The 461,373-nt window shown below is 46.1% G+C and carries 406 protein-coding genes, 7 tRNA genes and 1 other RNA gene (1 of these 414 cut by a window edge); 228 read left to right on the top strand and 186 right to left on the bottom strand.

Features of this window, described 5'->3' with window-relative positions:
- Positions 1–349 precede the first annotated feature (349 nt).
- From CWE08_RS05465 to CWE08_RS05455, 3 genes are all read left to right on the top strand, one after another.
- Positions 350–2,827 (top strand): alpha/beta hydrolase family protein, encoded by a 2,478-nt coding sequence (locus CWE08_RS05465; protein ID WP_126766418.1) that lies wholly within the window; start codon positions 350–352, stop codon positions 2,825–2,827.
- Positions 2,828–3,080: 253 nt separating this feature from the next.
- Entirely contained in the window at positions 3,081–4,013 is a 933-nt protein-coding gene (locus tag CWE08_RS05460; protein WP_126766415.1) for an isopenicillin N synthase family dioxygenase, read from the top strand.
- Positions 4,010–4,582, top strand: a complete 573-nt coding sequence (locus CWE08_RS05455) for an acyl-CoA thioesterase (protein ID WP_157981231.1) — start codon at positions 4,010–4,012, stop codon at positions 4,580–4,582. The genes CWE08_RS05460 and CWE08_RS05455 overlap by 4 nt, the downstream gene beginning before the upstream one ends.
- An 89-nt stretch (positions 4,583–4,671) precedes the next feature.
- On the opposite strand, the gene fadE is transcribed toward CWE08_RS05455, so the two are convergent.
- Positions 4,672–7,107 carry an acyl-CoA dehydrogenase FadE gene (gene fadE / locus CWE08_RS05450; RefSeq protein ID WP_126766410.1) on the bottom strand — a complete coding sequence of 812 codons (2,436 nt, stop codon included), beginning with the start codon at positions 7,105–7,107 and terminating at the stop codon, positions 4,672–4,674.
- A gap of 373 nt (positions 7,108–7,480) precedes the next feature.
- On the opposite strand from fadE, the gene CWE08_RS05445 reads away from it, so the two are divergent.
- Entirely contained in the window at positions 7,481–8,272 is a 792-nt protein-coding gene (locus CWE08_RS05445) for a DUF3108 domain-containing protein (protein ID WP_126766408.1), read from the top strand.
- Positions 8,273–8,426: 154 nt separating this feature from the next.
- Here CWE08_RS05445 and purN read toward each other — a convergent pair whose 3' ends face one another.
- Together purN and purM are read right to left on the bottom strand one after the other, a co-directional pair.
- Positions 8,427–9,107, bottom strand: coding sequence for a phosphoribosylglycinamide formyltransferase (gene purN / locus CWE08_RS05440; protein WP_126766405.1), 681 nt, complete (start codon positions 9,105–9,107; stop codon positions 8,427–8,429).
- Positions 9,107–10,147: a phosphoribosylformylglycinamidine cyclo-ligase gene (gene purM, locus CWE08_RS05435; protein ID WP_126766404.1), complete on the bottom strand. Its 1,041-nt coding sequence runs from the start codon at positions 10,145–10,147 to the stop codon at positions 9,107–9,109. Before purM ends, purN begins: the two co-directional genes overlap by 1 nt.
- Before the next feature lie 237 nt (positions 10,148–10,384).
- Here purM and CWE08_RS05430 point away from each other — a divergent pair, with 237 nt between their 5' ends.
- From CWE08_RS05430 to ssrA, 3 genes are all read left to right on the top strand, one after another.
- Positions 10,385–11,749 carry a GNAT family N-acetyltransferase/peptidase C39 family protein gene (locus CWE08_RS05430; protein WP_241973837.1) on the top strand — a complete coding sequence of 455 codons (1,365 nt, stop codon included), beginning with the start codon at positions 10,385–10,387 and terminating at the stop codon, positions 11,747–11,749.
- Between the two features lie 19 nt (positions 11,750–11,768).
- Entirely contained in the window at positions 11,769–12,368 is a 600-nt protein-coding gene (wrbA, locus tag CWE08_RS05425; protein ID WP_126766401.1) for an NAD(P)H:quinone oxidoreductase, read from the top strand.
- A 211-nt stretch (positions 12,369–12,579) separates the two neighbouring features.
- Positions 12,580–12,938, top strand: a transfer-messenger RNA (tmRNA) gene (gene ssrA / locus CWE08_RS05420).
- A 48-nt stretch (positions 12,939–12,986) separates the two neighbouring features.
- Here the strand turns inward: ssrA and CWE08_RS05415 are convergent.
- From CWE08_RS05415 to CWE08_RS05395, 5 genes are all read right to left on the bottom strand, one after another.
- The gene (locus tag CWE08_RS05415; protein ID WP_420837074.1) at positions 12,987–13,136 is read right to left on the bottom strand and encodes a type II toxin-antitoxin system ParD family antitoxin; all 150 of its coding nucleotides are present in this window, start codon (positions 13,134–13,136) and stop codon (positions 12,987–12,989) included.
- Positions 13,137–13,288: 152 nt separating this feature from the next.
- Positions 13,289–13,525, bottom strand: coding sequence for a helix-turn-helix domain-containing protein (locus CWE08_RS05410; RefSeq protein WP_241973836.1), 237 nt, complete (start codon positions 13,523–13,525; stop codon positions 13,289–13,291).
- Between the two features lie 234 nt (positions 13,526–13,759).
- Complete coding sequence (locus tag CWE08_RS05405) at positions 13,760–14,386, bottom strand: DsbA family protein (protein ID WP_126766397.1); 627 nt, start codon at positions 14,384–14,386, stop codon at positions 13,760–13,762.
- 97 nt (positions 14,387–14,483) lie between these two features.
- A complete protein-coding gene (locus tag CWE08_RS05400; RefSeq protein ID WP_126766395.1) occupies positions 14,484–16,565 on the bottom strand; it encodes a protein-disulfide reductase DsbD family protein in 2,082 nt (693 codons plus the stop codon).
- A gap of 48 nt (positions 16,566–16,613) precedes the next feature.
- A complete protein-coding gene (locus CWE08_RS05395; protein ID WP_126766392.1) occupies positions 16,614–16,967 on the bottom strand; it encodes a hypothetical protein in 354 nt (117 codons plus the stop codon).
- Between the two features lie 182 nt (positions 16,968–17,149).
- On the opposite strand from CWE08_RS05395, the gene CWE08_RS05390 reads away from it, so the two are divergent.
- From CWE08_RS05390 to CWE08_RS05365, 6 genes are all read left to right on the top strand, one after another.
- Entirely contained in the window at positions 17,150–18,025 is an 876-nt protein-coding gene (locus CWE08_RS05390) for a WYL domain-containing protein (RefSeq protein WP_126766390.1), read from the top strand.
- A gap of 87 nt (positions 18,026–18,112) precedes the next feature.
- Positions 18,113–19,846, top strand: a complete 1,734-nt coding sequence (locus tag CWE08_RS05385; protein ID WP_126766387.1) for a class I SAM-dependent DNA methyltransferase — start codon at positions 18,113–18,115, stop codon at positions 19,844–19,846.
- The gene (locus CWE08_RS05380) at positions 19,836–21,197 is read left to right on the top strand and encodes a restriction endonuclease subunit S (RefSeq protein WP_126766385.1); all 1,362 of its coding nucleotides are present in this window, start codon (positions 19,836–19,838) and stop codon (positions 21,195–21,197) included. Before CWE08_RS05385 ends, CWE08_RS05380 begins: the two co-directional genes overlap by 11 nt.
- Positions 21,194–22,126 carry a COG2958 family protein gene (locus CWE08_RS05375; RefSeq protein ID WP_126766382.1) on the top strand — a complete coding sequence of 311 codons (933 nt, stop codon included), beginning with the start codon at positions 21,194–21,196 and terminating at the stop codon, positions 22,124–22,126. The genes CWE08_RS05380 and CWE08_RS05375 overlap by 4 nt, the downstream gene beginning before the upstream one ends.
- Before the next feature lie 211 nt (positions 22,127–22,337).
- Entirely contained in the window at positions 22,338–23,879 is a 1,542-nt protein-coding gene (locus CWE08_RS05370) for an AAA family ATPase (protein WP_198677086.1), read from the top strand.
- Between the two features lie 84 nt (positions 23,880–23,963).
- Positions 23,964–24,338: a hypothetical protein gene (locus CWE08_RS05365; RefSeq protein ID WP_126766381.1), complete on the top strand. Its 375-nt coding sequence runs from the start codon at positions 23,964–23,966 to the stop codon at positions 24,336–24,338.
- A 195-nt stretch (positions 24,339–24,533) separates the two neighbouring features.
- Here the strand turns inward: CWE08_RS05365 and CWE08_RS05360 are convergent.
- Positions 24,534–25,750 (bottom strand): IS3 family transposase gene (locus CWE08_RS05360; protein WP_420837073.1). Its coding sequence is split into 2 segments (ribosomal slippage): positions 24,534–25,435 and positions 25,435–25,750, totalling 1,218 coding nucleotides; the frame shifts between segments, so codons are not numbered across the junction.
- Positions 25,751–25,925: 175 nt separating this feature from the next.
- On the opposite strand from CWE08_RS05360, the gene CWE08_RS05355 reads away from it, so the two are divergent.
- Positions 25,926–29,078, top strand: a complete 3,153-nt coding sequence (locus CWE08_RS05355; protein ID WP_126766377.1) for a type I restriction endonuclease subunit R — start codon at positions 25,926–25,928, stop codon at positions 29,076–29,078.
- 76 nt (positions 29,079–29,154) lie between these two features.
- On the opposite strand, the gene CWE08_RS05350 is transcribed toward CWE08_RS05355, so the two are convergent.
- Together CWE08_RS05350 and CWE08_RS05345 are read right to left on the bottom strand one after the other, a co-directional pair.
- Positions 29,155–29,586, bottom strand: coding sequence for a hypothetical protein (locus tag CWE08_RS05350; protein WP_126766374.1), 432 nt, complete (start codon positions 29,584–29,586; stop codon positions 29,155–29,157).
- Positions 29,587–29,681: 95 nt separating this feature from the next.
- Positions 29,682–30,272: a hypothetical protein gene (locus tag CWE08_RS05345; RefSeq protein WP_126766372.1), complete on the bottom strand. Its 591-nt coding sequence runs from the start codon at positions 30,270–30,272 to the stop codon at positions 29,682–29,684.
- A 579-nt stretch (positions 30,273–30,851) separates the two neighbouring features.
- On the opposite strand from CWE08_RS05345, the gene CWE08_RS05340 reads away from it, so the two are divergent.
- Entirely contained in the window at positions 30,852–31,238 is a 387-nt protein-coding gene (locus CWE08_RS05340) for a DUF6088 family protein (RefSeq protein WP_198677085.1), read from the top strand.
- The gene (locus CWE08_RS05335) at positions 31,228–32,142 is read left to right on the top strand and encodes a nucleotidyl transferase AbiEii/AbiGii toxin family protein (protein ID WP_126766367.1); all 915 of its coding nucleotides are present in this window, start codon (positions 31,228–31,230) and stop codon (positions 32,140–32,142) included. The genes CWE08_RS05340 and CWE08_RS05335 overlap by 11 nt, the downstream gene beginning before the upstream one ends.
- Before the next feature lie 195 nt (positions 32,143–32,337).
- Here CWE08_RS05335 and CWE08_RS05325 read toward each other — a convergent pair whose 3' ends face one another.
- From CWE08_RS05325 to CWE08_RS12415, 3 genes are all read right to left on the bottom strand, one after another.
- Positions 32,338–32,970 (bottom strand): DUF1826 domain-containing protein, encoded by a 633-nt coding sequence (locus tag CWE08_RS05325; protein ID WP_126766365.1) that lies wholly within the window; start codon positions 32,968–32,970, stop codon positions 32,338–32,340.
- Positions 32,971–33,189: 219 nt separating this feature from the next.
- Positions 33,190–33,708: a hypothetical protein gene (locus CWE08_RS05320; RefSeq protein ID WP_126766362.1), complete on the bottom strand. Its 519-nt coding sequence runs from the start codon at positions 33,706–33,708 to the stop codon at positions 33,190–33,192.
- A gap of 150 nt (positions 33,709–33,858) precedes the next feature.
- Positions 33,859–37,794 (bottom strand): S8 family serine peptidase, encoded by a 3,936-nt coding sequence (locus tag CWE08_RS12415; RefSeq protein ID WP_126766360.1) that lies wholly within the window; start codon positions 37,792–37,794, stop codon positions 33,859–33,861.
- Between the two features lie 446 nt (positions 37,795–38,240).
- On the opposite strand from CWE08_RS12415, the gene CWE08_RS05310 reads away from it, so the two are divergent.
- Positions 38,241–38,999: an SDR family NAD(P)-dependent oxidoreductase gene (locus CWE08_RS05310; protein WP_126766357.1), complete on the top strand. Its 759-nt coding sequence runs from the start codon at positions 38,241–38,243 to the stop codon at positions 38,997–38,999.
- A gap of 76 nt (positions 39,000–39,075) precedes the next feature.
- A complete protein-coding gene (locus tag CWE08_RS05305) occupies positions 39,076–40,986 on the top strand; it encodes a DUF885 domain-containing protein (protein WP_241973834.1) in 1,911 nt (636 codons plus the stop codon).
- A 138-nt stretch (positions 40,987–41,124) separates the two neighbouring features.
- Here CWE08_RS05305 and folE read toward each other — a convergent pair whose 3' ends face one another.
- On the bottom strand, positions 41,125–41,766 hold the full coding sequence (folE, locus tag CWE08_RS05300; RefSeq protein WP_126766354.1) for a GTP cyclohydrolase I FolE: 642 nt from the start codon (positions 41,764–41,766) through the stop codon (positions 41,125–41,127).
- Positions 41,767–41,807: 41 nt separating this feature from the next.
- Positions 41,808–42,590, bottom strand: coding sequence for a ferredoxin--NADP reductase (locus tag CWE08_RS05295; protein ID WP_126766352.1), 783 nt, complete (start codon positions 42,588–42,590; stop codon positions 41,808–41,810).
- Positions 42,591–42,854: 264 nt separating this feature from the next.
- Between CWE08_RS05295 and CWE08_RS05290 the strand changes: the two genes are divergently transcribed.
- On the top strand, positions 42,855–43,037 hold the full coding sequence (locus CWE08_RS05290; protein ID WP_126766350.1) for a YgaP family membrane protein: 183 nt from the start codon (positions 42,855–42,857) through the stop codon (positions 43,035–43,037).
- Here CWE08_RS05290 and CWE08_RS05285 read toward each other — a convergent pair.
- Entirely contained in the window at positions 43,008–43,982 is a 975-nt protein-coding gene (locus tag CWE08_RS05285; RefSeq protein ID WP_126766348.1) for an ATP-grasp domain-containing protein, read from the bottom strand. The two genes, CWE08_RS05290 and CWE08_RS05285, sit on opposite strands and share 30 nt — an antisense overlap.
- A 255-nt stretch (positions 43,983–44,237) precedes the next feature.
- Here CWE08_RS05285 and CWE08_RS05280 point away from each other — a divergent pair, with 255 nt between their 5' ends.
- Positions 44,238–44,666 carry an organic hydroperoxide resistance protein gene (locus CWE08_RS05280; protein WP_126766345.1) on the top strand — a complete coding sequence of 143 codons (429 nt, stop codon included), beginning with the start codon at positions 44,238–44,240 and terminating at the stop codon, positions 44,664–44,666.
- Positions 44,667–44,919: 253 nt separating this feature from the next.
- Here the strand turns inward: CWE08_RS05280 and CWE08_RS05275 are convergent, their stop codons facing one another.
- A complete protein-coding gene (locus tag CWE08_RS05275) occupies positions 44,920–45,297 on the bottom strand; it encodes a YebG family protein (protein WP_126766343.1) in 378 nt (125 codons plus the stop codon).
- 218 nt (positions 45,298–45,515) lie between these two features.
- On the opposite strand from CWE08_RS05275, the gene ppiC reads away from it, so the two are divergent.
- From ppiC to CWE08_RS05260, 3 genes are read left to right on the top strand one after another with little or no spacing between them, the layout of a single operon-like run.
- On the top strand, positions 45,516–45,794 hold the full coding sequence (gene ppiC, locus CWE08_RS05270) for a peptidylprolyl isomerase PpiC (protein WP_126766340.1): 279 nt from the start codon (positions 45,516–45,518) through the stop codon (positions 45,792–45,794).
- A gap of 54 nt (positions 45,795–45,848) precedes the next feature.
- Positions 45,849–46,787 (top strand): M14 family metallopeptidase, encoded by a 939-nt coding sequence (locus tag CWE08_RS05265; protein WP_126766338.1) that lies wholly within the window; start codon positions 45,849–45,851, stop codon positions 46,785–46,787.
- Positions 46,787–47,944, top strand: coding sequence for a threonine aldolase family protein (locus tag CWE08_RS05260; protein ID WP_126766336.1), 1,158 nt, complete (start codon positions 46,787–46,789; stop codon positions 47,942–47,944). Before CWE08_RS05265 ends, CWE08_RS05260 begins: the two co-directional genes overlap by 1 nt.
- On the opposite strand, the gene CWE08_RS05255 is transcribed toward CWE08_RS05260, so the two are convergent.
- Complete coding sequence (locus tag CWE08_RS05255) at positions 47,941–48,894, bottom strand: phospholipase A (protein WP_126766333.1); 954 nt, start codon at positions 48,892–48,894, stop codon at positions 47,941–47,943. The genes CWE08_RS05260 and CWE08_RS05255 overlap by 4 nt on opposite strands.
- A gap of 132 nt (positions 48,895–49,026) precedes the next feature.
- Here CWE08_RS05255 and CWE08_RS05250 point away from each other — a divergent pair, with 132 nt between their 5' ends.
- Positions 49,027–50,025, top strand: a complete 999-nt coding sequence (locus CWE08_RS05250; protein WP_126766331.1) for a hypothetical protein — start codon at positions 49,027–49,029, stop codon at positions 50,023–50,025.
- Here CWE08_RS05250 and CWE08_RS05245 read toward each other — a convergent pair.
- From CWE08_RS05245 to CWE08_RS05235, 3 genes are all read right to left on the bottom strand, one after another.
- Positions 49,978–50,853 (bottom strand): DUF1028 domain-containing protein, encoded by an 876-nt coding sequence (locus CWE08_RS05245; protein ID WP_157981230.1) that lies wholly within the window; start codon positions 50,851–50,853, stop codon positions 49,978–49,980. The two genes, CWE08_RS05250 and CWE08_RS05245, sit on opposite strands and share 48 nt — an antisense overlap.
- 33 nt (positions 50,854–50,886) lie before the next feature.
- On the bottom strand, positions 50,887–51,747 hold the full coding sequence (gene tesB, locus CWE08_RS05240) for an acyl-CoA thioesterase II (RefSeq protein WP_126766326.1): 861 nt from the start codon (positions 51,745–51,747) through the stop codon (positions 50,887–50,889).
- Positions 51,748–51,884: 137 nt separating this feature from the next.
- Positions 51,885–53,339: an alkaline phosphatase family protein gene (locus CWE08_RS05235; protein WP_241973833.1), complete on the bottom strand. Its 1,455-nt coding sequence runs from the start codon at positions 53,337–53,339 to the stop codon at positions 51,885–51,887.
- A 229-nt stretch (positions 53,340–53,568) separates the two neighbouring features.
- Here CWE08_RS05235 and acnA point away from each other — a divergent pair, with 229 nt between their 5' ends.
- A complete protein-coding gene (acnA, locus tag CWE08_RS05230) occupies positions 53,569–56,286 on the top strand; it encodes an aconitate hydratase AcnA (protein WP_126766323.1) in 2,718 nt (905 codons plus the stop codon).
- 129 nt (positions 56,287–56,415) lie between these two features.
- Here acnA and CWE08_RS05225 read toward each other — a convergent pair whose 3' ends face one another.
- Positions 56,416–57,612, bottom strand: coding sequence for a CsiV family protein (locus CWE08_RS05225; RefSeq protein WP_126766321.1), 1,197 nt, complete (start codon positions 57,610–57,612; stop codon positions 56,416–56,418).
- A gap of 19 nt (positions 57,613–57,631) precedes the next feature.
- On the bottom strand, positions 57,632–61,108 hold the full coding sequence (mfd, locus tag CWE08_RS05220; protein ID WP_126766318.1) for a transcription-repair coupling factor: 3,477 nt from the start codon (positions 61,106–61,108) through the stop codon (positions 57,632–57,634).
- A 171-nt stretch (positions 61,109–61,279) separates the two neighbouring features.
- Here mfd and CWE08_RS05215 point away from each other — a divergent pair, with 171 nt between their 5' ends.
- Genes CWE08_RS05215 through CWE08_RS05205 form a run of 3 tightly spaced genes read left to right on the top strand, consistent with a single transcriptional unit; the run spans position 61,280 to position 64,462 of the window.
- Complete coding sequence (locus CWE08_RS05215; protein ID WP_126766316.1) at positions 61,280–62,530, top strand: lipoprotein-releasing ABC transporter permease subunit; 1,251 nt, start codon at positions 61,280–61,282, stop codon at positions 62,528–62,530.
- Complete coding sequence (lolD, locus tag CWE08_RS05210; RefSeq protein WP_126766314.1) at positions 62,523–63,227, top strand: lipoprotein-releasing ABC transporter ATP-binding protein LolD; 705 nt, start codon at positions 62,523–62,525, stop codon at positions 63,225–63,227. The genes CWE08_RS05215 and lolD overlap by 8 nt, the downstream gene beginning before the upstream one ends.
- Positions 63,224–64,462 carry a lipoprotein-releasing ABC transporter permease subunit gene (locus CWE08_RS05205; RefSeq protein ID WP_126766311.1) on the top strand — a complete coding sequence of 413 codons (1,239 nt, stop codon included), beginning with the start codon at positions 63,224–63,226 and terminating at the stop codon, positions 64,460–64,462. Before lolD ends, CWE08_RS05205 begins: the two co-directional genes overlap by 4 nt.
- Before the next feature lies 1 nt (position 64,463).
- On the opposite strand, the gene CWE08_RS05200 is transcribed toward CWE08_RS05205, so the two are convergent.
- A complete protein-coding gene (locus CWE08_RS05200; protein ID WP_420837072.1) occupies positions 64,464–65,018 on the bottom strand; it encodes a DUF2062 domain-containing protein in 555 nt (184 codons plus the stop codon).
- A gap of 82 nt (positions 65,019–65,100) precedes the next feature.
- Between CWE08_RS05200 and CWE08_RS05195 the strand changes: the two genes are divergently transcribed.
- The 5 genes from CWE08_RS05195 (at position 65,101) to kdsB (ending at position 71,625) form a co-directional block, all read left to right on the top strand.
- A complete protein-coding gene (locus tag CWE08_RS05195) occupies positions 65,101–67,689 on the top strand; it encodes a DNA internalization-related competence protein ComEC/Rec2 (protein WP_126766306.1) in 2,589 nt (862 codons plus the stop codon).
- Positions 67,690–67,745: 56 nt separating this feature from the next.
- On the top strand, positions 67,746–69,488 hold the full coding sequence (msbA, locus tag CWE08_RS05190) for a lipid A export permease/ATP-binding protein MsbA (protein ID WP_126766304.1): 1,743 nt from the start codon (positions 67,746–67,748) through the stop codon (positions 69,486–69,488).
- A gap of 25 nt (positions 69,489–69,513) precedes the next feature.
- The gene (gene lpxK / locus CWE08_RS05185) at positions 69,514–70,599 is read left to right on the top strand and encodes a tetraacyldisaccharide 4'-kinase (protein ID WP_126766301.1); all 1,086 of its coding nucleotides are present in this window, start codon (positions 69,514–69,516) and stop codon (positions 70,597–70,599) included.
- Positions 70,600–70,696: 97 nt separating this feature from the next.
- Positions 70,697–70,876 carry a Trm112 family protein gene (locus CWE08_RS05180; RefSeq protein WP_126766576.1) on the top strand — a complete coding sequence of 60 codons (180 nt, stop codon included), beginning with the start codon at positions 70,697–70,699 and terminating at the stop codon, positions 70,874–70,876.
- Entirely contained in the window at positions 70,873–71,625 is a 753-nt protein-coding gene (kdsB, locus tag CWE08_RS05175; RefSeq protein ID WP_126766299.1) for a 3-deoxy-manno-octulosonate cytidylyltransferase, read from the top strand. Before CWE08_RS05180 ends, kdsB begins: the two co-directional genes overlap by 4 nt.
- A gap of 119 nt (positions 71,626–71,744) precedes the next feature.
- Here the strand turns inward: kdsB and CWE08_RS05170 are convergent, their stop codons facing one another.
- Both CWE08_RS05170 and CWE08_RS05165 read right to left on the bottom strand, forming a co-directional pair.
- Entirely contained in the window at positions 71,745–72,020 is a 276-nt protein-coding gene (locus tag CWE08_RS05170) for a DUF1289 domain-containing protein (RefSeq protein ID WP_126766296.1), read from the bottom strand.
- Positions 72,017–72,997 carry a helix-turn-helix transcriptional regulator gene (locus CWE08_RS05165; RefSeq protein ID WP_126766293.1) on the bottom strand — a complete coding sequence of 327 codons (981 nt, stop codon included), beginning with the start codon at positions 72,995–72,997 and terminating at the stop codon, positions 72,017–72,019. The genes CWE08_RS05170 and CWE08_RS05165 overlap by 4 nt, the downstream gene beginning before the upstream one ends.
- A 209-nt stretch (positions 72,998–73,206) precedes the next feature.
- On the opposite strand from CWE08_RS05165, the gene CWE08_RS05160 reads away from it, so the two are divergent.
- The 12 genes from CWE08_RS05160 to msrB (CWE08_RS05105) all read left to right on the top strand — a co-directional run bounded on the left by CWE08_RS05160 (position 73,207) and on the right by msrB (CWE08_RS05105) (position 84,188).
- Positions 73,207–74,703, top strand: coding sequence for a CoA-acylating methylmalonate-semialdehyde dehydrogenase (locus CWE08_RS05160; RefSeq protein ID WP_126766291.1), 1,497 nt, complete (start codon positions 73,207–73,209; stop codon positions 74,701–74,703).
- Positions 74,704–74,719: 16 nt separating this feature from the next.
- Positions 74,720–75,877 (top strand): acyl-CoA dehydrogenase family protein, encoded by a 1,158-nt coding sequence (locus tag CWE08_RS05155; RefSeq protein WP_126766288.1) that lies wholly within the window; start codon positions 74,720–74,722, stop codon positions 75,875–75,877.
- Positions 75,878–76,079: 202 nt separating this feature from the next.
- Complete coding sequence (locus CWE08_RS05150) at positions 76,080–77,225, top strand: enoyl-CoA hydratase/isomerase family protein (protein ID WP_126766286.1); 1,146 nt, start codon at positions 76,080–76,082, stop codon at positions 77,223–77,225.
- Positions 77,226–77,332: 107 nt separating this feature from the next.
- On the top strand, positions 77,333–78,217 hold the full coding sequence (gene mmsB, locus CWE08_RS05145) for a 3-hydroxyisobutyrate dehydrogenase (protein ID WP_126766283.1): 885 nt from the start codon (positions 77,333–77,335) through the stop codon (positions 78,215–78,217).
- A 15-nt stretch (positions 78,218–78,232) separates the two neighbouring features.
- Positions 78,233–78,997 (top strand): SDR family oxidoreductase, encoded by a 765-nt coding sequence (locus CWE08_RS05140; RefSeq protein ID WP_126766281.1) that lies wholly within the window; start codon positions 78,233–78,235, stop codon positions 78,995–78,997.
- Positions 78,998–79,894, top strand: coding sequence for a mechanosensitive ion channel domain-containing protein (locus tag CWE08_RS05135; protein ID WP_126766279.1), 897 nt, complete (start codon positions 78,998–79,000; stop codon positions 79,892–79,894).
- A 9-nt stretch (positions 79,895–79,903) separates the two neighbouring features.
- Positions 79,904–80,443, top strand: coding sequence for a DUF1415 domain-containing protein (locus CWE08_RS05130; protein ID WP_126766277.1), 540 nt, complete (start codon positions 79,904–79,906; stop codon positions 80,441–80,443).
- Between the two features lie 137 nt (positions 80,444–80,580).
- Complete coding sequence (locus CWE08_RS05125; protein WP_126766274.1) at positions 80,581–81,486, top strand: transcriptional regulator GcvA; 906 nt, start codon at positions 80,581–80,583, stop codon at positions 81,484–81,486.
- Positions 81,486–82,091 (top strand): alpha/beta family hydrolase, encoded by a 606-nt coding sequence (locus tag CWE08_RS05120; protein WP_126766272.1) that lies wholly within the window; start codon positions 81,486–81,488, stop codon positions 82,089–82,091. Before CWE08_RS05125 ends, CWE08_RS05120 begins: the two co-directional genes overlap by 1 nt.
- 35 nt (positions 82,092–82,126) lie before the next feature.
- On the top strand, positions 82,127–83,197 hold the full coding sequence (rlmM, locus tag CWE08_RS05115; RefSeq protein ID WP_126766269.1) for a 23S rRNA (cytidine(2498)-2'-O)-methyltransferase RlmM: 1,071 nt from the start codon (positions 82,127–82,129) through the stop codon (positions 83,195–83,197).
- 71 nt (positions 83,198–83,268) lie between these two features.
- A complete protein-coding gene (locus CWE08_RS05110) occupies positions 83,269–83,556 on the top strand; it encodes a hypothetical protein (protein ID WP_126766267.1) in 288 nt (95 codons plus the stop codon).
- A 104-nt stretch (positions 83,557–83,660) separates the two neighbouring features.
- Complete coding sequence (gene msrB / locus CWE08_RS05105; protein ID WP_126766264.1) at positions 83,661–84,188, top strand: peptide-methionine (R)-S-oxide reductase MsrB; 528 nt, start codon at positions 83,661–83,663, stop codon at positions 84,186–84,188.
- Between the two features lie 17 nt (positions 84,189–84,205).
- Here the strand turns inward: msrB (CWE08_RS05105) and CWE08_RS05100 are convergent, their stop codons facing one another.
- A complete protein-coding gene (locus CWE08_RS05100) occupies positions 84,206–85,213 on the bottom strand; it encodes a zinc-binding alcohol dehydrogenase family protein (RefSeq protein WP_126766263.1) in 1,008 nt (335 codons plus the stop codon).
- Positions 85,214–85,431: 218 nt separating this feature from the next.
- Between CWE08_RS05100 and murI the strand changes: the two genes are divergently transcribed.
- Entirely contained in the window at positions 85,432–86,220 is a 789-nt protein-coding gene (gene murI, locus CWE08_RS05095; protein WP_126766260.1) for a glutamate racemase, read from the top strand.
- Between the two features lie 165 nt (positions 86,221–86,385).
- Positions 86,386–88,164: an acyl-CoA dehydrogenase gene (locus CWE08_RS05090; RefSeq protein ID WP_126766258.1), complete on the top strand. Its 1,779-nt coding sequence runs from the start codon at positions 86,386–86,388 to the stop codon at positions 88,162–88,164.
- Between the two features lie 220 nt (positions 88,165–88,384).
- On the opposite strand, the gene CWE08_RS05085 is transcribed toward CWE08_RS05090, so the two are convergent.
- The 4 genes from CWE08_RS05085 to queF form a co-directional block, all read right to left on the bottom strand.
- Complete coding sequence (locus tag CWE08_RS05085; protein WP_126766255.1) at positions 88,385–89,389, bottom strand: isocitrate dehydrogenase; 1,005 nt, start codon at positions 89,387–89,389, stop codon at positions 88,385–88,387.
- A gap of 144 nt (positions 89,390–89,533) precedes the next feature.
- Positions 89,534–89,911 (bottom strand): DUF3192 domain-containing protein, encoded by a 378-nt coding sequence (locus CWE08_RS05080; RefSeq protein WP_126766252.1) that lies wholly within the window; start codon positions 89,909–89,911, stop codon positions 89,534–89,536.
- 4 nt (positions 89,912–89,915) lie between these two features.
- A complete protein-coding gene (ppnN, locus tag CWE08_RS05075) occupies positions 89,916–91,274 on the bottom strand; it encodes a nucleotide 5'-monophosphate nucleosidase PpnN (protein WP_126766250.1) in 1,359 nt (452 codons plus the stop codon).
- Positions 91,275–91,408: 134 nt separating this feature from the next.
- Positions 91,409–92,263 carry an NADPH-dependent 7-cyano-7-deazaguanine reductase QueF gene (queF, locus tag CWE08_RS05070; RefSeq protein ID WP_126766248.1) on the bottom strand — a complete coding sequence of 285 codons (855 nt, stop codon included), beginning with the start codon at positions 92,261–92,263 and terminating at the stop codon, positions 91,409–91,411.
- Between the two features lie 59 nt (positions 92,264–92,322).
- Here queF and syd point away from each other — a divergent pair, with 59 nt between their 5' ends.
- From syd to lysC, 3 genes are all read left to right on the top strand, one after another.
- The gene (gene syd, locus CWE08_RS05065; RefSeq protein WP_126766246.1) at positions 92,323–92,886 is read left to right on the top strand and encodes a SecY-interacting protein; all 564 of its coding nucleotides are present in this window, start codon (positions 92,323–92,325) and stop codon (positions 92,884–92,886) included.
- A 68-nt stretch (positions 92,887–92,954) separates the two neighbouring features.
- Positions 92,955–93,644, top strand: a complete 690-nt coding sequence (locus CWE08_RS05060) for a GNAT family N-acetyltransferase (protein ID WP_126766244.1) — start codon at positions 92,955–92,957, stop codon at positions 93,642–93,644.
- A gap of 75 nt (positions 93,645–93,719) precedes the next feature.
- The gene (gene lysC / locus CWE08_RS05055; protein WP_126766242.1) at positions 93,720–95,093 is read left to right on the top strand and encodes a lysine-sensitive aspartokinase 3; all 1,374 of its coding nucleotides are present in this window, start codon (positions 93,720–93,722) and stop codon (positions 95,091–95,093) included.
- 2 nt (positions 95,094–95,095) lie between these two features.
- On the opposite strand, the gene CWE08_RS05050 is transcribed toward lysC, so the two are convergent.
- On the bottom strand, positions 95,096–95,899 hold the full coding sequence (locus tag CWE08_RS05050; RefSeq protein ID WP_126766241.1) for a DUF3301 domain-containing protein: 804 nt from the start codon (positions 95,897–95,899) through the stop codon (positions 95,096–95,098).
- Positions 95,896–96,963, bottom strand: coding sequence for a DUF3549 family protein (locus tag CWE08_RS05045; protein WP_126766239.1), 1,068 nt, complete (start codon positions 96,961–96,963; stop codon positions 95,896–95,898). The genes CWE08_RS05050 and CWE08_RS05045 overlap by 4 nt, the downstream gene beginning before the upstream one ends.
- Positions 96,964–97,147: 184 nt before the next feature.
- Here CWE08_RS05045 and CWE08_RS12155 point away from each other — a divergent pair, with 184 nt between their 5' ends.
- Positions 97,148–97,492 carry a YqcC family protein gene (locus tag CWE08_RS12155; protein WP_157981229.1) on the top strand — a complete coding sequence of 115 codons (345 nt, stop codon included), beginning with the start codon at positions 97,148–97,150 and terminating at the stop codon, positions 97,490–97,492.
- Positions 97,493–97,505: 13 nt separating this feature from the next.
- Positions 97,506–98,276, top strand: a complete 771-nt coding sequence (gene truC, locus CWE08_RS05035) for a tRNA pseudouridine(65) synthase TruC (protein ID WP_420837077.1) — start codon at positions 97,506–97,508, stop codon at positions 98,274–98,276.
- A 16-nt stretch (positions 98,277–98,292) separates the two neighbouring features.
- Here the strand turns inward: truC and dapD are convergent, their stop codons facing one another.
- From dapD to map, 3 genes are read right to left on the bottom strand one after another with little or no spacing between them, the layout of a single operon-like run.
- Positions 98,293–99,117 (bottom strand): 2,3,4,5-tetrahydropyridine-2,6-dicarboxylate N-succinyltransferase, encoded by an 825-nt coding sequence (dapD, locus tag CWE08_RS05030; protein WP_126766234.1) that lies wholly within the window; start codon positions 99,115–99,117, stop codon positions 98,293–98,295.
- A gap of 21 nt (positions 99,118–99,138) precedes the next feature.
- Complete coding sequence (gene glnD, locus CWE08_RS05025) at positions 99,139–101,760, bottom strand: [protein-PII] uridylyltransferase (protein WP_126766568.1); 2,622 nt, start codon at positions 101,758–101,760, stop codon at positions 99,139–99,141.
- Positions 101,761–101,811: 51 nt separating this feature from the next.
- On the bottom strand, positions 101,812–102,600 hold the full coding sequence (map, locus tag CWE08_RS05020; protein WP_126766233.1) for a type I methionyl aminopeptidase: 789 nt from the start codon (positions 102,598–102,600) through the stop codon (positions 101,812–101,814).
- A gap of 347 nt (positions 102,601–102,947) precedes the next feature.
- Here map and rpsB point away from each other — a divergent pair, with 347 nt between their 5' ends.
- From rpsB to lysS, 20 genes are all read left to right on the top strand, one after another.
- On the top strand, positions 102,948–103,691 hold the full coding sequence (rpsB, locus tag CWE08_RS05015; protein ID WP_007419679.1) for a 30S ribosomal protein S2: 744 nt from the start codon (positions 102,948–102,950) through the stop codon (positions 103,689–103,691).
- 116 nt (positions 103,692–103,807) lie between these two features.
- Positions 103,808–104,686: a translation elongation factor Ts gene (gene tsf / locus CWE08_RS05010; RefSeq protein ID WP_126766231.1), complete on the top strand. Its 879-nt coding sequence runs from the start codon at positions 103,808–103,810 to the stop codon at positions 104,684–104,686.
- A 105-nt stretch (positions 104,687–104,791) separates the two neighbouring features.
- Complete coding sequence (gene pyrH, locus CWE08_RS05005; RefSeq protein WP_126766230.1) at positions 104,792–105,535, top strand: UMP kinase; 744 nt, start codon at positions 104,792–104,794, stop codon at positions 105,533–105,535.
- Between the two features lie 19 nt (positions 105,536–105,554).
- Positions 105,555–106,112 (top strand): ribosome recycling factor, encoded by a 558-nt coding sequence (frr, locus tag CWE08_RS05000; protein WP_126766227.1) that lies wholly within the window; start codon positions 105,555–105,557, stop codon positions 106,110–106,112.
- A gap of 78 nt (positions 106,113–106,190) precedes the next feature.
- Positions 106,191–106,967: a polyprenyl diphosphate synthase gene (gene uppS / locus CWE08_RS04995; RefSeq protein ID WP_126766225.1), complete on the top strand. Its 777-nt coding sequence runs from the start codon at positions 106,191–106,193 to the stop codon at positions 106,965–106,967.
- A gap of 3 nt (positions 106,968–106,970) precedes the next feature.
- The gene (locus tag CWE08_RS04990; RefSeq protein WP_126766222.1) at positions 106,971–107,834 is read left to right on the top strand and encodes a phosphatidate cytidylyltransferase; all 864 of its coding nucleotides are present in this window, start codon (positions 106,971–106,973) and stop codon (positions 107,832–107,834) included.
- On the top strand, positions 107,834–109,066 hold the full coding sequence (gene ispC / locus CWE08_RS04985) for a 1-deoxy-D-xylulose-5-phosphate reductoisomerase (protein WP_126766220.1): 1,233 nt from the start codon (positions 107,834–107,836) through the stop codon (positions 109,064–109,066). Before CWE08_RS04990 ends, ispC begins: the two co-directional genes overlap by 1 nt.
- A gap of 2 nt (positions 109,067–109,068) precedes the next feature.
- Positions 109,069–110,412, top strand: a complete 1,344-nt coding sequence (gene rseP / locus CWE08_RS04980; RefSeq protein ID WP_126766218.1) for a sigma E protease regulator RseP — start codon at positions 109,069–109,071, stop codon at positions 110,410–110,412.
- Positions 110,413–110,441: 29 nt separating this feature from the next.
- Complete coding sequence (gene bamA, locus CWE08_RS04975) at positions 110,442–112,919, top strand: outer membrane protein assembly factor BamA (protein WP_126766216.1); 2,478 nt, start codon at positions 110,442–110,444, stop codon at positions 112,917–112,919.
- Positions 112,920–113,109: 190 nt separating this feature from the next.
- Positions 113,110–113,622, top strand: coding sequence for an OmpH/Skp family outer membrane protein (locus CWE08_RS04970; protein WP_126766214.1), 513 nt, complete (start codon positions 113,110–113,112; stop codon positions 113,620–113,622).
- Between the two features lie 30 nt (positions 113,623–113,652).
- A complete protein-coding gene (lpxD, locus tag CWE08_RS04965) occupies positions 113,653–114,672 on the top strand; it encodes a UDP-3-O-(3-hydroxymyristoyl)glucosamine N-acyltransferase (RefSeq protein WP_126766212.1) in 1,020 nt (339 codons plus the stop codon).
- Positions 114,673–114,696: 24 nt separating this feature from the next.
- Positions 114,697–115,161 carry a 3-hydroxyacyl-ACP dehydratase FabZ gene (fabZ, locus tag CWE08_RS04960; protein ID WP_126766566.1) on the top strand — a complete coding sequence of 155 codons (465 nt, stop codon included), beginning with the start codon at positions 114,697–114,699 and terminating at the stop codon, positions 115,159–115,161.
- Positions 115,162–115,929 carry an acyl-ACP--UDP-N-acetylglucosamine O-acyltransferase gene (lpxA, locus tag CWE08_RS04955; RefSeq protein ID WP_126766210.1) on the top strand — a complete coding sequence of 256 codons (768 nt, stop codon included), beginning with the start codon at positions 115,162–115,164 and terminating at the stop codon, positions 115,927–115,929. It begins immediately after the preceding gene.
- A 17-nt stretch (positions 115,930–115,946) separates the two neighbouring features.
- A complete protein-coding gene (lpxB, locus tag CWE08_RS04950; protein ID WP_126766208.1) occupies positions 115,947–117,149 on the top strand; it encodes a lipid-A-disaccharide synthase in 1,203 nt (400 codons plus the stop codon).
- A gap of 202 nt (positions 117,150–117,351) precedes the next feature.
- Complete coding sequence (locus CWE08_RS04945) at positions 117,352–118,332, top strand: glutathione S-transferase family protein (RefSeq protein WP_126766205.1); 981 nt, start codon at positions 117,352–117,354, stop codon at positions 118,330–118,332.
- Positions 118,333–118,470: 138 nt separating this feature from the next.
- Positions 118,471–119,301 carry a pirin family protein gene (locus tag CWE08_RS04940; RefSeq protein WP_126766203.1) on the top strand — a complete coding sequence of 277 codons (831 nt, stop codon included), beginning with the start codon at positions 118,471–118,473 and terminating at the stop codon, positions 119,299–119,301.
- Positions 119,302–119,361: 60 nt separating this feature from the next.
- Positions 119,362–120,240 carry a site-specific tyrosine recombinase XerD gene (gene xerD / locus CWE08_RS04935; RefSeq protein WP_126766200.1) on the top strand — a complete coding sequence of 293 codons (879 nt, stop codon included), beginning with the start codon at positions 119,362–119,364 and terminating at the stop codon, positions 120,238–120,240.
- A 123-nt stretch (positions 120,241–120,363) separates the two neighbouring features.
- On the top strand, positions 120,364–122,025 hold the full coding sequence (gene recJ / locus CWE08_RS04930; protein WP_420837076.1) for a single-stranded-DNA-specific exonuclease RecJ: 1,662 nt from the start codon (positions 120,364–120,366) through the stop codon (positions 122,023–122,025).
- A gap of 120 nt (positions 122,026–122,145) precedes the next feature.
- Positions 122,146–123,244, top strand: a protein-coding gene (gene prfB, locus CWE08_RS04925; RefSeq protein WP_198677083.1) for a peptide chain release factor 2 whose coding sequence is annotated in 2 segments (ribosomal slippage) — positions 122,146–122,220 and positions 122,222–123,244 — 1,098 coding nt in all. Because the reading frame shifts where the segments join, the coding sequence is not laid out codon by codon here.
- A gap of 103 nt (positions 123,245–123,347) precedes the next feature.
- Positions 123,348–124,883, top strand: coding sequence for a lysine--tRNA ligase (gene lysS / locus CWE08_RS04920; protein ID WP_126766193.1), 1,536 nt, complete (start codon positions 123,348–123,350; stop codon positions 124,881–124,883).
- Between the two features lie 79 nt (positions 124,884–124,962).
- On the opposite strand, the gene CWE08_RS04915 is transcribed toward lysS, so the two are convergent.
- From CWE08_RS04915 to ygfZ, 3 genes are all read right to left on the bottom strand, one after another.
- Positions 124,963–125,769: an EAL domain-containing protein gene (locus CWE08_RS04915; protein ID WP_157981228.1), complete on the bottom strand. Its 807-nt coding sequence runs from the start codon at positions 125,767–125,769 to the stop codon at positions 124,963–124,965.
- Positions 125,770–125,956: 187 nt separating this feature from the next.
- Positions 125,957–126,445: an FKBP-type peptidyl-prolyl cis-trans isomerase gene (locus CWE08_RS04910; RefSeq protein WP_126766188.1), complete on the bottom strand. Its 489-nt coding sequence runs from the start codon at positions 126,443–126,445 to the stop codon at positions 125,957–125,959.
- Complete coding sequence (ygfZ, locus tag CWE08_RS04905) at positions 126,438–127,385, bottom strand: tRNA-modifying protein YgfZ (protein WP_126766186.1); 948 nt, start codon at positions 127,383–127,385, stop codon at positions 126,438–126,440. Before ygfZ ends, CWE08_RS04910 begins: the two co-directional genes overlap by 8 nt.
- 287 nt (positions 127,386–127,672) lie before the next feature.
- On the opposite strand from ygfZ, the gene CWE08_RS04900 reads away from it, so the two are divergent.
- Positions 127,673–127,942 (top strand): FAD assembly factor SdhE, encoded by a 270-nt coding sequence (locus CWE08_RS04900; RefSeq protein WP_126766184.1) that lies wholly within the window; start codon positions 127,673–127,675, stop codon positions 127,940–127,942.
- Positions 127,943–127,968: 26 nt separating this feature from the next.
- The gene (locus CWE08_RS04895) at positions 127,969–128,517 is read left to right on the top strand and encodes a hypothetical protein (RefSeq protein WP_126766181.1); all 549 of its coding nucleotides are present in this window, start codon (positions 127,969–127,971) and stop codon (positions 128,515–128,517) included.
- Here the strand turns inward: CWE08_RS04895 and nadB are convergent.
- Complete coding sequence (nadB, locus tag CWE08_RS04890) at positions 128,514–130,121, bottom strand: L-aspartate oxidase (protein WP_126766563.1); 1,608 nt, start codon at positions 130,119–130,121, stop codon at positions 128,514–128,516. The genes CWE08_RS04895 and nadB overlap by 4 nt on opposite strands.
- 166 nt (positions 130,122–130,287) lie before the next feature.
- On the opposite strand from nadB, the gene rpoE reads away from it, so the two are divergent.
- The 24 genes from rpoE to rpoS all read left to right on the top strand — a co-directional run bounded on the left by rpoE (position 130,288) and on the right by rpoS (position 152,774).
- Entirely contained in the window at positions 130,288–130,869 is a 582-nt protein-coding gene (gene rpoE, locus CWE08_RS04885) for an RNA polymerase sigma factor RpoE (RefSeq protein ID WP_126766178.1), read from the top strand.
- A 21-nt stretch (positions 130,870–130,890) separates the two neighbouring features.
- Positions 130,891–131,550 (top strand): sigma-E factor negative regulatory protein, encoded by a 660-nt coding sequence (locus CWE08_RS04880; protein ID WP_126766176.1) that lies wholly within the window; start codon positions 130,891–130,893, stop codon positions 131,548–131,550.
- 6 nt (positions 131,551–131,556) lie between these two features.
- Entirely contained in the window at positions 131,557–132,621 is a 1,065-nt protein-coding gene (locus CWE08_RS04875) for a MucB/RseB C-terminal domain-containing protein (RefSeq protein ID WP_126766173.1), read from the top strand.
- The gene (locus CWE08_RS04870) at positions 132,618–133,061 is read left to right on the top strand and encodes a SoxR reducing system RseC family protein (RefSeq protein WP_126766170.1); all 444 of its coding nucleotides are present in this window, start codon (positions 132,618–132,620) and stop codon (positions 133,059–133,061) included. The genes CWE08_RS04875 and CWE08_RS04870 overlap by 4 nt, the downstream gene beginning before the upstream one ends.
- A gap of 91 nt (positions 133,062–133,152) precedes the next feature.
- A complete protein-coding gene (gene lepA, locus CWE08_RS04865) occupies positions 133,153–134,970 on the top strand; it encodes a translation elongation factor 4 (protein ID WP_126766168.1) in 1,818 nt (605 codons plus the stop codon).
- Positions 134,971–135,002: 32 nt separating this feature from the next.
- Positions 135,003–135,896 (top strand): signal peptidase I, encoded by an 894-nt coding sequence (gene lepB, locus CWE08_RS04860; RefSeq protein ID WP_126766166.1) that lies wholly within the window; start codon positions 135,003–135,005, stop codon positions 135,894–135,896.
- Positions 135,893–136,600 carry a ribonuclease III gene (rnc, locus tag CWE08_RS04855; protein ID WP_126766164.1) on the top strand — a complete coding sequence of 236 codons (708 nt, stop codon included), beginning with the start codon at positions 135,893–135,895 and terminating at the stop codon, positions 136,598–136,600. The genes lepB and rnc overlap by 4 nt, the downstream gene beginning before the upstream one ends.
- A complete protein-coding gene (gene era, locus CWE08_RS04850; protein ID WP_126766162.1) occupies positions 136,597–137,538 on the top strand; it encodes a GTPase Era in 942 nt (313 codons plus the stop codon). Before rnc ends, era begins: the two co-directional genes overlap by 4 nt.
- Entirely contained in the window at positions 137,538–138,362 is an 825-nt protein-coding gene (gene recO, locus CWE08_RS04845) for a DNA repair protein RecO (protein ID WP_126766160.1), read from the top strand. Before era ends, recO begins: the two co-directional genes overlap by 1 nt.
- A 39-nt stretch (positions 138,363–138,401) precedes the next feature.
- On the top strand, positions 138,402–139,130 hold the full coding sequence (pdxJ, locus tag CWE08_RS04840) for a pyridoxine 5'-phosphate synthase (protein ID WP_126766157.1): 729 nt from the start codon (positions 138,402–138,404) through the stop codon (positions 139,128–139,130).
- On the top strand, positions 139,130–139,513 hold the full coding sequence (acpS, locus tag CWE08_RS04835) for a holo-ACP synthase (RefSeq protein ID WP_126766154.1): 384 nt from the start codon (positions 139,130–139,132) through the stop codon (positions 139,511–139,513). The genes pdxJ and acpS overlap by 1 nt, the downstream gene beginning before the upstream one ends.
- 124 nt (positions 139,514–139,637) lie before the next feature.
- Positions 139,638–141,926, top strand: a complete 2,289-nt coding sequence (gene relA / locus CWE08_RS04830; protein WP_126766152.1) for a GTP diphosphokinase — start codon at positions 139,638–139,640, stop codon at positions 141,924–141,926.
- A gap of 50 nt (positions 141,927–141,976) precedes the next feature.
- Entirely contained in the window at positions 141,977–142,789 is an 813-nt protein-coding gene (gene mazG, locus CWE08_RS04825; RefSeq protein WP_126766149.1) for a nucleoside triphosphate pyrophosphohydrolase, read from the top strand.
- Positions 142,790–142,994: 205 nt separating this feature from the next.
- Complete coding sequence (locus tag CWE08_RS04820) at positions 142,995–144,647, top strand: CTP synthase (protein WP_126766146.1); 1,653 nt, start codon at positions 142,995–142,997, stop codon at positions 144,645–144,647.
- Between the two features lie 9 nt (positions 144,648–144,656).
- A complete protein-coding gene (eno, locus tag CWE08_RS04815; RefSeq protein ID WP_126766144.1) occupies positions 144,657–145,949 on the top strand; it encodes a phosphopyruvate hydratase in 1,293 nt (430 codons plus the stop codon).
- Between the two features lie 12 nt (positions 145,950–145,961).
- Positions 145,962–146,642 carry a hypothetical protein gene (locus CWE08_RS04810; RefSeq protein WP_126766141.1) on the top strand — a complete coding sequence of 227 codons (681 nt, stop codon included), beginning with the start codon at positions 145,962–145,964 and terminating at the stop codon, positions 146,640–146,642.
- A gap of 59 nt (positions 146,643–146,701) precedes the next feature.
- Positions 146,702–146,995: a cell division protein FtsB gene (ftsB, locus tag CWE08_RS04805; RefSeq protein ID WP_126766139.1), complete on the top strand. Its 294-nt coding sequence runs from the start codon at positions 146,702–146,704 to the stop codon at positions 146,993–146,995.
- A complete protein-coding gene (gene ispD / locus CWE08_RS04800) occupies positions 146,992–147,744 on the top strand; it encodes a 2-C-methyl-D-erythritol 4-phosphate cytidylyltransferase (protein ID WP_126766136.1) in 753 nt (250 codons plus the stop codon). The genes ftsB and ispD overlap by 4 nt, the downstream gene beginning before the upstream one ends.
- Positions 147,745–148,233 (top strand): 2-C-methyl-D-erythritol 2,4-cyclodiphosphate synthase, encoded by a 489-nt coding sequence (ispF, locus tag CWE08_RS04795; RefSeq protein ID WP_126766134.1) that lies wholly within the window; start codon positions 147,745–147,747, stop codon positions 148,231–148,233.
- A gap of 28 nt (positions 148,234–148,261) precedes the next feature.
- Positions 148,262–149,401, top strand: a complete 1,140-nt coding sequence (truD, locus tag CWE08_RS04790) for a tRNA pseudouridine(13) synthase TruD (RefSeq protein WP_126766131.1) — start codon at positions 148,262–148,264, stop codon at positions 149,399–149,401.
- A complete protein-coding gene (gene surE, locus CWE08_RS04785) occupies positions 149,382–150,125 on the top strand; it encodes a 5'/3'-nucleotidase SurE (protein ID WP_126766129.1) in 744 nt (247 codons plus the stop codon). The genes truD and surE overlap by 20 nt, the downstream gene beginning before the upstream one ends.
- A gap of 1 nt (position 150,126) precedes the next feature.
- Positions 150,127–150,768 (top strand): protein-L-isoaspartate(D-aspartate) O-methyltransferase, encoded by a 642-nt coding sequence (locus CWE08_RS04780; protein WP_126766127.1) that lies wholly within the window; start codon positions 150,127–150,129, stop codon positions 150,766–150,768.
- Positions 150,769–150,869: 101 nt separating this feature from the next.
- Positions 150,870–151,748 (top strand): peptidoglycan DD-metalloendopeptidase family protein, encoded by an 879-nt coding sequence (locus CWE08_RS04775; protein WP_241973831.1) that lies wholly within the window; start codon positions 150,870–150,872, stop codon positions 151,746–151,748.
- A 30-nt stretch (positions 151,749–151,778) separates the two neighbouring features.
- Positions 151,779–152,774 carry an RNA polymerase sigma factor RpoS gene (gene rpoS / locus CWE08_RS04770; RefSeq protein WP_126766125.1) on the top strand — a complete coding sequence of 332 codons (996 nt, stop codon included), beginning with the start codon at positions 151,779–151,781 and terminating at the stop codon, positions 152,772–152,774.
- A 6-nt stretch (positions 152,775–152,780) separates the two neighbouring features.
- Here the strand turns inward: rpoS and mutS are convergent, their stop codons facing one another.
- The gene (gene mutS, locus CWE08_RS04765; protein ID WP_126766122.1) at positions 152,781–155,426 is read right to left on the bottom strand and encodes a DNA mismatch repair protein MutS; all 2,646 of its coding nucleotides are present in this window, start codon (positions 155,424–155,426) and stop codon (positions 152,781–152,783) included.
- A 114-nt stretch (positions 155,427–155,540) separates the two neighbouring features.
- Here mutS and CWE08_RS04760 point away from each other — a divergent pair, with 114 nt between their 5' ends.
- The 3 genes from CWE08_RS04760 (at position 155,541) to rssA (ending at position 158,313) form a co-directional block, all read left to right on the top strand.
- The gene (locus tag CWE08_RS04760; protein WP_126766120.1) at positions 155,541–156,041 is read left to right on the top strand and encodes a CinA family protein; all 501 of its coding nucleotides are present in this window, start codon (positions 155,541–155,543) and stop codon (positions 156,039–156,041) included.
- 118 nt (positions 156,042–156,159) lie between these two features.
- Positions 156,160–157,212, top strand: coding sequence for a recombinase RecA (gene recA, locus CWE08_RS04755; RefSeq protein ID WP_126766117.1), 1,053 nt, complete (start codon positions 156,160–156,162; stop codon positions 157,210–157,212).
- 108 nt (positions 157,213–157,320) lie between these two features.
- On the top strand, positions 157,321–158,313 hold the full coding sequence (gene rssA / locus CWE08_RS04750; RefSeq protein ID WP_126766115.1) for a patatin-like phospholipase RssA: 993 nt from the start codon (positions 157,321–157,323) through the stop codon (positions 158,311–158,313).
- A 287-nt stretch (positions 158,314–158,600) separates the two neighbouring features.
- Here rssA and putP read toward each other — a convergent pair whose 3' ends face one another.
- From putP to pspF, 7 genes are all read right to left on the bottom strand, one after another.
- Positions 158,601–160,130, bottom strand: coding sequence for a sodium/proline symporter PutP (gene putP, locus CWE08_RS04745; protein ID WP_126766112.1), 1,530 nt, complete (start codon positions 160,128–160,130; stop codon positions 158,601–158,603).
- A gap of 197 nt (positions 160,131–160,327) precedes the next feature.
- Entirely contained in the window at positions 160,328–161,143 is an 816-nt protein-coding gene (locus CWE08_RS04740) for an ATP-binding cassette domain-containing protein (RefSeq protein ID WP_126766110.1), read from the bottom strand.
- A complete protein-coding gene (locus CWE08_RS04735) occupies positions 161,140–162,135 on the bottom strand; it encodes an oligopeptide/dipeptide ABC transporter ATP-binding protein (protein ID WP_126766107.1) in 996 nt (331 codons plus the stop codon). The genes CWE08_RS04740 and CWE08_RS04735 overlap by 4 nt, the downstream gene beginning before the upstream one ends.
- A gap of 2 nt (positions 162,136–162,137) precedes the next feature.
- Positions 162,138–163,031, bottom strand: coding sequence for an ABC transporter permease subunit (locus tag CWE08_RS04730; protein ID WP_126766105.1), 894 nt, complete (start codon positions 163,029–163,031; stop codon positions 162,138–162,140).
- Positions 163,018–164,049: an ABC transporter permease gene (locus CWE08_RS04725; protein ID WP_126766102.1), complete on the bottom strand. Its 1,032-nt coding sequence runs from the start codon at positions 164,047–164,049 to the stop codon at positions 163,018–163,020. The genes CWE08_RS04730 and CWE08_RS04725 overlap by 14 nt, the downstream gene beginning before the upstream one ends.
- Positions 164,049–165,683 (bottom strand): ABC transporter substrate-binding protein, encoded by a 1,635-nt coding sequence (locus CWE08_RS04720; protein ID WP_126766100.1) that lies wholly within the window; start codon positions 165,681–165,683, stop codon positions 164,049–164,051. The genes CWE08_RS04725 and CWE08_RS04720 overlap by 1 nt, the downstream gene beginning before the upstream one ends.
- Positions 165,676–166,839, bottom strand: a complete 1,164-nt coding sequence (gene pspF, locus CWE08_RS04715) for a phage shock protein operon transcriptional activator (RefSeq protein WP_126766097.1) — start codon at positions 166,837–166,839, stop codon at positions 165,676–165,678. The genes CWE08_RS04720 and pspF overlap by 8 nt, the downstream gene beginning before the upstream one ends.
- Positions 166,840–167,117: 278 nt before the next feature.
- Between pspF and pspA the strand changes: the two genes are divergently transcribed.
- The 12 genes from pspA to CWE08_RS04655 all read left to right on the top strand — a co-directional run bounded on the left by pspA (position 167,118) and on the right by CWE08_RS04655 (position 180,408).
- Positions 167,118–167,852, top strand: a complete 735-nt coding sequence (gene pspA / locus CWE08_RS04710; RefSeq protein WP_126766094.1) for a phage shock protein PspA — start codon at positions 167,118–167,120, stop codon at positions 167,850–167,852.
- A gap of 112 nt (positions 167,853–167,964) precedes the next feature.
- Positions 167,965–168,210: an envelope stress response membrane protein PspB gene (pspB, locus tag CWE08_RS04705; protein ID WP_126766558.1), complete on the top strand. Its 246-nt coding sequence runs from the start codon at positions 167,965–167,967 to the stop codon at positions 168,208–168,210.
- 10 nt (positions 168,211–168,220) lie between these two features.
- Positions 168,221–168,664 (top strand): envelope stress response membrane protein PspC, encoded by a 444-nt coding sequence (gene pspC / locus CWE08_RS04700; protein ID WP_157981227.1) that lies wholly within the window; start codon positions 168,221–168,223, stop codon positions 168,662–168,664.
- A 221-nt stretch (positions 168,665–168,885) separates the two neighbouring features.
- Positions 168,886–170,076: a methionine gamma-lyase gene (megL, locus tag CWE08_RS04695; protein WP_126766089.1), complete on the top strand. Its 1,191-nt coding sequence runs from the start codon at positions 168,886–168,888 to the stop codon at positions 170,074–170,076.
- A gap of 16 nt (positions 170,077–170,092) precedes the next feature.
- Entirely contained in the window at positions 170,093–170,890 is a 798-nt protein-coding gene (phhA, locus tag CWE08_RS04690; protein WP_126766086.1) for a phenylalanine 4-monooxygenase, read from the top strand.
- Between the two features lie 37 nt (positions 170,891–170,927).
- The gene (locus CWE08_RS04685) at positions 170,928–171,269 is read left to right on the top strand and encodes a 4a-hydroxytetrahydrobiopterin dehydratase (RefSeq protein WP_126766084.1); all 342 of its coding nucleotides are present in this window, start codon (positions 170,928–170,930) and stop codon (positions 171,267–171,269) included.
- Between the two features lie 115 nt (positions 171,270–171,384).
- Positions 171,385–172,935 (top strand): transcriptional regulator TyrR, encoded by a 1,551-nt coding sequence (tyrR, locus tag CWE08_RS04680; protein WP_126766081.1) that lies wholly within the window; start codon positions 171,385–171,387, stop codon positions 172,933–172,935.
- 900 nt (positions 172,936–173,835) lie between these two features.
- On the top strand, positions 173,836–174,906 hold the full coding sequence (hppD, locus tag CWE08_RS04675; protein ID WP_126766078.1) for a 4-hydroxyphenylpyruvate dioxygenase: 1,071 nt from the start codon (positions 173,836–173,838) through the stop codon (positions 174,904–174,906).
- Positions 174,899–176,032 (top strand): homogentisate 1,2-dioxygenase, encoded by a 1,134-nt coding sequence (locus CWE08_RS04670; protein WP_126766076.1) that lies wholly within the window; start codon positions 174,899–174,901, stop codon positions 176,030–176,032. The genes hppD and CWE08_RS04670 overlap by 8 nt, the downstream gene beginning before the upstream one ends.
- Positions 176,032–177,054 (top strand): fumarylacetoacetate hydrolase family protein, encoded by a 1,023-nt coding sequence (locus CWE08_RS04665; RefSeq protein ID WP_126766073.1) that lies wholly within the window; start codon positions 176,032–176,034, stop codon positions 177,052–177,054. The genes CWE08_RS04670 and CWE08_RS04665 overlap by 1 nt, the downstream gene beginning before the upstream one ends.
- Positions 177,054–177,713: a maleylacetoacetate isomerase gene (gene maiA, locus CWE08_RS04660; RefSeq protein ID WP_126766071.1), complete on the top strand. Its 660-nt coding sequence runs from the start codon at positions 177,054–177,056 to the stop codon at positions 177,711–177,713. Before CWE08_RS04665 ends, maiA begins: the two co-directional genes overlap by 1 nt.
- 175 nt (positions 177,714–177,888) lie before the next feature.
- A complete protein-coding gene (locus CWE08_RS04655; protein ID WP_126766069.1) occupies positions 177,889–180,408 on the top strand; it encodes a prolyl oligopeptidase family serine peptidase in 2,520 nt (839 codons plus the stop codon).
- A gap of 232 nt (positions 180,409–180,640) precedes the next feature.
- Here the strand turns inward: CWE08_RS04655 and rrtA are convergent, their stop codons facing one another.
- Positions 180,641–181,261: a rhombosortase gene (rrtA, locus tag CWE08_RS04650; RefSeq protein WP_126766067.1), complete on the bottom strand. Its 621-nt coding sequence runs from the start codon at positions 181,259–181,261 to the stop codon at positions 180,641–180,643.
- Between the two features lie 88 nt (positions 181,262–181,349).
- Between rrtA and ggt the strand changes: the two genes are divergently transcribed.
- Entirely contained in the window at positions 181,350–183,191 is a 1,842-nt protein-coding gene (ggt, locus tag CWE08_RS04645) for a gamma-glutamyltransferase (RefSeq protein WP_241973830.1), read from the top strand.
- 39 nt (positions 183,192–183,230) lie between these two features.
- Positions 183,231–183,608 carry a histidine triad nucleotide-binding protein gene (locus CWE08_RS04640; protein ID WP_126766065.1) on the top strand — a complete coding sequence of 126 codons (378 nt, stop codon included), beginning with the start codon at positions 183,231–183,233 and terminating at the stop codon, positions 183,606–183,608.
- A 164-nt stretch (positions 183,609–183,772) separates the two neighbouring features.
- Here the strand turns inward: CWE08_RS04640 and CWE08_RS04635 are convergent, their stop codons facing one another.
- On the bottom strand, positions 183,773–184,963 hold the full coding sequence (locus CWE08_RS04635) for a class I SAM-dependent rRNA methyltransferase (RefSeq protein ID WP_126766062.1): 1,191 nt from the start codon (positions 184,961–184,963) through the stop codon (positions 183,773–183,775).
- Positions 184,963–187,053 carry a methionine--tRNA ligase gene (metG, locus tag CWE08_RS04630; protein WP_126766060.1) on the bottom strand — a complete coding sequence of 697 codons (2,091 nt, stop codon included), beginning with the start codon at positions 187,051–187,053 and terminating at the stop codon, positions 184,963–184,965. The genes CWE08_RS04635 and metG overlap by 1 nt, the downstream gene beginning before the upstream one ends.
- Positions 187,054–187,236: 183 nt before the next feature.
- Between metG and apbC the strand changes: the two genes are divergently transcribed.
- From apbC to CWE08_RS04615, 3 genes are all read left to right on the top strand, one after another.
- On the top strand, positions 187,237–188,271 hold the full coding sequence (gene apbC, locus CWE08_RS04625) for an iron-sulfur cluster carrier protein ApbC (protein ID WP_126766057.1): 1,035 nt from the start codon (positions 187,237–187,239) through the stop codon (positions 188,269–188,271).
- Between the two features lie 92 nt (positions 188,272–188,363).
- The gene (gene dcd, locus CWE08_RS04620) at positions 188,364–188,957 is read left to right on the top strand and encodes a dCTP deaminase (RefSeq protein ID WP_126766055.1); all 594 of its coding nucleotides are present in this window, start codon (positions 188,364–188,366) and stop codon (positions 188,955–188,957) included.
- 203 nt (positions 188,958–189,160) lie between these two features.
- The gene (locus CWE08_RS04615) at positions 189,161–190,837 is read left to right on the top strand and encodes a putative bifunctional diguanylate cyclase/phosphodiesterase (protein WP_126766052.1); all 1,677 of its coding nucleotides are present in this window, start codon (positions 189,161–189,163) and stop codon (positions 190,835–190,837) included.
- Here CWE08_RS04615 and CWE08_RS04610 read toward each other — a convergent pair.
- The 3 genes from CWE08_RS04610 to CWE08_RS04600 are packed head-to-tail and all read right to left on the bottom strand — an operon-like array spanning position 190,834 to position 196,603.
- Positions 190,834–192,897 carry a S9 family peptidase gene (locus CWE08_RS04610; protein ID WP_198677078.1) on the bottom strand — a complete coding sequence of 688 codons (2,064 nt, stop codon included), beginning with the start codon at positions 192,895–192,897 and terminating at the stop codon, positions 190,834–190,836. The genes CWE08_RS04615 and CWE08_RS04610 overlap by 4 nt on opposite strands.
- 19 nt (positions 192,898–192,916) lie before the next feature.
- Positions 192,917–195,619, bottom strand: a complete 2,703-nt coding sequence (locus CWE08_RS04605; RefSeq protein ID WP_126766049.1) for a M14 family zinc carboxypeptidase — start codon at positions 195,617–195,619, stop codon at positions 192,917–192,919.
- A 24-nt stretch (positions 195,620–195,643) separates the two neighbouring features.
- Positions 195,644–196,603: a gluconeogenesis factor YvcK family protein gene (locus tag CWE08_RS04600; protein WP_126766047.1), complete on the bottom strand. Its 960-nt coding sequence runs from the start codon at positions 196,601–196,603 to the stop codon at positions 195,644–195,646.
- 136 nt (positions 196,604–196,739) lie between these two features.
- On the opposite strand from CWE08_RS04600, the gene waaA reads away from it, so the two are divergent.
- From waaA to ltaE, 7 genes are all read left to right on the top strand, one after another.
- The gene (waaA, locus tag CWE08_RS04595; protein WP_126766045.1) at positions 196,740–198,044 is read left to right on the top strand and encodes a lipid IV(A) 3-deoxy-D-manno-octulosonic acid transferase; all 1,305 of its coding nucleotides are present in this window, start codon (positions 196,740–196,742) and stop codon (positions 198,042–198,044) included.
- A 94-nt stretch (positions 198,045–198,138) separates the two neighbouring features.
- Positions 198,139–198,882 (top strand): 3-deoxy-D-manno-octulosonic acid kinase, encoded by a 744-nt coding sequence (locus CWE08_RS04590; protein WP_126766043.1) that lies wholly within the window; start codon positions 198,139–198,141, stop codon positions 198,880–198,882.
- A 121-nt stretch (positions 198,883–199,003) separates the two neighbouring features.
- Positions 199,004–199,561: a DUF192 domain-containing protein gene (locus CWE08_RS04585; protein WP_126766041.1), complete on the top strand. Its 558-nt coding sequence runs from the start codon at positions 199,004–199,006 to the stop codon at positions 199,559–199,561.
- Positions 199,552–199,944, top strand: a complete 393-nt coding sequence (locus CWE08_RS04580; RefSeq protein ID WP_126766039.1) for a hypothetical protein — start codon at positions 199,552–199,554, stop codon at positions 199,942–199,944. The genes CWE08_RS04585 and CWE08_RS04580 overlap by 10 nt, the downstream gene beginning before the upstream one ends.
- Positions 199,945–200,022: 78 nt before the next feature.
- Positions 200,023–200,565, top strand: coding sequence for a YgjV family protein (locus tag CWE08_RS04575; RefSeq protein WP_126766037.1), 543 nt, complete (start codon positions 200,023–200,025; stop codon positions 200,563–200,565).
- An 82-nt stretch (positions 200,566–200,647) separates the two neighbouring features.
- Complete coding sequence (locus tag CWE08_RS04570) at positions 200,648–202,723, top strand: M13 family metallopeptidase (RefSeq protein WP_126766036.1); 2,076 nt, start codon at positions 200,648–200,650, stop codon at positions 202,721–202,723.
- Positions 202,724–202,822: 99 nt separating this feature from the next.
- Positions 202,823–203,851 carry a low-specificity L-threonine aldolase gene (ltaE, locus tag CWE08_RS04565; RefSeq protein WP_126766034.1) on the top strand — a complete coding sequence of 343 codons (1,029 nt, stop codon included), beginning with the start codon at positions 202,823–202,825 and terminating at the stop codon, positions 203,849–203,851.
- A 223-nt stretch (positions 203,852–204,074) separates the two neighbouring features.
- Here ltaE and CWE08_RS04560 read toward each other — a convergent pair whose 3' ends face one another.
- From CWE08_RS04560 to CWE08_RS04545, 4 genes are all read right to left on the bottom strand, one after another.
- Complete coding sequence (locus tag CWE08_RS04560; protein ID WP_126766032.1) at positions 204,075–204,434, bottom strand: hypothetical protein; 360 nt, start codon at positions 204,432–204,434, stop codon at positions 204,075–204,077.
- Between the two features lie 112 nt (positions 204,435–204,546).
- A tRNA-Pro gene (locus CWE08_RS04555) sits at positions 204,547–204,623 on the bottom strand.
- A gap of 187 nt (positions 204,624–204,810) precedes the next feature.
- Positions 204,811–206,409, bottom strand: coding sequence for a DUF3413 domain-containing protein (locus CWE08_RS04550; protein ID WP_126766030.1), 1,599 nt, complete (start codon positions 206,407–206,409; stop codon positions 204,811–204,813).
- 13 nt (positions 206,410–206,422) lie between these two features.
- Positions 206,423–206,644 (bottom strand): YejL family protein, encoded by a 222-nt coding sequence (locus tag CWE08_RS04545; RefSeq protein WP_126766028.1) that lies wholly within the window; start codon positions 206,642–206,644, stop codon positions 206,423–206,425.
- A gap of 74 nt (positions 206,645–206,718) precedes the next feature.
- Between CWE08_RS04545 and yejK the strand changes: the two genes are divergently transcribed.
- Positions 206,719–207,780 carry a nucleoid-associated protein YejK gene (yejK, locus tag CWE08_RS04540; RefSeq protein ID WP_126766026.1) on the top strand — a complete coding sequence of 354 codons (1,062 nt, stop codon included), beginning with the start codon at positions 206,719–206,721 and terminating at the stop codon, positions 207,778–207,780.
- 148 nt (positions 207,781–207,928) lie between these two features.
- Here yejK and cspD read toward each other — a convergent pair whose 3' ends face one another.
- Positions 207,929–208,150 (bottom strand): cold shock domain-containing protein CspD, encoded by a 222-nt coding sequence (gene cspD, locus CWE08_RS04535; protein WP_126766020.1) that lies wholly within the window; start codon positions 208,148–208,150, stop codon positions 207,929–207,931.
- A gap of 325 nt (positions 208,151–208,475) precedes the next feature.
- On the opposite strand from cspD, the gene clpS reads away from it, so the two are divergent.
- Positions 208,476–208,793 carry an ATP-dependent Clp protease adapter ClpS gene (gene clpS, locus CWE08_RS04530; protein ID WP_126766018.1) on the top strand — a complete coding sequence of 106 codons (318 nt, stop codon included), beginning with the start codon at positions 208,476–208,478 and terminating at the stop codon, positions 208,791–208,793.
- 22 nt (positions 208,794–208,815) lie between these two features.
- Positions 208,816–211,080 carry an ATP-dependent Clp protease ATP-binding subunit ClpA gene (gene clpA / locus CWE08_RS04525; RefSeq protein ID WP_126766016.1) on the top strand — a complete coding sequence of 755 codons (2,265 nt, stop codon included), beginning with the start codon at positions 208,816–208,818 and terminating at the stop codon, positions 211,078–211,080.
- A gap of 230 nt (positions 211,081–211,310) precedes the next feature.
- Here the strand turns inward: clpA and infA are convergent, their stop codons facing one another.
- The 4 genes from infA to ald form a co-directional block, all read right to left on the bottom strand.
- On the bottom strand, positions 211,311–211,529 hold the full coding sequence (gene infA, locus CWE08_RS04520) for a translation initiation factor IF-1 (protein ID WP_126766014.1): 219 nt from the start codon (positions 211,527–211,529) through the stop codon (positions 211,311–211,313).
- A gap of 86 nt (positions 211,530–211,615) precedes the next feature.
- A complete protein-coding gene (aat, locus tag CWE08_RS04515) occupies positions 211,616–212,341 on the bottom strand; it encodes a leucyl/phenylalanyl-tRNA--protein transferase (RefSeq protein ID WP_126766012.1) in 726 nt (241 codons plus the stop codon).
- A gap of 82 nt (positions 212,342–212,423) precedes the next feature.
- On the bottom strand, positions 212,424–213,386 hold the full coding sequence (gene trxB, locus CWE08_RS04510) for a thioredoxin-disulfide reductase (protein ID WP_126766010.1): 963 nt from the start codon (positions 213,384–213,386) through the stop codon (positions 212,424–212,426).
- Between the two features lie 176 nt (positions 213,387–213,562).
- Positions 213,563–214,690 (bottom strand): alanine dehydrogenase, encoded by a 1,128-nt coding sequence (gene ald / locus CWE08_RS04505; protein ID WP_126766008.1) that lies wholly within the window; start codon positions 214,688–214,690, stop codon positions 213,563–213,565.
- A 176-nt stretch (positions 214,691–214,866) separates the two neighbouring features.
- Here ald and lrp point away from each other — a divergent pair, with 176 nt between their 5' ends.
- The 7 genes from lrp (at position 214,867) to serS (ending at position 222,296) form a co-directional block, all read left to right on the top strand.
- Positions 214,867–215,349, top strand: coding sequence for a leucine-responsive transcriptional regulator Lrp (lrp, locus tag CWE08_RS04500; RefSeq protein ID WP_126766006.1), 483 nt, complete (start codon positions 214,867–214,869; stop codon positions 215,347–215,349).
- Between the two features lie 113 nt (positions 215,350–215,462).
- The gene (locus CWE08_RS12440; protein WP_476723710.1) at positions 215,463–218,063 is read left to right on the top strand and encodes a DNA translocase FtsK; all 2,601 of its coding nucleotides are present in this window, start codon (positions 215,463–215,465) and stop codon (positions 218,061–218,063) included.
- Positions 218,063–218,710, top strand: coding sequence for an outer membrane lipoprotein periplasmic chaperone LolA (gene lolA / locus CWE08_RS04490; protein WP_126766002.1), 648 nt, complete (start codon positions 218,063–218,065; stop codon positions 218,708–218,710). Before CWE08_RS12440 ends, lolA begins: the two co-directional genes overlap by 1 nt.
- Positions 218,711–218,725: 15 nt before the next feature.
- A complete protein-coding gene (locus tag CWE08_RS04485; RefSeq protein ID WP_126766552.1) occupies positions 218,726–220,039 on the top strand; it encodes a replication-associated recombination protein A in 1,314 nt (437 codons plus the stop codon).
- Complete coding sequence (locus CWE08_RS04480) at positions 220,036–220,428, top strand: fluoride efflux transporter FluC (protein WP_126766001.1); 393 nt, start codon at positions 220,036–220,038, stop codon at positions 220,426–220,428. The genes CWE08_RS04485 and CWE08_RS04480 overlap by 4 nt, the downstream gene beginning before the upstream one ends.
- Positions 220,421–220,924: a fluoride efflux transporter FluC gene (locus tag CWE08_RS04475; protein ID WP_126765999.1), complete on the top strand. Its 504-nt coding sequence runs from the start codon at positions 220,421–220,423 to the stop codon at positions 220,922–220,924. The genes CWE08_RS04480 and CWE08_RS04475 overlap by 8 nt, the downstream gene beginning before the upstream one ends.
- A gap of 79 nt (positions 220,925–221,003) precedes the next feature.
- Positions 221,004–222,296 carry a serine--tRNA ligase gene (serS, locus tag CWE08_RS04470; protein ID WP_126765997.1) on the top strand — a complete coding sequence of 431 codons (1,293 nt, stop codon included), beginning with the start codon at positions 221,004–221,006 and terminating at the stop codon, positions 222,294–222,296.
- A gap of 33 nt (positions 222,297–222,329) precedes the next feature.
- On the opposite strand, the gene CWE08_RS04465 is transcribed toward serS, so the two are convergent.
- From CWE08_RS04465 to CWE08_RS04450, 4 genes are all read right to left on the bottom strand, one after another.
- Complete coding sequence (locus CWE08_RS04465) at positions 222,330–222,659, bottom strand: TusE/DsrC/DsvC family sulfur relay protein (protein ID WP_126765995.1); 330 nt, start codon at positions 222,657–222,659, stop codon at positions 222,330–222,332.
- A 17-nt stretch (positions 222,660–222,676) separates the two neighbouring features.
- Positions 222,677–223,012 (bottom strand): DsrE family protein, encoded by a 336-nt coding sequence (locus tag CWE08_RS04460; RefSeq protein WP_126765994.1) that lies wholly within the window; start codon positions 223,010–223,012, stop codon positions 222,677–222,679.
- Positions 223,012–223,401, bottom strand: coding sequence for a DsrE family protein (locus CWE08_RS04455; protein WP_126765992.1), 390 nt, complete (start codon positions 223,399–223,401; stop codon positions 223,012–223,014). Before CWE08_RS04455 ends, CWE08_RS04460 begins: the two co-directional genes overlap by 1 nt.
- A 142-nt stretch (positions 223,402–223,543) precedes the next feature.
- A complete protein-coding gene (locus CWE08_RS04450; RefSeq protein WP_126765991.1) occupies positions 223,544–224,203 on the bottom strand; it encodes a Bax inhibitor-1/YccA family protein in 660 nt (219 codons plus the stop codon).
- Positions 224,204–224,678: 475 nt separating this feature from the next.
- Here CWE08_RS04450 and CWE08_RS04445 point away from each other — a divergent pair.
- The 12 genes from CWE08_RS04445 to CWE08_RS04390 all read left to right on the top strand — a co-directional run bounded on the left by CWE08_RS04445 (position 224,679) and on the right by CWE08_RS04390 (position 234,967).
- Positions 224,679–224,770, top strand: a tRNA-Ser gene (locus CWE08_RS04445).
- 149 nt (positions 224,771–224,919) lie between these two features.
- Positions 224,920–226,059 (top strand): efflux RND transporter periplasmic adaptor subunit, encoded by a 1,140-nt coding sequence (locus tag CWE08_RS04440; protein ID WP_126765989.1) that lies wholly within the window; start codon positions 224,920–224,922, stop codon positions 226,057–226,059.
- Between the two features lie 15 nt (positions 226,060–226,074).
- Positions 226,075–229,134, top strand: a complete 3,060-nt coding sequence (locus CWE08_RS04435) for an efflux RND transporter permease subunit (RefSeq protein WP_126765987.1) — start codon at positions 226,075–226,077, stop codon at positions 229,132–229,134.
- A gap of 59 nt (positions 229,135–229,193) precedes the next feature.
- Positions 229,194–229,520: a hypothetical protein gene (locus CWE08_RS04430; RefSeq protein WP_126765985.1), complete on the top strand. Its 327-nt coding sequence runs from the start codon at positions 229,194–229,196 to the stop codon at positions 229,518–229,520.
- A gap of 49 nt (positions 229,521–229,569) precedes the next feature.
- Positions 229,570–230,169, top strand: a complete 600-nt coding sequence (locus CWE08_RS04425) for a CBS domain-containing protein (protein ID WP_126765983.1) — start codon at positions 229,570–229,572, stop codon at positions 230,167–230,169.
- 294 nt (positions 230,170–230,463) lie between these two features.
- Positions 230,464–231,180 (top strand): LuxR C-terminal-related transcriptional regulator, encoded by a 717-nt coding sequence (locus tag CWE08_RS04420; protein ID WP_126765982.1) that lies wholly within the window; start codon positions 230,464–230,466, stop codon positions 231,178–231,180.
- 183 nt (positions 231,181–231,363) lie between these two features.
- On the top strand, positions 231,364–233,190 hold the full coding sequence (gene uvrC / locus CWE08_RS04415; protein ID WP_126765980.1) for an excinuclease ABC subunit UvrC: 1,827 nt from the start codon (positions 231,364–231,366) through the stop codon (positions 233,188–233,190).
- Between the two features lie 71 nt (positions 233,191–233,261).
- Positions 233,262–233,810: a CDP-diacylglycerol--glycerol-3-phosphate 3-phosphatidyltransferase gene (gene pgsA, locus CWE08_RS04410; RefSeq protein ID WP_126765979.1), complete on the top strand. Its 549-nt coding sequence runs from the start codon at positions 233,262–233,264 to the stop codon at positions 233,808–233,810.
- A 136-nt stretch (positions 233,811–233,946) separates the two neighbouring features.
- Positions 233,947–234,021, top strand: a tRNA-Gly gene (locus tag CWE08_RS04405).
- A 17-nt stretch (positions 234,022–234,038) separates the two neighbouring features.
- Positions 234,039–234,112, top strand: a tRNA-Cys gene (locus CWE08_RS04400).
- A gap of 64 nt (positions 234,113–234,176) precedes the next feature.
- Positions 234,177–234,263, top strand: a tRNA-Leu gene (locus tag CWE08_RS04395).
- A 134-nt stretch (positions 234,264–234,397) separates the two neighbouring features.
- Positions 234,398–234,967, top strand: a complete 570-nt coding sequence (locus CWE08_RS04390; RefSeq protein WP_126765977.1) for a hypothetical protein — start codon at positions 234,398–234,400, stop codon at positions 234,965–234,967.
- Positions 234,968–235,118: 151 nt separating this feature from the next.
- Here the strand turns inward: CWE08_RS04390 and CWE08_RS04385 are convergent, their stop codons facing one another.
- The 9 genes from CWE08_RS04385 to CWE08_RS04345 all read right to left on the bottom strand — a co-directional run bounded on the left by CWE08_RS04385 (position 235,119) and on the right by CWE08_RS04345 (position 244,575).
- On the bottom strand, positions 235,119–236,252 hold the full coding sequence (locus CWE08_RS04385; RefSeq protein ID WP_126765975.1) for a phage major capsid protein: 1,134 nt from the start codon (positions 236,250–236,252) through the stop codon (positions 235,119–235,121).
- A gap of 136 nt (positions 236,253–236,388) precedes the next feature.
- On the bottom strand, positions 236,389–237,759 hold the full coding sequence (locus CWE08_RS04380) for a terminase large subunit domain-containing protein (protein WP_126765973.1): 1,371 nt from the start codon (positions 237,757–237,759) through the stop codon (positions 236,389–236,391).
- Positions 237,756–238,112 carry a hypothetical protein gene (locus CWE08_RS04375; protein WP_126765971.1) on the bottom strand — a complete coding sequence of 119 codons (357 nt, stop codon included), beginning with the start codon at positions 238,110–238,112 and terminating at the stop codon, positions 237,756–237,758. Before CWE08_RS04375 ends, CWE08_RS04380 begins: the two co-directional genes overlap by 4 nt.
- A 332-nt stretch (positions 238,113–238,444) precedes the next feature.
- A complete protein-coding gene (locus CWE08_RS04370) occupies positions 238,445–241,021 on the bottom strand; it encodes a phage NrS-1 polymerase family protein (RefSeq protein ID WP_126765969.1) in 2,577 nt (858 codons plus the stop codon).
- A complete protein-coding gene (locus CWE08_RS04365) occupies positions 241,021–241,266 on the bottom strand; it encodes a hypothetical protein (protein WP_126765968.1) in 246 nt (81 codons plus the stop codon). The genes CWE08_RS04370 and CWE08_RS04365 overlap by 1 nt, the downstream gene beginning before the upstream one ends.
- Positions 241,263–241,439, bottom strand: a complete 177-nt coding sequence (locus CWE08_RS04360) for a helix-turn-helix transcriptional regulator (protein ID WP_126765966.1) — start codon at positions 241,437–241,439, stop codon at positions 241,263–241,265. The genes CWE08_RS04365 and CWE08_RS04360 overlap by 4 nt, the downstream gene beginning before the upstream one ends.
- An 80-nt stretch (positions 241,440–241,519) precedes the next feature.
- Positions 241,520–242,092, bottom strand: coding sequence for a hypothetical protein (locus tag CWE08_RS04355; protein ID WP_126765964.1), 573 nt, complete (start codon positions 242,090–242,092; stop codon positions 241,520–241,522).
- Positions 242,089–243,390, bottom strand: a complete 1,302-nt coding sequence (locus tag CWE08_RS04350) for a tyrosine-type recombinase/integrase (RefSeq protein ID WP_126765962.1) — start codon at positions 243,388–243,390, stop codon at positions 242,089–242,091. Before CWE08_RS04350 ends, CWE08_RS04355 begins: the two co-directional genes overlap by 4 nt.
- Positions 243,391–243,663: 273 nt before the next feature.
- Positions 243,664–244,575, bottom strand: a complete 912-nt coding sequence (locus CWE08_RS04345; RefSeq protein ID WP_126765960.1) for a LysR family transcriptional regulator — start codon at positions 244,573–244,575, stop codon at positions 243,664–243,666.
- Between the two features lie 164 nt (positions 244,576–244,739).
- On the opposite strand from CWE08_RS04345, the gene CWE08_RS04340 reads away from it, so the two are divergent.
- The 3 genes from CWE08_RS04340 to CWE08_RS04330 all read left to right on the top strand — a co-directional run bounded on the left by CWE08_RS04340 (position 244,740) and on the right by CWE08_RS04330 (position 247,340).
- Positions 244,740–245,453, top strand: coding sequence for a LysE family translocator (locus CWE08_RS04340; RefSeq protein ID WP_126765958.1), 714 nt, complete (start codon positions 244,740–244,742; stop codon positions 245,451–245,453).
- 62 nt (positions 245,454–245,515) lie between these two features.
- Entirely contained in the window at positions 245,516–246,463 is a 948-nt protein-coding gene (locus tag CWE08_RS04335; protein ID WP_126765956.1) for a 6-carboxytetrahydropterin synthase, read from the top strand.
- Positions 246,456–247,340 (top strand): M23 family metallopeptidase, encoded by an 885-nt coding sequence (locus CWE08_RS04330; RefSeq protein ID WP_198677076.1) that lies wholly within the window; start codon positions 246,456–246,458, stop codon positions 247,338–247,340. The genes CWE08_RS04335 and CWE08_RS04330 overlap by 8 nt, the downstream gene beginning before the upstream one ends.
- Positions 247,341–247,342: 2 nt before the next feature.
- On the opposite strand, the gene CWE08_RS04325 is transcribed toward CWE08_RS04330, so the two are convergent.
- Positions 247,343–249,223: a M61 family metallopeptidase gene (locus tag CWE08_RS04325; protein ID WP_126765954.1), complete on the bottom strand. Its 1,881-nt coding sequence runs from the start codon at positions 249,221–249,223 to the stop codon at positions 247,343–247,345.
- 183 nt (positions 249,224–249,406) lie between these two features.
- On the opposite strand from CWE08_RS04325, the gene CWE08_RS04320 reads away from it, so the two are divergent.
- The 3 genes from CWE08_RS04320 to CWE08_RS04310 all read left to right on the top strand — a co-directional run bounded on the left by CWE08_RS04320 (position 249,407) and on the right by CWE08_RS04310 (position 252,294).
- Positions 249,407–250,477 (top strand): sensor histidine kinase, encoded by a 1,071-nt coding sequence (locus CWE08_RS04320; protein WP_126765952.1) that lies wholly within the window; start codon positions 249,407–249,409, stop codon positions 250,475–250,477.
- Between the two features lie 72 nt (positions 250,478–250,549).
- On the top strand, positions 250,550–251,389 hold the full coding sequence (locus tag CWE08_RS04315) for a LytR/AlgR family response regulator transcription factor (protein WP_126765950.1): 840 nt from the start codon (positions 250,550–250,552) through the stop codon (positions 251,387–251,389).
- Positions 251,390–251,409: 20 nt separating this feature from the next.
- The gene (locus CWE08_RS04310; protein ID WP_126765948.1) at positions 251,410–252,294 is read left to right on the top strand and encodes a DUF6279 family lipoprotein; all 885 of its coding nucleotides are present in this window, start codon (positions 251,410–251,412) and stop codon (positions 252,292–252,294) included.
- Positions 252,295–252,359: 65 nt separating this feature from the next.
- On the opposite strand, the gene pyk is transcribed toward CWE08_RS04310, so the two are convergent.
- Positions 252,360–253,793 (bottom strand): pyruvate kinase, encoded by a 1,434-nt coding sequence (pyk, locus tag CWE08_RS04305; RefSeq protein WP_126765947.1) that lies wholly within the window; start codon positions 253,791–253,793, stop codon positions 252,360–252,362.
- Positions 253,794–254,001: 208 nt separating this feature from the next.
- Here pyk and msrB (CWE08_RS04300) point away from each other — a divergent pair, with 208 nt between their 5' ends.
- The 3 genes from msrB (CWE08_RS04300) (at position 254,002) to CWE08_RS04290 (ending at position 257,268) form a co-directional block, all read left to right on the top strand.
- On the top strand, positions 254,002–254,421 hold the full coding sequence (gene msrB, locus CWE08_RS04300; protein WP_126765945.1) for a peptide-methionine (R)-S-oxide reductase MsrB: 420 nt from the start codon (positions 254,002–254,004) through the stop codon (positions 254,419–254,421).
- Positions 254,422–254,553: 132 nt separating this feature from the next.
- Positions 254,554–256,002 carry a glyceraldehyde-3-phosphate dehydrogenase gene (locus tag CWE08_RS04295; protein ID WP_126765943.1) on the top strand — a complete coding sequence of 483 codons (1,449 nt, stop codon included), beginning with the start codon at positions 254,554–254,556 and terminating at the stop codon, positions 256,000–256,002.
- 138 nt (positions 256,003–256,140) lie between these two features.
- Entirely contained in the window at positions 256,141–257,268 is a 1,128-nt protein-coding gene (locus CWE08_RS04290) for a M14 family metallopeptidase (RefSeq protein ID WP_126765941.1), read from the top strand.
- A 112-nt stretch (positions 257,269–257,380) separates the two neighbouring features.
- On the opposite strand, the gene CWE08_RS04285 is transcribed toward CWE08_RS04290, so the two are convergent.
- Positions 257,381–258,913, bottom strand: a complete 1,533-nt coding sequence (locus CWE08_RS04285) for an alanine/glycine:cation symporter family protein (protein WP_126765939.1) — start codon at positions 258,911–258,913, stop codon at positions 257,381–257,383.
- Between the two features lie 327 nt (positions 258,914–259,240).
- Here CWE08_RS04285 and CWE08_RS04280 point away from each other — a divergent pair, with 327 nt between their 5' ends.
- From CWE08_RS04280 to CWE08_RS04225, 12 genes are all read left to right on the top strand, one after another.
- Positions 259,241–259,573, top strand: coding sequence for a zinc ribbon domain-containing protein (locus CWE08_RS04280; protein ID WP_126765937.1), 333 nt, complete (start codon positions 259,241–259,243; stop codon positions 259,571–259,573).
- 2 nt (positions 259,574–259,575) lie between these two features.
- Positions 259,576–259,890: a YeaC family protein gene (locus tag CWE08_RS04275; RefSeq protein ID WP_126765935.1), complete on the top strand. Its 315-nt coding sequence runs from the start codon at positions 259,576–259,578 to the stop codon at positions 259,888–259,890.
- Between the two features lie 4 nt (positions 259,891–259,894).
- A complete protein-coding gene (locus tag CWE08_RS04270) occupies positions 259,895–260,380 on the top strand; it encodes a GAF domain-containing protein (protein WP_126765933.1) in 486 nt (161 codons plus the stop codon).
- A gap of 4 nt (positions 260,381–260,384) precedes the next feature.
- Positions 260,385–260,687, top strand: coding sequence for a hypothetical protein (locus CWE08_RS04265; protein ID WP_126765931.1), 303 nt, complete (start codon positions 260,385–260,387; stop codon positions 260,685–260,687).
- A 4-nt stretch (positions 260,688–260,691) separates the two neighbouring features.
- Entirely contained in the window at positions 260,692–261,393 is a 702-nt protein-coding gene (proQ, locus tag CWE08_RS04260) for an RNA chaperone ProQ (protein ID WP_126765929.1), read from the top strand.
- Positions 261,394–261,404: 11 nt separating this feature from the next.
- Positions 261,405–263,480 carry a carboxy terminal-processing peptidase gene (gene prc / locus CWE08_RS04255; RefSeq protein ID WP_126765927.1) on the top strand — a complete coding sequence of 692 codons (2,076 nt, stop codon included), beginning with the start codon at positions 261,405–261,407 and terminating at the stop codon, positions 263,478–263,480.
- A 156-nt stretch (positions 263,481–263,636) separates the two neighbouring features.
- Positions 263,637–265,019 (top strand): sodium-dependent transporter, encoded by a 1,383-nt coding sequence (locus tag CWE08_RS04250; RefSeq protein ID WP_126765926.1) that lies wholly within the window; start codon positions 263,637–263,639, stop codon positions 265,017–265,019.
- A gap of 25 nt (positions 265,020–265,044) precedes the next feature.
- Positions 265,045–266,505, top strand: a complete 1,461-nt coding sequence (gene nhaC / locus CWE08_RS04245) for a Na+/H+ antiporter NhaC (RefSeq protein WP_126765924.1) — start codon at positions 265,045–265,047, stop codon at positions 266,503–266,505.
- A 55-nt stretch (positions 266,506–266,560) separates the two neighbouring features.
- Positions 266,561–269,173, top strand: a complete 2,613-nt coding sequence (gene pepN, locus CWE08_RS04240) for an aminopeptidase N (RefSeq protein WP_126765922.1) — start codon at positions 266,561–266,563, stop codon at positions 269,171–269,173.
- A 129-nt stretch (positions 269,174–269,302) separates the two neighbouring features.
- Positions 269,303–274,147, top strand: a complete 4,845-nt coding sequence (locus CWE08_RS04235; protein ID WP_126765920.1) for an NAD-glutamate dehydrogenase — start codon at positions 269,303–269,305, stop codon at positions 274,145–274,147.
- Positions 274,147–275,160, top strand: coding sequence for a quinone-dependent dihydroorotate dehydrogenase (locus tag CWE08_RS04230; protein WP_126765918.1), 1,014 nt, complete (start codon positions 274,147–274,149; stop codon positions 275,158–275,160). Before CWE08_RS04235 ends, CWE08_RS04230 begins: the two co-directional genes overlap by 1 nt.
- 137 nt (positions 275,161–275,297) lie before the next feature.
- Entirely contained in the window at positions 275,298–275,846 is a 549-nt protein-coding gene (locus CWE08_RS04225) for a cell division protein ZapC domain-containing protein (protein WP_157981226.1), read from the top strand.
- On the opposite strand, the gene cls is transcribed toward CWE08_RS04225, so the two are convergent.
- Together cls and CWE08_RS04215 are read right to left on the bottom strand one after the other, a co-directional pair.
- Positions 275,829–277,259 carry a cardiolipin synthase gene (cls, locus tag CWE08_RS04220; RefSeq protein ID WP_157981225.1) on the bottom strand — a complete coding sequence of 477 codons (1,431 nt, stop codon included), beginning with the start codon at positions 277,257–277,259 and terminating at the stop codon, positions 275,829–275,831. The genes CWE08_RS04225 and cls overlap by 18 nt on opposite strands.
- Positions 277,260–277,336: 77 nt before the next feature.
- A tRNA-Met gene (locus CWE08_RS04215) sits at positions 277,337–277,413 on the bottom strand.
- Between the two features lie 222 nt (positions 277,414–277,635).
- Between CWE08_RS04215 and rlmKL the strand changes: the two genes are divergently transcribed.
- The 5 genes from rlmKL to rmf all read left to right on the top strand — a co-directional run bounded on the left by rlmKL (position 277,636) and on the right by rmf (position 284,001).
- Positions 277,636–279,795, top strand: a complete 2,160-nt coding sequence (rlmKL, locus tag CWE08_RS04210; protein WP_126765912.1) for a bifunctional 23S rRNA (guanine(2069)-N(7))-methyltransferase RlmK/23S rRNA (guanine(2445)-N(2))-methyltransferase RlmL — start codon at positions 277,636–277,638, stop codon at positions 279,793–279,795.
- Positions 279,788–280,027 carry a glutaredoxin family protein gene (locus CWE08_RS04205; protein WP_126765910.1) on the top strand — a complete coding sequence of 80 codons (240 nt, stop codon included), beginning with the start codon at positions 279,788–279,790 and terminating at the stop codon, positions 280,025–280,027. The genes rlmKL and CWE08_RS04205 overlap by 8 nt, the downstream gene beginning before the upstream one ends.
- Complete coding sequence (gene uup, locus CWE08_RS04200; RefSeq protein WP_126765909.1) at positions 280,024–281,946, top strand: ATP-binding cassette ATPase Uup; 1,923 nt, start codon at positions 280,024–280,026, stop codon at positions 281,944–281,946. Before CWE08_RS04205 ends, uup begins: the two co-directional genes overlap by 4 nt.
- A 12-nt stretch (positions 281,947–281,958) precedes the next feature.
- Complete coding sequence (locus CWE08_RS04195; protein ID WP_126765907.1) at positions 281,959–283,653, top strand: DUF3466 family protein; 1,695 nt, start codon at positions 281,959–281,961, stop codon at positions 283,651–283,653.
- Between the two features lie 171 nt (positions 283,654–283,824).
- On the top strand, positions 283,825–284,001 hold the full coding sequence (rmf, locus tag CWE08_RS04190; RefSeq protein WP_126765905.1) for a ribosome modulation factor: 177 nt from the start codon (positions 283,825–283,827) through the stop codon (positions 283,999–284,001).
- A 105-nt stretch (positions 284,002–284,106) separates the two neighbouring features.
- Here rmf and fabA read toward each other — a convergent pair whose 3' ends face one another.
- Together fabA and CWE08_RS04180 are read right to left on the bottom strand one after the other, a co-directional pair.
- Complete coding sequence (gene fabA, locus CWE08_RS04185) at positions 284,107–284,616, bottom strand: 3-hydroxyacyl-[acyl-carrier-protein] dehydratase FabA (protein ID WP_126765903.1); 510 nt, start codon at positions 284,614–284,616, stop codon at positions 284,107–284,109.
- 109 nt (positions 284,617–284,725) lie between these two features.
- The gene (locus CWE08_RS04180) at positions 284,726–286,729 is read right to left on the bottom strand and encodes an AAA family ATPase (protein WP_126765901.1); all 2,004 of its coding nucleotides are present in this window, start codon (positions 286,727–286,729) and stop codon (positions 284,726–284,728) included.
- A 269-nt stretch (positions 286,730–286,998) separates the two neighbouring features.
- Here CWE08_RS04180 and CWE08_RS04175 point away from each other — a divergent pair, with 269 nt between their 5' ends.
- Positions 286,999–287,814: a MipA/OmpV family protein gene (locus CWE08_RS04175; protein WP_157981224.1), complete on the top strand. Its 816-nt coding sequence runs from the start codon at positions 286,999–287,001 to the stop codon at positions 287,812–287,814.
- A 148-nt stretch (positions 287,815–287,962) separates the two neighbouring features.
- Here CWE08_RS04175 and CWE08_RS04170 read toward each other — a convergent pair whose 3' ends face one another.
- From CWE08_RS04170 to CWE08_RS04150, 5 genes are all read right to left on the bottom strand, one after another.
- On the bottom strand, positions 287,963–288,481 hold the full coding sequence (locus CWE08_RS04170; RefSeq protein ID WP_126765898.1) for a hypothetical protein: 519 nt from the start codon (positions 288,479–288,481) through the stop codon (positions 287,963–287,965).
- Positions 288,482–288,853: 372 nt separating this feature from the next.
- Positions 288,854–289,780, bottom strand: coding sequence for an SPFH domain-containing protein (locus tag CWE08_RS04165; RefSeq protein WP_126765897.1), 927 nt, complete (start codon positions 289,778–289,780; stop codon positions 288,854–288,856).
- A gap of 48 nt (positions 289,781–289,828) precedes the next feature.
- The gene (locus CWE08_RS04160; protein WP_126765896.1) at positions 289,829–290,281 is read right to left on the bottom strand and encodes an NfeD family protein; all 453 of its coding nucleotides are present in this window, start codon (positions 290,279–290,281) and stop codon (positions 289,829–289,831) included.
- Positions 290,282–290,362: 81 nt separating this feature from the next.
- Positions 290,363–291,301 (bottom strand): MaoC/PaaZ C-terminal domain-containing protein, encoded by a 939-nt coding sequence (locus tag CWE08_RS04155; protein ID WP_126765895.1) that lies wholly within the window; start codon positions 291,299–291,301, stop codon positions 290,363–290,365.
- A gap of 65 nt (positions 291,302–291,366) precedes the next feature.
- Positions 291,367–291,882: a hypothetical protein gene (locus tag CWE08_RS04150; protein ID WP_126765894.1), complete on the bottom strand. Its 516-nt coding sequence runs from the start codon at positions 291,880–291,882 to the stop codon at positions 291,367–291,369.
- 209 nt (positions 291,883–292,091) lie between these two features.
- Here CWE08_RS04150 and ccoN point away from each other — a divergent pair, with 209 nt between their 5' ends.
- The 11 genes from ccoN to ttcA all read left to right on the top strand — a co-directional run bounded on the left by ccoN (position 292,092) and on the right by ttcA (position 302,115).
- Positions 292,092–293,528 carry a cytochrome-c oxidase, cbb3-type subunit I gene (gene ccoN, locus CWE08_RS04145; protein ID WP_126765893.1) on the top strand — a complete coding sequence of 479 codons (1,437 nt, stop codon included), beginning with the start codon at positions 292,092–292,094 and terminating at the stop codon, positions 293,526–293,528.
- Positions 293,529–293,541: 13 nt separating this feature from the next.
- On the top strand, positions 293,542–294,150 hold the full coding sequence (gene ccoO, locus CWE08_RS04140) for a cytochrome-c oxidase, cbb3-type subunit II (RefSeq protein WP_126765891.1): 609 nt from the start codon (positions 293,542–293,544) through the stop codon (positions 294,148–294,150).
- A gap of 2 nt (positions 294,151–294,152) precedes the next feature.
- Entirely contained in the window at positions 294,153–294,332 is a 180-nt protein-coding gene (locus tag CWE08_RS04135) for a cbb3-type cytochrome oxidase subunit 3 (RefSeq protein ID WP_126765889.1), read from the top strand.
- Positions 294,325–295,278: a cytochrome-c oxidase, cbb3-type subunit III gene (gene ccoP, locus CWE08_RS04130; protein ID WP_126765887.1), complete on the top strand. Its 954-nt coding sequence runs from the start codon at positions 294,325–294,327 to the stop codon at positions 295,276–295,278. The genes CWE08_RS04135 and ccoP overlap by 8 nt, the downstream gene beginning before the upstream one ends.
- 65 nt (positions 295,279–295,343) lie before the next feature.
- Entirely contained in the window at positions 295,344–295,856 is a 513-nt protein-coding gene (locus tag CWE08_RS04125; RefSeq protein ID WP_126765885.1) for a FixH family protein, read from the top strand.
- 11 nt (positions 295,857–295,867) lie between these two features.
- Positions 295,868–298,309, top strand: a complete 2,442-nt coding sequence (locus CWE08_RS04120; protein WP_241973829.1) for a heavy metal translocating P-type ATPase — start codon at positions 295,868–295,870, stop codon at positions 298,307–298,309.
- A gap of 12 nt (positions 298,310–298,321) precedes the next feature.
- Positions 298,322–298,540 (top strand): cbb3-type cytochrome oxidase assembly protein CcoS, encoded by a 219-nt coding sequence (gene ccoS / locus CWE08_RS04115; protein WP_126765883.1) that lies wholly within the window; start codon positions 298,322–298,324, stop codon positions 298,538–298,540.
- A complete protein-coding gene (locus CWE08_RS04110) occupies positions 298,530–299,177 on the top strand; it encodes a sulfite exporter TauE/SafE family protein (protein WP_126765881.1) in 648 nt (215 codons plus the stop codon). The genes ccoS and CWE08_RS04110 overlap by 11 nt, the downstream gene beginning before the upstream one ends.
- A 28-nt stretch (positions 299,178–299,205) precedes the next feature.
- On the top strand, positions 299,206–299,934 hold the full coding sequence (fnr, locus tag CWE08_RS04105) for a fumarate/nitrate reduction transcriptional regulator Fnr (RefSeq protein WP_126765879.1): 729 nt from the start codon (positions 299,206–299,208) through the stop codon (positions 299,932–299,934).
- A 116-nt stretch (positions 299,935–300,050) separates the two neighbouring features.
- Entirely contained in the window at positions 300,051–300,977 is a 927-nt protein-coding gene (gene uspE / locus CWE08_RS04100; protein ID WP_126765877.1) for a universal stress protein UspE, read from the top strand.
- 169 nt (positions 300,978–301,146) lie between these two features.
- Positions 301,147–302,115 (top strand): tRNA 2-thiocytidine(32) synthetase TtcA, encoded by a 969-nt coding sequence (ttcA, locus tag CWE08_RS04095; RefSeq protein WP_126765875.1) that lies wholly within the window; start codon positions 301,147–301,149, stop codon positions 302,113–302,115.
- A gap of 16 nt (positions 302,116–302,131) precedes the next feature.
- On the opposite strand, the gene CWE08_RS04090 is transcribed toward ttcA, so the two are convergent.
- The gene (locus CWE08_RS04090) at positions 302,132–303,037 is read right to left on the bottom strand and encodes a glucosaminidase domain-containing protein (RefSeq protein WP_126765873.1); all 906 of its coding nucleotides are present in this window, start codon (positions 303,035–303,037) and stop codon (positions 302,132–302,134) included.
- A 161-nt stretch (positions 303,038–303,198) separates the two neighbouring features.
- Entirely contained in the window at positions 303,199–304,152 is a 954-nt protein-coding gene (locus tag CWE08_RS04085; protein ID WP_126765871.1) for a hypothetical protein, read from the bottom strand.
- Positions 304,153–304,278: 126 nt separating this feature from the next.
- Here CWE08_RS04085 and CWE08_RS04080 point away from each other — a divergent pair, with 126 nt between their 5' ends.
- The 5 genes from CWE08_RS04080 to CWE08_RS04060 all read left to right on the top strand — a co-directional run bounded on the left by CWE08_RS04080 (position 304,279) and on the right by CWE08_RS04060 (position 309,604).
- Complete coding sequence (locus CWE08_RS04080) at positions 304,279–304,896, top strand: pseudouridine synthase (RefSeq protein WP_126765869.1); 618 nt, start codon at positions 304,279–304,281, stop codon at positions 304,894–304,896.
- A gap of 217 nt (positions 304,897–305,113) precedes the next feature.
- Entirely contained in the window at positions 305,114–306,229 is a 1,116-nt protein-coding gene (mnmA, locus tag CWE08_RS04075; RefSeq protein ID WP_241973841.1) for a tRNA 2-thiouridine(34) synthase MnmA, read from the top strand.
- A complete protein-coding gene (hflD, locus tag CWE08_RS04070; RefSeq protein ID WP_198677072.1) occupies positions 306,226–306,879 on the top strand; it encodes a high frequency lysogenization protein HflD in 654 nt (217 codons plus the stop codon). The genes mnmA and hflD overlap by 4 nt, the downstream gene beginning before the upstream one ends.
- Before the next feature lie 87 nt (positions 306,880–306,966).
- On the top strand, positions 306,967–308,364 hold the full coding sequence (gene purB, locus CWE08_RS04065) for an adenylosuccinate lyase (RefSeq protein ID WP_126765865.1): 1,398 nt from the start codon (positions 306,967–306,969) through the stop codon (positions 308,362–308,364).
- A gap of 13 nt (positions 308,365–308,377) precedes the next feature.
- On the top strand, positions 308,378–309,604 hold the full coding sequence (locus CWE08_RS04060; RefSeq protein WP_126765863.1) for a cupin domain-containing protein: 1,227 nt from the start codon (positions 308,378–308,380) through the stop codon (positions 309,602–309,604).
- A 184-nt stretch (positions 309,605–309,788) separates the two neighbouring features.
- On the opposite strand, the gene CWE08_RS04055 is transcribed toward CWE08_RS04060, so the two are convergent.
- Positions 309,789–310,205 (bottom strand): DUF4826 family protein, encoded by a 417-nt coding sequence (locus tag CWE08_RS04055; RefSeq protein ID WP_126765861.1) that lies wholly within the window; start codon positions 310,203–310,205, stop codon positions 309,789–309,791.
- A gap of 443 nt (positions 310,206–310,648) precedes the next feature.
- On the opposite strand from CWE08_RS04055, the gene CWE08_RS04050 reads away from it, so the two are divergent.
- On the top strand, positions 310,649–311,698 hold the full coding sequence (locus CWE08_RS04050; protein ID WP_126765860.1) for a Glu/Leu/Phe/Val dehydrogenase dimerization domain-containing protein: 1,050 nt from the start codon (positions 310,649–310,651) through the stop codon (positions 311,696–311,698).
- A gap of 78 nt (positions 311,699–311,776) precedes the next feature.
- On the opposite strand, the gene ydiJ is transcribed toward CWE08_RS04050, so the two are convergent.
- Both ydiJ and ppsA read right to left on the bottom strand, forming a co-directional pair.
- Complete coding sequence (gene ydiJ, locus CWE08_RS04045; protein WP_126765858.1) at positions 311,777–314,908, bottom strand: D-2-hydroxyglutarate dehydrogenase YdiJ; 3,132 nt, start codon at positions 314,906–314,908, stop codon at positions 311,777–311,779.
- A 26-nt stretch (positions 314,909–314,934) separates the two neighbouring features.
- Complete coding sequence (gene ppsA, locus CWE08_RS04040) at positions 314,935–317,313, bottom strand: phosphoenolpyruvate synthase (protein WP_126765856.1); 2,379 nt, start codon at positions 317,311–317,313, stop codon at positions 314,935–314,937.
- Between the two features lie 116 nt (positions 317,314–317,429).
- Here ppsA and ppsR point away from each other — a divergent pair, with 116 nt between their 5' ends.
- Positions 317,430–318,236, top strand: coding sequence for a posphoenolpyruvate synthetase regulatory kinase/phosphorylase PpsR (gene ppsR, locus CWE08_RS04035; RefSeq protein ID WP_126765855.1), 807 nt, complete (start codon positions 317,430–317,432; stop codon positions 318,234–318,236).
- A gap of 73 nt (positions 318,237–318,309) precedes the next feature.
- On the opposite strand, the gene CWE08_RS04030 is transcribed toward ppsR, so the two are convergent.
- The 4 genes from CWE08_RS04030 to htpX form a co-directional block, all read right to left on the bottom strand.
- Complete coding sequence (locus tag CWE08_RS04030) at positions 318,310–319,122, bottom strand: DUF1338 domain-containing protein (protein ID WP_126765854.1); 813 nt, start codon at positions 319,120–319,122, stop codon at positions 318,310–318,312.
- Between the two features lie 174 nt (positions 319,123–319,296).
- Positions 319,297–320,646 carry a class II 3-deoxy-7-phosphoheptulonate synthase gene (locus CWE08_RS04025; protein WP_126765853.1) on the bottom strand — a complete coding sequence of 450 codons (1,350 nt, stop codon included), beginning with the start codon at positions 320,644–320,646 and terminating at the stop codon, positions 319,297–319,299.
- Between the two features lie 96 nt (positions 320,647–320,742).
- Complete coding sequence (locus CWE08_RS04020; protein ID WP_126765852.1) at positions 320,743–321,381, bottom strand: flavin reductase family protein; 639 nt, start codon at positions 321,379–321,381, stop codon at positions 320,743–320,745.
- The gene (gene htpX, locus CWE08_RS04015) at positions 321,381–322,265 is read right to left on the bottom strand and encodes a protease HtpX (protein WP_126765851.1); all 885 of its coding nucleotides are present in this window, start codon (positions 322,263–322,265) and stop codon (positions 321,381–321,383) included. Before htpX ends, CWE08_RS04020 begins: the two co-directional genes overlap by 1 nt.
- A gap of 192 nt (positions 322,266–322,457) precedes the next feature.
- Here htpX and pepE point away from each other — a divergent pair, with 192 nt between their 5' ends.
- Positions 322,458–323,207 (top strand): dipeptidase PepE, encoded by a 750-nt coding sequence (pepE, locus tag CWE08_RS04010; RefSeq protein ID WP_241973828.1) that lies wholly within the window; start codon positions 322,458–322,460, stop codon positions 323,205–323,207.
- A gap of 41 nt (positions 323,208–323,248) precedes the next feature.
- On the opposite strand, the gene bioD is transcribed toward pepE, so the two are convergent.
- From bioD to bioB, 4 genes are all read right to left on the bottom strand, one after another.
- Positions 323,249–323,995, bottom strand: a complete 747-nt coding sequence (gene bioD / locus CWE08_RS04005) for a dethiobiotin synthase (RefSeq protein ID WP_126765850.1) — start codon at positions 323,993–323,995, stop codon at positions 323,249–323,251.
- Between the two features lie 134 nt (positions 323,996–324,129).
- Complete coding sequence (locus tag CWE08_RS04000; protein WP_157981223.1) at positions 324,130–324,963, bottom strand: methyltransferase domain-containing protein; 834 nt, start codon at positions 324,961–324,963, stop codon at positions 324,130–324,132.
- Complete coding sequence (locus tag CWE08_RS03995; RefSeq protein WP_126765848.1) at positions 324,944–326,218, bottom strand: aminotransferase class I/II-fold pyridoxal phosphate-dependent enzyme; 1,275 nt, start codon at positions 326,216–326,218, stop codon at positions 324,944–324,946. Before CWE08_RS03995 ends, CWE08_RS04000 begins: the two co-directional genes overlap by 20 nt.
- A 33-nt stretch (positions 326,219–326,251) precedes the next feature.
- Positions 326,252–327,358, bottom strand: coding sequence for a biotin synthase BioB (bioB, locus tag CWE08_RS03990; RefSeq protein WP_126765846.1), 1,107 nt, complete (start codon positions 327,356–327,358; stop codon positions 326,252–326,254).
- 115 nt (positions 327,359–327,473) lie between these two features.
- On the opposite strand from bioB, the gene bioA reads away from it, so the two are divergent.
- On the top strand, positions 327,474–328,757 hold the full coding sequence (bioA, locus tag CWE08_RS03985; protein ID WP_126765844.1) for an adenosylmethionine--8-amino-7-oxononanoate transaminase: 1,284 nt from the start codon (positions 327,474–327,476) through the stop codon (positions 328,755–328,757).
- 164 nt (positions 328,758–328,921) lie between these two features.
- The gene (gene asnS, locus CWE08_RS03980; RefSeq protein ID WP_126765843.1) at positions 328,922–330,322 is read left to right on the top strand and encodes an asparagine--tRNA ligase; all 1,401 of its coding nucleotides are present in this window, start codon (positions 328,922–328,924) and stop codon (positions 330,320–330,322) included.
- A gap of 78 nt (positions 330,323–330,400) precedes the next feature.
- Here asnS and argH read toward each other — a convergent pair whose 3' ends face one another.
- From argH to CWE08_RS03955, 5 genes are all read right to left on the bottom strand, one after another.
- Entirely contained in the window at positions 330,401–332,242 is a 1,842-nt protein-coding gene (argH, locus tag CWE08_RS03975; protein WP_126765841.1) for an argininosuccinate lyase, read from the bottom strand.
- A complete protein-coding gene (locus CWE08_RS03970) occupies positions 332,239–333,480 on the bottom strand; it encodes an argininosuccinate synthase (RefSeq protein ID WP_126765839.1) in 1,242 nt (413 codons plus the stop codon). Before CWE08_RS03970 ends, argH begins: the two co-directional genes overlap by 4 nt.
- Entirely contained in the window at positions 333,477–334,385 is a 909-nt protein-coding gene (gene argF, locus CWE08_RS03965) for an ornithine carbamoyltransferase (RefSeq protein WP_126765837.1), read from the bottom strand. The genes CWE08_RS03970 and argF overlap by 4 nt, the downstream gene beginning before the upstream one ends.
- A gap of 78 nt (positions 334,386–334,463) precedes the next feature.
- Positions 334,464–336,386: an N-acetyl-gamma-glutamyl-phosphate reductase gene (gene argC / locus CWE08_RS12150; protein WP_241973827.1), complete on the bottom strand. Its 1,923-nt coding sequence runs from the start codon at positions 336,384–336,386 to the stop codon at positions 334,464–334,466.
- 142 nt (positions 336,387–336,528) lie between these two features.
- Positions 336,529–337,092, bottom strand: coding sequence for a nitroreductase family protein (locus CWE08_RS03955; RefSeq protein WP_126765836.1), 564 nt, complete (start codon positions 337,090–337,092; stop codon positions 336,529–336,531).
- Positions 337,093–337,351: 259 nt separating this feature from the next.
- Here CWE08_RS03955 and sppA point away from each other — a divergent pair, with 259 nt between their 5' ends.
- Together sppA and ansA are read left to right on the top strand one after the other, a co-directional pair.
- A complete protein-coding gene (gene sppA, locus CWE08_RS03950; protein ID WP_126765834.1) occupies positions 337,352–339,211 on the top strand; it encodes a signal peptide peptidase SppA in 1,860 nt (619 codons plus the stop codon).
- A gap of 58 nt (positions 339,212–339,269) precedes the next feature.
- Positions 339,270–340,298 carry an asparaginase gene (gene ansA, locus CWE08_RS03945; RefSeq protein WP_126765832.1) on the top strand — a complete coding sequence of 343 codons (1,029 nt, stop codon included), beginning with the start codon at positions 339,270–339,272 and terminating at the stop codon, positions 340,296–340,298.
- A gap of 294 nt (positions 340,299–340,592) precedes the next feature.
- Here ansA and CWE08_RS03940 read toward each other — a convergent pair whose 3' ends face one another.
- The 12 genes from CWE08_RS03940 to yceD all read right to left on the bottom strand — a co-directional run bounded on the left by CWE08_RS03940 (position 340,593) and on the right by yceD (position 349,846).
- Complete coding sequence (locus tag CWE08_RS03940; RefSeq protein WP_126765830.1) at positions 340,593–341,375, bottom strand: TatD family hydrolase; 783 nt, start codon at positions 341,373–341,375, stop codon at positions 340,593–340,595.
- An 8-nt stretch (positions 341,376–341,383) separates the two neighbouring features.
- Complete coding sequence (locus CWE08_RS03935; protein WP_126765828.1) at positions 341,384–342,343, bottom strand: hypothetical protein; 960 nt, start codon at positions 342,341–342,343, stop codon at positions 341,384–341,386.
- Complete coding sequence (gene tmk, locus CWE08_RS03930) at positions 342,331–342,951, bottom strand: dTMP kinase (RefSeq protein ID WP_126765826.1); 621 nt, start codon at positions 342,949–342,951, stop codon at positions 342,331–342,333. The genes CWE08_RS03935 and tmk overlap by 13 nt, the downstream gene beginning before the upstream one ends.
- Positions 342,951–343,973 (bottom strand): endolytic transglycosylase MltG, encoded by a 1,023-nt coding sequence (gene mltG / locus CWE08_RS03925; protein WP_126765824.1) that lies wholly within the window; start codon positions 343,971–343,973, stop codon positions 342,951–342,953. The genes tmk and mltG overlap by 1 nt, the downstream gene beginning before the upstream one ends.
- A gap of 51 nt (positions 343,974–344,024) precedes the next feature.
- Positions 344,025–344,837 (bottom strand): aminodeoxychorismate lyase, encoded by an 813-nt coding sequence (gene pabC / locus CWE08_RS03920; protein WP_126765822.1) that lies wholly within the window; start codon positions 344,835–344,837, stop codon positions 344,025–344,027.
- Positions 344,838–344,961: 124 nt separating this feature from the next.
- On the bottom strand, positions 344,962–345,198 hold the full coding sequence (gene acpP, locus CWE08_RS03915; RefSeq protein ID WP_007419889.1) for an acyl carrier protein: 237 nt from the start codon (positions 345,196–345,198) through the stop codon (positions 344,962–344,964).
- 126 nt (positions 345,199–345,324) lie between these two features.
- The gene (fabG, locus tag CWE08_RS03910) at positions 345,325–346,065 is read right to left on the bottom strand and encodes a 3-oxoacyl-ACP reductase FabG (RefSeq protein WP_126765820.1); all 741 of its coding nucleotides are present in this window, start codon (positions 346,063–346,065) and stop codon (positions 345,325–345,327) included.
- 46 nt (positions 346,066–346,111) lie between these two features.
- Positions 346,112–347,038 carry an ACP S-malonyltransferase gene (gene fabD / locus CWE08_RS03905; RefSeq protein WP_126765818.1) on the bottom strand — a complete coding sequence of 309 codons (927 nt, stop codon included), beginning with the start codon at positions 347,036–347,038 and terminating at the stop codon, positions 346,112–346,114.
- Between the two features lie 24 nt (positions 347,039–347,062).
- On the bottom strand, positions 347,063–348,049 hold the full coding sequence (locus tag CWE08_RS03900) for a beta-ketoacyl-ACP synthase III (RefSeq protein ID WP_275540779.1): 987 nt from the start codon (positions 348,047–348,049) through the stop codon (positions 347,063–347,065).
- 49 nt (positions 348,050–348,098) lie between these two features.
- Positions 348,099–349,133 carry a phosphate acyltransferase PlsX gene (gene plsX, locus CWE08_RS03895; RefSeq protein WP_126765814.1) on the bottom strand — a complete coding sequence of 345 codons (1,035 nt, stop codon included), beginning with the start codon at positions 349,131–349,133 and terminating at the stop codon, positions 348,099–348,101.
- A 5-nt stretch (positions 349,134–349,138) separates the two neighbouring features.
- The gene (gene rpmF / locus CWE08_RS03890) at positions 349,139–349,306 is read right to left on the bottom strand and encodes a 50S ribosomal protein L32 (protein ID WP_126765812.1); all 168 of its coding nucleotides are present in this window, start codon (positions 349,304–349,306) and stop codon (positions 349,139–349,141) included.
- 21 nt (positions 349,307–349,327) lie between these two features.
- Complete coding sequence (gene yceD / locus CWE08_RS03885) at positions 349,328–349,846, bottom strand: 23S rRNA accumulation protein YceD (protein ID WP_126765810.1); 519 nt, start codon at positions 349,844–349,846, stop codon at positions 349,328–349,330.
- A 151-nt stretch (positions 349,847–349,997) separates the two neighbouring features.
- Here yceD and CWE08_RS03880 point away from each other — a divergent pair, with 151 nt between their 5' ends.
- Positions 349,998–350,648 (top strand): Maf family protein, encoded by a 651-nt coding sequence (locus tag CWE08_RS03880; protein WP_126765808.1) that lies wholly within the window; start codon positions 349,998–350,000, stop codon positions 350,646–350,648.
- Here the strand turns inward: CWE08_RS03880 and CWE08_RS03875 are convergent.
- Positions 350,595–351,293: an HAD family hydrolase gene (locus CWE08_RS03875; RefSeq protein WP_126765807.1), complete on the bottom strand. Its 699-nt coding sequence runs from the start codon at positions 351,291–351,293 to the stop codon at positions 350,595–350,597. The genes CWE08_RS03880 and CWE08_RS03875 overlap by 54 nt on opposite strands.
- Positions 351,294–351,296: 3 nt before the next feature.
- Positions 351,297–352,262, bottom strand: coding sequence for a 23S rRNA pseudouridine(955/2504/2580) synthase RluC (gene rluC, locus CWE08_RS03870; protein ID WP_126765805.1), 966 nt, complete (start codon positions 352,260–352,262; stop codon positions 351,297–351,299).
- A gap of 588 nt (positions 352,263–352,850) precedes the next feature.
- Here rluC and rne point away from each other — a divergent pair.
- Positions 352,851–355,979 (top strand): ribonuclease E, encoded by a 3,129-nt coding sequence (gene rne / locus CWE08_RS03865; RefSeq protein ID WP_126765803.1) that lies wholly within the window; start codon positions 352,851–352,853, stop codon positions 355,977–355,979.
- A gap of 266 nt (positions 355,980–356,245) precedes the next feature.
- Here the strand turns inward: rne and CWE08_RS03860 are convergent, their stop codons facing one another.
- The 11 genes from CWE08_RS03860 to gyrA form a co-directional block, all read right to left on the bottom strand.
- Positions 356,246–356,593 carry a ComEA family DNA-binding protein gene (locus CWE08_RS03860; RefSeq protein WP_126765801.1) on the bottom strand — a complete coding sequence of 116 codons (348 nt, stop codon included), beginning with the start codon at positions 356,591–356,593 and terminating at the stop codon, positions 356,246–356,248.
- A gap of 70 nt (positions 356,594–356,663) precedes the next feature.
- Positions 356,664–357,371 carry an orotidine-5'-phosphate decarboxylase gene (pyrF, locus tag CWE08_RS03855; protein WP_126765799.1) on the bottom strand — a complete coding sequence of 236 codons (708 nt, stop codon included), beginning with the start codon at positions 357,369–357,371 and terminating at the stop codon, positions 356,664–356,666.
- Positions 357,368–358,525: a lipopolysaccharide assembly protein LapB gene (lapB, locus tag CWE08_RS03850; RefSeq protein ID WP_126765798.1), complete on the bottom strand. Its 1,158-nt coding sequence runs from the start codon at positions 358,523–358,525 to the stop codon at positions 357,368–357,370. Before lapB ends, pyrF begins: the two co-directional genes overlap by 4 nt.
- A gap of 3 nt (positions 358,526–358,528) precedes the next feature.
- Positions 358,529–358,819, bottom strand: coding sequence for a lipopolysaccharide assembly protein LapA domain-containing protein (locus CWE08_RS03845; RefSeq protein WP_126765796.1), 291 nt, complete (start codon positions 358,817–358,819; stop codon positions 358,529–358,531).
- 84 nt (positions 358,820–358,903) lie between these two features.
- Positions 358,904–359,194 carry an integration host factor subunit beta gene (gene ihfB, locus CWE08_RS03840; RefSeq protein ID WP_126765794.1) on the bottom strand — a complete coding sequence of 97 codons (291 nt, stop codon included), beginning with the start codon at positions 359,192–359,194 and terminating at the stop codon, positions 358,904–358,906.
- Positions 359,195–359,290: 96 nt separating this feature from the next.
- Positions 359,291–360,967: a 30S ribosomal protein S1 gene (rpsA, locus tag CWE08_RS03835; RefSeq protein ID WP_126766542.1), complete on the bottom strand. Its 1,677-nt coding sequence runs from the start codon at positions 360,965–360,967 to the stop codon at positions 359,291–359,293.
- A gap of 121 nt (positions 360,968–361,088) precedes the next feature.
- Positions 361,089–361,811, bottom strand: a complete 723-nt coding sequence (gene cmk, locus CWE08_RS03830; RefSeq protein WP_126765792.1) for a (d)CMP kinase — start codon at positions 361,809–361,811, stop codon at positions 361,089–361,091.
- A 96-nt stretch (positions 361,812–361,907) separates the two neighbouring features.
- On the bottom strand, positions 361,908–363,269 hold the full coding sequence (aroA, locus tag CWE08_RS03825) for a 3-phosphoshikimate 1-carboxyvinyltransferase (protein ID WP_126765790.1): 1,362 nt from the start codon (positions 363,267–363,269) through the stop codon (positions 361,908–361,910).
- An 87-nt stretch (positions 363,270–363,356) separates the two neighbouring features.
- Positions 363,357–364,475 carry a histidinol-phosphate transaminase gene (gene hisC, locus CWE08_RS03820; protein ID WP_126765788.1) on the bottom strand — a complete coding sequence of 373 codons (1,119 nt, stop codon included), beginning with the start codon at positions 364,473–364,475 and terminating at the stop codon, positions 363,357–363,359.
- Positions 364,476–364,561: 86 nt separating this feature from the next.
- A complete protein-coding gene (serC, locus tag CWE08_RS03815; protein WP_126766539.1) occupies positions 364,562–365,641 on the bottom strand; it encodes a 3-phosphoserine/phosphohydroxythreonine transaminase in 1,080 nt (359 codons plus the stop codon).
- Entirely contained in the window at positions 365,631–368,294 is a 2,664-nt protein-coding gene (gene gyrA / locus CWE08_RS03810; protein WP_126765786.1) for a DNA gyrase subunit A, read from the bottom strand. Before gyrA ends, serC begins: the two co-directional genes overlap by 11 nt.
- A 262-nt stretch (positions 368,295–368,556) precedes the next feature.
- On the opposite strand from gyrA, the gene ubiG (CWE08_RS03805) reads away from it, so the two are divergent.
- The 6 genes from ubiG (CWE08_RS03805) (at position 368,557) to CWE08_RS03780 (ending at position 374,457) form a co-directional block, all read left to right on the top strand.
- Positions 368,557–369,282 (top strand): bifunctional 2-polyprenyl-6-hydroxyphenol methylase/3-demethylubiquinol 3-O-methyltransferase UbiG, encoded by a 726-nt coding sequence (gene ubiG, locus CWE08_RS03805; protein WP_126765784.1) that lies wholly within the window; start codon positions 368,557–368,559, stop codon positions 369,280–369,282.
- Positions 369,283–369,298: 16 nt separating this feature from the next.
- The gene (locus CWE08_RS03800; protein WP_198677070.1) at positions 369,299–369,994 is read left to right on the top strand and encodes an HAD family hydrolase; all 696 of its coding nucleotides are present in this window, start codon (positions 369,299–369,301) and stop codon (positions 369,992–369,994) included.
- 329 nt (positions 369,995–370,323) lie between these two features.
- The gene (gene nrdA / locus CWE08_RS03795) at positions 370,324–372,660 is read left to right on the top strand and encodes a class 1a ribonucleoside-diphosphate reductase subunit alpha (protein ID WP_126765782.1); all 2,337 of its coding nucleotides are present in this window, start codon (positions 370,324–370,326) and stop codon (positions 372,658–372,660) included.
- A gap of 7 nt (positions 372,661–372,667) precedes the next feature.
- Positions 372,668–373,798 carry a class Ia ribonucleoside-diphosphate reductase subunit beta gene (nrdB, locus tag CWE08_RS03790; protein WP_126765780.1) on the top strand — a complete coding sequence of 377 codons (1,131 nt, stop codon included), beginning with the start codon at positions 372,668–372,670 and terminating at the stop codon, positions 373,796–373,798.
- A 4-nt stretch (positions 373,799–373,802) separates the two neighbouring features.
- On the top strand, positions 373,803–374,066 hold the full coding sequence (yfaE, locus tag CWE08_RS03785) for a class I ribonucleotide reductase maintenance protein YfaE (protein ID WP_241973826.1): 264 nt from the start codon (positions 373,803–373,805) through the stop codon (positions 374,064–374,066).
- A gap of 127 nt (positions 374,067–374,193) precedes the next feature.
- Positions 374,194–374,457, top strand: coding sequence for a GrxA family glutaredoxin (locus tag CWE08_RS03780; protein WP_126765777.1), 264 nt, complete (start codon positions 374,194–374,196; stop codon positions 374,455–374,457).
- Positions 374,458–374,648: 191 nt separating this feature from the next.
- Here CWE08_RS03780 and hrpA read toward each other — a convergent pair whose 3' ends face one another.
- From hrpA to CWE08_RS03765, 3 genes are all read right to left on the bottom strand, one after another.
- A complete protein-coding gene (gene hrpA, locus CWE08_RS03775; protein ID WP_126765775.1) occupies positions 374,649–378,389 on the bottom strand; it encodes an ATP-dependent RNA helicase HrpA in 3,741 nt (1,246 codons plus the stop codon).
- Positions 378,390–378,510: 121 nt separating this feature from the next.
- Positions 378,511–378,927, bottom strand: coding sequence for a CBS domain-containing protein (locus CWE08_RS03770; RefSeq protein WP_126765773.1), 417 nt, complete (start codon positions 378,925–378,927; stop codon positions 378,511–378,513).
- Between the two features lie 27 nt (positions 378,928–378,954).
- Entirely contained in the window at positions 378,955–379,995 is a 1,041-nt protein-coding gene (locus CWE08_RS03765) for an isoaspartyl peptidase/L-asparaginase family protein (RefSeq protein WP_126766534.1), read from the bottom strand.
- 259 nt (positions 379,996–380,254) lie between these two features.
- On the opposite strand from CWE08_RS03765, the gene sbcB reads away from it, so the two are divergent.
- A complete protein-coding gene (gene sbcB, locus CWE08_RS03760) occupies positions 380,255–381,712 on the top strand; it encodes an exodeoxyribonuclease I (protein ID WP_126765771.1) in 1,458 nt (485 codons plus the stop codon).
- A gap of 119 nt (positions 381,713–381,831) precedes the next feature.
- On the opposite strand, the gene CWE08_RS03755 is transcribed toward sbcB, so the two are convergent.
- The 3 genes from CWE08_RS03755 to CWE08_RS03745 form a co-directional block, all read right to left on the bottom strand.
- Entirely contained in the window at positions 381,832–384,777 is a 2,946-nt protein-coding gene (locus CWE08_RS03755) for a TonB-dependent receptor domain-containing protein (protein ID WP_126765770.1), read from the bottom strand.
- Positions 384,778–385,144: 367 nt separating this feature from the next.
- Positions 385,145–387,526 (bottom strand): efflux RND transporter permease subunit, encoded by a 2,382-nt coding sequence (locus tag CWE08_RS03750; RefSeq protein ID WP_198677068.1) that lies wholly within the window; start codon positions 387,524–387,526, stop codon positions 385,145–385,147.
- Between the two features lie 14 nt (positions 387,527–387,540).
- The gene (locus tag CWE08_RS03745) at positions 387,541–388,674 is read right to left on the bottom strand and encodes a WD40/YVTN/BNR-like repeat-containing protein (RefSeq protein WP_126765768.1); all 1,134 of its coding nucleotides are present in this window, start codon (positions 388,672–388,674) and stop codon (positions 387,541–387,543) included.
- 226 nt (positions 388,675–388,900) lie between these two features.
- Between CWE08_RS03745 and CWE08_RS03740 the strand changes: the two genes are divergently transcribed.
- Positions 388,901–390,253: a DUF1329 domain-containing protein gene (locus CWE08_RS03740; protein ID WP_126765766.1), complete on the top strand. Its 1,353-nt coding sequence runs from the start codon at positions 388,901–388,903 to the stop codon at positions 390,251–390,253.
- A gap of 89 nt (positions 390,254–390,342) precedes the next feature.
- Here CWE08_RS03740 and CWE08_RS03735 read toward each other — a convergent pair whose 3' ends face one another.
- The 3 genes from CWE08_RS03735 to CWE08_RS03725 all read right to left on the bottom strand — a co-directional run bounded on the left by CWE08_RS03735 (position 390,343) and on the right by CWE08_RS03725 (position 392,807).
- The gene (locus tag CWE08_RS03735) at positions 390,343–391,218 is read right to left on the bottom strand and encodes an NAD(P)-dependent oxidoreductase (protein ID WP_126765764.1); all 876 of its coding nucleotides are present in this window, start codon (positions 391,216–391,218) and stop codon (positions 390,343–390,345) included.
- Positions 391,215–391,988: a methyltransferase domain-containing protein gene (locus CWE08_RS03730; RefSeq protein ID WP_241973824.1), complete on the bottom strand. Its 774-nt coding sequence runs from the start codon at positions 391,986–391,988 to the stop codon at positions 391,215–391,217. Before CWE08_RS03730 ends, CWE08_RS03735 begins: the two co-directional genes overlap by 4 nt.
- Positions 391,989–392,051: 63 nt before the next feature.
- Complete coding sequence (locus CWE08_RS03725; protein WP_126765761.1) at positions 392,052–392,807, bottom strand: Nif3-like dinuclear metal center hexameric protein; 756 nt, start codon at positions 392,805–392,807, stop codon at positions 392,052–392,054.
- A 73-nt stretch (positions 392,808–392,880) separates the two neighbouring features.
- Between CWE08_RS03725 and CWE08_RS03720 the strand changes: the two genes are divergently transcribed.
- The gene (locus CWE08_RS03720) at positions 392,881–393,237 is read left to right on the top strand and encodes a hypothetical protein (RefSeq protein WP_126765760.1); all 357 of its coding nucleotides are present in this window, start codon (positions 392,881–392,883) and stop codon (positions 393,235–393,237) included.
- A gap of 51 nt (positions 393,238–393,288) precedes the next feature.
- Here the strand turns inward: CWE08_RS03720 and CWE08_RS03715 are convergent, their stop codons facing one another.
- The 10 genes from CWE08_RS03715 to CWE08_RS03670 all read right to left on the bottom strand — a co-directional run bounded on the left by CWE08_RS03715 (position 393,289) and on the right by CWE08_RS03670 (position 402,246).
- A complete protein-coding gene (locus CWE08_RS03715; RefSeq protein ID WP_126765758.1) occupies positions 393,289–393,810 on the bottom strand; it encodes a DUF3833 domain-containing protein in 522 nt (173 codons plus the stop codon).
- Positions 393,810–394,367: a chalcone isomerase family protein gene (locus tag CWE08_RS03710; RefSeq protein ID WP_157981221.1), complete on the bottom strand. Its 558-nt coding sequence runs from the start codon at positions 394,365–394,367 to the stop codon at positions 393,810–393,812. Before CWE08_RS03710 ends, CWE08_RS03715 begins: the two co-directional genes overlap by 1 nt.
- On the bottom strand, positions 394,357–394,953 hold the full coding sequence (locus CWE08_RS03705; RefSeq protein ID WP_126765754.1) for a DUF2878 domain-containing protein: 597 nt from the start codon (positions 394,951–394,953) through the stop codon (positions 394,357–394,359). The genes CWE08_RS03710 and CWE08_RS03705 overlap by 11 nt, the downstream gene beginning before the upstream one ends.
- Positions 394,937–396,181 carry an SAM-dependent methyltransferase gene (locus CWE08_RS03700; RefSeq protein WP_126765752.1) on the bottom strand — a complete coding sequence of 415 codons (1,245 nt, stop codon included), beginning with the start codon at positions 396,179–396,181 and terminating at the stop codon, positions 394,937–394,939. Before CWE08_RS03700 ends, CWE08_RS03705 begins: the two co-directional genes overlap by 17 nt.
- Positions 396,182–396,190: 9 nt before the next feature.
- Complete coding sequence (locus tag CWE08_RS03695; RefSeq protein ID WP_241973823.1) at positions 396,191–397,027, bottom strand: DUF1365 domain-containing protein; 837 nt, start codon at positions 397,025–397,027, stop codon at positions 396,191–396,193.
- Complete coding sequence (locus CWE08_RS03690) at positions 397,014–398,339, bottom strand: NAD(P)/FAD-dependent oxidoreductase (protein ID WP_126765750.1); 1,326 nt, start codon at positions 398,337–398,339, stop codon at positions 397,014–397,016. The genes CWE08_RS03695 and CWE08_RS03690 overlap by 14 nt, the downstream gene beginning before the upstream one ends.
- A gap of 55 nt (positions 398,340–398,394) precedes the next feature.
- Positions 398,395–399,135 (bottom strand): SDR family NAD(P)-dependent oxidoreductase, encoded by a 741-nt coding sequence (locus tag CWE08_RS03685; RefSeq protein WP_126765748.1) that lies wholly within the window; start codon positions 399,133–399,135, stop codon positions 398,395–398,397.
- A 39-nt stretch (positions 399,136–399,174) separates the two neighbouring features.
- Positions 399,175–399,639, bottom strand: a complete 465-nt coding sequence (locus CWE08_RS03680; protein ID WP_241973822.1) for a nuclear transport factor 2 family protein — start codon at positions 399,637–399,639, stop codon at positions 399,175–399,177.
- Positions 399,640–399,666: 27 nt separating this feature from the next.
- On the bottom strand, positions 399,667–401,181 hold the full coding sequence (gene phrB / locus CWE08_RS03675; RefSeq protein WP_126765747.1) for a deoxyribodipyrimidine photo-lyase: 1,515 nt from the start codon (positions 401,179–401,181) through the stop codon (positions 399,667–399,669).
- 102 nt (positions 401,182–401,283) lie between these two features.
- Positions 401,284–402,246, bottom strand: a complete 963-nt coding sequence (locus CWE08_RS03670; protein WP_241973840.1) for a YbgA family protein — start codon at positions 402,244–402,246, stop codon at positions 401,284–401,286.
- Between the two features lie 213 nt (positions 402,247–402,459).
- Between CWE08_RS03670 and CWE08_RS03665 the strand changes: the two genes are divergently transcribed.
- The 3 genes from CWE08_RS03665 to CWE08_RS03655 all read left to right on the top strand — a co-directional run bounded on the left by CWE08_RS03665 (position 402,460) and on the right by CWE08_RS03655 (position 404,557).
- Complete coding sequence (locus CWE08_RS03665) at positions 402,460–403,182, top strand: LON peptidase substrate-binding domain-containing protein (RefSeq protein WP_126765743.1); 723 nt, start codon at positions 402,460–402,462, stop codon at positions 403,180–403,182.
- 123 nt (positions 403,183–403,305) lie between these two features.
- Positions 403,306–403,902, top strand: a complete 597-nt coding sequence (locus CWE08_RS03660; protein ID WP_241973839.1) for a sigma-70 family RNA polymerase sigma factor — start codon at positions 403,306–403,308, stop codon at positions 403,900–403,902.
- Positions 403,895–404,557, top strand: coding sequence for a ChrR family anti-sigma-E factor (locus CWE08_RS03655; protein ID WP_126765742.1), 663 nt, complete (start codon positions 403,895–403,897; stop codon positions 404,555–404,557). Before CWE08_RS03660 ends, CWE08_RS03655 begins: the two co-directional genes overlap by 8 nt.
- Positions 404,558–404,695: 138 nt before the next feature.
- Here the strand turns inward: CWE08_RS03655 and ihfA are convergent, their stop codons facing one another.
- From ihfA to CWE08_RS03615, 8 genes are all read right to left on the bottom strand, one after another.
- Positions 404,696–405,001, bottom strand: coding sequence for an integration host factor subunit alpha (ihfA, locus tag CWE08_RS03650; RefSeq protein ID WP_126765740.1), 306 nt, complete (start codon positions 404,999–405,001; stop codon positions 404,696–404,698).
- 1 nt (position 405,002) lies between these two features.
- Positions 405,003–407,393 (bottom strand): phenylalanine--tRNA ligase subunit beta, encoded by a 2,391-nt coding sequence (gene pheT, locus CWE08_RS03645; protein WP_126765738.1) that lies wholly within the window; start codon positions 407,391–407,393, stop codon positions 405,003–405,005.
- Between the two features lie 22 nt (positions 407,394–407,415).
- Positions 407,416–408,396, bottom strand: a complete 981-nt coding sequence (pheS, locus tag CWE08_RS03640) for a phenylalanine--tRNA ligase subunit alpha (RefSeq protein ID WP_126765736.1) — start codon at positions 408,394–408,396, stop codon at positions 407,416–407,418.
- A gap of 192 nt (positions 408,397–408,588) precedes the next feature.
- A complete protein-coding gene (gene rplT / locus CWE08_RS03635; protein ID WP_126765734.1) occupies positions 408,589–408,948 on the bottom strand; it encodes a 50S ribosomal protein L20 in 360 nt (119 codons plus the stop codon).
- A 14-nt stretch (positions 408,949–408,962) separates the two neighbouring features.
- Positions 408,963–409,160: a 50S ribosomal protein L35 gene (gene rpmI, locus CWE08_RS03630; RefSeq protein WP_040487138.1), complete on the bottom strand. Its 198-nt coding sequence runs from the start codon at positions 409,158–409,160 to the stop codon at positions 408,963–408,965.
- Between the two features lie 78 nt (positions 409,161–409,238).
- A complete protein-coding gene (gene infC / locus CWE08_RS03625; protein WP_126765732.1) occupies positions 409,239–409,796 on the bottom strand; it encodes a translation initiation factor IF-3 in 558 nt (185 codons plus the stop codon).
- A 6-nt stretch (positions 409,797–409,802) separates the two neighbouring features.
- Positions 409,803–411,719, bottom strand: a complete 1,917-nt coding sequence (thrS, locus tag CWE08_RS03620; RefSeq protein ID WP_126765731.1) for a threonine--tRNA ligase — start codon at positions 411,717–411,719, stop codon at positions 409,803–409,805.
- A gap of 155 nt (positions 411,720–411,874) precedes the next feature.
- Positions 411,875–412,780 (bottom strand): DMT family transporter, encoded by a 906-nt coding sequence (locus CWE08_RS03615; protein ID WP_241973821.1) that lies wholly within the window; start codon positions 412,778–412,780, stop codon positions 411,875–411,877.
- 156 nt (positions 412,781–412,936) lie between these two features.
- Between CWE08_RS03615 and CWE08_RS03610 the strand changes: the two genes are divergently transcribed.
- Positions 412,937–413,146, top strand: coding sequence for a zinc ribbon domain-containing protein (locus CWE08_RS03610; protein WP_126765729.1), 210 nt, complete (start codon positions 412,937–412,939; stop codon positions 413,144–413,146).
- A 53-nt stretch (positions 413,147–413,199) separates the two neighbouring features.
- Here the strand turns inward: CWE08_RS03610 and CWE08_RS03605 are convergent, their stop codons facing one another.
- The gene (locus tag CWE08_RS03605) at positions 413,200–413,820 is read right to left on the bottom strand and encodes a riboflavin synthase subunit alpha (RefSeq protein WP_126765727.1); all 621 of its coding nucleotides are present in this window, start codon (positions 413,818–413,820) and stop codon (positions 413,200–413,202) included.
- Positions 413,821–413,874: 54 nt separating this feature from the next.
- Here CWE08_RS03605 and CWE08_RS03600 point away from each other — a divergent pair, with 54 nt between their 5' ends.
- The gene (locus CWE08_RS03600; protein WP_126765720.1) at positions 413,875–414,951 is read left to right on the top strand and encodes a DUF3080 family protein; all 1,077 of its coding nucleotides are present in this window, start codon (positions 413,875–413,877) and stop codon (positions 414,949–414,951) included.
- Here CWE08_RS03600 and CWE08_RS03595 read toward each other — a convergent pair.
- Complete coding sequence (locus CWE08_RS03595; protein WP_126765718.1) at positions 414,928–415,938, bottom strand: diacylglycerol/lipid kinase family protein; 1,011 nt, start codon at positions 415,936–415,938, stop codon at positions 414,928–414,930. The two genes, CWE08_RS03600 and CWE08_RS03595, sit on opposite strands and share 24 nt — an antisense overlap.
- A 331-nt stretch (positions 415,939–416,269) precedes the next feature.
- Here CWE08_RS03595 and CWE08_RS03590 point away from each other — a divergent pair, with 331 nt between their 5' ends.
- Both CWE08_RS03590 and CWE08_RS03585 read left to right on the top strand, forming a co-directional pair.
- Complete coding sequence (locus CWE08_RS03590; protein WP_126765716.1) at positions 416,270–416,608, top strand: P-II family nitrogen regulator; 339 nt, start codon at positions 416,270–416,272, stop codon at positions 416,606–416,608.
- Positions 416,609–416,618: 10 nt separating this feature from the next.
- The gene (locus tag CWE08_RS03585) at positions 416,619–417,806 is read left to right on the top strand and encodes an ammonium transporter family protein (protein WP_126765714.1); all 1,188 of its coding nucleotides are present in this window, start codon (positions 416,619–416,621) and stop codon (positions 417,804–417,806) included.
- Positions 417,807–417,821: 15 nt separating this feature from the next.
- Here the strand turns inward: CWE08_RS03585 and CWE08_RS03580 are convergent, their stop codons facing one another.
- Positions 417,822–418,385: a M48 family metallopeptidase gene (locus tag CWE08_RS03580; protein ID WP_126765712.1), complete on the bottom strand. Its 564-nt coding sequence runs from the start codon at positions 418,383–418,385 to the stop codon at positions 417,822–417,824.
- A 166-nt stretch (positions 418,386–418,551) separates the two neighbouring features.
- Between CWE08_RS03580 and CWE08_RS03575 the strand changes: the two genes are divergently transcribed.
- A complete protein-coding gene (locus tag CWE08_RS03575) occupies positions 418,552–419,484 on the top strand; it encodes a radical SAM protein (protein WP_126765710.1) in 933 nt (310 codons plus the stop codon).
- Here CWE08_RS03575 and CWE08_RS03570 read toward each other — a convergent pair.
- The 6 genes from CWE08_RS03570 to CWE08_RS03545 all read right to left on the bottom strand — a co-directional run bounded on the left by CWE08_RS03570 (position 419,426) and on the right by CWE08_RS03545 (position 425,862).
- Entirely contained in the window at positions 419,426–420,148 is a 723-nt protein-coding gene (locus CWE08_RS03570; RefSeq protein ID WP_157981220.1) for a DUF2064 domain-containing protein, read from the bottom strand. The two genes, CWE08_RS03575 and CWE08_RS03570, sit on opposite strands and share 59 nt — an antisense overlap.
- Positions 420,149–420,177: 29 nt before the next feature.
- Entirely contained in the window at positions 420,178–420,837 is a 660-nt protein-coding gene (locus CWE08_RS03565; protein ID WP_126765707.1) for a glycosyltransferase family protein, read from the bottom strand.
- Between the two features lie 5 nt (positions 420,838–420,842).
- Positions 420,843–421,691, bottom strand: a complete 849-nt coding sequence (locus CWE08_RS03560) for an MTAP family purine nucleoside phosphorylase (RefSeq protein ID WP_126765705.1) — start codon at positions 421,689–421,691, stop codon at positions 420,843–420,845.
- A 42-nt stretch (positions 421,692–421,733) separates the two neighbouring features.
- The gene (locus tag CWE08_RS03555) at positions 421,734–422,837 is read right to left on the bottom strand and encodes an amino acid ABC transporter substrate-binding protein (RefSeq protein WP_198677066.1); all 1,104 of its coding nucleotides are present in this window, start codon (positions 422,835–422,837) and stop codon (positions 421,734–421,736) included.
- A 209-nt stretch (positions 422,838–423,046) separates the two neighbouring features.
- Positions 423,047–424,414 (bottom strand): GTPase/DUF3482 domain-containing protein, encoded by a 1,368-nt coding sequence (locus CWE08_RS03550; protein WP_126765701.1) that lies wholly within the window; start codon positions 424,412–424,414, stop codon positions 423,047–423,049.
- Positions 424,414–425,862 (bottom strand): DUF2868 domain-containing protein, encoded by a 1,449-nt coding sequence (locus tag CWE08_RS03545; RefSeq protein WP_126765699.1) that lies wholly within the window; start codon positions 425,860–425,862, stop codon positions 424,414–424,416. Before CWE08_RS03545 ends, CWE08_RS03550 begins: the two co-directional genes overlap by 1 nt.
- Before the next feature lie 235 nt (positions 425,863–426,097).
- Here CWE08_RS03545 and CWE08_RS03540 point away from each other — a divergent pair, with 235 nt between their 5' ends.
- The 7 genes from CWE08_RS03540 (at position 426,098) to CWE08_RS03510 (ending at position 438,077) form a co-directional block, all read left to right on the top strand.
- The gene (locus CWE08_RS03540; protein ID WP_126765697.1) at positions 426,098–426,745 is read left to right on the top strand and encodes a TetR/AcrR family transcriptional regulator; all 648 of its coding nucleotides are present in this window, start codon (positions 426,098–426,100) and stop codon (positions 426,743–426,745) included.
- An 84-nt stretch (positions 426,746–426,829) separates the two neighbouring features.
- The gene (locus CWE08_RS03535) at positions 426,830–427,996 is read left to right on the top strand and encodes an efflux RND transporter periplasmic adaptor subunit (protein ID WP_126765695.1); all 1,167 of its coding nucleotides are present in this window, start codon (positions 426,830–426,832) and stop codon (positions 427,994–427,996) included.
- 11 nt (positions 427,997–428,007) lie between these two features.
- Complete coding sequence (locus CWE08_RS03530; protein ID WP_126765693.1) at positions 428,008–431,178, top strand: efflux RND transporter permease subunit; 3,171 nt, start codon at positions 428,008–428,010, stop codon at positions 431,176–431,178.
- Entirely contained in the window at positions 431,171–432,598 is a 1,428-nt protein-coding gene (locus tag CWE08_RS03525) for an efflux transporter outer membrane subunit (RefSeq protein ID WP_126765691.1), read from the top strand. The genes CWE08_RS03530 and CWE08_RS03525 overlap by 8 nt, the downstream gene beginning before the upstream one ends.
- A 275-nt stretch (positions 432,599–432,873) precedes the next feature.
- Positions 432,874–435,102, top strand: a complete 2,229-nt coding sequence (locus CWE08_RS03520; protein ID WP_126765689.1) for an NADP-dependent isocitrate dehydrogenase — start codon at positions 432,874–432,876, stop codon at positions 435,100–435,102.
- Between the two features lie 226 nt (positions 435,103–435,328).
- Positions 435,329–436,015: a cupin domain-containing protein gene (locus tag CWE08_RS03515; RefSeq protein WP_126765687.1), complete on the top strand. Its 687-nt coding sequence runs from the start codon at positions 435,329–435,331 to the stop codon at positions 436,013–436,015.
- A 148-nt stretch (positions 436,016–436,163) separates the two neighbouring features.
- The gene (locus tag CWE08_RS03510; RefSeq protein WP_126765685.1) at positions 436,164–438,077 is read left to right on the top strand and encodes a propionyl-CoA synthetase; all 1,914 of its coding nucleotides are present in this window, start codon (positions 436,164–436,166) and stop codon (positions 438,075–438,077) included.
- 188 nt (positions 438,078–438,265) lie between these two features.
- Here the strand turns inward: CWE08_RS03510 and CWE08_RS03505 are convergent, their stop codons facing one another.
- Positions 438,266–438,475: a cold-shock protein gene (locus CWE08_RS03505; protein ID WP_007420436.1), complete on the bottom strand. Its 210-nt coding sequence runs from the start codon at positions 438,473–438,475 to the stop codon at positions 438,266–438,268.
- 248 nt (positions 438,476–438,723) lie between these two features.
- Between CWE08_RS03505 and CWE08_RS03500 the strand changes: the two genes are divergently transcribed.
- Positions 438,724–439,674: a 1-phosphofructokinase family hexose kinase gene (locus tag CWE08_RS03500; RefSeq protein ID WP_126765683.1), complete on the top strand. Its 951-nt coding sequence runs from the start codon at positions 438,724–438,726 to the stop codon at positions 439,672–439,674.
- A gap of 18 nt (positions 439,675–439,692) precedes the next feature.
- Here the strand turns inward: CWE08_RS03500 and CWE08_RS03495 are convergent, their stop codons facing one another.
- The 5 genes from CWE08_RS03495 to CWE08_RS03475 form a co-directional block, all read right to left on the bottom strand.
- Positions 439,693–440,130, bottom strand: a complete 438-nt coding sequence (locus CWE08_RS03495) for a DUF3010 family protein (RefSeq protein WP_126765681.1) — start codon at positions 440,128–440,130, stop codon at positions 439,693–439,695.
- 146 nt (positions 440,131–440,276) lie between these two features.
- Positions 440,277–443,426 carry an efflux RND transporter permease subunit gene (locus CWE08_RS03490; protein ID WP_241973820.1) on the bottom strand — a complete coding sequence of 1,050 codons (3,150 nt, stop codon included), beginning with the start codon at positions 443,424–443,426 and terminating at the stop codon, positions 440,277–440,279.
- The gene (locus CWE08_RS03485) at positions 443,426–444,487 is read right to left on the bottom strand and encodes an efflux RND transporter periplasmic adaptor subunit (protein WP_126765680.1); all 1,062 of its coding nucleotides are present in this window, start codon (positions 444,485–444,487) and stop codon (positions 443,426–443,428) included. Before CWE08_RS03485 ends, CWE08_RS03490 begins: the two co-directional genes overlap by 1 nt.
- A 251-nt stretch (positions 444,488–444,738) precedes the next feature.
- Positions 444,739–445,107 (bottom strand): YchJ family protein, encoded by a 369-nt coding sequence (locus CWE08_RS03480; protein ID WP_126765679.1) that lies wholly within the window; start codon positions 445,105–445,107, stop codon positions 444,739–444,741.
- Positions 445,108–445,162: 55 nt separating this feature from the next.
- Positions 445,163–445,384 carry a VF530 family protein gene (locus tag CWE08_RS03475; protein ID WP_126765677.1) on the bottom strand — a complete coding sequence of 74 codons (222 nt, stop codon included), beginning with the start codon at positions 445,382–445,384 and terminating at the stop codon, positions 445,163–445,165.
- Positions 445,385–445,567: 183 nt separating this feature from the next.
- Here CWE08_RS03475 and CWE08_RS03470 point away from each other — a divergent pair, with 183 nt between their 5' ends.
- Together CWE08_RS03470 and CWE08_RS03465 are read left to right on the top strand one after the other, a co-directional pair.
- Positions 445,568–446,473 (top strand): DMT family transporter, encoded by a 906-nt coding sequence (locus tag CWE08_RS03470; protein WP_126765676.1) that lies wholly within the window; start codon positions 445,568–445,570, stop codon positions 446,471–446,473.
- Between the two features lie 70 nt (positions 446,474–446,543).
- Positions 446,544–449,045, top strand: a complete 2,502-nt coding sequence (locus tag CWE08_RS03465; RefSeq protein WP_126765674.1) for a zinc-dependent metalloprotease — start codon at positions 446,544–446,546, stop codon at positions 449,043–449,045.
- Between the two features lie 84 nt (positions 449,046–449,129).
- Here CWE08_RS03465 and ubiG (CWE08_RS03460) read toward each other — a convergent pair whose 3' ends face one another.
- From ubiG (CWE08_RS03460) to CWE08_RS03450, 3 genes are all read right to left on the bottom strand, one after another.
- Positions 449,130–449,936 carry a bifunctional 2-polyprenyl-6-hydroxyphenol methylase/3-demethylubiquinol 3-O-methyltransferase UbiG gene (gene ubiG, locus CWE08_RS03460; RefSeq protein ID WP_126765673.1) on the bottom strand — a complete coding sequence of 269 codons (807 nt, stop codon included), beginning with the start codon at positions 449,934–449,936 and terminating at the stop codon, positions 449,130–449,132.
- An 83-nt stretch (positions 449,937–450,019) separates the two neighbouring features.
- Positions 450,020–450,262 (bottom strand): TIGR03643 family protein, encoded by a 243-nt coding sequence (locus CWE08_RS03455; RefSeq protein WP_126765671.1) that lies wholly within the window; start codon positions 450,260–450,262, stop codon positions 450,020–450,022.
- A 62-nt stretch (positions 450,263–450,324) separates the two neighbouring features.
- Positions 450,325–451,620, bottom strand: coding sequence for a sensor domain-containing diguanylate cyclase (locus CWE08_RS03450; protein WP_126765669.1), 1,296 nt, complete (start codon positions 451,618–451,620; stop codon positions 450,325–450,327).
- 280 nt (positions 451,621–451,900) lie between these two features.
- Here CWE08_RS03450 and CWE08_RS03445 point away from each other — a divergent pair, with 280 nt between their 5' ends.
- Positions 451,901–452,668, top strand: a complete 768-nt coding sequence (locus CWE08_RS03445) for an EAL domain-containing protein (protein WP_126765667.1) — start codon at positions 451,901–451,903, stop codon at positions 452,666–452,668.
- Between the two features lie 74 nt (positions 452,669–452,742).
- On the opposite strand, the gene CWE08_RS03440 is transcribed toward CWE08_RS03445, so the two are convergent.
- From CWE08_RS03440 to CWE08_RS03400, 9 genes are all read right to left on the bottom strand, one after another.
- Positions 452,743–454,065, bottom strand: a complete 1,323-nt coding sequence (locus CWE08_RS03440; protein WP_126765665.1) for a DUF2254 domain-containing protein — start codon at positions 454,063–454,065, stop codon at positions 452,743–452,745.
- Between the two features lie 44 nt (positions 454,066–454,109).
- Positions 454,110–455,651 carry a Ppx/GppA phosphatase family protein gene (locus CWE08_RS03435; RefSeq protein ID WP_126765663.1) on the bottom strand — a complete coding sequence of 514 codons (1,542 nt, stop codon included), beginning with the start codon at positions 455,649–455,651 and terminating at the stop codon, positions 454,110–454,112.
- Between the two features lie 10 nt (positions 455,652–455,661).
- Positions 455,662–457,722 carry a polyphosphate kinase 1 gene (gene ppk1 / locus CWE08_RS03430; RefSeq protein WP_126765661.1) on the bottom strand — a complete coding sequence of 687 codons (2,061 nt, stop codon included), beginning with the start codon at positions 457,720–457,722 and terminating at the stop codon, positions 455,662–455,664.
- 160 nt (positions 457,723–457,882) lie between these two features.
- A complete protein-coding gene (locus CWE08_RS03425) occupies positions 457,883–458,560 on the bottom strand; it encodes a DUF799 domain-containing protein (protein ID WP_241973819.1) in 678 nt (225 codons plus the stop codon).
- A complete protein-coding gene (locus tag CWE08_RS03420) occupies positions 458,557–458,910 on the bottom strand; it encodes a DUF4810 domain-containing protein (RefSeq protein ID WP_126765659.1) in 354 nt (117 codons plus the stop codon). The genes CWE08_RS03425 and CWE08_RS03420 overlap by 4 nt, the downstream gene beginning before the upstream one ends.
- On the bottom strand, positions 458,910–459,239 hold the full coding sequence (locus tag CWE08_RS03415; protein ID WP_126765657.1) for a hypothetical protein: 330 nt from the start codon (positions 459,237–459,239) through the stop codon (positions 458,910–458,912). Before CWE08_RS03415 ends, CWE08_RS03420 begins: the two co-directional genes overlap by 1 nt.
- A complete protein-coding gene (locus tag CWE08_RS03410; RefSeq protein WP_126765656.1) occupies positions 459,236–460,207 on the bottom strand; it encodes a CsgG/HfaB family protein in 972 nt (323 codons plus the stop codon). The genes CWE08_RS03415 and CWE08_RS03410 overlap by 4 nt, the downstream gene beginning before the upstream one ends.
- A gap of 114 nt (positions 460,208–460,321) precedes the next feature.
- Positions 460,322–460,867, bottom strand: a complete 546-nt coding sequence (locus tag CWE08_RS03405; protein ID WP_126765654.1) for a DUF2058 domain-containing protein — start codon at positions 460,865–460,867, stop codon at positions 460,322–460,324.
- Between the two features lie 163 nt (positions 460,868–461,030).
- Positions 461,031–461,107, bottom strand: a tRNA-Val gene (locus tag CWE08_RS03400).
- 136 nt (positions 461,108–461,243) lie between these two features.
- Here CWE08_RS03400 and CWE08_RS03395 point away from each other — a divergent pair.
- Positions 461,244–461,373, top strand: partial view of a S41 family peptidase gene (locus CWE08_RS03395; protein ID WP_126765652.1) — the 5' portion only. Its footprint extends 1,073 nt past the window's final position; 130 of the gene's 1,203 nt are visible here — the first part of the coding sequence; the start codon lies at positions 461,244–461,246; the stop codon falls past the right edge of the window.

Below are 461,373 nucleotides of genomic sequence, written 5' to 3'. Positions count from 1 at the left end.
GAGCTTCGTTCTAAAACCGAAAATGGTGTGAGTGCGAGCTAACAAGCACGTGTTGGCAGCTTTAAAACCGAGATTTAAAGCAGGCACTTACAAAACCAAAATAGCATACATGGATCAATTCAAATTCGGTAGTGTTGTGTTGCTTTCTTGTGGCTATTTGTGTCTGTGTTGCGCGAGTGAGGCCACAACCCCGGTTATTTCAGTACCAGAAAGCTTCAATAATTGCAGTATTTAGCAAGCGTTATGATGAATTGTCGTGGGATATCTTCGTTCGGTCGCAGGTATTCACGATTTCCCATGAAATTGTGTACTATGAACGCATACGAAAAAACAACAAAGGGAACAGCTGATGTCAGTTAACCATATTGCATTTGATAAAAGCGCTCACCAGGTGCCGAGAAATAATTACTCGAAACTAATGCTGGTGATGGCCTCTATTTTAGCGTTACCAAGCAGCGCCGCACTGGCGGTGGATCGGGAAGATATTCGTGCCCACGTATTGCCCGAGGCGAACATAGCAATAGCCGATACCGCGCAAGCCGATGCTATTCGCGATAGCTTAGTGCGCCCTTGGCTGAATGAGTTTAACGAGAGTGGCAGCCCACTTTCGGCGTTACAAGCCGAGAGCAGCCAAACCGTATTGCGGGTTCCGGTGAGCGTAGATCGCTTCACCCAGGGCAAAATGAATATCGAAGGGGTAGAAAACATCACCTTGTATCTGAATGGTGAACGCGTTTCTGGCTCGGGTTCTGAGTTTACCCTTCATCTGGAAACTGGCGATCATCATTTAGTGGCGTTGGCAGAGGGTATCGAAGATTGGTCGGCCGTGAACTTTGCTTGGGAAGGAAGCGCGGAACATGATCAAGTAGAAAGTGATTGGCCAAGCGATTGGCGCTTAAGCGCGGCTCAGCTTTATGATGCGCCCACCGTAAATGGCGTGGAGCTATCAGTTGATGGCCGCTACTTGGTAATGCGCAAAAGCTGGCAACAACAAGGCGAAAGCCAAACTGAATTGTTGTTACGGGATTTGGAAGAAAACCGTGTGGTGTTTCGCTGGAATGATACCAGCGTAGGGAATTTTGCATGGCACCCGCAAGATCACAAGCTTGCCTATATCAGTGATGAAAAAGTGCAGGTGTTGGATGTAAATGATTTATCGATTACGGAAGTTTCCAGCGCATTAACCGGCGCCAGTGGCTTACGTTGGTTAACCGATAACTCTCTGATTTTTAGTCGGAACAAAACAGCGGAAAGTGAGAGTGAGGTAACTAAACGTTATCGTGCGCTAGAAGATCGCTGGAGCTATTTTCGGAATGTTTCGCAGCTGTATACGCTCGATCTCGATTCCGGCGCAATTCAACAAATTACCCAAGGTGGCAGTGGCCACAGCCTGTTAGATGTGCACAGCAGTGGCGAGCGTATTTTAGTGAGTACGCGCAAAGTTGATTATGCGGCGCCACCGCACTTTGCAGTAGAAGCGTTTGAATTGAATTTAGCCACTAATGAACGCCGTGATTTGGGCACACACCGCACCTTTAATCAAGCGCTGTATCAGGGCGATGCTATTTACATCACTGCTGGGCCTGAATTTATGGAAGGCGCTGGCCGTGCAGCAAGCCTTAGCGATGAAATGTTATCGAATAATTATGATGGCCAGCTTTACCGGTTAACCAGTGATAACTCAGTAGATGCCCTCAGCCGTGAATTTGACCCTGCCATCGGCGGCGCAATGGCCCTTGGTAATGGTGATTTATTGCTGCGGGTTACTGATCGGGATACCACTCAGCTGTATCGTTACGATACCCGCAATAACCGTTACATTAAGGTGAGTGCGGGCATTGAAGTAGTGGACCAAGTGGCGGCTAGCCAAAATCAGTTCCCGCGTATTGTGATTGGTGGCACTAGCGCTACTGAACCGCAAAAGCTGGTGAGTTTAGATTTGCAGGAAGGGCGTTTGCGCGAGCTTTGGGATAGCGCTGATTTAGCTTATACGCACAATGATATTAACGCCGTTGAGGAATGGAACTTCACCAATGAAAACGGCGATGAGATTGCCGGGCGGGTGTATTACCCCCATAACTTTGATGAAAACCAAAGCTACCCGGCGCTCGTGTATTACTACGGTGGTACTTCGCCGGTGCAACGTGGTTTTACCGGCCGTTATCCGTTTAACTTGTGGGCGAATCAGGGCTATGTGGTGTATGTATTGCAGCCCACAGGTGCAACCGGCTTTGGCCAAGAGTTTTCCGCTCGCCATGTGAACGCTTGGGGTAAATACACCGCGGAAGATATTATTCAAGGTACCGAAGCCTTCTTGGCTGCGCACCCCTTTGTAGATGCTGAACGTGTAGGCCACATGGGCGCCTCTTATGGTGGCTTTATGACGATGCTACTGGCCACCATGACCGACCTCTACGCCGCCTCGATGTCTCACGCGGGTATCTCAAATATCACATCTTACTGGGGCCAAGGCTGGTGGGGCTTCTTGTATTCCGGTGAAGCCAGCAAAGGCAGCTTCCCGTGGAACAACGCTGAGCTATACACTGAGCAAAGCCCAGTATTCCATGCAGATAAGGTAACGGCACCAATGTTGTTGATTCATGGTGATGCCGATACCAACGTGCCGCCGGGTGAAAGCCATAATATGTATACCGCGCTAAAACTCCTGGATAAGGAAGTGGAGCTGGTGGAATACAAAGGCCAAGATCATCACATTATGGGCCGGGAAGCGCGCTTGAATTGGTGGGCTACTTATATTGCTTGGTTTGATAAGCATTTAAAAGATGAGCCGGAGTGGTGGGATCATTTGTATCCAGCGGCTGATTAAGCGCATGTTTGGTGCTTAATCGGCGCTGGAAGTTCCGGCTAAACGCGTAGGCTGAGAATATAAGCGCTGAAAAAGCCAATAACTAGAAAATGAAAGGCACTGTCAGTTTATTCTGCCAGTGCCTTTTTCTTTTACGGGGTAGGTAACGGTTGTATGCAAGCTAGCCTAGGTTTAAAATTAGGCAAGGTTCTCGTAAGGCCTGCTAGAGGCGCATGCGAGTGAAATTAGTGAATTGAAAAAAGTGGAAAACTTAATGCAATCTATTCCTCATGTTGATATGTCGGTGCACACGAAAGATTTTGATTCTTTCGTAACAGCCATCGGTGAAGGTTATGAAGTAAATGGCTTTGTGGCCCTTACCAATCATGGTATTCCCGATGAAACAATTCATGCAGCGCTCGATGCCACGCGCGATCTGTTTGCTTTGCCAGAAGATGTGAAAAAGCAATATCATAAGCCAGGATTGGGCGGCGCGCGCGGCTACACGCCATTTGGTACCGAAATTGCCAAAAACGCCAAGCACGTGGATTTGAAAGAGTTTTGGCATGTAGGCCGAGAAGTAGCCGATAGCAGCAAATATCCGCAGTTAACTCCGAACGTGTGGCCGAAAGAATTACCATCATTTAAAGAAACCACCACGGAATTGTTTAATGCCTTAGATGAACTCGGTAACCAAGTGCTCGAGGGCATTGCCGTATACCTAGGGCAGCCACGTGATTACTTCCGCACGCGAGTGAACGAAGGGAATTCGATTTTACGGCCATTACATTATCCACCTATCGTGGAAGAGGGCACACCTTCAGTGCGCGCTGCGGCACACGAAGATATCAACGTAATCACGCTATTAATCGGTTCCCGTGAGCCAGGCTTAGAAGTGTTATCAAAATCAGGAAACTGGATTCCGGTAACCATTTTAGAAGGCGCGATCATTTGTAACGTTGGTGATATGTTGCAGCGTTTAACCAATGGTGTTTTACCGTCAACCACGCACCGAGTGGTAAACCCACCGGCACCACACAACCAGAAATCGCGCTACTCGATTCCGTTTTTCTTACATTTTAACCCTGATGTAGTGATTGATGCGTTACCGCAATGTGTAACCGCAGAGAACCCGAAGAAAGAAGCGCCGATCACCGCTGATGATTACCTGATGGAACGGTTACGTGAAATTGGGTTGGTGAAGTGAATCTACTTATTCGGCTTTTTTGGATTTTACTGAGCCGGCGGAAAGAACCTCAATGCGGAGCGTTTGATACGCTCCGTGTTCGTTCAAGGGTGTACCCGAACGATCTCGATTTGAATATGCATGTGAATAACGGCCGGTTCGTTACTTTCGCTGATTTAGGCCGAGTAGATTGGTTTTTTCGCAGTGGCGCTTGGGATGCGGCCCGTAAGAAAGGTTTTATTCCGGTAATTGGCGATGTAAATGCACGGTTTATTCGCCAATTAAAAGCGTTCGATAGGTTTTACGTAGAAACACGGTTGCTTGGTTGGGATGATAAATGGGCATTTCTAGAGCACAAGATATTAGATAAAAACGATCGTGTGGCCGGTTTGATTGTCGTGCGCGGGATGTTCTGGAGCAAAAAGCACGGTGGTTTGAAGCCGGTTGAACTCATTGAAGCCACAGGCCAAGGTGAACTGGAATCACCAGCTTTACCGGAATGGGTTGAGAAGTGGCGAGAAACACTGGATTCACTTTCGGCTACTGCGCGCAAAGAAAAAGAAATTCAACGCTCGCTTGAAGATAGATAATATAAGCATCGCGTTTAGCATATAAAAAAACACCGCAGCCTTTTATGGGTTGCGGTGTTTTTGTTTAACCTGCTTATAGCGCTCTAGAATTAGGCGTTGTTACGGCCCCATTCATGAGCGGCAGGGCCAGCAAGTAGATCTTCTGGTGCGAAATCATCAACATTGATAACGCGTAAGCGGCCTTCTTCAGCGCGCTTGAAGAGTTCTACTTCTTCGTCGGTTAACACACCAAGCTCTTTCCCTTTTAACCCAACTTCATGTAAGCGGGTGAAGGATAGGCGCTCGCCGGCAGCTTTTTCCACTTTCGCGTGCAATGGCTCAACTGCAATGATATCCAACAATACCTGCTCTACGTAACCAAACGGGCCTTTTGCTGAAAGGAACTGGCCTTCACCTAAACGCGTACGTGCAGCGTTTGGCTCCATAAGGATACGCGAGATTTTGTGGCCCAATTTATCACTTGGCGCTTTTACTACACGGCCAAACGGATACATCATGCCTTTCAAGATGCTACCAACGGTGCCGAAGTTCTCGAGCATTTCCAATTGGCTTTCTTGTAGCTTGCGCAAGGTATCTTGCATCGCCCAATGTACCAATGGTAAATCTTCGGCAGGGCGGCCATCATCTTCAAAGCGCTTCAGAATAGCTGAGCCAATGAAGAGGTAGCTCAACATATCACCTAAACGAGCTGAGATACGCTCACGGCGCTTCAATTCGCCACCTAGCACACCCATGGCAACATCCGACATGAACGCTAAGTTAGAGCTGAATCGTGTCATTAAGCGATAGTATTTTGCTGTGCTATCTGTTGCTGGCGCTGAAGTAAAGCGTGAACCGCCAAAACCAAACCACAACGAACGCACAAAGTTACTAAATACGAAGCCAATGTGGCCAAACAAGGCTTTATCAAAGCGATCTAAACCTTCTTTGCCTTTAATTCCAGCCGCTTCCATTTCTTCTAAAACAAACGGATGACAACGAATCGCGCCTTGGCCGTAAATCATTAAGCTACGGGTAAGAATGTTGGCACCTTCCACGGTAATCGCTACCGGCGTGCCTTGATAACCACGGCCGAGGTAGTTGTTCGGGCCCAAGCAAATGCCCTTACCACCGTGCACGTCCATCGCATCGTTCATTACTTGGCGTAGCTTCTCAGTCATGTGGTACTTCGAAATCGCTGAGATAACCGAAGGCTTCTCACCGAGATCCAAACCAGTGGTAGAGAATTTAGTTACCGCATCCATCAAGTAGGCGTTACCACCAATACGTGCCATGGCTTCTTCCACGCCTTCCATTTTACCAATCGGTAATTTGAACTGGCGGCGAATGCGCGAATAAGCACCGGTAACTAATGCTAGTGATTTCGCACCACCGGCACTGTTTGAAGGAAGGGTAATCACCCGGCCCACTGATAAACATTCCATCAGCATGCGCCAGCCTTTACCAGCCATAGCTTGGCCACCAATGATGAAATCCATTGGAATAAATACATCTTTACCTTGAATTGGGCCGTTATGGAATGGCACGTTCAATGGTAAATGGCGGCGGCCGATTGTCATGCCTTCGATGTTGCGAGGTAACAGGGCACAAGTGATACCAATATCTTTGGTATCGCCAAGGAGGCCATCTGGATCTTGCATTTTAAACGCTAAACCAACAACCGTGGCTACTGGCGCAAGGGTAATGTAGCGCTTGTTAAAGTTTAAGCGCAAACCTAATACTTCTTTACCTTCCCATTCGCCTTTACACACTACGCCAGTATCTGGAATAGAACCGGCATCAGAACCTGCTTCTGGGCTAGTTAAGGCAAAACATGGGATTTCTTGGCCATTCGCCAAGCGCGGCAAATAATAATCTTGCTGCTCTTTAGTACCATAATGCTGTAACAGCTCACCTGGGCCTAACGAGTTAGGAACACCCACGGTGCTGGCCAAAATAGTAGAGTGGCCGGCAAGCTTTTGCAGAATGCGTGATTGTGCGTAAGCCGAGAACTCTAAGCCGCCATATTCTTTTTTGATGATCATGGCGAAGAATTTTTCGTCTTTTAAATACTGCCAAACATTTTCTGGCATATCGGCAAGCTCATGGGTTGCCTGCCAATCATCCAACATAGCGCAAACTTCATCGCACTGGTTGTCTAAAAATGATTGTTCTTCAGCAGTAAGCTTTGGCGCTGGAATGCTGTGCATTTTTTTCCAGTTCGGCGTACCACGGAAAACTTCGCCATCCCACCATACGGTGCCGGCTTCAAGCGCATCGCGCTCGGTTTGCGACATTTCCGGCATGATTTTGCGGTAAATGGCAAGAATGCGTTTCGCTAAGATGTTTTTGCGAATAAACGGCAGATTCAGCGGTAGTAAAATAACCGCAGCAATTATCCAAGGCACGAATGCGAATAAACCGGTAAATGTACCGATTGCGAGCATTGCGATTGTACCTAACGTAAATGTGCGCAGTGATGCGCGGTGATAAAGTAAGGCACCTAAAATAACTAAGGTAGCAATACACCAAATAGCCACACTCATTTGTATCTCCTGAGGTTTGAGGTCAGACCAGTAACCTATAAATTAGAGCAAATCGCCGTAATTTGCAAGCTTTGTAGTGCAGTACTGAATGTACTATTGAATGCACAGCACTAACGGTTTAATCGCTTGCATCGGCTTATAATTTTTTGCAAGTGAACTTGTTATTTACTTGCCGGTCTGAGAATGTAATCTGAACTTGCGATTGGTTGCAGTTTTCGCACCAAAAATGCTAAACGAATTTTCGAGTAGTGCTGGTTGATACAGCACTCAAATGCGCTAAAAGCGCACAGTAAAGAACGAACAGTAAAGTACGCACAGTAAAGAGCGCTCGGTAAAGTACGCACGGTAAAAAGAACGTAGTAAAAGGCGGATTATGCAAAAACTCTCAGTTGTAAGTACGTTGTTTTGTTTGGGCCTTCTGCCCCTCGCCGCATATTCAGCAGCAGCGCGCGTTGATCCACAGTTTACAAATATGAATACGGATGTGAGTTCTGAGTGGATTGCAATGGCCACAGAGATTACCCAGCCTTACAAAGCCATTTATGATTTAAATCGCCGCGGGCGCACTCATGGCACAGCCGAGCGCGAATTAAGTGTGAATGAAAATGGTAACTGGCGGTATCGAACCAGCACAGAGGCATCGATATTATTCCTTTCCGATCGGCGCTACAACGATAGTTCATTTCAAATGAACGGCTACTATGTAGAGCCACTCACTTATGAATACGCACGCCGAGGCACCGGGTCTGATCAAGCCTATAGCGTTCGGTTTCAACGCCCAGAAAATCAATTACAAACGCTTGAGGGCGAACCTGTTGCTGCCGAGTGGCGGGAGCATTTACTTGATGCCAACGCTGTGTTGCACCAATTGCAAATTGATATCGCCATTGGTGAAAGCGAATCATTTGCTTATGATTTGATCGATGAAGATGGCCGCAACGAATATTACGAGTTTGCCGTTGTGGCGCAAGAAACCATGCAGGTGCTCGGGGATACCATCGATGTAGTGAAAGTAGAACGCGTACGCGATCACAATCGCCGGCAAACCTATTTTTGGTTCGCGCCAAGCCTGAATTTCACCCTAGTGGGCATGCAGCAAATCGAAGGTGGCAAAGAGCAATTGCGTTTAGTGTTGAATGACCTAACGTTTTACGAAGGTGGCTAGGGCGAATATGAAGGTGGCTAAGGCGAATATATTGCTCGGCCACATTTTCAAAAACAGCTTGAGTTCGCCTCTTTAATGAAAAAAAGCACCCGTAGGTGCTTTTTTGTTCTCCAAACTTGGGTGAGCTTATTCTGGCGCACTTACTCTGGAGCACTTATTCTGACGCATAGCCCTCAGCGCCGAGCAAGGCGCCATCAAGCACTGCACCTTCTTCGGTGAGCTTCAGGCGATCGGCACAGAACCAACGAACCACCAGCGGGTAAATGCGATATTCTTGTTCGTGAACCCGCTCTTGTAGATCTTCGGCGGTATCTTCTGGAAAAATCGGCACCCTTGATTGCAAAATCACCGGGCCGCCATCAAGCTCTTCGGTAACAAAATGGACACTGACACCATGTTCTGTGTCCCCGGCATCAAGGGCGCGCTGGTGCGTGTGCATGCCTTTGTATTTTGGTAACAACGAAGGGTGAATGTTCATAATGCGATCGGTGAAGGCAGATACAAATACCGATGTAAGCACGCGCATAAAGCCGGCAAGAATAATTAAATCGGGCTGATAGCTTTGCACACGCTCTACTAACGCTTGATCATAATCTTCGCGATTCGCGAAATTGGTATGCGGCACAAACTCAGTGGCAATGCCAAGCTCAGCTGCTTTTGCTAAACCAGCGGCATCGGCGCGGTTGGCGATTACTGCCACCACATCGCCATTGATCTTGTTTGCTTGGCTTTTACTCTCTTGGCAATGCTCAGCAATATTCAGCATATTGCTGCCGGTGCCAGAAATTAGCACCACAATGCGTTTTTTAATCGGGTTTGCGATAGCTGCCGGCATTATACGAATTCAACCTGTTCTTCATCACCATTGCGTTCAGCGACAGCACCAATAACCCAGGCGCTTTCGCCGGCATCGTTCAGAAGCTTCACGGCTTTCTCAGCGGCATCGGCCGGCACAGCAATCACCAAGCCCACGCCACAGTTAAAAGTGCGGAACATTTCATTGCGTTCAATATTGCCGTTTTCTTGTAACCAGCTAAAAATTACTGGCCACTGCCAGCTATCGCGCTGAACCACTGCTTTGCAATGTTCAGGCAATACCCGTGGGATATTTTCTTGGAAGCCGCCGCCAGTAATGTGCGAAATCGCGTGCACATCTACTTGCTTAATGAGCTCAAGAGTAGGCTTCACATAAATGCGCGTTGGCGCCATTAAATGATCTGCTAATGGCTTACCATGAAATTCTTCATTTAAATCGGCGCCGCTTACTTCAATTACTTTGCGAATCAATGAATAGCCGTTTGAATGCGGGCCACTTGAAGCCACAGCAATTAGCGCATCACCAGCTGCCACTTTGCTGCCATCGATAATGTTGTCTTTTTCTACCACACCTACACAGAAGCCGGCCAAATCATAATCGCCTTCTTCATACATGCCTGGCATTTCCGCGGTTTCACCGCCAATAAGCGCACAGCCTGATTGCACACAACCTTCGCCAATACCAGCAACCACATCAGCAGCCACATCGATATCGAGTTTGCCGGTGGCATAATAATCTAGGAAGAACAGCGGCTCAGCGCCTTGCACAATTAAATCATTTACGCACATGGCCACAAGATCGATACCTACGGTATCGTGCTTTTTCAAATCAATGGCGAGGCGCAGCTTAGTACCCACACCATCGGTTCCAGAAACCAAAACCGGCTTTTTATAACCTTCAGGAATTTCGCATAAAGCACCGAAACCACCAATGCTGCCCATCACTTCGGGGCGGGTAGTGCGGCGAGTAACATGCTTAATACGTTGTACTAAAGCGTTACCAGCATCAATATCAACGCCAGCATCTTTGTAGCTCAGGGAAGGTTTATTGTCGTTCACGGGAGGTCCTCTTGCGGCTGTTGCCAACCAGTGTGCCATGTGTTGGATGCGCATTTTAACAGCACTGAGCCTTAGCTTGAATGCTTATTATAAATTTTTTACCGCACATCTTGTTTGTGGCTGAAAAAGGGCGCTAAATAGGCGCCACATTTTGCTGCTTTAACTAGCCACAAAAGGCAGCAAAAGATGGTAGAAACAAGGTAGCAAAAGTTGCTAAACATTGGCTAAGGATTGATAGTGATAGGTACGGGCAACAAAGCGCTCGCTAACGTTAATACGGTAGAGGCGGCAATGGTGAAACCAGTAGCTGGTAGCGAATTAACTAGCGAAATAACTAGCGAAATAACTAGCGAAGCAATTAGCGAAGTAACAATAATGCCTGCGCAATTACAGGACGTGCCCGATCTGCTGCGTATCGATCAGCTTTGCTTCCCATATGATGCCATGAGTAAACGCAGCTTTAAGCGCTTTATTCAGCACGATCAAGGTGATTTTGTGGTAATTCGCCGGGCGCCTGCCACGAGCGGGCAAACAGCCCAGAGCGGGCAAACTGCCCAAAGCGGGGGCACTCCCACGAGCGCGATAAATAGCCAGAGCGGTATGAATAACGAGAGCGCCCGGCGTACGAGTGAGCAAGCTAGCCAAAGCCCAATTCTCGGCTACGCCATTCTACTTTTCCGCCAGGCTACACGTTTATGCCGGCTGTATTCGTTTGCGGTAGACCCTGAGCTGCAAGGCCAAGGCTTCGGTAGACAACTTATGCAATATTGCATTGAGCGCGGCAAAGAAGAGCATTGTTTGTTTTTGCGCACGGAAACCAAGGCCGATAATGAGCAAGGCCTGCAGTTTTTCCAGCAATTTGGGTTTGTGCATTTAGGCCTGCGCGAAGATTATTATGATGATCATTCCGATGCCATTGTGTTGCAAAAGCAGCTGCATTTTTTCGATTCCGCGAATGTGCCGCATTTAGTGCCGCACCTCACGCAAACAACGCCTTTTACCTGTGGGCCCACAAGTTTAATTATGGCGCTCGATTATTTTGCTAAGCCGGTGAGCTCGCCGCCCCATGAAGAGCTTGAAATTTGGCGTGAAGCCACCACTATATATATGACATCCGGCCATGGCGGTTGCGGCCCTCACGGGCTAGCGCGTGCGGCACTCCGCCGTGGTTTAAGCGCTGAGGTGTGGGTAAGCCAAGCTGGGCCAGTATTGCTCGATTCAGTGCGCAACGAGAGCAAGCGTGAGGTAATGAGCCGTGTGCAAGAAGCGGATATTTTTGCGCTAGAGCAGGCTGGGGTTGCCATACATAACCTCGATTATAGTTTGCTGCAGCTTAATGATGATCTAAATAGCGGAAAATTGATTATTGCTCTGATAAGCACGTATCAATTTGATAGCTCGAAAGCACCGCATTGGGTATTAATCACGGCGATGGACGATGAATATATTTATATCAACGACCCAGACGATGATTTGTTACCTTGGCAAACCATAACGGAACGCCAGTATTTGCCGATTCCGCGCAGTATTTTTGAAAAGGCCTTTGCCTATGGCAGTTCACGGTTGCGGGCAGCGGTAGTTTTGAGCAACGAAACAGATTAATTAATCGATAGGAGTTCGAATGGCTAAGGTTCTAGTACTTTATTATTCAAGTTACGGGCACATCGAAAAAATGGCGCAAGCCGTGGCTGAAGGGGCACGCGCTGGTGGTGCCGATGTGGATATCAAACGTGTTCCAGAGCTGGTGCCGGAAGATGTAGCAAAAAGCTCAGGCTATAAAATGGACCAGAGCGCCGACATCGCAAAGCCGGATGATTTGAAAGCCTATGATGCAGTTATTTTCGGCACGCCAACGCGCTTTGGTATGATGGCTTCACAAATGAAGAACTTCCTAGATCAGTGCGGTGGTTTATGGGCGAACGGCGATTTAATTGGTAAAGCAGGGGGCGTGTTTACCTCTACAGCTAGCCAACACGGCGGCCAAGAATCAACGTTGTTGAATTTCCATACCGTGCTACTTCACCTTGGGTTTGTTGTAGTAGGTTTGCCTTATAGTTTCTCTGGGCAGCTTAGCTTGGATGAAATCACCGGCGGTTCGCCATACGGCGCTACTACCATAGCGGCGGGTGATGGTTCACGGATGCCTTCCGCGAACGAATTGGATGGCGCACGGTTCCAAGGCGAACATATTGCTAAGATCGCGAAGAAACTCTCGGCGTAATAAAAGAAGCGGCTTAGTAGTTTTTGTCAAGTACGGTAGGTTCAGTGCTGTGGGCTCAGTTAAAACGGCTTTGCTGTATGAAAAGGCAGCAACGAACTCTTTATTCTAAAAGGGTTTGTAGCCGCCGAACTTATACTCAGGTATAATGTCTGAGTAATGTAAGCACTGATAGATTGCGTTAAGCAAGCAAAACAGCGATTACAAAACCTTTGGGGCTGATCCGGATTCGACGGGATACATGAAACCCAAGGTGCATGCCGAGGTGAGGCTGGCCTCGTAAAAAGCCTCAACTTTATAGTTGCAAACGACGACAACTACGCTCTAGCGGCTTAATAACCCGCTAAGCCCGTTCCCCAGCGCTTTGTCTGCGAGACTGGACCAGAACGGCTAACCCTAATGTAGACTCGCGTGGATGCTTCGCCCGGAGCTGAACCGTTAAACTTAATCGGGCTCGTCATTATAGAAGCCTGTCTGTCGGCGTCTTGATGATTAATTAAAAGACTGACTAAGCATGTAGGACCGAGGATGTAGGTATTGCGGACGCGGGTTCAAATCCCGCCAGCTCCACCATATCATAATAAAACGCCGCTCATTTGAGCGGCGTTTTTGTTGGGAAGGTCACGAGGTTGCAAAATTGGGCTCTACATCCATGTTTTTATGCAGTATACGCACTACCTCACTTGCTGAGCTATAACGGCCACTTGCAATTTGAGTGGCTATAAAACCTTCAAAATACTCGCCCAAACTAACACTAGTGTTTTTCGACATATCACACCTCTTAAGTACCAATATTTATTATATTTTGGTATTAGGTGAGTGATGTGTCAAGGAAGCGGTAATTCAATCTTAGGCCTGATAGTGTGATAGAAAGATATAATTGACATGGCCAGGAACGCGAATTACGTGCGTGGCGCATTCGCTCATGATTCATCTTCCAGCAAGCCCTGCCAAGGATCATCGGAAAACTTTTTGCCTGTAGTGACTTCAGAACTCTCTTGTTCAAGCAGCGCCATAACCGCGCCAAGCTTTTCCTTTGGTATGAGCATAAGTTCGCTATTCAAGCCCTTGGCAATCAATTCCAAGGTATCTAACCTAGGGTTTCCCTTCGATTCAAGGCGCTGGTATTGCTGACGCGATACGCCTACACGTAACATCATATCGCTCTGTTTGAGGTCAAGAGCTAATCGCCGCTGTTTTATTTGCTGGAGTATCGAATTTATCATGGTAAACACATATATTGCTTTTGTGAGATATAGCAACATATTAGTTGCTTTAGATGATAAAAGCAATTTATCTGTTGCTTAAGATGGCTCAACACATTAGAACTATATGCTCGATAGTGCGAAAAAAGAGGCCCGAAGGCCTCTTTATCATCAACTTTCAGTTTAACGTTAGCGGCTAGCTTGTGCGGCGAGTGCTTTTTCTACAACATCCGCGAGTACATCGTATTCAACGTAGCCTGGAATAAGCTGTTGATCGATGATTAAGCTTGGGGTTCCGCGTAAGCCAATATCTCGAAACATGTCCATATTCATATCAATAATTTGCTGCGCCATTGTGGGATCTGCAAGGGCATCTTGTGTACCTGTTTTAGCGGCTATTTGTTGCAGTGATTGCGCGTTGTGCATGCCGTTTTTCGCGTACAACAATTGATGGGTTTCTGCAAAAGCATCGGGTTGATTCAACCAAACGTTAAGGGCGAACTGGGCTGAATTTACTTGGCTGCCAGCAACATTGCCTTGGCGCAGTGGCACGATAACGTTGGTAACTTTTATATCAGGATAGTTTTTCAGTAGTTGCTGTAAATGCGGCTCAAGGCGTTTACAGAAAGGGCAGTTGTAATCGGTGAATACAATCACATTTATTTTTGCTTCGGTTTCACCAAATGTTGGATGAGGGTTTATTTGGTTTTGAGCTGATGCGGTGTTATTTGCCACAAAAAATACAGCAAAAGCCAATAGCGCGAGTGCAAAAAATGACGTGTTAGCGTTTGTTAGTGCTTTATAGCGATTAAACATATTAAGTTCCTATTAAAATTTATAAGTTTGTAGTGCCCACGAACCGTGGGCGTTTTGTTCGGTTGCTGGTAAATACCAATGTTTCTGGAGCCGCGATTTAACGCCCACGCGCTTCCTCCAAAGCGGCAAGTACCGCTTCGCTAGTGAGAATTACTGGAAGTTGAATGCCATCTGGAGCGCCTGGGCCGTAAACGATGTTAAATGGAACGCCATATTGGTTATGGTTTCGAAGGTAAGCAGTAACCGATGGGCTTGGTGTGCTCCAATCGCCTTGCACGGTGATCACGTTATCGCTTTGCAATTCATCGTAAACAGGCTGCTGTAGCAGCACGCCAATCTTGTTGGCATGGCAGGTAATGCACCAGCTGGCGGTTACATCAACGAAAACAACTTTGTTATCCGCAACCAACCCTGGGATATCAGCAGTTTGTAAGCGTTGCCAGTTATGGTCTGGGCGAACGCCCTGGCTCCATTGGCTTGCAGTGAGTGCGCCAATGATTAACGCTATCGCTGCTGCAAATATAAGTGCAGCCAGCGAAGCAATAACACCAGCTCGGCCATGCCGTTTCCAAATAAAATAGCCACTTACTGAGAAAGCGACTAATAGTGCGCTGATAATTATGTTGTAAGCGAGATGATTGGATAACAACGAAACCAGCCATATTGCAGTTACAGCCAACATCAGCGCAAAAATATAGCGCGCGATGTTCATCCACGAACCCGGCTTGGGTAGCAGCTTCAACATGCGTGGAAACGCAGCAATAAGCAGCCAAGGCGCACTCATACCAATACCGAGGCCGGTGAAAATAAACAGCAGTTCTGGCGTATTAGCAGCCAACGCAAATGCTATCGCGGTACCAAGAAATGGTGCCGAGCAGGGAGTAGCCAACAGTGTGGCGAACATACCTTGTAAGTAGTGCCCAAGGTACGATTCATCACCTTTGGTGGCGGCCCAAGTATTTAGTTTACTCGGTAACCGCACCTCAAAAGCGCCGGCTAAATTCAGTGCGAATAGCCAGGTTAATAGGGCCAGAAAACCAATAAAGTATGGGTTTTGAAACTGAATTCCCCAACCGATAGCAGCACCGCTAGCCTTAAGAAAAATAAGGCCGATAGCGATAAGCCAAAAGGAACTCATAATCCCTAAAGCAGACATAATAAACTGCCGGCGCACACGTTTGGCGCTGGTGCCCGATGCAGCAACCACCGATTGCAGCTTCATACCCAGCACGGGAAGCACGCAGGGCATAATATTTAGAATTAAGCCGCCAATAAGTGCCGCACCGAAGAATAACCAAATCGAACTTACAGCAGCTGTATCCGATAAACTGCCGGCGGCAGCAATAACGGTAAATTCTGCAGCCAGTTCGTTATCAGTTACCGTAACTTGCAGGCTTTGTTCCGCTAAATCGAGATCATCAAGCCAATGTGTAACTGCATAGCGGCCAATGAGTGTTTCACCCTCAACCTCAAGGCTTATCAATTCAACCATGATATCGCTAAGGTTTGGCTCGCTACTATCGATGAAAACATCGGCTTCTGCCCAGTTTCCTTCGCGGCGGTTTAACCTAACTTCTAACTGCTGTTTTTCATTATCCCAGCGCGCTTGCGGCGGCACTAAGTGCGCATGATTTAGCGTTGGGGTTGTGCTTACTGCGCGTTGCCAAAGGTGCTGAGTTTCCGCATCTAGCATGATTTCTGCTGGGTTTAATGAGAGATCGATGGGGAAATCGGTGAGCACACAAATGTTGGTGCAGCTCGACATCGTTAACACGCCCGCTAACGCCACCGGCTCGTGCCAGTTCTCCACATGCACGGTAAGCGGGAACGCTGTGCTTCCTTGATAACCAAGCGTTTCAATGCCAGCCACCACAAACCGAGAAGGAATGGGCCACTGCCAATCAATCGAGCTTACGTTAGTTGATGGTGCCCAATCCCAACTGGGTGGAATGCCGCCTTCACCGGGGGAGCGCCAATAGGTTTTCCACTCACCTTCAAGCTCAACTTGCAGTAAAACATTTACAGTTTTCGCTTCTTCGTTTGCCGATACGGCTTGCAAACGAATAGAAAGCTCCGGGTGCATGGCATCATTTAGCCACCCAGTATCGGCGGCTTGAGCCATAGGTGCGAATAAGCTGATGCTCAACAGCAACAGCCCATAAAAAGCTTTAATGTTCATAGTGTTTCCTTTAAATAAAAGAGGTTGTAACTGTTAACAGCAACCTATTTATTCTCGAAACACACAGTTCTTGAGGTAAAGCGGGGGAGGAGGCCAGCGCAGCGGCTGCGGCAACGCAGCTATGCGGCTAACAATAACTTTGGTGAGCAGCCAGATAAATACCAGAACCAGTACAATATGGTCGATATCAATTTGGCTATTTTGTAGGAGTTGTTCAGTTAATTCACAATCCGCAGCGGCGGCGGTGCTCGAGCCGGCATCTGTATGCTGGTGCGCCACAGAGGTGTTATTTAAGGGGCAATGGTTTACCAGCGATGATTGCTGCGCCCAACACAAAAACATCACCAAAAGGGCGATGTATAAAAAACGATGTGCTAAAGATTGCCGTTGCTGCTGGTTCAATGTTTACTCCAACCATTGTTGCTGCGTACTCTAATGAATCTTTATGGAGGGGTCAAACAGATACGGTGGCTTGTGTTTTTTAACAACACTTTACAACCCCACCAAAATAAACCACACTGGGTTTTAGCTTACAAATCTACTTTTACAAAGAGCACAACAACAATAAAAAGTGGCAACGGAATATGCTTGAAAACCTATCTTTCGCACAACGGCAGCGGTTGGCCTACATTGATTTTAGCCTGTTGTTTAAAGGCAGTATTTATCGGAACGATTTAGTGCAGCGTTTTGCGGTTGGCCTTTCGGCGGGCACGCGTGATTTCAATGTGTACAAAGAGCTGGCGCCGAATAACCTGTATTACGATTCCCAAGAAAAGCGCTACTTTCAGGCCGAAACCTTCACGCCTATTTTCCAGCACGATCCCAAACGCACGCTGATTAAGCTCGCCAATGATATTTCCGATGGCTTCGATGCTATTGGCGATACCCGTTTTCCGGTCGAGGCGCCTTCATCGTTAAACGTGCCCGATATTTTCATTGTGGCGCGTATCGTGCAGGCCACATTGAATGGCAAAGCGGTGCTAGTGCGCTACACCTCGCTCACCAGTGGCGAAAATGAGCGTGAGTTGGTGCCGCACTCGATTGTCGATAACGGTTTACGCTGGCATGTGCGCGCGTTTGATCGTAAATCCCAGAGCTTTCGCGATTTTGTGCTTACCCGAATTCATGAAGTGCGCATTCTTGACGATGCCGACACCTTCGAAGAAGCCGAAGCTGATCACGAATGGCAACGCATGATCCCATTGCAGCTCGTGCCACACCCGCACAACGTAAAGCACAAAGCCGCCATTGAAATGGATTACGGCATGGTTAGCGGCCTGCTCACGATTGAAGTGCGCGCCGCCATGGCCGGTTACCTGCTGCGCCGCTGGAACGTGGATTGCACCGAAGATGGCACCCTTGAAGGGCATGAATACCAGCTGTGGCTGCGGAACCGGGTTAGTTTGGTGAATACCAGTAATTTGGCGGTGGCGCCGGGGTATGCGGTTGCTGAGGTTTAGAAACTCGCGAAAATCCCCCGTTCGTTGTACTTAAAAATCACGCGAGAGCCTTACAAAAATAAGATTCACATTAGGAAGCAAGTAAAAATGGATAATACCGAACAGCAATTTTTAAAAGAACTCGACGATAAGCTTTGGAAAGCTGCTGACAAACTGCGCGCTAACCTAGATGCGGCAAACTATAAGCACGTAGTGTTGGGGCTCATTTTCCTCAAGTATGTGTCTGATGCGTTTGAAGAACGCCAAGAGGAGCTTTTGGAGCTATTCAAAAGCGATAGCGACGATAATATCTATTACCTACCGCGCAGTGATTTTGATAGTGATGCTGAATACGAACAAGCACTACAAAACGAATTAGAAGTGCTCGATTATTATCGCGAAGCCAATGTATTTTGGGTTCCAAAACCAGCACGTTGGAACACCCTGAAAGAAAAAGCAGTGTTACCTATCGGTTCTGTGCTTTGGAGAGAAGAGCCTTCAACAAATGGCAAGCAGGGTAACGAAGTAAAATTGCGTTCTGTATCGTGGCTCATAGATAACGCGCTTGAAGAAATAGAGAAGAGCAACGCCAAACTTAAAGGCATTTTGAATCGAATTAGCCAATACCAACTTGATAACGATAAATTACTCGGCCTCGTAAACACCTTTTCGGATACATCGTTCACCAAGCCTGTGCACAAAGGTGAGAAGTTAGAGCTGCACAGCAAAGATATTTTGGGCCATGTGTATGAATATTTCCTCGGCCAGTTCGCGCTTGCAGAGGGAAAGCAAGGTGGCCAGTACTACACGCCGAAAAGCATTGTTACTCTAATTGTTGAAATGCTCGAACCATATTCTGGGCGCGTTTACGACCCGGCAATGGGCTCTGGCGGCTTTTTCGTTTCCAGCGATAAGTTCATTGAAGAACACGCTAACGAGCACCATTACGATGCTAGCGAACAAAGAAAGCACATTTCTGTGTACGGTCAAGAATCAAACCCAACCACGTGGAAGCTGGCAGCCATGAACATGGCGATACGCGGTATTGATTTTAACTTTGGCAAGAAAAACGCCGATACCTTTTTAGATGATCAACACCCCGATTTACGCGCCGATTTCGTGATGGCCAACCCACCATTTAACATTAAAGATTGGTGGAGTGAATCGCTAGCGGAAGATATTCGCTGGCAATACGGCACACCACCGAAAGGCAACGCCAACTTTGCGTGGGTGCAACACATGCTGCACCACCTAGCACCCACTGGAAGTATGGCGATATTGCTTGCAAATGGCTCTATGAGTTCGAACACCAATAACGAAGGCGAAATTCGCAAACGTCTCATAGAAGAAGATTTAGTGGAATGTATGGTGGCCTTACCGGGGCAGTTATTCACTAACACGCAAATTCCCGCCTGCATTTGGTTTTTAAGGAAAGACAAAACCAACGGCATGGTGCGTAGCGAGAAAAAACGCGATCGCCGCAACGAATTCCTATTTATCGATGCCCGTAACCTCGGTTATATGCGTGACCGCGTATTGCGCGATTTCACCAATGATGACATCGCCAAAGTAGCCGATACCTTGCACGCTTGGCAGCGCGGCGAAAATTACGAAGACATTCTCGGCTTTTGCAAATCAGCCAACCTCGATGACATTAAAAAGCACGATTTCGTGCTCACCCCCGGCCGCTATGTGGGCGCGAAAGTGCAAGAAGACGATGGCGAACCCTTTACAGAGAAAATGGCCCGCCTCACCGCACAGCTGAGCGAACAGTTCGCAGAGAGCAAAAGGCTAGAGGAAGAGATTAAGAAGAATCTTGGGGGGCTGGGGTATGAGCTGTGATTGGCCTTTAGTTCGTTTGGGCGAAGTAGTAGAGATAACCTCGAGCAAGCGCATTAAACGAGCTGATTATGTTACCTCAGGCGTACCTTTCTTTCGTTCAAAGGAAGTGATAGAACGTTCGAAAGGAAATGATATTTCGACTGAACTATTTATATCAGAGGAACAATTTTCAAAAATCCTAGGTAAATTCGGAGTTCCCAAAGCAGGAGATATTCTTTTAACTTCAGTTGGAACTCTCGGTGTTCCATATCAAGTGTTGAGCACTGATAGGTTCTATTTCAAAGATGGAAATCTAACATGGCTGAGGAATTATAATAATTCAGTAATTCCTGGTTATATTTTCTACTGGCTTACATCACCTACTGCGCAACAAAAACTCGACGAAGTATCAATAGGCTCTACTCAAAAAGCTCTAACTATTGTGGCGCTTAAATCAGTTGAGCTTCCGGTACCGCCGAAAGATACTCAGGAAAGAATAGTTAGTGTTGTTTCGACTCTAGATCAAAAGCTCGAAATCAACCGAAAAATAAATCAAACCCTAGAACAAATGGCTCAAGCCATTTTCAAAAGCTGGTTTGTTGATTTCGATCCCGTTAAAGCCAAAATTGCAGCACTAGAAGCCGGCGGCAGCCAAGAAGACGCCACCCTCGCCGCCATGCAAGCCATTTCCGGCAAAGACCAAGCACAACTCACCCAGCTCCGAGCCGAAAACTCAGAGCAATACAGCGAACTTCGTACCACCGCCGAACTCTTCCCCTCCGCCATGCAGGATAGTGAGTTGGGGGAGGTGCCGGAGGGATGGAAAATAATTAGCTTTTCTAACTGGGCTAATATCCAAAGGGGAAAAAGTATAACGAAAGCGAAAACAAAACCTGGAAAGGTCCCAGTAGTTGCTGGTGGCATAGAACCAGCCTACTATCATAAGGAGCATAATGTAGTAGGACCTGTAATAACAATAAGCGCATCGGGCGCGAATGCAGGCTATGTGAATTTGTATTATCAAAATATTTGGTCGTCAGATAGTTCGTACATTTGCAAGCAAAGTGCGCCGTATTTTTATATTGCTTATATCTGCTTAAAATATCATCAAAAAGCGATTTTTGATATGCAGACGGGTGCTGCTCAACCACATATATATCCCAAGGATTTTGAGCGTTTAAAAATCGTTGTTGGAGGTAACAAGTTGATGGAGAAGCTTGAAAAGCAAACGTCTAGTTTTTTTGCAAAATCAAAGTTTTTGAATAATGAATATGTTTCTTTAACACAGTTGCGTGACACATTACTGCCAAAGCTGCTATCTGGAGAACTAAGTGTTGCTCCTTCAGTATTAAAAATGGAGAGTTCTTCATGACAACTCGCGTCGACATGATCATCGAAACACTTAAGGCGCATCCAGAGAAGCATTTTACCGCTCGTGATTTAGCGATGTATTTTATTGAGCGTTATCCAAGCGAGATTACTGAGAAGCAACAAAATCCTCGTTACAACACCGAGGAAAAATTGATCGCTCAGTTGGCAGCAGAGGTTGGCGGAAGTAGATTAAGAACAGCAATGGAAAAATGCCCAAACATCACGACACGAGATAAACCGCGTCCAAGAATTTATTACTGGGAGCCTAATCCTGAGTTAGCAAAGCAGCTTACCGAAATGGATGATGAACCTGATGACGCAAGTGTCGATACGCCGCTCACAACACCAGGCTTGAGTGAGCATGATTTGTATCCATTGCTTATCGAGTTCTTGAATAAAGAGCATGGTTTATATTGCCAGCGCATCGATGAGCGAAAATCAAAAAATGTGCACGGCAGCGGCGGCAATCATTGGCTGCATCCCGACATCGTTGCACTCGAAGCCCTTGATATGGGTTGGGAAAGCGTTGTGAAGGACTGTGTGCGAACCGGCAATCAAAGCGCTGTGCGCTTGTGGTCGTTTGAAGTGAAAAAACACCTTACCAAAAGCAATGTACGAAAGTCATTTTTCCAAGCGGTTTCAAACTCAAGCTGGGCAAACTTCGGCTATCTAGTTGCAACCGGCCTAAACAGCGACGTAGAAGGCGAACTACAAATGCTCGCCAGCCTTCACGGCATTGGCGTGTTACTACTCAACACTGAATCGCTCTTCGACAGCCAAATATTGATACCAGCGCGCGAGCGCACAACAGTGGATTGGCAATCCGCAAACCGAATTGTTGCCGAAAATAGTGACTTCCATCACTACATTGAACAGGTCGGTATTTACAATCAAACCGGCAAGCTAATTAAAAGTGCGTGGAATAGATAATTACTTTTTGCAGACTTTTAGCCTCAATAAGTATTATTCCCTGCATTTAATAAGCAGCTTTGAAGCAATCAAACTTCTGTTGGAGGGCGTTCATTCAGTGTTCCTCAAGGTGCGAGCGTTCTTAAAGACTATTCCTCTGAAATATAAACGAGCATACGTGCTTTGATTGATGCATTGCGTATGCATATTGATCCATTGTTACGGAACGCAAATGGCGAGTGATCCGTTCAAGGTTAATGAGAAAATAAACATGGCAATTTCACAACAAGTATTACATTCGATGAGAATTCCAAATTTGAAGAACTTAGTTGAATTAGAAATTACTTTTGACTCTTGCCCGGTAACTGCGATTCTCGGACCAAATGGAAATGGGAAATCAACGATACTGCATGCTCTAGCATGCGCATTTTCACCAAATGACGAAGGTGAAAACTATAAATTTAGTTGGTTCTTTTTGCCAAACACTGATGCGTTATGGAATGGTAGTGAGATGAGTATCGTGTATAGCTACAGGGAAGGCCAAAGTGAGTATAACCATGTCACTAGGGAATATAAAAAGACTCAAGTGAGATGGACGCCTAGGTATGCGAATCGGCCTCTCAGAGATATATTCTATGTCGGTATTGATAAATGTGTGCCAATGATAGAAGCAGAGAAGAAGCAAGCAAAAATTAACTATTCAACCAAAGTCATAAATGAAGATGTAATAAATACTATTCTAGAAAAAGCATCCATTGTTTTAAACAGGAAATACTCTAGCTATCACGTTCATGAAGCTTCGGGGAAAGAGTTTATTGGTGTTGAAGTTGACGGACTCCGTTATTCGGCATTAAGCATGAGTGCAGGTGAACAGAAAGTATTTTACATACTCGAAAAAGTTTTCAGGGCGAAGAAGTATTCTCTTATTTTAATTGATGAGCTCGATCTTCTTCTTCACGATCAAGCAATGAAGAATCTCATCAACGTCATACTAGATAGAGCCAATGATAAAAGTTTGCAGGTTATCTTTACAACACATAGAGAGACGGTTTTAGAACTTGAAGACAAAATCAATATTAGACATATAGTATGTCGTCCCGGAAAAACATTATGTTTCAATGAAACTAAGCCGGACGCCATAAATAGGCTGACAGGAGTTCAGCCACGTCCGTTAGAGGTTTTTGTTGAGGACGATTTAGCTTCAACGATCGTGAATAAAGTTGCATCTCAACTCCGGCTTGCCAAATATGTGACTACAAATAGATATGGAGCTGCTGTAAATTGCTTTACGACAGTTGGCGGTCTTCTGCTGGGTGGAGAGTCTTGTGAAAACTCCCTGTTCATATTAGACGGTGACGTATATCGCACTGATGCTGAAAAGAGAGAATCAATTAATAGAGTGTTGACAGGTCACGATGAGAATGTAGTCGGTGCACGAGATACTGCGTTCGCAGCCATAAAACAGTTTACTTTGCCGCTAGATACTAATCCGGAAAAGTATCTTCACTCTTTAATCATCGAGATGGATGAGACTGAAGATCAAGAAAGCAACGAGATTATTGAGGTTGCTAGGGAGATAGTTGTCGCTGATGAATCTCACAAGTACGTCGACGATATAATAATTAGATTAGGCTGGGAGAGAGCAGTGGGCCTTTCAAAAGTTGTTGACTTGGTTGCAACAACAGTTGAGTGGGCGACCTATACAAAAGCTTTAAATGACTGGCTTGAATCGAAGGGTCATGAGTTACGTGAAGACAGGCAAATTGCATATTGAACGCATATTGTCAGACCAGTTTTTCGCTGGTGTTAAATCAGCCGAAAGTAAGGCGTATACGATTAGGTAAGAGAGAGGTTGGATATGATTACAACGATAAGTACGGCGATTACGCTGGTTAAACGTTTGCGTGAGATCTCGAAGAATATCGAGGATGCCGAGCTCAAAGGGGGGCTTGCAGATTTGTCGAGCGAACTAGCTGATCTGAAGTTAGAAGCGGCATCTCATAAGGAACATATCGCCGCGCTTCAGGAAGAGAATACTTTATTAAAAAGAACATCATTACCTACTGATGAAAAACCAATAGGGAGAAAATGGGGATGTTACCAATTTAAGGATGATGACGGCTTATATTGCCCTGGCTGCTGGGATTCAAAACGTAAAAAGTCCTCTACCACGCGCGTAGATACTCAATTCCGTCATTGCCCCGTTTGCAATGCTCCCATAGGAAGCTGCTGATCAACTGATAAGATTCGTTTAGTTGAGTGTATTAAGGCGAAAACGGATGTTAGATTTCGATTCAATTCCCATGACGGTTGTCGACTTAATAGTTCCGCTATTACTATCTTACAAGAATCTAATTAAATCAGTCTCAGTTTAGGGGAAGCAGACAATTGTTCATATCTTGTAGTTGCCCCCGCTAAAACGGACAGTTTAACTTGCCACTTTAAGAGCTCGATACTCTCTCGGTGACATCATTTTCAATCCGCTGTGCGGATGGTAATTATTGTAATCTTCGAACCATTCAGCGAGCTTAGCCAACACGGTTGCTGCATCAGGACGGTCATTCAGATACACATAATCTCGCTTAAAAGTCTTCACGAACGCTTCAGCCATGCCATTGCTTTGCGGGCTGCGGACTGGTGTCGTGCAGACTTTAAAGCCTAATGAACTGGCGAACTGGCGCGTTTCATCGGCGATATAACAACTGCCATTATCGGTCAGCCACTCGACTGTATGTGGCAGCTCTCGTACGTCACCGAAGCGCTGTTCAATGCTTTCAACCAGAACATCTTGAACCATTTCCGCGCGGATACCAGTGGTTGTTGCGACGTAGCTCATGATTTCGCGGTCGCAGCAATCTAAGCTAAATACCACACGCACTTTTTCTTTGTTCCAGCACGTGATTTCAAAACCGTCAGAGCACCAACGGGTGTTCGGATGCAGCGTAACAACCTGACCATCATGAGCGCGGTGTTCGCCCACACGGCCGATATGTTTGCGAAGCAGCAGGTGGTTCTGGCGCATCATGCGATACACGCGCTTTGGATTCACTCGAGCAATAACATGCTGCTCAGTTTTCAATTTCCGATTTAGATGCGCGGTAATACGTCGATACCCATTGCTACCACGCTCGTCGCAGATGTTGGTTATCAACGGCAACAAAAGAGCGTCATCAGTCTTGCTGTAACGCGCGGAACGGCCTTTCTGGCGCGCATACAAGCGTTGATATAAGTTCGAGCGCGACACACCAAGAATATCGGCTACTCGGAGGACAGGGAATCGTCCAGTGGCAGCAATGGCATGCGCGATATCAACTTTTTTGAGTGGGCTATCTCCAGCGCCTCTTTTAGGATTTCCGTTTCCATAGTTTTACGACCAAGCAGCTGCTCGAGTTGCTTAACCTTTTTCTGAAGCGCTTTATGGTCTGCGGCGCTGACGACTTCATCACCAGATTGAATTGCAGACATACCACCATCTTGCATGAGCTTTTTCCACTTAAACAATAAACTCGGGGTTATACCATTCTGCCTGGCTACCAATGATACCGAATACCCCGGTTGCATGGTCATGGCAACAAATTTAGCTTTCTCTTGTGGAGTATAACGACGGCGACGTTGTTCGCCAGTAAAAATTTCAATGCGCTCCATAGACACTCCTTAAAGATAGGTCTAAGCCTATCGCTTAACTAATGAGTGTCCGTTTTAAATGGGGGCTAATACATATCTAAACTCAAATCCTGTCAAGCCTCAGTTTCCTAAAGATATTTTACCCAACGGAGTAAATAAGCTAAATTAAGCCAATTGTTATTAAAGGATTAACAGAATGACCGAAGATCAATTGGAACAACAATGTTTAGCTTGGTTTGCTGAAGGAGGCTGGGAGATAGGGCATGGTCCCGATATTGCTCATGATGGCCCGAATCCGGAACGCAGTGATTACAAGCAGGTATTATTGTTTGCTGATCTTGAGGCGGCTATTCAACGCATAAATCCTCATTTGCCCGCTAGTGCGCTTGAACAGGTGGTTGCGGTAGTTCGCAAGCCTGAGAGTTTAGATACGGTTGTGAGCAACCGAGCCTTCCATCGTTTATTACTGGAAGGCGTTCCTGTTGAGTACAAACGCAACGATAAAGTGGTACACGACCGCGCATTCCTGATTGATTTTAATAACCTTAACGCTAACCGGTTTCGTGCGATTAATCAGTTCACGATTGAAGGCAGCAAGCAGCTTCGAAGGCCTGATGTATTGTGCTTTATTAATGGCATTCCGGTAGCTGTTCTTGAACTGAAAAGCCCCAATGCAGAGAACGTAAGCATTTGGGATGCATTTAATCAAATTCAAACCTATAAAGACGAAGCCCCAGATTTATTTGCATACAACGAAGCGCTGGTTATTAGCGAGGGCTTTAATGCGCGCGTTGGCTCACTTACCGCGAATCAAGAGCGGTTTATGCCTTGGCGCACGCTGAAGCACGAAGATGACCGGCCATTATTTGAATGGCAACTCGAAACCATGATTCGAGGGTTCTTCGACCGTGAGTTGTTCCTCGATTACATCCGCTTTTTTGTTATTTTCGAAACTGATTCCGATCAGTTGATTAAGAAAATTGCCGGTTATCATCAGTTCCACGCCGTTCGTGAGGCCGTAAGGGCTACTTTAGTTGCCGCAAGAGGCGATGATATTTCGCTCGAAGAAAAGCGAGCCACCTATGCCGATAAAGTGCAGCCGGGCAGCAAAAAAGCTGGCGTAGTTTGGCATACGCAGGGCTCCGGAAAGAGTATTTCCATGTGCTGTTATGCGGGCAAGCTACTGCAACAGCCAGAAATGAACAATCCAACGTTGATCGTTGTAACCGATAGAAATGATCTCGATGGCCAGCTATATGCAACTTTTTGTGCAGCGAAAGAATTATTGAAGCAAGAGCCGGTACAGGCGCTGGATAGAGATTCGTTGCGCCAGTTGCTTGCAGAGCGTGAATCTGGCGGCATCATATTTACTACGGTGCAAAAGTTTGCATTGATTGAAAGTGAGAAAGATCATCCAATTTTGAATGATCGCCACAATATTGTGGTTATCTCTGATGAGGCGCACCGTAGCCAATATGGCTTAAAAGCGACACTTAAAAACGATGGCACATACAAATTTGGCTACGCCAAGCATATGCGAGATGCGCTGCCGAATGCTGCCTTTATCGGGTTTACGGGTACGCCGATAGCGAATGAAGACAAAGACACCCGCGCAGTTTTCGGTGATTACGTTTCTATCTACGATATTCAAGATGCTGTTGACGACGGCGCAACGGTTCCTATTTATTACGAATCGCGGTTGGCCAAGCTTGATATTAATTGCGATCTCATTGAAGAACTTTCCGATCAAGTTGATGATGTTGTTGAAGATGAAGAAGATCTTGGACAACGTGAAAAAACTAAAGGTGAGTGGAGCCGCCTTGAAAAATTAGTAGGAGCAGGGCCGCGCTTACAACAAGTAGCCGCAGATTTGGTGGAGCATTTCGAAACCCGTTCGCGCTCCATTGAAGGCAAAGCCATGATTGTGGCTATGAGCCGTGATATTTGTGCGCATTTATATAACGAAATTACTGCGCTTCGCCCCGATTGGCATGATTCAGATCCTGAAAAAGGTGCCATTAAAGTTGTGATGACGGGTTCTGCCGCTGATAAAGCATTGCTGCAACCGCATATCTACAATAAACAAACCAAAAAGCGTTTAGAAAAGCGATTTAAGGATGTAAACGATCCTCTAAAACTCGTGATTGTACGCGATATGTGGCTTACCGGCTTTGATGCTCCTGCGTGCCACACGATGTATGTTGATAAGCCGATGAAAGGGCATAACCTCATGCAAGCGATTGCACGAGTAAACCGGGTGTTTAAAGATAAACCAGGCGGGTTGGTAGTTGATTACATCGGTATTGCGAATGAATTAAAGCAAGCACTGAAAACTTACTCGGATGCCAAAGGGCGAGGTGAACCTACCCATAGTTCTAATGAGGCCTTCGCGATTCTGCTTGAGAAGTTAGATATTATTCATGGCATGTTTGCAAAAACACCTGAAAGCCCAGGCTTTGATTACAGTGGTTATGCAGAAGATCCGAACCGGTTAATTGTTCCCACGGTTAACCATATATTTGGATTGAAAGATGGTAAAAAGCGATTCTTAGATACCGTTCTCGCGATGAACAAGGCCTTTAGCCTATGTTCCACTCTTGATGAAGCGCAAGAATACCAGAAGGAAATTGCGTTTTTATCAACCGTGAAAGCTGCAATCACCAAATATACCAGCGTTGATAAAAAGCTTAGCCAAGAAGAAAAGAACTCTGCGTTGAAACAGATTCTAGATAACGCAGTTGTTTCTGAGGGCGTTACCGATGTATTCGCGATGTGTGGGCTCGATAAGCCAAATATAGGTTTGCTTTCCGAAGAGTTTCTCGAAGATGTTCGGCAAATGCCTTACAAGAACTTCGCCGTTGAGTTATTGGAGAAGCTATTAAAGGACAACATCAAAGCGAAAACCCGCAATAACGTTGTGCAGGAGAAGAAATATAGTGAACGGCTGCAAGAAACTTTGCGGAAATATAACAACCGAGGCATAGAAACAGCGCAAGTAATTGAAGAACTGATTGCCATGGCCAAACAGTTCCAAGCGGAACTAGAGCGCGATGCGGCCCTTGGCTTAACCCCCGACGAAATAGCCTTTTATGATGCTCTTGCGAATAATGAAAGCGCAGTGCGAGAACTTGGTGATAAAACACTTAAGTTAATCGCTACCGAGCTCACCCAGAAATTACGCGCATCAACCACCGTTGATTGGCAGGTACGTGAAAGTGTGCGCGCCAAACTGAGAATACTCGTGCGCCGAACTCTACAACGATACAAATATCCACCTGATCGCGCTCAAGAAGCTGTTGAATTGATTTTGCAGCAAGCTGAGGTGCTTTCTAATGGGTGGAGTAGGTAGTTCCTTTCAATGCCAAATCTACAAACGCATAGAACCGTTTATTTTCTCGCCGTGTTCTGCTATTTGTTAGGCAAACTCAGGATAATCTGGAAATTGAAAGGCCTACCTTTTGGTATCGAGCAAAAACACTATCGCTTATATCGCTCCAGCCTTCTGGCATCTTCGATCGCAAGCCAGCAGCATTCAATAGCCTATCTTCCTCTTTGGTGATTACACATATTACATAATATCTTTTGATAATATCCAAAATACTCTCTTTGGATAATGGATCTAACGCGAGAAGTTTACTCATTACCGGTGAATCCGGAATAACGTGTTCGTGAATTACATCCTTGCGCTTCATCCCTTTTGCGTTGTCTGAGATATAGAAATTTATGTCCGTAAATTCATTTAATGCATATCTAACATATTGAGAGTAAATCCTAGGAGGATCGCCGGCCTTAACATGTTTTTGTGCATTTATAATTACGTTTTTAATACAATTCAGTTTTTGATCGAGGGTACGCAAGTCGATTACTCCTTATACCTAGCACTAGTAATATACGATCCTCTCTCGAGGACGTCGGGTTGAGGATGGGGGCAACCACGCATTTGTTTGCATCGTTATGCTCTAACCAACCAGTAATCGATAACAACACCGTTAAGAAAAGCCCGCCCGCCGTCTAAGCTGCCGGTTGCCACTACATTTCGGTCTCGTAGAGTTTTATTAATTGCTTCATGAGCAGCATGCTGGACCTTTTGGCCGGAGCCACATCTATTAACTGCCTTATTAATGCCTGAAACGTATTTAACAATATGAGCCATTTCCGGTGGAAACGGCCCTTCAGGGTGAGTCGAAAGCAGGACGGTATAGATTTCAGTTTCAGCCTCAGCTAATAACCGAGCTTTTTTTGCGTCTGATGTCATAGCATCAGCAAACCTGCTTATTTTGAATTTGTCGAGAACTGCATCGAACGAGTACATCGCCTTTAATTCGATCAGAACTTCGGGTGATTGCCCATTCAGAATTGCCATGTCTGTACGTTTCCATTCCCTTGAAACGGCATAAGTTTCTTTGAGGGTGCGATAAAGTGAAAATGCCCACCGATCTCGAAAAGGCAATTCAATTTTCGTAGTAAGCGCGAGGTATGCAAGTTCATCTGACTGAAACTCTTGTTCTAGGCTTTCAAGTGAGCCAATAATCAAATCCTGCAAAACTGCTCCTTATGCATAACGCCCGAGCACAGCGGCACGAGGAAAGTGTATGTCTGGCGCCGGAGGCGCGAACTGATGAGATCTGAAGATTTTTAAAACCTTCTAAAGTAAAATAGCATACAATTTTAAGTCCTGATCACCACCCATAAAACAACTTCCCACCTTTCATCTGCACTAGTTCAAAGCTGCTGCCGATATCTAAATCAGTTTGGTTTTCCATCAAAAAGTAAGCCCAGGCTACTTGTGGGGTGGTGTTGCCTTTTTTGCGGGGCAGGATTTCAATTTCTTCGCGTTGGTAGAAGATGCCATCGTTATCCGGCTCTCAAATGGAACCTAAGCTTGAGGTAACGCATGAAGGTGCAGGATGAGCACCAGGAAAGTCTTGTCAGCTTTAGCTCTGTTTGGTATTTCGTGGAGTTATTGAACTTCATCTCGTTATTTTTAGTGTATTCTACAAATGCTTTGTTAATAGCGTCTTTCTGGGTTTGAATTTTGATTTAAAGTGTCGTATATTTGCTATCCTATGGTGTCGTAAATTTGTGAGTTATTGCCATGTCGCTTAATTCGTTAAGAAGTAGAATGAAATACCGGATTAGTCGGAGTAAGAAAACAGTGTTTACTCCGAAGGATTTCCTTGATCTTTCTGATCGGGATCAAGTGGGCCGCGTATTGCGCCAGCTTGTGAAAGATGAAAGCTTGATCAAGTTTGGCCAAGGCCTCTACGCTAAAGCTAAGCGCTCATCGTTAACGGGTAAGTTGATACCTATCAAACCCTTACCTGAGCTTGCCGTTGAAGCACTTCGTGATAAATTGAAAGTGAAGGTGGTGCCTGCCAGTGATTTGGAACGCTATAACAGCGGACAAAGCACGCAAGTACCAACTGGACGATTGATCGCTGTTAAAGGCCGTGTATCTCGTAAAATGGCGTATGACGGTAAGTCGATAAAGTATCAATATGTATCTTAAGCCGGAAATTATTGATGAAATCGCAGCTGAGTTGGCGATTGATCCTGCTTTCGTTGAAAAGGATTGGTATTCAGTACAAGTTTTAAAAGTGGTTGCTGAACACCAAAGTGATTCGATTGAAACCATATTTGCTGGGGGCACTAGTCTTTCGAAAGGATACGGTTTAATTCAACGCTTCTCAGAAGATTTAGATTTCCGTTGTCGTTACCGAACCCTGAGTTCAGGTCATCAAAATAAGAAAGCACGTAGCGCTTATCGTTCAAGCGTACTCGAATGTATTCAAACCATCGACCACATTGAGTTAGACGAGACAAAGGTAAAACCAGCTAGTAACTATATCAAGTTTCCCTTGAGCTACCCAAAGCAGTGCGGCGGTCACGCCTCATTACGCCGCGATTTAGAAATTGAATTCAGTTTCACTCAACCACAACTTCAGCCTCAACGAATGCCGATTCAGTCTATGGTTGCTACGTTTACAGGTGCCGCACCGGAAACTAACATATTGTGTCTATCTCCAATTGAAACCGGTGCTGATAAGTTTAGTGCGTTGACATGGCGAATATTAAAACGAGATCGCGACCACAAGCAGGATGATCGTGCCATGGTTCGGCATTTGCACGATTTGTGTGCTTTAACTCCTTTATTAGAAGAAGAACATGCCTTGTTTATCGAAACCGCTATAACCTCGTTCAACATCGATCAACAAAGCGGCAAGCGAGATACGAATGCAGAATTCTATCCATCTCTGAAGTCTGCGTTAGAACAGCTAAAGAGAGATGAACTTTATGAAACTGAATATCAACAATTCGTCGATGCGATGTCTTATGCTGACGATGAAAAGATGATTACTTTTGAACGTGCCATGGCAAGCTTTGAATCAATGGTTTCACTATTCGACGTTTAATTCGGCATTCATGTTTGGCCCTATTGGCGCGAGCTTTTGACTAATCATTGTGACCGTTTGAGATTGCCACGCGTTATGTTACCTATAACTCAATTCCAAGCGCTCAAAGAAGAAAAGTCTGGGGATTAACGCCTGCGCCATCTAAAAATTCTAACCAAGCAATTTGCTGTTCTTCGGAGACTTCAAATCTGCAGTTCAAAAACCATCAATCGTAAGTACCACACGGGCATCATTCTCAGCTACTTGCGGTGAGCGATGAACTATTCCGCCGTGTTCGTTATCGGCCCAGCCATCACCTTTTAAGATACCAACTTCAACAGAGTTTAATTGCTGAACTGGGGCGTCCGCTTGATGCATTACTTTTCCCGTATCTGAGCGCCATACGTGTTCATTTTTAAGCCATTCGCTACCAACGCCTGCGTAGGTGGTAATTAATCTACAACCTAGCTTATCGGTATGAAACTTGGGGCACATGGCCGAGGTTAAGCGGGCAAAGCGAATACCTACCTGGGAAATATCAAAAAGGCACCCGTACATATCGGCAAGCAGCGCAATATCGGCAACTATGCTGGCGCGCCCAGGAGCTTCAGGGAGTACATTTAGAAAATGCTCGGTTACCTCATTAATATTCAGTAAAACTCGCTGCTGCGGCCAAGTTGAGTGTTGTAAAAACTGCGCATACTGGTAAGCGCGATCATTAATTTCACGTTGCCAAATGGCTAAATTAATATGGCTCTTGAAGATGCTGGACAACTCCATAGCATTTGCGCCTTTGGCAACATGAACGCTACTTTTTAAAGATTGGATTTGAGTATCTTGTGCGAGCATAATAGCTCCATATTGTTACGTTATAATATAACATTATGCAGTGTGCTTTCATTTGATTCAAGAGGCAAAATTTAAAATGCGAATTGGAGCGTAACTCGCTTTGATATATAGTTTCTAAACATCATTTCTGCAGAGCAGGAGCCACACCAAAATGAAAACCATTGGCCTTATTGGCGGTATGAGCTGGGAATCTACGCAGGTGTATTACCGGTTGTTTCCCTAGCGGTCAGCTTGTTCAATTGGTACGCAAATGCCGCTTATTACGGTGGTGGTGATTTGCGGGGTAACGGCGCAATCGGAGGTGAGGCCTTCGCGTTCGTTGTATATTTCAGACCATGCGTTGAAGCGCTCTACAAGTGGCTCGATAGTGCTGGGGTTGGTTTGTTCGGAAGAATAAACTACGTAGCGCGCGGGGCCGCCACAGGGTTTGGCGCCGAATGGTAACACGCGGCATGAGGCTGGGTTACCGGCGAGTGGGGTGCCGATAGCGGCGAGTATTTCGCGGCGGAGCTCTTGCATTTCTTCGAGAGAAAAATCAGTGCGAATGCTTTCTCTATCAAAATTCTCTCGGTCAACGCTTTCTTGCGTGATCGATTCTACGTTTTCTTCGCTTAATTCATTATTTGCAAGCGCATCTTCATTATCGTGATTGGCATTCGGGCTGCAGCCGGCAATAAAGAGAGAGAAAGAGAGTGCCGCGAAGGTAGCTGTTAATGGCAAAAATTTATTCTGGCGCATGTGGCTGTTCCTTTGATTTTCAGGGTAGTGCAATTTCAATTTTCAGTGATGCAAAAGAGATTAACTGAAGATTACGATGATTAAAATTTATTTATTAAAAAGGGGCCCGAAGGCCCCTTTGGTTTTTATGTTTCGTGCCGTTTTAGGTAATTAAACCTGCTTACGACGACGAATCCATACTAGTGGCAAGCCAAGCAACAGTAGAAGGGCACCGAAGTTACCTTCAAACCATTTCTTATCGCTGTGCTTGTTCACTTCAACGTTTACTAGCGCAGTATCGGTGAACTCACCATCTGATACGCTTAAACGGAAGCCTAGCGTTGCATCATTATCGAACTCAGGTACGGTAAATGTTGCAGTGGCTGAACTTGCGTTGCTTAAGCTCACAGCAGGACCAGAAGTTTGCGTCCAACGGTAAGTTAGGGTGTCACCGTCTACGTCGGTTGAACGGCTACCATTTAAGGTAACAGTTTCGCCGGCGCTAACTGCTAGCGATGGGCCTTGTGCAACGGCTACTGGCGCTTCGTTGAGTTTTTCAACTTCAACCGAAACGGTAGCTGTGTTCGTTACTGCGCCATTACCATCAACGATGCGGAACTCAAAGCTATCTGAACCCCAGAAACCAGTTTCCGGTGCATAGGTAGCTATAACGCTGCCATCTTCCGTAGTTACTGTGCCGTTAGCTGGCTCGGTAACCACTTCAACAGTGTAGTTGCCATCGCCCATAAGAATTAGCGGGTTAATAGCTTCTAGGCTATTTTCGCCATTCGTTACGGTTACGTTTACAAGGCCTCCAAGTTGCTCAGTGAAATCAGTTAAGCTGATTTCTACAGAACCTTCTTGCATTACATCTGCATCGGCGCTTTCGGCAGTACCGAAGGTTTCAACACCTGCGGTGTAGTTGATTTCAACACTACCGTTATCCGCTGCAACCACGCTTGGTGTTAGCAATGTGCCCACCATAGGCGCAGTGCCTTCGCCATTGTAGTAGTACGAAGTACCTAAATCACCGGCAACGTTTTCAAAACCAACCGTTAAGTTGGCAGGAAGTGTTGCACCCGTATCGAAGTACTGGATAAACATGTTGTTTTCAACACCTGCTTGAATCCAGATAGAGAAGCTATAACGCTCTTCATCACCGGTGTATTCAGGTTTCCATTCAACAACATCGTTCCACTCGACAACCACCCAACGACCTGGTTCACCAAAATCAAAGGCACCAAAACGAATATCACCACCCGCTGCACCACCTGCATCTAGGTCAGTCCAGAACGGCGCTAGGATATTGTTAGGCGCTTCCGTATCAGGAAGATTTTGGTTAGCAAACGCACCAGCATGGTTTTGTGTACCGGCACTTACAAAGCCGTTATCAGAAATACCTAACGATGTGTAACCAACACCGTTGAAGATAAAGCCATAACCGGTTTCAACAGCACCAAGGGTTAGGCCAACTCGCGTTTCATCACACGAAGTTGCTAAACAACCCAAGGTAACACCAGCGCCAGCATCGCGTAAGTTCAAACCAGCACCTGGGAAGGTGGCGGCTTCAACAAGTGATGCTTCCGCGCGGATACTGTCGAAGTTACCAACCCACAGCATGTCGCCACCTTCGGTTACAGAGATTTCGCCTTCAGCGCGGTAAGCATCTACCACTACTGATTCAGAATCTACTGTAAGCCCTTCAGGCTGATTAATAGCAATCGATACTGGGCCTTCAAAATCTAAATCGTTTACACGAGTAGATAATGTTGCACCATCGGTACTGGTTACTTCAGAAGTATCGCCACCTGAACTAAGCACTTGCTCATCGTCAGAACGGGTAGCTTGTACTGCGATAGGCATTACCATATCAGCGTACATACCTGAGGTATCCGTGAACGTGATACGGCCGTGCTGCCAACCTGTAGGTGCAAAGCGAGTATCTACGTTTAAGGTAAATTCAGCTTCAGCACCACCTTCAAGGGCAAGTGTATCGAAGCTCAATGAACCTACAACGCTGCTATCTTGGAAGGTTACGCTTGCTGTCCATTCTGTATCTTCGCCTACAACGCTAGTTGCCGTGCGAGTGAATGTACATTCACCGAAGCAACGAGGTGCAGAGAAGGAAGGACGATCAAAGGTTACGGCTGTGTTAAATGCAGCAGCAACATCTAAGCGGCCTGCACCCATATCAAAGCCATCAGCAACGGTTACGGCATCTTCTTTCAATACATTTGGATTAGAAGATGTCATGAGCATTGATTTAACTTGCACTTGCGATAACTCTGGGCGCATTTGTGTTAACAATGCAGCTGCACCGGCAACATGTGGGCCAGCCATTGAGGTACCACTCAATGTGCTGTAGCTCCACTCACCGTTTACTGGGTATGCAGATAGAATTGCAGTACCAGGTGCGGCGATATCGGGCTTCATGTAGCTCGCATCGAAGTTAGGGCCACGTGAACTGAACGATGACATAACATCAACACGCTCAGGGTTAATTACGGCCTGCGTTGGATTGATAGTTGCAGTATCACCCTCAACCCAAGCTTCTAACAATGCATTACCATCGGCTTGCGTAATGGATACGCTTGGTAATGTTGTATCAGGCATATTCATTGAAATTGTGCCAGCAGCATTGTTATAAAGAATCATGGCAATAGCGCCAGCATTCTCAAAGTTTGTTGCTTTATCACCGAAAGCACAATCACCGCGAGATACAACAGCAATGTGGCCAGCGAACGAGCCTTCAGGGAATGGTGCACACGCTAACGCGTTTTCTGCATCAATTTCCATAGCTGGCATAAGTGGGCCAGCGATGGCTTCAGTAATATTTGTTTCTGAACCAGGTAGCGCAACGGCGCCATCTAAGCCAGGGCCCTCTATGGTGTTTGCAAAAGTACGGCCAGTTTCAGTTGAAGCAACGGTTAGGCCTTCTTCGATACAACCTGGACAACCTACGGTTACAGGGCCAGGGCCTGAGTTACCCGCAGACGTTACATTGATAATGCCTGCTGCTTCAACGTTTTGCCATACGGTAAAATATGGGCTTGCTGTTGGTTCGCCAGCACCGCCACCCCATGAGTTGTTGATAACATCAACATCATCACGCAGGATATCTTCCAGCGCTTCTAAAATTGAAACCGTATTTGCACTACCATTGCCTTCTGGCGTTAAGTAAAAGGATTTGTAGACATATAAGCTGGCACCCGGTGCAACACCTGAGAACGATAGCTCGGCGTTGTTAAAGGTGGTGCTCACTAAATTACCTACGGCAGTACCGGCAACGTGTGAACCGTGGCCGTTTACATCGTATGGTGAATCTGTGATTTCAGTTTCTGAAATTTCGATACGCGGCTCATAAACACGCGCTGAAACGATTTTATCGTTACAGAAGTTTGCATCAACGGTTGCGCAGTAATCATCGCCAGGCAAGCCTTCAGGGCGAGTGTGGCCATTGGCTTGGAACATTGGGTGATCGTTTAAGATACCTGAATCGAGTATCGCAACACGAACGCCAGCACCGGCATCATCTTGCCCACCGAGCATTTCCCATACTTCTGGAGCATTAATGATGGAGTTCGAAGCATCCATATTCAGATGATAAACTTCATCTTCCCAAACATTAATAACCCCTGGTAAAGCGCGAAGTTGCTCTAAAATTGATTCATCGCCTTGGTGGGCAACAGCAACACCGTTCATTAACAAGGTGTAGTTGGTTTCGATATCAGCACCTGGCACTCGTGAGCGCAACGCTTGTGCGAATTCACTCTGGCGGCTCAAAAGGTATTGCTGGTAACTTTTGGTTTCGGTTGAGTTTGCATCGAAGCGGTCACGCTTAGTAGCCGTACGGCTGGTACCCTGAAGATTGCTAACGCCACCTTCATATTGCACAGCTGCAGGATCTTCAAGCTGAACAATGTAGTAATTCGGGAGTGCAACTTGCACAGCTCGGTTTTTTTCAACGCGATAGCGCTGTTCCGATTCTACGTTGAGCGTGCTGGCCTCTTGTGGCGGTGCGGTGTTTGCCGAAGCCCCCAACGTGAGTGCGGCAGCAACCATTGATGCAACAACGGTTAGACGCGGTAAGTGGTTAGATTCCTTCATGCTAGGATTTTCCTCTTATGATTTTTGCTTTAGGAAGCCTGCTTTAATGTTAGAAGTTCGATCACAAGCAAAGTTGTATACCTTAACAATTAAAGCGCTCATCCCGATGATAATGCAAAATGGGTTGTTTTCGTAGTGTTTTCTTCACAAATTTGCAACGTTAGTGCTTGATAAAATAATTCAATAAAAACAAATACCTATGCATTGTGTTTTTAAGATTTATAGCGTTTGGAAACATTTCGTAACAACTTTTTTGCGAATGAGCGAATTGTATGGGTTATGTTAGGCTTTACATAACAAATTACTAATATGTTAAATCGGCTTTACAAAGTTGTAAGTTGTGCAGATTTAATGGCAAGGGAGTACACTTTAAAAGAAGCCATACACTTACCGCTGTTACTAACAAGGCACAGCAAACTAACCACAAAGATGCTGGAGAGATATCAATGCAAACATCATTTGAAAAGAAAGTTGGCATAGTTACTGGAGCAGGTTCTGGTATTGGCGAGGCAACGGCAAAGCTAATGGCAGAGCGAGGCTGCAAGGTTGTTGTAGCTGATATCAATAAGGCAGCTGCCAAGCGTGTTGCGAATGAAATTATTGCAAGCGGCGGCGAAGCCCGATCTTATGAGCAAGATACGGCTCATTCCGATACGGCTAAAGCCATTGTTGAATTCACCCTCGCCACTTTCGGTGCGCTGCATTACGCGGTGAATAATGCTGGTATTGGTGGGGCGCAGGCGCCTACGGGTGAAATTGATTTAGAAGATTGGCAGCGGGTAATTGATATCAATTTAAATGGTGTGCTTTACGGTATGCGGTATCAAATTCCAGCAATGCTGGCTACTGGCGCTCATGATTGTGCGATTGTGAATATGGGCTCTATTCATGGCAGTGTTGCGGCACTGGGGAATTCTGCCTATACCACGGCAAAACATGGTTTAGTGGGGTTAACAAAGAACGCAGCCGCTGAATATGGGCCGGAGGGCTTACGCATTAACTGTGTGGGGCCCGCATATATTGATACTCCGCTCCTGAGTGCCTTGCCTGATGAACAGCGAGCTGGTTTAGTAGCGAAGCACCCGCTTGGGCGCCTGGGGCGGCCGGAAGAAGTAGCTTATTTGGTGTGTTTTTTACTTTCCCAAGAGGCCTCGTTTATTACGGGTGGTTATTATTTGGTGGATGGCGGCTATACCGCGGTTTGAGGGGCTTTGAATCCGTGCTAATCTGGTTTCATATTAGCGCGCTAGCGAAGAAAAACAACAACGAATGGAGATTAGAATGTTTACAACAAGGTTCACATTAAAACCCAGTGTTCTGGCGATGTCGGTAGCGATATCGATAACGGTTTTAGCAACGGGTTGTTCCGATAACGCCTCGAATGAGCAAGCTGCGGCGCAAGAGAATCAAGCGCGATCGGCACAGGTTGATGGCTCGAATACCCAAGTATCGGCGGCGGAAATAGCGGAAGAATCGGCGAAAGCGAACCAGCTGTTTGAAGAGATATTTTTAGAAAGCGTAATGCGCAGCCCCATGTATCAGGCTTATTTGGGCATTAAAGAAGATCAAGATAAATGGGATGATATTTCAGAAGCGCGGGCGCAAGAAGATTTGGCCTTGCAGCAAGAACAACTAGAGCGTGTTTTGGCCATTGATGAGAGCAGGCTCGATGAACAAACGCATGTAAGCTGGTTGCTTGCGAAGCAGAATTTGGAAGAAGACATCGCTGATTTTAAATGGCGGCACTATAACTATCCGGTTAATCAAATGTTTGGGATGCATTCAAGTGTAGCGTCGCTGTTGATAAACCAGCACAGCATTGATGAAGTGGTTGATGCCGAGGCTTATATCGCGCGTTTAAACGGCTTGCCTGCATTATTTGCACAGCTGGGTGAGAATTTGCGCCTGCGGGCCGAGAAGGGCATTGTTGCCCCCCGTTTTGTTTATCCTTATGTGATTAGCGATAGCCGCAATATTATTTCTGGCGCGCCGTTTGATGATGGCGAGCCGAGCACTTTGCTGGAAGATTTCAGTGGTAAAATTGACCGTTTAGATATTTCTGAAACTGAACATCAGGCGCTTTTAAATGCGGCGGAGCAAGCCTTACTGGAATCGGTGCAGCCGGCTTATGAAAATTTAATTGGTGTAGTTGCTGAAATTGCTGAACTTGCTGATGATAAAGATGGTGCTTGGAAGTTTCCAGATGGTGAAGCCTTTTACAATAATGCGTTACAGCGCACTACAACAACCGAATTAACCGCCGATGAAATTCATGAAATTGGCCTTAGTGAAGTGGCGCGAATTCATGATGAAATGCGGGTTATTATGGAGCAGGTAGGCTTTGAAGGGAGCTTGCAAGAATTCTTCGTGCATATGCGTAATAACGAAGATTTTATTTATCCAGCAACTGATGAAGGCCGCCAGCGTTATTTAGATGAGGCAACAGCCTATATCGATGCTATGCGTGAGCGCTTAGATGAGCTTTTCATCACGAAGCCGAAAGCCGAGATGATTGTGAAGGCGGTAGAACCATTCCGTGAGCAATCGGCAGGTAAGGCGTTTTATCAGCAGCCTTCAATGGATGGTTCGCGCCCGGGCGTTTACTACGCTAATTTATATGATATGGCCTCAATGCCAACCTACCAGATGGAGGCTTTGGCATATCACGAGGGGATTCCAGGCCACCATATGCAAATTGCCATCGCACAGGAACTGGAAGGTATTCCTACGTTCCGAAAGTTTGGCCGTTACACAGCCTACACTGAGGGCTGGGGGCTCTACACTGAGTTGTTACCGAAGGAAATTGGCTTTTATGAAGACCCATACTCAGATTTTGGCCGCTTAGCTATGGAATTGTGGCGTGCGGTTCGCCTCGTGGTGGATACCGGTATTCATGATAAACGCTGGACGCGGGAAGAGGGCATTGAATTCTATGTTACTAACACGCCGAACGCGGAAGCTGATGCGATAAAAATGGTTGAGCGCCACATTGTGATGCCAAGCCAAGCCACTGCATACAAAATTGGTATGATCAAAATTCTTGAACTGCGTGAGCGGGCGAAAGAAGAATTAGGTGATGCTTTTGATATTCGTGAATTCCACGATGTAGTGTTGGCAAGTGGCCCGGTTCCGTTGAATGTGTTGGAGCAGTTTGTGAATAATTACATCAGCGAAACCCAAGCGGCTATGTAACTGGAAAGTGTAACTGGAAAGTGTAGCTGAAATATTGCAGTAGAAAGAAGAAGCAAAAAGGCCAAGCTAAGTATAGCTTGGCCTTTCTATTTCCGTGTGTTTTGGCAATGCTGTTTTCGATTTTTAAAACACTACTGCTTAGTTCGCTAAAAACTCATAGCGAGTGCGTTCATCGGTTTTAAAAATGCCGCCAAGCGCGGAGGTTTCGGTCGTTGAAGTAGCATCCATTACCCCCCGTGATTTCACACAGTAGTGCACCGCATCAATGGATACCGCAACATTCTTAGTTCCCAGCAAGGTTTGCAACGCTACAAGAATTTGCTGCGTTAACCGTTCTTGAATCTGCGGGCGCTGGGCAAAGAAGCGTACAATTCGATTAATTTTCGATAAACCAATCACGGTTTCATTGGGGATATACGCAACCCGAGCTGTGCCATCGATGGTTACAAAATGATGCTCGCAGGTGCTATTGAAGCTCACATCTTTCACCTTCACCATTTCATCCACTTTCATTTTGTTCTCGATAAGTGCCATTTTGGGGAAATTGGCATAATCAAGGCCGCAGAAGATTTCACGCACATACATTTTTGCGATGCGGTGGGGCGTTTCGCTGAGGCTGTCGTCTGCTAAATCTAGGCCGAGAACATCCACAACTTCGGTCATTAACGAGCGAATACGATCATATTTCTGGTCTGCGGTAAGGCCATTTTCTTTCATGGGCGTTTCTAAGCCTGCGTCTATCAAGGCTTGCCTTACCTGTTCTGCTTCTTTTGTTAACATGATAACCCCTAACTAAACTTTATAATTTTTACTGACGCCCGCTATTTCTCTACGAAGGCTTGTTCGATAACAAAATCACCTTGCTGGCGTGATGTAGCTTTACGAAAGCCTTTGTTATTTAGAATCTGTATACAGTCGAGCAGCATAGATTGATTGCCACACAACATGAATCTATCGTTTGTTGTTGATATAGCGGGTAATTTTATTTCTTCCGCGAGCAAATCATGCTCAAGTAAATGGGTAATTCGTTGTTGATGCGCTTCCGATAGAAACGGTTCCCGGGTAACGATTGGGTAATAAATGAGCTTTTCCTTTACCTCATCACCGAAATATTCATTGTTCGGCAATTCATCATAAATGGTGCGTTGGTACGCTAATTCACGTTTGTAGCGCACGCTGTGCACCAGCACAATTTTCTCAAACTGCTCGTAGATTTCAGGGTCCTTGATGATACTCATGAAGGGCGCTAATCCAGTGCCGGTTGCTAACAGATAAAGATGTTTACCCGGCGTTAAATGCCCGGCAACTAAGGTTCCTGCAGGCCGAGTAGAAAGCGTAATCGTATCGCCAACCTGCAAATGCTGCAACCGCGAGGTTAGGGCGCCATCTGGAACTTTAATGCTGAAAAACTCTAATTCTTCTTCATAATTAGCGCTGGCAATGCTGTAAGCTCGTAATAACGGCTTGTTATCAACTTGCAAGCCAATCATCACAAACTGGCCATTTTCAAAGCGAAATGATGATTTTCGAGTGGTTTTGAAGCTGAATAAACTTTCACTCCAATGGTGAATGTGGGTTACTTGCTCTTCAGTGGTTACTCTCATTCTTCTTCCTTTTGCTAAATGCCTACCTAAATCGGGCCTTTTTGCATAACTTTGTTTTACTTAAAGTATTCAACGAACCTGTAAGCCTCGGTAAGGCGAGAATTAAGGCGCGAATTAATGCCGTTAATATATAATACCTGAGTAATACACTCAAGAATTTAACTGAGCATTTTACTCAGGTATGTTTTTATTTGTTTACAGCTCGCAAGCTGGGCGGTATGCGCTATAGTATGATCAGTAAATCAATCACATTGAGGAATGAACATGGCTAATGTAGGAACGGTAGATAGAGCAATTCGGATTATTATTGGGCTTCTAATTGCAGTTTGGAGTATCAACGCCGGCAACTTTTGGTGGATTCTGGGTATTGCCCTTATCGCTACCGGCGTATTTAAGTTCTGCGGCTTATATCGTGTGTTAGGTGTTAACACCTGCAAGACCAATTAAATAATCCGCAAGCGCACCCATGCCGGTGCGTTCCACTTGTGCGCGTTGCTCCGCGGCTTGATTGTAATTGGTGTTGGTGTTCACATCGTAAACAAAGAGCTCGCCTTCTGCGTTTTCGATAAACTCAATACCAGCTACATCGATGCCGCTGGCACGTAAAAACCTTTCAAGCTGAGCAATGATAGGGTGATGATTAAAGCGCTCGGTTATGCTGAATTTTTGCAACTCAGATGCGGGTTCCGCATCTGTTTCGCTCGGTTCTGAGCCAGAAGTAGGGCAAAACCTATCCTCAATGCTGCAATTATCCGCAGGGCAGAGCTCAAAGCCATCTTCGGTGTTTACTTGTACCGTGTAGAGAAATTTTTGGCCGATAAATTCAGCCCGCGTGATAAACGGCTGCTTGGGTTGAATGTATTCCTGCAGCAGCCAAATGCCATCAAGCGGTTCTTCATGATTGCCATGGGCCACATATGTTTGTAACTCATTAAGGTTATTAAAACGCTGTACGCCTAGGCCTTTACCACCCCGATTCGGCTTTAAAATTAAAGGCCACTGATTAAATTCCTCGGCAGCAGTTAAAACGTGCTGCAAACCTACTACTGCATGGGTTTTTGGTACTTGTAACCCAGCGCGTTGAAGTGTGGCATATTGTGATAATTTACATACCTCGAGCGCTAACACCTCGGTATTATTCACAACCGTACGCCCATAGCCCTGTAACCATGTGAGCACAGCGCGGGTTAGCTCAGGCGCGAAGCGGTGGCCGCGCGTGTGCGAGGAAGCACTCATGCGGTTATAGTAAATTGCATCGCTCGGCACTTCTGTGAATGGCACAACGCCAGTATCTAAAAACCACTCTTTGGCGGTAACACCACGCTTTGCAAATTCTGCTCGGAGTGGCACTAACCATTCGTTGTTTTCATGAATAATAACAATCTCGCGCATTGGAACCTCGGCTGGTGCGAATTAAGATCCTGCATTACATCGCGGACGAGGGCTAAGGATCAAATTAAAAATGTTATATGCCAGACTCTGTAGTTCTAAAGGAAGTGGCATATCTGCATTAGATCATGCGGTAGCTTATGCGGTAGATCATACGGTAGTTTAACCTTGGTGGAATTTATTGCTAAGCTGTAAGCGAGTGATCAGTTACTGTATTTATATTGTATACAGGGTTTGTTTCCAAGAAAGGAGAGCCAAATGCACAAGTTAAAAGAAGTAGTTTACACCGCTAAAGTATCTACAACAGGCGGCCGAGTTGGCGAATCAGCCTCCGATGATGGGCGTTTGAACGTATCTTTATCAACACCCAAAGCCATGGGTGGCGATGATGGTAAAGGCACGAACCCGGAGCAATTGTTTGCAGCTGGGTATTCAGCGTGTTTCATGGGCGCCATGAAAGCGGTAGCTGGCAAGCTTGATTTAAAAGTGCCGGATGATGCCAAAATCGATGCTGAAGTGAGCTTTGGCCCTATCGATCATGGTTTTTGTATTGCCGTGAAAATGGATATCGCATTGCCAGGTATTGACCGCGCCGACGCTGAAAAGCTGGTGGAAACCGCCCATCAGGTATGCCCGTATTCCAATGCCACCCGCGATAATGTTGAAGTAACCTTGAACGTGGTTTAACAACCCATTGCAAAAGCCGCCTGTGCAGCTGTGAGCGCAGTTTACGTGAACGCACCATGAATACGCAGCCACGAACGCGCAGCGGTGAATGTATACAGCCTTGAATGCAAATGGCTACATACGCAAAGAGCCGATCTACTCGTTTGAGTAGCTCGGCTTTTTATTTGCCTGTTAGTTAGTCGGTATTTTAAAAAAACAGCTTGGTGCAGATATTGGCAAGATTGAATTACTGAAGTTATACTCAGGACGCCTTTTAAGAAGAAGCTGAAGGCTCTTTGCTCGCTGAAGGCTCTTTACTCGCTGAGGGCTCTTTACTCGCTGAGGGCTCTTTACTCGCTGAGGGCTCTTTACTCGCTGAGGGCTCTTTACTCGCTACAGGCTTAGCCGCTTTTTTCTTCGCGGGTTTCTTAGCGCCTAAGGCGATTAACACTTGCTCGCGTTCGCGGGCCAGGAAAAAGGCCATATCTTCAATTTGTTGTTCATTTCCTAGCGCTTCACAACCTTCCAGCAACGGCATGAGCTCATCAACCATATCAAGCATTTTATCGTGCGCATCGGCTTCGGCTTTGCTAGTAAATGTCATTTTTTCTTCTCCGTTGCGTACAACTACGTATTGCGTAATTACAGCCATTGGGATTCCTCGTGGGGTGTATTAAACTGAACCGGGATACTGGTTATTTATACAGTTATTCATGGTGGATCGCAAGTGAAGAAAACTGCAAAACTGAGTTTTTTGGGATAAATCAAATGGCTAACAAAAAGGGTGTTGAATGGTTTTCCAACAGGCCGGGGTTCGCGATATACTGCCTAACCTTTATCCTGAAAATTAGCGTAACCTTAGGAACAACAATGGCGAAGGCGGCGGCAGTGCATATCTTAGTGAAAACTAAGGAAGAGGCAGAGAAGTTAAAATCAGAGTTAGCCAAGGGTGCTAACTTTCATGAACTAGCCAAAAAGCATTCGCTTTGTCCTTCAGGTAAAAAGGGCGGCGATTTGGGTGAGTTTCGCCCTGGGCAGATGGTGAAGGCGTTTGATAATGTGGTGTTTAAAAAGCCAATTTTGCAGGTGCATGGCCCGGTAAAAACTCAGTTTGGTTTTCATTTAATTAAAACACTTTATCGCAGCTAAGCCCGCTTTTAATCGGTTTTGTAATACGTTCGATACACAACTCTAGGAACTCAGATGACAACAGAATCTAGTACATATCCAATTGGTAGGCCCGGAGTACCTTGGGGTGCTGAAGAAAAGAACGCATGGTTGAATGAACAAACGCAAAAGCGCTCCTATTTTTATGATGTCCTGGCGGTTGTTGAGCGTTTGGCGGAAGATTTTGATGTGGTGCAATATGGGGAGCTCGCTTACGCCGAATATGGGTTTGCCGATTACCCGCTAGTATTGTTGAAATCAAAAAACTGGCAGCTCGAAAAGCCAACAGTGATTGTAACTGGCGGTGTACATGGCTATGAAACCAGTGGTGTGCATGGTGCGTTGCGTTTCTTGCAAACAGAGGCTTTAAATTACACGGAACAATTTAACGTGTTGGTGGCGCCCTGCATTAGCCCATGGGGTTACGAAACCATTAATCGCTGGAATCCAGAAACTACCGATCCAAACCGCTCGTTTCTGCGGCCGAGCCCGGCGCCCGAAGCGGCTCAAATTATGGATTACGTAGCTGCTATTGGCGGTAAAATTGTAATGCATATCGATCTCCACGAAACTACTGACACCGATAACAGTGAATTTCGGCCTGCGCTTGCGGCTCGTGATGGCATAGTAAACGATAATTGGAATATCCCAGATGGCTTTTATTTGGTGGGTGATAGCCAAGATCCCGCCGCTGCGTTCCAAAAATCAGTACTCGATTCGGTAGCCAAGGTAACGCATATTGCCGAGGCAGATGAAAGCGGCAAATTGATCGGCGTGCCATTAGCGCAATTTGGGGTAATTAATTACGATGGTAAAAAATACGGATTGTGCATGGGGCTCTCAGGTGCCGAATACGTAACCACTACTGAGGTGTATCCTGATAGCGCGAACGCCACACCAGAAGAGTGTATTCAGGCTCAGGTAGCGGCTATTGTGGGCGGTTTAAACTATGTAGCGGCACACACAGGTTCATAGTGAAGCTTGTATCTCTGCTACGGCAGCCTGTTCGGAGTATGGCGGATACGCTGCGTGAGCTTGCTAATTTGGCCGAGGGTGAGCTCGCAGCCGAACTAATGCTAGAACTAAAGCCAGAACTAAAGCCAGAACTAAAACTAAAGCACGGGGCTAAAGCCGATATATATGGCAAAGGCCCTTTGATCGAGGGCTTTGAACAAGAAATGGCTGAGCTTTTTGGTAAACCTGCGGCGTTGTTTTTGCCCAGTGGCACTTTAGCTCAGCCCCTTGCCTTGAAAATCTATGCTGAACATCGGAATACCCCCCGCATTGGGCTGCATCCTACCTCGCATCTTTTGTTGCATGAGCAGCAGGGGTATCAGCACCTTTGGGGGCTCGATGCTTGTGTGATCGGTTCGGCTGAGCAAGTATGGGCGCTGAACGATTTTAGTGCGTTACCAGAGCACGCTCTAGCGGCCATGGTATGGGAATTGCCTGCTCGCGAAATAGGTGGCCAATTACCAAGTTGGCAGGCGCTCGAGGCGCAAGTGGCTTGGGCTCGCGAGCGCAGCATTGCAGTGCATTTTGATGGCGCACGATTGTGGCAATGCCCAGCGTATTATGAGCGGAGTTTGGCTGAAATCGCCGCGTTAGCTGATTCGGTGTATGTGAGTTTTTATAAAGATTTAGCCGGAATATCCGGTGCTATGTTACTCGGCGAAGTGAGCTTTATTGAAGAAGCGAGAGTGTGGGCGCGGCGTGCTGGCGGTAATTTATATTCGCAATACCCTTATCTACTCGCGGCCAAGTTTGGCGTTAAAGAGAATTTGGCCAGTATTCCGGCTGCGGTTGAATATACCCGTGAGTTGGCAGCCGCCTTTTGCGGCTTAAGCAATGTTCGTATTCTTCCGAACCCACCACAAGTAGCTATGTTTCATCTATATCTTCAAGCTGATAAACATGCCCTGGTATCGGCTATTGAGGCGTACAAAGAGCAGCATCAGGTGGAAGTGTTGCCATTACCTCGAGCGGAGCATGAAGGCTGGCAAATTTGTGAGCTACCCATAGGGCGAAATGCCATGGCGAAGCCAGTAACTTTTTGGGCTCAGCACTTGCAACAACTACTCGCCACAATCTATCGGCGGCGCGAGCCGCCACTCTCTAAAAGTTCAGCTTAAAAGTTTAATAGTAAGAAACCGATACCCACGCGGTTTTGCCGATGATTATAATCCAACAAGGTTTCCCCGTAGCCGGAAAATATTTGCAGGTAGGCACGAATGCCATCAGGGCGTTTTGTTAGTGGGTAGGTGTAATCGAATTGCACTGAACCCCGGTTGGTAGATAAATCACGCGTGATCAACGTGATACTGGCGGTGCTGCGGCCCGGAAGCCACGAAAGGCGAGTTTCAACGTTACCACGGAAACGTACTAAATCTGGGTTGTCATCATCGTCAGTTTCGTTAATCCGCTGTTTCCATTGGCTCTCAATCATAAATTGCTTATATTCAATCACACCCCCTACATAAGTGTAATTCCAACTCCGTGAAAGCGGTTCGCTTTGGCCATTCGAATGATGAGCAAAGCCCGCATTTACCATACGTAACCGAGCCTGACCGGGAAGAATATCCCATGCCTCAGGCACGGGCACCGTGTAAAAGATCGATGGGTTGTGATCGGTGCTGCGAAATGGCCGCGAATCCTTTTTATCATAGGCTTGCCATAACGAGGTTTGAGTATAGGCTGCCCATAAATCAGCGTTTGGCAGTAACAAATTTTCCCAAAGCTTAGTGCGCAATGATATTTGTAATTTGATTTCCGTAGCATCGTAATTTGGCTGTTCTTCAGCTTCACCGCGAGTAGGGCTTGAGGGCTGCCGGTTTATCGAGCTGCTGTAGTGAGCCGGCAAAACAAAATTGGGCTCAAAGGTGCGAATCACAAAAGTGCCGCGTTTGTCTTTTTGCTCCAGCTCCCAAAATTTACTAATGAAATCACTCGGGGTAACGCGCTCTTCGCCACCGGTTTCACCCGTGCTGGCTTCATCCCTGTTGTTTTCCGAGGCTAGCGCCGAGAGTGAAAAAAATAGGCTTACCGCTATCCAAAAAAAAGCTTTGGCAAGATTAGTGGGCATAACATGTTCCTTGTAGAGTATGTGCAAAAAGCCAAGTGCATGTAATTCATACTGGCGCTTTTTAGGTTAATTCGCTATGGTTCTGAATGCCAGAAAAACAATAATAAACATAGTATTTAAAGGATTTTTATCGTGTCCTTCTCACAATCGAAAAAGCCAGCAAAGAAAACTAAACTTGGGCGTAAATTAAAACACCCACAGAAAAAATTTAAGATTCGGCAGTATATTGCTTCTCGCTCTATTTTCCGTTTAGCGCTTGATTATATCGCGATTAATGCCGCCGTTGCGATTTTGTTAGCTACCGCACTGGTTTTTATTACCGGCGATAGCAGCCAAGGAATCAACTATATTTACTTTATCTATACTGAGCTTTTTGGCAAAGAACCGAGCTGGAGTTTGCCCGACCGCTTTATGTATCAGAATATTCGGGCGTTTTTGGCTACGCTATCGTTGCTTTCCCCATCTCTATTCTTAGGTATTATCATCTACAAATTCTTCGTGTTAAAGCGCGATAATATTGTGTTTCGGAGCATGTGTGATGTGGATGAAGAGAACGGTGAACGTTTTTTAAACATTCACTTCTACATATCATCATCGTTGAGTTTATATAATCTCCGTTTTACCGCGTTTATTCGCACTTATGAAAAATGTCGGGAAAATGCGTCCGGTAAAATTTATCCAATGAATACGTTTCCACTCACATTAAACGGTGATTCTTTTTATCCCTTGCCCTATAACTACGTGCCAAGCCGTTTTCGCATCAAAATTAAAGAAAACCCGATGAGTATTTCAAACTCGGATAACCCCTCGATTGTGATTACAGAAGATCAAATTATTGAAGTGCACACCGGTGATCGGAAAATTCGTTTAGATCGCAAAGTAGGTGATTTTTGTGAGTTGTATGTGATTGCAGCGGGTGAGGTGCCAGATTTACAAGCGCAATTCAGTGAGCTCAAGTGTTATCGTATTCCCGAAGATGTTTCGCCAACACCGCTACCAGAAATGGTTACCCGTTTTGTTCGTGCTGATAACCGTTTTGAAGTTGATAATTGGCAAGATTTTGAGGGTGGAAAAATGAACCGTTTACAGCGCCGTAAGGCGAAGAAAGCCGGTAGCCTCACTCAACAATAACGAACTAACTTGTAATTTTTTCGCCTCAAAGTTGGCCGCTAAATTGTGCTGGGCTAACAACTGAGCCACGGCTTCCGGTTGCTCGAGGGTAACTGGTGAATCGGGGCTCAGTTGCTGGAGCAAATCATCGATGATGCGAAGATCGGCGGCGGTGAGGTTTACTAAATCCAACATTTGATAATCAAAAAGCTGTGGGTTGTAGAGTTTAAATACGCTGTACAAATCGCGAAGCTCAGCCAATGGCCGAGCTGCAGCATCAACGCGTAAATCTACAACCGTATCTGAGCCACCTAAATATCCGCCATGGGGACGTTTGATAATCATTGCGGCCGCTAACTTACCGCGTTTATCACCACCATGTTGTTGGCCCGCCAACATCGCTTTGATCATCGCGGTGCCCATTTCTAAACCATCGTGCCGAGCTTTGCTATAGGCTGTGGCAACCGCTTGGGCAGTGCCGGCTAAAAGCATATTTCCGAGCACAAAAAAGTTTTCACCCGCTACGCTTTCCATTTCTGGTGTGCATTCGCTGCCGGTATAAAGATGTGTTTCACCGGCACAGTTCATAATGCCCACTTGGCGCACCGCGGCGAGATCATCCGCGATTAAGAAATCATCCATAGCTTGCTCTGGGCTGCGGCCATCGCGCAGGGATTCGAGTGCGGATCCGGCTGCATCGGGGTTAGCAAAGCTTTGGCTCACCACCAAACCTGCGCGTGCGTTTATCCACGGTACCAAAGCCCCTACCGCTAAAAAATTAGATGCGGTGATAATACCAAGGCTTTCGGTACCTGGATCGCGAACCGCTAACGTGTAGGTGGCAATCATTGGCTTCATCCTTTCGTTGTATGAGTTCAGCGCTTAATCTCGCTCTCGAATCAAACCTTCTTGCATGGTTGAGGCAACTAAAACGCCTTCGCGATTGAATATCTGGCCGCGCACCAAACCGCGCGCCCCTTGGGCCGTTGGGCTATCAATAGCATACAGCAACCAATCATCCATGCGAAATGAACGGTGAAACCACATGGCATGGTCGATGGTAGCCATTTGAATTTTCGGGTCCGCGAAGGTTTTGCCATGGGGCTGCATTGATGTTGGCAAAAAATTAAAATCCGATGCGTAAGCCAATAAATATTGATGGATGCGCTGATCATCGGGCAGGGTGCCATTGGCTTTAATCCAAACGTAGCGCACAGGATCGCAAGCTTGTGGCTTAAATGGATTATATTCAGTAACGAAACGCATCAATATCGGCTTTTCGCTGGTAAATTTACTGCGAATTGCTTCTGGGATTAACTCGGCATGCTCCCGGTAAATATCTAAATCTGATGGTAAGCCTTCAGGGCCCGGCACTTGTGGCATTTCACTTTGATGATCAGCTCCCTTTTCCGGTATTTGATACGATGCGGTAAGGTGAAAAATTGGCTTACCGAATTGAATCGCCTTTACTCGGCGAGTGGAAAAGCTGCGGCCATCACGAATGTTCTCAACGTCGTACACAATTGGCTTGGATGCATCACCAGGCCGCAGAAAATAACTATGAAATGAGTGCACCGCGCGCTCTTCAGGAACGGTTTCTTTCGCCGCTGAAAGGGCTTGCCCCATTACTTGGCCACCGAACACGGCAGCAAAACCTAAATCTTGGCTTTGCCCACGGTAAATGCCTTGCTCAATTGGCTCTAAGTGTAAAAGATTTAGTAAGTCATCCAATACTTTGCTCATTCAGGTTCCTTGTTACTTTTGTGCGCTTTCTTTTCGTGTTCGATTTGTTCGTGTTCAATTTGTTCGTATTCAATTTTTCCGTACTCAACCCGCGCTTGCCTAGCTGGTTTAAGGGCTAGGCAGGTGCGGTTGTGTTTTTATTCGGCTTCAGGCTCAACATTTAGCAGCATTGGAATCACTGCGGGATTACCATCGTTTGCTGCTGGTTCAAGGGCAAGAATGTGTGCAACTACGTTGTACAAATCTACCATTTTCACTGGGCCTACCTCGGCGTTTTGCTTAAAGCTTGGGCCATGGGCGATAAAAATGCCCTGCATATCAGGGTGTTCGTTATCATAACCGTGGCTACCGCGAGGGCGAAAATATTCTGGGTCGTTTTGCATATCTTCAAGGCGAAATTCTCGCGCAAAAATCCAACCGGGATTAGCCACTGCTAAAACGTCGGCAATTCTATCGTTATCCGTATAATGAAAACGAGCGGGCATGGTTTCTTTGGTGAACACTTGTGCGTGTGGCAAGTTTGCTTCAAGTTCGGCCACAATATTTGCGATCTCGCCATCTTTGGCAAAAATATGTGCCAGCTCACGAGAATACAGAGCACGTTCAGCGCGCTCAGAATCATAGGCTTGGTCGATTACCATGTGTTTTGTTTGATCGACACGTGCCATGCCATGGTCAGCGGTAATCATGATATCAACACTATCTAACCAGCCACGCTGCTCGAGCTGAGTAACCAAGTGGCCGATTTCGTTATCGATGTTGCGCAATGCTTGCGCCACTTCCCGTGAGCCAGGGCCGTAGCCGTGGCCTGCTGAATCCACATCACTGAAATACAAAGTAATCATTTGTGGGCGTTCAGCTTGCGGCTTTTCCAGCCACTCGATTACGGTATCTACGCGTTCACGATTACTCACACTGCCATCATAGGGAAACCAATAGGTTGCTTGGGTATCTTTAATGGGCGCTTCAGAACCGGGGAAGAAGAAAGTGCCGGCGATGGTATCTTGCAACTCCGCTGTTACCCAAATTGGTTCGCCACCCCACCAACGAGGATTGGTCACTTCGTGGGTGATACTCATGCGAAAAATAGCATCAAAATTTGGGTCGTAAATGCTGTTTTCAGTAATACCATGGTTTTGTGGGTGTAAACCGGTTACTAATGAATAATGATTCGGAAAGGTTTTGGTTGGGAATACAGGCTGTAAGTGTTCGGCTCGTAAGCCTTCGTTAGCGAGGCGATTCAAGTTTGGTGCGGCGTAGCGATCAAGATAATCGTGGCGAGCACCATCAATGGAGATCAAAATCACTGTGGGTTCTAATTCATGCCATTGTTGCTGTTGCTCATTAGCATTGGTTTGCGCATAGATGTTGCTACTAAAAAGCGCACTGGTTAGCACAGTAGTAGCGATAAACGCGCTCGTTACGAATGCTGTTGCAGCTCTCTTGGTTAGCGCAGAAGCGAAGCCTAAGCTTTTCGCGAACTCTAAGCTTTTGGCGAAGCCTGAACCGGTTAATGTGCGCCCGAGAGCCTTCTTTTTTGCTTTAAATTGACGTTCTTTTTTGTTTGCTAATTGAGAGTGTGCCAATGCCATAACCACGTTCGCTCCTAAAGCTTATTTTGGGTTATCGTTCTCACGATAAATTCAGTGTACGAGTATACTCATATTCAATGACAATTGCATGAAGCAAAGCCACCCAAGGCGCTACTAAGGTATAGTTTGTAATCGCTTATTAAAGATGTATATAGTGGTTATAGCTTGAATTTTTCGAAATAAAGCCCAAGCTTATAAGATAAATAATATCACTAAGAAGGAACGCGTTATGGCAGGGCAAGATAGTTTGAACACCCTCAGCTCGTTACAAGTGGGGGATAAAGAGTTTCATTACTACAGTTTACCGAAAGCTGCAGAAGCATTAGGCGATATTGATAAACTGCCGGTTTCTCTCAAGGTTTTGTTAGAAAACCTATTGCGCAATGAAGATGGCACCACGGTAAAGCCTGATGATTTTAAAGCGATGGTTGCGTGGTTAGAGAACCGTAGCTCGGATAAAGAAATTGAATATCGGCCAGCTCGGGTGCTGATGCAAGATTTTACCGGTGTACCTGCCGTTGTTGATTTGGCGGCTATGCGCGATGCGGTAGCCAAGGCTGGTTTGCCAGCGGATCGTATCAACCCGTTATCCGCGGTGGATTTGGTGATCGACCATTCGGTGATGGTAGATAAGTTTGCTACACCTGAAGCCTTCGAAGAGAACGTGAAAATTGAAATGGAGCGCAACAAAGAGCGCTATGAATTCTTACGCTGGGGGCAAAAAGCCTTCAACAACTTCCGAGTTGTTCCCCCAGGTACAGGTATTTGCCACCAAGTGAACTTGGAATATTTGGCCAAAGTTGTTTGGTCGAGTGAAGAAGATGGCAAAACCTATGCATACCCCGATACGCTAGTAGGCACTGATTCCCATACTACGATGATTAACGGCCTTGGCGTTTTAGGCTGGGGTGTTGGTGGTATTGAAGCCGAAGCGGCTATGTTGGGCCAGCCGATTTCGATGTTAATTCCTGAGGTGATTGGTTTCCGCCTTGATGGGGCTTTACCAGAAGGCGTAACTGCTACCGATTTGGTGCTTACGGTAACGCAAATGCTGCGAGAAAAAGGCGTAGTTGGAAAATTTGTTGAGTTCTATGGCCCAGGCTTAGCCAGCCTACCGTTAGCCGATCGCGCTACGATTGCCAACATGGCGCCAGAATATGGTGCTACCTGTGGCTTTTTCCCAGTAGATCAAGAAACCTTAACGTACCTAGAATTATCTGGGCGCGATAAAGAAACCATTGATTTGGTTGAAGCTTATTCGAAAGCCCAAGGTATGTGGCGCGATGATAAGAATGAACCGGTGTTTACCGATTCACTCGCACTCGATATGAGCACGGTAGAGCCTTCGTTGGCAGGCCCGAAACGGCCACAAGATAAGGTTTCGCTCACTCAGCTTGGTGAAAGTTTCAACTTGCTGCTGGAATCGATGAATGTATCGGAAGACCCCGAAATCGGTGGTAAAGAATCAATTACTCGTGCCGATTTAAGCGATGATACCGCGGTTCCGATCGAGGGTACTGAACACACCCTGCGCCATGGTGACGTGGTGATTGCGGCGATTACTTCCTGCACCAACACATCAAACCCAAGCGTAATGATGGCGGCGGGCTTGGTAGCGAAAAAAGCCATTGAAAAAGGCTTGCAGCGTAAGCCTTGGGTGAAATCATCATTGGCGCCAGGCTCGAAAGTGGTTACCGATTACCTAGAGGCGGCAGGGCTTGATACCTATTTAGATAAACTTGGTTTCGATTTAGTGGGTTACGGCTGTACTACTTGCATTGGTAACTCGGGGCCATTGCCAGATGATGTAGCTACCGCCATTGATAAAGGTGATTTGGTGGTTTCATCGGTGCTTTCGGGTAATCGCAACTTTGAAGGCCGGATTCATCCGCAAGTAAAAGCGAACTGGCTCGCTTCGCCACCCTTGGTGGTTGCGTTCGCACTGGCGGGCAGCACCCGTATGGATTTAAGTAAAGATCCTTTGGGCGAAGATAAAGAAGGCAACCCGGTGTATCTCAAAGATATTTGGCCGAGCACCGCTGAAATCAAAGAAGAAGTGGCAAAGGTTGTAAGCGACATGTTCCGCAAACAATACGCTGAAGTATTCGATGGCGATGAACATTGGCAGGCGCTGGAAATTCCGGATAGCCTCACCTATGAGTGGAAAGATGAATCAACCTACGTTGCCAATCCACCGTTCTTCGCTGGTATTGATAAGCCGGCACCGGAGCCAAAAGATATTGAATTGGCACGGGTGTTGGCGTTATTTGGCGATACCATAACCACCGATCATATTTCTCCTGCTGGCGCGATTAAGCCAGATTCACCGGCCGGTTCTTATTTACAGGAGCAGGGTGTTGCCGTAAAAGATTTCAATTCTTACGGTTCACGCCGGGGTAATCATGAAGTAATGATGCGCGGTACCTTTGCTAATATTCGAATTAAGAACCTTATGGTAAAAGGCTCTGAGGGTGGCGTAACGCGCCACATGCCTTCCGGTGAAGAGATGCCTATTTATGATGCGGCGATGCGTTATCAAGAAGAGAAAACGCCTCTGGTTGTATTAGCTGGCAAGGAATACGGTACCGGCTCGAGCCGAGATTGGGCGGCTAAGGGCACTCGCTTGCTGGGCGTATCGGCGGTTATTGCCGAAAGTTACGAGCGAATTCACCGTTCTAACTTAGTAGGCATGGGCGTGTTACCGCTGCAATTTAAGCAAGGTGATAGCGCGCAAAACCTTGGCCTCGATGGCAGTGAGCAGATCTCTTTACATGGTTTGAATAAAGATATTAAGCCGGGCCAAGAGGTACAAGCGGTTGCGAAGAAAGATAACGGTGATGAAGTGAAATTCACCTTAACCTGCCGCATTGATACCTTGAATGAGGTGCGCTACTTCTTGAGTGGTGGCATTTTGCACCATGTGTTACGCGAGCTTGTAGCAGAATAACAAGAAGTTCTTGGTAAGTAAGCCCCATGCATAGTTAAGTGCATGGGGCTTTTTTATGTATTCTAATTAACGCTTTTCTTTGCCGCCTTTGTAGGTATTTTGCTAATACTTAATTGAGTGTAGTTGAAGTTAGCGGCGAGCTGAAAGCGGAGTTCGCCGAATCTCGATGACCACACCGAAGTTCGGGTGATCAAAGTAATGGGTTTGATGGGAAATTACTCGGCGTAGTTGGCGCAGGGGATAGGCGCGAAGAAACTCCAAACTATTATCACTTTCGCTAATGAAATCCTGAAGTTGCTCTTCCGGCGTGCGCACGGCTGGGTTCAGTGTGATTACCTCGCGCAGGCTGAAATCGGTGTTGATATGTAAATAGTTGCCGATTAAGTAGATATCGAGCAAGCCATCAAATTCCCACACATTTTCTGGTGTTCCCGCTGGCTGCTGAATAGGCCGCACTGGTAAATCATTTTCCGCATTTCGATAATCGGCAAACGCAAACTCATTGTTATCAATAGCATTGAAAACAAAATCAATACTGGCAAACACATCCTCGTTTGTTGTTTCTTGTGCGTTACGGGCCAGCTGTAAGCTTTGCATTAGCTCTTCACGGGCGGTGTTTTCAATTGGAAAACCGGCATAATCAAATTGCTCACTGAGATTTTCACCCGCAAATAAGCGGATTTTTCGGCCTACATTTTGATTGAATACAGGTTGCATCCAAGCCGTGTGCAGCAACACTTCGGTATCACGGCGGCGTTCAAAATTTTGCCGAAGCTGGCGAAAACGAAAGTTATCGATGTGTACGGTAAAAGGAATCTCGGCTTGTAATAACTCTTCGCGCGTGCCGGTTTTACGGCCACTAATGGTAACGGGCACTGCATGCAAGGTATCGCTGAGTATCTCTTGTTGCCCCTCATACCAACTTGCGACTAGGGGCAGGTGCGGCAGGCGCCGGCAAGCCAAAGAATCGGCGCTGAAACTGGCGTATTCATCTAACAGCAAACGTGGCGAGAGCATTTGCTGGCGAAGGGCGGGCACCCAGCCCCGGGTACCTTCGCAAAGTGGTAAGGCATTAATAAAACCGGTTAAATTGAGTTGTAGGCGATCGTTTAATAGATCTCTACTAGCAGCTGCATTAAAAGGCACCACTTGCTTCGGAAATTGCTCCGGATCCGCATTTTCCACATCAGTGTAGCGAAACACCAACACTTCAACCTCAAACCAGCGATAGCCACGGTCTGGGAGTTCTTCAGCGATCGCTTGCGAGCTTAAAGAAAGTAACACGGCCACAAGTGCCAAGAACCCGCAGCGGGTAAAGAATGTCATAGTTGCAGTTCTCCAAACGTTAGCGGTCAGCTAGTGTCATTAAAATCGACTGTACCAGTTTTATGCGCTCCTGGGTATCAACAACGGCCTCGCGAATCTTCAAACGCTGCGAACCTTCCATGCCGAAACGCTGCGGCTCCCGCTGTAACATGCTGATAATGGTTTCTGGCTGCACCGAGGTGCGATCGGCAAAATCTATGTGGCCACCTTGCGGGCCCACCTCAATTTTGCGAACCCCCAACGGATCGGCCATTAAACGAATTTGGCTGATACGGAATAAGTTTTTAGCCGCATCGGGAAGTAAACCAAAGCGATCGATAAGTTCGATTTGCAGTTCATCCAGTTCGCGCTCAGATTCAGCCCCCGCAATTCGTTTGTACATAGATAAACGCGTATTCACATCACCAATATAATCATTGGGAAGCAAAGCCGGAATGCGTAAATCAACCTCAGTGCGATGTTTGAGCAACTGATCCAGCGAAGGTTCCTTGCCATCACGCAGCGCTTGCACGGCCTCATCGAGCATATCCATATATAAGCTGAAGCCGATACTTTCTATTTGCCCGCTTTGATCATCGCCAAGTAACTCACCGGCGCCCCGAATTTCTAAATCGTGTGTGGCAAGCACAAAACCAGCGCCAAGATCTTCTAATTGGCTAATGGCTTCAAGGCGCTTTACAGCATCTTTAGTCATGCGCCGTGGATTAGGCGTGAGCAAGTATGCATAGGCTTGATGGTGCGAACGACCAACTCGGCCTCGAAGTTGGTGCAATTGCGCAAGGCCAAGGTTATCGGCGCGATCCATAATGATTGTGTTAGCACTGGGCACATCGATGCCAGTTTCAATGATGGTGGTGCACACCAACACATTAAACCGCTGATGATAAAAATCAGACATTATGGCTTCGAGTTCACGTTCGCCCATTTGCCCATGAGCGGTTTGAATGCGCGCTTCTGGTACTAGTTCACGCAACTTCTCGGCCGTACGTTCAATGGTTTCTACATTGTTGTGAAGAAAATACACTTGGCCGCCACGGAGAATTTCGCGCAGTAATGCCTCTCGAACCGTGGCTTTATCGTATTCACGAACAAAGGTTTTTACCGCTAAACGCCGAGCTGGTGGCGTTGCGATAATAGAAAGATCGCGAATATTGTTCATGGCCATGTTCAAGGTTCGCGGAATTGGCGTAGCGGTGAGGGTGAGAATATCTACATCTGAACGCAAACGTTTAATTTGTTCTTTTTGCCGTACACCAAAACGATGTTCTTCATCCACCACTAAAAGGCCTAAATCTTGAAACTTGATATCGGGCTGAAGCAATTTATGAGTGCCGATAACGATATCTACTTTGCCAGATTCCAAATCGCTCAGTGCTTTAGTGGTTTGCTTCCCGGTTCGAAACCGCGAGAGTAACTCGATACTCACCGGCCACTCGGCAAAGCGATCGCGAAAATTATCATAGTGTTGTTGTGCTAGGAGTGTGGTGGGCACCAATACGGCTACTTGTTTACCATCATTCACTGCGGTAAAGGCCGCACGCATAGCTACTTCAGTTTTACCAAACCCAACATCGCCACAAACCAAGCGATCCATAGCGCGCGGCTTGCGCATATCTTCGAGAACAGCGGTAATAGCTTGAATTTGATCATCGGTTTCATTAAATGGGAAACCAGCCGCGAAGCGAGCGTGATCTTCCTCACTAATCGAGAACGCGTAACCGGGCTTAGCTTCTCGTTGGGCGTATACTTCGAGCAATTCGGCGGCTACATCACGCACTTTTTCTGCAGCACGCTTGCGTGCTTTTTCCCAGCTATCATTGCCAAGCTTACTTAGCTTCACGCGTTCCTGATCGCCACCACTATATCGACTGATGAGGTGTAGCGATGAAACCGGCACAAACAATTTTGTATTGTTATCGTATTCGAGAGTGAGAAACTCAGTTTCGATGCCACCTGCGTCTAAACTGGTAAGCCCTTGGTAACGGCCAATGCCGTGGTCGATATGCACCACAAGCTGGCCGATAGAAAGCTCTGCAAGGTTCTTGATAAGTGCATCAGCTTGCTGGGCGCTGCGCTTATCATGATGTTTGTGTTGGGGCGGGCGGTGGCCCAGTAGCTCGGTTTCCGTGATTAACCATAGGCTAATGGTGTCACTTATTTCGGCGAAAAAGGAATGCTCCAAGGGGCTAATGAGAATACCGAGTTCATGATTGCCTTGAATAAACGCCGCAAAGGATTCGATTTCTTCAGGATGGATGTTGCCTTTACCTAAAAGCTGCAACATGCTCTCGCGGCGGCCCGCTGATTCTACACAAAAGAGCACGCGCTCGCCCTTGGCACTGGCTTTTTCTAAGTGAGCTTGCACCTTTGCGAGCGGTTCTTTTTGTTTACCATCAATGGTGATATCACTTACCGGCCGCGTTTTAAAATCGATGGGGCCCGGCGAGCGTTGGCCTTCAATCACACCCAAGCGAATGCGGGGGTATTGCTTGAAGGCTTGGAATATTTGATCTTCCGCCATGAATAGTTGCAGTGGTGGCAAGATTGGTTTTTGTTTATCCCAACGTCGATCTTCGTAACGGAAGGTTAAATCATGCCAGAGCTTACGCAGTTGCCCCTGTAAATCACCGTGGGTGAGCAGCAAGGTGTCGCTCGGTAGGTAATCGAACAAGGTTGATGTTTCCGTGAAAAAGAGGGGCGCATAGTATTCAATGCCTGCAGGCATAATACCTTGGGAAACTTGCTGATAAACTGAATCTTTCGCTGTGAGCGCTTCGAATTGTTCACGGAATTGGCGGCGAAAAAGCTCAATACCATCGGGTGTTGTGGGGAATTCTCGCGCTGGAAGCAAAGCGATTTCAGCAATGGGCGCATCTGATCGCTGGCTATCCACATCAAATTGGCGAATGCTATCGATGTCGTCGTCGAAATAATCGATTCGATAAGGGGCTTCTGTGCCCATCGGAAATAAATCAACAATAGAGCCGCGAACGCTATATTCTCCGTGTTCCATTACTTGATTTACGTGCCGATAGCCAGCGCGCTCAAGCTGCATGCGTAATGATTCTAAAGAATGCTTTTCTCCGGCCTTAAGTAACAAGCTATGGCCAGCAATAAACGAAGCTGGCGGGAGTTTATGCATTAGGGTATTTAGCGCAACGATTAAAATACCCTGTTGCTGTTGTGGCAATTTGGCTAACACCCGAATGCGTTCGGAAACAATATCTTGGTGCGGCGAGAAATTATCGTAAGGCAAGGTTTCCCAATCCGGCAGCACTTGAATATCTTGGGCATACTGAGGGCTATAGAATTTTAATTCTTGGGCAAACCGGTAAGCCGAGGGCGTATCGATAGTAACGAGTAACAGCTGCCGTGGTTGTTGTTCAAGCAGTTGGCTAACGGCTAGGGCCGTGCTACTTCCGGAAAGATGGCGCCAGGTGAATTCTTTACCCGCTTGCTCTGGAAAGGGTGGTTGCAGTAACGAAATTTGGCTCATGAATACGGTATTTCCCGCGCAATTGCGCACTGGTTTACAAAAAGAAAAAAGGCGAATGCATAAAAACTTGCGCTATTATACCTGAAGCGGAGCCGCTCGGGCAGGTTGTACCGAAAGCCGGTTCACATTATCCTTGCGATATCACAAATTTTTACGGATGAACCCGATTTCATGATCAAGTTACCGGTTTCGGTATATCTGGCTTTGCGCTACAGCCGTTCACGTTCGCGCTCTTCCTTTACGCGTTTTATTAGCCACTTTGTAATGGCCGGCATTATGCTGGGTGTGATGGCGTTGATTATTGTAACCTCGGTAATGAATGGTTTTGAAAACGAATTAAAAACTCGAATTCTTGGCGTTGTGCCGCAAGTAACGATTACACCTCAGCAGCAAACACCCATGGCGAATTGGCAACAACTGCAAAACGCTTGGCAATGGCCGCGAGAGGTGGAGCATGTGAGCCCCTATGTGCAATCGGAAGGCTTAGTACAAGGCCGCAACAACATGCAAGCGGTAATGCTGCAGGGAATTTACCCGGATGCGGAGCCGGCTAATAGCGTGTTACAGCAGCACATTACCTCGGGGAATTTGAGCGCGTTACGCGCCGGCGAATACCGTGTTTTTTTGGGCCGTCCATTGGCGCGCCAATTAGATGTGCAAGTGGGTGAAAATGTACGTATCACCGCCGCGAAAGGGCAACAATATACGCCGCTCGGGATTATGCCCGCACAACGCCAGTTCACTGTGGCGGGCACTTTTGAGGTAGGCGCCGATGTTGATTCACAAATGCTGATTTTGCATGGTGATGATGCCGCGCGTTTGTTTCGCTACCCCGAAGCGCACGTTACTGGCTTGCGTTTATGGCTTGATGATGCCTTTGCCGCTGATGTAGTTACCAGCAACTTGCAAAAGCAACAGCCACCGTTGGCAGCGAGTGAGGGCGAATGGCTTATTGCCAATTGGCAGCAGCGGTTTGGGCAACTATTTGCTGCTGTGCGCATGGAGAAGGGCATGATGATGATCATGCTGGGCCTTATTGTGGCAGTAGCGGCTTTCAATGCGGTATCAGCCCTAGTGATGTTGATTCAGGATAAACGTGGCGATATTGCGGTATTGCAAACGCTTGGGTTATCGCGCCAAAGGCTGTATCAAACTTTACTTTTGCAAGGGATGTATAGTGGCGTTGTGGGCAGCATCTTGGGTTTAATTCTGGGTGTGTTGATTAGCGTAAGTTTAAATAGTGTATTGGGTTTACTTGGAGTTGATTTATTCGCCCAAGGAATGGCCTTGCCTATTTTGATGAATTATCAGCAAATTCTACAAATTCTTTTTGCGGCTATTATGCTTACTTTTTTGGCAACTCTTTATCCGGCGTGGCGTGCCGCACGGATGCAACCAGCAGAGATTCTTCGTTATGAGTAATTCTTCCTCTTTAATAGTGAATGTGCGCGGTTTAGAAAAGCGTTACGCCGATGGTGAGCAGCAGGTAACCGTACTAGAAGATATTGATTTACAACTGGAAGCTGGCGCTTTGCTGGCTATTGTAGGCTCTTCGGGGTCCGGTAAAAGCACGCTGCTGCATATTCTCGGCGGTTTGGATAATGCTGATGCGGGTGATATTAAGGTAGCAGGCGTAACCCCAAGTGCCCTAAGTGCAAATGCAGTAGCGAAGTGGCGGAATCAAGAAATTGGCTTTATTTATCAGTTTCATCATTTATTAAGTGAATTCACCGCGGTTGAAAATGTGGCGATGCCTTTGTTGATAGCCGGATGGCCAATGGCGAAAGCACAGGAAAAAGCGAAAACCTTGTTGCAACGAGTAGGTTTAGGCCATCGGTTAACTCATGAGCCTGCGCGCTTATCGGGCGGTGAGCGGCAACGAGTAGCTATCGCTCGTGCGCTGGTAAATGATCCTGCACTGGTGCTCGCCGATGAGCCCACGGGGAATTTAGATGAAGAAACAGCGGCTGTAATTTATGATCTAATGTTGGATCTGAATCAGCAGTTTGGTACCGCCTTTATTGTGGTTACCCATGATACCGAGCTTGCGCAGAAGTTACCGCGGCAACTGCATTTGCACTTGGGTAAGCTTGAACAAACGGCGGTGGAACGCCCATGAATTTAGCGTTGTTAATCGCTCGCCGCTTTCGCAAAAGCCGTGAAAAAACGCGTTATCTAAGTTTCATTTCTGCCTCTTCAACGTTAGGTATTGGCTTAGCCTGCGCCATTTTAATTATTTTACTCTCCGTTATGAATGGCTTTCAAAAGGCATTAGAAACGGATTTTCTCTCCATGGTGCCGCACGTTGAATATCAGGCGGTAGAAGGTGGGTTACAAGATTGGCGTGGCCTTGTTCGTGTGGCTGAAGCACATGAGGGCGTAAAGGCGGCGGCTCCGGCTATTCGCTTAAGCGCCATGGTACAACAACCCGGGCGTTTTCGTGGCCTTGAGCTAAGAGCCATTGAGACCGAATTAGAACCGAAGGTTTCGGGCATCACGCGTTATGTGAGTGCAGAGGATTGGCAAGATTTTGCCAACACGCCAGATGGTATTCTACTCGGCCAGGGTTTAGCCGAAGCATTACAACTGTATATTGGCGATTCGGTAAGTGTGATTATCCCGCAGTTACAACAAGGCAATGCGTTGCGGGCGCCGCAACGGATTAATTTGCAGGTGGCGGGTATTTTCGCCATGGGGGGCGAGTTAGATTTTCAACAAGCCTATATTCATTTAGCTACTGGGCAAGCGGCGGCGCGTATTGATACTGAGGCATCCACCGTGCGTTTAGCGTTACACAACGTTTATGATGCACCCGAAGTGGCCCGAGATGTAGCTGGCTCAATTCGGGAATATGCCTATATTCACGATTGGACCAGAACTGAGGGGCATCTTTATCGCGATATTCAGCTTGTGCGTACAATTATGTATCTGGTGTTAGTGCTGGTGCTTGCGGTAGCCTCGTTCAATATTGTATCGACACTAATTATGGTGGTGAGAGAGAAACAGGCGAGCATTGCTATTTTGCGTACTATGGGCGCAGCCCCTAGCTTGATTCTTAAAACCTTCGTGTTGCAAGGGAGCTTAAATGGTGTGGTGGGGGCTTTCTTTGGTAGCTTAATGGGGGCGATTTTAGCCGCGCTACTACCAAGTTTATTGTTGTGGCTCGAGCAAACATTGAGTTTTTCACTCTTGCCGGCGGAATTATATTTTATCAGCAGTATTCCCAGCGATGTGGCCTTACGTGATGTGCTCTTAGTTGGCGGCGTGGCGCTGGCAACCAGTGTGTTGGCAACACTTTACCCCGCTTGGCAAGCCGCTAAATTAACACCCGTACAAGCGCTGCGCGGGCAATAGGTTATTGGTCATCGTCGCGAAGCCGTTTTTGCCGTTCCAAAAGCTCTTCTTTTAACTTTAAAAAACGGGCTTTTCGTTCCGCTACTCGCTGGTTCCAAGCGTTTTGCACTGCTTGGCGCCAAATTTTGCGAACTAAAAAGTAGGTAAGCCCTGCTGAGAGAGAACCTAATATCACGGAGCCGACAAGTAATTTCGGCACAATGGTGGAGATGCTAGATTGAAACCACGCCAACGATAATTCAAAAATGAAAGGCTGTGGTGGTTGGTTCAGCAAAAATGCCCCCACTCGATACGATGCATAGAGCATCGGTGTGAGGGTGAGGGGGTTGCTAATCCAAACCATGGCAACGGCTAAGGGTAAGTTTACGCCAAGAAGGATAGCAGCGGCTGCCGCTAGCAGCATTTGAAACGGCACTGGCATAAACGCGAAGAACACGCCCACAGCAAAAGCACCTGCGGCGGAACGCCGGTTTAGATGCCACAGGTTGGTATTGTGGGCTAGTTTGCCAAAAGGCTTTAATACACCGTATTCATTTAGCCTTTGAATATCAGGCATGAAGCGTCTTAGGAACTTTCTAGGCATAGTATTTGCTGTATCCGTGACCACCTGACTTCAAGCATGGACGCTGAAATCACACATGAAAACTTACCCCGATGCCTGGTTGTTAGGCTTTGTTGTTACCTCGCTATGTGCTGTTTGGTTACAGCCAAGCTGGTTCCCTGTGCTCATGAGTGTTTTGCTCATCGCCTCATTGCTGATGGGCGGTATTTGGGTAACCACGCTGTTACTTCGCAGCAAGGTAGATAACGCAGTTAATTATATAAAAAAACTTTCAACTTATCTGCTCTCACAGATAAATATTCTCTACTTTATATTTGGCCTCATCTGCGGCATTTGCTGGGCCGCGTTCAATGTACACACTAACGCTATCGATAAGGTATATGCAACGAGCCAAAAAGAGCTCGGCTATTCCTTATTGGCAGGCGAGCAGCCCATTACGTTTAAGTTACAAATTATCGGTATAGCGCAAGATGAAGCTTGGCGCTGGCGCTTTGATGGCCGCATTGTGGCTGACGGTAAGGCTGAAGGTAAGGCTGAAGGTAAGGGGCCTAAAGTGCGCCTGTATTGGTATCAGCCAGAGGGTGAAGTGCCGAGGCCGAACGAACTTTGGCAGATAACGGCGCGCATTAGGCCTATTTCTGGGCGTTTAAACCAAGGGGGAAGTAATTTTCAGGGGCGGTTGTTGCGCCAAGGCATTTATTTTACTGGCTCAGTACAAGGTGCGGAATTATTAGAAGCTAACTCCGGCGGCGCGCGCTGGCAAATTTTTCAGTTCCTCTCGGAAACGAACTTGTTGTATCGGGATATTATGCTGGCGTTGATGATCGGTGAGCGGCAGTGGATAACGCAAGATCGCTGGCGCTTGCTGCAAGAAACCGGCTTAGCGCATGTGATGGCTATTTCCGGATTACACCTCACTTTAGTGTTTGCCACCGCTTGGTGGTTGAGCCGAGTTGCACTTGGCCTCGCCATTCTGGTTTTAAGGCAGGGTTTTCAGCTCAGGTTTACCCCGGCACCGCAGCCTATTATTGATAAGGCAGCACTTCTTTGCGCTCTGGCCCTTGCTTTGTGTTACGCGGCACTTGCGGGTTTCGCGGTATCCACATTACGGGCCTTTTCACTCGTGTTGATTTTTAGCATAAGCCGCTGGTTTGCTTGGCGCTTACCGCCATTGCGGCTATTGCTGCGCTGTGTTGCTGTGGTATTAATCTTGGATCCGCTGGCTTGGTTAGATGCGGGCTTTTGGTTGAGCGTAGGGGCAGTAACGGCCATTTTTGTTTGGCAATGGCGGGGGCCGGCGAATTTTTCCATCAGCAAATTACGAAGCAACGAATACGCTGATTCTCAGTTTACGAAAAAATCCGGCAAGCTATATTTTTACTTTTCCCAGTTGTTAGCCTTGGAACTGATACTTACCTTAGCTTTAGCGCCATTTGCCGTTTTATTTTTTCAAGGCTTCCCGTGGATAGCACCCATTACTAATATCGTTATTCTTCCTTTTTTTAGCGCACTTATTTTGCCCCTTTGCTTAGTGGTGGTGAGCCTGTTGTTATTGGTGCCGGAAGCGAGTACATCAGCAAACTGGGTTGGGCAAGTGCTGATACCGCAATTATTGTTTATCGCCGATTTAACACTTCATATCGTATTTTATGCCCTAGAGCTTAGTTTGAATTTTCCGCAGCATTGGTGGAGTAGCGGTGATGCTCGTTTTGGCGGTGTATTTCTATTGTTACTGCTTGTATGGTTCTGGCCTGCAGCTATTTTGCAGCGTATAGCTGTAGCGCTATTCGCACTGCCGTTATTGCACGCTTTTGCCAAGCCTGAAGAGGCTCAAGAATTTGCAGTGCATGTACTCGATGTTGGCCAAGGAACGGCCATAGTAGTGCAGCGGAAGCGCCAGGCGCTGGTTTTTGATGCCGGCCCCGGTTATCGTTTTGGCGGTGATATTGGCAAATCTACGTTGCTTCCTTTTTTACACTTTCATCAGCTCACACCTGAGTGGTTGGTTATCTCTCATGATCATCAAGACCACATTGGCGGGGAGGCAAGTTTGCGCGCACAATGGCCAAGCATGAAGGTGAAACGTTCGCGTTTTCATACGGTTGCAGGCGAATCTTGGGGCTGGGAGCCGATGCAATTTCCGCAGCAATACCAGCAAGGGGATAGCTGGCCTTGTGCGTGGGGCCAGCAATGGTTGTGGCAAGGTGTGCGGGTTAAGGCCTTAGCGCCCTTGCCCGGGCCTTCGTTCGGGCCGAACAATGATAGTTGTGTTTTACAGCTTGAATATAAAGGCAAGCGAATACTTTTAACCGGCGATATTCAACGGCAAACCGAACTGCGAATGGTAGGGCGTTATGGTAGCCGTTTACAAAGTGATGTGCTGATTTTGCCTCATCATGGTTCTCGAACATCGAGCCAAACTGAATTTCTCTCCGCGGTGAAACCTGATATTGCGGTGGTGAGTAGAGGATACCGAAATCACTTTCGCATGCCCCATCCGGATGTATTGGCACGCTTAAATCATGCACAAGTTCCGTTGTGGGATACCGGTATGAGTGGTCAAGTTTCCATCATCTGGGCGGGTGAGGGCTTGATTGTTCGTACGTTTCGTGAACAAATAAAGCCTCGATGGTTCTCAAGGTTGCTACCTGAAAGTGATTATTAGGAAAATGAATAAAATTCCGGTTACAATGCGCCGTCTTTACAAATAAATGGATTCCAATGGATTCACAACTAAATCGTAAAAAACATTTTCGCCGCTTGCTTACTTATTTGAAGCCATATCGGTTGCCCTTTGTAGTGGCGGTGATTGGTATGCTCGGTTATGCAGGGGTAGATACATTATTTTTCTACCATATCGAAACCTTAATTGATCAAGGTTTGGGTGCCGGTAACTCAACCATTCTCGTGTATGGTGCGATTTTTGTGCCTTTTGTATTTGTGTTGCGGGGCGTATTTAACTTTGTATCCACTTATTTTTTGAGCTACGTGGGTTTTCACATTGTTACCACGATGCGGCAACAAATATTTGAACACCTAATGCGCTTGCCTGTTTCTTATCATGATCAGGTATCTACCGGTGATTTAATCTCAAAAATCACCTACGATTCCCAACAGCTTGCCGAAGCCACTAGCCGTGCTATCTTAACCATGATTCGCGAAGGTGCCTTTGTTATCGGCTTGCTGAGCCTTATGATCTACCATAGTTGGCAGCTTTCGTTAGTGTTCTTCTTGATCGGCCCAGTGATTGGTAAAGTGGTTTCGGTTGTTTCGCGGAAGTTTCGCGAGGTCAGCGGCAAGATTCAAACCGCGATGGGCAATGTAACAACCACCTCGGAACAAATGATCAATGGCCATCAAGTTGTGGTGATGTTTGAAGGCCAAGAGCACGAAGCTAAACGCTTTCAAACAGTGAATACAGCTACCCGCCAGCAGAATATGAAACTGGTCAATATTCGCACCGTAAGTACATCAGTTATTCAGTTTATTGCATCGCTTAGTTTGGCGGCTGTGTTGTTTATAGCTAGCTTTCCAAGCATGATTGAAGAGCTTACACCTGGTGCCTTTACCACCTTGCTTACATCCATGATTATGTTGCTGCGGCCGTTAAAGCAGCTCACCAACGTGAATGCTGATTTTCAACGTGGTTTAGCGGCTGCCGCAAGTATCTTTAAAGTGCTCGATGAGGAGCAAGAAAAAGACACTGGCCATTTAAAAACCGATCGCGTGCGCGGCGAATTAGCCGTAAAAAATCTAACATTTAAATATGGCACTGCCGATGCGCCGGCGTTGAGTGATATCAGTTTCACGGTACCTGCCGGTAACACCATAGCCCTCGTAGGACGTTCAGGTAGCGGAAAATCAACGATTTCTAATTTGCTTACGCGTTTTTATGATTACGAAACCGGCACAATTGAACTTGATGGCGTGGATATTCGTGAATATGAATTAAAATCGCTCCGCCGCCAATTTGCCGTAGTGTCGCAAAATGTAACCTTGTTCAACGATACTATTGCTAACAATATCGCTTACGGTGGCAGGGGTGAAGTAAGCCCAGAAGATATTCAACGGGCGATTAAGTTGGCCTATGCCGATGAATTTATTGATGAGCTACCCCAAGGTATTGAAACCATTGTGGGTGAAAATGGCGTGATGCTATCGGGCGGGCAACGCCAACGCATTGCCATCGCTCGTGCGCTGCTGCGAGATGCGCCGCTATTGATACTCGATGAAGCAACCTCAGCATTGGATACGGAATCTGAGCGGCATATTCAAAAAGCTTTGGATAATCTGCAACAAGATCGCACATCGCTTGTAATTGCGCATCGGTTATCAACGATTGAAAAAGCAGATGAAATTCTTGTGCTCGACCACGGCAAAATTGTGGAGCGTGGCACCCATACTGATTTATTAGATAAAGAAGGTGCTTACGCACAACTTTATAATATGCAGTTTGGTGATTAGTTCATGAGCAAGGAAAGCGTTTGGCATGAGCAGTAAAGCAAAATCAGAACAAAGCAAATTTGAAAAAGCCCTTGTGCGCTACTGGTATCAAACCCGTTTAGCCTTGCCACTTTGGTTGTTAATACCCTTTAGCGTGCTGTTTCGAGTGTTAGCGGCACTTCGGCGGTTAATGTATTGGTTAAAGCTCAAGCGCACATGGCAGCCGCCGGTACCCATGATTATCGTTGGCAATGTAACCGTAGGTGGTACAGGTAAAACGCCAACTGTGCTGGGCTTAGTGGCAATGTTGCAACGAGCTGGATATCGGCCTGGGATTATTAGCCGTGGCTACGGTGGTGTTGGGCCTTTTCCTATGTTAGTTACTGGACAAAGTAACCCAGTAGCCTGCGGTGATGAACCAGTAATGTTAGCCAGCTTAAGCGGCGTGCCGGTGGCCGTGGCACCCAAACGGCCTGAGGCAGCACAGTTATTACTAAACGAACACCAGTGCGATGTACTTATTGCGGATGATGGCTTACAGCATTACGCATTGGGGCGAGACATTGAATTGGCTGTGGTTGATGGTGAGCGCGGCTTAGGTAATGGCTGGCGTTTGCCAGCAGGGCCGCTGCGGGAAAGTGCTCGGCGGTTACGTAAAGTAGATTGGGTGATTGTGAACGGTGCAAAAGCCGACGAAGCGGTAACTTACGGCAAGCGCTTGAAGCTTTCTGCAGAAAAAAGCCGACAACACATTATCCCAATGCAGCTTGAGCCCAATGGCTGGTTTCGGGTGAGTGACAACAAAGAAATAGAAGCGCCCACCGGCGAAAATGTTTTGGCGATTGCAGGGATCGGGAATCCAGAGCGATTTTTTAATTTAATCATGCTGCATCAGATCAACATTCAAGAAACGCGAGTTTTTCCGGATCACTACCAATATCAGCCCCAAGATTTTTACAACATCGATAATGAAACACTGGTATTAATGACGGAGAAAGACGCTATTAAGTGCGCGAGTTTTGCTCGCCCATATTGGTACTATTTGCAAGTGGCCGCGCGCTTTTCCGCAGATTTTGAAGCTGAATTCCTGCATCGGGTAAAAACTATCTCGCTTGCGAAAACAAAGCGTTAAATGCAGCATTAAGATCAGATTATGAAGATTAGTGGTATGTATAAGGCGTGTTTAAATTTTATATTTGAGGAGTAGCATTGTGAATATTCCTACCAACATGTTGGCAATATTGGCCTGCCCATCATGCAAAGGAAAGCTCGTTTGGAACGAAGAAAAAACCGAGTTGGTATGTCGTGGTGAGCAGCTCGCTTATCCTGTGCAGCAGGGTATCCCTGCATTGCTGGCTAGTGCTGCGCGAGAGCTTACCCTGGCTGAATTGGAGCAGTTGAAATCATGAGCTTCACCGTTGTCATTCCAGCGCGTTATCAATCAACCCGTTTGCCGGGCAAGCCATTAGCGGATATCCACGGCAAACCGATGATTCAACATGTGTATGAACGTGCACTAAATAGTGGCGCTGCGGAAGTGATCGTAGCCACCGATGATGAGCGCGTGATGCAAGTAGTAAAAAGTTTTGGTGGCCGCGTAATGCGCACTTCACCTGATCACCAATCAGGCACGGAACGGCTTGCTGAAGTAGTGGATCGCTTAGCACTTTCCGATGAACAGGTGGTAGTAAACGTACAAGGCGATGAGCCTTTTATTCCGCCGGAAATTATCTGCCAGGTTGCGGAAAACTTAGCTAGCCAGCGGAATGCGCCCATGGCTACCTTGGCGGTGCCGTTGAAAAGCGCAGATGAGTTATTTGATCCTAATGTGGTAAAAGTTGTTGCTGATGCCAAAAATTATGCGCTGTATTTTAGCCGTGCAGCCATTCCTTGGGACCGTGAGCGCTTCCAAAAAAATAAAGATAACTTGGAATTAAGTAGCCACCTGTACCGCAGGCACATTGGTATTTACGCATATCGTGCAGAATTTGTGGCTCGTTATGCCGAGTGGGAACCGAGCCCTTTGGAGCAGGTGGAATCACTCGAGCAGTTGCGGGTGCTTTGGTATGGTGAGCGCATTCATGTTGCTGAAGCGATTATCGAACCACCTGGCGGTATTGATACACCGGAAGATCTCCAGCGAGCGCGCACCCGCTAGGCAGGAGGCGTTCATTAACGTGAACGGGGCAAACTAGGCCGTTGGGGTAAACTCGAAGAAGGGCGCGAGTTAGGGCGAGGTAGATTGAGTTAAGGCGAGCTGGCGCGAGTTAGCGCAAATTAGAGTAGGTCGAGTTGGTTCTGCTTCGGTTCAGTTCGCCCTTCTTGTTCATCCTTCTCTAATTGCGCTTGCTGCCGCAAAAACAGTTCTCGGCGTTTCTGCCGGCCAGCAATGAGTTTTAAAATATTCGCACGCTCGGCTTCCGGTTTCTCATACCATTGAAAACGCTCATCACGAGAACGCAAGCAACCTCGGCAGTAACCGCGAGGGCCTGATTCACATACGCCAACACAGGGGTTGGGTAGCTCAAACATTTCCAGTTGGTTTAAACTCATAAATCCGTGTTTTCCTCATGAGTGGCAGCCACTTGGCTCAAGTTTCGTTCATTCTTAGCATTTGTAAGTTTTGCTTGCTCGGGGTTTTCGGCAGCCAGAAAACGCTCTCGATATATTTGTGGCGAACAACCACTAATTTTTTTAAATAACCGAGAAAAATAATACGGATCATCAAAGCCAAATGCGAGCGCTACTTGGCGAACACTTGCATTTGTTTGTTCTAGCATGCGCTGCGCTGCCATGATTTTCATTTCGTTAAAATAACGCAAGGGTGGTCCGCCGGTAAGTTCGCGAAATTTCTTGCTGAAGTAATAGCGTGATAAACCGGAAAATTCAGCAAAATCATTTAAACCAAGGCTGCGATGGCTATTATCTCGCATAAACCGATCTAACGCAGTTAAACTAAAGCCCGCATCGATTTTATCAGGATCGCGTATGAGCAGCGGCAATTGCGCGAGTAATTTACGCAGTATGGCTGTTGCGAGCATAGCCCGTTCGAACGTGAGGCGTTGATGCTGTAGGTTCAATAGATCAGTAACATCGGGCAGTAATGATTGCCAGCGGCGTAGGGTAATTACCGGCGCTTGCTGAAGTTGTGTTTTAATCCCAATATAATCCATGAATTCTTCGGCTTCAGAACCGGCAAAATGCGCCCAATAAATACTCCATGGGCTTTCCGGATCGCTGTGGTAACTGTGGGCAATATCTTGCCGTAAAAATAAAACCTGGCCGGCGTTAATTGTGCCTTGGTCATTATCCGTGCGGTAAAACCCCCGTCCGGCATGGCAGAAAATAAGCAAATGGTCGGTGTGTGCGGTTCGCCGAACGCGGTGGTCTTTTGCCTCCAAATAGTGGCCATAGGCAACAGGATAAAGCCCTGAGCTCAGTGGATGCCGAGCAAGTTGCTGGTTTACCGCATGGGGAATAATTAACCGAGAACTGCCAGCCGGCAGGGGCCAATCAGAGGGTTGACTCATAGATCTGTGTGCTCATCGCAAATAACAATATAATCCATTATAGCGCCAATTTTATCGATTCTAAAGTTAACTGGATTTTGTTCTAATGCGGCACAAGTAAAAAATGCGTATTCTAACGATAGGCACAACCACTAGCGGTGTATTTTCGTATATCTGCATAGTATTTACATGCATGGTGTCCACGATGCATAGGTTTTGAGAGGATAATAATGAGTATTAATCGAGTTAAATTGTTCATTGGCGGTGAGTTTGTTGAATCAGAAACAACTCAATACATACCCGTAACTAACCCAGCAACTCAAGAAGTGATTGCCGAGGCTCCATGTGCCACGCCAGCAGAAGTTGCTCGGGCCATTGCCAGTGCAAAAGAAGCCTTTAAAACCTGGCGCGAAGTACCGGTATCTGAGCGTGCGCGCGTAATGATGCGCTATCAGGCGTTGTTGAAAGAACATCATGATGAGCTTGGCGAAATTCTTGCTAAGGAAACCGGAAAAACCTTTGAAGATGCCAAAGGTGATGTATGGCGTGGCATTGAAGTAGTGGAACAAGCTGCGAATATTCCCTCATTAATGATGGGTGAAACTGCTGAAAACGTGGCACGTGGTATCGATACCTACAGTTATGTGCAGCCGCTCGGTGTGTGTGCGGGTATTACGCCGTTTAACTTCCCAGCGATGATTCCACTTTGGATGTTCCCAATGGCCATTGCTTGCGGTAACACTTTCATTTTGAAGCCTTCTGAACAAGATCCGTTAACACCAACGCGCTTGGTTGAATTGTTTGAACAAGCCGGTGCGCCTAAAGGTGTGTTGCAAGTTATTCATGGCGGCAAAGAACAGGTTGATATTCTGCTTCGTGACCCAGAAGTAAAAGCACTTTCGTTTGTGGGCTCTGTGCCGGTAGCTGAGTATATTTACCGCACAGGCACTGAGCATTTAAAACGTGTACAAGCCTTTGCGGGTGCGAAAAACCATAGCGTGATTATGCCTGATTCGAACAAGCAAACGGTAATCAACAACCTAGTGGGTGCTTCAGTAGGTGCCGCTGGCCAACGTTGTATGGCGATTTCAGTAGCGGTATTTGTGGGTAAATCGAAAGAATGGATTCCAGAATTAGCTGAGCAACTTGCTAAAGTTCAGCCAGGCGCTTGGGATAATAAAGATGCGGCTTATGGCCCGCTCATTAGCCCGCAAGCCAAGCAGCGTGTGGTTTCTATGATTGAGCAAGGCAAAAAAGAAGGTGCCGAATGCTTAGTAGATGGCACGCAGTGTGTTGTGGAAGGATACCCTGACGGTAACTGGGTTGGCCCTACGTTCTTCAGCAAAGTAACGGCGGATATGAAGATCTATCAAGAAGAAATCTTCGGCCCAGTGTTATGTGCAGTAGAAGTAGATACATTAGAAGAAGCAATTGCCTTAGTGAATGCCAACCCATTTGGTAACGGTACTTCAATCTTCACGGCAAACGGTGCTGCGGCGCGTAAATACCAACACGAAGTAGAAGTAGGCCAAGTAGGCATTAACATTCCAATTCCTGTGCCATTGCCTTTCTTCTCGTTTACCGGTTGGAAAAACTCATTCTTTGGTGATTTGCACGCTTACGGTAAGCAAGCGATTCGTTTTTACTCTGAAACTAAAACTATTACTGCTCGTTGGCCAGAAAGCGAAATTGATAATGGCCCTAACATGACCATTAAACTGCAGTAATTCGGGAGATATTGTTGTGAATTTTAATCTAACCGACGATCAACAAGCATTCGCTGATACAGCGCGTGCTTTTGCAGAAAAAGAAATGGCGCCGTTTGCAGCCAAATGGGATGCCGAGCATCACTTTCCTATCGAAGTATTTCGCAAAGCTGGCGAAATGGGCTTTATGGGCATGTATACCCCTGAAAAAGCCGGTGGTTTTGGGATGTCACGCCTTGATTCCGCACTTATTTTTGAACAACTCGCCATGGGCTGCACCGCTACCACTGCGATGATGACGATCCACAACATGGTGAGCTGGATGATCGGCGAATTTGCCAAGCCAGAGATTGCGGAAGAATTCTGCAGTGGCTTGGTAACCGGTGAAAAACTTGGTTCCTATTGTTTAACTGAGCCGGGCTCAGGCTCCGATGCAGCCAACTTGCGGACATCTGCTAAAAAAGATGGCGATGAATATGTGTTGAACGGCTCAAAGATGTTTATTTCCGGGGCCGGCTCAACCGATGTACTCGTAGTTATGGCTCGCACCGGTGGTGAGGGTGCCAAAGGTATTTCGGCATTTGTGGTACCAGCGGATGCAAAAGGCATTCATTACGGTAAAGCGGAAGAGAAAATGGGCTGGAATGCGCAGCCAACCCGCTTAGTAACCTTTGAAGATGTGCGTATTCCAGCCGATTACTTGCTCGGTGAAGAGGGCGAAGGCTTTAAGTTTGCCATGATGGGCCTTGATGGCGGCCGCATCAACATTGCGGTTTGTTCAGTTGGTACGGCGCAAGCCGCGTTGAATACGGCCCGCGATTACATGCATGAGCGCAGCCAATTTGGAAAGCCGTTAGCGGCCTTCCAAGCGATGCAGTTTAAGTTGGCGGATATGGCTACTGAACTGGTTGCAGCGCGGCAAATGGTGCGTTTGGCGGCGTTTAAAGTAGATGAAAACGATAGTGATAAAACAACCTATTGTGCCATGGCCAAGCGTTTTGCCACTGATATCGGCTTCCAAGTATGTAATGAAGCGCTACAAATTCACGGTGGTTATGGTTACATCAAAGAATATCCACTAGAACGCCATGTTCGTGATGTGCGTGTGCATCAAATTCTAGAAGGCACAAATGAAATTATGCGTTTAATTATTGCTCGCCGTATTTTGGCTGAAGGCTCGGCTGAACTGCTGTAGCGCCTTGTTATCCGCGATAGTGCTGGCAGCTGATAGGAGTGTCGGCTGCTAGTGGTGTTGGCAGTTAGTGGTGTCGGCTGTTAGTGATATCGGCAGATATTGTGCTCAGCGGATTTTCTTGTTAGCAAATAGGATTGTTAGCCGATCATAACTTCAGCAACAAGTGCGTAAGCGATAAAGTAAACGTGAAGGAGAAAGCTTAATGGACGCAGAAATAAGCAATAAAGATGCGGTATTGTTTTCGGAAACGGAAACGGTAAGCGGTAAGAAAATTGGCATTGCCTGTTTGAACTCAGAGCGTTCGTTGAATGCTTTGAGCCTAGATATGATTCGTTTGCTTGAGCCGCAATTAAAAACATGGGAATCCGACCCAGAGATTGCCTGTGTGTGGTTAGAAGGTGCGGGTGAAAAAGCGTTTTGTGCTGGTGGTGATATTGTTGCCATGTATCATGCTATGCAGGAAATGCCGAAAGAGCCCGTGACGGAAGTGCTAGATTTTTTCACCGCTGAGTATCAGTTGGATCATCTTATTCAAACCTTCCAGAAGCCAATTCTAGTATGGGGTGATGGCTTCGTGATGGGCGGCGGTATGGGCCTTATGAATGGTGCTAGCCACCGTGTGGTTACGGAGCGTTCACGCCTGGCGATGCCAGAAATTAGTATTGGTTTATATCCAGATGTAGGTGCTACATATTTTCTTGGGCAACTACCCGATAACATGGGTTTATTCCTCGGATTAACGGCGGCACAAGTAAATGCCGCCGATGCGCTGTATTTAGGTATGGCTGATTTTGCCATTGCCAGCGATAGCCGTACGAGCACACTGCAAGCACTGGTGAACGCAAGTTGGACCGACGATAACGCGCTAAACAAAGCAACCTTAACGGATACTTTGCAACAGCGAATGTTGAACGATCAGGAATTGGCGAGTGGGCCGCTATTTGAACGCCGCGAGTTGATTTCCAAACTCCTCGAAGGAAATGACGTGATTTCCGCGACAAAGCAGTTTTTGCAGCATGAAACCGATGATGAGTTATTACTCCGCGCTCAGAAAACGTTGGCGCATGGCTGCCCGTTAACGGCGCACATTGTTTGGCAACAACTGCAATTTGGTGGCAGTTTAAGCATTGCCGATGCCTTTCGCCTTGAGTTGACCCTTTCGGTAAATTGTGCGGCAAAAGGTGATTTTGTGGAAGGTGTTCGTGCTTTGCTAATTGATAAAGATCGGCAACCGAAATGGACCCACGGCAGCATTGAAGAAGTAACCGCAGACGATTTGGATGCAATGTTTATTTCGCCTTGGGGTGAAGATGAACACCCGTTGCGGGATTTAGGTGCAAACGCATAACGTGAAGAGTATGCCGCGCGGCTAGAGCGCGGCATTTTTTTAGCTTACTTTTTTGAAAATTGAAATTACGAACGATTAGAGTTCTAACGAATAGAAAGGAGCAACAAATGGCTCGCATAGGATTTATTGGATTAGGCAATATGGGTGGCCCAATGGCCACTAACTTGGTAAAAGCAGGCTTTGAGGTTCAGGTGTTTGATTTATCACCGGCCGCGCTAGCAACCTTAGAAGAGGCGGGAGCAAGCATTGCAAAAAGCGCCGCGGAAGCGGTGAATAATGTTGATTTTGTTATCTCTATGCTACCAGCAGATAAACACGTGCTGGCACTTTATTTGGGTGATCAGGGGATTGTAGATGCAATTCCTGAAACTGCATTAGTGATTGATTCGAGTACTATTTCAGCAGACGCAGCGCGTGAACTTGGCGCCGGAATCACTGCTAAAGGCCGCCGGTTTATTGATGCCCCAGTATCTGGTGGCGTAGGTGGTGCGAAAGCCGGTACGCTTACCTTCATTTGTGGTGGTGATGCTGCGGATATTGAAGAAGCTAGGCCTGTTTTAGAAAAAATGGGGAAAAATGTTTTTAAAGCCGGCGAGCATGGCGCGGGCCAGGTAGCTAAAATTTGCAATAATATGCTGCTCGGCGTGTTGATGGCGGGTACCTCAGAAGCCTTGCAACTCGGTAAAGCACACGGCTTAGATCCAAAGGTTCTTAGCGATATTATGCTACAAAGTTCGGGCCGTAATTGGACACTAGAAGTGTATAATCCTTGCCCGGGCGTGATGGATAGCGTGCCTTCAAGCAATGATTATAATGGCGGTTTTCTTGTTGATTTGATGCTGAAAGACTTGGGCTTAGCGAGAAATACGGCCGATTCAACCGGTTCTGCCACGCCAATGGGTGATATGGCGGCGAAGTTGTTTTCAGAGCATAGTGAAGCCGGCTTTGGCAGCAAAGATTTCTCCAGTATTTTCCGTAAATTTGAAAAATAAAGGATAGCGAATTCCATGCAAATTAGTGAATCAGTGATTGTAGTAACAGGCGGCGCGCAAGGTTTAGGGCGTTCTATGGCCGAAGATTTTGCTGCTGGCGGTGCGAAATTAGCACTTATCGATATGAACGATGAAATGTTGCAAGAGGCGGCGGCAGAGTGCTCAAAGCTTGGTGCTGCGGAAGTAAAAACTTACAACGTAAACGTAACCGATGAAGCCGCTGTTGAAAGTGCGTTTGCTGAAATTGATCAGCATTTCGGTGGTTTGCAGGTGTTAATCAATAATGCGGGTATTTTACGCGATGGCATGTTGATTAAGTGCAAAGACGGTGAGATTACCCATAAAATGCCACTGCAACAATGGCAATCGGTGATTGATGTTAACCTAACCGGTACCTTCTTGTGTGGCCGCGAGGCTTCGGCGGTAATGGCCAAGCGCGGCATTCAAGGGGTGATCATTAATATTTCCAGTGTTGCTCGAGCCGGCAACATCGGCCAAACCAATTATGCGGCTACTAAAGCGGGCGTAGTTGCGATGACAGTAACCTGGGCACGTGAGCTTGGCCGCTTCGGTATTCGTTGTGCTGCGATTGCGCCGGGTTTCATTGAAACGCCAATGACCGGGCAAATGAAGCCAGAAGCCGTAGAACGCGCGTTGGCCATGGTGCCATTACGCCGTTGGGGGCAACCGGCGGAAATAGCACACTCGGCACGTTACATTATTGAAAATGATTTCTTTAGTGGCCGTGTGATTGAGATTGATGGCGGCGTGCGTTTATAAATGTTTGAATTCTGGCCAGAGTTTATCCGAAGCATTCCTATTTCAAGCTCGATGGGGCGGCTTCTACTGAGTTCGTTTTTACTAATCGTTGGCGTGTTGGCATTGCGTGCAGTGCTGGCACGTTTCATTCGAAAAACAGTAAACTCGAATGAACTGCGCCGGCGTTGGCTGGTGCAAAGCAGAAATGGTTTGTTGTTGTTATTGGTGCTCGGATTAGTGATGATCTGGGCATCCGAGCTTCGTACTCTGGCCCTTTCTATTGTAGCAATAGCGGTAGCCTTCGTAGTCGCCACGAAAGAATTGATTATGTGCGTGACCGGCTCTATGGTGAAATCGGCGGGCCGCAGTTTCAGCATTGGCGATCGCATTCAGGTGAAGGATTTTCGTGGTGATGTGATTGATCAAAACTTACTCACCACAACCATCCTTGAAGTTGGGCCTGGCAAGTTAACGCATCAACGCACGGGCCGAATGACAGTGCTGCCGAATTCTTTGTTTGTATCGGATGCGGTGATTAACGAGAGCTATACCCATGATTGGGTGTTGCATGTATTTGTTGTTCCTTTTAAACGGGAAGAAAACTGGAAGCACGCGAAGGAAGCGTTTCTTACGGCGGCTCAGGAACACGCAGCACCGTATTTAGAAGATGTTCGCCGCTACATGAAGCGCATGAGTGACCACAAGGGAATAGATGTTCCCACCGTTGAACCTCGGGTATCACTACAAGTGCCGGCCGCAGGTGAAATTCACTTAGTGATTCGGTTTCCGGTTAAAGCCTCGGAACGCAGTGCAGCTGAGCAAGCAATTTTGTTAGATGTCTTTAATAACAGTGATTTCAGCCCTAGCAAATCTGGTTCTACACTAGGCGCACCAGGAACAGTTGACGAAAAACCTTAGGCGGCATAGATGATAGATTCCACGTTAGTAGTGGCAAAAAGTAAAGCATGGGTAGAGCAACTGATTGTGAAATACAACATTTGCCCATTTGCCCGCCGAGAAGTGGAGCGAGATAGCATCCGTTATGTGGTTGCAGGCCAGAGAAAAACGGCGGACGTGCTGGAAGCATTAATCAAAGAGTGTGAGTTTCTCGACCAGAATATGGATACGGAAACCACACTTATTATGCTCCCTGCAGGCTTTGAAGGCTTTTATGCCTACCTCGATTTACTCGATACCGCTAATGAGTTGTTGGCGATTCAAGGCTATGAAGGGATTTACCAACTCGCGAGTTTTCACCCAGATTATTGTTTTGAGGGCGAAAAACAAGATGCCGCATCAAATTATACCAACCGGGCGCCTTATCCAACCCTACACCTCTTGCGCGAAGCGAGCCTGGAACAAGCGCTAAGCCGCTATGATGATCCTGAATCCATTCCCGATCGCAACATTGCTTTTGCCGAAAAGAAGGGTGCGGAATTCTTCGAAAAGATCTTAGCTGGATTATAAATTTGCCTACACAGCTTACCCACGCTGATTCCGGAACTGCCTGATTTGTTGGGAATTTGAACAAAATTGGGATATTATTCGTATCAATCAGATTACTATAGCTAATCTGAACTGCTTAACATAGCAAAGGAACCGCGATGCGAAAACTACCTCCGTTGAATGCCTTACGTTCGTTTGAAGCGGCCGCGCGCCATTTAAGTTTCACCAAAGCCGCGGAAGAATTGTTTGTTACTCAAGCTGCAGTAAGCCACCAAGTCAAAGCCTTGGAAGATTTTCTTGGTTTAGCCTTATTTTTACGCCGTAACCGCGCATTGTTGTTAACCGAAGCGGGGCAAAATTATTATCTCGATATTCGGCAAATGTTCGAAACGCTCACCTTAGCTACATCCAAAGTAATGCTTGCCAGTGAGCAAGGCTCACTTACCGTATGTGTTCCGCCGGGCTTTGCCATTTTATGGTTAGTACCAAGGCTTAGCCGGTTTCATGAGGCCCACCCTGAAATTGATGTACGCTTAAAGGCGGTGGATGAAATTAGTGGTTCGTTAACTGATTACGTTGATGTAGCCATTTATTACGGCAGTGGTTCTTGGCCTGGCGTGAAATCGTTTCGCTTGCACAAAGAATATTTAATTCCCGTGTGTTCACCCTTGTTGTTGCAAGGCGCGAAACCGCTGAAAAAGCCAAGTGATTTGCATGAGCATACGCTACTGCACGAAGAAACGCGAAATGCATGGCGTGATTGGTTTGCTATGGTGGGCGAAGCGCCGCCAACGCGCAAGAGTGGCCCGGTTTTTTCACATTTAGCGCTGGCTTTAAAAGCTGCGGTGCATGGGCAGGGCGTAACGCTTGCTAACAGTGTTTTAGCGAAGCCAGAGCTTGATTCCGGCCACTTAGTGCAAGTGTTTCCGCAAACCTTGCCCACCTCAGAGGCTTTCTATATGGTGTGCCGAGAATCCCAAGCCGATGTGGGTAAAATCGCAAAGTTTCGAGATTGGATTTTGGCGGAAGTTAAACGTGATGAAGATGAGGGGCAAGCAACCTAATGGCAATATTTGTGTTTGCCCATGGCGCTGGTGCGGGGCCGGAAACAGAGTTCATGCAAATTATTTCAGCCAATTTAGAACAAAAAGGGCATAAAGTTCATCGGTTTGCCTTTCCGTACTGGCAAAAGATTGAGCAGAGTGGTAAAAAGCGCCCCCCGGATAAAAAAGAAGTACTTGATGCGGCCTTTATTGCTGAAGTTACTCGCATACAAGAGGGGTGTGAAGATATTCCCTTGGTTGTGATGGGAAAATCAATGGGCGCTCGGGTTGCTTTTCGCTGTGCAGATAAAGTAAATGCGGTAGCGGCTATTGGTTTAGGTTTTCCGTTTCACCCACCGGGTAAGCCAGAAAAGCATCGGTTAGCTGACCTTACGAATGGGCGTAGGCGAAATTTTATTGTGCAGGGCAGCCGCGATCCGTTTGGCAAGCCAGAATGGCTCGCCGAGCAAGCATTACCGAAGAACTTAAGGCTTCATTGGGTTACGGACGGCAATCATGATTTGGCCCAACCGAAACGGAATGGTTTAACTAATACTGAGTGCTGGCAATTGGTATCACGCGAAATTGATGCCTTTGTAACTAAATTAACGAATCAAATTAACTAATCAATTGAAATAAGAATTTAAGGAATAAGCGTTTTATGGCTGTTTTGTTATATTGCCGCGCCGGTTTTGAAGGCGAGTGTGCTGCTGAAATTCAGGAGCGTGCAGCTGCTCTGGGCGTGTTTGGTTATTGCAAAACCCAGCCCAATAGTGCGCTTGTTACCTTTGAGTGTAAGCCGGAAGAGGCAGACCATTTAGCGCGTAAATTAGCGGTTCATTCACTGATTTTCGCTCGCCAATTATTTGTCCGCGTAGCTGATTTGAACCAACTAGATTTAGCCGACAGGGTAACGCCTTTGGTGGCGGCACTTCCAGAGATGCAGCTTTGCGGCCGGTTATGGATCGAAACTACGGATACCAATGATGGCCGTTCATTATCCGCTTTGTGCCGTAAAATTACGAAGCCGCTGAGTATGGCGTTGCAAGAAAAAGGGTTGCTAACGGAAAAGGAAGTAACGAATCGGCCGGCCTTGCATGTACTTTTTCGCAGTACGCATTCTGTTGTTGTAGGTTACTCCTATAGCTACAACCATTCCCCTTATCTTATGGGTATTCCGCGAGTGCGCACACCGAAGGGCGCACCAAGCCGCTCTGCTGCGAAGCTTGCCGAAGCCTTTAAAGTGATGATACCTGAGCACGAGCTTGCTCGCCGTGTTGAGCCCGGTATGAAGGCGGTAGATTTAGGCGCAAGCCCAGGGGGTTGGACAGCGGTTTTAGTTTTCCACGATATGATGGTTGCCGCCGTTGATAATGGCCCGATGGATGCACAACTTATGGAAACTGGGCAAGTGCGGCACTTTCAAGAAGATGGCTTTCAGTTTTTACCAAAGCGTAAAAATGTGAGTTGGTTAGTATGCGATATGGTAGAGAAGCCGGTGCGAGTAGCGCATTTAATGGCGGATTGGTATATCGGTGAATGGTGCCATGATGCTATTTTCAATCTCAAGCTACCAATGAAAACGCGCTATGCAGCTGTAAAACAATATTTAGATGCCATTCGTGATCGCCTAACGGAAGCGGAAGTTTGGGGTTACGAATTAAGTGCGAAACATCTTTATCATGATCGCGAAGAGATCACTGTTTATTTACGGAAGAAATTTAAAACCTAATGCGCGGTGTGGCTCGCATTTGCAGCGGTTTGTTTTAAAAGATGGTTAGAATCTAGAGTTAGGGTATTCACATGAGAGAACGCGAAGTAGTAGCGTGGCAAGAAGCGCGCGTAAAAGGCTTTGGTAAATTTGTATTGATTCACGGGGTGCTCTCTTGGGGCTTGCCCATGCTGCTCATTATTGGTTATTTCAATAACGTGCTAGGGCCAAATGCTTCAGCTTCTTCCGTGTTGATTCATTGTATTATCTGGTTCGTAGCGGGGGCTTTATTTGGCATTGTGCTTTGGTTTGTGAATGAGCGCCGTTATAAAAAACACTTAGCTGCTACAACTGCAACCAAATCAGCTGACAAGAGCTAGCTCACGAGCAGGGCGTTTCTGATCCTTGCCGCCGTTGGTTCGCGTATTCTATCGATAAGCTTTGAAAAAAGGTTTGAAGCTAGTTATACGAACTGAGGTAGCTCATGAATAAAACCATCTTTACCGCTATTTTTGCACTCGCGCTGAGCGTTTCAGCGCACGCGAATGGTTTTTCTGAAGAAGATTTTGTGAAACCTAGCGATGCTGAATTACGTGAAATGCTCACGCCATTGCAATATCAAGTAACCCAAGAAGATGCCACTGAGCGTGCATTTGATAATCGCTATTGGGATAACCAAGCGGTTGGTATCTATGTGGATATCGTTTCCGGCGAACCATTATTTTCATCCGCGGATAAATACAAATCAGGTTCTGGCTGGCCGAGCTTTATCCGCCCCATTGCGCGCGATGTGGTAACGCGGCACCGAGATCGTTCCTGGTTTATGGTGCGTACCGAAATTCGTAGCCGCGTAGCCGATTCGCACCTAGGCCACGTATTCGACGATGGCCCGCAACCCACTGGCTTGCGTTATTGCATGAATTCGGCCGCACTGCGGTTCATTCCTGTAGAAGAAATGGCCGCAGAGGGTTACGAGGAATATATTGATCTAGTAGGCCCGCCAATTAGTTAACGGCGAGGCCTAAAGGTTTAAAAACCACTCAGAACATTTTTCCCAATTACCGTTCCTGCTTCTTGTTCAGCGTGCGCAGCGCGTAAATTCTCAGCATTGATAGTGCCTAAATGCTTGGTTTTCGTGCTGCAAATAGCGCCTGCGTCTATCATTGCGGCCACCCGATTCAGCAACACTTGCTGTTGTTGCATATCATCGGTTTCGAACATTGAACGGGTAAACATAAACTCCCAACTGAAGGTAAGCGCTTTTTGTTTACCTGCTTTAATATCAAGGGTTTCTGGATCATCAATAACGGCCACATGACCACGTGGTTTGATAAGTTCGAGGATACCGGCAAAGTGCTCTTGGGTGCCCGTGAGCGCTGCTACGTAACGTGGTTGCAGGTTAAGCTTTTGCAATTGCTCAGGGAGCGATTCACGATGGTTTATAACGTCATCTGCACCCATTTGTTTAACCCAATCTACTGTTTCTGGCCTCGAAGCCGTTGCAATAACATTGAGTTTGGTCAGTTTTTTCGCCAATTGAATGAGAATTGAGCCAACGCCCCCAGCACCACCGATTACCAGCAAGGTTTCTTGCTCGCCAGAATGTTCTGGTAAACGAAAAGAATCGAATAATATTTCCCAAGCGGTGATCGCTGTGAGCGGCAGCGCTGCCGCCTCAGCAAAATTCAAGCTTGTGGGCATGTGGCCGGTAATGCGTTCATCCACACATTGATATTCGGCATTACTGCCTTGGCGGGTTATATCGCCCGCGTACCAAACTCGATCACCGGGTTTAAACTGGCTAACTTCTGGGCCAACAGCCTCAACTATGCCTGCGGCATCCCAGCCTAATATTTGCCATTCGCCTTTTTCCGGCGCGCGATTACTGCGTATTTTACAATCTACCGGGTTTACCGAAATCGCCTCTACTTTCACTAAGAGATCGCGGCCCGCAACCACTGGCTTCTGAACTTCAATATCTTCGAGTGCCGAGGTATCGTGGCTGGGTAAGTTATATTGATGGCCAATTGCTTTCATGCTGGAACTCCTAGCTATTTTGTTGGTTTTACTCACAGTGTTGCAATGGATAGGGCTTGGCATTGGTAAGGAAAATACGCCTCAATTTGGTTAAAATAGATCGCGGAAATATTTCAGTAAGTGTACCATTCGCCGGCAAAATCAGCAGGTAATTCGTTTCTTTACGAGAGAAACGCTATCCTAGATTCCTTGCTGCCTATTTATTCGGAGATGTGTAAGTGAGTTTAAACGGTTCTATCGGTGTATTTGATTCAGGTATAGGTGGCCTTGCGATTACCCAGGAAATACGCAAGCTCATGCCGAACGAAGATATTGTTTACGTGGCCGATAGCCTGCATGCGCCCTATGGCGAAAAAACTGATGCCGCCATATTGCAACGTAGCATAGCTATTACTGAGTTTTTACTGACGCAAAATGTGAAAGCTATCGTGGTTGCTTGTAACACCGCCACAACTTCGTGCATTGATGCATTACGGCAGCGTTTTAATATTCCCTTCATTGGTACCGAGCCGGGTATAAAGCCAGCGGTTTTGAACACGAAATCTGGCGTTATTGGTGTGCTCGCCACCCCTAGAACGTTACAAACGAACTCATTTAGCGCCTTAGCCGATAGGGTAGCCTTAAATATTCAGGTTGAATTGATGCCATGCCCGGCATTAGTAGAACAAGTAGAATCCTTGCAGCTTGATTATGCCGCAGCGAAAGATGTGGTGGCGCAGTATGTTACACCTTTAATGGCAAAAGGCGTGGATACCTTAGTTTTAGGTTGTACCCACTATGCACACTTGTTGCCGGTGATCACCAAAGTGGCGGGGCCGCAGGTAACCATTATCAATACTGAAGTTGCGGTGGCGCGAGAAGTGCAGCGGCGCCTGCACCAGGCCAACTTAATGGGCGAAAAGCAGCAAGGTGGCAGCACCCAGTTTTATACAACGGGAAACCCAACTCAATTCCAGCGCCAAGTTGATATGCTTTGGGGGGCGGGGTTCCAAGTGGCGCAATGTTAGCCTATTTGTAATTCTGCATTATTACTGATAAAGCCTAGCCTGCTAAAATTTGCTTTCTGGATTACTTGTGGGATTACTTGTGGCGCTAATTGTGGCACTATTGAAAATCAAACAAGCGTTTTATTTTCTCGCATAGGTAAAATATTTTGGTAAGGGAAGGAAGTTATGGCACCACTGGTAAATCAGCAAGATCTTGAGTTTTTACTGAATGATGTTTTCTCAGCTGAAGCATTAACGAAATTTCCACGCTATGCCGATTACGATCAAGAAGCGTTTACTAGTGTGCTCGATACCGCGCGGCGCATTGCAGAAACTCACTTTCTTCCTCACAACGCCAAAGCAGATGCCCATGAACCACAATTCGATGGCGCAAAAGTAACGACCATTCCGGAAGTAAAAACCGCGTGGCAACATTACGCCGACTCGGGCCTTCTTTCTGCTCGGCATGGCTATGATGAGGGCGGTATGCAGCTGCCAGCTCTTATAAGTATGGCGTGCAATGCCTATTTTATGGCCGCAAACCCAGCTACTGCGGCTTATCCTTTTCTCACCAGTGCCGCCGCTAACGTTATTCATGCGTTTGGCTCAGAGGCCCAAAAGCAACGCTTTTTAGAGCCCATGTTTAGCGGCCGCTTTGCCGGAACCATGGCGCTTACCGAGCCTGATGTGGGCTCATCCCTTGGCGATTTAACCACAAAAGCGGTTGCCCATGGCGATGGTAGTTATCGCTTGAAAGGCCAGAAAATGTATATTTCCGGTGGTGATCAAGATATTACCGAAAACATTGTGCATTTGGTTTTAGCTCGTATCGAAGGTGCGCCTACCGGGGTAAAAGGTATTTCGATGTTCATTGTGCCGAAGTTATTGGTTGATGAGCAGGGTAATTGCACATCAGAGAACGATGTGAAATTAGCGGGCCTGCTGCATAAAATGGGTTATCGAGGTACCACCTCAACGGTACTCTCTTTTGGTGAGCAAGATGCCTGTGTAGGTTATTTAGTAGGTGAAGCGGGCAAAGGCTTGAGCTATATGTTTAAGATGATGAACGAGGCGCGCGTTGGTGTGGGCTTAGGGGCGGCCATGATTGGTTATCGTGGTTATTTAGAATCGTTGGCGTATGCTAAAGATCGACCACAGGGGCGAAGCATTGCCAATAGAGATCCAGCCAGTAAACCAGTGGCCATTATTCAACATGCCGATGTAAAGCGTATGTTGTTGCAACAAAAAGCCTATGTTGAGGGTTCTTTGGCCTTGTGTTTGTTAGCGGCAAGGTTGGTAGATGAACACGAAGCCGGTGATAACGCCGATAGCGGCATTTTGCTAGATTTGCTCACGCCAGTGGTAAAATCCTACCCATCGTTTTACGGCCCCCGGGCCAATGATTTGGCGATTCAAGTGCTTGGCGGCGCCGGCTATATTCGCGAATATCCAGTGGAACAGTGTTTCCGCGATAACCGTTTAAACCCGATTCACGAAGGCACCCATGGCATTCAAGGGCTGGATTTATTGGGCCGTAAGTTATGGCAGCACGAGGGTAAGGGGTTGAAACTGTTACTCGAGCGCATTCAAATTACCCTTCACGCCGCCGCAAAAGCACCGGAATTGCAAGAAGTGGTGGCCTTGTATCAGAGTGCTCTAAAGCCCTTCATGACAACAACGGTAGAGCTTGGGCAAGCACTATTGGGCAACAAAGCTGAAGGAACTTTGGCGAACGCTTCGGTGTATTTGGATATTATGGGTAAGTATGTGGTGGGCTGGTTATGGATAGAAATGGTGGAAAAAGCCTTGCTGAATGCTGAGCACCTTAGCCAGGAATTTGTGCAAGGTAAATTGCAAGCAGCTCGGTACTTTATGCGCTGGGAGTTACCTGAGGCGGAATTGCATTTAAAACGCCTGCAAGCGGCCGATGATACCTTTATGGCCACCGAGCCGGAATGGTTGTAACTGGCTATGATTGAGCCGGTTAGGCGAATACCGGTAGGGAGTTCCGATAGTGAGTTGCATTAGTGAGTTGCAGTAGTGGATGCAAATAAAAAAGGAGCCGAGGCTCCTTTTTTACTATTAGCTGTGGGCACACTTTGTTAGCTGTGGGCACACTGTATTAGCTGTAGGCACACTTTATTATTAGCTGTAAGCACTTCTCAGCAACAAACGAGAGCGCCGGTTAGAGGCGCTCAATAATGGCTTGGGTGAACTCGGTAGTGCCGTGGCTGCCGCCAAGATCGGCGGTGGTGCGATCGCCACTTTCGATAACATCGCGCAGCGCGCTGATGATGTTCGCAGCTTTATCTTGCATTTCAAGGTGCTCAAGCATTTGCACGGCGGCAAGAATGATTGAGCTTGGGTTAGCTAGATTTTTACCAGCGATATCCGGGGCAGAGCCGTGAACTGCTTCAAAAATTGCGCAATCAGCGCCGATATTCGCGCCTGGCGCCATGCCCAATCCACCAACTAAACCTGCACATAAATCCGATAAAATATCGCCAAATAAGTTTGTGGTTACGATAACATCGAAGTTTTCTGGGTTCATTACTAACTTCATACATGCAGCATCAACAATCATCTCTTCGAATTGAATATCTTCATATTCTTTTGCGATTTCGCGAGCTACAGCAAGAAACATGCCCGAAGTTGTTTTTAAAATATTGGCTTTATGAACAGCGGTTACTTTTTGTCGGTTTTCTCGGCGGGCCGTTTCGAAAGCGAAACGAACGATACGCTCACAGCCCACGCGCGTAACCCGGCTTACGGCTTCAGCTTCGCTACCATCATCTTTGGTGGTTTGGCCTAGGCCTGAGTACATGCCTTCGGTGTTTTCTCGGATAGTGATAATATCGATATCTTCGTAACGAGCCTTCGTGCCTTTGAAGCTCACAACAGGGCGCACATTGGCATACAAGCCAAATTGCTTGCGCAGGGTTACGTTAATGGAAGTAAAACCACCACCTACTGGGGTTGTTAAAGGGCCTTTTAAGGTAATTCCGTTACGTGCAATTGCCTCTAAGGTAGATTCTGGTAGTAATTCCCCATGCTTTTCCAAGGCCACAAGGCCTGCATCGGCATATTCGTAGTTAAAACCACAGCCCGCTTTATCAAGGATTGCCGTTACTGATTCAATGATATCAGGGCCGATACCATCACCAGGGATTACGGTAATTGTTTTGCTCATAAGAAAACCCTTCTACAACAAATAGACTTCGGCACGGGCAAATGCCGAGCCGACAAATTAATTGGCGCGAGTATAGCGTTTTTGGTGGATTTTAGCTAGATGAGGCGAGGGCGTTATAGTGGTTATTCAGCAAATGATTAGTAGCTATTGCGCACCAAACTCGGCGGTGTAGGCCGATTGCCCCCAAACGTAAAGTTCATCTTCGATAAACAGTAAAGGTGTGGTTTCATCACGTGTGGTAACGCCATCTGATTTCACATGATGGGTGCGATAAAACAAAATAAGTACGTTGCGATCATTGCTATTAATGCGCGCCTCGCTGATATCGGGCGGCCCTAGCAAGCGCAAAACTTCATCGCGATGAGCGCCAATTTCCAACCTGCCGATGTATTTTCGGTTGAAAATTTCACGCTCTCGCCATGTCATGGTTTCTGGGTTCGCCGTGTAGAAATGCAGAATGCCACCGGCAATGATGGCATACAGCAGGAAACCTACCGCGGCAATAATGAACCCTTTTTTCACTTATTTACCCTTTCACAACTTGATAGCAAGGTGTGTATTTTGTACCACCTGGCAGCTTCATGCGATCCTGCTCAACGAAAGATTGCAGCAGTTCGTCGAGTTCGCTCATAAATTCCGGCTCACCGGTTATTTGATAAGGACCATGAGCGCGAATTTCGCGCAAGCCCGGGGCTTTAACGTTACCGGCTACAATCGCCGAAAAAGCTCGGCGCAAATCAGCCGCAAGCTCTTCTTTTGGTTGATTTCGGTTCAAATTCAATTTCGCTACGTTGGCATGAGTTGGCTCAAATGGTAGCTGGAATGGCTCTTCAATGTGCAGTGTCCAGTTAAAGTGATACGCATCGCCACTTTCTTGGCGATACCGCTTCACTGCAGCCATGCCAGTTTGAATGTGTTGCGCAACCGCTACTTGATCATCAATGATGATTTTGTAGTACTGGGTAGCCGCTTTACCCAGCGTGTTCCCAATAAACTGATCTAAGTGCTCAAAATAAGAACGTGAGCTTTCTGGGCCGGTAAGAATAACAGGAAGCGCTTGTTCTTTATTCATTGGGTGCATCAAGATACCCAGTAAATACAGAAGTTCCTCGGCAGTGCCGGCGCCACCTGGGAAGATAATAATACTGTGAGCACAGCGAACGAAAGCTTCTAAACGCTTTTCGATATCGGGCATGATCACCAGCTCGTTTACGATAGGGTTCGGTGGCTCGGCGGCGATAATACCCGGTTCGGTTAAACCAAAGTAGCGGGCATCTTTAATGCGCTGCTTGGCATGGCCAATCGTAGCACCCTTCATTGGACCTTTCATGGCGCCCGGCCCGCAACCGGTGCAAACATTGAAACCACGTAAGCCCAGCTCATAGCCCACTACTTTGGTGTATTTGTATTCGGTTTCGGAAATTGAATGGCCACCCCAGCACACTACCATATCGGGCTCTTGCACAGGTTTCACAACGCCGGCGTTACGCAGAATATCGAAAGTAACATGGGTTAAGTGCCGAGTACTCATGCTTTGCAGCACATCGGCTGGGTAACGCTCACCAACGAAAAGGATATCGCGCAGCACCGCCTCTACGTGTTCGCGAATACCAACAATGAGTTCGCCATCAACAAACGCAGATGGGGGTGGATTAATAAGCTCGAGCTTAACGCCTCGCTCGCGGCGAAGCACATTTACTTCAAAATCTTCAAACTGATCAAAAATATCAGCACTGTTATCGGTGTGGCTACCCACATTTAAAACCGCCAAAACACAGTTGCGAAATAACTTATAGAGGGGGCTATCGGTAGATTGTTGTAACCGATCGATTTCTAGCTGTGATAAGAGGGCCATGCTGCCCTGAGGTGATAATGAAATTCTCATATTATTTTTACGCTCCGTACAAGCAGCCCTTGCTGCTCGCTTTTCCTTGTTCTTAAATGCTTTTAGTAAATTATATTTTTATTATTTCGGTTGTAAGAGTACGCATCTTCGGTGGTAATAATCAACCAAAATCACTATTGCCGAGCTAATCGCCCACGCAAAAGCTTGGAATCAATACTGCTATTACCCGAATGGCGAATTGGATTGATATCTAAACCACCACGGCGGGTATAGCGTGCCAACACTTGGAGTGATTCACAGCCTGCATGTTGCATTAAATCGGTATAGATACGTTCAACACATTGTTCGTGAAATTCATTGTGATTGCGAAACGAAATCAGATAGCGCAACAGTGCTTGGCGATCAATTTTTGGTCCTGTATACGCAATGTAAACCGAGCCCCAATCGGGTTGATTCGTAATTAAACAATTTGATTTTAATAAATGGCTACATAATTGTTCACTTACCCGCTCAGTGCCTGCCGCAGTTGCCAAGAGGTTCGGCGCGTAATCGTAATCGTTTATCTGTACCGGTTCGTCATCAATGCACTCAGCGGCAAAGTTCATAATGCCGTGTTGGGTATAGCTATCGAGTGAATAGATACGCACTTCTACTGGCGCTTCGGCGCATGCACTGAGATCGCGGGTTAAGTTTTCGAGCACCTCATCTGTGCTGGCGAATACGCTTTGATTGTAGCTATTTAAATACAGCTTGAAGGATTTTGATTCGATAAGGTTTCGGCTTGTTGCGGGCACTTCAACCTCAGCAATAACTACCTTTGGAACGCCGGTTGGTTGCAGCCAGGAAACTTCGTAACAAGTCCAGAGGTCACGACCAGCAAAAGGTAACGATTCGTCAGCCACACCTATACTGCTGCGGTTTAACTGCCGCGGCACCGGTTGCAATAAACTTGCATCATACTGTGTGGGGTACTCGGTTGCTGTTCCAAGTTTCAAATCGGCCATTGGGTTTTTTGAGCTTACTGGCATTACATACTTCCTCTGCGTAGAATGCTGCTATTGTATGAATAAACAAGGCCGGAGGCCAGATGAACTCAGTAATTGAAGGTTTAAATTCACTTCATGAGCGCTATGCCAAGCATTACGAAGAGGCTGGGCTTACGCCAAAAACGGAATATATATCGAATTGGGATGCCCCTTGCTACGTTGGTAAACCTAGTGGTGGTGATATTGCGTGGCGAGCGGTACCACAAACTGAACCACTTGATTTTAGTGGTGTTGAGCATGCTTTGGAAATGCAACTTGATGACCAAGTGAAAGTATTTTTTAGTTGCGTGTATGCAGGGGATTTGGCCTTGGAGTTCAAAGGTAACTCCCTAGAGCTCCTGCAAGTGATGCATCCAGAGGACGGCGAGCGGCTGCAGCAAAATTTGATTGGCCACGTAATGATGAAACAGCGTTTGCAACAAACCATCACGTTGTTTCTGGGGGTAACTGACGAGGACGATTTATTGATCTCGGTTAATAATGAAACTGGCGCCGTAGGGTTAGAATATGTAGGTAAGGATCAGCACGAAATATTAGCGGATGACTTAGCAAGTTTTTTAACTATGCTTGCGCCGCGTTTACCAGCGGATGAATTTGAGGCTTGAGCCGAAGCGTTGATTCACGGTATAAACGTTTGTGCACACAATAACCGCCAATTAAGAGTGACTAACCGATGACAACGAATGCAGAATCAACATTAGCAGAAACAGCGGACGAAAACCTGGAAGCGAGAGCAAAGCTTAGTGGCGAATTGATTTACTTGGAACACGAGCATCTGGCAACTGCGGCTTCTTTATTGTTTCAAGCGTATCAGGACGACCCGTTGTTCTTATCCATCTTTCAGGCGCACAAAGAGGGCTATGAACAGCGGTTGCGGGCAGCGATTCGGGAAGAGTTGGCGGTATTTTATCAACATGAGCAACCTATATTTGGGTTGTTTGAAGGCGATACCCTTGAGGGTGTGGTATGCATGACCCGCCCGGGCGCTGCCTTTGGGCCGGAACGCTTTTGGCATTGGCGTTTGCGGATGTTACTTACGGCAGGTTATGTAAGCACTAAACAAATGCTGGAGAAAGAACGCATTATTGCCGAGGCTATGCCGGTAAATCATTACCACATGCTCACTTTCATTGCGGTGCACCCGAATTATCAACAACATGGCTTAGGTGATTTACTTGTGCATGCGGCGCGCGCAGAATTAGTAGAAGCGCCAGAATCTGCGGGTATAGGCTTGTTGGCAACGCGGCCTAATTATGCAAAATTTTTCGCGCAACGAGGCTTTCATCATTTACGTGATATTCAGGTAGGTGAGATTACTGGCCAACTTATGTTTTTCGCGCGTGAAGACGAGGAGCTCGATTGACATTTATTCTGAATTAGGGTGAAATTCACGGCCCTTGTTGCCACAGCCGCAACGGCTGTAAATGGTTCGGAGCGAATGCAAAAATATTTAGAATCCTCAGTTATTGTTGCCAAGTTTGGCGGCACCTCAGTTGCTGATCTACCAGCGCTTCAACGTTGTGCAGATATTATTCAAGCGAACCCTGCGATTCGAGTGGTAGTGGTGAGCGCTGCTGCCGGTGTTACCAATCGTTTAGTGGCGCTGGCAAAGGGTAAATCCAACGACGCAGAACGTATGCAGCTGCTCTCGGAAATCATGGCAATTCAGCACAGTATCAGTGGTGAGCTCTTGCCAACGCCTGAAATCAATGCTCAACTTCGTGAATATTTGAGCCGAATGGCTGAATTAAGTGCATATTTGAGCGAAGTTGGTGTTGAAGCAAGCAAACAAGATGAGCTCTTAGCTCTAGGCGAGCGTTGCTCGTCGATGTTTTTAGCCGAATTATTGCGCCAACGGGGTTTAACGTCCCGAGATTTCGATGCCTGCCAAGTGATCCGTACCGATAGCCATTTTGGTAACGCGGAAGCGCGGCCGATGCGGATTGGTATGTTGGCGAAAGAATATTTAAAACCGTTATTGGAAAACTATTGTGTGGTTACGCAGGGCTTCATTGGTTCTGATGCCGCGGATCGAGTGACGACTCTGGGGCGTGGCGGTTCCGATTTAAGCGCGGCGTTATTTGCTGAGGCGTTAAAAGCCCATGCCTTGCAGATTTGGACGGATGTGGACGGTATCTATACTTGTGACCCACGCCAAGTTCCAAGTGCGCGGCCGATTGCAGAAATAACCTTTGCGGAAGCCGCTGAGATGGCTACTTTCGGTGCGAAGATATTGCACCCAGCAACCTTACTTCCTGCACAGCGAGCGCAGGTGCCAGTATTTGTAGGCTGCACTCGAGAACCAGAAAAGCCTGGAACCTGGATTAAAAGTAAAACTCAGCAACGGCCAGTATGCAGAGCTTTGAGCTTGCGCCGAGGTCAAGTATTACTCACGGCCAGAAGTTTGAACATGTTGCATGCTAGGGGCTTTTTGGCGGAACTCTTTGCGATTTTAGCGCGGCATCGCATATCCGTTGATTTAATTACGACATCTGAAGTATCTGTGGCGCTCACCTTAGACGCCACTGGCTCGCATTCCTCTGGCAATAGCTTGATTAGTAACGAGCTCTTAGCCGAGTTAGCGCCCTTATGCGATGTGGAAGTAGAAGATGGCCTGGCGCTGGTGGCGATAATAGGCCATGAATTATCAAACACACCGGAAGTGGCGAGCCGAGTTTTTCAAATGATTGCGAAAAAGAATATTCGCATGATTAGCCAGGGCGCGAGCCCAAATAACCTGTGTATTTTAGTACGCGAAGATGATGCCAGCGACATTCTCAATACTTTGCATCGGGGTTTCTTAGAAACTTAAAGCTAACCGTCGGTGGTGTTGAAACCATCGATGGTGATTGCAGGGCCTTCTTCTAGATCGGCGGCGTTGGCACCTTGCTTCGAATCTAAGTTAGTTTCTAAATCATCTGGAAAAATGGCATCTACGATGGGTGGCAGCTCATCACTTTCGGTGTTGTTCGCATTCCCGCTATTGGCGCTTTGAATCCCGCTATTGGCATTGGCCCCTTCACTTTGAGCCTTGCGCTCGCCATAACTAATACTCATGCTAGTTACCGACATTTGGCTATTCGGCACGGGTATCTGATGTGGGCCAGTACTAGGGCTCACCTGTGGTTGAGGCACTTTACTTGTATTCGCCTCGGTGCGATGCCAACCTGCATTTGCAGAATGTGTGGAGGCTGCGCTTGTGGTAGCTGAGCTTTTGCTAGTTGCGTTTGCGGTAGTTGCGCCAGAGCCTTGGGCGCTATTACTACTTTGGCTCACGGTTTCGCCTTCAATGGCACTTTCATGGTTGGCTGCCGGTGCTTTATGGGGCGGCATACGAACATCACTTAGATGTAAATTTAATAGCAGGAGTTCGCCCTCGTAACGAGTTTGGATGTCACTGCTAAAACCAAATTGAAAACTGGCTTCCCAACCTGTGCGTGGGGTGAAGCGGGGGCGTCCGCGGCTGCGTGCAATATCAAGAAACTGCACATTGTATTGCTTGCATACCGCTTCCGCATGCTTTCGAGCATGTTCCTCTTGTAACCGCCATTGCCAGAAAAGATAACCGCCTAGCAAAAGTAGCAGTAATGCTAAAACATCATAGAGGTTCGCACTCATGCAGTACCTCGTGTTTGTTGAATTAATTGCGAAAGCGCTTGCTGCAGAGCAGGGTTCAGCTGGTTGCGGCCGAATAGCTGCAATAATTGGCCGCGAAGCTCGGGTAGCATTACTAAATCACGGAAAATGCTCACAAAGATATCTTGGCTCGCGGTAGCTGCTGCGCTCATATAGCGTTCAAGATTATCGGCATCGGCGAGAGTAGGCCAGCAGCGAGCACCCAAACTAAAAAGAAGATCGAGTTTTTCAGTTTCTTCACTGGGGAGTTCGCGCAACAAACGGCCAATCGCCGTTTGCATTTTTTTGCTCTGGCTGTAACTGGCTAAACTGCGGAGTAACACGATTTGCCCACTAACAGGAAGATTGTGGCGTAGTTGTGAGAGCAAATTATCCGCCAAGCTTGTAGGCAGCTCTTGATGCTCCATAGCTTCCATTAAGGCCTGCTGAATCGGCACTGGCCACAGTAAAAGGTTATTTTGAATTTGCTGTTGTAGATGCGAATCGCTGAGATTTCGGGTGAGGGCATCATGAATACCCTGCACACCAATGTTTTGCCAATCTGCTTCAGCCTTTTGCCCTTGTAACCATGCTAAGGCATCCTCGTAGTGAATCGAAGTAGGCTGCTGCAAATCAGCACTTACTTGAGCATGAAAAGCTGCTCGGCGGGCTTCATCAGGCACAAATATATAAGGGTTTTGTTCTAAGCGTTGCTGTTGCGCTTCGCTCGGCTCCGAGGTTGGATCTGTGCCTAAGGCTTCTACAATAATACTAAGAAAATGTTGCCGGGCGGCATGGTCAAACAGTGCGCGCTCGTCCAGTGGTAGCTTTACAAACCAAATATAAGGATCGCTTCCACGAATACTCGACCACAGCACTACGGCTAACCATGCATGTTGTTGCCGCGGCGAAGGAAACGGCCGTTCACCCCGTTCGATGGCTTGAAAATCAGCGGCTGAAATAGGGCGCACACGGCGGCTCATATCGTAAATTCGATAATCGGTTTTAGCTTCATGATTTGCGCCTGCAACGGCAAGAAAATCACTTAGGGTGTCGATTGATTGCATGCTTTTCCGGTATAGTTGGTGTATTCGTTGTTTTTATTTGTGTGGCTGTTCGCTTCTATTTTCTCGGTTTGCGAATCATGCGCTGCCGAAACGAGTAGTGCCCCATATTCACACAGATAAAAATTTAACTTTAAAATTGTGCAAGCGCATAGTTACAGTAGCAAAAGCTAAGGTGAAAAAATTAATGGCGAACAACTCAATTACGCAAAAAACTTTGGATCATCTTGAGGATTTAGAGCAACATCTTAAAGCGCAAGCACTTTGGGACGAAGCTATGCCAGAGCCTTCGCGTTTACTTAGTTCGCAACCTTTTGCAAGCGATACGCTGGAATTTTATCAATGGATTCAGTTTATCATGATCCCAAGTTTAAGACAGTGTGTTGAACAACGAAAACCGTTGCCCAACAAAATCGCGGTGAGCCCGATGGCGGTAGAGGTTTGGAAAGGGAAATTAAAGGAACATCGGCAGATTATATTAGCGTTAAAAGCCATAGATGAACTTTTGGATGGGCATCATGGCCGTCATTGATGAAAAAATAGATATGAACGAAGCGTGGCAAGAACCTGCTTTTAGCGCCGAGCGGCCGCTTCTGCCGATTATGTACCGCGATGATGACATTGTGATTATCGATAAGCCCGCTGGTTTGCTAGTGCATCGCTCAGCGCTTGCACGGGGCGAAAAATGGTTTGCTATGCAGCTTTTACGTGATCAAATCGGCCAGCATGTGTTTCCTGTGCATCGTTTAGATAGGCCCACTTCTGGCTTGCTGGTATTCGCTCTCAGCGCTGAGGTGGCGTACCGAATGAGCAATCTGTTTATGGAGCACAAAGTACAAAAAATTTATCATGGGGTTGTACGCGGCTATGTCAATGAATTTGGCCGAATTGATTATGCCTTGAAAGAGGAGCTTGATGCGGTAGCTGATAAAATGGCAAAGCGTGATAAAGCGGCACAATCAGCGGTAACCGATTACTTGTGTTTAGAGCAGGTAGAGTTGCCGTTTCAAGTGAGTAAACAACATCAAACAAGCCGCTATTCGCTTGTTAAGCTGGCCCCAAAAACTGGGCGAAAACATCAGTTGCGCCGCCATATGGCGCATATTCGCCACCCGATTATCGGTGATACCAACCACGGTGATGGCCGCCACAATCGATTTTTCCGGGAGCACTTCCAAATTCGGCGGCTGTTATTAGCCGCCACTAATCTGAGTTTTCCACATCCGGTAAATCAGCAACCGATGCATATTGAAACGCCGGTGCCGGAAGCGTTCAGATTGCCGTTTGCTGCTGAGCCGCTTCCTCAACTTTACTGAGGTTAATTATTGAGGTTTATTCAACGCCGCGAAGGAGTTCATTGATGCCTACTTTTGCGCGCGTTTTGGCATCAACTTTTTTCACGATAACCGCGGCATAGAGCGAATGGGTACCATCTTTGGCTGGCAATGAACCCGATACCACAACTGATCCGGCAGGAATGCGGCCATAGCTGATTTCGCCGGTTTCTCGGTCGTATATGCGGGTGCTCTGGCTGATATATACGCCCATCGAAATAACAGAGCCTTCTTCAACGATAACGCCTTCTACTACTTCTGAACGAGCACCGATAAAACAGTTATCTTCGATAATAGTTGGGTTCGCTTGCAGTGGTTCCAGAACACCACCAATACCAACGCCGCCAGAAAGGTGTACGTTTTTGCCAATTTGCGCACAAGAACCCACAGTTGCCCAAGTATCCACCATACTACCGCTATCTACATAAGCACCAATGTTTACGTAGGAAGGCATAACAACCACATTCTTGCCGATGTATGCGCCGCGGCGCACCATAGCTGGTGGCACGATACGAACGCCATCGGCGGCAAACTCAGCTTCGCTGTAATCAGCATATTTGCTGGGCACTTTATCGTAAAATTTCGTTTCGCCGCCTTCCATCACGTGGTTGTCGTTGAGGCGAAAGGATAACAAAACGGCCTTTTTAACCCACTCATTAACAATCCACTCACCATTAATTTTTTCTGCCACACGTAAACTGCCGTTATCAAGGCCTGCGAGCACATGCGCAACTGCATCGCGAATTTCCTGGGATGCTGATGTTGGGCTAAGTTCAGCACGATTTGTAAATGCGTGTTCAATCACAGTTTGTAAATTGCTCATGGAAATACCTTTAAGTTCAAGTTATTCATCGGTTAGGGCGCTAATGATAGCGGTTTTTAATGCCTCACGCTCGATTTCTGTCAGGGCTTCTTGGTTGTTCGACGCAACGATAAACAAATCTTCCGCTTGCTCACCCACAGTGGTTATTTTCGCGGCCATCAAGTTAATATCAAGCTCTTGAAACACCGCTGCTAGGCGAGCAATAAGCCCCGGTTTATCGAGCGTAATAAGTTCAAAAGTGCTGCGCCGAGCATTCTTTAAATTGATGAATTTCACCCGTGTGCGCACTTTAAAGTTACGCAAGCGCCGAGAGATAGCACGCTGGCTTGTAGGTACTGGCCGGCGTTTGCGCAAAACGTCGTGTAAATGTTGGTGTACCTCTTCAATGCGTTGGGCTTCGGCAATGGGCAAGCCATCCCGCTGCAACACAATAAAAGTATCCATCACATAGCCATCACGGGTATTCAAAATTTGCGCATCATGAATGCTCAATTGCTCGCTATCTAGAACTGCCGCTACTTTGGCAAATAAATGGCTTTCCTCATGATGATAAATAAATAATTCAGTGGTGCCGTTATTATTTTCATCACCGATAAGAACGAGCGGTAGTTGATGCTCTTGCACATGCATTATATTTTGCGAGTGCCAAGCGATTTGTTCAGGCGTGTGACGGAAAAAATAATCGGCAGTGAAACGGCCCCACAGCTGGTTGATTTGTTCTACTTCAAACCCGGCACTAAGGAGTAGGCCCATAGCTAGTTGCCGATTATTTTGTACCCGCTCGCGCACATCAAAGGTTTTTTTATCGTGCTGTTGCAGCGATTCATAAGTAGCCCGGTAGAGTTCTTCTAACAGCGTGGCTTTCCAATTATTCCAAAGGTTGGAGTTGGTAGCGCGAATATCGGCCACGGTAAGGCAGTACAAGTAGTTGAGCCGCTGAATACTGCCACATTCACTGGCAAACTTGGCAATCACCTCGGGATCGTAAATATCACGTTTCTGGGCGGTTACCGACATCAATAAATGTTTCTCGACCAACCAAGCGATGAGTTCGCCAGCTTCTTCAGGTAACTCATGTAAAGCGGCAAACTCTCGGGCATCAATAGCGCCCAACTCGGAATGATCACCGCCACGGCCTTTAGCAATATCGTGAAAAATGCCAGCAAGAAATAGCCATTCCGGAGCTACTAATTCCTGCACAATTTCACTGGCGAGTGGATAGTGCTCAGATTCTTCCGGCAAGGTAAAATGATAGAGGTTACATAAGAGCCGAAAGGTGTGTTCATCCACCGTGTAAGCATGAAACAAATCAAACTGCATTTGGCCAACAATTTTTTGCCACGCCGGTAAATAATGGGCCATGATACTGAAACGGTGCATTAATTCGAAGGCTAAACCAAAGCCTCTGGGATGCCGAATAATATCGAGGAAAACAGCACGGCAGGCGGCATTTTGCATCAGTGGCTGTTTGAGCTCACGGCGAGCGTTCCGTAGTAAACGAATACTGTGGGAATGCACACCTTCGATTTCTGGGTTCTCAGCAATTAACCAAAAAAACCGCATAATGCATTCAGGGTTTGCAAAGGCGGTATCGCTTCGTGCCATGATTTGGTTACCAATTAACGCAAAATCGTTATCAAGCGGTTGGGGCTCAAGGAGCTTCATAGGCCCCAAAATGGCCTGCTCAAAGAACTGCAGTAGCATGCGGTTAAGCTCGCCTACGCGAAGTACAACTTTGAAATAATCTTTCATCATTTGTTCAACAGCAACTTTGCTGTTTTCACCCTGATAGCCAAGTAGCTTGGCAACATCGGGCTGGTAATCAAATAGCAGGCGATCTTCTGATTTTTGCGCTACCAAGTGCAAGGCAAATCGAATGCGCCAAAGAAAGCTTGTGCACTCTTTTAGCTCCACGAACTCATCCGCAGTGATGTAATTGTATTCCACCAAGCTTTCATCACTTTTCGCGTGAAAATGTTGTTTTGCTATCCAACTAATGGTTTGTATATCCCGCAGGCCACCCGGCGATGATTTAATATTTGGCTCAAGGTTATAGGCGGTGCCGTAAAACTGTTGATGGCGGGCATTCTGCTCTTGTTTCTTTGCTTGGTAGAAGGCTCTGCTAGACCAAGGGAAATGAAAGTTTATGTGTTGCTCAAGATCATCGGTAAGCGCTTCACTCCCAGCAATTAGGCGGTGTTCAATAAGGCTGGTGGCAACCGTTATATCTTTTTCCGCTTGTTCCATACACTCTGAAACGGTGCGCACCGAATGGCCCACTTGCAAACGTAAATCCCAAAGCAGCGTAATGAACTGGCTAATTCGCTCCTGTTGGCGAGTGGGTAGGGTACCCTCAACTAAGAATAATAAATCGATATCAGATTCGGGGTGGAGAGCGCCACGGCCATAGCCGCCAATGGCAAGAAGTGCATAGTTTTCCGAAGGAAATTTAAACTGTTGCCATAGCGCCTGCAACAAGCTATCGAAAAAGGCGGCCCTATGGTTAACTAGCGTATCGATATCGGCACTAATGAACTGCTCAACCGACCACTCATTGTAACGTTGAATCTCTTGCCGCCAGTTCGCAAATGCTTCGATATCAGCAGGCCAGTTGGGCATGTATGGCGCGTTTGTTGTATGCATTGCTGGCGGCGTATTAAGCATCAATGGCAATCCTGATAATTCGCAGAAAACCTAAGCGTCGTGTTGAATCACTCGAGGCAGCGTTTCATCTTCCCGTAACGTGAGCACCTCAACACCATTTTCGGTAACCAGCAGAGTATGTTCCCACTGAGCACTTAAGCTTCGATCTTTAGTGAGTACCGTCCAGCCGTCGGCGAGAATCTTGGTGTTGCGTTTACCGGCATTAATCATAGGTTCAATGGTTAAGCACATTCCTGCTTGTAAGGTTTCGCCAGTACCCGGGCGGCCATAGTGCAGAACTTGCGGTTCTTCATGAAACTCATCACCGATGCCATGACCACAAAATTCACGGACAATCGAATAACCAAAACTTTCACCATACTTTTGAATTTCGGCACCAATATCACCCAAACGCACGCCAGGTTTTACCATTTTAATGGCGCGATAAAGCGATTCTTGGGTAACGCCCACCAACCGATTAGCCAAAATCGAACCTTCACCCACCACAAACATTTTACTGGTATCGCCATGGTAACCATCTTTGCGTACGGTGACATCGATGTTAATGATATCGCCATCTTTAAGGGGCTTATCGTTCGGAATGCCATGGCAAACACAATGATTCACCGATGTGCAAATAGATTTTGGAAAACCATGGTAATTAAGCGGTGCAGGGTAAGCATCGTGGGCAAGAATATAATCGTGGCATAAGGTGTTTAATTCGTCGGTGGTGATGCCTGCTTTTACGTGCGGTGTGATCATTTCAAGCACGCTTGCCGCAAGCTTTCCCGCCACGCGCATTTTCTCGATTTCTTCTGCAGTTTTGATTTTGATAGCCATGGTTTCTCACTAATTCATCTGAAATTTTCGCGATTTCTCTGCGATTCATGAAGTTGAGGTGAATTCTAGCAGAATTAGCAGGTTTACAGAAGATGGATTTTGGTTGTTCGCAGGGTGGGTTTGTGGTATAAAATGCGCCGCTCGCTCTTGGTGTTTGCACCTAGGCGGGTTCAATGTGTAGCAGAAGCGTGCGCTTTCGTTCAATCGCAACTGTTATCACACAAAACGAAACTTTAAATAACACACACATATCGGCACATGGTGCGGGGTGCTTGGATTGCTAAACTGCAATGCGAGTCGCAACATGGGATATGTGGAGGCATAACCCCTTACAAAGGAAATTAATCATGGCAAACGTGTCAATGCGCGACATGCTCAAAGCTGGTGTTCACTTTGGTCACCAAACTCGTTACTGGAACCCTAAGATGAAGCCTTTCATCTTCGGCGCTCGTAACAAGATCCACATCATTAACTTAGAATCTACTGTGCCTATGTTCAACAAGGCACTAGATTTCCTTCAGCACACAGCTTCAAACGGCGGCAAAGTATTGTTCGTTGGAACTAAGCGTGCAGCTGCAGAGCAAATCAAAAACGCGGCGATCGCATCAAACCAATTCTATGTAAATCACCGCTGGTTGGGTGGTATGCTAACGAACTGGAAAACTGTTCGCCAATCAATCAAGCGTTTGAAAGATTTGGAAGTTCAAAGTCAAGACGGCACTTTCGAGAAGCTAACCAAGAAAGAAGCGCTAATGAACACGCGTGAAATGGAAAAGCTTGAGAAGAGCCTTGGCGGTATCAAAAACATGGGCGGCTTGCCTGATGTTATTTTCGTGATCGACGCTGACCACGAGCACATTGCTATTAAAGAAGCGAACAACTTAGGTATTCCAGTTGTAGCTGTTGTTGATACGAACTCTTCACCAGATGGCGTTGATTACGTAATTCCTGGCAACGACGATGCAATGCGTGCGATTCAGTGTTACTTAGGTGCTGCGGCAACTACGATCAATGAAGGTCGCCAGAAAAATGGCGCAGAAATCACTGCAGCTGACGATTTCGTTGAAGCTGAAGAAGATAGCGCTGAGTAAGAAAAAGGAAAACGGCCTGATAGCAGGCCGTTTTGTACTAATTTCTTAGAAATAGTTTCGCGGGGCCCGGTATTAGCCCGGGCCAGACATGAATCCTGAACACAGAGGATAGTATCATGGCAATTACAGCCGCAATGGTTAAAGAACTGCGCGAGCGTACTGGCGCAGGTATGATGGATTGTAAAAAAGCGCTTGAAGAAGCCAATGGCGATATCGAGCTAGCAATTGAAAACATGCGTAAGAGTGGTCAGGCAAAAGCTGCTAAGAAAGCTGGCCGTATCGCTGCTGAAGGCGTGATTTTAGTTAAAACCGAAGGCAACGTGGGTACACTAGTTGAATTAAACTGTGAAACCGACTTCGTTGCGCGTGATGCCAGCTTCCTAGCAATGGGTGAGCAAATCGTAAACGCAGCCTTCGCGAACAAAGAAACTGACGTTGAAAATCTGAAGAATACTCAGATCGATGGCGGCACTATTGAAGAAGTTCGCAGCAACTTGGTTGCGAAAATTGGTGAGAACATGAATTTACGTCGCGTGATCACAACAGAAGGTGGTGATGTTGCCGCTTCTTATGTGCACGGTGGCCGTATTGGTGTGTTGGTATTGTTAACAGGCGGTAGCGAAGATCTTGGTAAAGATATTGCGATGCATGTTGCAGCAAGCAACCCACAATTTGTGAAGCCTGAAGATGTAGCTGAAGATGTGATTGCGAAAGAGCGCGAAATTCAAATCGATATCGCCATGCAATCAGGTAAGCCAAAAGAAATCGCTGAGAAGATGGTTGAAGGCCGGATGAAGAAATTCACTGGCGAAATCAGCTTAACAGGGCAGCCTTTTGTTAAAGATCCTTCGAAATCTGTTGGCGAATTGCTAAAAGAAGCAGGCGCTGATGTACTTACTTTCGTTCGTTTCGAAGTGGGTGAGGGTATTGAGAAGAAGGCAGATGATTTTGCTGCTGAAGTTCAAGCTCAGGTAGCAGCGGCGCAAAAAGGTTAATTAACCGTGGCTACTATGCCTTTGCGAAGCACCACCTAATCATAACCGCGCTTTGCTGTTGCAGCAGGCGCGGTTTTTTTTAACCTGAAAACGGAAGCCAAAGATATGAGTACACATCCGAAACCGAGCTATCGCCGTGTATTGTTGAAGTTAAGTGGAGAAGCGCTTATGGGCGCCGAACCTTTTGGGATCGACCCAAAAGTGCTTGACCGCATGGCACAAGAAATAAAGGAAATTCTTGAACTGGGTGTTCAGGTGGGCCTTGTTATTGGCGGTGGTAACTTATTCCGTGGCGAGGGTTTAGCAAAAGCCGGAATGAATCGTGTGGTTGGCGATCATATGGGGATGTTAGCCACAGTGATGAACGGTCTGGCTATGCGTGATGCGCTGCATCGCACTTATGTGAATGCACGCTTGATGTCAGCTATTGAGTTAGCTGGCGTGTGCGATAGTTATAATTGGGCCGAAGCGATTAGCCTTTTGAAATCAGGCCGTGTAGTGATTTTTTCGGCCGGAACAGGTAACCCGTTTTTTACAACCGATTCTGCAGCATGTTTGCGCGGAATTGAAATTGAAGCTGAAGTTGTATTAAAAGCCACTAAGGTAGATGGTGTATACTCGGCTGACCCAGTGAAGAATCCTGAAGCTACAAAATATGATATCTTAGATTACTCAGATGTATTGAAAAATGAATTGAAAGTAATGGATTTAGCGGCCTTTACGTTAGCTCGCGATCACAGCTTGCCAATTCGAGTTTTCAATATGAATAAGCCAGGTGCATTGAAAGCCGTGATTATGGGTGAAGATGAAGGTACACTTATCACCCATGTGAAAGATTCAAATAAATAATTAGGAAGAGGATCCCATAGTGATCAACGAGATAATTGCCGATGCAAAAGATCGCATGAACAAGAGCGTAGAGGCTCTCGCTGCACAAATGTCGAAAATTCGTACGGGCCGAGCCCATCCGAGTTTACTTGATAGCGTTATGGTACCTTATTACGGTACCGATACACCGCTAAAACAATTGGCAAACATTACCATTGAAGATTCTCGCACTCTTGCTATTACTGTATTCGATAAAGGGAGTTCGGGCGCGGTAGAAAAAGCGATTCTTACCTCTGATCTGGGCTTGAATCCCGCCGGTGCTGGTAATGTGATTCGTGTTCCGTTGCCGCCGCTAACTGAAGAACGCCGCCGGGATTTAGTGAAAATTGTGCGGGCTGAGGCAGAACAAGGGCGCGTAGCTGTGCGTAACATTCGCCGCGATGCGAATAGCGATATTAAAGAACTTTTGAAAGAAAAAGAAATCACAGAAGATGACGATCGCAAGGCGCAAGAAAATATACAAAAGCTCACTGATGAATTTGTAAAGAAAGTAGATGAATTATTAGCGAGTAAAGAAGCTGAGTTGATGGAAGTTTAAGCAGTTGCCATCTACCTCGTTGGAGGATAACGCCGTGTCGGATATACTTACGCGGCGTTTATTTTTTGTGGGATTAGAATGACAGGGAACAATAACAGCATAGCGTCAATTCGGTTACCACGGCACGTTGCCATTATCATGGATGGTAACGGGCGTTGGGCTACCTCGCAAGGAAAGCGGCGCACTTCAGGGCACCGGGCTGGCGCAGAATCTGTTCGCCGGGCAATTACATTTGCGCGGCGAAATGGTATTGAAGCGCTGACACTGTTTGCATTTAGCAGTGAAAATTGGGGCCGCCCGCAACGGGAAGTAAATGTACTCATGGAACTTTTCATGGGTGTGCTGAAGCGCGAGGTTAAAGAACTCGCAGAACATGATATTTGCTTACGAATTATTGGTGATAAATCGGCATTCAATGCGCGCTTACAGAAGCAAATTGCAGATGCGGAGCAGAAAACAGCGCATTGTAAAGGCATGGTGCTGAATGTAGCTGCCAATTATGGTGGCCGTTGGGACATTACGCGGGCGGCTAAGCGATTAGCTGAGGATGCCGCAGCCGGCACATTAAACCCTGCTGATATTACAGAAGATGATCTGGCAAAAGGGCTATGCTTGGCAGGCCAACCGGCGCCAGATTTACTTATTCGTACCGGGGGAGATATTCGGATAAGTAACTTTTTGTTATGGCAATTAGCGTATGCAGAATTGTACTTTACTGATGTACTCTGGCCTGATTTTGATGAAATGACGTTTGCTGCCGCAGTTGATTGTTTTGTTCGACGCGAGCGGCGGTTTGGACTGACCAGCGCACAAATACAAGAACTAGCTGGTTCAGGTAACCTGCAAGAGGGCTAATTTTTGCTTAAACAACGAATTCTTACTGCCGCAGTGCTGATTCCGCTGGCACTCGGCATTATATTTCTATTGCCTTTGCCCTATTTCGGGTTGGCGATAACAGTGGTATTAGCAATTGCGGCTTGGGAATGGTCGCCTTTGATGGGGGTTCGGAAAACCTCTGGCCGCCTTGCATACACGATTCTCAATACCATTATTCTTGTTGCTGTGTATTGGTTAACGCCGATCGGCGGAATCTGGTCATCTGCGGGCATGGTTGATTGGTTGTACTACATCGTATTGATTGGGGGTATTTGGTGGTTGTTGGCCATCGCCTTGGTCTTTAATTTCCCCCGCAGTAAAGCACTTTGGCAACGCAGTAGAATTTTTGTTGGCGCATTTGGTATCTTGATTTTAGTACCCGCTTGGGTAGCCTTGATGAGCTTACGCTCGTTAAATTATGATGAAAATCCAATGTTTGGTGGCTGGGCTGTTTTATTTGTTTTTGTGCTCGTTTGGGCTGCCGATGTTGGCGCTTATTTTGCTGGCAAACGCTTTGGCCGCCGCAAACTCATGCCCCATGTGAGCCCAGGGAAAACGATGGAAGGCTTTATCGGTGGTTTGTGCTTGGCCACACTTGCCATGTACTTAGTTTCTTTAATTTTGGATATTCCCAGCGAGTTACTACTGGGTTACTACATAGTGGGCATTGCTACGGTTTTGGTATCCGTGTTTGGTGATTTGAACGAAAGTATGTTCAAACGCTGTGCCGGCGTAAAGGATAGCGGCTCAATTTTACCTGGCCATGGCGGTATTTTAGATCGCATTGATTCGCTTACCTCTGCTTTACCCATTTTCTTGCTCGGATACCTTTGGTTGATTCATTAATGTCGTTACAACAGGTTGTAAACAATACGAGTAGAAGTAAGCCAGCTGTAATTACCGTGCTGGGTGCTACTGGCTCGATTGGTTTGAACACTCTTGATGTGATCGCTCGGCACCCAAACGATTTTGAATTATTTGCGGTAACGGCGCATAGCCGCATTGATACGATGCGGCAAATTTGTGAACGTTTTCAGCCTCGGTTCGCGGTGATGGGTTCGGAGCATGTCGCAGCAACGCTCAGGTTGCAGTTACGTGAGCTAAATGTGAACACTGAAGTATTGAGTGGCGAAGCAGCGCTTTGTAACGTTAGCGAGGCGGCGGAAGTTGATACGGTGATGGCTGCCATTGTTGGCGCCGCTGGCTTATTGCCAACATTAGCCGCGGTTAAAGCAAGTAAACGTGTGTTGCTAGCCAACAAAGAAGCTTTGGTAATGAGTGGGCAACTGTTCATTGATGCTGTTCGCGCTGCAAACGCACAATTATTGCCTGTTGATAGCGAACACAATGCGATTTTCCAGGCTTTACCCGAAACCGTTCAGCAAAATTCGGTATCAACAGATTTCGCTAAACATGGCATCAGAAAAATACTGCTTACCGGTTCTGGTGGCCCATTTCGGCAAACACCATTGGCCGATTTAGGCAAACAAACACCAGCTGCAGCTTGTGCACACCCAAACTGGGATATGGGGCAAAAAATTTCGGTTGATTCGGCCACCATGTTGAACAAAGGTTTGGAGTATATTGAAGCCCGTTGGTTGTTTAACTGCCAACCGCAGCAAATTGAAGTGGTATTGCACCCGCAAAGCGTGATTCATTCAATGGTACAATATGTGGATGGTTCGGTTATTGCGCAAATGGGCCAACCGGATATGCGGACACCCATCGCTTATTGTTTAGGTTATCCGGAAAGGCTTAACAGTGGTGTTCAGCCACTTGATTTTACTTCCTTAGGTGAGCTCACATTTGGCCAAGCTGAAGCGGCTCGCTACCCGTGCTTACAATTAGCGATTGATGCCTGTTGGCAAGGGCAAGCGGCAACTACAACATTAAATGCGGCGAACGAAGAGGCGGTTTCAGCGTTTCTAAAAGAACAGATAGCGTTCGGTGATATTGCCAAAATATGCGAAAATACCTTGGCACAATCTGAGTTATCAAACATAACTGATATTGAAGGCATACTTGATTGCGATGCGCGTGCTCGGCGCGTGGCACATTCGCTAATAATGAGGGGATAAAAGTGGAACAGGTATTATGGTCGGTAGGGGCCTTTATTGTTGCCCTTGGCCTTGTCGTTACCTTTCATGAATTCGGCCATTTTTGGGTAGCGCGCCGCTGCGGCGTGAAAGTACTCACATTTTCAATTGGTTTTGGTAAGCCTTTGTTTCGGTGGCAGGGTAAAGATGGTACCCAATATCAAATTGCGGCTGTGCCTCTTGGGGGCTACGTTCGGATGCTCGACCACGAAGTTGATCCGGTATCCGAGCAAGAAGTACCTAAGAGTTTCCGGTCAAAATCAGTAGGCCAACGTTTTGCGGTGGTAGTTGCTGGGCCAATGGCCAACTTTGTGTTTTCGATTGCCGCGCTTTGGTTAATGCTGATGATTGGTATGCCAGCATTGAAGCCTATTATTGGTAACGTGAGTGCCGATAGCATCGCAGAGCGCTCCGGTTTAACCCCGGGGGTAGAGATCACAGCCATTGATAATCGCGACGTTCAGGATTGGCAAGACGTTAATATGGCGCTGGTTCGGCGTATTGGCGATGCCTCCACAACCTTTCGAATTCGTGAACAAAATGGCGTTGAGCGTGATGTTCAGGTATCGTTAAGCGATTGGAACTTTGATCCTGATCGCGATTCCACGCTAGAAAGTTTAGGGTTAGATGTTTTTCGCCCAGCTGTTACCTCAACCATTGCCTTGATAGCAGAAAACAGCCCAGCCAGCGCGAGTGATTTGCGTGTGGGCGATAAAATTATTGGGATCGATGGAACTCAAACGCGGAATTGGGAACAAACAAGGGAGCTTATTGCGGCACAACCGAATGCACAGCGCGAGTTGCTGATAGAAAGGGACGGTGGGCAACAGCAAATTAGCGTGCAATTAGGTGAGTTAGATGGCCGTGGTTATCTCGGGATTAGCACGCAACAAGAAGCGTATCCTGATGGTTACCTATTCACGCTGCAATATGGACCATTGCAAGCTTTTGCAGGAGGTGTTGAGCGCACTTGGCAGCTGATGGGATTAACCCTAGGCATGTTGAAAAAGCTTGTTACCGGCGATATCGGGGTGAACAACCTCAGTGGTCCGGTGGGGATTGCACAAGGAGCCGGTGCTCATGCAAGTTATGGATTGGTATATTTTCTTAGTTTTTTGGCGTTGATAAGTGTGAGCTTAGGCGTTTTAAATCTATTACCGATTCCTATGCTTGATGGCGGGCATTTATTATTCTATGCCATTGAATGGGTTCGTGGAAAACCTGTTCCAGAACGAATTCAAGAACTTAGTTTTCGAGTAGGGCTGTTAATTCTTGGAACCCTGTTAGTGGTTACCTTGTTTAACGATATTGGCAGGCTTATCTCGTAATGAAATTACCTAACAATAAGACGTGTTGCATGACATTGAAAAAGCTGTTTATTGGAGTTGTATTAGTAGGGACAGGGCTGAATGCGCAAGCTTCTGAATCATTTATCGTTGACGACATCCAAGTTCGAGGTTTACAACGGGTAGCACTCGGTGCCGCGTTAACCTATATACCGGTTCGAGTTGGTGAAGAAGTTACGCCGGCTCGCATCCGCCAAGTGATTCATGAACTTTACTCTTCTTCACATTTTGATGATATCGAAGTTTATCGTGAAGGTGATTCCGTTGTTATTCGGGTAACCGAGCGGCCCACAATCAATGAGATTCGCTTTGAGGGCAATAAAGACCTGAAAGACGATCAACTACTCGATAGCTTGGGAACGAGTGGGATTGCAGTGGGTGAATCATTAGATCGCACGATGATTTCTTCGCTGGAAAAAAATCTCGAAGATTTTTACCACAGTGTTGGTAAGTATAATGCGCGAGTGCGAATACAGGTGGTGAACCTCCCACGTAACCGGGTTGAACTTCGGTTTGATTTCCAAGAGGGGCCGGCCGCTGAGATAGCGCAAATCAACATGATTGGCAATGAGTCCTTCGAACGTGATGAGTTAGTTGATTTGATGGAGTTACGCGACAGATTACCCTGGTGGAATATCATAGGTAAGCGTAACTACCAGCAGCAACAGCTAACAGGTGATATCGAGAACATTGAATCATTTTATCGCAACCAAGGTTATCTTCGTTTCGAAGTTGATTCTGTGCAAGTCGCGATGACACCAGAGCGAGAGGGAATTTACATTACCTTGAACTTTGAAGAGGGCGATCAATATAACGTAAGTGGTACGGATCTAATCTCTGAGTTTCGTGACGATGAAGATTTCTTGAAAAACTTCGTAGAAACCCTCGATGGCCGGCGTTACAGCCAACAAGAGATTACCAGCATTGAAGAATCACTGAAATCTTATTACGGCCGTTTAGGGTATGCCTACACCGAAGTAAATACGATTCCAGAAATAAATGACGAAGATAAAGTGGTGAAGCTCACCTTTGCGGTTGATCCCGGCCAGCGTGTTTATGTTCGCCGTATTGCATTTGAAGGTAACGACGCTACCAAAGATGAAGTATTACGCCGCGAAATGCGCCAAATGGAAGGTGCTTGGCTAAATGAACGTTTAGTAGAAACCGGGAAAACTCGTTTGGAGCGGTTAGGTTTCTTCGAAACAGTGGAATACGACACAGTTCAAGTTCCCGGCCAAGATGACCAGGTAGATATCGTATTTCGGGTAAAAGAACAGCCTTCGGGGAGCGTTGGTGCGGGCGTAGGCTATGGCGATTATGCCGGTTTCAGTATTAATGCATCGATCAGCCAAGAAAACTTCTTAGGCAGTGGTAACCGAGTGGCATTCGTAGTGGATACCAACCGCTACGCCAAAAGTGTTCGTCTGCAGTACGTAGATAATTATTTTACTGATGACGGTGTAAGCTTAGGTGGCTCTGTGTATTACCAAGATTTTGATGCCGGCCGCGCTAACCTGCAGCAATATAATCAAACATCTTATGGTATTTCTACAGATCTTGGCTTCCCTATCAATGAATTCAACCGCCTTAACTTTGGCGTAGGCTACAGCCGTAATGGTATTACTCAGCTGAACCCTTACGATCAAATTCGGGCATTTTATGACAAGTATCGTGATGAAAATGATCGCAACGCTGCGTTGAATTTCAGTAGCGTTGATTTAACAGCATCTTGGCAACGCACAACATTAAATCGAGGCGTGTTCCCAACCGCGGGCTCTACAAATCGCTTGAGTGGTAAAGTAACTTTGCCGAATAGTGATTTGCAGTACTTCAAGATTGATTATCGTTTCCGTCATTATCTACCTTTATCAGATAATCATGATTGGGTATTAATGACACGTTTAAATGCGGGTTACGGTAACGGCTATGGCAGCGATGGTGATTTAGAATTCACCTTGCCGTTCTGGGAAAACTTCTACGGTGGTGGTAATGATAACCTGCGTGGCTTTGAGCAGAACCGAGCGGGGCCACGTGGTATTATTCGTCGGCCACAAACGATACAAGGGCCGCCCGATGCAAATGGGAATCCCACACAAATTGTTTTGGGCCCAGAGTTTGACCAGGTTGAAATCGCTCGTTTTGCATCCATTGGTGGTAATGCCTCGTTAACCGGCGGTATTGAGTTGGTGTTCCCTACACCGCTTATTGGCGAAGAGAATAAAAACTCTGTGCGCACCAGTTTATTTGTGGATGTGGGCGCTATTTGGGATACCGAGTTTAATTACGATGAATACCGTGATTTAACCGTAACTGGCGATGGTGTTTTGTGGGATTACAGCAGCCCGCGGAACTATCAGGCTTCTTATGGTGTCTCTGTGCAGTGGTTATCGCCCATGGGCGTTTTAACCTTTAGCTTTGGTATTCCGATTAAATCATTGGATTCAAGTGCGGAAGATAGATTTACCTTTAACGTGGGTACATCGTTTTAAGCATAAATTTAGTTCACTGGTAGCTCTGGGCTTGCATTCGGGCATGCTCAGAGATACCGTAGAAAGCGTTAAACATAGCAAGCACTTAACTTAGCAAGGTTGTTTGGCCATTGAATAACAGCGATGAAAGCCATACATTTAACTTCGAGGAGCACTTGCTACAATTAATTGAAAACAAGAGGAAGAAACTTTGAAAGCAGTAGCTATTACCTTTGCAGCCCTAATCGCATTAGTTGCCACAATGGCACCGGTACAAGCACAAGATGCATCACCAAAGATTGCCATCATTGATGTTGCTCGTGTGTTTGCTGAAATGCCCGAGCGTGAAGAGATTTCTAATCGTTTAGAGGAAGAGTTTGCCGAGCCAATGGCTCAACTTCAAGAGTTGGAGCAGCAATTTGAAGCTCTACGTGAGCGCCTAGAGCGTGATGAAGCGATCATGACCGAGGAAGAAAAAGCAGAAGCGCAAAATGAGCTTCGTCAGCGTGCAGCTGGCCTGCAACGCGGTGGTGAGCAGATTAATCAATTCATGCAACAACGGGAAACAGAAGAGCGTAATATTTTGCTCGAAAAAATGTTCGTTGTGGTAGACGCATACGCTGCGGAGCAAGGCTATGATTTAGTAATGGATAAAGGCCGCATGCTTTACAGCTCTGATGCACTTGATATTTCTGATGCGATTATTGAGCGCTTAGTAGAATAAATGTGGTGCAATAAATAACAAGGAATTGCAATGACGCTGAATGAGTTAGCAGCGAAGATCGGTGCCCAAGTACGTGGAAATGGCGAACTTGTGGTTACCGGTATTGCCACACTTGCGAATGCCGGCCCATCTCAGGTCGGCTTTCTTGCGAATGATAAATACAAAAACCAATTGCGAGATACCAAAGCATTAGCGGTTATCGTCCATCCAAATCATGATGATGCTGAAGTGCTCGAAAATGCCCTGATTTCTGAAAATCCATATCTTTCTTATGCCTATGCTGCTCAGGCTTTCGATGATACACCTAAAGGTTCTGGTGCAGTTGATACTCAGGCAAGTGTTGCAGAGTCCGCAAGGCTTGGGAAAAACGTTAGCGTAGGTCCATTTGCCGTAATCTCAGCCGGTGCTGAAATTGGTGATGATGCGGTGATTGGTGCCAATTGTTTTGTGGGTGAAAACGTAAAAGTAGGCGCCAGCACAAGGCTTTCAGCGAACGTAACCTTGTATCATAAAGTAGTGATTGGTGAGTGTTGCACCCTCCATTCTGGTGCTGTAATTGGCGCAGATGGCTTTGGTTGGGCCAGTGAAAACGGAAAATGGGTTAAAATCCCCCAGCTCGGCAGAGTTATTATAGGTAACAATGTTGAAATTGGGGCGAATACCACAATTGATCGTGGCGCCTTAGACGACACTATTATTAGCGATAATTGTATTATCGATAATCTGGTAATGATTGCGCACAATGTGCAGATCGGTGAAGGTACGGCTTTGGCTGGTCAAACCGGTATCGCGGGTAGTGCTACGCTAGGTAAAAACTGCCTTGTGGGCGGCCAAACCGGTATTGCTGGCCATATTACAGTGGGCGATAACGTGCAAATTCATGGCATGACGATGGTTACTAAGAGCCTTGAGAAGGGCGTTTATGCTTCATCATTACCAGTGGTTGATCAATCAACTTGGGCCAAATCAGGTGCTCGAGTTCGGCAGTTACCAGAATTATTTCTCCGTGTCCGAGCAATTGAGAAAAAATTAGCAAACTCAAACGATTGAGACTAGGAGATTAAGTTGACCGATATCAACACTGAAGTACAACCACAAGCCGGATTCGATATTACTGAGATTCAAAAGATTTTACCCCATCGCTATCCCTTCGCTTTGATTGATAGAGTAATATCCTATGTGCCGAACACATCATTGCATGCGATTAAAAATATAACCATGAACGAACCTGTGTTTATGGGGCACTTTCCAGGAATGCCAATATTTCCCGGTGTTTTGCTACTTGAAGCGATGGCGCAAGCGACCGGGCTATTAGGCTTTAAAATGATGGAAAGTAATGTGGGTTCGAACGAGATCTATTTATTCGCGGGGATTGATAACGCTCGTTTTAAACGGCAAGTAGTGCCGGGCGATAGGGTAGATTTTCATGTTGAATTTGTGAAAGAGCGCCGTGGTATTTGGAAATTTACGGGCAAGGCTTCAGTGGATGGTGAAGTGGCTTGTGTCGCTGATATAATGTGTGCCAGAAGGACAACCTAATTGATTCATGAAACGGCAATAGTGGATAAAAGCGCGCGGATAGGAGCCAATGTAAGTATTGGCGCCTACACTGTGGTGGGCCCTGATGTAGAAATTGGCGATGATTGCGTTATACATTCGCACGTTGTGTTGAAAGGGCCAACACGCATAGGCCGGAGCAACCATATCTTTCAATTTTGTTCAATTGGTGAAGATTGCCAAGATAAGAAATTCAATGGTGAGCCAACAGAATTGGTGATTGGTGATCGTAATGTATTCCGCGAAGCCTGCACCATTCACCGCGGCACCATTCAAGATAATAGCCTAACGCAAATTGGTAGTGATAATTTATTCATGGCTTATGTGCATGTTGCTCATGATTGTATGATCGGCAGCAATAATATCTTAGCCAACAACACTACGCTGGCTGGCCATGTTCACTTGGGTGATTTTGTTATTTTGGGCGGTTTCACTGGCGTTCATCAATTTTGTAAAATCGGTTCCCATTCATTTGCCGCGGTTAGCTCGGTAGTAGTGCAGGATATTCCGCCTTTTGTAATGGCTCAGGGCCATAATGCACGGCCGCGCACCATTAATAGTGAAGGTTTACGCCGCCGTGGTTTTAGTGCTGAGCAGATACAAAATATAAAACGGGCATATAAACTTTTGTATCGCAGTGCTCTTACTATTGAAGAAGCGGCGGCTGCGATAAACGATCTAGAAGAACCACTTTTGGATGATTTCGTGCAGTTCATTAGCCATTCAGATCGCGGCATTATTCGCCCCTAAAAGAGCGCCCATTAGTTATGGCTCAGGAAAAGTTGTGTATTGGTATTGTTGCTGGCGAAGCTTCAGGGGATATCCTGGGTGCAAGCTTAATGGAAGGAATATTGCAGCAATATCCGCACGCAGAATTTATTGGGGTAGGTGGCAGCCGAATGCAGGCGCAAGGTCTCACTTCTTTATTTCCAATGGAAACTCTATCGGTGATGGGGTTTATCGATGTTCTAAAGCAATTACCTACCTTACTTCGAGCCCGCCGCAATGTGGTTAACACAATGCTGGCAGCAAAGCCGGACGTGTTTGTTGGCATCGATGCACCTGATTTTAACCTACCAATTGAAAAAAAGCTGAAGCATCAAGGCATTCCTACGGTGCATTATGTTTCGCCTTCAGTGTGGGCATGGCGTCCGAAGCGAATTTTTGCTATTGCGAAGGCAACCAACATGGTTTTGGGGATCTTACCGTTCGAAGCTGAATTTTACGCTAAGTATCAGGTTCCTTTTACTTATGTTGGCCATCCATTAGCTGATCAGTTTCCCGAGAATTCAGCAAAAGAAGCCGCGCGAGAACAGCTAAAACTGGCAAATGACAAACGCTATGTTGGCTTACTTCCCGGTAGTCGGGGTAGTGAGGTGGGTTTACTCGCGGAGCATTTTATAGCGGCGGCCGGGATTTTGCAGGCGCAAGACCCAGAGTTAAATTTTTTGGTGCCTTTAGTTAATGAACAGCGAAAAAAACAATTTTTAACTGCGTTAAATGCATCGGGCTTGAAACTCAATTTGCATATTTTTTCTGGGCAGAGCCACGAGGTAATCGCCGCGAGCGATGCCACTATTTTAGCATCGGGAACGGTAGCACTTGAGGCCATGCTCATAAAACGGCCGATGGTTGTGTGTTATCGGTTTGGTTGGTTAAATTACCAAATTGCTAAGCGTTTTGTGCAAGTAAATCATTTTTCGCTGCCGAATCTTTTGCATGCAGGGCTATTTAATGATGCAAAAAATTCAACCGGAAATACTCAGGCGCCAGCAGCACAACGATTGGTAAAAGAATTACTGCAAGATGAAGTAACAGGTGAGGCGATTGCAGCGGCTATCCAACCCCTATTAGCCGCTGATAATACAGCTCTCAATGAGCGCTTTAATGAGCTGCACCAACTACTTAAACAAAATGCTGGGCTACTCTCGGCGAATGCAGTGATTGCCGTTGCCAAAGGTAATAATTAACATCAGCACTGCATTACAGAACTCGTTAATTCTCGACCTCTACACGAATTACTCACACGCTCCGAAATAAGCCCTCAAATATGCATAAAATGAATTGCTTTTACATTGGCTATGCAGCAAGTGAATAATTGGATTTCAATGAGCGAGTTGTGGCCTTTGAACGTTAAACCTATACTCTAAACTCACTAAATTGGAGGATGATATGGGTTTATTAGTAGAAGGCCAATGGCAAGATAAGTGGTACGACACTAGCAAATCGGGCGGCCGCTTCGAACGTTCAGAAGCGCAATTTCGCAATTTTGTTACTGCAGATGGCAGCGCTGGTGTAACGGGGAAAAGTGGGTTTAAAGCTGAAGCCGGCCGTTATCACCTCTATGTATCATTCGCCTGCCCCTGGGCCCATAGAACGCTTATTTTCCGTAAACTGAAAGGCCTCGAAGATATTATTACCGTGTCTGCTGTAGCTCCCGAAATGCTCAGTAATGGTTGGGAATTTCGCAGCGGCACCGATCTTGCCGATCCACTTTATGATGCTGAGTTTATGCATGAAATTTACACTCGTGCCGATGATAAATATAGCGGGCGAGTAACTGTGCCGGTACTTTGGGATAAGCAGCAAGAAACCATCGTGAGTAATGAATCGGCAGATATCATTCGGATGTTCAACAGTGCCTTTAACGACATCACAGGTAATACCGATGATTATTACCCGCAAGAGTTGCAGGCCGCTATTGATGAAGTGAACGAAATGGTTTACCACAACATTAATAATGGTGTGTACAAGAGTGGTTTTGCCACCACCCAAGATGCTTATGAAGAAGCATTTGATGCGTTGTTTAAGGCTCTCGATAAAGTAGAACAACGATTATCGCAAAGCCGCTTCTTGGCAGGATCAGTATTAACAGAAGCTGACTGGCGTTTGTTTACCACCTTAGTGCGGTTTGATTCTGTTTACGTTGGCCACTTTAAATGTAATCAGAAGCGCATTGTTGATTATCCAAATATTTGGAATTATGTGCGTGAGCTCTATCAAATTGAGGGCGTGGCGGAAACTGTGAACATGAATCATATCAAAACTCACTACTATGTGAGCCACGATATGATTAATCCAACGGGCGTGGTTCCTAAAGGCCCCGAAATTGAATTTATGGCGGCACACGACCGAGAAAAGTTTGGTTCCTGAATTAGAAACCTGAATTAGGAAGCCTGAGGTTGTTAACTTAGTTAATTAACAGAAGTACTCAATACCGCTATTTCGGGTAAAATTTTAACTAGTTGGCGAATTAGTTTAACCACTAATCTTATTTTTTGGAGTTTACGCATGGCCAGTTCAATCGTAAAACATCGGGTACGCGGAATGCCAGCACAAGATGGTGCTGGTGTGAAATTGCAGCGGGTGATTAATCAACCATCCTTTCGCCATCGTGATCCGATTTTGATGTTAGATGAATTTAAATCGGATGATCCGAATGATTATATCGCCGGCTTTCCACCGCACCCACACCGTGGTTTTTGTACGTTAACCTACATGCTGGCGGGCAATATGGCGCATGAAGATTCAACCGGCAATAAAGGTGAAATAAGTACTGGTGGTTTGCAGTGGATGAAAGCCGCACGAGGCATGATTCACTCGGAAATGCCGAAGCAAAAAGATGGCTTAATGTGGGGCTTTCAGTTGTGGCTAAATTTACCCGCAGCGGAAAAAATGTCCGACCCAGAATATGCGGATATTCCAGGCGATAAAGTGCCAGAAGCTGCGCTTGAGGGTGGTATTGTTCGGGTGTTATCGGGTGAGTTTAATGGTCAAACTGGGCCGGTGAATGCGCCTGGCCGTGAGTTTTTGTATCTCGATTATCGTTTGCCAGGCGGTGTTCAAGTTACCTTGCCACAGCAACATCAACAAACGCGTTTGTTGTATGTTTATCAAGGCTCTATTACAGTGGACGGTGTCACCGCAAACGCCGGCGAGTTGCTCGAGTTAGACGCTGAAGCCGAGGTGCTACTGGAAACCGGTAATGAAGGCAATTTCTTATTAATGGCGGCGAAGCCTATCGGTGAGCCCATTGCTCAGTACGGCCCGTTTGTTATGAACACGGAAGCGGAATTGCGGCAAGCATTTGCCGATTATCAAAGTGGTAAACTCACGGCATAACATTAATCTTTAGCGGCACAACTCGAAGTATAGTTGTAACCAAGGGGCTTATCGGAAAAGATGCAAGACATATCAATTTTTCTCGATAAGCTCTGGTTGCAACAAGGGGTGAGCCAGCACACTATATCGGCATACCGCAGTGATCTAACCCATTTTCAAACTTGGTTGCAGCCGAGGAACGTGGTTTTGGCGGAAGCAAGCAGGCAGGATCTAGAAGATTATCTTGCGCATTTGGCCAAATCAGGCCGGCATCCACGTAGCCAATCCAGATTTTTAAGCGCTGCGCGGAAATATTTTCGCTATATTTTGCAACAAGGTGAGCGCTCGGATGATCCCTGCGCTCATTTGCATAGCCCAAAACAACCCGCCTCTATACCCAAATCGCTCTCTGAAGATGCGGTTTCCCTGTTGTTAAGTGCCCCAGATGTGGCCGATACCCTAGGTTTACGCGATAAGGCGATGTTGGAATTGCTTTACGCTACTGGTTTGCGAGTTTCTGAGCTTGTGCAGTTGCAAATGAGCGAGGTGAGCGTTCGCCAAGGTTTGGTTCGGGTAGTGGGTAAAGGCAATAAAGAGCGTTTAGTGCCTATGGGTGAGGAAGCCTTGCACTGGCTAAGTGAATATTTACGTGCTGCCCGGCCGGAGTTAATGAAACACAAGAACGATGTGGTGTTTTTATCCTTGCGCGGGAAACAAATGACACGGCAAACTTTTTGGCATCGAATTCGTCATTATGCCGCTCTTGTGGGGCTACCCGAAGGTATCTCACCACACCGATTACGGCATGCGTTCGCTACGCATTTACTCAACCATGGTGCAGATTTACGCGCGCTACAAATGCTGTTGGGGCATTCTGATATCGCAACCACCCAGATTTACACCGAAGTGGCAAAAGCGCGTTTGAAGCAACTTCACGAGCAACATCATCCACGCGGCTAGTGTTGGCCTCCACCCCGGTGTTAGAATACCCCCATCTACCGCAGGCTAGAAAGGTTATACGTGAAGAACCCGATTACAATTCGCCGCAGAATCGCACAAACAGCCCCTGAATTTCCCGCTGAGATGCCCAATATCCTACAACGCGTGTATGTCAACCGCGGTGTGCGTTCGGCTGATGAATTAGATCTATCGGCTCGTGGCTTATTGCATTACAACCAACTCACTGATTGTGAAAAGGCGGCGGAGCGGATTGGGCAAGCGCTACTGGCGAATGAAAGTATTTGCATTTGCGGTGATTTTGATGCGGATGGCGCCACCAGTGTAGCCCTCTTTATGGCCTTTTTTCGAAAAATAAACCATACAAAGGCCTTTTATCTAGTACCGAATCGTTTTTCTGATGGTTATGGTTTATCGCCTACATTAGCCGAGTATGCTCATGCCCAAGGCGCTAACTTGTTAATCACGGTAGATAATGGCATTAGCAGCCATGCAGGGGTTACTCGGGCAAATGAATTGGGTATGCAGGTGATAGTGACCGACCATCATTTACCCAGCGCTGAGCTGCCCGCTGCGTTTGCGGTGGTGAATCCGAATCGCCATGATTGTGCATTTGCGAGTAAACAATTGGCGGGTGTAGGTGTTGCGTTTTACGTGCTCTTGGCTTTAAGAGCTTGGTTTAAGCGGGAGCAACCTGAGCACTCAGTGGCACAGCTTAACATTGCTGAATATCTTGATTTAGTTGCCTTGGGAACTGTTGCCGATGTGGTACCCCTAGATTACAACAATCGCATTCTAGTTCGCCAAGGCTTGGCTCGGATTCGCGAGGGTGTGTGCCGGCCAGGTATTGCTGCGTTATTAAAAGTAGCCGGCCGTGATACAACCAAGATTACCGCCAGTGATTTGGGCTTTGCTGTTGGGCCAAGAATAAATGCTGCGGGCCGCCTAGATGATATTCAGCAAGGTATTGAATGCTTATTGGCGCAAGATTTCCCACAAGCACAAATTCTAGCCTTACGTTTGGATGAACTAAATCAACAACGGCGCAAAATTGAATCAGGCATGCAGGAAGAGGCGCAAGCCTGCTTGGCACGGTTGAATGTGGATCAGGGTGCATTACCGCCAATTCTTTGCGTATACGATGAGCAGTTTCATCAAGGCGTAATTGGCATAGTAGCTGGGCGTTTGAAAGAGCAGTATTATCGGCCGGTTATGGTATTTGCGGAGGGCGATGAGGGCGAGTTAAAAGGGTCTTGCCGCTCGGTTGCAGGGATTCACATCCGCGATCTACTCGAGCAAGTAGCCAGTGAACACCCACAGGTAATAAATAAGTTTGGCGGCCACGCCATGGCAGCGGGGCTGAGTATACCGAAAGAGCAGTGGCTTGCGTTTAATGATGCGGTACAGCGTGTGGCTGAACGTTGGGTAGATGCAGATACACTTGCGCGTGTGCTATGGAGTGATGGCGAGTTAACGGCAGCAGAATTCGCTCTCGATGTTGCTAGTGCGCTCCAAAATGCTGGCCCATGGGGGCAGGGGTTTCCGCAACCGGTATTCGATGGCCGTTTTCGTATTTTGCAAGAGCGCTGGTTGAAAGATGTGCATTTAAAGCTGGTAGTGCAACCTGAAGGTAGTTCGCAAAGTTTCGATGCGATTGCATTTAATGTGCCGCGGGCGAATTGGCAATGGCAATCACCGGCTAGCGCCCATTTAGTATTTAAACTTGATGTAAATGAATTTCGTGGGCAACGTAACGTGCAGTTGTTGATTGAGCATGTAGCCACCTAAACGCTGTTGTTTTTATGCGTGATCCGCTAGAATATGCGGCCAGAATTCGATTGCGAACGCGTTTAACCATGTGCTTTTACGCTTCGTGAACACTAGATAAAATTATTTCAGGAATTATTAATGCTGGAAAGCAATGCCATAGCTAATCAAATTATCGACCTTAAGCAGCGCGCCGAGCAGCTTAGGGGGTATCTTTGACTTAGAGGTAAAAGCAGAACGCCTCGAAGAAGTTGAAAGAGAATTAGAAGATCCTGCGGTTTGGAATGAACCAGAAAAAGCACAAGCCCTTGGTAAAGAGCGAGCCACACTCGAAGTGGTGGTGAACACCTTGAAAGGCATTGATCAGGGCCTAGATGATGCGCAAGGCTTTCTCGATTTATCTGCCGAGGAAGATGACGAGGAGATGTTGGGCGAGGCCGACGGCGAAGTTAAACGCTGGACCAAGGAATTAGAAAAGCTTGAGTTCCGCCGCATGTTTTCTGGCCCAAATGATGAAGCGGATTGTTATCTTGATTTGCAATCTGGTTCTGGTGGCACAGAAGCTCAAGATTGGTGCAACATGCTCCTGCGGATGTACTTGCGTTGGGGTGAAGCCAATGGCATGAAAACCGAGATCACTGAGCTTTCAGAAGGTGAAGTTGCCGGAATAAAATCAGCTACTATTCGCTTTTCTGGTGAGTATGCCTTTGGCTGGTTACGCACAGAAACCGGGGTGCATCGGCTTGTTCGCAAATCTCCCTTTGATTCTGGTAATCGCCGGCATACCTCTTTTGCTTCTGCTTTTGTGTATCCTGAAATCGATGATGATATCGAAATCGATATTAATCCTGCCGATCTGCGTGTGGATACATACCGAGCCTCAGGCGCTGGTGGCCAGCACGTAAACCGAACGGATTCTGCGATTCGTATTACCCACGAACCGAGCGGAATTGTGGTGCAGTGTCAGAGCGATCGATCGCAACATAAAAACCGCGATTCAGCGATGAAGCAATTGCGCGCTAAATTATTTGAAATGGAACTGCAAAAGCAGAACGAAGCCAAGCAGGTGATGGAAGATTCTAAATCTGACATTGGTTGGGGTAGCCAGATTCGCTCCTATGTTTTAGATGATTCGCGCATTAAAGATTTACGTACGGGAGTGGAAACTCGGAATACGCAAGCTGTGCTGGATGGTGATTTGAATCGCTTTTTACAAGCCAGCTTGAAATCTGGTTTATAAGCATCACATTGAAAAAACCTAAGTGATAGTGATAACGCCTTAGGTGATTGCGTTTGTAAGCGCGGCAAGTGCCGCAGTTGATAGATAAATTTGAGGAATAGTTATGACGGATAAGCAGCAGCCAGAAGCCCAGGATTTGAACCAACAAATTCGTGAGCGAAAGCAAAAACTGCAACAACTGCGCGAAGCTGGGAATCCGTTTCCAAATGATTTTCGCCGTGATAGCTTGGCCACCGATTTGCACTCGGCTCACGGCGAAAAAGAGGGCGAAGCCTTACTTGCGGAAGGTGTGCGAGTTAATATTGCGGGGCGAATGGTTTTACGCCGAATTATGGGTAAAGCGAGCTTTGCAACCTTGCAAGATATGAGTGGCCAGGTTCAAATTTATGTAGCGCGTGATAATTTGCCAGAAGGCATTTATAACGATGGCTTTAAAAAGTGGGATTTGGGCGATATTGTAGGTGCCAGCGGCGTGTTGTTTAAAACACGAACGGGCGAACTTACCGTGCAGGTTGACGAAATTAAGTTGCTCACGAAAGCGCTGCGGCCGTTGCCGGATAAATTCCATGGCTTGGCGGATCAGGAAACCCGCTATCGCCAACGTTACCTTGATTTAATTGTGAACCAGCAATCGCGTGATACCTTCGTGATGCGCAGCAAAGCCATTGAGTATATCCGTCAGTTTCTGAATTCCCGTGCGTTTTTAGAGGTGGAAACGCCGATGATGCAAACAATCCCAGGTGGTGCTTCTGCACGCCCGTTTGTTACACATCATAATGCCTTGAATATGGACCTTTACCTGCGCATTGCCCCTGAACTTTATTTGAAGCGTTTGGTTGTAGGCGGATTTGAAAAAGTTTTTGAAATTAACCGCAATTTCCGCAATGAAGGGTTATCAACACGGCACAACCCGGAATTCACTATGCTTGAGTTTTACTGGGGTTACGCCGATTATCATGATCTGATGGATTTAACTGAAGAAATGGTTCGTGGTTTATGTACGGAACTATTAGGAACAACTGAAGTAACCTATCAAGGGGAACAGTTTGATTTTGGTAAACCATTCGATCGCTTGAGCGTTGTTGATGCGATTTTGAAATATAATTCCGAATTAAGTGAAGCGGAAATCAATGATCTTGCAACGGCCACGGCGTATGCCGAAAAAATCGGTATTAAAGTACAAAAGAGCTGGGGTTTAGGCAAAATCCAAATTGAAATCTTTGAAGAAACGGCTGAGCATCAATTGGCTCAACCTACTTTCATTACCGCGTATCCTGCTGAAGTATCACCTTTGGCGCGCCGCAACGATGATAACCCCTTTGTAACCGACCGTTTCGAGTTTTTTGTAGGTGGCCGTGAGATTGCAAATGGCTTCTCTGAGTTGAACGATGCTGAAGATCAAGCTGAGCGGTTCCAAGCGCAGGTAGAGCAAAAAGAGGCTGGTGATTCGGAAGCTATGTTCTATGATGCCGATTACGTTACTGCATTGGAGTATGGCTTACCGCCAACCGCCGGTGAGGGGATCGGTATTGATCGTTTGGTGATGTTACTCACTGATTCACCATCGATTCGTGATGTATTGTTATTTCCACACATGCGCATACAAAAAACTGAAATGGACCAGAAAAAAGAAAAGTAGGTACGAGTGAGGGAGCTTATTCCAAGCCCTTCATGATGTATTAACAAAAAAGCCTTGAAACTCACATTTCAAGGCTTTTTTAGTTTTGCTCTCGCAACCAAGCATTCAGTTCATCGATAAACATGGGTTTGCTGATTTGGTACCCTTGAATAATATCAAAGCCTAATTCCGATACCAGCTCCAAGGTTTCTTCTGTTTCCACACCTTCTGCGGTGGTTAAGGCGCCAGTTTGCCGAGCAAGCCGCAAAGCTGCCTTTGCCAAAAACTCTGATTCCTTAGAGAGCGTAAGTTGTTGCGTTACCGAAATATCCACTTTTAGCTCATGCAAGTGTAAGCGTTCCACTACCGTAGCAGTAACATTGCCGGTACCGAAATCATCTAAGGCTATTTTAAATCCAGCCACCCTAAATGTTTTAATCAATCCAATGAATCCATCAATATCATCACTTATAACTGATTCTGAAAAATCGAGAATGATTTGGCTTGGTGCTACCTGATAATCATTACAAATGTTGATGAGCGAAGTTAAGAAATTCGGATGCTGGAAAGAGAGCGGGCTGATGTTCACCGATAGAGAAAGCTCTGGGCGTTGTTTTAATAATCTTTTAAATTCAGGTAATGCTTGGTGCAGGATTTGTAGAGTGAGCTGGTCGATGATATCTCTTTGTTCAGCGATGTGAATAAAATCTGCGGGAGGAATAAAACCATATTTCGGATGTTCCCAGCGAGCAAAAATCTCCAAGCCAACGATTCGGCGAGAGCTTGTAAGCTGCCTTGGTTGATAGGCTACGGAAAACTGTTCCTGTAACAGTTCAGCCGATAGGTGCCTTTTTGCTATTGGCATGTTGAGTACTTTAGCGCTTTCCGGCATGATTTTGTTATCCATTGCTACACCTTGTCGAGAGGACGGGTGTATGAGCTTCCATGATTGTTTATATTTTGCGCGAAAATACGGAATTACGCAATGACTCTTAGGCTTTGAAAAGCGCATGTTTAAGATGCTAATTAAACGTCATGCAAAAAAATGGCCCCAGAAGGAGCCATTTGATTAAACTTTAGCAGTTTGTGAACACTTATTCGTGCTCAACGCCACCTGGACCATGAACATGACCGTGTGATAATTCTTCCGCACTTGCTTCACGAACATCAACAACTTTCACTTCAAAGTTCAGATCAACACCCGCAAGTGGGTGATTGCCATCAACGGTAACTTCGGTATCGTTTACTTCAACAACCATTACTGATTGCTCGCCATGATCAGTTGTTGCACGGAATTGCATGCCAGGGTTTACATCCTGGTCACCAAAAAGATTCCGTGGAACAGTTTGGATTAGACCATCATGACGCTCGCCATAGGCATCGGCAGCAGTGATATCTGCATTGAATTCAGCGCCTGCGGTTTTTCCTTCCAGCTCTTTTTCAAGCCCAGGAATTAACATGCCACGGCCGAAAATAAAAGCCAGTGGACGTTCTTCGGCTGATTGATCCAAAGTTACACCTTCACCATTTTTCACGGTGTAGTGGATAGTAACTGCTTTGTCTTGACTGATGGTTTCACTCATTGATTGATTCCGTTTCGTCTGATTTTGGGCAGGGGGTGAATTTGCTGTCATTCTGCCCTTTAATGCGCAATTCTGCCTGAGCATCAAGATCACTTGGTAACACGGCTTGAATTGCAATGACATCGTTATCATAACGCACTGCGCTGATAACTGCACCTGCGCGGCGCCAGTTTTCGCCTAACTTGATTTCAAGTTCGCTTGCTGGTGCCGGCGTAGATTCGGCGGTTCCGATTAGATGCGCTAACCGGCGTTTGTTTTGTCCCTTATAATGGGTGCGCGCAATCGTCTCTTGGCCTATATAGCAACCCTTTTTGAAACTTACGCCATTTAAGCTATCGAGGTTCACCATTTGCGGAATAAAGGTACTCTGGTGAACAGCAGCGAGATTCGGCCAGCCTTGCTCAATTTGAATGGCGTGCCAATAGCTTTCTGGCAACATGCGCGCGTTCGGTTTATTCGTTTTTGGTGTTACACATAAATAGAGAGTAGGGCTAAGGCTAAGCACATGGGTATCGCCAAACGTACTGTGTAGTTCGGTAGGTGTGCCACCCACTAGCTCAGATACTTTTGCAACGGCCTGCTCGCCCGCTACTAAGAAGCAGCTGAAGTGTTCAGTGGAATCCGTTATCTCAATTTTAGAGAATACTGAAAACTTTTGTAATTGTGCCAAGCTATGCTCGGCGGTAGAACGATTTTGCAGAAGCAAAATGCTATCTTCTGAGCGCACTGCGCGAAAGATACTCCAAAGTTTGCCTTTGGCATCACAATGGCCACCAAGGAGCCAATTATGTTGCTCAAGATGGGTGAGATCGCAGGTTAGCTGGCCCTGAAGAAATGTGTCGGTATCAGGCCCGCTAGCTTTCACTACCGCCATGCCGGGCAGCTCAATGAGGAGTGCAGGGTTGGCATTGGTTAACTTGTTGGCGAGTAATCCAGACACTTCAGCTCCTCGTAATTATTTCCTATAGTATTTTACAATTGCCTCTAAGGCATTTGCCGTGGCCCTGTTGGCCTTGATAGCAAGCGCACTGCTTGCTCTTCGTTCTTATAAACTGGGTTCGAAAAATCGCGCTAACAGAATAGTGGGGATGCGGTTTTAGAAATTCAAGGTTAGTTTCAAAATTCTTGGTTTTGGCGGATTTTGCTCAATTTTGCTAGGGATTTGGGTAGGGGTTCACGCGAGTAGCTGTTAGAATATGTTTACTAAGTTTTTATGGAGTACACACAATGTTTCCTCGGCAATCGGAAGAAATCTTAAAAGATAAGCGGCGCATGCGCTGGGCGTGTCGGCGGGGTATGCTCGAGCTTGATGTGTTATTCGCCCCCTTTGTTGAAGAAGCTTACGATGAGCTCAATGAAGAACAGCAACAGGTATTTCGGCGCTTACTTACCTGTGATGATCCGGATTTATTCTCTTGGTTTATGGGGCACGCAAAATGTCCGGATCCAGAGTTGGCGGAGATGGTGGCTCTGATGCTGCGCCGCGTTAAGGTTTGAGGCCAGTTAACTGAACAGGAGCAAGGATGGCTCGTTACTCACTTCATGCACCCGCAGAAACCGCAAGTGCCGGTAGCCCTGAGGCTTTTGCGCCAGAAAGCTCAGAGTCAGAGGGTTTCGCTGAAGAAGCTTCATACCCAAAGCGATCTGCGTTCGCACCCTCAAAAATCTCTAATCGCTTGGTAAATTCCGCTTACATTAGTTCAGCTATGCTTGGGTATGCGAGCATAGTTTACGAATCTTGGCTGCTGCTCAGCGCTTTACTGTTGTTTGCGTTTGCCTTCGATGCGGAGAAGCGGGAATCAGAGCCTGCAGCTAACGCCTTTGCACAAATCAATGAATTCGATGAATACGGCGCTGTAATCTGCAAAGGCGGCCAACTCACGCAAATGTGCCCACCTGTAATTATTACACCATGGCTCTTAACATTTAGAATAGAGCATATCGCAGATGTAGAACACAATAAGCCTATGCAGCAATGGTGCCGAATTTGGCGCGATCAAGTTGCTGCAGCGGATTGGGCAAGGTTGCGGCGCATTGGTATCACCTTAAATGCGCCGCTTCGGCGGCGTTAAACCTGCCGTTTGGTTGGCGTTAGAATGGTTGGCTGGGAGTTTTCTGCAAGTTCTGGATAATCGAGGGTGTAATGTAAACCCCGGCTTTCCTTTCGTTGCATGGCACTTTCAATAATTAATTGCGCTACTTGTGCTAGGTTTCGTAACTCCAGCAAATTATTGCTTACTCGGAAATTAGCATAATAATCGTGTATTTCTTGCTGCAGCATCTCAACACGCCGCAAAGCCCGCTCTAGGCGTTTATCGGTGCGCACAATGCCGACATAATCCCACATAAATAAACGTAGTTCGTGCCAGTTATGTTGAATAATTACCTCTTCGTCGGAGTTCGTTACCTTACTCTCATCCCAATCCGGTATTTCGTTAACCAGAATGGTTTCTGGCATTTTACCTGCGATATCTGCAGCGGCTGCGCGGGCGAACACAACGCATTCTAACAAGGAGTTACTTGCCATACGGTTCGCACCATGCAAGCCGGTGTAGGCGACCTCGCCAATGGCATACAAGTTGTTTAAATCGGTTTTGGCGTTTAAGTTGGTTACTACACCACCGCAGGTGTAATGTGCTGCCGGTACGATTGGCATCGGCTCGGCGGTAATATCAATACCCAGGCTTTGGCATTTTTCATAGATGGTGGGGAAGTGTTGGCGGATAAAATCAGCCGGTTTATGGGAAATATCCAAATACATGCAATCGGCGCCAAGGCGTTTCATTTCATAATCGATAGCGCGCGCTACCACATCCCGCGGAGCAAGTTCCGCCAATTCGTGAAAATCTGGCATAAAACGAGAGCCATCTGGGCGTTTTAACAAAGCACCTTCGCCGCGCAAGGCTTCGGTGAGGAGAAAGTTGCGGGCATTCGGATGGAACAAACAAGTAGGGTGGAATTGATTGAATTCCATATTGCCCACACGGCAACCGGCTCGCCAAGCCATGGCAATGCCATCACCGCTGGCGATATCGGGGTTTGAAGTGTATTGATAAACCTTACTGGCACCACCTGTGCATAGAGCCGTAAATTTAGCGGCTATTGTTAGCACCCGCTCTTGCTGTCGGTGCCATACATAGGCTCCGATGCAGCGTTGTTGGTTATCGTTGCCGGAGCGAATTAAATCGATGGCATTACAATTTTCTAGTACGTGAATATTTGGATGGCTCAGGGTTTGGCTCGTTAACGTACTCTGCACCGCTCGGCCGGTGGCATCGGCTGAGTGTAAGATACGGCGATGGCTATGGCCCCCTTCGCGTGTTAAGTGGAAGCGAGGCTCACCATTAACATCAGGTTCGCGGTCAAAATCTACGCCTAACTGAATTAACCAATTCAAGCTTTCTTTCGCGCGCTCTGCGGTGTAACGAACAACCGCGGCATCGCAAATGCCACCACCGGCAACCAGAGTATCGTCGATATGTGATTCAATACTATCGTTGGCATCAAATACGGCAGCAATACCGCCTTGAGCATAATAGGTAGAACCTTCGGCTAACGGGCCTTTACTTAAAACCACTACCTGATATTCTTTTGCCAGTTGCAGCGCAAGAGAGAGGCCAGCGGCCCCGCTGCCAATAATTAGGATATCGCACGTTATTGTAGCGTCTGAGTTCATCATGATTTATCGTAGTTAAGAATTATTAATGGATTTTACCTTTGTTATTACTATATTTGCGAACTTTTTGCGAAAAGCTTGGTCTAGGTTTGTATGAATAATGCGAGCCCAGTTTAAAAATCGGCGAAATAGGCGATAGCAGGGGTTAAGAAGAGAGTGGGCTCGAATGAGCGAACAGGAAATTGATCAACAGCTGGTTGAACGAGTACAGCGTGGTGATCAGCGAGCTTTTGATGTTTTGGTGAAGAAATACCAACACAAAATCATAAGCTTAGTGTCACGTTACGTTAAGCACCCGGGCGATGTGCCGGATGTTGCGCAAGAGGCTTTTATAAAAGCCTATCGCGCATTACCGAATTTTCGTGGCGAAAGTGCGTTCTATACATGGCTTTACAGAATTGCTGTGAATACAGCAAAAAATTATTTAGTTGCGCGCGGGCGAAAACCGCCATCTTCGGATGTTGATGCGCAAGATGCGGAATTTTTAGATGCCGGGCATGGTTTGCGAGATATCGCTTCCCCAGAGCGAATGTTGTTATCTGATGAACTGAAACGCACGGTGATGGCAGCTATAGATGCGTTGCCTGACGATTTAAAACAAGCCATAACATTGCGCGAATTGGATGGTATGGGCTATGAAGAAATTGCTATCACCATGGATTGTCCGATAGGAACAGTACGTTCAAGGATTTTTAGAGCACGTGAAGCTATTGATAAAGCGATAGAACCGTTGCTCGATGCGAATTAAGCTAACTGAGGATAGACACGAATGACAGAGCACCAGAAAGAACAACTTTCAGCATTGCTTGATGGCCACTTTGATGGCGATGAAGCAGTGCATGAGCTGGTGGAAAATGCGAGCCAACGGGAGCGATGGTTTCGTTATCAGCTCACTGGCGCGGTAATTCGAGGTGAGGCGATAAGTGGTCAGCCTTTCGATATATCGGCTTCGGTAGCGGCGCAAATAGCAGCTGAACCTAAACATGCAGCTGCACCGAAGAGCGCATGGCAGAACGTGCAGCAATGGTTGCAACGGGGATGGTTTCGGCCGGCGGCAAATGTTGCGGTAGCCGCGGGTGTAGCTATCGTTACTGTTGTGGGTATCCAAAACTACCAACCCGTTGCCGATGGCGTTGCCATTCCAGATGCGGGCACTGGCGCTGCGGTAAACCAAGGCTTCGAAACACGGCCTTTAGGTGGTGTGATTAACCCGGTTAGTTTTAATATGACCAACACCGCGGTTGTTGATCAACAGGAAGCGGATAATGAGCGAAGATTGCTACAATCATTCTTTTTTGACCATCAACAGCAGCTCCAATTAAATGAACAAGAGCTAAGTGAAGAAAGAATTGGCGAACAAGCGTCAAGCGAGCAAGAGCAGCGCAACAATAGCACGCAACCCGATACACAAGAACAAGGCATCGATTAAACCAATATGCAAGGTTACCGGTATTTGCTGGCAGCTTTAGGGCTTGCCAGTAGCTTAATCTGCAGCACAGTGTTTGCCGCAGCGCCTCAGCTGGCAGCGCCCCAGCAGACAATGCCCCAAGAAGCCGTGGCGCAGCAAACAGTAGCGCCAGAAGATGACGTTGAAACTCAGTTGCCAGCAGGGGAGCAACGCGCGTTACTCGAGGGTGAACGCTGGTTTAACCTAATGCAAAAAGCGCTTACCGAGTTCAATTTCAATGCCTCTTTAGTGCATGTGCAGGATCAACGTATTGAAATGTTTCGTTGGTTGCACGGCCACAATAGTGAGAATGAAGAATTAGAGCTATTACACAGCTTGAATGGCCCAGAAATCCATATTATCCGCCGTGGTCAAACGGTATCTTACTTTCACTCCATGAGTTCACCTTTTAGCGTGCGTGCTAATAATATGTTTGGCCCTATTCCAACTGCATTTTTCCGTGAATTTGAGAATATTTCTAAAGCATATGATGCGGTGCCTATGGGCGGCGCGAGAATAATGGATAGAACAACCGTTCATGTGCGGTTGCTGCCAAAAGATCAAGATCGTTATGGTTATTCCCTTTGGCTCGATCGAGAAACCGGAATGCTGCTGCGAATGCTTACCCTAAGCCAAGAGGGTGAGCCACTGGAACAAGTTCAGTTAACAGCTCTAGAGATAACAAACGAACCAAATCCTGAGTTAGCGCAAATACTCGATTTAAATTTACCACCTGTTGTGGAAGATATTCACCGTGGTGTTAGTGTTCAACACGAATGGCAAACTAACTATTTACCTCGAGGCTTTACCTTAGTGCGAGGAAATCATCATCGGCTCCCGATTACTGGAATAGCGGCTGATTACTTCCTGTATTCAGATGGCCTTACCCGTATTTCCCTCTATGTCAGTGAAGATCCGGAAGCTGCAGTGAACTTACGCCACAGTGGATTAGAATCTTTATATTCTCACAGCTACGCCGATTATAGCGTTACCGTTGTGGGGCGCCTGCCAATGGCTACATTGCAACGCATAGCAACTTCGGTGCGGCGATGATTCGTGAAATTGGTGAAGTAACCGCCATTAACGGCCAAACCGTTACTATTACAACGGCTTTGCAACAAGGTTGTGGTGGCTGTAAGCAACAAAGCCACTGCGGTGCGGGTATTTTATCTAAAGCACTACCGAATCGCCGCGGCAGTGTTGAGGTTTGGTTAGAAAATCCGCCAGCTATTGGCAGCCAAGTTGAGTTATGGCTGCCGGAGAAGGCGATCTTAAAGTTCTCGGTGTTACTTTATTTAATTCCTATTATCACGCTTTTAGCTGGCGCATTAATTGGCGAGCAACTTTTTCCTCAGCAGGAACTGTATGGGATTCTGCTCGCGGGAGCGGGTTTTGCCGCTAGTTTTTTTCTTTTAAAGCAATGGTTGCGGCGCCGAGATCTGCAAGTTCGTGAGTTAATGCAGATTAATATCCTTCCAGTCGACCAACCTTGATTGTTTATCTTCGCTAAAGTAAGTAAAATTCGCCTCATAAATACGGTGAGGAGTCGCAGCGTTTTGCTGACTGACCGGATATGAGGTGTACATGAGCCAAGTTGGCATAGCAAAAAAGAACATTCGTAATTTCTCGGTAATCGCGCATATTGACCATGGTAAATCAACGCTATCAGATCGCTTGATTCAAACTTGCGGTGGTTTAACCCAACGAGAAATGGCAGAACAAGTACTAGATTCAATGGATATCGAGCGGGAACGCGGTATCACTATCAAAGCGCAGAGCGTTACGCTTTACTATGATGCGAACGATGGTGAGCGTTATCAGTTGAACTTTATCGATACCCCCGGCCACGTTGATTTCTCCTACGAGGTTTCTCGTAGCCTTGCCGGCTGTGAAGGGGCGTTGTTAGTTGTAGATGCCGCTCAAGGTGTTGAAGCGCAAACTCTCGCAAACTGCTACACCGCCATTGATATGGATTTAGAGGTGGTGCCAGTACTGAATAAAATTGATTTACCCTCTGCAGAACCTGAGCGAGTAGCACAAGAAATTGAAGATATTGTGGGTATTGAAGCCCACGATGCGGTTCGTTGCTCAGCGAAAACAGGCATTGGTATTGATGAAGTGCTTGAACGTATCGTAAAACAAGTGCCTTCACCAGAAGCTGAAGCCGACGATGAAGCGCCATTACAAGCGCTCATTATTGATTCATGGTTTGATAACTATCAAGGCGTTGTTTCCCTTGTGCGGATCAAAAAAGGTGTTCTGCGCGTTGGCGAAAAAATGAAGGTTATGTCGACCGGCCAAGATCACATCGTTGACAAAGTGGGGATTTTCACCCCGAAACAAACAGAAACCGGTGTGTTACGCGCAGGTGAAGTTGGCTATGTTATTGCGGGTATTAAGGAAATACATGGAGCGCCGGTAGGGGATACGCTTACGCATTCAAAGCGGCCAGCCGATAAAATGCTACCGGGCTTTAAGAAAGTGCAGCCACAAGTGTATGCGGGCATGTTCCCGATTAGTTCAGATGACTATGAAAACTTTCGTGATGCACTGGACAAATTAAGCTTGAACGATGCTTCACTATTTTTCGAGCCAGAAAACTCTGGTGCGCTCGGCTTTGGTTTCCGTTGTGGCTTTTTGGGTATGCTGCACATGGAAATTATCCAAGAGCGATTAGAGCGCGAGTACGATATCGATCTAATCACCACTGCGCCCACGGTTGTTTATAAAGTTGAAACAACTAAAGGCGAGATAAAAATGGTGGATAACCCAGCATACTTGCCGCCGGTAAACGAAATTCAGGCTATTTACGAGCCTATCGTAGAAGCGAATATTTTGGTTCCACAAGAGCATGTTGGGAATGTGATTACGCTTTGTGTAGAGCGCCGCGGTATGCAAACCAACATGGTTTATCATGGTAAGCAAGTGGCTCTCACATACGAGCTGCCGATGGCCGAAGTAGTAATGGATTTCTTCGATCGTTTGAAATCAACCAGCCGTGGTTACGCCTCTTTGGATTATCAATTTAAGCGCTTTGATGAATCGGATATGGTGCGGGTTGATATCTTGATAAACGGCGAGCGTGTAGACGCGCTTGCGATGATCTTGCACCGCAGCCAAGCACAATATCGCGGGCGTGATGTGGTGGATAAAATGCGGGAGCTTATTCCACGGCAAATGTTTGATATCGCTATTCAGGCTACCATTGGTAATCATGTTATTGCCCGAAGCACGGTGAAACAATTACGTAAAAACGTAACTGCAAAGTGTTATGGTGGTGATGTAAGCCGTAAGAAAAAGCTGCTACAAAAGCAGAAAGAAGGTAAGAAACGAATGAAACAATTGGGCAACGTGGAAGTGCCTCAGGAAGCGTTCCTTGCGGTCTTGAAAACTGGCAAGTAGCGTATTAGGAACTTTATACAGGAACGTTCAGCATGACCACATACTACTTTTCCTTGTTGCTGGTGTTCGGCAGCTTATTTACAGGCATTGTTTGGGCTATCGATCACTGGGTGTGGAAGCCAAAGCGGATGGAAAAAATTCGCGCGGCAGAAGCGCAAGCGGGTGTGAAACTTAGCGCTGAGCAAGCCGAACAGCTTGCGCCTCAATCAGGCTTAGCTGATTTTGCGCAAGCTGCGTTCCCTGTGTTGTTTGTGATTTTGATTTTACGCTCGTTCCTTTACGAGCCGTTTCGTATTCCTTCTGGTTCCATGATGCCTACTCTGTTAGTAGGGGATTTCATTTTGGTTGAGAAATTTCGTTATGGGTTAAGAGAACCTATTACCCGAAAGGAATTTATCAACACTGGCCGCCCCGAACGCGGTGATATTGCCGTGTTCAAATACCCTGTAGAGCCAGATCTTGATTACATTAAGCGTGTGATTGGTATGCCGGGTGATCGTATTACCTACACCGATAAAACCTTTTATGTGCAGCCAAATTGCTTACCCGATTGCAGCGATGTTGAACCTATTGTGCTGCAACGAGAATTTCAAGCCGAAGGCGAGTTCATGCAGCAGCAGGTGCCGGTGCGCCGTTACATTGAGCAGGGCATTAACAAAGAATACGATGTTTTGGTAAACCCGCGGGTGAATATTCATAGTGATTCGTTCGTTTGGGATGTACCGGAAGGCCAGTATTTTTTCATTGGCGATAACCGAGACAATTCGATTGATAGCCGTTACTGGGGCTTTGTTGATGAAGATCTTTTGGTAGGCCGTGCGGTATTTATTTGGTTAAGTTTTGAGTTTGAAAGGGATGCGAATAGCTGGTTACCAACATGGGTGCCGAGCAAACTTCGTTTTGATCGTTTAGGGAGAATTGAGTGAGTTTAACACCTATCCAGCTCCGTGAAATTGAGCGGCGGCTAGGCTACAACTTTAAAAATCATGCACTTTTGTATCAGGCCCTTACTCATCGAAGTGCGGGTGAAGGGCATTATGAACGCCTTGAGTTTTTGGGCGATTCAATTTTGAGTGTGGTTATTGCGGAAGCTTTGTATCACCGTTTTCCAAAATCACCGGAAGGTGAGTTAAGCCGCATGCGCGCCACTTTGGTTTGCGGCGATATGTTGGCAAAGTTGGCGCGAAAATTTGAACTTGGAAAGTTTTTGAATTTAGGCCCGGGCGAATTAAAAAGTGGTGGTTTTCGCCGTGATTCCATTTTATCTGATGCGGTAGAAGGCATAATCGGTGCTATCTTCTTAGATAGTGATATTCAGCAGGTACAAGCCATTGTGCGTAGCTGGTATCAACCGTTGTTGGCAGAGATTCGGCCCGGTAACAGCCAAAAAGATCCGAAAACGCGTTTGCAAGAATATCTACAAAGCCGGCAATTTGCCGTTCCTGAATACGAAGTGAGCGCCACCGAAGGGCAGGCGCACAACCAACGTTTTACCGTTACTTGTAAAGTAGAACCACTCGCGGAAGCGGTGGTTGCTACGGGCACGAGCCGCCGCAAAGCAGAACAAAATGCCGCGGCAAAAGTTATTGAGCAACTAGCGGAACTGCCGGAAGGCAAGGAATTAAAATGAATTTAGATGATTTTTTCGCAGCTGAAGCCAGTGAAACACCCGCCGGCCCAACCTTTAACGGTTTTGTGGCGATTGTGGGTAGGCCGAACGTAGGCAAATCTACGCTGTTGAATCAATTGTTGGGCCAGAAGGTAAGTATTACTTCAAAGAAGGCTCAAACCACCCGGCATCGGATTTTAGGTATTGACACTGAGGGCCCGTATCAAACTATTTACGTGGATACGCCAGGCCTGCATAAAGATGAAAAGCGCGCTATTAACCGCTTAATGAATCGAGCAGCCAGCTCCTCTATTGGTGATGTGGATTTAGTTCTGTTTATTGTGGAAGGCACACACTGGACAGAAGACGATGAAATGGTACTCACCAAGATCAAGCGTGCGAATCGTCCGGCGATGTTAATCATCAATAAGATAGACCAGGTTAAAGATAAGGGTTCATTGCTGCCTCACATACAGAAAATTGCGGCGGAGTTTGAATTCAAAGAAATTATTCCCATTTCGGCACTTTCCCCTGAGCACATGCCGAAAATAAAGGCTTTGGTGCGCCCATATTTGCGTGAGGGCATTCATTTTTACCCAGCGGATCACGTGACCGATCGCTCTGTGCGTTTTATGGCGGCAGAAACGGTGCGGGAAAAGTTAATGCGCTTCAATGGTGAAGAACTGCCGTATTCGACAACGGTGGAAATTGAGAAATATGAAACAACTGAGAATGGCGTGGTTCACATTCATGCTTTGATCTTAGTGGAGCGTGAAGGCCAAAAACGAATGGTTATTGGTAATAAGGGCAGTAAGTTAAAAACCATTGGTTCAGAGGCCCGGAAAGACATAGAACAGATGTTAGAAGCGCGGGTAAACCTGCAACTTTGGGTGAAAGTTAAATCCGGTTGGGCCGATGATGAACGCGCGCTTCGTAGCCTAGGTTACGGAGAAGAGTAATGGCCAGGGCCGTGGTATTGCACCGTTGGCCCTGGCAAGAACATGGCCTGCTGTTGGATTTGTTTACGGAAGATAGCGGCCGGGTTCGTGCAATTGCAAAATATGCCCGTAGCCGACGTTCTTCGCTGCGTGCAACCCTAGAACCTTTTACCCTCATTGATATTGAACTCAAAGGCCGTGGCGAAGTTAAAACCTTAGCTCGCGCAGAGAGCCTGCAGCATTTTCCTCTACGCCATATACACCTCTATAGCGGCCTTTATTTAAATGAATTATTGCAGCGATTATTGCCTGAGTTAACCGATTTCCCCGGCTTGTTTGCCGATTATATTAAGAGTTTGACATTGCTCTCTGATATCCAAGTTATTGAGCCAGTTTTACGACAATTTGAATACCGTTTACTTTGCCACCTAGATTTAGATTTCTCATTTACCCATGATGCAAATGATGGCAATCTGATAACTTCTGAGCAGTATTACCGATTTGTGGCGGGTGCGGGCTTTGTGCCTGCCGAAGCCCATGCAAGTGCGCGCGAAGAACTTGGTAATGAGCTTCGCGATCAAGTTAACGAAGAAGAGCTTGTAGACATATCGCGGGTTTATGATCAGGTAATTCATGATCAGGTAAAGAAACCGTTGCATGAGAGCAGAACACAAGAATGGCTGTTAAGCGGTGAAGAAATTGCACAGCTAGGGCGATTTCAATTAGCGGATCCGCAGGTGTTAAAACAATTTAAGCATTTAATGCGTATTGCTTATGCCCCGTTGTTGGGTGCGAAGCCATTACGAAGCCGTGAGCTTTTATTGGCTGCGGTTAAACACAAATAGTTCGCCTTTTCATTAGGCTGATGGATAACAGGAGCTCTCATGTCAGCTGCTTTACTTGGAGTAAATATTGATCATATAGCGACACTGCGAAACGCCCGCGGTGTTGCTTACCCTGAACCCGTGCAAGCTGCGGCTATCGCAGAGCAAGCGGGAGCTGCCGGCATTACTGTGCATTTGCGAGAAGATCGCCGGCACATAACAGACCGTGATGTCCGCCTTTTAGCAGAAACCATTCAAACTCGAATGAACCTAGAAATGGCCATGACCGATGAGATGGTAAACATCGCGATTGCTACCAAGCCCGCGTATGTATGTTTAGTTCCGGAAAAGCGCGAAGAATTAACCACAGAGGGCGGGCTCGATGTTGCCGGTCAGCTTGAGCGTACCCGCGATGTAGTGGCGAAATTAAGTGCTGCTGGAATTTTGGTTTCACTCTTCATTGATGGTGATCAACAACAAATTGAGGCCGCTAAAGAAGTGAAAGCGCCCTATATTGAGTTGCACACGGGCCACTACGCAGAGGCTCAAGGCACTGCACAAACGGATGCATTGCAGCAATTACAACAGGCTGCGCGCTTTGCCGCCGGGCTTGGCTTAGTTGTGAACGCCGGCCACGGCTTGCATTATCATAATACTCAAGCAATTGCGGCTATCCCGGAAATTTATGAATTGAATATTGGCCATGCCATTATTGGCCGCGCTGTGTTTAGTGGTTTACACAACGCCGTAGCGGAAATGAAGCAACTTATTGAGCAGGCTCGGGGCTAATGGCGATTGTTGGCATCGGTACCGATATTGTAGAAATTGCCCGCATCCGCTCGGCATTAGAACGGCAGCCTGGATTGGCGAAACGCTTATTAAGTGCAAAGGAGTTAGCCGTTTTTGCGGTTGCGAAAGAACCCGAACGGTTTTTAGCGAAACGCTTTGCCGCCAAAGAGGCTGCTTTAAAAGCCTTAGGTACCGGTTTACAAAGTGGTATGAGTTGGCATCATATTGAAGTAGAGCACACCGATTTAGGGCAACCGCTTTTGCGTTTTACTGCCGCAGCACAGGCCAGAGCTGCGGCACTCGCTGTTAGTGATCAACATATTTCATTGAGCGATGAAGCGCATTATGCACAAGCCATGGTAGTTCTCGAGAGCCGAGCTTGATGGAAGCATTCTCGGAGGCCGCATTTTCGCTGAAAGTATTCTCATTGGAAGTATTCTCGCTGGAACTATTCTCGCTGGAAAAAGCCGTGACGAGAGCATTAGAGTAGTAAATGTAGGAGTATTTATGGTTAAGGTACGTAACGTTCACGCTGAGGAGCATCAATCTAGCGATGATAGCTGGCTTAATCATGTACCGGAAGAATCAGAGCAGCACAACCTTCAGGCGCTCGTTGTTGCGCTAGCGGAGCACGGCCAAAACGTACTTGCCAAGAGAAAAGCTGCAAAACCTGCTGCCGCGGCAGCGCAAAATGCTTCCCAGGACGCCTCGCAACCTGCGATAAAAGGTTCAGTACTAAAAGGTTCAGCGCTACAAGAATTAGTGCTGAAAGGGCAAGAGATGGTGGAAATCCTCTCGAGCTTGAAATTAGACCAACAAAGCCTGCAAGCGGCACTTTGTGTGCCTTTCTTTGAAGCAAAACTAATCTCTAAAACATGGATAGCTGAGCAATTGAGCGCCAGTACTGCCGATTTGGTTGATACCGTGCAGCAAATGAATAGCATCAGCGATTTACAGCATTTTCGCCATGGTAAACCGGGTGAAAAGCAAATTGATGCGGTTCGGCGCATGCTCCTCGCTATGGTGGAAGATGTACGGGCGGTTCTCATTAAACTCGCTGAGCGGATTTGTTTTTTACGTGAAGTAAAAAATGCTGATGAGGAAAGCCGCGTATTAGCGGCCAAAGAGTGCAGTGAAATTTATGGCCCGCTGGCAAATCGGTTAGGGGTGGGGCAAATAAAATGGGAATTGGAAGATCTATCGTTTCGCTATTTGCATCCTGACATTTATATGTCGATTGCGCGCCAGTTGCATGAGAAGCGGCGGCAACGGGAAACATATATTGAGGCATTTGTTCAGGGCCTTCGCGACGATCTGGCTGCGCAGAATGTTACCGCTCAGGTTGAAGGGCGGCCAAAACATATTTTCAGCATCTGGAAAAAGATGCAGAAGAAAAATCTGGAATTTGATGAGCTTTTCGATATCCGCGCCGTGCGCATCGTTACCCAAAACCTTAAAGATTGTTATGCCGCATTAGGTATTGTGCACAGCCGGTGGCGCCATTTGGCCAGTGAATTTGATGATTATGTAGCAACGCCGAAAGCCAATGGTTATCAATCGATTCATACGGTAGTGATTGGCCCTGAGCAAAAGAATGTGGAAATTCAGATTCGCTCGGAGCAAATGCATGATGACGCTGAACTTGGTGTAGCGGCCCACTGGGTTTACAAAGAAGGCCCAAGTAGCGGGCGTTCACAGGGTTACGAAGATAAGATTTCATGGTTGCGCAAATTACTCGCTTGGCACGAGGATATGGCCGAAAACGATGATTTAGTTCAGGAAATTCGTAGCCAAGTATTTGAAGATAGAGTTTATGTTTTCACCCCCAAAGGTGATGTAATTGATTTACCCTATGGTTCAACACCATTAGATTTTGCCTATTACATTCATTCACAAATTGGCCATCGTTGTATTGGTGTAAAAGCGGATGGCCGCATTGTGCCTTTTACCTATGTATTGCAAAACGGTGAACGCGTTGAGGTTCTCACGCAAAAAGATGAAAACCCCAAGCGTGATTGGTTAAACCCCGCTCTAGGCTATTTGAAATCAGCCCGTGCCCGGAGCAAAGTGCATGCCTATTTTAAAAAGCTCGACCGGGAAGAGAATTTACAGGCCGGTAAGGTATTACTTGAAGCGGAATTGGCCAAGTACAAACTAACGTTGCAAGATACTCGCCCGGCAATTGAGCGCTTTAACATGAATCATCTCGATGATTTGTTAGCCGCCATTGGCGCTGGTGATGTTCGTTTGAATCAAATCGTAAATTTTATCCGTGGCCCGCAAGAGGATGAAATTGCTGAACTTGAAAAACTGACAACGAAAAAACGTACAGGCAAGCAAAAGAAACAGCCGGAGGGGGTAAAGGTTGGCGGTATTGGTAATTTGCTAATGAATTTTGCTCGTTGTTGTCAGCCTTTACCGGGCGATCCGATCATGGGCTATGTTACCCAAGGCCGAGGTGTTTCGGTGCATCATCGCGAATGTGAGAAATTACAGCAATTGTTGGAAACGCACCCTGAACGCACCATTGATGTTGCTTGGGAGCAGGAGCAAGCCCAGCGCTATGCCACGCGTTTGTTGATCACCGCGGAGGATAGATCCGGATTACTGCATGACATCACTAGTATTTTGAGCCACGAGAAAGTAAATGTGAATAATGTGGCCACGCGGCATGATCACGATCGGCAACAGGTATTTATCGATTTAGAGATTATGGTGCAACACAATAATGAAATTCAGCGTTTATTGAGCCGAATTCAGCAAGTAAGCCACGTACGGCAGGCTGTACGGAAATAAGCGAGAATACTGCAGTGGTGAAAATTCATGAAAAGAAAGGTTCAGAGCAAATGACAAAAGATGCGCCAGAATTACCGAATATGAATCGTTTGCTGGATATCATGGCGGCATTACGAAACCCTGAAGGTGGCTGCCCTTGGGATTTGAAGCAAACGATGGAGAGTTTAATTCCATATACCATCGAAGAAGCGTATGAAGTGGCAGCAGCGATTACAGAAGGAAACATAGAAAATATTCGCGATGAGCTTGGCGATTTAATATTTCAAGTGGTGTTTTATGCTCAGTTAGCAAAAGAACAAGGCGAGTTCGATTTTGATGGCATTGCTGAGGCAATTGCCGATAAGTTGGTGCGCCGCCATCCTCATGTATTTGCCGATGGCGAAGTTGCTGACGCCGAAGATGTAAAACGCCAGTGGGAACTTATTAAAAAACAGGAACGAGCAGATAAAGCCACAGATCGCAGCGTTTTTGCCGACATTCCATCGAACCTACCGGCAATTCTGCAGGCTTTAAAAATTCAAAAACGGTGTGCAGCTGTTGGCTTTGATTGGGATGAGCCGGAGCAAGTGTTAGCTAAAATTAGCGAAGAAACTCAAGAGGTTGCAGAGGAACTTAGCGCTTCGGAGCGGCATCAAGAGAAGGTGGAAGAAGAAATTGGCGATCTACTTTTCGCCACTGTTAATTTGGCTCGACACTGTAAAGTAAATCCAGAAACGGCTTTGCGCCGAGCCAATGTGAAATTTATGCAGCGTTTTCGGGAAGTGGAAAGGCTTGCTGAAGAGCAACAAATTAACCTAGATAATGCGGGCTTAGCAAGGTTAGAGAGCTTATGGGGAACAGCCAAATCTAATCTCAAGGCTTGAAAATAAAAGGGTTAACGAAAGAGCCGAGCGCTTTTGTTAACCCGCCTCGAACACTACAACCTGATGGCTTGCAAGCGTTTAATACGGAAAAGAACTTGGCTAAATGCACTTTATTCATTGTTGCTAAGGCGATGCTAGAGTATACTGTTTTCCCGTCTTTACATCCTTTTCCTTGAACCATTTACCCTAATGCAGCAGGTTTTGCATGGCGACTAAATATATTTTTGTAACCGGCGGTGTTGTTTCTTCGCTGGGGAAAGGTATTGCGGCGGCTTCGCTAGCTTCGATATTAGAAGCGCGCGGACTCAAAGTAACTATCATGAAACTGGACCCATACATCAACGTGGATCCAGGCACAATGAGCCCCATTCAGCATGGCGAAGTTTTCGTTACTTGCGATGGTGCGGAAACCGACCTCGATCTTGGCCACTACGAACGTTTCATTCGTACCCGCATGACCAAGAAAAATAACTTTACCACCGGACGTGTATACGAAGATGTTATTCGTAAAGAGCGCCGTGGCGATTTCTTGGGCGCTACTATCCAAGTAATTCCGCATATTACCAATGAGATTAAGCGCCGTATTATTGAAGGCGCGGAAGGCTATGATATTGCCTTGATCGAAATTGGTGGAACGGTAGGCGATATTGAATCGCAGCCTTTCTTGGAGGCAATCCGCCAGTTATCGGCTGAAATAGGCCGGCAGCGCACATTGTTTATTCATCTTACTTTGGTGCCATTCCTAGGCGCTGCGGGTGAAGTAAAAACCAAGCCCACCCAACATTCAGTGAAAGAGCTGCGTTCTTTGGGTATTCAGCCGGATATTTTGATTTGCCGTTCTGATCGCAGTATCCCCGCGAATGAGCGTGCGAAAATTGCATTATTTACCAATGTTCCGGAACGTGCGGTTATCTCGTTAAAAGATGTTCCGAGCATCTATAAAATTCCAGCCATTTTGAAATCTCAAGGCCTCGATGAGTTTGTGCTCGAGCGTTTTGCTATTGAGGCGCCGGAAGCTGATTTAGCCGAATGGGAAAAGGTTCTATATTTAGAATCGAATCCGGGGGGTGAAATTACCATTGGTTTTGTGGGTAAATATGTAGAATTACCCGATGCTTACAAATCAGTGAATGAAGCCCTTGCGCATGCGGGTTTACATAACCGGCTTACGGTGAATATTCGTTACATCGATTCACAAGATGTTGAAACGCGCGGTGTAGTTAAGCTTGAGGGCGTTGATGCGATTTTAGTGCCTGGCGGCTTTGGTGGCCGTGGCATTGAAGGTAAGATTATGGCGGCGCAATATGCGCGCGAAAATAATATTCCTTATCTAGGCATTTGTTTAGGTATGCAAATTGCGCTGATTGAATATGCCCGCAATGTAGCGGGCCTAGCCGATGCAAACAGCACTGAGTTCGATGAGCAGAGCCCACATCCGGTTGTTGGCTTAATCACCGAATGGATGGATGAAAGCGGCCAGCAAGAGATTCGTGATTCTGGTTCCGATCTTGGCGGTACTATGCGCCTAGGTGCCCAGCAGTGTCATTTGCTCGACAACACGAAAGCGCGTGCGATATATGGGCAAAGTACCATTGAAGAACGCCATCGCCATCGCTATGAAGTGAACAATAATTATCGTGAGCAACTTGAACAAGCCGGCATGCGATTCAGTGGTTTATCAGCCGATAAACGGCTCGTGGAGGTGATTGAAATACCAAATCATCCGTGGTTTGTAGCGGCCCAGTTCCATCCTGAATTCACTTCCACGCCACGGGATGGACATCCACTTTTTGAAAGCTTTGTAGCGGCGGCGCAGGAATATCAGCAAAGCCATCGTGATAGCAAAATTAAGGTTTAAGGATTTTTTATGAGCACGATTGTAAAAATTATTGGCCGAGAAATTATGGATTCTCGCGGTAACCCAACCATTGAAGCCGATGTGTATTTAGCCGATGGCAGCATGGGCCGCGCTGCTGCTCCTAGTGGGGCCTCAACCGGTAGCCGGGAAGCACTGGAATTGCGAGATGGCGATAACAGCCGTTATCTTGGCAAAGGTGTATTAACAGCGGTAAGCCACGTGAATGGCGCAATTGCAGAAGCGTTGCATGGCATGAATGCCCTTGAGCAAGAAGCGGTTGACCAAACTATGCTCGACCTTGATGCTACCGAGAATAAAGAAAAACTTGGCGCGAACGCTATTTTAGCGGTATCGCTTGCTGTTGCAAAAGCGGCCGCGGTGAGTAAAGGCGTAGCGTTATTTGAACACATTGCTGATTTAAACGGTACTAGCGGTAAATACAGCATGCCGTTGCCAATGATGAATATCTTGAACGGCGGTGAACATGCCGATAACAACGTAGATATTCAAGAATTTATGATTCAACCGGTGGCTGCGAAAAGCTTTGCGGAGGGCTTGCGTGTGGGCGCTGAAATTTTCCATGCCCTAAAAGCGGTATTGAAAGGCCGTGGCTTAAGCACCGCAGTGGGTGATGAGGGTGGTTTTGCCCCCAACTTAGCATCGAACGAAGAAGCCCTTGCGGTGATTTCGGAAGCAGTAGCCAATGCCGGTTACAGCTTGGGCAAAGATGTAACTCTCGCGCTTGATTGCGCTGCATCAGAGTTTTATCGTGATGGTAAATACCATTTGAGTGGTGAAGGTAAAAGCTTTAGCTCAGCTGAGTTTGCTGATTACTTAGCCGACCTTAGTGCGCGCTACCCCATTGTTTCTATTGAAGATGGCCTTGACGAAAGCGATTGGGAGGGATGGAAAATCCTAACCGATAAGATAGGGGCTAAGGTGCAGCTCGTGGGCGACGATTTATTTGTAACCAACACCAAAATCTTGAAGCGTGGTATCGATGAAGGGATTGGCAATTCGATTTTAATTAAATTCAATCAAATTGGCAGCCTAACTGAAACCTTAGCGGCTATTCGTATGGCACAAGAAGCTGGCTTTACTGCGGTAATTTCCCACCGTTCTGGTGAAACAGAAGATGCTACCATCGCCGATTTGGCTGTGGGTACGGCAGCAGGGCAAATTAAAACCGGTAGTTTATGCCGTTCCGACCGAGTGGCTAAATACAACCAATTGTTGCGCATTGAGGCACAACTTGGCGATGTAGCCTACAAAGGCCGCGCGGAAGTGAATGCAGCGCAATAGGCACAGTGGTTAATGGTGATGCGAGCGGGGCAATCGGAAATATTTAATCCGGTTGGCTTTGATAGCCAATTCGCTGAGTTGTGCAATGCGCTTTATGCTGCAGAATTGCTGCAACTCAGTGAGCCTCCCGGGCAATCAGCTCATAATGATATCGGCTTGTTGCGCCGCCGCCTCGGTAGTTTAAGTTATTACGTGCAACGGGCGGCGCATGCGCTGCTAGCGAGCGCAAATAAACCCGGCCAAGGCTTGCAACTTGACGTGCACAGCGCTGCTTGGTTAGCAAAACAAAAATTGCAGCCGCCAACCGAAAATACGCCTGATAAATTATGTAAATGGCTAGGCCAGCACGCTGTTTTAGCCTTGCCTTTGCCGGTATGGGTAAAAACCGCGGGGGTGATTCGCGTATGCCTCGATTCAATCGATGAAGTAGATATTGAGGCGCAACGTTTGCATCTGAATCAGTTTGGTTGGTTTGATTTTCACGGTAACCCGAAAGCCTCTGATTTAAGTGCGGATGTAGGTAGCCTGCGGCTCTTGCTGCCAAGTAAAAATAGCATAACGGCGGCCTGCTGCGGCCATCAATGGAATGCCAGTGGCCGCATTCAACCCCACGCATTGAGTTTGCGAACCTTGTTATTAACGGCAACGGTGCAATGGCCAAAGTTTACCGGTGTTGATAAGTTGCCCTTTTAACCTGCAGGTGTCGGTGGTAGATTAACAGCAACGAAAAATTGCGATAACTCGAGGTTGATATGCGTTTATTAACGGTGATTATTATTGGTCTCGTACTCGCGCTGCAATATCGAATTTGGTTCGGCGAGTACGGCATGAAAGATTACCGAGAGCTGCAGAGCGACGTGGCGCGGCAGGCTGTTACCAATGAAACCTTGGAGCAACGCAATCAGTTAATAGCGGCGGATATTGACGATTTACGCAATGCTATGGAAGCGGTAGAAGAACGCGCTCGCAATGAGCTCGGGTTGGTTCGTCCGGATGAAACCTTCTTTCGTTTAATTAGTGTTGATGAGCAGGAACCTGATGCATGATTGCAGTAATCCCGGCCGCAGGAATTGGCCAGCGGATGGAAGCCTCCCTTCCTAAGCAGTATTTACAGTGTGCCGGTGAAACCTTGTTAGATCACAGTATCGCTGCGATACTTGCAGAACCTCGCATTAGTAAAATTTTCCTCGCCTTACACGAAAATGATCATTGGTTTGCAAACAGCCGATTTGCTGATCATGAGCAAATACAAGTGGTTCAAGGTGGCGCGAGCCGAGCTGAATCTGTAGTAAATGCGTTATCGGCGGCCATCAATACTTTTCCTTCTGATACGTTAGTAGCTGTGCACGATGCAGCAAGGCCGGGGCTTCCCTTAAAATTGTTCAGCGAGTTGTTAGATGTCGTGAACGAGAATCCCGAACAAGGCGCCTTGTTGGCGTTACCGGTGCACGATACGGTGAAATATAGTACAGAGAAAGAGGCTGCTGCTAACGGCGGGTTAACCCAAACAAAAGATGCCGGAATAGGCCGAAACATAGTAAACAAAACCCTGGTTCGCGATCATATTTGGTTGGCGCAAACCCCACAGGTGTTCCGTTTGGGCGATTTGCAAAAAGCTTTGAGTTTGGCTGCAGAGCAGGGTAATGATATCACCGATGAGGCTTCGGCAATGGAAACGTTGGGTGCGCAGCCTATTCTAGTGCCCGGCAGTAAAAAGCTGCTGAAGGTTACTACACCTGACGATTTAGCATTAATCGAATTTTATTTAACAACTGAGCAAAATGAGGCTAGATAAGTGCGAATAGGGCAAGGTTTTGATGTGCATAAATTTGCTGGTGATGGCCCGGTAAAGTTAGGCGGAATTAGCATTGATTGCGATCAGGGTTTACTAGCTCATTCCGATGGCGATGTAGTGTTACACGCGATCTGCGATGCATTTTTAGGTGCTATAGGTAAAGGCGATATTGGTGTGTGGTTTCCCGATACCGCCGAGGAATTTGCCGGTGCCGATAGTGCTCGGTTATTAGAAACGGTATGGGCAGCGGTGAAAGCCGAGGAATATGAGCTTGCGAATTTAGATGTTACGGTGATTTGCCAGAAACCGAAAATCAATCCCCATCGAGCCGCCATGCAAGAGCGCATTGCAACGATACTCGCAGTGCCTAAGAGCCAAGTAAACATCAAGGCCACAACCACTGAAGGTTTAGGGTTTACCGGCCGCAGTGAAGGCATTGCAAGTATGGCTGCGGTTTTATTAGTTGCTAGCAATACGGCTAGTTCTTAATCTGAGATTACAAAAATAGGACATTTCCATGAGCCAATCGGCGCAAGAAAATAAGCATTTGCAAAACGCGCAAGAATGGCATGGGCAATGGCAACGGAAATATCCGGGTGCGGTGCCAAGCGGTACGTATAAAACGCAGCACAGTGATTTTGTGGTACATGAAAACCTCGGCTTCGTACCTGAAGCGGTAGAAAAAGGCCAACATCATTGGCTTTACCTTGAAAAGCAAGGCATGAATACGGCTCAGGTAGCGAAAAACATAGCGCGCTACTTGGGTATTTCTGTGCGTGATATTAGTTTCTCTGGTATGAAAGATCGCTTTGGGATCACGCGCCAATGGTTTTCGGTAGAACTGCCCGCTTTGCAAGAACCCGATTGGCAAGCATGTATTCAGGAAAGTTTCGCCGCGGGTGTAGTGCAGTTACTGGAGCATGTTCGGAGTCACCGAAAGTTGCGCCGTGGTGTGCATAAATCGAATAGTTTTCGTATTGTGCTGCGAGATATAAACGATATGGCGCTCTTACAATCTCGTTTAGAAATCATCCAGCAAGGCGTGCCGAATTATTTTGGTGAGCAACGATTTGGAATTGCCCGCCAAAACCTTTCCCAAGCACTGGCAATGTTCGCGGGAAAACGCATTAAAAACCGCGATTTGCGTGGTATCTTATTGTCATCAGCGCGTTCTTGGCTATTCAATCACTACTTGAGTGCTCGAATGCACGAGTACGGTGATGATTTAATGTCAGGTGATGTGTTTATGCTAAGTGGTAGCCAATCGTTTTTTACCGCTGAAGTTATTGATAGCGATATTGAAACGCGTTTGGCGGCTGCCGATATTCAGTTGTCTGGGCCGCTATATGGCGATGGTGAGATTTTAGCCAGAGGTTATTCAGCGGCTTTTGAACAAAGGGTTTTAGGCGAGTGGCCAGAATTCACTACAGGTTTAAGCAAAGCCCGGCTTCGGCAAGAGCGAAGAGCGTTATGGCTGCTGCCAGATAATTTTCAATGGCAGCCTTTAGCTGATCATGCCGAAGGCAATGCGGTTGAACTGAGCTTTGATTTACCAACAGGTACATTTGCAACGGCGTTGCTCGCCGAGCTGGGTGAATTTGTAAGTGGCGAACGGAAAGAATTTAATGAGGCAAAAGATGAGAATTCTACTCAGTAATGATGATGGTGTTCGCGCACCGGGGTTAGCGGCACTGTATAATGCGCTGAAAGAAATTGCGGATGTTACGGTGATAGCACCGGATAGAAATTGTTCAGGCGCGAGTAATTCCCTTACTTTACACAGCCCGCTGCGAGTTGAGCAACTCGAAAACGGCTTTTTTTCAGTAAATGGCACTCCAACCGATTGTGTTCATATTGGCACTAATTCGCCACTCGGGGAGGCGCCTGATTTAGTTGTATCGGGAATCAATGATGCACCGAATATGGGTGATGATGTGATTTACTCAGGCACGGTTGCCGCAGCCACTGAGGGGCGATTCGTTGGCTTGCCAGCTATTGCGGTTTCTATGGGGCAACATGGCCATGATTACTATGAAACAGCCGCACGAGTTGTTGCTGATTTAATAAAAAAACTGCAAGAAAAGCCGTTAAAATCGGATTTTGTGCTAAATGTTAATGTGCCTTCGGTGCCGTTTGCGGATATCAAAGGTACACAGCTTACCCGCTTGGGGCGTCGTCATCGTGCGGAAAACATGGTGCGTGATAGCGATCCCTGGGGGCGTGAAATTTTTTGGTACGGCCCAGTTGGGCCGCAACGTGATGATGGGCCGGGTACTGATTTTGCAGCGGTAAGTGATGGGTATGTGTCGATTACTCCGTTAACGGTTGATATGACAGCGAAAGATGATGAGGAACGCGTACAAAAGTGGTTAGAAAATTAGCATGAGAGTGAATAATCATCAGGGTATGGCCCGCAGGTTAGTACAAAAGCTGAAAGATTTAGGTGTAAATGATGAGCAAGTTTTGCGTGTTATGGCGTTGTTGCCACGGCATGAATTTATGCCAGAATCGCTAGCTCACCAAGCTTATGATAACAATGCATTACCTATTGGTAATGGCCAAACCATCTCGCAACCATTTATGGTAGCGCGGATGACCAGTTTAATTATGCAGAATTCGCCGAAAAAAGTGTTAGAGATTGGCACTGGTTCGGGCTACCAAACGGCGGTTTTGGCTAAGTTAATTGATCAGGTTTACTCAGTTGAACGAATAAGTACTTTGCAGTATCAAGCAAAACGACGCTTGCAGCGGATGGACCTGCACAACATTTCTATGCGCCACGGTGATGGCTGGCAAGGCTGGCCGAGTAAGGCGCCGTTTGATGCGATCATTGTTACCGCCGCAGCTGCCCATGTGCCAGAAGCGTTAATTACGCAACTCAGCGAAGATGGTGGGCGCTTAGTTATTCCAGTAGGTGAGCAAAATCAAGAATTGCTTTTAGTAGAGCGCCAAGGCGATGAGTTCAAACAAAAAAGTGAAGGGGCGGTGCGCTTTGTACCCTTACTTAAGGGCGATTTAGCGTAAGTTAAAGTAGTGCTAATTCGCTCGATAGAAAGAAAAAATGATAAAAAATAGAATAATCATTTAATACGGTTTGTGTGCCGATAGAATCAGGGGGAACGCTTGTGCTAAAACGGATGTTGCGTATTTCGTTCATTGTACCTGCTATTTTTGGCGCTGTTGCTGTTATTGCACTTTCTGCCTGCAGTTCTTCCCATTCGCCTGCTCCGGTAGAATCGGTTTACCGGGGCGCTACGTTTCATGATTACGAACCGGCTTCGCTCACTAGCGATGTGTATGAGGTGCAGCGAGGTGAAACTTTGTACGCTATTGCGTTTCGCGCAAATATGGATCTTCGCGAGATTGCGCGATTAAATAACCTTACTGAGCCCTACACGATTTATGCTGGCCAAGAGCTGCGTTTGCGGCCTGCCACGAATACGCGCTCACAACGCACCGCAACAAACACTAATAATTCCACTACATCCTCTACAAATGTTATAGAAGATCCTATTGCCCCAACCCCCGCTAAAGAGTATGGTAGTACAGAATCAACTGCAGAAACCGATACAAAACAAGTGCCTGTACGTCAGGTGGTAGCGCCACAAGAGCGTTCCGTAGCCACCGCTGATATTCGTTGGCGATGGCCGGCGCAAGGTGAAGTAACGCGGCGTTTTTCCACCTATGAAACCGGTGGCCAAGGCATGGAATTTGCTGGTAATCGGGGTGATGCCATAATAGCAGCTGCCCCAGGGCGCGTTGTTTATGTGGGTACGGCATTGCGAGGCTACGGGCAGTTAATCATTTTGAAACATAATGATGATTATATAACAGCTTACGGGCACAATGATCGTGTGTTGGTAAGTGAACAGCAATGGGTTGAAGCTGGACAGCAAATTGCGACTATGGGAAGTACGGGTCGAAATGATGTAAGGCTAAGATTTGAACTGCGGTTTCGTGGTAATTCGGTGAACCCGGAAAATTACTTACCTCGAGGGCGCTAGTATAGAAAGGAAGTAGATAGGAGCATAAGCATGCGCGACAAGGAACAAAGCCCGCACGATAACGATGAAACTGAAGTTGCCGAGGATATTGAGTTTTCTGGCGATGGAAGCACCCTTATGGATAAAGATGGCGAAGACATTGACGCTGAACTTGAAGAAGCGTTAGCGTCAAAAAGTAAATACCAGCGCAAGCTTGATGCTACTCAGATGTACTTGAACGAAATTGGCTTTTCGCCACTCTTATCGGCCGAAGAAGAAGTGTATTTTTCCCGGAAAGCGCTGAAAGGCGATGCCAAAGCTCGGCAACGCATGATTGAAAGCAATTTACGCCTCGTAGTGAAAATCGCCCGCCGCTATCACAATAGGGGGTTAGCGCTCCTAGATTTAATTGAAGAGGGCAACTTGGGCCTTATCCGAGCGGTTGAAAAATTCGATCCAGAGCGCGGTTTTCGCTTTTCTACCTACGCTACGTGGTGGATTCGGCAAACCATTGAACGCGCCATTATGAACCAAACGCGCACTATTCGTTTACCCATTCATGTAGTGAAAGAACTTAACATCTATCTTCGAGCTGCTCGTGAATTGGCGCAAAAATTAGAACACGAGCCTACCGCAGAAGATATTGCTATCAGTTTAAATTTACCGGTTGAAGATGTGAACAAAATGCTGCGCTTGAACGAGCGGATTGCTTCGGTAGATACCCCTTTAGCCGGTGATGGTGAAAAAGGCTTGTTGGACATTATTGCCGATGATGTTTCTGGAAGCCCTGAGGGCATTTTGCAAGATGATGATCTTCGTGAACGATTATTGGTTTGGCTGGAGGCTTTGAACCCCAAACAAAAAGAAGTTTTGGCACGGCGTTTTGGATTATTGGGCTATGAGCCTGCTACTTTGGAAGAGGTAGGAAAAGAAATTGGCCTCACACGAGAACGTGTGCGGCAAATTCAAGTGGAAGCCCTTCGGCGCTTAAAAGAGGTTATGTTGCAGCAAGGGCTTTCCAATGAATCCGTATTTTCCGACGATTAACCAAGGCTAGCGCTTACCGAGTTGTTGCAGCTCATACAATAGCGCTAGCGCCTCTTTGGGGCTCATTTCATCGGGATTGCAGGTTTCTAGCCGTTCGATTCTCGGATCAGGCGCTGTTGTGAGTTGAAAACTTTCTCCGCTATCATTTTCGCCAAGGCGCTGGCGTGCTTGCGTTGGTAATTGAACCGCTTCTTCTGTTAGCGTGTTTTCCTCATTCAGCGGCAATTCCACTTGGCTGTGTTCTGCTTTTTTACTCTTCTTGCCGGTTTGTTCCAAAGCAGCTAAACGTAATTTTGCGCGCTGTAGCACTGCTTCAGGTACGCCGGCTAAACGCGCTACTTGTAAGCCAAAACTCCGGCTCGCGGGCCCTTGTTGAACCTGATATAAAAACGCAACTGCATCGCCATGCTCAGTGGCATCTACATGAACATTCGTGGTGTAGGGGAGTAGTTCCGCTAACTGGGTGAGTTCAAAATAGTGAGTAGCAAACAATGTCATGGCACGCTTTTCAACGAGCGCCTCGGCACTCGCCCAAGCCAGCGCTAAGCCATCATAAGTTGAAGTGCCACGGCCAATTTCATCCATTAATACCAACGAATGGGCGCTGGCGTTATGCAATATGTTTGCGGTTTCTGTCATTTCCACCATAAAGGTAGAGCGCCCTGAAGCTAACTCATCGGCGGCACCAATGCGGGTGAAGATTCTATCAATGGGCCCTAAGGTGGCGGATTTTGCCGGTACGAAGCACCCCGTATGGGCGAGCAAGGCAATGATCGCAGTTTGCCGCATATAGGTTGATTTACCACCCATGTTTGGCCCGGTAATAATTTTTAACCGTTTGTTTTCTGCAAATTCCACATTGTTGGCTATAAACGGCGATTCCGAGAAAGCCTCAACCACTGGGTGGCGGCCGCCTTCAATGTGTAATTCATTAGCGCTTGTGAAATTCGGTTGCACATAATTTAACGTTGTGGCCCGCTCGCTAAAGCACGCAAATACATCTAGTTCAGCTAAACGATAAGCTGTTGCTTGCAGTTCGCCGAGAGGGGCTTGTAGCCTCTCCAATATGCCTTGATAGAGTTCCTTTTCTAACGCTAAAGAACGGCTTTGGCTTTGCAGAACTTGTTCTTCGAAGGTTTTTAACTCCGGGATAATGTAACGTTCTGCATTCTTTAGTGTTTGCCGGCGCTGATATTCTGCTGGAACTTTATCTGCGGCTAATCGGCTCAATTCAATGTAGAAACCATGTACCTTGTTGTAACCAATTTTTAGATTTTGGATACCGGTGCGTTCACGCTCACGTTGCGCCAGTTGCTCTAATTGTTCGTTACCACCAGCGCTTAACTCTCGATAATGATCTAAATCGGCATGATAACCCTCACGAATAACGCCGCCATCGCGAATCAGAACTGGCGGATTATCGTTAATCGCTTGCGCTAAGAGTTGGTGAATATCGGCAAACAGGGGAAACTCTGGATAGTGCGCTTGTAACTCATGTTCACCAAGTAATGCGTTTATTTTCGGCAAGATAGCGAGGGCATTACGGAGCCGAGTTAAATCGCGCGGCCTTGCACTTTGCAACGCGATTCGGGCGAGTATTCGTTCGAGATCGCCAATATCTCTTAAACATAACTGTAAACTTTGCCAAGCTCCGCATTCCTTCAATGCGGCAACTACGTTTAAGCGTTGCTGTAAACGATCGATATTCCGAAGTGGCCGATGTAACCAACGTTGTAGAAGCCGACTCCCCATGGGAGTTTTGGTTTCATCTAAAACTGCGGCGAGGGTGTGGGTAGCCGTTCCTTGCAAGTTTTTGGTTAATTCAAGATTTCGCCGCGTGACACTATCTAAATGGATGGCATCGCGAGCAAATTCCTGCTGAATTTTTTGTAAATGGGGCAATGCCGAGCGCTGTGTATCTTTGATGTATTGGAGGATACAGCCCGCAGCACCAATACCTGGATGATTACTATCTAAACCAAAACCTGATAGATCGTGAGTTCCAAATTGCCGCAATAGCGCTTGCTCGCCGCTATCGGCCGCAAACTCCCAATCAGGACGCCGGCGTAAACTGGGCATCGATTTTACACTTTGTGGTAGGTTTAAACGCTCTGGATAGAGCAGTTCAGCAGGCTGTAAACGTTCTAGTTCACTCACTACAGCATCTGTTGAGGCATGGCTAGAAACAACAAAGCGGCCACTGGTTATATCAACTGCTGCTAGGCCCCAGGTATCATTTTGCAGTTGGCTAATGGCCACTAAAAGGTTTTCTTTATAAGGCTCGAGTAGGGCTTCATCACTCACTGTGCCGGGTGTAACGATACGCATTACTTTGCGCTCTACGGGGCCTTTGCTCGTTGCAGGATCACCAACTTGTTCACAAATGGCTACTGATTCACCGAGTTTAATTAAGCGCGCTAAGTAGCCCTCAACCGCATGATAGGGCACACCGGCCATAGGAATCGGGGCACCCCCAGATTGGCCGCGTTGAGTTAAAGTGATATCCAATAAATCGGCTGCGCGCTGGGCATCAGCAAAAAACAGCTCGTAGAAATCGCCCATCCGATAGAATAGCAAGATATCAGGGTGCTCTGCTTTAATCGCGAGATATTGCTGCATCATTGGGGTATGTTTGGATGCTGAATCAGCCATAAATGCCTATAATTCGTTGTGCAAATGTGTGAGTGTTAATTCTATGTGCTTTTGTGTTTATTTTCAGCCGCGAAAATGAATACAATCACGCCTAGGCAAACATAAAGGTATATCATGATAGCAAATTCCGCATTGAAATCATCTGTTCACGAGCTGGTTAAAAAGTTGAGTGAGCAGTTGTTAAACAAAGGCTATCGGCTGGCCACCGCCGAATCCTGCACTGGGGGTGGTATCGCCGCTCATTGCACAGATTTAGCAGGAAGCTCTGCATGGTTTGAAGGCGCTATTGTAAGCTACAGCAACGCAATGAAAATGAATCTTCTAGGCGTTAGCGCCAATATTCTTGAAGAGCATGGGGCTGTGTCAAAGGAATGTGCCGCAGCCATGGTAAGTGGCCTTTGCTCGCGGTTACATACTGAAGTTGGTATCAGTGTTACCGGTGTTGCAGGCCCAACTGGCGGTAGCAAGGAAAAACCGGTAGGCATGGTTTGTTTTGGTTTCGCCGTAGATAATAAAACCTGGACTGATATCCAGTACTTTAGTGGTGACCGTGCGCAGGTACGGGCGCAAAGTGTGCATCATGCGCTAACAAAATTAATAGAATATTTAGAGTAATAACAATATCTTAAATTTAAACTCATCAAATTATCGGAAGAAATAACCGAACAAACTTGATACTGTATGTATACACAGTATACTACTGAGTATCTTATGCAGGAACTTGGAGCTCAGCATGGCAACAAATGAAAATAAGCAAAAAGCACTAACAGCAGCCCTCGGGCAAATTGAACGCCAGTTCGGTAAAGGCGCGATTATGCGTCTTGGTGATAACCGAGCGATGGACGTTGAAGCAATTTCTACCGGCTCATTGAGTTTGGATATTGCGTTAGGTATAGGCGGTTTGCCATGTGGCCGAGTTATTGAAATTTTCGGTCCTGAATCAAGTGGTAAAACAACACTTACTCTACAAGTTATCGCAGAAGCTCAGAAACAAGGTAAAACTTGTGCATTCGTCGATGCTGAGCACGCCCTCGATCCAATCTACGCAGAAAACCTAGGCGTCAATATTGATGAGCTTTTAGTTTCACAGCCAGATACAGGTGAGCAGGCTCTTGAAATATGCGATATGCTCGTACGTTCTGCTGCTGTTGATGTGGTTATTGTGGATTCCGTTGCTGCATTAACACCGAAAGCAGAAATCGAAGGTGAGATGGGTGATTCTCACATGGGTTTACAGGCGCGTTTGATGTCGCAAGCGCTGCGTAAGCTTACTGCGAATATTAAGAAATCGAATACCATGTGTATCTTCATCAACCAAATTCGAATGAAAATTGGTGTGATGTTTGGTAACCCAGAAACTACTACAGGTGGTAATGCGCTTAAATTCTATGCTTCTGTTCGTTTGGATATTCGCCGTACTGGAGCATTGAAAGAGGGTGATGAAATTGTTGGTAATGAAACCCGAGTTAAGGTTGTAAAGAACAAAGTAGCACCGCCTTTCAAACAAGCCGACTTCCAGATTATGTACGGAAAAGGAATTTCGAAAGAAGGCGAATTGATTGATTTAGGTGTAAAACATAAGCTAGTTGAGAAGGCTGGTGCTTGGTATAGCTACAAAGGCGATAAAATTGGCCAAGGTAAGGCTAATTCAATGAAGTTCTTAGCTGATAACACCAAAATTGCCGCTGAAATCGAAAAGCAGTTACGGGATATGTTACTGTTAAAGCCTACTGAATCGCCAGAAGACCCGGCGCTCATCGCAGCGGAAGAAGAGCTTAAAGATTAAGTTCATCTATCTTAAAATATTAGGCTAGAATACAAGGGCAAAGCGCAAGCTTTGCCCTTTTTCTTATCCCGTTATTGAGTACCCAGTAATTCTTAAGGAATCAAGCAAATGAACGAAGTTGTAGTTGGTGTAGCGCTCGGCTCCGGTGCTGCACGAGGATGGGCTCATATTGGCGTGTTGCGTGCACTTGAAGATATGGGAATTAAAATAAATGTGGTAACTGGAACCTCTATTGGTTCTTTGGTAGGCGGAGCCTACGCGGCAGGTAAACTCGCTGAAGTAGAAAAGTGGGTTCGTGATATGGATCGTTGGGCTGTATTTAACTTACTCGATGTCGGTTTTAATAGCGGCGGAATGGTTTCTGGTGAACGTGTGTTTAATCACGCCCGTGAGCGGTTTGGGACATTAAAAATTGAAAGTTTAAGCTGCCGATATGGTGCTGTTGCAACAGATTTGTACACGGGTAAAGAAATCTGGTTACGGAAAGGCGATTTATTTGAAGTAGCACGCGCTAGTTGTGCTATGCCAGGTTTGTTATCACCGAAATCCTTTAATGGCCGTTGGTTAGTTGATGGCGCATTGGTTAACCCTGTGCCGGTATCGCTTGCTCGCGCGTTAGAGGCCGATTTTGTTATTGCAGTGCATCTGAATTCGCAAGTGCACGTGGATGAAGATGAGCCAGCCCACAACTTATCGCCAGAGAGCTCAGGAGATCAACCGGCTGCTGATGCAAAAGAGGTTGTTGGCGAGGATGATGATTCGGGAATGTTTCAGGGTTTTCTTGCTAAAAGCCAACTATACATGGATCAGATTCGTAATAAATTTAACCGGCAACCCAAATCGCCTGGTATGCTCGGGGTGATGGCCGGTTCAATCGATATCATGCAAGAACGCATTACCAAAGCTCGTATGGCCGGCGATCCACCTGACATTCTTGTGCAGCCAAAACTAGGTGATATTGGCTTACTTGAATTTGATCATGGCGCACATGCGATTGACTTGGGCTATGAAACAACGATGCGAATGAAATCTTTGATCATGGAAGAGTTGCGCATTATGAAGAAGCGCCGCAATGAGGGGCCAAGGCCAGCCCAGCGTTAAGGACTTATTCTTTAGCGGATCATCGTTAAGCGGATCATCGCTAAGCAGAGCATCGTTAAGCCGAACATCGTTACGAGTGTTAGTGAGCAAATCGCAAAACCATATAAGAAATAGGCACAAGATAATTAGGTTTACAGATAAAGCTATACATCTAAAGCTTCACGAACAAGTTGCGAGATGAAAAAAAGCCACACCTCGTTTGCTTCAACAGGTGTGGCTTTTCATTCTGATTTAACCTTAATACTCACTGAATAAGTGGTTTACCCAGTGAAACAAGTTTGCAGATATTAATCTGGGTTCTTTGCCATTTCACCTTCCATATCGTTAAACAAGGTTTGGATAGCATCGTTCGGATCTTCGGTTAATCTTGATACCACAACGATGGCAATAGTAGCAAACAACACACCAGGTACCATTTCATAAATATGCGTACTCAATGTTTCTCCGCCAATAGGCACATAAATCCAGAATAGAACCGTAAGCGCACCTACAATCATGCCGGCGAGGGCACCCCAACGGTTCATTTTCTTCCAATACAAGCTGAGAATGATCAGTGGGCCAAACGCTGCACCAAATCCAGCCCAAGCGTTACCTACTAAGCCAAGAATAGTGTCGCGAGGAACCCAAGATAAGCCAATTGCTACGATAGCAACCGCAAACACTGAAATTCGACCAACGGCAACTTGTACTTTATCGGTAGCATCTTTGTGCAAGAAACTTTTATAAAAATCTTGCGTCAGCGCACTTGAAGTTACCAACAACTGCGATGAAATCGTACTCATGATGGCAGCTAAGATAGCCGCGAGTAAGAAACCGCCTACCAAAGGATGGAAGAGAATTTGCGATAGAATGATAAAGATCGTTTCTGCGTTCGCGATCGAGCCATCAGCGTTCATGTAAGGATTACCAACTAAACTGGCACCTTCCATTTGTACGTAGGCGGCACCAGCTAGGCCTGTAAGCATCGCGCCAATAATGGCAACAATCATCCAAGTCATGCCGATGCGGCGGGCAACTTTAAAATCGCGTACTGAGCGGATAGCCATAAACCGGACAATAATATGCGGTTGGCCGAAGTAACCTAGGCCCCAAGCTAAAAGTGAAATAATGCCGAAGAAAGTAGCACCATAGAATGGATTCAACATGGCGGGGCTTAATTTCGCAACTTCGGTTGTTACTGGCCCTGTGCCACCGAGAATCATAAAAGCAGCAACCGGTACCATCACCAAAGCGATGAACATAATGCAGCCTTGAACAAAATCCGTCATGCTCACGGCTAAAAAACCGCCTATAAGAGTGTACGCCACAACCACACCCGCGGTAAGAACTAGCCCCCAGTGATAGTTCATCCCGAACGCGTTTTCAAAGAGGGTACCGCCAGCTACTAAACCCGAAGATGTGTACAAGGTGAAGAAGATGATAATAACCACAGCAGATACCAAACGCAGTAAGCGTGAGGTGTCGGCAAAGCGGTTCTCAAAGTAGTCCGGAATTGTAATCGAATCTTTTGCCATATAGGTGTACATGCGCAGGCGTGGCGCTACTACACGGTAGTTTATGTAAGCACCAATCACCAAACCTATCGCCAACCAAACTTCAGAGAAACCGGCCACATAAAATGCTCCGGGTAACCCCATCAACATCCAGCCGCTCATATCTGATGCGCCCGCAGAAAGCGCGGTAACACCCGGGCCTAAACGACGCCCACCCAACATGTAATCAGATAAATCGCTCGTTGATTTGAAATAACCATACACACCAATACCAAGCATGGCGATTAAATATAACACTAATGAGACTATCGTTCCCGTTTCCACAATAAGGCTCCTGTTTAAGTTCGCGTTCTGTTCTTGTTGGATTAATATCGCGTTTAATTAAAATTGCATGAAAAATAGCATTAAATATCGGGTACTAATTCGAAATATAGATTTAACTATTTAATGTTTTCAGAGCACGTAACATTAGAATGCATGCCTGAATAAGGCTCGGAAAGCTCAACACGCTAACAAATTCTTTACTCTTTCTCAAGAAAAGCCGTGTCTACGTTGCCATCACTTGGTGCGTTCGTAAGTTCAGAACGCAGTAATTTTTGCGTGTAGCTTTGCTGCGGGTTATTAAATACATCCACAACTGTTCCTCGCTCAACAATGGAACCCTCGTGCATTACAACCACTTCATCAGCAAGATGTTTCACAATTTCCGGGCTTTGTGAGATGAAAATGTAGGCAATACCGAGTTTGTCTTGAAGGTCTAACAAGAGATTAATGATCTGTGCCCGCACTGAGGAATCGAGCGTTGCAAGAGCTTCATCGGCTACCAAAACATCAGGTTTTAAGATAATTGCTCGGGCAATACTGGCCCGCTGTTTTTGCCCCGTAGACATCATTTGCGGATAGAACATCATGTGTTCGCCAAGCAAGCCCACTTGCTGCAAGGTTTCAATGATACGCTCTCGGCGCTGCACTGCATTTAAAGCTGAGTTGAACAGCAATGGCTCTTCCAATTGCTTGCCTAACGTGAGGTGCGGGTTCAGTGATGCCTCGGCATCTTGAAAGATCATTCGTATGTGCTTTGAACGTTGTTGGTAATCACCCGGTATTAAGCGCTCCCCGGCGAAATAAATATCCCCCGAGGTTGGGGTTGCGGCTCCACTAATAAGTGCTGCGAGCGTAGATTTTCCCGAGCCATTTGAGCCCATGATCGCGAGTGTTTTTCCTTTAGCCAAAGAAAAACTTGTTGTTTTAACTGCATGAAAAACCCGAGCTTTGAAAATCTTATTTCGCTCAATATAAGTTTTAGTTACATCCTTTACTTCCAACAGCGTACTCATTTTTTGCCCTCATCAAGATGTAAAGGATAATGGCATGCCACTTGTCGATCCTGCCGTTTTTCCAAGCTTGGCGTTTTTACGCAAGGCGGCCGTGCATACTGGCACCTTGGCCCTAAACGGCAACCTATTGGCAAATGCTGTAACGTTGGCTCTGCGCCTGCTAGCGTAGGTAAGCGTGTACGTGGCGGCATCTTCGCATGGCGATACAGCGATGTGTTCAATAGTGCCTCGGTGTATGGGTGAGAAGGAGATTCAAGCAAGGCATCAGCACCCCCGGTTTCCATGATTTGGCCACTGTAAATCATACTTAACCGCTGAGTTTGCTGCATAATGGCGCCGAGGTCTTGGCTGATCATAAGAATCGACATACCATAACGGGCATGCAATTGTGCGAGCAGCCGATAAATTTGCTGGCGTGTAGCGGGTTCCATTGTGCTCGTGGGTTCATCGGCAATAAGAAGCAGTGGCCTATGAGCGATGGCGCTAGCAATCATGATCTTTTGTGCCGCGCCTTCTGATAATTGATGAGCGTAGCTGTTCATCATGGCCTCGTGATCTTTAATACCCACTCGGTGCAAAAGCGACGCTACTTTTGCTTTTCGCTCTGATTTTCGCTTAAAGAACGAACCAGATAAATCTTGATTAAGCACGGCCTCGCTGAGCTGGGCGCCTATTGTTATGTTTGGATCCAGATAGCTTTTGGCATCTTGAAAAATCATCGCAATATCTACGCCAATAATTTCACGCCGCTGTTTTGCTGTTAAATTAAGTAAATCAGTGTCTTGAAACCAAAGCCTATCAGCTTGAACTTCCCAGCGTGGGCTAAGAAATCCCATAATAGCCCGCGCAATCAAGCTTTTGCCTGAGCCCGATTCACCCACAAGGGTATGAATCTCACCTTCATCAACTTGTAAACTCACGCGATCCAGAACATTGACGCGGCCATTTGCAGTGTTAGTAGAAATCGTAAGGTTACGAATATCAAGTAACATGGCTAGCGCTCCAATTGCTTTTGAATAGCGATTCGCAGAGTTTCGCCAACTAGATTTACACTCACCAGAGTTACGAATAAGGCGATTCCGGGGAGCGCCATAACCCAAGGAGAAATGTAAGCGACCTCTAAACTCTGTGCGAGCATCGAACCCCATTCTGGGGTAGGCGATTGCGCCCCTAAACGTAAAAAACCAAGGGCGGCAATATCGAGGATTGCGATTGAGAGGCCAATGGTAAGTTGGATTACCAACACTTTTACGATATTCGGGAAAAACACCATAGTTAATAAGTAAAAATCACTAACGCCGTTTAAGCGGCTCGCCGTTACATAGGGCTTTTGCCGCTCATCTTGGATGGCATTGCGGGTAACGTGCAAAAACTGTGGAATTAGCACCAAACCGATAGCGAGAAGCGCATTACTTAATCCGGGGCCGGTGATAGCAATGATAATGAGTGCCAAAAGCAAAGATGGTATCGACATCAATACATCTAATAAGTGTTTTAAGGTAGAGCTTTTTACGCCCACCGTTATGGCGGCGGTGGCACCTAGCGAGATACCGATTGCCGCAGAAGCCAACACCACTAAAAATGGATAGCCAAAAGTGTAGCGCGCACCATAAATGATGCGGGTTACCATATCGCGGCCCAACTCATCAGTGCCAAGTAAAAACCGAATGTTACCGTCGTCTGACCAGGCGGGCGGCAATGAAATGGCATCGAGCATTTGTTCGTTCGGGCCATAAGGTGTGAGCCAGGGGCCGAACATACTGAGAAAAATAATAAAAATTAGAATATACAGTGCTGCGCGCGCCAAAGGGTTGCGATTAAACTCAAGCCAAACTCGTTCAAGGGGCGAGGGGGTGCGTTCTTCGTAATATAAGTTAGGACGCGGCATTAAGGTCCTTCCTTACCTGCGGATAACGCCAGGAATGAATAAGATTTAAGCCCACATGCACGCAAAGAATGAGTGCTGCAATCATTAATAAGCCGCCTTGAATCACTGGGTAATCACGCTCATAAATACTCCGAATCAGCCAGCTGCCAATTCCTGGCCAAGAAAAGATGACTTCAATAATCATGGTGTTTGTAATCAACAAGCTCAGCATGCTGCCGAGTTCGCGAATAACATTCTGCATCGTATTTGGAATCGCATGGCTGGCAATAACGCGCCGGGTTGATAATCCTTTTGCATAGGCTGAAGTAATATAGTTCTTATCCAGTACATCAAGCATACTACTTCGGGTTAACCGAATCAGTAACATCATGGGCATCACGGATAACACTAAAACAGGCAGCATAATGTGGCGAATGGCGCTGCGTAAAGCGAGTTCAATGTTCTCCGGTTGCGTAATAAAAATATCGAGAAGGATAGAGCCTGTTAGTGGTTCAATATGAAATAAAGGATTAATTTGACCGGCAATGGGAAGCACGCCCCAATGCACTGCCACAACCAAAATAGCAATCTGAGCAAACCAAAAAACGGGTATCGAATACCCAGATAAGCTAATGCTCAAGATAATGTGGTCAATTGGTTTACGAAAATTCAAAGCGGCGAGCACCCCAAAGGCAATGCCCGGAATAATTGCAAGTAGCATGGCTAATAAGGCGATTTCAAGGGTAGCGCCGAAGCGTAATTTTAACTGCTCAAACACGGGATCAGCATCGAGTAACGAGATGCCCCAATCGCCGCGGAACAAATGCTCTAAATAGAACCAATATTGCACAAGGATGTTGTGGTCGAAACCGCGCGCCTCAAATGCTTCTGTGTAGCGTAAAGTATCGTCGGTAAAGATACCGCTGCTATTTGTCACCGGGTTGCCAGGAAACCAGTAGCTCAGGCAAAACGCAAAAACAGTAAGCAAGAACAAGGTAATAATAAGTAAGGCTAACTGGCGAAGCACGTATATGCGCATTACTGCTCCTCACTATTAACCGATTGCCGCGATACCTTGCGCAATTGAATACCACCAAATGGCTCGAGCTCTAACCCTTGAATATTCTGTCGGGATGCTTGAAAACGCACCGAGTGCGCAATGGGCAACAAAGGTACTTCTTGCGCTAAATGATTTTGTGCTTGTAAATAATAGGCCTCGCGAACATCGAGATCATTGCTTGAAATCGCAGCGCTAAGTAGCTCATCGAACATAGGATCACACCATTGGGCGCGATTATTACCCGATTCTTTCGCGGCGCAGCTGAGCAATGGGCGGAAAAAGTTATCCGGATCCGCATGATCAGCTGACCAACCAATGAGTACACTATCATGTTCTCCCAAACCTAACCGGCGGCGAAAGGTGCTCCATTCATAGGAAACGATATTCACTTGCACGCCAATTGCAGTTAAATCGGCTTGAATACGCTCAGCCATTAAGCGTGCATTAGGATTATATGCCCGTTGCACTGGCAGCGCCCAAATTTCCATACTAAAACCGTTTTCATAGCCAGCTTCGGCTAAAAGGGAGCGGGCAAGCTCCGGATCGTAGCGATAGGCACTCGGTGTGGCATGATGAGCCCAGGATGTATTGGGCAAAATAGAATCGGCTCTTACTGCATGATCAAAGTACACCGTATTCAAAATAGCATTACGATTTACCGCATGGGCTAGCGCTTGGCGAACGCGTGGATCATCAAATGGGGGCCGCTCAGTATTGAAAGCCCAGAATGCTGTATTCGGGCTGATAGTATCTTGCAGTGTTATTTCAGGTTTATCACGGAGCCACTGAATATCGCGAGCAGGTGGATAGGGAGAAATATCACAATCTTGAGTTAGTAGCATAAGCATACGCTTGTGATCGCTTTGTGCTATGCGAAATACGAGCTGCTCGCTTGCAGCGGGTTCACGCCAATAATCAGCGTGGCGAATATAGCGCACCATCACATCTTTACGGAATTGGCTAAATTGAAAAGGGCCGGTGCCGATCGGCTGTGAATCCATTTGCCAAGCGTTATTCTCGGCCAATAATTGCTGGCCATACTCAGCCGATAAGATAATTGCAAAATCCGAAGCCAAGTTTGCTAAAAAAGAACTATCTTGTTGCCGAATACGAATTTCAACCCGGTGTTCATCAATTGCTGTAACCGAGTGAATTAGCTCCGTAAGGCCTGAGGCAGTGAAAAATGGATAACCACGACCAGATACCGCGTGAAATGGATGATCCGTATCTAGCCAGCGGTTAAAAGAGAAAACGACATCCTCCGCATTGAGAAAACGGCTTGGTTGAAACCACTCGGTGCGGTGAAAAGCAACGTTTTCACGGAGTTGGAATTGGTAACGCAAACCATCATTGCTAATTTCCCATGATGTTGCCAATGCACTTACAAATGTTTGCTGCTTGGCATCAAACTCAATTAAGCGGTCGTAAAGTTGTGCCGCGGTCATGTCGAGGGTAGTGCCTGATGTAACAAGCTGCGGATTAAATGATTCGGGGTTACCCTCAGCACAATAAAGCAAGCCTTTTAAGCTTTGCTCGGTTTCAGGTGCTGGGCTACAGGCACTCAACATGAATGCTGCGAAACCGAGGTTTAGGGCATGCCGAAGCTTATTCATCGCGGCTAGCCCCCTCAAGTAAATGATACTTTTTCAGATAGCCGCGAAGTTGGTGATAAGTAAGGCCAAGCAATTCTGCTGTTTTTTTCTGATTGAATTGGCAATTTGCTAGCGCATCAGTGAGTACTTTTATCTCAAAGTCTTGTGCTACCTGCTTGAAATCAAAGGCTTGATTCATATTAGGTAAGCGAATTGTTGAGTTGTTAGTTATTTCGCTCTGTGGGGACGTTGCTATGCTTACTAGCGATGTTTCAGCGTTTGCCTTAGTTGCTGCACTCTCGCTTGCAGCAAGATGCTCTGCCAAATGATCTTCCGAATTATCGCTCACATGGGAACCTAGCATTTCATGGGAGCGCATGGATTCACGGGGTTGCCAGGGGCTTGCAAAGGGGTCGAAAATAATATCATGAAGCGGCAAAGCCGCATTGTTTAGCCGATATAAACTGCGCTCAACAACATTCTTTAATTCCCGCACGTTCCCGGGCCAATGGTAGGCCAGCAGTTGCTCCTGTGCTTGCCGAGTGAAACCCTGAAAACATTCAAGTTCTAATTCTCTAGCCATTTGAATGGCAAAATGTTCGGCAAGTAACAATATATCATCACGTCGTTCCCGTAGGGGCGGTAGCGTAATGACATCGAATGCTAGCCGATCGAGCAAATCAGCACGAAATTCCTTTCTTGCCGCCAAAGCAGGGAGGTTTTCATTAGTGGCGGCGATTAAGCGAACATCAACTCTTACTGGTCGGGTACCACCCACGCGTTCAAATTCACCATATTCGATCACGCGCAGTAATTTTTCCTGCACCAGCGGCGATGTGGTGGCGAGTTCATCGAGAAATAATGTGCCTTTGTCGGCGCGCTCAAAACGGCCTTCATGACGCTTTCCTGCCCCAGTAAAAGAGCCTGATTCGTGCCCAAACAATTCACTATCAAGGAGGTTCTCATTTAATGCAGCACAATTTAGTTTTAGGTAGGTTTGTTCCCAACGCGAGGATAAGTAATGTAATCGGGCGGCAATGAGCTCTTTGCCTGTTCCCCTTTCACCGATAATAAGCACTGGTTTATTGAGAGGGGCTGCCCGTGATACATGTTCGAGCACTTCTAAGAAACTATTTGCTTGACCAATTAAATTATCGTTGTCTTGAAACCTAGACATTGAGGCGTTTTCCAATTTTTGTGTTGGGTTGGTTAATTTCACTAATAATTAGTCTAATTATCTAAATTAAACAATGCACATTTTTAGATAGTTTTTTATTACATCACAAAAAACTATCTTATTCATAGGTTTACAATAAAATAAAAAGTTGGCACGGGATTTGTATCATTAATAACCAAGGCTACTGCTTGTAATTTGTCTGCGGAGCTAAAATCGGTTCATGAAGTGCTACTTCTTGCGCCACTCAGGAAGAATACATTGCTTAAGAGGTAATTGTTATGGGTATTTTTTCACGCTTTACAGATATCGTAAATGCGAACTTGAATTCGTTACTCGATAAAGCTGAAGATCCACAAAAAATGGTTCGCCTGATTATTCAGGAAATGGAAGATACATTAGTTGAAGTGCGCTCTGTATCAGCCAAAACTCTATCCGAGAAAAAAGAATTGAACCGCGAACTCACGCGTTTGGAAAACGAAGTAGTGGAGTGGGAGCGCCGGGCAGAATTGGCACTCAGCAAAGATCGGGATGATTTGGCGCGCCAAGCGCTTATAGAGAAAAACAAATTGCAGGAAACTGTTAATTCTGTACAAGCTGAAGTTGCTCGGGTTGATGAACATATCGAGCGGCTATCGGGTGAAATTGGCCAGTTGCAAGAAAAGCTCTCGGATGCGAAAGCTCGGCAAAAATCGATTTTAATGCGTGAACGCACAGTAAGCTCACGTTTATCCGTGAAAAAAACGTTAGATAGTTCTAAAATCGATGATGCGATGCACAAGTTTGATCGGTACGAAGCCAAGATAGATGGCTTGGAATCACAAGTAGATGCTTATGATTTAGGGCAAAAAACGTTAGCCGATGAATTTCGTGCGTTAGAAAATGAATCTCATGTTGATGCGGAATTAGCTGCATTGAAAGCACGAGTAAAAGGCGGTGATGCCAGTGCAGAAGCTAAGCAAGAGGGCACAGCAAAAGGCGGCGCTGCCAAGAGTGCGAAGAAAAAAGATGCGTAGGCTTGGTCCGGAATGGATAATGCCATTCCGGTAGCCTTGAGCAACGAAAAATAATAATGGTTTAACAATGTTTGAAGATCGTAATTTTTACGCATTAGAGGCGGGACAATATATGGACGTTGCAGTGATTTCGATGTTGATTGCACCACTCATTTTATTTGTGATTTTTGTGGCGCCTATTTGGGTGATTCTGCATTATCGAAGCAGAAATAAAATCAGCGAAGGTATGAGCCAAGAAGACGCCGAGCGTGTTCGTGAGTTGGCACAGCAAGCTGAACGCATGCGTGATCGCATTCGCACTTTAGAGAATTTACTCGACGCGGAGCATAGTAATTGGCGCCAAAATGATCGCGGGTGAGGAGATGAGTATGGCTGAGCGAAAAAAAGAACTACGCAGAGATGAAAAGCGCGGAAAAATTGGTGGCGTTTGTGCTGGAATCGCAAACTACTTTGGTTGGGAGCTTTGGGTTATTCGTATTATTGCGGTAACCGCATTGATTTTGGCTTCTAAAGTAACTTTTGTTGCCTACCTTATTGCTTGGATTGTTCTTGATAAGGAATCTAAAAAATCGAAAGGAGCGAGTGATCGCGGGCAGGACCAAACGATAAGAGAGGAAACTCGCGTTGAACGCACTGCCGATGGCCGCACTATCGAGGTGAAAACGAAAGTGTGGGAAGCCGGTAAATTGCCACATTATGCGTTAGCCGATATTGAGGGTGAGTTTGCATCGATGGAAAAATCCTTACGCTCCATAGAAAGCTATGTAACCTCTTCGGAATTCCGAGTACGCCATGAGATTAATCGGTTGTGATTTTATTTTTGTAACACAAGCGAACCCATTGCAAAAATCTACCGAATAAAGAAAGCCTCGCCACTTGTGCGAGGTTTTGTGTAACTGGTGCAAAAACGAAAACTTGGAAAGTTAACCTTACAGCTTGAAGTGGTATAAGCAGTTGTTAGGGATTGCCGAAAATTACCACTCTCCGTAAGCTGTCTGCCATCACATAATTATAACAATTTTTGCGAGTGAATATGGCAGCAACCCGAACCCTGCACCCCGAAACCATGGTTATTCATGGTGGCCATGTGGCGGCAGATGAACATGGCGCATTAGTAGCGCCGTTATATCAATCTTCAACCTTCGTATTTCCAGATGCGGAAACGGGAGGCCGGCGCTTTGCCGGTGAGGAAGCCGGGTATATGTATTCACGGTTAGGAAATCCAACAGTGAATGCATTGGAACAACGTGTAGCGGCGCTCGAGAATATGCCGGCAGCTGCAGCCACAGCAACCGGAATGGGTGCTGTATCGGCGGCAACTATGGCCTTTTTACGCGCTGGCGATCATGTTATTGCCTCCGATTGTGTTTATGGGTGTAGCTTTGCTTTATTTAGCCATTTGTTTGAGCGCTTTGGTGTTTCTGTGAGCTTCGTAGACATGACCGACGCAGCAACACTTGAGGCTGCCTTTCAAGAAAATACCCGGGTTGTTTTTTTAGAAACACCGGCAAACCCACATTTAAAATTGATTGATTTAGGTATGGTGGGTGAGGTTTGCAAACGGCACGAAAATGTAAAAATGATCGTGGATAACACCTTTATGACTCCGTTATTGCAACAACCTGTGGCCTATGGCGCCGATTTGGTATTACACAGCGCCACGAAGTATTTGAACGGGCATGGCGATGTTGTAGCCGGTGTAATCGCGGGTAGCGAAGAAGATATTCAGTTGATCAAAATGACAACGTTAAAAGACATGGGGGCAACTATATCTCCCCATGATGCGTGGTTGATTACTCGTGGTCTAAAAACCTTGGCAATCCGTATGGAAAGGCATTGCAGTAATGCTGACAAAGTGGCTGAGTTTCTGGCGCGGCATCCTAGTATTGCCCATATTTACTACCCAGGTTTTAAGCAACACCCACAACATCGTTTAGTGGGTACACAAATGAAGCATGCGGGCGCCATTATCGCATTTGAGCTACATACAGGTTATGCGGCAGCGGTTGATTTTTTGAATCGCTTACAGATGATTAAAGTGGCGGTGAGCTTAGGCGATGCAGAAACCTTGATTCAGCATCCGGCATCAATGACGCACTCACCATTAAGCCCAGAAGCGCGAGCAAAAGCTGGGATAACCGATGGTTTGGTTCGAATTTCTGTCGGTTTAGAGCACGTTGATGACATCATCAACGATTTATCACAAAGCTTGGCGCAAAATTAAAAACGAGGAGCTAACTATGGCAAAGAAAACGAGCCAATATGTTTCTAAGCAATCTGATGAAAACGGGCACATTGCTTGGACGGATGAAGAGAATCAAATTTGGCACGATTTAGTGGCTCGCCAGCTCGATATGATTCCGGGCAAGGCTTGTGATGAGTATATTGAAGGAATGCGCCTACTCGATATGCCAAAAGATCGCATTCCACAGCTATATGAAATCAACAAAGTATTGGCGGAAACTACAGGCTGGCAGGTTGCGGAAGTGCCGGCGCTAATTCCTTTTGATGAGTTTTTCCGGTTGCTGGCGAACAAGCAGTTTCCAGTGGCTACCTTTATTCGCACCCGTGAAGAGTTCGATTATTTGCAAGAACCAGATATTTTTCATGAGATTTTCGGCCATTGCCCATTGCTCACCAATCCAGCCTTTGCGCATTTTACGCATCAATATGGCCGGCTTGGTTATGCCGCTTCCCCTAAAGAGCGGGTATATTTAGCGCGGTTATATTGGTTTACGGTAGAATTTGGTTTGTTGAAAACCAAAGAAGGTTTACGCATTTACGGTGGCGGTATTTTATCCTCACCCGGTGAAACTCGTTATGCGCTGGAAAGTGATGTTCCCGAACGCGAACCGCTGAAGCCACTCGATGCTCTACGCACGCCTTACCGCATTGATATTATGCAGCCGATCTATTACACGATTGAGGATGTTAACGAGTTATTCGAAATCGCGGATATGGATATCATGGCAATGGTGCACGAGGCCATGGAATTGGGTTTATTTGAACCTAAGTTCCCACCTAAAGATGCGGCTTAATTGATTGATAATGTAAAAGTAACTATAGGAAATTAGAATGTCGGAATTAAAAGAAATGAAATGCGAAGCCTGCCATGCGGATGCGCCTAAGGTAACTGACCAAGAACTCGCTGAATTGATGCGGGAGATTCCAGATTGGGCACCGGTGGTGCGCGATGATGTTATGCAGTTGGAACGTGTTTATAAATTTAAGAATTTTAAATTAGCCCTGGCGTTCACGAATAAATTAGCGGAGTTAGCGGAAGAAGAATTCCATCATCCAGGAATCTTTTTAGAGTGGGGTAAGGTAACGGTTACTTGGTGGAGCCACGCGATTGGCGGCCTACACAAAAATGATTTCATTATGGCAGCGAAAACCGATCAGCTATTGAACGATTAACGGCAGGTTTCACGCGATAACTATCAGCACTCTCGGGCTTCGGGAGTGCTGATTTTTTTTGTAATGTCTGTATAATTTGCTTTACATACTCCTTGAGGTGGCTTCGCCAAAATACATGCGCTTGGAAATCATTTGTAACGATCGCTTGGGCCTTTGCCAAGATGTGCTGGGAATCTTGCGCGAGAACGAAATCGATTTGAAAGGAATCGAAGTTGATCCGGTGGGAAAGATTTTTCTGAATTTTCCTTCACTGGAATTTGCTGAGTTTCAACTTTTAATGTCGAAAATTCGGCGGATCCCAAATGTTCAAGATGTAAAAACTATCTCGTATATGCCCACTGAACGTGAGCACTATGAGTTTAATTTACTGTTGAGCACGCTACCAAATCCAGTAATTTCGGTTGATTCAAAAGGCCGCGCCGACGTGATTAACAGTGCGGCCGCCGCTTTGCTCGATGCGGATAAATCCGAGTTGAAAGGTGTGCAAATCAATGAGCTCGTGGGTGGTATCAATTTACAACGCTGGCTCGATAAAAAGCCTCGTGATACTAAAACCGAATTCTTGCAATTAGGCTCTGCTAACTACCGCGCTAACATTTTACCTATCTGGGTAAATGATGCCGAGGGTGAACCCAGTTTTGCTGGTGCTGTGATTCATTGCCAATCTGAACCAGTTCCGATACAGCCAGGCCACAACGATACCAACTCACCCTTCACCCAGCTACTTACTCAGCATTCTGCGGTTAAGCGCTTGTTAAAAGACGCTGAACGTATGGCACAACTTGATGTTCCATTGCTTATTGAGGGTGAAACCGGTGTTGGCAAAGAACTCTTTGCGCGTGCTTGCCATCAAGCGGGCAATCGCAGCCAACAACCATTTCTCGCGGTAAATTGCGGCGCACTTCCTGATAATGTTGCTGAGAGCGAGCTGTTTGGTTACGGCGCCGATGTGTTTAGCCATCATCCTCAGGGGAAAAAAGGCATTTTCGAACAAGCGAATGGGGGTACGGTGCTGCTCGATTCTGTTGGCGATATGTCGCAGGAATTGCAGGCCAAGCTGTTGCGGTTTCTTGAAGATGGCAGGTTTCGTCGAATCGGCGAAGAGCAAATGGTGAAAGTTGATGTGCGCTTGATTTGTTTAGCGCGTGGTGAATTGTTTTCCAAGGTAGAGGCGGGTTCTTTTCGCGAAGATCTGTACTATCGATTAAATGTGCTTTCACTGCAGTTACCGCCATTGCGCGAGCGTAAAGGTGATATCGCGCTGCTTGCCGAGCATTTTGCTTATAAGTTTTGTGTGCAGTTGCAGCGGCCGCCAGTAAGAATTGCGCCTACTACCCGAGAATACCTGAATCAATACAGTTGGCCGGGTAATGTTAGGCAATTAGAAAATACTTTGTTTCGTTCCCTTTCAATGCTGGAAAGAGATGTTTTAGAGCCGCATGACATCCAACTACCTGAGATGCCAACTATGCCGGATCAACTTAACATTAATCTCGATGAAAGCTCTTTGGAAGAAGCAGTCAAGCGTTTTGAAAGCACTTTGTTACGCCGCCTTTACCCGAGTTATCCAAGTACTCGGCAGCTTGCCCGTAAGCTTGGGCTCAGCCATACCGCCATTGCTAACAAACTCCGTGATTATGGCATTGGCAAACAACGTCGCCGCTGAGTTCCGGTAGGGCTTGGCTTCGCATGGAACGCAGTGGCTTCCGGTGGGGCTGTGGATGCCAGCCAGAACCGCTCAAGCACATCCATGTGTCGCTGTGTACCGCGCCATCCTTGGCGCGGACACTTCTGCCTGGCATCCACAGCCCCACCTCGCGCCACTGAATTCCATGTGGCAGACACCCAGCTTTGCCGGTAGCCCTCCGCAAATACGCCTTTGCATGGAGCGCAGTGGCTTCCGGTGAGGCTGTGGATGCCAGCCAGAACCGCTCAAGCACATCCATGTGTCGCTGTGTACCTCGCCATCCTTGGCGCGGACACTTCTGCCCGGCATCCTCAGCCCCACCTCGCGCCCCTGAATTCCTTGCGGCAGACACCCAGCTTTGCCGGTAGCCTTCCGCAAATACGCCTTCGCATGGAGCGCAGTGGCTTCCGGTGAGGCTGTGGATGCCAGCCAGAACCGCTCAAGCACATCCATGTGTCGCTGTGTACCGCGCCATCCTTGGCGCGGACACTTCTGCCCGGCATCCTCAGCCCCACCTCGCGCCACTGAATTCCTTGCGGCAGACACCCAGCTTTGCCTGAACCGTTACAGCGAAATGAAACTACTATGGAAAGTATACAAGACACCTTCATGCTAATATGTAAATATATATTTACATAAGAGGCTGCCAGTATGGTTTGTGCTTGTGATGTAAAGGTAACGTTACGAACGTTTAAGTTCTATGCACAGCTGAGTTGCGCCGCCTTTGCTAGCCTTTACATAGATAAACAAGGTACAACAGAGTTGGAATATTCTTTCACTCCGCATTACTTGTGCGGCGAGTGTTGGCTACCGAGTTTCGACCGTACATTATGGCAACGGCAAATTCAGTAGCTATATAACGATAATGAGGAAATAAAGATGAGCGATATTAATCCGTTAGGAACTGATGGTTTTGAATTTGTTGAATACACTGCGGCTGATAGCAAGGGCATCGATGCATTAAAACAGTTATTTACGCAATTAGGGTTCACTGAAGTAGCGAAGCATCGCCGGAAAGATGTTTGGTTATTCAAACAAAACGACATCAACTTTATTGTGAACGGCCAGCCTTCTTCACAAGCTGAAGATTTCGCTCGTGAGCATGGCCCAAGTGTTTGCGGTATGGCATTTCGTGTAGCGGATGCAGATCATGCAATGCAGCATGCCTTAGCTAACGGTGCGAAAGAGTTTAAAGCCGATGTTGGCGCTATGGAACTGAATATCCCGGCAATTTATGGCATCGGTGAAAGTGCCTTGTACTTTGTTGATCGCTACGGCAGCCAATCGATTTATGATGTTGATTTTCGTTTCTATGACAACTGGGAAGCGGAAATGAAAGACTTTGCGGTAGGTATGGATTACGTTGATCATCTTACCCACAATGTATTTCGCGGTAACATGGATTTATGGGCTGGTTTTTATGAGCGTATCGGCAACTTCCGTGAGGTTCGCTATTTCGATATCGAAGGTAAACTTACCGGCCTATTGAGCCGCGCAATGACTTCGCCATGCGGTAAGATTCGTATTCCTATCAATGAATCGCACGATGATAAATCGCAAATCGAAGAATACCTGAAAGATTACAATGGCGAGGGTATTCAGCATATTGCAATGAGTTCGGATAATATTTATCGCACTGTGCGCACACTTCGCGAGCGTGGTATGGAGTTTATGACAACGCCAGATACGTACTACGACAAGGTAAATGAACGCGTTGAAGGCCATGAAGAGAACCTTGATGATTTGCGTGAGCTGGCGATTCTTATCGATGGTGCGCCAATGAAAGATGGTATTTTGTTACAAATTTTCACAAAAACTGTGATCGGGCCGGTATTCTTCGAAATTATCCAGCGTAAAGGTAACGAAGGGTTTGGTGAAGGCAACTTTAAAGCGTTATTTGAATCGATTGAAGAAGATCAAATTCGCCGTGGAGTATTAGACAATGCGTAAACCGATTTCTTTCCCGAAGCAGGTAGGGAAGGCTTCGCGCCAGGCTCATGCTGATTTTCCGGAAGAAGCGATTTATGAGCGGGAAGCAGGGCGCAGTGGCTTTTTTGGCCCTGCCACTCACTTTCACCACACCCATGCACCAACCGGTTGGAGCGAATGGGAAGGGCCATTGCGGCCGCGGTGTTTTGATTTTAATAAGCTTAGTGGGCTCGATACCGCTTCGCCTTGGTTAGCGGAGAACTTACTGTTCAACGCGCACTGTAAATTTCGTATTTGGCATTTAGATTCAGCGATGAAAAAGCTCGCTCGAAATGCCGATGGCGATGATTTGTTGTTTGTGCACGAAGGTGCCGGCGAGCTCTTTTGTGATTACGGCCACTTGAGTATTCGCGATGGTGATTACGTGGTTATTCCGCGGTCCACTAACTGGCGCATTGAACCCGCCGAACCGATGCAGCTACTCATGATTGAAGCTACGAACGGTTCCTACCAATTGCCGGAGAAAGGGTTAGTGGGTAATCATGCTATTTTCGATCCAGCTTGCTTGGATGTGCCTGATATTGACGATGCATTTAAAGCGCAATACAGCGAGGAAAGTTGGCAGGTTGAAGTGAAGCGGCACGGCGAGGTTTCTGTGGTTACCTTCCCTTATAACCCACTTGATGCCGTTGGTTGGCATGGTGATTTATCGCCGGTACGGGTGAATTGGCGCGATTTTCGCCCGTTAATGAGCCATCGGTATCATTTACCACCTTCTGCCCACACAACATTCGTGGCAGAGCGTTTCGTGGTTTGTACTTTTGTTCCACGCCCGATTGAAAGTGATCCGGGTGCACTGAAAGTGCCTTTCTATCACAACAACGATGATTATGATGAGGTATTGTTTTATCACGCCGGTGATTTCTTTAGCCGCGATAATATTGACCGCGGTATGGTAACCTTTCATCCAGCTGGCTTTACTCATGGGCCTCATCCGAAAGCGTTTCAAGCTGGGCGTGAGCATAAAAAGAAATTCACTGATGAAGTAGCGGTTATGTTGGATGCTCGGGATTCTTTGCAGGTAGGTGAAGTTTCGCACACCGTTGAGAATCCAGATTACGTAATGAGCTGGCAGGAGAAAAAATAATGAAATTAGCGACGTATCGTGATGGTACCCGAGATGGCAAGTTAGTGGTGGTGAGCCGAGATCTTGCTCGCGCGGTAGCTGTTCCAGAAATAGCCGGCACCATGCAAGTTGCGGTTGATAATTGGGAAAAAGTGGAAGCGAATCTAAGAGAAGTTTATATCGCGTTGAACAACGATAAGCTAAACGACGATTTTGCTTTTGAAGAAGCACAATGTGAGAGCCCGTTACCACGCGCGTTCCAATGGGCCGATGGCAGTGCCTATGTGAATCACGTTGAGCTCGTACGGAAGGCGCGCGGTGCCGAAATGCCACCAAGTTTTTGGGAAGATCCGTTAATGTATCAAGGTGGTTCTGATGCATTTATTGGGCCGCGGCAAGATATTGAGCTTGGTTCTGAAAGCTGGGGCATCGATTTTGAAGGTGAAGTAGCGATTATCACCGGCGATGTACCTATGGGTGTTGAGGCTAACGATGCCCGTGAGCATATCCGTTTACTCATGTTAGTGAATGATGTTTCTCTGCGAGGCCTTATTCCTAACGAACTAGGTAAAGGGTTCGGCTTTTTTAACTCGAAGCCAAGCTCAGTGTTCTCGCCAGTGGCGGTAACCCCAGATGAACTCGGCGATGCTTGGCAAGGCGGGAAGGTTCATTTGCCACTTCGTTCAACCTATAACGGCGAGCTTTTCGGTTATCCGAATGCCGGTGAAGATATGACATTTAACTTCGATCGCTTAATACAACATGCTGCAATGACGCGGCCGTTGAGTGCGGGCACTATTATTGGTTCTGGTACTGTATCGAATAAGCAGGGCACGGATCATGGCAGTGCAGTATCTGAAGGTGGTGTAGGTTACAGCTGTATCGCTGAAGTTCGCATGATCGAAACGATTCGAGATGGCAAACCAACTACTGAATTCATGAAGTTTGGTGATACTATTCGTATCGAAATGAATGACCATGAAGGCAATAGCATTTTTGGCGCTATTGATCAGAAAGTAGTTGCCTACAAAGGCCCGCAGTAATGAAGCTTTATGGTTACTGGCGCTCCTCAGCGAGTTATCGGGTGCGTATAGCGCTAGCTTTGAAAGAGTTGGAATACGAATATTGCCCTGTGCATTTGCTTAAATCGGGTGGCGAACAAAAAAGTTCTGAATACGTTCGCCTTAACCCGGCAAAGCTGGTACCAACGCTAGAGCTAACGGATCCGAATACAGGCGACAGGTTGGTTCTCAATCAATCTCTAGCGATTATAGAGTACTTGGATGCGCGCTTTCCAAGCCATCGATTAATTCCAGAAGATCCCGCACGCGCGGCGGTAGTGCGTACTTTGGCTCTGGATATGGCGGCAGATTTGCAGCCTATTGCGAATTTGCGTGTGTTGCAGTATTTAACCGGGGAGCTCGGGCAACCTGATGAAACTAAGGTTACTTGGATTACTCATTGGGTTGAACAAGCGTTTACTGCTTTCGAAGCTCGCCTGCAACATACCGCGGGCAGCTTCTGTGTGGGGGATACGGTTAGCCTTGCCGATGTGTGCTTAATTCCACAGGTGTATAACGCTAAGCGATTTAATGTTGATCTAAGTGCATATCCGCGGTTGCTCACGGTTACCGAGGCGTTAGAAGCCTTACCGGCTTTTATTGCGGCAAAGCCAGAAAATCAGATTGATGCGAATAGCTGAGATTCAACGCAGGTTTCAGTTTAGATAGCTCATATAAGCTCGGTATGTCTTATCATCTCCGAGCTTTTTTGTTTTAATAAGTAATTATTTTGGCGTTCGTATTGAGTTTTGCATTTAAATCGGAGCAATTAGTAGCGGCTAATAGCGGATGATTTTTAAAATGAAGGATAACGGAATGAAGAGAAAACTTACGGTAGCGATTAGCGCAGCATTATTTAGTGTGGCCTGTTCTAGTTCTGAACCCATGCAAGAAGGTATGGCTGAGGTGAGCTCTCCGGTTGCGCAAAGCACTCAGCAAACGGCTTACCAAGGCTCAGAACGAGGGCAAGCAAACGCTCGTGAGCAGCGCGAATCTGTGTTTAGTATGCAACAGATCATGGCGGATCCTGATTGGATTGGCCGCGCCCCTGAGAATGCGTATTGGTCTTGGGATGGCCGCAGTGTATTGTTTAGCCGTAAGCGCGAAGGAAGCCCACAGCGTGATTTATTCCAACGGCCCCTCACAGCCGGTGGTAATGGAAGCCAAGTAGCTCTCAGCGCGCTTCATGCTCATGCGTATGGCAATGCTGTTGAGAATTCTGATGGTTCGCTGCACGCCTATATCTTTGAACGCAATATCTTTGTACTCGATGCGAGTTCAGGTGAAGTACAGCAATTAACGCGGGATAGCCAGAACAAAACAAGCCTACAGTTTTTACGAGATGGCCGCTTGAGTTACCGCATAGGAAACGATATTTATGCCATTAGCTTGGCCAATGGTTTCACGGAGCTGGTACTTTCGTTGCAAACTCAAGATGCACCGGAAGCGCTGAAAGAACCGGCTGATATTCTTGCTCGCGAAGAGATTAACCTAATCGAATACAATCAAGTTCAGCGTCGCCAGCGCCAAGAGCGGTTTGATGATCAACAGGCTTTGGCTGCGAATAATTCATCACTTGCGCCAGAGCCATTTTATTTGGGTAGTAATATTCAAGTTGTGGAGGTGAGCTTATCACCATCAGCTCAGCACGCCATTGTGGCGGTTACGGAGCCACAGAGCTGGCGTGGTGAGGGTGACCTCATGCCTCGATACGTAACGGAATCGGGGCGAATTGAGAACCAGAACGTGCGTCGCCGTGTTGCTGATGCAAAGCCAGTGAATCACACTTTGTATTGGCTAGATTTAAACACTGGTGAAAAAACCGAACTGAGTTATGAGAGTTTACCTGGGTTTGACGAAGATGTTTTGGCCGCTGTGCGGGAAGAAAACTATGCCGCGGAAGGAAAAACCTACGAAAGTAAAAACGCGCCTCGTGCCATTGGCTTAATGCCGGGCTGGTCGGCGCCAGAAGGTAACATTGTTTGGAACGAAAACGGCAGCGCAGTAGCGCTGATGTTGCGCGCCTGGGATAACAAAGATCGCTGGATCGCCACAATTGACTTTGCTTCAGCGAACTTGGTGAGCCAGCACAGGCTGCACGATGAGGCATGGATTAACCGTGATTTTAATGCCTTTAACTGGCTGCCAGAAAGTAATTCACTTTGGTATCTTTCTGAAGAAAGCAATTATTCTCATCTTTATGTTAAAAACCTCGATAATGGCAACGTTGAACAAATTACCGATGGTCGGTTTTTGGTTGATAACGTAACCTTGAGCCAAGCGGGCGATATGTTTTACTTTCAAGGAAATGTAGAGCATCCGGGGATTTATGAGATTTATCGCGTTTCTGTAAACGGCGGCGATATCGAGCAGCTTACTGATTTAAACGGAATGACAAACTACAGCTTAAGCCCCGACGAAACCCGGTTACTGCTCACCCATTCTAGCCCTTTGCAGCCTAATGAGCTGTATGTGCAGGAAATACGGAATGGTAGCGCGGCAACACAGTTAACCGAAACGGTGTCAGCTGAATTTGAGAGTATGCCTTGGGCCGAACCAGAAATAGTGCAAGTGCCTTCCTCTCATGTGGATGACCCTATTTATAGCCGGGTTTATTTGCCAGAGGATTTCGATCCGAACCGAGCTGAGGGATACCCAGCTGTTGTATTCATTCACGGCGCGGGCTATTTACAAAACGCACATGGGGGCTGGTCGGGCTACTTCCGCGAGTTTATGTATCACAGCAAACTTACGGATTTAGGCTACGTGGTACTCGATCTGGATTTCCGTGGCTCTGCCGGTTACGGCCGTGATTGGCGTACTGCTGTGTATCGGCAAATGGGCACGCCAGAAGTGGAAGATTTAGTTGATGTTGTAAACTGGATGGGTGAGCACCGTAATGTAGACGTTGAGCGCGTAGGCACTTACGGTGGTTCGTATGGTGGCTTTTTAACCTTTATGGCACTTTTCAAAGAGCCAGGCTTATTTAAGGCAGGCGCTGCGTTGCGGCCAGTTACTGATTGGGCTCACTACAATACAGGCTACACATCAAATATCTTGAATTTACCCCAAGACGATATGATTGCGTATCGCCGCAGCTCGCCAATATATTTTGCGGAAGGCTTAGAAGATGCATTACTAATTAATGCACCCATGGTTGATGATAACGTATTCTTTCAAGATTCTGTGCGCTTAGTGCAGCGGCTGATTGAGCTGGAGAAAGAAAATTTTGAAACCGCTATCTTCCCCGTTGAGCCCCATGGTTTTGTACAGCCATCGAGCTGGCTTGATGAGTATCGGCGGATTCACAAATTATTTGAAACCCATTTGCACTAAAAGGTAGCTAAGTATTTCGGTTGTTTAAAAATCAATAAAAAGCTAACGAGCTTGAAGCCGAATACTGATAGAAAAATACGGGTATAAAAAAGCCCCAACGTGTTGGTTCTGCCAACGAGTTGGGGCTTTTTAATGCATGCCTTTTCGATTATTTACCTACGCTCATAACCTAGCAGTGTAAATTAAAGAAGCAGGTGCTGTTCAGCTGAATCGATGCGGGTAATGTAAAGCCCTATGGTTTTGGTTTTACAATATCAATGGGTTTTCGGCGCAACCCCGGTACTGCAAGTGCGCCGCCGATAGCACCACCAACATGGCAGAGGTAAGCCACTTGGGCCCCCAACCAAAAAGATTCATCCGCTGAAAGCGTTAAATCAACACCTAGCTTCACGATCATAACCATTAAAATGGTGATCCCAATTGGCCTTTGCGTGCGCAACAACGAAACTCCGACATACACAAAAATACCGTGCAGCACACCCGATAAACCAACAAAATCGTAATCTTGCTCGAGCAGAATGGGAACTAACGAAGCACCCAAGGCGCTGATCATCATTACGTTTAATAATAATCTGCCTTGGATGTAACGCCGGAATAATATTGCCGTAAGTATGAGCGCTGCCAAGTTCACCCATAAATGTTGATCATTCAAGTGCACAAGGTGCGTGGTAAAAATCCGCCAAGGTTGTCTTAACAGATCAGTTTCGGTTAATACCAGCCAATTCTGCACGTTGGGGTTTAAATGAATGGCTACTAAAATAATAGCCAGCACGAGTGGTGCGAGCATGAAGCGGGTATTTTGGATAAGCTTATTCATAGGGCCTTTTTTAAAATCAGAATTAGATAAACTCATGGTTCGAACTCTACTCTAAATTGCGATGCGGTGTTTGGGCGCTTATGATAGCCTTAAATAAGTAATTACAGCAAAAAAGGCGGTATCAATGCTAAAGAAAACAAACTCGCATCGTTTTTCTATGAAAAAATCTCCTCTGAAGCAATTTTCTTTGCAAGGATTGTTTACAAAAACGTGGCAGCAGCTACCCGTTGCGAAATGCATCGGTGTAACCGTGAGTGCCTTGGCATTTTTAACCGCATGTTCGCCAGCATCGAGCGAGCGCGAAGCCTTTGATCCAGAAGCGGCTACGGGTTTTGCCGACAATCAAGTGGTGTACGCCCAGGAATATATGATTTCCGCGGCAAACCCGCATGCTGTTGAAGCAGGCTTAGCAGTGCTGGCTGAGGGCGGAAGCGCCATTGATGCCGCCGTTGCAGTACAAGCGATGCTAACTCTTGTCGAGCCACAATCATCCGGGATTGGTGGTGGTGCCTTTATGTTGTATTGGGATAACGAAACGCAAACCTTACATAATCTTGATGCCCGTGAAACGGCACCCATGGCTGCTACCGCAGAATTATTTTTAGATGCTGAGGGTAACGCGCCAACTTGGATTGAAGCCGTTGTAGGCGGCCGTTCAGTAGGAACACCGGGAGTTATGCGAGGCTTAGAAGCCGCTCACCAGCGTTGGGGTAAGTTACCATGGCAGCGTTTGTTTGCTGAGAGTATTGCGTTATCTGAGCAAGGCTTCGAGGTATCGCCTCGGCTGGCGCAACTACTGGAAATGGAAATTAACCCAGGTGTTTCGCAAACTCCGGTAACTCGTGAATACTTTTTTCCGAATGGTGAGCCGTTGCAGGCGGGTAGCCTGAAAAGGAACGTAGAATTGGCAAATACGTTGCGTTCAATTGCCGAGCAGGGCGCAGATGCGCTCTATTCGGGCGAAATTGCGGAAGATATCGTTGCTGCTGTGCAAACGAACGCTATTGCACCGGGTTTACTCGCGCTCGATGATTTGGCAAGTTATGAACCGGTTTGGCGAGAACCCGTATGTGGGCCTTATCATCGATTTGAGATTTGCAGTATGGGGCCACCAAGTTCAGGCGGTATCACTATGCTGCAAACGATGGCTCTACTCGAACCGTTTGAGTTATCTAAGCTTGATGTGAACGGGGAAGAGGCTTTGCATTTCTTCACCCAAGCTTCTCGTTTAGCTTTTGCCGATCGCAATCGGTATATCGCTGATGCGGATTATGTTGATGTGCCTTTGGCTGCTTTACTGAACCCAGAATATCTAGAGAGCCGGATTGCGCTTATCGGTGGCACTGATATGGGCAAGGCTGAACCGGGTAGCTTGAATGATTTGCAGCGTGCTGATGATCAATCACCGGAGTTCCCGAATACGAGCCATATTAGTATCGTTGATAAGCAGGGTAATGCTGTATCCATGACAACCACCATTGAAATGGGCTTTGGTTCCGCGGTAATGGCTCGCGGGTTTTTGTTAAATAACCAGCTTACGGATTTCTCCTTGGTGCCCGAAGTAAACGGCGTTCCGGTTGCTAACCGAGTGGAGCCTGGCAAGCGGCCCCGCAGTTCAATGTCGCCCGCGGTTGTGTTTGATGAAAACGGCGATTTACTACATATTGTTGGCTCACCGGGTGGCCCGCGCATTATTAACTATGTCACACAAACATTAATTGGGCTGCTTGATTGGGATTTAAACATGCAAGAAGCTATTGATTTACCCAAGATTACTAACATGAATGGTGCAACTGCGTTAGAAGCAGATACTGCTATCGTTGAGCTTCAGGCTCTGCTTGAAGCCCGTGGCCATGAAGTTCAGGTGCGCCCGTTAAATAGTGGTTTGCATGGTATTAGTATCGGTGAAGATGGCCTTGAGGGTGGTGCCGATCCTCGCCGTGAAGGCATTGCGAAGGGCCAATAGGGAACAATTAACCAATTACCTGAACAGGAAGGGAATGCAATGAGTGATACCATATTTGATAAAATTATCAATCGAGAAATCCCCGCGGATATCATTTATGAAGATGATATTGCCTTGGCTTTTAAAGATATTAATCCACAGGCGCCGGTGCATTTTTTGATTATTCCAAAAAAACAAATTGCTACGGTTAACGATATTTCGAAAGATGATCGCGAAATTGTTGGCCACTTATATTGGCTTGCGGGTGAAATTGCGCGCAAAGAAGGTTTTGCCGAAGAAGGGTTTCGCACGGTTATGAACTGCAATGAATTTGGTGGGCAAACGGTGTACCACATTCATGTGCATGTGCTGGCAGGAAAACCCTTAGGTTGGCCACCATATCAAGATCGGGTTAAAAAGAACCCGATGGAAGCCTAATATATTGCTGCTGAAGGGCATACCCGATAGCGTTCAATAACAAAAGCCGCAACGATTTAATCGTTACGGCTTTTTTGTAGCTCATTTTTTGTAGCGCAAAACGCACACTGGCCGGTATGGTGAGCTTATTATGAGAACGGCTAAATTCTCAGTGTTTAGTTGTTTTAATCCATAGCGCGGAGGATTAAGCCTTTTAAGTACCAACCCTCTGGATAGTGAATATGCACTGGATGATCCGGGGCTTGGCTGGTTCGCGCTATAATTTGTAAATCACGATTCGCATCTAGACAAGCATCGGCCACTACTTTTTGAAACAGCTCTGAACTTAGTAGGCCAGAGCATGAGAAGGTAAACAAAATACCTCCAGGATTGAGTAATTTTGCCGCGATGCGGTTAATGTCTTTGTAGCCTCGGCAAGCTCGATTCAAACTTGCCTTTGAATCAACAAACTTTGGTGGATCAAGAACGATTACATCAAACCTTTGGCCATTTTCGGCGTAAGTGCGCAGTTGCGTGAATACATCGGCCTTGATGTGCTTTACGTTGCTAGCAGATAGGCCATTCAAGGCTAAATTTGCTGCTGAGGTATCTAGCGCTGCTTGTGACATATCCACGTTTACCACTTCTTTCGCGCCTGCCGCCGCAGCATACAAGCCAAAACCACCGGTATAGGCGAAGCAGTTTAAAACGGTTTTATCTTTTACATAGGGGCGAATAGCTGCGCGGGCATCACGCTGATCCAGATAATAACCGGTTTTATGGCCGCCGATTACATCGACATTGAGCTTGAGCCCATTTTCCTCGATAACAATGGGCTCTTTTGGCGCTTCGCCATGGCGAGCGCCGGTAACCAGTTTTAAGCCTTCTTTTTGTCGCACATCCACATCGGAACGTTCGTAAATACGGCACTCTGGATAAAGCTCATGCAAAACCGCGGTGATCGTTTCTTGGTGAAATGAAGCACCGGCACTGAGCAGTTGCAAAACCAGCACATCGGCATATCGATCAATAGTAACGCCCGGAAGGCCATCGGATTCTCCAGCGATAATACGATAGGCATTTGTAACAGGTGCAACTAGGGTTTCGCGCAGAGCTTGTGCCGCTATGATGCGCTTGCGAAAAAACGCTTTGTTGATTTCCGTGCCTTCGCTGAAGCTCCATATCCGCGCACGAATTTGTGAATGTGGCGAGTAGGCGGCTACGCCCAGGAATTCACCTTTATCGGAAACAACGTTAATGGTGGCCCCGAGTTCCGGCTTGCCCTTTATTTTATGAATCGCACCGCTAAATACCCAAGGATGCCGGCGGCGCAATGATTTCTCGCGGCCACTTTTAATGATAATTTGCTCTGCCATTACATTACTCGCTGGCCAGGTTGTGCGCCATCATGTGGGTTTAAAATATAGATTTCTTTGCCGCCAGGGCCAGCCGCTAGCACCATGCCTTCACTCATGCCGAAGCGCATTTTGCGTGGTTTTAAGTTAGCCACCATCACGGTGAGCTGGCCAATTAAATCTTCAGGGTTGTATGCGGATTTTAAGCCAGCAAATACTTGCCGCTGCTCGCTACCGATATCCAGGGTAAGTTTGATAAGTTTATCAGCACCTTCCACGTGCTCGGCATTCACTATTTTTGCCACGCGCAAATCAACTTTAGCAAAATCATCAAATTCGATTTCTGCGGCAATTGGCTCAAATTCAGGTTGATTATTCGTTTCTGCTACCGCAGTGTTTTCGTCTTTTGCGGCTGGCGCTGCAGTATTGTTGTCTTTTGACGCTTCTAACATACTTTCAATTTTCTCAGTAGGCACCCGTTGCATCAGTGCTTTAAATTTATTTATGCTGTGGCCGGTTAGCGTAATTTGCGCGCTTTCCCAGCTAAAGCTATCGTTTAAAAAGTTTTGTGAATCGGCCGAGAGCTTTGGTACCACAGGCGTGAGGTAGATCATGAGCAAACGGAATAAATGAATACCCATAGAGCACACATCTTGTACCTCCTGCTCTTTGCCCTCTTGTTTCGCGAGTTGCCAAGGTTCTTTTACCGCAATGTACTCGTTGGCACGATCCGCAAGCTTCATAATTTCACGCATCGCGCGGGAAAATTCGCGCTCTTCGTACGCTTGCGCAATGGTGGTAGCGGCAGCTTGGAAATCCGCCAACATAGCCGAGTCATCGATGTTATCGGAAAGTTTGCCGGCAAACTTTTTGCTAATAAAACCGGCACAGCGGCTGGCGATATTAACCACCTTACCCACGAGATCCGAGTTAACCCGCTGCGCGAAGTCGGTGAGGTTTAAATCCAGATCGTCAATACGGCTGCTCAGTTTCGCAGCGAAGTAATAGCGCAAATACTCTGGGTCGAGGTGCTCTAAATAAGTGCGCGCCATGATAAAGGTGCCTTTCGATTTCGACATCTTAGTGCCGTTCACGGTAATAAAACCGTGAGCCCAAACATTCGTAGGCTGGCGGAAATCGGCGCCGCTGAGCATAGCTGGCCAAAACAAGCTGTGGAAATAGATAATATCCTTGCCAATAAAGTGATAAACCTCAGCTGAACTTTCTTTATCCCAAAAATCAGCAAACTCTAAATCATCGCGTTTGGCACAATAGTTCTTAAAGCTGCTCATATAGCCAATCGGCGCATCAAGCCACACGTAAAAGTATTTACCCGGCGCATCTGGAATTTCAAAGCCAAAATAAGGCTTATCCCGGCTAATATCCCATTGTTGCAGGCCTTGCTCGAACCACTCGTTGAGCTTATTGGCCATCTCAGATTGTAACGAACCGGAGCGGGTCCAGGCTTTTAGCATGTCGCCAAAGGCAGGTAAATCAAAAAAGTAATGCTCCGATTCACGCACGATAGGCACAGCACCGGAAACTGCCGACCGAGGATTCTTTAAATCAGTAGGTGCATAGGTAGCGCCACACACATCACAGTTATCGCCGTATTGATCATCGGCACCACAATCAGGGCATTCGCCTTTTACAAAACGATCGGGAAGAAACATTTCTTTTTCTGGATCAAACAGCTGCTCAATCGTGCGCGTTTGAATGTGGCCAGCTTCACGCAGCCGGGTGTAAATTAAATTTGCGAGCTCTTGGTTTTCCGGGCTGTGGGTTGAGTGATAATTATCGAAAGATACGGCAAAATCGGCGAAATCCCGTTGGTGCGCTGCATTCATATCAGCGATCATATCTTCAGGTGCAACACCAAGTTGCTGGGCTTTTAACATGATTGGGGTGCCGTGGGCATCGTCGGCACACACGAAATGACATTCGTTGCCATATAAGCGCTGAAACCGCACCCAGATATCAGCTTGAATATAGCCAAGCAAATGGCCGATATGAATTGGACCATTCGCATAAGGAAGAGCGTTGGTCACTAAAATGCGGCGTTTGTTCTCTGGGGTGCTTGCTTGAGTGCTTGCCTGAATGCTTGCTGCCATATGTGTTCTCTATCAGCCATGTTTACAAAAGAGCTTTATAGTAGCTGAAATGGCGGCTGTTTTCATCAACTCCTGTGGCTTCTCTACGGATATATCACTATCATCAACCATAGAAATAAAACAATGGCTTGCCAGTATTTTAATTAGGCTGCTATTACCTTTAATGAAAGTGAGTAGAAGAGAATGGCCGAGAGCATTCAAGCGATCTGCGCCGAGCTGCGCAGCAATATCTTTCCTGCCGGCTTTGCCGCAGATTGGCTACAGGTGAAGGGCGAAAACGTAACCCTTAGCTTGCCTTTTGCAGCGGTTACTGGGGCTAAGGCCCTGATAGCGAAGGAGCCGAGATTGCAAACTTATCATTGGGATATTCAGTTAGCGATTGAAACCTTACCGGCAAAATCCGGAAAGGCACCGCAAGGCGCTAATTTTCCCAAGATCAAAAATGTTATTGCCATAGGTTCGGGCAAGGGCGGTGTTGGTAAATCTGCGGTAACCTTGAGTTTAGCGAAAGCCTTAGCCGATGAAGGTGCGCGTGTTGGTATCTTAGATGGTGATATTTATGGGCCTTCATTGCCCACTATGCTTGGTAATCAAGGCGAACAATTAACCTTTACTCCGAACCGGAAAATGTTACCTGTGCATAAGTTTTCTATTGAAGGTAATTCCCTCGGTTATTTAGTAGATGCTTCGGCAGCTGCAATTTGGCGTGGGCCGATGGCGAGTAGAGCGGTGGAACAACTGTTTTTTGATACGCAGTGGAGCCAGTTGGATTATCTGCTTGTTGATTTACCGCCAGGAACAGGGGATATTCAATTAACACTTTCGCAGAATTTTCCACTTACCGGCGCCGTTATCGTGACCACACCGCAGAACATTGCATTGGCTGATGCACAAAAAGGCATTGCGATGTTTCAAAAAGTGGATGTGCCCGTGATTGGGCTTGTGGAAAATATGAGTTACTTTGAATGCGGTGCTTGTGGAAACCAAGAGCGCATATTTGGGAGCAAGGGCGGGCTAGATTTAGCCAATAAACATCAGGTGCCATTATTGGGTCAGTGGCCTTTAACAACGGCTTTGCGTGAGAGCTTGGATAATGGTGAACCCCTTGCTCTTAGTGACCCTGGGCATGCGATGAACGGGGTAATTCGGGAATCGGCCCAGCAGTTGGCTGCAAACGCATGGGAACTAACCACGCTAAGCAGGCATGTTGATAGTTGATATAACGGATTAAGGCAAGAGTTTACAGCAACTAAAGAATGAATCGAGCAAACACCAGAATAATAATGACATCAAACAAGAGGGTACTTTGAATGCGCTTAACGGATGCTCAGATTGAGCAGTATTTAGCCGAAGGAATCATTGGTATTGAGCCGGCTCCGCTTTCCAAAGATATTAGCGGAGTTACCGTGGATATTCATTTGGGTGAGAGTTTTCGAGTGCTGCAAGATCATGCCGCGCCGTATATCGATATTAGTGGTCCTAGAGATGAAATCGATGCGGCCATTCAGCGGGTTATGAGTGAGGAAATTCGCTTGGCAGAGGGCGATGCGTTTTTTATTCATCCAGGTGAATTCGCGCTGGCGGTTACCCACGAATCAGTTACGCTGCCGCCACATGTTGTAGGGTGGCTCGATGGGCGATCCTCGCTGGCCCGCTTGGGATTAATGGTGCATGTAACCGCGCATAGAATTGATCCGGGTTGGTCGGGGCAGATTGTATTGGAGTTTTTTAACAGTGGAAAACTTCCCTTGGCCTTGCGGCCACTGATGAAAATAGGTGCACTTAGTTTTGAACTCCTTAGCGAACCTTGCGCGCGCCCTTATAGCCGCAGAGAAGATGCCAAGTATAGAAATCAAAAAGGCGCTGTGGCTAGCCGAATCGGCAACGATGGCACTGAAAATTAGGGTTAAGTATTTACTCGGCACGTTGAAATAAGCGATAACAAAAGTATATTAATTTTTTGTGAATAAAACTCACAAAAATAGCAGGAAAATAAACACAGAAATTAGACAAGCTATTGATGCCTTACTATCTTTATGTAAATGGGCATGCACATGGAATAAAGTAAAGATTCATGTGAGTGCAGCCTAAATAATAAGTGGGCGTTATGAATAATAAGCGTATTGTTCAATATTACTTTAGCCATAAACGACTCATCCAACGGATTGGTCTCGTAGCCATTGCAGTGGCAGTAATGCTGGTTACTTGGCTGGTGTGGTATACCGGCGGCATCAAATACGTTTACTCACACTCCATGTATTTACCCATTCTCGCCGCCGGCTTCATTTTTGGTTGGCCGGGTGGCATCCTCGTTGCGCTAATCGCCGGCCTAGCCTTAGGCCCGTGGATGCCGATTGATACCACAACAGGGGAAATGCAAGAGCTGGCAAATTGGCTCTATCGAATGGGCTATTTCATTTTGATTGGTGGCCTGAGCGGCCTGGTAAACGATAGTGTGAAACGCTACATCGATTACTTGCGCTGGCTTGCTCGCCATGACATCAAAACCAAATTACCGAACCGGAAAAAACTTCTCAAAGATATTCGGGAATTGATAAGTACAGATAAGCCCAAGCGTTTGTCTCGTGAGCGAAATCTACTTATTGTTGTGAGTATTGATAATGTTCGGGAATTGCAGGGGGCTTTTGGTTTTCGGGTTATTCACCAAGTGATTCATGTATCGGCGGCGTCACTTCAAAAGCAGATAGATAAGAAGCTGACACTGTACCGAACTGATAGCAATCAAATCGGCATTCTCCTGCAATCGGCACCAAACGAAATTGAGGCATACCTGAAAAAAGTAATGGGCGTATTAAAATCAACGGTGCGCTTCGATTCTTATTCTGTTTACGTGGCTAGCCACGCTGGGGCGGTATGCATTTCTGCTCATTACGACGAGCCTGAAATTTATCTACAACACGCAGAAATTGCACTTGCTCATGCGTATAAAACGCAACGAGATTATGTCCAATTTTCCTCGTCCTTGGAATTAACCGTGCAACGCAACATTACGTTGCTTGGCGATTTGGCCAAGGCGTTGCGCGCTAACGAACTAACAGTTCATTATCAGCCAAAAATCGATTTAGCGAGTAACAGCGTGTGTGGTGCGGAGGCACTGATACGTTGGCATCATCCTCTATATGGTGATATTTCCCCGAGTGATTTCATTCCGCAAGCGGAGCAAAGCACTTTAATACTGGAAATAACCAAAAATGTGATGACTCAAGTAACGCAGCAAATTAAGGAATGGCGAGAGCAAGGGGTTTCCATTCCAATTGCGATTAATATTTCTTCCCACGATATTATGGATAAGGATTTCGTGGCTCGATTACTGAATGAGCTTGATAAGGCTGATATTCCCGGTGAAATGATCGAAGTAGAGCTCACGGAAGGGGCTTTGATTAATGATTTAGCGCACACTCAATTAGAATTATTGCGTTTGAGCCGGGCGAAAGTAGTGATTTCAGTAGATGATTTTGGTACCGGGTATTCTAGCTTGCAATATCTACATCGCTTACCGATTTCCGTAATAAAAATTGATCGTTCGTTCGTGCAGAATTTACCAAATAATGATGGTGCTCGTCATATCGTTGATGCGGCAATTGGCTTGGCAAAAAATATGGGCATTAAAACAATCGCCGAGGGGGTAGAAACTCCCTCGGCGAATGCTTATTTACGAAAAATTGGCTGCAACTCAGTACAAGGCTTTTACTACACAGCGGCGTTACCCGCGGATAAATTTATTGCTTGGTATCGTGAATTCCAGCCGCTTTCAGTAGATTAATTGTAGTTATCGAACCAATCGATGATGCGATTTAAACGCTCAACTAAATTAATTGGCTTACCGTTGCGGCTAAGACCATGACCTTCATTGGCAAATACCACCAGCTCCACAGGCACATTGTTAGCTTTAAGTGCGAAAAACCATTCTTCGCCTTGGCCTATGGGCGTAATATGATCGCCATCACTGTGAATAATCAAAGTGGGGGTGTTCACCCGATTTGCATATTTTAACGGTGAGCGGCCCCAATAGTAATCATAGTTATCCCAAATTGAGCCTCCAAATTCACGAATCATAGATAACGGCGGAAATGCTTGTGTACCAGCTTCGGATATCCAGTTACTAACACTTCGCTGAGTTACTGCGGCACGGAAACGGTCGGTTTGCGTGGTAGCCCAATTAGTTAAGAAGCCGCCGTGGCTGCCGCCCGTGATAAACACGCGCTCATTGTTCAGCCAAGTGTAGCGTGCCAAAGCAGCATCTAGCGCCACGATATTATCGCGATAATCAGCACCACCGTAATCGAGCCGTACCTGTTCGGCAAAATCTTGGCCGTAACCGCTACTCCCGCGGTAATTTGTAAATACAACGGCATAGCCTCGAGCCCGCATTAACTGCATTTCTTGAAACCATTGATGGCCCCACATACCACCTGGCCCACCCTTGATATTCAAAATAATAGGGTAGGATTGCCCCTGCTGAACGGAAATGGGCCGCAAAAAGAATACATCTAAAATATCGCCGCGCTCGTTTTCCGCTTGAAACACTTCGTACTCAGCTAAATCAAGCTCAGCTTGCAGTGCATCGTTAAACGTAGTGATTTTTTGTGTTTCACCTGCGGTAAATTCTGCAAGGGATGCAGCAGACATAACCTGTGGTAAGTTTGTTTCGTTGTGTTCAACCCAGCTGAGCCGTCCACTTTGACTAATAGCAACATCAGACAGGGAAACGCCTCTGCCGCCTAAATAACGATAACCGCCCTGATTGAGATCTAAGCTTTGCAAGGTTCGGCTACCGCGATCATCTGTTGTAAAGAACAAAGCATTCGCCGCATATTGCAAGCCATTAGGGCTATGGTCCATGGCCTCAGCTAATACTTGATAAGCATCAATAGTTAAATCGTAATGTTGTAAATCAGGCGCGGCGTAAGCATCTTCACGATAGACATAGGCAATGCTATGGTTCCCTGTCCATACTGGGTTTGAAGCGTGGCCAATAGGTGTCGCTAACTCGCGCTCCTCATCATCACAGCGAACAAATATGGACGAACTGAAATAACCATCAGCGGCTTGTGGGTGGCGATTGCTCGCAAAGGTAATACAATCGCCATTGGGTGAATAGCTTGCGCTGCCCTCGTTATAGTTAGTGTTGCCGGTTAAGGATGTGAGTGTTTCGTTGGTTAAATCGTAATGCCATAACCCGATTTTATTGGCATTTAAATAGCCGCCTTGGCGTTTGTATACCGCATCACTAATCACCGTAACATCAGCAGAAGCTTCCGCCTCCTCGGCTTTTTCTAGGGGGTTTTCAACCTCCGCATCAACACTTATGGTTAACAGCAACGCATTCCCATCGGGGTGAATGGCTACATCGCGTATGCTACCTTGCTCAAGGCGCAGAAGCTCTTGTGCTTCACCACCAGATGTGGCGATTTGATAAAGTGCTGTGCCATTATCGCGCCCCGATAAAAACAGCATGCGCTCACCATCAGGGAAAAATATCGGGCTAAAATCGCTTTTTTCACGGGTGAACTGTATGGGGGCTTGGCCGTTTTTGCTTAACCAGATATTACTTTCTCGCGATTGCTTATCTTCAGCTACCGTGGTTTTCACAAAGGCGATTAAGCTTCCATCACTACTCATTTGCGTGTCACTCAAAGCTACGGTGCGGTAGTAATCTTCAGCGGTAATCGGCCGTGGCTCGTGATCATCAGCGAGAGCGGTTACGTTGAAGCCAGCCGTGCCTACAAGCATTGTTGCGAATAGTAAGCGAGAAATTTTGTTCACAACGGGAACACTGGGCTGCAAACGTGAACGAAAGTGAACAGTATTAGAATAATTCATCGTGTTAGTATCCTTCATTTCAACGCAATGGCCGTGCGTGCGCCGCGCCCCGGAAGATAGAATTCATAAAGAGCACATGCATACCATCTAAGTAAGCTCGGAAATTAGGCTCTTGAGTGAAACTGATAATCATGCCATTTCCTTCCGGCTGAACCATCAATAGTGGTTTATGAGCGATTTGCTGCTGCGTTTCAGCCCACATATAGCCACTTGCGAGTACATTATCGGCACCAATATAATTCACTACGTTGCGGCCGTGATTGATCCGCAACGGTGTGTAAATGTCATTACCGATAAACATCGCATGAAGTTCCTCGTGAATGCCGGCAGTGAGCCAGTGCTCTTGATCAACTGCAGTTCGAGCAATAATACCCGAAACCCAATCTGGTTGCGCATTTGGGTTACGGATATGGCGTTGATGCTCATCATCATTATCAATTAACACACCATCAGTACGGCCAGCAGAGGCGAGATCAGCCAGTTCGTTAACTTGTGCCTTTTGTTCCAAAGAGCTATTTAGCAAAGGCGCATCCCCAGAAACTGCAAAGCGAGTTGCGTTACCAAGGGTGATTAACACACCGCCTCGTTGAACCCACTGGCGTAAGTTCTCCCGGCCGCTTTTTCCAAGCGCTTGATCATAACTTCCACCCGAGCTCGCTGGTAGGATAAGTACTTGATAATGCGATAAATCAGCAGCGCGGAGTTGGGCAGGACGAATCGCTGTTACGGGATAGTTGAACTCACGCTCGATAATAAAGCGGGTGCTTCCGGCACTCAACACGCTTGCAGGTTCATCCCAAAGTAAGGCGATATTGGGTGCGTGCATGCGCTTCATATTCACTGAACCCACATTCGGGCCATCTCGCATCCAACTCTTATCTAGGCCAGTTACTTGTGCGCCAGTAGCGCTCGCTAATTGCTGCACGACCGCGGTTAATTCCTCAGGATTACCCGCACGCGGTACAATTAAACTGCCAGCAGGATACTCAATACCGTTTGCATGGGTGAACTTAAGATCTGAACTCCTTACCAGTAATCCTTCGCGCAGCGCAGCCGTTAAAAAGCGGCCACTATTCATATCTCCCCATGGAACAACGAAACCAAACTCAGCGTCGGCGTTCACAACCTCGCCTGGCAAGATACGCTGTGTATTAACAGGCGTTGTGGCCACTCGAGGCTGTTGTTGGCATACATCCATATCCACATTAAACATGAGCGGTAACGACCATGCGGTAACATCATAAATCTGGTCTGGTAAGTTGTTCGCTCTTAAGCGCTCTTGCTCTGCGAGAAATTCTTCATCCATGGGAACATTGGTATCGAGCAGCGTGCGAATTAGGTGATAGCCTGGCTGCGAGGCCTGGACAACATAAGCGCCTTGTTCATAGCTTTCGCCGCAGGCGCGGAAGCCCTCGGTTGCTTGGCCAACTTCAATTCCTTGGGCGACGAGCAATGCCATGAGTTTGCGATTGCCGGCCAGATCCCGGGTATTGCTGAAAATGTAGCTGCGAACGGCACCACGGCTGCCTTGCTCAATACCTTGTTGGCGATAATTATAAAAGCGTTGTAAAAGATCTTGGCGGCGCTGAGAGGCGGTTTCTATCGTAGCCATGAAGGCTACAAAGTTGCGCTGAACGCCATCGGCATAGGTGAGTATTTCGCCATCGCGAGTTTTAAATTCGTGCCCTCGAGCCGAACCCATTTCATACGTCATGGCTAAACTGCCGTGATATAAGGGCCAACTCGCGCCATATCCAGGATAGAAGGCATCAAAAATTTCGCGGGTGAAATAATCGAAACCAAAGGTATCAAACCATAGTGCATTATTTTCACCTACCCAGTTCAAGCCTTCCCGCTGCTCTGAGGTGATAAATGGATTATAAGGATGAGCCTCTGGGGTAAAGTAGTAACTTAAATCACCACCCATTTCGTGAGAATCAACAAAAATTAGTGGGTAGGTTTCCAGTAACGCGGCTACTCGGCCCTTGGTTTCCGGTTGGGTTAGCGCAATCCAATCCCGGTTCATATCGAATAAATAATGATTAGTTCGGCCGTTTGGCCATGGCTCATTGTGTTCAGCCGATAACCTATCCGCAGAGGGTTCAAGGCCCAGAGTGGCATAGTAGCGGCTCACAAAGCGTGCTCGGCCATCTGGGTTTTGTAATGGGTCGAAATAAATAATGGTATTTTCTAGCATACTCTGTGTGCGTTCATCGCTACTGCTTAAAAGATGCCAGGCGGTAACCATAGCTGCCTCGGCAGGTGAAATCTCGTTACCATGAACACTATTTGCTATCCAAACGGAAGCCGGTAGGGATTCAATTAATTGCCGAGCCTCGCGTGAATTGATGCTCCGTGGATCAGCTAATCGCTGCATGTCCGTTTTGATAGCGTTCAATTGCGCGATATTTTCTTCTGAACCGATAGCAGCATAGAACAAGGGCCGGCCTTGCCAAGTTTCACCGTAATCGAATAGCTTCACTTGATCAGGATGAGCCTGGGCTAATGCTTGAAAGTAGGTTTGGATTTGTTCTGGGCTGGAAATACGGCTACCAGCGGGGTAACCCAAAACATCCTCTATGGTGGGTGTGCCGCTGTAACGAGCTTGCGGCCATTCCGGAACAGGTTGTTCGCTCGCCGTTGAAGTGCTCGGCATTCCGCTCAGGGCGAGTGCACTGATAGCCAAGGCTACCGCAGATACTGAAAAGGACAATGATTTCATGAAAAACACCTGTGTGGCTTGTTGTTATTTAAATGAATGAATATCCGTAACGAGTTCCGCGCCTTGGTCTGGAATAAGGTGGTGTGCAGCTTGCACAAGTGCGGCCAACAGTCCGTCCGTGTCGTGTCGGTGAAGTAATTCTTGGTCGGGCTCCACGCAGGAGATAACCGGAATATCTGAATGTAGTGGCGAAACATTGCTGATCGCTAAATCAACAAGTTGATAGCCCAGTTGTTGCTCTAACCACTCAAGTTTAGTTTTAAGTGAAAGGGCACCTGCTGGGCTTTGCTCTGGTACTAGGTTATCGATAAAAATAACCTTAGCCGCTGATTTGGCAATTATAGAAGCCATATCATCCACCAATAAAGGTGGCATCACGGAAGTGAGGAAACTTCCCGGGCCAAGGATAATTAAATCACTGCGTTCAAGGTGATGCAGTGCTTCCGGTGTCGCGTTTACGCGTGGGGATAAGCTTAAGCGTTTTGGCATGTTGCTTAATTCATCGATACGAATCTCACCAAAACATTGCAGGTTATTATCAAGTTCTGCGAGCAAATCTGTTGGTGTTTCTGACATCGGTAGAATTCGGTTGTTTACTTTTAACAAACGGCTCAGTAATTGAATGCCATCGATAGGACGAGCGGAGAGAGCATCAAGTGTGTAAAGCAACAAGTTACCAAGGTTATGGCCATCAAGATTTGAGTTGCTGTTAAAGCGAAAATTCAAAACTTCTTTTGCTAAGGGCTGATCCGCAAGTTGTGACATACAGTTGCGAATGTCGCCCCAAGCGATACATTGGTGATGTTTACGCAACATACCCGTTGCCCCACCGTTATCCGTGGTGCAAACAATTCCAACCAAGCGGCTCTGCAGGAAGGACAGGGTAGACATCACCCGGCCCAAACCATGGCCGCCGCCAATAGCGGTTATTCTGAGTGATTTTAATCGCTTTTTATCACTAGCGGTTTGCGAAGAAATAAGCATTTCACCTTTATTTTTCTTTTCTTGTTTTCATAACTATATAACTTGCGAGCCGAAGAGTGAATAAAAACGAACCGAAGATAGCCAAACAACCGTAAATTCTGGCAAGATAGCAGCGCTTTTTAAGAGGATTTTCATTATGCCGAGCAATCAAAACACCGGAGCGCGTTACTTCGGTGTTCGTTTATATAGCATCCTTCTATACGCCATGATGCCCTTTATTATTTTTTATCTGTGGTGGCATGGTCGCAACAATACCGCTTATCGTGCTCGAATGAAGGAGCGGTTTTGTAGCCAGGCCATTGATAAAAAGTGGCGGGGTGCTGTGGTTTTTCACTGTGTATCAGTGGGCGAGTTTATTGCTGCGCGGCCTTTAATCGATTTGTTTGTGGGTGATGAGAGTGGGCGGCCCGTTGCCATTACGTGTATGACACCAACCGCTTCGGAATTAATTCAAAAAACCTATGGTGATTGGGTTTACCATTGTTACATTCCGTTTGATACACCAAGGGCTGTAAAGCGTTTTCATGCACGGTTACAACCCAGCGCATTGGTGATCATGGAAACCGAGTTGTGGCCGAATTTAGTTTTATACGCACGGCAGAATCAAACGCCTGTTGCTGTGGTGAACGGGCGGATGTCGGCACAATCCGCTCGCGGTTACGTGCGGATGGATTGGTTATTCAAGCGGGCTTGGGAGGCGTTAAATTACTGCGGTGCCCAATCACAAAAGGCCGCCGAGCGCTTTTTAGAGATCGGTGTTACGGAACACGCTTTGGAAGTATCCGGTAACCTCAAGTTTGATATTGCCATTGCCGATTCGGTACTTGCGGATGTGGAGAGTTATCGTGATTTGTTCGGTGATCGCCCGATAATCACCGCCGGTAGCACGCATGAAGGTGAAGAAACACAGATTCTGGCAGCTTTTGCAAAGGTATTGCAGGTAAAACCGAAGGCGTTATTAATTTTAGTACCGCGTCACCAAGAGCGTTTTGATGAAGTAGCTAAACTTATTGAGCAAAACAAGTTTTCCATGGTGAAACGCAGTAGTGGCCGGCCTGTTACTGGAGATACCCAAGTATTACTTGCCGATACCATGGGCGAGCTTCTACTCTGGTATGGCGTGGCGCAAATTACCTTTATCGGAGGCAGCTTAATTGAACGCGGTGGGCACAATCCATTAGAGGCGATTGCCTTTGCGAAACCGCTGATAAGTGGCCGATATGTGTTTAATTTTAGTGAGGTTTATAATCAACTTGATAGCCGACAAGCAGTGCGTTGGGTGAATTCAGCTGATTCATTAGCAGATACTCTGATAGGATTACTCACAACCATTGAAACCGCGGAAAGAATAGGCCGGGATGCGCAGCGGATCTTTTCTGAGCATAGCGGTGCGGCACAGCGGATTTACGTGCGAATTCAACAATTATTGAGCGCATCTTGAATGGCTTGTTTAAGTGAGAAAGTTGAGCTGAGAACATTGCACTAAAAAAGTTGAATTAAGAAAAGCGACGCCGATAGAAGACGTTAAGGATACCATGCTAACCGACCACCAGATTGCAAACCAATACATTCGTGTGCAGGCACCGCCGCTCATCGGTTCACCAGAGTTATGGTTGCAGCCTGAGTTTTGGCAAGGTGAAAATGCTGTAGTGGGGCAATCAACAGGCCGAAATACCGTTTGGTTCGTGAGCGATGGTGAACGGGAGTATGTGCTGCGGCATTATTACCGTGGTGGCCTGCCTGGAAAATTGCTCACCGATCAATTCGTATTTACGGGCCTAGAAAAAACGCGCAGTATGGCTGAGTTTAATTTGTTGGCCACACTTTATGATCTTGGATTGCCGGTGCCGAAACCAATCGCTGCTGGTGTTCAACGCTCTGGGTTTATTTATCGCGCTAATTTACTGATTGAACGGGTAATGAACGCCAATGATGTGTTTCAGGTGCTCCGAACAGAGCCATTAACCGCGAATGCGTGGCAGCAAATTGGCGCGATGATTGCAAATTTTCACCGCGCCGGGCTTTATCATAGCGATTTGAATTGCCATAACATTTTGTGGCAGCGCTGCGATGGCAGTGAAAAACCTTGGCTTATTGATTTTGATCGGTGTGAATTACGAATGCAGGCGCTAGGCAAAACTGCTTGGAAAGAAGCGAACTTGGCGCGCTTAAAGCGTTCACTAGAAAAAGAGCTCGGCCAACAAACAGATTTTTATTGGCAACAAGCAGATTGGCAGGCTCTGATGGCGGGCTACAACAACACTGAATTGAATGAGTAAGAGCGCAAGGGAAAATCGGTAACGGTTCGGTAATATCTAATGAATCAGTGATGCAAATCGAGTACACAAAATAGCAAAAAGCATAATTGAGTTTAACTGGGTTTAATTGAGGCTGGTAATTATGAGAATAAAATTGATAGCCGCAACGTTATTAATTGTTGGCATGTTGGGGTATTCAGTGGCATTACCAAGTTTTGCTGCGCAGAATTCTGCTAACCAGCTTTCGTTTGTATCCGCCTCAGGAACCCAAGCTGAGTTGCAGCCGCACAATTTATGTTTGCGTTCAGCTTCGGCAACACAAACACTTTCTGCTGAGTTTGCTATTACAGCAGAGACAAGAGCCGAGGGGTTGATGATGCGCGAAACCTTGGCGGAAAATGCGGCTATGCTATTCGTATACGATTACACAGCATCTCGAAGCTTCTGGATGTACCGAACCTTAATTCCACTCGATATCGCGTATATTAATGCGCGTGGGGAAATACTCGATATTCAGCAAATGCAGCCTTGCCGCAGTTATTGGAGTAACCGTTGCCCAAGCTACCCAGCCGCCGCACCTTTTTTGTATGCGCTTGAGGTTAATTTAGGCAAATTTGCAGAGTGGGGCGTTAGTGTAGGTGATACCTTGTTGGCGAGTGATTGTGAAACGAGCATAGAGGATGCACAACCATGGCGATAAGCAGAAAAGTAGTGTTAGCCGGCGCACTCGCCGTGTTGATGTCGGCATGTGCGAGTACCGAAAATACAAGCAGCACTCAAAGGCTGGAAACGCCCCCAAGCCTACAAAACCTGAGTAACGCAACTATCGGCCGTTTTTTGATTCAAAACCGCACTCAAGTGAGTGATATTCAACGCTGGTGGGGGCGCCCGCAAGCCCAAGGCGAAAGTGGTGATATCAAGTGGTATAATTACACATGGTTAGGTTCTGCTAGTGGCGCTCAGCGCAGCAAAGATGATGCTAAAATGGTAACCCTCACTGTGTATTTCATGGTAGATACAGGGCTTTTAGCTGATTACGATTTGCAAGTTCGGGATTTCTCAGCTGGCGCACGAAATAATTAATACTAACTACAATATTGCGGTTTGGTTGGTGCATTCAGCAGTTAACTTGGCCCATGTTGTACCGCAATGGAAAAACTCATGGATTACGCTGTACATATTTTCGGTGCCTTAGCACTTATCATTAACTTTATTGGCTACCGCCAAGAAACCATTAATCGCTATCGTTTAGTTTCTGCATTCGCTCTTGCCTGCTTGAGCGTGCATTTCTTTATGCTTGGTGCTTCAGCGGCGGGTATCGGCCTTGCCATCGGAGCCGTGCGCAATATTGTGGCAATGCGTTATCAAAGCGTTGCAATATTACTCGTATTTGTTCTGCTGAATATTGTGTTTTGCTTGTGGGAATGGTTCGTTCTCGAGAACTCCGCCGTATTATTCGTAGCATACACCGCATCGTTGGTGTTTACCGTTGGCTCCGTTATTTTGAAAAGTGCACAATCGATTCGTCGCTGGTTTATTTTAGCTGAATCCTTGATGCTCATTTACTCTATTTTGGTGCTCAGCCCATTTGGCATACTCTTTAATGTCTCGAATTTAATTAGCATCTTTTTGAAGCTCCGCAGTGAAAAGCGGCTAGCTGCCGCCGCTCAAGAGGGCGTATCCGGCGAATTAAGAGCAAAATAATTGAGAAGTGAAAAATAATTGAGAAGTGCAAAATTGACGATACGTTAAATACGAATTGAAGATAAAGAAAGGAAACGAACACATGCGCAAGATATCTAGTTTAGCTTTAACAGTGGCCATGGCATTGGGCTTGGCAGCGTGTTCCGACGGCACGGTAACTGAAGCGAGTGAATTAGAACAACAAAATTCAAGTTATGCGAGTAGCAGTGATTTGCATTCGGGTATTCAGTTGAATAATTTGGATACCGAAGCACGCCCACAAGATGATTTCTTTCAGTATGTAAATGGCCAGTGGCTTGAACGTACCGAAATTCCAAGCGATAGAGCGCGTTGGGGCAGTTTCGATGAGTTGCGTGAGCGTGCAGAAGCTCATGTTCTGGCGATAGTGCAGGAAGCGGCCAATGGTTCCGCGGCTGCGGGCAGCAACCAACAGAAAATTGACGATCTTTACCGTTCATACATGGATAAAGAGCGCATTGAAGCTTTGGGGTTAACGCCTTTAGTGCCAGATTTTGCAAAAATCACAGCGCTTGCATCGCACTCTGAATTGGCCGAGTACTGGGGTGCTCAGCAGCGCTATCGAGCAGGTATTCCGGTTGCTTTGTATGTTGGTCAAGACCAAATGAATTCTGAGCAATATATTACCTCTATGAGCCAATCCGGGTTAGGGCTACCCGACCGCGATTATTACCTGGCAAACGATGAGCGCAACCAGACGCTACGTGAACAGTATCGGCAGTTTATTCAAACTATGTGGAATGAGGCTGGTTGGGAGCAAGCGGAAGCAGCAGCCGATGCGATTTTGGCAATTGAAACAAAAATTGCAGAGGCGCATTGGAGCCGAATTGAAAATCGTGATCGGGTGGCCTCGTACAATAAAATGACACTCACTGAGCTTACTGAAAGTGCACCTGGTTTTGATTGGCAAGCATTTATTGCGGCAGCCGATTTAGCCATTAACGAGATCGTAGTGCGGCAGCCAGATTACATGAGTGCATTTGCTGCAATGCAAAGTACGGTGGCGCTAGAAGATTGGAAAACTTACCTAAAATTTCACACTCTGCGCTCTTCTGCCGGAATGTTAAGTGAAAACTTTGGCAGTGCCAGCTTTGATTTTTATGGCCGAATTTTACAAGGTTTGGAGGAAGAACGATCTCGGGAGCGCAGAGCGGTAAGCACAGTGGAGAGTGTGCTTGGATTCATGGTGGGGGAAGAATATGTAGCACGCCATTTCCAACCGGAAGCGCAAGAACGTATGGCCGAGATGGTTGATAATATTTTGCTAGCCTTCGGTGAGGCTATTGATGACTTAGATTGGATGACTGCTGAAACAAAGCGTGAAGCACATGCAAAGTTAGCTACGTTCACCACTAAAATTGGTTATCCGGAAAAATGGCGTGATTACGATTGTATTACTATTGCAGCAGATGATTTAGTAGGCAATATGCGCCGCTCTGCAGATTGTGAATACGAGCGTATGGTAGCTCGCTTAGGGCAGCCTGTTGATAGCTATGATTGGGGTATGACACCACAAACAGTGAATGCCTATTATCGTTCTACTATGAATGAGATCGTGTTCCCAGCGGCAATTTTGCAACCGCCATTTTTCGATGTAAATGCCGATGATGCAGTTAATTATGGCGCCATTGGTGCTGTAATTGGTCATGAAATCACTCACGGCTTTGATGACCAAGGCCGCCGTTCCGATGGTGACGGAAATCTACGTGATTGGTGGGGTCTGCAAGATGAAGAACAGTTCAGAATGCGTGCTCAGCAGGTGGTTGATCAATTTAGTGCTTTTAATCCAATTGATGATCTATATCTGCAAGGCGCGTTAAGCTTGGGGGAGAATATTGCGGATTTGGGCGGGTTAAACGTGGCCCTGCGCGGTTATCGCAACTCTCTTGCTGGTGCTGAGGCGCAGGTTCTTGATGGTTTTACTGGTGAGCAGCGGTTCTTTATGGGTTGGGGGCAGATTTGGCGGATTAAGTTCCGCGATGAAGCACTGCGCCGGCAAGTGGTAGTGGGGCCCCATTCACCGGGTAAATATCGAGTGCTTGGGCCACTTTCGAATATGCCAGAATTTTATCAAGCGTTTGATGTAGAGCCTGGCGACAAAATGTATCGAAACGATGATGTTCGCGTAACCATTTGGTAGCGCTTGGTATACCCGCTACTTGTGAACCTAGAAACACTGGTTGCCGCCGGTGTTTCTTTGTAATCTAACGGCAGAAGCGCAACGATAGGAATAAGCGTGATGACCAAAACTAATCGAACCATTGATCTACGCAGCGATACAGTAACGCAACCCACAGAAGCGTTGCGTGCGTATATGGCTGCCGCTGCAACTGGTGATGATGTGTATGGCGAAGATCCTACCATTAACGCGCTAGAGAAACGTGTTGCGAAGCTGCTGGATAAGGAATCGGCTTTGTTGTGCACAAGTGGCACTCAAAGCAACCTTATCGCGCTATTAAGCCATTGTCAGCGCGGCGAGGAATATATCGTGGGTGAAGAGTATCATACCTATCGTTACGAAGCGGGTGGCGCTGCGGTGCTAGGTGGTATTGTGCCGCAAACCGTGGCTGTGGAGAATGATGGGAGTTTAGATTTAGCGACAGTGGCGAAAAAAATAAAAGCAGACGATCCGCACTTTCCGATTTCCCGGCTGCTTGCTTTGGAAAACACACACTGCGGTAAAGTTGTTCCCCAGCTCTTTATTAATAATGCTCGCGAACTTTGCGATGAACACGGTTTACAGTTGCATTTAGATGGTGCGCGATTGTTTAACGCGCATATTGCAATGCAACAATCACTGGCTTCGCTTGCGCAACCTTTTGATAGTGTTTCGGTTTGCTTTTCGAAAGGGTTAGGTACGCCAATCGGTTCTGTTTTGGTTGGCAGCGAAGCTTTGATTAAACGGGGCCGCCGCTGGCGAAAAATGCTTGGTGGCGGCATGCGGCAAGCCGGTATTGTTGCAGCTTCCTTAGATTATGCTTTAGATCATCACGTGCAACGGCTGGCTGATGATCATGCGAATGCAGAATCATTAGCGAAGGGATTAGTGGCTTTGAACAGCTCGGCAATTCGCCTAGAACCTGTGCAAACAAACATGGTGTATGTGTATTTCGAGCAGCCGGAACGGGCGCAACAGGTTGCAAGATTTTTAGGGAATGCAGGTATCAAGGTGCCAACTAGTGCGAAAATGCGCCTAGTTACGCACATGAACGTTGAGGCTGCGGATATTCCTTACATTGTGAAAAAGTTTTCAGAAGCGTTAGTTTAACGTTTTAAAAGCTCAAAGTTTAGAAAGCTCAAAGTTTAGAAAGCTCAAAGTTTAGAAAGCTCAAAGTTTAGAAGAAAGTGCTCTCAGCTTTGATCGAATTTATCTGTATGCACACATCTTGGAACCCTTCAAACTAAGATTTTATACTCCTAAAGCCTGGTGGATTTCGGCGTTCATCATATCCGGCAACATAATTTTTCTAGGTAGAAGCAGGTAGAAGGCGTTATTCGGATTTATCGATAACTTCAGCTTCAAACACTCGGCCACTTTCTGCTTCGCCTCTGCCGCCAGAGTAAGAGCTTCCATTGTTGTGTGCAGATTTGCGTGAGTATGGATTACTGGCGTTCGCATTTTGCGCTCGGCGGTGAAAATCAGCCATGCGGCGCTTGGCACGCCAAATCATGATTGGAATGAGTAACCAGCTGAGCAGTAACATAACTACGAACACGGCAAGGCCTACCACAAGTAACATACCAAGCATTACCCAAGCCAGCAGCCGCGCAAAGATACCGTTATTATTTGCTTCTTTTAGCTTGTTCTGCATGGCGGCAGTGTATGCCTTGAATCGGGAACGGTACATCATTTATAAAAGCCTCATTACAAATCTCAGGCTACAGTATACCCAACTTTAGAAGATAATTCAGGTTAACGCGAACACGTTAAAGATTCTTTAATGAGGATTTACAAAGAAGAATTGGTCGGCGTGAGAGGATTTGAACCTCCGACCCCTGACACCCCATGACAGTGCGCTACCAAGCTGCGCCACACGCCGACCGAATGCGCTATGATACGGTTTCGTAGCAAAATGGCAAGCTTCGTTCTTAGGTAAATCGTTTAACTGCTGTAATTTTAAGCATCCTATTTTTATCTGCACAAAGATTTATATACAGTTCACTCAACAAAGCAATGAGTGAGCTGGGGGTGTCTACCCGGCATTAAGTTGTTTCTTGAGGCTACGTTTATCCTCCAAAGCGTTGCAGTTCACGCAAGCTTTGAATAAATACTGGAGTTGGCGGAACGGCACCGGGAACAAACTCACCGGCGGCATTAAACAACTGCATATCGCCATTCTCATCGATGACGGTGGTTTGATTACTCTCAAAAATGTAGATGTAGGGGCGCACACTCATAACTCTTGGGAGGTTTCGTGTTTCTGAGCGCATATCTTGACCGTTGGTGAAACTCCGGAAGCCTTCAGCGCAGGCCATAAAGTGGCTCAGGGCAGTGGGTAAGATATCCTCTAAATTAGATATTTGCCGTGTAGGGATCGGCATATTCATTGTCATCAGAGGCACCTGTAGGCTTTGCGGATCAACATTAACCATACCTCCCGCCACTTGTTGATTCGTTAGGGCGGTTATTATGATCCGCTGAGTGCTTGGCTGTGCGGCTAAAAATTCGGCGATTTCATCTACATTGGCATTGGCGGCCAGAACCACATCTAAATTAAAATTATAATTAACTGCACCCGTAAACTCCGTGAGCTTGTTTGCAACGGCATTGGGAAATGCAACTTCGGAAAAATCACTTGTGCTGAAGATACGGATAGGGCTATTGAAATCATTCATGATACCAAAATAGGCCGGCTCTGCGTTTTGTTGCTTGAGGCTCTCGGTATATAAATCAGGCATGCCGTACAGCAAAGTAGTTACCGCCGTAACTAAATCACGCTGGCCTAAATGACGATGATGATGGGATTGGAGTTCAGGCACGGCTTGCAGTAAACGCTGCTGTTTATCCGTTGCTAGTGAATCAAAAGCAATAACAGTAACGCCGTGAGTGTTGGTTAGTTTGTTACATAGCATGGGCGCACTCGGGTAACGTGCCACTAATTTTTGATTACCGGTAAGCCTATCGCGTTGCGATTGAAAACCTTCCACTGTTATCCAGCCATGGCGAGCCATCAATGATTTTGCCGTGGTGGGGTAGGATAACGGGAATAAATCATCCTGTTGGGTGATCGGAGTGTAAATCGTTGCATCAGCCCAAATATGCGTACTGTGGCTCACTAAAAAAGAGCCAATAAAAACAGCAGCTAGAATTTTAGCGAACTTTTTACCTTGAAGTTCGGCATGACGCTTCCAGCTTAAGTTGGCTAATATCAGCTGTAATCCGAGGATGAAAAGGAAAGAAAAGATTACCGCCAAGAGCATCACAAAACTGCCGCCTGGAAACCACTCTTCGGCATCGGTTGTAAGCTGAGTTAAAGAATAGGTGTTTAAATGAAATCCGTATTGCCCAAAAAAGATCGCATCGAATAACAGCGCGAAGACACCCACACTCGCAACTATTGCAGCGTAACCTCGCAAAATACCGGAGTAAGGCAATATTAAGCAAAGCGGAAAAACCAGAAGAATAAAGAAAACAAAAGGTAAAAAAGCGAAGTGACCAAGCCAACTCACGAGCAAGTATCCGGTGGCTAGTGCTGAACTATCTGAGAGCGCGCTTTGCACGTAAAACAGGCCGATAATAAGGCAAATAAAAATGTTCGCGAGTGTGAACCAATGGCCCCAACTCACAAGCTTTGCAATGCGATCTCTTTGCTTATGTTTACCCATGGCCGCCTTCTTTTTATTGTTCTTTGGCTACTGATTGTAGCAGTATTTGACCGAACTGCTTGGCGATAGCCTGACGTTTTTCTGCTGGAACATGCTCCTGTAGAATATGAGTAACTACATTTCCGAGTGTCATTAAGGCTAAATCATTGGGTGCTTTGTCATTGGCAAAGATATCGAGAATGCTATCAATGAGCTGGTCTTGGCGTTCTTGATCGTATTTTGAAACAATCGGCATGATGGTGGCCTCGGCTCCATGTTAGAATAATGGTAAGTTTAACATAAATCAGATAGTTGCATAGCGAGAGTGCCATGACATTAAGTGTTTCTGCGAGTATTGTTCACCAAGTTTATCAAGATCCGGCAGGTGATTTCGGATTACGTTTCTCACCTGCTGCTTTAAACAGTGAAGCGGAAGTAGCCACCTTATTGGATGAAATGAATGAGGTTTACAATGCTAAGCCAAGCAAGGGGTATGCTAGTTTTATTGGCGCGGATGATCCTTTGTATGCCGATGCACGAGATTCCGGTGAAGTAGTTCCTGAGCCTGAATTCCCCAAGTTACTAGCTGATTGGCTTTCACAAGATACTGATTTTGTAAACTTTTCTCAGCAGGTTGCCCGCCTTTTACAACAAGAGCTTTCCCGCTATTCATTCGCAGAATCAGGTTTTTTGCTGCTCGCGGATTATCAGGAAGCATCTGAACGCTTTTTGTTAGTTAGCTTTTTGCCGGTTCGGGAGGGTGTCATGGTGCAGCCGGATTTGAGTGTAAATAAATCGGCTCAACTGGATGTAACTAAGGTGCAATTAGCGGCGCGAATCAATCTTACCGAGTTTCAAGCAAAAGCTGATGACTTTTATTATGTTTCTTTTATCAAGGGAAAAACGGGCCGAAAAACTGCTGAGTTCTTCCTCGATTTTTTGGGTTGTGTAGAACGAGTAAATTCCAAAAGCAGTACCAAACAGCTTGTGGATACGGTGCAAGCATTCGTAAAAGAAGCTGAAATCACGGAAGAGGATGCTAACAATATTCGGAAAAGTGTATTTGAATATTGTGGCGAGCAGTGGCAACGGGGCGAACAAGTGCAAATGCGGGATTTAGATGAGCGTTTGCAGGAACAAGGTGCAACTTCTTTGCAAGCATTCAGTGAAAGCAAGGGTAAAGAAATCCCTGAGAGCTTTCCTGCAGATCGAAGTAGTTTACGGCAATTAGTGAAATTTCAAGGGCAGGGCGGTGGCTTAAGTATGGCTTTTGATCAAAGTATGCTTGGCCAACGGGTTGTTTATGATGTTGATACGGATACCCTCACGCTTAAGGGCACGCCGCCTAACTTACGCGACCAGCTACGGCGTTATTATGGTATGAACGATTAATAAGCCGATATTTTTCACTGACGTGAAGCAAGGAAAGAAATGCTGAAAGAACGAAGTGCTGAAAGAGCGAATATAAAATGAAAGGGCTGAAAATTTTTTCAGCCCTTAACAATCTTCATCATTGAGCGGTGCCTAAAATGAATGGCAGTTACTCTTTGCTTTCAATACCCTGAGGCACAATTTGAATTGCATGTAGGCCTTTTGGGCCCTCTTCGAGTTCAAAATCAACTTCTTGGCCTGCCTTTAGGGTGCGGTAACCTTCCATTTGAATGGTGGAATAATGTGCGAAAATATCGCCGCTACGTTCTTCAGATTCAATAAATCCGAAGCCTTTTGAGTTATTGAACCACTTGACTTTACCGGTAGCCATACTTCTACTTCCTTTTTACGTATTGTGTATTGTTGTTACTGCATGTGGCACACCTATTATTATTTAGGAGGGTGTGCAGTAAAGGCTGCAGTTTTTATTGGAGCGGTAAACGCGAAACTGAGGCTAATTAGTTGTTATAATAACCTGCAATATTCACGGCTCTTGAAAACAGCAGCAATCAGTACCATGTGTTAATTTAGATAAGACTAAAAAATAGTCAAGCGATATACGCGAATTTTATTACATTTTTTTAACGAAAAAGATTTAATCCTGGCTAACCATCTGCCAGAAATCTAGCTATATTAAAGGTATAAGCAAGAAACGTATGAGTAAATATAGTGATTCCATTCCTGAACATCACTTGGATGAGGCTACTAAAGTTGAATTACAGCCCCCATCTATGTACCAGGTGGTATTGAATAATGATGATTACACACCCATGGATTTTGTGATTGATGTGCTCGTAAAGTTCTTTCGGTTGAACTCGGAAGCAGCTACAGAAGTTATGTTACAAGTCCATGAGCGCGGAAAAGCCGTATGTGGTGTGTACTCTGCCGAAATTGCAGAAACCAAGGTGGTACAGGTGAATCAATATGCCCGTGAGCACCAGCATCCTCTGCTCTGCACTATGGAGCAGGCATGATTTGTGAAGTAAGGAGAGCAGTATGCTGAACAAAGCACTCGAAATTTCGTTGAATGATGCATTCCGAATTGCGCGGGATCGTCAGCATGAACTGATGACCGTTGAACACCTCTTGGTTGCTTTATTGGAGAATCCTGAAGCTGCAGAAGCCTTGCGCGCCTGCGCAATCAATTTTGCGGTGCTGAAAGAAGAGCTTCTAACCTACATAGAACGCAGCACACCGAAGTTTAATGAAGTTGACGACGATGGTGATACGCAGCCAACACTGGGTTTCCAACGTGTGCTGCAGCGCGCCGTTTTCCACGTGCAATCATCTGGCAATTCAGAGGTTACTGGCGCTAATGTTCTTGTGGCTATTTTTAGCGAGCAGGAATCACAAGCCGTATATTTGCTTAATAAACATGAAGTAACTCGGTTAGATGTGGTGAACTTTATTTCTCACGGTATTTCTCGTATTGAGGATGAGAACACGCCGCAGCAGGAGCAAGCCACAGAAACTAATGAAGAACAAGAACAGGGGTTTTTAGCCCGCTTTTGCGTAAATTTAAACGCACGTGCGCAGGCTGGTAAAATTGATCCTTTAATTGGCCGTGATGAGGAGCTGGAACGCTCAGTACAAATTTTGTGCCGGCGGCGAAAAAACAACCCATTGTTAGTGGGTGAAGCAGGCGTGGGGAAAACCGCGATTGCTGAGGGCCTAGCCTGGCGCATAGTGGAAAAAGATGTACCAGAAGTGATTTCTGATGCAGTAATTTATAGCCTAGATATGGGCGGCCTCCTCGCGGGCACAAAATATCGGGGTGATTTTGAAAAGCGGTTCAAAGCTTTATTAAAAGAGCTCGGTAAACAAAAACACGCAATATTGTTTATTGATGAGATTCACACCATTGTCGGAGCTGGAGCAGCGTCAGGTGGGGTGATGGATGCATCAAATTTACTCAAGCCGTTGTTAACCAATGGCGAGCTTAAATGTATTGGCTCAACAACTTATCAAGAATATAAAAATATTTTTGAGAAAGACCGAGCGTTAGTTCGCCGCTTCCAGAAAATTGATGTACGCGAGCCATCGGTGGAAGACACCACCAGAATTCTTATGGGGCTGCGTGATAAATATGAGGCTCATCATGGCATTCGCTACACGCAACCTGCTATTCGTGCTGCAGCTGAATTAGCAGCAAAATATATTAATGAGCGTTACTTACCTGATAAAGCCATCGATGTACTCGATGAAGCAGGGGCTAGCCAGCGGCTATTGCCGCCCTCTAAACGGAAAAAAACAGTTGGCGTTGGCGATATTGAGGCGATTATCGCAAAAATAGCACGAGTACCGGCACAATCTGTTTCCAGAAATGATCAGAGCATGTTGCAGCAACTCGATCGTAACTTAAAAATGGTGGTGTTTGGCCAAGACCAAGCGATAGATAGCTTAGTATCGGCGATTCGCTTATCGCGATCTGGTTTAGGCGGCGAACATCAGCCTGTGGGTTCTTTCTTGTTTGCGGGTCCCACGGGTGTGGGTAAAACGGAAGTAACCCAGCAATTAGCAAAAGCTATGGGCGTTGAACTGTTGCGATTTGATATGTCGGAATATATGGAACGCCATGCGGTGAGCCGCTTAATTGGTGCGCCTCCTGGGTATGTTGGTTATGAGCAGGGTGGTTTGCTCACGGAAGCTGTGCTGAAAAACCCCTACAGTGTGGTGCTGCTTGATGAAATCGAGAAAGCACACAGCGATATTTTCAATATTCTGTTGCAGGTTATGGATAATGGCACTTTAACAGATAACAATGGGCGTAAAGCTGATTTCCGTAATGTTGTATTGGTGATGACCACGAACGCCGGTGTGCGGGAAACTGAAAAAACCTCAATTGGTTTCCAACAACAAGACAACAAGTTTGATGCAATGTCGGAAATTAATAAAGTGTTCACGCCAGAATTCAGAAATCGACTAGATGGTATCATTTGGTTCGAACATTTGAATACAGAAGTGATTCTGCAAGTTGTGGATAAATTTATCTGTGAACTGCAGGCCCAGTTAGATAAGAAGGGTGTTTCATTAGCTGTAGAGCAAAGTGCCTTGGAGTGGTTAGCGGATAAAGGTTATGATCGCGCCATGGGCGCTAGGCCGATGACACGTATCATTCAAGAGCATTTGAAAAAGCCTTTAGCGAATGAAATATTGTTTGGCCAATTAAATCACGGTGGTAATGTGGTGGCTAAATTAAATGATACGGGCGATGCGCTTGCATTTGTTTACGATAACGCGAGCCAAGCAGTGCCATCTTAATGCTCTGTTTTTAATTGAGCACTTAGAGTAAGGCGCTTTTGCTTAAGTGCTTTTTCTTCAATGTTCTTGTTTTAGCGATATTAGCTTGTTACCAACGTAAAAAACCCAGCGATTCAAGCTGGGTTTTTCTATGTTATCTGCAGTAACACGTATCGTGTTGATGCTAAGTACTTGTTCGGCTTACGCAGCTGTTATTTTGCGATAGTACTTGTTAAGCACTCATACCCATATTAGCGCGCGCGGAAAACGATGCGGCCTTTAGTTAAATCATATGGTGTAAGCTGCACGGTTACCTTGTCACCTGTTAAGATGCGGATGTAGTTTTTACGCATTTTCCCTGAAATATGCGCAGTAACCACGTGCCCGTTTTCAAGTTCAACGCGGAACATAGTATTCGGCAGGGTGTCTAGAATGGTGCCCTGCATTTCAATGCTGTCTTCTTTCGCCATTAAATCCTCTGTATTCTTTATTGACCGAGCTGCAATTGAAGTGCTTGGCCGTTTTTAAGCGCGAGGGATTTTACCGCTTTTTTCTTCTAATTGCCAACATCTAAGGGATTCAATTCAGTTGCTTGTAAAAACTTCTTGGCAATGGGCGATTGCGAGAGCTTCAATTTTTTAATAAAGGCCTCACGAGTAATACTGATTGCACCCATATTAATTAGGTGTTGATTTTCCAGTTGGCAATCAATGAGGGTTAAACCCGCCGGTTGAAAATGATTTCGCAGTGCCACCAATGCCAGCTTCGATGCGTTAGGCTCAGCGCTAAACATACTTTCACCGCAAAATATTTGCCCAATCAAAACACCATATAAACCACCCACCAGTGCTTCATCCTGCCAAATCTCGATGGAATGCGCGTAACCTGCATGATGCAGGGCCACATATGCTGAAATCATTTCTTCTGTGATCCAGGTGCCATTACCCGGGCCACGCGGGATGTAGGCACAGGCTTGAATTACCCGCTGAAAAGCTGAGTTTAAGGTAACGCGATAGGGGTTTTTGCGAAAAAATTTTCGCAAACTGCGGTTCACATAGAGATCGTCAGGGAAGATAACTGCACGTTCACTTGGACTCCACCAAAGAATGGGGTCATCCTCGCTGTACCAAGGAAAGATGCCATTTTTGTAGGCGTTGTATAAACGTTCTACCGATAAACAGCCACCAACCGCAAGTAAGCCATCAGGATCTTTTAGAGCAAGGCTAGTATCAGGAAATGAGAAATCCTTTGGCGTGCCTTCTAAATCCAAAAGGTAGCTCATGCAATAAATTCCCGTTTTTAACTACAAACGCAGCTTGCTCTTCATATATGCAAGCTGCGTTTTCGGTAGGTGATACTAGCTGTTACTTTTCATTATCTAAGGCATCAAGGAAGCGCTCGGCATCAAGTGCCGCCATGCAGCCTGTACCTGCTGAGGTGATGGCTTGGCGATAAATATGATCGCTTACATCACCTGCCGCAAACACGCCGGGAATTGAAGTTTGCGTAGCATTACCATGCAGGCCTGATTGAACTTTTAGATAACCATTTGCCATGTCTAATTGATCAACAAACATTTGCGTGTTCGGCTGGTGCCCAATCGCAATAAATACGCCTTGAACCTCAAGCTCAGAAGTGCTGCCATCACGGAAATCTTTCATGCGAATACCGGTAACACCCATGTTATCGCCTAACACTTCATCGAGGGTTTGATGCAGATGAAGAACAACATTGCCTTGCTCAGCTTTTGCCATTAAACGATCGATGAGGATTTTTTCCGCGCGGAAGCTATCACGGCGATGAATAACATGAACTTCCTCGGCAATGTTGGATAAGTATAGTGCTTCTTCAACGGCCGTATTGCCGCCGCCAACGACACAAACCTTTTGCCCGCGATAGAAAAAGCCATCGCAAGTAGCGCAGGCGCTCACGCCACGCCCTTTAAATGCATCTTCTGAGGGAAGGCCTAAATATTTAGCCGATGCACCGGTGGCGATGATTACTGCATCAGCAGTATATTCCGCTGAATCACCTTTTAATCGGAAAGGGCGCTGAGTGAATTCAACACTGTTGATGTGATCGAACACGATTTCGGTGTCGAAACGCTCTGCATGCTGTTGCATGCGCACCATTAAATCAGGGCCGGTTAAGCCTTCGGCATCGCCGGGCCAGTTTTCAACTTCAGTTGTAGTGGTAAGTTGACCACCTTGTTGAATACCAGTTACTAAAACTGGATTCAAATTCGCGCGTGCTGCATAAACTGCAGCGGTATAACCTGCTGGGCCTGAGCCCAAAATGAGAAGTTTGCAGTGCTTCACTTCGGCCATGAATACTACTCCACTGTTCTTATTCTGAAATTTATTCGTTCAGAAGATCTTTGTTTCGGAATAAGTTCGATTAAAAAATTGGGGGTTATTGTAGGCAGATGTTGAGCAAGCGTAAAGAGCCGGCTGAAAACCGGCTCTTTAAAAATGTACGCTTAACGTAACGGTTGCCCGTTAGCTTAGATGTTAATAGCGTGCATTGGATCGAGATACTCAAGGCCTAAACGTTCGCCAAGGTCATCGAAGATGGCTTTATACGTGATATAACCCTTATGCATGTTCAAGCCGTTGCGTAAGTTTGTATCGTTCGCTAAAGCTTCAATGCCTTTATTTGCCAAGGCAATTCCGTAAGGGAGAGTGGCATTGTTTAAAGCTATGGTTGAAGTACGCGCTACGCCACCCGGCATATTGGCTACACAATAATGCACCACATCATCGATAACATAGGTTGGATCTTGATGGGTAGTAGCTTTTGAGGTTTCAAAACAACCACCTTGATCAATGGCAACATCCACAAGCACCGAGCCTGGCTTCATGTTCTTAATATGATCGCGAGTTAACAATTTCGGCGCCGAAGCGCCTGGAATTAACACTGCACCCACCACTAAATCAGCTTCACGGGAATAAGAATCGATAGCATCAACGGTGGAATACACGGTTTTCACGCGGCCGCCAAAGATATCATCCAGCTCACGTAAACGCGGAAGTGAACGATCAAGAATAGTTACTTCTGCGCCCAAACCGATAGCCATTTTCGCAGCTTGTGTGCCAACCACACCACCACCTATGATGAGAACCTTGCCAGGGGCTACACCGGGCACGCCGCCTAATAATGTACCGCTGCCACCATTCACTTTTTCTAAATTGTGCGCACCGGCTTGTATTGCCATACGGCCTGCTACTTCACTCATTGGCGCTAATAGTGGCAAACCACCGCGGTTATCGGTAACCGTTTCATAGGCAATGGCGGTTACGCCGGCTTCTGCGAGCAAGCGTGTTTGTTCTGGATCCGGTGCGAGGTGGAGATAAGTATAAAGAATTTGCCCTTCGCGCAATTGCTTGCATTCACCCGGTTGCGGCTCCTTCACTTTTACGATCATATCTGCACTAGCGAAAATCTCTTCTGGTGTATCGATAATCCGCGCACCAGCGGTTTCATAATCTTCGTTGGTAAAACCAATGGCTAATCCACCATCCCGTTGAATGATGACATCATGGCCGTGCTCTACATACTCACGAACGGCAGCAGGGGTTAAGCCAATGCGATATTCATGATTTTTAATTTCTTTTGGTACACCAATCAACATAATGTTAAAGCCTCAAGTTTCAGTGGTTAGCAAGGCTGTGTTGAACACACAACATCGCCCTTAAATTGGTGCAAAGTATAGCTCAGCATAATCCGGCGTGACCTACTTTTTTCGCGTGCAAAATAGCGTGATTATGCTATATTTAATGTTAATTATAGTTAAATATTCTGATAAATATGAAAGATAACGATAAAGTAACTATTGATAGGCTTGATCGGAAAATTTTGCGCATTCTGCAAGAGCGTGGGCGGATTTCCAATGTATTGTTAGCCAAAGAAGTAGGGTTAAGCCCAACACCTTGTTTAGAGCGGGTGCGTAAGCTTGAGCGGCATGGCGTAATCAAAGGATATCACGCCCGCATCGACCCTGATAAGCTAGGTACGCCATTACTCGTTTTTGTTGAAATCACCTTAAGTAAAACCTCTTCGGATGTGTTTGCTGAATTCAGTGAAGCAGCACGCAAAACCGATGAAATCCTCGAGTGCCATTTAGTTTCAGGAGATTTCGATTTTTTACTCAAAGCGCGGGTTGCAGATATGGCTGCATATCGAAAATTGTTGGGAGAAACCTTACTCAATATGCCCGGTGTAAACGAATCACGAACTTATGTTGTGATGGAAGCTGTAAAACAAGAGAATAAAGTAGTGATACGGGGCTGAACTTGGTAATCTTTTTAGTACACTACCATCATCAAGTTTATTCAACGCATCAGCAACAACGATTAAAATAGCGGAGCATTATGAACGGCGTACAGCGGCTACTGGAAACCGGCTTGATTTTATGCGGGGCATTGGCAATCTTTTTGTTAACCTCGTTACTGACCTTTAATCCCGCTGATCCGGGTTGGTCGCAATCCAGCCATACTCAAGAAATACAAAACGCAGCAGGTGCAATAGGTGCTTGGTTTGCTGATATCTTATTGTTCGCTTTTGGCGCGCTTGCTTATAGCATTCCGTTTGTTGTTGCCGGTTTTGGCTACATGGTTTTCCACCGGCCTCGGCGTTTAATTAGCTTAGATTATTTAACCTTGGGGCTGCGCCTCGTTGGCTTGTTGCTCTTTTTGTTAGGTACTACCGGCCTAGCTAGCCTAAACATCCAACCCGTATTCGATTTCCCCCCAGGAGGCCTGCTTGGTGACGTGATTACCGGCGCTATGCTGCCGTACTTTAATTTAGCAGGCACTTCCTTAGTATTGCTTACCTTTGTTCTTACTGGCATTACGTTAATTACCGGCATATCTTGGATTGGCCTTGTTGATAAGCTAGGCGAATCAGTGATTGTGGCGAGTGTATGGGCATGGCAAAACTTGGTTAACTTAGTTACTCGTAATGAATCTACAAACAATAAGAAATTAAAAGCAAAGAAGAATTCGAACGAGGAGTTCGATAGCGCTACATTGGTTGAATCTACCGAGCATTTGAGTAATCGCGTTGTAAACTCGGAACAGCAAAAGGAGCAAGCAACAGGCCTTTGGAATCGGGTTAAGCAATTATTCACGTTCAAAAAGCCAAGTAAAGGAGCGCGCGCGAAGCAAGCTAGTGGCACTGAAGAAGGTGATTCCGAAAGTTGGGATGCGTTGCCTTTAGCTCACGGGCGCTTGGCTGATGAACCCGATGAACTTCCTTCAATACATTCCAAACTTGATGAAGATATTAGCGATGAAGCGCTTTGGAGCGATATTGACGATGAGCCGCCTTTTGCAGTTGATGACGAAGAGCCCGCGGTTTTGCGTAAGCAACAGAACGTTGTGCCCATGGCTAAAAGCAAACCATCGGCAGCGGAGAGTGCTGGCAGCGCAGGAAATTCAGGAAGCGCAAGCAGCGCAGGGCGTGGGGTAGTAGGGCGTAGCGAGAATCCCAATGATAGCCCGAAATGGGTAAGTGAACTTCCCGCTATAAGCTTGTTAGATAGAGCAAATCGAACCAAAAACCCAATCAGCCAAGAAGAGTTGGATCAAGTGAGCCGAACCGTTGAGGCGGTGCTCAAAGATTTCGGCGTAGATGTGCAAGTTGCCGGGGTTCAGCCGGGCCCTGTGGTTACCCGATTTGAACTCGATTTAGCCCCAGGAGTTAAAGTAAGTAAGATTTCGAACCTTGCAAAGGATATTGCCCGCTCGCTTTCAGCAATTGCTGTACGTGTGGTTGAAGTAATACCGGGTAAATCATATGTGGGTTTAGAGTTACCGAATAAGAACCGAGAAATTGTGCGGCTAAGTGAAGTGATCGAAAGCGAAAGTTTTGATAAATCCGCGTCACCGCTGAGCATGGTGTTAGGTAAAGATATTGCCGGAAAACCGGTAACCGTAGATTTAGCGAAGATGCCGCATCTTTTAGTAGCCGGTACAACGGGCTCGGGGAAATCCGTGGGTATCAACGTGATGATTCTCAGTATGCTGTATAAATCGCAGCCGGAAGATGTTCGGATGATCATGATTGACCCGAAAATGCTCGAATTATCGGTTTATGATGGCATACCCCATCTACTTACCGAAGTAGTAACTGATATGAAAGATGCCGCTAATGCGTTGCGCTGGTGTGTAGGAGAAATGGAACGCCGCTATAAGTTGATGTCGGCACTCGGTGTGCGCAATTTAAAAGGTTACAACCAAAAAGTAATAGAAGCGATAGAGGCTGGCGAACCTTTGCGCGATCCGATTTGGAAGCCAGGGGATTCGATGGATGAGCGGCCACCAGAACTAGGCAAGTTGCCTTATGTTGTGGTTGTGGTTGATGAACTTGCCGACATGATGATGATTGTTGGTAAAAAAGTTGAAGAATTGATTGCTCGCATCGCACAAAAGGCTCGAGCTGCTGGTATTCACCTGATTCTGGCAACACAACGGCCATCGGTAGATGTAATTACCGGCTTGATTAAGGCGAACATTCCTACACGTATTTCATTTCAGGTTTCCTCGAAGATTGATTCGCGCACTATCTTGGATCAGAGCGGCGCAGAACACCTACTGGGGCAAGGGGACATGCTATATATGCCGCCTGGTTCAGGGGTGCCTGTGCGGGTTCATGGGGCCTTTGTGGATGACCACGAGGTGCATGCCGTAGTTGCAGATTGGAAGAAGCGTGGCCAACCGAATTACCTTGAAGAGATTTTGAAAGGTGATCAGGGTGAAGAGAGCTTATTACCCGGCGAAACGAGCGATGATGACGCCGAATCGGATGCTTTATACGATGAGGCCGTGGCTTTTGTAACAGAAACGCGCCGTGTATCGGTATCTAGCGTGCAACGAAAGTTTCGTATTGGCTATAATCGAGCAGCGCGGATTGTCGAACAAATGGAAGTTTCCGGTGTCGTATCATCGGCAGGGCACAATGGTGCCCGTGAAGTATTAGCAGCAAAGCCACCGAGGGAATTTTGATGTATCGGAAGATGATAATTGTTATTAGTTTGAGCTTGGCTTTTGTGGTTAACCCTGTAACTGCACAGCAAGAAGTGGCCGTAGAAGGCCATGAGCAGCTCAGTGCTAAACTAGAGAACATGCAAAGCTTACAGGGCTCATTTCGGCAAGAAATTTACGATGATAATGAGCTGTTACAGGAAGCAACCGGCCGATTCTACCTAGAACGGCCTGCTCGGCTTCGCTGGATTACCGATGAGCCTGATGATTCGGTGTTAGTAGCCGATGGCGAAACCATCTACTACTACAACCCGTTTATTGAGCAAGTAACCTTATACACTCAGGCCGAAGCGATGCAGGCAAACCCGCTATTGTTGCTACTCGATTCAAGTGCGAATTGGGATGCTTTTACGGTTACTCAAATAGCTGAAGTGCCGGCAGATAATAGTGATTTGAATTTTTGGCAAATCGAAGACCGGCAAACCTATGGTTCTAGCCTCACCTTAGGCTTCGAGGATAACCAGTTGCAGCAGCTTATTGTTGATGATGGCCAAGGGCAAAAAAGCGTTTTTTATTTGCAAAATACTACGGACAATACAGCCATTGACGAATCTATGTTCACTTTTACCATTGAACCCGGCGTTGATGTGGATGATCAGCGGGAGTAGGGTGTGAGCAATTTTATGCCGCTGGCTGCGCGCATGCGGCCGCGCACATTGGCAGAATATGTGGGCCAGCAACACATTCTCGCGGCTGATAAACCATTGCGAAAATCCCTCGAGCAGGGGCATGTGCATTCAATGATACTTTGGGGCCCGCCAGGAACTGGTAAAACAACACTGGCTGAGCTAATGGCTAGTGTGGCGGATGCCTATGTAGCTCGTTTGTCTGCGGTTACTTCTGGTGTGAAAGATATACGTGCTGCGATTGACGCGGCAAAAAAAAGGCAGAATGAAGGGCTTTTGCAACAAAAAACGCTTCTGTTCGTTGATGAGGTTCATCGATTCAACAAAAGCCAGCAAGATGCTTTTTTGCCGCACATTGAAGATGGCACTGTTATTTTTGTTGGTTCAACAACGGAAAATCCCGGCTTTGCCTTGAATAATGCCTTGCTTTCACGGGCGCGAACCTATCGCTTGCAAGAACTTACCGCTAATGATTTACATCAGGTGATTACCCAAGCTTTGAGTGATCCTAGGCGTGGTTTGGGCGAGCGTAATTTAACCCTTGCAGAAGATGCACGCGAGTATCTTGTTCGCGTGGCCGGTGGTGATGCTCGGCGGTTATTGAATGCGCTAGAGATAGCAGCAGATTTTGTTGCCGATGGTGAAGTGATTTCTACTGCTCTTCTTGCCGATGCTATGGGTGAAAAAGGCGTACTGTTCGATAATAAAGGTGATTTATATTACGATTTATTGTCGGCGTTTCATAAATCGGTGCGAGGTTCATCGCCGGATGGAGCATTGTATTGGTACTGCCGGATTTTAGCGGGTGGCGGAGATGCACTAATTGTTGCTCGGCGGCTGTTGGCTATTGCATCAGAAGATATTGGCAACGCCGATCCCCGCGCCCTACAACTTGCACTGAACGCTTGGGATACCTATCACAGGGTAGGCCCTGCTGAAGGTGAGAGAGCCATTGCCCAAGCCACGATTTATTGTGCCAGTGCGGCGAAGAGTAATGCGGTTTACAGCGCATTCAATGAAATGCTGCAGCTCGCAAAGGAGAGTGAATCTTATCCTGTGCCTGAACATTTGCGTAACGCGCCAACAAAAGTTCATAAGCAGGAGGGGTATGGCGCCGAATATCAGTATGCGCACAACCACCCGCAAGCTTATGTTGCCGGCGAATCTTATTTGCCGCCTGAATTGGCCAGCAAAGCTTATTATCAGCCGAGTAACCGGGGGCTAGAACTGAAAATCAAAGAAAAACTGGAACGTTTGCAGGCGCTCGATGAACAGAGTGATTGGCAACGATGGCGAGATAAAAAGCCATGATGTGGTTGCTAATTGCGTGCGGCGGCGCCATTGGTGCAGTGAGCCGCTATTGGTTAACGCAGTTAACGCGCTGGTATTTTGGCTCGAGTATTCCGGCAACGTTTATGGTGAATCTGTTTGGTTCATTCGCCCTTGGTTTTGTACTTGCAACTATTTCTGTAGCTGGCAAACATGGCTTGTCAACAGAATCGGCTACGCATGCTTACGTATTCTTTGAGTTTGGTTTGCTTGGCGGCTTCACTACCTTCTCAACCTTTATTTTAGAGTTTCAGCAACTGCTTAACAGTAAGCCTGTGCGTGCATTTTTGTATATGAACGCCAGTTTGTTTATCTGTATTTTCGCCATTGCATCGGGCTACTTTAGCGGTTCGGGGGTGAGGTTTGGTTGAAGAATCACCGGCCTGTTCTAAAAAAATCACGAACTTTGCCTTGTTTAGCTTGATGGTTGCCCTTGGGGGCGCGCTTGGAACACTGCTTCGGGCGAGTATCCATTTGCTCATGTATAATTCCCCGGGAGAGCTCCTGCTGTATGCTAATCATCACTTTCCAATCGTTACGGTGCTAGTAAACAGCCTCGGTTGTTTTGGCTTAGGTTTTATATATGCTCGTTATTTAGTGTTGAAGCAGCCACTAGATCGGCAAGCACAAGGTTGGTTTTTATTTTTTAGCAGTGGTGTATTTGCTGGGCTCACAACTTTCTCCGGCTTTAGTAAAGACCTTTTCAGCTTATTAAGTGAGCCAACGATAACCGCGGGTTTTGCGGTGTCTACACAAATCGCCGCGCTAACTTATTTGTTGTTATCTATTTTATTTGGGCTTTTTATGTTGATGCTTGGTTTCTTGCTGGCTCGGAATCGGTATAATTCAGGCATCAAGGCTAAATAAAGCGGCAAGCTTGAACTAGTAACCGCAATACATCAGCCATTGCCCTGCAACAAAAAGAATACAGAAGTGAGATGAATGAATGTTAGATGCAAAACACTTTCGTGAAGGAATCGAAGAAACCGCCGCAGCATTGCTGCGCCGTGGTTTTCAGTTGGATGTGGAAGCATTAACTGCGCTCGAGGTGCAAAGAAAAGAAATTCAAGTACGTACCGAAACTTTGCAAAGCGAACGAAATAGCCGTTCTAAATCGATTGGCCAAGCAAAATCCCGTGGTGAAGATATTGCGCCCTTGCTTGCTGAAGTTGGCTCCTTGGGAGAACAACTGGAAGCAGCGAAAGCGGAGTTGAATCAGGTTCAGCAGGAGCTGCAAAGCGTAATTGCAAGTGTACCAAATTTACCAGCGGCAGAAGTTCCTGAAGGGGCTGATGAAAATGACAACGTTGAAATAAGTAAATTCGGCACGCCAAAAGCTTTTGATTTCAAGGTGAAAGACCATGTGGATGTGGCAGAAGCTTTGAATCATGGTTTAGATTTTGCTCAAGGTGCTAAATTAACGGCCGCACGTTTTGTTGTTATGAAAGGTGGCGTGGCCCGTTTGCACCGTGCACTCACACAATTCATGCTAGATCTGCATTCAGAACAACACGGCTATGCGGAAACCTATGTGCCTTATTTAGTGAACCATGCGAGTTTACATGGCACCGGCCAGTTGCCCAAGTTTGGTAAAGATTTATTTCATGTTGAAGGCGAGAGCCAAGATCAGGTGGCTTTATCATTGATTCCTACCGCGGAAGTACCGTTAACGAATCTAGCTCGAGATGAAATTTTTGAGGAATCAGAGTTGCCGGTTAAGCTTACCGCGCATACACCGTGTTTTCGCAGTGAAGCTGGATCTCATGGCCGCGATACACGCGGGCTGATTCGGCAACATCAATTCGATAAAGTGGAATTAGTACAGCTAGTTAAACCCGAAGATTCGATGCAGGCTTTAGAAGAATTAACTGAGCATGCGGAAAAAGTGTTGCAGTTGCTCGAGTTGCCGTATCGCAAAGTGTTGCTGTGCACTGGTGACATGGGCTTTGGTGCCTGCAAAACTTATGATTTAGAGGTTTGGCTACCTGGGCAAGATACTTATCGAGAAATTAGTTCTTGCTCAAACATGGGGGATTTTCAAGCTCGCCGTATGCAGGCTCGATTCCGCCGTAAAGGCGCAAAAAAACCAGAGCTGCTGCACACGCTAAATGGTTCTGGCTTAGCGGTAGGGCGAACCTTAGTGGCTATTTTGGAAAACTTCCAGCAAGCCGATGGCTCTGTGTTGGTGCCCGGGGTGTTGCGGCCATATATGGGTGGGCTAGAGCGTATTGAGCGTTAATCACTAAAAATTTAACGCGTTGTTTAAAGCCGGCTAAATACACTTAGCCGGTTTTGGCAGCCCAGCAATTCGAGTGGCTTGTTTGGCTGGCCCTTTGGGGAATAGTTTATAAAGATAACGGCTATTTCCTTTATCCTCACCCAAAGATTTGGCAACGGCCTTCACCAATATCCGCATCGCAGGGCTGGTGTCATATTCAGCATAAAAATCTCGAACAAAATTTACCACCTCCCAATGGGCGGGGGTAAGAGTGATTTTCTCTAAGCTTGCAATATGCTCTGCTAATTCGGGCGACCAAGCAGAAAAATCGGCGAGATATTCGTGTTTATCCGTTGCGTAATTAACCCCATTAAATTCAATCATGCTCGTTGCCTATACACTTAAAAGTTAATTCTGTGCTGCGCATTTTCTTGTATTTTCGCCAGCGCTTCTGCGCTCACGGCAATGGCAGGAATACGCAGTTCGGATAGCGTAATCTGGTGATCCGCAAGTGCCGCTTCATCAACATAGATCTCGGTAAAATCGAAAACCCCTGCAAGCATGGTAATTTTTTTCAAGGGATTAAACGCACTTGTAGGCTGCAATAGTTGCCCAAGGGCAGCACCGCTGTAGATTGCCGCGCATGGCTGATCTAAGCTCAACGCCATCAATAACATATCCAAGCCTTGTCGAGAGCTTGGGTGTTCTGGGCTATTGCTAAAATGGAATAATAGCATCAAAAACTGCCTTGAAATTGTGATAGATGGGAACTTTCAGCCAGCGTTGCAATAAATTCAGCGAGGCCACCGGCAGAGAAATCTGCAGCTAAATTGCCATCTGGGGGTGGTAATGCTTCTAAACCGTATTGGCCGCCAACCGTGGCACACACAACAAGTGCGAAATCATGTGTTTGGGCTAATTCGCGCCATTGCTCTTGTAGGTTTGAGTAACCGGAGGGGAATTGCAGAAATCTACTCCCATAAATAACAGCTGGCCCATAAAAAAATACTTGTTTTAATGTTTGGCCACGGCGAACAATATCCTGTGCTTTTGCTAATGCAGCTATTCCGGCGGTATGATCATCGGGGCTTGCTTGCATTAATATCACATGTGAATCTTGGTTCATTCAGTTACCTTTTCTCCCAGGTGCATAATCGTTTCCAGCGAATGCCTCGGTTATTTGCTTTTTTTCAGAGCTATCAGTATAACGAAAAACGCCCCGTGGGTAATCCACGAGGCGCTCTAATTGTACTTAGAGGCACATATAACTATTCGCGTGTTAAGGCCATTAAGATATTAATCAAGCTTAAGAGGATATTGTAAATCGATACAAACAGCGTGATCGTAGCGCGGATGTAGTTTCGCTCACCACCATTCACGATAGCACTTGTTTGCATCAAAATAGCACCTGATGAAAACAGAATAAAAATCGCGCTAATCGCTAAGCCTAATGCTGGTAGCTGCAAAAAGAGGTTGGCAACAAAGGCGACGATAATTACCACAAAACCGGCCATCATCATACCGCCCAGGAACGACATGTCTTTCTTTGTCGTTAATACATAGGCAGATAAAGCAAAAAATATTGCGGCAGTACCACCCATCGCTAACATGATGATATCGGCCCCCCCACTTGCCACTACAGCATTAAGGATGGGGCCCAAGGTATAACCCATGAAGCCGGTAAGGGCAAAAGTGAATACTAAGCCTAAACCGCTATCTGCGGTTTTGTGCACGGCGAAGAGTAATCCGTAGAAACCTAGCAGTGTTATTAAAATACCCGGATAAGGAAGATTCATCATGCTGGTTATACCGGCCACGATCGCACTAAAGGCTAACGTAAGGGCCAGCAGTGAATATGTGTTGCGCAGAACCTTATTCACCTCAATTGAGGCTTCATGGCGCGCTGTATGCACAGTAGGGTTATTCATAGGTAGTTTCTCCAAGTGCTTATTGTTCATGCGTTCGAAATCAGGTTTTTCCTACAATAAATACGTATTCGTTACCGAAACAGTTTTATTGCCGTTGTTTTGCCTTAACTTAGAACCGAGTTATTGTGAATAGTTCTACTATACCTTATGGATGGGGGAGGGTATCAACTAAAATCGCACTTATTGCGGTGTAAATGCCAACAAAGCACACTGGTATAGGCGTCCATTTAGGCACATAGAGTAGGATTTAATCAAGTTTGGTTGCTTAAAGCAGAAATAGGTTTTAAAACGGGGTTTGTAAAACCACTCCAATTTGTTGAAAAACACGCCGGTTCGGCTATTTTTACAGCAAACAAACAAAAATGTTGTATTTTTACTTTACAAGCTCGAACGAGGTATTTATCATTCGCTCCGTCTTCGGCAATAAGGATTTCGAAGCAGGTTTTATCCAAAACACTATAACGAAGCGAAATATGGAGAGGTGGCAGAGCTCGGTTTAATGCACCTGACTTGAAATCAGGCGTAGGTTCACACCTACCGGGGGTTCGAATCCCTCCCTCTCCGCCAAATTCTGAAAAAGGCGCTGTGTATACAGCGCCTTTTTTGCGTTCAAAGAGCAGCAAAAATCGAAAATATCAGAATTGCTGAACTAAATCATGCAAGTTTACGTAACTGCACTGTTCTCCTCTTGTTATAGTTTTTGGAAAGGAAAAAGTATGAAAGGAAAAGCCTCGGCCACTAAGCGCATGATAGCGATGCTCCTGCTCACAGTAATTGTCTTCGGCCTGATTTTTGGTTACAAAGCAGTTGGCAATTATTTCATGAATGATTTTTTTGATAACATGCCAGCGCCCACAGTGACAATTACGGCTACCGAGGTGAGTGAACAAACTTGGCGTGCAAGTACCACGGCGGTGGGTAGTTTTCGGGCCGTTAACGGTACCGATGTAGCGGCACAAATTGGTGGTGTCATCACAAGTATTCAATTTGCTAATGGGGCGCCAGTAGAACAAGGTGATATTTTAGTAACCCTAGATACTGAAGTTGACGAGGCCGAGAGGGCGCGTTTAGCTGCCCAACTTGATATCGCGCGCACAGAGGCACAACGACTTATCCCCCTAGTTGCATCGCAAAATGTATCAGAATCTGATGTTGCGCGCGCTGAGAGTGAAGTGGCGCAAGTAGCCGCTGCGTTGCAGGCACAAGATGCATTGATAAAGCAAAAAACGATCCGCGCACCTTTTTCTGGAACGTTAGGTATTCGCCAGATAAATCTTGGTGAATACGTTGGCCCAGGCACGCCCTTAGTAAGCCTCCAATCAACCGACCCAATCTACTTGAACTTCACGTTACCGGAACATCGAATCGGCGCGCTGAATCGAGGTATGGAGGTGATCGCTGGTGTAGATGCTTACGCGAATGAGAACTTCGTCGGTGAAATCACAGCCTTATCGCCTCAAGTGAGTGAAACTACGCGCTCAATTGAAGTACAAGCAAGCTTTGCGAATACGAATGGAAAACTTCTTCCTGGTATGTTCGCACGCGTGCAACTCAACACCGCAGAGCCGCGTGAGGTGATCGTTGTGCCACGAACGGCTGTCCAGTTTAACCCCTTTGGAAATGTGGTCTATGTGATAACTGGCGATTCCGAGGATGCTTTACAGGTACAGCAACGATTGGTGCAAACAGGCGCAGTTCAGGGTGATTTAGTAGAGGTTACTGAAGGATTAGAACTCGGTGAGCGAATTGCGACTTCGGGGCTGTTGAAGTTACGAAATAATGCATCGGTAACTATCAATAACGATCCAGACGTGCAACCACCGGCAGAGCGTGAACCACGCCCAGAAAACCGTTAAAGGAAAGCTTACATTATGAAATTTACTGATATTTTCATTCGTAAGCCGGTATTAGCAACGGTAATAAGCTTGCTTATCTTGCTGATTGGTTTGCGCGCTGCGTTCGATTTAAATGTTCGTCAATTCCCAGAAATTCAAAACGCCGCAATAACGGTGACAACCAGCTATATCGGTGCTGATGCTGACCTTATTCAAGGCTTCATTACAACGCCGCTCGAAAGAGAAATTGCCGCTGCCGAAGGAATCGATTATCTGGTGTCGTCTTCATCCGCCGGTGTAAGTACGATAACAGCCTACTTGCGCTTGGATTACGATCCGAATAATGCGCTTACGCAAATTGCAGCCCAAGTTAATAAATTGCGCTCTGATTTACCCGAAGACGCCTTAGATCCTGTGGTGTCTTTGCAGGTCGGTTCAGATGTTGCGGCTATGTACCTTTCGTTTTACAGCGATATTCTGGCCAGCAATCAAATAACGGATTACTTGGTGCGAGTTGTAGAACCCAAATTAGCAACCGTGGCAGGCGTTCAGCGCGCTGGTATTTTGGGTGGACAAACCTTTGCCATGCGGATTTGGCTGGACTCTGCAAAAATGGCTGCGTTTAACACCACCGGTGGCGATGTTATGCAGGCTTTGCGTGCAAATAACATATTATCAGCGGTTGGCCGAACGCGGGGCCAGCGCGTGGCCATCGACCTAACAGCTGACACAGACTTGCGCAGTGTGGCTGAATTTGAAGAATTAATTATTCGTGCTGAAAACGGCGCAGTAGTGCGTTTAAGCGATATTGCTGAAATTGAACTTGGTGCAGAATCCTATGATAACTCAGCGTTATACAATGGCCAACCAGCAACCTTTATTGGCGTAGAAATAGCTCCTGATGCGAATGCCCTAGAGGTTATTCAAGAGGTTCGCACGGTTTGGGATGAAGAGATTATCCCGCAACTACCCGAGGGGTTAAGCGCGAGCATTTCGTATGATTCCACAGATTATATTGAGAACGCTATCGATGAGGTAGTGCTCACAATAGTTCTGGCATTAGTGATCGTTTTAGCGGTTATTTACGGCTTTTTAGGTTCCTTACGTTCGGTGATTATACCGGCCGTTGCCGTTCCGCTATCTCTGGTAGGTACCTTTGCCATGATGTTGGCGCTTGGTTTCTCGATTAACTTGCTTACGCTTCTTGCCATGGTATTGGCCATCGGCATCGTGGTAGATGATGCGATTATCATGCTCGAGAACATCCAGCGCCATTTGGAAAATGGGATGTCGCGCATGGAGGCTTCATTACTGGGCGCAAGGCAACTCGCTGGCCCAGTCATTGTAATGTCTACAACACTTGTAGCGGTGTTTGTGCCGATAGGCTTTATTGGTGGCTTAACCGGCACTTTATTTGTTGAATTTGCGTTTACGCTTGCAGGCACGGTAATTCTTTCTGGTGTAGTGGCACTTACTTTATCTCCGATGATGTGCTCGCGCATGTTGCAATCACGGCGTGATGGCAGCGCCAGACCTCGTTTTGAGCAATGGTTGGATAACCGGTTCAACTCACTGAAGGAACGATATCAAAGGCGCTTACACGGCTCTTTAGAAACGAAATCAGTTTTTGCGGTTTTTGGAATTCTGGTTTTCATCTCCTGTTATTTCCTTTTCGCCACAAGTAATTCCGAGCTCGAGCCGCAAGAGGATCTCGGTTTTGTGTTCATTATTAGTGAAGGCGATAGTTTCGCCACACTCGATTACATTGAGCAAAATACCGCGAAAATGGCAGAGTTACAGCGTGATACCGATGAAATTGAAATGGCGTTTGTGATCAACGGCATGATGGGGCCGGGTAGCGCTGGTACAGGTATTGGTTTTAAACCTTGGGATCAACGTGAACGGACAACACAAGAAGTTTTAGATGAAACAATCCAACCCTTTGTGAGCAGTATCCCTGGGTTAAATGTATTCGCCTTGATTCCACCCTCGTTACCGAGCCCTGGCGGCGGCTTACCGGTAGAATTCATTCTTAGTTCTACACAGCCGATTGAGAATTTGCGTGAGCTCGCCGATGAGATTATTGGTGCGGGCATGGCCAGTGGCCGCTTTATTATGTTGGATACGGATTTACGTATCGATCGCCCCCGGCAAACCCTGAAAATAGATCGCGAAAAGGCGGCTTTGATGGGTATCGACATGGCGCAGCTTTCTGGCGATGTGGCAAGTATGATGGCGGGAGCTTACGCAGGCCGTTTCGCATTGGAAAACCGTTCTTATCGGGTGATTCCGCAGGTGCAACGCAGCGAGCGCCTGAGTGCTGATCAACTCACCGAATTTTACACACGAAATAGCTCGGGTGAATTGGTGCCGCTATCAGCGCTGGTTACTTTAGAAGAATCGGTGCAACCACAGCAACTCAATCGATTTCAACAGCTAAATTCAGTAACAATATCGGGCATCCCGCGCCCCGGTGTTACCCTCGGTGATGCCCTTGGTGTATTAGATAATATTGCGGCTGAGCGAATACCGAGTGGGGTGGTCATTGATTATGCAGGGCAATCGCGGCAGTTTAAAAGTGAAGGCCAACAGCTGGTTGTTACCTTTTTCTTTGCCCTATTGATTATATTTTTGGTGCTTGCTGCACAATTCGAATCTTTCCGCGATTCGATCATCGTGCTGGTAACCGTGCCAATGAGTATTTGCGGTGCGCTGATATTTGTAAGCCTTGGTTTCGCTTCACTGAACATCTATACCCAGGTGGGATTGGTAACCTTGATCGGCTTAATAGCGAAACATGGTATTTTGATCGTTGAGTTTGCCAACAAGCTGCAGGAAGAGGGCAAGAGTAAACGAGAAGCCGTAGAGGAAGCTGCGGCGATTCGCCTGCGCCCAATTCTCATGACGACGGCAGCCACTGTGCTTGCTATGCTGCCGTTGCTGGTGGCCAGTGGCCCAGGAGGTGCATCGCGTTTTGCCATGGGGCTGATTATTGCTGCGGGCATGACCATAGGCACATTGTTTACCTTGTTCGTGTTGCCTGCCGTTTATCTATATTTAGGTAAAAACCGCGAAACGAGCGAAAGCGTGCAGTAAATATTTATTACGAGAAATATATTTTTTCCCCGCTCTTGTTTTCTAACAAGAGCGGGCTTATGTTATCTACATCATCAAATATGGCGCTGTGTACAATGAAGTTGTTTCGCTATCTTATTTTTCTGTGTTTATTAAGTGCATTAGCTGCTCAGGCTACGGCACTGGAAAAACATGGGCTGGTTGATGGTTATCTTGACGGAGATGGCTTCAGCTCACTTTGGGTAGCGCCTCCAGAGAGTGAACTGGAACAGCCCGATGCGATTATTACAACTGCCGGAGAATACTCACTTCCACGGTTTGCTTCTCCTCGTACTTGTGTAAACAGTTCTGCTCATGCTTCTGTTCATCATTACTTCCAATCTCGAGCCCCACCAAAACTTCTATAAATCTACCAACATTATTCTTTTTTAGTTGTGATTTATTGGAGTGACAATCATGTCGACCTATACCGCTTTAAATTTTTCGGCGCTGCCGATGCTAACAAATAAACCACGGCAAGTTGTAAAAAGCCGGAATTTACAAGATAAATTGAGCTGGAATGAAAATGCTTTAGAAGTGTTGATTGAGTTTTCTGGTTTCCAGCCGTTGCAAGTTAACCAAGCTCTCGAGTTAGAAAAAGCTGAAGCTTTGCTCAGCGCTACTCGGGCCCGTTATGCCTGTGTAGTGAATGATGCCCAAGAATTTGTGGGTATTCTGCCGAAGCAAGAGCTTTACGGGCGCGCAGCTATAAACTTAGCAAGAGATCTAAATTTACCCCATAAAAAAATAAGTATTGATTACTTGATGATCCCCCTTGCACGCTTACCTATCGTATCAAAACAACAATTAGCTGCTTCCCGAATTGGTGATGTGGTTGCTACTTTGCACCGAAGTGGCCATGATTATTTACTAGTGCAGGATAACGGCGATATTGTTGGTTTAATACCTGCATTGCATATAGTTGAAAAGACCGGAGAATCGGTGCAGATACCGCATCATGCCAACAGTTTTGTTGAGATTATGCAGGCTGTTCGGCATCGTGAAACGATCGAATAAGCATGCTTTTCGAATAAGAAGCACAGTGGTTAATCTGTTTAAAGCACCCTAGTCGGGTGCTTTTTACGTTATAGCTTACGCTTGCTGAGTGGGAGGGCACTAAATGAAAAGTATATTTCAGAACTTCCCTATATTTTTGTTATATGAAATCACTCTCTAATTGAACTTAAATTTCATTAAAGTTGCATTTTTGTTGCATTTTTAAGTTGAATTTCTTTGGTAGTTTGGCTAAAAATATTGAACTTCTTGAGAAGTACGATGATTAACAATAACTTGCGACAAGGAAAATAGGTTATGAGTGATGTAATTGTGGCTTTACCCAAGGGGATTCGACACACTGGAGTAGTGAATGAACTAGGTGTTCTGCGTTGGCGTGTGCATGTAGCGGAAAACCGAAATAGTTTAGAGGGCATGGTAAGTAAACGTGCTGCTAACCTGTTGGTGTTGAGCGAGGAGTTTGTGGGTTCAGCCACGCGAGGTTTAATTAAGAAACTACATAAACTGAACCCAGCCCTTCGAATCATGCTTTGGTGTGATAAATTAAATCACGCCTTGGATTATAAGTTTAATGAACCGGCTGTTTCCGGTTATCTCCTGAATGAGGCCAGTATCGACGAGGTGAATCATGGCTGCCGTGTTGTTTCCCTGGGGCAAAGCTATACACCAACGGTGTTGCGGCAAATGGCAAAACGTTATCAAGGCCCAATGGTAAAACACCCACTGTTGAGTTCGCTCAGCCGGCGAGAGCAACAAATCTTTCAGTTAATTAGTACCGGCCTAACGGTAAGTACTATCTCTGAGCGGCTATATATTTCGAGAAAAACGGTTAATACCTTTCGATATCGTTTGTATCGCAAATTAAATGTAGAAAATGATGTGCAAATAACTCATTTAGCCTACAAGTATGGGTTGATCTCTCATGAGATAAATAACAACCCTATTCATCAAGTTTATTCATCTTCCGCAAATGAGCGCTCAGCTAATGATAATGTAGCGAAGTTCACTGCTTAGCACCGGCAAAATCGCAGACATTGATTAGAGGTTCTGGTAATCTTAGCTGTAATAATTCATTGTAAAAAGCACGCTTGTTTTTACGGCTAAGCCTTCTTGGTTTGGTTGTAAGAAATTAGCTACACAGAGGCTAAGGGGCTGATTGCTTTAGGCCTGAATTTAGGTGCTAGAACTTCTTTATCTATGAGCAGTAATACACAATTTAACGCAGAAGATTTCCTTAAAAACCTTACTCATCAACCGGGCGTGTATCGTATGTTTTCCGCTGAGGGTGAGGTTATTTACGTGGGCAAAGCAAAAGATTTGCGCAAGCGGGTAACGAGTTACTTTCGAAAAAACGTAGATTCAGTTAAAACACAAGCTTTAGTAAAGCAAATCGCCAACATGGAAGTAACGGTTACTAACTCTGAAGCGGAAGCTCTTATTCTTGAAAATAGCTTTATTAAAACGCACATGCCACGTTATAACGTGTTGCTCCGTGATGACAAATCCTATCCCTATATTTTTATTTCAGCGCATGAGCATCCTCGTATCGCATATCACCGCGGTACGCGAAGAGAGAAAGGTGAATACTTTGGGCCTTTTCCGAACGGCAGCGCTGTGCGCGAAAGCCTTCGCCTGTTACAAAAACTCTTTCCTGTGCGTCAATGTGATGATAGTTACTATCGAGCACGCAGCCGGCCATGTTTGCAGCATCAATTAAAACGCTGTTTAGCACCCTGCGTTGATTTGCCCACAGAGAATGAATACGCTGAGCAAGTGCAGCTAGTGAAGCTATTTTTGCGTGGCAAGAATAACGAAGTGATTGAAACCCTGGTAGCGGCTATGGAGCAGGCAAGTGAGAACCTCGATTTTGAGAGGGCGGGCATGCTTCGGGATCAAATTGCAGCTTTGCGACAAGTACAAGAACGGAACGCTGTTAGCGGTAGCCAGCATGAACTAGATGCCGTTGGGTTATATCGAAACTCTGGCTTTACGTGTGTGCACTTGCTCTCAATTCGGCAAAATTCAGTGCAGGGAAGCCGGAGTTATTATCCGAAAGTACCGGCCCACACCAGTGATGCCGAGGTATTGGAATCATTTTTAATTCAATATTACTTGAATCAACAACATGGCCAACGAGTTCCGGCTGAAATCATTGTTCCGGAACAATTGGAAAATAAAGCGGCTCTTAACGAACAACTTAGCCTTGCGCTGGAGCGCCGCGTTAAATTGATTCAACCGAAGCGAGGTGAACGCCAACAATACCTTGCTTTGGCAACTAAAAACGCAATGAACGCTGTTGAGAGTAAACTTGGCTTGCAATCTACGATGCACATTCGGTTTCAGGCTTTACAGAAGTTTTTGCAACGGGATGTTGCTATCGATCGCATGGAGTGCTTTGATATTTCTCACACCATGGGCGAAGAAACGGTAGCTTCGTGTGTTGTGTTTGATCAAGATGGGCCGAAAAAATCTGATTATCGGCGGTTTAATATCAAAGGTATTACTGGTGGTGATGATTACGCAGCCATGGCTCAGGCATTAGAACGGCGTTATAAGCATGCAGTAGAGCGAGAAAATGTACCTGACCTCTTATTGATTGATGGTGGCAAGGGGCAGTTGAGTCAGGCCGAAGCCTATTTCCAAGATTGGCCGCACCCGCCAATTTTACTCGGGGTTGCGAAAGGGGAAAGTAGGCGGCCTGGGTTAGAAACATTGATCTTTGGTTTTAGCCGAAACACCGTACACTTGCCAGCCGACGATCCTGCTTTGCATTTGATACAGCATATTCGTGATGAATCGCATCGCTTTGCGATTACCGGACATCGCCAGCGCCGAGCAAAAGTTAGAAAAACATCAACGCTAGAGGAAATACCGGCAGTAGGTAACAAACGGCGGCAAAATTTATTGAAATATCTTGGTGGATTGCAGCAGGTAAAAAGCGCTAGTATAGAGCAACTAGCAAATGTTCCTGGCATCAGCCGCGCGTTAGCTGAAACAATTTATTATGCGTTGCGTGATGAATAAAATAATTATCTAACTAATAGGTTCGAACAACGAATCTTGTAAAATATAATTAGAAGTGAGAGTTAGCCTTTATGTGGAGCATTCCGAATATTATCACGTCATTCCGGATCGTATTAATTCCGGTATTTCTTGCCGTGTTCTATCTACCTATTGAAAATGCTCATTTTTATGCCGCATTGATTTTTGTTTTGGCAGCGATTACTGATGGTATTGATGGCTATGTGGCACGTAAATTAGAACAACAAACTAAGTTTGGTGCATTTCTCGACCCAGTAGCCGATAAAATTATGGTGGCGGCTGCTTTGATCGTGGTGGTGGAGTACCATCAAACATTATGGATTACGATTCCCGCGTTATTAATAATCAGCCGAGAATTGATTATTTCAGCATTGCGGGAGTGGATGGCGGAGATTGGCAAACGCGATAGTGTTGCGGTTTCAACCATTGGCAAAGTGAAAACTACAGCACAGATGATAGCGTTAACAGGATTACTATGGAGTGCAAACACATTTATTTATGTGATCGGCGCTATGGCTATATATGTGGCCGCCATTTTAACTGTATGGTCGATGTATATTTACCTCACTGCAGCTTGGGCTGACCTTACAAAAGACAGTTAATAAGCTATATTTTAGCCATTTCATTCAAAAAATAAGCAAACGGCTTAAAAATCGAAATTTATTGTTGACTGAAATCAAGGGACAGGTAGAATGCACAGCCACTGGGGCAACGCCCTGGTGAGAAATAAAGTGAAGCGCGGGAATAGCTCAGTGGTAGAGCACAACCTTGCCAAGGTTGGGGTCGCGAGTTCGAATCTCGTTTCCCGCTCCAAACTTTATTTTAACCCAGGCGGGTTGGCAGAATGGCTATGCAGCGGATTGCAAATCCGTGGATCTCGGTTCGACTCCGGGACCCGCCTCCAGTTTCCAAGAATCAAATTGGTTCTTATCAGAAATACAAACACTAGAAATAGTGCCTACTGAAAAGCCCGGGTGGTGAAATTGGTAGACACAAGGGATTTAAAATCCCTCGACTTAACGGTCGTGCCGGTTCGAGTCCGGCCCCGGGCACCAATCTCTAGTATTTATAAGGCTTTCAGGCCGATTCCATAAAATACCTACCATAAAAACACCTTAAAAAACTTTCTTATGTTGAGCTATACTGTTTTATGTTGATTAACTATTAATCCATAAAAATGGGAAAAAACATGAGAATACTTGCTGTTTTAATAATTAGTTTTACGCTTCAAGGGTGCGTAGCCCAAATGGATGCTATGGCGGGATTAGGTGTCATATCAGAAGAAGTTAGTTCCTTTGACGGAAAAAGGGTGGTTCAGGTAACGCCCACTTTTGTTGCAAGTGATGGTAAGGCCTATGCAACCTCATCAAAAGTTGGTGCTATTTGGAGTGAAGCGAAGCCTTCCGAAGTTTTATTAGTTTTAGAATACAGCTCATCATCGTCATCTTCTGATGTTTATCGTACTTATGAATCTTTTAGCGTAAACATTAATGGTGAGATTTCTACCTTCGAAGTACATGGGGGCACTGACTTGGATTCAGGTAGTTACAACACGGTTTCAAAAACTATCTACACGAAAAGCACTGCTGTTGTGACTATTTCTCTTGATTATTTGCACCGAATGGTTGAAGCGGAAGATGTTAGAGTGAGATTCACCACCAACGATGGGTATGAAGATGGTGTGTTTCATGAAAATGTATCGAATTATGGTCAAGAGATGGCACGAGCAAGAATAGCTAAATTCTTAGATCTAATTTAATTAAAAGTGCCTGCCGCGATACTCACGTTATCCGCAGGCTGTCGGCGTTACTTTATGGATCGCGGTGACTATCCGACTAAAACCGCGTCTGCACTTATCAGCGTAGCTGCCCACCGCAGAACGTGGGGTAAAGGGGCTTGCGCCCCTTTCGTTATACTGGCTCAGTGCCTAGCACAAGTGCTTTCACGGCCTCTGGGTTGGTTAACGCTCCACCTGTGCGGCGGCGCGCAAAATACTTAACCCAGCCGGGGCGTGTTACTGCGTCACGTTGTACGGATAAATCCACGCGATCAACAATGGTATAGCCCTCGTTAAAGTTACCGAATAGAACGCCTACAACATCAGCCGCTAGTGCTGGCATATCCTCTGCGATTGCAACTGGATAACCTAGCAAGCGATCTGGTGCGCCTGCAGTTAATGACGGTTCGAGCAAATAGCGGTTTTCCGCGTCTTTCAATTTGCGGATTTTATTTCGCATAGCTCGGGTCATCATAAAACTGGCACCCGGTAGGTAATTCGATTTCAACGAATCCACAAGATCAAACAGAACATCTGCGCTAGAAATGTCACCTGCTGCACCTGTGTATTGGCTGCCCATCTCGTATAGATCAGGATCAGCGCCCCACGTAAAATCGGCTTCTGGCACAAAGGAATAATTCAAAATGCCGCGTGGCTTACCGTTACCATCACCGTTAATAAACGCGTCTGCTTCTTGTCGTGAAAACTTGGTTACTAACTTGCTCTGTAACCATTGTTCAACGTCAAAATTTGAATCTTCGAGCATTTGAAGCGTAATGCTTGGGTAAGCATAATGCTCATGCACGTTGATTCTGTGGCGCGTTAAAAATGAAGTGCTGGTGTCGTTTCGTGGGTCAAGCTCGCCAATCCAATCACTTTGCGGTTCTTCGCGGTCAATTAAGACTTCGAGCGAATCGCTATTCGTGCGCATGACGCTAGCCACGCTTCGGATTGGTGAGAACTCTCGGATCAGCTTGAAGATACGATCTGACCACTGCGAGCGAACGGAAACACCTTGCCCATCATTGGTAACAGATAAATCTTTGCGTTCCATTGGGCTTGTGCCTTTGGTTAAAAAGCCTTTTAGCTCTGGGTCGCTCTTTGATTCAGTCACGTTGCCTGCATAGGGGCGCTTTGACGCAACCTCAATACTGGTTAAACGATCTTCAAAACTTTTTACCGTTAGCTCTGCTTCGCTTAAACGGCTTTTAACTTCTGTGGCTGCAGTATTGATCTGCGCTGCCATTTCTTTGATTTCGTGGTTCATAGTATTCACCTATTTCATTAAAAGATTACCCCCATCATCTTTGCCGAATAGTGTGCTACCTCTCGTAACCACTTGATCGGGCGGTAACTGCCTCACGCAATTAAACCGCTGTGCTAATCACATCGGGGGATTGTGACTAACACGAAAAAATAAAGTCTGTTCGTCTGCCATTCACGGCCACGATTACGCCTGCAATACTGTTCACTAAATCATCATGAGCGCCGGGCGCGTGGTCTATGGAATCTTTACCACCTCTGGCGGTTCTTCTTTCAAGCCCGGTTAATTCTCTGCGTAGCTGATCGCAATCTGGCAATTCAACGCGTCTACTGTTCAATAGCGGCAACATATCGCGGTACAGGTCGCTTTTCGGTGCTGCACTTGGCTCATACTTAATGCCACGCTTTGAAAACTGCTCTCGCGGCCATTCTCCGGCGTATCTATCGCCCGTAATGGTTCGCACCCGGTAAGACTTGAAGAAGTCTGCAAACTCCTCAACTACGCTTTCAGGGCTGAATGGCGGCTTTACTACTCGATAAGCATCAATGACTGTTAAATCATTCTCTTTGTGAGCAATCGCGCAAGTCATCGCGTCTTTACTGCCACCACTGGGATCAACAAAGCCAAAATAGCGTTTCTCTTTAATTGGCGGTAACTCAACGCGCCCCGGTATCGTGCAAGCGTCTACAATCTCTTGGCTAACGTAGGTTTCAACGTCTGTGCGAAACTCTGCCAAGTATTCAGCTTTAGCCGCGCTTGGATCTTCCTCTAACGCCTGCTCTACAACGTGCTTGGGCAAGGTCGGGTTCATCGTTAGCGTGGGCGCTTGGGCTACTAGAATGCGCTTGCTGTCTTTCCCAAAATGCTTGCGGTAGGTTTCCCACAATATGCCCTTTCGAGCATAGGGCGATGACAACGCGAACAACTTACCGCCTAGCGTGGCCATAGAGGGGCGTAATGCGCTTAAAATCTCTTTATCAGGGTTCGCACCATCAGCCGACCAAAACGCTATTTCATCGCATATAGCCGCTGCTACGGTATAACCACGAATTGATTTGTGGCTCGCTGTCATGATCTCGATTGCTGTTCGGTTTGATAGCTCAATGACTTCTTCACCATCTTTTACGATCATCTTTTCAAGCATAGGGTTTGACTGCAGTAGACCGCGTATGTATCGCATAGCTGAACGCGCTTGCTTGCGATCTGCCGCAATAACGAAAACCGTTGCTACTTCGCCCGGTGATAGCCTGTCTGTGTAATCGTTAAAGCAGGCCTCATAAACGGCCAATAGCGCCGCTGCTTGGGTCTTGCCACCTCTACGACCAACGGCCAGCCATAATTCTTCTGCGGCTTGCTTAGGGGGCTTCCTGTGCGTTAGCTGCTCGAACTTCTTTGCATTGGTTTTTAGACCATAGAAGCCAGCCAACAAGGAACGCCACGCAGACCAACTGCGGCCACCGAATTGGTTGCCGAACAAAGCCGGGTCTGTCATCACGTCCACGATATTCATGCAGTAGCTCTCTCGCGTAGGAATGAAGCAAGGTCTGGTGTGTCTTTGGCTCTACGTTGCAGGCCTAACTTCATCACTAAACCTTGTACGCTATTCACGGCTTGCGTGTAACGCCCCATATCAACATCACCGCCGTTTGCTAAACCTTGCTCTTGCTGAGCAATCCAGTATTCGAGCCATAGAACGCGCTCAACTAATAGCCGCTCTTGATATGACAATGAGGCTGCACCACCAAGATCATTGGTTAAGGCCGTATAGCGCTCACGCATAACCTGTGCAACGCCAGTGCGCCCATCTAACTGGGTTAGCCAACCTTGTGTAAACTTCTGCGGCGGTGTGGTGTGCTTGCTCATGCGATACCTCTATATCATTTGTTATAGTTTGACGTATAGCAGGGCGATAATCAAGGCCTATATGGTATGTTTTTTGGTAGGTAGAATCGGTATCGTTCTGCAGCTAGCATAGATAGGGCGTGATGGTGTCGGATATGGAACCCATAAGGCCGTAAAGAGGGGGTAGGGGTCGGTTTTTGGTGGTGGTCTGAGCCTATCTTTATGTAATAGGTACTTCCACAAGGTTGAGGGTATTTAATTGAATTAATTGTATGCGCGTACAAGGTATAAAGATTGAAACCCTATAAAATAAATCTATTAATCTCGTACGCACATACAACTTTTACAACTAATTAAGCAACTCTATCAGCCCCGGCACGTTTAATAGCTTCATAACGCTCTTTGCGCATCTGAACAATGCGCTCAGCTTTGTGCTGAAACTTATCATGCACCTGTGGATTCACCGCAAACAGACCATCAGAGCGCCGCCCACGTTTACCATCAACCGGGGCAGGGGTTACATCTGCAATCCAACCAAACTCAATAAGTAAATCAATCGCGTTTTCCGTTTTGTTGCGATCTTTTTCTTCACGCCAACCAGTAGCGTTTCGGGTTAGGTCGCCGCGCTTGAATGTTTCCCATTTTTTACTGAGTATCGCCTCGGCTGCTGAACGCATTAAATCACCTGCGCCGCCGGCTTGCCGTTCAATCACTTGATAAACCGCATCAGAGTGCGAGAACAAGGCGCCCATCAGCTCAATAGCATCTTCAAGCGTTGCGAGTGAAACTTCTTGCTCATACTCGCCTTTCGCTGAGCATCGTAGGTAGTGAAGTACAACTGCAATGCGGCCAACATAGCCCGGATATTTGTTGTAATGCTCAGCCTGTCTGGCAGAAGCTGTGCGCTGTGCAATCGTTTTCATATCGTTGTGATATTGCTGCAATCGTGGAAGCGCTTGAGGGCTTAAATGAACGCCTCTGGCGTGAAAGAATCCGGCTTCTTTCCATTCATTCAACCATTGAAACAAGTTACTCACTGAGGTTTCTGTAAACGGATCAATTTCGGCGGTATAATCAACGTCTTGCTGCTCTTTCATAGCGTAAACCATAAAGCGCTGAAACAATCCATCAGAGGAGCCACCGCCACGCTGAGAATACATCTCTGCGAGCTTTTCCGGCTGAACGCCGGCCAGTATTGATAACGATAAATTATCAACAACCATCGGGTGCTGTTGGTTTTTCCGGTTGATTGTTTTTGCACCGCCATCAAAGGCAGATAAGTACACGCCACGATCTTTACTTGCTGCACCGCCTGAGCTGTAAGCGTCCATCTGGCCAATAAAACCAGTCAACTCATCAGCGTAAAAAATAACGCCTTTGGGGTTATCAGCGCACGCGGTAGCGAGGGCTTCAACGGTTGTATCTTGAATGATTGTTTGCCGCCAAGGTGGTTTCGGTGGTGGTGTTTCCTCGGTGTTTTTTGCGGCTTTACAGGCTTTCGCCCACCGCTCCAATGCCGCCTTTGAATCCTTTGCTTGCTGATCGTGGTGTGTGCGTACGAAACGCATTGCTGCGTTCATAACCGGGGATTTGCCGCCACCTGAGGGGCTTACCAGTGCAAACCACAGTATTGGTGGTTGGCTCATGATACGCATACCAAGTTTTGCGGTGTGATCCATCAAGGCAGAAGCGGCGCTGATAAAGCAAAACGCATAAGCGCCCTTATCGAACCCTGATTGATTGCTTAGCTGAGCGCATAGATCTTGTATGCTTTTCGGTAGTACCTTGATCGGGAACTGCCGTGTTACATACTCAGAAAAAGGATCTACAACTTCCGGCCATGCGCTTGGGTGTTGCGGTTGCTCATCTTCGTTTCTGAAATAGCGGCTCGCTCCCTCGAATACGTTTTGAGTACCTGAAATAGCTTTATCAATGGAACGCTGCACATAATCTTCACGCTCAGATTTTGGGCGATATAATGCTGAACTTAAATAAAGCTCACGCATCAATTCGGCATTCTTTCCAGTGTAAAAAGCTGCGGTGTTTAGATAGCTTAAATCATCTGCTGAGTGATCCTCACCACTGAACCCACTATTGTGGAGGTATAAGAACTGCTCAGCATTTGGAGCGCCTTTACCGCCTTTACTGGCCACCGCGGCAATTACATCAAGTACGGCTTTTGCATCGCTTAGCGGCTTGTTTTGGTGCGCTGCCTTTGGTGTATTGCTTGAACTGTTCTGAGCCTTAACAATCGCTTTATGCTCGCATTCAATAAAGCTCTGCCCATCGCTAATTTCGCAATGCTGAACGTGTTGTTCTAGCAAATTACCAGTAACGGTGAAAAAACGGCCAGTGCGGTACAGCTCAAGTTTTGAATCGTGGTAGTTTTTGCTTTTGCTTTTCATGCCTTGCACATCAGCTTTAACCACAATATGAAAACCTTGCTCGCTTGGTGTTAGCTCAGTCCAACTTGCGGCCTTTGCGATCTTTTCTTGCGCCCACGTATCAATTCCTGAATCAATGGAAAAGCACGAATCGAGATCCGCCACTGTATATGGATCGCTTTCAGTGAGTGCAAAACCAATCCCATCTAGCTCGCTATTTGAACGATAAAGATTAAGCGCTCGCTCGAAGCTCATGTATGTTTTTGCATCAGCAACATCACCGTTTTCAAAGCCTGCCTTTACCACGCGTAATGGCATCTTCTTTGGCTTTTGCTTTCCCGGGTTAGGCTGATATTGCCAAACAATCCACTGTTCCACATCTTGAATTTCACCGGGAACAGATAGCTCAATAACATCTTCATTTACCGTACGCGGCTTATATCCCTGAGCTAGTGCTTCTTGCTGATATTGTGTATAATTTGCACTGTTAGGTTTATTTAAATCGCTCGCCTCGGTTGCCGCCGGGGCTTCTTTTTTTGTTTGCATTATAAATCCCCCTCGTACAACTCGATCACGCCACCTAGAACTAACTGCTCCACTTCATGCGCTAGCGTTTCCACGTTCTGCCACGCCTCGTGCGCTGCTTTAGCGTTGCCGCTGTTAGTGTGGCGGTAGAATGATTGTTGAGCGCGTAGCAGAGCATCTGCGGTGCTTTGTGCTGCTTTGGTGTCGCAGAAGTGAAAGCCGTTATTGAATCGCTTTAGAAATGCTTTGGTAGGTGTAGTTTTCATGCTGCACCGCCTTGACGTTGCTCGAACGCTTCAAGGTCGGCCAACGGCCACCGGGTGCGTGTACCGTTAATTTTAACTGGCTTTGGTAACTTGCCTTTTTGAAGCCATAGCCAAACGGTTGAACGTGCTATGTCGTAACGTGCTGCTACTGATTTATCTGATAGGTATTGCATGACTTTTCCCCTTTGGTGATTAGTGTCAAGCACCAATCTAGGGAGAGGGGCGGTCAGCAACCCCGTTCATGTCCGTTTGTTTAACCCCTTATACCTGCGTCTTTTAATGCTCTGCGAATTGTGCGCTCGGTACACTTAAACTCTGTGTTGCTTAATCGTGCTTCAATAGTCTTTACCCGGGCGCGTTCTTCTTTATTAGTGAGTGAATGCCACTGCTTTAAGATCTCGTCTTGTCGTTCCTTTGCTGTCGCTTTGCGAGCCTTTCCGCTCTCATTACCACCTTTTATTGATCTGGCTTTCAGCTTGACGTTAAATTTCAATGCAGAGTAAACCGCACTCTCTGTGGCCACTCGCTCTATTAGCGCTCCCAACTGCATAAGCTCAATAATTGAAGTCGCACCACCTTTTATTTTATTGCACCTCATGAGAATGTTACCTGCTAGGCCTTTAGCGTTCAGGCTGCCAGCGTCATCGCCTAACGTTCTAATAATTGCATCGGCTCTTGATTCCACAAAGTCTATGATTTCAATCAGCTTGCTGGTTTCGCTCATTCCATTCCATTCTGTAAGCTGTTCAGTAGTTTCCCTTCCACCATGTCCCCAGCCGTAAAACAAGTTTGCACCTTTTATGGTAACTGTATTGGCTTGGCTCATTTTGCACCTCTTATCTCAATTACGTTATCTATGCGCTGTTGGCAGTATTGCGCCCACGCTTGCATCATTGGTCGCCGCTCGTTCAATAGCTCATTACGTGCGTATGCTGCCCGGGTGCTATCGTTGTTAACGTGTGCAAGTGCCAATTCTGATAGATCATCATCGTATTGATCGTGGTTATATTCGGTAGGTTGCCGCGCCCAATCTTTAAACGTGCTTCTGAATCCATGCACCGTAACTTCATAGCCCATGCTTTTGGCTACTTTACCTACTGTGGCATCTGTTACTTGGCCGCCTTTGGCCGATGGAAATATGTAGGGCGATTCTTTCGGCATTGAATCGAGCAAGGCCAATGCTTCATCTGATAACGGCACATTGTGTGCTTTACCTGCTTTCATACGCTCTGCCGGGATCCGCCAAACTTTATTGGCCATATCAATTTCAGACCATAACGCGCCACGCATTTCGCTTGAACGTGAAGCGGTCAGAATGCCAAATTGTAAGACTTTCGCGCCCATGCCATCGCACTGGGTTAGCTTCGCCCAAAACTCTGGCATACGCTCTACTGGAAGCGCTGTGTGGTGCTTAGTTTTACTAATCTTCTGTGGCTCTGGCAGGATTGTTTTTAAACCACCTTCCCACCGCGCCGGGTTTAATTCTGTATAGGTACCACTGGCAATGGCCGCATTAAAAATATGCGTTAAGTAAATGCGTAGGCGGTTGGCGGTTTCTGTTTTCCCATGCCATAACGTAGAATCAATGCTCTGCATATCGCCATCAACTTTAACCCTTACAATGGTAGGCTGATTCATTACGCGCTTGATCACGTTTAAATCAATATCGGTTAACATCATATTACCCATGATAGGGTAGGCGTATTCTTCCATTATCCGGGTTAGCTTGCGTAGCTGTTGTTCGGTTTTAAATTCCTTGCTGCGTTTCTCTATGTATTCTCTCGCAGCTTGCTTAAACGTGATCAGCTTGGCTTGCTCTTTAATGGCAGCGGATTTTAATTGTTTGCGGTCTGCTACTGGATCGTAGGCCTCATGCTTTATGCGGCTTTTGAGCGCTGAGGCGATTTCACGGGCTGCGGCTAGTGAAACTTCCGGATAGCCACCTAAACCGATATTTCGGCGCTTATCGTGTATCACCGTTCGCAATATCCAACTGGCCGCCGATGGTGGTTTAATCTGTAATGATAAACCTGCAACCCGGCCAACTGGGAATAAACCTGCTTTACCGCTCTTGGCGATAGCATTTAACTGTTTGTCGGTTAACTCTTTTGCTTTTTTCGGCATACCTTTATACCCACCATAAAAACCTAGAAACTATGGTATTGCATTAGGTGGGGTTAGACAAGTATTTTTATTCTATGCCTTGCTTTTATTGAGCTTTGTGGGTTTTGTTAGGTGGGATTAGACAGTTAAACGCGGTTGGCCCCGGGCACCATTTCTTTGTTTATTCTACGTTTATCTTCTTAGTTTCCCTACGCTGCTAAACCTTCGTTTTTTATTGTAGTAAATTTATGAGTTTGATCATTAATTTATCAAGTTGGTAATAGCTCGTGCCTATTACCGAACTGACTTTTCAATGATGTGTTGTAGCCAGTTCACCAACGCTACAATTGCCATTTCCCGTTGGCTTTCTCGCCGCACAGAAATATGCAGCCCATGGCGGCTAGTTAAGCGAAGCCCGGTAACTTCTTGAAGCCCTGCTTCGGTTGCCGCTCGAGCATAAAAATCAGGTAGTAATAAGAGCCGATTCGTAAACTGACCAAGCTCAACTGCCATACTGGTGTTGTTTACCAACTGAACTTGATCAGCGGGGATTTTTATATCGTAAGCTTTAGTCCAGCGATCCCAATCTTTATTGGTATTTACTGCCACAAACTTGCATTCTCGAAGCTCCGATTTACTTGGTTCCGGCACACTTTTGGAACGCATTAATATGAGCTGGCTATCACTAAGCAGCCAGTTTGCGATAGCTTTTTGCGCCGGCGCCGAAAAAGTAAGAAGGGCATCAAGCTCACCATGCAGCAATTCGTGCGTTAATGGTGCTTCGTTTTGCCGGCTGAGATACTCAGGAACTTGCACACACTGTAGCTCTAAATGTGGGTATAATTGGTTAAACTCAGCTAGCATAGGGCCGAGCCACCAGCGTAACAGCTCACTGCTAATACCGAGTGTAAGTGTGCGGCGCGCATGCTCACCGTTTTTCATTGTTCGCTTAACTAAACGTTCAATTTGCCGGAATACGCGCGTTAAATCAGGTGCTAAGGCATCGCCGGCTGGAGTTAATGCGTGAACTCGATTATCACGCTGTATTAGGCGAATGCCGAGCTGTTCTTCGAGCGTGGTTATTTGCCGGCTAATAGCTGATTGTGTCACGCTGAGTTCAGCGGCAGCCGCTTTAAAACTGCCTAACCGCGATACAGCCTCGAATACACGTAAAGCATTTAACGATGGTGAACTGTTGTTTTTCATGTTTTTATTTTCTTAGTTGCGCATGGTTATAGGGTTGCAGTTATTTAACTTTTTTAGTTTAAATTAAGTTAAATTGAAATGATTTTTAATCATCATATCCAACTAGTGAACTAGGTGCAAACCTGTTGACTTATAACTACTTAACCTCTGGAGTTGGAAAGTACATGCTGGATGAAATTTTAGCAGGGCGATATTTTGCTGAGTTTATGGCTATGGCAATTGCGCACGCAGTAGCGGTGATAAGCCCAGGTCCCGATTTTGCAGTGGTTAGCCGCTATAGTGTTCGTCATGGAGCACGTTTAGCCTTGTGGGTAAGCGCTGGTATTGGCACAGGTATTCTAATTCATGTTACTTATTCTATTCTTGGCTTGGCGCTGATCATTAATCAGACTCCTTGGCTATATCAACTGTTACTTTTAATAGCCAGTGCGTATTTTTTCTGGCTCGGTTGGAATGCGATTCGCTCTGGGCCTGAGCCAGCCGCAGCGCCGATAGCTACAACTGATAAAGTTACCGTTAATCAAATACGCTCTGAAAACTCAGGAGCGGCAGCCGATTCAGTTTCTCAGGTTTCCAATGGTCGAGCATTTTTAGTTGGTTTTCTTACCAATGGGCTAAATATTAAAGCCACCATGTTTTTCTTAGCTTTATTTACCTCGATTATCTCGGTACAAACACCGATATCGGTTAAAATTGGCTTCGGTGTATATTTAGCGATTGCAACCTTTATTTGGTTCGCTACGCTTTCTCTCATGATTGGTAAAACTCGGATTCGTTCTGTGCTCCTCAGCCATGGTTATTGGTTTGATAGGTTGATGGGCGGTGTGCTGTGGTTACTTGCGAGTCATTTACTTTGGCAGTGGTTTCAACACCCCTGATTCCGGTATACTCTGCCCATATCGTTTTGTTTCTTACTTACTTGCTTGAAAAAGGCCGTTAAATGCAGTTATTTGTGAATGATCTTACCGTAATCGATTTTTCTTATCTTTGCCCAGAGCGGGGCATTGTGGGAGAAAGTTGGATTGTGGATATTATTCTCGATGGATCCTTGAATGACCAATCGATGGTGCTGGATTTTGGCCGCGTAAAAAAGCAAGTGAAGGCCATTATTGATCAATCAGTGGATCATAAATTACTTATACCTACCGAGCATGCTTACACACAGGTTACCAGAGAAACCGAGGGTACTCATTATTGGGTAGATTTTTTGCGGCCCGGTAAAACTGTGCATTTATATTGTCCGGCAGATGCCTATGCCTTTATTGATTCCGATGTCATCACCCAAGAATCAACGATCGATTACCTCCAAGCAGTAATCAAACGCGAATTACCCGCCAACGTAGAGGGCTTGCAGCTTACCTTGCGTGCAGAGGAAATTAATGGGTTCTATTATCACTACACCCATGGTTTGAAAAAGCATGATGGTAACTGCCAGCGTATTGCTCACGGCCACCGTTCAGCATTAAAAATCTTCATCGATGGTATGCGCAGTACTGCATGGGAACAGCGCTGGTCGCGTCGGTGGGAAGATATTTATGTGGGTACTGCCGAAGATATCAGCAATGCCGAAAGCATGAAATTGAGTTCTTCTGCACAAGCGCACGCGGGTGAAGGGCACATTTTCTATTCTTACATGGCTGAGCAAGGATTATTTGAATTGATTTTGCCAAAGAATGAAAATGAGGTAATGCCCACGGATACCACGGTTGAGCGTATCGCTGATTATATCGCTCGGGAAATAGCGATTGAGGTAGCAAATGAGCGTAAGGTATTAACGGCAAATACGAGTACCGCAAATACGGCAGCCAGTGAGTTATCTGCACAGAGCCTGAAGATTAAGGTGATCGCCTTTGAGGGCGTTGGTAAGGGAGCGATAGGTTATGCATAACATGTTTTGGCAGAGGCTTCGTTGCTTGTGCAGCAGGGCGACGGGTTCTCAGGTGTTATTTTGTTTGTTCATTATCGGTAGTGCTTTCTTCATGGGCCCCGCGCAAGCTAACGAAAGTAATGGGAATTTAGCTCCAGAACTACAAGGCGAGTTTGTGCAGGGGGCCATGATTGTTGGCCGCAGCCGTGAAAGCGCAACGGTGTACTTAAACAATGAAAGGTTAAAAGTAGGCAGCGATGGCTACTTTGTTTTTGGTATCGGCCGTGACGATGAAAATGATATACATTTGAAAGTTGCTTTGCCCTCAGGGGAAACATGGCAAGAAAGCTATAGCATTCAAAGCCGCGAATTCAATATACAAAGAGTTGATGGCCTACCACAGCGCACAGTAACGCCAGACCCTGAAGTGCAACAATTAATTCGGGCGGACAATGTAAAAATTGCCGAAGCTCGGAATATCAACAGCGATCGTTTGGATTTTAGTGAAGCTTTTGTTTGGCCGGCAGAAGGGCGCATTAGTGGCGTGTATGGTAGCCAGCGAATTCTCAATGGAAACCCAAGCGCACCCCATTGGGGCTTAGATATTGCAGCCCCAACGGGCACGCCAGTATATGCTCCGGCTGGCGGCGAAGTTCGATTAACAGCGCCAGATATGGTGCTCTCTGGTGGTACTATCATTATTGATCATGGCCACAATATTTTTTCGAGCTTTCTACATTTGCACGCTATTCATGTTGAAGAGGGCCAAGTAGTTCAACTGGGTGACCTTATCGGCGAGATAGGGGCAACCGGCCGAGCTACCGGCCCGCACTTAGATTGGCGCATGAACTGGGGTGCAGTGCGTGTAGATCCTGCGCTGCTTTTACCGGAGCGGTGAAACTAGATACGCAGCCAGTTTTTGCATGTTTTCTCATTATTAATACTGAGGGCGTAACAATCAGCTTGCGGCGCTTGCCAAGTAAGCTCTCGCTGCAATAAACGATCGTCGCGTATGATATGCACCATAACAGTTTCCCCAGGTTGATAGCGATTAAATGCCCGCTGCAAATTGTTTCGATTAGCGGCTAAGTAATCAATAGCAACCAAACGATCATTAACCGCAATATTAGCTAACGCAGCAGCACTATCCTCAAAAACACGAGAAACCACAATGGCATTATCTTTCTCCTGAAGCACAGCACCTAGGGCTACTTGATTCGCCAAGGTTGGCTGCAAACTTGGCTGCAAACTAAATTGTTCGGCAACATTTGGGCTAAGGCTTACACCAAATTGCTCTAACCAAATATCAATGGGTAAGGCTTGCGTTGATTCCAACCATTGTTGTACTTGCTCGGCGATCGCAGGGTTACCCACTTTAGCGATAGCTTGGATAAGATCGTTGTGAAGCGTGCCAATATTCCGCTTTTCTTGATACAAGGTATTCATTACTTCACGAAGTGAACAACGATGTTGGCTAGCTTGCCGCAACATCAGATCCAGCAAGAGCGCAATTGCAGCGCCTTTGCTGTAGTAGCTACTAATGGCATTTTGTGCATTTTCGTTCTGCTGATAAAAGGTTGTCCATGCAAGCGTACTCGATTCCAACACACTTTGCCGTTTAGGGCCTTTTCCTCTTAGAGCCCGGCTAAGGCTTTGCCCTAAACGTTGAAGAAATTGCTCGGCCGACATAACGCCACTTTGCTGCACAAAAAAATCATCGAGGTAAGAGGTAACACCCTCGTAGAACCACAATTGCTCTGTATATTGCTCAGAAGCTAGCTCATAAGGATGAAAGATTTTCGGCCGCAATTGTTTCACGTTCCAACTGTGGAAATATTCATGGCTACATAAGCTCAAAAAGGTTAAGTAATCATCACTCTCCATACCTGCATTTAGTTGTTTCTCTGCAGGTTCTAACGTGTGCCGGCTGCAAATTAAGGCTGTGGAATTGCGATGCTCTAGCCCGCCAAAGCCGTTGCCTACCACCATGGTGAGAAATTCGTAACTAGAGAAGGGAACATCACCTTGCCAAAAATTTATTTGGGTTTCGCAAATTGCTTTTAGATCGGCACGTAAACGATCGATATTCGCGAAGTGCCGGCCTACTAGCACTAAGCTATGAGGAATGTTCGCTGCAGTAAAATCAACTCGAGTTAAGGGCCCAAGTAGAAAAGGGTAATCAATGAAAGCGGCATAATTTTCTGCCTGATAAATACCAAAACCGTTTTTATCAGCGTTTAAACAGGGCATTCCGGTAGCAAGCTGCCAATCATCTGCCGGTGAACCCTTCTTGGGAGCGATAATTTCAATTTGGTAGGGTTGGTTTGATAAACTAGTTTCAGCAACTGCTATATCACTCGTTTCAATCACCTCGAGGCATAGAGCACTCGGATTAAAGAAGCCAAATTCTGAATCCAGCCAAGCCGTGCGAACCGATAAATCAAAGGCATATACTTTATAATTGATAATGATCGGTGCATCTTTAGCATCGCTTTCTGAGTGCTGCAGAGGTTCTAGCTGCCAAGTGCTTTTATCAGGCCGAGAATACAGTAAAGGCTTTCCATCTCGTTCAGCGGAGAATGCCACCACATGTTTGGCAAAATCGCGGATCATATAACTGCCTGGTAACCACGCCGGCAACCGCAAGGCTAATCCAGAGTTATTGCGAGTTTTGATTCGTAAAGTAACGTTAAAGTAGTGATGGTGTAATTCGGAGGCATCAACAGTGTATGCTAGTGTGCTTTCGTTTTTCATTTCATTTTGTTTTGTGTTTGTCTGCATAAAGTACCTTTTCTAAACGCTACTTGAAGCGAATATTGTATCATGAGCGCAAAGATGCGACTAAGCATGAAACTTTCCAGTTAAACGGTATCGAATTTTTAACGGCTTCCGGTAAACTTTAAGATCAAACGAATAAATTATCGTGTGATCACGTTTATAAAATATTGAGAATAGGAATTGAGTTTGAACTGGCGTTCGTACCTTGAAGATAGAAATAAAATGTTCTGGCTCCTGCAAATCGCTGGGTGGTCGGGCTATGCTTTAGTGCAATATATGGGCTCACTCATGCATGAAATGCGTGAGATTTGGGTGGTTATCGTATTGTTGGGGGCATATGCAGGCTTCTTGTTAACTGTGCCCATGCGCTATATCTATCGCTCTATCTGGGATAAACACCCCATGTTACAAATCGTGGTGGTGGTGTTCTGTTCATATCTTGCCGCCGCGCTATGGGCGGTGATCGATAATTTAACGAATTGGGAAATTTATAAATTTGGATTTCGGCCAACCAACCTCCTATTTTACTTTCAGCTGACGGTAGTGAAGTTTTACATTATGCTCACTTGGAGCGTTTTATATTTTGTAATTAAGTACTACCAACTCTTGCAGGACGCGCAACAGAAATCACTTGCGGCGGCATCGATGGCACACCAATCGCAGTTGAAAATGTTACGCTATCAACTAAACCCACATTTTCTTTTTAACACCCTAAACGCCATTTCCACCTTGATTTTGGTAAATGATACCAAGGGTGCTAACCAAATGATGAGCAAGCTCAGCCGGTTTCTGCGTTTTTCGCTCGATAACGAGCCGATAAAGCGAATTACGCTTGAGCAGGAATTATCCGCTGCAATGCTGTATTTAGATATCGAAAAAGTTCGCTTTGGTGAGCGCTTAGAGGTGATTGTAAATGTTTCTGAGGAAGCTAAGAAAGCTTTGGTTCCGAGCTTGATACTACAACCCTTGATTGAGAACGCCATTAAATATGCCATTGCAAAAACGGAATTAGTAGGGCGCATTGAAATTAATGGCTCGGTTGTTGAGGGCCAACTACTGGTTACGATCGCCGATAATGGCCCGGATATTTTTGACGCCACAAAAGTGAAAATTCGTGGCTCTGGTGTTGGTTTAGTGAACACAAAAGAACGTTTGAAGGCCTTGTATGGGAAGCAGTTCTCATTTAATCTGTCAGCCAATTCACCATCGGGTTGCATAGCATCTCTGCAAATCCCTTGGCAAGTAGTAGAGCGATAATGTTATTTCCTTCGTATACGGTTTGCACTTTGCCTGTGTTAGGCATTCCAGCGACAGACAAGAGGTACTAGTTTGAGCCTTACTCAACGAATTCGAGCGATTATTGTGGATGACGAGCCGCTCGCTCGTCAGGGGTTGCGTATTCGTTTAGATGCTTTTGAACAAGTTGATGTCATCGCCGAAGCGAGTAGTGGTCGAGAAGCCGTGGAGATGATCGTTCGCGAGCAGCCTGATCTCGTATTCCTTGATATTCAAATGCCCGGTTTGAACGGTTTTGAAGTATTGCGCCTCATTCGCGAGCAAGCGCCACAAATGCCCGCAGTAGTTTTTGTAACCGCTTACGATCATTACGCAATTCGTGCATTTGAAGTTCGTGCGATTGATTATCTGCTAAAACCCGTTGATGAAGAACGTTTGGCGATTGCCATCGAACGTATTGGCGAGGAGCTCCGAACTGAGCAAAGCAGTGATTACCAACAACGATTAGTGCAGCTAGTAGCGGAAATTACTGGTGGCGATGTTGAGGATATTCTGCAGCAATTAGCTGAGGGAAAAGCGCCCCTAATTGAGAACTATCCCGACCATATTGCGATTAAAGATAGCGGCGAAATCACCAGAGTAGCGATTAACTCGATTGAATGGATCGATGCGGCTGGAGATTACATGTGCATTCATGCGGCGAATCAAACGCACATTTTGCGCCGTACAATGAAAGAATTAGAACAAGAACTGAACCCCCGCTTATTCCAACGCATTCACCGCTCGGCAATAGTTAATTTAGGGCAAGTGGAAAAACTCTGTAGCCGCCAAAATGGCGAGTACCATTTAGTGCTGCAAAACGGCCAAGAACTGAAAGTAAGCCGGAGCTACAAGGATCGGATAAAGCAATTAGTGCTTGGTGTGGCTCAATAACTTACTCTTGGGCTCAGCTAATGCGTACAGCAACGAACCTCCTCATCATTATTTTACTCTCGCTTCTCTTAACCAGTTGCAGTAGCCGCCAGCTTGGTTACCGCTATGCGGAAACGTTAATTAGTTGGCAAGCAGGGAACTACGTATCTTTAACCGATAGCCAAGATGAATTATTGCGAGCGGAAAGCCAGCGGTTTTTACAATGGCATGCTGAGCAGCATATGCCGCAGTATTACGCAACACTCAGTGATATCTATCGGCAGTTACAGCGTTCCGAAATGGGCGCTGAAGATTTGGCAAACTATAGTGAAGAATTAGCAACTTTTTGGGTTCAGATACGAAATGAACTCATCCCGCCTTCAGTAGCGCTGCTGCAAAGCTTAGATGATGAACAAGTAGCCGAACTTCTTGGCAATATGCAGGAACGATTGCAAGAACAAGAAGAAGAGCTAGCTCAGGTAGATGCGGAGATAGCGGCAGGGAACGCAAGTTATGCGCAAGAACGCCGAGCGGAACGATTTTTAAATTCATTTCGAGATTATGCGGGCCGGCCAAGCTCGGAGCAGGAGGCGCTTATTCAAGAATGGAGCCTACAAACCTCGAGCCTTGATGCACAATGGTACGCCTATCAAGTAGCCTGGCATGAGGCTTTTGTAGCGGCATTGGAACAACGCAAAAGCTCGGATTTTGCCGTTATTTTGGGTGATATTTACCTCAACCCTGAACAATTTAGAAGTGCAGAAATGCAAGAAAATCTGGCGCTAAACCGAACACGCACAGTACAGCTCATGGTTGCATTGGAGCAAAGTTTAAGCCCCCGACAACGGGAACGAATATTGCGTAGAGTAGATCGCCTGCGTCGCGATCTTCGGGGCATGATGAAGCAGCGCGAAGTAAGCGTTTAGCCTGTATTATGAAGCCATTAGTCCGTGGTTAAATGAACTAATGGCGCATACCATGAGGGCAAAGCCTATACTTGCAGGATTTTGCTTGTGTTGGTTTTACCGATGGTTTCCATAACATCACCATGAGTGATGATGACCATTTCACCTTTTTTGATATGCCCCCGTTTTTCAATCAGTTCAATAGCATCGCGCAGTACCTGTTGAGCATCGGAGCGCGTAGAATCAAAATACTCTGGATACACACCCCGATATAGATTCGCTCGGTTTAATGAGTGGTGATGCCGAGATAGGGCGAAAATTGGTAAATCGGTATGAATACGCGACATTAACTTAGCGGTGTGCCCGGATTCCGTTAAGGCAATAATTGCGGTAACGCCCTCAAGATGATTTGCCGTGTACATTGCCGCTAATGCAGTAGCTTGAGATACCGAAGGTACCGGCTCTTCGATACGCTCCCGGTTCAACCGTAAGGTTGGGTATTCTTCGGCACCGCTACAGATTTCAGCCATTGCCAACACGGTTTCCACTGGATATTTGCCGGCCGCTGTTTCGGCACTAAGCATAACGGCATCGGTGCCATCGAGAACAGCATTAGCAACATCCATTACCTCTGCGCGCGTTGGCATCGAATTATCAATCATCGATTCCATCATTTGCGTGGCGGTGATAACTACCTTATTCAGCTCTCGAGCGCGTTGAATGATGCGTTTTTGTTTGCCAACTAATTGCGCATCGCCAATTTCCACACCTAAATCACCGCGAGCAACCATCACTACATCACTTTCTTCAATAACATCATCGAGTGCCGCTTCGGTGGCTACCGTTTCAGCCCGTTCGATTTTCGCGCAAATGGCGCCATCACAGCCCGCTTTATTGAGCAGGGCACGAGCCAGCTTTAAATCGGCTCCGCTGCGTGGGAATGATACGGCAAGAATGTCTACGTCAATTTCTGCGGCTAACTCAATATCTCGATAATCTTTATCAGTAAGCGCTGCGGCAGATAGGCCACCGCCCATCCGGTTAATGCCTTTATTGTTTGATAAAGTTCCACCCACAGTTACCTTGGTATGAACTTCGGAGCCTGAAACCGAGGATACCTCAAGGCGAATTCGGCCATCATCTAGCAGCAAAATATCGCCGCGCTGAACGTCATTTGGTAGGGCTTTATAATCAAGGCCAACACGTTCTTGTGTGCCTTTTGCCCCATCAAATGCAGCGTCTAATATGAAAGGGCTGCCTTGTTCTAGATCCACACTGCCATTTTCGAAGCGCGCCACCCGAATTTTAGGCCCTTGCAAATCACCCAAAATCGCAACGTGATAACCCAGCCGGCCTGCGATTTCACGAACAGCTTCCGCACGTTTACGATGATCGTCGGCGTTACCATGAGAGAAATTCAAACGCACAACGTTTGCACCGGCTTTTATTAGCGCTTCGAGAACCCCTGGTTTATCTGTTGCGGGGCCAAGCGTGGTTACGATTTTTGTGCGTCTTAACATGGTGGTTTAACCCTTCCTATTGAATGTGTGCGTATAAATAGCTAGCAGTGCTGTACTCGTATTGAATACAAGTGGCGTATTCATGTTACGTGTTCATGTTACTTTAAATATTCTTGCCTGTTTTGCAATCGCCAACGTGCATATTAACATAATGAATGTGGCCAATGTGTGAAAGGCCAAATCAAAACTGTAAAATGAGAGATATATAATGTCGAATTCCGCGCCGAAAACCCCAACCGTAGCGAAAAGTGCCGATGAATGGCGGCAAGAACTTAGTGCAGAACAATATCGAGTGCTTCGAGAAAAAGGCACGGAGGCTCCATTTTCAGGTGCCTTGCTGCATGAAACGCGAGACGGTGATTATTACTGTGCTGGGTGTGGTGCGCTCTTATTTAAGGCGAATACCAAATTTGATGCAGGCTGCGGGTGGCCAAGCTTTTTCGCTGCGGAATCCGATACGGTAAAATATGTTCGCGATAGTAGCCATGGTATGGAGCGAACCGAAATACTTTGCGCTCAGTGTGAAGGGCATCTCGGTCATGTATTTTCTGATGGGCCGGCGCCAACAGGACAGCGCTACTGTGTAAATTCTTTAGCACTCGATTTCAGCGCAAAAGAAAAGCCCTGAAGTAGCAGTTTGTTGGCAAATTAAGTACAATGCGGCACGCATTTTAGGCAGGTTTCGAACTCCTAGAACATTAACTAGGGCTGCAGCGAAATCTTTTTCGTTACATTCGAAAGAATCAACAAAGGTTTACCGATGACTGACGCGCTGAACGATATTACGTTAAAAAGCTGGGAAGAACGCCAAGAATACGCTGAGTTAATGCAGCCATTGATTGGTCGTTTATATCGTACCAAGGGAGTAGAAATTCTGGTGTATGGCCGGAGCCTGCTTAATGGTTCAACCATAGATATCATAAAAACGCATCGCTTAGTGCGCCAACATGAAGGCCACAAATTGCGTTTGCGTGAGAGCTATCCGTTTTTGCAAGCTATTGCGGAAACAGAAATGGCACCAGCTCGTATCGATGTTGGTAAATTAGCGTTCGGCTACCATTTTGGCGGTAAGCGCCAAGGTGAAGAAAGCGTTGAAGAATACGTAAAGCGCGCCTTGGGTGATCTTGTTGGAAAAGCCGATGAGGTAGAGCCGCGCGATGTTGTTTTATATGGTTTTGGCCGGATTGGTCGTTTATTGGCGCGCTTATTAATCGAGCGAAATGGCCGAAACAACAAGTTACGCTTAAAAGCTATTGTTGTTCGTGGCGGCGGCAAAGGGGATTTAGAAAAACGCGCGAGTTTATTACGCCGAGATTCTGTGCATGGCCCATTCAATGGTTCTATTACAGTTGACCATGCAAACAGCGCTATTAAAGCGAACGGTACACAAATTCAGGTGATTTATGCGAACTCACCTGATTCCATCGATTACACCCAGTATGGTATTAATAATGCAATCATTGTGGATAACACTGGTGTTTGGAAAGATGAGGAAGGGCTTGGCCTCCACTTGCAATCAAAAGGGGCCGCGAAAGTACTGTTAACCGCGCCTGCCAAAGGCAATATAAAAAATATCGTTCACGGCGTAAATCATGGCGATATCCAAGCGGAAGATTTAATTGTTTCAGCGGCGAGTTGCACTACAAACGCTATTACGCCAGTTTTGAAAGCAATTAACGATGAGTTTGATATTCGTAATGGCCATGTTGAAACCGTGCATGCCTACACGAATGATCAAAACCTCATTGATAATTATCACAAAGCGGAACGCCGCGGCCGTTCGGCACCTTTGAACATGGTACTTACGGAAACGGGTGCTGCAAAAGCGGTAGCTAAAGCTTTACCTGAGTTGGCTGGCAAGCTTACCGGCAACGCTATACGTGTACCCACGCCAAACGTATCCATGGCAATTATGAATTTAAACCTCGGTAAAGCCACGGATAAAGAAGGCTTGAATGAGTACCTTCGGAAAGTAGCGTTAAATTCGGATTTGCAAAACCAGATCGATTTCACTTCATCCACTGAAATTGTATCATCGGATTTAGTGGGTAGCCGTTATGCCGGTATTGTTGATTCGCAAGCTACTATTGTAGATGGCGATCGTGCCGTGCTTTATGTTTGGTACGATAATGAATTTGGTTATAGCTGTCAGGTTCTTCGGGTAGTTCAGGATATGGCTGGGTTAATTGTTCCCAACATACCAGCATAATCTTCATGCCGAAATAAGCGCCTGTAGGCGCTTATTTTTTAGTTATATTTTATCGTTTATACAGAATTTCTGTTGTAAACGAGCTCTCTAATTAGTGCCCATGAACTTTTAATGCGGCGCGGGAAAATAAGGATTCTTATGTTTATTTCAACAGCATTTGATAGCGGTAATATTGAAGTAATCAGTGCCGATAGTGCTGATAATATTCGCTTACGTATCCGCAAGGATAACCAATCTGATTTCTATCAATGGTTTCACTTTAAGCTGTTCGCGGAGATTGATGTTGAGCACAATATGGTGATCGAGAACGCAGGTGGATCGGCTTATCCAAAAGGATGGGAAAATTACCAGGCAATGGCGAGCTACGATCGTGAACACTGGTTTCGCGTGCCCACTCACTTTGATGGCGAAAAACTAACCATAAGCCATATCCCCGAGCAAGAAACCGTATTTTACGCATACTTTGTGCCTTATAGCTGGGAGCGCCATCTTGATCTATTGCAAATTGCGCAACAATCCTCTTGGGTTCAGCAATGTGTGTTAGGTACCACGCTAGATGGCCGCGAAATGAATATGTTAGTGATTGGCGAACCGGCTGCACATAAGCGCAATATTTGGATTACCGCGCGCCAGCACCCTGGCGAAACTATGGCGGAATGGTTTGTTGAAGGTTTGTTGGAACATTTATTAGATGAAGATGAGCCGGTATCAAGGCAGCTTTTGGATAAAGCCGTTTTTTATGTCGTTCCTAATATGAATCCTGATGGTAGTGTTCGCGGGCATTTACGAACCAATGCGGCCGGCGTGAATTTAAACCGAGAGTGGGCGGCACCTTCATTAGATAAGAGCCCCGAGGTATTTCATGTGCTAGAAGAGATGGATGCAATTGGCGTGGATATGTACCTCGATGTTCATGGTGATGAGAATTTGCCTTATAACTTTGTTGCGGGCTCTGAGGGCATTCCTTCTTATGATGAGCGCCACGCTCAGCTTGAAGAAAATTTCCGCTCAGCTTATTTAGCCGCCACTGCTGAATTTCAAACAACCTATGGTTATGAGAAAGAAGCACCAGGCCAAGCTAATTTAACCGTTGCCAGTAGCGCGGTTTCCGAACGCTTTAAGTGCTTAGCCTTCACGATTGAAATGCCATTTAAAGATAATGATGATATGCCAGAACCGTATCAACAATGGTCGGATATTCGCTCACGTAACTTCGGCCGCGATACATTGAAGGCAATATTAGATGTAGTTGATCAGCTGCGTTAAAACGGTTGCTTCGTTTCAGCGCTAAAAGATACTGAAAAAACACCCAGCAAAACAAAAAAGGCCGAACAATTTATGTTCGGCCTTTTTATTCGTTAACCTTTTTCTATGCTGGTTACTCTTTATCGGTTTCGGGCGCTGCTGGAGCTACGCTGCCTTCAGCACGCTGTTTAGCAATTCGCTTCTCCCAAAAATCAGCTTTTTTGATTCCCAGTTTTACTGGATCAAAAATAATGGGGCCGCCGGCTTTTTTCTGCTCTTCGTAATCGCGTAAGCACATAATAGCGGGCTTAGCGACAAAGAAAATGGCGAGAATACCAAGAATGTTAATCCAAGCCATGAGGCCAACACCGATATCACCGAGGTTCCAAATATAGCCTGAACTATTCACCATGCCATAAGCCACCATAAACATAATAACCACTTTTACAATAAAGAGTGAGAATCGGTTTTTGATGTAGCGGTTTAGATAGGCCACATTGGTTTCAGCAATGTAGTAATAAGCCAGTATAGTTGTGAAGGCAAAGAAGAAAATGGCAATGCCCACAAAACCTTGGCCGAAACCGCCAAACACACTAGATAACGCCAGTTGTGTGAAAGCGGGAGAGGCTACTTCTGTTGCAGCATCCACATTTTGCAGGATTAATGCACCAGAGGTTTCCGCTACTATGTTGTATTGCTGAGTGATAAGAATCATCAGAGCAGTTGCAGTACACACAAATAAGGTATCAACATACACTGAAAATGCCTGGACTAAGCCTTGTTGCGAAGGGTGATCTACCTCAGCGGCAGAAGATGCATGCGGGCCTGTACCTTGGCCAGCTTCATTGGAATAAATACCGCGTTTAACACCCCAACCAATCGCCGCACCAAAGCCTGCTTGCGCGGTAAAGGCGTCGGAAACAATCATGGCAAATATTCCTGGAACCTGATTCAGATTCAAGAACACAATAACCAACGCCATGATGATGTAGGCTAAAGCCATGAACGGCACTACTATCTGGGTAAAGTTAGCGATTCGGCGAATACCACCAAAAATTATAAAGCCGAGAACGATGAGGATAACCGCAAGGGCAATCAATTTGTGCGAGCCAACATCGCCATAATCAGTGGTTACCAGATTGCCATCACCGAACACTTGGGTAACGGCTTGGCCAACGGCGTTTGCTTGAATGCCAGGGAGAAAAATGCCGCACGCAATAATCGCAGATATAGCGAAAACAATAGCTAACCACTTCTGCCCCAGTGCTTTTTCAAAATAATAAGCCGGGCCACCGCGATACTGACCATTTTCTTCTACTTTGTAAATTTGGCCTAAGGTTGATTCGGCGTAGGCTGTGCTTGCGCCTAAAAATGCCACAACCCACATCCAAAACACTGCCCCGGGGCCACCAAAACCGATAGCCGCAGCAACGCCAGCAATGTTACCCACACCAACTCGGCCTGAAAGCGTAACGGCCAAGGCTTGGAAGGAGGAGATACCTTTGCTAGATTCGTTTGGGCTCAGTAGTAACTTAACCATTTCTTTGAAATGGCGAACCTGAGCGAAGCGTGTAAGGATTGAGTAAAACAAACCCGCGGCTAAGCATAAAAATACAAGCGCGGGGCTCCAAATGATACTGTTAAGTGTGCTGACCAGATTTTCCATCAGATCCTCTCGTGGTTGTTATTGTTCTGTTATGAATACTTTGCCACAGTTACGGAGAAAGCTCTACGCTATTCCTTGCAGAAAACTGGCTTCTTACCGCGATTAATCGAAATCTAGTAGGAATATAGCGCAAATAGCCGTTTTGATCGGGAAAGGAGTGATGACCCTGAGCCAACAGGCTGATATGATAGGGCTCAGTGTTTGCGGTAAATCGAGCCAAGAAGGCTAAATTCTTTTACAAAGCGTAATCACGTTTGAATTCTGTAACTGAGCATTATTCGAGAAAAAGGGGTGATGCTCTTATATTTAAGTTTAGGTGATTTATCTATGGCAATTATAAGTTGCCCCGGATGCGGAAAAAAAGTATCCGATAAAGCTGCTGTATGCGGTGAGTGTGGTTTTATGCTGGGTGCTCATGATGTTGAGAGCTTGGCGCGGAAAGCACAAAATCAACGCGCAATCAAAGTAAGTAAATTGGTAAGCCAACAAATGTTGGCTATTTTACTTTTTATCGCTGGCATTGCCGGTACCTTCTATGATTGGGCTCAGCTCGATGGGTGGCAGTTTATGCCACAAGTATCGATGGTTGTTACTGTGTTCAGTTTCGTTTGGTATTTGGTAGCTCGAGCACGTATTTATATTCTTAAGCGACAACGTTAACTATGCAGTATGAAGACGCCTTAAGGGCGATGACCCCAGAAATTTATGAACGGATGAAAACTGCAGTTGAAACCGGGCGTTGGCCCGATGGGCAAAAACTAACTGCCACGCAACTCGAAAATGCGATGGAACTAGTTATGGTTTATCAAGCGAAACGGCTGCAACAAGATGATCATTTTACTATTTCACCTACCGGCGAACTGGTTACCAAAACCAAAGGCGACATGCGCGCGGAACTGCGAATGCGTACAGCTAACGACATAGCGCGTTTTAAAGTAAATAACCCAGCCGACAGCGAAAGCGATACGGAGAAGTGAATCAGTGTTTGTAACCGAAAAGCCCAATCAACAAGGTACTGCCGAGCATTATCAAAGCCTCAAGGAGCAACTGCAGGCGCTCGTGGCTGATGAGCCAAACCTCATCGCTAATTTGGCCAATATCAGCGCAGTTCTGTATGAGCAACTTGATAACTTAAACTGGCTAGGCTTCTACCTCACCGAGGGTGAAGAACTCGTGCTAGGCCCATTCCAAGGGAAAGTGGCTTGTGTGCGTATTCCTTTTGGTAAAGGGGTGTGTGGAACCGCGGCGAGTAGCCAAACTATTCAACGCATTGCCGATGTGCATGCGTTTCCTGGCCATATAGCATGTGATGCAGCGAGCAACTCCGAAATTGTATTGCCGATTGTAGTAAATGGTAAAACAGTAGCTGTATTGGATATTGATAGCCCCAGCACAGATCGATTCACCGCAATGGATGAAGCTGGGCTTGCAGCTTTATTGCCGCTGCTCGTTGATTTGAATTGGTAGCGGCATGGATTCATTTGATGTTCGGCCTTACTTGGTTTCCATTCATGACATGGAATTCTTTGAAGATGATGCTGAACAGGCAGCTGATAATCTGAACGCTATGCTTTATGCCCTGGTGCGTGAGGCTGAATCAAGCGATTATTGGAATTCAGAAAAAATAGAACAACTGGTTGTTGAAATTTCTGAGATGTGGGTTCGAGAGCTCGGCCTTATTGAAACAGAAGTTGATGAATTAGAAGATTATATAACTCACTTGGTACATCGAATAGAACAAGATGGCCAAAACGAACAGCTCGATGAAGGTTAATTAAATGGACAACACGGCAAAACTCTCCACCAGTAAAGAAGTGATTGCATATTTGGCAACACAGTTTCCAAACTGCTTCACCCTTGAAGGAGAGGCGCGACCCTTAAAGATTGGTATTTTTGATGATTTAGCAGCGAGATTAGTAAACGATGAGCAGGTTAGTAAAACACGTTTGCGTTCCGCTTTGCGTCAGTACACAGGCTCTTGGCGTTATTTACGTGCCGTAAAGGCAGGGGTTGAGCGAGTTGATTTAGATGGCAATGATGCGGGCTTAGTAGAAACCGATCACGAAGAGCATGCACAGTTACAATTAACCGAATCACAAGCACGAGCAAAAGCAAAAAGAGCAGAGCGTGCGGCAGAAAGCAAAGCTGCTGCGACAAAAGCTCGTGCAGCTAAGAACAAAGACGCGCAAGATGGTGTCAGAACGGATAAGAAAGGGGGGCGGGGAGCTCCAAAAGCAAAAACTCGCCGTAATACGCAAACAGAGCATGGCAAAGCAGAAAAAGCGAATAAGCCAAAAACCGAAGCTCCGTTGCAAGTGGTTGAACCGGCACAGGTGCAGATTGGGCAATCCGTGCAAATAAAAGTGGGTAGCTTTCCAGTCACTGGTGTGATTACTGAAATTGATAAAAACGATGCGCAAGTTCAGTTACCGACAGGAATGTCGGTTAGAGTTCAAATAACTGAATTGTTCAGCGTTTGATAGGAGTATGAATGATTAAGCAGGTTGTACAACGAGTAGCTTTAGTATTTGCGTTGTTAACGAGCGCGGTTTTTTTTAGCGCATCAATTTTCGCGCAAGATGACGAAAGCTACAGTGTTAGTGATATACCGAAGCTGCAACCCGAATCGCAACATGTAGTTGCCAGTCGCCGAATTGCTGCTTATTTCACGCGGTATCACTACAGTAACGTTGAGCTTAATGAGGAAATGTCGCGGCAAATTTTTGATCGCTACTTTGAGCAGCTCGATTACAACCGCATGTTTATGCTAGCAAGCGATATAGAAAGCTTTCAGGAGCATCGTGATAACTTTCATGAAGCGCTGGTAGAAGGTGAGTTAGCGGTAGCCTTTGCTATTCACCAGAAAAATTTAGAACGTAGATTTGAGCGCTTTCAGTTCGCCTTAGAAGAAGTTTCCAACCTTGATGATGATTTTAGTTTCGATGAAGAAGGTGCGGAATATCAGTTTGATCGAACTGAGGCAGATTGGGCGGCAAGTGAAGAGGAATTAAATGATATTTGGCGCCTTCGGGTAAAAAATGACGCGCTTAACCTTGCGTTAGCTGGGCGTGAACCGGAAGAAATCATTGAAAATCTAGAGCGCCGCTACCGTTCTGCACAACAACAAATTACCCAACACAAAAGTGAAGATGCGTTTCAATCGGTGATGAACGCTTTTGCGCGAAGCGTGGATGCGCATACAAGCTATTTGTCGCCTCGTAACGCTGAAAGATTTCAGCAAAACATGAATCTATCGCTGGAGGGAATCGGTGCTGTATTGCAGGCAGAGTATGATTACACCGTAATTCGCTCGTTAGTCCCGGGTGGCCCTGCCGAGCGCTCAGATGAACTGAATCCAAATGATAGAATTATTGCGGTTGCCCAAGGCGACCAAGATTTTGTAGATGTGATTGGCTGGCGTTTAGATGATGTAGTTGAGCTTATTAAAGGGCCAAAGGGCAGTGTAGTTCGCCTGCAAATTTTAAAAGAAAGTGATGGTTCCGGTGCCGCCCCAAAATCGGTAGAAATCGTTCGCGAAGAGGTTCGGCTGGAAGATAGAGAAGCGAAATTGAGCTACGAAACCAGTGATACCGGTGATAAATTCGCTGTGATTACCATTCCAGGTTTCTATAATAATCTAACCGATGATGTTCGTGGTTTGCTAACTGAAGTGAATGGCGATGAGAATATTGAGGGCTTGGTTGTTGATTTGCGCGGTAATGGTGGTGGTTCTCTAAGTGAATCGATAACACTTACTGGCCTCTTCATTCCTTCAGGGCCTGTCGTTCAAGTTCGCGAAAGTAGCGGCCGTGTTGATGTGAGCGGTGATCCGGATCCTGCGGTTGTGTATGAAGGCCCCATGGTTGTGATGGTGGATCGATTTAGTGCATCGGCTTCAGAAATTTTTGCCGCTGCCTTACAAGATTATCGCCGTGCTTTAATTGTGGGCGAGAACACCTTCGGTAAAGGCACTGTACAGCAGCACCGTGGTTTACAACGTCGCTTTGATTTAGGCAGCAACCCGATGGGCAGTGTGCAGTACACCATGGCCAAGTTCTATCGCATCAATGGTGGTTCTACACAGCACAAAGGTGTGGTGCCCGATATTGTATTTCCGAGCTTGATTGACCCAGAAGAATTCGGTGAGAGCCGTGCAGATAACGCACTACCTTGGGATCAAATTGAGCCTGTACAGTTCCGCGCTTTTAATTTCGTGAACAATGAATTGATCGAAAAACTAGCTAATGAGCACAAACTTAGAATAGAGAACGACAAAGAGTTCGCGTTTATTGCCGAAGATGTCGAGCGCTACCGAACGATGCGCGAGCGTACGTCGATATCCTTAGTGCGTGCTGAGCGAGAGGCTGAAACCGAGGCGCAGCAAGCCCGAAATCTTGAGCGCATCAACTTGCGTTTGCAGCAAGCAGGGCTCGAACCCGTTGAATCAATCGATGGCGTTGAGGAAGAATATCGCTCACCAGACGTGTTCTTACAAGAGGCTATTGAAGTAGCAGCCGATTACGTGCACACCATGAGTGGTGGCGCTCGAAATGTACGCAACGATTAGTTGCGATTCATTTGGGGATTCCTTTTTGCTGTAAAAAAAACCCGAAAATCAGTGTAATTTGAAATAAGGGCTTGCCGTTGCAGGCCCTTATTTGTAAGTTAGCAACCTATCAAATTAATATTGCCGAAAAACCATAACAATAACGGTACTCGCTTTATGACAATAGAACGTTCTACAAACAATCGCTGGTCGAGTAATTTTTCTTTTGTGCTCGCTGCTACTGCTGCCGCTGTTGGGCTCGGAAATATTTGGAAGTTTCCGTACATCATGGGTGAGAACGGTGGCGGTGCATTCGTACTTTTGTATTTGCTTTTTATCTTCCTTATTGGTGTGCCTGTTCTTATGGCAGAAGTGCTTATTGGGCGAAGAGGCCGCAACTCCCCAGGTTACGCTGCGGCTAAACTAGCGCGTGAATCGGGTGTTAGTTCAGCTTGGCAAATTACTGGGTGGATGGGTTTAAGTGCCGGTTTTATTATTCTTACTTTTTATGCGGTGATTGCCGGCTGGGCACTCTCTTATGTCGTAAAAAGCGTGAGTGGAACCTTTGTTGGAGCAACACCTGAATCCGTGTCAGCAACCTTCGGTGGAATGGTTAGTTCTGCGCCTGAGTTATTGTTCTACACCACAGTATTAATTGCTGCCACCGTTCTTGTTGTTGGCAAGGGCTTTAAGAGTGGTTTAGAAAGAGCTGTAACTTATCTAATGCCCTTGTTACTTGGCCTCTTAGTGCTAATCGCTCTGTATGCCGCGCATATTGGTGATTTCGGTGCTGCTTTTACGTTTATGTTTTATCCCGATTTTTCTGCTTTAACAACGCAGGGCGCTTTAATCGCCCTGGGGCACGCTTTCTTCACGCTTAGTTTAGCGTCTGGCGTAATGATCATCTATGGCGCGTACCTACCAAAAGGTGCTTCAATCGTAAGAACTTCAATTTGGATAGCTATCGCCGATACAGTGGTTGCTTTAATCGCTGGCTTGGCTATTTTTCCTATCGTGTTTGGATTTGGGTTAACACCGAGCGAGGGGCCCGGTTTGATTTTCCAAACATTGCCGCTTGCGTTTGCCAATATGCCATTTACAACGCTGGTAGCCACCGTATTCTTTGTGATGTTAGTACTCGCGGCATTTACCTCCGCCATTGCAATGATTGAGGCTTCAGTAGCCTTTGCCGAAGAACGGCTGCGTTTAAAGCGTTGGCATGCTGCAATAACCTCGGGTGCGGTGCTTTGGACACTCAGTTTAGCAACGGTATTCTCTTTAAGTGGCGCCAGTTGGGCGCAACTTGAATGGAATTTCTTCGGCAAGGAGCTCGATAGTATTTTTGCGGCTATTGATCATTTAGCATCAAATATTTTACTTCCTCTAGGTGGGTTTATGGCCGCAGTATTTACGGGCTGGGTGATGAAAACACGCTTCACTGAAGAAGAGTTAAATATGAGCAAAACTGGATACAAAATTTGGCAATTCTGTGTTCGGTACTTAGCGCCAGTAGCGATTATTTGTATCTTTTTGCAGTTACTTGGCATTCTTAACTTTTAATTATTAGTTATTACTGGAATTATTTATGACGGTTAGTACAAAACGTCCCTCGTATTTGCAGGCGCTACTGCCTTTGCTCGCTCTTATAGTGATGCTGAGTAGCTCAGTTTATTTATTTGGCGAAGATTCCTCTTATGGTCCAAACCAAATCGCCTTATTAATTGCAGCCGCTATTGCAACCTTGATTGCTTTCCAAAATGGCCATCGTTGGGAAAACATTGAAAACGGTATTACCTCCGGTATCTCGGTGGCCTTGGGTGCCATATTGATCATTCTAATGGTGGGGTCGCTCATCGGTACTTGGTTATTGGCCGGTATTGTTCCCACAATGATTTATTATGGGTTAGAACTCTTAAGCCCGAGTTGGTTTTACGCTGCGGCCTGTATCATTTGTGCCATAGTAGCGCTATCTATCGGGAGCTCTTGGACAACCGCAGCTACTATTGGTGTCGCCTTGATCGGTGTTGCTACCGGTATGGGCTTGTCGCTTCCTATTACCGCAGGTGCAGTTATTTCGGGTGCGTATTTCGGTGATAAAATGTCGCCTTTATCAGATACTACAAATTTAGCACCCGCTGTAGCCGGCACAGAACTCTTCGCTCATATTCGTTACATGACATGGACGGCATTGCCTGCATTAGCTATCTCCATTTTACTTTTCCTGATACTCGGCTTTAGTGCTGGTGGGGAGGCTAATTTGGATTCCTTGCAAGTGATGCAAAACGAGTTGAGTAATATCTTTAATATCAGCCCTATTATGCTGGTTCCTCTGGCGATTCTTTTTGCTCTTGCCGCAATGAAAAAGCCCGCATTACCTTCTATTTTGATTGGTGCTCTTGTGGGCGGGCTTTGGGCGTTGATTTTCCAAGGTGATGTGATCGCAACCTTGGCAAATAGCGAAAGGCCGAATGCTCTGGTAGGAGCCATTGAAGTGGTGTGGCTTGCGCTTGCCAACGGTGTAGCGATTGAAGCGGAAAACTCTGAACTGAGCTCTTTGATCAGTGGCGGCGGTATGGCCAGCATGACCAACACGGTATGGTTGATTATCAGCGCCATGACATTTGGTGCAGTAATGGAAACCAGCGGCGCATTACAGAAATTAATTCGTGGCATTTTGAAATTGGTAAAATCAACCGGTTCGTTGGTTACGGCAACCGTTTTTACCTGTTTTGGCGCTAATGTGTTAACTGCGGATCAATACATGGCCATTGTTTTGCCCGGCAGAATGTACCGAGAGGCATATGCCGAAGCTGGATTAGATCCGCGTGTTCTTTCGCGCACATTGGAATCGAGCGGTACTATTACTTCTGCGTTGATTCCATGGAATACATGTGGTGCGTATATGTTCTCGGTGCTTGGAGTATATCCATTGCACTATGCACCATTTGCCTTCTTCTTATTATTGGTTCCCATGCTAACCATCATTTATGCCTACACTGATTTTAAAATCTTGAAATTAGATGATAAAAACACAGCAACCGCGTAATTTATTCGTTTTAAATGAACGCAGGCTCCGGCCTGCGTTTTTGTAAGGAAGAACTATGAGCCATTCGCCTGAAGCAAAATATCGCCTAAATTATTCTGCACCAAATTTCAAAATTCATACCACGGAGCTGAACTTCCATCTCGATGATCATCACACCGAAGTGTTAAACCGGATGGATATCGAGTGTTTAACTGAAGGCGCAAGCTTGGAACTCGATGGTGAGAACTTGCAGCTGGTGGCTCTCGCTATTAACGGTCGGGTATTAAGCGAAGATGAGTACTCGCAAACGGATAAGCAGTTGATTATTCCGAACGTGCCCGAACGCTTTGAGCTGGTAGTGGAAACTCTGATCGACCCGGCAGGGAACACTTCATTGGAAGGGCTTTATAAATCAGCGGGCACATTTTGTACCCAGTGTGAGGCTGAAGGCTTCCGTAAAATCACCTATTATTTAGACCGTCCCGATGTGCTCTCGGTGTTCACCACAACGGTGAACGCAACTAAGGCTGAGCATCCATATCTATTAGCCAATGGCAATCCAACCGCGGAACATCAATCGGGAGAGCGGCATGCCGTAACCTGGCATGACCCGCATCCAAAACCAGCCTATCTTTTTGCTCTCGTTGCTGGTGATTTCGATTTATTAGAAGATAGTTTTACTACCCAAGAGAATCGCGAGGTATTGCTACAGGTTTTCGTGGATAAGGGTAATTTGCCGCGAGCGAAGCATGCAATGGCATCACTTATTAATGCCATGAAGTGGGACGAAACGCGTTTTAACCTTACTTACGATCTCGATATTTACATGATTGTGGCGGTTGATTTCTTCAATATGGGAGCGATGGAAAATAAAGGCTTGAACATTTTCAACTCGAAATATGTGCTTGCCGATAGTAGCACTGCAACCGACCAAGATTTTTTAAATGTAGAATCAGTAATTGGCCATGAATACTTTCACAATTGGACCGGCAATAGAATTACCTGCCGTGATTGGTTTCAGTTAAGCCTGAAAGAGGGTTTAACGGTATTCAGAGATCAGGAGTTTAGTGCTGATTTGGGGATGCGTGCAGTAAATCGGATTCAAGATGCACGTATTATTCGTACCCACCAGTTTGAAGAAGATGCAGGGCCTATGGCGCATCCGATTCGGCCAGACCGAGTGGTAGAAATGAATAATTTCTACACAGTAACGGTGTATAACAAAGGCGCGGAAGTGATTCGCATGTTGCACACGTTACTTGGTGAAAGCAAATTTCAACAGGGCATGGCGTTATATGTTCAACGCCATGATGGTGAAGCTGTAACCTGTGAGGATTTCGTAAAAGCCATGGAAGATGCTAGCGGCCTTGATTTGGTGCAGTTTCGTAATTGGTATTCACAGGCAGGCACACCACGAGTAACAGTAACCGAAACTTATAACGCAGAAAACCAAACTTATTTGTTAACCTTAACACAGAGCACGCCGGCCACGCCTGGGCAACAAGTGAAGCACCCATTCCATATTCCGCTACGCGTTGAATTTGTCTCCAATAGTGGCGAACCAATGGCATTGCATCTGCTTGGCGCAGATAAACCAACGACAATCCTTGAACTGAGAGAGCAACAGCAGGTGTTCGAGTTTCATAATGTGAATGAGAAGCCTGTAACTGGCCTATTAGCTGATTTTTCCGCGCCAATTAGGCTTGAATTTACCCGGCCGGAAACTGAGTATCTCGCCATTATTGCTGGCGGTAACGACCCATTTTTACGATGGGATGCGGTACAACAATTATATTTTGGCGCATTACATACCGCTGTTGCGGATAACTCGGCAGTTGCTTTAACGCCGGCCTTAATCGCAGTATTACAAAAAGCGCTCGCCGATGAAAACTCGGATCCGGCAATGAATGCTTTACTATTGCAGGTTCCAAGTGAAGAGGCCTTGAGCCAGGAGTACGATATTATTCCTGTAGAAGCGATTTGCCGGGCGGTTTCGGAATTACGGCTAGCTTTGGCAAAATCCTTGCAATCGGAATTAATGCAAGCCTGGCAACAAGTTGATTTAGGTTCAAATGCGCTGAACTCGAGCACAATTGCCAAACGCATGCTCGGTAACACGGCACTTAGTTTTTTAGCGCTGTTGCCGGAAGATGCATCGATTCAGCGCGCTTTAAAAGCACAGTTCAAGGCAGCTAACAATATGACACTGCAGTTTGGAGCACTACAGGCAGCCGTTCATGCCAATCACCCGATAGCCTCGGAATTACTCACTGATTTTGCAGGGCAGTGGCAGGGCGAAACCTTAGTGATGGATAAATGGTTAGCGGCGCAAGCAACTGCACCTATCAGTGGCACAGTAAGTAAAATACAGAAACTTACTGAACATTCGGCCTTTAATTGGGGTAACCCGAATCGAATCTATTCCTTGCTCGCAAGTTTCACTCATAATCTTGGGCAGCTACATCACAGCTCGGGCGCTGGTTATGAATTTATGATTGCGGCCATTAAGCGTTTGAACGCTAGTAATCCGCAAGTAGCATCGAGATTGCTCTCGCCATTGTTGAAATGGCGCAGGTTACCAGAGAACCAGCAGGCTATGTTGAAATCGCAGCTAGTGAGTTTGAGTAAACTACCGAATTTAGCACCAGACCTATATGAGAAGGTGAATCAAACCTTAACGGATAATTAACTCCTCGCACCAGCTGCTTATACGTTGCTTTTCCTTGTCTAAAGGCCGACAATATAAATGTTTAAGACCGACCGTTGTAAACGGTTGGCCAGCCATTTATTTTTCGCCTGCAGACAAGGATTAATCACCATGGCATCGGTTAATACGCAAATACCGGTAATCCTCGAAAAAGTATCAGAAACCATCCATCAAAAACTTTCTAAAGAGAGCGCGCCGCTTGTCGATGAGTTCGCTCAACGCCTCTACCGGAATGTTTCGCGGGACGATTTGATGGGCCGCGATTACAGCAACATTTATGGCGCAATCGTTGGGCTTTGGCACAGTTTTAATGAATACGAATCAAATACGAAAGCCACAGTAAAAGTATATAACCCAGACGTAAGCCAATATGGCTGGGAATCACCTCATACCATTATTGAAATTATTCAAACCGATATGCCATTTATGGTTGATTCAGTGCGCATGGCGTTGAATCGCTTGGGAATAAACTCCCAGCTATTGTTGCACGCACCACTTGTGCATCGGCGGTGTGAGCAACAGCGCGTGTGTGAAATTTTACCTTCCGGAGTAACCGATAAAGATGCGCAAACTGATACCGTATTTTTGATTGAGGTTGACAGGCAGAGTGATGAAGGTGCGCGCAAGGCACTGAAAGAAGAGTTGGTGTCAGTGATGGATGACGTTGCACTAGCGGTAAGTGATTGGCAGCCAATGCGTGAAAAACTTGCCGATATTGCGAAAAATTTAGAGAACAACAAATTCCCCGGAGCGAAAGAGAAACTTGCGCAAGCCAAACGTTTTCTCTCTTGGTTAGCCGACGATAATTTCACTTTAGTGGGTTATCGTAGCTATTCAGTGAAAGCAACTGAAGGCGACTATGAGATTGTGCAAGATAAGGGTAGTAGCCTCGGTTTATTAAAGAATAGCGAACGTTCAGAACCCCGCCAGCTCTCGGCGATGGGTAAATTGGCGCGAAGTACAGCACTCTCCAGTGACGAGATATTGTTGCTCACCAAAGCGAATACGCGCTCTCGGGTGCATCGCCCGGCGCATTCCGATTACATTGGTATTAAACGCTTTAATGAAAAAGGCGAGGTGGTTGGTGAAGATCGCTTTATCGGTCTATATGCGGCAAGCTTTTACAACGATAGTGTGATGGATATCCCGTTAGTAAAAGATAAAGTTGAAGCCGTATTAGCTAACTCTCGATATGCTCGAGGTACTCACGCGAGTAAAGCACTTTTGAATATCATGCAAACCTATCCGCGTGATGAAATAGTGCAAAGCAGCATCGAAGATCTACTGAAAACTGCGTTGGGAGTTTTCCAGATTCAAGAGCGTGATATTACCCGGATTTTTCTTCGCCGCGATATTTTTGGCCGTTTCATTACCGCTATGGTTTATGTACCTAAAGAGCGCTATAACACGGCTCTTCGAATAAAAACACAGAAGATCCTAGCCCGAACATTGGGTAGCAAAGAAGAGGTTGATTTTACAACCTACTTCTCAGAATCAGCACTTGCAAGAACACAATACATTGTGCGCGTAGAAGACAGTGGACAGGAAATTAACGTGAAAGAACTTGAGCAAAACTTAACCGAAGCTTCGCGGAGCTGGGAAGATAATTTTGAAAGTTTACTTATTACTAGCAAAGGTGAGGTAAAGGCTCGAGAGCTTATGAGCCGATATGCCGAGGGCTTTCCGCGCGCCTACAAAGAAGAAGTTTTACCCGCAGTAGCCTTAGCTGATATCGATCAACTTGAAGCCCTTGATGATGAACACCGATTAGGTATGTTGTTTTATCGCGCGCAAGAAGTTCAGGATGATTCAAACCGAGTTAAATTAAAGTTATTCCACCGTGATGAGCCAATTCATTTATCGGATGTATTGCCCATGTTGGAGAACTTTGGTTTACGTATAATCAACGAAAGCCCTTATCAAATAAAAGATGCGAATGGCCATGTTTTTTGGGTGTTAGATTTCTTTATGCTCCACACCGCAGGCAAACTTGATTTGGATGGAAGCCGGGATAACTTCCAAAATTCCTTTGCGAAAGTGTGGTCGGGTGATTACGAGGATGATGGCTTTAATAGGTTGATTTTAGGCGCTGGTATGGAAGGCCGCCACGTTATTATCTTACGCATGTTCGCCAAATATATGCGCCAAATTGGCGTTACTTTCAGCCAAAGCTATATAGAAAGTACGTTCACGCGCTATCCCAAGATTGCGAAGCTGTTAGTGAAGTTGTTTTACACCCGATTTGAACCCGGTGTGAAGGGTGTTGCCAAAAAAGTTGAAAACTTGGTGGCTAAAATTCAGGCTGAACTTGAGAACGTATCGAGCCTCGATGATGACCGTATTATTTGCCGTTATTTGGATTTAATTCAGGCGGCGCTGCGCACCAACTTCTTCCAACTTGATGCCGATGGCAACGAGAAGCCTTACGTTTCTGTGAAATTCCTTCCCGAGTTAATAGCAGAGATGCCATTACCGCTGCCGAAGTATGAGATTTTTGTGTATTCGCCCCGTGTTGAGGGTGTGCATTTACGCGGCGGTAAAGTTGCACGAGGCGGGTTGCGTTGGTCGGATCGGCGCGAGGATTTCCGTACTGAGGTGCTAGGTCTAGTAAAAGCGCAACAGGTGAAAAACACGGTTATTGTGCCGGTTGGCGCCAAGGGTGGCTTTGTATGTAAGCAATTGCCGGAAGAGCGCGAGGCGATGTTTGAAGAAGGTAAGGCGTGTTATCGCACCTTCATTCGCGCGCTTCTAGATATTACCGATAACATCATTGAAGGTGAGGTTGTTCACCCAGAAAATGTTGTACGCCATGATGAAGATGACCCTTATTTAGTAGTAGCAGCAGATAAAGGTACGGCTACTTTCTCTGATATCGCTAATGGTATTTCTGCAGAATATAACCATTGGCTAGGCGATGCCTTTGCATCTGGCGGTTCTGTGGGCTATGACCACAAGAAAATGGGCATTACCGCGCGCGGTGCATGGGAATCTGTGAAACGGCATTTCCGCGAGATGGGTATCGATTGTCAGAAAACTGAGTTTACCTGTATCGGTATCGGCGATATGGCGGGGGATGTATTCGGTAACGGTATGTTGCTATCGGAGAAAACCAAACTTGTGGCAGCGTTTAACCACATGCACATTTTCATCGACCCAGAGCCAGATACCAAAAAATCGTTCAAAGAACGCGAACGCATGTTTCAACTGCCACGCTCTAGTTGGGAAGATTACGATAAATCGTTGATTAGTGAAGGCGGTGGTATTTTCTCACGGAGTGCTAAATCAATTGAACTTAGCACCCAAATGAAGCGTTTGCTGGGTACACAAAAGCGCAGCATGGCACCGAACGAGTTGATTCGTGCTTTGTTGATGTCGGAAGTTGATTTGATATGGAACGGCGGTATTGGTACCTATGTGAAGGGTAGCAAAGAAACTGACGCGGAAGTTGGTGATCGCGCGAACGATCCACTGCGGATTAACGGGAAAGATTTACGCTGCAAAATTATTGGTGAGGGTGGCAACCTAGGCTTCACCCAGCTAGGGCGAATTGAATTTGCCATGCAAGGTGGCCGTATTAACACTGATTTCATCGATAACGTGGGTGGCGTAGATTGTTCGGATAACGAAGTAAATATCAAAATCCTTCTCAACGGTTTAGTTACATCGGGCAAATTAACCAAGAAGCAGCGCGATAAATTATTGTTTGATATGACGGATCAGGTTTCGGAAATTGTTCTAAATGATTGTAATCGGCAAACACAATCTATGTCGGTTACCCTGATGCGTGGTGCGGATCAAATTAAAGAGATGCAGCGTTTCATTCATCATTTGGAGAAAGAAGGCCTACTGGATCGGGCGTTAGAGTTCTTGCCTGATGACGATAATTTGGCGGAACGAACAGCTTCAGGTAAAGGGCTAACTCGGCCGGAGTTGGCAGTTCTAAATGCCTACGGCAAGATGGTGTTGAAAGAGGAATTAGTAGTTGATGACATTACTAACGACCCGTTTCACGCTAAAGAGCTGGTTGCCTCATTCCCTCGCGAATTACAAGAGCAGTTTAGCGATGCGATGAACGATCACCCGTTGAAGGGGCAAATAATTGCCACTAAGTTAGCGAACAACATTGTTAATGATATGGGGCCGAACTTTGTTTACCGCAAACAAGAAGCAACAGGCGCTTCGGTGCCTGAGATTGCGGCTGCTTATATCATTGCACGTGAGGTGTTTGCGAGCCGGAAGATATGGGCTGAAGTTGAAAAACTGAATAATAAAATTCCAGCAAACGTGCAAAACCAAATTTTGTTCCAGGTACGGAGAATGGTGCGGCGAGCTACGCGCTGGTTCTTGCGTCATCGGAATCCGAAATTCAACTCAATTCAAGAGCATATTGATTTCTACCAGAAAGCTTTTGATGATTTGCAGAAGAATGCCTTGAACTACATGTCTGAGGCGGAGAAATCTGGAATTGAAACAAACATTGAGAAGTTAAAAGAGCAGGGTGTACCGGCGAAATTAGCTCAGCAAGTTAGTATCTTGAGCACTGTGTTCTCAGCAATGGATATTGCCGAAGTAGCCGATGAAACGGGGCAGAAGATATCCTTGGTTTCAGAAAGCTATTTCCGTTTAGGCGCCGAGATTCAAATTCATTGGTTCCTCGATCAAGTGAACAAGCAACCGGTTGCGAACCATTGGCAGGCATTAGCCCGAGCTGCATTCCGTGAAGAACTGGATTGGCAACAACGGTTACTCACGGTTACCTTACTGAAGTACTCAGAAGAGGGCACCGATGCCGATGCAATGTTAGCGGCGTGGTTAGAGGCAAACCGTAACTATGTTCTGCGTTGGAAGCAAACCTTGGCTGACTTCAAAACAACGAAGAGCCACGAGTTCGCGAAGTTCTCGGTGGCACTGCGCGAACTTACATTGCTTGGCCAGAAATGTGGTATCAATCAATAATGCAGCTGTATCCATTATTTCGTAAAGCGCTGTTTAGCCAAGATGCAGAGTGGAGCCACGATTTCACTCTGCGCCAACTTCAGCGCTGTAATTCCGGGCCATTACATAAACTAATCTACCAACGTTTACCGGTGAAACCGGTAAACGTTTTGGGCCTAACCTTTCCAAATCCGGTAGGGCTTGCCGCAGGTTTGGATAAAGATGGTAAGTGTATAAAAGCCTTGGCTGCTCTGGGCTTTGGTTTTATCGAAATTGGTACGGTTACACCAAAACCGCAACTCGGAAATGAAAAGCCGCGGATGTTCCGCTTACCTGAACACAAGGCTTTAATCAATCGCATGGGCTTTAATAACGAGGGCGTTGATGCGCTTGTTGAACGAGTTTCGGCGGCTGGTTTCAAAGGTATTTTGGGTATCAATATTGGCAAAAATAAAGATACGCCAGATGCCCAAGGCGTTCAAGATTACCTGTATTGTTTAGAGAAAGTGTATCCACACGCGAGCTACGTAACGGTTAATATTTCTTCGCCGAACACACCGGGTTTACGGGAGTTTCAACAGGGTACTCATTTGAGCGAGTTATTGAGTGCGTTGAAATCAAAGCAAAAGGAACTCACTGACGTGCATTTGCGGTATGTTCCAATACTAGTAAAAATTGCGCCCGACATGACTGAGGAACAAGTGCGTGGTTTCGCGCATGCCATTGTGGAACATGAATTGGATGGGGTGATAGCGACCAACACCACACTAGACCGAAGCGCGGTAGACGATGATCCTGTTGCTAATGAAGCTGGGGGCTTAAGCGGCGAACCCTTAGCTGATAAAAGCACGGAAACGATAAAATGGTTACGTGCAGCCTTACCGGAAGAGATTCCGATCATCGGTGCCGGTGGTATAGGGTCATCTGAGCAGGCTCACGCAAAGCTTAATGCAGGCGCGCAACTCATACAGATTTACACTGGCTTTATTTATCAGGGCCCCGCGCTCATAAAATCAATTGTTAACAGCTTGTAATCTAGTCTAGAAAGCCTTAATATCGGCGCTGAATCATCAAATGGAGTTTTATTGATGATTTTGGAGGCTCATTTAGGTTCAATTACTTTCGCCTCCGGCACTCAAAAACGCTTTGTAACAAAATGGACGAGTACCCGATGCAGAATTGGCAGTGGCGCTTACTGGATTCAGACGAACTAGCAATTGATTTGGGTAAAAAGGTTACGCAAACCTTATCCTTCAAGCGTTCGTTTTTGCGTGATCGTTTACCCCAGCAAGTATCTTTCTCCATGGATGATGCCGAAACCTTTCAAAACTTTGCCGATTATTTAGATTCATACAGTGCTTTATCTAGCAACGAGCAGTTTGATATAGCCTTACATGCCACAGCGCTGGTTCGTTTCGGTAAACTCATGTTGCCACAGAGCTGGTATTTCAAATTTGGCAACTTCGGTGGTAATGAAGCTTGGCCAGACGATTACCTCTTTTGTTCTTTGAATTCCGGAACTGCCGAAGCTGATTTCTTGATCATCGAAAAAGATGAACGCTGTTCACTATGTATGTTAGTTGATGAAAGTTTTGAAGTTGGTGGTTTTAAAACCATGCAGCGCTTCGAAGTCACTCGCGTTCTAAACGATCGCTTGCAAGAATCACAGCGTCATCCGATTCAACGGAAAGGCTCCTTCAGTTCACAGCAGTGGGCTTAAAAAATACATAAAGCGTTCTGCCATTCGCCGGTAACCAGGTCGATCGTGCCAAGCGTCGACGTCAATGGCACTACTTTGCTGTTTGTAAGTTGAGAGTAACTGGCACACTTGCTTACAACTATCTGCGTTATACAAAGCTACAGAGAGTTCAAAGTTCAGTTGTAAACTCCGCATATCAATATTCATACTACCTACCATCGCTAGTTCACTATCCACAACCATTGCTTTTGTGTGCAGCAAACCTTTTTCAAATAAACGAAGTTCTACGCCGGCATCTAACAGGCCACTATAAAAGGATTCACTGGCAAAACTGGCTATTTTTGAATCACTTATTTTCGGTAGCAAAATACAAACCTGCACATTTCTCTGGGCGGCATGGCACAACGCATCGAATATAGCCTCGGAAGGAACAAAGTAGGGCGTTGCTATGGTGATGCTAGTATTTGCTCGATGAATCATAGAAAGCATAATTTGATGCATCACCGCCTCACCTTGGCCGGGGCCAGACGGAATGATTGAGAGCCACTGGTCACTCACTTCAAGTTCTGTATGTAATTGTGGAAAATTGCGCTCGCCAGTTTCTAATTCCCAATCCCAGGAAAACACCTTAGAGACACCAAAAGCGGCAGCACCTTCAAAGCGCAACATAATATCAATCCAAGGGCCGAACTTTTTGCGAGCGTTAAAATACCGCGGATCAGCCATGTTCATTGAGCCGGTATAACAAGTGGTGTGATCAATAACAATGAGTTTACGGTGTAAACGAAGATCTACCCGGCGGAAAAAATTACGAAATAGATTAACCGGCAAAGATGGTAATAACTTTACGCCCGCAGCGCGCATCCGTTTTAAATCATCATTAAACATGAAAAACGCCCAGCTACCGGCATGGTCAACTAGAATTTCGATACTCACGCCTCGTTTAGCTGCAGCGATTAAAGCTTCGGTGATCTCCTTTACTCGCCCATGTGGATGCCAGATATAAAATTCCATACGAATATCACGCTTGGCGTTCTGAATGTCGGCCAACCACTGATCAAAAATACTATCTGGATCGGCTAATACGGAAAAGTTTTTATAGCTTAAACCACCAATACCATCTCGTTTATGCATGGTTTGGTAGATCGCTCGGGCGGCGTGCCCAGGAGGTTCAGGTGTTTCCTGGGCGCGCAAAAATTTCGTTAGGTTTTCTAAAAATGGCTTACGTAGCGCTTCCGCTCGTTCGGCTCGGCGTTTGCCTAAATGAATTTCACCAAAGAGAAGATAAATGATGACACCAAGGAAAGGGAACACCACAATAATCAATACCCACGCAAGCGAAGAACTTACAGGTCGGCGTTTGAAAATGATGCGAAGAAATACAGTGGCAATCAGTAACCAATAGAAAATAACCAAAAAATCAGATATTTGCACAGTGATGCCTTCATCCAATGAGGGATAGACATACTATAGGGAGTTACTAACGGAAATACAATTGAAAGGCATCGGATTGGTTGCGGGGGCAGGATTTGAACCTACGACCTTCGGGTTATGAGCCCGACGAGCTACCAGACTGCTCCACCCCGCGTCCGATTGAGGGCGTATCTTACCAGTGAATGCTGGCAATGCAACAACAGATTACAGAATAATGCTCAACCGCTTAAATAATCAGCAAAGCGTATGATTTTACCGCAAATATCTCGAGCTTCTCGAAACCGGCTTAACTGTAATCAACACAGACATCCGTGCGCATCTACGCTATAATTCCGCCTCGCGTTTTTGCGTTTTGCTTTTGGAATGAATGGATTTAATGGATAGTTTAAAATTTTTCTTACCTTGTGGGCGTGGCCTCGAGGAATTGCTCGCAGCTGAGATTGAAACCCTCGGTGGGAGAGAAATACAACTGACGAATTCAGGCGTTACTTGCTCCGGTGATCTCCGCTTAGGTTATACCTTATGCATGTGGTCGCGTTTGGGTAGCCGCGTATTACTAAAACTCTCGGAAGCCGAAGTGCATGATCGCTTCGAGTTAGAAAAAGCAGCTGCTGACTATCCATGGCCAGAAGTTTTCAACGAACGTAACACCTTTTCAGTGCGGTTTAACGGCACTAGCGAAACATTACGAAATACACAATTTTCTGCACAAGTAATAAAAGATGGCGTTGTGGATGCCTTTCGCAGAGTAGGTGCTAGGCGGCCAACGGTAGAATCAAAGCAAGCAGAGATAAACATTCAAGGCTACCTGCACAAAGGTTTAGCAACTCTGTACTTAGATTTAGCAGGTACCGGATTGCACGAACGAGGATACCGCCAGGCGAAAGGGGCGGCACCCATTCGGGAAACACTCGCCGCAGCGTTAATTGTTCGTGCGGGTATGAATAAACCGGCAATAAAAGAAGTGGAACATTGGCCAGCACTGGTAGCCGACCCAACCTGTGGCTCCGGTACTCTGTTAATTGAAGCTGCCATGTTGGCTACTGATCGTGCGCCTGGCTTGAATCGAACGCAATGGGGTTTTAATGCATGGCGTGGGCACAAAGCCGCTGTTTGGAACGAAGTGAAAGCAGAGGCAAAGCAACGGTTTGATGCTGGTTTAGCTGCATGTAAAACCGTATTTCATGGCGTTGATAGCGATGCTGGTGTGGTGCAAGCGGCAAATCAAAATATTCGGCAATTGGGTTTTGAAGATTTAATTAAAATTGAAGAGGGTGATGCGGCATCCCCTTGGTTAATCAAGCGGTACAAAAGTGCCGAATCCGGTTTGTTACTGAGCAACCCGCCTTACGGTGAGCGGCTTGGTAGTGAGTTGGGCGCGTGGTTGTTCTATCGTGATTTCGGCCGCCAGTTACGGCAAGGAATACGCGGCTGGAAAGCCGCCATCTTGGCACCCGACGAAGCAATGATCAAAGCAATGCGAATGCGCACGGAAAAGAAATACAAGCTGAACAATGGTGGCATTTCAGTGTTGCTTGCGATTATGGATTTAACCGATGCACAAGATGAGTTTGCTCGGCCGGAAGTGGCTGCATTGAGTAATCGGTTGAGTAAAAATTGGAAGCAACGCAGTAAATGGGTTAATAAAGAGGGCGTTGATTGTTTCCGCGTTTATGATGCGGATCTTCCCGAGTTTAATGCTGCCATTGATTACTATGCCGGTTCATTGGTAGTGCAAGAATATGCAGCACCGAAAGATATTCCAGAGCAGGTAACGGTGAAACGTTGGTGGCATATTCTAGAAGCGGTTATGGATAGTTTGCCGGTAAGCCCAGATCGTATCTTTACGCGACAACGAAAACGGCAACAAGGCGAAAAGCAATATACGCGGGTGTCAACCGATAGCGAAATCATTGAAGTACAGGAGTACAACGCTAAGTTCTTGGTCAACTTAACTGATTATCTGGATACTGGCCTGTTTCTTGATCATCGCTTAGTTCGTAGAGATATCCAGAAGTTAGCGAAAGATAAGCGCGTGCTCAATCTGTTTGCATATACGGGCACGGCTTCAGTGCATGCGGGCTTAGGTGGCGCCAAAGAAATTACCACCGTTGATTTATCGAAAACCTATTTGAATTGGGCTCGCGATAACTTTCGCTTAAACTTTTTAACGATTAATCGATACGAGTTTGAGCAAGCCGATTGTTTACAATGGCTAACTGCAACCGCTGCGGATACTCCGCCACGGCAATGGGATTTGATCTTCATCGATCCGCCAACGTTTTCAAATTCAAAGCGGATGGATGCGGTATTTGATGTGCAACGCGATCATGTTGAGGTTTTGAGCAAAGCCAAGAAGTTGTTAGCGCCGGGTGGTTTGATAATCTTCACCAACAATAAGCGTGGTTTTAAGTTAGATGAGCAAGCTGTGGCAGCAGCCGGATTTGTAGCGAATGATAAAACCCGCGCGAGCATCCCTTTAGATTTCACGAAACAACGTGCCATTCATTATTGCTGGTACCTTACTCATGCCTGAATTTTATTTATTAATGAAAGAACATTGCCCTTTGTGCACGCAAGCGATTCAACTGATTTACGCACAAAAGCTTGATGAACCGATTCAATTAAATGTAGTTGATATCGCTAGCGATCCAGCTTTAGTGCAAGAATATGCAACCTTGGTACCGGTTTTAGTGCGGGCTGCGGATGATGCCGAAATGAAGTGGCCTTTTGCCGAAATTAAATTACAGGAATTCCTCAGTTTATGAGTGTAGTGCTGAGATTAAGTAGTGCCCGCCTTGCCTTTGGCACCGCACCGGTTTTAGATAATGCCGAATTGATTGTAGAAGAGGGCGAGCGCCTATGTATTACTGGCCGCAACGGCGCTGGCAAATCGAGCCTGTTAAAAGTACTGAATAAAGATATTCTTCTTGATGATGGGCAACTACATTCTGTGGGCGAAACTCGGGTTGCTATGCTTCCACAAGACCCGCCAGCGCGCACTCCAGGCAAGGTATTTGATTATGTAGCCGGCGCGTTTGCGGAAACGGGTAAGTTACTCTCTGATTATCAAGCAGTGAGTGAGGCGATTGCTGTTGATGCAAGTAATGAGCAGTTGCTTGAAAAAATGATGCGTATTCAAACTAAGATTGAAGCGAATGATGGCTGGCAACTGCAAACTCGCATTGAACAGGTATTATCGCGCTTAAATCTAGATGGCGATGCAGCAATGGATACCCTTTCAGGTGGGTGGCTTCGGCGTGTTGCATTAGCCAAGGCGCTGGCAACACAACCCGATGTACTGCTACTTGATGAGCCTACTAATCACCTTGATGTAGCAACGGTTGAGTGGCTAGAAAATATGCTCAGTGAATTTCCTGGGGCGCTCGTATTTATTAGCCATGATAGGGCGTTCATTCGCCATTTAGCCTCTCGTATTGTTGATTTGGATCGCGGTACGTTAACAAGCTTTCCGGGAAATTATGATGCGTTTTTGGAAGAAAAGCAGCGGTTACTTGAGGTAGAAGCGGCACAACAGGCCGAGTTCGATAAAAAGCTAGCACAAGAGGAAGTGTGGGTTCGCCAGGGCATTAAAGCGCGAAGAACTCGTAACGAAGGCCGTGTACGAGCCTTGCAAGCGCTGCGCCAAGAACGCTCGCAACGGCGTAAGGTGCAAGGCTCGGTGAAAATTGAACAAGCAAGTGGCGAGCGTTCCGGCAAACTAGTGTTTGAAGCCACAGATATCAGCTTAGCCTTTGGTAAAAAGCGTTTAATTGAACACCTCGATTTGATGATTCAACGGGGTGACAAATTGGCGCTTGTTGGCCCAAATGGTTGTGGGAAGAGTTCCCTAATTCAGCTGATTCTGGGTGATTTACAGCCTACTGAAGGAACGGTTCGGCAGGGTACAAACCTGCAAGTGGCTTATTTCGATCAACATCGGCAGTTATTGAAATTAGATGCATCTATTGCCGATAATGTTGCTGAAGGGAAAAAAGAAGTTACTCATCGTGGCAGAACGAGGCACATTTTTAGTTATTTACAAGATTTTTTATTCTCCCCGCAACAGGCACAAATGCCAGTGAGCGCGCTTTCCGGTGGTGAAAAAAATCGCGTGATGTTGGCAAAAATTCTGTTGCCAGAAAGTAATCTACTTATCCTCGATGAGCCCACCAATGATTTGGATATTGATACACTAGAATTACTTGAGCAAGTGGTTGTGGATTATCCAGGTACGGTATTGGTGGTGAGCCATGACCGTGAGTTTATTGATAATACGGCAACCTCGGTGTTGTTATTCGAAGGGGAAGGGCTAGTAACTGAAATTTTTGGTGGTTTCCACGAAGTAGGGGTGTATCAGCAAGCTAAAAACGAAAAGCTGAATAAGCCTCAGGCAAATCTTAAAAAGCAGGGAACTTCTCCGGATAAAAAGCACTCTGACGAGCAGCCCTCTTTAGGTCAGAAAGCTAACAAGTTATCATACAAGTTAAAACGCGAGCTTGAGCTGCTTCCCAGTAAAATTGAAGCGCTAGAGCAAGAGCTTAATGAATTGCAACAACAATTAAATGACCCTGAATTTTTTCGTCAACCAGTGACCGTTACGTTACCAGTTACAGAACGGGCAGAAACAGTTGAAACTGAGTTGATGCAAGCTTTGGAACGTTGGGATTATTTAGAAAACTTATAACAAGGTAATTGAATGCGCAAAACAAAGATTTCTCTCGTAGTTGCCGCGCTTCTCGGTTCTACAATCGCCGTGAACAGTGCAGTAGCAGAAACCGGTGGCTACCAAGTTACTGATATAGGTGCTGTTCCAGGCGCTATTCACACTTCGCCGCGGGCTATTAATGATAGTGGCCAAGTTGTTGGCCAGCTGGCGGATCTTCGGGATCAAAATATTCGTTTGGATTTGCTCGATCCTGAAGTTTTTGAAAATATCGAGAATTTCGACGACCTAACGGACGGTGAGTATCGCCAAGTCCGTAACTACCTAATTAATAGTGTTGGCGGTAATCCGAAGTTTCAACATTTGGCTAATGAGCTTGGTTTTTTCTACGGTAGCAGCGGGATAACAGAGTTAGACGGCTTTGATACCTTAGATAATGAAACAGGTTTGCGCACGGATAGCGTGAGCTTTCGGGTGTTGGACATGAATAACCAAGGCATTACTGTTGGGCAATCTGCTCCTGCATTTCAGTGGATTGAAGCTGAGGACAACATAGGCGAGCCTTCTCGCTTTCATGTTCGTAGTACTTTTCCACAAGGCGCTTGGACCGACGGTACGAACTACCGGTTAGTTACCGGTGAGCCTGGCTTGGTTATGAACGGAACAGCGAGTTTATTCGCGATAAACGATAACAACGTGGCTGTGGGCATTGCAGCGGTTGAGAACGGCGCTAACTTGCAAGATGCCTTTGATAACCAGTGTACAACTGACGAAGAAGTTGATGAGGATGGCCAACCTATTTACAAAGAACCGGTGGAGGCTTGTTTGCACCGGTATTGGTTCGCGCGCAGCGGGATTCCTGGAGCCGCAACGCCGTTAGCGGTGGAGGAAGCCTATCGCTGGTCGTTTGATAACCAGGGTAATGTTTTGGAGCAAGGGCGTTTAGGTTTAGCTTTCGATAAAGAAGCGGATGCAGAGGATGTGTTCAATACCCTGCGTTACCGCAGTGTTGCCAACGACATAAACAATAATGGTGTTATTATTGGTGTTTCGCAACGGCAAGTTGAAGGTGGAACATTTAGCCGTGCTACTCAATTTACAGAAGAGGGCGCAATCAATATTCTGCAAGATTTATCTGGCCAGAATAGTTCGGTTGCCGTTGCTATAAATGATAACAATGTGGCTGTGGGCTTTAGCAACCTTCTTATTGATGGCAGCACCCGGCAACGTATGTTCTACATGGACCTTACCAATGGCCCGAGTGAACCCACTTATCCTACCGGCTTTTTTGCGGATTCAGATTGGCAACCACGGTCAATTAATAACCAAGGGCAAATAGTAGGTGTTGCTCAAATCGATGCATCAAATTTCGGGCAACGGCGTTCAGCCGGTTTTATGTATGATATTGCATCCGATACTGTTGTTAATCTCAATGCCTATTTGGGCTGCGATAGTGGTTACACAATTCTAGATGCAATAGACATCAATAACTCAGGTGAAATAGCTGCATTAGCAATACGTGTTTCTGAACTTGATGAAGACGGACAACCCACAGAGGCTGCTCGTTTGCGTACTCTGGTACTCAGCCCAGATGGTAGCGAGACTGGTTGTCCAGAAGTAGAGGAAGTTCAGCAGGAACGCAAAGGTGCTTCAACGCATCCGCTGTGGCTTGGTTTTTTAGGCTTAATAGCGATTATTTCATTACGCCGTAGAAAAGCACTTAAATAGCACTTTTTGTTCTATTGAAAAAACAGCCCGATTGTCAGCGCTTTAATCATTAAAAGCACTCTCAATCGGGTTTTTTCATTGAACTTTCTTCATTTTGTAACTATCCATATAGTACGAGCACAAAAATGTTCGTGTACAAAGGTAGATTAACGCACAAGTGAGGTAGTGATAATGAGAAGACAAAAACGTGACCGCATGGAACGTGCCCACTCTCAGGGATTTAAAGCTGGTGTTTCCGGGCGTTCGAAAGAGAATTGCCCCTATCAAAATAGCGATGTACGTTCAGAGTGGCTAGGTGGCTGGCGTGATGCCATTGAAGCACGAACTGATGGCTTGTTCCGACTATAAAATAGCGGTTACAACGAAATAGTAAGCCCCCGTATCGACGGGGGCTTTGTTTTTATAAGCATACTTCGTGGATAAAGTGGCCGAAGTACTAGCGCAGTTAGCCGATTAAAACGCTGAAGTATCTGTAAATAGGCCAACTTTAAGATCTGTTGCTTCGTAAATGGTTCGCCCATCCACCTCTACGGTGCCATCGCCAATACCCACGAAAAGCCGGCGTTTGACCAAACGTTTCATGTGAATTTTGTAGGTCACTTTTTTGTTTGTTGGTAAGATTTGCCCGGTGAATTTCACTTCGCCTACCCCTAATGCGCGGCCACGGCCTGGGCCGCCGGAACATGCAAGAAAGAATCCAAGCGTTTGCCATAGGGCATCTAAACCAAGACAACCGGGCATTACCGGATCACCAGGAAAGTGGCAGGCGAAAAACCACAAATCTGGGTGAATATCGAGCTCTGCTTCAATATAGCCTAATCCGTGCTCGCCACCTTCAGGATCCATAATGGTAATTCGATCCATCATCAGCATGTTAGGAGCGGGGAGTTGGCTGTTACCCGGCCCGAACATTTCGCCACGGCTACAGGCAAGTAGCTCTTCTCGTGTATAACTTGATTGCATATCCAACGTACCTTGCAGTAAAACCCTCGGGATATTCACCAAGGGTAAAGTTTTAAGTGTGGGTAGCTTAGCGAACACTTGTACGCTAAACAAGTCCGAACAGTGCTGATTATGATTCGGTTGTATCAGAATTCTTAAACAGGCGTTGCCACCACGGTTTGTTCGGCTGATGTTGTGAGCTAATCACTGCTTGTAGGCGCTGATGAATACGCCCGAAAAGACCATCTTTATCTTCGTTTGAAGGTTCACCACAGGGCGTATTCATTAACAATTCAAAGGCTTCGGTGGTGTGGCTCACTGCATAGACAGTAAAGAGATTTTGTGCCACAGCTGCTCGGATTTCCTGGCTTAGGTGAATATTTACTAAATTCGATTTCGGCACAATAACTGCGTGCCGGCCACTTAAACCACGGCGTTTGCAGATTTCAAAATATCCTTGGATTTTTTGATTAATTCCACCAATCGCTTGCACGTTGCCGAATTGGTCTATTGCACCAGTCACCGCAATAGATTGGTCTATCGCAACTTCACTTAATGCCGATATTAAGCAGCAGAGTTCAGCCAATGATGCGCTGTCACCGTCAACTTCGTGGTAGGATTGTTCAAACACTACGGTTGCCGATAGCGGCATAGGCTCTTGCTTGGCGAATAAATTAGCCAAATAAGCCGTTAAAATCATGATACCTTTAGTATGAATACTGCCACTTAGATCGGCTTTGCGCTCAATATCAATGATGTCACCATCACCGTAATGTACCGTGGCGGTAATACGCGATGGTTCACCAAATTCAACACCACCCATGCCCACAATAGTAAGGCCATTAATCTGGCCCACAACGGTGCCTTCAGTATCAATTTGTACCTGCTGTTCAATAATCGATTGCCAATTTAGCTCGGCGAGAAGCCGATCACGATTTTCAGCATCGATATTTGCCTTAGAAATGTGTTCGCCTTGAATTTCAGTTTCTCCAGCTAAGGAAGCCAATACTTCCGCTTCTTCAAGCAGCTGTATCAGGGCAATAGCATCGAGGCTGAGTTCCTGTTGATGGGAAGTGGAACATGCTGATATTTCTAGCAATGTAGATATAGCTGATTTTGCCAGTGGCCGGGTACGTGCTTTGTTCTCAACATAGGCTAAAAAATCGAAATAGGGCGCCACTGGTTGTGTTTGTGTGGCATAAAAGCCATTAAATTCAGCAAAATAAGGGAAGATATTGGCAAATTCACCATCATAATCTTGCAGCGTGCTATATAGCTCCCGGCTGCCGGTTAAGATAACTTTGATATCCACCGGAATCGGATCGGGCTCGTAGTGAATTGCTGCTTGAGTTGTGCTTGGCTGTTCCCACTCATAAACGCCAGTACGAAGAATATGTTTAAGCTGCCGCCAGAGTTCAGGTTGAGTTACCAGTTCTGCTGCATTCACCACCAAGGTGCCGCCGTTGGCTTGCAAAAGTGCACCAGGGCGAATTAAGTGCAATTCGGCGCTTATAGTGCCTTCAATGCTTTGCAAGCGAATATCCCCAAATAAACTCGCTTGTGATACTCGATCACAATAATACCAAGGTTTGGGCTCGGTGTGAGAAATCACTACACTTGCTAATTCAGATCCGGGAATATCATCGAACAGCTTATCCGCTACCAACTCTAGGTAATGGCGAAAGCCGGCTGAGGCATAGGTTTCAGTTAACTGATTAAAGCGTTCTTTGCGCTCGCCCGGAAGCTTCTCTAAATACTCCCATAAGCCCACAAGTGCAGCTTCAGCCGTTCCCGGTGGTAAACTGATACAAATTGGCGCTCGCTCATCTTCAGGATTTGCCAGATACACCCAATCGTGCATGGAATCTGTTGTCCAGCCTTGTTCGCTAGACATGCGCTGAACCACATCTTCAACAATAACGCCAGAGGGTAAAGCCATGAAGATGTGAGAAACACTAGATCTTATGTGCTGGCTTCGGGCAATGGCGGTTACTGCGCGTTCTTGGCCTATTAATGGGTTAGGGGAAACCGCATTGGGGTACTCATTCAGCCATGCTTGCGTTGATGCAACTAATTGCGTAACGGGGAGTTTTAAATGCTCAGCAAATTCACGCGAGGCGCTTTTTTCTATCATGGCGAGGTGGCACACTAAGTTGAATTAAATTATTGGCTATCATACGTGATCCTTTGGTCTCGGTGAAGCGTTGTTGCGTATAGTACTTGTGTAGTATTTGCATAGTACTTGCATAGCATGGGCATGGTACTGGTAGAGTACAAACATAGTTAACAACGCAATACACAGTTTTTGCATAACCCGAACATAGCATCAGATACATATTTTGGGCACTATAGGCGAGCACTGATGTTAAATTACTAGTAATGAGTTACAAGGGAAAACTAATTATGCGGCATGATGGCAATGGAATAAAACGAGCTAAATCACTTGGCTTAGCAGCCTTTCTGTTGGGTGGTTTGTCTGTATCTATGGCGGCAACTGCACAGGAATCAGAAGAGCAACGAGTAGGGGGGCGGCCACTTGGATTTAGCTTAGGTTTTGGTGTGATTTCATCAAACCCAAGCTATGTGGGGATGGACGCTGATGTGATAGCGGTACCTTTTATTGGTTATGAAGGTGAGAATTATTACTTCCGCGGTTTAACCTTTGGCCGACATTTAATCCAAAGTCGTACGCATGAACTTTCTGCGGTGTTAGCTATCGAACCATTTCGCTTTAAGCCAAAAGAATCCGACAATCAACAAATTCAACAGCTAGATCGGCGTAAATTTAGCCTTGGAGCCGGCATTAACTATCGTTTTAATAGCCGCTATGGCAGTATCGCAACCTCATTAAGTACAGATGTATCAGGGCGTCATGATGGTCAACGTTTGCGGGTGCGTTATAGCTTTCCTTTGAATCAGCCCGGCCAAGCTTGGCAATTATCACCAGAAATTGGTGTTACTGTGGTCAGTAAGGATTATGTCCGTTACTACTTTGGTGTTGATGCAGCGGAATCAGCTGTAAGTGGGTTGCCTGAATACTCAGGTGATCATGCGATTAATCCTGAAATCGGTATTGGTGGCTACTACATGTTCTCGGAACGTTTGAGTGTTACGGGGAATATAAGTTTTAGCCGCAGCGATAGCGCGATTGCTAACAGCCCGATGGTGAGTAGTCGCAGTGCTCGCAGCATTATTCTGGCATTAAGTTACCGCTTTTAATCAAGTTAGATGAATTTTAAAAGGCCTGAACTCGCGTAAGCATCGAATTCAGGCCTTTTTGTTATTTAATAAAACTCTGTAAAAAGCTTAAACGTTTTACCATAAATTAGCTCGTAGTCACGGGCTTTTCATTGAGCTTTTGGTTCAGTTAGAACTTATAACGAACGCCTAACCGAAGTTCATTGTCAAAACCACGATTATTGATGCTGTAACTACCGGCTAAATTTAGTTCGTTGCTAAGTGCATAGGTAAGGCCACTGCGAAAACGGAAGAAACCATCCAATGCTGTATCGTGTAATAATTCAAAGGTAGAGTTGATACCCTGATCAATTTCTAGGCTAACCCCGGCACCAAAATAAACACCGGTATCGAATGAATAATCGGAATAACCAGCTGTAACAAACATTGGAGCATTACCCAAAGCTAAATCGGTAAGATATTTACCACCAACACGCACAGTTGTATCGTAAGTATCACCAATCTCCGCATTGATAACTAGGCGCTCCGCTACGTGAGTAGAGCCTTCTAAATAAAAGCCACCGTCGCCAAAATCGTAAAAGCCACTCCCTACATAATTCCATTCTGAGGCTACTGCATTCGCAGATAATGCGAATGTACCGGTTGTCACGGCGATAACTATTAGGTGCTTGAGTGATTTCGTATTCATAGATTCATTCCTTGGGTGGTTGAAAACTGCTAAAGAGAATAATGAATGGGCAATACCATTACAATTCTCAATCCGTAAATAGCGCGTAAACATACTGCGAAAAACAAAAACTAACTACAACAGCCGCATAGATGGCGATTCTATTAGCGTTATGGTGAAATGATGTATCGTGTAACATTATAAATCATAATTCGCATAATGTATATTATGTTAAATTAAGAAAGTAGAAGCCTCATCTTTAGAAGCTAGATATTACGATCAAAATAAACGGCTACTTGTTATCTAATCAAAAAGAAAGCTTGAAACACAAAAAGCTCACTGTGTTTTATCACAGCAAGCTTCTACATTGACGGATTATATAATTAAGACTTCTTACTTAGTTTGCTTCAATACTTCGGTTAACCCAGCTACGGCGCCACCAATATTGCTTAGCTCCGCTGGCAGAATTAACGTATTGGTTTCTTTGGCTAACTTTCCAAACTCTTTTACATATTGTTCTGCAACGCGCAAGTTAACTGCATCACGGCCGCCAGGCTCATTAATAGCAAGTGCTATCTTTTGTAAACCTTCAGCCGTTGCTACTGCGATTAGCTCAATTTCTTTCGCGCGGCCTTCTGCTTCGTTGATTTGCTTCAGTTTTTCACCTTCTGAAAGGTTAATCACTTCCTGTTTCTGACCCTCAGAAACGTTGATCATGGCTTGCCGCTCACCCTCAGATTTTGCGATTGCCGCTCTTCGTTCACGTTCGGCACGCATTTGCTGTTCTAGTGCATCTTTAATCGAAGCTGGCAATTCAATATCAGAGATTTCATAGCGTAGAACTTTAATACCCCAAGGAGATGCTGCTTCATCAAGAGCTTTTACAACTTCTTCGTTAATCGCCGCCCGTTCTTCAAAGGTTTTGTCCAAATCAGTTTGGCCAATCACCGAACGCATCGTGGTTTGCGCTAGTTGTGAAGCTGCGTAGCGATAATCATTGATACCGTAACTTGCTTTGTAGGCATCGATTACTTGAATGTACAACACGCCGTTAATGCCTACTTGAATGTTATCTTTAGTAACACAAGCCTGCCTTTCAACGTCAATCACTTCTTCTTTAAGTGTCTGTATATACGCAACTTTATCAATAAATGGAATCAGCAAATGAAAGCCAGAATCCAATGTACGGCTGTATTTACCAAGACGCTCAATGACATAGTTTGAACGTTGCGGCACAATGCGCGCCGTTTTCACGATAACAATGATTACTGCGATAGCGAAACCGATCGAGAGAATGCTACCTATATTGATTTCTTCCATTTTAGCCTTCCTTTAATGTGACTAATAAGTGTTACTAATAAATGCTACTTATAAATTTAATGGTTTAGTTTTTGTAACGGTTAAATGAATTCCTTCGTTTTTCGTTACATAGGCAACATCGCCCTTCTTTAACTCATCTTCTGAGCGCGCGTCCCATTGCACGCCATTCAAAATTACTCGGCCACTACCTTGATGGAAATCTTGATGAACCGTTACGCGTTCGCCAAGATCTTTTTTAAATTCAGTTCCGTGCTCGTCTTTATTAGCGATATAACCATTGAACCAGCTTTGCAGCTTGCCGCGGGCTAAAAACAAAGTAGTTAAGCTGACAACACCAAACACTAAATATTGCGCAGCGGTACTCTCAATCAAGCCAATTTTCAGCAGAACACCGGTAACGATAGCTCCGATACCTAAAAATACCGCCACTACACTCGTTGCCAATAACTCTGTGATGATAAGAATAACACCAATTACAATCCAAATAACTGCAGCAGTCATTCTGCCTCCTTTGGTAGCTTTCAAATAAGCTAAATAAAAACAATGCGCTCGAATTAAATTAACATACTTTAAGTTATGGCATCATGATTTAAAGTTAAAGTCATTAGAAACACCATACTCACCATCAAGATACACTTTTTGGCCTAGAGCATCAGTTACCATAACCTGCCCCTGCTCTAATTTCATCCCACTATTTGTGTCTTGCGAGCTGGCATTGTGCAGATAGTGTAGAGCAGCATTTGCTGGCAAAATTAGTGGGCGGCGGAATGTTATATCCATAGCCAATAACGGAGCGGATAGCCCCGATTCGATGTCGGCTTGCGCTTGCGCTACGGAATACATACCGTGAATAATCGGCCGAGAAAATCCAAACCAACGGGATAGCCAAGGGTGTAAATGTATCGGATTGTAATCACCCGAAAGTTGCGCGTATGAACGGCCGGTTTCGCTACCAAGTTGCCAAAGTTCGGCACATGTATACCCTTGTAGGTCGGGAGCAGCTAATTCTCTACGGCGCCCTACTTTCGGTGCCTCTCCGCCACCTACTTGATAGGTGCTATGGCATTCGGCAATGAGTGTATTGCCCTGATAAAACGCCACCTTATAGATAGGCCGCACTCGTTTTCGAGTTCCCGCACGCTCCGGCATTTCAATACTAACGTTAAGAAAAAAGCCCTGGTTCAGTTTCGGAGCGCTGTGATACACCATGGCGTTAGCCACGTGCACCATACCTAAAATTGGCCAAGGAAACTCTGGATTCAGCATTGCCGCCAAGTGCGCTCTTTGGGCCAATAAATAAAAGTACGTTAAAGGCACCGCGCTTTGGAACCCTGAAAAAGTGCGTTTGTAACGTTCAAGGTGCTCCCGATCAAAGGCCTCAGCACGAAAACTAAATTGTAAATCATTTGGTTCTGCAGGCGCTTGCCTACGAATCATTGTGGGTACAGCACGCAACAGCATTAGTGGTAATGCTGGTAATTCCTTTTCTTTTGACATCGAGCCTTGCTTTAGCGATGACATAATAACCACTCCATAAGCGCTGAAAACACTAGTATAGTAGCAAACCTGCTAGATGCTGGACACAACTACCATTGTGATTGAAATGAAATATTTACTTGTTCCACGTCATCCAATTTAGTTGCATGAGCAATGCTAATCTCTAACTGCCAAAGCATATCAGGATCAGTGCAAGCTCCAAGGTATATGTCAGCTTGCCATAAGTTAGCTGTGATTGGTTGCCAAACAACAGGAATTCTTCCCATATACATACTCAAACCAGTGATCTCACTGGCTACAATTACCGTTTCCAAAGGTGTACGTAAATGCATTGATATGGGCTGTTCAACTGTCATTAACGGATCCGAGCTACGTAGTTCAACCGGGCCAAAACCTGTATTGAAACTACATTCGCGGCTCAGCTGAGTACCAGTAGTATCAGCATCTTCATACTTATCCTGCATTGCACATAGTTGGCCCACCTGCGTGGTTGATTCTTCTGTGCTACACCCAGCCAGAAGAAAAAAACAAAAAACAACAAAATAGGTGGTTTTGTGAACACTACGCGTAAAAAGAATACAACTCATGCCGTGATTTGCTAACATTTGCTACAACTCCATAATTTCAATGGAAGGATACATTCAACAAAACAATGTTTTATTTGATCTTAGTCATGTTTGAAAAGCACGTTAACTCTGTATTTCCAGTTATAAAAGCCTTACAATTACCATCTTTTCGGGATTGTCTGAAGCAGCAAGAAAAAGCGCATCAACAGCCCAATCTCTGTTCTGTAAACTACAGCGGATAAAAAATAATGAGCACAACTTTAAATCAACCTGTCGATTATAACCTGAAGGTGGTCAAACAGTTTACTGTAATGACTATTATTTGGGGCATCGTAGGTATGTCGCTTGGCGTATTGATAGCAGCCCAGCTAGTATGGCCTGCACTTAACTTCGATATTCCTTATCTAACCTATTCTCGTCTTCGTCCATTGCACACTAATGCGGTGATCTTCGCCTTTGGTACCAGTGCCCTATTTGCTACAGGTTACTACGTGGTACAGAAAACCTGTCAGGTCAGGTTGTTCTCAGACCGCCTTGCAGCCTTCACTTTCTGGGGTTGGCAGGCCGTTATAATTGGTGCGGTTATTACCCTGCCGATGGGTATCACCACAACAAAAGAATACGCCGAACTTGAATGGCCGCTATCTATTTTGATAGCGATTGTTTGGATTGCGTTTATCATTGTTTTCTTTGGTACCCTTGCGATTCGCAGAACCTCACATATTTATGTAGCTAACTGGTTCTATGGCGCGTTCTTGATCGCTGTAGCGATGTTGCACATTGGTAACAATTTAGCGATTCCGGTGTCATTTACTAAATCCTACTCTATATATGCAGGTGCAGTAGATGCGATGATGCAATGGTGGTACGGCCATAACGCGGTAGGTTTTCTGCTCACCGCTGGCTTCTTGGGTATGATGTATTACTTCGTACCTAAACAGGCAGAGCGTCCAGTATACTCCTATCGTTTATCCATAGTGCACTTTTGGGCCCTGATTACAATTTACATCTGGGCTGGCCCTCACCACTTGCACTACACTGCGCTTCCAGATTGGGCACAATCTGTGGGTATGGTGATGTCGGTGATTCTGTTCGTGCCATCTTGGGGTGGTATGATCAACGGTATTATGACCTTATCCGGTGCATGGCATAAACTTCGTACCGACCCAATTTTGCGTTTCTTGATTGTTTCGTTGTCGTTCTACGGCATGTCAACATTCGAAGGCCCAATGATGGCGATCAAATCGGTTAACGCCCTATCCCACTACACAGATTGGACGATTGGTCACGTGCACTCTGGTGCTTTAGGCTGGGTAGCGATGATTTCTATCGGTGCGATTTATCACCTTATCCCTGTACTTTTCGAGCGTGATCGGATGTACAGCGTTAAACTGATCAACACCCACTTCTGGTTACACACCATTGGGGTAGTGCTGTATATCGTAGCGATGTGGATTTCGGGTGTAACTCAAGGCTTAATGTGGCGTGCAGTTAACTCTGATGGCACCTTAACTTACAGTTTCGTTGAAAGCTTGGAAGCATCTTATCCGTTCTACTTTGTACGTTTTGTCGGTGGTTTGTTTGTGGTAGCCGGTATGTTGATCATGGGATACAACGTGTGGAAAACCATACGTACTAATAAACTTCGTAGTGGCGAGCCGTTGGCTGCTGCTGAACCGGCGTAAAGGGGGCTAAATCATGAGCAAGAATAAACATGAGAAAGTTGAAAAACACGTCGGTTGGCTCGCAGTTCTAGCGATTGTTGCCATCTCGATTGGTGGCTTAGTGGAAATTACGCCACTATTATTCCAAAAACAGGTACAAGAACCCGTTCGCGATCTAAAGCCCTACACAGCCTTGCAGCTCGAGGGCCGTGACATCTACATTCGCGAAGGTTGTGTTGGTTGCCATAGCCAAATGATTCGCCCGTTCCGGGCAGAAACAGAGCGTTATGGCCACTATTCCGTTGCTGGGGAATCGGTATGGGAACACCCATTCTTATGGGGCTCTAAGCGTACCGGCCCAGATTTAGCGCGGGTTGGGGAGCGTTACAGTGATGAGTGGCATTATGTGCATTTAATGAATCCTCGCGCTGTAGTGCCAGAATCAAATATGCCGGGCTATCCGTGGTTGGCAGAAAACACCCTAGATGGAAAACTCACCGCACGTAAAATGCGCGCTTTCCAAACCTTAGGTGTGCCATACACCGATGAAGATATCGAAGGCGCACAAGCAGAAGTTCAAGGTAAAACAGAGATGGAAGCACTAATTGCCTATCTGCAATCCTTGGGCACGGCACTGAGGTAGTTATGGGTGCAGGATTTCAAGCGTTTCATACAGCATTGGTGTTCCTTGTAATCATAGCTGTGATTGTTTGGGCATTTTGGCCAAAGAATAAAGAAAAATTTGATCGCCGGGCGGAATCTATTTTTGAAGAAGATAAAGATTTAGCCAAGCGCAAGAAACAGGAGTCAAACAAAGATGAGTAGCTTCTGGAGTTGGTGGATTATTGTTCTCACCCTAGGCACTTTAGTAGGCATCGCCATTTTACTCAAATGGAACATGAATAACTTCACGGATGTAGAAGAAGGCGAAAGTATGGGCCATGAGTTCGATGGCATCATCGAACTTAACAACCCTCTTCCCACCTGGTGGACGGTGTTATTTTGGTTGTGCCTAGCATGGGGTTTACTGTACCTGATCTTGTACCCTGGTTTAGGTAACTTTAAAGGCCTGTTAGGTTGGCAAAGTTCAAATCAGCACGTGCTTTCTCTTGAGGAATCACAACAAGCCGTAATTGATGCTCGTGAAGCAGGATTGAACATCGAATATGACCGAGAATTAGCCCGAGCCGATGCGGTGTATGGTCCAATCTTCCAGCAATATGCATCAATGGATATTGAGGCTATCGCTGAAGATCGTGGTGCATTGCGAATTGGCCAACGTTTGTTTTTGCAAAATTGCGCTCAATGCCATGGCTCGGACGCCCGCGGATCGCTGGGTTTCCCTAACCTAACAGACGGTATCTTTAGTTGGGGTGGAAGTGCTGAAAACATCTACACCACGCTGATGGAAGGCCGCAAAGCGCAAATGCCAGCTTTTCTGGACCAGCTGGGTGAGCAAGGCATTACTGAGGTTGCATCATACGTACTTAGCTTAAGTGGGCGTAGTGTTGATCGTGATTTGGCACGAGCCGGAGAGCAACGTTTCGCGGTTTGTGCTGCGTGCCATGGTCAAGATGGTAAAGGCAATATCGCCTTGGGTTCACCGGATTTAACGAACAATGTTTGGTTATATGGCGGTTCCCAACGTGCGGTTGAAGAAACGCTTCGCTATGGCCGCAACGGTGTTATGCCCCGCTGGGATGAAATTCTCGGAGAAGATAAAGTAAAAATTCTCTCTGGGTATGTTCTAAGCCTCTCGGCAGAAGAGTAACGGCAATCACATTATAGGCAAGGAAGCCCCGTTACACGGGGCTTTTTGTTAATTGGAGCAAAAGAATGCAGTTGAAAAATGGTCAAACCGTACCTTGGTATAAAGTTAGTTGGGTTTGGTACATTATTTTCATGAAGTGTGCGGTGATCACCGCATGCATCGTCACGGTAGTTCTGATTGTGAAAAATCCCATTTCGATGGTAAGTGATGATTACTACACCGAGGGGCGAACCATTAACTTGGAGTTAAATCGTGTAGCCGAGGCTGAGGCTCGAAATCTCTCGTTTTACCTTGATATTGAAGGTACTAACTTAACTTTGAGTTTTCGCTCTGGTGAACCCGATGATCAAAGTTCACTATTAGTTAGTTTCTATCATCCTACTACACATGATTATGATTTTAGCTTACGCATGCCACGTTCAGGAGATGATAATTACCGTCAGCAATTACCTCGGGAAATAAGCGGTAATTGGCGTGTGGATATCGAGCCGTTTGATCGCGCTTGGCGAGTTAGCCAGAATATTCGCTTACCTGCTGCGCAAACAATTACTCTGATTCCTGAAAACTACGGTATTTAGAGGTAAAGCGGGTGAGCCAAGTAGATGTGAGTATGAGCAAACCAGAGGCAACACTGGCAAATGAAAAAGAAGCTTGCTTTCATTGCCAGCAGCCAGTTCCAGCAGGTTTCTCTTTGCATGTAGAAGTGCTCGGCCACGCTCGCCCCATGTGCTGTTATGGCTGCCATTCAGTAGCCACTACCATTGTTGAGCAAGGGCTCACCCATTTTTACAAGTATCGCGAAACAAAGCCTGGCGAACTCCCGCTTATTCCCGAAGAGTTGGCCAATCTAGAAGATGATCTTGTACGCTATGATGACCCGGATATTCAACGTGAATTCGTAGCCGCAAACGCGAATATACAAACGGCAACATTGGCGATTGAAGGTATGACATGTGCCGCTTGTGCCTGGCTAATTGAACGCCAGTTACACCATCTTAATGGTGTAAAAAAAGTGGTGGTAAACGCCTCTACTGAGCGAGTGCAAGTGAGTTGGGATGCCGAAAGTACGCGGTTAAGCCAAGTACTGAGGGCTATCCATCAAGTAGGGTATAAAGCACTTCCCTTTCAGCAAGCTGATTTGGAGGCTTCGTACGATAGGAAACGGAGAGGTTACATTCGCCGTTTAGGGGTTGCAGGAATAGCTTCCATGCAAACCATGATGGTGGCCTTTGGCCTCTATTTCGATGATATCGATGACACAACTCGGTTGTACTTTTGGTGGGTTTCGTTGTTATTTACGGCGCCAGTAATTGTTTACAGTTGCCAACCTTTTTTTGCAAATGCTATTCGTGCATTAAAAGCCCGCACTTTAAATATGGATGTTCCCGTAGCGTTAGCTATGGTTATCGCTTTCATTGCCAGTTTTTACGCCACCGTAACCGATACCGGTGATGTCTATTATGAATGTGTCACCATGTTTGCTTTTTTCCTGTTGGCGGGCCGATTTTTAGAAATGCAGGCGCGCCACAAAGCCGTGGCTAATGCGGCTAACCTGATGAAATTGATTCCAGCTATTGCCGAGCGGCAAACAACAGATGGTTGGGAGCAAGTAATGGTGAAGTACTTAGAAACTGGCGATGTGATTCGGGTTCGCCCCGGCGACACAATTCCTGTTGATGGTGAATTGCTCGACGCTAATGCTTGGTGTGATGAAGCGCTACTTACAGGCGAAAGCCGGCCCGTTGCCAAATCACAGTTCGAAACCTTGTATGCGGGCAGTATCAACCAAGATCATCCTATCACGCTGCGAATTGTGGCAACACGGCAGGATACCCTACTTGCTGGTATCATTGCTTTGCAAGATAGTGCGTTAGAAGCAAAACCAAAATTTGTGCGTTTTGCTGATGTCGTAAGCCGCTACTTTGTTGCGGCTACTTTGATCATTTCTACTCTCACACTCGTGAGTTGGTATTTCATAGATCCGAGTAAAGCCTTTTGGGTTACGCTCGCTGTACTCGTGGCAACTTGCCCCTGCGCACTATCACTGGCGGCGCCTACAGCTATGAGTGGTGCCATCAGCCGCTTAAATCGAGCGGGTATTTTAATGAAACAATCCGCGTTGCTCGAGAGCTTACCGAAAATTAAAACCTTGTGCGTAGATAAAACTGGCACGCTCACTAAAGGTAAGTTCAGCATTATAAGAAGCCAGTATAATAGTGATCATGAAGAGCTACTCCTGATGAAAATTGCAGCTGGCCTTGAGAGTTATTCAGAACATCCGCTTGCACGGCCGTTTCAGCGCTTGGCTAAGGCTGCTGATGTCACGAATGCACGCAATATTCCCGGCTCAGGTATTAGCGGTGTTGTAGATGGCACTGAGTATCGCATTGGAAGTTTAAGCTTTATAAAACAGTGGCATCCTGAGTTTAAAAACGCACTGGCGCCGGCTAATGTATTTTTAGCCAGTAAAGATAAAATTCTTGCTGAGTGGCAAGTTGATGATGAGATACGTGATGATGCTGAAGAAACCATTGCTTGGTATAAGAGCCGAGGGGTTGAGGTTATCATGCTCACTGGCGATTCGAATTTAAGAGCGCACACGCTTGCACAGCAGCTAGGTATCACCGATATTCGTGCGCAATTAAAACCCGAAGATAAACTCAAGGCAGTTCGTAAATTACAGGAAATTAGCCCAGTTCTTATGGTTGGTGATGGCCTAAACGATGGCCCTGTGTTAGCGGCAGCGAATGGCTCGGTAACTTTTTCGAGCGGCTCTGATTTGGCCAAATCGAGCAGTGATGTTGTTATCCTTACAGGTAAGCTAGCCGGCCTACGCAGGCTCTACGAAACATCACTCCTAACGCGCAATGTTATTCGGCAAAACTTCACATGGGCAATTGGGTATAACTTGGTTATTCTGCCCTTGGCGGTAACTGGCCAGGTAGGCCCACTTTGGGCAATGCTTGGCATGTCGATGAGCTCACTGATCGTGATGACAAACTCCCTGCGCTTAATGCGCAATGCTCGTTAGTAAGGAGTTCGAATGGAAATTTTACACCTCATGGTTCCTATCGCTATTATTCTAGTGATTATCGCCATTGTTTTATTTTTTTGGGCCGTTCGCAGTGGTCAATTCGATGATCTCGAACGCCAAGGTTATAACATCTTGTTAGATGAAGATGATGAAAAGCCTAAACAGAATAAGCCTAAAACCACGGGTGCTAATAGCAAAAAAGGTAAAAGCGAAGCCGATGAACATTGATGTGGTAGCAGCGCTTGTTATGGGGTTAGCCGGAAGTGGCCATTGCTTGGCGATGTGCGGTGGGCTCGCTGCTGCCATGGGATATCAGCGCTCGCCAATGCGTTTGTTCTGGTACAATCTCGGCAGAATAATAAGTTATGCCATTGCCGGTTTTATTGTTGCTGCCGCTTTCTTCTCAATCAGCAAAGTACATGCCAACGGCTTGGTGTATTTACGGATCTTAGCGGGCATTATGATGGTACTGCTCGGCCTCTATCTATTTCGTTGGAACCGCGCGTTACTTTGGCTGGAAAAAGCGGGCTCTTATCTTTGGCGCTATATTCAACCTCTCACACAAAAGTTACCAGCCCAGAAAACCTCAGGTTATGTGTTTCTAGCGGGTATGTTGTGGGGCTGGCTGCCCTGTGGTTTAGTATATAGCGCACTAACTTGGGCAGCACTCTCCGGTGATCCCTTCAGTGGTGCAGGCTTCATGTTATTATTTGGTTTAGGCACCTTCCCTGCTATGTTCCTAACTGGTGTGTTTAGCCAGAAACTCGCAACAGTATTACAATCATCAAGCTTCCGATGGATTGCGGGTTTACTCTTAATCGGGTACGGTATAGCTACGTTATTTATTGCTGCGAAACAGCTTTAACCGTTGCAAAACTAGGAATCCGCCCCCCATGGAGCAAAGCTTAAATAAGCATATTAATTGTCAAAACTGCAGTATTAGCCAGTTATGTTTACCTTTCACGCTCGATGAAAGCTCGTTAACCGAGCTTGATGCCATGATCGAGCGTAAGCGCCCTTATCAACGTGGCGAAACACTATTTCGCGCTGGCCAGCCGTTACAATCATTGTTCGCGGTGCGTTCCGGCAGCATCAAGGCGTACACCATTGATAATAATGGTGATATGCAAATAACCGCCTTTCATTTACCTGGCGATTTGGTTGGTTTTGAAGCGATTAGTAGTGGCATCCATCATGCCTATGCAGAAGCGATGGAAACATCGATGGTGTGTGAGATTCCATTTGCCCACTTAGAAACACTAAGCGGAGAAATTCCTGCCTTGCGCCGGCAAATCATGCGGTTAATGAGCGATGAAATCACCACAGATAAACGCATGTTAACGCTCCTCAATACCCGCACCGCAGAGCAACGGTTGGCCACGTTCTTGATTGATTTATCAACCCGTTTCCGAACTCGCGGTTTGTCAGCAAAAGAATTTCGCTTAACCATGACACGAGCCGAAATTGGTAATTACCTTGGATTAACAGTGGAAACCGTGAGCCGCTTGCTTGGGAAATTTCAAAAATCCGGTTTCATTGCAGTGGATGGCCGATTAATTACCTTACTAGAGCAAACTCATTTGTGTGACGTAGCCTTGATTACGGCAGAAACAGATGTGTAAAAGCTGAATCAGAAAAACTGATTCAGCAAACTTGAATGATAAACCGATGCAAATAGCCACTCATGGGCTACACTGAATTTAGGCTATATATTAAAGCACAGAAATGGAGAAGGCCTATGTTTAAGCACTTACTCGTTGTCTTAGACCCAGAGCTAACAGAACAAAAAGCACTTGCGCGAGCTTTGCATTTAGCAAGGTTGCAACCCGCCCGCCTTACCTTGTTTTTATCTATCTATGATTTTGCCTATGAAATGACAACCATGCTCTCAGGAGAAGAACGGGAGCAAATGCGGCAAAGTTTGATTGAAGATCGGAAGGCATGGGTAGCGGAATTACTGCATGGTTATGATGTTGAAAAGCATAGCATTGATATCTGTGTTCAATGGCATCATCGCCCTTTCGAAGCCATCATTCGTAAAGCCATAGAGATTGATTGTGATTTAATTGTTAAAGGTACCCATAAACACGATACCTTGCACAGCGTCATTTTTACGCCAACAGATTGGCACTTGCTGCGTAAAGCACCAAGCCCAGTGTTATTAGTTAAAGATCATGAGTGGCCACAACACGGCTCAGTGCTTGCTGCCGTTAACGCAGGGAGCGATAGCGAAGTACACCAACAATTAAATGAAAAGATCACTAAAGCAGCCGGATTTATTAGCATAAAACTCAACTCACATTTACATTTAGTAAACTGTTACCCCGGTGCGCCTGCCGCTATAGCCGTTGAAATACCTGAGTTTGACGTGCATCAGTACCAAGCCAGTGTGCGTGAGCATCATGAAGAAGCCCTTTCTGAAATAGCACGCAAGGTTGAGGTGGATTTCACCGGCTTGCACCTTTGTGAAGGCTTACCTGACAACGAAATTCCAAAGGTTGCGCATGAACTTGATGCCGCTTTAGTGGTATTAGGCACCATTGGCAGAACAGGCATAACAGCTGCTCTTTTGGGTAACACAGCAGAACATGTTATCGAACAACTTGATTGCGATTTGTTAGCAATAAAGCCTGAGGGGTTTCAATCACCTTTAGCTAAAGATTAAATCAATACTGTTTGTTGCCAACAGTGCGTAACGTTATACTAGCCGCCGAAAAAATCCGAGCGGCTTTTTTAATGAGTTTTCCACCTTACTTGTTGCGCCATGCTTTAAAGAAGCGGCTACAAGAAAGGACATATTTTTTATTCCTGAACCGTTTTATTAGGTTGTAGCCATGAACCCTAAGACCACAGATACGCAAAACGAAAATCTACATGCCGATGCTCAAGCGGCTGCAAAAAAGAAAAAATACAGCTTCAATAAGCTCGAAAAGCGTATCCGCAGAGCAGCAGGACAAGCCATAGATGATTTTGGCATGATAACCGATGGCGATCGAATTATGGTTTGTTTATCTGGGGGGAAAGATAGCTATACACTGCTATCAACCCTGCAATACCTACAAAAAGTAGCGCCAATTCATTTTGAGCTGATCGCGGTAAATTTAGATCAAAAGCAACCGGGCTTCCCTGAGCACGTATTGCCAAACTATTTAGCTACTCAGGATGTTGAATTTAAAATAATTGAAGAAGACACCTACTCTATTGTTAAGGATAAGGTGCCAGAAGGGAAAACTACCTGCGCCCTCTGCTCCCGATTGCGGCGTGGTATTTTATACAAAACAGCCAAAGCTCTCGGAGCGACCAAGATAGCCCTCGGCCATCATCGCGATGATATCTTAGAAACACTGATGCTAAACATGTTTTACGGTGGCGCACTTAAATCGATGCCGCCGAAGCTTGTTAGTGACAACGGTGAGCATGTTGTTATTCGGCCACTAGCTTACGCCCGAGAAAAAGATATCGCCAAATATGCGGAAGCTAAGCAATATCCGATTATTCCCTGTAATCTCTGCGGTTCGCAAGAAAATTTACAACGAAAAGTGATCAAGGATTTACTGAAAACATGGGATAGGCAATATCCTGGGCGCATTGAGAGCATGTTCAAGGCGATTACCAATGTAGTGCCAAGCCACTTAGCCGATACGCGCTTGTTTGCCTTTCGCGAACTGGTTGCTAACGGCATTGCTGATGTGAACGGTGATACAGCTTTTGATCAACCGAAAGTGGGTGATGCGAGTGAGTTTCTTGAAGAAGATGAGCAGCCGCAATCGGCTGCTCAGCAAGTGCATGTTATTAATCTCTAAACATTAACCCTTAAACTTAACGTTCAGTAATGCTCGCAGTTTGCGTGCCGTTGTCCGCATCTGTTTGTTCGCCTTCTCTTATCTGCTCACGAACTTCGCGGATTATCGGCATGTTAAAGCGAATCATTTGATTAAGTTCAATGATGTAATCCTCCCCACGCTCAGAATACGCCATTAATCCGTAGGTGAGCGGTTGTGCCATTACCGGTTGCTCAGTTTGGCGCAATTCAGCCCGTATCTGCCGAAGCTCTTGGTAGGCATCATGGGTATTCAAATTACGAATGTAACTACGCACTGATTCGGTAACGCTGTTGAACTCACGAACTTCATGTATTTGGCCCTCGCCTCGGCCTGAAGGCACTAAGCCACAGCCTTTTGTCCAGCACCACTGGCCGAAGAAATTGCGAGCATCCATTGCGAAGCGTGATGTACCCCAACCCGATTCATTCGCAGCCTGAATCAACACCAAGGTATCAGGAATAATATCAACTCGGCGAATTAATGTTGCAAACACATCTTCCTGGGATTCGGCATCAACACGGTAAAACTCCGCTAAACTTTGCAGCCATTGCTGCTCCTGTGTTTCAAGAACACCGCTCTGTCCATATTTAGCATGTAATTGCAATAGCTGCTCACGCTGCCGCAAGATGTGCTCATTTTGCTCGTCAACGGCCGGTAACAAATAGCTGAAGAATTCCGCTTTACGAGTTGGAATATCAGCTATGGCAGAGAAATCTGGCACGTTGTGATTACGCCGTGGTTTTGGCAGAACTACCACGGGAAAACCTGACTCCGTTGTTATTTTACGTTCGGCTCCGCCTGTTGCACTATCATCCAAACCACCACGAAAGGATAGAATGAGCACAATAATCGCTAATATCGCGATTGCGGAACTGAATATGTATCTCTTTCGTATCTGCATATTTCACCAATTAACGTTGGATGATTTTGCTTATCCTAAAAAATTCCCTAACGGAATCGTAACCTGAAGCCACTAGGATTAATCATTATTTTAGTAAGAAAACACAAAAAGCGCTATGAGCGCTTTTTATGTTTAACTAGAACGAAATACAAACGGCTCGCTTAAGCCTTAAAGCTATCGCTTTCACTATCACTATTTTTTTGTGAAGTTGCATCGGCCTCGTTATTGCTTCCATCTTCATTAAGCTCGTGCCGTTCTGTGGAGCTCTGTTCGCTCTCATCAGCAAAACTGTCGTCGCTGTTTGCAACATAGGATTGCGATTTGTTGTCAGCACTTACGCTGGTAACAGCGAAAAGATCACGATAATAAATGGCGATCGCATGGAAATAAGTTGGAATAACCCACGCAAACACCAGATAAATTGCAGCAACGCCCGCTAAAACAGCGAATATCATCGCAATGCTATTGAGTTGGGCGAAAACACCAAGAATAATAACCGGCACCGCAATCAGCATCGTTACAATGAAGATCACCAAATTCAAAACTAAAAAGCCTAAAAATCGTTTAATTACCACGTTAAACGACAACAGTACCGAATTCAGCGGGGTTGCTTGGCCAGATGCGGTGATTATAATGGCAAGTGCAAAGGTAATCTGAAAAAAGAAAGCCCAAAGATAAGTTGCCGCGTTTTCGATGCCGAGCATAGCTGGCCCTTGGCCAATCACTGTAGTGATCAATGCCACAGCCATTATCGGCCAAGGCTTACTGAGAAACGCAAAAGCTTCATTAACGTTTGCTTTTCCACCTAAAACATTACGTAGAGCCATCAAATAAATGCCAGCCATTAAAGGTGCAAAGATAATAATTTGTACCGCATAACTAATTAAGATTGCGCTTCGGCTCTCTTCTTCAATACCCATTGCATTCGCCAGCGCCATCACTAGCAGCATAGCGGCAAACAAAATAAAGCCAGACCAAACGATGCCGCCAGCTATCGCCGTGCGTTTTTGCTTAGTTGTTTCATATGCTTCTTGTAGCACCTTATTCACATCAATCTTTTGTTTTGATTGAAGTGCTTTTTCAGTGCTACCGGTAAACTCATTGTTGTGTTCCATGCGCTGGATCGTCCTATAATAACTTATTAGAATTTTACGTATTATCCTATTTCCCATTGAAAAAGCTAGCAAATATCTACAACATCCTCTTAGCGAGGAGCATCTGTAGTATTCATGAGAGGCGGTATGAATAAACCGATAAAAGCAAACAAAGGCACCCAACAACGATACAAGGGCCAATCTAAGCGAGTAAAGCCCGCGCAGCCAACATTAATTGCTTTTAATAAGCCCATGAATGTTCTATGCCAGTTTACTGGAGAACAGAGCGATACCACCCTAGCAGAATTTATCGATGTCCCCAACGTTTATGCCGCTGGCCGGTTAGACAAAGATAGCGAAGGGCTGCTTTTACTCACTGATGATGGCCAATTACAAGCTCGTATTTCATCACCCAAGTTTAAGCTCGCTAAAACATATTATGTGCTGGTTGAAGGTGAGCCTTCCGATGAATCCATGGCAAGGTTGCGTTCGGGTGTTGAATTAAAAGATGGCAAAACATTACCCGCCGAAGCCACCGTGGTGCCCGAACCGGAATGGTTATGGCAAAGAGAGCCGCCCGTGCGTGTGCGGAAAACAATTAAAGATACCTGGTTAAAATTAACTATTCGTGAGGGTAAAAATCGCCAAGTTCGGCGAATGACAGCGCATGTTGGCCACCCTACATTACGCTTGATACGTTACCGAATCGGTGATTATTGTTTAACTGGGATAAACCCAGGAGAGTACCGCAGAGTTCCGGTTTAACTGGCTAAATTCAAGGAAAAACGGTAGAATCACGCGCCATGAATGATTCCCAGTTTAAGCAAAAGCCAAAGAATTAAGGACATCGCAACAATCCATGAATGCACCCATATCGAACGCTAAGCATAACCCAGTAGATGCACCGGTTAGCAGCCGTGTCTGTGGCCAGTTTACCGCCAGTGAAAAACAGGAAAATAGCAAGCATCGAGTGATTGTTGGAATGTCTGGGGGCGTTGATTCTTCAGTGTCAGCCTATCTTTTACAACAACAAGGCTATCAAGTTGAAGGCTTGTTTATGAAGAATTGGGAAGAAGATGATACCGATGAATATTGCTCTGCGGCCACCGATCTTGCCGATGCCGAACAAGTTTGTGCAACCCTTGGTATTGAATTGCACACGGTAAACTTTGCGGCGGAGTATTGGGATAACGTATTTGAGCATTTTTTGGTTGAGTACCGCGCTGGCCGCACGCCTAACCCCGATATCATGTGCAACAAAGAAATTAAGTTTAAAGCCTTCCTTGAGTTTGCTGCAGAAGCACTTGGTGCCGATTACATTGCAACTGGCCATTATTGCCGGCGCCGTTTTGATGGCACCAAGTGGCAATTGATTCGCGGTTTAGATGACAACAAAGATCAAAGTTATTTTTTGTATACACTTAGCCATGAGCATATTGCCCAAACTCTGTTTCCGGTGGGCGATATTGAGAAGCCCGATGTTCGTAAAATTGCTGAAGAACAAGGCTTAGTAACTGCTGGTAAAAAAGATTCAACCGGTATTTGTTTTATCGGCGAACGCAAGTTCAAAGATTTCTTACAACAATACCTCCCTGCTCAACCCGGCCCGATTCAAAGCGTTGATGGTAGCGAATTAGGTGAGCATGAGGGTTTGATGTATCACACCATTGGCCAGCGTAAGGGCTTACATATTGGCGGCTTGGCAAATGCAGGTGATGAGCCTTGGTATGTAGTGGATAAAGATGTTGCGAATAACACACTCATCGTAGCCCAAGGTAAAAACCATCCGCGCATGTATTCGAAAGGTTTAGTGGCTGGGCAATTACATTGGTTAAACCGCGAGAGCGTGCAAGCGCCCTTCTCTTGTGTAGTTAAAACTCGCTATCGCCAAGAGGATATTCCGTGCACGGTTAGGCCGCTATTCGAAACCTCAGAAACCGGTTCCCAAGTGAGCAAGAATGATCAGGTTGAAGTTATTTTTAACGAAGATGTGGCTGCGGTAACACCTGGGCAATCTGCGGTGTTTTATCAGGGCGATATCTGCCTTGGCGGCGGCATTATTGAAAAACGCATTACGGACTTTGAGGTTGCCTTGTGAGTAACGTGGTTGCACTGCGCAGTGAATTAAACGAATGGCATGAGCGTATGCTGGCATTTGGCGGCCTGTGCCTTGCTGCTGTTTGTGCGCAGCAATTAGCCCGCCGGGGTGAAATTATCCCGAATGACCATACCGATGTACTCATTAAAAGCCTTTTAAACCTGGATCCGAGCAGCACCTTGGATGTTTACGGGGATCTGGAAAGCTTAAAACCAGCATTACGCCTATTGCTCGGGCAACTCAACGGAAAAGGTGCGAAAGATGTTGAGCAAACGCGCTATGTAGTGGGCATGTTAACCCTTGAACGGAAATTAAATGCGAACGCTAAAGCGCTGGAAAAACTCGGCAATAATCTAAAACAGATTAAACGTCAGCGTGAAGATTTTGATTTTGAAAATAACCTCATAATAGAGAATCTTGGCAAGCTCTACATGGACGTTATAAGCCCGCTTGGGCCACGAATTCAAATTAGCGGGAAGCCTGAATTTTTAAAGCAACCAAAAGTGCAATATCAAATTCGCACCATGCTTTTAGCCGGTATTCGCAGCGCGGTTTTATGGCGCCAACTTGGTGGGAAACGCCGCCACATTATCTTTTCTCGCGGCAAGTTAGTGCGAGCCATAGAAGATCTATTGCGTATGCCGGCCTAAGCCTATTACCTATTTGTAAGTTGGTAGCGCCCTACCAGCAAAGCTTAACCAGAACCTAAATCAACCAACCGAACTTGGAGCAACCGCATGACCCTCTCACTCTCTGCCCTCACCGCTATTAGCCCAGTTGATGGGCGCTACGGTAGTAAAACAGCTGATTTACGTGCTTTCGTTAGTGAGTTCGGTTTAATTCATCAGCGCGTACGTGTTGAGGTGCGATGGTTACAAAAACTTGCGAGCATTGATGCTATTTCTGAAGTGCCTGCATTATCAGCCCAAGCAAACGCCCAACTGGACGCTATCGTTGATGAGTTTTCAGAAGCGGATGCTCAACGGGTTAAAGATATTGAAAAAACAACAAATCATGATGTAAAGGCAGTTGAGTATTTTTTAAAAGAAAAAGTAGCTGGTAATTCTGAGCTACTCGCCGTTACCGAATTTATTCATTTTGCGTGCACTTCAGAAGACATTAACAACCTTAGCCATGCGCTAATGCTAACGGCAGCTAATAAAGAAGTGGTATGGCCGCTATTGCAATCACTGTTACAAGCATTATCCGCGCATGCGGCTGATTATAAAGCCATACCCATGATGGCGCGTACGCACGGGCAACCTGCAACACCAACAACTATGGGAAAAGAGTTTGCCAATGTAGCTATGCGTTTAGATCGGCAAATGACGGCGTTAAAGCAGGTACAGTTTCTTGGCAAAATGAATGGTGCTGTGGGCAATTACAATGCTCACCTTGCGGCTTATCCTGATGTGAATTGGCACAAAGTTGCTGATGAATTTGTAACGTCACTCGGCCTCACGTTGAACCCCTATACCACACAAATCGAACCCCATGATTATATTGCCGAATGGTTTGATGCGTTGTGCCGGGTAAATACTATTCTCATCGATTTCGATCGTGATCTGTGGGGCTATATCGCCCTCAACCACTTCAAACAAAAAACCATCGCTGGTGAGGTTGGCTCCTCCACCATGCCACACAAAGTAAATCCAATTGATTTTGAGAATTCAGAAGGCAATTTAGGCATCGCTAATGCAATTCTTGGCCACTTAGCGGCAAAACTGCCGGTATCGCGCTGGCAACGTGATTTAACAGATTCTACTGTGTTACGGAATCTTGGAGTGGGTTTAGGCTACGCGGTAATTGCTTATCAAGCTACATTAAAAGGCATTTCTAAACTCGAAGTTAATGAGGAAAACCTGCGCCACGAGCTGAATCAGAATTGGGAGCTACTTGCGGAACCTGTGCAAACAGTGATGCGCCGCTATGGCATTGAAAAGCCATATGAAAAACTAAAAGAATTAACTCGCGGCAAACGTGTAACACAGCAAGATTTAGCCAACTTCATTGCTAACCTTGAATTGCCAGAATCGGTAAAAGCAGAATTAACAACGCTCACGCCGGCAACTTATATTGGCCGTGCGGAAACCTTTGTGGATGAGCTCCCAAACCAGTTAAAAAACTTAGTATAAGGCACTACAAGTTATGAGCCAGAACCTGTTTCAAGATAGCCCTGGTGATTATGTTCTGAATCACTATGCCTTTGATCCGGTGGCGTTTCTGCGTGATTTTTGGCAGAAAAGGCCTGTGGTTATTCGCCAGGCTTTTATCGATTTTCAAGACCCGATAAGTGCTGATGAACTCGCTGGCTTATCTATGGAAGCAGGTGTCGATTCAAGAGTAGTGAGCCGTTTTGCGGGAAATTGGGATGTTGAACATGGGCCAATTGCTGATTTTTCTAAATTGGGAGAGGAAAACTGGAGTTTACTAGTTCAAGCAGTGAATGAGCATTATCCTCCAGCGCAAGAATTATTGCGGGCATTTCGCTTCCTCCCCGATTGGCGTATTGATGATTTAATGGTGAGCTACTCCACTCCCGGCGGCGGTGTTGGGCCTCACTTAGATCAATACGATGTGTTTATCATTCAAGGTACCGGTTCGCGCCGCTGGCAAGTGGGCGAACCCGGCGAGCATGTAACCCATTGTCCGCATCCGGACCTCAAGCAAGTAGCGGAGTTCTCTTCTATTATTGATGAGGTGCTTGCGCCAGGCGATATGCTATACATACCCGCAGGCTTCCCCCATGCTGGTGATACAACACATGAAGCGTTAAATTACTCAGTGGGTTTTCGGGCACCAAGCCAGGCAGAATTGATCTCAGCGCTTGCGGATTACGCCCTTGAACATGATGAGCTCCAACATCGTTTTCAGGATCGCATAGATCTATTATTAAATGCTTCGAAAACTGAACTTGCAGACCATGAACCTTGGCATTTACCACCAGAAATTGTTGCAGAATGCCGAAATCTTATGCTTGCAGCACTAAATAATGAACAACTCTTGCACAAAGTGTGTGCTGAATTGTTCTCAAAAAATCCCCGCCCACCCTTACCTGAGTGGCCAGCACAGCCGTATACCGCTAGCGGAGTACTATACGCATGCCAGCGCTTCGAGATTCTGGTGAAGGCCGTTGGCGTGCGCATGATTACAACAACCATAGATGAGCAGCTCTTTGCGGTTGTGCAAGGTCATTGGTATCCACTTGATAGCGATGCGGAAGCATTGTTCGGTATTCTTTGCGACATGACGGATTTTGCCGAAACACCGGAAATCATTGATTATCTTACCTCAGAGAAAGCGCGAACATTGCTTTGTGGCATGCTGAATGAGGGGCTATTTATCTTAACGAATGATGATGAGAGTGAAAACTAGATTTCTCAATTCGTTTTGAGAATACAATGAAAAGCCCACTTCAGTGAAGTGGGCTTTTCATTTCAGTGCGCTACTAACAGAGCTAGCCTTACAGAGCACGCTTTAAAGAGCGTTCGGGGGCTTAAAACACTCCCCTAACACCAATAATTATGGCACTTTGAGAACTGCCCTGCGCACTCAGGTGTTATTGATTTTCCCAGAACTTGTCCTGCAGCACTAGCTGATAGCATGCTTCAGCGTGACCAATTAACAGCTCGGCAAATTGCTTTTCGGTAGGATCCGGATTTTCACTCGTTAAAATTTTATCTGCTCGTAATTGCCAGCTCAAACAGAAGTGCTTTAATGCATCGCGCGCATTACCAGCAACCGATGCATTAACGTGATCGGTTGGGCAAACCCCACTAATCGCCCAAACTTTATCGGTTGAGCCCCGCAATGAAAACTTCCAAAGCGCAATATGTGGGATAAGGTAGCGGCTCTCTTTCACCAGTACTTGGTCGGTTAAAATTCCCTTCTCTGCCAGATAACCGTTTGCTTTCTGGAAGTGTTCTCTCACCCATGCAGCTTGCTCTGGGTTACTTTCTTGTTGTTTTTCACTCATGGTTATCTCACTAAGTATTCATGAATCGATAATAAATTTGGCAATGCTTGGCTTAATCAAAAAATTAAGTTCGAACTAAGTTAATTGAGAACTAGTTTATGCAAAACCACTTCTGTTAAGAACTACGTCAACTGTGAGCGGCCAAAAATAGGCGCTAATTTTATTCGCCAAACCCGGTGTCATATTAACAGGCTCAAGGAGAACTGAAAAGCGCTACAAGCCCCTACTGGACCAACCACGAACAACTTATGTACGAGCGTTTGCGGGGTGTAAAGACAAGTTGATAGATACCGCATTTATTAGGTGGCTTTTTCATTTTCACTCACTAGCAACAGTTTACGTAAAGTGGTAGTTTACGCAGCAAATTTGTGTGCATGACAACTAGCTAAAAGACATTTAGCTAAAAGACAATTGATAAGACAACAACAATGAGGTTAGCGGAAATGGCGCTATTCGAACACGTGGAATACGATGGTCACGAACAAGTTGTGTTCTGCCATGATAAAGTTACTGGCTTGAAAGCAATTATTGCTGTGCATGATACCACTATGGGGCCAGCTCTCGGCGGCACGCGTATGTGGAATTATGCCAACTCCGAAGAGGCCTTAACCGATGTTCTCCGGTTATCACGCGGAATGACCTACAAAAGTGCGCTCGCAGGTTTGCCTTTAGGTGGCGGGAAAGCCGTTATCATCGGTGATGCGAAGAAAGATAAAAGCGAAGCTTTTTTCAAAGCCTACGGACGTTTCATAAACTCATTAGGCGGCAAATACATTACTGCTGAAGATGTAAACATACGCACCGCTGATATTGATATTGTGAGTACTGAAACTGCTTTTGTGGCGGGCACAGCGAGCAAGGCCGGCGATCCCTCCCCGCACACAGCGGAAGGTACCTATTTGGGCTTAAAAGCCGCTGCAAAGCATGCCTTTGGTAACGAGAGCTTGCAAGGCGTGCGTATTGCTGTGCAAGGTTTAGGTGCTGTGGGTTACGATTTTGCCGAATATTGTGCGAAAGAAGGCGCTAAACTGATTGTGGCTGATGTTAACGAAGAAGCAGTTGCTAAAGCAGTAGCTGAACTTGGTGCTGAAGCGGTTAGCGTTGATGATATCTACAGCGTGGAATGCGATGTTTACGCACCTTGTGCGTTGGGTGCAACGATTAACAACAACACCTTGAAAGTAATGAAAGCCAAGGTAATTGCGGGCAGTGCGAACAACCAGCTCGCCACCCCCGCACATGATAAAATCGTGAAGGAAATGGGTATTCTTTATGCTCCTGATTACGTTATCAACGCCGGCGGTGTTATTCATGTGTGTTCAGAGGCTGCGAATTTCTCACTTGAAGATACCGGCAAGCGTGTAAAAGCTATTTACGGTACGCTTGATAAAATTTTTACTCGTGCAAAAAATGAAGATCGCCCTACGGGTGAAATTGCTGATGAAATGGCTCGAGAAATTCTAGCTAAGAAGCTAGCAGAAAAAATGGCTTAAACACATTTTTAGAGCTGAGTAAAAAAGTAAGAAAGGCGCTGAAAGCGCCTTTTTTACTTTTTGTTCTAACTACTAGTGCTAATCTTGAGTAGCAAGCAAAGTAACAAGCTGTTGAATGGGGTGTTTCGGTTTTGTGCTTGTGTAACGTTCACTTTGGCACCGGCACGAAAAGCCCGTAGCCATTATCTGCGTATTTTGCTGCGCTGGGCCCTTGTTAGACTCCGCTTCGCTCTTGTTGCGCTGCGCTGGGCTGCCCAAGCCTGAAGAAAAAAATTGCTGCCAACTTAAATCGAAAATTGAACGGCTTAAACTTTGGTTCTCTCGCTCATGGCCAAAAGTGCCGGCCATACCACAGCACCCCACTGCGGGTATCTCTACGGGCGCACCTGCAGCCGCAAAAATTTCACGCCACGCTTTTCCTGTATTCGGCAACGCAGTTTGCTCAGTACAATGAGGCAGAATTTTAAAACCTTCATCCGTTGCCACGCTTGAATCAGTATCTTTTACCAGTGTAGCTAACTCTGCAATATTTTGCAGTATCCACTCGTGGGCTAGAAGTACTGAGAACTCCTCACTTTTCGGAATTCCCTCCTGCCGATACTCATCACGAAAACAAAGCACCGTAGCAGCATCTAAGCCTACCAGAGGAACTTTAAACTCATCCTGCAGAGCCGCTAAACGTTCTGATGTTCTTGTTGCTAGCTGCCGGAAGTTCCCTAGGAACCCTTTTACATGGGCCGCTTTAGCGTTTCCCATGTAAGGCAAAAGAACCGGCTCCTTCCCGAGTATTCGAGCTAACCGCATAAAATCATGCACAACCGCAGCGTCGAATACACTAGTAAAGGCATCTTGTACTACAAAAACATAATCATTTGGATCAAAGGCAAGTGATTTTGCTTTTTCTCTAACTTCATCTAAACCCAAGAATTTATCTTTGGTAAGGCGGGAATTCAGGTTTGGCACCGAAAACTTCGGGGTATCAATATAACCAATCCAATGTTTCTGCACCGCTTTGCTCAGGGGGTTATGCGCAAGTAAATTAGCAAACCGCGGAAAACGAGCTAGTTTTGGCAGATTAAGCTCACTATGCAACACCAAATAATCTTTTATTGGCCTTTGATAACTCTGATGATAATGGGCATAAAAAATAGCGCGTTGCCGCGGAATATCTACCTTCACTGGGCATTGGCTCGAGCAAGCCTTACACGCCAAACAGGTATCTAAAGCCGTTTTAACTTCCGTATTAAAATCATCTTCACCCGGCGCTTTCGTAAGCCGAGCATTGGCACTTAAGGTTTTATCTGCAAGCTCTTTTGTATCTGTTGCATAACCGGCATTGGCTAAGCGGCGCAACCACTCGCGTAAGAGCGTGGCCCGCCCTTTTGGCGAGTAACGGCGATCACCAGTAGCACGGTATGATGGGCACATCGGGCTGCTCGCAGCAAAATTAAAACACAAGCCATTGCCATTACAATCCATAACGCCTTGAAATTGCTCTTGGCTTGCAACCGGAATTTGCCGATCGAACCAGCCACGCTTGCGGGCATCTACCGATACAAGGGAATCGTTACTAGCGAACGGCGTGCATATTTTGCCCGGATTCAAACGGTTTTGTGGATCGAATGCCGCCTTTATTTTTCGCAACTCAGTAAATAAATTGTCACCGAAAAACTCGGGGCCATACTCGGAGCGATACCCCTTTCCATGTTCGCCCCACATTAAGCCGCCATAACGCGCGGTTAAACGCATTACGGCATCGCTTATGGTACGAACCATTTCAGCGCTTGCCGGTTCTTGCATATCAAGAGCTGGGCGCACGTGCAACACGCCCGCATCGACATGGCCAAACATGCCATATTTTAAATCATGGGCATCAAGTAAGGCGCGAAATTCCATAATATATTCCGCAAGGCGCTCAGGTGGAACAGCAGTATCTTCTACAAAAGCCATCGGCTTCGCCTTGCCCTTGGTAGCACCCAGTAGCCCAACGGCCTTTTTTCGCATCGCATAGATCTTTTCGATGCTGCTTTGCTCTCGGCAAATTTGATACCCGATCACACCAGTAGTATGCGGATCTAAACCAGACAATTGATTGCATAATGCTTTTAATTTCTGGCCGATTTCGGCTTGATCTACGCCGGTAAATTCCAGAATGTTGATACCACCCATTTTATAGGGCGGCACATCGGTAAGAAGATCTTTAACCTGATGCCAAACAATATCATTACGGGCTAAATCTAAAACGGTACTATCCACTGTTTCTACCGATGTCGCCCGCGCTTTCACTAATTCCGGAGCGTGGCGCAGTGCATCCTGAAAATCTTGGTATTTAACATTCACCAAAACTTTAAAATTCGGGCTCGGTGTGATTTTTAGTTTCGCTTCGGTAACCACACTCAAGGTACCTTCAGCGCCGGCTATAAGGCGGCTTAAATCGATCGTTTCATCTTCTGGGCGATAAGCGTGAGCCAAATCGTAACCCGTTAAGAAGCGATTTAATGGCGGGAATTTTTCTTCAATGGCGCTACGCATGCCTTTGCAACTGGCCAGCACCTGGTGATAGATTCTGCCAACCACATCATCATTTTTCGCTAGCTCTTCTGCCTCAGCTACCGGCAATGGTTCTGTGCGAAGATCATCACCGCTTACCAGTAAGCTGCGCAAACCAAGGATATGATCACTAGTTTTTCCGTAAATCAACGAGCCTTGCCCAGATGCGTCGGTGGCGATCATGCCGCCGATGGTACAGCGATTACTCGTTGAGGTATCGGGCGCAAAGAAATACCCATGCGGAGCGAGCGCCGCATTTAATTGGTCTTTTACAATACCGGCCTCAACCCGAACCCAACCCTCTTCTAAGTTCAGCTCTAACACCTGAGTAAGATGGCGGCTGAGATCGATAACTACACCAGGGGTAAGCGCTTGTCCGTTGGTGCCAGTGCCACCGCCACGAGGCGAAAAACGTATACCTTGGAATTGATTGCGCGCTGCAGTTCGAAAAATACAACGCACATCATTTTGGCTGCGCGGATAAAGAACCGCCTGCGGAAGTTGCTGATAGATGCTGTTATCAGTTGCAGCCACCATTCTGCCTGCATAGCTATAATCAACATCACCGATATAACCGGCTTGTTCTAACGCACTAATAAAGGCCTGCGTTTCTGCAGGCACCTGCTCGTAATCATTTAAAACCGGTAATCGGCTGGTCACTACTAAAGACCTCCGCAAGGGTTAAGTTATGAAGATTGATTCAGCTCTTTTGCAAGAAAGAGCCAAGTATCAACTACGGTATCCGGATTTAAGGATACCGAATCAATACCCTGCTCCACTAACCAATGAGCGAAATCGGGATGATCTGATGGGCCTTGGCCGCAAATGCCAACGTATTTTCCACGTTTCTTAGCAGTTTGAATGGCCATCGCCAATAATGCCTTCACGGCTTCGTTACGCTCGTCAAACAAGTGCGCAATCAAACCGGAATCTCGGTCTAACCCAAGGGTCAATTGAGTTAAATCGTTAGAACCGATTGAGAAGCCGTCGAATATATCGAGAAATTTGTCGGCTAACACGGCATTTGATGGTAACTCACACATCATAATTACGCGCAAACCGTTTTCACCTTGCCGCAATCCATGCTGAGCCAATAATTCAATAACCTTTCTGCCTTCTTCTAGCGTGCGCACAAATGGAATCATGATTTCAACGTTGGTGAGCCCCATATCGTTGCGTACACGCTTTACGGCTTCACATTCTAATGCGAAACATTCGGTGAAATCTGGCGCCAAATAACGTGCAGCCCCGCGGAATCCCAGCATTGGGTTCTCTTCTTCCGGCTCATATTGGCGGCCGCCGATCAAATTCGCATACTCGTTTGATTTAAAATCAGATAACCGAACAATCACCCGTTCCGGTGCAAACGAGGCACCAATGGTAGCGATTCCCTCAACTAAGCGTTGAATGTAGAACTCTCGAGGATTCTCGTAACCAGAAGTTAAATCGGTAATCAATGCCTGTAACTCTGGCGATTGATCTTCATAGTGTAATAGTGCTTTTGGATGTACACCGATCATTCGATTGATAATAAATTCTAACCGCGCCAAACCAACGCCGGCATGTGGTAAGCGAGCAAAATCAAATGCTCGATCCGGATTACCCACATTTTGCATAATCTTTAGCGGCAGCGCTGGCATGTTACCCACTTCTGATTGGGTAACTTCAAATTCTAATAGACCACGATAAACATTACCGGTATCACCTTCCGCGCAGGATACCGTTACTTCAACGCCATCTTGAATCAACTGAGTTGCATCACCACAGCCTACTACCGCTGGGATGCCGAGTTCCCGAGCGATGATTGCCGCATGGCAGGTTCTTCCGCCACGATTAGTAACAATGGCGGCAGCGCGTTTCATAATAGGTTCCCAATCTGGGTCTGTCATGTCGGTTACTAGCACATCGCCGGGCTGTACTTGATCCATATCTGCTATGGAATCGAGCACGCGAGCTTTACCACTGCCGATTTTCTGGCCAATCGCACGGCCGGTTACCATAATTTCCGATTCACCCTTCAGTGCGAAACGCTCAATACTATTGCCAACTTCATTTGAGCGCACCGTTTCTGGCCGAGCTTGCACAATGTAGAGCTTGCCATCAATGCCATCTTTCGCCCATTCAATATCCATCGGCCGGCCGTAGTGTTTTTCGATAATAACGGCTTGCTTCGCCAGCTCTAAAATTTCCGCGTCGGTTAGTGAAAATTGCTTTTGCCGTTGTGTATCAACATCTTGAATACTTACTTGTTTACCATGTTCTTGGCTATCAGAGTAAACCATTTCGATTTTTTTACTTCCCATCGTGCGGCGGATCACTGCAGGCCGCCCTGCCGCTAAGGTTGGTTTATGCACGTGGAATTCATCTGGGTTTACAGCCCCCTGAACCACCATTTCACCTAAACCATAGGAAGAGGTAATAAATACCACTTGATCAAAACCTGATTCGGTATCAATCGAGAATAGTACCCCAGATGCTGCCAAATCACTGCGAACCATGCGCTGTACGCCCGCAGAGAGCGCCACACCGCGGTGATCATAGCCTTGATGCACCCGATAAGAAATAGCCCGATCGTTAAACAATGATGCGTAAACGTGCTTGATAGCTTCCATCACAGCATCAATTCCTTTCACATTCAAAAAGGTTTCTTGCTGGCCGGCAAAAGAAGCATCCGGCATATCTTCTGCGGTTGCTGAACTGCGCACTGCAAAGCTTGCCTCGGCGTAGCCTTCGCTCAAGGTGGCATAACTCTCACGAATAGCAGCATCTAACTCCGGGGTGAAAGGGGTTTCGATAATCCACGAGCGAATTTGCTCACCTGCTTTTGCAAGTGCTTTGACATCATCCACATCAAGGCTATCAAGCAAATCATAGATGCGCGCATTCACGCCGCTTTGTTCGAGGAAAGTATTGAACGCATGGGATGTGGTTGCAAAGCCACCGGGAACAGTAACGCCGGCACCTGCTAAATTACTAATCATTTCACCAAGTGAAGCGTTTTTGCCGCCAACTCGGTTTACATCGTTCATTCCTAAATCTTGATACCAAAGCACGTATTCTTGCACGGGGTTATCCTTACAATATCGGAGTTAATTGTTGGGTGTTTTAACTGCAGAGTATTTTACACGCTAGGGGCTCACAAGTTAACATTTGTATCACTTTCATTTCAGGCTAATTAATTATGCGTACTGCGTTTTATATCTCCGACGGCACAGCCCTCACCTCAGAAACCTTTGGGCATGCGATTTTATCCCTGTTTCCGGTGAAGTTTGAGCACAAAACCCTACCCTTTATCGATGATGATGAGAAAGCCTTAAAAGCGGTTCAGGAAATTAATGCCGCCTTTGCGGAAAGTAATGAAAAGCCACTGATTTTTCATACTTTCGTGAATCCATCCTTGAAGAAAATAATTCTCACTAGCCATGGCGTTAGTTACGATTTCCTTGATCACTATGTAGAACCTGTGCAAGCCGAGCTAGGCGTTTCGGCACAGCCAAAAACTAATCGCACTCATGGCCTCAATCAAGATTATAACTTTCGTATTGATGCCATAAATTACACCTTAGAAAATGATGATGGGGTAACAACTCGGAACTACGGCGAGGCGGATATTATTTTGGTAGGTGCATCTCGCACGGGGAAAACGCCAACCTGTATTTATCTTGCGTTACAGTATGGTATTAAAGCCGCAAATTACCCGCTAACCGAAGAAGATATGGGCCCGATTGAGCTGCCCTATGATTTAAAAATGCATCGCCACAAGCTTTTTGGTTTAACTATTGACCCTGAGCGCTTACAAAGCATTCGCCAAGCACGCCGGGCGAATAGCCGTTACGCCTCAATGGAGCAATGCTTGTTGGAAATTAATGAAATTGAAAATATTTTTCGGCAAGAGGCTATTCCGTATTTGAATTCAACCCATGCCTCAGTAGAGGAAATCGCTGCCAAAATCATGACTACAGCTAAGTTGAAGCGTCATCGTTATTAATATGGGGAACAGTTAATAAAAAGCTCTGCGTAGTGGCAGAGCTTTTTCAGTTTAGTTTCTAATAAACGGTTTCTTAGCGCTTGGCATTCGTGCTTTCAAATATCTTATCGGCGGATGCGGCCACAAAACCTGTGTAGAGCTTACCCTCGGCTATTTCGTAGCGCTTAGCGAATTCATAGAAACAACTTGGAATCACTGCCTCTTTGTCGCTAAATTGCACGGGAATCTCATCAGCCATGGTGGATGATTGCTCTAAAAATACCTCGGCTGATCCTTTAATTTCGCCGCCTGCAGCATTCAAGGTGAAACCCGAATCTTTCAGCTTCTGATTCACACTCTCCAAAGTGCGATAGCCAGGCAACTCATTCACACTTACGGTGAAATGATTGGCGCAGAAACCAAATGCACTCATCCATGCCGCATATTCGCTTTCAGCCAATAGCTGCTGATACTCCGCATGGCTTACTTGCCAATGCGTTCCGGAATACAAGAACTTCGCTTCTTTAACGGCAGCAGGGTTAATACGATCCACCATATCCTGAACGATTGATTGCAGCTCTGGCGAAAATTCTTCAACTAAAAGCTCGCTGATAAAAATCTTTGGCAACGTTGGATCTGCATGTTCAAAATGTTTTGCTCGGAGCTTTTTTTGCTCAAAATCGTAATCGCCATTAGCAAAATACCCCATATCTTCAAAATGTCCGGTAAGTGCTTCAAGGTTTACCGGTGCTATATTGAAGGTTCGAAAGGCAACATGATCATTAATGATGTCATGGCCTTCACCAAGCACTTGATGCACTTTGCTCGCTGAGGGTGTTCGCTGAATATAATCGGCCCACAATGCATCGAAAAAAGCATGGGCGGCTGAAGTTGATACTGAGCTCATTAAATTACTCCTGTAAAACAAAGGCCGAAACGCAGCTGCGATCCGACCTTGATATGTGTAAGCAAAGCTAACCAAAGTTATACCTTACTTTCTATGCCCTAATTATAACCGAAAACTTCTGAGAGCCAATATCCTCTTCCATGATCATGAGGATTCATTGATCAAGAACAAGTTTTAGCCTTGGCGCGCTTTACCCAGTGATTCCGCCACAAGAAACGCTAATTCCAACACTTGGTCGGCGTTTAAGCGCGGATCACATTGTGTAAGGTAACGTTCAGCTAAATCATCTTGTGATATTTTGTAGGCGCCGCCGGTACATTCAGTTACGTTTTCACCGGTCATTTCCAAATGAATACCGCCTGCATAGCTGCCTTCAGCTTGGTGTATCGCAAAAAACTGCCGAATTTCCCGAACAATGGCGGCAAAATCACGAGTTTTATAACCGTTACTCGCCTTAACCGTATTGCCATGCATTGGATCGCTCGACCACACAACCTTGCGGCCTTCTTTTTGCACACGGCGAATAAGCTTAGGTAAGTTGCTCGCTAGGTTATCGGCACCCATGCGCGTGATCAGTGTTAATCGGCCTGGCTCATTTTTTGGGTTTAATACATCGATTAACGCCATCAACTCATCTTCGGTGGCGGTTGGCCCTACTTTCACCCCGATTGGATTATTAATGCCGCGGAAGAATTCAATGTGCGCATGATCCAGTTGCCGTGTTCGCTCACCCATCCATACCATGTGTGCTGAGCAGTTGTATGGCATCCCAGTTAGGCTGTCGGTACGCGTAAGCGCTTCTTCATATGGCAGTAATAACGCCTCATGAGAGGTAAAAAGCTCTGTTTCATGAATGGTTGGGTGCGTTTCCGCAGTAATACCCAAAACTTCCATAAAGCGCAACGATTCTTGGATACGCTCGGAAATAGCCTGATACTTCTCTTTCATCGGGTTGGCGTTAATGAAACCCATGTTCCACTTATGCACTTTGTGCAGGTCCGCATACCCACCTTGAGCAAACGCCCGCAATAAATTCAGTGTTGCTGCTGAATGGTGGTAGGCCGTAAGCATTCTTTGCGGATCTGGCTTACGCGCCGCTTCAGTAAAATCCAAGCCGTTAATAATATCACCGCGGTAGCTCGGTAATGAAATGCCATCGATCGTTTCCATGTCGCCAGAGCGCGGCTTGGCAAACTGTCCTGCCATGCGCCCTACTTTTACTACCGGCACTTCGCCTGCGAAAGTCATCACAATGGCCATCTGCAGCATTACTTTGAACGTATCGCGGATTTTCGGTGCGGTGAAATCCCGAAAAGATTCCGCACAATCTCCACCTTGTAATAAAAAACCGTTCCCTTCGCATACGGCGCCAAGATGGCTTTGTAAACGGCGAATCTCTTCCGCGAACACTAAAGGTGGATAACGTTTCAGCTGAGATTCAACTTCCGCAAGCTCACTCGCATCAGCGTAGGTAGGTTGTTGTTTAATAGGAAACTGCCGCCAGCTATCAGGTGTCCACTGCATCTTAAATCCTTACACTACTTATTTCAGGAGGCCTTTGAATGTATCTGCCAGAGCTCAGTATTGCAATGGCAAAACACGCTTTTCTCGCATTTCAGCTTATTTTGGCCGCGAGATATTTAAAATACGCCCCAAAGTAGCATATTGATCAGCCCCAAGGCGGGCGATTGGCTGAACTGCGAGAGCATCAACAACTAGCCTTGAGCTTGTGCTCCCGTCAGATTTTTTCTGCTTTTCTATATTGCCAACCCTATCATCAATAAATACCCGCTGAATTTCACCAAACACCATGGTTTGCGGTGCACCGGGCACATCCTGTAAAGCGTGCAGTTTACACCCGAAAGCTATAGGGCATCCGGCTATACGAGGTAACGGAAAACCCTCGAACGTTTCCGTATCGAGTGCTAGGTGCTCTAGTTCGGATTCTGTTGCTGGTAGGCTGCGCGAGCTTTCGGTAACAGATTCGGCTAGATTTTCAGGTGCAATGTGAACTACAAAATATGGGTTATTTGCAATGTTTACTTTAGTGTCTTTACCCTCACCTGAAATCTTGTTGCCAACGGAAAACATTAACAACGGAGGCTCACTGGATACCGCCGTAAAATAAGAAAAAGGTGCTAGGTTCAAATGGCCCTGCTCATGCTCGCTTAATACCCAAGCAACAGGCCTGGGTATTAACGTTTGGGTCATTAAATGGTATATGGAACTGCTCGTCTCGTTAGTTAAATCTACAATCATTAAAAACTCCCATGACGCAGGGCCGCAATGCGCTTTTCAATTGGCGGGTGCGTCATCATTAACTCACCTTTTGCAAGCTTACCTTTGATACCGAAAGCGAGCATTTTATCATCGAGTTGTGATTCTTTGCCTTGCGATAATCGCTGCAACGCCGCAATCATTTTGTTTGGCCCTACCAAGCGTGCGGCCCCTGCATCGGCGCGATATTCTCGTTGTCGCGAAAAATAGAACACAATTAAACTAGCGAGCGCACCAAACACGATTTCAAATAAAATAACCAAGCCAAAGTACACGAAGCCGCCACCACCGTGATGGCTTCCACCTTGTTGATTTCCGCGCATGGCATTGTTAATCAATCCGGCCACTACTCGCGCAAGGAAAATAACAAAGGTATTCACCACACCCTGAATCAAGGTTAACGTTACCATGTCGCCATTTGCAATGTGGCTTACTTCGTGTGCTAACACGGCTTCAACCTCGTCCTTGTTCATAGCACGCAAAAGCCCGGTGGAAACAGCTACCAGCGAGCTACTTTTGCTTGCGCCGGTAGCGAATGCATTAGGTTCAGGGGAATCATAGATAGCCACCTCAGGCATTGGAATGCTTGCTTTTTGGCTTTGCCGTTGCACGGTTTCCATGAGCCAACGTTCGGTGTCGTTTCGCGGTTGCTCAATAACTTTGGCACCCGTTGAACGTTTCGCCATCCACTTCGACAGAAACAACGAAATGAATGCGCCACCAAAGCCGAATAAGGCAGCAAAAATGAGTAAACCGGTATAGCTACCAAAATCAATGCCAAACACCGCCATTAAAATATTCATCACGATGCTGAGCACAACAATTACGGCTAAATTTGTAGCTAAAAACAAAACAATGCGCTTCATCTATTTTTCCTCAGTAAACTACCATAACCCTTGATATGGTTGCATTTGCAAGCCTTTTCAAGGGGAAGGTTTTGCATTTCTCTCAGCCTATGCTTAAGCTATGCGCCATAACGCACCGATTGTGTAAACTTAAGCTGGTTTTATTTTTAAGTTTAGGTTCTCAATATACGGCAGAATCAAATGTAGAGGTTAATGATGACAAAAATAAAGCCCGCTGAAATGAACAATAATACGAATAGCAGCCAATTAAACCTATTATTGATGAGCAGTTCAAAAGCTGGGGATACTGGATATCTTTACCACGCAAAAGCATGGTTGAGCGCCCATTTTCAGGGTAAAGAAGTGCTTTTTATTCCTTATGCTGGCGTAACGATGAGCCACCGGGAGTATAGTGAGAAAGTGCGCCTAGCATTGGCTGATACCGACATTCAAGTGCGCGGCATTGAAAGCTACGATAACGCCAAGAGTGCAATTGAAAACGCCCAAGCTATTGCGGTAGGCGGTGGCAATACCTTCGTGTTACTCAATGCGCTATACGAAAAAGGCTTGTTGGAACTGTTACAACAGCGAGTGTTTGCAGGTGTACCCTATGCGGGTTGGAGTGCAGGTTCGAATATTGCCGGGTTAACCATAAAAACCACAAATGATATGCCAATTGTGGAACCCCCTTCCTTTTCCGCGCTCGGTTTTTTAAAGATGCAGCTGAACCCTCATTACATTGATACGCATCCGCCAGGCTTTCATGGTGAAACTCGGGCTCAACGCCTTGCTGAATTTATGGTTTTGAACCCAGAAACAACAATCATTGGCTTGCGTGAAGGCACTGCTTTAAAAGTGCAAGGAAACGCCATGAGTTTGCTTGGCAGCCTTGATGCCGTGGTGTTTCGTAACCAAAAAAGCGAGATCATTCCGGCAGCAGCCGATCGCTCCGATTACTTATAAAATCTCAAATGTAGCTCGCGCGTAGCCGTTACCCTTACGAGTTAAGCAAGCGCGAGCTGCGATAACCAATTTTGTTTTTGTAGCCATTCACGTTGCGCTTCATCGCGCTGCGCTTCGGCAAAATATGGCACCTCAGCCAATAGTGGTGCATTAATTCGCGAGCGTAACGTGGCAATATTCTCGCTGTAATACGGCATGATGTTTGAACTTACCTGGTTTGCTACCCAGCCGGCAACTTTTAACCCTAAGGCTTGAATCGCCGCAATCGTTAACAACGCGTGATTAAGGCAACCAAGCCGCATGCCTACTACCACCACAACATCCATATTTGCTCGCTGTACAAAGCTGGGCATATCTTCCAGTGCATTTATGGGCAATTGCCACCCACCCGCGCCTTCTGTTAAGAGTACATCGGCATCCAGTGCCGCTAGGTTCTGCCAGTGTTTAAGTAACTGCGATACATTTAAGCCGGTTGTGCCTAAGAATTGCTCACCTGATGGCTTTTCACTGTAACTGCGGCTCATCATTGCAGCGATATGTGGAGCGATTGGCTCAGCGAAGGCAAATGGATTTACCTTCTCATAAGGGAGTTGTAAAGTAGCCGCAGCCTGCAGCTTGAGAGCATCGCTATTCAACAATTGCCCATCTGGGCCATTTTCGCATCCCGCGGCAATAGGCTTCATGGCAGCAGTTTCTAATCCTACCTGTGCCATTGCTTTTAAAAGTAACGTAGCTACTTCGGTTTTTCCAACATCGGTATCAGTGCCGGTAATAAATAATTTGCGCATGTTCATTTCACGTTGCTAATAAGTGTTCTGTGGCAGTGTAGTGTCTAGTAAACATTCTACCTTTGCATTCTTAGTTTGCATTCTTAGTTTGCATTCTTAGTTTGAATTTTCAGCCTTACTTTTACAAGCTATCTTTATTCGTTTCGTAGCACAAGGTAGCCTATTTCATAGGTTAGCGGTAAGCCTTCAAAAGCACGGAAGCGTTCATATTCCCGGCAAATATCGGCATATTCGCGAGCCCCCATTTTTTTCTGCCGCTTACCTCTTTGCTGATCAGCGCCTATCGCGCTAACACTGCGCATTAACGTGGCAACATCATGAAACCATAACGTTATTTTTCGTTGCTCTTGGTATACGCAAGTAAACTTTGTGTCGTCCGCCCATTTGCGCCAATCGCGTAAATACGGCTGTGCATTTACCCCAGCGTTTTCGTTTAAATTCATACTTGCATGTTGCATGAGTTGCTTTCGTATGGCATCAAGGGGTTGTAGGCTATCATTAAGAACAGTTGAAAAAACAAGTGTTCCACCCGGTTGCAAAATACGCTTTAGGTCGGCCAATAGCTGCTTAGGATAGTTGCTCCATTGCATAGCTAAATTAGAAAAGATTAGCTCGAACTGAGCAGTAGCGAAGGGTAAGTTATCCATATCGGCCTGGATAAATAGCTCCGCCGGCGAATTGCTCCCCAACGCATTCACCTTCACCGCTTCTTCCAGCATGCCTCGCGCTATATCAACCCCCACATACTGTTGTGATAACCGCTTCAATGCCGCAGTTTGATTGCCGGGGCCACAACCTAAATCAAGCAATTGAGATACGGGTTGTAAGGTGGTTTGAGTAGCGTAAGCTGCCGTAATATCCAATAAAATGCTGGCGCTTATTTGTTGTAAATCAGCAAGCTTATTATAACGAGCGGCACAGTAGCTAAAACGCTGAGCAACAGCTTGTTTATCGTAACTGGCAAGCATCGGCAAGTTCCTGATCGGCATTTAGAATTCTATCAAGAGCAATAAACAGATATTCAAGTGCTTCTTGAGATTGATTCAAACTTAGGGTGAAACGGATACGCGCAGTGCCCTTCGGCACTGTAGGTGGCCGAATCGCAATGCATTGAAAGCCTTCGGCTCGAAGAAGTTGGGCCAGCCGCATTGCTAATGCATTATCCCCCACCAGCAATGGTTGAATCGGCGTATTTGAAGGCATTAGGCGCAATTTTAATTTTGCAGCCAGAGATTGAAAGTAAGCGATACGGTTTTGTAATTCAGTTTGGAGATGATTATTTTCTTGTAAAATATCTAAACTTGCATGAATCGCTATCGCTTGAGCGGGTGCAAAGGCAGTACTGTAAATAAGGTGCCGCGCATTTTGCAAAATGCTATCCGCAATTTGATGATCGGTTGCTACAAATGCGCCAGCGATACCAAAGGCTTTGCCAAAGGTTCCGGTAACTATATCAATTTCATGAGCACTTGGATGGGCAAAAACACCTCGGTTGTCCTTACCACACTCACCTCTGGCCAACCCTTTGCTGGTTATTCCGCTTGCCAATTCATTAGCGCTAGCTTGAGGGCTTGCAAGCCCAATGCCATGGGCATCATCGAGCATTAGTAAACCACGGCCTTTATTGGCACTTAATGCAAAGATATCAGGCCGATCGCCGTCCATACTAAATACCCCCTCAGAAACAATTAAAGGGCAATTGCTCCCGGGTAGATTTTCTATTCTGTTTTGTAAATCTTCATAATCATTATGTCGAAAGCGCTGAATACGCTCACCGAAACCATGGCCCAAGCCATCGTAGATGGATGCATGACACAGCTTATCAATGACCGCAGTTACGCCCGCTTTCGTTAGTACTTGCAGAACACCTTGGTTGGCACTAAAACCGCTGTTAAATAGCAGAACTCGCTCTACACCGAACCACTCTGATAAGGCTTCACTGAGTTCGTGATGGGCAGTAGTATAACCGGTTACTAGTGGGCTAGCTCCGGCACCGGCGCCCCACTCCGAAAGGCCGCGCTGATAAGCAGCAATAACCTTGGGGTGCTGGCTCAAACCCAAGTAATCATTGCTGGAAAAATTATACGCGCGCGTACAATTACCCTTTTGCGGTGTTAAAACACGACGCAACTGCTGTTTACTTTGTTTTTGTAGTTGCGCCGAAAGTTTGTTTCGGAGGGTTTCGCCCCGATTTATCACCGCTTGAGTTTGCTCTAAGTTCATGCCAGCTCACATCAAATCAATATGCTCAAGAAACTAAACAGCCGCTTCTTTTTTACTATCATCTGCACGAATGCGAGCACCACAGGGAGCAACCACAGTATTATCGGTTGCGGTTGTGCTGGCTGCAGCATCATAGTACAGCGGCTTTTTCGCTTTTCTTTGTTCTGGCTTTAATCCAAGGCGTGCAAATAGCTTTTGGTCAGCCTCAGCAACCGGGTTTGCTGTGGTTAGTAGCTTCTCACCGTAAAAAATTGAGTTCGCCCCCGCAAAGAAACACATGGCTTGCAGTTCGTCGCTCATGGTTTCCCGGCCCGCCGAAAGCCGAACATGAGATTTTGGCATTAAAATACGAGCTACAGCGATGCAACGCACAAATTCAAAAGAATCCATATCGTCAATCGATGCAAAAGGTGTACCGGCAACCTTCACGAGTTGATTAATAGGCACCGATTCTGGTGGAAGTGGTAGATTTGCTAATTGTTGTAGCAAACCAATACGATCGCTTTGTTCCTCACCCATGCCCACGATCCCGCCAGAACACACTTTCATTCCGGCTTTTCGTACATTCGCTATGGTGTTTAAGCGATCTTGATAGCTCCGCGTTGTAATCACTTCACCATAATATTCCGGTGAGGTATCTAAATTATGATTGTAATAATCTAACCCCGCTTCTGCGAGTGCCGCCGCTTGATCATCAGAGAGCATGCCCAAGGTCATGCAAGTTTCGAGGCCAAGATCGCGAACGCCTTTCACCATGGCTTTAATCTTCGCCATGTCGCGAGCTTTTGGATCGCGCCATGCAGCCCCCATGCAGAAACGAGTAGCCCCTGTTTTCGCCGCTCTTTTCGCCTGCTCTAATACGCGCTCTACTTCCATTAATTGCTCTTTTTCCAGCCCCGTATCGTAACGGGCGCTCTGAGGACAATATTTGCAATCCTCCGGGCACGCACCGGTTTTAATCGATAGCAAAGTACTCACTTGCACTTCATTCGGATTGAAATGTTGCCGATGAATGCTTTGCGCTTGAAACAATAGATCGTTTAACGGCAAATCGAATAACGCTTGAATTTCTGAACGTTGCCATTGTTTGGGTACGGGAGCGTTCGCTGGTTGTTGGTTTTCGAGTTCAGTTTGGTTCATAAGTTGCTCGGTTCGCTGTAATGAGGGCTGGAAAAACTCGACTAGCATAGCGTGCAACAGTACACTGTCAATACATTGAAAGTGTATAAATTTACAAGCGGTTAATAAATAATCTATGCAAGCAAGCGATTTTGAGTTCGATAAGCACCATATTTGGCATCCATATACGTCCCTTACTAAGCCTTTACCCACATACGGGGTAACACGGGCCGATGGCGTATATCTATTTTTAGAATCAGGCGAGCAGCTGGTTGATGGCATGTCTTCATGGTGGAGTGCTATTCATGGTTATAACCACCCGGCTCTGAACGCCGCAGCCCATCAACAAATTGATACTATGGCGCACGTAATGTTCGGTGGAATCACCCACAGGCCCGCCATCGAGCTTTGCAAGCGTTTAATAACACTAACACCACAATCGTTAGATGCGGTATTTCTCGCCGATTCAGGTTCAATTGCTGTGGAAGTTGCTATTAAAATGGCATTGCAGTTTCAAGTAAGCCGAGGGAAAGCTCAAAAGCATAAGCTAGCAACTATTCGGCAGGGTTATCATGGTGATACCTTTGCGGCGATGTCGGTGTGTGATCCAGTTAATGGTATGCACGAATTATTTACCGGCGTGTTGCCTCAACACATTTTCGCATCGGCTCCGAAAATTAAACCCGGTGATACATGGTGCAATTCTGATATTCAGGAACTTCATAATATTTTCAAAGAACAGCATGAATCAATCGCTGCCTTGATTCTTGAGCCTATCGTGCAAGGCGCTGGTGGAATGCGGTTTTACCATCCAGAATATCTGCGTCAGGCCCGCGAACTCTGTGATGAATACGATATTTTGTTGATTGCCGATGAAATAGCCACCGGTTTTGGCCGCACGGGTAAATTATTTGCCTGTGAACATGCGCAGATAAGCCCGGATATTCTCTGTGTTGGTAAAGCACTCACCGGCGGTTACATGACCCTAGCGGCCACCATAACCACACGCCATGTTGCCGATACTATTGGCAATGGACCAGGTGGCGGGAACCTTATGCATGGGCCCACGTTTATGGGCAACCCTTTGGCGTGTGCGGTAGCTTGTGCAAGCCTCGATTTAATCATTCAAGGCGATTGGCAATATCAAGTTCCGGCTATATCGGCTCAGCTGCAAGCAGAGCTTAAGCCTTGCTTGCAAAGCAGTTTAGTAGCCGATGTACGAGTTTTTGGTGCCATAGGGGTTGTTGAGATGCATGAGCCGATCGATGTAGCTGCGGCACAGAAACAGTTTGTTGCTGCCGGTGTATGGATACGGCCATTTGGAAAGCTTTTATATATCATGCCGCCTTATGTGATTTCCCCAGAAGAGTTACATAAACTTACACAGGCGATTTGCGCCTATTGCCTTTCTGCTGAATAGCAATCTCGGCTCTGCGCTAAAATACCAAACCAAGCACTGCAAACACGGCCTAGAAACAATGAAAACAAGGCCTTGTTTGCATTGCGCTAGCAGGCGCAAGAAAGTAACATAAACGGCTAAGAAAAAATTACTCATTTATGTGCTCGTTTCGGAGAATTAAGTTAATGACTAACGCGGTAATTAAAGATGTTCTAGGTGGCCAGTTTGCCGTTGGCGAAACCGTATCGGTTCGTGGTTGGGTTCGAACCCGCCGTGATTCCAAAGCCGGTATTTCCTTTATCAATGTTCACGACGGTTCGTGCTTTGATACTGTGCAAGCGGTGGTGCCAAATGAACTCAATAATTACCAAAGCGAAGTTGTTAAACTCACCACAGGTTGTTCGGTTATCATCACCGGAGCCGTAGCGGAATCAGCAGGTAAAGGCCAAGCGTTCGAGTTACAAGCTACCGATGTGAAAGTTGTAGGTTGGGTTGAAGATCCTGATACTTATCCAATGGCGCCGAAACGCCATAGCATGGAGTATTTACGTGAGTTTGCGCACTTACGCCCACGCACGAATATCTCAGGTGCCGTAACACGAGTACGCCATTGCTTAGCACAAGCGGTACATCGCTTCTTCCATGAACGTAGCTTTTATTGGATTAGTACGCCAATCATTACTACGAGTGATGCCGAAGGTGCGGGAGAATTATTCCGCGTATCAACGCTTGATATGACAAATCTTCCACTTACCGAGCAAGGCAAAGTAGATTACAAGGAAGATTTTTTTGGTAAAGAGGCATTCCTCACCGTATCCGGCCAGCTCAACGTTGAAACTTACGCCTGTGCCTTATCTAAGGTATATACCTTTGGCCCTACCTTTCGAGCGGAAAACTCGAACACAAGTAGGCACCTCGCAGAATTTTGGATGATTGAACCGGAAGTTGCTTTTGCTGATTTAGAAGATGTAGCTAAACTTGCGGAGGACATGCTCAAGTACGTGTTTAAAGCAGTTTTGGAAGAACGTGCTGATGATATGGCATTCTTCGCAGAACGTATCGATAAGGAAGCTATCAGCCGCCTTGAGCACGTTATCGCTAATGATTTTGTGCACATGGATTACACCGATGCGGTGGAAATTCTGCAAAATTGCGGCAAAGAATTTACTTATCCAGTTTCTTGGGGCACTGATTTACAATCGGAGCACGAGCGTTATCTCGCCGAAGAGCATGTGGGTGCACCGGTTATTTTGAAAAACTATCCGCGGGATATTAAAGCGTTTTACATGCGCCAGAACGATGATGGTAAAACCGTAGCTGCACTTGATGTGCTTGCACCGGGCATTGGTGAAATTATCGGTGGCAGTGCTCGGGAAGAGCGCCTGGATTTATTAGACCAGCGCCTCGATGAGATGAACTTACCAAAAGAAGAATACAGTTGGTACCGCGATTTACGCCGCTATGGCACTGTGCCACATGCTGGCTTTGGCCTTGGTTTTGAGCGTTTAGTTGCGTATGTTACTGGTGTGCAAAACATTCGCGATGTTATTCCATTCCCACGGAGCCCGAATAACGCAGAATTCTAAAATACGGATTAATCGTTTATAAATAGAATTAAGCAATTACAAAACGCCACATTCGTTGAATGTGGCGTTTTTTATGAGCTACAAGTGAATTTCTAACCCTGTTTCATCGCACGCATGCTTGCGAGGGCAAAACTCGCAATCCTTCATTACTTTTTCCGGCCAACGGCTTTTATCGGCGATAGAAAAACCGATTTTAGCGAAGAAAGCAGGCGCTCGAGTTAACGCGATCACTCGGCCAATCCCTAAGGTACGCGCCTGATCGAGCAAACACTGCACAATTTCAACACCTAACCCTTTGCCTTGCAGCCCTTCTTTCAAACCAAGGCTACGAATCTCGGCTAAACCTGTGCCGTAAACATAAAGCGCGCCACAACCTACTAATTCACCATCGATTTCTGCTACGGCAAATTGATGAATCGCTTGCATAATATCTTGTTCTTGCCGTGGTAAGTGCTCGCCCTTTCCCGCCCAATAACGAATGAGTTCCGCTATTTTGGGTACATCACTCAATTTTGCTTGGCGAATATGGGTTAGCGATGCCACTTGTGCTTGCAAGCGCTGGCGCGCCCTGCGTAAAGCACCATGCACCTGCTTTGGCGCGGTACCACCGAGTGCACAGCGGCGATCCATACCTGCGCGTAAAGCAAGAGCTGCAAACACATCGTCCGCAATTTCTGGAACTTCTTTTTGTAATTCCGCTAGGCTCAACTGCTCAAGTGGCACTTTTTTTCGCAGCGCTGTGAGTACAAGCTTGCCGCTAATCTCGTGAGCATCACGAAACGCAATGCCTTTACCCACCAAGTAATCAGCTAAATCAGTAGCATTGCTGTAGCCCAGTTCAGCCGATTTCTGTGCAAGTGCTTCATCAACCGTTAGATGCGGCAATGCATACGCCATGATGGCAAGGCATTGTTGCCATTGCTGGAGCGCATCAAAGAAGCCTTCCTTATCTTCCTGCATGTCCTTGTTGTAAGCCAGGGGTAACCCTTTCACTGTCATTAACATGGCCTGCAAATGCCCGCTAACGCGTCCCGTTTTCCCCCGAATTAACTCAAATACATCTGGGTTCTTCTTCTGTGGCATTAACGATGAACCACTGGAAATTGCATCGCCCAACAGAAAGAAACCTGCCTCACCCGAACAATAGAAAACAAGATCTTCCGAAAGCCTGGATAAATGAACCATCCCCAAGCTTGCAATAGATAGTAACTCAATTACAAAATCACGATCAGATACCGCATCTAAACTATTCCGGCAAAGATCATTAAAGCCTAGTTCTTTTGCTAACAATGATCGATTTACCGCAATTCCAGATCCCGCGAGCGCTCCGCAACCCAAAGGTAGCGTAGATAAACGATCTCGAGCTTGTTTTAAACGATCCAAATCTCGCTCTAGCATTTCCACATAGGCTAACGCCCAATGTGATACTAATACCGGCTGTGCCCGCTGCAAATGAGTGTAGCCTGGCATCACACTGAATTCATAGCGCTCCGCAAAAGCGATCAATGCTTCGATCGTTGCAGCGATCTGTTCACCCATCACATGGGCTTTAGCGATCGCCCAAAGGCGCAGATCGGTAGCAACAAGATCGTTTCGGGATCGGCCCGTATGTAATTTCCTTGCTACATTCCCTAAACGATCTTGCAGCGCCTCTTCCACCCAGCTGTGAATATCTTCGGCATTGCTACTAAGCGGCAACTTAGGATTAACTTGTATTTCCGCAGCTAACTCAGCTAAACCGTCCTGCAGTTGCTTTTGCTCTTCGCTAGTCAGCAACGCTTGCTCGGTTAATGCATTTACCCACGCTTTACTTGCTTGAATATCAAAAGGCGCCAGCACGTAATCGAATTTCAGTGAATCATTAAACTCACAAAACTCTGCCGCACTCCCCTGCTCAAAGCGGCCTCCCCACATACTCATGCCATGCCTCCTTGTTTAAGTGCACGAATACGGCTTGCTAGGCTGAATAAGCGAATAAAGCCTTCGGCATCGCTCTGCTGGTACACTTCATCTTCTTCAAAGGTGGCGAATGCTTCAGAATATAAACTCAACGGTGATTTTCGGCCGATTACCGTAACGTTACCTTTGTATAACGCAATTCGCACCGTACCGGTAAGTTTCGTGGCTAGCGCACTTACGGCTGCAACTAACGCCTCGCGCACGGGCGTAAACCACTGACCATCATAAAGTACATCACTTAACCGTTGGCCAAGATCATGGCGCAAGCGTTGACACGGACGATCATGCACCAACTCTTCAAGTGCACGAAGACCTTGGTACCAAATAGTACCACCGGGTGTTTCATAACAACCTCGTGATTTCATGCCTACCAAGCGGTTTTCTACAATATCAATCCGCCCTACACCGTGCTCTGCACCGATTTTGTTTAGCATTACTAACGCTTCGGTTTGCTTCAGTGCTTGGCCATTCAGATGAGTTAATACACCTTGAGAAAATTCTAGCTCCAGTACCTCTTGCTGATCGGGCGCCTGTTGGGGTGAATTGCTCAATGTCCAAACGCCATCGGTTGGTTGTTCCCATGGATCCTCTAACTCACCGCCCTCATGGGAAATGTGCCATAAATTCGCATCACGGCTGTATATCTTGGTCGCTGAAGCGGAAGTTTTAATATTCCGCTCGGCCAAGTAATTAAGTAGCTCTTGGCGCGAGCGCATTGACCACTCACGCCATGGCGCAATTACCGTTAATTGCGGCGCTAAAGCTGCAAACGTACTCTCAAAACGCACTTGATCGTTACCTTTGCCAGTACATCCATGGCAAACCGCATCAGCACCGACTTCAAGAGCAAGTTGCACTTGCGCCTCTGCAATTACTGGTCTTGCCAAAGCGGTTCCTAGTAAATATTGTTCCTCATAGATACACCCAGCTTGCATCGCTGGTGCAATCAATTCGTTCACAAATTTATCCTTTAGATCCACCACGTAACAGGAACTGGCGCCTGATTCTAAAGCCTTATTTTCAATGCCAACAAGCTCTTCGTCGCCTTGGCCTACATCGGCAACGAAAGCAATAACTTCACAGTTATAATTCTCTAATAACCAAGGAATAATTGCGGAAGTATCTAAACCACCGGAATAAGCCAATACAACTTTGCTCACCGCAGTTTGGGTAATATCTCTCTGGTTAAGGTGGTTCATTGGGAAATCTCCTCGAATAAATGATGTAACGCGGCTTTTTGCACATACAAACGATTTTCCGCCTGCTGCAGCACAGCACTAATCGTGCTATCCATAACTTCATCAGTAATCTCATTGTTCCGATGCGCCGGTAAACAGTGCATTACCGTGGTAGCTTGCAGGCGTTTAACAAGTGCCGAATTAACTTGGTAAGGCTGGAAAATTTTGCAGGTTTCCGAATAATTGCGCGTGTCCCCCATGGAAAGCCAGGTATCGGTGTAAATCACATCGGCGTGAGTAACCTCATCGATATTGCTGCCAAGTTTAATGCGGTGGCTTGGATACTTATCTGTAAGCTCAGCAAGGAAATCCTTATTTGGGCCGAAACCCTCAGGGCTTATTACCGTTAGCTGCAAATCTAGCGCAGCGGCTCCTACCATTAAACTTTGGCACACGTTATTACCCTCACCCACATAGAGAATATCCACTACTTTCATATCAACTGGGTAGCGCTCTTGAATGGTTAGTAAATCAGCCAAGGTTTGACACGGGTGATGAATATCACAAAGTGCATTAATAACTGGAATGCCAGCTGCCTTTAGCTTGTGTAAGGTTTCATGTTTAAAAACCCGAGCAACAATGCCGTGTGTCCAGCACGCAAGATTACGGGCTATATCCTCAACGCTCTCGCGTTGGCCAGGTTCAACCATTTGTGCATCTAAGTAAATCGGTTGCGCACCGAGCTGCTGAATGCCTACTTCGAAACTAACACGGGTGCGCAAACTTGGTTTTTCAAACAGCATGGCAATTGATTTATTCTTTAATGAATGTTGAAAACTTACCGGGTGGGCTTTCATGTACCCCGCCATCGTAAGGATATGCCGTATCTGAATGGCCGACACATCAAATAATGATAGTAAATGCATGTGAAACTCGCTTAATCAAATAGAGAAAATGCAGGAGAACCTTTACCTAGGCCATTTGGCCTAGCGCATATCGCGGTTCTATTCTGGAATTATTCGGGTACCCTGAGGATTCCCTTGTAGGTGTGCGATCACGGCAGAACTATCAGCCCAACCCGCAATCGCAGTGGTTCGTCGGGAAAATTCGGAGGCAAAAATTGCGGCTTCCAGCTTAACTTTCATGCCGCCTTGAATGAAGGTTTCCTGAAGCAATGCTTTTGCAGCACTTAAACTTATATCACCAATCTTTTCTTTCTCACCGTTGAGAATAGCGGGAACATCGGTAAGCAAAAGTAAATCAGCATCAAGCGCTAAAGCAATGGCCGCGGCGGCATAATCTGCATTTACATTACACAGTTTATGGTCAGTAGTTAAGCCGATAGAGCTCACAATAGGCGTGAAGTTATTTTGCAGCAGCGTTTTTAATAAGGCTTTACCTTGCGGGCTGAACCCCGTTGCCGCCGGTTGCCCCACCATGCCAAGCTGAGCGTTGTGTTGCATTTGCCACAATGGGCCGTCGGCTAGGCTAATACCAACACTCGATAAGCTAGCTTGCTGCGCCGCTTGTACAAGTTTTTTATTGGTAGTTCCGGCTAGGCTACCAATAATAATGTCCATGTGCTCCGCCGCACTAATCCGCTGCCCTGCATGCTTTTCTGCGGTTAACCCTGCTTGCTTTAGCATGCTATCCACTATATCACCGCCGCCATGCACAAACACAACGGGTAGCTCGCTTACCGCTAAAGCGGATAATAAAGGCAACAAGGCGCTTTCAGCATTTTCAGGTTGTAGCAAGGCACCGCCAACCTTAATTACCTGAGGGCGTTTTTTTGCAAAAGAGCTTTCAAAACCCGCAGTAAGAGGTAACCCAAACACAAAATTAGCAGCGTGCATTGCTTGACCAGCAGCCCCTTTAATTAAGTTATCAATCGCACTAATAACCACCACTTGGTTACCTTCTACTTTTATGTAGATATCACAAAACGGCGTATTAACAACATCATCAACAGCAGGCGGCTTCCCGACAATCCGAACAAACGGCTGGCTTGCATAAGCTATCTCGTAGGCTCGATACACGTCGGCCGGATTTACTTGTTCAGCGAGTTGCGCTACACAGGTTGCTACAATGCCGCGTTTGTAATTGCCCAGTTGCGGCGTGAACACCACAGTACGCTGTAAATTATTTGCTATTTCCGGTGTGTGCCGGTGATTTAACACACCGTAGGCCTGTAAGCTCACCTCACAAAATGAAGTTCGTGCATTGAGCCCTCGTCCAGCACCAGAAACGCCACTTACGGCGGTAATTACCGGAGAGGCATTTGCTGCCAATAAATGATGTTCTGTAAGTGGTTTCAGAGCTAAAGTTGCAGCGGTTGGATAGCAACCTGGAATGCTAAACAGTAAATGATTATCTACGTTTTGTTTGCATGAGGCCTCTAACCACTCCATAAGCATATAGTGTGCGTCGGCTAATAGTTCTGGATGTGGGTGCGAGAACCCATAAGCACTGGCAAATGCCTCGGCCGAAGCAAAACGGTAAGCACCAGAGAGATCAAATACAGCCACCCCTGCAGCAACAAAACGTGCAGCAAGCTCAGCGCTTGCTTCATGAGGCAATGCAAGAAAAACCGCGCTGCACTTTGCGGCAACCTTAGGGAAATAGGTTTCTTGCCAAGGTTCTATAACCAGAGTTTCGGTGCCTGCAAGCTGCGGTGCCAATTCCGAAAATGCTTGAGCCTCACTGCGAGCCGATGAAAATGCAAATGCTACATCAAAGTATGCATTTTTATTCAAAAGGCTCACTAATTCGTTGCCACTATAGCCACTGGCGCCGAACACGGCCACTTGCAAACCTTTTTGTTTGCATAAGGCTATTTTGCTTGGCGCTCCGTGCTCTATTGCCTTAAGTTTGTTGGCCTCAGGCTTTTCTTCTCTGGGCTTTTTTGCTTTAGGTTTTTCTGCCACGTTCTTCATACCACTTATCTGCACTGCTTCTACTTAGAATCCGAATAGCGCTCATGGTATAAAAAATGCTGCGCACAATCAACATTATTATGCGCATTGAATGATTAATTATTCATTTGTTTGGTGTGGAAATTCTGCAAGGCTAGGTTTTTGCATCACTCCCGGGGAAGAAAAAAATACTTTTTTGCTTTTGTGGTTTAATTGGCGTTGGTACGGCCGGTGTGCCGATGTATAAAAAGCCAACAATATCTTCCTCCGAGCTAATACCAAGCCCCGCTTTCATATGTTCCGATTCTGCATATACACCGGTGCGCCAAACCGCACCTAATCCTTGTGCAAAAGCCATTTGCTGCATCGCCATCGTGGCACAAGCGGCGCTTGCATATTGTTCTTGGCGAGGCACTTTCGGATGCTCTTGGTACTGGGTAACCACAACGATAATACAAGGCGCACGCAGCGGTAGTTGCGGTGCTCGCGCCTGCTCTGCTTCCGTTAATCCCTCTAGCTTAGCCGTGGCGGCAAATAGCTCACTTAAATTTTGCAGTTCCGCTCCCTGATATATTAAGCATTTATAGGGTGTGAGATTCATGTGATCGGGAACACGTAAAGCCGCAGCCTCTAATTGGCTAAGTTGATCTGAGTTAGGGCCTGGGGCTCCCACTCTTGGCATCGAGGAGCACGTTAATAGTAAATCTAGGGCATCCATATGGGCTTCCATAAAGGGAAAAAAGGTACATTAGCATTCGTATTATTTTGTTACAAAGTTAAGCTACGCATTCTGCGCTGGGCGCGGTAAACTAACTTTGTTGTTACACTATCATGCATACTATATTCATGCTTATTTCGCTGTAACGCTTTATTACGAATCAGTTGGCTATTCGATTACCACGGTATTAACGATGTAATGGAAAGTTTGATTTAGCAGTAGTACAGCGAAACCAGCGCGCAATATCAAGGATTTCAAGATGAAATTTTTAGCAAACTTACTACGGCCGATTTGGAATTTCGTTAACGGTGTGCGCCGCGTTATCGTTAATCTTGTATTTTTCATTCTGTTAATCGGTGTGTTTCTGATTTTGAATCAGGGCGAAGATATACCCACTGTTCCCGAAGGCGGGCTTCTGGTGTTAAACCCGAATGGGGTTCTGGTAGAAGAAGCCACTTATCTTTCTGCATCTGATCGCTTCTTTAATGAGGCCGTTGGTTCTAGCCCAGCGCCAGAAACAGATTTACATGCCTTGCTCGCTACCATTGATGACGCTGTGGACGATGAACGAATTAGCGGTGTGGTGTTAGATTTACGCAACTTTTGGGGCGGTGGGCTTAGCAAACTGCAAATGATTGCAGAGCGTTTAGATAAAGTGCGTGCTGCCGGTAAGCCGATTATTGCCTATGGTAATTCCTTTAGCCAATCGCAATATTATTTGGCAAGCCAAGCCGATACCTTGTATTTGAACCCACAAGGCTCCGTAGCGGTTGATGGCTATCACATGTATCCCACCTACTTTAGCTCGTTACTAGAAAAGCTGAAGGTAACCACCTATATCTTTCGCGTCGGTGATTTTAAATCAGCCGTTGAACCCTACAGCCGAGATAGCATGTCGGCAGAAGCTAAGGAAGCGAACCAAGAATGGGTTGATGCAATGTGGAATGAGTATTTAGCGGGTATCACTCGGCATCGAGAGATTTCGCCAGAGATTCTAAGTGGCCGTATGGATGATTTCCTTGCCCTACTTGATCAGGCTAATAATAGTCAGGCTACCTTAGCTTTAAATGCAGGGTTAGTTGATAACCTTTCCCATAGTGAAGGTATTCGCCAAGCACTAATTGATATTGCTGGTTACGATGAAGAGAGTAAATCTTATCAAGGTATTGGTTGGCGTGCCTATAAGCAAGCACTCGAAGCCGAGCGTATTGGCGTAGAAACAGCATCCGAAGGAGATGAAGTGCGCGTTGTGTTTGCCAGCGGCACTATTCTAGATGGTAACCAACCCGCTGGAACCGTTGGCGGCGTTACTTTATCGAATCGATTACGTGATATTCGCTTAGATGACAACGTAAAAGCGGTGGTGCTTCGCATTGATAGCCCAGGTGGTAGTGCATTCGCCTCTGAGCAGATCCGTCAAGAACTACTTTTATTGCGCGAAGCTGGTAAGCCAGTTGTTGCATCGATGAGTTCTGTTGCTGCCTCTGGTGGCTATTGGATTGCTGCCGGCAGTGACGAAATCATGGCGCCAAGTTCAAGCATAACCGGTTCAATTGGCGTTTTTGGAATGTTTTTCTCAATTGATGAAAGCCTCGCGGAAATAGGTGTATATAGCGATGGTGTATCGTCAACCGAACTCCCCTACATTGACATCACACGGCCATTGAGCGAAGGCGCACAACAGGCTTTGCAAGGTGGCGTTGATCGCATCTATCAAGATTTCCTTGAGTTAGTTGCTGATGCACGGGGCATGACCACCGCAGCTGTTCATGAGGTTGCACAGGGGCGTGTATGGACAGGTTCTAGAGCGTTAGAACTTGGCCTCATTGATAGCATTGGTGAACTTGATGATGCTACTTCACGTGCTGCAGAATTAGCGGGTTTAGAGAATTACAACGTAACTTTCCCAAGCCCGGAACTTTCTGGATTTGATGCTTTCCTCGCACAATTATTTAATGGTGCTCGAGCTGTGCTTCCGGAATCTATTCTTATGCCTACACCAAGCAGAACTCTAACGGAGCAAGCTATGCAGCGGGCGTTACATGAGGTGAAGGCGGTGAATGAATTTAATGATCCTCAGCACCTTTATCTGCGTTGCATGAATTGCCAAGTTAAGTAACGACCCGTTGCGTGTTTGTAGCAAGCTAAAATGTAAAAAAGTTAGCGAAGAGAAATAGATGAGCACAAAGAAAAAGATTTACATTGCCTACACAGGCGGCACAATCGGTATGATGAAATCGGCGCATGGCTACGTTCCTGCGCCCGGTTTTTTAGCTAAAAGTATTGCTGGAATGCCTGAATTCTATCGTCCAGAAATGCCGGAATTTACTTTATGTGAATATTCGCCATTAATGGATTCTTCAGATATGACACCGGCAGATTGGCAGCGCATTGCCGATGATATTTTGCGTAACTATGGGGATTATGATGGCTTTGTGATCCTACATGGCACGGATACAATGGCCTATACCGCTTCGGCTTTATCCTTTATGTTTCAAAATTTGGGTAAACCGGTAATCGTGACTGGCTCACAAATCCCTCTAGCCGCTTTACGTTCAGATGGCCAAACTAACCTTTTAAATGCGTTGTATATTGCTGCGCACTACCCCATTCATGAGGTAAGTTTGTTTTTTAACAATCGTTTATTTCGAGGTAATCGCAGTACAAAAGCTGATGCCGACGGTTTTGATGCCTTTGCCTCGCCAAACTTTCCTGCATTGCTTGAGGCAGGAATTGATATTGAGCTATTGAATGGCAAAGTTGAGCCGATTAAATCGTTACCCCTGGATGTTGCCCAAGTTACTACACAAGAAATCGGCGTAGTGACTCTTTATCCGGGTATGAGTGCGAATATTATTGATAACTTGGTGAAGCACCCGGTAAAAGCATTAATTTTGCAGAGTTACGGCGTGGGTAATGCGCCACAAGGGGGGCCTTTGATTGATGCGATTAAACGGGCTATCGAGGCGAAAATAATAGTTTTAAATTGTACTCAGTGTTTCAAAGGCACGGTTAATATGTCAGGTTACGCAACTGGGAATGCCTTAGCCGATGTTGGTGTGATTAGTGGTCAAGATATGACCATCGAAGCTGCGCTAACAAAACTACATTTCTTGCTCAGCCAAACTAACGATGTTGAAAAAATCAAAGGCTTACTGAAGAAAAACCTACGTGGTGAGCTCACAAACGAAGTGCACTCAGATTAAAGCGAAGATATCAGGGAAAATAGCAAACTAAAAATTGGACAAATAATAAACAGTGGCTACACTTTATTTTACTGGCTTGCCGGTTTATTTGATATTTAAATTGATGTAGTGGCATGCCAAAAGGTATTCAAAAGGTGTTCAAGCGGTATAAAGCACAGCTGTTGTCATCCATTTTTTCGTTTAGCGCAAGGCTCATAATTGAGCCTTTTCCCTGGGCTCGGAACACCCCCCTTAGTTCCGAGCTCTTCTTTTTTATGCCCCATTTTAAATCACACATTGCTGTTAAAAACAGCGTTAGGCGGTTTGGCGCTTGATGTTGAATAAATTATAGAAGTTATTTCGTGTAACCTCTGCTACTTCTTCTACCGCAACACCTTTTAAATCGGCAACGCATTCAGCCACATGAGTTACGAAGGCTGGTTGATTTTCTTTCCCACGATGTGGCACTGGCGCAAGCCAAGGCGAATCCGTTTCAATAAGTAAACGTTCTAGCGGTACTTGCCGCACTACTTGCCGCAATTCTTCGGCACTAGCGAACGTTACTATTCCTGATATGGAAATATAAAAACCAAGCTCTAGCGCTTTTTCCGCCATATCCATGCTCTCGGTAAAACAGTGCATAACACCGCGGCATTTCTCGGCGCGGCCTTCCCGTAACATGTCTATCGTGTCCTCGCGCGCATCACGCGTATGAATAATTAAAGGCTTTTTTACTTGATTAGCAATTTCAATATGCCGAGCAAAACTTTCCTGCTGAGTAGTGATATGCTCTTTATCGTAATAGTAATCGAGGCCAGTTTCACCTACTGCCACAACGTCCTCGCGGGCACAAAGATTTGCCAAATCACGTTCGTTAAACCCGTGTTTCGCTACATACAAAGGATGAACGCCACAAGAGAAACTCACATCGTTATGTTGGCCAACTATTTCCTGCATTTTTGCAAAATCATCGAGAGCCACGCCAATACATAGCATGTGCTCAATACTTGCTGCCCTTGCAGCCGCTAGCACTTTATCAATGCCTTCGGTTTCCGTGGTTTTTAATTTATCTAAATGACAATGGGAATCTACAAACATAATTATTCCTAATTGTAGGCTGAGGCACGGAGCGATCGTGTCAATTCACCACTCCAAGATGCCATTAGAATTTGTGCGTTAATGCCCGCGCTTTGTAACGCCTTACGTAAGCTGACACCTCTTCGATAACCTTCCTCGAGCGCACTTGCTAGGTGCTTCGGTGCTGCTGGCTGGCTGATACTATTTGTAATTACCGCCGGTAGCTCTCCCAATAATACTTGCCTGTGAGCCACTTGGATCTCGGTAAGCAAAAGCGCTAAGAGTGCATGTACCTGCTCTAAATCTTTACTCAGTTCAAGCTCTCCCCTACAGAGTAGCCCCAAGTAACTGCGCACCGGCTCATCATCCTGTAGTTGCTGCAAAACCGTAAGAGGCTTTTGCAAAGCAAGCTCTAATATGAGGTTATCGCTAATAGCTTGCTTGCTGTGTTCATAAAGCCAGGATTTGATTTCCGCCTTACTCGGTTGCGGCAAGGTGTAAGCAAGCAGGCGGCTACGAATAGTAGGTAATAATTGTGAGTAACGCACCGCGGCTAGTTGAATAAAGGTATTTTCCGGAGGCTCTTCCAGCGTTTTCAACAAAGCGTTAGCAGCTTGCACTGTCATCCTATCCGCATGCAAAATTTGCACTACTTTATTCCCACCTTGGCTAGCCGTTTGTTGTACCTGCAGAGCAACTTTGCGTACCGCATCAACACCAATTTGTTTTCCGGTTTCCGGCTCAATACGCAGGTAATCAGGATGGGTTCCGGCGTGCCAAAGCTGACAACTCTTGCATTGGCCGCAAGCCTTTTGCTTTTGCCCTAACTGTTGGCACAATAAAAACGCGGCTAATTGCTGTAACAGCTCATCCATTCCAAAATCAGTAGCATAGGTAAATCCCATACCATGAGGTAAGCGGCCGGAATGGGCTGCAGTGGCCAGCTGTTGCCAAAGTGGCCGCAACCAAGGGAAGGCTACTCTGGCCATTGTTGTTCCAAAGCTTGCTGAATGTCTGCCTGAACCAAGGGTAAATCTTGCTCCGCATTAATAACCACGATGCTCGGCTCTTGCGCTGCAATCTCTAAGTAACGGTTTCGTGTTCGAGTGAAAAATTCAGCTTTGCTACGCTCAAAGCGATCCAGAGAGCCTCGGCTTGAGGCTCGCGCTAAACCAACTGCCGGTGAAATATCTAAATACAGGGTAAAGTCCGGCGCGAAATCCTGTAACGTAAATGCTTTGAGTTGTTGTAATACACCGCTATCAACGCCACGGCCACCGCCTTGGTAGGCTCGGGAGGATAGATCATGGCGATCACCAATAACCCAGGTGCCTGCAGCAAGGGCCGGTTTAATTTGATTTTCTACCAGTTGTACGCGAGCTGCGTACATAAGAAGGAGTTCAGCTTGCGGTGTTACTTGCTCCTGCCAATCACCTTTTACAATGTCTCGCAATGCCTCAGCGAAGGGTGTGCCTCCTGGTTCACGAACCTGTATAAAGGGAATATTATGCGCTTCAAGCCACTGGCTTACCGTAGCCACCGCAGTACTTTTCCCTGCCCCCTCAAGCCCCTCAATAACGATAAACTTTCCTAGCATCAGTTCCTCTGATAACGCTGAACAGCGCGATTGTGTTCCGCTAATGTGCGGGAAAATACATGGGTGCCATCATTGCGGCTAACAAAATAGAAATACTCACTTTCTGCCGGCGCTAAAGTTGCCGCGATAGCTGCTCTACCGGGCATCGCAATTGGTGTTGGCGGTAACCCATCAATTCGATAGGTATTGTATGCCGTGGTTTGCTGAATATCTGAGCGGTAAATAACACCACGATAGGCATCCCCTAAACCATAAATAATAGTGGGGTCTGATTGCAATCGCATTCCCGTGCGTAATCGATTCACAAATACCGAGGCTACCAATGCACGCTCTTCCTCGGCACCCGTTTCTTTCTCGATAATGGAAGCCAAAATTAGGGATTCATAGGGTGTTGCTACCGGTACGCTGCGATCACGATTAAGCCATAATTCCGAGAGAGTTGCTTGCATTCGTTGATATGCTTGCTGATAGATTTGTAAATCGGTAGTGCCAGCATAAAAACGATAGGTATCGGGAAATAATAAACCTTCCACATGGGCATGTTCACCATCTGTGAGTATGCTTGCCAGCTCATCGGCTGTAAATGCGTCCTGATTGACCTGAATGTGTTCGTGCTCAGCTAATTGCTGTTGCCATTGTTTAAACTCACTCCCCTCAACAAAAGTGATGGAAAACAAATGTTGCCGGCCGCTAACAATTCGTTGCCAAATATTAGCCGCCGTATCCGTGGGCCTGATGGCATAAACTCCGGCCTGAACACGCTGGCCGCGAAAGAATAAACGAAAGCTTAATTCATTCAATTTTGCATGAGGAATTAAATCGTCAGCAGCAAGAGCTTGCGCAATTCGCCGCGGATTACTTCCCCGGGGAACCTGAAATAGCAAAGGCTGTTCTGCATCAGTAGCAAGAGCAACAGAACTTCCTTTATAGAACCACCAATTCACGGCAGCGTAGCCCGCAGCAGTTCCTGCACCAAGCAGTATGATAAGAAGCAAAGATATCGATAATACCGTTTTTTTCATAACCTAATCATTACCGCCATGATAAATGCGCATCTATTGCGTAGCTGCAGATTAAAGTAGTGTTTGCCAATGTTTTGAATAAGTTCGAACGGATAATTCAATACCCTTAATGTTACTCACTGGCACCAAGCCAAGCAAGGCGTTACAGACAAAGATTTCATCAGCTTGCAACAGAGATTCTAAGCGGTAGCGGCCGATTCGCACCTGCGGATTCTGTGCTAACAACTCAGCACGAACAACCCCCTCAATTCCCGCATTAGTTAAATCAGGTGTATGCCACTGGCCATTATGCCGCCAGAAGATATTCCCCATCGTGGTTTCGCAAATATAATCATCGGCATCAGAAACAATCAAATCGTCCGGCTTAGGCTCCATAACCGCTCGTAAATCTTGCAATTCTTGCTTCAGCATAACTTGCTCGAGCCGATTCAAGGTTTTTAAACCTGCAAACTCAGGCTGAATGGCTAAACGAAAACTCGCCTGGGCTATGCGGATCCCCTGTTTCTGCCATGCCCCGTAATGGCTGGGAACATGCGAAATACTAACAACTCGGTTCGAATTACTGGGCATCGGCGGCGCGTAACCACGGCCACCTTCACCTCGAGAAATGAGAATTTTAATCACCGCAGATACACTATCGTGATGCTCAATTAACAGCTTAGCCTCAGCAAGCAGTGTGTGTTCATCAACTAGTGGTATTTTTAGCCGTGCACAGGTTTGCTGTAACCGCTGCCAATGCCGAGGCCATAATTGTAGTTCTCGCTCACGCACCGCAATGGTAGTGAAACATCCATCACCATAGTTTAACCCTCTATCAGAAACACCAATGAGTTCGCCTTCTTCACCATTTATTAATGCTCTCATTTTGGCGCCTCTTACGGAAATTCAATAGGATTAATACAACGGGATTTAGCATACCGCAAATAGAAAAAAGGCGGAATTTTCATTCCGCCTTTTCATTAAAATTCTTACTTGCTGAGATTTACAATTAAGCAGAATGCTTATTGATGTAATCGATCGCAGCCTGAACGGTACGAATCTTTTCAGCTTCTTCGTCAGGAATTTCTGTTTCAAATTCTTCTTCAAGAGCCATTACTAGCTCTACAGTATCAAGAGAATCTGCACCAAGGTCGTTTTCAAAAGAAGCTTCTGGCTTTACTTCTTCTTCTTTAACACCTAGTTGCTCAATAACAATTTTTTTAACGCGTTCTTCGATAGTGCTCATGTGTAACCCTCAAATCAAGGTATCTTGAATAAATTTGCGTGTAGTGTAAGCAATACGCCTACATGATGAAAGTAAAAATTTGCCCAAATGGCGGAGGTCTTACCTCGTTGTTGTCCGTTAGGCCTATTAAACCATACTCATACCACCATTCACATGAATGGTTTCACCGGTAATGTAAGCTGCCCCAGCAGAGGCTAAAAAGCCAACGGCAGCGGCAATTTCTTCAGGCCGCCCTAACCGACCGGCAGGGATAGTATCAAAGATACGCTCCTTTTGCTCGTCAGTTAACGCTTTTGTCATGTCGGTGTCAATAAAACCTGGTGCAACCGCGTTTACAGTTACCCCACGAGAGGCGATTTCTTTTGCTAAGGCTTTAGTAAATCCAATTAAACCAGCTTTCGCAGCACAGTAATTCGCCTGCCCTGGGTTGCCAGTTGTTCCAACCACTGAACCGATATTGATAATGCGGCCATGGCGATTCTTCATCATTCCCCGCATCACCGCTTTCGATATTTTGAACACAGCGGTTAGGTTTGTTTCCAACACCTGATCCCACTCATCCTCTTTCATGCGCATGAGTAAGTTATCCCGTGTGATTCCGGCATTGTTCACAAGGATATCAATTTTGCCAAATTCTTTTTGTACATCCGCTACGAGTTGGTCAATTGCGCCCGGCTCGGTTACGTTCAACGTTTTGCCAGTACCACTTTGTCCCAGATACTCACTAATGGTAGCCGCACCTTTTTCGCTTGTGGCGGTGCCAACTACCGTAGCGCCCGCGGCTACTAAATTCTCAGCAATCGCTTTACCAATTCCACGCGTGGCGCCGGTTACTAAAGCGATTTGGCCTGCTAATGAGCTCGACATTCTGCTCTCCCTATTAAGGTTAGTTAAAATCCATCAGATAACGGGTTTAGCCAATACACAAGGCCTTTACACCTTCACTATCGTGCACTGCTGCCCCTTCTAATTCACGATCGATTCGCTTGGTTAAGCCTGTTAACACTTTACCTGGGCCTATTTCGTAAATATGAGTGATGCCCTGTGTTTTCATTTCCTCGATGGTTTCAGTCCAACGAACAGCCGAGAACAGTTGGGCAACTAGAGCCTCACGAAGTTCCTCCGGTGATTTAGCCTCAGTAACACTCACATTGTGTAAAACGGGTATCCGCGGCAATTGCACTTCAACACTATCGAGAGCCTCGGCAAGTGCATCAGCCGCTGGCATCATTAATGCGCAGTGAGAAGGCACGCTTACTGGCAACGGCAACACCCGTTTCGCTCCGGCTGCTTTACAAGCATCACCCGCGCGAGCAACGGCATCTTTTTCGCCGGCGATCACCACTTGCCCCGGTGAATTAAAGTTTACGGCTTCTACAACATCACCTTGCGCAGCTTCCAGGCACGCCGCTTGCACTTTTTCATCATCCAAGCCAATTACCGCAGCCATTGCGCCCGTGCCTGAAGGAACGGCACTTTGCATCGCTTTCCCACGCAGTTCAACTAATTTAATTGCATCGGCAAAGTTAAGCGCGCCGGCACATACTAACGCCGAATATTCACCTAAGCTGTGGCCTGCCATGATTGCGGGAACAGGCCCATTACTTAAGCAACGATACACCGCAACACTAGCGGCAAGTAAGGCCGGCTGTGTTACTTCTGTTTGATTGAGTTTACCTTCGTTATCATTTTGCACGAGATCCCAAAGATCATAACCCAAAACGTCAGATGCTTCGGCGAAAGTAGCTTGCACTTGTGGATATTGCTCAGCTAACTCAGCTAACATACCTACGGTTTGCGAACCTTGCCCTGGAAATACGTAAGCCACTTGTTGACTCATCACAACCCTCTTTTTTTATCAAAATTAATACTTAATTAACGCGGAGCCCCAGGCAAAACCGCCGCCAAATGCCTCAAGGAGTAAGTTTTGGCCTGGCTGTATACGGCCATCACGAATGGCGATGTCGAGCGCTATAGGCACTGAGGCAGCGGAGGTGTTTCCGGTATCTGCAAGTGTCATCACCACCTGCGACATGGGCATTTTTAACTTCCGTGCCGTAGCCTGAATAATACGATAATTTGCTTGGTGTGGAATCAACCAATCTAAATCTTTGGCTTCCATCTGATTGGCGGCCAGTGTTTGTGCTACGAGCTCAGCTAACTTTTCCACCGCCACCTTAAAAACCTCGCGGCCTTTCATATATAGCCATGCTTCTTGTTGCAATGCGGCATCATCGCGGCTCGGATGATCAGCACCTAGCAAAGAAGCAAACTCTCCAGCACTGAATATATGGGTAGATAAAACACCAGGTTCATCCGCTCGCGACAACACAGCTGCGCCGGCACCATCGCCAAACAAAATAATGGTATTTCTATCATCTGGCCGACACATTCGCGATAGCGTATCGCTACCGATCACCAAAACATGTTTTGCTGCACCACTAATAATATATTTCTCAGCTACCGAAAGTGCAAAAATAAAGCCAGAGCAGGCAGCCGCCACATCAAAAGCTGGAACATCGGTGATGCCGAGCGCATGTTGAATTTCACAGGCTGCACTGGGAAACGCACGATCCGCTGAAGTTGTTGCTAGCACAATAAGGTCGATATCTTTAGCCTGGATGCCCGCGGCAGCGATTGCTTGTTTCGCCGCTTCCGCACCCATAGTTACAACCGATTCGTCTGCCGAGGCTATTCGGCGTTCTTGGATGCCTGTGCGCTCACGAATCCAAGAATCACTGGTATCCACTCGCTGTTCGAGTTCTGCGTTAGTAAGGCGTTGAGCGGGAAGAAAATGGCCTGTGCCAGTTAATTTTGCGTGGTGTTGTTGCGCGAACATATCACTCCTCATTGTATCTCCTGCCCCTCTTGCGCAAAAAGCTACAATAAAGACGAGAAGGTTAGTGCTGTTCTGAGAGCACTTTTTCTACTTGGTTGTGAATTCGCGCAGGTAGGTTCAATTGCGTTTCTGTAATCGCATGGGCAATCGCACTATAAAATGCATTCGCTGAAGCGTTACCATGGCTCTTCACAACCACACCGCGCAATCCTACCAGACTTGCACCGTTGTACTGGTCGGGGTTGAGCCAAGCCCACGATTTCTTTTGCCGTTTATAGAGTAACCATGCCAAACCGCGGCTGAACCAATGAGTTTTCAAGTTCCGTTGAAAATGTTCGTACACCATATTTGCCATGCCTTCGCAGCTTTTCAATGCAATGTTACCGGTGAACCCATCACAAACAATCACATCAGCGCTGCCAGTAAACAGATCAGAGCCTTCCACAAAACCGGTGTAATTAACAAAGTTGGAATTTTTCAGAAGCAACGCAGCTTGCTTCACAACGTCGGGCCCCTTGATTTCTTCGGTTCCCATGTTCAACAACGAAACTTTAGGATTTTCTATGTTGTTTAGTTCACGAGCAAGCACCGAACCCATTACCCCAAATTGAAATAAGGTTTCCGCATCACACACGGGGTTTGCACCAATATCTAACAAGAACCCTTGCTTGCCAAATTGGTTTGGAACAGGGGTAATCAGCGCTGGCCTTAATACACCGGGTAAGGTTTTTAAATACATGTAAGCCATCGCCATTAGTGCACCGGTATTACCGGCACTCACACAGCCTTGAGCGCTACCATCGGCAACGAGATCGATAGCAGCTCGCATCGATGAATCAGTTTTTTGGCGAATGCACTGCCCTGGCTTATCATCCATCTGTACTATTTGAGAAGTGTGCTGAATTCGCACTCGAGATAAATCGACAGAATTATTTTTACTTTCTCGGGCGAGAATAGCTTTCAAACGAGGTTCGTCGCCGGTAACTATAAAATCAGTTTCCGGAAACGAGTGCAGCGCTCTAATGAGCGCTGCAACAACGATGGCGGGACCACGGTCGCCGCCCATCGCATCGATAACTAAAGTAATTTTGGCCATACGCCTTAAGCGATGACTTTCTTACCTTTGTAGTAACCGTCTGCGGTTACGTGGTGACGACGATGAGTTTCGCCGCTTGTCTGATCAACAGACAATTCTGCGCCAGTTAATGAATCGTGTGAACGACGCATGCCGCGTGCAGAACGAGTTTTACGGTTTTTTTGTACAGCCATTTGACTGGTCTCCTGAATCGATTATTTCTTAAGCTTTTGCAATACAGCGAATGGGTTTGGCTTCTCTGCTTCCGCAGGTAACTCACCGTAACTCATTGTATCGCTCTTGATCGCACAGTCCTGCTCAGTATGCTTTGCCACTATCGGCAATGCGAGTAACAGCTCATCTTCAACTAAGGGATGGAGCAGAACTTCCCCTAGTTCATTAAGTTCAGCTGCTTCGTAATGCTCCGGCATATCTTCGGCAGTTTGCCGTTTCGTTACCGGCGCATACTGAAACTCTATTGCTAAACTGTAGGGCATGGTTCCACCACACCGCTGACACGTTAGCTCAACGTTAGCTTTCGCCTGACCACGAAAATTATGTATCTTTTGCTCATCTGTACCAAACCATAGCGTGACCTCTACGTCTGGACAGGGTGATGCCAGTACTTCATTAAAACGCGGCAGATTTTTTGACGGAATATACCCATCAAAAGATAGCCGTTTTCCAGAATTGCGTACTGGGTCAACCGAAAGCGGTATTAGAACCTTTTGCATAGCGCGCGAATAATAATGGTTGATAGGTTGATAGTCAAAGAAATTTCACCCCTAAGCCGCTGTTTCTATGAAAAACTGCGCAAAAGTTACTTTCTGAATGGGAAAGCATGGCAAAATAACTCAAAGACATATTCTATCACAGAGGTTGGTTATGCACACTAAGGAACACGTTGGATTATTCGATACAACAAAACAGCCCCAAATTACCAATCATCTTCCTTTGGTTTTAGCGTCCAGTTCAGTATATCGGCAGCAACTATTAAAACAATTGCGTGTTCCCTTTATTGCTAAGGCCCCTAACATCGACGAAAGCCTCTTGGCGGATGAAACTCATGTACAACTCGTGCAGCGTTTGGCAGAGGCAAAAGCTAAAACCCTAGCTGCTGAATTCCCTGCCCACTTAATTATCGGTTCCGACCAAGTAGCGGTTTGCACTGGGCGTATTTTTGGTAAACCTAATAATGTTGAAACAGCAGTACAACAATTACTGCATTTTAGTGGGCGCGCGGTAACCTTCTATACCGGCTTGTGTGTGTTAAATAGCGAGAGTGGTGTAGCCTACACAATTACCGAACCCTACTCCGTGTATTTTCGAACACTCACAGAAACTAAAGTTCGCCACTACATTGAACTTGAACAGCCGCTCAACTGCGCCGGCAGCTTTAAATCTGAGGGGTTAGGCATAACGCTTTTTCATAAAATGAAAGGCGACGATCCAAATAGCTTAATTGGTTTACCCCTCATTCGTTTAACTGATCTGCTCAGTCGCCATGGTTTCGAACTTCCGGAGCAGGCTCGGTAGCTCTGTGATATCAGTTAACACAGCCAAGGGTGATTCTGCACTGAGGGTATTATGATCGTGTACACCCCAGGTCACGCCAAGAGATGACATGTTTGCTGCCTTCGCCATACGCAGATCATAGCGCGAATCACCGATCATAATTGCTTGTTGGGCGTTAACACCTGTTTCGCTGAGTATTTCATTCAACATTTGCGGATGCGGTTTTGAATTCGCCTCATCGGCGCATCGTGATGTTTGAAAAAAATGGCCCGTATTCGTTTCCCGCCAAGCGCGATTTAACCCCTGCCGCGCTTTGCCAGTTGCCACCGCGAGTTTTAAGCCGCTGCCATTTAATTCACTAAGCACTTCATAGGCATCCGGAAACAGAGGCGATGGCGTTTTATCTTTATGCAGATAATACTCTCGATAAATGGCAATCAATGCTTCCTGCTCGGTTTTCTCTGAACAATCAAACAAGCGCTCTAATGCTACCCATAAGCTCAAGCCGATGATATCGCGCACAGCGGATTCAGCTGGCACAGGTAAGTTAGCCGCAACGGCCATTTGCTGCATGCAGGATACAATTTTCGGCACGGAATCCATCAAAGTACCATCCCAATCAAATACGATAAGAGGGTAACGGCTATTGTTTACTGGTGCATTCATGGATTAGGTATTTCCCTTTCTTAAAGTGAGCAAAACATCAGTTAAATGTTTTTCTAATGGCGCAAAAAACTGCACGCGTTCGCCCGTACTCGGATGGCTGATAGCTAAACGCTCGGCATGAAGAAATAATCGATTCAAGCCTATTTTACGCAACTGTTCATCGAAACCTCGCATACCATATTTGTTGTCTTGTGCGATAGGATGACCAACGCATTGGCTATGAACACGAATTTGGTGCGTTCTGCCGGTAACGGGAGAGGCTTCTACCAAGGTGGTATTTATACTACTAAGAGGATAACGCTCGCGAACTTTGAAACGAGTTAAGCTTGCTTTACCCGCAGGATCAACACGAACCACCCGTTCACCTGATTGCAGGGTATTTTTTAATAGTGGTGAATCAACTTTCTTAATTTTACCTGGCCAACTGCCGAACACTAACGCGATATAGGTCTTTTCCATGTCTTTGTCGCGCAGCTGTTCGTGCAAAGAGCGCAACGCAGAACGCTTCTTAGCCACCATGAGAAGGCCGGAAGTATCTCGATCGAGGCGATGAACCAATTCAAGAAATTTAGCGTTCGGGCGAAGGGCTCGCAATCCCTCTATCAAGCCATACTGCAAACCTGAGCCACCGTGAACAGCCATACCTGCCGGTTTATTCACAACGATCATGTGATCGTCTTCAAAGATGATACAGCCTTCCAACTGTGAAATTTTATCTAGGTTGGGATTTGGTAAATCGGGCTTTTCATTCACGCGAACCGGAGGTATCCGTATTTCGTCACCCTCTTGCAACCGATAATCAGGTTTAATTCGCTTTTTATTAACGCGCACCTCGCCTTTTCGTACGATACGATAAACCATACTCTTTGGTACCCCTTTTAGCTGGGTAAGCAAGAAATTATCAATGCGTTGGCCGCCCTCATCGGGGCCTATCGTGTGAAAGCGAACTTGGTGTTGAATCTCACTCATGCGTAAAGGCTTGCCTTTAATCAGTTAAATCGAGGTATGAGTTAGCAGTATATCATGCGCAACTTCACCGATGACAGCGTAAACGGCGATTCTAGCTCCTATTTGTTGCTTGTCAGCACTCCGGGATAATGCGACAATGTGGTGTCAGATCTGAAGGGTCTGCCTTAATATGTTTTTCTCGATGAATTTTTCTCGGAAAACACAACACTGAAAGCAGTGAATGCCTGTTTCGGCAATTAAGAAATTTATTGTTATGCGTAGTTTAGAATTCGCACTAAATATACAAACTCTCAGAGTGTTATTTAGGGGAAGTACTCACCGGTTAAGCGTTATTGTATTCGCAAAGAGCGATTGAAACGCCCTCGATGAAGCAACCAAAGCAGAATAACTACGGGTAACCTCGCGAACTTCCAAAGAAGCCGCGTTAAAGATAAAAGAACAGTATTTATAACTCGCATTAAATTAGCTGCCCTTGTAGCGCGCACCATCAATAGATACGGTGCCGGTAGCCAATTTAGCAACGGAACGGGCCGTATTCGGCAATGCAGTGTTGTGATTTCGTACCCATAAACGTATGAGTCACACTATATGAAAAGAATGCTAATTAATGCCACGCAACAAGAAGAGCTTCGGGTTGCGCTGGTTGACGGACAACGCCTCTACGATTTGGACATTGAAAGCCCAGGTCACGAACAAAAAAAATCGAACATCTACAAAGGTAAAATTACCCGTGTTGAACCAAGCTTAGAAGCTGCGTTCGTTGATTACGGTGCTGATCGACACGGATTCCTTCCACTTAAAGAAATTGCCCGCACTTACTTTCCTAAAGGTTACAAATTTGATGGTCGCCCAAACATCCGTGATGTGGTGAAGGAAGGCCAAGAAGTTATTGTGCAAATTGACAAGGAAGAGCGTGGCCAAAAAGGTGCTGCGTTAACAACCTTTATCTCACTTGCCGGTAGTTATCTTGTTTTAATGCCGAACAATCCGCGTGCAGGTGGTATTTCTCGCCGTATCGAAGGCGATGAGCGCACTGAATTGAAAGATGCGTTGTCCGCACTCGAAGTGCCTGATGGTATGGGTTTAATTGTTCGAACCGCGGGTGTTGGCAAATCGTCTGAAGAGTTGGCCTGGGATTTAAATGTATTGCTGCATCATTGGACAGCAATTGAGCAAGTGTCCTCTACCCGCTCCGCACCGTTCCTCGTACATCAAGAATCAAACGTAATTTTCCGTGCAATTCGAGATTACCTGCGCCGCGACATTGGCGAAATATTGATTGATGATCAAACAATATATGAACAAGCCTGTGACCACATAAAAATTGTTCGCCCTGATTTCTTACAACGGGTTAAGTTGTACCAAGGCGAGATTCCTTTATTTAGCCACTATCAAATCGAAAGCCAAATCGAAACAGCTTTTCAACGTGAGGTAAGGTTGCCCTCAGGTGGTTCTATTTCAATTGACCCAACTGAAGCATTAACCTCGATTGATATAAACTCGGCGAAAGCCACTAAAGGTGGCGATATTGAAGAAACTGCGTTCCAAACCAACTTGGAAGCAGCAGATGAAATCGCTCGGCAACTGCGTTTGCGCGATGTTGGCGGTTTAATCGTGATTGATTTTATCGATATGACACCACCTAAGCATCAGCGCGAAGTTGAAAATCGCCTGCGAGATGCACTTAAACAAGATCGTGCTCGCGTGCAAACAGCTCGAATTTCGCGTTTTGGGTTGCTAGAAATGTCCCGGCAACGCTTGCGGCCTTCTCTAGGTGAATCATCTAATCAGGTTTGCCCCCGTTGTGATGGGCAAGGCACGATTCGAGGTGATGAATCACTTGCGCTCTCGGTGTTGCGTTTAATTGAAGAAGAATCCCTAAAGGACAACACTGGGCAGGTAAACGCCCAAGTGCCAGTAACCGTTGCAACCTATCTTCTAAATGAAAAACGTGCGGCATTGCGCGTGATTGAAGATCGTACGAAAGTAACCATCTTGGTAATTCCAAACCAGCATTTAGAAACGCCGCATTTCGATGTGCAGCGCTTGCGCACTGATGAAATGTCGGAAGTTCATAGTTTCCGCTTGTTACAGGCCGCTGAAATTAAAGAAATTGAGTTCGCTGCACCGCGGGAAAAAGCTGCCGATGAGCCGGCACTGAAAACATTAGTAGCCCCTACTGCTCCGCCTCCTAGTGCTGCACCTGCTGCTGTTACCCATAAACCTGGGATCATGAGCCGTATCAGCAAATGGATTGGTGAACTATTCTCCGGGTCTGAGGAAGAAAAAGCGGAAGAAAAAAGAAAAGCGGAACAAAAAGCAAATGCGGCGAAACGCTCTGAGCAAGAACGTAGAAACAATAACCGCCGCCGGCCAAACCAAAATCGCAATCGTGGCGGTAAGCGAGATGATCGTTCGAACAAGCCGCAAAGCCAAACACGTAATGAGAAACCGGACGCAGAAGAAAGTAAGCAGACACAGGCTGCGAACGAAAAATCTGAACAGCGGCCTCGGCGCAATCGTCGGCGGAAGCCAAACTCGCAGAAACAAAATCAATCTGCGAATGGCGCACAAAACGAAAGCAATGCTGTAGAAACCAACTCTGAGAATACCAAAGGTAATCAGCAAGCAGAGCCACAGCGTAGCCAAGATAAGAAAGAAGACACGAGTGCGCAGATGCCGAAAGAGCGGCGCCAACGTCGGAATCTAAGCAAGAGCGTACGCATGCAAAAAGGCCTAGTTTCTGACGCCAATGGCACTGCAGAAGCTGAAAACATTGCTACGGCAAGTGAGAGTAAAGCTGAAAGCACAGCTTCGGCAAGCAATAGCATAGAAGCACAAAGTAGTAATGCAACAACTTCAGATACCGTTACTGAGCAAAAACCTGTAGCAACGGCTGCTTCTCATGAGGTTGATTCACAAGCAGTATCTACCGATACACAGCAATCTGATGCAAGCTCTACCGAGGTAAATAGCGAAGTAGTCCAATCCATACAAGCTGGGGAAGCTCCTGAGAAGCCAACCCGTAAACGTGCCCGCAGAAAGCCGGCAAAAGCAAAACAGGAAGCCGCTAATAAAAATAGCGATGCAGAAAAAGTTGATGGTGATGCTGCAAGCCAAGCAGAATCGCTAGCAGGAGAAACCAAAGCGGATAGCACAACTGCTGAAAAAGATGCGGTGAATACCGCTGCAAATAGTAATGATGGAACCGAAACAAGTTCTGCTAAATCTGAGGAATCTGCAGCTAGCGAGCCAGTTAGTGAGCCAGTTAGTGAAAAAACAAGCGCTGAAAATTCTGGTGTTGGAAAACCGGAAGTAGAGGCTGGGCAAGGAAACAATTCTGAAGCAAGCGCAACTGAAGCTGCACCTGAGCTAGAAACGGCTGAACCTGCTCCAGAAGCCGAAACTCAATCTGCCGAAGCAGATAAAGTAGCCGATACTGCTGCTGAAAAAAGCGAAGCGGTAGAAGTGCCCACAAAAACGGAAGAAGCTAAATCTGCAGTAAAAGCTAAAGTGGCATCTACTAAGAATGTTGCCTCGGCCCCTATGGCCAAAGCTGCGGCAGTTCAAGATTCAACTGCCGATATACAAGCGCTGAGTTCTGCTCCAGCAGAACGCCGTGCTGAGGTAAAACGTTCTGGCCGTTATTCTGGTATTAGTAGTGCGTTAAACAAGGCTGAAGCTGGCCCTGCTCGTGCTGCGCCACCGAAAGAGTAACTCGGCTAGGGCTAGAGATATTACTTGTTTAATCTCAAAACTGGCTCTTGTAGCTGAGCATAAAGGATAAGCAAAATCCTAAATAAAAAAGCCGAGGTTCACCCTCGGCTTTTTACTTTTGATAAAGCTTACAATAAATCTTAAGCCTAAGTATCAACGCCATCCTTGGCCGCAACAATCCTTGTTGCTTTCCCATTTAATTGGTTACAACAGCTAAAACTACAACCAACGGCAACAATTACTCCCTACTGTTGCAAAAACCTTAACTACAAACTGATTTTTTCGCGGTTATCATTAAGCACCTTAACACCGAGCCCACGAACCTGCAGTAACTGCTCAACATCGGTAAACTGCCCAATCTCCTCACGTAATTTAATAATGGCGCGAGCACGAGCCATACCCACTCCACGAAGAGCAGCAGCAAGTTCTTCCGCACTGGCGCGATTGATATTCACTTTCTGCGTTTGGCTCTCACGTTCCTCTTGCACAGCACTATATTGAGCGAAGGTGTCAATTTTATGAATTGAAGTACTGGATGATGAACTATCTGAGGCCTCGGCCGAGAAAAGAAAAGCCCCAGAACAAGCAATTGCGATTAATGATTTAATTAACATAAAAGCTCCTTAATAAAAAAACGCTACCGTCCTAGTAGCGTTTTAATTATAGAGCTCGGCTAACTTATGACTAGAGGGATATATCTGAAATCTCGTGGTTTATGGCTGAAAGCAGTTGATTGGCATCTTCACTTTCACGAATTGGGCGTCCCATCACTAAGTAATCAACGCCTGCAGTAATCGCTTGTGTCGGCGTCATCACTCTTTTTTGATCATGGGCCTCACTGCCGGCTGGTCGAATGCCCGGAGTAACCAAGAGAAATTCATCACCTAACTTTGCTCGCAATATGCGCGCTTCTTGTGCCGAGCAAACGACCCCAGATAAACCCGCATCGCGCGCATCCTTGGCTAAGGCCACAACATGATCCCCAAGCTTGCGCTCAACCCCTGTAGCCGCCAACTGTTCTGCCGACATACTAGTCAACACAGTAACCGCAATCAGAATAGGCGCTTTTTCACCGTAAGGACGCAATGCATCACTGGCCGCTCTCAGCATTTCTGCACCGCCAGTTGCATGCACATTAACCATCCATACACCTAACTCTGCGGCAGCAGCAACGGCTTTTGCCACCGTATTTGGAATGTCATGAAATTTTAAGTCTAGAAACACGTCAAAATTGCGAGCGTGTAACGCTTGCACAAGGTCTGGGCCGCCAGCAGTAAATAGTTCTTTGCCAACCTTTAGGCGGCATAAATCTGGATTTAAGCTATCAACAAAGCGCAACGCAGCTGCTGGCTTTGCATAATCTAAGGCCACAATAATTGGTTTATCGATCATTCGCCATCTAACCCTCGTGTTGGTTTAATCGTGCCCCAGGTTTTGCAACTCGGGCAATGCCAGTAAAGTGTTTGGCTTGCGAAACCGCATTGCCTGCAGCGGTGCGTTGAACGCTGCTTTAATTGCTCGGCTACCATCGAACCTAGCAACATGAGGCTCTTTCGTGCTCGCCCATCGTCGGCAGAAGCAACATGAAATTGTATGAGCTTATGGAATGCTTTCATCGTTGGGCTTTTTTGTAATGCCGCTAACATAAATTGCTCAGCGGCTTCTACATTATTGCGGCGAGCGATAATATCCCCTAACATCACAACCGCGCTAGCGCATGGGTGCTCAAGAACGATATCGTGAAGCAACGCAACCAATCCTTCCGAATCGCCCATACCCTCATAACATTCTCGAAATAAGGGTAATATTTCAGGAATGAAATCGGGTTGTTGTTCTGTAATGGGTAGAATATAAGTAATCGCTTTTTGATGTTTACTTTGCCCTATCCACCAACGCGCTAATGCTATTCTTGCTCGAACACATTGGTGATCGTGTTTAAGGGCTTTGCCATAAAACTTCAGTGTTTGGGAGGGTTCATCTTGCAGCTCTGCCAGTTCACAATAAAACTGCGCGATAACCACTTCCACAGCCTTATCTTTGCGCGCAATTTTCAAACCAATACGAATCGCTTTATCCCACTCGTGGGTGGCCTCATAAAGGGCTAATAAACTTTTCAGGCTTTGTGCTTGATAATTTGTGTGTTGCTGTAATTCTCGAAACATTTGTTCGGCACGATCATAAATACCAGCTGAAAGATAATCCTGGCCCAGCTCGTACATGGCGTGCTGGCGTTCTTCCACTGAGAGAGATGGCCTAGAAATTAAATTTTGGTGTATGCGAATAGCCCGATCCACTTCACCACGACGGCGGAAAAGCTTGCCCAAAGTCCAGTGCGTTTCTATGGTTTCACTATCGATATCAAGCATATCGATAAACAGATCTACGGCTTTATCGCTTTGTTCAGAAAGTAGTAAATTGATGCCGGTAACATAGTTCCTTGAAAACTCTTCATGCTCTTTGCGTTGTTCAGCACGCACGCTGTTTCGCCCCATGAACCATCCGTAGGCCGCAGCAACTGGAAGCAGTAGGAACAGCAGTTCAAGCATGCGTTAGCTCGCTTTATTCTCAGGTGACGTATCGGTGTTTTGCTTACTTATCTTGATAACAGCCTTTTTTAACTTTCTGTTTTGTAGCCGTATTTTTAAATACGCAAAACTCATCACACCTAAACCGAGCAAAAAACCGATGAACAGAGTAACCGCAATTACCATTGCCATAGTTGTTTCGGCGCGCATAAATAATAGATTCACTTGCACAGCCTCGGCGTTATAACGGCCAAGGATAAAAGCAATTAAAAATAGCACTAACACGGGTATTAAACTTAGCATCACACGTACCATAACGTTTCCCTGTGCAAAGTAGAAAAGAAAAAAGGCACGCTATTATAGCATGCCTTTTTGTAAAACAGAGTTAAAACCAAGCAGTTAGGCCTGTACTGAATCGTTCACCCGCTCTCGTAGTGCTTTACCTGGCTTGAAGTGCGGAACATATTTTCCACCTAATTCAACCTGGTCACCAGTTTTCGGGTTTCGACCTACTCGAGGTTTGCGATAATGAAGCGAAAAGCTTCCGAATCCTCGAATCTCGATGCGATCACCAGCAGCGAGGGTATGCACCATCACTTCTAGTATCTCCCGAACACCGCGCTCTACGTCTTTAGGTTGCAGCTCAGGCTGCTTATTAATCAGTTTCTCAATCAGTTCCGACTTCGTCATAACAGATCCTTAATGCTGATAACAAAACAACCATTTGCTCTCAGTAAGGGAGTTACAATTACTTATAACTCCCCGGTGATAACCAGCTGGCGATGATTAATCGTCAGTTTTGGCTGCTTTAAACGCTTCTGCCATTGCACTGCTAAATGCAGCTTCTTCAGCGCTACTGTTTACGTTTTCCATTGCTGCTTTCTCTTCCGCTTCATCTTTCGCCTTAATTGAAAGGCTGATTACGCGGTTTTTGCGATCGATACCGACGTAGCGAGCTTCGATTTCATCACCAACAGAAAGAACAGTAGAAGCATCTTCAACACGCTCACGAGCGATATCTGATGCACGAACATAACCTTCAACACCGTCAGCCAACTTCACAGTTGCGCCTTTAGCGTCTACTTCAGTGATACTACCTTTAACAATAGCACCCTTCTTGTTCGCTGCAAGGAAGTTATTCACTGGATCTTCAGAAATCTGTTTGATACCAAGTGAAATACGCTCGCGTTCTGCGTCAACCTGAAGAACTACGGCTTCAACTTCATCACCTTTCTTAAAGTCACGAACGGCTTCTTCGCCAGTTGCGTTCCAAGAGATGTCTGATAAATGTACTAAGCCGTCAATGTTGCCGTCTAGGCCAATGAAGATACCAAAATCAGTGATTGATTTAATCTTACCGCTCACTTTATCGCCTTTCTGGAAGCCTTTTGCGAACTCTTCCCAAGGGTTTGGTTTACATTGTTTGATACCAAGAGAAATACGACGACGCTCTTCGTCGATTTCAAGCACCATTACTTCTACAACGTCATCAAGGTTAACGATCTTAGATGGATGAACGTTTTTGTTAGTCCAATCCATTTCCGATACGTGAACTAAACCTTCAACGCCTTCTTGCAGCTCTACGAAGCAGCCGTAATCAGTTAGGTTAGTTACACGACCAGTTAACGTTGAGTTTTCTGGGTAACGTGCAGAAATATCGCTCCAAGGATCTTCGCCAAGCTGTTTCAAACCTAGAGAAACACGCGTGCGATCGCGATCAAACTTAAGAACTTTACAGTTAATTTCATCGCCAACATTCACGATTTCGCTCGGATGCTTAACACGCTTCCAAGCCATATCAGTGATGTGAAGTAACCCGTCTACGCCGCCTAAATCTACGAATGCGCCGTAATCAGTAAGGTTCTTAACGATACCTTTAACTTCTTGGCCTTCTTGTAGGTTTTCAAGCAATTCGTCACGCTCTGCACTGTTTTCTTTCTCAATCACAGCGCGGCGAGAAACAACAACGTTGTTACGTTTTTGATCAAGCTTGATAACTTTGAATTCTAAATCGCGGTTTTCTAAATGTGCAGTGTCACGGATAGGACGAACATCTACCAAAGAACCAGGTAAGAATGCGCGAACGCCGTTAAGGTCAACTGTGAAGCCGCCTTTCACTTTACCGCTAATGATACCGATAACGGTTTCTTCATTTTCGTGAGCTGATTCAAGCTGCAACCAAGCTTCGAAGCGCTTCGCTTTTTCACGAGAAAGAATAGTTTCGCCGAAGCCATCTTCTACAGCATCTAGCGCCACTTCAACCGTATCACCAACTGCAATCTCCATCTCGCCATCGGCGTTCATGAACTGTTCAGCTGGAATAGCACTTTCAGATTTCAGGCCGGCGTCAACCAGAACTAATCCTTTTGAAATGGCAACAACAGTGCCTTTAACAATCGAACCAGGGCGGGTTTCTACTTCTTTGAGGCTTTCCTCAAATAGTTGGGCAAAATTTTCAGTCATAGGTTTAGTTAACTTCATTTATTAGACATCCACCAGAATTCCATCTCGGCGGGGTTGTTCAACATTATCGGTGCAATCCTTAGCCCCGACCCTTGAATGGCAGTACCTCAGCACAACCGCTTCAATTTGTTAATCGTGAGTGCGCGTATTGCATCACCTGTTCGAGTACTTCCTGAATCGACATTGTAGTTGAATCCAGAATTAACGAATCCTCCGCTGGCGTTAGAGGCGCAACAGAGCGATTCGTGTCTCGATCATCACGATCTTTAATCTCAATGATCAATTCGTCTATATTAGCATCAAAGCCTTTTTCCTGCAATTGCAGGAAGCGGCGGCGAGCCCTCTCTTCGGCACTTGCCGTCAAGAATATTTTTGCTTCAGCATCTGGGAACACAACTGTGCCCATATCACGGCCATCAGCCACCAAACCAGGCATGTCACGAAATGCCTGTTGCCGATGTAACAATGCTTTACGCACCGAAGGTTTTGCCGCTATTTTTGAAGCGATACTCCCTACGGATTCGGTGCGGATTGTCATCGTAATATCTTCACCTTCCAAGATAACGTGGGTTAAGCCCGTTTCGTCATTAGGCACGAATTCAACGTCCAAATCGGTAGCCAGTGCAACTAAGCTTTCCTCATCTTCTGCACTAAAATCGTGGTGCATTGCGGCAACGGCCAATACCCGATAAATGGCGCCGCTATCGAGCAAATGCCAGCCCAACTTTTCAGCGAGTAAACGACACAGCGTTCCCTTCCCTGCTCCGCCTGGCCCATCGATAGTAATCACAGGCGCTTTTTCTGCCTCTGTGTTCTCGCTAGTAGACGGTTCGATATCCGACATGCTAACCCCTTGTGTCCGTTTGCGATACACTAACAAACGGAGATTCAGTAAATTATTGAGCGCGCAAATTATACAGCGAATGCAAAAAATTGCACCTTAATTGCTGTAAACGATGTCTGAGAAATCTGCAAAGAAGTTAGGGTACGTTTTTTTACAACATTCGGGATCAAGAATAGTGACACCACATTCGGCAAAACTAACTAACGCAAAACACATGGCCATGCGATGATCATCATAAGTGGCAATTTCTGCATGCCGTAACCCATTCGCTCCCGCTGGCGGCGGCGTGATACGGATCCAATCGTCACCTTCTACCACGTCGGCACCGCACTTGCGTAATTCTGTCGCCATCGCATGCAATCGATCGGTTTCTTTCAAACGCCAATTGGCTATATTCCGTATCTCGGTGGAGCCACTCGCGAATAAGGCCGTGGTTGCAATGGTCATGGCCGCATCAGGAATGTGATTCAAATCAAACACACCACCTTGCAAATCTTGCTTTCCTGCCGCTACGCGAATACTTCTCGCGCCCCAACTAACTTCCGCCCCCATTGCCTCTAAAACATCGGCAAAGGCTCTATCGCCTTGCAAGCTCTCACTTCCAACACCTTCTACTGTTACCGGCCCTTGGCCAATAGCGCCAGCGGCAAGAAAATACGATGCGGAGGATGCATCACCCTCAATCCAATATACGCCTGGTGATTTATATTGCTGTTGGCCGGGAATAAAAAATTCGCGTTCATTTACTTGTTCAACACGAGCAGAAAAAGACCGCATCATGGCGATAGTTAAATCAATGTACGGTTTGGAAACAACGTTACCAACGAGTTGTAAGCGAGTATCACCTGCCAGTAATGGCAGAAGCATCAATAATGCACTCACATATTGGCTCGACATCGAACCATCTACCCGTAAAAGGCCACCCTGCAGTTCTTTACCGCGAATTAAAAGCGGTGGGAAGCCCTCCGTTTGTTGGTACTCGATGTCAGCGCCAAGAGATTTTAATGCATCCACTAGAGGCCCTATCGGGCGTTCATACATGCGCGGCTCGCCGGTTAGCTCGAACTCCCCTGAGCTTGCACTTAAAACGGCGGCCAGTGGGCGCATAGCCGTACCCGCGTTACCTAAAAACAAAGATAGCGCCCCCGAGAATGCAGGAAGCCCGCCCAAACCGGTGACCTGTAAACTTGTAAGGTTCTCAACCTGCGGTTTTTCGCTCGCGTTTTTTACCGAAGTGCACTTGGCACCAACAGTATCTACCTCGGTAATCATCACGCCGAGTTCGGTTAAAGCTTCACGCATCCGCGCTGTATCGTCGCTTATCAGCATATTATCAAGCTGAGTAGTGCCCTCTGCTAGCGCAGCTAACAACAAAGCACGATTCGCGATACTTTTTGACCCGGGCACGCGAACCGTGCCAGCTACACGAGCGCGATACGATAACGTCAGATTATCCATATTGGCGTTCACCACTTACTATTTGTCCAAAATAATCGCCAAAAATATTCACCAAAGATTATGGAAAACTTCTGCCAATACCTTATCTTAGCCACCCGATTGTTCAGCAATAATCTCATCGTAGGCCCGGTAAAACGCATCCATTTCTTCTGGCAAACCAATGCTTACTCGAAGGTGCTCTGGCAACTCATAACCAGCAACGGGCCGCACTATCACGCCTTTTTGCAGGAGCTTCTGGTTGATAGCTGCCGCTTCAGAACCAAAACGAATCGTGATGAAATTACCATGCGAAGGAATGTAACTCAGGCCACGTGCATCGCAAAATGCGGTTACTTGTGCCATTCCTTCAGCGTTTACTTGAATTGAGTGCTCGAGAAATTCTTCATCTCCCAACGCCGCCATCGCCGCGGTTAGTGCAAGCTCGTTCATATTAAAAGGTTGCCGTATTCGATTCATCAAATCAGCAACTTTCGCGTTAGAAACGGCAAAACCTGCCCGCAGCCCGGCTAATCCATATGCTTTGGAGAACGTCCGAGTGACAATTAGATTTGAATGTTCTGAAATCCATGAGAAAGAAGGCGCTCGAACGTCGCTCGGTACATATTCGTAATAGGCTTCATCTAGCACTACTAAGATATTTTTCGGAACTTTAGCAATGAATGCTTGCAATGCTTCGGTAGTTAAAAAAGTACCAGTTGGATTATTCGGATTCGCTACAAATATCATGCGCGTTTTATCAGTGATGGCCGCTAGCATGGCATCCAAATCATGCCCGTAATCTTTCGCCGGAACCGCTACAGGCTTTGCCCCAATAGCTTTCGTTACCAATGGGTACACCATGAACGCGTGTTGAGAAAAAATCACCTCATGTTGATCAGTTACATAGGTTCTGGCAAGTAATTCGAGCACATCGTTAGAGCCATTACCGAGCGTTATTTGGTTCGTTTCAATCGCAAATTTCTCGGCTAACGCTGTTTTTAGATAGAAGCCATTGGCGTCTGGATATCGAGCCAACTCAGTAATTTTTTTAGCAAGTGCCTGCTTTACTGCATGGCTTACTCCTAATGGGTTTTCATTCGAAGCAAGTTTTACAATATTGCTAATTCCCAATTCGCGCTCTACTTCTTCAATGGGCTTGCCAGCTTGGTAAGGCTGAAGCTCACGAATACCAGGTAGCGCTAAACTTGTTGCATCAAACTCTTGCATCAGAATCCTCTTTCATTTTCTATTTTTCGGTAATTACTGGGCTACTTTCAATTGGCGCAGCATAGTAGTGCAGAACGTAAGCGAATTTATTTATGGGCTTTTTCGAAACGCGCCATAAAATCTACCAATGCTTGTGCACCCGCGAGAGGCATAGCATTGTATAAGCTTGCTCGCATACCACCAACAAAACGGTGCCCTTTCAGGGCTAGTAAACCTTCGGCTTTAGCTTTTGCCAAAAATTCATTATCAAGTTGGCAATCCGCTAATTGAAACGGAATATTCATACGTGAGCGGTTTTGCGGCGCTATGGTGTTCCGATAAAAAGATGAGTTATCCACACACTCATACAACAACCTCGCTTTCGCCTGATTCAAATCAGCCATAGCTTCCACACCGCCCTCGGCTTTAAGCCATTTGAATACCTCGGCCGCGAGATACCACGCGAAGGTATTCGGTGTGTTGTACATGGAGCCTTGCTCAGCTTGTACTTTATAGTTCATTACCGTACAAACACGATGCTGCTGAGTTTCAAGTAAATCATTACGAATAATGGCAACCGATAGACCAGATGGACCTATGTTCTTTTGCGCCCCAGCGTATATAACACCAAATTTCGATACATCAATAGGCTCCGCCAAAATCACCGACGACATATCAGCCACGATGGGCACATTGACATTCGGAATCTCATGTAACGCAATGCCATCAACGGTTTCATTCGGGCAATAATGTAAATAGGCGGCATTCTTCGAGAGTTTCCACTCATTCACCGGCGGAATCGCTTTCCCCTGCGGCGTTTCCGCAACCCTTGCTACTTCATTCACTGTAGCAACGTATTTCTTCGCTTCGTTAATCGCAATATCCGACCAAACGCCAGAGTTTAGATAATCAACCGTAGCGTCCGCCGCCGCAATATTCTGTGGCACCGCAGAGAAGTGAGCTCGCCCGCCTCCATGCATAAACAGCACACTGTAGTTATCGGGAATAGCTAGGAGATCTCTAAGATCTTGTTCCGCCTCTTCTGCCATGCGGATGTAAATCGGGTCTCGATGGCTAATTTCCATCACCGAAATACCCAAGCCTTGCCAATCGAGTAATTCTTTTTGTGCTTTCTTTAAAACTGAGGCCGGCAACATTGCCGGCCCCGCTGAAAAGTTATAGATCATCACCTGAATCTCCAGAGCTCGGCTCAGCGCCATCGCCCCCAACATCATCCGCTGCCGAATCTGGCCCCGCAGCATCTACCACTTCAGAGTCTTCGCCTTCGAGAGCTTCTAAATCTTCCTCTTCCAATTCAGCAACTCGCGCCATGCCAACTACAAACTCATCGGCTGCAGTACGAATCAAAGTAACCCCTTGCGTGTTCCGCCCAACTTGAGAAACTTCATCAACCCGAGTACGAACCAGCGTGCCGCGATTACTTATCAACATAAGGTGCTCGCCAGAAACCACTTCCATAGCACCTACTACTGCGCCATTTCGTTCCGATACCTTAATGGAAACCACGCCTTTCGTAGCCCGGCTCTTCGCTGGATATTCCGCAAGTGGCGTGCGTTTACCATAACCGTTCTCAGTAACCGTTAATACCGCACCTTCGTTCGTGCGCGGAATTAACAAGGATACAATTTTCTGCTCCGGCTCAATACGCATGCCCCGCACACCTGTTGCCGTACGGCCCATTGAACGAACTTGATCTTCGGTAAATCGCACCACTTTGCCGGCATCTGAGAACAGCATAATTTCACTGTTACCATCGGTAATATCTACACCAATTAATTCATCACCTTCGGTAAGATTAAGCGCAATAATACCACTCGATCGAGGGCGTGAGTAATCCGCTAAAGGCGTTTTCTTCACGGTGCCTTTACGTGTTGCCATGATCACAAACTTATCTTCTTCGAAGTTCGCAATCGGCAATATCGCGTTAATGCGCTCATCATCTTGTAATGGAAGTAAGTTTACAATTGGCTTACCGCGAGCGGCACGGCTGGCGTATGGCAGGTTATAGGTCTTCATCCAATACACGCGGCCACGGCTCGAGAAGCAAAGAATCATATCGTGAGTATTGGCTACTAATAAACGCTCAATGAAATCTTCATCTTTCATCTTAGTAGCCGCTTTACCCTTACCGCCACGCTTTTGCGCTTCATATTCGGTTAATGATTGATACTTCACATAACCTTGATGGGATAAGGTAACCACAACATCTTCTTGCTCAATCAGATCTTCAAGATTGATATCGTGGCTTGAGTTAGTAATTTCAGTACGGCGTTCATCACCAAACTCAGCCTGCGCTTGCACGAGTTCCTCACGAATTACTTCCATTAATCGCTCAGAGCTGGCAAGAATATGCATTAACTCAGCAATAACATCTAAAAGGCCTTTATATTCATCAAGAATTTTCTCGTGCTCAAGGCCTGTGAGTTTGTGTAGGCGCAAATCAAGAATCGCTTGAGCTTGGTTTTCTGTTAGATGATAAATACCATCAACAACACCAAAACCCTGCTCAACCCAATCAGGCCGCGCAGCATCAACACCGGCACGCTCAAGCATTACCGATACATCACCTAGGTTCCAGCCTTGGGCAATCAATTGCGCTTTCGCTTCAGCAGGCGAAGGCGAACGTTTAATCATTTCAATGATTTCATTGATGTTCGCAAGCGCTACCGCTAACCCCTCGAGAATGTGTGCACGTTCTCGAGCTTTTCTTAATTCATATACGGTACGGCGTGTTACTACTTCGCGGCGGTGAGTGATAAAACACTCGAGCATTTCGCGGAGTGTGAATAGCTTCGGTTGGCCCTTATCCAAGGCAACCATATTAAAGCCAAAAGCCACTTGCATCTGGGTGTTTTGATAAAGATGATTGAGCATCACCTCACCTGATTCCCCACGTTTCAACTCGATAACAACGCGCATGCCATCTTTGTCAGATTCATCACGCAGCGCACTGATTCCCTCAATGCGCTTTTCTTTTACAAGTTCAGCAATCTTTTCGATTAGTTTGGCTTTATTTACCTGATAGGGTAACTCATGCACGATAATGGTATCGCGGCCGTTATTTTCGTCCGTAATAACTTCTGCACGAGCTCGGATATAAATCTTGCCACGGCCTGTTCTGTAGGCATCAACAATACCTTGACGGCCAGAAACAATCCCTGCAGTTGGGAAATCAGGCCCCGGAATGTGTTCCATAAGCTCTTCGAGCTGGATATCCGGATTATCTACCATCGCCAAACAACCATTAATCACTTCTGTAAGATTGTGCGGTGGAATGTTAGTGGCCATGCCCACGGCAATGCCGGAAGAACCATTCGCCAACAGATTTGGAATGCGTGTTGGTAACACTTCTGGAATAAATTCTGTGCCATCGTAGTTAGGCACAAAATCAACCGTTTCTTTATCGAGGTCGGCCAAAAGTTGATGCGCAATTTTCGACATCCGCACTTCGGTATAACGCATGGCAGCTGCCGAATCACCATCTACAGAACCGAAGTTACCTTGGCCATCGGCCAACATATAGCGCAAAGAGAACGGCTGTGCCATTCGAACTATTGTATCGTAAACCGCAGAATCACCATGGGGGTGGTATTTACCGATAACATCACCAACTACCCGTGCTGATTTCTTATATGGTTTGTTGAAATCATTTCCCAATACATTCATCGCGAATAATACGCGGCGGTGTACGGGTTTTAAACCGTCTCTCACATCCGGCAAAGCACGCCCAATGATTACACTCATTGCGTAATCTAAGTACGAATTCTTTAGTTCGTCTTCGATATTAATCGGCATTACTTCTTTGGCAAGATCGCTCATATTTTTTCCCTAACAGTACTCTTTATATCGTTATAGTTTTCGAGTAAATCGCCTTACTGAACAACCGAAATAGGATACCACAGCACTCTGCTCATGACGACTCAAAAGCACAGAGAAAAATCAACTTAACGCTAGTTTGTGCTAGTTCATTTCGGTACACTTCGAATCAACAATATGCCCGAAGCTAATATTCGCTTGCAAGGCTTTCCTATCCTCGTCCGGTCATTCCGAGGTCATCAGTTTTAGCACAAGGATTCACAACATGCAGCAAAATGTCGATCCGGCAGAAATCGAAAAATTCAATGCTATGGCTTCACGCTGGTGGGACCCTGATGGTGATTTTAAGCCACTACACTTAATCAACCCGTTGCGCCTGCAGTTTATCGAGCAGCACGGTTTAGGTGTTGCGGGCCGGAAAGTTCTCGATGTTGGCTGTGGCGGCGGCTTATTAAGTGAGGCGCTAGCGCAAGCCGGCGCACAGATAACGGGAATAGATATGAGCCCGGACGCGCTCAGCGTTGCCCGGTTACACGCGTTGGATAGCGAATTAACCATTGATTATCAGCAAACCACCGCAGAGGAATTCGCAGAAACACATGCTAATCAGTTCGATATCGTTACCTGCTTAGAAATGCTCGAACATGTTCCCGAACCGTTAACCGTGATAGCAGCCTGCGCGCACATGGTAAAACCGGGCGGCCGCATCATCTTCTCTACATTGAATAGAACATTAAAGGCAAAGCTACTTGGTGTTTATGCAGCAGAATATGTTTTACGTTGGGTTCCGCAAGGAACTCACGATGCCAAGAAATTTATTCGTCCTGCGGAGTTAATGGATATGGCTAACGCAGCAGGATTACGCGAACTCGCGGCAACCGGCATTCATTACAATCCGATATTGAACCAATTTTTCATTAGTGACCGTAATCTTGATGTAAATTATCTGGTGGCCTGCGAACGCCCAGCGAGCGAACACACAGACAAATAAATTTCGGAGTTAATCAGTGATAAAGCCAAAGCACCAACCCGATGCAGTATTATTTGATTTGGATGGCACCTTACTCGATACCGCCCCCGATCTTGGGCATGCACTGAATCAGGTGCTGCGAGCACACAACCGGCCCATTAAACGCAATGCTGAAATTAGGCCCTATGCTTCTCACGGCTCCCATGGGCTGTTAAAGCTTGGTTTTGGCGCCGATTTCAACGACGAGAATCGCTTAACCTTGCGGCAGCAATTTCTCGATTTTTACGAACAGCATGTCTGCGTTGATACACGTTTGTTTGATGAAGTAACTGAGCTACTGCAACAATTGCAAGCCTTGGAAATACCGGTAGCCATTGTTACCAATAAACCGACGCTATATACAGAGCTGGTATTACAACAAATTCCGCCTTTAGCGGCGATTGGCGTAGTGGTGTGTGGTGATACTCTAAAAGTTGCCAAACCCGACCCTGCGCCCCTCCTGCATGCATGCGAGCGTTTACAAGCGAGCAATGCCAATAGTATTAATCCAGCGAATTGCCTATATGTAGGTGATGCCGAGCGCGATATTTTGGCTGGCCGCCAGGCCAAGATGAAAACCGTGTTAGCGAATTATGGCTACATTGCACCGGAAGATGATGTGGCATCTTGGCGCGCTGATTTTGCTATTGATTCACCGCTTGAATTAATGCAGTTACTGGTTGATCGCGGTTAACATCGCAAAATTGATTTGGCGCCTGTTTTAACGGAACCACCTGCAAAAACTAAACAGAACGTTTAGTTAATTTGTTATATATTCCCTTGTGTGCGATTAACAAAATATTTAATAGTAAAAAGTTATGACCCCGTAACGCCCACCACTACTGCGTCAAGCAAAAAAATACCGATTTCTCTTACAAAATCTATCATTTCAGGCTTGATCAAATGGCGCTAGATGACTAGCATAGCTCCCAGCAACGCAACACTATATATTGTGTAAAATTACTCCAACAGCATTCATTCAACACAATATATAGTGCTTCGAAAAACATCAGCGAGGGAACCATGAGCCAACCTATTCACGTTACAAAGCGCAACGGCACACGCGAAGTCCTGGATTTAGAAAAAATTCATCGGGTTATTAGTTGGGCCGCTGAAGGCCTGAAAAATGTGTCTGTTTCTGAAGTAGAACTGCGCTCGCGCATACAATTCTACGATGGCATTAAAACTGCCGATATCCATGAAACGATTATTCGTGCCGCTGCCGATTTAATTAGTGAAGAAGCGCCTGATTATCAATACCTCGCCGCTCGATTAGCAATCTTTCACTTACGCAAAAAAGCCTATGGCCAGTTTGAGCCACCCCGCTTGTATGACCATGTAAGCAAAATGGTAAGCATGAACCGATATGATAAGCATATCTTAGAGGATTACACGCAAGCTGAACTTGAGGAAATGGATACATTCCTAGAGCACAGCCGTGACCTCGATTTCTCTTATGCTGCCGTAAAACAGCTAGAGGGCAAGTATTTAGTACAAAACCGGATCACCGGTGTGGTGTATGAGAGCGCACAGTTTTTGTATTTACTCGTGGCAGCCTGTTTATTTGCCAAATATCCAAAAGAAAACCGCTTAAATTATATCCGCCGTTTTTATGATGCTACCTCACAGTTCAAGATTTCCCTACCGACACCGATTATGTCGGGTGTGCGTACGCCAACTCGCCAGTTTAGTTCTTGTGTGTTGATTGAGTGTGGCGATAGCTTAGATTCTATTAATGCTACTGCCAGCGCCATTGTAAAATATGTTTCGCAACGTGCAGGGATTGGTATCAACGCCGGCCGTATTCGGGCGCTTGGAAGTGCAATTCGCAATGGCGAAGCTTTCCACACCGGCTGCATTCCATTTTTTAAGTACTTTCAAACCGCAGTGAAAAGCTGTTCCCAAGGTGGTGTTCGCGGTGGTGCGGCTACCCTATTCTACCCACTGTGGCACCTAGAGGTTGAATCGTTACTTGTGCTGAAAAACAACCGTGGTGTTGAAGAAAACCGTGTACGCCATTTAGATTACGGCGTTCAATTCAACAAAACCATGTATCAACGGCTGGTAAAAGATCAATACATCACGTTATTCAGCCCTTCTGATGTTCCAGGCCTATACGATGCCTTCTTTGCAGACCAAGAAGAGTTTGAGCGTTTGTACGAGCAGTACGAAGCCGATGAGAATATCCGTAAGAAACGCATCAAGGCTATTGAGTTATTTAGTTTGTTCATGCAAGAGCGCGCTAGCACGGGCCGGATGTATTTACAGAATGTGGATCACACCAACAACCACAGCCCATTTAATCCGAAGCTAGCGCCGGTTCGCCAAAGCAACTTGTGCTTAGAGATCGCTTTGCCAACCAAACCGCTTGAACACATAAACGACGAGAATGGTGAAATTGCACTCTGTACGCTTTCAGCTTTTAATCTCGGTGCCATCAACTCTCTTGATGATTTCGAAGAGTTAGCTGATCTTGCCGTACGCGCTTTGGATAACCTATTGGATTACCAAGATTATCCCGTACCAGCAGCGGAAAACGCCTCCATGGCGCGGCGTACACTCGGTATCGGCGTGATTAACTACGCCTACTACCTTGCCAAGAACGGTGTTCGTTACTCCGATGGCAGCGCTAATAGGCTAACCCACCGTACATTTGAAGCCATTCAATACTATCTGATGAAAGCATCGAATGAGCTCGCAAAAGAAAAAGGCGCGTGCCCGAAATTTAACGAAACTACCTACTCTGAGGGTATTTTACCAATCGATACCTACAAAAAAGACTTAGATGCAATTTGCTCTGAGCCTCTACATTACGATTGGGAAGCGCTGCGTGAATCAGTGAAAAAATATGGCCTGCGTAACTCAACATTATCCGCGTTAATGCCATCAGAAACGTCTTCCCAGATCTCTAATGCTACTAATGGTATTGAACCACCTCGTGGCCATGTTAGCGTAAAATCATCGAAAGATGGTGTGATGAAACAAGTGGTACCAGACTACGAAAACTTAAAAGATAAGTATGAACTGTTATGGCAGATTCCAAGTAATAAAGGGTACTTGGAGCTTGTTGGTATCATGCAAAAATTCGTGGACCAAACCATCTCGGCAAACACAAACTACGATCCGGGCAAATTTGAAGGTGGCCGTGTGCCAATGAAACAGCTGCTGCAGGATCTGTTGTACGCATATAAGCTAGGTGTGAAAACAATGTACTATCACAACACTCGTGACGGTGCATCAGATAGCCAAACAGATATGCCTGCAGAAATGCGTAAAAAGCTTGAAGAGAAGGCAAACCAAGCCGTAACTGCCGTTATCGAAGAAGACGATGATTGTGCTGGCGGCGCCTGCAAAATTTGAGGTAAGCATGCGATATTCTACATTTAGCAAAGTAAATACGAACGCACTCGATGAACCTATGTTTTTCGGTAACTCAGTGAATGTGGCGCGCTACGATCAGCAGCGCCACCCTATTTTCGAAAAACTAATCGAAAAACAATTAAGCTTTTTCTGGCGCCCAGAAGAGGTAGATGTGAGCCGCGATCGGGTTGATTTCAACAAGATTTCCGATAGCGAAAAGCACGTTTTCATTTCAAATTTAAAATATCAAACTTTGCTTGATTCCGTGCAAGGCCGCAGCCCAAACGTAGCTTTGTTACCAATCGTTTCTCTGCCAGAGTTAGAAACTTGGATTGAAACCTGGGCGTTTTCGGAAACTATTCACTCACGCTCATACACCCATATTTTACGGAATCTGTTTACTGACCCAAGCCATGTGTTTAACGACATCATGGTAAACGAAGAAATTCAAACGCGTGCCGTAGATATTTCCCAGTACTACGATGATTTGATTTTCTATACCCAGCTATGGCAAACCCATGGCGAAGGTTCAATTACCATCGATGATAAAACCTATCATGTTAGTGTTCGTGATTTGAAGAAGAAGCTATTCTTGTGCATCAATTCCGTAAATGCACTTGAGGCCATTCGCTTTTATGTAAGCTTCGCGTGTTCATTTGCATTTGCCGAGCGCGAGTTAATGGAAGGAAATGCAAAGATCATTAGGCTAATTGCCCGTGATGAGAACCTGCACCTCACCTCAACGCAACACATTCTGAATCTTTGGCAATACGGTGAAGACGACCCAGAGATGAAAGAGATTGCGGAAGAATGCCGAGAGGAAGCCCGGCAAATATTCTTGAAAGCGGTAAGCCAAGAAAAACAATGGGCTAAATATTTGTTCCAACATGGATCGATGATTGGTTTGAACGAACAGATTCTTTGCCAATACGTGGAATACATTGCCAACTTACGTATGCAAGCAATTGGTTTTGAGCCTGAATTCGAGCAAAAAAATAATCCATTACCATGGATGAACAAATACTTGGTGTCTGATAACGTGCAAGTAGCGCCGCAGGAAGCTGAAATTAGCTCCTACTTAGTTGGGCAAATTGATAGCCAAGTGAGTATTGATGATTTTGGAGATTTCGATCTCTGATCCCATGACATCCTACAAGATTATCGTTAACGAAGTTATCCACATTGAGGTCGCGGCAGATGCCCCGGCCTCTTTACTTGAGGTTATGGAAACGTCAGGTTTAGAAACTCGTTACCATTGTCGTAATGGATTCTGTGGCGCCTGCCGCACTAAGCTTCTTAGTGGCTCTGTTCGCTATACTACAGATCCGCTTGCCTACATCAGGCCGGGCGATATTCTACCCTGTGTTTGCCAAGCTGAATCTGATTTACAATTAGAGCACAAATAACGCGCTCACCGCGCAAAGCGAATAATCGTTTTAACAGAACAGCGGCATCGTAAGAATCGATTTCCACAACATCCTTAACTTTGGCATAATGCCGCGCTCTCAGGATCATCTATTTGCAGGAGTTCTTATGTTAACCGTAATTTTTGGCCGCCCGGGCTGTCCTTTTTGTGTGCGTGCAGAACAAATTGCACAGCGCTTAGCAACATCACGCGATGATTTTGAGTATCGCTACGTTGATATGCAAAAAGAAGGGATTACTAAAGCTGACCTGGAAAAAACAGTGGGCAAGCCGGTAATGACGGTACCACAAATCTTTGTTGACGAGACGCACGTGGGCGGTTGCACCGAGTTTGAAGCCTACGCAAAAGCTAACTTAGGCTTGTACGCATAAGCCAAGCGGCGGCCATAAGTTGGAACTCTCGGAAACTTGCGGCATTTACGTCGGCATTTACGTCGGCGTTAATTCCGACGTAGACGCCGACGTAGATGCAAAGAAAACACCTGCACGAGTGCTATAAAAGCGCCAAAACTAATCATTAATCTTTAGTGTATGCGTACTCTTAAGCGTAGGCGCATCCACAATTAGCAACGTAGCAGTTGTTCAATCTCATCTAATCTTTGTTTCAAACGTTGCTCGGATACAGGGAACGCCGTTCCAAGTTGCTGCGCAAAGGTAGAAACCCGAAATTCCTCCAAATACCAACGAAACTCAACAAGCTCACTAGGAGTTGGATCGCCTTTTGGCACTTTCTTATACAAATCTTGCCAACGTTGCTCCAGTTTTTCGAGCTGCAGGCCTCTGATCCGATCTTTGTTAGGGTCAACGGGTAGCTTTTCCGCTCGTTGCACAAGCGCTTTCAGATACCGTTCGGCATCAGTTAAGCGACCCACGCCAAAATCGCTTACAAAGCCAGGATAAACTAGCCGTTCAAGGTGAGCTTTTACATCATTGTAAGATTGCACGAGTGTTAGCGGAATCTTGCCCTTAATCAATTTTTGCACTTGATGGCTCAACAATAAGCATCGCTCAACTTGCACTGCTATCGCCAACGTTTGATCGTTTAACTCTGCACGAACGCGATCTGTAAGGGCTCGAAACTCTCGATCGTTTTTCGGTAACTCTTCGCCTATCAAGGCATCAATAGCCGCTAACATACAATCTTCTATTAGGGCTTCAACTTTGCCCCAAGGATTAAAATACATAGCCAACTTAGCTTTATTCGGCAGCTTTGCCCGCAAATAGCTAACCGGAGAAGGTATCTGCAACATCACTAATTTTCGTAAACCTTGCCGATTTGAGCCTTGAGCTTCAGCCTCACTATCAAAAACCCGAATCGCAACCGTGCGCCCTTCGTCTTTCAACGCAGGGAATGCCTTAATAGAAAAACGCCCACTTTTCTTTTCTACCGCACTCGGTGCTGTGCCGAAATCCCAATCTGTAAGCCCTTCTCTTTCAATATCATCGCCGGCAGTTGCCACTAAAGTTTCCGTTAACTTTGGTTGCATTTGCTGTTGTAACGTTTTCAAATGCCGCGCACGAGCAAGTACTTTTCCATTCTCATCAAGAATCCGGAAATTCATCTTCACGTGTTCCGGTAACGCATCGTAATTCCAAGCCTCAGCCGGCACCTCTACACCCGTCATGCGTTTCAACTGCGCGCTCAATACCTGCACCAGTGTGCGTTCTCCATCGGGTTCATCTGCACTAACAGCCTGTAAAAATGCTTGCGCGTAATTCGGAGCCGGTACAAAGTTACGCCGCAACGTTTTCGGCAAGCTTTTGATTAAGGCGATCACCAAAGTTTCCCGCAGCGCCGGAATTTGCCAATCAAAGCCCGTAGCTGAAACTTGATTCAGTACCGGTAGTGGAATATCCACGGAAACACCGTCATCAATGTCACTTGGTTCAAAAATGTAGGTTAATGGCAACCGCAACCGGCCTTGCACCCACTCATCCGGATAATCAACTGCAGTAATGTGGCTGGCATCCTGCTGCATTAGCTGCTCGCGGCTAAAGTGCAATACCCGCGGGTTCGCTTTGCGCGCGTTTTGCCACCAACGTTTTAGCCTACGTTCATCAAAGATATCCTCTGGTAAAACCTCATCATAGGCATGAAATAAGGCTTCTTCATCAATGAGAATATCTCTACGCCGGGATTTATCCTCTAACTCACGAACCGATTCGATCAATTTACGATTCGTTTTCATAAACGGAAGCGATTCCCGCAGTTGGCCGTTAACCAATGCTTCAAGAATAAATATGCGCCGCGATTCAACCGGATCGATGCGGCCGTATTGAATACGGCGGCCGGCAACAATTAACAAGCCATAGAGGGTAACCTGTTCCGTAGCCACTACCGCACCGAGCTTTTTAGAAAAGCGAGGTTCGTGATAATTACGCTTAACTAAATGCTCAGCAGCAGGTTCTATCCACTCAGGTTCAATTTTTGCGACATAACGGCCGTATAACCTCGATGTCTCTACTAATTCAGCCGCAATTAACCATTTTGGCTTTGCGGAAAAAAGCGCAGAACCAGGAAAAATAAAGAATCGGCTTTGCCGCGCACCCATATACTGATGCTTTTCATCCTTATTCCCTATGTGAGAGAGTAAGCCAGTTAACAGGGCTCGGTGTATACTGGTGTAATCAGCCGGCTCTTCATTAATTCGGATTCCCTGCTCGCGAACACTTTGCCGCAGTTGTGTGTGTAGATCTTGCCATTCACGAACACGTAAATAGTGAATCATTTCTTGTTTGCAACGTTTCCGAAATTGATTTCCGCTCAACTCTTTTTGTTGCGCTTGCACATAGTTCCAAAGGTTCAAGTAGCCAAGGAAATCAGAATCTTTATCAAGAAAACGTTTATGCAGCTCATCTGCTTTTTGCTGTTTATCGTGGGGCCGCTCGCGGGGATCCTGAATACTTAACGCTGCAGTAATCACCAGTAGTTCTCGCACACACCCTAGCTCACTTGCCGCTAGCAGCATTCGGCCAAGCCTTGGATCTATCGGCATTCGGCCTATCGAACGGCCGACCGGGGTTAATTTTGGCGCTTGCTTACGGCCAAGGCTTTGCATTGCACCAAGTTCTTCGAGTAAACGAATACCATCAGTAATAAAGCGTTCATCTGGCCGTTGTAGAAATGGAAACTTACGGATGTTCCCTAATTTTAACGTAGCCATTTGCAGCACAACCGATGCTAAGTTCGTACGCAGAATCTCAGGATCAGTAAACTCAGGCCGGTTAAGAAAATCTTCTTCACTGTACAAACGCACGCAAATGCCGGGGCCAACTCGGCCGCAGCGCCCTGCTCTTTGGTTTGCACTGGCTTGCGAAATAGGTTCAATAGGTAGCCGCTGAACTTTAGTTCGATAGCTATAACGAGAAATACGTGCGGTACCCGGGTCGATAACATAACGAATGCCCGGCACGGTTAAGGAGGTTTCCGCTACGTTCGTGGCAAGTACAATGCGCCGCCCACTGTGAGGCTGAAAAATTCGGTTTTGTTCACTCGCTGATAACCGCGCATAGAGAGGGACAATTTCTATAGGCTGTGGCCGCTCACGGAAATGCTCACTCAAAGCATCGGCGCTATCACGAATTTCCCGTTCACCACTCAAAAACACAAGAATATCGCCAGGGCCTTCTTGCACCAAACTACTTGCAGCATCGCAAATACCTTGAATAACATCTTGCTCGCTTTCATCATCGCCTTCTTGCAAGGGTTGATAGCGAGTTTCTACTGGATAAGTTCGCCCTTCCACAGAAATAATCGGTGCCTTGGCAAAGTGTTCTGAAAAGCGCTCAGTTTCAATGGTAGCGGATGTAATAATAACTTTTAGATCTGGCCTTTTATCAATTAACTGGCGCAATACGCCTAAGAGGAAATCTATATTCAAGGAACGTTCGTGAGCTTCATCAATGATAATCGCGGAGTATTTTCTTAACATACGATCATGTTGCATTTCTGCCAATAAAATACCGTCGGTCATTAATTTAATGGCAGTATCCGCAGAAGCCGTATCTTGAAAACGAATTTTAAAACCAACGGTCTTTCCCAACGGCTCTTCTAGCTCATCCGCAATGCGTTGCGCAACCGAACGAGCAGCTAAACGGCGCGGTTGCGTATGCCCAATCATGCCTTGTTCAGCATATCCCATTTCTAGCAACATCTTTGGTAATTGCGTAGTTTTACCCGAGCCCGTTTCACCAGCAAGAATAACCACTTGGTGATCGCGAATTGCCGTTTGAATGCGTTCCTTCTCAGCAACTACTGGTAACTGTTCCGGAAACTTAATGACACGAGTTAAAACCTCAGACATGAATACAGATACTTCCTATACTGAAAAGAAAATTACACCAATAACAAGGCCGCTAAGTTTAGCAAACCTAGCGGCCCAAGCCCATGTGAAACAGGCATGCTTTCGAAAACGCCTTGCCTAATTAATGCTTACCATGTGATTCGCGTTGATAGAGATCAATAGCCCTTAATACGTCAGTTCGGCTAATTACGCCCACTAATTGCCCTTCATAATCAACCACGGGATATACTTTTGGTTTGTTACTTCCTAAAGTTTGGGCTAGGTCTACAATCGCTGTGTCCACGTTCACGGTCAACACTTCAGCGCTCATGCAATCTTCCACGTTAGCTGATTGCTCGTTATGGTAAGTGCCCTTCAACATCATTTGTAAGCAATCTTGTTCTGATAAAAACCCAATTACTTGGGCATTTTGATCAACCACTGGACCACCGCTTTGATTCGCCGATACGAGCAGCGCCACCGCCTCTTCAACCGGCATTTTTCGAGTAAATTTTAACGGATGTCGATTCATATAATCTTTTATCTTAATCGAACGCATGGGTTTACTCCTTGTTAAAACAGCAGATTACTCTCGATAGATGGCTATTTCTTTACCTGCTTTGCTAGTTTTGTATCCACGGTACATGCCTTCAGTATTAAACGGCATACTCACGTTACCTGCAGCATCAAGAATGATTACGCCACCGGTACCACCCGCTGGCAACAAAGTTTCATGAATAACTTGCTCGCCGGCTTCGGTGATGGTTTCTCCTAAGTATTTCACGCGGTTACAAATATCCGCTGCTACGTGATAGCGAATAAAGTATTCCCCATGGCCGGTAGCCGAAACGGCACAACTTGCATTATCGGCCCATGTTCCCGCACCAATAATCGGTGAATCGCCAACACGCCCATATTGTTTCGCGGTCATTCCACCTGTTGATGTGCCGGCAACCAAATTACCCTCAATATCAAGCGCTACGGCACCCACTGTTCCCATGTTAAACATTGGATTAGTATGCTCAGTAGCGGCGATAACCCGAGCATCATTGTTTTCACTATTACTCTGCAAATTACGAATTGCATTTTGCAACTGCTCAAACCGATGCTCGGTATTGAAGTAGCTGTTGTGTACCATGGTTAAACCTTGTTCACGAGCAAACTGTTCAGCGCCAACGCCGCTTAACATGACATGGCGAGAGTTTTCCATAACGCTTCTAGCAAGCTCAATGGGGCTTTTAACACGCCCTACACCCGCAACTGCACCGGCATTACGAGTACCGCCATGCATAATTGAGGCATCTAATTCATGGCCACCCTCATAGGTGTACACAGCACCTTTACCCGCATTAAATAACGGATTATCCTCCATGCTTTGAATGGCCGCGATTACCGCATCAGTGCTACTCCCGCCTTCCTCTAAAATTTCATAACCGATATCCAGCGCGAGCTCAAGGGCCGCATTAAATTGCGCTTCACCCTCAGCACTCATGCTTTCTCGGGTAATAGTGCCGGCGCCACCATGAATAACAATGGCGATTGGCGTTGCTGAAAAATCTGAGGTAGTGGATTCGGCTTCTGGCGAATCACTGCAAGCAGTTAACCCAAATGCTGCCGCGAGTGCCATTGCAGGTAGCATCGCACACCCTTGGAACTTCGCCAGAATGTTAGATTTCAAGCGCATTGTACTTTTTTCCGTACCCGAACGTTTTTTGTTGTTTAACATCTTTGCCTTCTTAACCCAATTATCGTTCATAAAATCCTCGATTCTAGTTCTCTTCAGCTTTATAAAGATAGCTTAATATCAACACGCTTGTTGCTCGCGTACAAGCCCTTTGCGGTGTTATCCTTAGCATATAAGTTTAAACCATAAGAGAAAACACGCCATGACAACGCCAACTATTTATTGGCACGATTATGAGGCCGGAGGTGTTAATCCTCGCGCTGATAGGCCGATGCAATTTGCCGGTATTCGCACCGATCAAGAATTAAACATTATCGGCAAGCCGTTAAAAATGTACTGCCAACTATCACCCGATTATCTACCCCACCCTGAAGCGTGTTTGATTACCGGTATTACGCCTCAAGCGGCAAATCAAAGAGGCTTACCTGAATGTGAATTCGCGCGCAGAATTCACCATGAGTTTAGCCAACCCGCAACAACGATCGTAGGCTACAACAATATACGCTACGACGATGAGATGAGCCGGTTTTTGTTCTACCGAAATTTTATTGACCCCTATGCCTACAGCTGGGAAAACGAAAATTCCCGCTGGGATTTACTTACTCTTGTGCGCGCTACTTATGCGCTGCGCCCTGAAGGCATAGAATGGCCGGTAAACGATGAAGGCCAAGTAAGTTTAAAACTCGATAAACTTGCACCTGCCAACGGAATTGAGCACAGCGATGCGCACGATGCCATGGCCGATGTTTACGCCAGCATTGCTCTTGCGAAAAAAATACTGCACACACAGCCGAAATTATATGCCTACAGTTTCAACATTCGGCAAAAAAAGAAACTAATTGATTTAGTAGAGAGCGCGCTGGTGAATCAAGCGATGCTGGTTCACGTAAGTGGTTTTTATGGTGCAGAATCGCGCTACGTAAGTTGGGTGTATCCTCTGGCTTTTCATCCGGAAAATAAGAACCAGCTCATTGCATGGCGCTTAGATAGGGATCCCGAAATGTGGCGTTCCCTATCCCCTGCTGAAATACGGGAAAATCTTTATGCAAACCGAGATGACCTCAAGGGTGAACGCCCTGGTTTGATAACCATTACATTGAATCAATGCCCCTTTTTAGCACCAGCGAAAACTCTGGCAGGACCACAAGCAGAACATGCGGGCATCGATGTTTTAGCGATTACAAACAACAGAACTCGCCTCGCCGAAGATAGTGAGTTACGGGACCACCTTATTGGTGCATTCCTTACATCCGACGAGGTCATGCACGGTGAAAATCATGGAAACACTGCTAGTGAACAAGATCCGGATTTAGCACTCTACTCGGGCGGTTTCTTTAGCACACAAGCGAAAACGCACATGACCATGATCAAACAAGCAAGCCCAGAACAACTCGCCGCGCTTGATTTGCCTTTTGATGATCCCCGCTTACCCTCTTTGCTTTTCCGCTATCGTGCACGAAATTTTCCACAAACGTTGAGTGCTAATGAACAGCAACGTTGGAAGCAACATTGCCAAAGTAGATTAGTACACGGCGGCGATGGTTTCTTATCGAGTGATGAGTTTGTTCTGAAACTGGAGCAGCTCGCTGAATTGCATCAACAAGACCCGAAGAGGATGGCTATATTGAAATCTCTTGCCGATTATTTGATGGCGATTTAGACCTTAGAAATTTTGAGCTTATCGAGTGTATTGGCAAAGCATAAACTTTATCAGTCTGCTAATTTAGAATAAAAAAAGCCCCAGCAATTGCTGGGGCTTCTCGTATCATGAACCACTACTTAGAAAGTGTAACCTAAGTTAAAGAACACACGACGACCAATTTGATCGTATTGTGAGTACATCATTGCGTTACCCGTAACGTATGCACGTGATGGGCTTCCTTTAGGTGGCTTCTTATCGAACAGGTTATTTACGCCGAAGGTAAGGTCAACACCATCACCAAACTCTCTGTTTACTGAGAATGTGTGATAAACGGTAGTTGGAGCACTTGCTACAAAGCGTACTTCCTCACCACGGTAGGTTCCAAAAGCACCGTTCGTATAAAGGCTATCATTGCTTACCTTACTTACATAACGAAGAGCATAATTGAAACTTAATGCGTCGCGAACCAAGCCAATATTCAGCGTTCCAGAATGTTTTGGGCTACCCAAGCGGCCTACAGAGTTAATATTCTCGCTATTAGGTAAACGTTTTACACTTCGCTCAAACTGAATAGTATGGTCTAAACGAACTCGTAAACCACCAAACCGAGTTTCATCCATGTAGGTAAACACAACGTCGGCACCACGAACTCTCTGCTCCGCGATGTTTTCATACCCACCGTAAGTTTCTACGATATTGAAGTTATCCCCGGCTTCACCGCCATCATTACGGTCAAACTGATTACAGTAAGGTTCTGTTTCAAAGTTTTCCGAGTTATAACAGAGTGATAGGATATCTGGACCACTTAAGTTGTTAATTTGATTACGAATGGTTACGTCATAGTAATCTACAGAGCCCGCAAAGCGATCATCTTCTGAAGACCAAACCAAACCGATACCTTCAGAAACAGATGTTTCAGCTTCAAGTGTACCTGCCCCTCCTCGAGTTATTGCAGTTGCTGAGCCATAGTTAGAGGCGTAATCCGCTGGTATGCCATCGGATTGACAATTCGCAGCCGCTATTGGATTTAGTGTGCCTGCGTCAAGGCGCTCAGCCCAATCAAAACAAGGGTCGCTGGTCTGCTGAAAGAAGCTCGTTTGATCTTGTAGAAATAATTCATACAACGCAGGTGAACGGAACGAGGTGCCGCGCGAGGCACGGAGCCTGAAGCCGTTGCCAATTGTCCAGTTTGAGCTCAACTTGAATGTGTCCCCCGTTCCATAAGTTGACACATCCGTATGGCGCACTGAACCTGTAACATCAAGAGCTTCAATGAAAGGAAGATCTCGAAGTAAGGGTGCATTTATTTCTGCATACACAGCTTTAGTGTTTGATTTACCCGCAGTTATACCCGAGCTAGTCATTCCCCACGAGTTGCCTTGGAGGGTCATTTCACCCGGTGTATCTTGAATTTCATCAGTTTGATAAGAAAAACCAATTGCGGTAGCTAAAGTACCCGCAGGAAGATCATATAAGTCACCTGTAATATAGGCATCGAGAGTGTCTTGTTTGTAGATAGTTTTTCCGGTTTCGGTATCAAATAGAAAATCCCGAGTGCCTTGATCAAAGTTCCCGAAAATATAGTCTGGCGTGAAAAAATCAATCGCGTAGCAAGGGCGGTTTGAAATAGGCGAGAACTCACCTTCACAGGGATCACCCCACACTGCGTTTGCAGCCATAACAAGAGCATCATCTAAAATGATTTTTTGTTGATACTCACCGCTGTTTACCGTTCTTTGATACGAAACATCCCAATTCCAGTAACCCAATGATCCTTCAAAGCCCAACACCGCACGGCTATAATCTACAGTCGTAACATTACCTGAGTGATCAGTAACCGCTGTTGGATCCAAATAAACGTACCCGTCCCAACCATCAACTAATCCTATCCATGCAGGAATAAAGGGTTCCCAAAATTGGCGATAGCCATTCGTGGTTGTTTCCCGTCGGCTGTGTAATAGCTCAGCATACATTGATATCGTGTCAGACAAGTCGTAATCACCTTGCATAAATACTGACGTTACTTCAGTTTCCGGAATCATCGTTTCCAAATACTGAAACGGGTGATCGCTGTTAATCCAAGCATCAGAAGGTCTATCGTATCCTGCTGGGAACCAACCCTCTGGAGCGGCAATATCGCCAACTTGTGTTTGCTCATATACCGGTACAGGGTTATCAGCAAAATATCCGGTATGATCGAAGTATGTTACTTGTGATAAGTAATTAGGAGCCCCAGCGTCCCATAACCACATACCATATGGTAAATCGTTACAATGCGGATTGCCTGTGCGCGGATCAACCGGATCTACTTGTTGACCCGTTTCGGGAGAGAATACATATCGTTGACCACACTCATAGTGGTCTCTATCACCACGCTGCAACTCTGTTTGTAAATTATAATCAGCTACTAAGCGAAATGAGCCACGATCAAAAGATTTACCCCAAGTACCATTCACGCGAAAGTTTTCGCCGCCTGTCTCAAGTGGTTGACTACCACTAACGTTGATAGCGGATTCATCGCCTCGCTTGGTGATGATGTTAATTACGCCAGCAACCGCATCCGAACCATAAAGAGATGAAGCACCATCCTTCAAGATCTCTACTCGTTCTACCGCTGATACTGGAAGCGCATTCATATCAAACGCAGAAACCTGACCGCGCGTACCCGCTGGTCCCGCTCTCCGTCCATTAAGAAGCACAAGTGTTCGATTCGCACCTAAGCCTCGCATCGAGATAGATTCCGCACCTGCGCCGCCTGGCGTAACTGCACCAACTGATTGAGATGCGATAAGCTGGTTTGAACCTGTTGCAATAGTTGCAGTGCGCAATAATTCGCCGAGCGTATTTAAACCTTGCTCAGTAGCGAGTTCAGCGCTAATGATGTCGATTGGAGTGGCACTATCGAGACCATCAGTACGAATACGAGATCCTACAACCTGAATCCTTTCAGGGCGGTCACTTTCTACTTCCTCTTCGTCTTCGTCTTCCTGAGCACTTACTGAACCTGCAAAGGCTAAAGTAGATGCTGCGCCGAAAGCCAAAGCTAAACGAACAGATTTGCTTATTTTATTATTAGTAAACATTTAGTTACTCCCCGGGGGTGTATAGCCGCTTGCGTGTTGTGCGTTCAAATTTAATTTTGCTGTTGTTAACACATACAACGGCTGACTTTTCAGCGGATTAACAACAATAAAATTAAGATTTAAAGCCAACTTCTTATGTATTTATTGTTTAAATTATATTAACGAGTGCTGCTCAAATTTCGCTTACAGGCGCTCTTGCTGCCATGTACCTATCTAACCTACAAGCTAAATGTCATAATAATGTTAATCAACCTCGAAAATCAACATAACGAACGCACAAATTCAGTTAATTTTTAAAAAGTTCCTAAATAACGAAAAAAAAAGCGCCAATCTTTATGATTAGCGCTTTTTAATAATTTTTTGAGCTTTATGTTGTTGGCTTGGTTTGTTGTTTTGGCCCTACTTTAAATAAACAAGCCAAGGCTGGAATTAGTATAAGTGCACCTAACATGTTCCAAATAAACATAAAGGTAAGTAGTAATCCCATGTCGGCTTGGAACTTAATCGGTGACCAAATCCAAGTTGCTACACCAATAGCTAACGTTAAGCCGGTGAATCCAACCGCTTTACCGGTTTTTGATAGTGCAAACAAGTAACTCTCGGTAAGGTTCTCGCCTTTATTCAGGGCTTCCCGCATTTTGCTATAGATGTAGATACCATAATCAACGCCTATCCCTACCCCCAGCGCAATAACAGGCAAGGTAGCAACTTTCACGCCAATACCGAGCATCGACATTAACGCTTGGCTCATGATGGTAGTGAACATGAGCGGAAGCACGATACACAACACAGTTCGAATGCTCCGGAAGGTAATAAAGCAAAGCACAATTACCACACCGTAAACCCAAACTAACATGCGAAACTGAGCATCCTCTATCACCACATTAGTGGCTGCTTCAATCCCGGAATTACCAGCTGCCAGTAGGAAGTTAACGGAATCCGAGGGGTATTGCTCAGAGAAGCCACGCACCTCATCAACCACTCGATTTAAAGTATCCGCTTTATGATCGTTCAGATAAATAATGATAGGCGCCATGCTGCAATCATTATTGATCAAACCACTCGGTGCTTGCGAGATAGAAGCGTTGATAATGAAATTATCGCGGTTAACGCTCGACCACTTCAAGTTACCTTCATTGGTTCCGGCCATACCCAGCTTTGATACGTAAACGATTGAGCGCACGGCTTGCACACCCGGCACGTTTTCCATGTGCCATTGGAAGCGATCAATCAAGGCTAAATTCTCATAAGCAATACATTCACCAGGCGCTGTTTCCGCCATAACCACGAATATATCGGTACTGGCACTATAATTAGCCACTTGAAAGGCATTATCCAAGTTGTAACGAGAATCTGCGCGTAATTCAGGCGCACCGCTATCGAGGTCACCAATTTGCAAGTTTTGAGCTTGATAAACACCCCAAATGCTCATTAGCACGGCGACACCTACAGCGCCAAACGCCCATTTGCGTTGCGTGAATCTATCAAATAGCTGAAAAATTGGGTGATCTTCCCCTTGTACTCGCTTCATGTAAGCCACCCCACCTTTGCTCACGCCAAGGTATGATGTGAGGATGGGCAGTAGGCCTAGATTAGTAAGTACGATAACCGCAACCCCGATACTCGCAGCAATCGCGAGCTCTTTAATTACGGCGATATCAATAACCATCAGCGTGGTGAAGCCAACGGCATCAGAAACTAACGCGGTTAGGCCGGCAATGTATAAGCCACGGAACGCAAGACGCGAGGCATCAATTTTATTGGCGCCATCGGCATGATTTGCCACAACCGCATTAATGATTTGCACACCATGACTCACCCCAATGGCGAACACCAAAAATGGTACCAACATTGAATATGGGTTAATGCCGCTACCGATAAGCTTAATGATACCTAATTGCCAAATTACCGCGATCACGGAACACAGCAGTACAACAGCTGATGAGCGTAAACACCGGCTGTACCAGAACAGCATTCCAAAGGTGATAACCATCGCGATAATGAAAAACACGCCCACAAGTAAGGCGCCATCAATCAGATCACCAACAACCTTGGCGAAGCCAACCACTTGAATATTGATATTTTCAGATTCGAACTTGTTACGAATTTCGCTTTCAATTCGTTGTGAGAATTGATGATAATCCAGCGCTTCGCCAGTTTCGGGATCGATCTCATTCAAGGGAACGTATATTAGTGCAGAACGAAAGTTATTAGCTACAAGATCGCCAACGGTACCAGAGCGCAAAATGTTCTGCCGTAGCTGCGCTAGCGATTCTTCGCTGCCATCATAGTTTTGTGGAATAACAGGCCCACCAACAAAACCATCTTCAGTAACCTCAGACCACCTTACATTCGGGGTCCAAATAGAACGCATGCCAGAGCGGTTAACACCATTCAAAAATGATAGTTCATCGGTTACTTGCCGAAGCAAATCTTGATATTCAGGATCAAAAATATCACCCTCGGTGGTTTCCACAGAAACGCGAATGGCATTACCGAGCGCAGATAAATCATCACCGTATTTAAAGTAATTTTGTACAAACTCATGATTCGCAGGAATCATTTTTTGTAAACTAGCGTCTGGCCGAACTTGCGCGGCGTGATAGAGTAAAAAAGCTGTGATAGCTGCAAATACCACCACCCAAAACATGCGATAGCGAAATAGCATATTTTCAGCGAACGAAGCTTTGCCATAAGTTTCCACCTGACCGTTAGCCTTTGGTGGGTTTGCTTTATTTGAATCTTGCATTTACTTCTATCCCCTTATTGGCCAGTAGCCGGCAGCGCAAAAGTTTGCAGGCCAGCACGGCCCAATAAAATCACTTCGTTTCCGATACCTTGCTGAATGTCGCTTATCGGAGAACCGGATGGATGATTGAAAACGTTTACTTGCATAGTATCAGGCTCGATAACCGCCATCACCCCTGCGTGCCCCACCAGCACGATACGGCCATCTGCTAGTGCTACACCGCCGTTCAGGTTATATCGAGTATCCACATCAACCGGCGTAAAGTTATAGCCATCTTCTGCCACGAATACATTGCCGCGCAAACCATAAACCCAAAGGCCACCATTATCATCGAACAACGCACCGAATAATGAGCCATGATAGGGTGAGTCTAGCATTTCGAAGGTTTCGCCCATATCATCACTGCGCGCTAACAAACCTGCTTCACCGATCAAAATCAAGCTATCGTTTGGGCCAGCTACCAGCTTGTTAATGTGATAGCCAATCACGTTATCAATTGCATCATTCGCTACCTGCCAGCTGGCGCCACCATCGGTTGTCCGTAAAATAGTACCAAAGGCGCCAACCGCCATACCAACATCGCGATTGAAAAAATGCACATCAAGCAACGGCTTTGTGGGCCCTACCTCGAACTGTATTTCAGCACCACCCATTTGAAACGATAATTCATCGAGAGCATATTCAAGCTCTTCTCGCTCATATTCATCTTCGGTATCTTCAATTGCTGCCGCAAGCTCAGCTTCTTTTTCTTGTAGCCAAGAATACTCAAGCTCTAGAAGCTCATGACCATCAAGAACCATTCGCCAATCTTCACCGCCGTTGGTGCTTTGTAAAAGCACCCCTTGGTGACCAGCAGCCCACATATAATTATCATCAATAACCGATACGGAGGTTAGAAGAATACTGGTAGGAACATTGCTTTGTTGCCATTCAGATGCGGGAGAACCGATTAAGATAGTGCCGTAATCGCCAACAACAACAAAATTTTGCCCGATTTTTTCTGCCCCTAACAATAAACCTTGGGTGGCACGAGGCGCATTTGGCGCAGCGGTAAAGAGCGGATCGTAGGTTTCGGCAACCACTGGCTGGCTGAGTGCAGCGCCGGTTAAAAGCGCTGAAACCATACCTGCTAAAGCAATCCGTTTCATATTTTAGGTACTCCAGATGTCATCACAGACCGGTATTTGATCTGATTAAAATTATTCTCGTACCTGATTGTATAGTCTAACGGGCGTTTGAAAACCCCCGAATTGAAATTTTCTTGTATTTTATTTTGTTGAAAATTGGTGTAGCTTACATAATTAACCCCATCCGAATTATTTCGGACTGGTGTTCCAATAATAAAGAACGCACAGGAACTTAAGGACAACGACAATGAAAAAAATCATGCTTACTGCTGGGGTTATGGCGCTTTCGCTTGTCTCCGCGGGCGTCAACGCAGCAGTTTCAGAAGAAAATGCCGCACGTTTGGCGCAAGACTTAACTCCGTTAGGCGCTGAGCGTGCTGGCAACGCCGACGGCTCAATTCCAGAATGGACTGGCGGTTTATCGCGCCCTGGTGAAGATATTCATCGTCCACAGAATCCATTTCCGGACGACGAACCGCTCTACACCATCACTAGCGAGAATTTAGATGAGCATCGGGAACGTTTAAGCCCCGGGCAAATTGCCATGTTTGAGCGTTACGACACGTATAAGATGCACATTTACCAAACACGGCGTACTGCAGCTTACCCGCAAGAAATCTACGATATCGTAAAAGCTAACGCAGAAAATGCGTCACTCGTAGAAGGTGGTAATGGCCTTGAAGGATTCAGTGGTTACGTACCTTTTCCTGTGCCAAATGATGGTTTAGAGGTTATTTGGAATCATTTAACACGTTATCGTGGCGGTGCAGTGCAACGTACAGTTGGTCAGTTCCCTGTTCAGGCAAACGGTACTTATGAAATGGTTCGCTTGCGCGAGCAACTCGTGTGGCCAGAAGAGCTCAGCGGTGGCCGTGATGAGCGTGCAGACGACAATATTCTATTCTACTTCTTGCAAGAGGTTCTTGCTCCAGCACGTTTAACCGGAACCGTGTTGTTATTACACGACACGATTAACCAAGCGAAAGAAAGCCGCCGGGCATGGTTGTACAATGCTGGTCAACGCCGTGTGCGTCGAGCTCCTAACGTTGCATACGATGGACCAGGCACAGCTTCAGATGGTTTGCGTACCTCTGATGGCTTAGATATGTTCAATGGTGCACCAGATAAATACGATTGGACACTGGTAGGCAAGAAAGAGATGTATATCCCTTACAACAACTACAAGTTGTTGGATGACAGCCTCACCTACGATCAAATCATACAGCCAGGCCATATGAATCAAGACCATGTGCGTTATGAATTGCATCGGGTTTGGGTTGTTGAGGCAACAGTGAAAGATGGCGAGCGTCACATTTACGCTCAGCGTAACTTCTTCATTGATGAAGACACTTGGACCGCTTCAGTAATTGACCATTACGATGGACGCGGTGAATTGTGGCGTGTAGGTGAAGCTTACAACGTGCAATATTACGGCAACGACGTACCTTGGATGGCAGCTGAAGCGCTGTATGACCTAAACAACGGGCGTTATCTAGTACTTGGCTTAGCCAACGAAGAAGGCGATTTCATGAACTTCGATATCGAACCTAGTCGTCAAGAGTTTACCCAACAAGCGCTACGCCGTATGGGTATCCGTTAAAATTCGTTTAGAAAGTGTAAAAAGGCTGAGTATTTACTCAGCCTTTTTTATTTCCTAGATAACTACTTCAACTCATCTTGAGTGGATATTTATAACTTTTTACTAAAACGAGTTATCAAACTCGAGGTGTCGAAGCGACTTCCACCATTTTGTTGTACATCGGCATAAAATTGGTCGATTAATGCGGTAACGGGTAGTGACGAACCATTTTTATGTGCTTCTTGTAATGCAATATTTAGATCTTTACGCATCCAATCAACTGCAAAACCGAACTCAAACTCGCCCGCCCACATGGTTTTTGAGCGATTTTCCATTTGCCAACTACCAGCAGAACCTTGGCTAATAGCCGCCACTAATTTTTCCTGATCTAACCCAGCATTTTTAGCAAATTGCAATCCCTCGGCGAGGCCCTGCACCACGCCCGCGATACAAATTTGATTTACCATCTTTGCTAATTGCCCAGAACCAACGGGCCCCTGCAAACCAACATGCTTTGCGTACGTATCTAACATCGCAGAAACTTGCAATAAATCGTTTGATTCACCGCCTACCATGATAGTGAGCTGACCGTTTTCAGCGCCGGCTTGTCCACCAGATACGGGCGCATCGAGAAACGCAATTTTATGCTCTGCCGCAGCATCAGCTAATTCTCGTGCTAATTCTGCCGATGCAGTTGTATGGTCGACTAAGATACTATCGGCAGCCATGCCATTTAAAACACCCGTATCACCATATACAACGCTTCGAACATCATCGTCGTTGCCAACACACACAAAAACCACATCAGCGCCGTTAGCTGCTTCTCCAGGCGTTTTAGCAACTCTGCCAGCATATTCCTCTTGCCATTTCAGCGCTTTCGCTGTTGTACGATTAAAAACACAAACGTCATAACCTGCATTCTGTAGGTGTCCAGCCATTGGGTAACCCATTACGCCAAGCCCAATAAATGCTACTGAAGTTGTCATTTTGTATCCTTTTTTAATAAGAGGTGTTGATACCGCCCCAGCTGTCGATAAGGCGATTGCTTCCGATATTGTAATTCAAGAGCGAGTAATTGTTCCGCATCATGATCGGGCTTTCGCATGTAATCATGAAAACAACGCACGCCTGAGTGTGTGATCAAACTTACGGGATATTGCCCGAGACGCGCCAAAATATCATCTGGCTTAAGTGGGTTATTCGGGCTAAACCTCACTTTTTTCTTCACTTTTAGGCCGGCATTCACATAATCGAAGTTGCCATAAATCATATTCGCCATTCGTTTCGCATCAATGTTGTAGAACATTAACGAGAGCCACCCACCAGGCCTTACTCTTTCGATCAATAAACTCAACGCAGTGAAGGGATCGGCAAGCCATTCGAGCACTGCATGGCAAAGTACAACATCAAACTTTTCATCGCCAATTGCTTGGGATAAATTTTGCACGCTTGAGTGAATATACCGATATTGCCCCTGCAAGCCCAATTGGTTATGGAAATCGGCAGCACTACTCACCATTTCTGCGGCTATATCTGTGTGCGTAACCTGATATCCCGCCTCAGCAAAAAGGCGATTAATTTGCCCAAGGCCAGCGCCAACATCGAGACATGTAGGTGCAGAATCAGAAGAGCCAGATATTGGCTGATACAAGAAATCTAAATCAGCACTGAGCACCGCCTCACGTATCCGCCCTTTTTCAGTTTCGTAGATATTCTTAGCAAACCGCTCAACATCTACATCAAATTCACGATCCAATGATTTACGCCTTAGAATGATGGAACCGAATCAGAAAATCGAACTCGGTTTTAATAAAGAGAATTATGCAGGATTATCGATGTCAATAAATGTTACCTTTAAGCCCATTTCCGCCGCTATTTTCTCACCAAGCGCTTTTACACCGTAACGCTCAGTGGCATGGTGCCCAGCAGCGATGAATTGAATGCCACATTCACGCGCTACATGAATAGTTTGTTCAGAAACCTCGCCAGTAATGAACACATCCGCACCTGCTGCTAATGCATCTTCAATAAAGCCTTGGCCACCGCCGGTACAAACGGCGATGCGCTTAACCATCGCCGATGAAATCTCGGTTGCTACCAGCTCCCGATTTAATATCTGAGTTAAACGTTGAGCGAGTTCTGTACCGGAAATCTCCGCACTCAAAGTACCAATTTGTAAAATCCCCGTAGGCGTCATTCCAGTTACTGGCTCAACTTTGGTTACGCCAAGCAACCCTAAAAGCTGTGCGTTGTTCCCAAAATCAGGATGAATATCAAGGGGCAAATGATACGCAAAGAGGTTCATATCGGCGGCTAACAACGCGCCTATACGTTTTCGCTTCATGCCGATTATAGGCTGCGATTCACCTTTCCAGAAGTAACCATGGTGAACAAGTAATGCATCGGCACCTGCTGCAACTGCAGCGTCCACAAGTGCTTGGCTGGCGGTTACTCCCGTTACTAAATGGCTTATTGATTCTCGCCCTTCAACCTGAAGGCCATTGGGGCAGTAATCTTGTACTTGCTCGGGTATCAGCCATTCATTTAAACGGTTCAAAAACTCATTACGTTGCATAAATTAGACACTCACGCTAAAAATAGGTATAAAAACATAGTACACAAATATCTTAACACAAAGGGAACACACGATGAGCAAACTTGATAAAGAACAGGTGCTTGCCGATTTTACCGAAGCCTATACAAGCGCTCACGGTAAAGCGCCCACGGTTGAAGAGAAAAGCGGTTGGTACAGCATCAATGGTGATAAAAATGTGCGCTTGGCGCAAGTTGCTGAACTTACCGAGGAATTAAAGAGTGGTTCGGTAAAATCGGCTAAAAAGCCAACAGCAGCTAAATCTACCAGTAAAAAAACTAGCACCAAAGCTAAAACCAGCAGCAAAAAAGCAAGCAAAGGAAAAAGTAGCGGTGGCTTAACTGCCAAAGAATTGTGGAAACAGCATCTAGAAAAAAGCCCAGATGCTCGCCTTCCAAGAGGAATGCAGTAGCAGCATCACGCTGCTACTCTTTTTTTAACTATTTGCCTTGGGGTAAGTCGGTTACTGCTTTTCCATGTAAATAGTAATTTCCCCTACTCGGAAACCGAACTTACGCATTTCTGTACGGTTCACTAATCTGTCTTCGTCGAGCAAATACATCCAATCATCAAGGGTTACCGCAATAGTGCCATCTCGGAATGGCACTTCCAATTGGTATACCCAATGCAAGGCGTTACCAGCGGTTGTGCCGTTAGCAACGCCTTTCACATCACCCGCAGTGCCTTCATAACTATTCGGGCCTGTTTTCGTTATTTTCCAAACTCGTGTTTGCTCACGGCCATCATCCCAGTAGAAAACTTCATCTAATTCGCCTTCGTTACCGTTCCAGGTACCAACGATATCTGCACGAAAGCGCTGAGTTACTTTGCCAGAGCGATCTTGAACCATACCATAGGCCACAATATCACCCACAAAGTACTCATCAAGGTGTAGCTGAGGTGAATCACCTCGATAATCTTCTATTTTCGCAGAACAACCTGCTAAAAAAAGCACTGCAGCTGCAGCCATTGCTAAAATACGCATTATTCCACTCCCACTAGTTCATCACGGCTGTCACGGTACCGTGCTTCTTCAGACAACCAAATTGATAAGAATTGATCTGCAAACACATTACTTTCAATCGTGCCTAATTCACCATCATTACCGTAAAAAGTAACACTGCCTTCTGGATTTTTGTGCGCTACGATACAATCACCGGAGCTAACGTCCGGCCACATTGTGGTTAATTCTTCAATCCAGCTTTGTGATTCTTCATTATCTGGATAACCCATTCGCTCCCACTCGTCTTGCGTCTGTTCCGCTAACTTTGCAGCGGTAAAATTACGCGCATACTCTAAGCGAAGAAGAAGCTCCTCAGCATCCTCGAAACGTCCTGTTTCGGTAAATAATTCCGCATCATAAATTCTGAAGAACATAACTCGTAAGCGCGTTTCACCCACTTTCTCCAATGCTGAACCGCTCGCTGAATTTACTCCCGAAACTACATCAGCACCACAACTACTAGCCGTAGCGGTTAAACTAAGCATACTCAAACTAGCAACTCCGGATACTAGCAAGTTTCTCACATGTTTACTTTTCATGACGTTCATCCTCCGCTGATAGAGCTGTTCTAGCATTCGGGTTCACCGGTGGTAGCGGCGTAACTAACTTCGCTACTAGTACCATTAATAAAGCCCACATGGTTGCGTAAACCGCCACTGCCACGGGAAAGCTCACTAAAATTTCCGCCGCGTTTATCCGCGTTCCCGCGAAATAAGTGATGGGTCCGAAAATGGCGCCAAATAACGCGCCTAATAAAGCCTTGCCTCGAAGCCAATCAAAAACAATAAGCGACATACCCGTGAAACCCACCCACAATAAAATCAACCATGGGGGTAACCCATTCGTACCCGTGAAAGAAATCACGCCGGTAAGAACGGTTAACAGTTCAGCCGCCAAGCCTGCTGTTAAAACGAGTAGAAATGCATACCGGCGCTCCCACAGCAACTTAGGTGTTGCTGCGAACATAAGTAATATCAATAAGGCCGTGAGCCATATCCACTGTTCTCGCCCAAGTACGGCACTCAACCAAACAAAATCGAAAATCACAAAACCCGCTAACCGAGGGTTTCGATGCAAATTTAACAGTTGGTGCTTTAACTTGAGCCAATTACGCCAGATTTGCATTCTTCGTGGCCTTCAGTTGCACTGCGCTAATACTGCGTTGATTAAAACCGCCTTCGCAATAGCAAAGATAATAGTTCCACATGCGATAAAAGCGGTCATCGTAGTTGAAAGCCTGAAGCTCAGTAAACTTTCGGTTAAAGCGCGTGCGCCAATCTGCTAGCGTGCGGGCATAATGCAACCCAATATCATCTAGCTCACGAACAACCATATCAGTATTGCGGCGGAACATGCGGCTAATGAGCTCCACAGAGGGTAGATACCCCCCTGGGAAGATATATTTCTGAATGAAATCGACGTTACGGTTGTATCGTTCTAATCGCTGATCAGAGATGGTTATTGCTTGCAGAACCATGCTACCGCCAGGCTTTAATAAATCGTTACACTTACGGAAAAAGGTTGCCATGTATTCCGCACCAACCGCCTCGATCATTTCTACTGATACTAGCTTATCGAACTGGCCGCGCAAATCGCGGTAATCCTCTTTCAGCAGCGTGATTTTATCTTCCAAGCCTTTTTTAACTACAAGTTCTTGCGCATATTTGTATTGTTCTTCCGATATGGTTGTCGTGGTAACGTGGCAACCATAATGCTCTGCGGCATAAATCGCTAAACCACCCCACCCGGTGCCAATTTCTACAAGATGATCATCTGGCTGTAAATCCAGCATATCGCAAAGGCGCCGCAGCTTTTCTTCTTGTGCTGCGTCCAACGATGTATCCGCAGTAGGATAAACAGCACTAGAATATTGCATGCGCTCATCTAAAAATCGGGTATAAAGCTCGTTTCCAAGGTCATAGTGCGCCGCAATGTTTTCCTTCGCCCGCGTTTTGCTATTGCGTCGGCGCAGATGTGAGAGCATCTGCAACGGCCAGGAAATCCAACTCAAGCGTTTGCTGAGTTTATCCATAACCGCTAAGTTTGCCGCAAACAACTCGATCACTTTCGTTACGTTTGGCGAACTCCAATCACCCGCTATGAACGCATCACCGGCACCAATATCGCCATTGAAAACGAATTTCGAATAGGTTCGCGGGTGATGTATCTCGATGTGGGCGCAAGGCTCAGCGCCTTCAACACCAAATTGTGCAACAATCTGTTTATCATGCATGATTACCAACGAGCCAAACCGCAGGTGAGTAAGCACGCGAAACATTAATTTTTGGGCGAAACGTTCCATCTTTGTCATTGTCACTTCAGATATCGCAACTGTATCTGTGGAAATTCTCATTTAATCTTCCTACTTGTGGTCTGCCGACGTTTTTTTGCTATTACCCGGATGCGGTATATAAGGCACGCGTTTGCCAAAAAGTTTAAGTGCTTGCCAATAAATTCCGGACACAATTTTTAAAGCCATCCATGGATGTTTTATTAATACGTTACGAACTGCACTCCGGTTCAAAGGCGTAAACGTTAACGCCATACTGGCATCAAATACGAGCGCTTTTTGGTGTGCTTCAATGTGCACTAACAATTTACTTCCGCGGCGCAATTTAGGTGCTCGCAGCCGCCAACGATAGCGCATTTCTAAGGGGTTAAACGGCGAAACATGAAAGGCTTTATCGTGATCTTTAGGGTGGTTAACATCCACTAAGTAGTAGTGCCGTTCGTTCCAAGGCGTATTACTCACTTCCGCTAACATGTGAGTAAATACGCCCTTCTCGTTCTGAACGTAATAGCAGTTAATTGGGCTAAAGAATAATCCGAAATTACGAATATTTCCGAGGAAAAATACCTTACCCGAAATTGGTTTTTCTGCTAAAGAATTCATTTTCGCTAGCACAGCATCAGCCAGAGGTTGATCGGCATACTCACGGTGCTCATTCGGCAAATAGTTCTCAGGGCGAAATTGCATTGGCGCCCAACTTTTGCCTACCGAGAACAGCTTACTGATGCGATTTGCACTCTCTAAATCCGTTAAATCTAGCCACCACTGCATGATGTTATAGTTAAACCGATGGTCTTTAGGAGTAAAGCGGCGATGCCTTACCGAACCAAAATATACACCGTGATTTGTTACGCACTGTTCGTTACCAGCCGTTTGTATTTCTCTAATTTCGGTATTAATTGCCATCATCCACTTTCTTTAAACTATCTGCATGCACAGGGTCGCGTTCAGGCCTAGCCACACCAAATCGTTCAGCTACATCCACTGCGCTACGCACACCATCTTCATGGAAACCACTATACCAATAAGCACCGCAAAAGTGTGTTCGATTTTTGCCACAAATTTCTAAACGGCGCGCACGCTGTTTAAATGAATCAACACTATATACCGGATGGTCATAAGTAAACTGACGTAAAATTTTATTCGGATCAATGGCTGCAGTATTATTTAATGTCACGCAAAATGTTTCTGTTGCGTCCGTTAATCCCTGCAAAATATTCATGTTGTACGTTACTGTTGCTGGCTTTTGAATGCCGGTAATATCGAGCTTGGGTAATAGATAATTCCAACTTGCCCAAGCAGCTCTCCGCTTTGGCAGCTGCTTTATATCTGTGTGTAGTACAACATCATTCTTTTGATAAGGAATGCCACCGAGAATTGATTGCTCCTCGGCGCTCGGATCAGATAATAATGCGAGCGCCTGATCGCTGTGGCAAGCCATGATAACTTCATCGAAGCGTTGCGTATCGCCGTCGGCAAAGCCTATGTCTACACCATTTTCATCTCTGCGCACACTCACCACATCAGCGTTTAAGGTGATTTTATCAGCAAAGGGTTTGGTTAAAGCGGGTATGTAGCTTCGAGAACCCCCTTTAATCACATGCCACTGGGGACGGTTAGCAACATCAAGTAGGCCGTGATTGAGGAAAAAACGTAAAAAGAAGCTCAAAGGGAATGCGGATGCCTCCTTTAAACTCGCCGACCAGATCGCTGCACACATGGGGTAGAGATAATTCGTTGAAAACTCATTACCTAAATTTAGTTCTTCTACAAACTCCGCTAGCGTTAAGTTAGCTAGCTCGGTTTCGCTGCGTTCGGTTAATGCGTTTTTAGCCGCTTTGTTAAATTTAACGATATCGAAAAGCATTTTGTAAAAGCTGGGGCGCAAGTAATTGCGTTTTTGTGCGAACATAGTGCGAAGGTTGTGGCCGTTGTATTCAAGGCCCGTAGTTGGGTTTTGCACACTAAAGCTCATTTGCGTATCTTGCCAAGCCACACCGTGTTTCCGAAGTAAGGCTCTAAAATTCGGATAGGTTCTATCGTTGAATACGATGAAGCCAGTATCGATAGCAAAGGCCTCACCCGCTACTTCTACATCTACCGTGGCAGTATGGCCGCCAATGTAATTATTTTTTTCAAAAACCCAAACATCATGCTGTTCACTCAACAAATTCGCGGCTGTCATGCCGGCAATGCCCGAGCCAATAACTGCTATCTTCATGTGGCGCCCTATTTGTAATCATTATCGCCGCGGAACTCCGCAAGCCTTGTTTTGCCTACGATTGCTTCATGCGCTTTGATAGCGCCATTTGCAACCGATACGGAAGGCGTTGTAAAAACGCCAAAATGAAGCCAAATGTACGCGGAAATGCGATATGTGGTTTACTTTTCGCAATCCCCTTTCGAATGGCATCGGAAGCTTGCGCAACCGTAACCCGCATCGGCATTTCAAAGTCGTTTGCATCCGTCATTGGTGTTTTCACAAAGCCAGGCGAAACAGTGATTACTTCAATACCATCTTTCTCCAGGTCTGTTCGCAGTGAGCCCGCAAAATAGTGTATGGCCGCTTTACTTGCACCATAGGCTTCTGCGCGGGTAAATTGAAACATTCGCGCCATGCTATCAACCACTACAAGTTGGCTACCTCGCTGCATTTTTGGCAACACACCGGCGATTGAATTTACCACCCCGAAAAAATTAGCAGCGAACACACGATCAACTAGTTCGGGATCAAAATTTTTCGCATCATCGATATATTCACAAACGCCAGCGCTCAAGATCACACAATCTAACTCTATTTCATCCTGGCATTTAGCAAGAGCCGCTTTTGTTGCATTCCTATCGGTTACATCGAACACGCAGAATTTTAGTGCCTCTCTATTGGAAGCTTCCGAGGCCAACTTATCTAATTTATCTTGGCTGCGCCCGCAGGCTACAACTTGATGGCCATCATTTAAATAATCCAAAACCAATTGTTTACCAATACCTGATGTTGCGCCTGTAATTAAAATATTCATGCTCGTTCCTCAGTGAACTCATTAAACGCTGGTTGTGAATTAATCATAGGCTTCCAAACGCTCACGTACTTTTCCTACCAAAAAGCCAATTATCGGAATGTGTTCATAAATCATGGCACCCACATCGTAATAATCCACGTGGTGGCGTACCAAATTATCCTCATCTGAAAACTCTATGTGGGTGCATCCCGGAACTACTATTTCTTTACCACCAGCTAACTTCTGGTGCTGTAACCGCATTTGCCACGTTAAAAATGCCGTATTTTCAGTAACAACCTGTGAATCGAACGCGAAATGGCAAAGTGTTGCATTAGCTATTCCGTGATTAAAATAACGTTTAAGTTCGTCAATTCCATTTACTTGTAAAATAGGATCACGAAATGAAATTTCCTTGTGGTAAATTGAATCAACGTTACCAACGGCTTCTTTGTTGAAATCACTATACATCGCTTGCAAATTAGCGATCAATTCTTCCCGATCTTGTGTTTTTAGATCTTTCATCATTTTTCGCCCTTTTGTAAGTTACTTAACCTAATCCCGTTCATTGTTGTTTTTAACTTGTTTAAAGGTTTGAATAAAACTCTCGCGGGCCTTTTTGTGGTCTACAATAGGCTTTGGATAAAGCCTCTCCGATTTTACATCGTCAGCAAACATGCCTGCTTGTTTTGTTTGTTCCCGCAAATAAGCATGTGGGTTATGGATATACTTATTCGGAACATCTTTAAGTTCTGCCACCCATTTACGAATATAGTGTCCGTCTGGGTCAAATTTTTCACCTTGGCTGGTAGGATTAAACACTCGGAAATAAGGAGCGGCATCGGTGCCTGTTCCAGCACTCCATTGCCAACCACCATTATTTGCCGGAAAACTACCATCGATTAATCGCTGCATAAAGTAGGTTTCACCCCACTGCCAATTAATATGTAAGTCTTTTACCAAAAAGCTCGCCACAATCATACGAACACGATTGTGCATCCAACCGGTTTCATTTAATTGCCGCATGCCTGCATCAACTATCGGAAAGCCAGTACATCCTTCACACCATGCAAGAAATTCATCGCGATCATTTCGCCAAGGAAACGCGGCTTGTTCCGCCTGAAATGGTTCGCCTTTGGCTAGGCGTGGCTCGTGAAACAATAAATGTTGATAAAATTCTCGCCATGCTAGTTCCGAAAGCCATGTGTGTGCGCCATCATCGAGCCCTTCTGGAAATTCCGGAGAAGCTTTTTGCAGTAAATGAGCTGCTACACGTGGCGATAATGCGCCAATTTCGAAGTATGCAGAGAGCTTGGAAGTACCCTCAACTGCAGGAGTATCCCTGCGTGCTTTATAATCCTGCACTTGTTCACGAACAAAGCGTTGAGCGTTTCTTCGGATTAATGCCTCGCCTATCGGCCATGCCTCACTATCATTGAGTATTGGTATATCGGCTTCGGGTATATCACTCGAAATTGTCGGCAACGAAAAGTTAACAGCTGAAAAATTAGCAACGCCACTGCTTTTTACTGAGGCACGGTTGTATGGGGCTGCTACACCGTGCTCACGTATATATTTACGCCATACCCGGAAGAATGGTGTAAACACCTTATAATATTCGCCCTTACCATTTTTGATACACTCAGGCGGAACCAGTAAATTAGAATCAAAGCTATGAACTTTTATATTCAAGTTGTGCTCGAGCTTTTGCGTAACCCGCTCATCGCGCTTTATCTCATCGAATACATATTCCCGGTTGAAATAAATATCGGTAATATCATTTGTACGACAAAACTCCGCAATCGCGTTTTCACAATCCGCAAACCAATCTAGTTTAATAATCTCCAACGAGTGCCCGAGCTCTGCTAAATCAGCACCCAGCGAGTTCAACTGGCGTTGATACAAATCCCATTTCAATGGTGACCAATTGTGCTGTGCATATTGTTGAAGCGTAGGCATTGCAATAAAAAATACTTTATCGCGCTCTTCATTGGCATGCTGGCATGCCTGCAATACGGCATCATTATCTAAAAGCCTTAAATCTTGGCGAAACCACACTAACCTTGCCATAAAACTACCTGTTAATTGAATTAAATTCGCTTACTGTTACTTACCCCAGCATTATAAAAATTGCTCGAACACACCTACTTATTCTCAGTAATTAAAAACCCTTCATATATCACAGCGTAAATTTAGATCGCCAGGGTAAGGATGGAAATATGATTGAGACGCTAAATATTGATCAGGATACCTGCCTAGATAATCGTTCATGAGCGTTACCGGAGCTGCCAACGACACTTCACCGTGGTAATACTGCGAAATTAGCTGCGCTAACTCTAACCTATCTTTTGAGTTTATGCGCTGCTTAAAAAATCCTTGTAGTTTGAGCAATACACGCGTGTGCCCTTCGCGAGTGGCTGGTTCCGCTAATGCCAACATTATTTTCAGTATGTACGAATCTAAGAATTCATCGGTGAACTCGCTGATTTTTTGTAGTTCGTGTGCGAGTTGCTCATGTAACCTATCATCATGAGCAAACAGGAGATACTTGTGCCGCGAATGAAACGAGCGCAGCCCATCTCTTGTTGGCTCAGCATCGTTTCCCGTAGCTCTTTCATTAGCTCTTATTGCTGCAGTGATCGCTCGCCATTCAGAATATACGAATAAACGAAGTACAAAGTTCTCACGCATTACCGGGTCATCTAGGTTGCGATCTTCTGCAATCGGTAGTGCCGGGAATAACGTCCTTAATCGCGCAGCGAAAATGCCGATACCCTCGCGAGCGTTTTCCTCAGAGTTAGCTTTGTAAAGGCGAACACCTTCCGTTCCGCAACTTGGTGATTTCGCGCAAAGAATATATCCACTAAGCTGTGATAATTTGCCCACATGCATATCAGCAAAAGCAGCAAGTTTTGCTGTTAAATCATCCCCGGTATCGGTAACAATTGCTCTGGGGCTCTCAATGTCGCCGGTTAAACGAATGGTAGGTCGAGGAACGCTCAAGCCAATCCCTACCTCAGGGCATAGCGGCAAATATTCAGCGTAACGGCTCAGTTCATTTTGACAAAATGAATATCCTTTGTGCCCGCCGTCGTAACGAACTTTATGCCCCAAAAGACACGCGCTTACTCCCACGTACAACAAAGTTACACTCCCTAAACTAAACTCTTTTATATGCCGATTTTATGTATCGAAATATACAAAATAAAATTTCCCGAAATTAACGCATCTTTTATCGGTCAAATAAGATCCAAACTCAAGCCGTGCGCGTATTAGGTTTTCAATAAACTAACTCCGGTTTGTTCCTATTCTAGAATTCTAACGTGCCGTAACGCGAGTAGTAACGCAATGACTTTGAATCGAGAAAAAAAATTAGGTTTATTTCCACTCACAGCACACATTCTCCCCGGTGGCCGAATGCACTTGCGTGTATTTGAGCCGCGTTATATGCGTTTGGTGAAAGATTCTTTACGCACTCAAGAAGGATTTGGATTGTGCATGTTAAATTCTAATGGCGATTTAAGTAATAACGAACACATTTACCCCATTGGTACCTTGGTGAAAATTATCGATTTCGAAAGTTTAGAAGATGGCTACTTGGGTATCACCATAGTTGGTGAGCGCTTGTTCGATATCAAAACCATTACTACAGAGAAAGATGGACTCCGAGTAGGCGATGTTGTGTTGAGAGATTTACCGCAAGAAGTTGTGGGAAATAGTGCTGAAAACGAAACTGACGAAAACTCACCACAAGTGCAACCAGAGCTATCAGGTGGCTCCCATGATGTGAATCCAGCTTTTGTGAAAGTAGCTGTAGCAACAGACGAATGCGAACTCAAGCGCCGGTTGCAGGAAGTATTTACAAACTACCCTGAATTTGCGCGCTTATACCCGGAACAAAATTTTGATGATGCGCGTTGGGTTTGTAACCGTTGGTTGGAAATATTGCCGCTTCCTGCCCAAACCAAGCAAGAATTGCTACGTCACGACGACGCAGCACAGTTGCAAGCATTCTTGCGCCGGCTTTTCGATGAGAACACAGATGAAGATTCAAGTAGCTATGCAAGTTAAAACTACATCAGTGATCCAAAAATAAGCACTATTGCGTAATGGAGATACAAACTGGTGAAAAACAACAAGAAGGCGTACAATACTATGCATGTCATGCCTAAAAGTCGGGTAACGCGAGAGTACATGAGCACTTCGCCAAGCAAGACCCAAGAAGTAACCACTGAATATCTCGGCAAATTATTAGCGGATGTTGCGAACACCCGCTCCCGCCGTGCGTTTAGTGAGCTGTTCAAGCATTTTGCTCCGCGCCTTCAAGCCTTTGCTACACGGCAATTTGGTAATGAACAGACAGCGATGGATTTGGTGCAAGACACAATGACGAACGTGTGGCACAAAGCACACTTGTTCAGCCCCGAAAAAGGCTCGCCAACCACTTGGATATTCACCATCGCCCGAAATATTCGATTCGATATTTTGAGAAAAAATAAACACCGCCAAAACGACGTGAGTGCCGAAGATTTGTGGCCAGTATTATCAGAAGAGATGAGCGATTCTTCAGAAGATAATTTTGCCCTTGACCAAAATATTTTGATGCAAGAAATTGGCGAGTATTATAATGTTTTACCCGATGCACAGCGTATTGTAATTGAACAAATTTACATCCAAGGTAAATCGCAACAAGAAGTATCTGATGAGCTCGATATACCTTTAGGAACAGTTAAATCTAGAACACGTTTAGCCCTTCAGAAACTAAAAGAGTTGATTACTGCACATGATTAAATTCCATCCTACCGAAGAGTTATTAGTAAAGTACACTCAAGGCGAACTTGATGCGTCATTGTGCTTGGTAATTGGAACACACATTGATATGTGTCCCGTATGTGCTAACACAGTGAAAGATATTGAAGAGAACGTTGCAGCTGAAATGCTCAACAAGAGTTCGCGTTTTGCCACTGCAGAAATGGATAACATGCTTGAGCAGATCATGAGTTCATCTGCGCCGCAAACTGTTTTCCGTGAGCCTACCTTGAAAGAGGTTTCTTTAGAGGGTAAGCAATTCAAAGTGCCCCCTACGCTTGGCCGCTTAGGTTCGCGTCTCGGTCCGTGGAGTAAGGTTCCTGGCTCCGTGTGGCGTGCACCCGTTGATATAGAGGGTGAGCAAAACATTAATTTAATATATATGGCAGCCGGTGCAGCTGTGCCTGAGCATACCCATCGCGGTAGTGAAGCAACCTTAGTGTTAAATGGTTCTTTCGCTGATGAATATGATCGGTATGATGACGGTGATTTCATTTATCTTGGTGATTCACACCGCCACAGCCCACAAACAGCACAAGAAGATTGCTTAACGCTGGCTTGGCTTGATGCGCCATTGCAGTTCACTTCGGGTGTAGCACGGTTATTAAATCCATTTAGTAGCTTGTTCTTCCGTTAAATCCGATTTCATTTTCCGGTTTTAATTAGCCCGCTAGTAATTAGAAAAAACGCCATTCAAATTTGAATGGCGTTTTTCGTTTTAGCTTTAGTTAACTTTCACTCTGCATTGAGCTTTTAACTAAAAATCAATACCGCACTAATTCTGCTCATCAATAGGTGTTGCATCTTCTACCCTAGCCTTGAATTTTTGACCTGGACGAAAGGTTACAACTCGACGCGCTGAGATTGGAATATCTTCACCAGTTTTCGGATTTCGCCCTGGGCGTTCAGATTTATCACGCAAATCAAAATTTCCAAATCCAGAAATCTTTACTTGCTCACCACTCTCTAAAGCATTGCGAATTTCTTCAAAAAAAGTTTCTACTAATTCTTTTGCATCTTTACGATTCATACCTACTTTTTCGAATAGATGCTCAGCAATCTCAGCTTTCGTTAGCGCCATGTTAACTATCCCTCAATACCGCGTTGAATTCTTCTTGCAGTGCAGTGACCACTTTCGAGATTAACGTGCTCACTTCTTGGTCTTCTAGCGTTCTATCTGCCGCCTGAAGGGTTAATGCTATCGCCAAACTCTTCTCTGTCGTTGGTAGATTGTCACCAGTGTAGACGTCAAATAAGTTTAGTTCAACTAACTGATTTTCGCTAACTCTTCGAATAACTTCAAGAATCTCCCCCGCGGGTAAATTTCGATCCACTAAAATTGCAATATCGCGACGAATAGAAGGATACCGCGAAATAACGCCCGCTTCTGGAACCCTCCGTTCTTGGATAGCACGAAGATCCAGTTCAAATAGAAAAGCGCGGCCTTTAATTCCAAACAGTTTTTCAAATTGTGGATGCAGCGCACCGCAATATCCAATTAAATTATCGCCACGGTAAATAGCAGCACTTTGGCCCGGGTGTAAAGCTGAATGCTCCGAAGCTACGAAACGATATTCATGGTATCGGCCGGTTGCACGCAATAGGGTTTCAACGTGCCCTTTCACATCATAAAAATCAACTGCCTTTACGCCATCTTGCCAATGTTCACCTTGCACGGTACCAAGGATTACACCCGCCATCATAGGTTGTTGGCGAATATCATTTTCAGCTTCGCTATCCGGTACGAAACGTAAACCCGTTTCGAATAATCGCACGTTTTGCTGTTGCCGCTTCTGGTTATACCCCGCGGCTTGCAATAAGCCAGGCCACAATCCAAGGCGCATAGACGACATCTCAATTGAAATCGGGTGCGGTAAGGTTAAGGCTGCTGAATCGGGATACAATTGAGCTTGTTGTTTTGGATCGACGAAGCTATAGGTGATCGCCTCTTGATATCCTGCGGCAAGCATTACCTGTTGCAATGCACGCACCGGCAACTGTGCTTCTGCTTGACGTTGCATTCTCAAGGGTGCAACAGGTGCTTTTACCGGTATGTTGTTGTAGCCATAAACACGTGCTATTTCTTCAATCAAATCTTCTTCAATTGCGATGTCAAAGCGATAAGTTGGTACCTTTACCTGCCATCCTTCCGCAATTTTTTCTACTGCGAAGCCCAAGCGTTGCAAGATAGCTTCTACAGTGTTTGCCGCTACTTCGATACCTAGAATACTCTCAAGCCGTGATGCGCGTAACTTAACATCAGCCGCTTTTGGAAGATGTTGAACACTCACAGCCTCCACAATTGGCCCAGCCTCGCCACCACAAATCTCTAAGACAAGCGCACTCGCCCGTTCCATTGCCTCGCGCTGCAATTCTGGATCAACGCCGCGCTCATAACGATGAGAGGCATCCGTGTGTAAACCATACCTGCGCGCTCGGCCCATAATTGCATCTGGCGAAAAGAAGGCACTTTCTAGAAAAATATCTTTTGAATTTTCGGTTACACCACTATCTTTACTACCAAATATGCCGGCCATTGCCAAGGCCTTTTGCTCATCAGCAATCACGAGGACATCATCTGTTAAGGTAATTTCTTGCCCATCTAACAACGTTATCTTTTCTTCCGGATTTGCCATGCGCACATGAACATCACCTGCTATCGCTGCTAAATCAAAAGCGTGCATTGGATGCCCTTGCTCAAGCAACACATAGTTCGTAATATCAACAACCGGATCAATTGAACGCACACCGCTCCTACGTAAGCGCTCTTGCAACCATAATGGGCTGGCGGCGGTAACGTCTACGTTACGAATAACTCGGCCTAGATAGCGTGGGCAAGCCGCTGGCGCATCTAAATGAATAGCACGCTCATCTTTGATAGTTACCGCCACATCTTTAATTTCACATGGCGTTACATCTAAACGGTTAAGTACACCCACTTCTCGTGCTAAACCACGAACACCTAGGCAATCTGCGCGATTCGGTGTTAAATCGATTTCTAAAGCATTGTCGTTTAAGCCCATCCAAGCGCGGAAATCTTCACCAATGGGGGCATTCGCTGGCAACTCTAAAATACCATCATGATCTTCTGTAAGTTCCAGTTCTGAAGCAGAGCAAAGCATACCGTGGCTCGGCTCTCCTCGTAACTTACTCTTTTTAATTTTAAAATCACCAGGCAGCACAGCACCAACAGTAGCAACCGCTACTTTAATACCTTGCCGGCAATTCGGCGCCCCGCATACAATATCAAGCAACTCGCCTTCACCAATATCAACTTTGGTTACTTGCAGTTTGTCGGCGTTAGGATGCTGCCCACATTCTTTCACTTCGCCAACAACAACGCCGTTAAAAATCCCAGCTACAGGCTCGATACCATCTACCTCTAAACCAGCCATGCTCAACTGTTCGGCGAGTTCTTCTGTGCTCAGTTGCGGATTAACCCACTCACGTAGCCACTGTTCACTGATTTTCATAATACTTTTCCCTCGTAACCGCTTAGCTGAACTGCTTCAAGAAGCGCAAATCATTTTCAAAGAATGCCCGTAAATCGTTCACGCCATAACGAATCATGGTTAAACGTTCTACGCCCATACCAAATGCAAACCCCGTGTATTGCTCAGGATCAATTCCCACTGATCGCAATACATTTGGATGCACCATGCCGCAACCTAAAACTTCTAACCAATTGCCATCTTTTCGGCGCACATCAACTTCCGCTGATGGCTCGGTAAATGGAAAATACGAGGGGCGAAAACGGATTTCCAAATCTTCTTCAAAAAAGTGATGAAGGAAATCATGCAGAATTCCCTTGAGCTCAGTAAAGCTAACATGTTCATCGACCATTAAACCTTCCACTTGATGAAACATCGGAGTATGGGTTTGATCGTAATCATTTCGATATACCCGGCCCGGCGAGATAATACGTAGTGGTGGTTTTTCATGCTCCATGGTGCGAATTTGTACACCCGAGGTTTGGGTACGTAACATAGTATCTGGAGTGAAGTAGAAAGTATCGTGATCCGCACGGGCTGGATGCTGAGCTGGAATATTTAGCGCATCAAAATTGTGGAATCCATCTTCTACCTCTGGGCCCTCTTTTACGGAGAAACCTAGTTGCCCAAAGTAATCTTCGATACGTTGAATCGTGCGAGTAACTGGGTGGATGCCACCAAATTCGCCCATACGGCCAGCGAGGGTAACATCAATCCGCTCCGCATTGAGGCGGGCATTCATTTCCGCAGCTTTTAATTCATCACGGCGCGTATTCAGAATTTCTTGCAATTCTTGTTTGGCTTGGTTAATTAGCTGCCCTGCTTTTGGGCGCTCTTCCGCACTCAATTTGCCTAGGCTTTTTAGCTGCTCAGTTAAACGGCCTTTCTTGCCCATAAATTCAACACGAACATCTTCTAATTCATTCGCGCTCGTAGCCTCAGCAGCAGCCGCTTTCCCCGCCTGCAGAATTGCTTCTAAATCCATGATTTCCCTCAAATACTATCGAATTTTTGGCACCCGTGTTCGCATCACTACACGGATATAATTTGTGCCTAGCAAATATCCCGAAAAATAACGCCGCTATAATAGCAGATCAGCACCTCTTCATGCATAAAAAATTCGCAAACAAAAAGGGAGCCAATTGGCTCCCTTCTCTGCTAGCTAAAGGTTTTCTGCTTAAGCAGAAAGACCTTCTTTCGCTTTCTCTACCAACGCAGAGAAACCTGCTTGATCGTGAACAGCGATATCAGCCAAAATCTTACGATCGATCTCTACTGATGCTTTCTTTAGGCCATTGATGAAACGGCTGTAAGAAAGGCCACCTTGACGGGCCGCAGCATTGATACGAACAATCCATAATTGACGGAAAGTACGTTTCTTGTTGCGACGGTCGCGGTATGCATATTGACCGGCTTTAGTTACTGCTTGCTTCGCAACGCGGAATACGCGACTACGTGCACCATAGTAACCTTTGGCTTGTTTCATTATCTTCTTGTGACGCGCGCGCGCCATTACACCACGTTTTACTCGTGCCATGGGTCAGTCTCCTCTTATGCGAACGGTAACATGCGATCTACTAAAGCAACATCGCTCTTATGAACCATGCTCTTTGCACGCAGGTGACGCTTCCGCTTTGAGCTCTTCTTGGTCAAGATGTGACGCAAGTGAGACTGCTTGCACTTGTAACCGCCAGAAGCAGTTTTCTTAAAACGCTTAGACGCGCTCTTTACACTTTTCATTTTAGGCATTGCATAAACTCCGCATTGGTTGCCATTCAAGATAACATGGTGAGGCAATCGGAATGATTACCTTCTTGTGTACCAGTGCTACTTGCTACTTGTTGGGGCCAGAACCATTATCATTTGGCGCCCTTCAGCCCTGCGAGGGAACGATTCAAGGGTTGAAACTTCTTCTAGATCGTTTTTAATGCGCTCTAGTAATTCAATTCCAATCTCCTGATGCGCCATTTCTCGGCCACGGAAACGAATAGTAACTTTTGCTTTGTCACCACCCTCAAGAAAGCGACGCAGGTTGCGTAGTTTTACCTGGTAATCGCCTTCATCAGTTCCAGGACGGAATTTAACTTCCTTAACCTGAATCTGTTTTTGCTTCTTCTTTTGCTCTTTCTGTTGCTTACTTTTCTCGTAAAGGAACTTGCCGTAATCCATTACACGACACACAGGCGGTTCAGCGTTCGGACTGATTTCCACCAGATCCAATCCCGCTTCTGCAGCAACTTCTAGAGCTTCGCTTAAACTAACTATCCCGCGCTGTTCCCCTTCGCCATCTTGTAAGCGAACTTCAGGAGCTGTGATAGTTTCATTAATCCGAGTTTTGTCGACCTTTTGGCCTTTTTTTCCGCCTTTAATTGTGTCTTCCTCCAAACAATTTTAAGAAATTACGCGTGAAGAAACTTCATCACGTAAGCGAGACATGAAGTCGGCTACTGTAAGTTTGCCTAAATCTTCACCTCGCCGGGTTCGCACCGCTACTTGTCCATCTTCAACTTCGCGATCACCAACCACCAATAAATAAGGCACGCGCTTAAGCGTGTGCTCGCGGATTTTAAAGCCTATTTTCTCATTTCTCAAGTCAGCTTTTGCTCTAAAACCCTGTTTTTTCAATTCTGCTACCAAATTTTGCGCATATTCTGCCTGATTATCGGTAATATTCATTACCACAACCTGCATTGGCGAGAGCCATAGCGGGAAGAAGCCGGCGTACTCTTCAATCAAAATACCCATGAAGCGTTCTAAAGAGCCTAAAATCGCTCGGTGAATCATAACCGGAACATGCCGTTCGTTATCTTCACCTACGTAAGTGGCACCTAAACGGTCAGGAAGCGCAAAATCCAGTTGTATTGTACCACACTGCCAAGCTCTTCCTAAACAATCGTGCAAAGTAAATTCTATTTTCGGGCCGTAGAAGGCCCCTTCACCTGGTAAATACTCAAATTCAATACCATGGCTCTTCAGTGCTTCCGCTAATGCGGCCTCTGAACGGTCCCACATAGCATCATCGCCCAAGCGTTTTTCTGGCCGCGTAGAGAGTTTCACTACAATCTCTTCAAAACCAAAGGTTTTGTAGGTTTCGTAAACCATGCGAATACACCCTGCCACTTCTTCTTGCACTTGCTCTTGCGTACAGAATATATGGGCATCATCTTGGGTGAAACCACGAACGCGCATTAAACCATGCAGCGCTCCACTTGGCTCGTTGCGATGACAACAACCAAATTCAGCCATTCGCAAAGGTAAATCTCGGTACGATTTTAAACCTTGGTTGAAGATCTGCACGTGACCCGGGCAATTCATTGGTTTAACGGCATATTCACGATTTTCTGATGAGGTTGTAAACATCAGTTCGGAGAACTTCTCCCAGTGCCCTGAACGCTCCCAAAGCACTCGATCCATCATTAATGGGCCTTTCACTTCTTGGTAGCTATATTCGTTCAGTTTTTCGCGGACATATTTTTCCAGTTCTTGGAAAATTGTCCAACCATTGTGATGCCAGAACACCATGCCAGGTGCTTCTTCTTGCCAGTGGAAGAGGTCTTGCGTTTTCCCGATCTTGCGGTGATCTCGCTTTTCCGCTTCTTCTAGGCGTTGCAAATAAGCTTTAAGTGCTTTCTTATCGGCCCACGCGGTGCCGTAAATTCGCTGCAACATTTTATTATCAGAATCGCCGCGCCAATAGGCACCCGCTACTTTCATGATCTTAAAATGCTGACAAAACCGCATATTTGGAACATGCGGACCACGGCACATATCTATATATTCTTCATGGTGATAAAGGCCAGGCCGATCATCTCGAGCAACATTTTCATCGAGGATTTCTACTTTATAGCTCTCGCCCCGCTGCACAAAAGTTTCTCGTGCTTCTTCCCAACTAACGCGTTTCTTTACAACATCGTAGCCTGTTTTCTGCAACTCCTGCATGCGCTTTTCTAATGCATCCAAATCGTCTTGAGATAACGGCCGATCAATATCAACATCATAGTAGAAGCCATTATCAATGGTTGGCCCGATAGCCATTTTAGTATTTGGCCATAATTGCTTGATAGCATGACCCAACAAATGCGCACAGGAATGGCGAATGATTTCAACGCCTTCATCATTTTTTGGTGTGATGATCTCTAACGTTGAATCCGTTTTCATTAACTCGCAGGCATCTACAAGTTCGCCGTTGATACGCCCTGCCACTGTAGCTTTTGCTAAGCCCGGGCCAATATCATTAGCGACATCTAAAACCGAAACTGGGTGTTCGAATTCACGTTTGCTTCCATCAGGGAGAGTAATTACAGGCATGCTTATTCCTTTCAACAGTGGTGACACCTACCAAGTGCCACTTGTATGAGTGATTTCGATTGCAATGAACCGATTAATTAAGATTATTTTATAAGGTGAGCAACTATAGCTAAATCGGCTCTTTGAGGCAACGCTTTCAGGCTATTAAGTGAGGCCTAACGTAGGAATAGTAAACCAATTCCAAGCATTGCAACCAGCGTTCCTAAAAGCGCCCGAAAGCTCACGGGTCGGCCACGAAAAATGTTTAATCCAAGCATGAATAACGGCGCTGTTGAAAGCAAAGTTTGCGCAATTCCTGGCGTTACATAAGCAATGGCAATTTGCTGCAGCCAAATAGCCATAAATGTTCCCAACAGAATGGCGGTTATCAGCACGGATTTTCGTGTTTTTTGCACTGCTCCCCAAGTTTGCTTTAACATTTTCGGCTTAATCAGTAACAACGCTAACGTGAGTACAGCAGTTCCTGCCACTAATCTAAGCATCGCTGCCTGTAGTGCATTTACATTAAAGTTCTGAAACGCATAAAACGCCATAACAAGGCCAACCGCTTGGCACAGAGCGGCGGCCACGGCGAACATCAACCCTGAACGGCTTAACTTTATGCCTGCTACTGGCTGCCGCTCAGTTAACACTAACAGAACCCCCGAGATCACGATAACAGCTGCAACAACCTCCATGAGGCTCATGCGCTCACTCAACACTAGCCAAGCTATTAAAGCTGCGAATGGTGGGGCTAAATATTCAAATAGAATGGTATGAGCAGGCCCTAAACGGCGCAACGCTGAAAAGTAGCAAGTATCGCCCACGGTAATGCCAATCACGCCACTTAGTAACAGCAACAAGAATGGCGTGCTTTGCCACTGCAACATATTCGTATCGGCAAATAGCCACATGCCCAGTAACAGCAGTGGCGAGGCCACCATGCCTTTTACTAAATTTAATTGAGCCGAGCTCAAATGATGGCTACTCCGGCTGTACATCAGGGTAGCCAGAGCCCAACAAAAAGCAGCAGTGAGCGCTGCAAGCTGCCCAAATAATAGCGGTGCGATTAGATTATTCAATGAGTATGCCTAATTTCGAGAAAAAACATGTGATATCACCACAAGTTAGCGAGCTTTATGGCGACTGCCTCAGCAATTACACAAGCTATTGCTATAGTTAAAAGATACATCGTTTAAACATTTTAGCGGTGTTGTAAGCAGCCATAAGGAGTTGGTATGAACACTGAAAAAATTCACGATACAAAAGTGCACTGCCCGCACTGTGGGCACAATATACATCTCGATGTTGATTTGTCGGAAGAACAACAAAATTACGATGATGAATGCCGCGCCTGCGGCGGTGTTATTTATCTTCGTTTATATCGCGACGCCGGTGATGACCGTTTCCATTTGCAAATAAGCTCAGACGACGAACAATACTACTGATTTTATGCTGGCACTAAGTTCAATATTCTTACCTTAAACGCTTCCACTGTTGCCTATAGCTTTTGCGCTAGCACTCGCTTTACTGTTTCAACAATCGTTATGGTTTGCTGGTCAGCTTCTATATTAATTTTTTGTCCCTCTTGGGCATCGCCTAGAATAGTTAACGCCAAGGTTTCCGGTATTAAATGCAACCAAAATCCATTTTCCGTTACTTCGCCCACCGTTAAACTGGCACCATCAATGGCTACAAAGCCCTTAGCCAAAATGTATTCCAACCATTTCGGTTCCAGCGTGAGCAGCATTCGGCAGTTATTTTCGCTATCGATACGTTTGCTTAACGTTGCGGTGGTGTGAATATGCCCAGAAACTATATGCCCACCCAACTCACTACCAAAACTTAACGAGCGCTCAAAATTGACTTCACTACCCTGTTGCAACCCACCCAAGTTCGTAAGCCGCAATGTTTCATCAATCACATCAAAACAAACCAGCGCTTCGGGCGTAGTTTGCGTAAATTTCACCACAGTAAGGCAGCAACCATTAATCGCAATACTGGCGCCGGTTTCCACATTAGCCAAATATTCACTGCCAACTTTAAGTTCAAGGCGGCGAAATTGCCCTTGATCAGTGATCGTGTTAACTACAGCTTTCGTTTGAACTATACCCGTGAACATATATATCCCATGCTAATATTGGTGTGATTAATAGTTATTGAAGCGATAACAGCCATGATGAATAAGCAAAGTTTACCGCAAAGGATCAGCAAAAGCATTGCCATCGTAGCACTCAGCTTGTTTTTAGCTAGCTGCTTTGGTGGTGGCGTAGAAAAGGTTTTTGCAGATTATCAAACACGCATTGAGCGGCTCTCTGATGTGGCACCGGTGCCCGAAGAGCTGCCGAACTTTCCTTTGCAACCAGGCATTAGCGATGTTCGCCAAGATATTCCAGAGGGCAATATTGGCTTGCTAGCCAGTATGCGGCTAAATCGCTGCCGAGCTGGCCAGCTTATCGCTCAACGAAATAGCTCTATGGGGCGGGTGCAATCGGTGCAAGCACGGGTTCTTTACGAAATTGAAATGATTCCTGCGTTAAAAGAATGTTTGCAACTACCCGAAGTAGCAGAATCAAACATGGCTGCAACCTTAGAGCTTGCATTAGCTGAAAAAATCGAGCATTTGCCGCTTTGGATCGATCGGTTTTGGTCGAGTGAACCCGCGGTACGCGATACCTTCCGCCCTGCACGAGATACCTTATCAGTAAAAGAAAGCACAAACATTGCTGAAGTGATTGCCGCACTAAACTACTTCACCACCCTATTCACTGAAGTTCAAGCAACGCCCGAACAAAACCACGTGAATAAGGGAGAATGGCAACTACACATGCAAACACTTGGCACTAGCCGAGCTATTCCTGAGTTATTACGCACGCAGCAACACGTTGTAGCCTGGTTAGCCGCCCTAAATCAACAACTCAGCGGAGCCGCCGAAGCATTGGGCTGCAGTGCTAATATGCCTGAGCAGTATCGCCCGCAAAACGCCGAGTATATGCAAAATATTTTAAACTCAATGTGGATTGAGCAACTCCAACCTGCCCTAGCACGTTGGGATCGGTATCAACGACAAATAAACAGCGTATTACCTCAAATACTAGCGCAGGTATCGGCTTCTGAATGGCATAGCTATTTAATAGAAATCAGTGATGAACAAAGCCTCGCGGCAAAAAATCGGATTTTGGCCCGCGAGCATGCCGAGCGCTGGCAAGAATTTCTCGCTTCTTGCCAACTAGAGGTTACGCCTGCCACGTAATAAAATGGCCGCTGGAATACTGCGAAATATCATGGGTGTTGTACCAATGTATTCGCCATCCGCTTGTACCGGAAGGTTTTCTGTTGTTACCTGCACTGCGTTTAGTTGGCCGCAGTGCACTTTAGCCAAATCACTATGCGTACCTTGCCCCACGCGTTTCAAGATAGAAAAACGAGCGAACCAGTTGCACTTTTCTACAAAACAATAGGCTAAACGCCCATCATTTAAACGGGCATGGGGCGCAATATGCATGCCAGCCCCGAAGAATTGGCTATTCGCCAAAGTAAACAGAAACCCAGAGCGAGCTCCCAACGCAACCACTTTTTGCTGGCTCTTGCTCAGGTTGAAAGGTATTGCTTGATAACTACTAATGGCTTGCAATGCAGCCAACAAATAACTCAACTTCGGCCAGAAAAATTTTCTATTATTCATGCGTTTTACAAGTTCGCCATCAAAGCCTACACCTGCAACATTAATAAAGTAACGGGAGCCCGCTTGGCCAACATCGATAACTTGCGTTTCCGTATCTAAAGCCTGAGCTACCCATGCAGCATCCGATTGTGGCATATCATCGGCGAACCAGTACCGCGCAAAATCATTACCGGTGCCACAAGGGATATAACCTATGGGCATGCGATATTCAATCAGTGCATTCACCGCTTGATGCAATGTGCCATCGCCGCCAAGCACTATTGCTTCGTTACATTCACGCGCCAAACTCGCCACAGCTACAATAGTTTGTTCTACCTGCGGCAAGGTTTCGAAGTAAGAATAAAAAATATTGCGCCCATCAAGCTGCTGGATCAGCTCATGCAAAAGGCGCTGCCGGCGTTTGCTCGCAAGTGGGTTTACCAGCACTAATACTTTGCGGCACTGATGTTTATCCGCATTGCCGGTAACTTCAGAACACGCTCTGTTTTTCCCAAGAGCAGCGGTTGCAACCGCGATATCCGTTGCAGTACTTGCGGTATTACTCGCTGAACTCACGCACTATCTCCAAGATCACGCACTATCTCCAAAATCACGCCTCAAAATAAGCAAACAAAATCAGCGCCCTAAGTCGGTGCAATAATTGATTACACGCACTTAACTGGCACACAACATTTGCACCAAATTGCACAAAACCGAAGTTGCAAAGAAAAAAGCTTAAAGCACTCTCGCACTGAAATACACAATTATTCAACAATTCCAATAAATTAAATACTTGGCACAAGAATTGCTGCTCTATTTTTAACCTAGCGATTAAGCATTGAATGAGCCTGATACATACAAAGCTCGCCGCTAGGGGTAAAAATCACTCCCCCAAGAGGAAAAGCTCATGCAATTAATTACTGCAATTATTAAACCGGCAAAACTATCGGATGTGCGCGATGCCCTAACAGAACTTGGTTGTAAGGGTATGACAATTACAGAAGTACGCGGTTTCGGGCGACAAAAAGGCCACAGTGCGATGTATCGAGGCGCTGAATACCAAACCGAGTTCTTACCAAAAATTCGCATCGATATCGCAGCCGAAGATGATCAAACCAACGCTATTGTTGAAGCCATTCAAATATCTGGCCACACCGGCAATACCGGCGATGGAAAAATTTTTGTGATGCCAATTGCTCAGGTAATCCGAATTCGCACCGGCGAAACTGGTGCAGCAGCCATTTGAGGAGATTATTATGGAAAATTTAGACGCACGCTTTTTAGAAATTAATTATGCCCTCGATACGTTTTATCTACTCATCAGTGCCGCTCTTGTAATGTGGATGGCTGCGGGCTTCTCCATGCTAGAAGCGGGCTTAGTTCGGAGCAAAAACACCTCTGAAATTTTAGTTAAGAATATTTTATTGTATGCCATTGCCTGTACATGCTTTCTGCTTTTTGGCTATGAATTAATGTATGGCCAGCCGGATATCGAGAGCCACAGTAAAGACGCTGATTTTTTCTTTCAAATGGTGTTTGTAGCTACAGCCATGTCGATTGTTTCAGGGGCCGTTGCTGAGCGCATGAAACTTACTAGCTTTCTGATTTTTTGTGTGGTGCTTTCCAGTGTGATTTATCCGTTAGAAGGCTCATGGACATGGGGTGGCGGCTTTTTAAGCGAAGCTGGTTTTAGTGATTTCGCCGGTTCCGGAATTGTTCATATGGCGGGGGCCGCTGCCGCTCTAGCTGGCGTGCTCTTACTTGGCTCGCGAAGAGGTAAATATGGTAAAAACGGTGAAATCTATGCTATCCCCGGCGCCAATATGCCATTAGCTACTTTAGGCACATTTATCCTCTGGTTTGGTTGGTTTGGGTTTAATGGCGGCTCGCAATTACAACTCACCGGGGCTGGCAACGCTGATGCAATCGCGCTTATTTTTGTAAATACCAATGCAGCTGCCGCTTGTGGAGCCCTTGCAGCTTTTCTCACGATGCGTTTTGTATGGCAAAAAGCCGATCTCACCATGATATTAAACGGCGCTTTAGCTGGGTTAGTTGCGATTACTGCTGATCCTGCAAGCCCAAGTGCTGTTTTAGCCTGCTCGATCGGTGCAGGAGCCGGCATTTTAGTGGTGATCGCCATTATCGTACTGGATAGACTACGCCTCGATGATCCAGTAGGCGCTATTTCTGTGCATGGGATTGCCGGTTTGTATGGCCTACTCTTGGTGCCATTAAGCAACACTGAAGCCAGCATTACCGCCCAGCTTTATGGCGCTGGTGTCATCTTTGCATGGGTATTTAGCGCAAGCTTTGCAGTATGGTGGATATTAAAGAAAACTCTGGGTATTCGGGTAAGTATGGAAAACGAATATTTAGGTGGCGATTTAACGGATTGCGGTATCGCTGCATACCCAGAATTCGTCAATAGTAAATCAGAATAGCGATATTGCCCGCGTTCACAGCACACGTGAGCGCGGGTTTAACCTTTTATGCTTTTCTCGCCAATCCGGCATGTATTCATCCATAAATCCATAGAATCGAGCATTATGCCCAGTTTCCAATAAGTGCACGAGTTCATGAACTAGCACATATTCGAGTAAATCTGGTTCTTTTGCAGCTAACGCTAAACTCAGCCATATTTTTTTGCTGCGAACGTTGCAACTACCCCAACGGGTTTTCATCTTGCGTACACCAAAACCGCTGGCTTTAACTTGCAAGCGTTGCTCCCAAACTGGTAACAGCTCAGATACACGTTGCTTCATCGCCGCTCTTAAAGGCTCTAAATCAGGCTCTGGAGTTGGTTCAGCTTGCATAAGATCTTTAATTTGCGCTTGGTGTTGGCGAATCCAATTTTGTTTCTCTGCAACAAAATCAAGCACAACACTTAATTGCACGCGGTGAGGTGCAGAAACTTTCACCTCTCCCTTTGGTGCAACAACCCGTAAACGTATGTTTTTCATTCGTTTGCGGGTAAGGCTAAAATTAATATCAAAGTATTTGTGTTGTGTTGTTGAATGCAAAAACTAAACTTCCCAAATTGATCTCAATCGATAATGCCATTGTATGAGTTAGTTATCGCTTGTTCCAATAGATTCACCCTGACATACTATTTTTCTCGAGTTTATCGGCAACATAGAATTAGCGAGTAGCACACCGAAAAACACGCTAGGATTTGGAGATATTAACGTGGAAGTAACCGAACGCCCAAAATTTAAAGACCCAAAATTAACCGCAAAGGGCGAAAAACGAGCAACTGTTGAGCTGAAAAACCTGCACACGCTCTGGTTTAATACTGGTACACGATGCAATTTAACCTGTGAAAATTGCTACATTGAATCATCGCCGGATAACGATCGATTAGTTTATCTCGAGGTTTCTGATGTTGAGCCCTATTTAAATGAAATCAAGCAAAGTAATTTACCCACTAAAGAAATTGGCTTCACGGGTGGTGAACCTTTCTTAAATCCGAAAATGGCTGATATCTTAAGCACTACCCTTGAACATGGTTTTTCCGTGCTCGTGCTCACCAATGCCATGCGCTTTAAACCGCGCCTACAACAGCGGCTAATTGCTCTGAACAAAGCCTTTCCAAATAAAATAACCATGCGCATCAGTATTGATCATCATTCCCAAGCTTTGCATGAAGAGGAACGCGGTAGTGGCTCTTGGCAGCCTATGATCGAAGGGATGCAATGGCTTGCGGAAAGTGGCTTTCAAATTGATGTAGCAGGCCGCACGCGCTGGGGCGAAAATGAAGATGACCTTCGCCAAGGGTATGAAAAGCTCTTTGCCGATTTAGCCATACCATTAAATGCGTGGGATGAACAACACTTGGTTCTTTTCCCGGAAATGGATGAGAGCGCTCCGGTTCCGGAAATCACCACAGAGTGCTGGGGCATTCTCGGTGTTAATCCTGATGCTATGATGTGTGCAAGCTCGCGCATGGTGGTTAAACACAAAGGTGATCAAGAAACCAGCGTTATGGCCTGCACCCTGCTTGCTTACGACCAGCAATTTAACTTGGGAAAAACCTTAGCGGAAGCATCGCAAGCGGTTCCCCTTAATCACCCGCACTGTGCGAAGTTTTGTGTTCTTGGCGGCGGCTCTTGTAGCGCTTAAGCCAATTTAACATGGTGAGTTGCTCGGAAACTAGCAAGGTTTCCGGCACCTTTTCCAATTCCTCTTGCATTAGCCATAAATCTTCCGCTTCATCTACATCCATGAGCGGTGCGAGCTCAACGGCGGTTACTGGCAGCTTAGCCGCCAACACTTCACGAGTAGTGCTAGTGCTCCAAGGCACACCTTGCCAAACCGATCGCGGCAATCGATCGCGCCCGGCAAACATGAAATAACCACCATCATGAGCCGGCCCAAACGCGAATGAATTTTGCTGCAAAGCCTCTAACGCAGAGGCGATCTGTAGCGCGCAAATTTGTGGTGTATCAGCCCCCAATAAAATTACTCGTGAGTAATCTTTACTTAAAGCATCGTATACTTGGCTTTGGCGTTCGCCTAAATCGCCGGCACCAGTCCATAACCGCTGTTGATTAATCCAAAGTGGATTATCAACCTCTGATTCTTCCGCAATTGCCCAAAACGGTTCTATTCCTAGCGATGCTTTCATCTTGGCTAATTGGGCTGCAACAGCAGCAATGCTCAAGCGATAAAATTCAGCCGCAGCCTCAGCTCCAATACCAGCCGCCAAGCGGGTTTTTAGGGGCGAAACTCCCGGTGTTTTTACAAAAACCGCTACGGCGGTTTCACCTGCATGGATTTTATCCAAGAATTCACCTCTGTTTGCAAATATCACTGCTATTGTTTCCTCAAACAACTCCGAAAAAATAACCGCCAAAATATCCATTGATAACGCAGCGTGAGCGATAGCCAACCTTGTTGCTGATATTTTCGAGCGCTCGAAGTTAAAGTGCTTGGGAGCCGATAAAGTTGCACTCCCTGTGTCCGAGCTGAAAGTACTAAGCGTAAATCTTCTGCATACGTGAGATCTTCAGGATACCCACCTAACTGCAGCCATAAGTTACGCGACATGCAGAATCCTTGATCACCGTAAGGTGCGTTTAAACACACTGAGCGAATGTTTGCACCGACCGCGTTAAGTTTTGCCAAACCGCCCTCACGAAACGCTAGATTGAAGTATGCAATTCGATTGAGAAATACACCGGTACGAATGGCGAGCGCTAACGCCTCTGCGTTTGCAGCCGTTACCCGCGAATCCGCATGCAAAAACCAAATGTAACTCTCCTTACTTTCGCCAACACCGTGCTTCAAGGCTTGCTCCGCCCCCTGATTCAGGCTTTTCGCTCGGCTGCCGGCCGAAACGCACTGAACATGAAGCTGCAAACCCTTCTGTAGAAAAATATCAGCGAGATGTTCAAGATCTCGCAGTAACTCATGCTGAGCGTTTTCTTGCGGTGCAAGCGGGATCACCACGCTGAGAACTTGATAATCAGCCAAAGAAGCTAACCACGCAGCACGTTAAGCCACTGCAACTGCTCGGCAGATAAGGCATCGTTCGGTGTCATTACCGCCATTGCGAGTGCATTTCGAGCTGATTCCGAGCGTTCTTGCATGGGTGCTTGCACCAACTCAGCAATAACTTTTAAGCCTTGTGCCAATGTGCCTGCATAGGTTTCCATAAATTTCTCAACACTCACGTGTTGTTCAGGATCATCCAACCAGCAATCGTAATCTGTTACTAAACAAAGCGTGCAATATGATAACTGCGCTTCCCGTGCAAGAAACACTTCTGGCACATTGGTCATGCCCACCAAATCACATGCCGCAGCATTGCGCAAAAAGAAACTCTCCGCTTGTGTGCCTAAGCGCGGGCCTTCAACGCAACCATAGGTTTTATTGGTATGTAATTCCACACCTGCACGTTTAGCCGCGGCAACTAAATCGGCTACTAAGTTCCCACATACGGGTTCCGCTGTGCTTACGTGCCCGGCAACCCCCTCGCCAAAAAACGAGCGGGCGCGTAAACCACGTGTGTGATCAAAGTATTGGTTCGGCACTACAAGTGCGCCTGGTGGCAGTTCCATACGCAAGCTGCCCACAGCAGAAACACCCAGCACATGAGTGGCCCCTAGGGCTTTTAAAGCGAATATATTGGCTCGATAATTCACTTCATGAGGCAACCGGGCATGCCCAGATCCGTGCCGAGAAAGAAATAGAATTCGTTGCCCATGTAATTTCCCTTCAACTACCGGCGCCGAAGTCTTACCAAAGGGTGTATCGGTATCATGCTCTTGAATAAGCTCAAGCCCCTCAAGAGAATACAATCCAGAGCCACCAATTATTGCCAGCATATTCATACCTCAAATAAATTTAAAAAATCCTGTTCGCGCAAACTAATTATCTTCTGTACTTGTAGGCTTCAATTTAAGTTCAGCGGTAGCCAACGATTTTGGCCACACAACAACTTTCTCACCGTTCTGCCACTGAATAAACGCCCCCTGATTGGCGGTTTGATAACCCCGCTGATCCACTTTAAAGCGGCTAAACACGGTTGTGTGATCCATAGCTAAAAGCTCTTGCCGCAATGCATCGCTGTGTAACGTTCCGGCTCGCTCAATTGCCGTAATTAAGAGTTGGCAAGCGCCGTAGCCACCCGCAGCATGAAAACTTGGCTGAGTTTGAAAACGTGCTTGGTAATCCTGAACGAATGCATCCACTCCGGGATTTGGCAAACTCGGTTCCCACGCCGAGAGCCCTAAATCCCCCTCAGCTGATTCCCCTAAAGCATCATGGTATTGGCTTACCGCGCCTGAATTTCCAAATAGCTTAAGCTCGATTCCCAGCCTATCAAGCTGTTGCCGCACTTTTACAAAATCATCCAAGGTTGAAGCGGCCATCGCTAGCACTTCAACATTAGCTGCTGCAAGCTCCAACAAAAAATCGCTAAAATCTTCTGTACCGGTGTTGTAAGTGCGTTCCAAGGCTACTTCCATACCTCGCTTTTTCACTTCCGCTATCGCACCCGCACCTGCCGCACGAGGAAATAGTGCATCTTCTTGCAATACCGCAATGCGGTTGAAGCCTTGCTCTTCTGCTAAATCGATTAACCCCAGCAAAAATTGCTCCGCAGGCGGCAACACCATAAATAAATGATGCCGGCCTTGTTCCCATATCGAGCTAGTTGCCGCCAATGGCGAAATATGCACCATGCGATAGCGCTCGGTTATGGGTGCTACTGCTTCGGTAAGCGTTGAACCATAAGGGCCCATAATCGCTTCAACGTCATCTTCTACAATAAGCTGAGTATATAATTCTCGCGCACGTTGCGAATTTGATTCATCATCGTAAATAACAAACTCAATTTCTCTACCCAATACACCGCCTTCTGCATTTACATGTTGCTCGCACAGTAAGTAACCATTTTGTGCTGCAATCCCCTGAGTTGCATAAGCCCCCGTTGCCGACATGGTGGCACCAATACGAATCGGTGAAGGCATACGATCAGAGCATCCAGTGATGGCAATGATGCAACAACTAAGGCACAACCACTGCAATTTCCGAAAGATAAGGTAGCGAGCGCTGGAAGATATTGTGTGAGTCATTAGGTTTCCCAATTTATTGTTTTTATTATTAATGTTTCTATACCCCTCGATAATTGCGTATTTAGGCAATTATCGAGGGGTCGCTAGCATTTTGAATTTACCATCTACACCAGCAAGTTAATACAAGCTTCTCGTGCACTCGAATCCTCAAAATACCTTGAATTAATCGACGACCAATCAGGATTATCGCGAGCCATCAGAAGAAAACGCTTAAAACGATCGGGGCTTGCTAATTTTTGTTCTCGATTGAGCAATCTAAGCGGTTCTACAGCAGCGTGGCCGCGCTTATTTAGCGCCAATATTAATTCTTGCTGGCGTGCTGCAAGCAGGCGAATTACGGCCTCATCAATTTGTATATCGTAGTAGCCTTGTACTTTATGCTTTAAATTCCGTCCGTATTTTTGCCAAGTTTGCCAAGCTCCACCAGCCGCCGCGCCGATAACCGTACCGGCGCCGAGTGTCATACCACCGAACAATAAATCTACGGAGGCGCCAGCAGCGCCACCTGCGGCAATACCTTTGCCGGCTTTAATTCCGAACGCTTTAAACGTTTCTGGTGAAAATAAATCACTTTCCCACTCACCTGCACTTACGGCTACTTCCGGTAAATTCACCACGGTTTTCTGGAAACTATATAATTCCAAAAGGCGCTCTAAGCATTCTTGCTCCCGCGCTTTCACCGCGGCTTGCATAGTATTCACAGCGGTTTCATGTTGGCTTTTTTCCTTCACCGTAACGGTAAACGCTGCCACATCCAACAAGAGCTCCGCCACTAGGCGTTTTGCCGCTTGATCTTTATGCGCTCGGCGCTGTTCCCGTTCCGCCAAAATAGTTCGTAATAGTTCGCGGGCTGAAGGTAGCAAAGTACTCAGGTGTTCAAATAAAGGCTTTTCGCCATAAGCGGGCAAACTCACCGTATCGAATTCAACCCAGCCATGTAAATTAACCCGCGCCAACGCATCCATCCAGGCCGGCGCTTGCGATTCAGTTGATGCGGTGAAATTCAAAATCGGTAAAATAGGTTTACCGCAACGGCGCAGAATATCTAGCTCATCTTGGTACTTAGGAAGTACCGGATCGCGAGCATCAATAAGATACAAAGCCGCATCAGAATGCAGCAACTGCTTGAGCACTTTCGCTTCTTGTTCAAACTCGGATTGTGCAAGCTCTGTGGCTAAAAAGGCTTGGATTTGTGCCGGGCCATCATGCCGGAATTTACTCTCCTGTATGCGTTCCAATTCCGCAAATAGCCCCAAACCATCTTCTAATCCCGGCGTGTCATATAGGGCAATCACCGCTTCGCCTTTTAATAAAAGGTGCGCAGCACTCACATCTCGTGTGGTGCTTGGCCGCGATGAAACCTCACCAAAATCGGTATCTTGTAACAAGGTTCGCAGTAACGAAGTTTTACCCGTGTTGGTGTGGCCTACTACAGCGATTTGTAGAGGGCTTGCTGCCGAATATTGAACCATTAACCCTCCCCTTCGATATCGTTTTTCGCGCTTGCCTTAATATTGTTTCCTGATTGATTCCCTGTTCTGCCTTCTGTTCTGACCTCTGTTCTGGCCTCTGTTTTGCTCTCTAATTCGCTCTCGGCGTAATTCCCTTGAGCCCAGCGCACGGCTTCCTCACTCAGGGTGAATACTCGCACATCGATTTCTGCGAGCGCCTCGCACCAATGGCCGTGATATTCACCTTGACCAATCAACCACACACTTAGAATGCCACATTGTTGCTGCAATCGTTGCAGAAAACGCAAGCTACCTCGATCCGGCGATAGCTTGCTGTTTACACGTACGAGCAGGCGCGCCGGTGGCTTATTATGTATTTGTTGCAAAAGCTGTTGGCGATCATTGGAACTTGCCACCACGCCGGAAGAGTTAAGCCAGAGTAGATGATTCCAATCTGGTTCTAATTCGTACTCAAGGCTTAACACAAGTTCACCATCACCCTGCTTACGCGGTTTGCTTGCTTGTAAATTTGGTGTTCGCCGTGTATCCGCGTCTACCACTTGGCCGGGTGAACTGCTCGGAGTTAAACGATTAACTAAATGGCTGATACCGGGTTGAGTTAGATCTAACTGTAATCTGCGTTTACCCAAAAGCAACCAAACCAGGGCAACACATGCCGCTACCACGCGCGGTAAGATTCCATAACAAAACAACACCGCCAAAATCCACTTACTCACAACCGCATTGCTAGCAAAGCCCTCATTTCCTAATAAAAACTCTAACGAAGGTGTCGCGAAGCCCAATTGTGCCGGTAACCAGCCCATTACCGCACTCAAGCGGATGATTTCCGCATCCGAGAGCACAGTAGTAGCCCAGCGAAATGTGTATTCGTTAAATAAAAACTGGGTGTATAAAGTGATCACCGCAACGGATAGCAATAGCAACCAAAAGCAATGGGTAATCAGCGACATCGCAGGCCTCATCAAATCTTGTTGTGCGGCCACCTTAGTAACGCTGAGAAAAATCGGCATTTCTATTCGATTACGGTTCAGTGCTGTTATCAGCTCTAGCAGTTTACCGCCAATACCACCACCATTGCTGGAACCGAACACAAAAACAAGCCAGAGTAAAAAAGTTACACCATGCGCACCGAGTAAAACCATAAAAATCCAGGCGATACTCAATGGTTCGGATGCATTAACTAAAACACTTCGCCCTAATCCCCAGCCTGCTATTACGGCGGCTATCGCTAGACTACTGAGTAATAGCAAACGAACGCTAAGCCAATCCTGATATTTTTGCACCAAGCCCAACTGTTCCGCCAGTAAACGAGCACGCAGAATAACCCGCTCTTCCGAAGAGCCTTGCTCACGAACCTGCGCTAGAACATGTTGGTCCGTTAACGGGCCATGTTCCAATTCGTGTTTTCGCACTAGCTCGGTAATAACAAAACCTTCGAACCTATTCACTGAAGAACCTTTTTAATTGATTTTTACGCTTATAAGAATGTTAACAGTAAAGCATTGATTTGACACCTGAGGCAAAGCTCTTTAATATAACTGACCGACCAGTCCGTCCGGTTAAAAATTAATCATTATTTGCTGTTAGTAAAGAAAGTGTACACAAAAACACATTTCCGCGAGCTCAGCGTTTAAGGCTCTGCTGGCAATTGGCAGAGAAATTAAAATAAATTGAAGAGTCGTCATGTCTGAAGAAATGAAGAAAAAACGGATTCATAAGCCTGCCGAAGAGCGCCAAGCTGAAATTCTTGATGCCGCGGTGAAGATATTTGCTCACAAAGGCTATCAAGTTGCTGATGTGCAAACCATTGCTGAACATGCAGGGGTGGGCAAAGGAACGGTTTATCGTTATTTCCCTACAAAAGAGGATCTCTTTAAACAGGCACTCATTCGTCAGCTTGATATTTTGCGCTGCAAAATGTGGCAGGCGCATGATTCTACTAATAACCCGTTGCGGCGCTTAAAAGTAGTGATGGCTACTTATTTTACATTCTTTGATGAACACCCTGAAACAATTGAGCTGTTTGTGCATGAGCGCGCTGAATTTGGCCATGAACAAACACCACTTTATTTCGTAAGAATGCATGAACATACAGAAGATTGGATTCCGATGTTTAAGGCATTAAAAGCGGAGTTACCAAACTGCGAAAATGATATTGAAGAAATGATGTGCCTATGCGGTGAAATCATGCACGGCACAGTTTATTTGAGTAAGGCCATTGTTCCCAACCGGCCTGCCCTTGAACGGCTTGAACAAACTTATCGATTCTATCTGCAAGGCTTGGTAAAGCATGCGGATATTGACCAACTTTACTATTTACACAACCTTTAATTTTCAGCTTTTTAGCACGATTCGAAATTAACAATTGATGCGCCGAAGCGAAATAAAATACTAGATTATTACGGAGATACATAGATGAAAGCAGTTGCGAATTCTGCGGCAACAAACCAACGATTTTACACTTCACTCCGCGGCTTTATTGGTGTGAGTGCCATAGCTCTTTTAGTGGCTTGCAGCGATGATCCACAAGGCGGTGCAGGTATGGGCGGCGGTATGGGTGGTGATATGCCCCCCTCACCAGTAACCGTTTCCGAAATCAGTTTACAATCAGTAACTCATCAGGTTACTTACCCCGGGCGAATTCGCGGTAAGAGCGAAGTAGAAGTTCGCGCACAAGTAGCCGGCATTCTACTTGAACGGAATTATTCTGAGGGTGATTACGTTGAAAAAGGGCAAACCCTGTTTCAAATCGATCCTGAGCCTTTTGTGCTTGCATTAAATTCCGCTGAGGCGGCACTCGAAACCGCACAGGCAAATCAAGCTCAAGCTGAAAACGAATGGGAACGAGTTGCCGATTTATACGAAAACAACGCAGCTAGCACTCGTGAATTCGATCAAGCGCGTGCCAACATTGCATCCGCAAACGCCCGTTTAGCTCAGGCTGAGGCCGACCTAAAAGATGCCGAGCGAAATTTACGTTACACCCGTGTGGAAGCACCAATTAATGGTATTGCTGGCATTGAAGCCGTATCTCCTGGGAATTTAATCAGTTCTGGTGGATACCTCACGCACATGGTGCAAACCGATAACGTTTATGTGCATTTCGCAATACCCGAGAAAGATGGTGAAATCTACCGCGCCAGCTTAAGGCAGGCCAATGGTGATATCGCTCGAGCGCGGATTCAATTTGCCAACGATGAATACTACAGTGAAACCGGAACCGTAAACTACGTTAACACCAGCGTAAACCCAGCTACGGCGCGCGTTGAGTTACGCGCGGAGTTTCCAAATCAAGAGCAAGTGCTTCGTTCTGGGCAGTTTGTTCGTGTTCGCATAACCTTGCAAGAATTCTCTTCGGTGGCATTGGTTGATTCTTCGGTTGTTAGCCAAGGGCCACAGGGCGCGCAAGTTTTTGTTGTGAATAACGAAAACAGTGCCGAGGCAAAAGCCGTTGAGCTTGGCCCCATTGTGGATGGCCAACAAGTGATCCTCAATGGTTTAGATAACGGCGATATGCTGGTAATTAATGGCCATGTTGCACTTGCCGATGGCGCGCCAGTGAACGTTACCAACGGTAATTAAGAGGAATTTCAATGTTACGTTTTTTCATCGACCGACCGCTTTTTGCATCGGTGATTTCGATTATTATTATGATTGCCGGCATTGTCGCTATCCGCGCACTGCCTATCGAGCAGTACCCTGATGTGGTGCCACCACAGGTTGTGGTGTCCGCTACTTACCCAGGAGCTAGTGCCGATATCTTAGCTAATTCCGTTGCCGCACCTTTGGAGCAGGAAATCAATGGTGTTGACGATATGCTCTACATGGAAACCACTAGTACCGATTCAGGGATGTTACAAATTTCCGTATCTTTTGCTATGGGCACCGATCCAGATCAGGCTACGATAAACGTGAATAACCGCGTACAAGCGGCCACATCAAGGCTCCCGCAAACAGTGCGGGATTTAGGTGTTCGAGTAGAATCTCGCTCCACCAATATTCTTATGGTGCCAGTTTTATATTCCGAGGGTGGTACCATAAACACCTTAGAAATGAGCAACTATGCACTTCTGAACGTTCTTGATGAGTTAGTTCGTGTTGAAGGTGTGGGTGATGCATCATTATTTGGCCCGCAAGATTACTCCATGCGAATTTGGACAGATCCCGCCAAACTCGCTGAGTTTGATCTTTCCCCAATGGACGTTGCGAGCGCGATTCGTGAGCAAAATGCGCAGTATGCTGCGGGCCAATTTGGTGCCCAACCTACTCCTGAAGAAACTGCTTTTACAATCAGCGCAACCACAAACACACAACTTTCCAGCCCAGAAGAGTTCGCGAACGTTATCATTCGCTCGGATACTGATGGTAATGTGATTCGAGTAGGTGATGTGGCTCGAACTGAACTAGGTGCGCAAAGTTATGCATTTTCGGCGATTTATAACAACCAAGATGCCGTACCTATGGGGATATTTCTGCAACCCGGTGCGAACGCATTAGAAACCGCCACAAATGTGCGTAATGCCCTTGCGGATATGTCCGAGAGGTTCCCGGAGGGCATGAACTACTACGTGCCTTACGATACAACTGAGTTTATCCAAATTTCAGTTAACGAAGTAATTATCACACTCATCATCGCGGTGATTCTAGTAGTGTTGGTTACCTTTTTGTTCTTACAACATTTGCGTGCCACGCTCATTCCTATTGCGGCAATTCCAGTATCTTTGATCGGCACCTTCGCCGGCATGCAAGCCATGGGCTTTTCGATCAACATGCTCACCCTATTTGGCTTGGTACTGGCCATTGGTATTGTGGTCGATAACGCGATTATCGTGATGGAAAACGTTGAGCGATTGATTTCTGAAAAAGGCATGAAAGCCAAAGAGGCCTCTATCGAAACGATGCAACAGGTTGCCGGTGCGGTTGTTTCCTCTACCCTAGTTCTTGTAGCCGTATTTGCTCCGGTTGCCTTCTTAGGTGGACTCAGCGGTGAGTTGTATCGGCAATTCGCAGTAACCATAGCCGTATCGGTTGTTGTTTCAGGAATCGTGGCACTCACACTCACGCCAGCCATGTGCGCATTATTGCTTGATAAACAAGCCAAGAAGGTGGCAAAGCCGTTTCAAATTTTCAACCGCGGGTTTGAAAAACTAACTAACGGTTTCGAAAACACCGTGGCGTTTCTTATCCGCCGTTGGATTCTAGGCATCGCTCTCTTTGCTGGCTTTTGCGTGCTTACAGTAGCACTCATGCTCCGCATGCCTTCGAGCTTGGTACCAGGTGAAGACCAAGGCGTAGCCTTAGCTGTGGCGCAATTACCTGCATTGTCTTCGTTGCAACGTACCGAGGAATTCCGTAACGAACTCTCTGAGCAAATTCGTGGCCTCGAGGGTGTGGATGATTTCACCACCTTTGCGGGCTTCGATATTATCGCTAGTTCTTTACGCTCAAACGCACTCGCAGGCTTTGTTAACTTATCTGATTGGAGCGAGCGGCAAGCGCCAGGTTTAAGCGCCAGTGAAATTGCGGAACAAATTATGGGCATGGGCTTTGGTATGCAAGAGGCTAATGTTTTTGTATTTGTACCACCGCCGATTCAAGGTTTATCGCTTACGGGAGGTGTAGAGGGTTACCTACAAGTAAGGGGTGAATCTGATGCGCTACAAATCAATGCAATTGCGCAAGAAGTAGTGGCCGCATTGAATGAACGCCCAGAACTTGTAGGTGTGCGTAGTACATTAGAAACCAATATTCCTCGGTATATGATTCACGTTGATCGGGAAAAGGCGAAAGCGGTAGATGTTTCGCTTGATCAGCTATTCGGCACCATGCAGGCCACTATTGGCTCCATGTATGTGAATGATTTTACCTTCCAGGGCCGTTTGTGGCAGGTTAACTTACAAGCTGAAGGTGAGTATCGCGCGAATTCTGAGGATTTGCGCAATGTCTATGTGCGTTCAAACACGGGTGAAATGGTTCCTGTTGATTCCTTGGTTACGCTCGAAAGAGTTTCTGGCGCGGATATTTTAAACCGTTTCAACTTGTATGGCGCCGCGAAAATCATGGGTGATCCTGCGCCCGGTTACACAACCGGCCAAGCCAAGGACGCCATGGATGCAGTGGTTCGCGAATTTCAGCAAGAAGAAAACATACAAATGGGCTGGATTGGTGAAGCCTTTCAGCTCGATGAAGCAGCCGGGGCCGCAGGTTCTGCCTTCGGCTTGGGCTTGCTCATGGTATTGTTGATCCTTGTTGCGCAATATGAACGCATAACCTTGCCGTTTGCGGTTGCAACCGCAGTACCTTTTGCCGTGTTTGGTGGTGCTTTAGCCTCTATGCTGAAGGGCTTCCCTAACGATGTGTACTTCCAGGTAGGGCTTTTAGTGCTTATCGGCTTGGCGGCCAAAAATGCTATCTTAATTGTGGAATTCGCAGCTCAAAACAGAAAAGAAGGCATGAGCTCCACTGATGCAGCAGTAGCCGCAGCACGCCAGCGCTTTCGGGCGATTATCATGACAGCCGCCACCTTCATTATCGGTACATTACCACTGGTATTCGCCACCGGCGCGGGTGCTGTGAGCCGTCAAGAAATCGGCACCGTAGTAGTGGGTGGTATGGTTGCCGCAAGCTCCCTAGCGCTTCTCTTTGTACCCCTTGCGTATAAATTACTTGAAGACGTCACTACTTGGCGGAATGAACGAAAAACGCAAGGCAAGAAAGATTCAGGTAATGCTAGCGATGAAAACAAGGATTCAAATCATGCATAAATTTACGTTTACGCTTGCAGCAGCCTTGATTCTGAGTGGCTGTGCTATGGGTCCTGATTATCAGGCTCCAACGAATGACATACCAAGCACCTGGAATGAGCAACAACAGGCTATATTCACGAATGCTGCTAATGAATCAGCGGCTAACACGGAAGCCTGGGAACAGTGGTGGCTACAGTATCAAGATCCAAGTTTAAACCGTTTAGTGGAACGCGCATTGGATAGCAATTTATCGTTGCAAATTCAAATGCGCCGCATTGAACAAGCGCGAGGCCAGCTGGGGCTGAGCCGTGCAAACCAGTGGCCGCTATTGAGTGCTCAGGCTTCAGCGGCACGCGAGCAACAACCCACTACGGTGATGCCTGCTGAACTTGGTGGCGGCGCTCCAAGCAATCAGTTTTCGATTGCTGGCGCATTAAGCTACGAAGTCGATTTGTGGGGCCGTATTTCTCGCCAGCGTGAAGCTGCCGCGGCAATGCTTGAAGAATCTATTTTCGGTACTGAAGCAATTCGTTTAAATCTTATTACCGATGTAATTTCTACTTACTTCTCGTTGGTGAGCATAGAAGAGCAACGGCAAACTGCCCTCGAGATGATTTCTTCGTTAGAGCAAACGCTTGAAATTGAGCAATATCGAAATGAACGGGGCGCAAGCAGCCCACTAAACGTGCGCCGTGCTCAGGCGAGTTTAGCAAGCGCGAGAGCTACCCTGCCGGATCTCGAGGAAGCCGCGCAAACAACTCGCAGCGCCTTAGCCATTCTCGTAGGCTACAGCCCGCGGGAAATACTAACGGCCATTGAATTTGATGCAAGCGAGCAAAATGAAATACAACCCGCTCTGGCATTTCCAAACGTAGCACCCTCAGAGCTACTGCAACGCCGCCCCGATTTACGCGCTGCTGAAGCTAATTTGAAAGCAGCTTCAGCTGAAGTAGGTGTAGCTGTAGCAGAGCGCTTTCCAAGTTTAAATTTAAATGCGATGTTCGGAACAGGAGCTATGGATACAGGTGATCTGTTTAGCTCGGATGCTGAATCATGGAGCCTAGGTGCAGATCTTGCTGGGCCATTATTTGATTTCGGCCGCCGCCGTATCGCGGTTGAAACCGCAGAAGTGGCACTGGAAATAGCTGAACTTGAGTATCAACAAGCTATTTTATCGGCTTTTCAAGATGCCCGTGATGCCCTTCAGTTGCTCACAATTGCCGAGCAACGATTGGCAGCTATTGAAGCACAACATGAAGCAATTGCTGACACTTATCGGCTTGCGCAATTACAATATGATGGCGGTGCTATTGGCTTGTTTGAATTGTTAGAAACCCAACGAGCACTTTTAGATGCCAGCATGGCGCTAACGGATGCGCGTAACGGTCAACTTACCGCCAGTACAAATCTATTTAAAGCGCTCGGTGGTGGTTGGTAGTTACCAGGGATAACCCTTTACCTTGCAGGCGCAAAGCACTTTCATGGTGCTTTGCGCCTTTTTCTAGAACCGCTTATGATGCGGCCTCACCCTCCCTATCTGCATTGAGTTTAAGGCCTTGAAGTGGCATACTATGGCCCGATTTCCAACGGAGATGCGTTGTGTTTAACGCCGTTCTCCCATTGCAATAATTCCAGCGCATTTATTTCCAGCGCCTTAATTCACAGTGCCGCTCCTTGCTAAAAGAAGCGCTGTTTTAACCAATAGGAATCACAATGTCGACTGATAAATCAACGATTATTTATACTGAAACTGATGAAGCACCTCGCTTAGCCACATATTCTTTATTACCGATTATTCAAGCATTTACAAAGGCCGCTGGCATTTCGGTTGAAACTCGGGATATCTCGCTCGCTGGCCGCATTATTGCTAATTTTCCAGAATATCTCCGCGAAGATCAGCGCATCGGTGATGCCTTAGCCGAATTGGGCGAGTTAGCGAAAACACCAGCTGCGAACATTATTAAGCTACCGAATATCAGTGCTTCAATTCCTCAGCTTGTATCGGCAATTAAAGAATTGCAAAGCCAAGGCTATGCCCTGCCTGATTATCCATTCGAGCCAAAGAATGATGAAGAACGTGAAGTAAAAACGCGCTACGACAAAATCAAAGGCAGCGCCGTGAACCCAGTGTTGCGGGAAGGTAACTCAGATCGACGCGCGCCTACCTCCGTTAAAAACTATGCAAAGAAACATCCACATCGTATGGGCGCATGGACAAAAGATTCAAAAACCCATGTAGCGCACATGGATGGTGGTGATTTTTACGAAAGTGAACAATCAACCACATTCGCCGATGCCGAAACACTAAAAATTGTTTTGAAAAGTGAAAATGGCGAAGAAACGGTGTTAAAAGATGGCATCAAGGTACTGGCCGGCGAAGTAGTTGATGCTGCGGTAATGAACACCACAAAATTACAAGAGTTTTATGCCAAAGAAACAGCTGCCGCAAAAGCTGAAGGTGTGTTGCTTTCATTGCACTTGAAAGCCACCATGATGAAAGTATCTGATCCAATCTTATTTGGCCATGCGGTTAAGGTTTACTTCGCCGATTTATTTGCCAAACACGGCGATACCTTCAAAGAAATTGGCGTTGATTTAACCAATGGTTTCGGCGATGTAGTAGCTAAAGTTGCTGAACTACCTGCTGAAAAGCGCGCTGAAATTGAAGCCGATATTCAAGCCGTATACGAAAACCAAGCGCAATTAGCGATGGTTAATTCAGATAAAGGGATCACTAATTTACACGTGCCAAGCGATGTAATTATTGATGCCTCTATGCCGGCCATGATTCGTGATGGCGGTAAAATGTGGAACCTTGCGGGTGATCAACAGGATACCAAGGCAATGATTCCAGATCGCTGCTACGCAGGTGTTTACGCCGAAACCATCAACTTCTGCAAAGAACATGGTGCATTTGATCCAGCGACAATGGGAACCGTTCCTAACGTTGGCTTAATGGCGCAAAAAGCAGAAGAATATGGTTCTCATGATAAAACATTTGAGATTCCTGCGGCGGGTACGGTACAAGTATTAAACTCTGAAGGCGAAATTGTTTTCTCTCACACAGTGGGTAAAGGCGATTTATGGCGTATGTGTCAGGTTAAAGATGCACCGATTCGCGATTGGGTGAAGCTCGCGGTTACGCGTTCAGAGCAAAGTGGAATGCCGGCCGTATTCTGGCTTGATAGTGAGCGTGCTCACGATCGCCAATTAATCGCTAAAGTGGAAGATTATCTGCAAGAGCATGATACCAATGGCTTAGATATTCAGATTATGGCGCCAGTTGAAGCCACACTGCATACGCTTAAGCGCATGAAAGAAGGGAAAGATACGATCTCAGTAACCGGTAATGTTTTACGTGATTACTTAACGGATTTGTTCCCAATTTTAGAACTAAACACCAGTGCGAAAATGCTATCTATTGTGCCATTAATGAATGGCGGCGGCTTGTTTGAAACCGGCGCTGGCGGTTCAGCTCCTAAACACGTTCAGCAATTTGTTGAAGAAAACCACTTACGCTGGGATTCCCTTGGTGAGTTTTTAGCTTTAGCGGCCTCGTTAGAGCACCTTAGCCGAGTAACAGGCAATGAACGTGCGCAAGTATTAGCTGATACTTTGGATCAAGCAACCGCGATGTTCTTAGAAACCAACAAATCACCCTCGCGTAAAGTTGGTGAAATTGATAACCGTGGTAGCCACTTCTACTTAGGTATGTACTGGGCGGAAGCATTAGCGAACCAAGATAGCGATGCCGAACTAAAAACCCGCTTCACTAAACTTGCAGAGCAACTGCATGAAAATGAAGAGGCCATTGTTGCCAAATTAAACGATGTTCAAGGCGTAGCCGTTGAAATCGAAGGTTACTATCAACCGAATACCGATTTAGTGAGCAAGGCGATGCGCCCAAGCAACATTTTAAATGATGTGCTAGCAAGCTTGTAACCTACTCGTAGTTTGTTCGTTGAAGGCCCCAAATCTTGGGGCCTTTTTTATTTACGGCCCTTCCTATCAGCCCTATCGAAAAATCGAGAGCTTACAGTTGAACAGTTTGCGGTAAACTTGCGTTATCTAGAAAAGCACACATCATCCTGTGTTGATCGTTTCAAGCAGGGAGCCCTGCAATCGTTTTTTATATGCGAGCGGTAACCAAAATAAAGGCTGAATCACTATGTTAGTAAGAGCAGATTTACAAAAGCGAGAGGTGGTAACACCAGAGCAATATAACTATGTGGCCTCTCCCCTTCCCGGTGTTTCCCGCATGATGCTCGATCGCCAAGGCAACGAAATTGCCCGAGCCACTAGTATTGTAAAATATGATGCGGGCGCAGGATTCACGGCTCACACTCACGGCGGCGGCGAAGAAATTCTCGTGCTCGATGGTGTATTCTCCGACGAACACGGCGATTATCCGGCAGGTACTTACATTCGTAATCCGCCCGGCACTTCCCACACGCCATTTAGCAAAGATGGTTGCACAATTTTAGTGAAACTATGGCAATTTGCCGCAGGTGATCACGAACAACTTGCACTTAACACGAATAAAATGCAATGGCGGCCTGGCCTGGTACCTGGGTTATCAGTGCTTCCCCTCCACGAACACGATGGTATTAACACAGCGCTTGTGCGCTGGGCACCGAATACTCAGTTCAACCCACATATGCACCCCGGTGGCGAAGAGATATACGTTATCAAGGGGTTATTCCGTGATGAACATGGCGAGTATCCAGCCGGCTCATGGCTGCGTAGCCCGCGTTGGAGTAAACATACGCCCTTCACCGGAGAAGAAGGTGCGCTTATTTATGTGAAGGTTGGCCACCTTGGCGCCAATTTTTTAGAATTACCCAGTGCTAGTTAGGTATCATCCTAAAGTCGAATTTCTTTTCCCCGCACTTCCAGTAAATTAGTATTTGAGAAATTGGTGTCAGGCACCACTTCCTCGGGTACTTTTTTAGGAATTCTCTACGAAAACAGGATTTCAGCAGCGAGCCGCGGAGCGAAATAACATGACTTATCAACAAATACATAAATATTCGATCGACACACCCGAGCAGTTTTGGCGCGGCCAGGCTTCTAAATTAGCGTGGTACAAGCAGCCCACTACCATTCTACGCAACAATTCCCAGCAACCAAGTGGGTACGAATGGTTTGCCGATGGTGAATTGAATATGAGCTACCTCGCTTTGGATTACCATGTTGAACAAGGTCGCGGAGAGCAAGTTGCGCTCTATTATGATTCGCCTGTTACCGGCAACAAATACGCTTACAGCTATAATCAGTTGCTTGAACATGTAGCTCGATTTGCGGGTGTTCTGCAAGCAAATGGCGTTACTAAAGGTGATCGTGTTGTAATCTACATGCCCATGATTCCAGAGGCTGCGATCGCGATGCTTGCGGTAGCGCGGTTGGGCGCAATTCACTCGGTTGTTTTTGGTGGTTTCGCTGCCCAAGAACTCGCGGTTCGTATCGATGATGCTGAACCCAAGTTGGTTATATCCGCTTCCCATGGCATTGAACCCCATCGCCTCATCCCTTATAAGCCTTTACTCGACCAAGCCATTAGCAAAGCTAAGCATAAGCCTAACGCCACAATTATTTATCAGCGCATAAATGTACCGGAAGAGAAGCAAGTTTCTTGCGAACTGCACAAAGGCTTTGATATTGATTGGCAAACCGCCATGAAGTCGGCTGAACGTGTTATGCCTGTTGCTGTGGCCAGTACCGATCCGCTTTACATCTTGTACACTTCCGGCACTACTGGAAAGCCAAAAGGCGTAGTTCGGGATACGGGCGGTTATGCTACAGCTTTGAGTTACAGCATGAAGGCAATTTATAATTTAGAGGCTGGTGATGTGATGTTTACCGCCTCAGATGTGGGTTGGGTTGTTGGCCATTCCTATATTGTTTATGGGCCCCTTCTCGCAGGTTGTAGCACTGTAATGTATGAAGGAAAGCCGGTTTTTACGCCCGACGCTGGCGCATTTTGGCGAATTTGTGAAGAATATAAGGCAAAAGCCATTTTTGCCGCGCCCACAGCGTTCCGAGCCATACGGAAAGAAGATGGGAATGCTGATTTACTGCAAAACTATGATATTTCTCACTTAGAAACCATCTTTATGGCAGGTGAGCGCTTAGATCCCGCTACTTTTGAATGGGTTTGTAATAAAACTGGCAAACCAGTGATTGATCATTGGTGGCAAACGGAATCAGGCTGGCCAATTTGCGCAAGCCCCACCGGGATTGAAAAAATGCCAGTAAAAGCAGGCTCTTCCTCATTGCCGGTGCCTGGCTACAACGTTATGGTTCTTGATGATTCAGGTGATCCTATCGCTGCTAACGAACAAGGAAACATTGCTATTCAATTGCCCCTTCCCCCGGGCTGTTTAACTACTATCTGGGGAGATGCAGAACGCTTTCAGAAGAGCTATTTGGAGCAGTTCCCTGGGTATTATGCGAGCGGCGATGGTGGCTATATTGATAGCGATGATTATGTGTTCATTATGGGCCGAACCGATGATGTGATTAACGTTGCTGGGCATCGTTTGTCTACCGGCGAAATGGAAGAAGTTGTTGCCAGCCACCCTGCGGTAGCCGAATGTTGTGTGGTTGGAGCGAGTGATAGCCTCAAAGGTCAGCAGCCGATTGGCTTAGTGATTATGAAAAATGGGGTTGATATTAGCCCTGATGAACTTGAAAAAGAGCTTGTGGCGCTCGTGCGCGAGGAGATAGGAGCGCTGGCCTGCTTTAAAGTTGCAATTACGGTGAGCCGCTTACCAAAAACACGCTCCGGGAAGATATTACGCAATTTGGTTCGCAAAATTGCTGATGGAAAAGAATACGTGGTGCCATCCACTATTGATGATCCGGAAAGCATTATTGAAATAGCTAATGCGCTTGCAAAAACGAAGTTGGTATCTTAAGTAAGCCATGGCGCTCAGCAACTTGTGAGCGCTATGTGATGACATTATAGCGATAGGGCTTAGGAGCAGGCAAAGCAACCTGCTCACTACCCTAACAAATACGAAAAAGGGTAGCCACAACGGCTACCCTTTAGTATTTATTTCATGTCCGTTTAGTCGAAACTAAACTAGGCAGAAATCGTGGCAAATTAAATTGCTACGATGTTCTCAGCCTGAGGACCTTTCTGGCCTTGAGTTACGGTGAAAGAAACTTTTTGGCCTTCAGCCAAAGTTTTGAAACCGTTACCAGAGATCGCGCTGAAATGAGCGAATACATCTGGACCGCCTTCGCGCTCGATGAAACCAAAACCTTTAGTTTCGTTAAACCACTTTACGGTACCAGTAACTGTATTAGACATAATATTATCCTGAAATTTTTAATGTTAAATATGCACTCCAGCTGATTTCAGCGTGGATAGTGCTGTCATGCGGGAAAAATAAACTAAAACTTAAGAACTACAGGACGAAGATTATGGTAATACGACGAATTGGAGTGTTAAATTGTATCTTTCTTGCATTGGGGGCTACTATACAGCATCGGAGAATAAAAGATAGCGAAACTTACAAAAATAAATGATTAAATTACACGGTAAAACAAGGATTTATTATGTCGGTGCCCATTATCACTTTTACTATGAATCCAGCCGTAGATACTTTTGGTGAAACCGAGCGAATTTTCGATGATAGCAAAAGCCGTTGCCAACAATCGACTCAAGAACCTGGTGGTGGTGGCATCAACGTGGCTCGCAACATCAACCGTATGGGTGGGCAGGCATTGGCAATCTTTCCAGCCGGCGGATTAAACGGTGAACTGTTAAAACAACTACTCGCAAGAGACAACACGCCATTTCAGGCTATTCCAATTAAGGCAGATACACGGCAAAACCTCGCGATCAGCGAACGCTACTCCGGTAAAATGTTTCATTTTGTGTTTCCAGGTCCGGAACTTACTCAACTTGAGCTGGATAATTGCTGGAAAAAAATTTTTTCACAGCCTGAGCCACCAAGGTATTTAATTCTCAGCGGTAGTATAGCCGATTCACTGCCTCCTGATTTCTATGGCGATATCACCACTCAGGCGAATCAACTCGGTAGTAAAGTTATTCTCGATAGTTCCGGTGCGGCGTTACATGGCGCTCTCTACCACGATGCCTTCCTTGCCAAATTGAACCGCAAAGAGTTTTCATCGCTTGGATATTCGGAACACGATGGCCTTGTTACCCTAGCCGAGCAAATGCGCGAGCGCGTAAAAAGCGGTGCAGCACGAAACTTAATTGTTACGCTAGCCAAGGGTGGCGCTCTTATGGTTACTCAAACAGGTGAAACTTTCGCGTTTATGCCACCAAAAGTTGAAATAGTGAGCCACGTGGGTGCTGGTGATAGTTTTGTTTCTGCCCTAACCTTTCAACTCATGCAGGGCACCTCAATCGTTGAAGCATTTCGCTACGGCGTAGCTGCTGCCTGCGTTACTGTGCAAACTAGAGGTAATCAACTTTACGATTTAGCCTTATTAGAGGACATCTATAAAAAAACGCAGCCCCTTGCCTTCACAAGGTAGCTGCGTTTATTCGCTAATTTATAGATTATATTCTTTCGACATTAAGTAAGCATAGGCAACGCTAAATGCGGTTTCTTGAAAAACTTTTAAACCCGTATCGGCATAATCTACCGGAATTGGATTGCGCTTAATAATATCTTTCTGCATCGAGTTTGCAAGCAAATGAGTTTCAACACTATCTATCAACTGCAATGCGGCCTCGATCTTGAAGCCTACTGCCGAACCAGAAAATTTCCCTTTCTGCATTCGCTCTTTGATGATTAACCGTTCAATTTTGTAATCTTCAATCAATTTACGAAAGGTAAATTGAAAGCGGCGCACTTGCTCAGCATCATGATCTTTCAACAGTTGAAAACGTACCTGGCGGCAATCAGGGATTTGCACTAGGCCATCGTTCATTTCCATTAAGCAAATTATTGCTTCGTTACTCTTTATTTCAATGCCACATACACGCATCAATGTTCTCCGCTTTAAACTTTAGCGAGCTTATCAGCAAGTAGCGCAATGGTTATTTTTATTGCCCTACTTGCTCTGCAAACCCAGCTAAATCTCATAACTTAGCTAGTTTACGGACATTGTACAGTAAGTAACGTTGACAGCAATTAATTATCCTTCACCGCTGCTAGCTCGTCGCGTAACCTGTTGCTCTCATCGGCTCTTGGCTTCACTAAGCGAGCTAGAGCAAGATACAGCACCGGGGTAAGATAGAGCGTAAACAACACAGAAATACCTAAACCACCAAACACCACCCAACCAATGGCGTTGCGTGCTTCCGCTCCGGCACCAGTGGAAAGTATAAGGGGCAACGCGCCAAGCATAGTTGAAAGCAACGTCATGGTAATTGGCCGTAAGCGAATTTTAGCGGCTTCTTCAACCGCATCACGCACTGAGCGCCCTCCGTCGCGCATTTGGTCTGCAAATTCAACCAGCAAGATAGCATTTTTCGCAATCAAACCAATAAGCATCACTAGGCCAATTTGCGAATAGATATTGATTGAATTACCCGTCAGCAACAGTGCGAAGAGTGCCGCGGCGATACCAAAAGGCACGGTAGCCATAACAACCACGGCGCTATTCACACTTTCAAACTGAGCAGCCAATACCAAAAACACAATTAATAAAGCGAAAACAAAGGTTAACGTGACATCACGAGTTGTTTCCTCAAAAGCGAGTGCCTCTCCTAAGAAAACTAAACCGATATCCGATGGTAGCTCTTCTTGTGCAAGCGCTCGAAGTTGATCTACCGCCTCATTAATCGTAATGCTATCTGGCAATTCCATATCGAGCTCTATTGCCCGGCGTTGAGCCTGCCGTTCTAACTCTGCAGCTACACCCTCTTCACTGATGGTTGCCAAACTTGATAAGGGTACCAGTCCGCCATCACGAGAACCCACATATAGATTGGTTAAATCGGAAGGGTTTTCAACTAAATTCCGAGATGCTTGCAGAATAATAGGAATCGATTGATCTTCTACATTTAAATCAGCTAAATCATCGCCGTTAATGGCAACTCGCAACGTCGCCGCAATATCTGAAAGCGGCACATTTAACTCTTCTGCACGAAGCCTATCAATGTTTACCCGTAATTGCGGTTGTGTGGGTTGATAACCAATGTTTGGTATCCCTAGCTCTGGTATTTGTTCCTGAATCAACGCCGAAAATTCTAACGCTGCCGCATAGATATCTTCGTAATCTTGGCCTGTTAGCGCTAACTCTAAACCGCCACCTGTTCCGCGTAAGTTTAAGCTGTTAGCACCAAATGCCCGCGCCGGCGCTCCCGGTATTGCCGCGAGCGGCCCGCGTATTTCATTGATAATCTCTTGTTGGCTACGATCGCGTTCTTCCCAAGGCTTAAGCGGCACTACTACAAATACCAAATTTGGATCCCATTGGCCAACAACGGTTACGATGTTTTCAATTTCACCATCTTCAACGTAAGGTAACAGCACTTCTTCAATTCGATTGGCTTGCCGTTGCATAAAGTTCAAACCAACGCCATCAGGGCCCCGCGCAAAAATCGAAATTTGCCCACGGTCTTCCGGCGGTAACAGTTCATTTTCAAGCGCTTGGTAAGCCCACACCGAAGAGATAGCGGCGAGCGCACAAATAATAAATACCAACGTGGCGTGGTTTAATGCCCACGCCAAAGATGCACTGTAGCCGTCACGCAGCATATTGCCAAAGCGAGCGATTTTTGTATCTTTCGATTTTGTTAGCGGTAATCGCGCGGTTAACGCTGGCACCATGGAAAGCGCAACAAAAGAGGAAATAATTACGGCAGCAGCGAGCACGCCACCAAACTCACGGAATAATCGACCGGCTGTAGAGGGCAAAAACGATATGGGCACGAAAACAGCAACAAGCACCGCAGTGGTTGCTACCACCGCGAAAAATACTTCACGTGTACCAATTACGGCTGCCGCGCGTGCGCCCATGCCGCCCGAACGACGGCGCTGAATATTCTCTGTTACCACAATCGCATCATCTACAATCAAACCTGTAGCCAGAACTAATGCGAGCAAGGTAAGAATATTCACGGAAAAGCCTAACACCCAAAGTGCGGCTAATGAGCCTATCAGTGATACCGGAATCGCAAGAGCTGGAATGATGGTAGAGCGGAAGTTGCCGATGAAAATCCAAAGCGTAAGGATAACCAAAACAACCGTGAGAACGAGCGAAATCAGAACTTCGCGAACAGAACCGCGAATAAATTCGGCATCGTCTGATGTTATTTGCACCTGCAAATCTGGGAAGCGTTCGCTAATGCTCGCCATTTGCGCCTGAATCTCATTAGATATTTCTATCGTATTGGAGCTAGCTTGCCGAATAATCGAGAGGCCGATAACTGGTTTGCCATTAAAACGTACGAAGTTTTGCGCATCCGCAGGGCCAAAGTAAACGTCTGCAACATCCCCTACCCGAGTATCATCGCTAATTACAATCTCAGACACCTGTTCGGCCGTTACCGAGGTGGCATCCGCTCGAACTATCAACTGTTGATCCGTGGAACGAATACTCCCCGCTGGCACATCGAAAGGGGCTTGGCGCAATGCATCCGCGATATCAGTAACCGTGAGCTCAAAGCTTGCTAACCGCAATGGGTCAATCATTACTCTAAGAACCCGTTCGCGATCACCATTTAGCGCAACATCCGCAACACCGGGGATATTAAGTAATAAAGGAACTAAATCGGTTTCAACGTTTTCAGTCATGGTTTCGAAATCAAGCGTTTCACTTGTAACCGCCACTCGCACAACTGGATCGGCGTTATTATCCGCCTTGATAATCGCTAACCGTTCTACATCCGGTGGAAGTTCTCGCTCAACCCGTGCTACCGATTCACGTAAATCGTTGGCCGCATTGTCCAAATCAATACCTGGTCGAAATTCAACAACGATTCGGGTGCTGTTCTCTTCACTTGAGCTACTTATCGATTTAACACCGTTTACACGCGCCACAGCACCTTCTAGTAACCGGGTAACCTCGGTATCCACTGTTTCTGGCGCAGCGCCCGGAAACGCCGCAGTAACCGTAACCACTGGCCTATCAACATCAGGAAGCTCGCGCACCTCAATACCATTTAAGGCAGCAAAGCCCGCAATGATAATAAGTAGGTTCAGAACAATGATTAAAACCGGCCGACGAATCGCCAGTGAAGGAAGATCTTGCCGTGTTTTATCGGCTATGGTTGGATCCGAAGGGGCCCCATTTGTTGAGGATTGATTAGAACCTGAATCATTTTTAATACTCATTATTCAACCCTCGAATCATCAGTAAAGCGCAGTTTCTGCCCTTCTCGCAGTGATTGAATCCCTTCAAGAACGATAAGCTCTCCAGCTTCAATCTCTGCATCTACTAAAATTCTTCCGGCTAAACGTTGTTTTATTTCAACATTTACCTGCTCCGCCACATATTCATTATCGTCATTTTGCTTTGCCATCCAAACGTAGGCACTAGTTGCACCCCACAGTAATGCAGCTTCAGGTACCACTTTGAACTCTTGGCCGTTTGCCGTCATGTTTACGCGAAAGCTCATACCGGGCCGAAACTCATCATTCTCATTATCCAATAATGCGCGTACTCTGATAGTTCGGTTAACCTCATCGATTCGTGAATCGATTTCAGCAATCGATACTGATATCTCTTCGTTTTGGCTTTGCCACGGTTGCACGGTAATTTCGGGTGAGTCGGCGAGTATATCTAGGGCAGATTCTGGTGCTCGAAAGTTAATGAATAGTTCGCTACGGTCGTCGAGGCTAGTTATTGCAGTTTGTTGCGTAATGCGATCGCCAACGTTCACATCTGTTAGCCCCACAACTCCAGTGTAGGGTGCGCGAACGAACCGATCTTCAAGTTCCGTAAGGGCTTCTTGCAAGGTTACTTCTAACAATTCTTTAGCCGTAATTGCATCATCCAAAGCACTTTGTGTTGTTCCACCTTGCGAGAGCGTAGCCTGCAACCGGCGTACGGTTCGTTCGGCATCAGCAAGCTGAATGCGCGCGCGAGCCACTGCCACATTTTGTCGGCGAGCATCAAGTTCCAAGAGAATTTGGCCCTCTTCCACTAATTCGCCGGGTTGAAAACGCACGGCGGTTACGATATCGCCAACAGCGGGGAAGAGCATAATCGATTGCACAGCTTGCGCTGAACCAACGGCCTGAATACTTCTGTTTTCTTGTTCTGTTTCGATTGGGTTAACCAGAACAAGTGTCTCGCTATTTCCTCGCCCCTGTTGTGCAGCTGCCGAAAACGAAAAACAGAAAATAACGCCAAAGACCAGTAGTAATTTGGTTGTTCTCCAACAAGCTTGCATTCGATGTCCTTTGTGCAATGAAATAGCGGATTGATTTGCAAGTGTTATACGCAAAAGTTTAAGTAATGATCACATTCACAATCCACCTTCGCATTAAAGTGCAGTGAGTTGCATGAAATCTGCGATTAACTACCAAATCCCGTTTAATCCCCAACTGAACCCGAAAGTTCTGCGCCAAAGCATCATTACTGTGAAGCGAATAGCTTCCCCAATTCACCTAACCACACATTAAACACGCCGCTATCACTGCATCATTGTTCTGCTTGAACGTAGAACCAACGCCCCCGCTCCCAGATAAATTTTGATTTCTCTTCTAACATGTTCAGTTCATCACCCTGCTTATAAAACGCTTTAAAATGCACAAACCCGCGTGCACCCCGCTGCCAAGTAGAAACCACCTGTAACTGCACCCAATTTGGGTTATCGCTTAAATCTAACTTGGGCCGAGTACTCTCGTGCCAGGTTGCCAGTAAATAATCTGTATCACCCAACACGAAAGCAGAATATCGGGAACGCATAAGCGCCTCTGGCGTTCGCGGAATTGCGCCACTGTGAAAAGCGCCACAACATGTGCCATAACTCTTTTCGCTGCCGCACGGGCATAAAGCATCGTTAACCATATTTTTCTTAATATCCTTGGAAAATATATTTTGTTTGAATCAGCTCAGGGCACAGTTACTGCTTAAAGGTTCGAATATAGAGTTGCTCTACTTGTTCTCGAGCCCATGGGGTTTTTCGCAAAAACTTTAAAGAAGATTTCACCGATGGATCGTTTTTAAAGCTGTTAATATTTATTTTGCTTGCTAATGTTTCCCAACCATAGTGTTGTTCAAGTTCCACCACTATTTGTTCCAAAGTGATACCATGGAGAGGATTTTTCGGTTGTTCAGTTGCCATGCTCATTTCTCTAATATTGAGTACAAAGAATCATTTGCTACAACAAAAGCACCTAGTGAAGGTGTGGGCGATCCTGAATTACGCACTTAAATTGATTAATCGCCATGTTTTCTCTTCATTACTTTTGCATTGTTCATTATTGCATAACGTATTGCATTACGTTTAACTCATGAGTTTTTATTTATGAATCCTATCCATCAAGCATCTGAGCATATTAGCCGTGGCATTATTTTTATGGTGTTAGCAGTATTTTGCTTTGCACTTATGGATGTAGCAATGAAGCATTTAGCCGGCCATTTAAGCTCATTTCAGGTTAGTTTCTTTCGTGGTGCAACGTCATTGCCATTTGTTGTGCTTTGGCTTTTGAGCCAGCGCACACTGCATAAAATTAGGCCCAACAACCTGTTGTTGCATGGATTGCGGGGCGTTATCAGCATTGCTTTTCTGATTCTTACCGTAATCACCTTAAGGGAACTGCCCTTAGCCAACGCCTACGCAATCTTTTTTGCCGCACCGCTAATCATCACCCTACTCTCAGTGCCTATTCTCAAAGAAAAAGTGGGGGTTCATCGCTATACCGCGGTATTTGTTGGATTTCTTGGTGTTCTCATTATGTTGAACCCAAATGCCATGGGCTTTGCATCCATTGGTGTGGTTTCTGGCCTGTTGGCAACGCTAGGTTATAGCATGGTTATGATCTTAGTGCGTTACATGCATCGCAGTGAAACATCAGAATCCTTAATGTTCTTTTTCGTGCTGAGCCTAACTTTAGGCTGTGGGGCTTTAGCCTTAACTGATTGGCGGCCGCTAAGCTTTACCGATATACCTTGGCTGCTCCTACTGGGGATTTCCGGTGCCATAGCGCAATACTTGTTAACAGAAGCCTACCGGCAGGCACCGCCATCGGTATTATCATCTTTTGAATACACGGCAATGATTTGGGCACTACTTTTGGGTTACTTTTTCTGGCAGGAATTACCTAGCATGTGGGTTTTAGCAGGCGCCTGCGTGGTGATCGCCAGTGGCGTTTACATTAGCCATCGCGAGGCCATTCGCAAGCGCCAACAGCGGGCAATTCAAGATTCTTGATTCTCGCTAAGAAATACCGCAAGGTTGTTAGCAAAGAAAAATTTAGCGCTATTTAATTCAGGGAATCATTATGAAACCGATTTTTTATCCATTTTTGCTAGCTCTATTACTGCTAAGTGCCTCGGCAAGCGCAACTGAAGATAAAAGTGTAAGCGAATTTACTGAGGGCATGCAGGTTAATCGCGGCTTTTTTACATTTTATTTTGATGCCGATACCGACAAAGTGTACTTAGAAATTCCTCTCCAAAGAGAAAGCAGCCAAGCCAGCAACCCAGCCAACAACCCAGGCAACAACCAAGCCACCACATCAGAGTTTATATTTCAAAGCAGTTTGCCCCGCGGTATTGGTTCAAACGATTTGGGTTTAGATCGCGGGCAACTCGGTGCTACTCGCTTAGTGGAATTCAGCCTGCATGGTAATCGCGCACTCCTTATTGAAAAAAACACCCAATTTCGTGCCATCACCGAGAATGAGATGGAGCGTCGAAGTGTAGAGGAAGCATTCGCAGAATCTGTTTTGTTTGGTTTTGATATTGTAGCCAAACAGGAAGATCGTGTACTTATCAATTACACGCCGTTTTTATTCGCCGATATCCATAATATTGAACAACGCTTGCAGAGCATCAACGAAGGTAACTTTAAGCCAGATACAACGCGATCGGTTTTGTGGCCTGAGCGCATGAAATCTTTTCCCAAGAATACAGAGCTTGAAGCTAAAGTTACCTATGTCGGAACAAACCCAGGGCGATTTGTACGCTCGGTTACGCCTGAACCTTCAGCCATTACCGTTCATTTACATCATTCACTAATTGCGTTACCTGATGATGGCTACCAAACTCGCGCCTTCCACCCTAGCAGTGGTTACTATGCTCGTGGTTTCCAAGATTACGCTGCGCCATTACAAGCGTCTATGGATCATCGTTTCATTGCTCGCCATCGGTTACAGAAAAAGAATCCAAATGCCGCCACAAGTGAACCTATCGAGCCCATTGTGTATTATCTCGATCCAGGAGTGCCAGAGCCAGTGCGCACTGCTCTTTTAGATGGCGCCCGGTGGTGGGCCGAAGCCTTCGAGGCAATTGGCTTTAAAGATGCCTTTATTGTGCGTGATTTGCCTCCTGAGGCAGACCCAATGGATGTGCGCTACAACATTATTCAATGGGTTCATCGAGCTACCCGTGGTTGGTCCTATGGCGCCTCTGTGATTGATCCGCGCACCGGCGAAATCTTGAAAGGTCATGTTTCTCTTGGATCTCTGCGCGTTCGCCAAGATATGTTAATTGCGCAAGGCTTGCTCGCGCCATTTGCTAGGGATGCTAATAGTGAGCAGCTTTTAACTGATATCGAAGCCATGGCATTGCACCGTATTCGCCAACTTTCCGCCCACGAAATCGGCCATACCCTCGGTATTGCTCACAATTTCGCGGCGAACTCGCAAGATCGTGCATCGGTAATGGATTACCCTCACCCTCTTATCATGTTGAATGATAATAATGAAATCACACTTAACAACGCCTACGCCACGGGTATGGGGGAATGGGATAAATTTACCGTGGCCTACGGCTACAGTGAGTTCACCTCAGCCGAGGCAGAAGCCGAAGGATTAGCTGCGCTAATTGCAGAAACCTACGCACGAGGCATGCACTTTATTTCCGACCGCGATGCGCGTCCAGCCCATAGTGGACACCCCACGGCTCACCTTTGGAATAATGGCGAGAACGCCACAACCGAATTAACGCGGCTAACAGATGTAAGAGCACGGGTTCTCAATCGATTGAATGAAGATAATCTTGCTCCAGGCCAACCTCTCGATGAATTACAACAGGTGCTTGCCCCTATGTATTTACTGCACCGATATCAGGTTGAAGCCGCCGCAAAATTGATAGGTGGTGTGAATTATCGTTACGTTGTAAATGGTGAGCCCGTGGTAAACGAACCAGTTAGCGCCACTGAGCAACGGCGAGCGCTCGCTGCACTGTTGGTTACACTCAAGAGCCAGTTTTTAGCATTACCAACCGAATTAGAAAAGTTGCTGGTACCAAAAGCCTACGGTTCAGCCACCAGCCGTGAAGATTTCCCAACACGCATGGGCCTATTTACTGACCCACTAACCATGGCCGAAACCAGTGCAAATCACACACTAAGTTTTATGTTGAATCCACAGCGGTTGAATCGCTTGAGTTGGCAGTTCGAGAGCCAAAACGCTCACCTAGCACCTTTCGAACTGGCGCAACAATTGATCGATAATAGCCAGCGGAATTTAGCAGAAAATAACAATCAACTCAGCCAACGAGTGGCTTACCTAACGGCTTATCATTTGAGCCAAAGTATGCTGAATCAGAGCACAGCACCGGAAGTAAAAAGCCAATTAGAATGGGCGCTCATACAATGGCATGAACAGTTAACGAATGCCGCAAGTGCAAATGAGGGTGGTAATGAGAGCACGGAGGAAGCATACGCGTTAAGTGCATTTCCGAGCTATCTAGCGCGGCGAATTGAGCACTTTTTGGCAAATGGTGAGTGGCCCGAAGCATTTACGCCTGCGCAAATGCCACCCGGATCACCGATTTAATCGCTCATTTTAAGGAGTTCATTGCCCGTTGATGAAACAACGGGCAATTCATTAACAGAAACTCACTTAACGCCAATCGGTATATTAACGACAGAACATCTGCATATAATTCACATTCGGCTTTGTTTCTACACGCCATTTCCGCGTTAGCGGGTTAAAAGCAAACCCTCGGCGAATAAAGAGCTTAAAGTGATGCTGGGCTAATTTTTGTTCCATTTCCCTTGGCTTCACAAAAAAGCGCCAATTATGTGTTCCTCGCGGGAGCATTCGTAATACATATTCAGCGCCGATAATAGCCACCACAAAAGATTTAAACGTGCGATCTAAGGTAGCCATCACTAACATCCCCTTTTCAGCAACTAAATTTGCACAGGTTTCAACTAATGCGTCTTGGTCGATAACATGCTCAATCACTTCCGTATTGAGCACGACATCAAATAACTGAGAATTATCCAGCTCTTCTGCCAACGCATGCTGGTAGCTAATACTGAGCCCAGAGCTTTTTGCATGTTGTGTAGCAACTTTAATATTCATCTCACTACCATCGATTCCGGTAACTTCCGCACCAAGTTCAGCCAATGGCTCGCAAATCAATCCAGCGCCGCAGCCAATATCTAAGATTCTGATCCCCTTGAGGGCATTTGGCTTGGCAGCATCTCGTTGAAAGTGCTGGCAAATACCTTGAATAATTACATCTACTCTGACCGCATTGAACGCCAACACGCTTTTAAATTTACTTGTTGGATTCCACCATTCTTCGGCAAGTGCATCAAACTTCGCCAGTTCTTCCGATTCATATGCGCCTCTTGCCTTCTCGTTTCTATCGCCGGATGATGAATCTACCTTTGTATCGGCTGTTGAGAGATAGTTTTTTTTAGTTTTATCGAGCATTAGAGCCGCCTTAGAAAGAAAAAAACGAGTGATTTGAACGCTTTTTATTCGTTGTTCGAAAATAAAGTGAGTGGGTAGCGAGTTCAACGCTTATATTGCGTGGGGCAATAGCCGCGCGAAACATCCGGCGAACGCAGTGATTTATGTTTAGTTTTACGGCCGCTAACACGTTCACGCCAAAGGCGAAAAGAGGAGGGTTTTAAGTTACTGCGCATCAATTTGATCACGTCTTTTTCGGCGTAGCCAAAGGTTGCTTCAATGGCTTCGAAAGGTGTTCTATCTTCCCAAGCCATTTCTATAATCCGAGATTTTTCATGTTCTTGCATAACCGATATTCCGTAATAAGGATGAGCAACTCAGATTACGTAAACACGGCGATGAAGGTTCATTACTCAGCAAGTACTACTTTATTTCTGCCTTCTTTTTTCGCGGCGTACATTGCTTTATCCGCCCGAGAAATTAAATCCTCGAGCTTTTCTCCTTTACGGAAGCTGGCGATACCAAAAGACATGGTTACAGTTCCAACATCAGAGAACGATATCTTAGCAATTTTCTCTCTCAAGCTATCAATCTGCTTTTCTACATCAGTGCTCGTGCACTTGTGTAGCAGAATTAGGAATTCCTCTCCGCCCCAGCGCACGGCGACATCGCTTGAGCGAATACCCTGAAGAATTACTTTCGAAATCTCACGCAGAATCTCATCGCCTCGTTGGTGGCCATAGTCATCATTGATAGGCTTAAAATGATCGATATCCGCCATAATTACGCAAAAAGGTTCGCCAGTATCGAGGGCTATCTCATAAGCGGCTTCAAGTTTAGCTTGCCCTGCTCTGCGATTTGCTAATGAGGTCAATGGATCGGTTGATGCCTGTTCCTCCAGCTCAGTTTCCCGCAACATCTGTTTGGTAACGTTCTTCATCACGGCTACATAATGAGTTACTTCACCAGTATCACTATGCAAAGGCGATATCTTCTCATCACAATATACGGGTAGTCCGTTTTTATGGAGGTTTATCGAGCGCGCTTCGTGAACATGGTCTCTTTCTAAGTTAATTAGCAGGTTAGCGTAATATTCCTCATTTCCTTGGCGAGTTTTAATAAACCGAGCATCCTGCCCTTTGGCCTCCTCCGAGGAATAGCCCACAAGCTGTTCAAACCCTTGATTAGCAAATTCAATACGGCCATTCAAATCAACAATAATAATCGCTACCTGAGCTGCATCGAGCGCCTCAGCGAGAAGTGCAACAGATTTATTCGATTGCTTTAAATCGCTGATATCTTGCTGAATCGAGATAAAGTGGCTAATTTGGTTTGATTCATTTCGCACCGGTGATATTCGCCATTCAACATCATACGAAGTACCGTCTTTACGATAGTTAACCGATACACCAGTGAAGTGCTCGCCAGCAGCTAAGGCTTTCCGTAGCTCGGCAATCACGTTCCAATCCGTTTTCGGGCCCTGTAGAATTCGTGGCGTCTTTCCCATCAGTTCGGTTTGGCTGTAACCTGTCATTTTCGCAAAGGCAGAATTGGCGAATAAAATTTTCTGGCCATCAGGCCCCAGTTTAGCATCGGTGATCAACACACCATTGAACGACTGCTCAACAGCGGTGTTCACTAAACGGCTCAGATTACGTTTTTCAGCTTCACTCGAATTTTCATTTAACAAGAAAATATCGCTCATCCGTTTTGGTGGCCTTTAAAAAATATATAAATCAAATATTTTGCCAGTTTAGAATACTTTTTCGCACTTTACACTGAAGTTTCATGAAATAAAGCCGATAACATTACTCACGCCTCTAAAACCTTATCGCGAGAGTTCAACGCGATTTAGCTACACCAGCGAGGCCTAATACGTGTATATAATGCGTTACTAATATAAAAAAGCTCAAGCCTGTTACATCCACATCAATTCAGGTATTCTCTGAACAAATGATATTAAAACGCTCTGCTAGGTGAAACGAATGCAAACTATTTTTCCAGAAGACATGTCGCCCGTTATTGGCTGCACCAAGTGTGCCGTAGATCTGCCCTTTAATTTTACATTTGCATTTCAGCCTATCGTGAACGTTGGCTCCAAATCCCTTTTCGGTTATGAAGCACTAGTGCGCGGTTGCGATGGAAGCTCAGCTTGGTCGATACTTAGCCAAGTAACCGATGATAACCGCTATATGTTCGATCAAGCGTGCCGAGTTACCGCCATTCGATTAGCCAGTAAACTTAAACTCGATTCAGTGTTAAGCATAAACTTTCTGCCAAATGCGGTTTATGAGCCTGCTCATTGTATTCGGAGCACACTGCAAGCAGCGAAAGAGAGTAATTTCCCGATCGAAAATTTAATGTTTGAAATTACCGAATCGGAACAAGTTCATAACCCTGATCACCTCACGAAGATTTTTAAACACTATGCTGAGCAAGGTTTCGTTACCGCAATTGATGATTTCGGCGCTGGCCACGCTGGCTTGAATCTTTTATCGAGTTTTCAGCCACGCATCATGAAATTCGATATGGAGCTTGTTCGTGATGTCCACGAAATTACAGTTAAACAAATCATTGCTGATTCCCTCATCACCATGTGCATGCGATTAGGCATCACGCCGCTTGCCGAAGGGATAGAAAAAATAGAAGAACTTAACTACTTTAAATCACGCGGTGTTGAATTAATGCAAGGCTACTATTTCGCAAAGCCTGGCTTTGAATGTTTACCGGAAATTGATTACGAATCGTTTTAAAGGCAACGCTAAGTAACAACGGCGAGTTAAATGAACGCTCGCCGTTGCTGTAACCGCAAATACCAATTAATCATTTAAACCACTCGCGTGATATCCTTTGCTGCTTCGGCCAACATAAGCCTATCGTGTTTCGAGACATCACTCTCATTAATTACTTCAACTACCGCCGCAAGCTGCAATCGAATACTTTCTAATCGCGAATGTTCATGGGTTGTGCTCGCGATCACTTGCAGAGCGGTTAACAAACGCTTTAGTACCCACACATTGCCACGTGCATTTTGTCGTATCTGATCAAATGCTGAGTAAAGCAAATCTTCATAGCTTGGGCCTTTGAGTAACAGGCGCAGCTCATTGCTTTCACCAGTAAAAGCACATTTAACTTGATACTTATTCAATACTGCAAAGATCGCCACCAGTTGATCAATGCACATGATCCCAGTGGTCGAATCATTAATTCCTGGCGAAAGTGCCCGCAATGCAACATCTACTAACTGCCGAATGCCGAAGGTAATATCCTGTTCAACCGTGCGTTGCCGCCCAATAGCCACCATATTTGCCAAGGTTTTTTGTTCTTCAGCGGTTGGTAGAAATCCATACACAGATAAAACTTCAACATCAGCAACAGCAAATTCACCTACTCTTTCCTGCACTCTGATAATACCGCCTTTTTTCTCAGCAAAAGCAACTAAATTAGAAGTATCTAGGCTTTGAATATAACCGGATTTGTCCGCAACAATCGGGTGCCAGAAGCGCTCAGTTCCCTGCAATGTGGCTTCAATGTCGGCGTTAGAATAAGGTTGTTCTTCTTTTGCTTCATCTGAACTCTGGCTTATCTTAGGATACAGATTCTCAATAGCACAAATGGTTTCCACTGCTACCTCAGCCAAAATGTGGTTCGCTTGAATAGAGCGTGCGATATGGTGAATAAAGAAAATGAACACACCAATACCCACAAAGCCAAGCAACAGCCCCATCAACACCGCTAAAGAAGGAACAAAGGCATCTTCGCCCCCGATTGTTTTTAAAACAATCAAACAATAAGAGAAAATCCCTAAAAACGCCCCAAGTGAAATCTGAGTGCCTTTATCGCTCATAAAGTTGCGCAGAATACGTGATGAATATTGGCTAGAAGCTAAGCTTAAAGCCACTAGTGTGCTCGAGAAAACCACGCCAGTAACCGTGATTGTGGTTGTCGCGATAGTAGAGAGCAAGCTCCGAGAACCATCAATGCTTGAGCCAAATGCCCGTGGCCAGTTCTCAAAGAACTGAGCTGCAGTTAGCTCTTCAAGTTCAATCAAGGAAAAAGCAAGCACTACTGAGGTAAGCACTATTATGCTGGGTAAAAACCAGAAGCTCGCTCGTACATCCAACCACACATGATACATTCTGTTCAGCATTATCGTTCCCTCAATGATTGTTTAACCCGAATCACATGTTATTTTCATTCACCAACATAAAGGAAAATACCCAGTTTGGCGAATTGCCGCCGCTCAAATTCTAAATCCTCCATGAGCACTTTGTCGGCGAGAGCAATATCGGTTAAGGAAATACGCAAAGTGGCGCCATTTACAGCAATACGGGTGATTGGCGATAAATGTTGCCGATCATTGTTAAATACAACCGCTAAACGCAGTAGCACGAGCAATGCTAAAACTTTAGAGGTCTCAAACAGGGTAAAAGGTGGAAATGCGCTCGCATCAATTTTCTTGCGAAAGTAACGGGCTAATAGCGCAGTAGCCTGCTGCTCCTCGCGGTTGAAGCCGGGCATATCCGTATGCTGCAAAATATAGCCTGCGTGTTTATGTCGGCTACTGAAGTTAATGTGAAATCCTATTTCATGAAGTAAGGCCGCCCAACTCAATAAGCGGCGAAATACCTTTCCTTTCAACTGCCATTCTTGTTTCACCGCAGCCAAAAGCTCAAGTGCGGTTGCTTGCACCCTAGCCGCTTGCTCTGTATCTACGCCATAGCGAAGCGCCAAACTATCAATAGTGCGCTGCTGAACATCTTTGTGTTCCAACACTTGCTCAGCTAATTGATACAACACCCCCTCTCGCAACGCGGCATCATGAGCATGAATTTGCCGTATACCTAATTCTTCCATAACGGCAATCAAAACGGCGATACCACCGGGAATAATGGCCAATCTATCCATTTCTAAGCCAACGAATTCCGGGGTGTTGAGATCAATTTCGGCAATATTTTTTGCCGCAATCAACGATTCAATCAAGATATGTAATTGCGGCAATTCAATCATGTCGGCAGCATTACCAAACCGAGCAGCACACCAAGTACTCAGCGCTTTAATAGTGCCCGAGGTGCCATACACTTTCTCTAGTGCGAAAGGGCGGAAATCCGCTTGCATAGCCTCAAGTTCTCGCCGGGCTGAAATAATAGCTTTATCGAAGCGCTTACGGCTCAGCTTACCGGCCGAAAAAAAATGTTCCGTATAGGAAATACAGCCCATACTCACAGAAGCCACCATTTTCGGATAAACCTTATGGCCCGCAGCAAGCTCGGTACTGCCCCCACCGATATCGATAATAAACCGGCTATTATCCATTGCTGTAGTTTGCGCCACACCATGGTAAATCAAGCGAGCTTCTTCGTGCCCCGAGATAATTTCGATAGGGAACGGGAAAATAGCCTTAGCGCGATTCAACAAAATATCACTATTCTGGGCAATACGTAGCGTATGCGTTGCTACAACACGAACTTGTTCTGGGCTAAACCCTTGCAAGCGCTGAGCGCAACCTTGTAGAGCTAAAACCGCTTTCTCTATGGCCTCTTCGGTGAGAATCCCGGGAGCTTTTAGGCCCGCGGCGAGCTGAACTTTTTCTTTGAAACGCAACACCGGAAGCATAGTGCCCTTATCGAGCCGCGCCGTTAACAAGTGAAAAGAGTTTGAGCCTAAATCCAAAGTAGCAAATTGCGGGGGCTCTTCGGTTGCCGCCGTGAATGTTGGATCTGAGGGTTTAACCATAAAGATGGGCCTATTCTGGAGAATTGCTGCTACGAGCGTGTGCCAGCAAATAATTCAAAATCTCCACTTGGCTGCGCACTTTTTTCTTGTTGCCACGGTTTACGTACTCGTTGCGTTGGTCTGCATCAATCAATCGAGCCTTGCAGTTATCTTTCCACTGTAGCTGCATAATGTCCATTACTTGTTGTTTACATTCCGGATCCTCGAGCGGGCACGCAACTTCCACGCGATGATCAATATTTCGAGTCATTAGATCCGCAGACGACATAAACACCTTGTTCGCCCCATCCTGATAAAACCAATATACGCGCGGATGTTCCAAAAATCGATCAACGATACTACGCACTTCAATATTTTCACTTAGGCCCGGTACGCCAGCTCTTAAAGAGCACATACCACGAACAATACAGCGAATCTTAACGCCCATCCGGCTAGCCCGGTATAGCTGAACAATAATGGCTTCATCCACCAAATTATTCACTTTCACCAATAACTCGGCTCGCTTGCCTTGCTGCGCATTTGCAATTTCGACCTCCAACAGAGCTACGAAGCGTTCTCGCAAATTCACTGGGGAAACCATTAACTTATTAAGGTTTGGCCGTAAGTAAGGCGTATCTAAGTAGGTAAAAACGTTCTCAACGTCACTACAAATTTCGGGGCTCGCGGTCATTAACGCAAAATCCGTATACACCTTCGCCGTTTTCTCATTGAAGTTGCCAGTGCCAATATAGGCATAACGGCGAACGCCCGATGCCTCCTCGCGATGAATCAAAAATAATTTTGCATGCACCTTCAAACCCGAAATGCCAAACACTACATGCACGCCTGCATCGGTGAGTTCTTTGGCAAGTTCAATATTCGCTTCCTCATCAAACCGAGCTTGTAGTTCAATCGTAACCTTAACGTGTTTATTGTTGTGAACCGCTTCCATCAGCGAACGCATAATTCGCGAGTTCGGGGCCACGCGATAAACGCAAATTTGTATCTTGCGCACAGCAGGATCATAGGCTGCTTGCCGCAAAATCTCCGTTACATGCGCAAATTTATGGTACGGGAAATAGAGTAATACATCACGTTTCGCAATCACTTCAAACACATTACTATCGCGCAAAAATCGCGGGTGCTCGATCGCAGGCATGGGCGGATACGCTAGGCTTTTGCGGCCAAAATTTGGGAACTTTTGGTAATCACGGGTATTGCGGTAACTCCCACCAGCCACTCGAGAATCATACTCGTTCATGTGGAGTTTCTTGCACAGGAACTTCAACATCGCTTCTGGCATCGCCCTATCGTAAACTAAGCGCACAGGATCAGCCTGTTCGCGTTGTTTAATGCCCTCTTCCATTCGCTCCAACAAACCCTGGTCAATGTCGTGTGGAAGCCGATAATCGGCATCTCGAGTAAGTTTAAAGGAATACGAACGAATATCGGCGCAATCAAACATTAAATGCAAAACTTGCCCGAGGCACATAGCAATAATATTATCGAGAAGAATCACATCTTTGCGCCGCTTACTTTTTTGATGGGGTAAACGCACAAAGCGGGGAACTTCTTCCGTGGGCACTTCAACAGCCGCATAAAGTAGCTCATTCGCCATCTGCAGTTCCACACCGAAATAAATACGATCTTCTTTTAAATGTTTTAACAGGTTCGATTTTGGGGAAATGATAAGCGGCACAATGTATCGCTTAATCTTGTCGTGGAAGTAAGAAACAACCCAATCACGCTGAGCGTCAGTAAGTTGCTGTTCGTTGATGATAAAAATATTTTTCCGCGCTAAGGCGATAACAACTTCATTCTGAATTTCATCAAACTTTAGCTGCAAGGCAATAACTTTATCTTGAATTTGCCTCAGTAAGCGCTGTGCGGCTTCTTTTTCTTCATTATCTTTGGCAAAGAAGATCTTGCGCCGCACATCAGCCACACGAACCTGAAAAAATTCATCCATGTTGCTAGAAAAGATACCTAAAAAGCGCACACGCTCAATCACAGGCACTGATTTGTCGGCTGCTTCCTGCAATACGCGCTCATTAAACGCCAACCAACTCAATTCTTTCGCAAAAAACTTCAACGGATAACCCTCTAGCCTAACAATCCGGAACACCTATGAGATCTTCGGGCACTTCTTATAAATATATTGCTAAACTATAGCCATTTCATGACAAAAACATGACAGCCAGAAACAAAGAAACCGAGACGAATCTCGGTTTGAATTTGTTTAGTACTGTAGTTTACTCGTTAATAGCTAAGCCATTGTAGTACTCGATGTACAAGGGATCGTATGGGCCCGGTGGTAAGCCTCGTTGACCATTCCGAAAAGCTTCCGCATTTGCTGTACGCGTAAGTGGCAGGTAATTAGGCGCAGCACGTTCGATAGCTGCCGTAATCGCCATAGCAAATAAATCGACTAACGGATTTCCTGAGCTGTTTTGATTGTTTGGGTTATACGCCAATGATTTGCGCGCATGCCAAAGTTCGGTGCCATCATGATTTACCAACCGATATTCGAAATCAACGGTAGTAGTTGTTGAGAGAATGATATACTTTGCATCCCACTCGTGAATGGTTACGTACAGGATTGTATCGGCGCCAAACATGCTTGCCAAAGCCTCAGGCGGTGCATTATGCACTTCTGCTGCCTCATAATAGCCTTCGTTCTCAAGCAATGTTTTAACCGTATTCACTGGAAAAGCGTAATAGCCACGCTCCGCTAAAACCATTGGTAAGGTTGCTAATACAGATGTTGGAGCCTGAACATCGATGGTTTCATTCTTTACTGGAACAATTAACACCGAACGCGGTTTGTGCTCATGTACCGGTTGTAAAAACTCGGTATCAGGCCCGGTAGATACGCAACCAGCGAGAACAACAACCAAAAGAGCCGCTAAAATTCCTTTTCCATAACTCACTGTGCACGCTCCTGCAGATTTTTAATTAACGTATTCATTAATAGTTCACTCTCTGGCCAGTTATCGCGTTCCAGTTCATAGAATTTTATCGCACTCTCCGAATCGCCACGTTCAAGCATAAAGGTGCCTGCTTCGGCATAGAGCCCCGGGCCTAAACGTTTACCTTGGGTATCATACGCAGTGATATAATTAAGATATCCATCGAGCATTTGTTCTTTTACAGCGGGCTCATGATAGTTAACGAATAAAGTTTCCTCATAATTCGCCCAATTATAAAGCCCTTGGTTACTGGCACATGCCACTAAAGTGAGTGAGCTTAAAGCCAGTAAAATTAATCGTAGTTGGCTCATTAGCGTATCTCCACGGTATAACTTTGCTTCTCACCAAAGTACTGTTGTTGCGAATAAATCACACTGCCATTTGCACGCACTTCAACAAGGTGCTCACCAATTAACACACCCACTGAATTATTGGGATAAAGAAATTGAGATACCGCTCCAAAGTTTTGGCCATCGATATAAAGATAGGCGGTTTCCGGCGTTATTGAGCGATGCTTCCAAGCAATACTCACTTGCGGCCTATCATCAATCGCTTGCGTTGTTTGATTCGGCTGATATACACAACCATTGGCGGCCACGCACAACACGCTTACTAGCGCTAAATGTTTGAACTTAATCATTTTGCTAACTCCACAATTTCCAAGGTTGCCATGTCATAGCCATCAATTGAACCTTCTGTTAACGTTCCGAACGAACCTTGATCAAGCTCGGTGCGGCCGAAAGTACCAGCAATTTCAAGCTTGGCTACTTCTGATCCTGGCAACGTTATCATGGCGCCGGTTGTGCCTGAGTTAACACGTCTACCCTTTGTTTTTACAGCGAAGGTTTGCCCAATTTTGATTCCTTGTGCTTCACCGCCGCTAATATAAATATTTCCTTCCTCTACTGCCAAAATATCGGCAGACCAAGGATTCTCTAACAATAAACTCGACATTTTTGCTACAGCAGCATTCACTGCGGCACCAATGGCTTGGTCATTCAGGCTGCCATCGTAACCAGATACCGAGCCGAACCCCATGGTTCGAGATTGTTCATTAGAAGAGCTGCCAGTTCCGGTAACCGACGCGATTACCTGTCCGGTTGCAACGTCTACTAACCGAATATCAACGGTTGCAGTTGCTTCTTGTTTTGCACTGCTCGATAAGAAACCACGTTCACCCGTTGTGGAACGGCCAAATTCAGTGAGTGAGCCGATCACTAGGGTATCAACACCAACCATCTCTGAAACACGGTCATTCAAAGCAACCTCATTTTCTAAGAGAGAAATATCTTGACGCTCAAAGATTAAAAAATTATTCGTGTTCACGATCGCTTGATTGAACATATCAGCAATCTTATTATCGAAAAGCCCCTCATCGGCGCCCCTCAATAGTGAGCGGCCGTAATTGGTTTCGTTCGATAACCGACCCACTGCTATTTTTCGCTTTAATTGCACCGATTCTGGGGCTTGCTGAAGAATTTGCTGCTGAGCTTCCAACTGCTGTTGGTCACTAATTTGTGAGTTTGATGGTGATGGAGCTGGGGCTTGAGATGCGCAGCCGGAACAAATCGCGGCTGCTATTGCTAGCGCGAGGAATTTAGTTTTCATACTAACTCCGTTTAGTTTAATTGTTATTTTTTGTGAGTTAGGAATACTAGCAGAGCACGCCGTAAATACTACTAATTTGTTAAAATATTTAACAAATTTACTTTCATTAACCTATCACCACATTAAATCATCTGGAATCTTGTAATCCGCATAAGGGTCGTCATCTACATCAGTTTTATCGCTCGGGGCATCTTGGCTATTCATAAGAACAATCACATCGGGCATGCGCTGTTGAATTTTTTCTGCTATTTGCGTTGGAATCAATGCGTAACCGGTATCGTCACGGACAATAGCCAATTTGCCTTTACTCAACTCATTATGTATTTTTTGATTTACATATAAACGCTTCACCAGATTATCATCAGCAAAATTGAATGCTACTTCACCTTGGTGGCTAATACGGTTAACCGTTATTAATTGGCGCACTTGCGCTGCCACTGCGCGTTCTTGCAGTTGCGCCTGCCGCTGACGATTCAATTCTTTATCGCGAGCTACTTTTTCTAATCGCTGTTGCTCGGCTAAAACCGTTGCTTCATTAACAATAACTTGCTTTTTACCCGCTTGCTTCCGCTGTTTATGCCGCTCTTTCTTTAAGGTTTTTAGCTTCTTTTCGTCTGCCAAACCGGCTTTTAACAACTGTTCTTGCAATGCATTTTTCATAAATCTGTGCCAAATATTAGATTGATCGAAACACTAAGCAGAAAGCAATCTACTCAGTAGAATTATCTAGTTCAAAAACGTCGCCCGCCGCTACAGATTAATACACAGGGGCCTGCGAAAATATATGAAGTAGGATACTAGGAGATTTACGGAAGTAAAGAATTGGTGCGTCCTAGTGGACTCGAACCACCGACCCCCACCATGTCAAGGTGGTGCTCTAACCAACTGAGCTAAGGACGCACATTTTGAAGCCCGGATTGTAGGCGGTGTGCATGATAGAGCTCTGCCTCAAAAGCTGCAAGTATTTTTAATTTTTTCGTGCTTTTATCAAAGGATTTGCCTATATATTAAACAACTTAATAACAGAGTAACCAGAATGAAAAACTCAACTATTACGGCCCTAGCCGTTATTTCAGTGTTAGCTATTACTTTATCGGGTTGCGTTGATACTCGGCCGATGTATCAAAGGGCCGCATTACAAAGTTTAGCTGATGCAGCTAATTCCT

It is taken from the genome of Aliidiomarina iranensis, from assembly GCF_003987135.1.
In the GTDB taxonomy this organism is placed as follows: domain Bacteria; phylum Pseudomonadota; class Gammaproteobacteria; order Enterobacterales; family Alteromonadaceae; genus Aliidiomarina; species Aliidiomarina iranensis.
The sequence above is the reverse complement of the archived record's forward strand: the minus strand, read 5'-3'. Positions and strand labels throughout refer to the sequence as shown.

What these genes read in the sequence shown, in the direction of transcription:
- CWE08_RS04310 (WP_126765948.1), top strand. Translation starts at nt 251,410, where the DNA reads ATGCGTACAGCAACGAACCTCCTCATCATTATTTTACTCTCGCTTCTC.
- asnS (WP_126765843.1), top strand. Translation starts at nt 328,922, where the DNA reads ATGACTAACGCGGTAATTAAAGATGTTCTAGGTGGCCAGTTTGCCGTT.
- CWE08_RS03475 (WP_126765677.1), bottom strand. Translation starts at nt 445,384, where the DNA reads ATGGCAACTGAACAACCGAAAAATCCTCTCCATGGTATCACTTTGGAA.
- CWE08_RS03880 (WP_126765808.1), top strand. Translation starts at nt 349,998, where the DNA reads ATGCACACTAAGGAACACGTTGGATTATTCGATACAACAAAACAGCCC.
- CWE08_RS03745 (WP_126765768.1), bottom strand. Translation starts at nt 388,674, where the DNA reads ATGAAACGGATTGCTTTAGCAGGTATGGTTTCAGCGCTTTTAACCGGC.
- CWE08_RS03525 (WP_126765691.1), top strand. Translation starts at nt 431,171, where the DNA reads ATGCATAAATTTACGTTTACGCTTGCAGCAGCCTTGATTCTGAGTGGC.
- CWE08_RS03655 (WP_126765742.1), top strand. Translation starts at nt 403,895, where the DNA reads ATGATTAAATTCCATCCTACCGAAGAGTTATTAGTAAAGTACACTCAA.
- CWE08_RS05410 (WP_241973836.1), bottom strand. Translation starts at nt 13,525, where the DNA reads ATGATGTTACGTGTAGGCGTATCGCGTCAGCAATACCAGCGCCTTGAA.
- CWE08_RS03765 (WP_126766534.1), bottom strand. Translation starts at nt 379,995, where the DNA reads ATGGCACTCGCGGCAGCATTTGGGTTAACTGCTTGCAGTGATTCGCCA.
- uspE (WP_126765877.1), top strand. Translation starts at nt 300,051, where the DNA reads ATGTTTAAGCACTTACTCGTTGTCTTAGACCCAGAGCTAACAGAACAA.
- CWE08_RS04055 (WP_126765861.1), bottom strand. Translation starts at nt 310,205, where the DNA reads ATGAGTGAAAAACAACAAGAAAGTAACCCAGAGCAAGCTGCATGGGTG.
- rplT (WP_126765734.1), bottom strand. Translation starts at nt 408,948, where the DNA reads ATGGCACGAGTAAAACGTGGTGTAATGGCGCGCGCGCGTCACAAGAAG.
- tmk (WP_126765826.1), bottom strand. Translation starts at nt 342,951, where the DNA reads ATGCTAGGAAAGTTTATCGTTATTGAGGGGCTTGAGGGGGCAGGGAAA.
- fabD (WP_126765818.1), bottom strand. Translation starts at nt 347,038, where the DNA reads ATGAGTCAACAAGTGGCTTACGTATTTCCAGGGCAAGGTTCGCAAACC.
- CWE08_RS03520 (WP_126765689.1), top strand. Translation starts at nt 432,874, where the DNA reads ATGTCGACTGATAAATCAACGATTATTTATACTGAAACTGATGAAGCA.
- megL (WP_126766089.1), top strand. Translation starts at nt 168,886, where the DNA reads ATGGCAGCAACCCGAACCCTGCACCCCGAAACCATGGTTATTCATGGT.
- CWE08_RS04945 (WP_126766205.1), top strand. Translation starts at nt 117,352, where the DNA reads ATGGGTTTATTAGTAGAAGGCCAATGGCAAGATAAGTGGTACGACACT.
- CWE08_RS03685 (WP_126765748.1), bottom strand. Translation starts at nt 399,135, where the DNA reads ATGAATATTTTAATTACAGGCGCAACATCAGGTATTGGTAAACAATTG.
- CWE08_RS04740 (WP_126766110.1), bottom strand. Translation starts at nt 161,143, where the DNA reads ATGAGTACGCTGTTGGAAGTAAAGGATGTAACTAAAACTTATATTGAG.
- CWE08_RS04480 (WP_126766001.1), top strand. Translation starts at nt 220,036, where the DNA reads ATGATGTGGTTGCTAATTGCGTGCGGCGGCGCCATTGGTGCAGTGAGC.
- hppD (WP_126766078.1), top strand. Translation starts at nt 173,836, where the DNA reads ATGAGCGATATTAATCCGTTAGGAACTGATGGTTTTGAATTTGTTGAA.
- CWE08_RS05205 (WP_126766311.1), top strand. Translation starts at nt 63,224, where the DNA reads ATGAATTTAGCGTTGTTAATCGCTCGCCGCTTTCGCAAAAGCCGTGAA.
- mazG (WP_126766149.1), top strand. Translation starts at nt 141,977, where the DNA reads ATGACAAAAGATGCGCCAGAATTACCGAATATGAATCGTTTGCTGGAT.
- CWE08_RS03940 (WP_126765830.1), bottom strand. Translation starts at nt 341,375, where the DNA reads ATGTTTGTAGATTCCCATTGTCATTTAGATAAATTAAAAACCACGGAA.
- CWE08_RS04665 (WP_126766073.1), top strand. Translation starts at nt 176,032, where the DNA reads ATGAAATTAGCGACGTATCGTGATGGTACCCGAGATGGCAAGTTAGTG.
- CWE08_RS03695 (WP_241973823.1), bottom strand. Translation starts at nt 397,027, where the DNA reads ATGATGGCAATTAATACCGAAATTAGAGAAATACAAACGGCTGGTAAC.
- CWE08_RS04365 (WP_126765968.1), bottom strand. Translation starts at nt 241,266, where the DNA reads ATGAAAACTACACCTACCAAAGCATTTCTAAAGCGATTCAATAACGGC.
- bioA (WP_126765844.1), top strand. Translation starts at nt 327,474, where the DNA reads ATGCAAGCAAGCGATTTTGAGTTCGATAAGCACCATATTTGGCATCCA.
- CWE08_RS04640 (WP_126766065.1), top strand. Translation starts at nt 183,231, where the DNA reads ATGAGTGATACCATATTTGATAAAATTATCAATCGAGAAATCCCCGCG.
- CWE08_RS04370 (WP_126765969.1), bottom strand. Translation starts at nt 241,021, where the DNA reads ATGCAAACAAAAAAAGAAGCCCCGGCGGCAACCGAGGCGAGCGATTTA.
- CWE08_RS05060 (WP_126766244.1), top strand. Translation starts at nt 92,955, where the DNA reads ATGACAACGAATGCAGAATCAACATTAGCAGAAACAGCGGACGAAAAC.
- CWE08_RS03535 (WP_126765695.1), top strand. Translation starts at nt 426,830, where the DNA reads ATGAAAGCAGTTGCGAATTCTGCGGCAACAAACCAACGATTTTACACT.
- surE (WP_126766129.1), top strand. Translation starts at nt 149,382, where the DNA reads ATGAGAATTCTACTCAGTAATGATGATGGTGTTCGCGCACCGGGGTTA.
- maiA (WP_126766071.1), top strand. Translation starts at nt 177,054, where the DNA reads ATGAAGCTTTATGGTTACTGGCGCTCCTCAGCGAGTTATCGGGTGCGT.
- CWE08_RS03480 (WP_126765679.1), bottom strand. Translation starts at nt 445,107, where the DNA reads ATGGTTAACGATGCTTTATGCCCGTGCGGCAGCGAAAAGAGTTATGGC.
- CWE08_RS05225 (WP_126766321.1), bottom strand. Translation starts at nt 57,612, where the DNA reads ATGACATTCTTTACCCGCTGCGGGTTCTTGGCACTTGTGGCCGTGTTA.
- lepA (WP_126766168.1), top strand. Translation starts at nt 133,153, where the DNA reads ATGAGCCAAGTTGGCATAGCAAAAAAGAACATTCGTAATTTCTCGGTA.
- CWE08_RS03500 (WP_126765683.1), top strand. Translation starts at nt 438,724, where the DNA reads ATGTCGGTGCCCATTATCACTTTTACTATGAATCCAGCCGTAGATACT.
- CWE08_RS04485 (WP_126766552.1), top strand. Translation starts at nt 218,726, where the DNA reads ATGCCGCTGGCTGCGCGCATGCGGCCGCGCACATTGGCAGAATATGTG.
- CWE08_RS04385 (WP_126765975.1), bottom strand. Translation starts at nt 236,252, where the DNA reads ATGAACCACGAAATCAAAGAAATGGCAGCGCAGATCAATACTGCAGCC.
- CWE08_RS05310 (WP_126766357.1), top strand. Translation starts at nt 38,241, where the DNA reads ATGCAAACATCATTTGAAAAGAAAGTTGGCATAGTTACTGGAGCAGGT.
- CWE08_RS05385 (WP_126766387.1), top strand. Translation starts at nt 18,113, where the DNA reads ATGGATAATACCGAACAGCAATTTTTAAAAGAACTCGACGATAAGCTT.
- lrp (WP_126766006.1), top strand. Translation starts at nt 214,867, where the DNA reads ATGAAAGATAACGATAAAGTAACTATTGATAGGCTTGATCGGAAAATT.
- ppiC (WP_126766340.1), top strand. Translation starts at nt 45,516, where the DNA reads ATGGCGAAGGCGGCGGCAGTGCATATCTTAGTGAAAACTAAGGAAGAG.
- rpsA (WP_126766542.1), bottom strand. Translation starts at nt 360,967, where the DNA reads ATGACTGAAAATTTTGCCCAACTATTTGAGGAAAGCCTCAAAGAAGTA.
- xerD (WP_126766200.1), top strand. Translation starts at nt 119,362, where the DNA reads ATGCAAGACATATCAATTTTTCTCGATAAGCTCTGGTTGCAACAAGGG.
- acnA (WP_126766323.1), top strand. Translation starts at nt 53,569, where the DNA reads ATGGCAGGGCAAGATAGTTTGAACACCCTCAGCTCGTTACAAGTGGGG.
- ftsB (WP_126766139.1), top strand. Translation starts at nt 146,702, where the DNA reads ATGCGTTTATTAACGGTGATTATTATTGGTCTCGTACTCGCGCTGCAA.
- CWE08_RS03555 (WP_198677066.1), bottom strand. Translation starts at nt 422,837, where the DNA reads ATGCCTTCACCGATTCGTATTGGTGCCACCATGTCGGCAACGGGGGCT.
- CWE08_RS03470 (WP_126765676.1), top strand. Translation starts at nt 445,568, where the DNA reads ATGAATCCTATCCATCAAGCATCTGAGCATATTAGCCGTGGCATTATT.
- yejK (WP_126766026.1), top strand. Translation starts at nt 206,719, where the DNA reads ATGACATTAAGTGTTTCTGCGAGTATTGTTCACCAAGTTTATCAAGAT.
- nrdA (WP_126765782.1), top strand. Translation starts at nt 370,324, where the DNA reads ATGAGCCAACCTATTCACGTTACAAAGCGCAACGGCACACGCGAAGTC.
- CWE08_RS04615 (WP_126766052.1), top strand. Translation starts at nt 189,161, where the DNA reads ATGAATAATAAGCGTATTGTTCAATATTACTTTAGCCATAAACGACTC.
- CWE08_RS04420 (WP_126765982.1), top strand. Translation starts at nt 230,464, where the DNA reads ATGAGTGATGTAATTGTGGCTTTACCCAAGGGGATTCGACACACTGGA.
- mltG (WP_126765824.1), bottom strand. Translation starts at nt 343,973, where the DNA reads ATGAAAAAAACGGTATTATCGATATCTTTGCTTCTTATCATACTGCTT.
- CWE08_RS04325 (WP_126765954.1), bottom strand. Translation starts at nt 249,223, where the DNA reads ATGCAGACAAACACAAAACAAAATGAAATGAAAAACGAAAGCACACTA.
- bamA (WP_126766216.1), top strand. Translation starts at nt 110,442, where the DNA reads ATGACATTGAAAAAGCTGTTTATTGGAGTTGTATTAGTAGGGACAGGG.
- fabG (WP_126765820.1), bottom strand. Translation starts at nt 346,065, where the DNA reads ATGTCGAGCTCATTAGCAGGCCAAATCGCTTTAGTAACCGGCGCCACG.
- CWE08_RS04000 (WP_157981223.1), bottom strand. Translation starts at nt 324,963, where the DNA reads ATGCTTGCCAGTTACGATAAACAAGCTGTTGCTCAGCGTTTTAGCTAC.
- map (WP_126766233.1), bottom strand. Translation starts at nt 102,600, where the DNA reads ATGGCTATCAAAATCAAAACTGCAGAAGAAATCGAGAAAATGCGCGTG.
- lapB (WP_126765798.1), bottom strand. Translation starts at nt 358,525, where the DNA reads ATGCTTGAACTGCTGTTCCTACTGCTTCCAGTTGCTGCGGCCTACGGA.
- cmk (WP_126765792.1), bottom strand. Translation starts at nt 361,811, where the DNA reads ATGTCGGATATCGAACCGTCTACTAGCGAGAACACAGAGGCAGAAAAA.
- recO (WP_126766160.1), top strand. Translation starts at nt 137,538, where the DNA reads ATGGCCAGGGCCGTGGTATTGCACCGTTGGCCCTGGCAAGAACATGGC.
- purN (WP_126766405.1), bottom strand. Translation starts at nt 9,107, where the DNA reads ATGCCGGCAGCTATCGCAAACCCGATTAAAAAACGCATTGTGGTGCTA.
- CWE08_RS04295 (WP_126765943.1), top strand. Translation starts at nt 254,554, where the DNA reads ATGACTGACGCGCTGAACGATATTACGTTAAAAAGCTGGGAAGAACGC.
- CWE08_RS04285 (WP_126765939.1), bottom strand. Translation starts at nt 258,913, where the DNA reads ATGGAAAATCTGGTCAGCACACTTAACAGTATCATTTGGAGCCCCGCG.
- mmsB (WP_126766283.1), top strand. Translation starts at nt 77,333, where the DNA reads ATGGCTCGCATAGGATTTATTGGATTAGGCAATATGGGTGGCCCAATG.
- CWE08_RS04090 (WP_126765873.1), bottom strand. Translation starts at nt 303,037, where the DNA reads ATGCAGATACGAAAGAGATACATATTCAGTTCCGCAATCGCGATATTA.
- CWE08_RS04760 (WP_126766120.1), top strand. Translation starts at nt 155,541, where the DNA reads ATGATAGCAAATTCCGCATTGAAATCATCTGTTCACGAGCTGGTTAAA.
- CWE08_RS03935 (WP_126765828.1), bottom strand. Translation starts at nt 342,343, where the DNA reads ATGGCCAGAGTAGCCTTCCCTTGGTTGCGGCCACTTTGGCAACAGCTG.
- pspB (WP_126766558.1), top strand. Translation starts at nt 167,965, where the DNA reads ATGGACGTTGCAGTGATTTCGATGTTGATTGCACCACTCATTTTATTT.
- CWE08_RS04155 (WP_126765895.1), bottom strand. Translation starts at nt 291,301, where the DNA reads ATGTCATCGCTAAAGCAAGGCTCGATGTCAAAAGAAAAGGAATTACCA.
- CWE08_RS04195 (WP_126765907.1), top strand. Translation starts at nt 281,959, where the DNA reads ATGCGCAAAACAAAGATTTCTCTCGTAGTTGCCGCGCTTCTCGGTTCT.
- CWE08_RS05370 (WP_198677086.1), top strand. Translation starts at nt 22,338, where the DNA reads ATGGCGAGTGATCCGTTCAAGGTTAATGAGAAAATAAACATGGCAATT.
- ccoO (WP_126765891.1), top strand. Translation starts at nt 293,542, where the DNA reads ATGAGCAAGAATAAACATGAGAAAGTTGAAAAACACGTCGGTTGGCTC.
- pepN (WP_126765922.1), top strand. Translation starts at nt 266,561, where the DNA reads ATGAGCCATTCGCCTGAAGCAAAATATCGCCTAAATTATTCTGCACCA.
- CWE08_RS04730 (WP_126766105.1), bottom strand. Translation starts at nt 163,031, where the DNA reads ATGCCGCGTCCTAACTTATATTACGAAGAACGCACCCCCTCGCCCCTT.
- CWE08_RS04435 (WP_126765987.1), top strand. Translation starts at nt 226,075, where the DNA reads ATGAAATTTACTGATATTTTCATTCGTAAGCCGGTATTAGCAACGGTA.
- serS (WP_126765997.1), top strand. Translation starts at nt 221,004, where the DNA reads ATGTTAGATGCAAAACACTTTCGTGAAGGAATCGAAGAAACCGCCGCA.
- purB (WP_126765865.1), top strand. Translation starts at nt 306,967, where the DNA reads ATGACCCTCTCACTCTCTGCCCTCACCGCTATTAGCCCAGTTGATGGG.
- recA (WP_126766117.1), top strand. Translation starts at nt 156,160, where the DNA reads ATGGCAACAAATGAAAATAAGCAAAAAGCACTAACAGCAGCCCTCGGG.
- CWE08_RS05280 (WP_126766345.1), top strand. Translation starts at nt 44,238, where the DNA reads ATGCACAAGTTAAAAGAAGTAGTTTACACCGCTAAAGTATCTACAACA.
- CWE08_RS05180 (WP_126766576.1), top strand. Translation starts at nt 70,697, where the DNA reads ATGTTGGCAATATTGGCCTGCCCATCATGCAAAGGAAAGCTCGTTTGG.
- CWE08_RS04205 (WP_126765910.1), top strand. Translation starts at nt 279,788, where the DNA reads ATGCCTGAATTTTATTTATTAATGAAAGAACATTGCCCTTTGTGCACG.
- ispD (WP_126766136.1), top strand. Translation starts at nt 146,992, where the DNA reads ATGATTGCAGTAATCCCGGCCGCAGGAATTGGCCAGCGGATGGAAGCC.
- CWE08_RS03445 (WP_126765667.1), top strand. Translation starts at nt 451,901, where the DNA reads ATGCAAACTATTTTTCCAGAAGACATGTCGCCCGTTATTGGCTGCACC.
- pyrH (WP_126766230.1), top strand. Translation starts at nt 104,792, where the DNA reads ATGAGTACACATCCGAAACCGAGCTATCGCCGTGTATTGTTGAAGTTA.
- pheT (WP_126765738.1), bottom strand. Translation starts at nt 407,393, where the DNA reads ATGAAAATCAGTGAACAGTGGCTACGTGAGTGGGTTAATCCGCAACTG.
- CWE08_RS05460 (WP_126766415.1), top strand. Translation starts at nt 3,081, where the DNA reads ATGCAATCTATTCCTCATGTTGATATGTCGGTGCACACGAAAGATTTT.
- lolA (WP_126766002.1), top strand. Translation starts at nt 218,063, where the DNA reads ATGTATCGGAAGATGATAATTGTTATTAGTTTGAGCTTGGCTTTTGTG.
- hisC (WP_126765788.1), bottom strand. Translation starts at nt 364,475, where the DNA reads ATGCAAGAGTTTGATGCAACAAGTTTAGCGCTACCTGGTATTCGTGAG.
- fadE (WP_126766410.1), bottom strand. Translation starts at nt 7,107, where the DNA reads ATGAGTGTGGCTATTTGGTGTATTGCTACCTTAGTTATTTTAGGTGCC.
- CWE08_RS03845 (WP_126765796.1), bottom strand. Translation starts at nt 358,819, where the DNA reads ATGGTACGTGTGATGCTAAGTTTAATACCCGTGTTAGTGCTATTTTTA.
- clpA (WP_126766016.1), top strand. Translation starts at nt 208,816, where the DNA reads ATGCTGAACAAAGCACTCGAAATTTCGTTGAATGATGCATTCCGAATT.
- ubiG (WP_126765673.1), bottom strand. Translation starts at nt 449,936, where the DNA reads ATGCTCGATAAAACTAAAAAAAACTATCTCTCAACAGCCGATACAAAG.
- CWE08_RS04340 (WP_126765958.1), top strand. Translation starts at nt 244,740, where the DNA reads ATGCTGGATGAAATTTTAGCAGGGCGATATTTTGCTGAGTTTATGGCT.
- ihfB (WP_126765794.1), bottom strand. Translation starts at nt 359,194, where the DNA reads ATGACGAAGTCGGAACTGATTGAGAAACTGATTAATAAGCAGCCTGAG.
- CWE08_RS04820 (WP_126766146.1), top strand. Translation starts at nt 142,995, where the DNA reads ATGGCGACTAAATATATTTTTGTAACCGGCGGTGTTGTTTCTTCGCTG.
- CWE08_RS03735 (WP_126765764.1), bottom strand. Translation starts at nt 391,218, where the DNA reads ATGACAACTTCAGTAGCATTTATTGGGCTTGGCGTAATGGGTTACCCA.
- mutS (WP_126766122.1), bottom strand. Translation starts at nt 155,426, where the DNA reads ATGGCTGATTCAGCATCCAAACATACCCCAATGATGCAGCAATATCTC.
- CWE08_RS04280 (WP_126765937.1), top strand. Translation starts at nt 259,241, where the DNA reads ATGGCAATTATAAGTTGCCCCGGATGCGGAAAAAAAGTATCCGATAAA.
- CWE08_RS03420 (WP_126765659.1), bottom strand. Translation starts at nt 458,910, where the DNA reads ATGAGCCAACTACGATTAATTTTACTGGCTTTAAGCTCACTCACTTTA.
- CWE08_RS03610 (WP_126765729.1), top strand. Translation starts at nt 412,937, where the DNA reads ATGAACACTGAAAAAATTCACGATACAAAAGTGCACTGCCCGCACTGT.
- CWE08_RS04175 (WP_157981224.1), top strand. Translation starts at nt 286,999, where the DNA reads ATGCGGCATGATGGCAATGGAATAAAACGAGCTAAATCACTTGGCTTA.
- truC (WP_420837077.1), top strand. Translation starts at nt 97,506, where the DNA reads ATGAACGAAGCGTGGCAAGAACCTGCTTTTAGCGCCGAGCGGCCGCTT.
- CWE08_RS03660 (WP_241973839.1), top strand. Translation starts at nt 403,306, where the DNA reads ATGAGCACTTCGCCAAGCAAGACCCAAGAAGTAACCACTGAATATCTC.
- fnr (WP_126765879.1), top strand. Translation starts at nt 299,206, where the DNA reads ATGGAGCAAAGCTTAAATAAGCATATTAATTGTCAAAACTGCAGTATT.
- rlmKL (WP_126765912.1), top strand. Translation starts at nt 277,636, where the DNA reads ATGGATAGTTTAAAATTTTTCTTACCTTGTGGGCGTGGCCTCGAGGAA.
- CWE08_RS04605 (WP_126766049.1), bottom strand. Translation starts at nt 195,619, where the DNA reads ATGAAATCATTGTCCTTTTCAGTATCTGCGGTAGCCTTGGCTATCAGT.
- CWE08_RS03510 (WP_126765685.1), top strand. Translation starts at nt 436,164, where the DNA reads ATGACTTATCAACAAATACATAAATATTCGATCGACACACCCGAGCAG.
- CWE08_RS03515 (WP_126765687.1), top strand. Translation starts at nt 435,329, where the DNA reads ATGTTAGTAAGAGCAGATTTACAAAAGCGAGAGGTGGTAACACCAGAG.
- CWE08_RS05290 (WP_126766350.1), top strand. Translation starts at nt 42,855, where the DNA reads ATGGCTAATGTAGGAACGGTAGATAGAGCAATTCGGATTATTATTGGG.
- proQ (WP_126765929.1), top strand. Translation starts at nt 260,692, where the DNA reads ATGGACAACACGGCAAAACTCTCCACCAGTAAAGAAGTGATTGCATAT.
- CWE08_RS04360 (WP_126765966.1), bottom strand. Translation starts at nt 241,439, where the DNA reads ATGCAATACCTATCAGATAAATCAGTAGCAGCACGTTACGACATAGCA.
- era (WP_126766162.1), top strand. Translation starts at nt 136,597, where the DNA reads ATGAATTTAGATGATTTTTTCGCAGCTGAAGCCAGTGAAACACCCGCC.
- CWE08_RS04940 (WP_126766203.1), top strand. Translation starts at nt 118,471, where the DNA reads ATGGCCAGTTCAATCGTAAAACATCGGGTACGCGGAATGCCAGCACAA.
- CWE08_RS04875 (WP_126766173.1), top strand. Translation starts at nt 131,557, where the DNA reads ATGCAAGGTTACCGGTATTTGCTGGCAGCTTTAGGGCTTGCCAGTAGC.
- CWE08_RS04345 (WP_126765960.1), bottom strand. Translation starts at nt 244,575, where the DNA reads ATGAAAAACAACAGTTCACCATCGTTAAATGCTTTACGTGTATTCGAG.
- uppS (WP_126766225.1), top strand. Translation starts at nt 106,191, where the DNA reads ATGACAGGGAACAATAACAGCATAGCGTCAATTCGGTTACCACGGCAC.
- CWE08_RS04350 (WP_126765962.1), bottom strand. Translation starts at nt 243,390, where the DNA reads ATGCCGAAAAAAGCAAAAGAGTTAACCGACAAACAGTTAAATGCTATC.
- CWE08_RS04165 (WP_126765897.1), bottom strand. Translation starts at nt 289,780, where the DNA reads ATGGAAGAAATCAATATAGGTAGCATTCTCTCGATCGGTTTCGCTATC.
- wrbA (WP_126766401.1), top strand. Translation starts at nt 11,769, where the DNA reads ATGGCTAAGGTTCTAGTACTTTATTATTCAAGTTACGGGCACATCGAA.
- CWE08_RS05245 (WP_157981230.1), bottom strand. Translation starts at nt 50,853, where the DNA reads ATGATTGCCACCTACACGTTAGCGGTTCGCGATCCAGGTACCGAAAGC.
- CWE08_RS04725 (WP_126766102.1), bottom strand. Translation starts at nt 164,049, where the DNA reads ATGCGCATATACGTGCTTCGCCAGTTAGCCTTACTTATTATTACCTTG.
- CWE08_RS04330 (WP_198677076.1), top strand. Translation starts at nt 246,456, where the DNA reads ATGCATAACATGTTTTGGCAGAGGCTTCGTTGCTTGTGCAGCAGGGCG.
- CWE08_RS04900 (WP_126766184.1), top strand. Translation starts at nt 127,673, where the DNA reads ATGTTTCCTCGGCAATCGGAAGAAATCTTAAAAGATAAGCGGCGCATG.
- fabA (WP_126765903.1), bottom strand. Translation starts at nt 284,616, where the DNA reads ATGCAATCAAGTTATACACGAGAAGAGCTACTTGCCTGTAGCCGTGGC.
- CWE08_RS04265 (WP_126765931.1), top strand. Translation starts at nt 260,385, where the DNA reads ATGGATTCATTTGATGTTCGGCCTTACTTGGTTTCCATTCATGACATG.
- lpxK (WP_126766301.1), top strand. Translation starts at nt 69,514, where the DNA reads ATGAGCAGTAAAGCAAAATCAGAACAAAGCAAATTTGAAAAAGCCCTT.
- CWE08_RS05120 (WP_126766272.1), top strand. Translation starts at nt 81,486, where the DNA reads ATGGCAATATTTGTGTTTGCCCATGGCGCTGGTGCGGGGCCGGAAACA.
- CWE08_RS04465 (WP_126765995.1), bottom strand. Translation starts at nt 222,659, where the DNA reads ATGATTGAATTTAATGGGGTTAATTACGCAACGGATAAACACGAATAT.
- queF (WP_126766248.1), bottom strand. Translation starts at nt 92,263, where the DNA reads ATGCCAGTAAGCTCAAAAAACCCAATGGCCGATTTGAAACTTGGAACA.
- hrpA (WP_126765775.1), bottom strand. Translation starts at nt 378,389, where the DNA reads ATGTCTGAGGTTTTAACTCGTGTCATTAAGTTTCCGGAACAGTTACCA.
- CWE08_RS04460 (WP_126765994.1), bottom strand. Translation starts at nt 223,012, where the DNA reads ATGCTATTATTCCATTTTAGCAATAGCCCAGAACACCCAAGCTCTCGA.
- CWE08_RS05090 (WP_126766258.1), top strand. Translation starts at nt 86,386, where the DNA reads ATGGCACCACTGGTAAATCAGCAAGATCTTGAGTTTTTACTGAATGAT.
- pheS (WP_126765736.1), bottom strand. Translation starts at nt 408,396, where the DNA reads ATGGATTTAGAAGCAATTCTGCAGGCGGGGAAAGCGGCTGCTGCTGAG.
- CWE08_RS05235 (WP_241973833.1), bottom strand. Translation starts at nt 53,339, where the DNA reads ATGGCATTGGCACACTCTCAATTAGCAAACAAAAAAGAACGTCAATTT.
- CWE08_RS03435 (WP_126765663.1), bottom strand. Translation starts at nt 455,651, where the DNA reads ATGGTTAAACCCTCAGATCCAACATTCACGGCGGCAACCGAAGAGCCC.
- CWE08_RS03440 (WP_126765665.1), bottom strand. Translation starts at nt 454,065, where the DNA reads ATGCTGAACAGAATGTATCATGTGTGGTTGGATGTACGAGCGAGCTTC.
- CWE08_RS05200 (WP_420837072.1), bottom strand. Translation starts at nt 65,018, where the DNA reads ATGCCTGATATTCAAAGGCTAAATGAATACGGTGTATTAAAGCCTTTT.
- rlmM (WP_126766269.1), top strand. Translation starts at nt 82,127, where the DNA reads ATGGCTGTTTTGTTATATTGCCGCGCCGGTTTTGAAGGCGAGTGTGCT.
- nrdB (WP_126765780.1), top strand. Translation starts at nt 372,668, where the DNA reads ATGCGATATTCTACATTTAGCAAAGTAAATACGAACGCACTCGATGAA.
- recJ (WP_420837076.1), top strand. Translation starts at nt 120,364, where the DNA reads ATGCCCAATATCCTACAACGCGTGTATGTCAACCGCGGTGTGCGTTCG.
- CWE08_RS03740 (WP_126765766.1), top strand. Translation starts at nt 388,901, where the DNA reads ATGAAAAAAATCATGCTTACTGCTGGGGTTATGGCGCTTTCGCTTGTC.
- CWE08_RS03860 (WP_126765801.1), bottom strand. Translation starts at nt 356,593, where the DNA reads ATGTTAATTAAATCATTAATCGCAATTGCTTGTTCTGGGGCTTTTCTT.
- CWE08_RS05365 (WP_126766381.1), top strand. Translation starts at nt 23,964, where the DNA reads ATGATTACAACGATAAGTACGGCGATTACGCTGGTTAAACGTTTGCGT.
- acpS (WP_126766154.1), top strand. Translation starts at nt 139,130, where the DNA reads ATGGCGATTGTTGGCATCGGTACCGATATTGTAGAAATTGCCCGCATC.
- CWE08_RS04125 (WP_126765885.1), top strand. Translation starts at nt 295,344, where the DNA reads ATGCAGTTGAAAAATGGTCAAACCGTACCTTGGTATAAAGTTAGTTGG.
- CWE08_RS03410 (WP_126765656.1), bottom strand. Translation starts at nt 460,207, where the DNA reads ATGAAAACTAAATTCCTCGCGCTAGCAATAGCAGCCGCGATTTGTTCC.
- CWE08_RS04020 (WP_126765852.1), bottom strand. Translation starts at nt 321,381, where the DNA reads ATGATTGTAGATTTAACTAACGAGACGAGCAGTTCCATATACCATTTA.
- CWE08_RS04780 (WP_126766127.1), top strand. Translation starts at nt 150,127, where the DNA reads ATGAGAGTGAATAATCATCAGGGTATGGCCCGCAGGTTAGTACAAAAG.
- CWE08_RS03755 (WP_126765770.1), bottom strand. Translation starts at nt 384,777, where the DNA reads ATGTTTACTAATAATAAAATAAGCAAATCTGTTCGTTTAGCTTTGGCT.
- CWE08_RS03750 (WP_198677068.1), bottom strand. Translation starts at nt 387,526, where the DNA reads ATGCAAGATTCAAATAAAGCAAACCCACCAAAGGCTAACGGTCAGGTG.
- msrB (WP_126766264.1), top strand. Translation starts at nt 83,661, where the DNA reads ATGAATAAAACCATCTTTACCGCTATTTTTGCACTCGCGCTGAGCGTT.
- CWE08_RS05340 (WP_198677085.1), top strand. Translation starts at nt 30,852, where the DNA reads ATGAAATACCGGATTAGTCGGAGTAAGAAAACAGTGTTTACTCCGAAG.
- serC (WP_126766539.1), bottom strand. Translation starts at nt 365,641, where the DNA reads ATGATCTATAACTTTTCAGCGGGGCCGGCAATGTTGCCGGCCTCAGTT.
- CWE08_RS03995 (WP_126765848.1), bottom strand. Translation starts at nt 326,218, where the DNA reads ATGAACTTAGAGCAAACTCAAGCGGTGATAAATCGGGGCGAAACCCTC.
- CWE08_RS05265 (WP_126766338.1), top strand. Translation starts at nt 45,849, where the DNA reads ATGACAACAGAATCTAGTACATATCCAATTGGTAGGCCCGGAGTACCT.
- CWE08_RS03900 (WP_275540779.1), bottom strand. Translation starts at nt 348,049, where the DNA reads ATGAGGAGTGATATGTTCGCGCAACAACACCACGCAAAATTAACTGGC.
- lpxB (WP_126766208.1), top strand. Translation starts at nt 115,947, where the DNA reads ATGGCTCAGGAAAAGTTGTGTATTGGTATTGTTGCTGGCGAAGCTTCA.
- CWE08_RS04455 (WP_126765992.1), bottom strand. Translation starts at nt 223,401, where the DNA reads ATGAACCAAGATTCACATGTGATATTAATGCAAGCAAGCCCCGATGAT.
- dapD (WP_126766234.1), bottom strand. Translation starts at nt 99,117, where the DNA reads ATGAGCAATTTACAAACTGTGATTGAACACGCATTTACAAATCGTGCT.
- CWE08_RS05465 (WP_126766418.1), top strand. Translation starts at nt 350, where the DNA reads ATGTCAGTTAACCATATTGCATTTGATAAAAGCGCTCACCAGGTGCCG.
- CWE08_RS05320 (WP_126766362.1), bottom strand. Translation starts at nt 33,708, where the DNA reads ATGCGCCAGAATAAATTTTTGCCATTAACAGCTACCTTCGCGGCACTC.
- CWE08_RS04355 (WP_126765964.1), bottom strand. Translation starts at nt 242,092, where the DNA reads ATGAGCCAAGCCAATACAGTTACCATAAAAGGTGCAAACTTGTTTTAC.
- CWE08_RS03540 (WP_126765697.1), top strand. Translation starts at nt 426,098, where the DNA reads ATGTCTGAAGAAATGAAGAAAAAACGGATTCATAAGCCTGCCGAAGAG.
- CWE08_RS04550 (WP_126766030.1), bottom strand. Translation starts at nt 206,409, where the DNA reads ATGGGTAAACATAAGCAAAGAGATCGCATTGCAAAGCTTGTGAGTTGG.
- bioB (WP_126765846.1), bottom strand. Translation starts at nt 327,358, where the DNA reads ATGAACCAAACTGAACTCGAAAACCAACAACCAGCGAACGCTCCCGTA.
- acpP (WP_007419889.1), bottom strand. Translation starts at nt 345,198, where the DNA reads ATGAGCACTATCGAAGAACGCGTTAAAAAAATTGTTATTGAGCAACTA.
- CWE08_RS03490 (WP_241973820.1), bottom strand. Translation starts at nt 443,426, where the DNA reads ATGAGTATTAAAAATGATTCAGGTTCTAATCAATCCTCAACAAATGGG.
- phrB (WP_126765747.1), bottom strand. Translation starts at nt 401,181, where the DNA reads ATGGCAAGGTTAGTGTGGTTTCGCCAAGATTTAAGGCTTTTAGATAAT.
- CWE08_RS05150 (WP_126766286.1), top strand. Translation starts at nt 76,080, where the DNA reads ATGGACGCAGAAATAAGCAATAAAGATGCGGTATTGTTTTCGGAAACG.
- CWE08_RS04635 (WP_126766062.1), bottom strand. Translation starts at nt 184,963, where the DNA reads ATGGCAGAGCAAATTATCATTAAAAGTGGCCGCGAGAAATCATTGCGC.
- CWE08_RS05195 (WP_126766306.1), top strand. Translation starts at nt 65,101, where the DNA reads ATGAAAACTTACCCCGATGCCTGGTTGTTAGGCTTTGTTGTTACCTCG.
- rssA (WP_126766115.1), top strand. Translation starts at nt 157,321, where the DNA reads ATGAACGAAGTTGTAGTTGGTGTAGCGCTCGGCTCCGGTGCTGCACGA.
- CWE08_RS03680 (WP_241973822.1), bottom strand. Translation starts at nt 399,639, where the DNA reads ATGATGAAAGATCTAAAAACACAAGATCGGGAAGAATTGATCGCTAAT.
- CWE08_RS05255 (WP_126766333.1), bottom strand. Translation starts at nt 48,894, where the DNA reads ATGCCCACTAATCTTGCCAAAGCTTTTTTTTGGATAGCGGTAAGCCTA.
- CWE08_RS03780 (WP_126765777.1), top strand. Translation starts at nt 374,194, where the DNA reads ATGTTAACCGTAATTTTTGGCCGCCCGGGCTGTCCTTTTTGTGTGCGT.
- ald (WP_126766008.1), bottom strand. Translation starts at nt 214,690, where the DNA reads ATGTTGATTGGTGTACCAAAAGAAATTAAAAATCATGAATATCGCATT.
- CWE08_RS04375 (WP_126765971.1), bottom strand. Translation starts at nt 238,112, where the DNA reads ATGAGCAAGCACACCACACCGCCGCAGAAGTTTACACAAGGTTGGCTA.
- yfaE (WP_241973826.1), top strand. Translation starts at nt 373,803, where the DNA reads ATGACATCCTACAAGATTATCGTTAACGAAGTTATCCACATTGAGGTC.
- CWE08_RS04810 (WP_126766141.1), top strand. Translation starts at nt 145,962, where the DNA reads ATGGTGATGCGAGCGGGGCAATCGGAAATATTTAATCCGGTTGGCTTT.
- CWE08_RS03450 (WP_126765669.1), bottom strand. Translation starts at nt 451,620, where the DNA reads ATGAGCGATATTTTCTTGTTAAATGAAAATTCGAGTGAAGCTGAAAAA.
- CWE08_RS04735 (WP_126766107.1), bottom strand. Translation starts at nt 162,135, where the DNA reads ATGTTACTTGATATTCGTAACCTTACGATTTCTACTAACACTGCAAAT.
- lysC (WP_126766242.1), top strand. Translation starts at nt 93,720, where the DNA reads ATGCAAAAATATTTAGAATCCTCAGTTATTGTTGCCAAGTTTGGCGGC.
- CWE08_RS12155 (WP_157981229.1), top strand. Translation starts at nt 97,148, where the DNA reads ATGGCGAACAACTCAATTACGCAAAAAACTTTGGATCATCTTGAGGAT.
- ggt (WP_241973830.1), top strand. Translation starts at nt 181,350, where the DNA reads ATGCTAAAGAAAACAAACTCGCATCGTTTTTCTATGAAAAAATCTCCT.
- uup (WP_126765909.1), top strand. Translation starts at nt 280,024, where the DNA reads ATGAGTGTAGTGCTGAGATTAAGTAGTGCCCGCCTTGCCTTTGGCACC.
- rpmI (WP_040487138.1), bottom strand. Translation starts at nt 409,160, where the DNA reads ATGCCTAAAATGAAAAGTGTAAAGAGCGCGTCTAAGCGTTTTAAGAAA.
- CWE08_RS03955 (WP_126765836.1), bottom strand. Translation starts at nt 337,092, where the DNA reads ATGGATGCCCTAGATTTACTATTAACGTGCTCCTCGATGCCAAGAGTG.
- truD (WP_126766131.1), top strand. Translation starts at nt 148,262, where the DNA reads ATGAGCCAATCGGCGCAAGAAAATAAGCATTTGCAAAACGCGCAAGAA.
- lysS (WP_126766193.1), top strand. Translation starts at nt 123,348, where the DNA reads ATGACGGATAAGCAGCAGCCAGAAGCCCAGGATTTGAACCAACAAATT.
- glnD (WP_126766568.1), bottom strand. Translation starts at nt 101,760, where the DNA reads ATGCATACAACAAACGCGCCATACATGCCCAACTGGCCTGCTGATATC.
- rluC (WP_126765805.1), bottom strand. Translation starts at nt 352,262, where the DNA reads ATGAGTGAGATTCAACACCAAGTTCGCTTTCACACGATAGGCCCCGAT.
- ubiG (WP_126765784.1), top strand. Translation starts at nt 368,557, where the DNA reads ATGCAGCAAAATGTCGATCCGGCAGAAATCGAAAAATTCAATGCTATG.
- CWE08_RS04380 (WP_126765973.1), bottom strand. Translation starts at nt 237,759, where the DNA reads ATGAATATCGTGGACGTGATGACAGACCCGGCTTTGTTCGGCAACCAA.
- CWE08_RS04235 (WP_126765920.1), top strand. Translation starts at nt 269,303, where the DNA reads ATGGCATCGGTTAATACGCAAATACCGGTAATCCTCGAAAAAGTATCA.
- metG (WP_126766060.1), bottom strand. Translation starts at nt 187,053, where the DNA reads ATGGCAGCAAGCATTCAGGCAAGCACTCAAGCAAGCACCCCAGAGAAC.
- CWE08_RS03495 (WP_126765681.1), bottom strand. Translation starts at nt 440,130, where the DNA reads ATGCGTGTATGTGGCATTGAAATAAAGAGTAACGAAGCAATAATTTGC.
- folE (WP_126766354.1), bottom strand. Translation starts at nt 41,766, where the DNA reads ATGTTAACAAAAGAAGCAGAACAGGTAAGGCAAGCCTTGATAGACGCA.
- CWE08_RS04180 (WP_126765901.1), bottom strand. Translation starts at nt 286,729, where the DNA reads ATGATAGAAAAAAGCGCCTCGCGTGAATTTGCTGAGCATTTAAAACTC.
- CWE08_RS03700 (WP_126765752.1), bottom strand. Translation starts at nt 396,181, where the DNA reads ATGAGAATTTCCACAGATACAGTTGCGATATCTGAAGTGACAATGACA.
- CWE08_RS04250 (WP_126765926.1), top strand. Translation starts at nt 263,637, where the DNA reads ATGACAATAGAACGTTCTACAAACAATCGCTGGTCGAGTAATTTTTCT.
- CWE08_RS04030 (WP_126765854.1), bottom strand. Translation starts at nt 319,122, where the DNA reads ATGAGCTCAGTATCAACTTCAGCCGCCCATGCTTTTTTCGATGCATTG.
- CWE08_RS05355 (WP_126766377.1), top strand. Translation starts at nt 25,926, where the DNA reads ATGACCGAAGATCAATTGGAACAACAATGTTTAGCTTGGTTTGCTGAA.
- sppA (WP_126765834.1), top strand. Translation starts at nt 337,352, where the DNA reads ATGAAATTTTTAGCAAACTTACTACGGCCGATTTGGAATTTCGTTAAC.
- CWE08_RS05335 (WP_126766367.1), top strand. Translation starts at nt 31,228, where the DNA reads ATGTATCTTAAGCCGGAAATTATTGATGAAATCGCAGCTGAGTTGGCG.
- CWE08_RS03970 (WP_126765839.1), bottom strand. Translation starts at nt 333,480, where the DNA reads ATGAACCACCTTAACCAGAGAGATATTACCCAAACTGCGGTGAGCAAA.
- CWE08_RS05400 (WP_126766395.1), bottom strand. Translation starts at nt 16,565, where the DNA reads ATGAACATTAAAGCTTTTTATGGGCTGTTGCTGTTGAGCATCAGCTTA.
- CWE08_RS04590 (WP_126766043.1), top strand. Translation starts at nt 198,139, where the DNA reads ATGCTAACCGACCACCAGATTGCAAACCAATACATTCGTGTGCAGGCA.
- CWE08_RS04275 (WP_126765935.1), top strand. Translation starts at nt 259,576, where the DNA reads ATGCAGTATGAAGACGCCTTAAGGGCGATGACCCCAGAAATTTATGAA.
- CWE08_RS03585 (WP_126765714.1), top strand. Translation starts at nt 416,619, where the DNA reads ATGGAAAATTTAGACGCACGCTTTTTAGAAATTAATTATGCCCTCGAT.
- ispC (WP_126766220.1), top strand. Translation starts at nt 107,834, where the DNA reads ATGTCGTTACAACAGGTTGTAAACAATACGAGTAGAAGTAAGCCAGCT.
- CWE08_RS04870 (WP_126766170.1), top strand. Translation starts at nt 132,618, where the DNA reads ATGATTCGTGAAATTGGTGAAGTAACCGCCATTAACGGCCAAACCGTT.
- CWE08_RS03505 (WP_007420436.1), bottom strand. Translation starts at nt 438,475, where the DNA reads ATGTCTAATACAGTTACTGGTACCGTAAAGTGGTTTAACGAAACTAAA.
- mnmA (WP_241973841.1), top strand. Translation starts at nt 305,114, where the DNA reads ATGTCTGGGGGCGTTGATTCTTCAGTGTCAGCCTATCTTTTACAACAA.
- lepB (WP_126766166.1), top strand. Translation starts at nt 135,003, where the DNA reads ATGACCACATACTACTTTTCCTTGTTGCTGGTGTTCGGCAGCTTATTT.
- CWE08_RS05160 (WP_126766291.1), top strand. Translation starts at nt 73,207, where the DNA reads ATGAGTATTAATCGAGTTAAATTGTTCATTGGCGGTGAGTTTGTTGAA.
- CWE08_RS03485 (WP_126765680.1), bottom strand. Translation starts at nt 444,487, where the DNA reads ATGCAAGCTTGTTGGAGAACAACCAAATTACTACTGGTCTTTGGCGTT.
- CWE08_RS05050 (WP_126766241.1), bottom strand. Translation starts at nt 95,899, where the DNA reads ATGAGTGCGAACCTCTATGATGTTTTAGCATTACTGCTACTTTTGCTA.
- CWE08_RS04720 (WP_126766100.1), bottom strand. Translation starts at nt 165,683, where the DNA reads ATGAATAAGCTTCGGCATGCCCTAAACCTCGGTTTCGCAGCATTCATG.
- cspD (WP_126766020.1), bottom strand. Translation starts at nt 208,150, where the DNA reads ATGGCTACCGGTAAAGTCAAGTGGTTCAATAACTCAAAAGGCTTCGGA.
- CWE08_RS04430 (WP_126765985.1), top strand. Translation starts at nt 229,194, where the DNA reads ATGTTATCTACATCATCAAATATGGCGCTGTGTACAATGAAGTTGTTT.
- uvrC (WP_126765980.1), top strand. Translation starts at nt 231,364, where the DNA reads ATGAGCAGTAATACACAATTTAACGCAGAAGATTTCCTTAAAAACCTT.
- gyrA (WP_126765786.1), bottom strand. Translation starts at nt 368,294, where the DNA reads ATGAGCGATCTTGCCAAAGAAGTAATGCCGATTAATATCGAAGACGAA.
- phhA (WP_126766086.1), top strand. Translation starts at nt 170,093, where the DNA reads ATGGCAAAGAAAACGAGCCAATATGTTTCTAAGCAATCTGATGAAAAC.
- CWE08_RS03770 (WP_126765773.1), bottom strand. Translation starts at nt 378,927, where the DNA reads ATGCGTTCGATTAAGATAAAAGATTATATGAATCGACATCCGTTAAAA.
- aroA (WP_126765790.1), bottom strand. Translation starts at nt 363,269, where the DNA reads ATGGATAATCTGACGTTATCGTATCGCGCTCGTGTAGCTGGCACGGTT.
- CWE08_RS03720 (WP_126765760.1), top strand. Translation starts at nt 392,881, where the DNA reads ATGAGCAAACTTGATAAAGAACAGGTGCTTGCCGATTTTACCGAAGCC.
- mfd (WP_126766318.1), bottom strand. Translation starts at nt 61,108, where the DNA reads ATGAGCCAAATTTCGTTACTGCAACCACCCTTTCCAGAGCAAGCGGGT.
- plsX (WP_126765814.1), bottom strand. Translation starts at nt 349,133, where the DNA reads ATGGCCAAAATTACTTTAGTTATCGATGCGATGGGCGGCGACCGTGGT.
- CWE08_RS04670 (WP_126766076.1), top strand. Translation starts at nt 174,899, where the DNA reads ATGCGTAAACCGATTTCTTTCCCGAAGCAGGTAGGGAAGGCTTCGCGC.
- ihfA (WP_126765740.1), bottom strand. Translation starts at nt 405,001, where the DNA reads ATGGCGCTAACGAAAGCTGAGATTGCTGAGCATCTATTCGAAAAAGTA.
- ltaE (WP_126766034.1), top strand. Translation starts at nt 202,823, where the DNA reads ATGACCAAAACTAATCGAACCATTGATCTACGCAGCGATACAGTAACG.
- CWE08_RS05215 (WP_126766316.1), top strand. Translation starts at nt 61,280, where the DNA reads ATGATCAAGTTACCGGTTTCGGTATATCTGGCTTTGCGCTACAGCCGT.
- CWE08_RS03550 (WP_126765701.1), bottom strand. Translation starts at nt 424,414, where the DNA reads ATGGTTCAATATTCGGCAGCAAGCCCTCTACAAATCGCTGTAGTAGGC.
- ppsR (WP_126765855.1), top strand. Translation starts at nt 317,430, where the DNA reads ATGCGTACTGCGTTTTATATCTCCGACGGCACAGCCCTCACCTCAGAA.
- CWE08_RS03600 (WP_126765720.1), top strand. Translation starts at nt 413,875, where the DNA reads ATGATGAATAAGCAAAGTTTACCGCAAAGGATCAGCAAAAGCATTGCC.
- CWE08_RS03875 (WP_126765807.1), bottom strand. Translation starts at nt 351,293, where the DNA reads ATGAATGCACCAGTAAACAATAGCCGTTACCCTCTTATCGTATTTGAT.
- argH (WP_126765841.1), bottom strand. Translation starts at nt 332,242, where the DNA reads ATGAGTATGTGGGGAGGCCGCTTTGAGCAGGGGAGTGCGGCAGAGTTT.
- CWE08_RS04585 (WP_126766041.1), top strand. Translation starts at nt 199,004, where the DNA reads ATGAGAATAAAATTGATAGCCGCAACGTTATTAATTGTTGGCATGTTG.
- CWE08_RS04880 (WP_126766176.1), top strand. Translation starts at nt 130,891, where the DNA reads ATGACAGAGCACCAGAAAGAACAACTTTCAGCATTGCTTGATGGCCAC.
- CWE08_RS05135 (WP_126766279.1), top strand. Translation starts at nt 78,998, where the DNA reads ATGTTTGAATTCTGGCCAGAGTTTATCCGAAGCATTCCTATTTCAAGC.
- CWE08_RS04580 (WP_126766039.1), top strand. Translation starts at nt 199,552, where the DNA reads ATGGCGATAAGCAGAAAAGTAGTGTTAGCCGGCGCACTCGCCGTGTTG.
- CWE08_RS04895 (WP_126766181.1), top strand. Translation starts at nt 127,969, where the DNA reads ATGGCTCGTTACTCACTTCATGCACCCGCAGAAACCGCAAGTGCCGGT.
- CWE08_RS04600 (WP_126766047.1), bottom strand. Translation starts at nt 196,603, where the DNA reads ATGCTTATTTCTTCGCAAACCGCTAGTGATAAAAAGCGATTAAAATCA.
- CWE08_RS03415 (WP_126765657.1), bottom strand. Translation starts at nt 459,239, where the DNA reads ATGATTAAGTTCAAACATTTAGCGCTAGTAAGCGTGTTGTGCGTGGCC.
- CWE08_RS03465 (WP_126765674.1), top strand. Translation starts at nt 446,544, where the DNA reads ATGAAACCGATTTTTTATCCATTTTTGCTAGCTCTATTACTGCTAAGT.
- CWE08_RS04170 (WP_126765898.1), bottom strand. Translation starts at nt 288,481, where the DNA reads ATGAATACGAAATCACTCAAGCACCTAATAGTTATCGCCGTGACAACC.
- CWE08_RS05445 (WP_126766408.1), top strand. Translation starts at nt 7,481, where the DNA reads ATGCAAAAACTCTCAGTTGTAAGTACGTTGTTTTGTTTGGGCCTTCTG.
- sbcB (WP_126765771.1), top strand. Translation starts at nt 380,255, where the DNA reads ATGACAACGCCAACTATTTATTGGCACGATTATGAGGCCGGAGGTGTT.
- CWE08_RS05110 (WP_126766267.1), top strand. Translation starts at nt 83,269, where the DNA reads ATGAGAGAACGCGAAGTAGTAGCGTGGCAAGAAGCGCGCGTAAAAGGC.
- lpxD (WP_126766212.1), top strand. Translation starts at nt 113,653, where the DNA reads ATGACGCTGAATGAGTTAGCAGCGAAGATCGGTGCCCAAGTACGTGGA.
- aat (WP_126766012.1), bottom strand. Translation starts at nt 212,341, where the DNA reads ATGAGCTACCTTTTGGATTTAGAAGGCACGCCAAAGGATTTCTCATTT.
- CWE08_RS04060 (WP_126765863.1), top strand. Translation starts at nt 308,378, where the DNA reads ATGAGCCAGAACCTGTTTCAAGATAGCCCTGGTGATTATGTTCTGAAT.
- CWE08_RS04025 (WP_126765853.1), bottom strand. Translation starts at nt 320,646, where the DNA reads ATGCAGTGGACACCTGATAGCTGGCGGCAGTTTCCTATTAAACAACAA.
- pabC (WP_126765822.1), bottom strand. Translation starts at nt 344,837, where the DNA reads ATGAGAGCATTAATAAATGGTGAAGAAGGCGAACTCATTGGTGTTTCT.
- CWE08_RS04655 (WP_126766069.1), top strand. Translation starts at nt 177,889, where the DNA reads ATGAAGAGAAAACTTACGGTAGCGATTAGCGCAGCATTATTTAGTGTG.
- CWE08_RS05045 (WP_126766239.1), bottom strand. Translation starts at nt 96,963, where the DNA reads ATGCAATCAATCGACACCCTAAGTGATTTTCTTGCCGTTGCAGGCGCA.
- trxB (WP_126766010.1), bottom strand. Translation starts at nt 213,386, where the DNA reads ATGGCCGAAGTGAAGCACTGCAAACTTCTCATTTTGGGCTCAGGCCCA.
- CWE08_RS03455 (WP_126765671.1), bottom strand. Translation starts at nt 450,262, where the DNA reads ATGCAAGAACATGAAAAATCTCGGATTATAGAAATGGCTTGGGAAGAT.
- ccoP (WP_126765887.1), top strand. Translation starts at nt 294,325, where the DNA reads ATGAGTAGCTTCTGGAGTTGGTGGATTATTGTTCTCACCCTAGGCACT.
- CWE08_RS04050 (WP_126765860.1), top strand. Translation starts at nt 310,649, where the DNA reads ATGGCGCTATTCGAACACGTGGAATACGATGGTCACGAACAAGTTGTG.
- CWE08_RS03605 (WP_126765727.1), bottom strand. Translation starts at nt 413,820, where the DNA reads ATGTTCACGGGTATAGTTCAAACGAAAGCTGTAGTTAACACGATCACT.
- CWE08_RS04080 (WP_126765869.1), top strand. Translation starts at nt 304,279, where the DNA reads ATGAATAAACCGATAAAAGCAAACAAAGGCACCCAACAACGATACAAG.
- pepE (WP_241973828.1), top strand. Translation starts at nt 322,458, where the DNA reads ATGATGACAAAAATAAAGCCCGCTGAAATGAACAATAATACGAATAGC.
- rpmF (WP_126765812.1), bottom strand. Translation starts at nt 349,306, where the DNA reads ATGGCTGTACAAAAAAACCGTAAAACTCGTTCTGCACGCGGCATGCGT.
- CWE08_RS05125 (WP_126766274.1), top strand. Translation starts at nt 80,581, where the DNA reads ATGCGAAAACTACCTCCGTTGAATGCCTTACGTTCGTTTGAAGCGGCC.
- CWE08_RS05285 (WP_126766348.1), bottom strand. Translation starts at nt 43,982, where the DNA reads ATGCGCGAGATTGTTATTATTCATGAAAACAACGAATGGTTAGTGCCA.
- CWE08_RS05100 (WP_126766263.1), bottom strand. Translation starts at nt 85,213, where the DNA reads ATGAAAGCAATTGGCCATCAATATAACTTACCCAGCCACGATACCTCG.
- argF (WP_126765837.1), bottom strand. Translation starts at nt 334,385, where the DNA reads ATGCATTTACTATCATTATTTGATGTGTCGGCCATTCAGATACGGCAT.
- CWE08_RS05325 (WP_126766365.1), bottom strand. Translation starts at nt 32,970, where the DNA reads ATGCTCGCACAAGATACTCAAATCCAATCTTTAAAAAGTAGCGTTCAT.
- CWE08_RS04575 (WP_126766037.1), top strand. Translation starts at nt 200,023, where the DNA reads ATGGATTACGCTGTACATATTTTCGGTGCCTTAGCACTTATCATTAAC.
- pspC (WP_157981227.1), top strand. Translation starts at nt 168,221, where the DNA reads ATGGCTGAGCGAAAAAAAGAACTACGCAGAGATGAAAAGCGCGGAAAA.
- infA (WP_126766014.1), bottom strand. Translation starts at nt 211,529, where the DNA reads ATGGCGAAAGAAGACAGCATTGAAATGCAGGGCACCATTCTAGACACC.
- CWE08_RS05305 (WP_241973834.1), top strand. Translation starts at nt 39,076, where the DNA reads ATGTTTACAACAAGGTTCACATTAAAACCCAGTGTTCTGGCGATGTCG.
- pspA (WP_126766094.1), top strand. Translation starts at nt 167,118, where the DNA reads ATGGGTATTTTTTCACGCTTTACAGATATCGTAAATGCGAACTTGAAT.
- ansA (WP_126765832.1), top strand. Translation starts at nt 339,270, where the DNA reads ATGAGCACAAAGAAAAAGATTTACATTGCCTACACAGGCGGCACAATC.
- thrS (WP_126765731.1), bottom strand. Translation starts at nt 411,719, where the DNA reads ATGCCTGTAATTACTCTCCCTGATGGAAGCAAACGTGAATTCGAACAC.
- CWE08_RS04290 (WP_126765941.1), top strand. Translation starts at nt 256,141, where the DNA reads ATGTTTATTTCAACAGCATTTGATAGCGGTAATATTGAAGTAATCAGT.
- htpX (WP_126765851.1), bottom strand. Translation starts at nt 322,265, where the DNA reads ATGAAGCGCATTGTTTTGTTTTTAGCTACAAATTTAGCCGTAATTGTT.
- CWE08_RS03705 (WP_126765754.1), bottom strand. Translation starts at nt 394,953, where the DNA reads ATGCAAATCTGGCGTAATTGGCTCAAGTTAAAGCACCAACTGTTAAAT.
- rrtA (WP_126766067.1), bottom strand. Translation starts at nt 181,261, where the DNA reads ATGAGTTTATCTAATTCTGATTTTAAAAAAGGCCCTATGAATAAGCTT.
- CWE08_RS03405 (WP_126765654.1), bottom strand. Translation starts at nt 460,867, where the DNA reads ATGAAAAATGCATTGCAAGAACAGTTGTTAAAAGCCGGTTTGGCAGAC.
- CWE08_RS04545 (WP_126766028.1), bottom strand. Translation starts at nt 206,644, where the DNA reads ATGCCGATTGTTTCAAAATACGATCAAGAACGCCAAGACCAGCTCATT.
- rmf (WP_126765905.1), top strand. Translation starts at nt 283,825, where the DNA reads ATGAGAAGACAAAAACGTGACCGCATGGAACGTGCCCACTCTCAGGGA.
- CWE08_RS05170 (WP_126766296.1), bottom strand. Translation starts at nt 72,020, where the DNA reads ATGAGTTTAAACCAACTGGAAATGTTTGAGCTACCCAACCCCTGTGTT.
- CWE08_RS03715 (WP_126765758.1), bottom strand. Translation starts at nt 393,810, where the DNA reads ATGCGTATTTTAGCAATGGCTGCAGCTGCAGTGCTTTTTTTAGCAGGT.
- CWE08_RS05165 (WP_126766293.1), bottom strand. Translation starts at nt 72,997, where the DNA reads ATGAGTCAACCCTCTGATTGGCCCCTGCCGGCTGGCAGTTCTCGGTTA.
- CWE08_RS04230 (WP_126765918.1), top strand. Translation starts at nt 274,147, where the DNA reads ATGCAGCTGTATCCATTATTTCGTAAAGCGCTGTTTAGCCAAGATGCA.
- CWE08_RS04335 (WP_126765956.1), top strand. Translation starts at nt 245,516, where the DNA reads ATGCAGTTATTTGTGAATGATCTTACCGTAATCGATTTTTCTTATCTT.
- CWE08_RS05275 (WP_126766343.1), bottom strand. Translation starts at nt 45,297, where the DNA reads ATGGCTGTAATTACGCAATACGTAGTTGTACGCAACGGAGAAGAAAAA.
- lolD (WP_126766314.1), top strand. Translation starts at nt 62,523, where the DNA reads ATGAGTAATTCTTCCTCTTTAATAGTGAATGTGCGCGGTTTAGAAAAG.
- apbC (WP_126766057.1), top strand. Translation starts at nt 187,237, where the DNA reads ATGGCCGAGAGCATTCAAGCGATCTGCGCCGAGCTGCGCAGCAATATC.
- tesB (WP_126766326.1), bottom strand. Translation starts at nt 51,747, where the DNA reads ATGAGCAAAGTATTGGATGACTTACTAAATCTTTTACACTTAGAGCCA.
- CWE08_RS04910 (WP_126766188.1), bottom strand. Translation starts at nt 126,445, where the DNA reads ATGAGTGAAACCATCAGTCAAGACAAAGCAGTTACTATCCACTACACC.
- syd (WP_126766246.1), top strand. Translation starts at nt 92,323, where the DNA reads ATGAACTCAGTAATTGAAGGTTTAAATTCACTTCATGAGCGCTATGCC.
- CWE08_RS04085 (WP_126765871.1), bottom strand. Translation starts at nt 304,152, where the DNA reads ATGGAACACAACAATGAGTTTACCGGTAGCACTGAAAAAGCACTTCAA.
- CWE08_RS04150 (WP_126765894.1), bottom strand. Translation starts at nt 291,882, where the DNA reads ATGTTAGCAAATCACGGCATGAGTTGTATTCTTTTTACGCGTAGTGTT.
- rne (WP_126765803.1), top strand. Translation starts at nt 352,851, where the DNA reads ATGAAAAGAATGCTAATTAATGCCACGCAACAAGAAGAGCTTCGGGTT.
- CWE08_RS05130 (WP_126766277.1), top strand. Translation starts at nt 79,904, where the DNA reads ATGATAGATTCCACGTTAGTAGTGGCAAAAAGTAAAGCATGGGTAGAG.
- CWE08_RS03590 (WP_126765716.1), top strand. Translation starts at nt 416,270, where the DNA reads ATGCAATTAATTACTGCAATTATTAAACCGGCAAAACTATCGGATGTG.
- CWE08_RS03725 (WP_126765761.1), bottom strand. Translation starts at nt 392,807, where the DNA reads ATGCAACGTAATGAGTTTTTGAACCGTTTAAATGAATGGCTGATACCC.
- rpsB (WP_007419679.1), top strand. Translation starts at nt 102,948, where the DNA reads ATGGCAAACGTGTCAATGCGCGACATGCTCAAAGCTGGTGTTCACTTT.
- CWE08_RS05380 (WP_126766385.1), top strand. Translation starts at nt 19,836, where the DNA reads ATGAGCTGTGATTGGCCTTTAGTTCGTTTGGGCGAAGTAGTAGAGATA.
- relA (WP_126766152.1), top strand. Translation starts at nt 139,638, where the DNA reads ATGGTTAAGGTACGTAACGTTCACGCTGAGGAGCATCAATCTAGCGAT.
- CWE08_RS04570 (WP_126766036.1), top strand. Translation starts at nt 200,648, where the DNA reads ATGCGCAAGATATCTAGTTTAGCTTTAACAGTGGCCATGGCATTGGGC.
- kdsB (WP_126766299.1), top strand. Translation starts at nt 70,873, where the DNA reads ATGAGCTTCACCGTTGTCATTCCAGCGCGTTATCAATCAACCCGTTTG.
- CWE08_RS04425 (WP_126765983.1), top strand. Translation starts at nt 229,570, where the DNA reads ATGTCGACCTATACCGCTTTAAATTTTTCGGCGCTGCCGATGCTAACA.
- CWE08_RS05415 (WP_420837074.1), bottom strand. Translation starts at nt 13,136, where the DNA reads ATGTCGAAAAACACTAGTGTTAGTTTGGGCGAGTATTTTGAAGGTTTT.
- CWE08_RS04135 (WP_126765889.1), top strand. Translation starts at nt 294,153, where the DNA reads ATGGGTGCAGGATTTCAAGCGTTTCATACAGCATTGGTGTTCCTTGTA.
- ccoS (WP_126765883.1), top strand. Translation starts at nt 298,322, where the DNA reads ATGGAAATTTTACACCTCATGGTTCCTATCGCTATTATTCTAGTGATT.
- rpoE (WP_126766178.1), top strand. Translation starts at nt 130,288, where the DNA reads ATGAGCGAACAGGAAATTGATCAACAGCTGGTTGAACGAGTACAGCGT.
- nadB (WP_126766563.1), bottom strand. Translation starts at nt 130,121, where the DNA reads ATGAACTCAGACGCTACAATAACGTGCGATATCCTAATTATTGGCAGC.
- CWE08_RS05375 (WP_126766382.1), top strand. Translation starts at nt 21,194, where the DNA reads ATGACAACTCGCGTCGACATGATCATCGAAACACTTAAGGCGCATCCA.
- prc (WP_126765927.1), top strand. Translation starts at nt 261,405, where the DNA reads ATGATTAAGCAGGTTGTACAACGAGTAGCTTTAGTATTTGCGTTGTTA.
- CWE08_RS03530 (WP_126765693.1), top strand. Translation starts at nt 428,008, where the DNA reads ATGTTACGTTTTTTCATCGACCGACCGCTTTTTGCATCGGTGATTTCG.
- CWE08_RS05295 (WP_126766352.1), bottom strand. Translation starts at nt 42,590, where the DNA reads ATGAGAGTAACCACTGAAGAGCAAGTAACCCACATTCACCATTGGAGT.
- CWE08_RS03710 (WP_157981221.1), bottom strand. Translation starts at nt 394,367, where the DNA reads ATGAAAAGTAAACATGTGAGAAACTTGCTAGTATCCGGAGTTGCTAGT.
- CWE08_RS04110 (WP_126765881.1), top strand. Translation starts at nt 298,530, where the DNA reads ATGAACATTGATGTGGTAGCAGCGCTTGTTATGGGGTTAGCCGGAAGT.
- pspF (WP_126766097.1), bottom strand. Translation starts at nt 166,839, where the DNA reads ATGTCTAGGTTTCAAGACAACGATAATTTAATTGGTCAAGCAAATAGT.
- clpS (WP_126766018.1), top strand. Translation starts at nt 208,476, where the DNA reads ATGAGTAAATATAGTGATTCCATTCCTGAACATCACTTGGATGAGGCT.
- ppnN (WP_126766250.1), bottom strand. Translation starts at nt 91,274, where the DNA reads ATGAGAATTTCATTATCACCTCAGGGCAGCATGGCCCTCTTATCACAG.
- CWE08_RS05390 (WP_126766390.1), top strand. Translation starts at nt 17,150, where the DNA reads ATGCTTGAAAACCTATCTTTCGCACAACGGCAGCGGTTGGCCTACATT.
- CWE08_RS04390 (WP_126765977.1), top strand. Translation starts at nt 234,398, where the DNA reads ATGAGAATACTTGCTGTTTTAATAATTAGTTTTACGCTTCAAGGGTGC.
- yceD (WP_126765810.1), bottom strand. Translation starts at nt 349,846, where the DNA reads ATGCAAAAGGTTCTAATACCGCTTTCGGTTGACCCAGTACGCAATTCT.
- waaA (WP_126766045.1), top strand. Translation starts at nt 196,740, where the DNA reads ATGCCGAGCAATCAAAACACCGGAGCGCGTTACTTCGGTGTTCGTTTA.
- ttcA (WP_126765875.1), top strand. Translation starts at nt 301,147, where the DNA reads ATGAACCCTAAGACCACAGATACGCAAAACGAAAATCTACATGCCGAT.
- CWE08_RS05085 (WP_126766255.1), bottom strand. Translation starts at nt 89,389, where the DNA reads ATGAGCAAAACAATTACCGTAATCCCTGGTGATGGTATCGGCCCTGAT.
- msbA (WP_126766304.1), top strand. Translation starts at nt 67,746, where the DNA reads ATGGATTCACAACTAAATCGTAAAAAACATTTTCGCCGCTTGCTTACT.
- CWE08_RS05140 (WP_126766281.1), top strand. Translation starts at nt 78,233, where the DNA reads ATGCAAATTAGTGAATCAGTGATTGTAGTAACAGGCGGCGCGCAAGGT.
- pyk (WP_126765947.1), bottom strand. Translation starts at nt 253,793, where the DNA reads ATGTTAAGACGCACAAAAATCGTAACCACGCTTGGCCCCGCAACAGAT.
- CWE08_RS04560 (WP_126766032.1), bottom strand. Translation starts at nt 204,434, where the DNA reads ATGATGTACCGTTCCCGATTCAAGGCATACACTGCCGCCATGCAGAAC.
- CWE08_RS04610 (WP_198677078.1), bottom strand. Translation starts at nt 192,897, where the DNA reads ATGAATTATTCTAATACTGTTCACTTTCGTTCACGTTTGCAGCCCAGT.
- tyrR (WP_126766081.1), top strand. Translation starts at nt 171,385, where the DNA reads ATGCGCTTGGAAATCATTTGTAACGATCGCTTGGGCCTTTGCCAAGAT.
- eno (WP_126766144.1), top strand. Translation starts at nt 144,657, where the DNA reads ATGAGCACGATTGTAAAAATTATTGGCCGAGAAATTATGGATTCTCGC.
- CWE08_RS04160 (WP_126765896.1), bottom strand. Translation starts at nt 290,281, where the DNA reads ATGACTGCTGCAGTTATTTGGATTGTAATTGGTGTTATTCTTATCATC.
- pyrF (WP_126765799.1), bottom strand. Translation starts at nt 357,371, where the DNA reads ATGATCGATAAACCAATTATTGTGGCCTTAGATTATGCAAAGCCAGCA.
- pdxJ (WP_126766157.1), top strand. Translation starts at nt 138,402, where the DNA reads ATGTCAGCTGCTTTACTTGGAGTAAATATTGATCATATAGCGACACTG.
- msrB (WP_126765945.1), top strand. Translation starts at nt 254,002, where the DNA reads ATGTCGAATTCCGCGCCGAAAACCCCAACCGTAGCGAAAAGTGCCGAT.
- CWE08_RS03560 (WP_126765705.1), bottom strand. Translation starts at nt 421,691, where the DNA reads ATGCTGGCAATAATTGGTGGCTCTGGATTGTATTCTCTTGAGGGGCTT.
- nhaC (WP_126765924.1), top strand. Translation starts at nt 265,045, where the DNA reads ATGACGGTTAGTACAAAACGTCCCTCGTATTTGCAGGCGCTACTGCCT.
- tsf (WP_126766231.1), top strand. Translation starts at nt 103,808, where the DNA reads ATGGCAATTACAGCCGCAATGGTTAAAGAACTGCGCGAGCGTACTGGC.
- CWE08_RS04450 (WP_126765991.1), bottom strand. Translation starts at nt 224,203, where the DNA reads ATGAATAACCCTACTGTGCATACAGCGCGCCATGAAGCCTCAATTGAG.
- CWE08_RS04440 (WP_126765989.1), top strand. Translation starts at nt 224,920, where the DNA reads ATGAAAGGAAAAGCCTCGGCCACTAAGCGCATGATAGCGATGCTCCTG.
- rpoS (WP_126766125.1), top strand. Translation starts at nt 151,779, where the DNA reads ATGCGCGACAAGGAACAAAGCCCGCACGATAACGATGAAACTGAAGTT.
- pgsA (WP_126765979.1), top strand. Translation starts at nt 233,262, where the DNA reads ATGTGGAGCATTCCGAATATTATCACGTCATTCCGGATCGTATTAATT.
- CWE08_RS04685 (WP_126766084.1), top strand. Translation starts at nt 170,928, where the DNA reads ATGTCGGAATTAAAAGAAATGAAATGCGAAGCCTGCCATGCGGATGCG.
- dcd (WP_126766055.1), top strand. Translation starts at nt 188,364, where the DNA reads ATGCGCTTAACGGATGCTCAGATTGAGCAGTATTTAGCCGAAGGAATC.
- CWE08_RS04915 (WP_157981228.1), bottom strand. Translation starts at nt 125,769, where the DNA reads ATGGATAACAAAATCATGCCGGAAAGCGCTAAAGTACTCAACATGCCA.
- CWE08_RS05405 (WP_126766397.1), bottom strand. Translation starts at nt 14,386, where the DNA reads ATGTTTAATCGCTATAAAGCACTAACAAACGCTAACACGTCATTTTTT.
- CWE08_RS03690 (WP_126765750.1), bottom strand. Translation starts at nt 398,339, where the DNA reads ATGAAGATAGCAGTTATTGGCTCGGGCATTGCCGGCATGACAGCCGCG.
- ccoN (WP_126765893.1), top strand. Translation starts at nt 292,092, where the DNA reads ATGAGCACAACTTTAAATCAACCTGTCGATTATAACCTGAAGGTGGTC.
- CWE08_RS12415 (WP_126766360.1), bottom strand. Translation starts at nt 37,794, where the DNA reads ATGAAGGAATCTAACCACTTACCGCGTCTAACCGTTGTTGCATCAATG.
- CWE08_RS03665 (WP_126765743.1), top strand. Translation starts at nt 402,460, where the DNA reads ATGACTTTGAATCGAGAAAAAAAATTAGGTTTATTTCCACTCACAGCA.
- CWE08_RS04225 (WP_157981226.1), top strand. Translation starts at nt 275,298, where the DNA reads ATGCAGAATTGGCAGTGGCGCTTACTGGATTCAGACGAACTAGCAATT.
- bioD (WP_126765850.1), bottom strand. Translation starts at nt 323,995, where the DNA reads ATGCGCAAATTATTTATTACCGGCACTGATACCGATGTTGGAAAAACC.